This is a genomic window from Burkholderia sp. AU17457, from assembly GCF_002223255.1.
Lineage (GTDB): Bacteria > Pseudomonadota > Gammaproteobacteria > Burkholderiales > Burkholderiaceae > Burkholderia > Burkholderia sola.
The window spans coordinates 459756-915351 of record NZ_NKFB01000008.1; the positions used below are offsets into that span (position 1 = coordinate 459756).

General features: G+C 67.3%; 414 protein-coding genes and 6 pseudogenes (2 of these 420 only partly in view). 202 read left to right on the forward strand and 218 right to left on the reverse strand.

The genetic code is table 11. The features are described from left to right. The 8 genes from glgB to CFB49_RS32060 form a co-directional block, all read right to left on the reverse strand. Positions 1–460, reverse strand: the beginning of a protein-coding gene (glgB, locus tag CFB49_RS32025) for a 1,4-alpha-glucan branching protein GlgB (protein WP_089493374.1). It extends 1751 nt beyond the left edge of the window; the window shows 460 of its 2211 coding nt (coding positions 1–460); its start codon is at positions 458–460; its stop codon lies beyond the left edge, outside the window. Further along, positions 457–3867 carry a maltose alpha-D-glucosyltransferase gene (gene treS / locus CFB49_RS32030; RefSeq protein WP_089493726.1) on the reverse strand — a complete coding sequence of 1137 codons (3411 nt, stop codon included), beginning with the start codon at positions 3865–3867 and terminating at the stop codon, positions 457–459. Before treS ends, glgB begins: the two co-directional genes overlap by 4 nt. Beyond that, on the reverse strand, positions 3867–7259 hold the full coding sequence (locus tag CFB49_RS32035; protein ID WP_089437737.1) for a maltotransferase domain-containing protein: 3393 nt from the start codon (positions 7257–7259) through the stop codon (positions 3867–3869). Before CFB49_RS32035 ends, treS begins: the two co-directional genes overlap by 1 nt. A 147-nt stretch (positions 7260–7406) precedes the next feature. Then, positions 7407–7895: a phage protein NinX family protein gene (locus CFB49_RS32040; protein ID WP_089493375.1), complete on the reverse strand. Its 489-nt coding sequence runs from the start codon at positions 7893–7895 to the stop codon at positions 7407–7409. Between the two features lie 29 nt (positions 7896–7924). Further along, the gene (locus CFB49_RS32045) at positions 7925–8716 is read right to left on the reverse strand and encodes an endonuclease/exonuclease/phosphatase family protein (RefSeq protein ID WP_089493376.1); all 792 of its coding nucleotides are present in this window, start codon (positions 8714–8716) and stop codon (positions 7925–7927) included. Beyond that, entirely contained in the window at positions 8707–10905 is a 2199-nt protein-coding gene (locus CFB49_RS32050; RefSeq protein WP_089493377.1) for a VTT domain-containing protein, read from the reverse strand. Before CFB49_RS32050 ends, CFB49_RS32045 begins: the two co-directional genes overlap by 10 nt. Next, positions 10902–11240 carry a hypothetical protein gene (locus tag CFB49_RS32055; protein ID WP_069616991.1) on the reverse strand — a complete coding sequence of 113 codons (339 nt, stop codon included), beginning with the start codon at positions 11238–11240 and terminating at the stop codon, positions 10902–10904. Before CFB49_RS32055 ends, CFB49_RS32050 begins: the two co-directional genes overlap by 4 nt. After that, positions 11237–11932, reverse strand: coding sequence for an MgtC/SapB family protein (locus CFB49_RS32060; RefSeq protein WP_041492325.1), 696 nt, complete (start codon positions 11930–11932; stop codon positions 11237–11239). Before CFB49_RS32060 ends, CFB49_RS32055 begins: the two co-directional genes overlap by 4 nt. 176 nt (positions 11933–12108) lie before the next feature. Here CFB49_RS32060 and CFB49_RS32065 point away from each other — a divergent pair, with 176 nt between their 5' ends. Next, a complete protein-coding gene (locus CFB49_RS32065) occupies positions 12109–12351 on the forward strand; it encodes a DUF6566 family protein (protein WP_089493378.1) in 243 nt (80 codons plus the stop codon). Between the two features lie 91 nt (positions 12352–12442). Beyond that, positions 12443–13150 (forward strand): succinate dehydrogenase/fumarate reductase iron-sulfur subunit, encoded by a 708-nt coding sequence (locus CFB49_RS32070; RefSeq protein WP_089437741.1) that lies wholly within the window; start codon positions 12443–12445, stop codon positions 13148–13150. Positions 13151–13185: 35 nt separating this feature from the next. Here the strand turns inward: CFB49_RS32070 and CFB49_RS32075 are convergent, their stop codons facing one another. The 5 genes from CFB49_RS32075 to CFB49_RS32095 form a co-directional block, all read right to left on the reverse strand. Then, the gene (locus CFB49_RS32075) at positions 13186–14238 is read right to left on the reverse strand and encodes a Rieske (2Fe-2S) protein (protein WP_089493379.1); all 1053 of its coding nucleotides are present in this window, start codon (positions 14236–14238) and stop codon (positions 13186–13188) included. Beyond that, entirely contained in the window at positions 14235–15290 is a 1056-nt protein-coding gene (locus CFB49_RS32080; RefSeq protein ID WP_069616986.1) for a Rieske 2Fe-2S domain-containing protein, read from the reverse strand. The genes CFB49_RS32075 and CFB49_RS32080 overlap by 4 nt, the downstream gene beginning before the upstream one ends. Positions 15291–15302: 12 nt before the next feature. Further along, a complete protein-coding gene (locus CFB49_RS32085) occupies positions 15303–16397 on the reverse strand; it encodes a terpene synthase family protein (protein WP_089493380.1) in 1095 nt (364 codons plus the stop codon). Positions 16398–16410: 13 nt separating this feature from the next. Further along, the gene (locus tag CFB49_RS32090; RefSeq protein ID WP_089493727.1) at positions 16411–17373 is read right to left on the reverse strand and encodes an SAM-dependent methyltransferase; all 963 of its coding nucleotides are present in this window, start codon (positions 17371–17373) and stop codon (positions 16411–16413) included. 579 nt (positions 17374–17952) lie between these two features. Next, entirely contained in the window at positions 17953–18627 is a 675-nt protein-coding gene (locus CFB49_RS32095; protein ID WP_050013954.1) for an HAD family hydrolase, read from the reverse strand. A 200-nt stretch (positions 18628–18827) separates the two neighbouring features. Here CFB49_RS32095 and CFB49_RS32100 point away from each other — a divergent pair, with 200 nt between their 5' ends. From CFB49_RS32100 to CFB49_RS32155, 13 genes are all read left to right on the forward strand, one after another. Next, the gene (locus CFB49_RS32100; RefSeq protein WP_089493381.1) at positions 18828–20030 is read left to right on the forward strand and encodes a sugar transporter; all 1203 of its coding nucleotides are present in this window, start codon (positions 18828–18830) and stop codon (positions 20028–20030) included. Positions 20031–20212: 182 nt separating this feature from the next. After that, positions 20213–21160: a DUF4880 domain-containing protein gene (locus tag CFB49_RS32105; protein ID WP_089437747.1), complete on the forward strand. Its 948-nt coding sequence runs from the start codon at positions 20213–20215 to the stop codon at positions 21158–21160. A gap of 136 nt (positions 21161–21296) precedes the next feature. Then, positions 21297–21761, forward strand: a complete 465-nt coding sequence (locus CFB49_RS32110) for an Lrp/AsnC family transcriptional regulator (protein WP_012336653.1) — start codon at positions 21297–21299, stop codon at positions 21759–21761. Continuing rightward, positions 21758–21961: a hypothetical protein gene (locus CFB49_RS36135; protein ID WP_143329354.1), complete on the forward strand. Its 204-nt coding sequence runs from the start codon at positions 21758–21760 to the stop codon at positions 21959–21961. Before CFB49_RS32110 ends, CFB49_RS36135 begins: the two co-directional genes overlap by 4 nt. Before the next feature lie 95 nt (positions 21962–22056). After that, the gene (locus CFB49_RS32115) at positions 22057–24447 is read left to right on the forward strand and encodes a TonB-dependent siderophore receptor (RefSeq protein WP_089493382.1); all 2391 of its coding nucleotides are present in this window, start codon (positions 22057–22059) and stop codon (positions 24445–24447) included. Positions 24448–24481: 34 nt separating this feature from the next. After that, positions 24482–25225, forward strand: a complete 744-nt coding sequence (locus tag CFB49_RS32120) for an energy transducer TonB (RefSeq protein ID WP_256979936.1) — start codon at positions 24482–24484, stop codon at positions 25223–25225. Positions 25226–25248: 23 nt separating this feature from the next. Continuing rightward, on the forward strand, positions 25249–25989 hold the full coding sequence (locus tag CFB49_RS32125; RefSeq protein ID WP_089493384.1) for a MotA/TolQ/ExbB proton channel family protein: 741 nt from the start codon (positions 25249–25251) through the stop codon (positions 25987–25989). Positions 25990–26000: 11 nt separating this feature from the next. Further along, positions 26001–26423 (forward strand): ExbD/TolR family protein, encoded by a 423-nt coding sequence (locus CFB49_RS32130; protein WP_089493385.1) that lies wholly within the window; start codon positions 26001–26003, stop codon positions 26421–26423. Positions 26424–26443: 20 nt separating this feature from the next. Beyond that, positions 26444–28231, forward strand: a complete 1788-nt coding sequence (locus CFB49_RS32135; RefSeq protein WP_256979944.1) for an ABC transporter ATP-binding protein/permease — start codon at positions 26444–26446, stop codon at positions 28229–28231. 78 nt (positions 28232–28309) lie between these two features. Further along, positions 28310–29530, forward strand: coding sequence for a thioredoxin (gene trxA / locus CFB49_RS32140; protein ID WP_069616978.1), 1221 nt, complete (start codon positions 28310–28312; stop codon positions 29528–29530). A 224-nt stretch (positions 29531–29754) separates the two neighbouring features. Continuing rightward, the gene (locus CFB49_RS32145; protein WP_089493387.1) at positions 29755–31113 is read left to right on the forward strand and encodes a metallopeptidase TldD-related protein; all 1359 of its coding nucleotides are present in this window, start codon (positions 29755–29757) and stop codon (positions 31111–31113) included. Between the two features lie 51 nt (positions 31114–31164). Beyond that, positions 31165–32652, forward strand: coding sequence for a metalloprotease TldD (gene tldD, locus CFB49_RS32150; RefSeq protein ID WP_089493388.1), 1488 nt, complete (start codon positions 31165–31167; stop codon positions 32650–32652). Positions 32653–32683: 31 nt separating this feature from the next. Then, positions 32684–33112 carry a Fis family transcriptional regulator gene (locus CFB49_RS32155; protein ID WP_089493728.1) on the forward strand — a complete coding sequence of 143 codons (429 nt, stop codon included), beginning with the start codon at positions 32684–32686 and terminating at the stop codon, positions 33110–33112. A gap of 77 nt (positions 33113–33189) precedes the next feature. Here the strand turns inward: CFB49_RS32155 and CFB49_RS32160 are convergent, their stop codons facing one another. Together CFB49_RS32160 and CFB49_RS36140 are read right to left on the reverse strand one after the other, a co-directional pair. Further along, positions 33190–33741, reverse strand: coding sequence for a sigma-70 family RNA polymerase sigma factor (locus tag CFB49_RS32160; RefSeq protein ID WP_084044105.1), 552 nt, complete (start codon positions 33739–33741; stop codon positions 33190–33192). Positions 33742–33814: 73 nt separating this feature from the next. After that, on the reverse strand, positions 33815–34174 hold the full coding sequence (locus CFB49_RS36140) for a hypothetical protein (protein ID WP_143329355.1): 360 nt from the start codon (positions 34172–34174) through the stop codon (positions 33815–33817). A gap of 147 nt (positions 34175–34321) precedes the next feature. Here CFB49_RS36140 and CFB49_RS32165 point away from each other — a divergent pair. Then, positions 34322–35767: pseudogene (locus CFB49_RS32165) on the forward strand (leucyl aminopeptidase); the annotation flags it as partial. Positions 35768–35976: 209 nt separating this feature from the next. Here the strand turns inward: CFB49_RS32165 and CFB49_RS32170 are convergent. The 3 genes from CFB49_RS32170 to CFB49_RS32180 form a co-directional block, all read right to left on the reverse strand. Then, complete coding sequence (locus CFB49_RS32170; protein ID WP_249190652.1) at positions 35977–37140, reverse strand: helix-turn-helix domain-containing protein; 1164 nt, start codon at positions 37138–37140, stop codon at positions 35977–35979. 170 nt (positions 37141–37310) lie between these two features. Beyond that, entirely contained in the window at positions 37311–38438 is a 1128-nt protein-coding gene (locus CFB49_RS32175; protein ID WP_089493391.1) for an NAD(P)-dependent alcohol dehydrogenase, read from the reverse strand. A gap of 14 nt (positions 38439–38452) precedes the next feature. Next, positions 38453–39922 carry a benzaldehyde dehydrogenase gene (locus tag CFB49_RS32180; RefSeq protein WP_089493392.1) on the reverse strand — a complete coding sequence of 490 codons (1470 nt, stop codon included), beginning with the start codon at positions 39920–39922 and terminating at the stop codon, positions 38453–38455. Positions 39923–40115: 193 nt separating this feature from the next. Here CFB49_RS32180 and CFB49_RS32185 point away from each other — a divergent pair. Continuing rightward, positions 40116–40440, forward strand: a pseudogene (locus CFB49_RS32185) (integrase core domain-containing protein); the annotation flags it as partial. A 128-nt stretch (positions 40441–40568) separates the two neighbouring features. Here CFB49_RS32185 and CFB49_RS32190 read toward each other — a convergent pair. The 3 genes from CFB49_RS32190 to CFB49_RS32200 are packed head-to-tail and all read right to left on the reverse strand — an operon-like array spanning position 40569 to position 44213. Beyond that, positions 40569–41540, reverse strand: coding sequence for a PDR/VanB family oxidoreductase (locus CFB49_RS32190; RefSeq protein WP_249190646.1), 972 nt, complete (start codon positions 41538–41540; stop codon positions 40569–40571). Between the two features lie 42 nt (positions 41541–41582). Further along, positions 41583–42938 (reverse strand): SLC13 family permease, encoded by a 1356-nt coding sequence (locus tag CFB49_RS32195; RefSeq protein ID WP_089493394.1) that lies wholly within the window; start codon positions 42936–42938, stop codon positions 41583–41585. Positions 42939–42986: 48 nt separating this feature from the next. Further along, on the reverse strand, positions 42987–44213 hold the full coding sequence (locus CFB49_RS32200; RefSeq protein ID WP_089493395.1) for an aromatic ring-hydroxylating dioxygenase subunit alpha: 1227 nt from the start codon (positions 44211–44213) through the stop codon (positions 42987–42989). 262 nt (positions 44214–44475) lie between these two features. Here CFB49_RS32200 and CFB49_RS32205 point away from each other — a divergent pair, with 262 nt between their 5' ends. Beyond that, complete coding sequence (locus CFB49_RS32205; RefSeq protein WP_069616967.1) at positions 44476–45006, forward strand: DNA-binding protein; 531 nt, start codon at positions 44476–44478, stop codon at positions 45004–45006. A 7-nt stretch (positions 45007–45013) separates the two neighbouring features. Here the strand turns inward: CFB49_RS32205 and CFB49_RS32210 are convergent, their stop codons facing one another. The 6 genes from CFB49_RS32210 to CFB49_RS32235 all read right to left on the reverse strand — a co-directional run bounded on the left by CFB49_RS32210 (position 45014) and on the right by CFB49_RS32235 (position 51180). Further along, the gene (locus CFB49_RS32210) at positions 45014–46237 is read right to left on the reverse strand and encodes a hydantoinase/carbamoylase family amidase (RefSeq protein WP_249190651.1); all 1224 of its coding nucleotides are present in this window, start codon (positions 46235–46237) and stop codon (positions 45014–45016) included. A gap of 110 nt (positions 46238–46347) precedes the next feature. Next, a complete protein-coding gene (locus tag CFB49_RS32215; RefSeq protein WP_089437761.1) occupies positions 46348–47382 on the reverse strand; it encodes a dihydroorotate dehydrogenase in 1035 nt (344 codons plus the stop codon). Beyond that, positions 47375–48229: an iron-sulfur cluster-binding protein gene (locus CFB49_RS32220; RefSeq protein WP_069617019.1), complete on the reverse strand. Its 855-nt coding sequence runs from the start codon at positions 48227–48229 to the stop codon at positions 47375–47377. The genes CFB49_RS32215 and CFB49_RS32220 overlap by 8 nt, the downstream gene beginning before the upstream one ends. Before the next feature lie 70 nt (positions 48230–48299). Next, positions 48300–49547: an MFS transporter gene (locus tag CFB49_RS32225; RefSeq protein WP_089493396.1), complete on the reverse strand. Its 1248-nt coding sequence runs from the start codon at positions 49545–49547 to the stop codon at positions 48300–48302. Between the two features lie 168 nt (positions 49548–49715). Continuing rightward, on the reverse strand, positions 49716–50039 hold the full coding sequence (locus tag CFB49_RS32230; protein WP_069616964.1) for a hypothetical protein: 324 nt from the start codon (positions 50037–50039) through the stop codon (positions 49716–49718). Positions 50040–50124: 85 nt separating this feature from the next. Continuing rightward, entirely contained in the window at positions 50125–51180 is a 1056-nt protein-coding gene (locus tag CFB49_RS32235; RefSeq protein ID WP_089493729.1) for a porin, read from the reverse strand. Between the two features lie 43 nt (positions 51181–51223). Here CFB49_RS32235 and CFB49_RS36555 point away from each other — a divergent pair, with 43 nt between their 5' ends. Together CFB49_RS36555 and CFB49_RS32240 are read left to right on the forward strand one after the other, a co-directional pair. Continuing rightward, positions 51224–51391 carry a hypothetical protein gene (locus CFB49_RS36555; RefSeq protein WP_179234991.1) on the forward strand — a complete coding sequence of 56 codons (168 nt, stop codon included), beginning with the start codon at positions 51224–51226 and terminating at the stop codon, positions 51389–51391. A 149-nt stretch (positions 51392–51540) separates the two neighbouring features. Then, positions 51541–52455, forward strand: coding sequence for a helix-turn-helix domain-containing protein (locus CFB49_RS32240; RefSeq protein ID WP_069616963.1), 915 nt, complete (start codon positions 51541–51543; stop codon positions 52453–52455). A gap of 165 nt (positions 52456–52620) precedes the next feature. On the opposite strand, the gene CFB49_RS37005 is transcribed toward CFB49_RS32240, so the two are convergent. Further along, positions 52621–52752, reverse strand: a complete 132-nt coding sequence (locus CFB49_RS37005) for a hypothetical protein (protein WP_256979937.1) — start codon at positions 52750–52752, stop codon at positions 52621–52623. Between the two features lie 372 nt (positions 52753–53124). On the opposite strand from CFB49_RS37005, the gene CFB49_RS32245 reads away from it, so the two are divergent. The 8 genes from CFB49_RS32245 to CFB49_RS32280 all read left to right on the forward strand — a co-directional run bounded on the left by CFB49_RS32245 (position 53125) and on the right by CFB49_RS32280 (position 59891). Beyond that, the gene (locus CFB49_RS32245; protein ID WP_069616962.1) at positions 53125–54261 is read left to right on the forward strand and encodes a muconate/chloromuconate family cycloisomerase; all 1137 of its coding nucleotides are present in this window, start codon (positions 53125–53127) and stop codon (positions 54259–54261) included. Positions 54262–54296: 35 nt separating this feature from the next. Then, positions 54297–54587: a muconolactone Delta-isomerase gene (gene catC, locus CFB49_RS32250; RefSeq protein ID WP_069617017.1), complete on the forward strand. Its 291-nt coding sequence runs from the start codon at positions 54297–54299 to the stop codon at positions 54585–54587. Between the two features lie 74 nt (positions 54588–54661). Next, the gene (gene catA / locus CFB49_RS32255; protein ID WP_089493397.1) at positions 54662–55612 is read left to right on the forward strand and encodes a catechol 1,2-dioxygenase; all 951 of its coding nucleotides are present in this window, start codon (positions 54662–54664) and stop codon (positions 55610–55612) included. A 116-nt stretch (positions 55613–55728) separates the two neighbouring features. Then, a complete protein-coding gene (locus tag CFB49_RS32260; protein WP_089493398.1) occupies positions 55729–57087 on the forward strand; it encodes a Rieske 2Fe-2S domain-containing protein in 1359 nt (452 codons plus the stop codon). Then, the gene (gene benB, locus CFB49_RS32265) at positions 57084–57572 is read left to right on the forward strand and encodes a benzoate 1,2-dioxygenase small subunit (protein ID WP_089493399.1); all 489 of its coding nucleotides are present in this window, start codon (positions 57084–57086) and stop codon (positions 57570–57572) included. Before CFB49_RS32260 ends, benB begins: the two co-directional genes overlap by 4 nt. Positions 57573–57611: 39 nt before the next feature. Next, on the forward strand, positions 57612–58634 hold the full coding sequence (gene benC / locus CFB49_RS32270; RefSeq protein WP_089493400.1) for a benzoate 1,2-dioxygenase electron transfer component BenC: 1023 nt from the start codon (positions 57612–57614) through the stop codon (positions 58632–58634). After that, complete coding sequence (gene benD / locus CFB49_RS32275; protein WP_089493401.1) at positions 58631–59407, forward strand: benzoate diol dehydrogenase BenD; 777 nt, start codon at positions 58631–58633, stop codon at positions 59405–59407. Before benC ends, benD begins: the two co-directional genes overlap by 4 nt. Before the next feature lie 85 nt (positions 59408–59492). Beyond that, positions 59493–59891, forward strand: coding sequence for a RidA family protein (locus tag CFB49_RS32280; RefSeq protein WP_069616956.1), 399 nt, complete (start codon positions 59493–59495; stop codon positions 59889–59891). Positions 59892–60029: 138 nt separating this feature from the next. Here the strand turns inward: CFB49_RS32280 and CFB49_RS32285 are convergent, their stop codons facing one another. The 3 genes from CFB49_RS32285 to CFB49_RS32295 all read right to left on the reverse strand — a co-directional run bounded on the left by CFB49_RS32285 (position 60030) and on the right by CFB49_RS32295 (position 64988). Next, positions 60030–63167 (reverse strand): efflux RND transporter permease subunit, encoded by a 3138-nt coding sequence (locus tag CFB49_RS32285; protein ID WP_089493402.1) that lies wholly within the window; start codon positions 63165–63167, stop codon positions 60030–60032. Continuing rightward, positions 63164–64288: an efflux RND transporter periplasmic adaptor subunit gene (locus CFB49_RS32290; protein WP_089493403.1), complete on the reverse strand. Its 1125-nt coding sequence runs from the start codon at positions 64286–64288 to the stop codon at positions 63164–63166. The genes CFB49_RS32285 and CFB49_RS32290 overlap by 4 nt, the downstream gene beginning before the upstream one ends. An 82-nt stretch (positions 64289–64370) precedes the next feature. Continuing rightward, positions 64371–64988: a TetR/AcrR family transcriptional regulator gene (locus CFB49_RS32295; RefSeq protein WP_069616953.1), complete on the reverse strand. Its 618-nt coding sequence runs from the start codon at positions 64986–64988 to the stop codon at positions 64371–64373. Positions 64989–65065: 77 nt separating this feature from the next. Between CFB49_RS32295 and CFB49_RS32300 the strand changes: the two genes are divergently transcribed. Continuing rightward, positions 65066–66526: an efflux transporter outer membrane subunit gene (locus tag CFB49_RS32300; RefSeq protein ID WP_089493404.1), complete on the forward strand. Its 1461-nt coding sequence runs from the start codon at positions 65066–65068 to the stop codon at positions 66524–66526. Between the two features lie 245 nt (positions 66527–66771). Here the strand turns inward: CFB49_RS32300 and CFB49_RS32310 are convergent, their stop codons facing one another. Genes CFB49_RS32310 through coxB form a run of 4 tightly spaced genes read right to left on the reverse strand, consistent with a single transcriptional unit; the run spans position 66772 to position 72458 of the window. After that, positions 66772–68355, reverse strand: a complete 1584-nt coding sequence (locus CFB49_RS32310; RefSeq protein ID WP_089493405.1) for a c-type cytochrome — start codon at positions 68353–68355, stop codon at positions 66772–66774. Next, positions 68346–68747 (reverse strand): cytochrome C oxidase subunit I, encoded by a 402-nt coding sequence (locus tag CFB49_RS32315; protein ID WP_089493406.1) that lies wholly within the window; start codon positions 68745–68747, stop codon positions 68346–68348. Before CFB49_RS32315 ends, CFB49_RS32310 begins: the two co-directional genes overlap by 10 nt. After that, on the reverse strand, positions 68744–71383 hold the full coding sequence (gene ctaD, locus CFB49_RS32320) for a cytochrome c oxidase subunit I (protein WP_089493730.1): 2640 nt from the start codon (positions 71381–71383) through the stop codon (positions 68744–68746). Before ctaD ends, CFB49_RS32315 begins: the two co-directional genes overlap by 4 nt. Positions 71384–71396: 13 nt before the next feature. Continuing rightward, positions 71397–72458, reverse strand: a complete 1062-nt coding sequence (gene coxB, locus CFB49_RS32325) for a cytochrome c oxidase subunit II (RefSeq protein ID WP_089437774.1) — start codon at positions 72456–72458, stop codon at positions 71397–71399. 272 nt (positions 72459–72730) lie between these two features. On the opposite strand from coxB, the gene CFB49_RS32330 reads away from it, so the two are divergent. Further along, entirely contained in the window at positions 72731–73714 is a 984-nt protein-coding gene (locus CFB49_RS32330; protein WP_089493731.1) for an SDR family oxidoreductase, read from the forward strand. 5 nt (positions 73715–73719) lie between these two features. Then, positions 73720–75498: a glycoside hydrolase family 15 protein gene (locus CFB49_RS32335; protein ID WP_089493732.1), complete on the forward strand. Its 1779-nt coding sequence runs from the start codon at positions 73720–73722 to the stop codon at positions 75496–75498. Positions 75499–75529: 31 nt separating this feature from the next. Here CFB49_RS32335 and CFB49_RS32340 read toward each other — a convergent pair whose 3' ends face one another. Then, on the reverse strand, positions 75530–77365 hold the full coding sequence (locus tag CFB49_RS32340; protein ID WP_089493407.1) for a thiamine pyrophosphate-requiring protein: 1836 nt from the start codon (positions 77363–77365) through the stop codon (positions 75530–75532). Positions 77366–77496: 131 nt separating this feature from the next. Here CFB49_RS32340 and CFB49_RS32345 point away from each other — a divergent pair, with 131 nt between their 5' ends. The 9 genes from CFB49_RS32345 (at position 77497) to CFB49_RS32385 (ending at position 85046) form a co-directional block, all read left to right on the forward strand. Then, positions 77497–78597 (forward strand): enolase C-terminal domain-like protein, encoded by a 1101-nt coding sequence (locus tag CFB49_RS32345; RefSeq protein WP_089493408.1) that lies wholly within the window; start codon positions 77497–77499, stop codon positions 78595–78597. Between the two features lie 19 nt (positions 78598–78616). Further along, entirely contained in the window at positions 78617–79468 is an 852-nt protein-coding gene (locus tag CFB49_RS32350) for a hypothetical protein (protein WP_089493409.1), read from the forward strand. Then, a complete protein-coding gene (locus CFB49_RS32355) occupies positions 79465–80130 on the forward strand; it encodes a gluconate 2-dehydrogenase subunit 3 family protein (protein ID WP_089493410.1) in 666 nt (221 codons plus the stop codon). Before CFB49_RS32350 ends, CFB49_RS32355 begins: the two co-directional genes overlap by 4 nt. Further along, positions 80117–81787, forward strand: a complete 1671-nt coding sequence (locus tag CFB49_RS32360; RefSeq protein WP_089493411.1) for a GMC family oxidoreductase — start codon at positions 80117–80119, stop codon at positions 81785–81787. Before CFB49_RS32355 ends, CFB49_RS32360 begins: the two co-directional genes overlap by 14 nt. A 94-nt stretch (positions 81788–81881) precedes the next feature. Further along, positions 81882–82265 carry a CopM family metallochaperone gene (gene copM / locus CFB49_RS32365; protein ID WP_069617014.1) on the forward strand — a complete coding sequence of 128 codons (384 nt, stop codon included), beginning with the start codon at positions 81882–81884 and terminating at the stop codon, positions 82263–82265. A gap of 127 nt (positions 82266–82392) precedes the next feature. Next, complete coding sequence (locus tag CFB49_RS32370; protein WP_069616942.1) at positions 82393–83133, forward strand: FRG domain-containing protein; 741 nt, start codon at positions 82393–82395, stop codon at positions 83131–83133. Between the two features lie 155 nt (positions 83134–83288). Continuing rightward, entirely contained in the window at positions 83289–83795 is a 507-nt protein-coding gene (locus tag CFB49_RS32375) for a low affinity iron permease family protein (RefSeq protein WP_069616941.1), read from the forward strand. 170 nt (positions 83796–83965) lie between these two features. After that, positions 83966–84445, forward strand: coding sequence for a BON domain-containing protein (locus CFB49_RS32380; protein ID WP_069616940.1), 480 nt, complete (start codon positions 83966–83968; stop codon positions 84443–84445). A gap of 118 nt (positions 84446–84563) precedes the next feature. Then, entirely contained in the window at positions 84564–85046 is a 483-nt protein-coding gene (locus CFB49_RS32385) for a hypothetical protein (protein ID WP_089493412.1), read from the forward strand. Here the strand turns inward: CFB49_RS32385 and CFB49_RS32390 are convergent. Continuing rightward, the gene (locus CFB49_RS32390) at positions 85021–85494 is read right to left on the reverse strand and encodes an NUDIX hydrolase (RefSeq protein WP_089493413.1); all 474 of its coding nucleotides are present in this window, start codon (positions 85492–85494) and stop codon (positions 85021–85023) included. The genes CFB49_RS32385 and CFB49_RS32390 overlap by 26 nt on opposite strands. Before the next feature lie 203 nt (positions 85495–85697). Further along, entirely contained in the window at positions 85698–85898 is a 201-nt protein-coding gene (locus CFB49_RS32395) for a hypothetical protein (RefSeq protein ID WP_069616938.1), read from the reverse strand. A 159-nt stretch (positions 85899–86057) separates the two neighbouring features. Between CFB49_RS32395 and CFB49_RS32400 the strand changes: the two genes are divergently transcribed. The 3 genes from CFB49_RS32400 to CFB49_RS32410 all read left to right on the forward strand — a co-directional run bounded on the left by CFB49_RS32400 (position 86058) and on the right by CFB49_RS32410 (position 90793). Continuing rightward, positions 86058–87458: an HlyD family secretion protein gene (locus CFB49_RS32400; protein WP_089493733.1), complete on the forward strand. Its 1401-nt coding sequence runs from the start codon at positions 86058–86060 to the stop codon at positions 87456–87458. 85 nt (positions 87459–87543) lie between these two features. Continuing rightward, positions 87544–89136 carry a DHA2 family efflux MFS transporter permease subunit gene (locus tag CFB49_RS32405; RefSeq protein ID WP_089493414.1) on the forward strand — a complete coding sequence of 531 codons (1593 nt, stop codon included), beginning with the start codon at positions 87544–87546 and terminating at the stop codon, positions 89134–89136. 1 nt (position 89137) lies between these two features. Continuing rightward, entirely contained in the window at positions 89138–90793 is a 1656-nt protein-coding gene (locus CFB49_RS32410) for an efflux transporter outer membrane subunit (RefSeq protein ID WP_089493415.1), read from the forward strand. A 43-nt stretch (positions 90794–90836) separates the two neighbouring features. Here CFB49_RS32410 and CFB49_RS32415 read toward each other — a convergent pair whose 3' ends face one another. Beyond that, the gene (locus tag CFB49_RS32415; protein ID WP_089493416.1) at positions 90837–91547 is read right to left on the reverse strand and encodes a response regulator; all 711 of its coding nucleotides are present in this window, start codon (positions 91545–91547) and stop codon (positions 90837–90839) included. Positions 91548–92137: 590 nt separating this feature from the next. On the opposite strand from CFB49_RS32415, the gene CFB49_RS32420 reads away from it, so the two are divergent. Next, positions 92138–92497: a hypothetical protein gene (locus CFB49_RS32420; RefSeq protein ID WP_089493417.1), complete on the forward strand. Its 360-nt coding sequence runs from the start codon at positions 92138–92140 to the stop codon at positions 92495–92497. Beyond that, positions 92494–92715: a hypothetical protein gene (locus CFB49_RS32425; protein ID WP_069616933.1), complete on the forward strand. Its 222-nt coding sequence runs from the start codon at positions 92494–92496 to the stop codon at positions 92713–92715. Before CFB49_RS32420 ends, CFB49_RS32425 begins: the two co-directional genes overlap by 4 nt. A 22-nt stretch (positions 92716–92737) precedes the next feature. Here the strand turns inward: CFB49_RS32425 and CFB49_RS32430 are convergent, their stop codons facing one another. From CFB49_RS32430 to CFB49_RS37010, 3 genes are all read right to left on the reverse strand, one after another. Further along, the gene (locus CFB49_RS32430) at positions 92738–93304 is read right to left on the reverse strand and encodes a GNAT family N-acetyltransferase (RefSeq protein ID WP_089493418.1); all 567 of its coding nucleotides are present in this window, start codon (positions 93302–93304) and stop codon (positions 92738–92740) included. Positions 93305–93631: 327 nt separating this feature from the next. Further along, a complete protein-coding gene (locus tag CFB49_RS32435; RefSeq protein WP_050017811.1) occupies positions 93632–93853 on the reverse strand; it encodes a hypothetical protein in 222 nt (73 codons plus the stop codon). A gap of 65 nt (positions 93854–93918) precedes the next feature. Next, complete coding sequence (locus CFB49_RS37010) at positions 93919–94422, reverse strand: HPr family phosphocarrier protein (RefSeq protein ID WP_249190451.1); 504 nt, start codon at positions 94420–94422, stop codon at positions 93919–93921. A 129-nt stretch (positions 94423–94551) separates the two neighbouring features. Here CFB49_RS37010 and CFB49_RS32445 point away from each other — a divergent pair, with 129 nt between their 5' ends. Both CFB49_RS32445 and CFB49_RS32450 read left to right on the forward strand, forming a co-directional pair. Beyond that, a complete protein-coding gene (locus CFB49_RS32445) occupies positions 94552–94905 on the forward strand; it encodes a zinc ribbon domain-containing protein YjdM (RefSeq protein WP_006498247.1) in 354 nt (117 codons plus the stop codon). Between the two features lie 81 nt (positions 94906–94986). Continuing rightward, positions 94987–95823, forward strand: a complete 837-nt coding sequence (locus CFB49_RS32450; RefSeq protein WP_089437789.1) for a spermidine synthase — start codon at positions 94987–94989, stop codon at positions 95821–95823. A 62-nt stretch (positions 95824–95885) separates the two neighbouring features. Here the strand turns inward: CFB49_RS32450 and CFB49_RS32455 are convergent, their stop codons facing one another. Both CFB49_RS32455 and CFB49_RS32460 read right to left on the reverse strand, forming a co-directional pair. Next, positions 95886–96071 carry a ribbon-helix-helix protein, CopG family gene (locus CFB49_RS32455; protein ID WP_006489181.1) on the reverse strand — a complete coding sequence of 62 codons (186 nt, stop codon included), beginning with the start codon at positions 96069–96071 and terminating at the stop codon, positions 95886–95888. A gap of 96 nt (positions 96072–96167) precedes the next feature. Next, positions 96168–96926: a YoaK family protein gene (locus CFB49_RS32460; RefSeq protein WP_069616929.1), complete on the reverse strand. Its 759-nt coding sequence runs from the start codon at positions 96924–96926 to the stop codon at positions 96168–96170. A 242-nt stretch (positions 96927–97168) separates the two neighbouring features. Here CFB49_RS32460 and CFB49_RS32465 point away from each other — a divergent pair, with 242 nt between their 5' ends. After that, entirely contained in the window at positions 97169–97519 is a 351-nt protein-coding gene (locus CFB49_RS32465; protein ID WP_050017815.1) for a hypothetical protein, read from the forward strand. Continuing rightward, complete coding sequence (locus CFB49_RS32470; protein WP_006489184.1) at positions 97516–97728, forward strand: twin transmembrane helix small protein; 213 nt, start codon at positions 97516–97518, stop codon at positions 97726–97728. The genes CFB49_RS32465 and CFB49_RS32470 overlap by 4 nt, the downstream gene beginning before the upstream one ends. A gap of 137 nt (positions 97729–97865) precedes the next feature. Here the strand turns inward: CFB49_RS32470 and CFB49_RS32475 are convergent, their stop codons facing one another. The 6 genes from CFB49_RS32475 to CFB49_RS32500 all read right to left on the reverse strand — a co-directional run bounded on the left by CFB49_RS32475 (position 97866) and on the right by CFB49_RS32500 (position 104940). After that, on the reverse strand, positions 97866–99542 hold the full coding sequence (locus CFB49_RS32475) for a dipeptide ABC transporter ATP-binding protein (RefSeq protein WP_089493419.1): 1677 nt from the start codon (positions 99540–99542) through the stop codon (positions 97866–97868). Beyond that, positions 99539–100408 (reverse strand): ABC transporter permease, encoded by an 870-nt coding sequence (locus CFB49_RS32480; RefSeq protein WP_089493420.1) that lies wholly within the window; start codon positions 100406–100408, stop codon positions 99539–99541. Before CFB49_RS32480 ends, CFB49_RS32475 begins: the two co-directional genes overlap by 4 nt. Positions 100409–100421: 13 nt before the next feature. Beyond that, positions 100422–101432, reverse strand: coding sequence for an ABC transporter permease (locus tag CFB49_RS32485; RefSeq protein ID WP_089493421.1), 1011 nt, complete (start codon positions 101430–101432; stop codon positions 100422–100424). A 61-nt stretch (positions 101433–101493) separates the two neighbouring features. Beyond that, entirely contained in the window at positions 101494–103134 is a 1641-nt protein-coding gene (locus CFB49_RS32490; RefSeq protein ID WP_089437793.1) for an ABC transporter substrate-binding protein, read from the reverse strand. Between the two features lie 76 nt (positions 103135–103210). Beyond that, entirely contained in the window at positions 103211–103786 is a 576-nt protein-coding gene (locus CFB49_RS32495) for a GNAT family N-acetyltransferase (protein WP_089437794.1), read from the reverse strand. Next, positions 103783–104940: an MsnO8 family LLM class oxidoreductase gene (locus CFB49_RS32500; protein ID WP_089437795.1), complete on the reverse strand. Its 1158-nt coding sequence runs from the start codon at positions 104938–104940 to the stop codon at positions 103783–103785. Before CFB49_RS32500 ends, CFB49_RS32495 begins: the two co-directional genes overlap by 4 nt. Before the next feature lie 347 nt (positions 104941–105287). Here CFB49_RS32500 and CFB49_RS32510 point away from each other — a divergent pair, with 347 nt between their 5' ends. From CFB49_RS32510 to CFB49_RS32555, 9 genes are all read left to right on the forward strand, one after another. Continuing rightward, a complete protein-coding gene (locus CFB49_RS32510; RefSeq protein ID WP_089493422.1) occupies positions 105288–106595 on the forward strand; it encodes an NtaA/DmoA family FMN-dependent monooxygenase in 1308 nt (435 codons plus the stop codon). A gap of 188 nt (positions 106596–106783) precedes the next feature. Next, complete coding sequence (locus tag CFB49_RS32520; RefSeq protein ID WP_089493423.1) at positions 106784–107587, forward strand: transporter substrate-binding domain-containing protein; 804 nt, start codon at positions 106784–106786, stop codon at positions 107585–107587. Positions 107588–107591: 4 nt separating this feature from the next. Beyond that, entirely contained in the window at positions 107592–108326 is a 735-nt protein-coding gene (locus CFB49_RS32525) for an ABC transporter permease (RefSeq protein ID WP_089493424.1), read from the forward strand. Beyond that, on the forward strand, positions 108323–109090 hold the full coding sequence (locus tag CFB49_RS32530) for an ABC transporter permease (RefSeq protein ID WP_089493425.1): 768 nt from the start codon (positions 108323–108325) through the stop codon (positions 109088–109090). The genes CFB49_RS32525 and CFB49_RS32530 overlap by 4 nt, the downstream gene beginning before the upstream one ends. Positions 109091–109115: 25 nt before the next feature. Next, positions 109116–110498, forward strand: a complete 1383-nt coding sequence (locus CFB49_RS32535; protein ID WP_089493426.1) for an LLM class flavin-dependent oxidoreductase — start codon at positions 109116–109118, stop codon at positions 110496–110498. Between the two features lie 102 nt (positions 110499–110600). Beyond that, positions 110601–112169 carry a sugar ABC transporter ATP-binding protein gene (locus CFB49_RS32540; RefSeq protein WP_089493427.1) on the forward strand — a complete coding sequence of 523 codons (1569 nt, stop codon included), beginning with the start codon at positions 110601–110603 and terminating at the stop codon, positions 112167–112169. Further along, positions 112166–113224: an ABC transporter permease gene (locus CFB49_RS32545; protein WP_089493428.1), complete on the forward strand. Its 1059-nt coding sequence runs from the start codon at positions 112166–112168 to the stop codon at positions 113222–113224. Before CFB49_RS32540 ends, CFB49_RS32545 begins: the two co-directional genes overlap by 4 nt. A 167-nt stretch (positions 113225–113391) precedes the next feature. Beyond that, positions 113392–114462 carry a substrate-binding domain-containing protein gene (locus tag CFB49_RS32550; protein ID WP_089493429.1) on the forward strand — a complete coding sequence of 357 codons (1071 nt, stop codon included), beginning with the start codon at positions 113392–113394 and terminating at the stop codon, positions 114460–114462. 59 nt (positions 114463–114521) lie between these two features. Further along, the gene (locus CFB49_RS32555; RefSeq protein WP_089437804.1) at positions 114522–115052 is read left to right on the forward strand and encodes an OsmC family protein; all 531 of its coding nucleotides are present in this window, start codon (positions 114522–114524) and stop codon (positions 115050–115052) included. Positions 115053–115195: 143 nt separating this feature from the next. On the opposite strand, the gene CFB49_RS32560 is transcribed toward CFB49_RS32555, so the two are convergent. Further along, positions 115196–116116: an AraC family transcriptional regulator gene (locus tag CFB49_RS32560; RefSeq protein ID WP_089437805.1), complete on the reverse strand. Its 921-nt coding sequence runs from the start codon at positions 116114–116116 to the stop codon at positions 115196–115198. 139 nt (positions 116117–116255) lie between these two features. Between CFB49_RS32560 and CFB49_RS32565 the strand changes: the two genes are divergently transcribed. Continuing rightward, complete coding sequence (locus tag CFB49_RS32565; RefSeq protein WP_089493430.1) at positions 116256–117221, forward strand: SDR family NAD(P)-dependent oxidoreductase; 966 nt, start codon at positions 116256–116258, stop codon at positions 117219–117221. 69 nt (positions 117222–117290) lie between these two features. Here the strand turns inward: CFB49_RS32565 and CFB49_RS32570 are convergent, their stop codons facing one another. Both CFB49_RS32570 and CFB49_RS32575 read right to left on the reverse strand, forming a co-directional pair. After that, positions 117291–118595: a HipA domain-containing protein gene (locus CFB49_RS32570; protein ID WP_089437807.1), complete on the reverse strand. Its 1305-nt coding sequence runs from the start codon at positions 118593–118595 to the stop codon at positions 117291–117293. Next, complete coding sequence (locus CFB49_RS32575; RefSeq protein ID WP_089493431.1) at positions 118585–118869, reverse strand: helix-turn-helix domain-containing protein; 285 nt, start codon at positions 118867–118869, stop codon at positions 118585–118587. Before CFB49_RS32575 ends, CFB49_RS32570 begins: the two co-directional genes overlap by 11 nt. 494 nt (positions 118870–119363) lie before the next feature. Between CFB49_RS32575 and CFB49_RS32580 the strand changes: the two genes are divergently transcribed. From CFB49_RS32580 to CFB49_RS32595, 4 genes are all read left to right on the forward strand, one after another. After that, the gene (locus tag CFB49_RS32580) at positions 119364–120074 is read left to right on the forward strand and encodes an MgtC/SapB family protein (protein ID WP_069616912.1); all 711 of its coding nucleotides are present in this window, start codon (positions 119364–119366) and stop codon (positions 120072–120074) included. A gap of 72 nt (positions 120075–120146) precedes the next feature. Further along, entirely contained in the window at positions 120147–120572 is a 426-nt protein-coding gene (locus CFB49_RS32585) for a CBS domain-containing protein (protein ID WP_089493432.1), read from the forward strand. Positions 120573–120598: 26 nt separating this feature from the next. Next, entirely contained in the window at positions 120599–120868 is a 270-nt protein-coding gene (locus tag CFB49_RS32590; RefSeq protein ID WP_089493734.1) for a DUF2934 domain-containing protein, read from the forward strand. A gap of 35 nt (positions 120869–120903) precedes the next feature. Beyond that, positions 120904–121065 (forward strand): zinc ribbon-containing protein, encoded by a 162-nt coding sequence (locus tag CFB49_RS32595; protein WP_069616909.1) that lies wholly within the window; start codon positions 120904–120906, stop codon positions 121063–121065. Positions 121066–121149: 84 nt separating this feature from the next. Here the strand turns inward: CFB49_RS32595 and CFB49_RS36560 are convergent, their stop codons facing one another. Further along, a complete protein-coding gene (locus CFB49_RS36560) occupies positions 121150–121305 on the reverse strand; it encodes a hypothetical protein (RefSeq protein WP_176730141.1) in 156 nt (51 codons plus the stop codon). A 285-nt stretch (positions 121306–121590) separates the two neighbouring features. Between CFB49_RS36560 and CFB49_RS32600 the strand changes: the two genes are divergently transcribed. The 7 genes from CFB49_RS32600 to CFB49_RS32630 all read left to right on the forward strand — a co-directional run bounded on the left by CFB49_RS32600 (position 121591) and on the right by CFB49_RS32630 (position 128463). Then, positions 121591–121872, forward strand: a complete 282-nt coding sequence (locus tag CFB49_RS32600; RefSeq protein ID WP_089493433.1) for a hypothetical protein — start codon at positions 121591–121593, stop codon at positions 121870–121872. A gap of 63 nt (positions 121873–121935) precedes the next feature. Continuing rightward, positions 121936–122943, forward strand: a complete 1008-nt coding sequence (locus tag CFB49_RS32605; protein ID WP_069616907.1) for an SDR family oxidoreductase — start codon at positions 121936–121938, stop codon at positions 122941–122943. Positions 122944–123203: 260 nt separating this feature from the next. Beyond that, positions 123204–124076: a TauD/TfdA dioxygenase family protein gene (locus CFB49_RS32610; RefSeq protein WP_089493434.1), complete on the forward strand. Its 873-nt coding sequence runs from the start codon at positions 123204–123206 to the stop codon at positions 124074–124076. A gap of 48 nt (positions 124077–124124) precedes the next feature. Further along, on the forward strand, positions 124125–125156 hold the full coding sequence (locus CFB49_RS32615; RefSeq protein WP_069616905.1) for an ABC transporter substrate-binding protein: 1032 nt from the start codon (positions 124125–124127) through the stop codon (positions 125154–125156). Between the two features lie 67 nt (positions 125157–125223). Next, complete coding sequence (locus CFB49_RS32620) at positions 125224–126213, forward strand: ABC transporter ATP-binding protein (RefSeq protein ID WP_089493435.1); 990 nt, start codon at positions 125224–125226, stop codon at positions 126211–126213. Next, positions 126210–127097, forward strand: a complete 888-nt coding sequence (locus CFB49_RS32625) for an ABC transporter permease (RefSeq protein ID WP_089493436.1) — start codon at positions 126210–126212, stop codon at positions 127095–127097. Before CFB49_RS32620 ends, CFB49_RS32625 begins: the two co-directional genes overlap by 4 nt. 148 nt (positions 127098–127245) lie before the next feature. Next, complete coding sequence (locus CFB49_RS32630; RefSeq protein ID WP_069616902.1) at positions 127246–128463, forward strand: acyl-CoA dehydrogenase family protein; 1218 nt, start codon at positions 127246–127248, stop codon at positions 128461–128463. Between the two features lie 57 nt (positions 128464–128520). Here CFB49_RS32630 and CFB49_RS32635 read toward each other — a convergent pair whose 3' ends face one another. The 4 genes from CFB49_RS32635 to CFB49_RS32650 form a co-directional block, all read right to left on the reverse strand. Further along, complete coding sequence (locus CFB49_RS32635) at positions 128521–129708, reverse strand: LLM class flavin-dependent oxidoreductase (RefSeq protein ID WP_089493437.1); 1188 nt, start codon at positions 129706–129708, stop codon at positions 128521–128523. A gap of 79 nt (positions 129709–129787) precedes the next feature. Next, positions 129788–130312: a c-type cytochrome gene (locus CFB49_RS32640; RefSeq protein WP_069616900.1), complete on the reverse strand. Its 525-nt coding sequence runs from the start codon at positions 130310–130312 to the stop codon at positions 129788–129790. Further along, on the reverse strand, positions 130305–131561 hold the full coding sequence (gene soxC / locus CFB49_RS32645; protein WP_179234992.1) for a sulfite dehydrogenase: 1257 nt from the start codon (positions 131559–131561) through the stop codon (positions 130305–130307). The genes CFB49_RS32640 and soxC overlap by 8 nt, the downstream gene beginning before the upstream one ends. 119 nt (positions 131562–131680) lie before the next feature. Next, positions 131681–132865 (reverse strand): porin, encoded by a 1185-nt coding sequence (locus CFB49_RS32650; RefSeq protein ID WP_089493736.1) that lies wholly within the window; start codon positions 132863–132865, stop codon positions 131681–131683. Positions 132866–133356: 491 nt separating this feature from the next. Between CFB49_RS32650 and CFB49_RS32655 the strand changes: the two genes are divergently transcribed. Beyond that, complete coding sequence (locus CFB49_RS32655; protein WP_089493438.1) at positions 133357–133701, forward strand: DUF3088 domain-containing protein; 345 nt, start codon at positions 133357–133359, stop codon at positions 133699–133701. Positions 133702–133752: 51 nt separating this feature from the next. After that, positions 133753–134772 carry an ABC transporter substrate-binding protein gene (locus CFB49_RS32660; protein ID WP_089493439.1) on the forward strand — a complete coding sequence of 340 codons (1020 nt, stop codon included), beginning with the start codon at positions 133753–133755 and terminating at the stop codon, positions 134770–134772. 279 nt (positions 134773–135051) lie between these two features. Here CFB49_RS32660 and CFB49_RS32665 read toward each other — a convergent pair. Continuing rightward, positions 135052–136747 (reverse strand): annotated as a pseudogene (locus CFB49_RS32665) (M4 family metallopeptidase). Between the two features lie 702 nt (positions 136748–137449). Between CFB49_RS32665 and CFB49_RS32670 the strand changes: the two are divergent. Next, a pseudogene (locus CFB49_RS32670) lies at positions 137450–137784 on the forward strand (helix-turn-helix domain-containing protein); the annotation flags it as partial. Here the strand turns inward: CFB49_RS32670 and CFB49_RS36565 are convergent. Beyond that, a complete protein-coding gene (locus CFB49_RS36565) occupies positions 137709–137918 on the reverse strand; it encodes a hypothetical protein (RefSeq protein WP_179234975.1) in 210 nt (69 codons plus the stop codon). The pseudogene CFB49_RS32670 and the gene CFB49_RS36565 sit on opposite strands and share 76 nt — an antisense overlap. Positions 137919–137971: 53 nt before the next feature. Further along, positions 137972–139030: a porin gene (locus tag CFB49_RS32675; RefSeq protein ID WP_084044419.1), complete on the reverse strand. Its 1059-nt coding sequence runs from the start codon at positions 139028–139030 to the stop codon at positions 137972–137974. A gap of 453 nt (positions 139031–139483) precedes the next feature. Between CFB49_RS32675 and CFB49_RS32680 the strand changes: the two genes are divergently transcribed. Next, positions 139484–140221, forward strand: a complete 738-nt coding sequence (locus CFB49_RS32680) for a helix-turn-helix transcriptional regulator (protein WP_039350043.1) — start codon at positions 139484–139486, stop codon at positions 140219–140221. A 63-nt stretch (positions 140222–140284) separates the two neighbouring features. Here the strand turns inward: CFB49_RS32680 and CFB49_RS32685 are convergent, their stop codons facing one another. The 14 genes from CFB49_RS32685 to mdlC form a co-directional block, all read right to left on the reverse strand. After that, entirely contained in the window at positions 140285–140992 is a 708-nt protein-coding gene (locus tag CFB49_RS32685) for an ABC transporter ATP-binding protein (RefSeq protein ID WP_256979938.1), read from the reverse strand. Continuing rightward, a complete protein-coding gene (locus CFB49_RS32690) occupies positions 140989–142764 on the reverse strand; it encodes a branched-chain amino acid ABC transporter ATP-binding protein/permease (protein WP_089493441.1) in 1776 nt (591 codons plus the stop codon). Before CFB49_RS32690 ends, CFB49_RS32685 begins: the two co-directional genes overlap by 4 nt. Next, positions 142742–143587 carry a branched-chain amino acid ABC transporter permease gene (locus CFB49_RS32695; protein ID WP_089437823.1) on the reverse strand — a complete coding sequence of 282 codons (846 nt, stop codon included), beginning with the start codon at positions 143585–143587 and terminating at the stop codon, positions 142742–142744. Before CFB49_RS32695 ends, CFB49_RS32690 begins: the two co-directional genes overlap by 23 nt. A gap of 4 nt (positions 143588–143591) precedes the next feature. After that, positions 143592–144776, reverse strand: coding sequence for a substrate-binding domain-containing protein (locus CFB49_RS32700; RefSeq protein ID WP_089493442.1), 1185 nt, complete (start codon positions 144774–144776; stop codon positions 143592–143594). 36 nt (positions 144777–144812) lie between these two features. Further along, a complete protein-coding gene (gene iaaH, locus CFB49_RS32705) occupies positions 144813–146234 on the reverse strand; it encodes an indoleacetamide hydrolase (RefSeq protein ID WP_089493443.1) in 1422 nt (473 codons plus the stop codon). 113 nt (positions 146235–146347) lie between these two features. Continuing rightward, entirely contained in the window at positions 146348–147580 is a 1233-nt protein-coding gene (locus CFB49_RS32710; protein WP_212195542.1) for an MFS transporter, read from the reverse strand. A gap of 149 nt (positions 147581–147729) precedes the next feature. Continuing rightward, positions 147730–148782 carry a carbon-nitrogen hydrolase family protein gene (locus CFB49_RS32715; RefSeq protein ID WP_089493444.1) on the reverse strand — a complete coding sequence of 351 codons (1053 nt, stop codon included), beginning with the start codon at positions 148780–148782 and terminating at the stop codon, positions 147730–147732. Between the two features lie 151 nt (positions 148783–148933). Then, positions 148934–149893, reverse strand: a complete 960-nt coding sequence (locus tag CFB49_RS32720) for a helix-turn-helix domain-containing protein (protein WP_089493445.1) — start codon at positions 149891–149893, stop codon at positions 148934–148936. 83 nt (positions 149894–149976) lie between these two features. Then, positions 149977–151122: an alpha-hydroxy-acid oxidizing protein gene (locus CFB49_RS32725; RefSeq protein ID WP_084044420.1), complete on the reverse strand. Its 1146-nt coding sequence runs from the start codon at positions 151120–151122 to the stop codon at positions 149977–149979. A gap of 119 nt (positions 151123–151241) precedes the next feature. After that, positions 151242–152414 carry a 4-hydroxybenzoate 3-monooxygenase gene (locus tag CFB49_RS32730; RefSeq protein ID WP_069620457.1) on the reverse strand — a complete coding sequence of 391 codons (1173 nt, stop codon included), beginning with the start codon at positions 152412–152414 and terminating at the stop codon, positions 151242–151244. Positions 152415–152528: 114 nt separating this feature from the next. Beyond that, positions 152529–153875, reverse strand: a complete 1347-nt coding sequence (locus tag CFB49_RS32735; RefSeq protein WP_089493446.1) for an MFS transporter — start codon at positions 153873–153875, stop codon at positions 152529–152531. After that, entirely contained in the window at positions 153872–153997 is a 126-nt protein-coding gene (locus CFB49_RS37015) for a hypothetical protein (RefSeq protein ID WP_256122085.1), read from the reverse strand. Before CFB49_RS37015 ends, CFB49_RS32735 begins: the two co-directional genes overlap by 4 nt. Before the next feature lie 141 nt (positions 153998–154138). After that, on the reverse strand, positions 154139–155590 hold the full coding sequence (locus tag CFB49_RS32740; RefSeq protein ID WP_089493447.1) for an aldehyde dehydrogenase: 1452 nt from the start codon (positions 155588–155590) through the stop codon (positions 154139–154141). Positions 155591–155645: 55 nt separating this feature from the next. Continuing rightward, on the reverse strand, positions 155646–157235 hold the full coding sequence (gene mdlC / locus CFB49_RS32745; RefSeq protein WP_089437831.1) for a benzoylformate decarboxylase: 1590 nt from the start codon (positions 157233–157235) through the stop codon (positions 155646–155648). Positions 157236–157546: 311 nt separating this feature from the next. Here mdlC and CFB49_RS32750 point away from each other — a divergent pair, with 311 nt between their 5' ends. Continuing rightward, a complete protein-coding gene (locus CFB49_RS32750; protein WP_023474656.1) occupies positions 157547–158476 on the forward strand; it encodes a LysR family transcriptional regulator in 930 nt (309 codons plus the stop codon). 248 nt (positions 158477–158724) lie between these two features. On the opposite strand, the pseudogene CFB49_RS32755 reads toward CFB49_RS32750, so the two are convergent. Together CFB49_RS32755 and CFB49_RS32760 are read right to left on the reverse strand one after the other, a co-directional pair. Beyond that, a pseudogene (locus tag CFB49_RS32755) lies at positions 158725–159024 on the reverse strand (Tn3 family transposase); the annotation flags it as partial. A gap of 347 nt (positions 159025–159371) precedes the next feature. Beyond that, a complete protein-coding gene (locus CFB49_RS32760; protein ID WP_089493448.1) occupies positions 159372–159776 on the reverse strand; it encodes a winged helix-turn-helix transcriptional regulator in 405 nt (134 codons plus the stop codon). Positions 159777–159866: 90 nt separating this feature from the next. On the opposite strand from CFB49_RS32760, the gene CFB49_RS32765 reads away from it, so the two are divergent. The 3 genes from CFB49_RS32765 to CFB49_RS32775 all read left to right on the forward strand — a co-directional run bounded on the left by CFB49_RS32765 (position 159867) and on the right by CFB49_RS32775 (position 161838). Further along, complete coding sequence (locus tag CFB49_RS32765) at positions 159867–160460, forward strand: FMN-dependent NADH-azoreductase (RefSeq protein WP_084044421.1); 594 nt, start codon at positions 159867–159869, stop codon at positions 160458–160460. A gap of 381 nt (positions 160461–160841) precedes the next feature. Continuing rightward, entirely contained in the window at positions 160842–161324 is a 483-nt protein-coding gene (locus CFB49_RS32770; protein ID WP_069620463.1) for a LysR substrate-binding domain-containing protein, read from the forward strand. A 199-nt stretch (positions 161325–161523) separates the two neighbouring features. After that, positions 161524–161838, forward strand: coding sequence for a hypothetical protein (locus CFB49_RS32775; RefSeq protein ID WP_027806289.1), 315 nt, complete (start codon positions 161524–161526; stop codon positions 161836–161838). Between the two features lie 373 nt (positions 161839–162211). Here the strand turns inward: CFB49_RS32775 and CFB49_RS32785 are convergent, their stop codons facing one another. Continuing rightward, positions 162212–162583 carry a winged helix-turn-helix transcriptional regulator gene (locus tag CFB49_RS32785; protein WP_249190448.1) on the reverse strand — a complete coding sequence of 124 codons (372 nt, stop codon included), beginning with the start codon at positions 162581–162583 and terminating at the stop codon, positions 162212–162214. 104 nt (positions 162584–162687) lie between these two features. On the opposite strand from CFB49_RS32785, the gene CFB49_RS32790 reads away from it, so the two are divergent. After that, entirely contained in the window at positions 162688–163542 is an 855-nt protein-coding gene (locus CFB49_RS32790; protein ID WP_089493738.1) for an SDR family oxidoreductase, read from the forward strand. A 116-nt stretch (positions 163543–163658) separates the two neighbouring features. Here CFB49_RS32790 and CFB49_RS32795 read toward each other — a convergent pair whose 3' ends face one another. The 10 genes from CFB49_RS32795 to CFB49_RS32840 form a co-directional block, all read right to left on the reverse strand. After that, on the reverse strand, positions 163659–164555 hold the full coding sequence (locus CFB49_RS32795) for an amidohydrolase family protein (RefSeq protein WP_089493449.1): 897 nt from the start codon (positions 164553–164555) through the stop codon (positions 163659–163661). 88 nt (positions 164556–164643) lie between these two features. After that, the gene (gene rhaM, locus CFB49_RS32800) at positions 164644–164958 is read right to left on the reverse strand and encodes an L-rhamnose mutarotase (protein ID WP_069620467.1); all 315 of its coding nucleotides are present in this window, start codon (positions 164956–164958) and stop codon (positions 164644–164646) included. Between the two features lie 17 nt (positions 164959–164975). Further along, positions 164976–165764, reverse strand: coding sequence for an SDR family NAD(P)-dependent oxidoreductase (locus CFB49_RS32805; RefSeq protein ID WP_069620468.1), 789 nt, complete (start codon positions 165762–165764; stop codon positions 164976–164978). A gap of 17 nt (positions 165765–165781) precedes the next feature. Then, complete coding sequence (rhmD, locus tag CFB49_RS32810; RefSeq protein ID WP_089493450.1) at positions 165782–166960, reverse strand: L-rhamnonate dehydratase; 1179 nt, start codon at positions 166958–166960, stop codon at positions 165782–165784. A gap of 104 nt (positions 166961–167064) precedes the next feature. Further along, positions 167065–168000: a dihydrodipicolinate synthase family protein gene (locus CFB49_RS32815; protein WP_069620470.1), complete on the reverse strand. Its 936-nt coding sequence runs from the start codon at positions 167998–168000 to the stop codon at positions 167065–167067. A 78-nt stretch (positions 168001–168078) separates the two neighbouring features. Then, the gene (locus tag CFB49_RS32820; protein ID WP_069620471.1) at positions 168079–168963 is read right to left on the reverse strand and encodes a glycosyltransferase family 2 protein; all 885 of its coding nucleotides are present in this window, start codon (positions 168961–168963) and stop codon (positions 168079–168081) included. A gap of 154 nt (positions 168964–169117) precedes the next feature. Further along, positions 169118–169819, reverse strand: coding sequence for a GntR family transcriptional regulator (locus tag CFB49_RS32825; RefSeq protein ID WP_069620472.1), 702 nt, complete (start codon positions 169817–169819; stop codon positions 169118–169120). Between the two features lie 90 nt (positions 169820–169909). After that, positions 169910–170719 (reverse strand): maleate cis-trans isomerase family protein, encoded by an 810-nt coding sequence (locus CFB49_RS32830; RefSeq protein WP_089437839.1) that lies wholly within the window; start codon positions 170717–170719, stop codon positions 169910–169912. Continuing rightward, positions 170716–171960: a D-amino acid dehydrogenase gene (locus CFB49_RS32835; protein ID WP_089493451.1), complete on the reverse strand. Its 1245-nt coding sequence runs from the start codon at positions 171958–171960 to the stop codon at positions 170716–170718. The genes CFB49_RS32830 and CFB49_RS32835 overlap by 4 nt, the downstream gene beginning before the upstream one ends. Positions 171961–171977: 17 nt before the next feature. Beyond that, complete coding sequence (locus tag CFB49_RS32840) at positions 171978–172328, reverse strand: RidA family protein (RefSeq protein WP_179234993.1); 351 nt, start codon at positions 172326–172328, stop codon at positions 171978–171980. A 318-nt stretch (positions 172329–172646) separates the two neighbouring features. On the opposite strand from CFB49_RS32840, the gene CFB49_RS32845 reads away from it, so the two are divergent. The 16 genes from CFB49_RS32845 to dctA all read left to right on the forward strand — a co-directional run bounded on the left by CFB49_RS32845 (position 172647) and on the right by dctA (position 186538). After that, positions 172647–173747 carry an ABC transporter substrate-binding protein gene (locus tag CFB49_RS32845; RefSeq protein ID WP_089493452.1) on the forward strand — a complete coding sequence of 367 codons (1101 nt, stop codon included), beginning with the start codon at positions 172647–172649 and terminating at the stop codon, positions 173745–173747. 32 nt (positions 173748–173779) lie between these two features. Beyond that, positions 173780–174673 (forward strand): branched-chain amino acid ABC transporter permease, encoded by an 894-nt coding sequence (locus tag CFB49_RS32850; protein WP_069620477.1) that lies wholly within the window; start codon positions 173780–173782, stop codon positions 174671–174673. Then, positions 174666–175553, forward strand: coding sequence for a branched-chain amino acid ABC transporter permease (locus CFB49_RS32855; RefSeq protein WP_089493453.1), 888 nt, complete (start codon positions 174666–174668; stop codon positions 175551–175553). The genes CFB49_RS32850 and CFB49_RS32855 overlap by 8 nt, the downstream gene beginning before the upstream one ends. Further along, positions 175550–176335, forward strand: a complete 786-nt coding sequence (locus CFB49_RS32860) for an ABC transporter ATP-binding protein (protein WP_089493454.1) — start codon at positions 175550–175552, stop codon at positions 176333–176335. The genes CFB49_RS32855 and CFB49_RS32860 overlap by 4 nt, the downstream gene beginning before the upstream one ends. Next, on the forward strand, positions 176332–177051 hold the full coding sequence (locus CFB49_RS32865) for an ABC transporter ATP-binding protein (protein WP_069620479.1): 720 nt from the start codon (positions 176332–176334) through the stop codon (positions 177049–177051). The genes CFB49_RS32860 and CFB49_RS32865 overlap by 4 nt, the downstream gene beginning before the upstream one ends. After that, a complete protein-coding gene (locus tag CFB49_RS32870; RefSeq protein WP_089493455.1) occupies positions 177048–178445 on the forward strand; it encodes an MFS transporter in 1398 nt (465 codons plus the stop codon). Before CFB49_RS32865 ends, CFB49_RS32870 begins: the two co-directional genes overlap by 4 nt. Before the next feature lie 99 nt (positions 178446–178544). Beyond that, positions 178545–179441 (forward strand): glucose-1-phosphate thymidylyltransferase RfbA, encoded by an 897-nt coding sequence (rfbA, locus tag CFB49_RS32875; protein WP_069620481.1) that lies wholly within the window; start codon positions 178545–178547, stop codon positions 179439–179441. After that, on the forward strand, positions 179438–180019 hold the full coding sequence (gene rfbC, locus CFB49_RS32880) for a dTDP-4-dehydrorhamnose 3,5-epimerase (RefSeq protein WP_089437844.1): 582 nt from the start codon (positions 179438–179440) through the stop codon (positions 180017–180019). The genes rfbA and rfbC overlap by 4 nt, the downstream gene beginning before the upstream one ends. Continuing rightward, positions 180016–180900 carry a dTDP-4-dehydrorhamnose reductase gene (gene rfbD, locus CFB49_RS32885; RefSeq protein ID WP_089493456.1) on the forward strand — a complete coding sequence of 295 codons (885 nt, stop codon included), beginning with the start codon at positions 180016–180018 and terminating at the stop codon, positions 180898–180900. Before rfbC ends, rfbD begins: the two co-directional genes overlap by 4 nt. Next, complete coding sequence (rfbB, locus tag CFB49_RS32890) at positions 180897–181913, forward strand: dTDP-glucose 4,6-dehydratase (RefSeq protein ID WP_069620484.1); 1017 nt, start codon at positions 180897–180899, stop codon at positions 181911–181913. The genes rfbD and rfbB overlap by 4 nt, the downstream gene beginning before the upstream one ends. A 173-nt stretch (positions 181914–182086) precedes the next feature. Continuing rightward, a complete protein-coding gene (locus tag CFB49_RS32895; RefSeq protein WP_027810892.1) occupies positions 182087–182278 on the forward strand; it encodes a hypothetical protein in 192 nt (63 codons plus the stop codon). A 370-nt stretch (positions 182279–182648) separates the two neighbouring features. Then, positions 182649–183092: an Hsp20/alpha crystallin family protein gene (locus tag CFB49_RS32900; RefSeq protein ID WP_089493457.1), complete on the forward strand. Its 444-nt coding sequence runs from the start codon at positions 182649–182651 to the stop codon at positions 183090–183092. A 36-nt stretch (positions 183093–183128) separates the two neighbouring features. Further along, a complete protein-coding gene (locus tag CFB49_RS32905) occupies positions 183129–183554 on the forward strand; it encodes an Hsp20/alpha crystallin family protein (protein ID WP_179234994.1) in 426 nt (141 codons plus the stop codon). A gap of 150 nt (positions 183555–183704) precedes the next feature. Continuing rightward, entirely contained in the window at positions 183705–183995 is a 291-nt protein-coding gene (locus tag CFB49_RS32910) for a hypothetical protein (RefSeq protein ID WP_069620486.1), read from the forward strand. 256 nt (positions 183996–184251) lie between these two features. Continuing rightward, positions 184252–185172 (forward strand): LysR family transcriptional regulator, encoded by a 921-nt coding sequence (locus CFB49_RS32915; protein WP_089493459.1) that lies wholly within the window; start codon positions 184252–184254, stop codon positions 185170–185172. Positions 185173–185206: 34 nt separating this feature from the next. Continuing rightward, complete coding sequence (gene dctA / locus CFB49_RS32920; RefSeq protein WP_089493460.1) at positions 185207–186538, forward strand: C4-dicarboxylate transporter DctA; 1332 nt, start codon at positions 185207–185209, stop codon at positions 186536–186538. Between the two features lie 24 nt (positions 186539–186562). On the opposite strand, the gene CFB49_RS32925 is transcribed toward dctA, so the two are convergent. Next, complete coding sequence (locus CFB49_RS32925; RefSeq protein WP_089493461.1) at positions 186563–187345, reverse strand: substrate-binding domain-containing protein; 783 nt, start codon at positions 187343–187345, stop codon at positions 186563–186565. A gap of 55 nt (positions 187346–187400) precedes the next feature. Then, the gene (locus CFB49_RS32930; RefSeq protein ID WP_069620489.1) at positions 187401–188696 is read right to left on the reverse strand and encodes an MFS transporter; all 1296 of its coding nucleotides are present in this window, start codon (positions 188694–188696) and stop codon (positions 187401–187403) included. 325 nt (positions 188697–189021) lie between these two features. On the opposite strand from CFB49_RS32930, the gene CFB49_RS32935 reads away from it, so the two are divergent. Next, positions 189022–190530 carry a GGDEF domain-containing protein gene (locus tag CFB49_RS32935; protein ID WP_089438161.1) on the forward strand — a complete coding sequence of 503 codons (1509 nt, stop codon included), beginning with the start codon at positions 189022–189024 and terminating at the stop codon, positions 190528–190530. Positions 190531–190592: 62 nt separating this feature from the next. On the opposite strand, the gene CFB49_RS32940 is transcribed toward CFB49_RS32935, so the two are convergent. Further along, the gene (locus CFB49_RS32940) at positions 190593–191498 is read right to left on the reverse strand and encodes a LysR family transcriptional regulator (protein ID WP_089437850.1); all 906 of its coding nucleotides are present in this window, start codon (positions 191496–191498) and stop codon (positions 190593–190595) included. Between the two features lie 110 nt (positions 191499–191608). On the opposite strand from CFB49_RS32940, the gene CFB49_RS32945 reads away from it, so the two are divergent. Beyond that, on the forward strand, positions 191609–192472 hold the full coding sequence (locus CFB49_RS32945; protein ID WP_089493740.1) for an SDR family oxidoreductase: 864 nt from the start codon (positions 191609–191611) through the stop codon (positions 192470–192472). A gap of 169 nt (positions 192473–192641) precedes the next feature. Here the strand turns inward: CFB49_RS32945 and CFB49_RS32950 are convergent, their stop codons facing one another. From CFB49_RS32950 to CFB49_RS33020, 14 genes are all read right to left on the reverse strand, one after another. Next, on the reverse strand, positions 192642–193544 hold the full coding sequence (locus CFB49_RS32950; protein ID WP_089437851.1) for a GNAT family N-acetyltransferase: 903 nt from the start codon (positions 193542–193544) through the stop codon (positions 192642–192644). A gap of 194 nt (positions 193545–193738) precedes the next feature. After that, entirely contained in the window at positions 193739–194926 is a 1188-nt protein-coding gene (locus CFB49_RS32955; protein WP_069620507.1) for a M20 aminoacylase family protein, read from the reverse strand. Positions 194927–194995: 69 nt separating this feature from the next. Next, entirely contained in the window at positions 194996–196453 is a 1458-nt protein-coding gene (locus tag CFB49_RS32960; protein WP_089437852.1) for an aldehyde dehydrogenase family protein, read from the reverse strand. After that, positions 196450–197727, reverse strand: coding sequence for an NAD(P)/FAD-dependent oxidoreductase (locus tag CFB49_RS32965; RefSeq protein ID WP_069620495.1), 1278 nt, complete (start codon positions 197725–197727; stop codon positions 196450–196452). The genes CFB49_RS32960 and CFB49_RS32965 overlap by 4 nt, the downstream gene beginning before the upstream one ends. 148 nt (positions 197728–197875) lie before the next feature. After that, the gene (locus CFB49_RS32970) at positions 197876–199201 is read right to left on the reverse strand and encodes an NAD(P)/FAD-dependent oxidoreductase (RefSeq protein ID WP_069620496.1); all 1326 of its coding nucleotides are present in this window, start codon (positions 199199–199201) and stop codon (positions 197876–197878) included. Between the two features lie 2 nt (positions 199202–199203). Then, positions 199204–199938: a cupin domain-containing protein gene (locus CFB49_RS32975; RefSeq protein ID WP_089493462.1), complete on the reverse strand. Its 735-nt coding sequence runs from the start codon at positions 199936–199938 to the stop codon at positions 199204–199206. Between the two features lie 120 nt (positions 199939–200058). Then, positions 200059–200490 carry a helix-turn-helix domain-containing protein gene (locus CFB49_RS32980; protein WP_069620498.1) on the reverse strand — a complete coding sequence of 144 codons (432 nt, stop codon included), beginning with the start codon at positions 200488–200490 and terminating at the stop codon, positions 200059–200061. 23 nt (positions 200491–200513) lie between these two features. Continuing rightward, on the reverse strand, positions 200514–201791 hold the full coding sequence (locus tag CFB49_RS32985) for an NAD(P)/FAD-dependent oxidoreductase (RefSeq protein WP_069620508.1): 1278 nt from the start codon (positions 201789–201791) through the stop codon (positions 200514–200516). Positions 201792–201987: 196 nt separating this feature from the next. After that, positions 201988–203856 carry an ABC transporter ATP-binding protein gene (locus CFB49_RS32990; RefSeq protein ID WP_089437855.1) on the reverse strand — a complete coding sequence of 623 codons (1869 nt, stop codon included), beginning with the start codon at positions 203854–203856 and terminating at the stop codon, positions 201988–201990. Next, positions 203856–204812, reverse strand: coding sequence for an ABC transporter permease (locus tag CFB49_RS32995; protein WP_089493463.1), 957 nt, complete (start codon positions 204810–204812; stop codon positions 203856–203858). The genes CFB49_RS32990 and CFB49_RS32995 overlap by 1 nt, the downstream gene beginning before the upstream one ends. Before the next feature lie 30 nt (positions 204813–204842). Then, positions 204843–205796, reverse strand: a complete 954-nt coding sequence (locus tag CFB49_RS33000; protein WP_069620092.1) for an ABC transporter permease — start codon at positions 205794–205796, stop codon at positions 204843–204845. 79 nt (positions 205797–205875) lie between these two features. Continuing rightward, positions 205876–207459: an ABC transporter substrate-binding protein gene (locus CFB49_RS33005; protein ID WP_089493464.1), complete on the reverse strand. Its 1584-nt coding sequence runs from the start codon at positions 207457–207459 to the stop codon at positions 205876–205878. Between the two features lie 694 nt (positions 207460–208153). After that, entirely contained in the window at positions 208154–209692 is a 1539-nt protein-coding gene (locus tag CFB49_RS33015; RefSeq protein ID WP_089437858.1) for a methyl-accepting chemotaxis protein, read from the reverse strand. Positions 209693–209867: 175 nt separating this feature from the next. Further along, positions 209868–210536 carry a haloacid dehalogenase type II gene (locus tag CFB49_RS33020; RefSeq protein WP_089493466.1) on the reverse strand — a complete coding sequence of 223 codons (669 nt, stop codon included), beginning with the start codon at positions 210534–210536 and terminating at the stop codon, positions 209868–209870. 464 nt (positions 210537–211000) lie between these two features. Here CFB49_RS33020 and CFB49_RS33030 point away from each other — a divergent pair, with 464 nt between their 5' ends. The 13 genes from CFB49_RS33030 (at position 211001) to CFB49_RS33090 (ending at position 224603) form a co-directional block, all read left to right on the forward strand. After that, a complete protein-coding gene (locus CFB49_RS33030) occupies positions 211001–211861 on the forward strand; it encodes a GNAT family N-acetyltransferase (protein WP_069620087.1) in 861 nt (286 codons plus the stop codon). A gap of 12 nt (positions 211862–211873) precedes the next feature. Beyond that, positions 211874–212800 (forward strand): 2-hydroxyacid dehydrogenase, encoded by a 927-nt coding sequence (locus CFB49_RS33035; RefSeq protein WP_089493468.1) that lies wholly within the window; start codon positions 211874–211876, stop codon positions 212798–212800. Positions 212801–212963: 163 nt separating this feature from the next. Next, complete coding sequence (locus CFB49_RS33040) at positions 212964–214364, forward strand: aspartate aminotransferase family protein (protein WP_089493469.1); 1401 nt, start codon at positions 212964–212966, stop codon at positions 214362–214364. Between the two features lie 85 nt (positions 214365–214449). Further along, positions 214450–214941 (forward strand): Lrp/AsnC family transcriptional regulator, encoded by a 492-nt coding sequence (locus tag CFB49_RS33045; RefSeq protein ID WP_006749694.1) that lies wholly within the window; start codon positions 214450–214452, stop codon positions 214939–214941. Between the two features lie 119 nt (positions 214942–215060). After that, positions 215061–216533: an NAD-dependent succinate-semialdehyde dehydrogenase gene (locus CFB49_RS33050; RefSeq protein WP_089437862.1), complete on the forward strand. Its 1473-nt coding sequence runs from the start codon at positions 215061–215063 to the stop codon at positions 216531–216533. 238 nt (positions 216534–216771) lie between these two features. Continuing rightward, the gene (locus CFB49_RS33055; RefSeq protein ID WP_089493470.1) at positions 216772–217782 is read left to right on the forward strand and encodes a helix-turn-helix domain-containing protein; all 1011 of its coding nucleotides are present in this window, start codon (positions 216772–216774) and stop codon (positions 217780–217782) included. A 78-nt stretch (positions 217783–217860) separates the two neighbouring features. Continuing rightward, positions 217861–218799, forward strand: coding sequence for a SphA family protein (locus CFB49_RS33060; protein WP_089493471.1), 939 nt, complete (start codon positions 217861–217863; stop codon positions 218797–218799). A gap of 22 nt (positions 218800–218821) precedes the next feature. Next, the gene (locus tag CFB49_RS33065; RefSeq protein ID WP_089493472.1) at positions 218822–220054 is read left to right on the forward strand and encodes an MFS transporter; all 1233 of its coding nucleotides are present in this window, start codon (positions 218822–218824) and stop codon (positions 220052–220054) included. 36 nt (positions 220055–220090) lie between these two features. Next, the gene (locus tag CFB49_RS33070; RefSeq protein ID WP_089493473.1) at positions 220091–221545 is read left to right on the forward strand and encodes an amidase; all 1455 of its coding nucleotides are present in this window, start codon (positions 220091–220093) and stop codon (positions 221543–221545) included. A gap of 132 nt (positions 221546–221677) precedes the next feature. Next, positions 221678–222274 carry a TetR/AcrR family transcriptional regulator gene (locus CFB49_RS33075; RefSeq protein WP_069620083.1) on the forward strand — a complete coding sequence of 199 codons (597 nt, stop codon included), beginning with the start codon at positions 221678–221680 and terminating at the stop codon, positions 222272–222274. Between the two features lie 50 nt (positions 222275–222324). Continuing rightward, positions 222325–223806: an MFS transporter gene (locus CFB49_RS33080; protein WP_089493474.1), complete on the forward strand. Its 1482-nt coding sequence runs from the start codon at positions 222325–222327 to the stop codon at positions 223804–223806. A 60-nt stretch (positions 223807–223866) separates the two neighbouring features. Continuing rightward, positions 223867–224175, forward strand: a complete 309-nt coding sequence (locus CFB49_RS33085) for an EthD family reductase (RefSeq protein WP_089493475.1) — start codon at positions 223867–223869, stop codon at positions 224173–224175. 158 nt (positions 224176–224333) lie between these two features. Further along, positions 224334–224603: a hypothetical protein gene (locus CFB49_RS33090; protein ID WP_249190447.1), complete on the forward strand. Its 270-nt coding sequence runs from the start codon at positions 224334–224336 to the stop codon at positions 224601–224603. Positions 224604–224708: 105 nt separating this feature from the next. On the opposite strand, the gene CFB49_RS33095 is transcribed toward CFB49_RS33090, so the two are convergent. After that, positions 224709–226184 carry an HD domain-containing phosphohydrolase gene (locus CFB49_RS33095; RefSeq protein WP_089437866.1) on the reverse strand — a complete coding sequence of 492 codons (1476 nt, stop codon included), beginning with the start codon at positions 226182–226184 and terminating at the stop codon, positions 224709–224711. On the opposite strand from CFB49_RS33095, the gene CFB49_RS36570 reads away from it, so the two are divergent. Together CFB49_RS36570 and CFB49_RS33100 are read left to right on the forward strand one after the other, a co-directional pair. Further along, positions 226083–226466: a hypothetical protein gene (locus CFB49_RS36570; RefSeq protein ID WP_179234976.1), complete on the forward strand. Its 384-nt coding sequence runs from the start codon at positions 226083–226085 to the stop codon at positions 226464–226466. The two genes, CFB49_RS33095 and CFB49_RS36570, sit on opposite strands and share 102 nt — an antisense overlap. 12 nt (positions 226467–226478) lie before the next feature. Beyond that, positions 226479–227054, forward strand: coding sequence for a DUF308 domain-containing protein (locus tag CFB49_RS33100; RefSeq protein ID WP_069620078.1), 576 nt, complete (start codon positions 226479–226481; stop codon positions 227052–227054). Positions 227055–227463: 409 nt separating this feature from the next. Here CFB49_RS33100 and CFB49_RS33105 read toward each other — a convergent pair whose 3' ends face one another. From CFB49_RS33105 to CFB49_RS33115, 3 genes are all read right to left on the reverse strand, one after another. Beyond that, positions 227464–228432, reverse strand: a complete 969-nt coding sequence (locus CFB49_RS33105; RefSeq protein ID WP_089493477.1) for a quinone oxidoreductase family protein — start codon at positions 228430–228432, stop codon at positions 227464–227466. 49 nt (positions 228433–228481) lie between these two features. After that, positions 228482–229048, reverse strand: coding sequence for a TetR/AcrR family transcriptional regulator (locus tag CFB49_RS33110; RefSeq protein WP_089493478.1), 567 nt, complete (start codon positions 229046–229048; stop codon positions 228482–228484). Positions 229049–229325: 277 nt separating this feature from the next. After that, positions 229326–229976, reverse strand: coding sequence for a GntR family transcriptional regulator (locus tag CFB49_RS33115; RefSeq protein ID WP_249190446.1), 651 nt, complete (start codon positions 229974–229976; stop codon positions 229326–229328). 52 nt (positions 229977–230028) lie between these two features. Between CFB49_RS33115 and CFB49_RS33120 the strand changes: the two genes are divergently transcribed. Then, positions 230029–231195 carry a pyridoxal phosphate-dependent aminotransferase gene (locus CFB49_RS33120; RefSeq protein ID WP_089493480.1) on the forward strand — a complete coding sequence of 389 codons (1167 nt, stop codon included), beginning with the start codon at positions 230029–230031 and terminating at the stop codon, positions 231193–231195. A gap of 177 nt (positions 231196–231372) precedes the next feature. Here the strand turns inward: CFB49_RS33120 and CFB49_RS33125 are convergent, their stop codons facing one another. Continuing rightward, positions 231373–232719 carry an MFS transporter gene (locus CFB49_RS33125; protein WP_089493481.1) on the reverse strand — a complete coding sequence of 449 codons (1347 nt, stop codon included), beginning with the start codon at positions 232717–232719 and terminating at the stop codon, positions 231373–231375. Positions 232720–233017: 298 nt separating this feature from the next. Here CFB49_RS33125 and CFB49_RS33130 point away from each other — a divergent pair, with 298 nt between their 5' ends. The 3 genes from CFB49_RS33130 to CFB49_RS33140 all read left to right on the forward strand — a co-directional run bounded on the left by CFB49_RS33130 (position 233018) and on the right by CFB49_RS33140 (position 237236). Next, complete coding sequence (locus CFB49_RS33130; protein ID WP_084044394.1) at positions 233018–234055, forward strand: LacI family DNA-binding transcriptional regulator; 1038 nt, start codon at positions 233018–233020, stop codon at positions 234053–234055. A 188-nt stretch (positions 234056–234243) separates the two neighbouring features. Then, positions 234244–236025: an IlvD/Edd family dehydratase gene (locus tag CFB49_RS33135; protein ID WP_089493482.1), complete on the forward strand. Its 1782-nt coding sequence runs from the start codon at positions 234244–234246 to the stop codon at positions 236023–236025. A 32-nt stretch (positions 236026–236057) separates the two neighbouring features. Beyond that, the gene (locus CFB49_RS33140; RefSeq protein ID WP_089493483.1) at positions 236058–237236 is read left to right on the forward strand and encodes a fumarylacetoacetate hydrolase family protein; all 1179 of its coding nucleotides are present in this window, start codon (positions 236058–236060) and stop codon (positions 237234–237236) included. 153 nt (positions 237237–237389) lie between these two features. Here the strand turns inward: CFB49_RS33140 and CFB49_RS33145 are convergent, their stop codons facing one another. Beyond that, on the reverse strand, positions 237390–239207 hold the full coding sequence (locus CFB49_RS33145; RefSeq protein ID WP_069620070.1) for a methyl-accepting chemotaxis protein: 1818 nt from the start codon (positions 239205–239207) through the stop codon (positions 237390–237392). Positions 239208–239564: 357 nt separating this feature from the next. On the opposite strand from CFB49_RS33145, the gene CFB49_RS33150 reads away from it, so the two are divergent. After that, the gene (locus CFB49_RS33150) at positions 239565–241151 is read left to right on the forward strand and encodes a methyl-accepting chemotaxis protein (protein WP_089493484.1); all 1587 of its coding nucleotides are present in this window, start codon (positions 239565–239567) and stop codon (positions 241149–241151) included. 182 nt (positions 241152–241333) lie between these two features. After that, positions 241334–243295: a phosphatase PAP2 family protein gene (locus CFB49_RS33155; protein ID WP_089493485.1), complete on the forward strand. Its 1962-nt coding sequence runs from the start codon at positions 241334–241336 to the stop codon at positions 243293–243295. A gap of 62 nt (positions 243296–243357) precedes the next feature. Here CFB49_RS33155 and CFB49_RS33160 read toward each other — a convergent pair whose 3' ends face one another. From CFB49_RS33160 to CFB49_RS33200, 9 genes are read right to left on the reverse strand one after another with little or no spacing between them, the layout of a single operon-like run. Further along, positions 243358–243636 carry a hypothetical protein gene (locus CFB49_RS33160; protein WP_089493486.1) on the reverse strand — a complete coding sequence of 93 codons (279 nt, stop codon included), beginning with the start codon at positions 243634–243636 and terminating at the stop codon, positions 243358–243360. A gap of 55 nt (positions 243637–243691) precedes the next feature. After that, complete coding sequence (locus CFB49_RS33165; RefSeq protein ID WP_089493487.1) at positions 243692–245215, reverse strand: UxaA family hydrolase; 1524 nt, start codon at positions 245213–245215, stop codon at positions 243692–243694. After that, positions 245212–246393: a D-mannonate oxidoreductase gene (locus tag CFB49_RS33170; protein WP_089493488.1), complete on the reverse strand. Its 1182-nt coding sequence runs from the start codon at positions 246391–246393 to the stop codon at positions 245212–245214. Before CFB49_RS33170 ends, CFB49_RS33165 begins: the two co-directional genes overlap by 4 nt. A 31-nt stretch (positions 246394–246424) precedes the next feature. Next, on the reverse strand, positions 246425–247435 hold the full coding sequence (locus CFB49_RS33175) for a zinc-binding alcohol dehydrogenase family protein (RefSeq protein ID WP_069620064.1): 1011 nt from the start codon (positions 247433–247435) through the stop codon (positions 246425–246427). Positions 247436–247457: 22 nt separating this feature from the next. Beyond that, entirely contained in the window at positions 247458–248333 is an 876-nt protein-coding gene (locus CFB49_RS33180; protein WP_089493489.1) for an amidohydrolase family protein, read from the reverse strand. Beyond that, the gene (locus CFB49_RS33185) at positions 248330–249346 is read right to left on the reverse strand and encodes an aldo/keto reductase (protein ID WP_089493490.1); all 1017 of its coding nucleotides are present in this window, start codon (positions 249344–249346) and stop codon (positions 248330–248332) included. The genes CFB49_RS33180 and CFB49_RS33185 overlap by 4 nt, the downstream gene beginning before the upstream one ends. Before the next feature lie 29 nt (positions 249347–249375). Next, complete coding sequence (locus CFB49_RS33190) at positions 249376–250323, reverse strand: ABC transporter substrate-binding protein (RefSeq protein ID WP_069620061.1); 948 nt, start codon at positions 250321–250323, stop codon at positions 249376–249378. Positions 250324–250361: 38 nt separating this feature from the next. Continuing rightward, positions 250362–251393 carry an ABC transporter permease gene (locus CFB49_RS33195; protein ID WP_069620060.1) on the reverse strand — a complete coding sequence of 344 codons (1032 nt, stop codon included), beginning with the start codon at positions 251391–251393 and terminating at the stop codon, positions 250362–250364. Continuing rightward, positions 251386–252930 carry a sugar ABC transporter ATP-binding protein gene (locus tag CFB49_RS33200; protein ID WP_089493491.1) on the reverse strand — a complete coding sequence of 515 codons (1545 nt, stop codon included), beginning with the start codon at positions 252928–252930 and terminating at the stop codon, positions 251386–251388. Before CFB49_RS33200 ends, CFB49_RS33195 begins: the two co-directional genes overlap by 8 nt. Before the next feature lie 233 nt (positions 252931–253163). Here CFB49_RS33200 and CFB49_RS33205 point away from each other — a divergent pair, with 233 nt between their 5' ends. Further along, entirely contained in the window at positions 253164–253865 is a 702-nt protein-coding gene (locus CFB49_RS33205; RefSeq protein ID WP_034209092.1) for a FadR/GntR family transcriptional regulator, read from the forward strand. Between the two features lie 51 nt (positions 253866–253916). Here the strand turns inward: CFB49_RS33205 and CFB49_RS33210 are convergent, their stop codons facing one another. Continuing rightward, positions 253917–255245: an MFS transporter gene (locus CFB49_RS33210; RefSeq protein ID WP_089493492.1), complete on the reverse strand. Its 1329-nt coding sequence runs from the start codon at positions 255243–255245 to the stop codon at positions 253917–253919. 576 nt (positions 255246–255821) lie between these two features. On the opposite strand from CFB49_RS33210, the gene CFB49_RS33215 reads away from it, so the two are divergent. Further along, the gene (locus CFB49_RS33215; protein ID WP_043887960.1) at positions 255822–256766 is read left to right on the forward strand and encodes a helix-turn-helix domain-containing protein; all 945 of its coding nucleotides are present in this window, start codon (positions 255822–255824) and stop codon (positions 256764–256766) included. Positions 256767–256891: 125 nt separating this feature from the next. Here CFB49_RS33215 and CFB49_RS37205 read toward each other — a convergent pair. Further along, positions 256892–257092, reverse strand: a pseudogene (locus CFB49_RS37205) (RNA-guided endonuclease InsQ/TnpB family protein); the annotation flags it as partial. A 92-nt stretch (positions 257093–257184) separates the two neighbouring features. Between CFB49_RS37205 and CFB49_RS33220 the strand changes: the two are divergent. From CFB49_RS33220 to CFB49_RS33240, 5 genes are all read left to right on the forward strand, one after another. Further along, entirely contained in the window at positions 257185–258624 is a 1440-nt protein-coding gene (locus tag CFB49_RS33220) for an APC family permease (protein WP_089437888.1), read from the forward strand. Positions 258625–258888: 264 nt separating this feature from the next. After that, on the forward strand, positions 258889–260331 hold the full coding sequence (locus CFB49_RS33225) for an aldehyde dehydrogenase family protein (RefSeq protein ID WP_089493493.1): 1443 nt from the start codon (positions 258889–258891) through the stop codon (positions 260329–260331). Between the two features lie 62 nt (positions 260332–260393). Further along, a complete protein-coding gene (locus tag CFB49_RS33230; RefSeq protein ID WP_089493494.1) occupies positions 260394–261758 on the forward strand; it encodes an aspartate aminotransferase family protein in 1365 nt (454 codons plus the stop codon). Between the two features lie 151 nt (positions 261759–261909). Next, a complete protein-coding gene (locus CFB49_RS33235; protein ID WP_089493495.1) occupies positions 261910–262473 on the forward strand; it encodes a cytochrome b in 564 nt (187 codons plus the stop codon). A 196-nt stretch (positions 262474–262669) separates the two neighbouring features. Next, the gene (locus CFB49_RS33240; RefSeq protein WP_089493496.1) at positions 262670–263818 is read left to right on the forward strand and encodes a porin; all 1149 of its coding nucleotides are present in this window, start codon (positions 262670–262672) and stop codon (positions 263816–263818) included. A gap of 63 nt (positions 263819–263881) precedes the next feature. On the opposite strand, the gene CFB49_RS33245 is transcribed toward CFB49_RS33240, so the two are convergent. Next, positions 263882–264937 carry a porin gene (locus CFB49_RS33245; protein ID WP_089493741.1) on the reverse strand — a complete coding sequence of 352 codons (1056 nt, stop codon included), beginning with the start codon at positions 264935–264937 and terminating at the stop codon, positions 263882–263884. 320 nt (positions 264938–265257) lie between these two features. Between CFB49_RS33245 and CFB49_RS33250 the strand changes: the two genes are divergently transcribed. Next, entirely contained in the window at positions 265258–265986 is a 729-nt protein-coding gene (locus CFB49_RS33250) for an IclR family transcriptional regulator (protein WP_089493497.1), read from the forward strand. Positions 265987–266040: 54 nt separating this feature from the next. Here the strand turns inward: CFB49_RS33250 and CFB49_RS33255 are convergent, their stop codons facing one another. From CFB49_RS33255 to CFB49_RS33295, 9 genes are all read right to left on the reverse strand, one after another. Beyond that, entirely contained in the window at positions 266041–267492 is a 1452-nt protein-coding gene (locus CFB49_RS33255) for an NAD-dependent succinate-semialdehyde dehydrogenase (protein WP_179235006.1), read from the reverse strand. Between the two features lie 85 nt (positions 267493–267577). Beyond that, positions 267578–267910 carry an NIPSNAP family protein gene (locus CFB49_RS33260; protein ID WP_069620050.1) on the reverse strand — a complete coding sequence of 111 codons (333 nt, stop codon included), beginning with the start codon at positions 267908–267910 and terminating at the stop codon, positions 267578–267580. Then, positions 267900–269528 (reverse strand): bifunctional 3-(3-hydroxy-phenyl)propionate/3-hydroxycinnamic acid hydroxylase, encoded by a 1629-nt coding sequence (locus tag CFB49_RS33265; RefSeq protein WP_089493499.1) that lies wholly within the window; start codon positions 269526–269528, stop codon positions 267900–267902. Before CFB49_RS33265 ends, CFB49_RS33260 begins: the two co-directional genes overlap by 11 nt. After that, positions 269525–270409, reverse strand: a complete 885-nt coding sequence (locus CFB49_RS33270; protein WP_179234995.1) for an alpha/beta fold hydrolase — start codon at positions 270407–270409, stop codon at positions 269525–269527. Before CFB49_RS33270 ends, CFB49_RS33265 begins: the two co-directional genes overlap by 4 nt. Positions 270410–270434: 25 nt before the next feature. Then, on the reverse strand, positions 270435–271040 hold the full coding sequence (locus CFB49_RS33275) for an amino acid synthesis family protein (RefSeq protein ID WP_027809147.1): 606 nt from the start codon (positions 271038–271040) through the stop codon (positions 270435–270437). 48 nt (positions 271041–271088) lie between these two features. Then, positions 271089–271610 (reverse strand): VOC family protein, encoded by a 522-nt coding sequence (locus tag CFB49_RS33280; RefSeq protein ID WP_089493501.1) that lies wholly within the window; start codon positions 271608–271610, stop codon positions 271089–271091. A gap of 12 nt (positions 271611–271622) precedes the next feature. Continuing rightward, positions 271623–272660 carry a WD40/YVTN/BNR-like repeat-containing protein gene (locus CFB49_RS33285; RefSeq protein ID WP_089493502.1) on the reverse strand — a complete coding sequence of 346 codons (1038 nt, stop codon included), beginning with the start codon at positions 272658–272660 and terminating at the stop codon, positions 271623–271625. Between the two features lie 15 nt (positions 272661–272675). After that, the gene (locus CFB49_RS33290; protein ID WP_069620045.1) at positions 272676–273488 is read right to left on the reverse strand and encodes an SDR family NAD(P)-dependent oxidoreductase; all 813 of its coding nucleotides are present in this window, start codon (positions 273486–273488) and stop codon (positions 272676–272678) included. Positions 273489–273536: 48 nt separating this feature from the next. Further along, entirely contained in the window at positions 273537–275117 is a 1581-nt protein-coding gene (locus tag CFB49_RS33295) for an acetolactate synthase large subunit (protein WP_089493503.1), read from the reverse strand. Between the two features lie 383 nt (positions 275118–275500). Between CFB49_RS33295 and CFB49_RS33300 the strand changes: the two genes are divergently transcribed. Next, positions 275501–277606: a TonB-dependent siderophore receptor gene (locus CFB49_RS33300; protein WP_089493504.1), complete on the forward strand. Its 2106-nt coding sequence runs from the start codon at positions 275501–275503 to the stop codon at positions 277604–277606. Positions 277607–277642: 36 nt separating this feature from the next. Here the strand turns inward: CFB49_RS33300 and CFB49_RS33305 are convergent, their stop codons facing one another. From CFB49_RS33305 to xylA, 13 genes are all read right to left on the reverse strand, one after another. Then, complete coding sequence (locus CFB49_RS33305) at positions 277643–278896, reverse strand: arsenic transporter (RefSeq protein ID WP_089493505.1); 1254 nt, start codon at positions 278894–278896, stop codon at positions 277643–277645. A gap of 37 nt (positions 278897–278933) precedes the next feature. Further along, positions 278934–280199 carry an MFS transporter gene (locus CFB49_RS33310; protein ID WP_089493506.1) on the reverse strand — a complete coding sequence of 422 codons (1266 nt, stop codon included), beginning with the start codon at positions 280197–280199 and terminating at the stop codon, positions 278934–278936. A 21-nt stretch (positions 280200–280220) separates the two neighbouring features. Then, complete coding sequence (locus tag CFB49_RS33315) at positions 280221–280766, reverse strand: hypothetical protein (RefSeq protein ID WP_089493507.1); 546 nt, start codon at positions 280764–280766, stop codon at positions 280221–280223. A gap of 43 nt (positions 280767–280809) precedes the next feature. Then, positions 280810–281382 carry a hypothetical protein gene (locus CFB49_RS33320; protein WP_256122071.1) on the reverse strand — a complete coding sequence of 191 codons (573 nt, stop codon included), beginning with the start codon at positions 281380–281382 and terminating at the stop codon, positions 280810–280812. Between the two features lie 375 nt (positions 281383–281757). Continuing rightward, on the reverse strand, positions 281758–283140 hold the full coding sequence (locus CFB49_RS33325; protein ID WP_089493508.1) for a sigma-54-dependent transcriptional regulator: 1383 nt from the start codon (positions 283138–283140) through the stop codon (positions 281758–281760). After that, positions 283122–284612: a sensor histidine kinase gene (locus tag CFB49_RS33330; RefSeq protein ID WP_089493509.1), complete on the reverse strand. Its 1491-nt coding sequence runs from the start codon at positions 284610–284612 to the stop codon at positions 283122–283124. The genes CFB49_RS33325 and CFB49_RS33330 overlap by 19 nt, the downstream gene beginning before the upstream one ends. 506 nt (positions 284613–285118) lie before the next feature. Continuing rightward, entirely contained in the window at positions 285119–287305 is a 2187-nt protein-coding gene (locus CFB49_RS33335) for a LamG-like jellyroll fold domain-containing protein (RefSeq protein ID WP_373453203.1), read from the reverse strand. Between the two features lie 422 nt (positions 287306–287727). Beyond that, positions 287728–288045 carry a hypothetical protein gene (locus CFB49_RS33340; protein WP_089493510.1) on the reverse strand — a complete coding sequence of 106 codons (318 nt, stop codon included), beginning with the start codon at positions 288043–288045 and terminating at the stop codon, positions 287728–287730. A 37-nt stretch (positions 288046–288082) separates the two neighbouring features. Continuing rightward, a complete protein-coding gene (locus CFB49_RS33345) occupies positions 288083–289294 on the reverse strand; it encodes a sugar ABC transporter permease (protein WP_069620035.1) in 1212 nt (403 codons plus the stop codon). After that, entirely contained in the window at positions 289291–290850 is a 1560-nt protein-coding gene (xylG, locus tag CFB49_RS33350; protein ID WP_089493511.1) for a D-xylose ABC transporter ATP-binding protein, read from the reverse strand. The genes CFB49_RS33345 and xylG overlap by 4 nt, the downstream gene beginning before the upstream one ends. Before the next feature lie 65 nt (positions 290851–290915). Next, the gene (gene xylF / locus CFB49_RS33355; RefSeq protein ID WP_069620033.1) at positions 290916–291944 is read right to left on the reverse strand and encodes a D-xylose ABC transporter substrate-binding protein; all 1029 of its coding nucleotides are present in this window, start codon (positions 291942–291944) and stop codon (positions 290916–290918) included. 87 nt (positions 291945–292031) lie between these two features. Continuing rightward, positions 292032–293510 carry a xylulokinase gene (gene xylB, locus CFB49_RS33360; RefSeq protein WP_089493512.1) on the reverse strand — a complete coding sequence of 493 codons (1479 nt, stop codon included), beginning with the start codon at positions 293508–293510 and terminating at the stop codon, positions 292032–292034. Positions 293511–293514: 4 nt separating this feature from the next. Next, positions 293515–294837 (reverse strand): xylose isomerase, encoded by a 1323-nt coding sequence (xylA, locus tag CFB49_RS33365; protein ID WP_089493743.1) that lies wholly within the window; start codon positions 294835–294837, stop codon positions 293515–293517. A 267-nt stretch (positions 294838–295104) separates the two neighbouring features. Between xylA and CFB49_RS33375 the strand changes: the two genes are divergently transcribed. Further along, entirely contained in the window at positions 295105–296298 is a 1194-nt protein-coding gene (locus tag CFB49_RS33375; protein ID WP_089493513.1) for a XylR family transcriptional regulator, read from the forward strand. Between the two features lie 27 nt (positions 296299–296325). Beyond that, a complete protein-coding gene (locus CFB49_RS33380; RefSeq protein ID WP_089493514.1) occupies positions 296326–297414 on the forward strand; it encodes an aldose epimerase family protein in 1089 nt (362 codons plus the stop codon). Between the two features lie 108 nt (positions 297415–297522). Here the strand turns inward: CFB49_RS33380 and CFB49_RS33385 are convergent, their stop codons facing one another. Then, entirely contained in the window at positions 297523–299685 is a 2163-nt protein-coding gene (locus CFB49_RS33385) for a heavy metal translocating P-type ATPase (protein WP_256979945.1), read from the reverse strand. Between CFB49_RS33385 and CFB49_RS37020 the strand changes: the two genes are divergently transcribed. After that, a complete protein-coding gene (locus tag CFB49_RS37020; protein ID WP_249190469.1) occupies positions 299585–300082 on the forward strand; it encodes a hypothetical protein in 498 nt (165 codons plus the stop codon). The two genes, CFB49_RS33385 and CFB49_RS37020, sit on opposite strands and share 101 nt — an antisense overlap. Further along, on the forward strand, positions 300076–300693 hold the full coding sequence (locus CFB49_RS33390; RefSeq protein ID WP_069620028.1) for a VTT domain-containing protein: 618 nt from the start codon (positions 300076–300078) through the stop codon (positions 300691–300693). The genes CFB49_RS37020 and CFB49_RS33390 overlap by 7 nt, the downstream gene beginning before the upstream one ends. A gap of 91 nt (positions 300694–300784) precedes the next feature. Here CFB49_RS33390 and CFB49_RS33395 read toward each other — a convergent pair whose 3' ends face one another. The 6 genes from CFB49_RS33395 to CFB49_RS33420 form a co-directional block, all read right to left on the reverse strand. After that, positions 300785–302170 carry an ATP-binding protein gene (locus CFB49_RS33395; protein WP_069620027.1) on the reverse strand — a complete coding sequence of 462 codons (1386 nt, stop codon included), beginning with the start codon at positions 302168–302170 and terminating at the stop codon, positions 300785–300787. Further along, positions 302167–302832, reverse strand: coding sequence for a response regulator (locus tag CFB49_RS33400; RefSeq protein ID WP_069620026.1), 666 nt, complete (start codon positions 302830–302832; stop codon positions 302167–302169). The genes CFB49_RS33395 and CFB49_RS33400 overlap by 4 nt, the downstream gene beginning before the upstream one ends. 24 nt (positions 302833–302856) lie before the next feature. Beyond that, positions 302857–303594 carry a cytochrome b/b6 domain-containing protein gene (locus CFB49_RS33405; RefSeq protein WP_089493515.1) on the reverse strand — a complete coding sequence of 246 codons (738 nt, stop codon included), beginning with the start codon at positions 303592–303594 and terminating at the stop codon, positions 302857–302859. Next, the gene (locus CFB49_RS33410; protein WP_069620024.1) at positions 303560–304081 is read right to left on the reverse strand and encodes a diheme cytochrome c; all 522 of its coding nucleotides are present in this window, start codon (positions 304079–304081) and stop codon (positions 303560–303562) included. Before CFB49_RS33410 ends, CFB49_RS33405 begins: the two co-directional genes overlap by 35 nt. Positions 304082–304093: 12 nt before the next feature. Further along, on the reverse strand, positions 304094–304486 hold the full coding sequence (locus CFB49_RS33415) for a DUF1924 domain-containing protein (RefSeq protein ID WP_249190458.1): 393 nt from the start codon (positions 304484–304486) through the stop codon (positions 304094–304096). A gap of 273 nt (positions 304487–304759) precedes the next feature. After that, complete coding sequence (locus tag CFB49_RS33420; RefSeq protein WP_089493516.1) at positions 304760–305236, reverse strand: hypothetical protein; 477 nt, start codon at positions 305234–305236, stop codon at positions 304760–304762. Positions 305237–305653: 417 nt separating this feature from the next. Here CFB49_RS33420 and CFB49_RS33425 point away from each other — a divergent pair, with 417 nt between their 5' ends. Further along, positions 305654–306142 carry a lecithin retinol acyltransferase family protein gene (locus tag CFB49_RS33425; protein WP_069620022.1) on the forward strand — a complete coding sequence of 163 codons (489 nt, stop codon included), beginning with the start codon at positions 305654–305656 and terminating at the stop codon, positions 306140–306142. Between the two features lie 64 nt (positions 306143–306206). On the opposite strand, the gene CFB49_RS33430 is transcribed toward CFB49_RS33425, so the two are convergent. Further along, positions 306207–307463 (reverse strand): putative glycoside hydrolase, encoded by a 1257-nt coding sequence (locus tag CFB49_RS33430; protein WP_069620021.1) that lies wholly within the window; start codon positions 307461–307463, stop codon positions 306207–306209. Beyond that, complete coding sequence (locus tag CFB49_RS33435) at positions 307456–308250, reverse strand: polysaccharide deacetylase family protein (RefSeq protein ID WP_089493517.1); 795 nt, start codon at positions 308248–308250, stop codon at positions 307456–307458. Before CFB49_RS33435 ends, CFB49_RS33430 begins: the two co-directional genes overlap by 8 nt. 270 nt (positions 308251–308520) lie before the next feature. On the opposite strand from CFB49_RS33435, the gene CFB49_RS33440 reads away from it, so the two are divergent. After that, positions 308521–310113, forward strand: coding sequence for a bifunctional aminoglycoside phosphotransferase/ATP-binding protein (locus CFB49_RS33440; protein WP_089493746.1), 1593 nt, complete (start codon positions 308521–308523; stop codon positions 310111–310113). 130 nt (positions 310114–310243) lie between these two features. Here CFB49_RS33440 and CFB49_RS33445 read toward each other — a convergent pair whose 3' ends face one another. From CFB49_RS33445 to CFB49_RS33460, 4 genes are all read right to left on the reverse strand, one after another. After that, a complete protein-coding gene (locus CFB49_RS33445; protein ID WP_179235007.1) occupies positions 310244–311503 on the reverse strand; it encodes an ABC transporter ATP-binding protein in 1260 nt (419 codons plus the stop codon). Positions 311504–311622: 119 nt separating this feature from the next. Then, positions 311623–313356 (reverse strand): ABC transporter permease, encoded by a 1734-nt coding sequence (locus tag CFB49_RS33450; RefSeq protein WP_089493519.1) that lies wholly within the window; start codon positions 313354–313356, stop codon positions 311623–311625. 321 nt (positions 313357–313677) lie between these two features. After that, positions 313678–314127: a CBS domain-containing protein gene (locus CFB49_RS33455; RefSeq protein WP_069620018.1), complete on the reverse strand. Its 450-nt coding sequence runs from the start codon at positions 314125–314127 to the stop codon at positions 313678–313680. Between the two features lie 250 nt (positions 314128–314377). After that, on the reverse strand, positions 314378–315313 hold the full coding sequence (locus CFB49_RS33460) for a 1-phosphofructokinase family hexose kinase (RefSeq protein WP_089493520.1): 936 nt from the start codon (positions 315311–315313) through the stop codon (positions 314378–314380). Between the two features lie 234 nt (positions 315314–315547). On the opposite strand from CFB49_RS33460, the gene CFB49_RS33465 reads away from it, so the two are divergent. Continuing rightward, entirely contained in the window at positions 315548–317344 is a 1797-nt protein-coding gene (locus CFB49_RS33465; RefSeq protein ID WP_089493521.1) for an adenosylcobalamin-dependent ribonucleoside-diphosphate reductase, read from the forward strand. 212 nt (positions 317345–317556) lie between these two features. Here CFB49_RS33465 and CFB49_RS33470 read toward each other — a convergent pair whose 3' ends face one another. Further along, positions 317557–318204, reverse strand: a complete 648-nt coding sequence (locus CFB49_RS33470) for a BON domain-containing protein (RefSeq protein WP_069620123.1) — start codon at positions 318202–318204, stop codon at positions 317557–317559. Positions 318205–318469: 265 nt separating this feature from the next. Between CFB49_RS33470 and CFB49_RS33475 the strand changes: the two genes are divergently transcribed. The 7 genes from CFB49_RS33475 to CFB49_RS33505 all read left to right on the forward strand — a co-directional run bounded on the left by CFB49_RS33475 (position 318470) and on the right by CFB49_RS33505 (position 327224). Then, the gene (locus CFB49_RS33475) at positions 318470–318658 is read left to right on the forward strand and encodes a DUF2964 family protein (protein WP_006488308.1); all 189 of its coding nucleotides are present in this window, start codon (positions 318470–318472) and stop codon (positions 318656–318658) included. Between the two features lie 182 nt (positions 318659–318840). Next, positions 318841–320337, forward strand: a complete 1497-nt coding sequence (locus CFB49_RS33480; RefSeq protein ID WP_089493522.1) for an efflux transporter outer membrane subunit — start codon at positions 318841–318843, stop codon at positions 320335–320337. Further along, entirely contained in the window at positions 320334–321407 is a 1074-nt protein-coding gene (locus tag CFB49_RS33485; RefSeq protein ID WP_089493523.1) for an HlyD family secretion protein, read from the forward strand. The genes CFB49_RS33480 and CFB49_RS33485 overlap by 4 nt, the downstream gene beginning before the upstream one ends. Next, the gene (gene rbbA / locus CFB49_RS33490; protein WP_089493524.1) at positions 321404–324208 is read left to right on the forward strand and encodes a ribosome-associated ATPase/putative transporter RbbA; all 2805 of its coding nucleotides are present in this window, start codon (positions 321404–321406) and stop codon (positions 324206–324208) included. Before CFB49_RS33485 ends, rbbA begins: the two co-directional genes overlap by 4 nt. A 2-nt stretch (positions 324209–324210) precedes the next feature. Continuing rightward, on the forward strand, positions 324211–325335 hold the full coding sequence (locus tag CFB49_RS33495) for an ABC transporter permease (RefSeq protein WP_089493525.1): 1125 nt from the start codon (positions 324211–324213) through the stop codon (positions 325333–325335). Between the two features lie 170 nt (positions 325336–325505). Then, the gene (locus CFB49_RS33500; RefSeq protein WP_069620012.1) at positions 325506–325691 is read left to right on the forward strand and encodes a DUF2964 family protein; all 186 of its coding nucleotides are present in this window, start codon (positions 325506–325508) and stop codon (positions 325689–325691) included. A gap of 129 nt (positions 325692–325820) precedes the next feature. Continuing rightward, positions 325821–327224 carry an MBL fold metallo-hydrolase RNA specificity domain-containing protein gene (locus CFB49_RS33505; protein WP_069620011.1) on the forward strand — a complete coding sequence of 468 codons (1404 nt, stop codon included), beginning with the start codon at positions 325821–325823 and terminating at the stop codon, positions 327222–327224. 84 nt (positions 327225–327308) lie between these two features. On the opposite strand, the gene CFB49_RS33510 is transcribed toward CFB49_RS33505, so the two are convergent. From CFB49_RS33510 to CFB49_RS33525, 4 genes are read right to left on the reverse strand one after another with little or no spacing between them, the layout of a single operon-like run. Beyond that, positions 327309–328349, reverse strand: a complete 1041-nt coding sequence (locus tag CFB49_RS33510) for a zinc-dependent alcohol dehydrogenase family protein (RefSeq protein WP_069620010.1) — start codon at positions 328347–328349, stop codon at positions 327309–327311. Between the two features lie 14 nt (positions 328350–328363). Beyond that, positions 328364–330184 (reverse strand): PHA/PHB synthase family protein, encoded by a 1821-nt coding sequence (locus CFB49_RS33515; protein ID WP_089493526.1) that lies wholly within the window; start codon positions 330182–330184, stop codon positions 328364–328366. Continuing rightward, a complete protein-coding gene (locus tag CFB49_RS33520) occupies positions 330181–330927 on the reverse strand; it encodes a beta-ketoacyl-ACP reductase (protein WP_089493527.1) in 747 nt (248 codons plus the stop codon). The genes CFB49_RS33515 and CFB49_RS33520 overlap by 4 nt, the downstream gene beginning before the upstream one ends. Continuing rightward, positions 330917–331453: a hypothetical protein gene (locus CFB49_RS33525; RefSeq protein WP_089493528.1), complete on the reverse strand. Its 537-nt coding sequence runs from the start codon at positions 331451–331453 to the stop codon at positions 330917–330919. Before CFB49_RS33525 ends, CFB49_RS33520 begins: the two co-directional genes overlap by 11 nt. Before the next feature lie 188 nt (positions 331454–331641). Here CFB49_RS33525 and CFB49_RS33530 point away from each other — a divergent pair, with 188 nt between their 5' ends. From CFB49_RS33530 to CFB49_RS33540, 3 genes are all read left to right on the forward strand, one after another. Continuing rightward, positions 331642–332481 (forward strand): universal stress protein, encoded by an 840-nt coding sequence (locus CFB49_RS33530; RefSeq protein WP_089493529.1) that lies wholly within the window; start codon positions 331642–331644, stop codon positions 332479–332481. Between the two features lie 195 nt (positions 332482–332676). Beyond that, the gene (locus CFB49_RS33535; RefSeq protein ID WP_089493530.1) at positions 332677–333180 is read left to right on the forward strand and encodes a universal stress protein; all 504 of its coding nucleotides are present in this window, start codon (positions 332677–332679) and stop codon (positions 333178–333180) included. Further along, complete coding sequence (locus CFB49_RS33540; RefSeq protein WP_069620004.1) at positions 333177–334010, forward strand: universal stress protein; 834 nt, start codon at positions 333177–333179, stop codon at positions 334008–334010. The genes CFB49_RS33535 and CFB49_RS33540 overlap by 4 nt, the downstream gene beginning before the upstream one ends. Positions 334011–334056: 46 nt before the next feature. On the opposite strand, the gene CFB49_RS33545 is transcribed toward CFB49_RS33540, so the two are convergent. Then, positions 334057–334527, reverse strand: a complete 471-nt coding sequence (locus CFB49_RS33545) for a universal stress protein (protein WP_069620003.1) — start codon at positions 334525–334527, stop codon at positions 334057–334059. A gap of 324 nt (positions 334528–334851) precedes the next feature. Here CFB49_RS33545 and CFB49_RS33550 point away from each other — a divergent pair, with 324 nt between their 5' ends. Both CFB49_RS33550 and fnr read left to right on the forward strand, forming a co-directional pair. After that, positions 334852–335499, forward strand: a complete 648-nt coding sequence (locus CFB49_RS33550) for a response regulator (protein WP_069620002.1) — start codon at positions 334852–334854, stop codon at positions 335497–335499. A 302-nt stretch (positions 335500–335801) separates the two neighbouring features. Then, the gene (gene fnr, locus CFB49_RS33555) at positions 335802–336575 is read left to right on the forward strand and encodes a fumarate/nitrate reduction transcriptional regulator Fnr (protein ID WP_089437926.1); all 774 of its coding nucleotides are present in this window, start codon (positions 335802–335804) and stop codon (positions 336573–336575) included. 24 nt (positions 336576–336599) lie between these two features. Here the strand turns inward: fnr and CFB49_RS33560 are convergent, their stop codons facing one another. Then, positions 336600–337589 (reverse strand): zinc-dependent alcohol dehydrogenase family protein, encoded by a 990-nt coding sequence (locus tag CFB49_RS33560; protein ID WP_089493531.1) that lies wholly within the window; start codon positions 337587–337589, stop codon positions 336600–336602. 172 nt (positions 337590–337761) lie between these two features. On the opposite strand from CFB49_RS33560, the gene CFB49_RS33565 reads away from it, so the two are divergent. The 4 genes from CFB49_RS33565 to CFB49_RS33580 all read left to right on the forward strand — a co-directional run bounded on the left by CFB49_RS33565 (position 337762) and on the right by CFB49_RS33580 (position 340508). After that, positions 337762–338763, forward strand: a complete 1002-nt coding sequence (locus CFB49_RS33565) for an Acg family FMN-binding oxidoreductase (protein WP_069619999.1) — start codon at positions 337762–337764, stop codon at positions 338761–338763. 48 nt (positions 338764–338811) lie between these two features. After that, a complete protein-coding gene (locus CFB49_RS33570; RefSeq protein ID WP_179234997.1) occupies positions 338812–339153 on the forward strand; it encodes a c-type cytochrome in 342 nt (113 codons plus the stop codon). Between the two features lie 2 nt (positions 339154–339155). Beyond that, a complete protein-coding gene (locus CFB49_RS33575) occupies positions 339156–340145 on the forward strand; it encodes a TIGR00730 family Rossman fold protein (RefSeq protein WP_256122068.1) in 990 nt (329 codons plus the stop codon). A 138-nt stretch (positions 340146–340283) separates the two neighbouring features. Beyond that, positions 340284–340508 carry a hypothetical protein gene (locus CFB49_RS33580; protein WP_069619996.1) on the forward strand — a complete coding sequence of 75 codons (225 nt, stop codon included), beginning with the start codon at positions 340284–340286 and terminating at the stop codon, positions 340506–340508. A gap of 476 nt (positions 340509–340984) precedes the next feature. On the opposite strand, the gene CFB49_RS33585 is transcribed toward CFB49_RS33580, so the two are convergent. After that, a complete protein-coding gene (locus CFB49_RS33585; RefSeq protein WP_089438172.1) occupies positions 340985–341635 on the reverse strand; it encodes a BON domain-containing protein in 651 nt (216 codons plus the stop codon). Between the two features lie 230 nt (positions 341636–341865). On the opposite strand from CFB49_RS33585, the gene CFB49_RS33590 reads away from it, so the two are divergent. Then, entirely contained in the window at positions 341866–342531 is a 666-nt protein-coding gene (locus tag CFB49_RS33590; RefSeq protein ID WP_089493532.1) for a nitroreductase family protein, read from the forward strand. Positions 342532–342635: 104 nt separating this feature from the next. Here the strand turns inward: CFB49_RS33590 and CFB49_RS33595 are convergent, their stop codons facing one another. The 4 genes from CFB49_RS33595 to CFB49_RS33610 form a co-directional block, all read right to left on the reverse strand. Then, positions 342636–343070, reverse strand: coding sequence for an Hsp20/alpha crystallin family protein (locus CFB49_RS33595; protein ID WP_069619994.1), 435 nt, complete (start codon positions 343068–343070; stop codon positions 342636–342638). Between the two features lie 179 nt (positions 343071–343249). After that, the gene (locus CFB49_RS33600) at positions 343250–343525 is read right to left on the reverse strand and encodes a DUF1488 domain-containing protein (RefSeq protein ID WP_089438173.1); all 276 of its coding nucleotides are present in this window, start codon (positions 343523–343525) and stop codon (positions 343250–343252) included. 76 nt (positions 343526–343601) lie between these two features. Then, positions 343602–344075, reverse strand: a complete 474-nt coding sequence (locus CFB49_RS33605; RefSeq protein ID WP_089437930.1) for a universal stress protein — start codon at positions 344073–344075, stop codon at positions 343602–343604. A 130-nt stretch (positions 344076–344205) separates the two neighbouring features. Beyond that, entirely contained in the window at positions 344206–344673 is a 468-nt protein-coding gene (locus CFB49_RS33610; protein ID WP_089437931.1) for a hypothetical protein, read from the reverse strand. Positions 344674–344912: 239 nt separating this feature from the next. Here CFB49_RS33610 and CFB49_RS33615 point away from each other — a divergent pair, with 239 nt between their 5' ends. The 6 genes from CFB49_RS33615 (at position 344913) to CFB49_RS33640 (ending at position 350459) form a co-directional block, all read left to right on the forward strand. Then, positions 344913–345872 carry an AraC family transcriptional regulator gene (locus CFB49_RS33615; RefSeq protein WP_089493533.1) on the forward strand — a complete coding sequence of 320 codons (960 nt, stop codon included), beginning with the start codon at positions 344913–344915 and terminating at the stop codon, positions 345870–345872. 114 nt (positions 345873–345986) lie between these two features. Then, positions 345987–346553 (forward strand): carboxymuconolactone decarboxylase family protein, encoded by a 567-nt coding sequence (locus CFB49_RS33620; protein WP_089493534.1) that lies wholly within the window; start codon positions 345987–345989, stop codon positions 346551–346553. Further along, positions 346526–347641 carry an acyl-CoA dehydrogenase family protein gene (locus CFB49_RS33625; protein WP_089493535.1) on the forward strand — a complete coding sequence of 372 codons (1116 nt, stop codon included), beginning with the start codon at positions 346526–346528 and terminating at the stop codon, positions 347639–347641. Before CFB49_RS33620 ends, CFB49_RS33625 begins: the two co-directional genes overlap by 28 nt. After that, positions 347638–348432 carry an ABC transporter ATP-binding protein gene (locus tag CFB49_RS33630; protein WP_089493536.1) on the forward strand — a complete coding sequence of 265 codons (795 nt, stop codon included), beginning with the start codon at positions 347638–347640 and terminating at the stop codon, positions 348430–348432. The genes CFB49_RS33625 and CFB49_RS33630 overlap by 4 nt, the downstream gene beginning before the upstream one ends. A 16-nt stretch (positions 348433–348448) precedes the next feature. Then, a complete protein-coding gene (locus CFB49_RS33635) occupies positions 348449–349639 on the forward strand; it encodes an ABC transporter substrate-binding protein (RefSeq protein WP_089493537.1) in 1191 nt (396 codons plus the stop codon). After that, the gene (locus CFB49_RS33640; protein WP_069619985.1) at positions 349632–350459 is read left to right on the forward strand and encodes an ABC transporter permease; all 828 of its coding nucleotides are present in this window, start codon (positions 349632–349634) and stop codon (positions 350457–350459) included. The genes CFB49_RS33635 and CFB49_RS33640 overlap by 8 nt, the downstream gene beginning before the upstream one ends. Positions 350460–350510: 51 nt before the next feature. On the opposite strand, the gene CFB49_RS33645 is transcribed toward CFB49_RS33640, so the two are convergent. Next, on the reverse strand, positions 350511–351749 hold the full coding sequence (locus CFB49_RS33645) for an SfnB family sulfur acquisition oxidoreductase (protein WP_089437935.1): 1239 nt from the start codon (positions 351747–351749) through the stop codon (positions 350511–350513). Between the two features lie 292 nt (positions 351750–352041). On the opposite strand from CFB49_RS33645, the gene CFB49_RS33650 reads away from it, so the two are divergent. Together CFB49_RS33650 and CFB49_RS33655 are read left to right on the forward strand one after the other, a co-directional pair. After that, positions 352042–353313: an acyl-CoA dehydrogenase family protein gene (locus CFB49_RS33650; RefSeq protein WP_089493538.1), complete on the forward strand. Its 1272-nt coding sequence runs from the start codon at positions 352042–352044 to the stop codon at positions 353311–353313. Next, entirely contained in the window at positions 353310–354710 is a 1401-nt protein-coding gene (locus CFB49_RS33655; protein WP_089493539.1) for an LLM class flavin-dependent oxidoreductase, read from the forward strand. Before CFB49_RS33650 ends, CFB49_RS33655 begins: the two co-directional genes overlap by 4 nt. A gap of 130 nt (positions 354711–354840) precedes the next feature. On the opposite strand, the gene CFB49_RS33660 is transcribed toward CFB49_RS33655, so the two are convergent. Beyond that, a complete protein-coding gene (locus CFB49_RS33660; protein WP_089493540.1) occupies positions 354841–356268 on the reverse strand; it encodes an MFS transporter in 1428 nt (475 codons plus the stop codon). Between the two features lie 332 nt (positions 356269–356600). Between CFB49_RS33660 and CFB49_RS33665 the strand changes: the two genes are divergently transcribed. The 3 genes from CFB49_RS33665 to CFB49_RS33675 are packed head-to-tail and all read left to right on the forward strand — an operon-like array spanning position 356601 to position 359271. Further along, a complete protein-coding gene (locus tag CFB49_RS33665; RefSeq protein WP_089437938.1) occupies positions 356601–357593 on the forward strand; it encodes an aliphatic sulfonate ABC transporter substrate-binding protein in 993 nt (330 codons plus the stop codon). A gap of 11 nt (positions 357594–357604) precedes the next feature. Beyond that, positions 357605–358462 (forward strand): ABC transporter permease, encoded by an 858-nt coding sequence (locus CFB49_RS33670; protein ID WP_179234998.1) that lies wholly within the window; start codon positions 357605–357607, stop codon positions 358460–358462. After that, positions 358459–359271, forward strand: coding sequence for an ABC transporter ATP-binding protein (locus CFB49_RS33675; protein ID WP_089493542.1), 813 nt, complete (start codon positions 358459–358461; stop codon positions 359269–359271). The genes CFB49_RS33670 and CFB49_RS33675 overlap by 4 nt, the downstream gene beginning before the upstream one ends. 10 nt (positions 359272–359281) lie before the next feature. On the opposite strand, the gene CFB49_RS33680 is transcribed toward CFB49_RS33675, so the two are convergent. Further along, a complete protein-coding gene (locus CFB49_RS33680) occupies positions 359282–360190 on the reverse strand; it encodes an alpha/beta fold hydrolase (protein ID WP_089493543.1) in 909 nt (302 codons plus the stop codon). Positions 360191–360275: 85 nt separating this feature from the next. Between CFB49_RS33680 and CFB49_RS33685 the strand changes: the two genes are divergently transcribed. After that, on the forward strand, positions 360276–360662 hold the full coding sequence (locus tag CFB49_RS33685) for a MerR family transcriptional regulator (RefSeq protein ID WP_089493544.1): 387 nt from the start codon (positions 360276–360278) through the stop codon (positions 360660–360662). A 182-nt stretch (positions 360663–360844) separates the two neighbouring features. On the opposite strand, the gene CFB49_RS36150 is transcribed toward CFB49_RS33685, so the two are convergent. Continuing rightward, entirely contained in the window at positions 360845–361219 is a 375-nt protein-coding gene (locus CFB49_RS36150; protein WP_124502920.1) for a hypothetical protein, read from the reverse strand. On the opposite strand from CFB49_RS36150, the gene CFB49_RS33690 reads away from it, so the two are divergent. The 3 genes from CFB49_RS33690 (at position 361218) to CFB49_RS33700 (ending at position 370686) form a co-directional block, all read left to right on the forward strand. After that, positions 361218–361523 (forward strand): DUF3395 domain-containing protein, encoded by a 306-nt coding sequence (locus CFB49_RS33690; RefSeq protein ID WP_141723462.1) that lies wholly within the window; start codon positions 361218–361220, stop codon positions 361521–361523. The genes CFB49_RS36150 and CFB49_RS33690 overlap by 2 nt on opposite strands. 121 nt (positions 361524–361644) lie before the next feature. After that, positions 361645–361968, forward strand: a complete 324-nt coding sequence (locus CFB49_RS33695; protein ID WP_069619977.1) for a hypothetical protein — start codon at positions 361645–361647, stop codon at positions 361966–361968. Positions 361969–362082: 114 nt separating this feature from the next. Further along, complete coding sequence (locus CFB49_RS33700; protein ID WP_089493545.1) at positions 362083–370686, forward strand: RHS repeat domain-containing protein; 8604 nt, start codon at positions 362083–362085, stop codon at positions 370684–370686. Positions 370687–370806: 120 nt separating this feature from the next. Here CFB49_RS33700 and CFB49_RS33705 read toward each other — a convergent pair whose 3' ends face one another. After that, on the reverse strand, positions 370807–371214 hold the full coding sequence (locus CFB49_RS33705; RefSeq protein ID WP_176730238.1) for a VOC family protein: 408 nt from the start codon (positions 371212–371214) through the stop codon (positions 370807–370809). Between the two features lie 346 nt (positions 371215–371560). Further along, positions 371561–375154 carry a YadA family autotransporter adhesin gene (locus CFB49_RS33710; RefSeq protein WP_089493546.1) on the reverse strand — a complete coding sequence of 1198 codons (3594 nt, stop codon included), beginning with the start codon at positions 375152–375154 and terminating at the stop codon, positions 371561–371563. 1132 nt (positions 375155–376286) lie between these two features. Between CFB49_RS33710 and CFB49_RS33720 the strand changes: the two genes are divergently transcribed. Beyond that, a complete protein-coding gene (locus CFB49_RS33720; RefSeq protein WP_089493547.1) occupies positions 376287–377102 on the forward strand; it encodes a response regulator transcription factor in 816 nt (271 codons plus the stop codon). A gap of 22 nt (positions 377103–377124) precedes the next feature. On the opposite strand, the gene CFB49_RS33725 is transcribed toward CFB49_RS33720, so the two are convergent. After that, positions 377125–379299, reverse strand: coding sequence for a TonB-dependent siderophore receptor (locus CFB49_RS33725; protein ID WP_089493548.1), 2175 nt, complete (start codon positions 379297–379299; stop codon positions 377125–377127). A 277-nt stretch (positions 379300–379576) separates the two neighbouring features. Between CFB49_RS33725 and CFB49_RS33730 the strand changes: the two genes are divergently transcribed. Together CFB49_RS33730 and CFB49_RS36580 are read left to right on the forward strand one after the other, a co-directional pair. Then, positions 379577–380488, forward strand: coding sequence for a DUF72 domain-containing protein (locus CFB49_RS33730; protein ID WP_089493549.1), 912 nt, complete (start codon positions 379577–379579; stop codon positions 380486–380488). Positions 380489–380660: 172 nt separating this feature from the next. After that, positions 380661–380831, forward strand: a complete 171-nt coding sequence (locus tag CFB49_RS36580; RefSeq protein WP_006397039.1) for a hypothetical protein — start codon at positions 380661–380663, stop codon at positions 380829–380831. Positions 380832–380909: 78 nt separating this feature from the next. On the opposite strand, the gene CFB49_RS33735 is transcribed toward CFB49_RS36580, so the two are convergent. The 7 genes from CFB49_RS33735 to argH form a co-directional block, all read right to left on the reverse strand. Beyond that, positions 380910–382292, reverse strand: coding sequence for an MmgE/PrpD family protein (locus CFB49_RS33735; protein WP_089493550.1), 1383 nt, complete (start codon positions 382290–382292; stop codon positions 380910–380912). Then, positions 382289–383197 carry a polysaccharide deacetylase family protein gene (locus tag CFB49_RS33740; protein ID WP_256979939.1) on the reverse strand — a complete coding sequence of 303 codons (909 nt, stop codon included), beginning with the start codon at positions 383195–383197 and terminating at the stop codon, positions 382289–382291. The genes CFB49_RS33735 and CFB49_RS33740 overlap by 4 nt, the downstream gene beginning before the upstream one ends. Beyond that, positions 383194–384066 carry a polysaccharide deacetylase family protein gene (locus CFB49_RS33745; RefSeq protein WP_089437949.1) on the reverse strand — a complete coding sequence of 291 codons (873 nt, stop codon included), beginning with the start codon at positions 384064–384066 and terminating at the stop codon, positions 383194–383196. Before CFB49_RS33745 ends, CFB49_RS33740 begins: the two co-directional genes overlap by 4 nt. 7 nt (positions 384067–384073) lie before the next feature. Further along, complete coding sequence (locus tag CFB49_RS33750) at positions 384074–384907, reverse strand: ABC transporter substrate-binding protein (protein ID WP_089437950.1); 834 nt, start codon at positions 384905–384907, stop codon at positions 384074–384076. Between the two features lie 92 nt (positions 384908–384999). After that, on the reverse strand, positions 385000–385767 hold the full coding sequence (locus CFB49_RS33755; RefSeq protein WP_069619969.1) for an amino acid ABC transporter ATP-binding protein: 768 nt from the start codon (positions 385765–385767) through the stop codon (positions 385000–385002). Between the two features lie 41 nt (positions 385768–385808). After that, a complete protein-coding gene (locus CFB49_RS33760; protein WP_069619968.1) occupies positions 385809–386702 on the reverse strand; it encodes an amino acid ABC transporter permease in 894 nt (297 codons plus the stop codon). After that, complete coding sequence (argH, locus tag CFB49_RS33765; protein WP_069619967.1) at positions 386696–388129, reverse strand: argininosuccinate lyase; 1434 nt, start codon at positions 388127–388129, stop codon at positions 386696–386698. Before argH ends, CFB49_RS33760 begins: the two co-directional genes overlap by 7 nt. A gap of 127 nt (positions 388130–388256) precedes the next feature. Here argH and gcvA point away from each other — a divergent pair, with 127 nt between their 5' ends. Further along, a complete protein-coding gene (gcvA, locus tag CFB49_RS33770; RefSeq protein WP_069619966.1) occupies positions 388257–389135 on the forward strand; it encodes a transcriptional regulator GcvA in 879 nt (292 codons plus the stop codon). Between the two features lie 24 nt (positions 389136–389159). On the opposite strand, the gene CFB49_RS33775 is transcribed toward gcvA, so the two are convergent. Next, the gene (locus tag CFB49_RS33775) at positions 389160–389690 is read right to left on the reverse strand and encodes a GNAT family N-acetyltransferase (RefSeq protein ID WP_069619965.1); all 531 of its coding nucleotides are present in this window, start codon (positions 389688–389690) and stop codon (positions 389160–389162) included. 128 nt (positions 389691–389818) lie between these two features. Next, positions 389819–390844, reverse strand: coding sequence for an AraC family transcriptional regulator (locus CFB49_RS33780; RefSeq protein ID WP_089493552.1), 1026 nt, complete (start codon positions 390842–390844; stop codon positions 389819–389821). A gap of 350 nt (positions 390845–391194) precedes the next feature. On the opposite strand from CFB49_RS33780, the gene CFB49_RS33785 reads away from it, so the two are divergent. The 5 genes from CFB49_RS33785 to CFB49_RS33805 all read left to right on the forward strand — a co-directional run bounded on the left by CFB49_RS33785 (position 391195) and on the right by CFB49_RS33805 (position 396101). Continuing rightward, positions 391195–392442, forward strand: a complete 1248-nt coding sequence (locus CFB49_RS33785; RefSeq protein WP_089493747.1) for a dienelactone hydrolase family protein — start codon at positions 391195–391197, stop codon at positions 392440–392442. Between the two features lie 40 nt (positions 392443–392482). Continuing rightward, on the forward strand, positions 392483–393271 hold the full coding sequence (locus CFB49_RS33790) for an SDR family oxidoreductase (RefSeq protein ID WP_050015314.1): 789 nt from the start codon (positions 392483–392485) through the stop codon (positions 393269–393271). A 64-nt stretch (positions 393272–393335) separates the two neighbouring features. Further along, positions 393336–394574 (forward strand): styrene monooxygenase/indole monooxygenase family protein, encoded by a 1239-nt coding sequence (locus CFB49_RS33795; RefSeq protein WP_089493553.1) that lies wholly within the window; start codon positions 393336–393338, stop codon positions 394572–394574. 5 nt (positions 394575–394579) lie between these two features. Beyond that, complete coding sequence (locus CFB49_RS33800) at positions 394580–395107, forward strand: flavin reductase family protein (RefSeq protein ID WP_069619960.1); 528 nt, start codon at positions 394580–394582, stop codon at positions 395105–395107. 37 nt (positions 395108–395144) lie between these two features. After that, positions 395145–396101 (forward strand): SphA family protein, encoded by a 957-nt coding sequence (locus tag CFB49_RS33805; RefSeq protein WP_089493748.1) that lies wholly within the window; start codon positions 395145–395147, stop codon positions 396099–396101. Positions 396102–396367: 266 nt separating this feature from the next. Here the strand turns inward: CFB49_RS33805 and CFB49_RS33810 are convergent, their stop codons facing one another. The 15 genes from CFB49_RS33810 to CFB49_RS33880 all read right to left on the reverse strand — a co-directional run bounded on the left by CFB49_RS33810 (position 396368) and on the right by CFB49_RS33880 (position 409374). Beyond that, positions 396368–397342: a type II secretion system F family protein gene (locus CFB49_RS33810; protein WP_089493554.1), complete on the reverse strand. Its 975-nt coding sequence runs from the start codon at positions 397340–397342 to the stop codon at positions 396368–396370. A gap of 36 nt (positions 397343–397378) precedes the next feature. Further along, positions 397379–398356 carry a type II secretion system F family protein gene (locus CFB49_RS33815; protein WP_069619957.1) on the reverse strand — a complete coding sequence of 326 codons (978 nt, stop codon included), beginning with the start codon at positions 398354–398356 and terminating at the stop codon, positions 397379–397381. 34 nt (positions 398357–398390) lie between these two features. Further along, on the reverse strand, positions 398391–399758 hold the full coding sequence (locus tag CFB49_RS33820) for a CpaF family protein (RefSeq protein WP_069619956.1): 1368 nt from the start codon (positions 399756–399758) through the stop codon (positions 398391–398393). A gap of 18 nt (positions 399759–399776) precedes the next feature. After that, positions 399777–400985: an AAA family ATPase gene (locus CFB49_RS33825; protein WP_089437954.1), complete on the reverse strand. Its 1209-nt coding sequence runs from the start codon at positions 400983–400985 to the stop codon at positions 399777–399779. Positions 400986–401007: 22 nt separating this feature from the next. After that, on the reverse strand, positions 401008–401451 hold the full coding sequence (locus CFB49_RS33830) for a TadE/TadG family type IV pilus assembly protein (RefSeq protein ID WP_089493555.1): 444 nt from the start codon (positions 401449–401451) through the stop codon (positions 401008–401010). Then, positions 401448–401981: a TadE/TadG family type IV pilus assembly protein gene (locus CFB49_RS33835; protein WP_089493556.1), complete on the reverse strand. Its 534-nt coding sequence runs from the start codon at positions 401979–401981 to the stop codon at positions 401448–401450. Before CFB49_RS33835 ends, CFB49_RS33830 begins: the two co-directional genes overlap by 4 nt. Before the next feature lie 13 nt (positions 401982–401994). Next, complete coding sequence (locus CFB49_RS33840; RefSeq protein ID WP_089493749.1) at positions 401995–403266, reverse strand: pilus assembly protein TadG-related protein; 1272 nt, start codon at positions 403264–403266, stop codon at positions 401995–401997. 25 nt (positions 403267–403291) lie between these two features. After that, positions 403292–403588, reverse strand: a complete 297-nt coding sequence (locus CFB49_RS33845) for a hypothetical protein (protein ID WP_069619951.1) — start codon at positions 403586–403588, stop codon at positions 403292–403294. Positions 403589–403608: 20 nt separating this feature from the next. Continuing rightward, positions 403609–405528 (reverse strand): type II and III secretion system protein family protein, encoded by a 1920-nt coding sequence (locus CFB49_RS33850; protein WP_089437956.1) that lies wholly within the window; start codon positions 405526–405528, stop codon positions 403609–403611. Between the two features lie 104 nt (positions 405529–405632). Next, complete coding sequence (gene cpaB, locus CFB49_RS33855) at positions 405633–406472, reverse strand: Flp pilus assembly protein CpaB (RefSeq protein ID WP_089493557.1); 840 nt, start codon at positions 406470–406472, stop codon at positions 405633–405635. 35 nt (positions 406473–406507) lie between these two features. Further along, a complete protein-coding gene (locus CFB49_RS33860; protein WP_069619948.1) occupies positions 406508–407908 on the reverse strand; it encodes an ATP-binding protein in 1401 nt (466 codons plus the stop codon). A gap of 65 nt (positions 407909–407973) precedes the next feature. After that, positions 407974–408513: an A24 family peptidase gene (locus CFB49_RS33865; protein ID WP_089493558.1), complete on the reverse strand. Its 540-nt coding sequence runs from the start codon at positions 408511–408513 to the stop codon at positions 407974–407976. Between the two features lie 28 nt (positions 408514–408541). Continuing rightward, entirely contained in the window at positions 408542–408760 is a 219-nt protein-coding gene (locus CFB49_RS33870) for a Flp family type IVb pilin (protein ID WP_069619946.1), read from the reverse strand. 82 nt (positions 408761–408842) lie between these two features. Beyond that, positions 408843–409034, reverse strand: coding sequence for a Flp family type IVb pilin (locus CFB49_RS33875; protein ID WP_050015343.1), 192 nt, complete (start codon positions 409032–409034; stop codon positions 408843–408845). A gap of 148 nt (positions 409035–409182) precedes the next feature. Beyond that, positions 409183–409374: a Flp family type IVb pilin gene (locus tag CFB49_RS33880; protein ID WP_069619945.1), complete on the reverse strand. Its 192-nt coding sequence runs from the start codon at positions 409372–409374 to the stop codon at positions 409183–409185. Between the two features lie 1050 nt (positions 409375–410424). On the opposite strand from CFB49_RS33880, the gene CFB49_RS33885 reads away from it, so the two are divergent. The 6 genes from CFB49_RS33885 (at position 410425) to CFB49_RS33910 (ending at position 415901) form a co-directional block, all read left to right on the forward strand. Continuing rightward, positions 410425–411663: a glycosyltransferase family 87 protein gene (locus CFB49_RS33885; RefSeq protein ID WP_089493559.1), complete on the forward strand. Its 1239-nt coding sequence runs from the start codon at positions 410425–410427 to the stop codon at positions 411661–411663. Further along, positions 411660–413039: a glycosyltransferase family 87 protein gene (locus tag CFB49_RS33890; protein WP_089493560.1), complete on the forward strand. Its 1380-nt coding sequence runs from the start codon at positions 411660–411662 to the stop codon at positions 413037–413039. Before CFB49_RS33885 ends, CFB49_RS33890 begins: the two co-directional genes overlap by 4 nt. Positions 413040–413063: 24 nt before the next feature. Beyond that, positions 413064–414107 carry a glycosyltransferase family 2 protein gene (locus tag CFB49_RS33895; protein ID WP_069619942.1) on the forward strand — a complete coding sequence of 348 codons (1044 nt, stop codon included), beginning with the start codon at positions 413064–413066 and terminating at the stop codon, positions 414105–414107. A gap of 12 nt (positions 414108–414119) precedes the next feature. After that, a complete protein-coding gene (locus CFB49_RS33900; protein WP_089493561.1) occupies positions 414120–414503 on the forward strand; it encodes a GtrA family protein in 384 nt (127 codons plus the stop codon). A gap of 294 nt (positions 414504–414797) precedes the next feature. Next, entirely contained in the window at positions 414798–415301 is a 504-nt protein-coding gene (locus CFB49_RS33905) for an inclusion body family protein (RefSeq protein ID WP_069619940.1), read from the forward strand. Positions 415302–415361: 60 nt separating this feature from the next. Continuing rightward, positions 415362–415901 carry an AidA/PixA family protein gene (locus CFB49_RS33910; protein ID WP_069619939.1) on the forward strand — a complete coding sequence of 180 codons (540 nt, stop codon included), beginning with the start codon at positions 415362–415364 and terminating at the stop codon, positions 415899–415901. Between the two features lie 105 nt (positions 415902–416006). Here CFB49_RS33910 and CFB49_RS33915 read toward each other — a convergent pair whose 3' ends face one another. Next, positions 416007–416957 carry an ABC transporter substrate-binding protein gene (locus CFB49_RS33915; RefSeq protein ID WP_069619938.1) on the reverse strand — a complete coding sequence of 317 codons (951 nt, stop codon included), beginning with the start codon at positions 416955–416957 and terminating at the stop codon, positions 416007–416009. 96 nt (positions 416958–417053) lie between these two features. After that, on the reverse strand, positions 417054–418175 hold the full coding sequence (locus tag CFB49_RS33920) for a TauD/TfdA family dioxygenase (protein ID WP_089493562.1): 1122 nt from the start codon (positions 418173–418175) through the stop codon (positions 417054–417056). 404 nt (positions 418176–418579) lie between these two features. On the opposite strand from CFB49_RS33920, the gene CFB49_RS33930 reads away from it, so the two are divergent. Continuing rightward, complete coding sequence (locus CFB49_RS33930) at positions 418580–420031, forward strand: MFS transporter (RefSeq protein WP_089493563.1); 1452 nt, start codon at positions 418580–418582, stop codon at positions 420029–420031. Between the two features lie 53 nt (positions 420032–420084). Beyond that, the gene (locus CFB49_RS33935) at positions 420085–421353 is read left to right on the forward strand and encodes an ATP-grasp domain-containing protein (RefSeq protein WP_089493564.1); all 1269 of its coding nucleotides are present in this window, start codon (positions 420085–420087) and stop codon (positions 421351–421353) included. Between the two features lie 18 nt (positions 421354–421371). Here the strand turns inward: CFB49_RS33935 and CFB49_RS33940 are convergent, their stop codons facing one another. Further along, positions 421372–422247, reverse strand: a complete 876-nt coding sequence (locus CFB49_RS33940) for a LysR family transcriptional regulator (protein WP_089493565.1) — start codon at positions 422245–422247, stop codon at positions 421372–421374. A gap of 164 nt (positions 422248–422411) precedes the next feature. On the opposite strand from CFB49_RS33940, the gene CFB49_RS33945 reads away from it, so the two are divergent. Together CFB49_RS33945 and CFB49_RS33950 are read left to right on the forward strand one after the other, a co-directional pair. After that, positions 422412–423356 (forward strand): hypothetical protein, encoded by a 945-nt coding sequence (locus CFB49_RS33945; RefSeq protein ID WP_089493566.1) that lies wholly within the window; start codon positions 422412–422414, stop codon positions 423354–423356. 37 nt (positions 423357–423393) lie between these two features. Next, positions 423394–424602 (forward strand): ATP-grasp domain-containing protein, encoded by a 1209-nt coding sequence (locus CFB49_RS33950; RefSeq protein WP_089493567.1) that lies wholly within the window; start codon positions 423394–423396, stop codon positions 424600–424602. A gap of 38 nt (positions 424603–424640) precedes the next feature. On the opposite strand, the gene CFB49_RS33955 is transcribed toward CFB49_RS33950, so the two are convergent. Next, positions 424641–425255 carry an NIPSNAP family protein gene (locus CFB49_RS33955; RefSeq protein ID WP_089493568.1) on the reverse strand — a complete coding sequence of 205 codons (615 nt, stop codon included), beginning with the start codon at positions 425253–425255 and terminating at the stop codon, positions 424641–424643. Between the two features lie 112 nt (positions 425256–425367). Here CFB49_RS33955 and CFB49_RS33960 point away from each other — a divergent pair, with 112 nt between their 5' ends. After that, positions 425368–426288 carry a LysR family transcriptional regulator gene (locus CFB49_RS33960; RefSeq protein ID WP_089493569.1) on the forward strand — a complete coding sequence of 307 codons (921 nt, stop codon included), beginning with the start codon at positions 425368–425370 and terminating at the stop codon, positions 426286–426288. A gap of 52 nt (positions 426289–426340) precedes the next feature. Here the strand turns inward: CFB49_RS33960 and CFB49_RS33965 are convergent, their stop codons facing one another. Next, entirely contained in the window at positions 426341–427444 is a 1104-nt protein-coding gene (locus CFB49_RS33965; protein WP_089493570.1) for an alpha/beta fold hydrolase, read from the reverse strand. Between the two features lie 255 nt (positions 427445–427699). Here CFB49_RS33965 and CFB49_RS33970 point away from each other — a divergent pair, with 255 nt between their 5' ends. Beyond that, positions 427700–428281, forward strand: a complete 582-nt coding sequence (locus CFB49_RS33970) for a TetR/AcrR family transcriptional regulator (protein ID WP_089493571.1) — start codon at positions 427700–427702, stop codon at positions 428279–428281. A gap of 129 nt (positions 428282–428410) precedes the next feature. Here the strand turns inward: CFB49_RS33970 and CFB49_RS33975 are convergent, their stop codons facing one another. Then, the gene (locus tag CFB49_RS33975; RefSeq protein ID WP_069619927.1) at positions 428411–429331 is read right to left on the reverse strand and encodes a LysR family transcriptional regulator; all 921 of its coding nucleotides are present in this window, start codon (positions 429329–429331) and stop codon (positions 428411–428413) included. An 81-nt stretch (positions 429332–429412) separates the two neighbouring features. On the opposite strand from CFB49_RS33975, the gene CFB49_RS33980 reads away from it, so the two are divergent. From CFB49_RS33980 to CFB49_RS34005, 6 genes are all read left to right on the forward strand, one after another. After that, positions 429413–430363: a ketopantoate reductase family protein gene (locus CFB49_RS33980; RefSeq protein ID WP_089493572.1), complete on the forward strand. Its 951-nt coding sequence runs from the start codon at positions 429413–429415 to the stop codon at positions 430361–430363. Then, positions 430360–430752: a VOC family protein gene (locus CFB49_RS33985; RefSeq protein ID WP_050015379.1), complete on the forward strand. Its 393-nt coding sequence runs from the start codon at positions 430360–430362 to the stop codon at positions 430750–430752. Before CFB49_RS33980 ends, CFB49_RS33985 begins: the two co-directional genes overlap by 4 nt. 2 nt (positions 430753–430754) lie before the next feature. Further along, positions 430755–431213, forward strand: coding sequence for a MaoC family dehydratase (locus tag CFB49_RS33990; RefSeq protein ID WP_089493573.1), 459 nt, complete (start codon positions 430755–430757; stop codon positions 431211–431213). Beyond that, the gene (locus CFB49_RS33995; RefSeq protein WP_089437970.1) at positions 431213–432436 is read left to right on the forward strand and encodes a CaiB/BaiF CoA transferase family protein; all 1224 of its coding nucleotides are present in this window, start codon (positions 431213–431215) and stop codon (positions 432434–432436) included. The genes CFB49_RS33990 and CFB49_RS33995 overlap by 1 nt, the downstream gene beginning before the upstream one ends. Then, the gene (gene aroE / locus CFB49_RS34000) at positions 432433–433266 is read left to right on the forward strand and encodes a shikimate dehydrogenase (protein ID WP_089437971.1); all 834 of its coding nucleotides are present in this window, start codon (positions 432433–432435) and stop codon (positions 433264–433266) included. The genes CFB49_RS33995 and aroE overlap by 4 nt, the downstream gene beginning before the upstream one ends. A 173-nt stretch (positions 433267–433439) precedes the next feature. Then, positions 433440–434672 (forward strand): MFS transporter, encoded by a 1233-nt coding sequence (locus CFB49_RS34005; RefSeq protein WP_089493574.1) that lies wholly within the window; start codon positions 433440–433442, stop codon positions 434670–434672. An 860-nt stretch (positions 434673–435532) separates the two neighbouring features. Here the strand turns inward: CFB49_RS34005 and CFB49_RS34010 are convergent. From CFB49_RS34010 to CFB49_RS34025, 4 genes are all read right to left on the reverse strand, one after another. Continuing rightward, the gene (locus CFB49_RS34010; protein ID WP_089493750.1) at positions 435533–435964 is read right to left on the reverse strand and encodes an NUDIX domain-containing protein; all 432 of its coding nucleotides are present in this window, start codon (positions 435962–435964) and stop codon (positions 435533–435535) included. Between the two features lie 145 nt (positions 435965–436109). Then, positions 436110–437036 carry a class I SAM-dependent methyltransferase gene (locus tag CFB49_RS34015; protein ID WP_249190423.1) on the reverse strand — a complete coding sequence of 309 codons (927 nt, stop codon included), beginning with the start codon at positions 437034–437036 and terminating at the stop codon, positions 436110–436112. 194 nt (positions 437037–437230) lie between these two features. Then, a complete protein-coding gene (locus CFB49_RS34020; protein ID WP_089493576.1) occupies positions 437231–438133 on the reverse strand; it encodes an NAD(P)-dependent oxidoreductase in 903 nt (300 codons plus the stop codon). 57 nt (positions 438134–438190) lie between these two features. Beyond that, positions 438191–439519, reverse strand: coding sequence for an MFS transporter (locus CFB49_RS34025; RefSeq protein ID WP_089493577.1), 1329 nt, complete (start codon positions 439517–439519; stop codon positions 438191–438193). A 396-nt stretch (positions 439520–439915) separates the two neighbouring features. Between CFB49_RS34025 and CFB49_RS34035 the strand changes: the two genes are divergently transcribed. From CFB49_RS34035 to CFB49_RS34045, 3 genes are all read left to right on the forward strand, one after another. Next, the gene (locus CFB49_RS34035; protein ID WP_069619917.1) at positions 439916–440836 is read left to right on the forward strand and encodes a LysR family transcriptional regulator; all 921 of its coding nucleotides are present in this window, start codon (positions 439916–439918) and stop codon (positions 440834–440836) included. Positions 440837–441138: 302 nt separating this feature from the next. Next, the gene (locus tag CFB49_RS34040) at positions 441139–442242 is read left to right on the forward strand and encodes a tartrate dehydrogenase (protein WP_089493751.1); all 1104 of its coding nucleotides are present in this window, start codon (positions 441139–441141) and stop codon (positions 442240–442242) included. A 3-nt stretch (positions 442243–442245) separates the two neighbouring features. Then, the gene (locus CFB49_RS34045; RefSeq protein ID WP_089493578.1) at positions 442246–443694 is read left to right on the forward strand and encodes an aldehyde dehydrogenase family protein; all 1449 of its coding nucleotides are present in this window, start codon (positions 442246–442248) and stop codon (positions 443692–443694) included. A 218-nt stretch (positions 443695–443912) separates the two neighbouring features. Here the strand turns inward: CFB49_RS34045 and CFB49_RS34050 are convergent, their stop codons facing one another. The 3 genes from CFB49_RS34050 to CFB49_RS34060 all read right to left on the reverse strand — a co-directional run bounded on the left by CFB49_RS34050 (position 443913) and on the right by CFB49_RS34060 (position 446394). Further along, positions 443913–444851, reverse strand: coding sequence for a PLP-dependent cysteine synthase family protein (locus CFB49_RS34050; RefSeq protein WP_089493579.1), 939 nt, complete (start codon positions 444849–444851; stop codon positions 443913–443915). Positions 444852–444897: 46 nt separating this feature from the next. Further along, a complete protein-coding gene (locus tag CFB49_RS34055) occupies positions 444898–445305 on the reverse strand; it encodes an MAPEG family protein (RefSeq protein ID WP_069619914.1) in 408 nt (135 codons plus the stop codon). Positions 445306–445527: 222 nt separating this feature from the next. After that, positions 445528–446394 carry an NmrA family NAD(P)-binding protein gene (locus CFB49_RS34060; protein ID WP_089437979.1) on the reverse strand — a complete coding sequence of 289 codons (867 nt, stop codon included), beginning with the start codon at positions 446392–446394 and terminating at the stop codon, positions 445528–445530. A 209-nt stretch (positions 446395–446603) separates the two neighbouring features. On the opposite strand from CFB49_RS34060, the gene CFB49_RS34065 reads away from it, so the two are divergent. Next, entirely contained in the window at positions 446604–447536 is a 933-nt protein-coding gene (locus CFB49_RS34065) for a LysR family transcriptional regulator (protein WP_089493580.1), read from the forward strand. A gap of 119 nt (positions 447537–447655) precedes the next feature. Here CFB49_RS34065 and CFB49_RS34070 read toward each other — a convergent pair whose 3' ends face one another. Next, positions 447656–448618 (reverse strand): GlxA family transcriptional regulator, encoded by a 963-nt coding sequence (locus CFB49_RS34070; protein WP_089493581.1) that lies wholly within the window; start codon positions 448616–448618, stop codon positions 447656–447658. A 196-nt stretch (positions 448619–448814) separates the two neighbouring features. On the opposite strand from CFB49_RS34070, the gene CFB49_RS34075 reads away from it, so the two are divergent. Then, complete coding sequence (locus CFB49_RS34075; RefSeq protein WP_089493582.1) at positions 448815–449693, forward strand: SDR family oxidoreductase; 879 nt, start codon at positions 448815–448817, stop codon at positions 449691–449693. 121 nt (positions 449694–449814) lie between these two features. Here CFB49_RS34075 and CFB49_RS34080 read toward each other — a convergent pair whose 3' ends face one another. Further along, positions 449815–450579 (reverse strand): SDR family NAD(P)-dependent oxidoreductase, encoded by a 765-nt coding sequence (locus CFB49_RS34080; protein ID WP_089493583.1) that lies wholly within the window; start codon positions 450577–450579, stop codon positions 449815–449817. Between the two features lie 140 nt (positions 450580–450719). Here CFB49_RS34080 and CFB49_RS34085 point away from each other — a divergent pair, with 140 nt between their 5' ends. Beyond that, a complete protein-coding gene (locus CFB49_RS34085) occupies positions 450720–451637 on the forward strand; it encodes a LysR family transcriptional regulator (protein ID WP_069619908.1) in 918 nt (305 codons plus the stop codon). A gap of 107 nt (positions 451638–451744) precedes the next feature. On the opposite strand, the gene CFB49_RS34090 is transcribed toward CFB49_RS34085, so the two are convergent. Beyond that, complete coding sequence (locus CFB49_RS34090; RefSeq protein ID WP_089437982.1) at positions 451745–452668, reverse strand: LysR family transcriptional regulator; 924 nt, start codon at positions 452666–452668, stop codon at positions 451745–451747. Positions 452669–452776: 108 nt separating this feature from the next. Between CFB49_RS34090 and CFB49_RS34095 the strand changes: the two genes are divergently transcribed. From CFB49_RS34095 to CFB49_RS34105, 3 genes are read left to right on the forward strand one after another with little or no spacing between them, the layout of a single operon-like run. Then, on the forward strand, positions 452777–453511 hold the full coding sequence (locus CFB49_RS34095) for an SDR family NAD(P)-dependent oxidoreductase (RefSeq protein WP_069619906.1): 735 nt from the start codon (positions 452777–452779) through the stop codon (positions 453509–453511). Between the two features lie 13 nt (positions 453512–453524). Beyond that, a complete protein-coding gene (locus CFB49_RS34100) occupies positions 453525–454292 on the forward strand; it encodes an SDR family NAD(P)-dependent oxidoreductase (protein WP_089493584.1) in 768 nt (255 codons plus the stop codon). Between the two features lie 27 nt (positions 454293–454319). Continuing rightward, positions 454320–454916: an NADPH-dependent F420 reductase gene (locus tag CFB49_RS34105; RefSeq protein WP_089493585.1), complete on the forward strand. Its 597-nt coding sequence runs from the start codon at positions 454320–454322 to the stop codon at positions 454914–454916. Positions 454917–454988: 72 nt separating this feature from the next. On the opposite strand, the gene CFB49_RS34110 is transcribed toward CFB49_RS34105, so the two are convergent. Continuing rightward, on the reverse strand, positions 454989–455596 hold the 3' portion of the coding sequence (locus tag CFB49_RS34110) for a transporter substrate-binding domain-containing protein (RefSeq protein WP_089493586.1). 130 nt of this gene lie beyond the right edge of the window; only the last 608 of its 738 coding nucleotides appear in the window; its start codon lies off the right edge, out of view; its stop codon occupies positions 454989–454991.

A 455596-nucleotide genomic window follows, 5' to 3' on the forward strand; every position in this document is an offset into this window, starting at 1 on the left:
CGACCACCGATACGCGCTGCGCGTTCGGCGCCCAGACCGCGAAACGCACGCCGTCGGTATCGTCGATGCGCACCGGCGTCGCGCCGAGGCAGTCGAGCACGGCTTCGGGGTCGCCGGCCGAGAAGCGCGCAAGCGCCGCTTCGTCGAGCAGCGTGCCGAACGCATACGCGTCGTCGGTCACCTGATGTGCGTTCGGCCAATCGATCGCGAGCAAATAGTGCGGCGTGCCGCCGTTGCGCGCGATTGTCCCCGCGAAGCAGCCGGCGCGGTCGACGCACGCGAGCGCGCCGAGTTCGGCGCCGTCCGGCGACAGCGCGCGCACGCGCTCGGCACCGGGCAGCAGCGCCCGCACGACGACGTGGTCGGCCTGTTCGTGCGGGCCGAGGCAAGCGAACGGGTCGGGATGGCGGCCGGCGAGCAGCGCATCGATATCGGCGCGTTCGAACAGCGTGTCGGTCATGGGTTTCCTCCGTTGTCGGGCAGCACGCCGTCGCCGAGCAGCCGGTCGACCAGCGCCGCGAGCCCGCCGACCGGCACGCTCAGCCAGTCGGGCCGGTTCGCGGCTTCGTAGCACAGCTCGTACGACGCCTTGTCGATCAGGAACAGCGCGAGCAGGCGATCCGCGTAGTGCGGATCGACGAAGCGCGCGGGCGCGAGGTCGGCCGCCGCGCGATAGCATTCGACGAAGCGGTCGGCGGCCGCCTGCCCGAAGCGGTCGAACAGCGCGCGCTTGCGGCCGGCCGCTTGCGGCGGCGCTTTTTCGATCGCGAATTGCGCGGTCGCGCTCACGTACGACAGCGAGCGAAGCAGGCCGGCCACGTCGCGCAGCGGATGCGATTTCGCGCGACGCCGCTCGAGCGCGCGCGCCGGTTCGCCTTCGAAGTCGATCAGCAGCGCGTCGCCCTGCACGTCGAGCACCTGGCCCAGATGGAAATCGCCGTGAATCCGCGTGCATTGCGCATTGAGCGTGCGTGGCACGAGTTCGCCGAGCGCCTCCACGGCCGCGTCGCGCGACGCGAGCAGCGCGTCGGCCGACGCGCGGGTGGCCGGATCGAGCGCATCGAGCCGCGTGCGCAGCACGTCGAGCGCGCGCTCGAACGACGCGATCGCGTCCACGCACCAGCCGTCGACGTGTTCGGGCGTCGCGCGTTCCGGCGCGAACGCGGGATCGTCGGACGGCTGCGCGAGCGCGACGTGCAACTGGCCGAGCCGCGTGCCGATGATGCCCGCGAACGCCGCGTAGCCGAGCAGCGCATCGGGCTCCTCGCCCGTTTCGGCGGCTTCGCCTTCGTCCGCGGCCGGTAGCGCGAGTTCGTCGATCGCGCGCCGCAGGAAATCGAACGAACGCGTCCACGCGTCGCCCTGGTTGTCGACATAGCGTTGCAGGATCGCGACCGTGTGCGGCGTGCCGTCCGGATCGACGTGCACGACTTCGCCGGCGAGCGTCGCGGTGTTCGCATAGCCGATGCGCGTCAGGTGCCGGCTCATTTCGGCTTCCGGATGAATGCCGTGCGCAACCTTGCGCACCAGCTTCAGCACGATCGCGTCCCCGATCACGAGCGAGCTGTTGCTCTGCTCGGCGGCGAGCCAGCGCACTTCCGCGTCGTCGCCCGGGTCCAGCCCGGCGAGCGCGTCTTCCGGCAGAAAGGTGAGTTGGCCGCCGTCGGACATCGGCACCGTCGCGCCGTCGCGCAGCTTGCGCAGCATCCCGCGCGCGAACGCCGGCAGCGCGAACGCGTCGGTCAGGTAGCCGACCGTATGGCCGCGCCGCACGCGCGCGAGCGCCAGTTGCGCGAACAGCGGATGGGACGTCTCGCCGCCCCACGCGGTCGCGAGCGGCACCACGTAGCGTTCGACGCCGCCGTCGCTCGCCGACACCCACGCCTCCGCGTACTGGAACGGCTCGTCCGGAATCGGCGTGACGACGTTCAGCCACGCGTCGCCGATCTTGCGATCCTTCGACGCGAACCAGCGCCGCCGCGCGAGCCACGATGCGAGCGCATCGTGCGCGAGCGCATGCAGTTGCGAAACGTCCGGCCGCGTATCGCCGCGCCGCATCACGAGCGTCACGTATTCGGGCAGCGGCTCCGCGTGCGGTTGCCGCCACGACGGCTCGCGGCCGTGCTCGGCGAGCACGAACCACAGGAACCCGTAAGGCGGGAAGGTGAGGAGATACGGGAGCTGGCCGATCGGCGGAAACGGCGAATCGGACGTCATCTCGATCGGCACGCGCCCCGCGAATTCGGACAGGTCGAGCTCGACCGCCTGCGACGCGCGCGACAGGTTCGCGACGCACAGCACCGGCTCGTGGCCGTCCAGCTCGCGCAGGTACGCGAGCACCTTGCGGTTCTCCGGGCGCAGGAAGCGGATCGTGCCGCGCCCGAACGCCTGCGACGCGCGGCGCGTCGCAAGGATGCGCCGCGTCCAGTTCAGCAGCGAATGCGGGTCGCGCGTCTGCGCCTCGACGTTGATCGCGTCATAGCCGTACAGCGAGCCCATCACCGGCGGCAGCACCAGGAGTTCGGGATCGGCGCGCGAGAAGCCGCCGTTGCGGTCCGACGACCACTGCATCGGCGTGCGCACGCCGTCGCGATCGCCGAGGTGGATGTTGTCGCCCATCCCGAGCTCGTCGCCGTAGTAGATCACCGGCGTGCCGGGCATCGACAGCAGCAGCGAATTGATCAGCTCGATGCGGCGCCGGTCGCGCTCCATCAGCGGCGCGAGCCGGCGCCGGATGCCGAGGTTCAGCCGCGCGCGGCGGTCGCTCGCATAGGTCTGCCACAGCAGGTCGCGCTCCGAATCGGTGACCATCTCGAGCGTCAGCTCGTCGTGGTTGCGCAGGAACACCGCCCACTGGTTGCTCGGCGCGAGCGCCGGCGTCTGCCGCATGATGTCGAGGATCGGAAAGCGGTCCTCGCTCGCGATCGACATGTAGATGCGCGGCATCAGCGGGAAGTGGAACGCCATGTGGCATTCGTCCTCGTTGCCGAAGTACTCCTGCACGTCTTCCGGCCACTGGTTCGCTTCCGCGAGCAGCATCCGGTTCGGATACTCGGCGTCGATCGTCGCGCGGATCCGCTTCAGGATCGCGTGCGTCTCCGGCAGGTTCTCGTTGTTCGTGCCTTCGCGTTCGACCAGGTACGGCACCGCGTCGAGCCGCAGCCCGTCGATGCCGAGATCGAGCCAGAAGCGCATCACCTGGATCACTTCGCGCACGACGGCCGGGTTGTCGAAGTTCAGGTCCGGCTGGTGCGAATAGAAACGGTGCCAGTAGTACTGGCCGGCCACCGGGTCGTGCGTCCAGTTCGACGTTTCGGTATCCAGGAAGATGATCCGCGTGCCCGCGTATTTCGTGTCGGTGTCGGACCACACGTAGTAGTCGCGATGCGTGGAGCCCGGCTTCGCGCGGCGGGCGCGCTGGAACCACGGGTGCTGGTCCGACGTGTGGTTGATCACCAGTTCGGCGATCACGCGGATGCCGCGCGCATGCGCTTCGCGGATGAAGCGCCGTACGTCGGCCAGCGTGCCGTAGTCGGGATGCACGTCGCGGTAGTCGGCGATGTCGTAGCCGTCGTCGCGGCGCGGCGACGGATAGAACGGCAGCAGCCAGATCGTGTCGACGCCGAGTTCGGCGATGTAGTCGAGCTTCGCGATCAGGCCGGGGAAATCGCCGATGCCGTCGTTGTTCGAGTCGAAGAACGACTTCACGTGCACCTGGTAGATGATCGCATCCTTGTACCACAGCGGATCGTCCGCACAGAGCGCGGGTTCGCGGCGGCGCGCACGGCGCCGGCGCGGCGTGCCGGCCGGCGCGAGCGACGGGAATTGCGCGCGGCGCACGTCGTCGAGGGAATCTTCGCGTTTCATCATGCATGCGCTCCCGAAGGGCGGCGGGCGGGATCCGGTTCGGGCGCCGCCGCCCGCGTGGCGCCCGGAGACGGCGCGAGCCGCCAGATTGCGTACGGCCGCACGTGCGGATCGAGCGACACGTACTGGCGATGGCCGCGCCAGGTTTGCGCGTGCGCGGCGTCCTGTTCGAGCGCATCGAGCGGTTCGCCGTCGGCCAGCCCGAGGCCGCGCCACAGCGCCGCGTCGAGCGTGAAGTTCGCGGCCTGCGGATGCCACGGGTCGAGACTGATCGCGACGATCACCACGCTGTCGAACGCGGGCGTCGCCTTCATGAACACGAGCACGGAGTCGTTGTCCGCGTCGACGAACGTGAGACCGAGATGCGTCTGCAGCGCCGGGTGATCGCGCCGCGCGCGGTTCAGCCGCGCGATTTCCGTGCCGATGTGCGCGGCCTTGCTCCAGTCGCGCGCGCGCAGCTCGTATTTCTCCGCATCCGCGTATTCCTCGCTGTCCGGCAGCGGCGCCGATTCGCCGAGCTCGAAGCCCGAGTACAGGCCCCACGAGCCGGCCAGCGTCGCCGCGAGCGCCGCGCGGATCACGAACTGCGAGCGCGGTGCGTTCTGCAGGTGGCGCGGGTTGATGTCGGGCGTGTTGACGAAGAAGTTCGGCCGGAAGAATTCGCGCGCGGGCCCGGCCGTCAGCTCGGTCAGGTAGTCGATGAAGTCGCGCTTCGACTCGCGCCACGTGAAGTACGTGTACGACTGCGAGAAGCCGACCTTCGCGAGCCGGTACATCATCCCCGGCCGGGTGAACGCCTCGGACAGGAACACGACGTCCGGATGCCGGCCGCGCACGTCGTCGATCATCCACGCCCAGAACGGCAGCGGCTTCGTGTGCGGGTTGTCGACGCGGAAAATCCGCACGCCCGCATCGACCCAGAACAGCACCGCGTCGCGCAGCGCGAGCCACAGGTCGGGCAGCGCGTCCGGCGCGTAGAAATCGGGGTTCACGATGTCCTGATAGCGCTTCGGCGGATTTTCCGCGAAGCGCAGCGAGCCGTCGGGCCGCCACGCGAACCAGCCCGGATGCGCGGCGAGCCACGGATGGTCGGGCGAGCACTGGATCGCGAAATCGAGCGCGATCTCGAGCCCGTGCCCGCGCGCGGCGTCGACCAGCGCGCGGAACGAGTCGAGCGTGCCGAGCTGCGGATGCACGGCCGTGTGGCCGCCGTCGGGCGAGCCGATCGCGTACGGGCTGCCGACGTCGTCGGGGCCGGCGCTCAGGCTGTTGTTGCGACCCTTGCGCGCGGACGTGCCGATCGGGTGGATCGGCGGGAAATACAGTACGTCGAAACCCATGTCGCGGATGCGCGGCAAATGCGCGATCACGTCGTCGAACGTGCCGTGCCGGTGCGGATCGTCGCTGGCCGAGCGCGGAAACATCTCGTACCAGCTCGAGAAGCGCGCCTTGCGGCGTTCGACGTCGACCGGGTAGACCGTCGCGTCGTGCGTGACGAACGGGCGGTAGCGCAGCGCCGCGAACGCGTCGGCGAGCGCGGGCCCGCCGATCAGCGCGAGGCGGTCGTCGGGCGACGCGTCCTTGAGCGCCTCGATGAGCCGTTTCATCTGCGCGAGCGCGCGTGGATCGGCCGGCTCGGCGCGCTTCAGCGCGGTCGCGAGCAGCAGTTGCGCTTCGCGCACCTCCAGCGTCACGTCCTGGCCGGCCGCGCGCTTCTTCGCGATGTCGGTGACGAGCGACGCCCAGTCGTCGCGCCACGCGACCACGCGGAATTCATGGCGGCCGAGCCGGTCGAGGGTGACGCAGGCGCGCCAGCGGTCGTTCGGCTCGGCTTCGAACGGCACTTCGCGCCATTCGTCGCCATCGGCGGCGCGCCACTGCAGCACGGCCGCCAGATGCGCGTGCCCGTCCGTGAAGATCGATGCGCTCACGACGAGCGGCTCGCCGATCACGCGCTTGATCGCGAAGCGGCCGTCGTCGACCGACGGTTCGACGCGCTCGATCGCGATCCGGTCGGCCGCGAGCGCCGCCGACAGCGCGGTGCGCTCGCGGGCGGCGTCGGCGCGCGCCGTGACGGGTGGCGCCCGCCACGCATGCAGCAGCGCGTACGCGCCGGGCGCGAGCGTGAACGGCTCGAGCGCGGCCGGCGGTTGCGTGTGCGCGCCGTCCTGCGTGGCGACGCGCGTGAAGCCGCCCGGTACGCCGGGTAGGATCGTCGCGGGGTCGATCGTGGCGGGCGCGTCGAGATCGGGATTCAAGGCGATCAGCAACGCCGCGTCGTCGTGTTCGAGCGACGGGCCGGTGCCGCGCAGCAGCGCGGTCGCGCCCGCGCCCGGCGCGCTCAGTTGCACGATCTCGCCGCGCGCCGCCGCGACGGGTGTCGCGCGGCGCCACGCGTTCGCATCGGCGAGCGCGCCCGACAGGTCGAAACGCGCGTGCTCGAATGCGGCGCGGTAGCGCACGGCATCCGCGTCGCGCGCCATCAGCGGCACCGTCACGCCGCGTTCGAAACCCATCGGCACGAGCCAGCCGGTGCCGACGGCCGCCGCCGTCCACAGCGCGCGCCGATACGCGCGGGCGACGGTATCGTCCGGCGCGTCGGGCCAGTCGTCGGCGAGACGCGGGCCATCGGGCGCATCGGGAAATGCGATCGGCGCGCCGATGCGCCGCAGCAGTCGGTGTTCGTCCGCGAACCACGGCGCGCGCAGATCCCACCAGCGCACCGATGAAAACACCGCGTCGAACCCGGCGGCTTCGAGCTGCGCGAGCGCGTCGCGCGCATGGCCGGGTACACCCGCGAGCACCGCGACGTCCGGGCGCGCACGGCGCAGCGCTGCGCGCCAGCCCGGCCACCAGTCGGCCGGCAGGTGATGCGGCGCGTCGATCAGGAAGCCGGCCGCGCCCGCGTCGGCGAACGTCGCGAGATGCGCGCACCACCATGCCGACAGCGCGTCGCGCACCGCTTCGTCGCCGGCGTTCGCATGCGCGATGTCCAGCGCGTGCGCGGTGCCGCGCGGGTCGATCAACGCGTCGTCGTGCGTGCGCTCGACGTACCAGTCAGGATGCTCGGCGCGCAGCGGGTTCTCGCGCGCGATGCGATCGGGTACGACTTCGAGCAGCAGGCGCAGCCCGTGGCCCTTCGCCAGTTGCGCGAGGCGCGAGAAGGTTTCGAGCGCGCTCGCGCGTGTCGCGAACGACTGGGCCGGCCGCCGGAAATCGGCCACGTGGCGCGGAAAGCCGGCGACGCTCGCGGCCCAGAACGCACCGACCAGCACGTGATCGAAGCCCATCCCGGCGATATGCGCGAAGGTCTGCGGCCATGCGTCGAGCGGCCCGACGAGGCGGGCGTCGCAGAAGTAGAGGTGTGGAGCGAACGGCGGTGTGGAGTCCATGGCGTGGGGCGGGCGGCGGCGAGCGGTAACCGTCGGTGCGTCGCAACCTGCGTGCCTGCTGCGCGATTCCCTGCGGGCACGGCGTGTGCGGAAAGCCGGCCGGAAAGGCCCTGTCGTTTTTACATGACCGCCGGACTCGCGCATGATCTACATGCGTGGTACCGAGCGGATATCCGAACTGTCTCCCGTCGCCGGATCGTCATCTGACGTCGGAATCGGCACACCCGGGTCATACCGCACCACCGCCCCATGTTCGATCCGGTGCGGGAACGGCGGCGGCTCGTCCACCTCGTCGCCGAAGCGCGCGCGCACGAACGCGCGCAGCAGTGCCACGCGCGCATCGCGGCCGCGAGCGCCGCACGTCGACGGCCCGTCGACGAAGGTTGCGTCGCATTCGACGTCGTCGCCGTGGCGGGCGATTCGCAGGTCCTCCACGCGTTCAAGCACCGTGCCCGCATCGGCCCACGATGCCGAAGGCGCAAACGGCGCGTCGAGGTGCCGGAACGCGTCGCACGCGGCCGTCACGACGACGGTCGGCGCGACGGCCGTGAAGCGCAGCGTGTCTTCGTCGTCGGCGCACAACGCGCGTGCGCACCAGTAGTCGAGATCCTTTCCGTCGAGTGCGTCGGTTCGCATGAGCTGCCTCCGTCGGATCGAAAAACGGCTTACCGCGCAAGCGCCGTGCCCGTCGCCGGCGTCACGCGCATCCGGGCCACCAGCGGATAGTGGTCGGACGCGTGCCGCGCCCGCGCGCTGCGATGCACCACCACGTCGACCAGTAGCTCGCCCGGATGAATCCAGATCCGGTCCAGCGAGAACACGGGGCACACGGTCGGGAACGTGCGCGGCGCCGGCGCGCGCCGGAACCGCGTGACGAGCGCCTGCAGCGCGCGGCCGCGCACGAACCATTCGTTGATGTCGCCGAGCAGGATCACCGGCATCGCGCCCGTATCGAACGCCGCGAGCAGCCGCTGCACCTGCGCGCTCCGTTCGCTGGCCGACAGCCCGAGATGCGTCGCGACCACGCGGATCGGGCCCGCGCTGCAATCGATGTCGGCGTCGAGCGCGCCGCGCGGCTCGCGCGGATGGAACGACAGGTCGAGCGTGCGCGCCGCGCGGATCGGGCAGCGCGACAGCACCGCGTTGCCGTAGCGGCGCTCCGGCGTATCGATCGTCGGGCCGGCCACCGCGTGCATGCCGGTCGCGTCGCGCAGGTGCGCGAGCACGTCGGGCGCACGCGTGCCGCCGAGCGGCACTTCCTGCAGCGCGATCACGTCCGCATCGAGTTCGTCGATCACCGCCGCGATCCGGTCGACCGCGCGCGCCGGCCAGGCGCCGTAGCCGCCGTGAATGTTGTAGGTCGCGATCCGCAGGTCGCGCCCGCCCGGCGCGGCGGCGGGCGCCGCGTCGGCGGTGACGACGTGCGGCGGCGGGGCCGGATCTTGGCTCAGCGCCATCGTCGCAGCACCCTCACGAGCAGGATCGACACGCCGACCAGCGCGAGGCCGATCGCCGCGAGCCACGCGAACGCGCCGGGCCCCGGGTGGCTGAGCGCGGCGGTCAACTGGTGCGCGAACGTGACCGTCAGCACGATGCCGGGCAGCATCCCGAGCGCGGTGCCGATCAGGTAGTCGCGCAGCCCGATGTGCGACGCGCCGGCGACGAGGTTCACGACGGTGAACGGCGCGATCGGCAGCAGCCGCAGCACGGCCATCGCGACCACGCCGCGCCGGCCGATGTGCTCGCTCAGCCGGTTCGCGCGCGGGCCGGCCAGCCGGCGCACCGCGTCGCGCCCGAGCCAGCGGCCGAGCGCGTAGGTCGCGGCGGCTGCGGCCATCGAGCCGACGCCCGCATACGCGAAGCCCGGCCACGCGCCGAACACGAGCCCCGTCGCGGCAATCAGCAGCGTGATCGGCACCGCGAAGGTCGCGGCGATCACGTAGGCCGCGAGCAGCAGCACCGGCGCGGCCGGCAGCCGCGCGATGCCGGCCACCGCGCGCGACAGCGACGCAACGTTCAGGTGCGCGCCCAGCGGCGTGAAGCGCCACGCAAGCGCCAGCGCGGCGATCGCGAGCACCACCGCGCCCAGCACGAAGAAGCGCGCGGTGAGCGAGCGATGCTGCTCGTGCGGCACGAATTCGCGGACGAACCGGTCGGGCTCGATCGGCTGCTCGGGGTCGAGCCGCGCGCTGACCGGCACGAGCGCCTCGAATTGCGGCGACACGGCCGGGTCGAGTGTGCGCAGCGTGCGGCCCGGCTTCGCGCGCAGCCGGTCGAGTACGACGTTCGGCCGTTCTCCGCACGCGAATGCGTCGGCCACCGCCGCGGGCGTCGTGCCGAGGTGCTCGGCCAGCAGCCGCTCGCGCATGCCGGCGATCGTCGCGCGGACGCGGGCATCGCCGCCCGCGACCAGCGCGATGCAGCATTCGGTGTCGAGCAGCATCGAGCGGTTGTTCAGGTTCGCGCTGCCGATCACGATGCATTCGTCGTCGACGATCGCGACCTTGCTGTGCACGTTCACGCACCCGTCGCCGAGCCCGTCGACGTGCGGATACAACAGCCGGTAGCGATCGAAGCGGTCGGCCGACGCGAGCGTCGCGTGCAGCCGCGCGCGCAGCACGCCCATCGTCGCTTCCTGCAGCCAGCCGCTCTGCACGCGCGGCGCGACGACCGTCACGTCCGGCCCGTGCGCGTCGGCGAGGCGTTCCGACAACGCTTCGCGCACCACCGCCGCGGTGAAGTACTGGTTTTCGACATACAGGTGCCGCTCCGCGGCGCGGATCATGTCCTCGACGAGCGCACGCACCTGCGTGACCGGTTCGCGGCCGCCGTGGCGCGGTGCGGTGTACGCGATGCCGAGCCGCACGTCGCGCACGTCGACGCGCGCGTCGGGCGGCCACGGATCGGGGTCGTCCGGCCGGTCGAGATGCCGTTGCGCGCGGATCGCGATCGGGCGCCCGCACGCCTGCAGCCAGCGGGCTCGCGCCTGTTCGCCGATCGCGGCGGCCGCATCGCCGTCGAACATCGCGTGCACGTCGTGGAACGGGCCGTACGGCATGCCGTGCTCGTCGCGGCGGCGCGGGTCGTCGGCCGCATGCGCGGGCGTGTCCCAGCGGGCGCGCGTCAGGTCGAGGCCGCCGACGAACGCGAGCCGGTCGTCGATCACGACGAGCTTCTGGTGATGCGACGCGCCGCGCGGGTGCGCGTCGTCGAGCCGGAACCGGATGCCCCGATGTGCCTGCCAGCCGGCCCGATACACGGGCGGCCAGTCGCGCTCCAGCGCGTAGATCATCGCGAAGTCCCACGCGAGCACGTAGATGCGCAGGTTGTGGCGGGCGGACGCGAGCGCGTGCAGGAAGGCCGCGAGCGTGTCGGGCAGCGTGTCGTCGGCGCCGCCCGGCGCGAGCCGCATCCGGCTGTCCACGTCCCAGCCGACGATGAACACCGTATGGCGCGCGCGCAGCAGCGCGGCGCGCAGCGTCGAGAAGTACGCGTCGCCGTCGACCAGCATCGCGAAGCGGTCGGCATGGCGGATCGTGTCGCAGTTGCGCCCCTGTTCGAGCAGGCCGTGCCGCGAAGGGCCGTCCGCCGGCGCGGGATCGACGCGCCGATCGTCGGCGCGCGGCACGCGGTCCGGCACGATCATCGTGCGCCGACGTCCCGGCCGCCGTCGATCCGCTGCAACAGCGCGTCGCAGCGTGCGCGCAGCGCCTGCAATTCCGGCGAATCCGCGTCGAGCCGCACGCGTTCGCCGCTGTGCGGATCGCCGTGCGTGATCGCGATGTCGTAGATCTCCTGCGCGATCGTCGCCGACGCGTGCGCGATCCTGATCCGGTCGAGCCACTCGCATTCGGCGTGTCGGCACGCGAGCCACGCGCGCAACGCGCCGACCAGCTGGCTGGTCGTGAGCCACGCGCCGCTGCGCATGCGGGCGGCGAGCTGGCTCGTCACGAGATAGGAGAGCAGGTCGGTCTGAGTCACACGAAACTCCTTGACGAGGTGTCGGGTTGACAGGTCCGGACGCACGCGATGTTTTGCAGCGTTTCGCAGATCGCCGCAAATTCCGGCCCGCTCGTGCGCGAGAACGAGACGGAGATGTCGTCGGTGTCCGGATCGTCGTCCGACTGCTGGACGATGAACCGTTTCACGCGAACGCGGCCGGGGCCGAGCGCCTCGTGCAGCGTGCCGAGCGTCAGGCCGCCGCGTTCGGCCACGAGCAGCAGCGTGCGCTGCTGGCGCTGCGCGATGAAGCGGCGCTCGAGCGGCTTCACGCCCGCGAGGATCGCGAGCACGATCGCCGTCGCGCCGACCGATGCAACCACCATGCCGCCGCCCGCGGCGAGCCCGACGCCGGCCACCGCCCACAGGCTCGCGGCCGTCGTCAGCCCGCGCACCACTTCGCCGCGCAGCAGGATCGAGCCCGCGCCGAGAAAGCCGATGCCGGACACGACCTGCGCGGCGACTCGCGACGGATCGAGCACGACGCCGTTTTGCCCGCGCACGTCCTCGAAGCCGAACGTCGACACCAGCATCACGAGCGCGGAGCCCACGCACACCAGCATGTGCGTGCGTAGCCCCGCGGCCCAGTTCAGGCGTTCGCGTTCGAGCCCGATCACGCTGCCGAGCAGCGCGGCCAGCAGCAGGCGTCCAAGCAATTCGAGGTGGCCGATCATGATGTGCATCCCTTCCGGCGCTTCGAGATGCGGGCCGGTAACGGTTCGATGCGGAAAAGGGACGCAAGCAGCGTGCCGGCCGGGCACGGCGCGTGCGCGCGAGGCCGGCGGCGCGCACGGCGATCATGCGGTGCGCATTTTTTTCATCGCCATCGCAGATAAGACAGGAGGCCACCGTGGCACATCAACAGGACGCACAGGTTCGGGACCCGTATCGCGGCCACGAAATCCTGGTATGGGCGCGACCCAACGAGTGCGGCGCATGGCGCGACGAGGTACAGGTGTACGTCAACGGCGCGCGCATCGAGCTGATGGTACCGGAGGCCGCCGGCCCCGAATGGCTGACCGAGGTCGAGGCGCTGCGTGCGGGGCTCGAGCGCGGCCGCTATCTGATCGACAAGCGCGTGGACGACGACTGACCGGCATGGCGCTTGCGGCGCCGTTGGCCGCGACAGTCGTCCCGCAGCATCCCTTGAACCCACCCATGCCGGCTCGCGCCGGGAGGAACCGATGAGCGATCCGCGCACCCTGCATATCTACCGCTACGACCCCGACCGCGACACGGCGCCTTACATGCAGCGCTACGAGATCGACGTGAACCCGGACGACCGCATGCTGCTCGACGTGCTCGGCCGCGTGAAGCGCGACGACGAGACGCTGTCGTATCGGCGTTCCTGCCGCGAGGGGATCTGCGGGTCGGACGCGATGAACATCAACGGCAAGAACGGCCTCGCGTGCCTGACCAACATGCAGACGCTGCCGCGCGAGATCGTGCTGCGGCCGTTGCCCGGGCTGCCGGTGGTGCGCGACCTGATCGTCGACATGACCGACTTCTTCAACCAGTACCACTCGATCCGGCCCTACCTGATCAACGACACGACGCCGCCCGCGCGCGAGCGGCTGCAATCGCCGGAAGAGCGCGACCAGCTCGATGGGCTGTACGAATGCATTCTGTGCGCGTGCTGTTCGACGTCGTGCCCGAGCTACTGGTGGAATCCGGACAAGTTCGTCGGGCCGGCGGGGCTGCTGCAGGCGTACCGCTTCATCGCCGATTCGCGCGATCTGGCGACGGCCGAACGGCTCGACGATCTGGAGGATCCGTACCGGCTGTTCCGCTGCCGGACGATCATGAACTGCACGGACGTGTGCCCGAAGGGGCTGAATCCGACGAAGGCGATTTCGGAGATCCGGACGATGCTGGTCAGGCGGACGGTTTAGCGCAAAGCGTCCCGAGGCGCAACCGCCGGCTCCCGCTATTTCTCGGCGAACGCGTCCACACGCGTGTCGCACCGCTGCGCCGCCGGCCGACCCTCGCCCGGATAGAACTGCCGCGCCCATCGCTGAAACACCGGATACGGCCCGTCGCCTGCGACCGGCGTACCGTAGCCCGTGTAGTCGCGATTGCTCCACACCATGATGTCTTCCTTGAACACCGGCACCAGCCACAGTCGGTGCAGCAACCGGCCGAGCGCGGCGTAGACGATCCGCTGCAACGGAGCCGGCCATCGCGACAGCCACGAAAAGCGGAACGAGATGCCGTCCCGGAAGGTCCAGCGCAGCGGCGCGATCTGTACGCCGCACGCGAAGATCTTCGCTTCGAGGCCGATCGCCTTCATTTCATGGTCGGACGACACGCAGCCGAGGCCATGAACGCCGATCAGCGTGCTCCATTTGATGTTCTTCCATGCCATGTCCACCTGCATCGAAATGCGCGGGCCGTCGATCACGGGCACATGCGGCTTCATGTCCTTCCAGCGGTGCAGCGCGCCGAAATGCTCGAGATCGTAGCCGTTTTCCGGCAGGTTCTGCATCACGCCGCGCAGCGTGAAAGCCTGACCGACGGGCGCCGAGAAGCCTGTCATGTCGACTTCCGGCAGTTCCCACGTCGGCGCGAGGCCATCGGCGTTCTGCCACACGAACACGAAGCCGTTCCACTCGCGCACATGCCGGGTGCGAAGCGTCAGCGCCTGGCCGCCTTTCGTGCAACCGGTGCCGGTGCACCGGCCGTCGGGGCCATACGCGTAGTGATGGAACGGACAGACGATCTGCTCGCCGTCGACCGTGCCGCCGTGGCCCAGATGCGCGCCCTGGTGCGGGCAATACGCGTCGGCCGCGCACGCGACGCCGGATGCCGTCCGGTACAGCACGACATCGCGTCCCATGAATGGCGTCGTGAGCACGGCGCCGGGCTTCAGCTCGCGGCTGAAACACAGCGCGAACCATCCGTCCGGATAGGGCAGCGGCGCGGTTTCGTCGACCGGGCCGGTTGCATGCATCGCGCGCACCTGCATCGGCATGGCACTCATCGCGCGAACTCCCGATCGGCGTGCGCCGGGGCTGCGGGCACGACGTCGCCTTGTCCGTCGATCCCGTTGCCGCCGGCCGCCGGATAGAACTGCGCGGCCCAGCGCCGGAACGTCATGATCGGCATCTCGCCCGCCATCAGCGTCGGGCGCGCGTCGTAGTCGCGGTGATCCCAGATGAGCAGGTCGCGTTTGAATTGCGGCACGAACCACAATCGGTACGCGGCGCTCACGAGTATCTCGTGCACGGCCCGGCGCAGCGGCGACGGCCACGCCGACACGCGTTCGACGCGCAGCGCGACGAATTCGCGACAGGTCCAGCGATCGGGTTCGATCTGCGTCGGGAACAGCACGACCCGCGCGTGCAGCCCGAGGTCCGGCAGTTCCATGCGCGCGGCCATGCAGCCCAGGCCGTGCATCGTGATGTCCAGCAGCAGCCGTTGGCCGAGCAGCACGAGCGTCGAGCGCATCGTCATCCGGTGGCCATCGGCTTGCGGCGGCTCGAGCACCGGATTCGACCACCCGTGCACCGGGCTGAAATGGTTGACGTCGACGCCGTTCTCGGCCGGATTCTGCAGGCTGCCGTTCAACGTATGGCATGCGCCGCGCGGCCGCGAATAGCCGTCGAGGTCCAGTTCGGGCAGCGACCACGATGGCGGCGCGCCCGCACGGTCGTGCCACGCGAGCACGAGCCCGTTCCATTCGCGCACGTGGCGCTGCCGCAGCCTGGCGGCGGGTGGCTTGCCGTCCCGCCCGGCGCGCACGCAGGTGCCGTCCGGCGCGAATGCGAGGTGATGGAACGGGCACACGATCTCCTCGCCGCGCACGACGCCGCCATGCCCGAGATGCGCGCCGAGGTGCGGACAATGTGGCGCGATCGCGCGAATCAGGCCGGATGCCGTCCGATAGAGCACGACGTCCTCGCCCATGAAGCGCGTGACGACCAGTGCGCCGCGTTTGACGTCGCGGCTGTAGGCCAGCGCGAACCAGCCGTCCGGATAGCGATGTCGCGAAGCGGCGGCGGGTTCGGGCACAACAGGGATCGATGCGTGCATGCGCGTCTCCAGTCACCGGTGCGAAGCCTGCCGGTCGGCCGCCGCGATTTCCTCGAGTGTCGGCAGCGCCGTCATCGCGATTTCGCCGCCGGCGAAGCGGCCGCCGCCGAGATCGTCGCCGTGGTAGCGGGTGCTGAACGCGTGAAATTCCGCGTTGCCCGCACTCATGTAGCCCAGTTCCGTCACGTAGGCCTGCGTGTCGGGGTCGTCCGCCAGCACGCCGGTCGCGACCGCTTCGCGCGCGTCGATCAGGCGGCGCTCGTTCGACGTGCAGAGCGCTGCCAGCCGGTCGAGCGCCGCCTGGACGTTCAACTGCTCGACGCGCATCAGGATCCAGACGGCATTGAATCGCTCGTGCGCGGAGCGTTCCTTGCGAAACGAAAACAGGTCGTTGACGAGGATCACCGAATCGATCGTCCTGTCCCGCGCGTCGGCCAGGGCCGCGTGTTGCGCGAGGCGTTGCCCCATGTCGACGTCGAGCGCGTATTCGGTGAGCAGCGTGATCCAGTGGCCGAAGCCCTCGACCCGGCGAAACGCCAGATAGTCGGCGAGCGACAGGCGCGATGCGTCGGTCGCCGTCGGATCGGCCTGCGTGCGGATCTGCGCGCGGACGCATTCGACGAACCGCTGCCAAAAGGCCGGGCGCGCGTCGCACCGGGCGTGCATCGCGCGCAGCGTGTCGTGCAGCAGTCGAGCGGCGGGCACATTGGCCGGCGGCGGCGTGCCGTCGACGGCCGCAAGGAAATGATCGCGCAACGCGTCGAGCCCCGCCTGGTCGCCGGTGCGCGCCAGATGCGTGAAGGCGTCGTCCATCAGCGTCGTGACGTTCATCATGCGATGGATCGTGTACGCGCGATCGGGCCGCGCATTCGGATAGCACAGGCTGCCATACGCGGGAATGCGCTGCGCGAGAAAACGGCGCGCCGCCGCGTCGCTGCGATAGTGCCGCAGGATGTATGGATAGTCGTCGATCGCGAGTTGCTGCTCGATCGCTTCGTACTGCGGGTGCCGCGCGACGGGCAGCGACAGACGCGGCAGCGGCAGCACCAGCGTTTGCGTCGCGCTCGGCGCAGCGCTGGCGGCGTGTGGCGTTCCGGATGCTTGCATGCGGATCTCCGTGTTACGCGTCCGGTTTGACCGCGACGATGCTGTAGGTCGACACCTTGTTCTTGATCAGCGCGACGGACCAGTTTTCGGCGAGCACGCGCAATTCCTCCAGCGTGTCCGGCGCGCGGTGCGGAAAATGGCGGTCGATGTTGGCCTTGGCGTCCATCAGCCAGCGCGCAACGTCGATGTTCGACGGCAGCACGCGCATGTCGCGGATCGCGAACCCGGCGTTGATCAGCACCTGTCTGAAATAGTCGGGCGTCTTCCGGTGCTTGCACGCGATCCGGTCGATCTCGTCCGGCGTGTCGGACTCGTATTCGCTCAGTGCGACGTTGTACAGGTTATCGGAGATGATCACCGAGCCGCCGCCGCGCACGCGCGCATGCAGTGCGCGCATGGCCTTTTCGTACAGCGCGTTCGGGAAATGCGAGATCACGCCGCGAATGATCACGAGATCGTACGGCGCCGCGGGATCGGGCAGTCGGTCGACGTCCTGCGCGTTGCACTGATAGAGGTTGATGCGTCCAGCGAGCCCGTGCCGCGCATGAAAGCGTGCGCAGTACTCGAGTTGCTCGCGACTGACGTTGATACCGTCGAGGCGCATGCAACCGGGGAAGCGGCCCGACAGATACTTGAGGATGTAGCCCCAGCCGCAACCGATGTCGAGAATGCGCTCGACGCGTGCGGGAACGGGGTCGTCGAAGCCGGCGAGGCGGAGCTGACGTTCGAAGTAGCGAATGCCCGATTCATCGAGCGAGATCGGCGGCGTGGAGCGCGGATCGTCGTAGACGCCGAACTGGAACAACAGGTACTCGCCGATCGCCTTGCGCCAGTCGTCCGGACTGCCGGCGTAGGTCGCCTGCACTTTCTGCTCGTAGTCGCTCACCGTCTCGCCATGCAGCACGCGGATAGGCAGGGTGGGCTCCGGATGCGGCGCGCGCATGTCGGCGATTGCCTGTTCGCTGATCTGATTCATCGAAATCCTCGCGTCGTCCATTTCCGTCAAGCCGGACAAAACAATGCCCGCCGATCGAGCGGCAGCGCACGCCGTCACGAAACGCCGGCGCGAAAATGCTCCGCGGCCGATACGTGCGATCGTGCGATTGAATGAATCGATGTAATGCTTCTGTCGAAGCGTTACGAAGGCGAAAGATCCGTGCGCATTTATAGGGCCCCGAATAAATGGCGAAAAGGGCGCCGCGACGCAGTATCGCGATGCAGACCCCATATCATGCACAGAATTTCTGGCTACGCGGGGTTGCGCCGGCTGGGCGGTTCGGCTCCGTATGGCACTCGCACTTTCACGATCCGGATACTGCGATCGTGAACCGGAGGCGAGGTGTATTTGTTATATGAGAGGTGATTCGTTTTTTCAAGAATCTTCCCGGCTGTTTTAAAAACACGGGAAAACAAGGATCGGTAAAAAATATTTTAAATCGCGATCGTCAATGGCAATCCGGATTGTTTCGATTCGATGAATCGAAACAGGCAGCCGCGCCGCGAACGATCACGCGCGGCTGCCCGGCCGGACGAAGCCGGGCGTGCCCCCCGGCGCCTACGGTCGCGCGGCAATCTCGTCGAGATGCCACAGCAGATCCGCCGGATCGTCGTATACGCGCAGCGCGCCCGCGCGTTCCAGTTCGTCGCTGCCGTACCCGCCGGCCAGCAGCCCGACCCCCAGCGCGCGGCAGCGGCTCGCGGCGAGCATGTCCCAGATGCTGTCGCCGACGACCACCGTATGCTCGATCGGCACGTTCAGTTTCGCGGCGGCGGTCAGGAACAGGTCGGGGTCCGGCTTTGCATACTTCACCTGATCGCGCGTGACGACGACGTTCTTCGCCGGATCGACGCCGAGCGCCTCGAGATTGATCGCCGCGGTTTCCATCCGCCCGCTGGTCGCGATCGCCCAGCGAATGCCGGCGTTCGACAGCGCGGCCAGCAACTCGCGCGCGCCCGGCAGCGGCCGGACCTGCGCGCGCAGCCGCTGGTACGCGGCCGCGTGCAGCCGCGCGAGCCGCTCGACACGGTCGGCGTCGATGTCGCCGTCCGTCTCGCGCAACAACTGATTCAGGAACAGGCCGCCGCTCATCCCGATCTTGCGATGGATGCGCCACACCGACAGTTCGATGCCTTCGGCATCGAGCGCTTCCTTCCACGCGAGTACGTGCTGATAGACGCTGTCGACGAGCGTGCCGTCGAGATCGAACAGAAATGACGTTTCAATGCGCATGTAAATCTCCTGGCCCGATAGTTTTCGGGCAAATCGTCGGCAAAACCCGGTTCGTCACATTATCGGCGCGCGGCCGTGTCACCGCCATGTCCCGCACCGCACGCGCCGCGCCTGGCGGCAGCGTGTCGAACGGCGCTGGTACAATCGCGCCGATGCGCCGGGCGGGCCGCCCGCGCGCCCAACCTTCGTCGAATCCCCGTATGGCAACCTCCGACGCCGTCAGTTCCGAACAATCGTGGTCGGGCGTTCTGGCCCTCGCGCTTTCCGCCTTCATCTTCAATACCACCGAATTCGTGCCCGTCGCGCTGCTGAGCGCGATCGGCGACAGCCTTCACATGCAGCCGACCGACGTCGGCCTGATGCTGACGATCTACGCGTGGGCCGTCGCGGTCGTGTCGCTGCCGCTGACCTTCGTCACGCGGCACGTCGAGCGCCGCAAGCTATTGAGCGTCGCGCTGCTGGTGTTCGTCGGCAGCCATGTCGTGACCGGCGTCGCGTGGAATTTCACGCTGTTGATGATCGGCCGGCTCGGCATCGCGTGCGCGCATGCGGTGTTCTGGTCGATTTCGATCCCGCTCGCGGTGCGGCTCGCGCCGAGCGACCGCAAGAGCCGCGCGCTCAGCCTGATCGCGATGGGCTCCGCGATCGCGATGGTGGCCGGGATTCCGCTCGGCCGCGTGATCGGCGAGGCGTTCGGCTGGCGCGTCACGTTCCTGATCATCGCGGGCGCGGCGGGCGTCACGCTGCTGTTGCTGCGCGCCACGTTGCCGTTGCTGCCGAGCCAGGGCGCCGGGTCGCTGAGCAGCATCGGGGTGTTCCTGCGCAAGCCGGCGCTGGTCGCGCTGTACGCGATCACCGTGCTCGTCGTGTCCGCGCACTTCACGTCGTACACGTATATCGAACCGTTCGTGCAGAGTGTCAATCATGCGAGCAACAGCCGGATCACGTACGTGCTGATCCTGTTCGGCGTCGCGGGCCTGCCGGCCGCGGTCTGCTTCAATCGCGTCTATCCGCACCGGCCCGACGATTTCCTGCTGGCGTCGATCGTCGCGCTGTCGGGCTGCCTGCTGATCCTGTTTCCGAGCGCACTGAACATCGTCACGCTGTCCGTGCATACGCTGGTGTGGGGCGGCGCGATCGTCTGTTTCGGGCTGGCGATGCAGGCGTGGGTGCTGAAGCTGGCGCCGGAGGCGACCGACCTGGCCGTGTCGATCTACTCCGGGTTGTACAACGTCGGGATCGGCGCCGGCGCGCTGCTCGGCAACCATATCGCGGGCGACTTCGGGTTGCCGTGGATCGGCACGTTCGGCGGCGTGGTCGCGATCTTCGCGGCCGGGATCGCGTGGGCCGCGTTGCGCCTGCACGCGAAACGGGAAGCGGCGGTCGCGGCCACCGTGCGTTGAGGCCGCCGCGCCGCGAGGCCAGAGATTACGCACCTGATCCACGCGTATTTTGCCGCATCGTTCGTTGCGACGCGCTGAATGCGGCATGTTATGCTCCGCGCGAAACCCGTGTTCCGGAATTAGCGGCTCGGCAACGGGCCGCGTGTGCGGCACGGCCGTTCGCCCTCGATTGATTGACGCTCATGAACGGTAACTCCACGCTTGATCCAGTGGCGCAAGAGGCGATTGACTGGGAAGTGAGGCTGCGCTCCGGCGAGCTTTCGCCGGACGAGCGCGATGCATTCCTGGCATGGCGGCGCGCGGATCCGGCTCACGAAGAAGCGTGGGCGCGGCTGCAGCAGCGGCTCGGCAGGCTCGGCCCGTTGCAGGGCACGTCGAGTGCGGCGGTGCGGCGGGCGCTCGATGAGCCGTCGCATCATCGCAGACGCTGGCTGAAAGCCGGCGCGGGCCTGGGCGGCATCGTGCTCGCCGGGATCGGCACGCGCCAGCTCATTTCGACGTTTTCGCTCGACGCGGACTACCACAATGGCGATGTGGTCCCACAAAGAGTTCAGTTCGACGGCAATGTTTCGGTCACGGCCGGCGCGGCCACGCGGGTGTATACCCATGCACGTGAGCAAGCCGACCTCTATCTGGCCGCCGGCCAGGTTGCAACCGATCCGAATCGCGCAGGCTATCAGCCTGTCGTCGTGACCACCCGCGACGGCATGGTTCGCACCGAGCGGGCGCGCGTGAGCGTGGACGTTCTGCGCCTGCATACCGTCGTGGCCGTGCAAGGCGGCGACGCGGTCCTCGCCGTGCGTCGCGGGCGCCGCTTGCGGGTACCCGATGGATCGGCATGGTCGCTGTCGGGCGGACAGATCGCCCGCATGCCCGAAACGTCGGCCGACATCTTCTCGTGGACACGCGGCACGCTGGTCGTGCTCGACCGCGCGGTGCCGGACGTGATCGAAACCCTGGGCCGTTACTTCGGCGGCTATATCCGTTTCCCGGAGGCCGCGCTGTCGCGCCGCGTGAGCGGCGTCTTTCCGCTCGACGACGCGCCGGCCGCACTCCGGCAACTGGCCGAAAGCCTCGGGTTTTCCCTGAATCTGTACGGCAAGATGCTCGCCGTCGCCACACCTGCCTGAAACCGCAGGCTGCCGCTCCAGCCCCCCTCCGAATTTTTTTCGATTTGCGGTGTCACTTTTCGCCGCTCGTTGCACAAGGTAAATAAGAGCGCATCGAATCGCTCGACATCAACCCGTGCACTCGAGTGGAGGAAGTGTGTTCGACGCTATCGACAAGTCCATATTGTCCGTGCTGCAGCAGGACAGCACGCTCTCGGTGGCGGAGATCGCCGACCGCGTGAACCTTTCGACGACGCCATGCTGGCGACGCATTCAGAAGCTCGAGCAGGACGGCGTGATCGCGCGTCGCGTGGCGCTTCTGGACGCGAAGAAGCTCAACGTGGGCGTGACCGTGCTGGTGGAAATCAAGACCGCGGAACATACCGCCGCGTGGTTGCGGCGTTTCTGTGACGTGGTGGCGACGATTCCCGAGGTGGTGGAGGTTCATCGCATGAGCGGGCACATCGACTACATGCTCAAGGTGGTGGTGCCGCATATCGACGCGTACGACAGCGTATACAGGCGTTTGATTGGGGCGGTCGATATCTTCGACGTCAGTTCGAGCTTCGCGATGGAGACCATTAAGCAGACCACCGTATTACCGCTCGATTACATGCTGTGACCGCGCGGGCTGAGCAATTTATCGACAAGGACGGAGAAGGACGGAATTTCACCGGCGCGGCGGAAACCGCGGAATGGAATTCCAAAACGGGCGGCGCAAGCGAATTGTTTCAAAAAAACATTCCAGGCCCGGACGATAGACTTGTTTCATCGATGACGCGTTCGGGCAAGAGGCCGACCGAAGCCCGATTGGAAGCATGACGGTACTTTGCGACACGATGATGACGCGATTACGCGTAGGAATACTGACAGAACGGACGAAGAGCCAATACATTCGACAAGGGAGTGGTTCAAACGTGAAGCTCAACATCAGAACACGCCGGGCTATCTCGAGCCAGGCATCAGGGGTTGCCATCGCGGTCGCCGTTGCACAGGTTTTCATGGCGGCGTCGGTGCATGCACAACAGACTGCCCGGCAGTCATGGCATCTCGCGAGCGGTCCGTTGGACCGTACGCTGGTCGAAATCGCGCAGGCGGCCAACGTGAGGTTGAGCTACGACGCGGGCCTCGTGCAATCGCTGAAATCGTCGCCCGTGGAGGGGGACTACACCGCCGAGGCCGCGATTCGACAAGCGCTCCGAGGCACCGGCCTCGACCTCGTCGCGACGGGTAGCGGCGGCCTGACCATCCAGAAGGCGGTTGCGAAGCCGGCTGCGCCCGTTGCGGCGTCGGCGGCAGCGGCGGCAGCCTCCGTGGGGCCTGTCGATACCACGCTTCCGCTCATCAGCGTGGCGGCCAGCCGGGACTCCGGCGGTACCGGCTTCGTCGCGGAATCGTCGTCTACCTATGCGCGCTCGGACGTGCCGCTGAGCCAGACGCCGAAATCGGTCAGCGTCATCAACGCGGCGGTGATCCAGAGCCAGGCCGCTCAGTCGCTCTCCGATGTGCTGAGGAACGCTTCCGGTGTCGTCACGCGGCCGGGGCCGCTTGGTGTGCCGAGTTACACGATTCGCGGGTTTGTAGCGCAAAACCTCACATCGGACGGATTGGCGACTGTCGGGGCGGCCCCCAACGTCACGCCGACGATCGCCATCTCGAGCGTCGAAGTGGTCAAGGGCCCGTCGGCGATCGTGAACGGCAACAGCCCGCCGGGGGGTGTCATCAATATCGTCAAGAAGACGCCTCAGGCCGATCCATTCCACGAAATCCAGGTGGGCTACGGTTCCTACGGCAGCGAGCAGATCGCGCTGGACAGCACGGGCGCCATCACCGCCGACAAGAAGCTTCGGTATCGCTTCATCATCTCGGGTGAACGGGTCGGCCAGAATTCGATGGGATATGACGGCGAGAGAAATTTCTACTTTGCCCCGACCCTGGAATGGAAGGATTCGACCACGGATCTGACGGTGGGCTATGAGCGCACCGTCAATCGCGAGCCGGTTCCCCCATTCACCGTCGGCTATGCCAAGGGCGACATCTATCGAAACTATATCGACAGGCCGCTGGGCACGCCGTCCGACCATTTCGGCGCGCAAACGGACAATATTTTCGTTCACCTCGAACAAAAGCTCGGCACGGCGCTGACCTTCGTGAGCAAGGGTTCCTATACGCGGACCCAACAAACGCAGCAAGCCTGGACAACGGCGACGCCGCTCTCGGCGACCAACGGCATGTTGTTCCACAACTTCGATTCGGTCTCGGATTTCTACAGTTGGAGCTTCCAGAATTACCTGCGAGCCAAGTTCGATATCGGCGCTGCGAAAAATACGGTGATTGCGGGCTGGGACGTTCTTCGCTACAGCCAGCATCAGTTTGACACCACGACATCGAAATTCATTTCCATTCCGAATGTCTTCGGCTCATTTACTCTTCCGTCTTCCGACACGGGAAACGTGATGCCGAATGGCACTACCTACTTCACTCAAACCGGCTTATATCTACAAGATCAGTTTTCCTATAAGAATTTCCATGCGCTCGCGTCCGTGCGCCGGGATACCTATCTGACACATGCGACCTACGCCGGTACCCCGCCACCGGGAAGCCATCAGAACGCCTATAGCCCGAGCCTCGGCCTGCTCTACGAACTGACCTCCGAGGTTGCGGCCTACGCGAGCTACAACCGCGGCTTCCAGCCGGGCACGGCGCTTCAATTCGGTGGCGGTGTGCTCCCCCCGCAAATCAGCCAGCAAGTCGAAGTGGGCATGAAGTTCAACCTGCTGGACGACAAGCTGGCCATCACGACCTCGGCTTACCGGACCTCGTTCAGCAATTACAACGTTGCCGACCCGGCCCATCGCGGCTTCTCTCTTCCTGCCGGCGGCGCCGTGAGCCGCGGATTCGAAGCGGAGATTACCGGGCAGCCGCTGCCCGGCGTCAATGTGGTGGGCAGCTATACGTACAACGACTTCGTGCAGCCCCCGAACTCCAAGCTGGCGGTGAACCTGCCCAAGAACAGTGCCAGCCTGTGGGCGACCTACAACTTCCAGACCGAAAAGCTCCAGGGTTTCGGAGTCGGCGCGGGGCTCTTCTTCGCGAGCGGGCAGTACATCGGCTCGGGCTCGGCGTACCGCATCCCCAGTCAGGTGGAGACGGATCTCGGCGTGTTCTATCGGAAGAAGGGGTACGGCTTGAATCTTTCGATCAAGAACGTGTTCAACCGCAAGCTCTACTACAGCAGCACGTCGGCCGCCATGATTCCGATGGGTCCGGAGCGGACGGTCATGCTGACCGGAACCTATGACTTCTGATTCCTTGCCCGGCCGCCCCTGGGACGACATCGCCGTGCGCGAGAACACGTCCCAGGCGCCTTATGCGCGCACACGCCGCATCGCGTGTGCCACAGGGGTGCTGCTCGCCCATGCGCTGGGGCTGTACGTCGCGGTCCACCAAAGCGCGGTGACGCTCAGGCTTGAGGCGGGGCGTCCCGCGGGCGGCACGGTGCAGGTGCAACTGGTCGCCGTGCCGGCGCCGCGGCCCGCGCCGACACCGCCTGCGCCGCCCAAGCCGCGCGCCGAGCCACCGAAACCCGTGGCGCCGGCGAAGCCGGAAAAGGCGCATGTGCTGGCGTCGCACGCGCCGAGCCCGCGCACGGTGGAGGCGGCGCCCCTGGAGGCGCCGAAACCCGCCGAAACGCGGCCGGTCGCGCCGGCGCCCGAGCCGCATCCCGCACCTGAAGCGGCGCCGGCCCAACCTGTCGCGCAACCCGCGCCGGGGCCGAACCTGCTGGACGCGCCGAAGCAAATCAGTGCGGGCGAGTTGAAGCAGTTGGGATGCCAGATGCCGCGACCCGACTACCCGGCGAAAGCGCGGCGGCTGCAACAGGAGGGCACCGTGGTCGTGCATCTGAGCATCGGCACCGACGGCGCGGTGACGTCCGCGCGCGTGGCGCAGAGCAGCGGCTCGCCGCTGCTCGACGCGGCCGCCGTCGCGGCGATCCGTGCCGGCCGCTGTCATCCGTACGAGACCGCGGGCATCGCGCGCTCGGTCGAAGCTTCCCAACCCATCGCATTCAACCTGAACGACTGAACCCGCACCAATCGGAGCAACACATGGAACAGTATGGCATCGCCAACGTCTGGCAACAGGGTGACTTCGTTACCCGCTTCATCTTCGTTTTCCTGATCGGCATGTCGGTCGTCTCGTGGTTCGTGATACTGACGAAAGGATTTTCCAATCGGCGTCTCGAATCGCTCGGCAAGCGCGCGCAAACGGGTTTCTGGTCCAGTGCGTCGATCAGCGACGGCATCGCGGCGCTGGGCGAGCGCGGTGACAATCCTTATCGTGCGCTGGTGCTTGCCGGGCGCGAAGCGAATGAACAGCATGCGGGCAACGAACCGTCGATGCAGGGCAGCCTGAGCGCGAGCGAATGGGTGGCGCGCGGGCTGCGCAACGCATTCGACGACGAAGTCGCACGCCTGCAGAACGGCCTTGCCGTGCTGGGCTCGATCGGCAGCACCGCGCCGTTCGTGGGGCTGTTCGGCACCGTCTGGGGCATCTATCACGCGCTCATGGCGATCGGCATGTCGGGGCAGGCCAGCCTCGATCACGTTGCCGGCCCGGTGGGCGAGTCGCTCGTGATGACCGCGATCGGGTTGTTCGTCGCCATTCCGGCGGTGCTCGGCTTCAACTACGTGAACCGCGGCAACAAGCGCGTGAGCCATCGGCTGAACCGCTTCGCGCATGAGCTGCACGTGTATTTCGTCACCGGCGCGAAGGCCCGCGCCGACGCCAGCCGGCCGGCCGGCACACCGGCCGCGACCAAGCGCGCGACGCCCAATCTGGCCGCCTGAAGGAGCCCGTCATGTCAATGATTACCGATGGCGGCGGCGACGAAGGCGTCATGAACGACATCAACATGACGCCGCTGATCGACGTGATGCTGGTGTTGCTGATCATCTTCATCGTGACGCTGCCCGTCATCAACAAGGCGGTGAAGGTCGATCTTCCGCAGGCGGTCGCGCAGCCGGCCGTGTCGAGAACGCAGGACATCGACCTGTCGATCACCGCCGACAAGACGGTGCTGTGGAACAAGCAGCCGGTCGACGAGGCGGCGTTGAAGGCGCGCGTGGCCGAGGCCGCGGCGAAGGGCGAGCCGCCAGCGGTCAACATCAACGCGGATCAGCACGTCGAGTACGGCAAGGTCGCGACCATTCTCGCGGCGCTTCAGGGCGGCGGCCTCAACAAGATCAACTTCGTGATGCAACCGCCCGAGGCGCGCCCATGACGGTGAACGGTGCTTCTCCAATGGACCGCGCGGAAGACGCTGAAGCGCGCCGCCATTTTCCGTCGGTATGGCGACTGCTGTTCCCTTACTGGCGTACGCGCGAAGGCGTTTTCTCGCTGATATTGCTGATGCTCGTGCTCGGGTCGAGTTGGGCCACGACGTACGTGATGCTGTGGAACAACAACTGGACCGGCACGTTCTACGATGCGATCGGCGCTTCCCGATTCAACGTGCTGCCGGAGCTGCTCGTGCGTTTCCTGCTCGTGGCGATGGCCGGCGCAGTCGTGCATATTACCGGGGCAGTGCTGCAGCAAATCGTGCAGATTCGCTGGCGCCGGTGGCTCACGACGTGGCTCGCCGACAAATGGCTCGCCCGCAACAACTATTATCGGATCGAACGCGACCGGGAACTCGAGAACGTCGATCAGCGTATCGCGGAGGACGTGAAGCTGTTCGTCAACGACACGCTGCTGTTGGGTCTCGGGTTTCTCTCAGTGCCGGTCAGCATCGTATCGTTCAGCGTCGTGCTGTGGCGCATGGGCGGCCCGTTGCAGATGCATGTCGGCGGATCGTCGTACGTATTGCACGGTTATCTGGTGTTCGCCGCATTTGCCTACACCGGCGTCATTTTCGCGGCGACGCATTATCTGGGCCGCAGGCTCATCACGCTGACGGCCAGACAGCATCGTGTCGAGGGCGATTTTCGCGTGCTCATGGTGGGCGTGCGTGAATTCGCGGAACAGATCGCGTTCTTTCAGGGGCAAACGTCCGAGCATGGGCGTCTGCAGGCATCGTTTCGCTTCGTGGTATCGAATCTCTACGCGACGCTGTGGGTGAATACGCGCCTCTCGTTCTTCACCAATGTCGTCGGTCAGTTCAGTTCGGTCGTTCCAATCATCCCGACCTTGCTGATGCTGCCGCAGCTGATGTCGGGTGGGCTAACGCTCGGCGGGCTGATGAAATCGAACAGCGCATTCAATTCCGTCACGGGGTCGCTGGCATTTTTTTGGCAAGCCTATCCGGGATTTACGTCGTGGCGTGCGGAGGCCAACCGTCTGCGCGAGTTCCTGCACGTGAGCGAGCATGAGCCGCGGCAGGAAATCGCGCTGGACGAAAGCCACACTGGAGCGGTCGCCGCGAGCGGGCTCGTCTTGCGCGACGCGTCCGGCGACATACTGTCGCGCGTGCCCGATTTCGTGCTCCCAGCCGGCCGGCGGTGCCTTGTGCGCGGTCGCTCGGGGTGCGGGAAAAGCACGTTGCTGCGCGCGTTGGCCGGCCTATGGCCCTACGGCGAAGGCACGATCGTGCGTCCGGCAGCCGGCACGTTCTTCTTGCCGCAACGCAGCTATATCCCGCCGGGCTCGCTGAAGGCGGCCGTGACCTATCCGCGCGACGCGTCGGCGTACCCGGACAGCGAATGCGAGGCACTGCTGCACGCATGCGGATTGTCGGCCTATGCGCGCTTGCTCCATGTCGAGGACCGCTGGAGCACACGGCTTTCCGGTGGCGAGCAGCAGCGCGTGGCGTTTGCGCGCGTGCTGCTCGCCAAACCGTCCACGGTGTTCCTCGACGAATGCACGTCCGCACTCGATAGCCAGAGCGAGAAGGAACTCTACGGTCTGTTGATCGAGCGTTTGCCTCAGGCCACGGTCGTCAGCGTCGCGCATCGCAAGGAACTGCTGGCGTTTCACGACACGACGCTCGATTTCCCCGCACCGTCGGTACCGGAAGCACGACAGCACGCCGCCGACGAAGCGCAGGGTGCACACCCCGGCGGCCGCGCATACGTGGGAACGCAGCTGTGCTGAGCACCACGATCCCAACCGGCGACATGCATTTGAAAAATGTACGGCGCGCCAACAAGTGAAACAGGACAAGGTCGATCCATGAGCAATCTGAAAGCAGTGACGCTGGAAACCATCGAAGCCGACGTGATCAACAACCCGCTGCCCGTACTGGTCGACTTCTGGGCGCCCTGGTGCGGTCCGTGCAAGGCGCTCGCGCCGACGCTGTCGAAAGTGAGCGAGCAGTTTCAGGGCAACGTGGCGTTCGTGAAGATCGACGTGGACGAGAATGCAGGCGTGCGCGAACGATTCGGTGTCCGCGGTATTCCGACGCTGATCCTGCTGCGCGGCGGCAAGGAGCTCGGCCGCGTGGTCGGCAATCGCTCCGCCACGCAACTGGCCGGCTTCATCGACAATCACCTCGGCTCCGTGACGCCGTTGCCTGCGGCGATCGCCGTTGCACCGAACGCGTTCGCCGGCGACGCCCAGCTCAAGGCGGAGCGCCTTGCCGCATTGCGCGCGTGGCTGGACCGCAAGCGGGCCGCGCCTTCCGAAGCGATGTGGGACGGCGAAATCGGCAGCGCCATTCAGTTCGTCTGCAACACCGCGGACGTGGACGATTGCGCAAGAACGCTGGGTATTCCGGCCAACGTGCTGGCCGTGGTGGAATCGCTGACGAGCTATCGCCGCACCCATCTGAACGGCGCGGAGTTCGTCGCGCAGTGGCTTGACGCCGTGCCGGTGGGTGCGAATCTCTCGCGGCTGCCGCGAATGCTGGTCACGGATCTGCTGTCCGGCGGCGAGATGACCGAGTTGATCGGCGACGATGCGGCGCTGCTGTCGATTCGCGACCGGCTGGCCGCGCAGCATGACCCCGCTCGGGCGGAAGGGCCCCTGGACCTGGAACTGGCCGCGATCAAGCAGGCGCTCGCGAAAGCCGGTACCACCCCGGCCGGCGCCGCACACGCGTTGGCGACACGGCTTCTCGTGTTGGTCGCTCAACCGCTCGGCGATGCCGCGGTCGTCACCGATTTCATATTCGGCCTTGCGGGCGCGCACTGGGAATTGTTGCGCGCGGCCTGCAACTGGACGCCCGACGACGACCGACGCTTCATGCAGCTCGCGGAAGAAACGTCGAAGCGCGCGGTGGAGCGCGGCGAAGAAGCTTCACAAGGCGACAAGACCCTCGAGCGGATCGAGTTGGTGGATTCCTCACTCATCGCGCGATTTCGATCCCACTACGGCGATGGCACGCAGGCCATGAAAAAGGTCGGCACGAGCATCGGCGATCGTTTGATCGGGCTGACGAAGCGCTGCACGTGAGTCATCGCAGAAAAAGTGCGCGTCGAACGTGAATTCCGGATACGCCGACGTGCGCGCAAAACGATTCCACGAATCCGCGAGACGGCGATTTCTTTCGTAAAAAAATTTCGATCGCGATCGATAGACTGTTTCCAATGTGCTCCCGCTCGATATGACGCGAAAACGTCTCGGCAGATGAGCGGACTCATCGGGCACACGGCATTCCAACACTCGGAGCAATTTCCATGCATGACGGCGGTACGCAGTGGCGCGACGTGAAATCCAGCCTGGAGGCAGCGGCCGAATGTGCACTCGATCTCGCACGACGCGCAGGGGCCGACGGCGTTCGTGTGGAGATCGATCATGTCGAATCGCGAACGGCGACCGTGCGCAACCGGATGCCGACCGAGCGGAGCCTTCGACTGTCTTCATCGGTCTCGCTCGTGGTCTATCGCAATGGCCGACGTGGCGCGACGACCTCGTCCGATTTGTCCGCCGACGGCCTCGCCGGTGCGGTGGCGGCCGCCATCGACATCGCGTCGGTCACGGACGTCGATGCCGCCGCCGGCCTGGCTCAGGCGGACTTGCTGGCCAGGGACTTCATCGATCTGGACTTGTGTCATCCGCTCGATCTGTCGCTCGATGACATGCTCGACGATGCCCGTCGCGCGGAAGAGGCCGCATTTTCCACGAGCCCCGCCATCGTGACGACCAACGGCGCCAGCATCGGGACTTCCGCGGGGTTGTCGTTGCTCGCGACCAGCCAGGGGTTTGGGCACAGCGTGCCGTGGTCCGCGCATTTCGTGTCGTGCATGCCCGTCGCCGCAGGCAGCGGCGAGAAACAAATGGGATTCTGGAGCGACGGCGCGCGCGCCTATGCCGATCTCGACGCACCCGAACGGATCGGCACGCAAGCCGCAACGCGCGCGCTCGCGCTGCTGGGCGGCACGCAGATTGAAACGCAGCGTTGCCCCGTGTTGTTCGAGCCGACGGCCGCGATGTCGCTGCTCGGCGAGTTCGTCAACGCGGCATCCGGCGATGCACTTTATCGGACGGGCTCGTACCTGACCCACCGTCTCGGTACTCGCATCTTTGCCGATCACATTCAGGTATACGAAGATCCATTCGTCTCAAGGGGAATGGCGAGTCGCTGCTTCGACTCCGATGGCGTTGCCGTCTCTCGGCGATCGGTCGTCGACGCAGGCGTGTTGCGCGGCTACTTTCTTGGCTTGTACGCGGCCCGGCGTCTCGGCATGGCGCCGACCGGCAACGGCTGGGGCCCGCACAACCTCGAAGTGCGCAGTGCGAAAACCGCGAACTCGGACGGGATCGACGCGATGCTGGAAAGGCTCGATCGCGGCCTGTTCGTCACCGAGATGGCAGGCGGCGGCGTAAACCGGCTGACCGGCGATTTCTCGCGTGCCGCGAAGGGGTTCTGGGTGGAGAACGGCCAGATCCGTTTTCCGGTCACCGGCATCACGATCGCGTCGAATCTGAATGCGATCTTTTCCGGCCTGCTCGCCGTGGGGGCCGACACCGTGACCAGAGGAAGCTTCCGCACGGGTTCGTGGCTGATCGATGAAATGAGAATCGGCGGCAGCTGACGTGCGCGGTACGCGCGGCCATCCTTTCCTGTTACATACCGGTACGACACCATGCTGGACACGCACGAAACCCTGACTGACACCCGCGACCCCTCGCTCGACGACATGCGTCGCGCGGCGTATGCAGGGCTGCTCGACAAACACGGCATCGACGAAACGCACTTGTTCGCCGCGCTGAACAGCGCGCTCGGGCAGTCCGGCGACTTCGCCGACATCTATCTGAAGGAGTCGATCGCCGAATCGTGGTCGCTAGAAGGCGGCGCCGTGCGGGGCGGCGCCTGGCAGTGCGATTCGGGATTCGGCATTCGCGTGCTGAACGGCGAGGAGACGACGTTCGCAAGTTCGCAACGAATCGGGGCGGACGCGTTGCGCACGATCGCGCGGCAGATTCGTTCGGGACCGGAGGTTCTGTCCCGCGTAACGCCGCGCGGCGAACCAGCCGGCTCCGCGGCGGCGCGATCGATCTATCTTCCGCGCGCCTCGCTTAGCGCGATCGGCGCTGAGCGGAAACTTGCGCTGCTCAAGCGTGTGGACGAACTGGCACGTTCGAAGGATCGGCGCGTGATCGAGGTCAACGCCATGCTCGCCGCGACGCACGAGACAGTGTGGATCGCGCGTTGCGACGGACTCGGCGTCGGCGACGTGCGACCCATGCTGCGACTGGCGATCAACGTTCGGGTCAAATCGGGCGACCGGATCGAAAGCGCGAGCGGCGGGATCGGCGGTCGCTACGGGCTCGCTTCGTGGTCGGACGACGACCTCCGCACGCTGGTGTACGACCGCGTCGAAGCCGCGCTGACGAAACTGGATGCACGACCCGCGCCGGCGGGAACGATGACGGTCGTCGTCGGGCCGGGCTGGAACGGCGTGCTGTTGCACGAAGCCGTGGGCCATGGTCTCGAGGCCGACGGCATACGGCGCAAGACCTCGGTGTTCGCGGGCCGCATCGGCGAGCGCGTGGCGGCGCGTCACGTCACCATCGTCGACGACGGCACGCTCGAAGGCCGCCGCGGTTCGCTCAATATCGACGACGAAGGCTGTCCGACGCAACGCACGGTATTGATCGAGGACGGCGTGTTGCGCGGCTGCATGCAGGACTCGCTCAATGCGCGCCTGATGAACATGCGGCCGACGGGCAATGGCCGCCGCGAGGGCTATGCGGTGTTGCCGATGCCCCGCATGACCAACACGTTCATGCTCAACGGCGATCGCGAACACGAGGAGATCATTGCGTCGGTGAAGCGCGGGATATACGTGGCGGGGCTCGAGGGCGGGCAGGTCGACATCACGAGCGGGCAGTTCGTGTTCGAGGCGTCGGAAGCATTCCTGATCGAAAACGGCAGGCTCTGCGCACCCGTGAAAGGCGCGACGATCACCGGCAACGGGCTGGACACGATCCAGAAAATCAGCATGGTCGGCAACAACCTCGAACTCGACACGGGCCGCGCCGTGTGCGGCAAGGCCGGCCAGTCGGTGCCGGTGAGCGTGGGGCAGCCTACCGTTCGCGTGGACGACATGACGGTGGGCGGAACGGCATGACGAATGGGTGCGGATGGATGGCGAACCGAAGATGAGAGGATGGACGCAGCGTCTCGACCAGTCGAGAGTCCGGTCGCGGCTGGACAAGACGGAACTTCTGCCTTTACCGAAGGCCATTCGCGATGCGCTTTCACTGGAGTATCACCTTCAGCTCGAAGCGCTGCGCGCCGGGGCAGGCTCGCTGATCGCACTGCGCATCCTGTTGCGCGTGGCGATGGCCGCCGCGATGCTGCGCGAGCTCGGCTATGGCGGGCAACACCTGCATGCGTCCGACGAATACGAGCGCATCGCCGGCGATGCCTATGAATCGGGAGAGGAAGGCCGCTACGGATTCGATCCGGCCGCCTTTCGCGTGTTCGCGGCGCTCGTGACGGATCATGACTCGCAACTGGAGGCAGCGCCCGTGCGGGCGATCGACATCGTCGCACGGCAACTGGAGCGACCCGGTGCGGCGCAGTGAAAGCGGCACGTTCGCGACCATGAACGGCTCGGGAGGAGGTCAGCCGGCAGCCGAGCGCCGACGCGGGCGCAGCCGGCTCATGCCATCAGATAGCATTGCGTCAGCGCCTGCGCGATATATTTGCGCACCATGCTCACCGACACCCCGAGCTGCTCGGCGATTTCAGCGTGCGTGAGGCCGTCGATCTGACTCATCACGAACGCGCTTTTCGCGTTGGGTGACAGGCCGTTCAACGCCTGATCCACGAGCAAGAGCGCCTGCGTCACTTCCGCCATGCTTTCCGCCGACGGCATGACGGCTTCTTCCCGATGGACGAGCGTGTCCAGGTACGCGCGTTCCAGATCGCGGCGGCGCCACATCTCGTAGGTGAGGCGCTGTGCGATGACCGTGAGAAAGGCGCGCGCATCGCGCACGGCTGTCAGGTCCTGCACATCCGCCAGTTCGGCGAACGACGACGCCGCCAGATCTTCCGCGTCGGCCGGCGAGCCGACGCGCCTTTGCAGTTTCGACTTCAGCCACGCGTAGCTCGCGCGGAATTCACTCGTCAACCATGCCGCGCGCGAACGCGTGCGCTCGTCGTCGACATCGCATCTCGTGGGGGAGCCGCTGATCGGTGAACTGTAATTCATATGAAACGGATTCCTGGACCCGTGGCGTCAAGGCTCGCACGCGTGCACGAAAACGGCACGTGAGAAGCGCACATTATTTGCGCCGCCACGCCTCTGGAAGTGACAACGTCTCTGCGCAGCGCCCAGGCTTGAGTATGCCATTGCAAAAACCGCCGGACTCAAAGTGGTTTGAAACCAACGCAATATTTTGTGCCGTCGTTTCGCCGTCGAAGGACCACGCCGTCATCGGCCGATAAGTCTGACGAATACGTGAACGATACGGATACAGCATCATCGACGGAACCAGGGAATCGTCGAATCGGAATGAGGCGACGATCGGAACGAGGGCGGCTAATTCGCGGCGTCGCAACCTGCGCGGAAAATGCATTCCGCCGAGCGTCGCCGCAGCGGAAAAACGTCCTTCATTTCGGCCGACCGGCGATTTAATTCGCAAAAGTCGTTTGCGTCGTGACGCGTACGATCTCGGCAGTGTCGGGGCAGGGCCGGGAACCGCCCGCCGTGACGTTTCCCCTTACTTCCGAGTTGTGCTCGATCCATGAATTTTCTGCTCTGCACGCCTGCCGAAGGCTACGCCTCCGATGCCGATTGCCTCGTGATCGGTTTGTTCGAAAACCAGAAACCGTCCGCGACATGGGCGATGCCCGATCGCGCGGTCGCGGCACGCATCGACCGTTTGTGGAAGGCAGGCGATATCGACGGAAAGGTCGGTTCGACATACTGGTTGCACGAAGTGCAACACATGGGCGCGTCGCGCATCTTGCTGGTCGGGCTCGGCACATCGGAAGCGCTCGACCGTCGACGCTACGGGCAGGCACTGCGTGCTGCCTGGCGCGCCGTACTCGCCACCCGGCTCACGAGGGTGAATATCGCGCTGACACTCGCGCCGGTGATCGACCTCGACGCAGCCGCCCGCGTGCGCGCTGCGGTGCTTGAATTGCGCGACGAGCGTTATCGCTTCGTCGACATGAAAAGCGAGAAAGAGGATGTTCCTGGCTCATTGACCGCGGCGGTGTTCGCTGTCGAAGCCGATGCGATGAAAGCCGCGAAGCGCGCCATCCGGCACGCCGTGGCGCTGGCAAACGGCATCGATCTCGCACGCGATCTCGGCAATATGCCTGGCAACGTTTGCACGCCCGCATGGCTGGGGAATACGGCAAGAAAGATTGCCCGTGGCCGGGACATGAAGGTGGACGTGTTGGGACCCCAACGTATCACCGCGTTGAAAATGGGCGCATTCCTGAGCGTCGCGCGCGGTTCGGCACTGCCGGCGCAACTGATCGTCCTCCAGTATCGCGGCGCCGGCGCGCGCACGGCGCCGGTCGTGCTCGTCGGCAAAGGTATCACGTTCGATTCGGGCGGCATTTCGCTCAAGCCTGCCGAAGCCATGGACGAGATGAAATACGACATGTGCGGGGCGGCCGCGGTGCTGGGTGCGATGCGGGCTATCGCCGAGATGGGGCTGCGGTTGAATGTCGTCACGATCATTCCGGCTTGCGAGAACATGCCCGGCGGCGATGCGAACAAGCCGGGCGACATCGTCACGAGCATGAAGGGCCTCACGATCGAGGTGCTCAACACCGACGCGGAGGGGCGACTCATTCTGTGCGATGCCCTCACGTATGCGGAGCGCTTCCGGCCCGCCGCCGTGATCGACGTGGCCACGCTCACGGGAGCGTGCGTCGTCGCGCTCGGCCATCATCGCAGCGGCCTGTTCGCAAATGACGATGCGCTTGCCGACGCGTTGCTGCATGCGTCTGAAGCCGCGTCGGACGCGATATGGCGTATGCCCGTCGACGACGCGTACGGCGAGCAACTGAAATCGAATTTCGCCGATCTGGCGAATATCGGCGGACGCGCAGCGGGCAGTATTACGGCGGCCTGTTTTCTGTCACGCTTTGCGCAGGCATATCCGTGGGCGCATCTCGACATCGCAGGTACCGCGTGGCGAAGCGGCGCGACGAAAGGCGCGACCGGCCGGCCGGTCGCATTGCTCGTGGAGTTCCTCGCGAGTCGCGCGCAGGCGTGAATTCACGCGTCGCACGCCGCCTGGCTCGAGTCCTGTGCGATGCGCGACGGTGAACCGACGCGCACCTTTGCGAATGACTGGCTGCGACTACACGAGACTAACGGATGAGACCCAAACATGTATTGGCCTTTGGGGGGCGGCGCAAGCCTGTTATCAGCGTGAACAAGCCCTAAGCGCCATTGCCACGCGACCTGCTTCACTCCGCATCGTCAATGCGATCCGTCGTGCCCGATCCCCGCCGCATCGCGCTGCCGCAATTTCGCGTACAGCGTCGTGCGTGAAATGCCGAGTTGCCGCGCGGCCGCCGACACGTTGCCGTCGTGCTCGTCGAGCGCGCGCCGGATCGCATCGAGCGACTGTTCGTGCAGGCTCGCCTGGGGGCCGGCGGCCGGCGCCGCGCGGCACACGTCGGCGGCGTCTTCGAGCACGTCGGCGTGGCGCGTTGCGGCGGCGCGATCGAGCGGCGCGCGCACGGCGCGCACCCATACGTGGCTACCATCGTCGCGCGCGATCCGTTGCGGCGTGCGCGCCGGTGTCAGCAAACGACGCCGCTGCGCGGGCGTCGCGCCGGGAAACAGCTGCCGCAGATCATGCGGCGCCACCGGCCCGGCAGGCGCGAGGCCGAGCATCTGGCGCGCCAGGCGGCTCACAGCGCGCACGCGGCCCGCTTCGTCGAGCGCAATGACGCCGGCGAGCGGCGTGTCGAGCCAGCGCGGATCGAATTGCACCTGCAACAGATGGCAGTCGCGCAGCATCGCATAGAGGCGCTGTTCGGCGGACAGCGACGCGTGCCGGAACGGTTCGTGCAATTGCGTGACATTGCGCCGGCCGATGCCGGTGATATCGAGTGCGCCGATCACTTCGCCGTCGAAGCCGACCAGCGGCACCGCGAGGCAGAACACCCGCGAGAACTCGTGGAGATAATGCTGCGCGCCCGCGACGACGGCCTCGGCGCCGTCGTGAATCACGCAGCTCGGCGCGGTCGTGCCGATGTTCGGCTCGACGATCCGGCGCCCGGCGACGATCGGCGTCAGCAGCGCGTCGTCGCATTGCGGGCTGCGCCGCGCATGGACGATCGTGCCGTGCGGATTGACGCACATGATCGTCCATTCCCTGCCGCCGAATGCGGCCCACAGCGGCTCGATTTCCTGCGCGACGCAGCGATGGAGCCGTCGGTCCGCGCGGGATTCGTCGCGCTCGCGCTGCATTTCATAGCGGGCGGTTTGCCACGGCCGGAGCCCGGCGTCGCGCGAGCGCAGCCATGAGCGCGCGACGCTGGCCGGCAACGCCGTTTCCGGCAGCGGCTCGCCCGCGGCGAAGCGGGCGCGGAGCCGGTCGAGATCGACCGGCCGTGCAGGGGATTCGGGGGCCATGTTCACGCTGCGCTCCATGTGGGTCGAAGGTCCGGGCGCGCGTGCCGCGCCGGCGTGTCGAGCGAATGCGTAATATAGCCCGGTGCCCGGAATGCGGCATTTTCCTCCCCCGAGGGCGTCGTCGCGTGCCGCCGCGAGGCGTCGGCGGCACGCACGGCGCCCGCGCGCGCTCAGTGCGGCAACCGCAGGATCGGCTTGAGCGTGATCCCCTTGCTGCTGTCTTCCGCCGCCTGGTTGATCTGGTCGAGCGGATAGAACTTCACCAGCCGGTCGAACGGAAACCGCCCTTGCAGATACAGCTGCACGAGCTGCGGAATGAACGTCTGCGGCACGCTGTCGCCTTCGACGATGCCGCGGATCGTATGGCCGCCGAGCAGCAGGCTGTTCACGTCGAATTCGGCTTTCGTACCGAGCTTCGGCGCGCCGACCACGCCCATCGTGCCGCGCGAGCCGAGCGCGTCGATCCCTTGCGACAGCACGGCCGGCAGCCCGGTCGATTCGAGCGCGTAGTCGACGCCGCCGCCGGTGATCTCGCGGATCGCATCGACCACGTCGACTTCCCGGCTGTTGATCGCGTGCGTCGCGCCGAGCTCCAGCGCCAGCGCGAGCCGCGACGGCACGATGTCGACCGCGATGATCGTCGTCGCGCCCGCGATGCGCGCGGCCATCACGGCGCTCATGCCGACCGCCCCCGCACCGAAGCTTGCGAAGCTGCTGCCCGGGCGCACCGCGAGCGAGTTGATTATCGCGCCCGCGCCGGTCTGGATCCCGCAGCCGAGCGGGCCGAGCAGTTCGAGCGGCGCTTCCTTCGGCACCCGGATCGCGTTGTTCTCGCGCGCAAGCGCGTAGCTCGCGAACGACGACTGCGCGAAGAAATGATCGTGCAGCGGTTGTCCGGCTTCGTCGCGGATGGCCGTCTGCCCGTCGGTGTCGACGCCGCCGAAATTCAGCGCGAAGAACTGCCGGCAATACGCGCCGTGACCGCCGACGCAGGACGCGCAATGGCCGCACGCGCCGTAGGTCAGCACGACGTGATCGCCGGCGGCGAGCGTCTTCACGTTCGGGCCGACCGCCTCGATCACGCCGGCGCCTTCGTGACCGAGCACGGCCGGCAGCGGCACCGGATAGTACTGGTCGCGCACGATCAGGTCGGTATGGCACAAGCCGGTCGCGACGACGCGCACCAGTACCTCGTCGCCGCGCGGCGCGCGGATGCGGGCCGCTTCGATCGAGAAGGGTGCGCCGGCGGCGCGTGCGACGGCCGCGGTGACGGCGCGTGTATCGTTGTCGGTGTACATGGTCGGTCTCCTCGTCAAATCGGATACAGCGGCGCTTCGCCCTTGATCGTCAGCCACTGCCACTGCGTGAATTCCTCCCAGTTTGCCGCACCGCCGATACTCGTGCCATTGCCCGATGCGCCGACGCCGCCGAACGGATTGATCACTTCATCGTTGACCGTCTGGTCGTTGATGTGCAGCAACCCCGTGTTCAACCGCTCGCCGATCCTCAGCGCGCGGCCGACGTCGGCGGACAGGATCGCCATCGACAGCCCGTATTCGGTCCGGTTCGCGAGTGCGATCGCGTCTTCGTCGGTATCGAACGGCACGACGATCGCCACCGGCCCGAAAATCTCCTCGTCGAATGCCGGATTGCCCGGCGCGACGCCGCTCAGCACGGTCGGCTCGAAGAACAGGCCGCGATGATTGCCGCCCGTTTCGACCCGTGCGCCCGCGCGGCGGGCCGCGTCGACCACGCTCGCCGTATGGTCGCGTTGCGCGGCGTTGATCAGCGGGCCGAGGCCGACGTCGCCGGTGGCCGGGTCGCCGACGTGCAGGCTTCTCGCCTTCTCGACGAGCTTCGCGACGAAGCGGTCGTGAATCGCGCGCTGCACGAGCACGCGGCCGGTCGCCATGCAGATCTGGCCTTGGTGCAGATACGCGCCCCACGCGGTGTTCGCGACCGCGCGGTCGAGATCGGCATCGTCGAGCACGATCAGCGAGTTCTTGCCGCCGAGTTCAAGCGATACCTTCTTCAGGTGGCGGCCCGCCGCTTCGCCGACCTTGCGCCCGGCCGCGGTGGAGCCGGTGAACTGGATCATCGCGACGTGCGGATCGGCGACCAGCGCCGCGCCGGCCGCGCCGTCGCCGGGCAGCACATGCAGCACGCCCTCGGGCAAGCCGGCGAGCTCGAACACGCGGGCGATCGCGACGCCGCCGCACACGGCGGTGCGCGGATCGGGCTTCAGCACGACCGCGTTGCCGAGCGCGAGCGCCGGCGCGACCGCGCGTATCGCGAGGTACAGCGGGAAATTGAACGGCGAGATCACGCCGACCACGCCGCGCGGGCGGCGGCGCGCGAGCGACAACCGGCCGGCCGCCGATGGCAGCACTTCGCCGGCCGCGCGCGACGGCAGCCCGGCCGCTTCGTGCAGCGCCTTGATCGTGACGGACGTTTCGAACGCCGCCTTCGCGCGCGTCGAGCCGCTTTCGCGCACGAGCCAGTCGACGATCGAATCGAAGTGCGTTTCGGCGACGGTCGCCGCGCGGCGCAGGACCGCCGCGCGCGCGTCGTAGGGGAGGGCGAACCATCCAGGTTGGGTGCGGTGTGCGACGGCCGATGCTTCGGCGATGGCTGCGCCGTCGGCGAGACCGATGCGGCCGAGCGTGTTGCCGGTCGCCGGCTCGATCACGTCGGCCGCGTGCGGGCTTGCGTGCCAGCGGCCGGTGAAGATCTTGCCGCGCCAGATGTCGGTGTCGAACAGTACGGGGTGGGTGCTATCCATGTGCGCTCCTGGGGAATTCGGATCGGCCGGATCGTTGCCTGGGCGTCGATCGGCATGCGCGCGAGGGTAGGCGGGGGTGGTGAAGCGGGGCTATCCGGGTTTCTTCCCATCCGTCGGGGCCGCGTGGGTCGGTGGGGGTTTGCGTTGATGTGTGCGGAAACTGAACAGTCATTGCACGGATTCTTGCGGCACGTCAGAGGATGGCGGCGAATTCATTGCGAGGGCGCTCGACCAATGGGCGTACGAGAATGGCGTGGAAATCGACTTCTCGCGTCCACGCAAGCCGACCGTCAATGCGAAAAATGAATCGTGCAACGGACGCTTTCGAAAGGAATGCCTCAGCGCCCATGGGTTCGTGTCGCTCGAGGACGCCGGACGCAAAATCGAAGTCTGGTGCGAGCACTATGACGAGGCGCCCTCACTCTGCGCTGCAGTGGATGACACCGGCGGAATTCGCCCGCCAATGCTCCTATCGGGCCGGTTCGGCCTGCCCCGAAGAGCCGGAATTTTCCAATTAAGGCCAGGACGGCAATCGGGCCGGCCTCAATGCCGGCATTTTCCAGTTTTCAAACGGGACAGTTTTGTGAGCCAGGGTCGGGGATGAGGTAAGTTTTTTGCAGGAACGCAACATGATTGGGAGGCAAGCTCAGATATCGAGCACCAGACGCTCACCTCGGCAGCGCGACACGCACGGCATCACGCAATCGTTGCGCGCCTTGTCCGCCGGACTCAAAAACGCGTCCCTGTGATCGGGCGTACCGCCGAGAACCGCGGTACGGCACGCGCCGCAAATACCTGCCTCGCACGAAGTCTCGACCTCGATCCCGTGTTCATAGAGCACATCGGTGATGGATTGGTCGGCTGGGATGGAAAGCACGCGCTTCGAGCGCGCCAGCTCGATGATGAATTCCCGCTCTCCCCCTTCGGCCGCGTCCGTGCAAACCGGCGCGGAGAAATGTTCGTAGTGAACGTGGGCAGCAGGCAGGCGCGAAGCCGCGATTGCGTTCACCGCGTCCATGAACGGGGCCGGACCGCAAAAGTAGAGATGCGAGCGCACGTCCATCTCGGCGACGATCTCGCCGATTTTCGCGGTCGTCGCCGAAGGCGTCAGGCCGACGTGGAGATTCGACACACTGGCGAATTGCCGTTGCACGGTCTCCACGTAAGCAGCGCTGTCCATCGAGCGAATAAAGTAATGCAACGCAAACGGCCGCTTCGCGCGCGTCAGATCGTGCATCATCGCCAGCAATGGGGTAATGCCGATGCCGGCGGCCAGCAGCACGCTCGGACTGTCGTCGTCGGCCAACGAAAAATAGTTGAGCGGCACGCCGACGCGCAGCACGTCGCCGACCCGGAGCGCGTCATGCACGTGCGCCGAGCCGCCGCGCGAGGCGGCTTCGCGTTTCACGGCGATTTCATAGAAGCCGCGCTCGGCGGGCGCATTGCACAGCGAATACTTGCGGGTCAGCCCGTCGCGCAGATGCAGGTCGATATGGGCGCCCGCCGCGAACGAAGGAAGCGGCACGTCGGCGTCGTCACTCACCAGCCGAAGCGAGATCACATCGGAAGCGGCACGCTCGCGCGCGGCCACGCGCACGGCGATCAGATCGTGTTCCATGATTGAGTATCGAATGAGTTCGCAGGTATTGCATGACTGCGGTTACAGCAGCCCGATGAGCCGCCACCACAACGCATTGATCGGGATCACCAACAGCACGCCGAGCACGGCCGTCACCAGGCAATACTGGATGGCCGCGCGCCGGTCGAGCCGCGCCAGTTCGTTGCCGAAGACAATCGGCGGCGACTGATACGGGAGAAACGTGGTGCCGTAGCCCATCACCTGCGACAGCAGTCCCACCTTAAGATGCGCCGCTTGCGCGAGCATCCGCGAGACGACCGGCACGAACAGCGCGGGCTCGGCGTTGGAGGTCACCGCGAAGCACAGTACGATCGACATCGCGCTCAGCACCAGATACGCGCCGAACGGGCTCTCGCGCAACGAGGCCAGCGCGAGATCGTCCGGAATGCGTACGCCGAGATGATTGACGAGCGCGGTCAAGCCGATGATCGCGGCGATAAACCACAGCAGATCCATCTTGACCGTGGCGGTGAAGCGCGTGAGTTGCTCCGCGGGCGAGGTCAGGAAGTACGCGAGCGTGAAGCCGAGTCCGACCCAGCCCGGCGCAATGTGGTGAATCGAATCGGTGAACCAGAATAGCAGCGTGATCATGAGCAGCACGATGGCATGCAGTTCGCGCGCGCTCATGCGCGCGCTCGCCGCCGGTATCGCCACTTCGTCGACTTTGTCCGCGAACAGCCAGTGCGACACACACACGAGAATCGCGCCGCGCACAAGCACGCCGGCCGGAAAGAAGTACAGCAGATATTCCGAGAAACGCAGATGCATACCGTGCGTCTGTTCGAGAATCCCCGCCATGATCACGTTCGGCAGATTTGCCGGCAGCACCGCCGCGGCCAGTTCATACGAGCCGACGATCACGAGCAGCAGAATGCCGCGTCGTCCTTTGGCGGATTCGCCCAGGCGCACCACGTCGCAATAGCCGATGGCGATCGGAATCAGGATCGCGACGCGGCCGAACGTGGAGGGCATCACCAGCGACAGCAGAAAGCTCAGCACCGCGAAGGCGAGCAGGGCTTTCAGATACGAGCCGCCGATGCGCCGCGCGAGCGCCATGCCGATGCGCTCGCTCAAACCGCTTTCCTTCAGCGCGAAGCCGATCGCGGAACCGCTGAACACCAGCCAGAATGCACTCGACGCAAAGCCGGAGAAAATCTCCTGGGTCGGTACCGAGGTCAGCGTCGCGGCAAGAAAGAAGAACAGCAGCGACACCAGCAGACCGCCGATCATCGACGTCGCCCACAATACGATGCACGTAAAGACGATGGCGACGATCCGGGTATCCTGCGCTGACAGCAGCCCCCGCCAACCCAGCAGCACGATGGCCGCCAGCCCCAACACCAGCAGCGCCGGCGCAATCCTGTTTCTCGTGCTCAAGCGTTTTGCCTCGCGTGATTCGTGTGATGAATGGGCCGGGAGCGTCGCTCAACCACGCATCGCGGGTGACGTCGCCGGAATTTCGTACTCGATGTGCGAGTCGTCGAAAATGTCGGAGAATTCGCGGCTTTGCCGGAACGTGGGATCGGGTTCGCAACTCATCGGCAGATAGCCGCCCATCCACTGACGCAGATCGGTCACTTCAGGCGCGGCGCCGTAGACGTTCGCTATCGGCCGCTCGCCGCGCGCCACGGCTTCGATCTGCTCCTGCAGCATCTGCCGGAACATCACGATGCCGCGATCGGAGGCGCCGAGATTCTCGCGCGAGCGGTCCAGGATCGGGCCCTGTGTTTCGACCGCCATGGCGTCCTGACTCATGAACGTGTCCATCAGATAACGGCCGGCGACGTCGGTGCGCTTCGGTTGCTGTACGATTTTCGGCGCCTCGCTGGAGGTCACGGCGGCGCCGTCGGCGGAAGGCTTAAACGAGACCCAGACGATGCGCGTGGTCGTGTCGTCGACCGGCACGCGCCAATGCATTTCGGTCATGATGCGCAGCATGTTCGGGAACACCATCAGGTTGCCCCAGCCACGTCCCGCCGACGCGTACTCCCAACTCTTCACGATGCCCCAGTCGAAACGCTGGAAGCCGAAGCGCTTGAACGGCTTGCCGAAACCGGAACGGTCGGTCATGCCGAGATGTTCGAAATACTTCGAGTGCGTGTAGAACGTATGCGTGACGTCGACGGCATTTTCCTGCACTTGGAACCAATTGCAGGCCAGGTCGTCCTGCACTTCGAAGTGACGGACGCCATCATTTCTCACCAGAATGTCCCAGTTCGGAAACGCGGGCTTGTGCTCGGCCGGTCCCATGTAAGCGAAGATCAGGCCGCCGCATTCGTGAGTCGCGTAGCTGTCGATCATCTTCTTGCAGACGCGGCTGGCTTTCGCCGATTCGAACGGACGCTCGACGCATTCTCCCGCCGCGTTGTAGAGCCAGCCGTGATAGGCGCAACGAATCTTTTCGCCCTCGACGAAGCCGTACAGCAACGAGGCACCGCGATGCGGACAACGCTCCTGCACCAGCAGCACGTCGCCACCTTCGGTGCGCGCCAGCACGAGATCCTCGCCGAGAACCCGCACCTGCTTCGTCTGGCCGGGCTCGGCCAGTTCCGACGAATATCCCACCGGATGCCAGTAGCGCCGCAGCAAATCGCCGCACGGTGTATTGGGTCCGACGCGCGTGAGCAATTCGTTGGTTGCGTGGTCAAGCATGGTTCTCATCTCTCTCAGGTAATAGCGGGCGTTTAAACCCGGAACGTTTCTATGCCGAAGACGACGGCCATCGCCTTCAGTCGATTTGAAATCTATTTTTTTAGACTAAACAAACTCAAGAAGAAATGCAAGCGCAAAAATTCGCGATTTTCGCGCGGATTTAGTGGTCAGGGCGGTCATGGCGACATCTCTGTGTATAATTAAAAAGACGAGCGGGCATGCTGACGACTTCTGGGTTTGTCTGCGAAACAGGAGGGGGAAGATGGCAATTATTGGCGTGATGGGCTCTGGCAGCAGCGAATGGCCGGAACTGGCGGAACCGCTCGGCACATGGATCGCCTGTCATGGCTTCGACCTGCTGACCGGCGCGGGACGGGGCGTGATGCTGTCCACTGCGCGGGCATTCGCCACCGTGCGCGAGCGCGCAGGGCGCTCGATCGGCATCGTGCCGAGCGAGACGCATCCGCTATTCGGCTTCATTCCGATCGCCGGCTATCCGAACCCGTTTGTCGATCTGCCGATTCTCACGCCGCTGCCGCGCAAGGAAGCCGGCGCGCCGGATTCCGCGCTCAGTCGCAATTACGTGAACGTGCTGACGAGCGACGTGGTGATCGCATTGCCGGGCAGCAAGGGCACGCTCGACGAGATACGCCTCGCCACGCGCTTCGCCAAGCCGTTGATGTGCATCGGTCCCGCAAGCGCGTTTGAAGGCGTGCCGGACGGCACGCGTATCGTCTCCGAGCTGGACGAAGTGTTCGCGTTTATCCGCTGTCATACCGCGCCGGCGCAATAGCGCGCATTCAAAGACACCGGATCGTTTCCGCGAGCACGCCCACGCCCTTCATGAAGTCGGCGATGTCCATCGCTTCGTGAGGGTTGTGCGAGCCGTGCGCATTGCGCACGAACAGCATGCCGCTCGGCACGCCGGCGTTCGCGAACAGCGCGGCGTCGTGGCCCGCGCCGCTCGCCAGGGTCGCGACGGGAATAGCGAGGCGGTTGCACGCTTGCGTCAGCGCCTCGCGCAGGCGTGGGTCCATGCGCGCGGGCGCGCTCGTCAAGCGGCGGTCGAATTCGAATCTCACGCCGCGTTCGCGCGCAATCGAGTTGCACTCGGCCATCAGCAGCTCGTGGAAGACGTTGAGCGTGTCGGTGCTTTCGCTGCGCGCCTCGAAACTGAAATGCACCTGGCCGGGAATCCGCGAGATCGAATGCTCCTCCTGATCGGTCGACACCATGCCGGTTGTCACCACCAGGTCGATATCGCGCTCCAGCAGCGAGCGCCAGTGATCGTCGAGCCGCGTGATCAGCTCGGCCACCGCGAAAATCGCATCATGTCGCAAACCACGCGGCACGGCGCCGGAATGACCCGCTTCGCCGATGCAGCTAATCGAGTTGTGGCGGATATTGCCGCGAATGCCCGACACCACCGCTACCGGCAGATCGCGCGCCACCATGACCGGACCCTGCTCGATATGCAACTCCAGATACGCATGTGCGCCACGCAGGTCGAAGCAAGGCTTCCGGGCTCTCACGGCGTCCACGTCGACGCCCGCCGACGCCATGCATTCGGCCAGCGTGCGCCCGGTGCTGCGATGCTTCATCAGCAGATCGTCGGGCTGCAGTTTGCCGAATAGGGCGCTGGATCCGATATACGCCTTGCCGAACCAGGCGCTCTCTTCACCGCGCAAGGCAATCACTTTCAACTGATGCCGCGAAGGACGTCCATTGCGCCGCTGATCGACCAGGCAGAGCAGACCGGCGACGATGCCGGCCAGGCCGTCGTAATTGCCGCCGTGCGGCACGGAGTCGAGATGCGAGCCGACCCAGATGGCGGGTGTACGGTCGTCGCTGTCGGGCAGGCTGAAGATCAGATTGGCCGCGTGATCGGCGGTGACATGCAAGCCCTCCTGCTCGGCGTACTGCGTGAGCAGGCGGGCGGCGGCCGATTCGCTTTCGCCATAGCTCTCACGCGTGATGCCGACACCGTCGAACGACAACGCACGGGTTTCGTCGAACCACTGCATCGCGAGCGGCGTCAGTTCTTCAAGCGGGATCGGCGGAGCCGGCGGCGCAGGCGTCACTTCCGGCGAATACGCCGGTTCGCGCAGGCTGTTCAGGACTTCAGTATTTGCATTCATGGCATGCCGACCACATTGCGGCCGTGATGATGGTCGTGCTCGCTTTTGAGCTTCGGCTCGGCTCCGCTTGCAGGAGCCCGTGCATGGGCCGTCGCGCAGAATCGCGCCCAGCGTTCGTTCAACTGCGCGTCGAGTTCGACGCGGCCGGTCAACTCCGCGATGGCGTCGACACGCTGCTCGACGCAATACGCCGCGAGTCCGTCGATGATTGTCTGCATCACACCAGGATCGCGGAACGACGCCGTACCGACCTGCACCGCGCTCGCGCCCGCGAGCATGAACTCGACGGCATCGTCGGCATTCTGGATGCCGCCGCAGCCGATCACGGGAATCGAAATCGCGCGATAGCACTGGTGCACCAGCCGCAGCGCGACTGGCTTGATCGACGGTCCCGACAGTCCGCCCATCACGTTGCCGAGCGAGGGCTTGCGCGTGCGCACGTCGATCGACATGCCCAGCACGGTATTGCCCATGACGACTGCGTCGGCGCCGGCCTCTTCGGCCGCGCGCGCGATCCGCGCGATGTTGCCCGCGTTCGGCGTGAGCTTGACCCACAGCGGATGGCGTGTGCGCCGCCTGACCGCGTCGACGACCTGCCACGTGGTCTGCGCGTCCATGCCGAAGGCCATGCCGTCCGCCTCGAGATTGGGGCACGAGATGTTGGCCTCGATCGCGGCCACCTCGGGCAGCGAGAGTGCTTCACAGGCTTGTGCGAAACTGTCGGCCGTATCCGCCGACACCGACACCACCACGGGCGTGCCGTAGCGGGTATATGCGGGCAGCACGTGATCGCGGTAGTGGTCGATTCCGCGGCTCGGGATACCGATCGAGTTGAGCATGCCGTGAACGGTTTCCGCCACACGCGGCGTCGGGTTGCCGGGACGGCTCACCGGCGACACGCTTTTGACGACCAGCGCGCCGAGTTGCTCGAGATCGAGCGCCTCGCCGTACTCGATCGCGAAGCAGCCCGATGCGGGCATCACCGGATTGCGCAGACGCAGCGCGCCGAGATTGACTGAGAGATCAGGCAAAATCCACCTCCGCCACGACGTCGCGAATGGCAAATACCGGACCTTCGCGACAGACGCGCTGAAAGCTGCGCGTTTCGCCGTCATCGAACATCCGCACGCAAGACAGGCACACGCCCATGCCGCACGCCATGCGCTGCTCCAGGGCCACTTCGCCGTGAATTCGCGGATGCTCGACAAGCAGGCGCTGCAGCAACGCCAGCACACGCTGCGAGCCGCAGGTGTAGACCGCATCCAGCCGTTCACGCGCAAGCAACGCACGCAGCAGCGGCTCCATTCGTTGCGGGTCCGACGAGCCGTCGCTGTCGAATACGCAATGGACCTCGGCGTCTGCACCGCGTAGAAACGCCTCGCGCATCAAGTCGCCCGGTTTGCGCGCCGACATCACAATGGTCAGGGCGATGCCGGCGTGTGCCGCGCGTCGCACCAGTGGCGCCATTGTCGCGAGACCCACGCCACGCGCCACCAGCAACAGCCGACGCGCCGCGGGCGGAAGATGGAACGGCTGTCCAAGCGGGCCGACGATCGAGATGCGCGCGCCGTTCACGGACTGCGCAAGCGCGCGCGTGCCGACGCCCGTTACGTTGTAGAGAAATTCGATTTCTCCCGCGCCGGGTCCCATGCCGTAGACGCTCATGGGCCGCAACAGGAACGGCTGATGCTGCGCTGTCACCGGACACGTCAACTGATAGAACTGGCCTGCTTGCGTCGTGTGGGCGAGCGGTGCTTGCGCCCGTACACGCAGATAGCGGTAGCGGCTGTTGACTGCGCGATGCTCGACGATTTCACAATCGTGCGAGCTCACGCTCGCGGCCCATGAAGCGCCGCAGGAACACGGATCGTCACGCATGACGTCCTCCCGTTGGTTGTTGGCATTACGGCCGCGAAAACGGTCACCCATTTCTACTGCGCCGGACGATTTACTCGAGCGGCACGCCTTTCAATTCGGGAATCAGCACGAGCGTGGCCACCATGTCGAGCACGTATAGCGCGGCAAGCAGCGCAATCGCGATCTGAAACGAGTACTGCGCCGCAAGCGCGCCGACCACCAACGGCCCGAGTCCACCGATCGCGCGGCCCACGTTCCACAGGACGTTTTGCGCGGTGGCGCGCACACGGGTCGGATAGGCTTCGGACATCAGCGTGCCGTAGCCTCCCACCATGCCGTTGACGAACATGCCCATCAGCGCGCCGGCCCACAACATCGTGACCGCATCGGTCAGGCGCGAATACGCGATCACCATGACCACGGCACCGAACTGATACAACAGGAAGGTCCGCTTGCGGCCGATCCGGTCGGCCAATTGCCCGAACAGCCACACGCCGCTCATCATTCCGATCACCGTCACCGCCGTCCACAGCCCCGACTTCGTCAGCGAGAAGCCCATCTGCTTCGACAGGAATGTAGGCATCCAGATCATGATTCCGTAGTAGCCGAAGTTCTGCACCGAACACAGGATGATGATGCCGAGACTCGTGCGCGCGGTGCGGCTGTCGGCCACCAGCAGACGAAAACGCTGGGTCGTGCGCGCCGGCTTGCTGCCCTTCACGAACACTTCGGGTTCATGCAGCTTGTTGCGCAAGATCCAGGCTACCAGCGCCGGCAGCACGCCGACCGCGAATATGCCGCGCCAGCCGATGTGCTGAAGCAGAAGCGGCGTCAGCAGCGCCGCGAGCAGCACGCCGCTTTGCCAGCCCATCGCCACGTAGGACGACACCCGCGCCCGTTTGCTCGCGGGCCATGCTTCGGCGGCGAGCGCCATGCCGATGCCGAACTCGCCGCCCAGCCCAATGCCCGCAATCGTGCGGTACGCGAGCAGATCCCAGAAACCTTGCGCGAACGCGCATAAGCCCGTGAAGATCGCGAACAGCAGAATCGTCCAGGTCAGCACGCGAATGCGGCCGAAGCGGTCGCTCAACGCACCGAAGATCACACCGCCCGCCACCGCGCCGATCAGCGTCCACGTCACCAATGCGCCGGCCTGCTGGCCGCTGAGATGAAGCCCCGCCGAAATGGCCGGCAGCATGAAGCCGAGAATCAGCAGGTCGAAGCCGTCCATCGCGTAGCCGATTGCCGAGCCGGCCAGCACTTTCCACGCGTAACGCGACACCCGTTCCGGCGACTGCGGCGCCTGGATGGCCGCCGACGATTGAAGATTTGCTTCCATGATTATCCGTATGCGTGAGTGGTTGGCTTTCTACGACGCGACAGGCGATTCGGTTTCTGCGTGCCGTTCATTGTCGTTTTTTATCGACGGCGGGGACGGGCGCAGCTTGATCGGCCACCGCCGACGGGACGCTTGCAGTGGCTGCGCCATTCGGTGGGCTCCACACCGTCACACGACGAGGACTTGCGAAATGCCCGCGGCGAAGTGGTTCAGCGCGGCCAGGAGCGCCGCGTCGGATTCTCCGCTCGCGTCGCTCAAACGCTGCACATCGGCGCGTAAATTCACCAGAAACGTCCGCACCGTCGCCTGATCGACGGCGATACCCTCCTGACGCTCGGCGAACGTCGCCGCGGCCTGCGCGAGCAGGACCAGTGCAGCCGCTTCATGTCCGCCGGACGACGAAGCGTCCCTGCAACGTTCCGCAAAGCGGTGGATGTCCGAAAAACCGACCATGTCCTGAGCGAGCCATGCATTGGCGATCGAAAGATTCATTTTATTTCTCCTTGTCTAAATATTTAGACTACTAGTGCAAATCAGAGAATGCAAGCATTGATTGAGCGACGAATGTGCGATGGCATCAGAAACGGGTGCGCATGCCGGCGCCATAAGTCACGCCGGTCGACTCGGTGTCGAAATGATCGAGCTTGATCGCGGTGTACAGGTCGGTGCGCTTCGAAAGCGGATAGTCGTAACCGAGTGCGCCGGTGCTGCGATGCTGGCCGTCCGTGGCGCCGCCGCTCGATCGGGTGTAGGCGTAGCTGGCCAGTAACGCACCGACGCCGATCGGCACGCTCACGCCGGCCTGCCCGGTATTGCCGTGGAAATTGCCGGTCCGTGAACGGTCTTCGACGTTCATGTATTGCGCGTAAAGCTTGACGAACCCGAAGTCGTACGAAACGTTCAGTTGAGCCGTGCTCTGGCTGTAGAGTCCCGGCACGCCGGTGAGCGTCTTGCCTAGATCGCCGGGTGTCGCGCTGAAATTCACGTACTGGTAAACCGCCGCGGCGGCGAACGCGCCACGCACGAAGTTGGCGTTGACGCTCCATTTCTTCGCGCCGTTCTCGCCCGCCGTATTGCCGAGCGCGTAGAGCACGCCCGCATTGAAGCCGCCCAACGTCGGGCTCGTGTAGCTCACCGCGTTGTTCCATGCGGAGTCGCCGACCACGCCTTCGGTGCCCAGACCTTTGAAAGTCTGGAAAATCATCGGCGAGAACGTGTATGAGTTGAACAACGGGTTGAACTGGATCGTCGCGAGATACAGCGGCGTTGTAATGCGGCCGGCGCGCAACTGGCCGAACTTCGTCGACAAGCCGACGAATGCGTTACGGGAAAAGAAACTGTCGCCCGTATAGCGGCCGTAAGCGCCGTTTTGCGGCTGAAAATAGCTCTCCAGCACGAAGAACGCCGAATTGCCGCCGCCCAGATCCTCCTTGCCGCTCAGGCCCCAGAACGAGGTCGACATCCCGCCGCCCTGATTGACCACGGCTGCCCGGCCACCGGGGTTTTTCACGGAGCCCAGGAACACGTCCGCCATACCGTACAGCGTCACGTTCGATTGCGCATGGGACACCGGCATATTGACGGTGAGGCCGGCAGCGGTCAGCGCCGCCCAATGCTTGCGTTTGAAATTCATCACTTTGTCCTTTTCCGGCCGTTGATGGCTGGTGTCATAACCCGTGTCGCTGGAGCGGTCGCGCAGCCGACGGCATTTCGTCGTCTGCGCGGCCGACGTGTCCGACGGCATCGAGGTGCAGCCCCGCACGGCCGATCTGTCTATTTATTTAGACAGATCGGCCGTGCGTGACCCCATTGCCAAGGACGCACTGCATGCGGTGATGCCGTGAAATCTGCGTCGCGCTTCCTCACGCGATGCCTTTCGAGCTAAAATACACGATCCAAAAAAATAGACAAAATAATTCATTGTCTATAGCCGGGACGCCGGGGCCGCGTGGCCGCCCCGCATTTCCTTGCGCAAACGTCAGAGGCCTTCAGAGTGACATCCTCCAGCACACGGAAAAAACGCCCGCACGGGGCACGCTTCGATTATCAAAGCATCGGCGAACGTCTACGTGCTTACCGGATGGCGGCCGAGCTGCGCAGCGAAGATGTCGCCGATCGGCTGAACATCTCGCGCGCCGCCGTGTACAAGCTCGAACGCGGCGAGATCGTCAAGGTCGACACACTCGAGCGCCTCGCGGCGCTGTTCGGCGTATCGCTTGCCAATCTGCTGGGCGTGGAAGTGGAATATCACGACTCGGCGGTCAGCTACTTCGAGCGGATGCGTCAACTGGAAAGCCGCTCGGCGCGCATCGTCGCCCATTTCGACCCTTTCTCGTTTCTGCTGACTTCCGACGAATACGACGGCTGGCTCACGCAGATGCTCCATGAAAGCATTCCGGCATCGCTGAACGACGTGTCGTGGCAACAGTTGCTGGCCCGCGTCACAGCCATCCTCGCCGAACGCAAGGCAGCATTCAGCCAGGCACGTCCCCATGTGACGAGTCTGATCGGCTTGCGTCAGATCGAACAGTTCCTGCATCACGGGATGGTGGGCCGCCTCGGTCTGCCTCCGGGCGTGCAGCTCGAACGGAAACTGGCCGCGCGCCGTGAAGTCATGCGCATCGTCGAGATGCTCGATCGCGATGTCGACGGCATTCATATCGGCATTGTCAGCGACAACATGCCGAGCGAAACCTTCCAGATCTTCGCGGACCAAGAGGAGACGTATGTCGCGACCTCGCCGTTCCGTCTCGGCGAGTTGCCAAATATCCGCACCGGTATCGCGACCATCACGACGGCGCCTGACGCGGTGACCATGTACCGCAAGATGATCGACCGTCTCTGGACCGATGCGGCCAAAGGAAAGGAAGGCGCCGATTTGCTGAAGAGCGTGCTTGATCGCGCCTGACCGGCGCAATGCGGGGCATCGACCCTTGCGCGAGAGCCGCTGATCCTGACGAATAGGGCTCGGTGGAGCCAGTTGCTCGTCCGGGTATTCGGTGGTGTCGGCGCAATAGGATTCGCAGCGGCCACGCTGATCCTTCCGGCCATTTCGCCCGAAGTTTCGCTCGAGTCAGTCCACCATAGCAACACCGCCGTCCCACCAAAACCAGGCCGCGAGCGCATGCTTGGCCGGCGGGTTGAATCCGCAGTCGATCGCTGCCGTCAGCTTCTGATGGACCGGGGCGAACGTCGATATCCGCATACCGACTTCCTTCTGGACGTTTGCACAAACCGACGCCGAAGCCGAAGTCCCGACGGCCAGCCGCACCGTTTTTCCCTCAGGAAAACCCTGATCGGCTCACGCCGGCCGCCGGTTTCGGCTGGTTTTCCTGCTGCCGAAAGCAACTGCATTGCACTCCCGCCAAAGCGATGCCCCGAACTCGCACGACCCCGCTCCAGCAAGCCTTTCGGCCCGTACAGCTAGCCAAAAAAGGTATGGCGCAGCGCAATATTCGCATCCCGGCCTGCATTTCAATACCCGTCAGGTATCAAAAAGCCCGTCCAAAAGTATTGGACGCTCCAAATCCCGGCCGCGTATAAATCCGTCCCATGAACTCCCCACGCAGCGTGCCCCATGTCCCAAGTCACCGTCGAACGTATTGAAACCCGCCTCATCGACCTGCCGACGATCCGTCCGCACAAGCTGTCGGTCGCCACGATGCAAGGCCAGACGCTGATGCTGGTGAAAGTGCTGTGCAGCGACGGCGTGACCGGCGTCGGCGAAGGCACGACGATCGCCGGGATGGCCTACGGCCCGGAAAGCCCCGAAGCGATGAAGCTCGCGATCGACGCCTACCTCGCGCCGGCGCTCATCGGTCGCGACGCGACCCGCGTCCAGACGCTGATGGCCTTCCTCGGCAAGCTCGCGAAGGTCAATCACTTCGCGAAGAGCGCGCTCGAAACCGCGTTGCTCGACGCGCACGGCAAGCGGCTCGGCGTGCCGATCAGCGAACTGCTCGGCGGCCGCCGCCGCGATCGCCTGCCGGTTGCCTGGACGCTCGCATCGGGAAACACGGCCACCGATATAGCCGAAGCGGAACGGATGCTCGATGAGCGCCGTCACAACGTGTTCAAGCTGAAGATCGGCGCGAAGGCGCTCGACGCGGACCTCCAGCACGTGGCCGAGATCAAGCGGGCAGTGGGCGAGCGCGCATCGGTGCGGGTCGACGTGAACATGGCATGGAGCGAAACGCAGGCCGCGCGCGCGATTCCGGCGCTCGCCGATGCCGGCTGCGAGCTGGTCGAGCAGCCGGTGGCATCGGCCGCGGCGCTCGCGCGGCTGATGCGCCGCTTCCCGGTTGCGCTGATGGCCGATGAAATCCTGCAGGGGCCGGACAGCGCGTTCGAGATCGCGAAGCAGCACGGCGCGGACGTGTTCGCGATCAAGATCGAGCAGAGCGGCGGCCTCTTCGCCGCGCAACGCGTCGCGGCGATCGCGGATGCGGCCGGCATCGAGCTGTACGGCGGCACGATGCTCGAAGGCGCGGTCAGCACGGTCGCGTCCGCACATCTGTTCGCGAGCTTCGCGAACCTGCAGTGGGGAACGGAATTGTTCGGGCCGCTACTGATCACCGAAGAAATTCTCACGACCCCGCTCGACTACAGCGATTTCGAACTGACCGTGCCGACCGGCCCGGGCCTCGGCATCGAACTCGACGAAGCGAAGGTCGCGCGCTTCACCCGCGACGGGCTGACGAAAGTCTCCCGCTAACCCGCGCTAACGCGATGACGTATCAGGACATCACGATGCTTTTCCACGTACGCATGGACGTCAACCTCCCGGCCGACATGCCGGCCGGCGTGGCCGACGAAATCAAGACCCGCGAGAAGGCGTACTCGCAGGCGTTGCAGCGCAGCGGCAAGTGGCGCCACATCTGGCGCATCGCCGGCGAATACGCGAACTACAGCGTGTTCGACGTCTCCGGCAACGCCGAGCTGCACGAGATCCTGACCGGCCTGCCGCTGTTCCCGTACATGAAGATTTCGGTGACGCCGTTGTGTCGCCATCCGTCGTCGATCCGCGACGACGACGTTTGAACCACGGAGTCGCCGCTTCTCGGACAGCGAGCACGCCGGGTCACTATTCCCCTAATACACGTGGAGACACCATCATGAGCGTCAAGGTATTCGAAACCAAGGAAGTGCAGGACCTGCTGAAGGCCGCATCGAACGCGGGCGGGAGCGACGGAAATGGCAAAAAAGGCGACGCACGCACGCAGCAGATCGTGCGGCGCCTGCTCGGCGATCTGTTCAAGGCGATCGACGATCTCGACATCACGCCCGATGAAGTGTGGGCCGGCGTGAACTACCTGAACAAACTTGGTCAGGATGGCGAAGCGGCGCTGCTCGCGGCCGGCCTCGGTCTCGAGAAGTATCTCGACATCCGGATGGATGCCGAGGACAAGGCGATCGGCCTCGACGGCGGCACGCCGCGCACGATCGAGGGGCCGCTGTACGTGGCGGGCGCTCCGGTGCGCGACGGCGTCGCAAAGATCGATCTCGACGCGGACGACGGCGCGGGCCCGCTCGTGATCCACGGCACGGTGAAGGATCTCGACGGCAAGCCGGTGGCCGGCGCGCTGGTCGAATGCTGGCATGCGAATTCGCACGGCTTCTATTCGCACTTCGATCCGACCGGCAAGCAGAGCGACTTCAACCTGCGCGGCGCGGTGAAGACGGGCGCCGACGGCCAATACGAATTCCGCACGCTGATGCCGGTCGGCTATGGCTGCCCGCCGCAGGGCGCGACGCAGCAACTGCTGAACCGTCTCGGCCGCCACGGCAACCGCCCCGCGCACGTGCACTTCTTCGTCGACAGCCCCGACCACCGCAAGCTGACGACGCAGTTCAACATCGACGGCGATCCGCTGATCTGGGACGACTTCGCGTATGCGACGCGCGAGGAGCTGATTCCGCCCGTGACCGAAAAGACCGGCGGCACGGCGCTCGGCATGAAAGCGGACGCGTACCAGGACATCGCGTTCGACTTCGTGCTGACGCCGCGCGTGCAGGGCAAGGACAACCAGATCGTCGACCGCCTGCGCGCGTCCGCCGCCGCATGACCGCCGGCGGCACGGCGGCGCACGTGCGCCGCCGCTGCCGGCCGGTTTCCCGAGATTCAACCGATACCGATGCGAGCGTGCTTGCAGGACGCGGCACGCGCATGGGAGGAGCCATCATGTCCGTCACGATCGACCCCGCGAACGAACTGGATCACCTGCTCGACACCGCCGTGCAGGATGACAAGGAGGCCGGCATCTTCCGCTGCCGCCGCGACATCTTCACGAACGCGGAGCTGTACGAACTCGAGATGAAGCACATCTTCGAGGGCAACTGGGTGTACCTCGCGCACGAAAGCCAGATTCCCGACAACAACGATTACTACACGACGTGGATCGGCCGCCAGCCGATCGTCATCACGCGCGACAAGACCGGCGAGCTGCATGCGGTCATCAATGCATGTGCGCACAAGGGGGCGATGCTGTGCCGCCGCAAGCACGGCAACAAGGGCAGCTTCACGTGCCCGTTCCACGGCTGGACCTTCTCGAACACCGGCAAGCTGCTGAAGGTGAAGGACGAGAAGACGACCGAGTACCCGGTGCAGTTCAACACGCACGGCTCGCACGACCTGAAGAAGGTCGCGCGCTTCGCGAACTATCGCGGCTTCCTGTTCGGTAGCCTCAACGCCGACGTGCTGCCACTCGAGGACTACCTCGGCGAAGCGCGCGTGATCATCGACCAGATCGTCGACCAGGCGCCGAACGGGCTCGAAGTACTGCGCGGCAACTCGTCCTACATCTACGAGGGAAACTGGAAGATGCAGATGGAAAACGGCTGCGACGGCTACCACGTCAGCACCGTGCACTGGAACTATGCGGCGACGATGAGCCGCCGCAAGGAGGACGGCACCAAGGCGGTCGATGCGAACAGCTGGAGCAAGTCGGTCGCGGGCGTGTACGGCTTCGACCACGGCCACATCCTGCTGTGGACCAAGACGATGAACCCGGAAGTGCGGCCCGTGTACCAGCACCGCGACGAGATCCGTGCGCGCGTCGGCGACGTGCAGGCCGATTTCATCGTGAACCAGACGCGCAACCTGTGCGTGTACCCGAACGTGTTCCTGATGGACCAGTTCAGCACGCAGATCCGCGTGGTGCGGCCGCTCGGCGTCGACAAAACCGAGGTCACGATCTTCTGCTTCGCGCCGAAGGGCGAGAGCGAAGGCGATCGCACGACGCGCATCCGCCAGTACGAGGATTTCTTCAACGTGACCGGCATGGGCACGGCCGACGATCTCGAGGAGTTTCGTGCGTGCCAGGCCGGCTATGCGGGCATCACGGCGATGTGGAACGACTTGTCGCGCGGCGCGCCGCTGTGGATCGACGGGCCGGACGAGAACGCGAGAAAGATGGGGTTGAACCCGCGCATTTCAGGCGAGCGCAGCGAGGACGAAGGGCTGTTCGTGTGTCAGCACGAACACTGGGTGCACGTGATGCGCGATGCGCTGAAGAAGGAGCGCGGGGAGGTGGCGGCATGAGCTTCGATTACCGGACGATTTGCGCGGCGCTGTATCGCGAGGCGCGCCTGCTCGACGATCGCGAGTGGGACGCGTGGCTGACCTGCTACACGGAGGACGTCAAGTACTGGATGCCCGCGTGGGACGACGACGATCGGCCGACCGACGATCCGCAGCGCCAGATCTCGCTGATGTATTACCCGGACCGCGGCGGCCTCGAGGATCGCGTGTTCCGGATCAAGACCGAGCGCAGCGGCGCATCGACGCCGGAGCCGCGCACCAGCCACAACGTGACGAACGTCGAGGTGCTGGCCGAACGCGACGACGAGGTCGACGTGCGCTACAACTTCCACACGCTGAACCACCGTTACCGCGTGACCGATCACTTCTTCGGCACGATGTTCGTCACGTTGCGCCGTGCGGGCGACGCGCTGCTGATTTCGCGCAAGAAGATCGTGCTGAAGAACGACTACATCCGGCAGGTGCTCGACGTGTATCACGTCTGACGCCGTTGGTTTGCCATGAAAGGAAGTGGAGGTGACGCGATGTCCAGCTACAAGATTGCATTGAATTTCGAGGACGGGGTGACCCGCTTCATCGACTGCAAGGCCGGCGAGAAGGTGCTCGACGCGGCCTTCCGCGCGAAGATCAACCTGCCGATGGATTGCTCCGACGGCGTGTGCGGCACGTGCAAGTGCCGCGCGGAAAGCGGCCGCTACGATCTCGGCGACGATTACATCGACGACGCGCTCACCGAGGACGAAAAGGACGGCGGCCTCGTGCTGACGTGCCAGATGGTGCCGCATAGCGATTGCGTGATCGCGGTGCCGACGTCGTCGGTCGCGTGCAAGACGGGGCAGAGCAGCTTTGCCGCCACGGTCACGAAGGTCGAGCAGCACAACGATGCGGCCGTCGTGCTCGAACTCGACGTCGGCGCGAGCGCGCCGGCGTTCCTGCCGGGCCAGTACGTGAACATCGACGTGCCCGCGAGCGGCCAGCATCGCTCGTATTCGTTCTCGTCCGCGCCGGGCGACGCGAAGGTCAGCTTCCTGATCAAGAAGATTCCCGGCGGCGTGATGAGCACGTGGCTCGCATCCGCGCAGCCCGGCGACACGCTCGAACTGCACGGTCCGCTCGGCAGCTTCTATCTGCGCGACGTGCAGCGGCCGCTGCTGTTCCTCGCCGGCGGCACGGGCCTCGCGCCGTTCCTGTCGATGCTCGACGTGCTCGCGCGCAGCGGTTCGCGGCAGAAGGTGCACCTGGTCTACGGCGTCACGCGCGATCTCGATCTCGTGCTGGTCGACGCGATCGAAGCGCTGGCGGCGAAGCTGCCGAACTTCAGCTTCGCGACGGTCGTCGCGGATGCCGCATCGAGCCATCCGCGCAAGGGCTGGGTCACGCAGCATATCCCGGCCGACGCGCTGAACGACGGCGACGTCGACGTGTATCTGTGCGGCCCGCCGCCGATGGTCGATGCGGTGCGTCAGTACTTCGACGACGCAGGCGTGAAGCCGAACAGCTTCCACTACGAGAAGTTCACCCCCAACGTCACGGCAAAGGCGGCATGACCATGCAACGATTCTCCGGCAAGGTCGTCGTCGTCACCGGCGCGGCGCAGGGCATCGGCCGCGGTGTCGCGCTGCGCGCGGCGGCCGAGGGCGGCAAGGTGCTGTTCGTCGATCGCGCGGATTTCGTCGCAGACGTCGCGGCCGAAGCGACCGGTGGCGAGACGGCAGGCTTCGTTGCCGATCTCGAAACCTATGAAGGCGCGCATGCGGCGATCGCGTGCGCGGTGCAGACGTTCGGCGGCATCGACATCCTGATCAACGGCGTCGGCGGCGCGATTCGGATGCGGCCGTTCGCCGAGTTCGAACCGGCGCAGATCGACGCGGAGATCCGCCGCTCGCTGATGCCGACGCTCTATGCGTGTCACGCCGTGCTGCCGCACCTGATTGCGCGCGGCGGTGGCACGATCGTCAACATCTCGTCGAATGCGACGCGCGGCATCCGCCGCGTGCCGTACTCGGCCGCGAAGGGCGGCGTGAACGCGCTGACGTCGGCGCTCGCGATGGAGTATGCGGAACACAACATCCGCGTCGTCGCCACCGCGCCGGGCGGTACCAGCGCGCCGCCGCGCCGTGTGCCGCGCAATGCGGCCGGCGATACCGGGCAGGAACAGGCGTGGATGGCCGAGGCCGTGCGGCAGGTGACCGAATCGACGTACTTCAAGCGCTACGGCAGCCTCGACGAACAGATCGCACCGATCCTGTTTCTCGCGTCGGACGAGGCGAGCTATATCACCGGCACGGTGTTGCCGGTCGCGGGTGGCGATACGGGTTGAGCGGCGTACCGGTTGCCTTGATTCATCGACCGCCTTCATCGACAACCAGACGACCGGTGCGACGCCACCGGCCACGGAGACAATCATGCATGAACGCAAAGCCGTCGTTCCGATGGGAATGGAAGCGGTGTACGAGAAGATCGGCTATGCGCCGGGATTGAGGGTTGGCGATACGCTTTACGTATCCGGGCAGATCGGCCGCGACGCGGCGATGCAACTGGTCGAGGATCGCGAAGCACAGATCGTGCAGGCGTTCGAGAACCTCAAGCGCGTGCTCGAGGCGGGCGGTGCGACGCTTGACGACGTGGTCGACCTCACGACCTTTCACACCGACATGCGCGACCTGCCGTTGTTCATGCAGGTGCGCGACCGCTATTTTCATGCGCATCCGCGGCCGGCGTGGACGGCCGTCGGTGCCCACATGCTCGGCGGCGGGCCGGGGTACATCGTCGAAATCAAGGCGGTGGCGATGCTGCGGCGATGATCGACGGCTATCGTTGCGCGGGAATCCGGCTGCCGCCGACAGGGCCGCGCGCCCGACGCCTTGACGACACGCCGGGCACGACGACAACGGCTGAATTCGCCATGACGGTTTCCTTCGACACGATGAATGGCGGACGGATCAATCGCGCGCGTCGAGCGCGGGCTGAAGCGCGATCTCGCCCGGCGATGCCGGTTGCAGGCCGCGATGCGAGCCGGCGGCACGGCCGGGCCCGATCCTGAACCAGATCGCGTACATCGCGGGGAGGAATACCAGCGTGAGGATCGTGCCGGCGAACGTGCCGCCGATCAGCGTGTACGCGAGCGTGCCCCAGAACACCGAATGCGTGAGCGGAATGAACGCGAGCACGGCCGCCATCGCGGTGAGGATTACCGGCCGCGCGCGCTGCACGGTCGCCTCGACGACTGCATGGAACGGATCGAGCCCGGCCTGTTCGTTCTGATGGATCTGCCCGATCAGGATCAGCGTGTTGCGCATCAGGATCCCCGACAGCGCAATGAGCCCGACCAGCGCATTGATGCCGAACGGCTGCCGGAACAGGATCAGCGTCGGCACCACGCCGATCAGCCCGAGCGGGCTCGTCATGAATACCATCACCATCGCCGAGATCGAGCGCACCTGGAAGATGATGATGACCAGCGTGATCGCGAGCATGATCGGGAACAGCGGCAGCATCGCCGTGGTCGCCTTGCCCGATTCCTCGATGGAGCCTGCTTCTTCGATCTTGTAGCCGCTCGGCAACCGCGCGACGATCGACTGTAGCTGCTTCGTGATCGCGGCCGATACGTCCGGCGGCTGCAAACCGTCGGCGATATCGCCGCGCACCGTGATCGTCGGCACGCGATCGCGCCAGCGCATGATCGGCTCCTCCATCCGCACGTCGACCTTGCCGACCTGCGACAGCGGAATGCGCTGCCCGTTCGCGCCGGCGAGCGTGAAGTCGTCGAGCCGCGCCGGGTCGAGCCGCGCATCGCCGCCCGAACGCGCGACGACCTGCACGGTCCGGATATCCTCGCGCACCGCGGTGACCGGCACGCCGGTCAGCAGGAACTGCAACTGCTGCGCGACCGCGCTGGACGTCAGCCCGACCGCCTGCAGGCGATCCTGCTGCAACGTGAAATGCAGCGTCGGCGCGCGCGTGCCCCAGTCGGCATTGACCGTGCGCATCATCGGGCTGCCGTTCATCACGTGCCCGACTGCGGACGCGATGCCGCGCAGCGTGTCCGGATCGGGGCCCGTGATCCGGTACGCGACCGGGAACGGCGAATACGGGCCGAACACGAGTTGCGTGACGCGCACGCGCGCTTCCGGCGCGAGGCCGTCGGCGACGGCGCGGCGTAGCCGTGCCTTCAACGCGTCGCGTTCGTCCTGGCTATCGGTGCGCACGACGATCTTCGCGAACGACGGATCGGGCAACTCCGGTCCCATCGCCAGATAGAAGCGCGGCGCGCCCTGGCCGACGTACGCGGTGACGATTCGCGCTTCCTTCTGCTTCGCGAGCCATGCTTCGACTTTCGACGCGGCGGCGCTCGTTTGCGAAATCGACGTGCCGTACGGCATCTGTACCTCGACGAGCACCTCGGGGCGATCGGAAATCGGGAAGAACTGTTTCTTCACGACCGCCATGCCGAGAATGGCGAGTGCAAACAGGCCGACGACGGACCCCGCGACCAGCCATTTGCGCGCGATCACGCGCGTCAGCATCTGGCGGAAGCGGTTGTAGCGGGGCGTGTCGTAGATCGCGTCGTGGCCGCCTTCGATCTTCCTGAACTCGGGCAGCATCTTCACGCCGAGGTACGGCGTGAACGCCACCGCCACGACCCACGACGCGATCAGCGCGATCCCGACGATCCAGAACATGTTGCTCGTGTATTCGCCGGCCGTGGAGCGCGCGAAGCCGTTCGGCATGAAGCCGACCGCGGTCACGAGCGTGCCGGCCAGCATCGGCGCGGCCGTATGGCTCCACGCATAGGCCGAAGCGGCCACGCGCCCGTAGCCTTCCTCCATCTTCACGACCATCATTTCGATCGCGATGATCGCGTCGTCGACGAGCAGCCCGAGCGCGAGAATCAGCGAACCCAGCGTGATGCGGTCGAAGTTCTTGCCGGTGGCGGCCATCACGACGAACACCACGGCCAGCGTCAGCGGGACGGCCGCAGCGACGACGAGCCCCACGCGCCAGCCCATGCTGACGAAGCTCACCAGCATGACGACGAGCAGCGCGGCGAAGAACTTGACCATAAACTCGTCGACGGCCGAGCTGATGTTCACGGATTGGTCGGTGACCTTGGTCACGCTCATGCCGAGCGGCAGCCCCGCATTGATCGCGCCGACTTCGCGGTCCAGCGCGCGGCCGAGGTCGAGCCCGTTCCAGCCGTCGCGCATCACGATGCCCAGCATCAGCGCGGGTTCGCCGTTGTTGCGGATCAAGAACGTCGACGGATCTTCGTAGCCGCGCTCGACGGTCGCGATGTCCGACAGCTTCAGCGTGCGGCCCTGCGAGACGATCGGCGTGTCGCGGATCTTCTGCAGCTTGTCGAACGCGCCGTCCACGCGAATGAAGATCTCCGGCCCGCGCGTCTCGACGGAGCCGGCCGCCGTCAGCACGTTCTGGCCGTTGAGTGCGGCGAACACGTCCTGCGGGCTCACGCCGAGCGTCGCGAGCCGGTCGTGCGACAACTGCACGTAGATACGCTCGGCCTGCTCGCCGATGATGTCGACCTTCTTCACGCCCGCCACGTGCAGCAGCCGCTGGCGCAACGCTTCGGCGTCGCGCACCAGCAGGCGCTGCGGTTCGCCCCTGGCCTTCAGCGCAAACAGCGCGAACGTGACGTCCGCGTATTCGTCGTTGACCATCGGGCCGATCACGCCGGCAGGAAGGGTGGTCGCCTCGTCGCCGATCTTTTTCCGTGCCTGGTAGAACTGCTCCTGCACTTCCGACGGCGGCGTGCTGTCGAGCAGCGTCAGCGTCGTGATCGCGAGGCCCGGGCGCGTATAGGTTTCGGTGCGGTCGTACCAGCGCAACTCCTGCATGCGCTTTTCGATCTTTTCGGCGACCTGGTCGTGCATTTCCTGCGCGGTGGCGCCCGGCCATGCGGTGATGATGGTCATCACCTTGATCGTGAACGCGGGGTCTTCCGCGCGGCCCAGCTTGAAGAACGACACGAGGCCAGCCAGCGAAATCAGGCAGATCAGGAACAGCGTGATCGCGCGCTCGCGCACGGCGAGCGCGGACAGGTTGAAGCGGCGTTCGCTCACGGCCGTGCTCCTTCGCTCGCGATCGTCGCGGCCTGCGCGGCGACGCGGACCGCTTCGCCTTCGTGCAGCAGCGGGGCGCCGAGCGCGACGACGCGCTCGCCCGGTTTGAGCGTGCCGTCGCCGGACACGCGTGCGCTGTCGTCGTCGAGATGCTCGACCTTGACCGGCCGCCACGTCACCTTGGCCGGTTCGCCGGCGACGACCCACACGCCGGGCCCGTTGCCCGCGTCCAGCAGCGCGCCGATCGGCACCTGCATGCCGCGCGGCGAAGCCGTGCGCGCGTCGTCCGCGATGCGGATCGTGACGGTCGCGCCCAGCGGTGCATTGGCCAGCACGCCCTGCAGCACGTAGCGCGCTTCGAAAGTACGCGTTCTCGCGTCCGCGGTATCGGAAAGCTGGCGCAGCGTCGCGGGGACGCCGACGTCCGGCTTGCCGAACAGTCCGGCCTGTGCCGCCGACCCGATCGCCGGGCGCAGGGTTTCGGGCAACTGGATCACGGCCTCGCGGCTGCCGGCGTGCGCGAGCCGCACCACCGGTTGTCCCGCGCTGACGACCTGGCCCGGTTCCGCGAGCGTTTCCATCACCACGCCGTCGCCGTCCGCGACGAGTTGCGCATAGCCGGTCGCATTGCGCGCGACGTCGGCGTCGGCCTCGGCGGCGCTCAGTTGCGCTTTCGCGGCATCGGCCGCGGCCTTGGCCTGGTCGTACGCGGATGCCGATATCGCGCCGGTGCCGCGCAGGTCGCGGTAGCGGGCTTCGTCCTCGGCGGTTTGCCGCGCGCGGGCCCGTGCGGCGGCGACCGCCTCGTCGCGGGCGCGCGCCGCGAGCTTCAGGTCGACCGGGTCGAGTCGCATCAGCGGCTGGCCGCGCCGCACGGTTTGCCCGGTATCGACGAGCCGCTCCAGCACCTTGCCGGCTACGCGGAAGCCGAGATCGCTCTGCACGCGCGCGGCGACGGTTCCGGTGAACGAGCGGGACGCGGGAGCGGCCGCCTGCACGACGGCGGTGCGCACGAGAGGCGCCTCCGTGCGCGGGTCGGACGGCGCTTTTCCGCTGCAGGCGGCTAGCGCGACGGGCCGTGCGGAAGCGACTGCGAGGAAAGCGAGACGACGCCGAACCATGAAAGACCCAGTGACGAAGTGAGCGGGGCTTTCATTGTGTATCTAGTGACCAATATAGTCAACCGTCACAAACGGTGACGCATCACGGCGCGAGGCTTCGGAGAACAAGGCTCGACAGTTGGGCGGGTGCGGCGTCGGTCGTGTCGAGGTTGTACTGCAGCAGCAGCGGGTTCAGGTACGGCCGCATCACGAGGTAGATCGCCGTGGCGGTTTCGTCCAGCGGGGTCTTGCGCTCGAACTCGCCGTTTTGCCGGCCTTCCTGGAGGACGTCCTGCAGCAGTTTCTGCACGCGCGCCTCGTAGGCCTGCACCGACTGCCAGTTCCCGGTCGCGGCCGATGCCGCGATGTCGTACAGCTTGCGGTCGCGGAAGAACAGCCGCAGGCTCGCTTCGGTAAAGACCTTGAACATCCGCCGCAGCTTTTCGGTGGGTAGTTCGGCCGCGGCCACGGCCGCGCGCACGTCCGTTTCGATCTCGCGCAGGCAGTTCGCGCAAATCATCTCGCCGATCGCCTGTTTCGACTCGAAGAACTTGTAGATATAGGCCTTCGAGAAGCCGATCGCCTTCGCGAGGTCCGACACGGTCGTCTTTTCGTAGCCGTACCGGCTGAAGTGCTCGGTGGCGGCGGCCACGATCTGGTCGCGGACGTCGTGGTCGGCCGGGCCGCGTGCGGGCGCCGGGGAAGAGTCGATTTTTTTCATAAGCTGCAACGGACAGGAATGTGCAACGAGTGACTATTTGGTATTATAGTCACAACCGGATTCTTGCTAACGCCCACATGCTACCCAAACCCATCGTTGCCGCGGCGCTCGCCGCCATCTTGTCGGCGGGATGCGCCGTCGGTCCCGACTATGTGCGGCCGGACGTGGCGATGCCGGAGCAGTTCCACGGGCAGCGCGCCGTGGGCCAGCGCCACGCGGCGGCCGACGCCGATCTCGCGACGTGGTGGACGGGCTTCGGCGATCCGCAACTGACGCGATACATCACGCTGGCGCTCGCCCAGAACCTCGATCTTGCGCAGGCCGCGGCGCGCGTCGCGCAGGCGCACGCGGGGCTCGGTGCGGCGAATGCGGCGCTGCTGCCGTCCGGCAATGTGAGCGGCCAGGCCGCGCGCGTCTATCAGTCGGTCGAAACGCCGTTGGGGCAGGTGTTGAATGCGACGCCCGGTTTCGACCGTCATGGCAACGACTACGAGGCCGATCTCAACGCAAGCTGGGAGCTGGACGTATTCGGCGGATTACGCCGCGGCCGCGAAGCGGCGCTCGCCGACTATCAGGTATCCGAAGCGGCGGCGGTCGCGACGCGGCTCGCCGTCGCCGCGCAAACCGCGGATACCTACATCACGATTCGCGGGTTGCAGGGCCGCCTCGACGTCGCGCGGCGCCAGGTGCGGACCGAGCAGGATCTGCTGTCGACGCTCAACCTGCTCTATGGGAAGGGTCTCGCGGCGGAGCTTCAGGTGAAGCAGGCCGAAGGCGCGCTTGCCCAGGTTCGCGCGACGGTGCCGGTGCTCGAAGCGGCGCTGGACGCGGCGATGAATGCGCTCGACGTGATGCTTGGCGCGCAGCCCGGCACGCATCGCGCGGCATTGCTTGCCGGCGGCGACGTACCGGTCGCACCGCGGATCGCGGCCACCGGCACGCCCGGCGAACTGCTGCGGCGCCGGCCCGACCTGATTGTCGCCGAGCGGCGCGTGGCGGCGTCGAACGCGCGCATCGGCGTGGCCATCGCCGAGTATTACCCGAAGTTCTCGCTGGGCGGACTGCTCGGCAGCGCGACGACGATGGGCGCGGGCAACCTGTTTGCCGGCGGCGCGAACCAAGCGGCGGGCGTGCTCGGTCTGCGCTGGCGCCTGTTCGACTTCGGCCGGATCAATGCACAGATCGCGCAAGCGAAAGGGCAGGATGCCGAAATGCTGGCCGCGTATCGGCTCGCGGCACTGCACGCGACCGAGGACGTCGAAAATGCGTTCTCGGCGCTCGTCAAGCGTGACGAGCAGGCGGCCATTCTCGGCGACGGCGTGAATTCACTCGGCCGCGCGCGGACCGCATCGTTTGCGGCTTACCAGAAAGGGGTGCTCAGCCTGATCGAAGTGTTGCAGGCCGACGAAAGCCTGCTGCGCGCATCGGACGAACGCGTGCAGGCGCGAACCGAAGCGGCGCGCGCGGCGGTCGCCGCGTTCAAGGCGCTCGGCGGCGGGTGGCAGGCGCCGGAAGCGCAGGCTGTTGCGAGCCGGTAGCGGTGGCGTCGAAACTGCAACGATCATGAAGGTCGTCGCCGCGTTGGGATTGCATCCGACCGTTGCGCCGTCCACGCAGGCCACCGAAGCGGCACCCGCACCTGAGCCGACGTCGCGCGCGCACGCGTTCGCCCGCACGGGCGGCGGCCCACGGGTGATGTCGTCAGGCCCGGCTGAAACTTTCGCGCCGGGCCCGCCCGTATGGATCCCGCCGGCATCGCGCGGTGCCCCCGCGCGACACGCGGCTACCGCTTGATCGCCCCCCGCAACCGCCGCACATCCTGCTCCGACACAGGCGCCGCCCGATTCCCCCACGCACCGCGCACGTAGCTGACCACCGCCGCGATCTCGCCGCTCGTCAGCGCGCCGCGCATCGCCGGCATCCGCTGCACCGGCCCCGGTTTGCCGGGCGTGGGCCGCACACCTTCGACCACGATCCGGATCGTGCTCGTCGGATCGGCCGCCGCGACGATCGAACTGCCCGCGAGCGCCGGCCCGTGATCAGGTACGCCTTTACCGTCGGCGCCATGGCAGCGTGCACAGAACCCCGCATACACGCCGGCCCCCGGCGCCTGCTGGCCGCCTTCCGGACGCGGGCCGGCAACGGTCAGCCGCGGGACACCGACACCGAGCGGATTCGTCGCGGCAGTCGGTTGCGCGGGCAACGATTTCAGGTACACGGCGATCGCGTGGCGATCGGCATCCGTCAGCAGCGCCGTGCTTTCGCCGACAACCGGCGCCATCGCGCCGAATACCGCGCCGCGCGCCGCGTGGCCGCTGCGCAGGAACGCGGCGATGTCGTCGGCCGACCAGCGGCCGAGGCCGTCCGGGGCTGCGCCGGTCAGGTTCGGCGCGAACCAGTGGTCGTTGATGCCGCCGGTCAGGAACGGGGGGCTGCGCTCGTCGTAGCCGCGTTCGTTGTAGGCCGGGCCGCGTGGCGTATGGCATGCGCCGCAATGGCCGAGCCCCTGCACGAGATACGCGCCGCGATTCCATTCCGCCGATTGCGACGGCTGCGGCGTGAACCGGTCGCGGTTCGCGAACACGAGGCTCCACAGCCCGAGCGCCCAGCGCTGGTTGAACGGAAACGGCAGTTGCGTGAGTTTCGCCGCATTCGCGGACGGCGCGACGCCGCGCATGAAATACGCATACAGCGCGCGCACGTCGTCGTCGCTCAGGTGCGCGAACGACGGGTACGGCATTGCCGGATACAGCCGGCTGCCGTCCGCGCGCACGCCGCGCCGCATGGCATCGTCGAATTGCCGTAGCGTGTAGTTGCCTATGCCGTGCGTCGGGTCCGGCGTGATGTTGGGCGCATAGATCGGCCCGAACGGCGAATTCACCGGCTGCCCGCCCGCGTACGGCGTATGGTCGGCCGCGTCGTGGCACGCGGCGCAATCGCCGGCGAGCGCGAGATAGCGGCCGCGCGCGATCGTCGCGGCGTCGGCGCTCGCGGCCGCCGCCGCGATGACCGGGCGGCGGGCGGTCGAAGCGGAAGCGGCGCCGGGCGGCGGGGTGGATGCCGCGGACGATGTCGCATCCGCCACCGATGCATCCCGGTCGCGTGACAGCCGACGGTCGTTCTGCACGCGCGCGGACATCGACGCGCCGGCATCGGCCGCCGACGCGCGAATCCGCACGAACCGCCAGCCCGACGCGGGATCGGGCGCTTCAGCCGCCGACGCGGCGCCGGCCGTGCCGCTGCCCGCGGCCGCGTTGTCGTCCTGCCGCACGTCGCACGCGCAGAGCGCGACGCATACCGCGAACGCGCCCCCCGCGCGGCGGCCCGGAACGCGGAACGGGAACGAAGCGAACGGGATCAGCGCCATGGACTGCAAGGCCCTACGAAAGCGGTGACGATCCCCGTAAACACCAGACCGATCACGAAACCGAGCGCCGCGAGCATGCCGCAGCGCGCGAGAAAGCGCGTACTGCTGTCGCGCGTCACGGCACGCGCATCGGCATCGTGCCGGCGCCGCCACATGCGTGCGAGCCAGGTCGCGCAGGCCGCGGCCAGCGCGAACGCGCCCGCGGCGATCAGCGCGAGCCACGCGCCGACGTGCGCCCAGCGCGGCGCGGCCTGCGCGACACCGAGCGGATAGCACGCTGTGGACGCGAGCGTCTCCGACACCAGCATCTGCGTGAACCACAGCGCGGGCGCGCCGACGAGGCCGGCGGCGATCGCGAGCAGCGGCGTCCACGCGCGTCGGGCGTCGTTCATCCGGTGCTCCTCAGCCAGAACGGCGATACGTACAGCGCGGTGAAGATGAATAGCCACACGATGTCGACGAAGTGCCAGTAGAGCCCGCCGACCGTCAGCGCGACGCGTCGCTCGCGGCCGAAGAAGCCGGCGGCCGTCCACGCGGCGAGCAGTGCGAGGATCGCGAGACCGGCCACGACGTGCGCGAGGTGGAACCCGGTGATCGTGAAGTAGAGGCTGCCGTACAGATGCGCGGTCGGGCCGTACGGGTGATCGCGCCATTCGTGCAGCTGAACCAGCGCGAACGCGGTGCCGAGCGCCAGCGCGACGACGAGCAGCGCGACCGCGCGCGCCTGCCGGCCGGCCCGCACCGCCCGCTCGGCGAGCCATACGAACACGCTGCTCGACAGCAACACGACCGTGTTGACGGCCGCGAGCCCGATCTTCGGCATCCCTTCGGGCGGCCACGGCGCGGACCACTGCGACTGCAGGTAGAAGTAGCAGAACAGCAGGTAGCCGAACAGCCCGGCTTCGGTCACGATCAGCGTGAGCACGCCCCACCAGCCGCCTGCACGTTCGCCGCAACTGCCGACCGGCAGCGGCTCGATGCACGCGGCCGGCGCGGCTGCCGGCGCCGTCGCGGACGGCGGTTCGTCCGGATGAAGCCCGGCGGCCGCGGCGGGCGCCTGCGTGTCGGCGCGGGCCGGCAGGCGCACGCGTTGCCCAAGTTCGCGGCGCGGCCACAGCCACGCGGCGGTGGCGATCGCGCAACCGGCGACGGCCACGCAGACGAGCGTCGGCGAGCGCGCGAGCATCGCCGCGAACACGGCGGTCGCGAGCAGCGCGAGCACGAACGGCACGCAACTGTCTTCGGGCATCTTCAGGATCGCGCTCGGCGCGGCGGCGAGCGGCGTGACCGCGAGCGCCTCGCGCCCGTTCGCGAGCCGGTAGCCGACCCGCAGGCTGGTGCGCGCCGGATCGTCGCGCGTTTCCCACAGCGGATGCCGCGACGCGACGAGCGGCAGCACCGCGAAGTTGTACACGGGCGTCGGCGACGCGACCGACCACTCGAGGCCGGCCGCGCCCCACGGATTCTCGCCGGCGCGCACGCCGCGCCGCGCGCTCACCAGCGCGTTGACGACGAACATCACGATGCCGATCCCGAACACGAACGAGCCGATCGTCGTCAGCAGGTTCGACGTGTCCCAACCCATTCCCGATGGATAGGTATAGATGCGGCGCGGCATCCCGAGCAGCCCGGAAATATGCATCGGGAAGAAGCCGAGGTTGAAGCCGAACAGCACGACCCAGAAGGTCCAGCGGCCGAACCGTTCGTTCATCATCCGCCCGGTGAATTTCGGGAACCAGTACGCGACGCCGCCGAGCACCGGAAATACGTTGATGCCGAGCAGCACGTAGTGCAGGTGCGCGACGACGAAGTACGTATCGGTGAGCTGCCAGTCGAGCGGCACGGCCGCGGTCATCACGCCGGACACGCCGCCGATCACGAACATCAGCACGAAGCCGGCGAAATACAGGAACGGCGTGCGGAACACGGGGCGGCCGGTCCAGATCGTCGCGATCCACGCGAACACCGCGACCGCGCTCGGAATCGAAATCAGCATGCTCGCGGCGCCGAAGAACGCGAGCGCGAGCGGCGCGATGCCCGTCGCGAACATGTGGTGGACCCACACCTCGAAGCCGATCAGCATCGTCGCCACCGTCGACACGGCGACGGCCTCGTATGCGACGAGCGGACGCCGGCAGAAGGTCGGCAGCGCGTCCGACACGATCCCCATCGCCGGCAGCACGACCACGTAGACCCACGGATGCGCGAACATCCAGAACAGGTGCTGCCACAACAGCGGACGGCCGCCGTGCGCGACGTCGAAGAAATGCGTGCCGGCATTGCGGTCGAGCCACAGCAGCAGGAACGCGAGGCTCACCGACGGCACCGCGACCAGGTTCGCGACCGACGCGGTCAGCGTGCCCCACACGATGATCGGCACGCGATCGATCGACATGCCGTGCGCGCGCATCCGCAGCAGCGTGACGACGAAGTTCGCGGCGCCGCCGGTCGTCGAGATGCCGAGCAGGATCATCCCGAGCGCGTAGATGTCGATGTTCGCGCCGGCGCTGTAGTCGAGCGACGTGAGCGGCACGTAATTGAACCAGCCGCCGTCCGGCACCGCGCCGAGCGGAAAGCTCGCGTACAGGAAGAGCCCGGCGAACAGGAACGACCAGTACGAGAACGCGTTCAGCCGCGGGAAAGCCATGTCGCGCGAGCCGAGCATCAGCGGCCACAGATAGTTCGCGAAGCCGGACAGCACGGGTAGCGCGTACAGGAAGATCATCGTGACGCCGTGCATCGTGAACAGCGCATCGTATTGCGCGGGCGTGAGCAGCGTCGCGTTCGGCCGCGCGAGCTGGATGCGCATCACGAGCGCCTCGACGCCGCCGAGCAGCAGGAACGCGAACGCGGTGACGATGTAGCGCAGCCCGATGCGCTTGTGATCGACGGTGCCGAGCCAGCCGCGCCAGCCGGGTTCCGATTCCCACAGCTCGGCCAGCGCGCGTTCGTGCGGGGAGCCGGGCGGCGCTTCGCCGAGATCGGGTACGCGGCTGAGCGGGGCGGGCGTGTCGCGGGCAATGGCCATCGGCATCCTCGGTTCAGTGCAGCGTCGCGAGATACGCGGCGAGATCGTCGGCATCGCGCGGCGCGAGCGCGATCGACGGCATCAGCGATTGCGGTTTGATTTGCTGCGCAAGCGCGATCCAGCGGCGCAGGTTGTCGGGCGTGTTGTCGAGCGTGCCGGCCGCGAGCAGCCGGCGCGTGCCGACGTGCGTGAGATCGGGGCCGGCATCGCCCGTCGCGTCGGTGCCGCGCACCGCGTGGCAGCCCGCGCAGCGCGCGGCGAACACGCGCTGGCCGCGGCGCTCGGCGCCGGCGCCCGCCGCGGGTGCTGGGGCCGGTTGCCGCTGCGCGGCGAGCCACGCACGAAACGCGTCGGGCGGCTCGGCGACGACTTCGAACGCCATGTGCGCATGCTGCGCGCCGCAGTATTGCGAGCACTGGCCGCGGTAGATGCCGGGCCGGTCGGCCTGCAGCCATTGGCGGTTCGTCTGGCCGGGAATCGTCTGCGTCTTGCCGGCGAGTTGCGGCACCCAGAACGCATGGATCACGTCGGCGCTCTTCAGCTCGATCGCGACCGGCTCGCCCACCGGAATATGGATCTCGTTCGCCGTGACGAAGCCCGGGCCGCCTGCCTCGTCCGGATAACGAACGGCCCACCACCAGTCTTGCGCGGTCACGGTGATCGTCAGCGCGGGCGGACGCGGCGGCGCCGCGATCGCGCCCAGCACGCGCAGCATGTACACGAGCGCGCCGAACAGCAGCAGGATCGAGATCGCGGTGCCGACGGTCACGATCGTCAGCCCGCTGCCGTAGCCGCCGCCCGCGTGCGCGCGACGGCGAAACAGCGCGATCAGCAGCAGCACCGCGATCGCGACGCAGACGAACGTGCACAGCGCGAGCAACGCCCACCCGAGCACGAAGACCGGCTGCGCGGCGGGGCCCGCCGCGTGGATCACGTACGCGAGCGGTAGCGGCGCGGCCGGATTGCCGGGGACGGCACGCTCGGTGGCCGCGCGCGCGACCATCGGCCCGACCGCCCAAGCGAACGGCGCGATGCATGCGATACGACACGTTTTCCTGGACGACGGGACGAGCAACGCGACTCCTTGCCGCGTTCGGCGGCGACGACAACCGTTCGCGGCCGAGCAAGTTTCGTGCGCGCCGGGCTCGCTGCTGGGCAGCCTGGAGGGGGCGAAACTGCGCGCGCAACGGCCGTTGCGTTACAGCCGGCTTGTAAATTGGGCGGCCGTTCACGACCATTGCCGGAGCGATGCGGCCCGCGTGGACGACGGCATACCGTTTGCTGCGCCGATCGTGTTCCGGCACGCCGAGGCGTGCCGCCCTCATCGCAAAACGGGAGGAACCGACCGTGAAGACCGTCGCGATCACCGGTGCGAGCGCCGGCGTCGGCCGCGCGAGCGCCCACGCGTTTGCGCGGCTCGGCGCGAACGTCGCGCTGCTCGCTCGCGATCCGCGCGCGCTGGACGACACCGCAAGCGAGGTGCGCGCGTATGGCGTCCGGGCGCTGCCGATCGCCGTCGACGTCAGCGACGCGGCCGCGCTCGACGCGGCGGCCGAGCGGATCGAACACGAACTCGGGCCGCTCGACGTGTGGGTCAACAACGCGATGGTCACCGTGTTCGCGCCGTTCGACGAAATCTCGCCGGAAGACTATGCGCGCGTAACGGCCGTCACCTACCTCGGTTACGTGTACGGCACGCGGGCCGCGCTCGCGCGAATGGTTCCGCGCAACCGCGGCACGATCGTGCAGGTCGGCTCGGCGCTCGCGTACCGGTCGATTCCGCTACAGACGCCGTACTGCGGCGCGAAACACGCGATCCGCGGCTTCACCGACGCGCTGCGCTGCGAGCTGCTGCATGCGCGCAGCCGCGTGCGCGTGACGATGGTGCAACTGCCCGCGATCGACACGCCGCAGTTCGACTGGGCCGAATCGGTGCTGCCGCACGCACCGCGTCCGGTCGCGCCGGTCTATGCGCCGGAAGTGGCGGCCGATGCGATCGTGCACGCCGTCCGGCATCCGTGCCGCGAGCGCTGGGTCGGTTGGTCGTCGCTCGCGGCGATCGTCGCGAACGGCCTCGCGCCCGGCTGCTTCGATCGCTATCTCGCGCGCACCGCCGTGCGCGGCCAGCAGCGCGCGGCGCCGGCTGGCCCGCGCGTGTCGAATCTGTGGGCCCCCGTGCCGGGCCGGCACGCGACGCGCGGCGCGTTCACCGACGAAGCGCGCCGCGCGGGTGCCGAGGCCGGGCTCGGCGCGTCGCGCGTGCTCGCTTTCGGCGCGGCCGTCGCGCTGCTCGCCGGCGCGTTTGCCGCCGTGCGCAAACGGAGCCGGTGAACGCGATGCGGATCGAGGATTACGCGCTCGTCGGCGACGGCCGCAGCGCGGCGCTCGTCGCGCGGGACGGCAGCATCGACTGGCTGTGCTGGCCGGATTTCGATTCGCCGCCGTGTTTCGCCGCGCTCGTCGGTACGCCGGACAACGGCCGGTTCCGGATTGCGCCGCGCGAGCAGGATGCCCGCACGACACGCCGCTATCTGCCGCGCACCGCGATCCTCGAAACGACGTTCGAAACGTCGTCGGGCTGCATCTCGATCACCGACTGGATGAGCTGGAACGCGCGCGATCCGTGCCTGATCCGCAGCGTGAGCGGCGAGCGCGGGACGGTCGATGTCGATGTCGATCTCGGCGTGCGCTTCGATTACGGCAACGCGCTGCCGTGGTGCCGGCCTTTCGGCCGCCGCTGGCGGATGATGACGGGCGGCGATGCGATGTGGCTCGACACCGATGCGCGGCTCGACGTGCAGAGCGACCGGCTGGTCGGCACACGACGGATCGCGGCGGGCGAGCGGGTGGATTTCTGCATCAGTTATGCGCGCTCGTTCGACCCGGCGCCGGCCGTGCCCGATGCATACGCATCGTTGCACGACACGCAGGTGTTCTGGCGCGGCTGGTCGGATTGCAACGCCGCCGAAGGCCCGTATCGCGACGCGATCGAGCGCGCATTGATCACGGTGAAGCTGCTGTCGAGCGTGCGCACCGGCGGCATCGTCGCGGCGCCGACCAGTTCGTTGCCCGAGCGCTTCGGTGGCGCGCGCAACTGGGACTACCGGTTCTGCTGGCTGCGCGATGCGAGTTTCACGTTGCGCGCGCTGGTGCGCTGCGGCTATCACGACGAAGCCGCGCGCTGGCGCGACTGGCTCGTACGTGCGATCGCCGATCATCCGTCGCAACTGCAGGTGCTGTATGCAGCCGACGGCGGCCGGCGCGCGGCCGAGTGGGAGGCCGTGCATCTGGCCGGCTACGAAGGTGCGCGGCCGGTGCGCTTCGGCAACGCCGCAGCCGATCAGTTGCAACTCGACGTGTACGGCGAGGTGCTCGGCGCGCTGTACCACGCGCGCCGGCATGGGCTGCCGCCCGACGACGACGCGTGGGTGCTGGAGCGGCGCCTGCTCGAACATCTGGCGACGATCTGGCGCGAGCCGGACGAAGGCATCTGGGAAGTGCGCAGCGGACGGCATCCGTTCACGTCGTCGAAGGTAATGGTGTGGGCCGCGGTCGAAAGCGCGTACCGCTCCGCGCGCGCCTTCGGCCACCACGCGCCGCTCGACGTGTGGCGGCGCTGGGCCGACGCGGTGCGTGCGGAGGTGCTCGAGCGCGGCTATCACGCCACACTCGGCCGCTTCGTCGACCGCTTCGACGGCGACGGCATCGACGTCAGCCTGTTGCTGATTCCGTTGACGGGGATGCTCGATGCGTCCGACCCGCGCGTCGCCGCGACGGTCGCCGCGATCGAGCGCGAGCTGATGGACGACGGCTTGCCATTCCGCTATCGGCCGCCGCGTTTCGAGGACGGCTGCGAAGGCGACGAAGGCGCGTTTGTCGCGGCTGGCTTCTGGCTCGTGCAGGTGTACCGGATGCAAGGGCGCGACGACGACGCGCACGCGCTGTTCGAGCGGCTGCTCGGCCTGCGCAACGACGTCGGGCTGCTGGCCGAGGAATATGACGTGAAGGCGCGGCGGATGTGCGGAAATTTTCCGTTCACGCTCGCGCAGGTCGGGCTCGTGAACGCGGCGCTGGCGCTGCAGGGCGACGGGCGCGACGACGTCGACATCGGCTAGGGTGTCGCGCCGTCCCGCACGCGCCGCTTGCTTACGATTCGCCTTTCCCTCCCTTGCCGCGCTTGTCGTCGTGTTCGCCATTGCCCGGCAGCACGGCCGACAACACCTGCCGCGCGGTCTCGACGATCACGTTGCCCTCGCGCGGATCGCCTTTCACCAGCGTTTCGGCGAAATGCTTCGCCTGCTGCAGCGTCACGTGCGGCGGTAGCGGCGGCACCTCGGGGTCGCTCTTCACCTCGAGCACGACCGGCCGGTCGGACGCGAGCGCTTCGTCCCACGCGGCGCCGAGCTGTTCCGGATCGTCGACGTAGATGCCCTTGAGACCGAGCAGCGTCGCGAAGCGGTAGTACGGCACGTTCGGGATCTGCTGCGATGCGTCGAACTTCGGGTCGCCTTCCATCACGCGCTGCTCCCACGTGACCTGGTTCAGGTCCTCGTTGTTCAGCACCATGCAGATCCAGCGCGGGTCGGGCCACTGGCGCCAGTATTTCGCGACGGTGATCAGCTCGGCCATGTTGTTCATCTGCATCGCGCCGTCGCCGACCATCGCGATCACCGGGCGCACCGGATGCGCGAACTTCGCGGCGATCGCGTAGGGGACCGCGGCGCCCATCGACGCGAGCCCGCCGGACAGCGAGCCCATCATCCCGCGCCGCATCATCAGGTCGCGCGCATACCAGTTCGCGCAGGAGCCCGAATCGCTCGTCAGGATCACGTCGTCGGGCAGGCGCGGCGACAGTTCGGTAAACGCGCGCTGCGGGTTCACGCCGCGCCCCGCGCTGGCCTTCGCGGCCGCGCGCGCCGCGAGCGTGTCGTGCCAGTCGTGGTTCCATTTCGCGATCCGGTCGCGCCATGCGGTGTCGCGACGCTCGTTCAGGAGCGGCAGCAGCGCGCGCAGCGTCTCGGCGCTGTCGCCGACCAGATTGACTTCCATCGGGTAGCGCAGGCTCAGCATGTCGGCCTTCAGGTCGATCTGCACGCCGCGCGCCTGGCCTTCCTTCGGCAGGAATTCCGAATACGGAAAACCGGAGCCGACGACCAGCAGCGTGTCGCATTCGGTCATCAGCTCGTAGCTCGGCTTGGTGCCGAGCAGCCCGATCGAGCCGGTGACCCACGGCAGATCGTCCGGCAGCGCGGCCTTGCCGAGCAGCGCTTTCGCGGCGCCCGCGCCGAGCCGGTCGGCCACCGCGATGACCTCGTCGGTCGCCTTCAGCGCGCCGGCGCCGACCAGCAGCGCGACTTTCGACCCCGCGTTGAGCACGTCGGCCGCGCGTCGCAGGTCGTCCGCATACGGCACCACTTTCGGCGCGGTATAGCCGACCCCCGAATGCACGGTGCCGTGCGCGCGTTTCGGCGGCGCGTAGTCGAGTTCCTGCAGATCGTTCGGCAGCACGAGCGCGGTGACCGTGCGCGCACCCAGTGCGGTGCGCACCGCGCGGTCGACCAGATGGCGCACCTGGCCCGGCACCGTTGCAAGCTGAACGAATGCGCCTGCAACGTCCTTGAAAAGCGCCGGAAGATCCACTTCCTGCTGGTAGTGGCCGCCGAGCGCCGCGCGCGCCTGCTGGCCGACGATCGCGAGCACCGGCATGTGGTCGAGCCGCGCGTCGTAGAGGCCCGTCACGAGGTGCGCGGCGCCGGGGCCCGACGTCGCGACGCACACACCCAGCTCGCCTGTAAATTTTGCATGCGCGGATGCCATGAAGGCCGCCATCTCCTCGTGGCGCGCCTGGATGAATTCGATCTTGCCGTCCGCGCGGTTCAGCGCGCCGAAAAATCCGTTGATGCCGTCGCCGGGGTAGCCGTAGATGCGGCGCACGCCCCAGTCGTACAGCCGTTCGACGATGAAATCCGCCACTGTCGCCATGCCGTTTCTCCTTGGTTCGGGATGAGCCGATGCGAGGCGGCCGCGCAAGGCACGTGCCGCGCGGCGTGCGTCGGGCACAGCGGTTGCACGCGACGTCCGCAAGCAAAAAGCAAGCTGACCGGAGCGCAACGATGGCACTTTCCGCCGCCCCGGCGATCGACGACGTGCGCGCCCGCGCGTACCGCGTGCCGACCGACCGGCCCGAAGCCGACGGCACCTACGCGTGGACCGCGACGACGGTCGTCGTCGTCGAGATCGACGCGGGGCCCGTGACGGGGCTCGGCTATACGTACACGGACGCGAGTGCCGTGCCGCTCGTGACGTCGATGCTGGCCAGTGTGTTGCGCAAGCGGCCGGTGGTGGACATCCCGGCCGCGGTCGACGCGCTGTGGCGCGCGGTGCGCAACGTCGGCCGCGGCGGGATCGCGGCGACCGCGATTTCGGCGCTCGACGTCGCGCTGTGGGACGCGAAGGCGAAGCTCGCCGACGTGCCGCTCGCCGTGCTGCTGGGCCGTCTGCGCGAACGCGTGCCGGTGTACGGCAGCGGCGGCTTTACGACCTACGCTGCGCCGACCCTCGCCGCGCAACTCGACGGCTGGCGCGCCGAGCACGTGCGCGCGTGCAAGATCAAGATCGGTGTGGAAGATGCGCGCGATCCGTCGCGCGTGCGCGCGGCGCGGGACGCGCTCGGGCCGGGCGTCGACCTGTTCGTCGATGCGAACGGCGCGTATACGCCGCGTACCGCGCTCGCGTTCGCGCAGGCCGCCGCCGATTGCGACATTCGCTGGTTCGAGGAACCCGTCAGCAGCGACGACGTCACGGGGCTGCGATTCGTGCGCGAGCAGGTCGGCCCGGGGGTTGACGTCGCGGCCGGCGAGTACGCGTATACGCCCGACGATTTCCGCCGCTTGCTGGAATGTCGCGCGGTGGACGTGCTGCAGGCCGACGCGACACGCTGCGGCGGCGTCAGCGGTTTTCTCGCGGCCGCGGCGCTGGCCGATGCGTATCACGTCGACCTGTCCGCGCACTGCGCGCCCGCGCTGCACCGGCACGTCGGCTGCGCGGCGCCGCGCCTGCGCCACGTCGAATGGTTTCACGATCATGTCCGTGTCGAGCGGATGCTGTTCGACGGCGCGCCGACGCTCGTCGACGGCGCACTGGAAATCGATGCGACGCGCGCCGGGCTCGGCCTGGAATTGCGCGCCGCCGATCTGCGGGATTTCGCGCGCTGAATACCGACGAGGAGAAACGATGCGACACCCCCGACATCGCGCCACCGAGCGTGACCGGTTGCTGGCCGACGCCGCACGGTTGTTGAACCGCAGCGCGCTGCTGCTGGCGGGCTCGGTGCTCGCCGACAGCGGCGTCGAGCACTATCGCGGCGCCTTTCACAATCGCGCGATGCTCGCGCCGCTCGCGATGTCGACGCTGTCGGTGATCGCGAGCGTGCACGGCCATGCGGACGACACGCCCGCGCGCCACCGGCTGCGCGACGCGGTGCACGTCGCGTCGGCCGCGGTGGGCGTCGCCGGCTCTGCGTTCCACCTGTACAACGTGACGAAGCGGCCGGGCGGTTTCAGTTGGCACAACCTGTTCTACGGCGCACCGCTCGGCGCACCGTTCGCGCTTGTGCTGTCCGGCTTGCTGGGCGCGGCGGGCGAGCGGCTGCGCGAGAGCCCGGCCGGCGCGCCGCGGCTCGCTGGACTGCCGGCCGGGCGCGCGCTGGCCGGGTTGGTCACGGCGGGCCTCGTCGGCACGCTCGGCGAAGTGGCGCTGCTGCATTTTCGCGGCGCGTTCCAGCATCGCGCGATGTTCGCGCCGGTCGTGGTGCCGCCGGTGGCCGCGCTGGCGACCGCGCAACTGGCGCTGTCGCGTCCGCGCGCCGAGCGGCGCTTCTGCCGCGGGTGGCTGCGCGCGACGGCCGGGCTCGGGTTCGTCGGCGTCGCGTTCCATGCGCGCGGCATCGCGCGGCAGATGGGCGGCTGGCGCAACTGGTCGCAGAACCTGCTATCGGGCCCGCCGCTGCCGGCGCCGCCGAGCTTCACCGCGCTCGCGATCGCGGGGCTCGCCGCGACCGCGCTCGCCGAACGGGAGGCGTCATGAGCGATGCACGCCGCAAGCCGGTTGCGTTGCCGCGCTATCCGGGCTACGACGTGCTCGCCAAGCGCGACTCGCCGTCGTGGAACGATGCGACGCGGCGTGCGATCGATGCACGTCTGCGCATCGCGGCCAATGCGCCGCGCTATCTGGATTCCGAACGATTTGCGACGCTCGCGGCGTTGTGCGCGCGCATCGTGCCGCAGCAACCGGGCGGCGCGGGCGCGATCCCGACCGCCGCGTTGGTCGACGCGCGGCTCGCGGCCGACGACGGCGACGGCTATCGCGATGCAGGCCTGCCGCCGCTGCGCGCCGCCTGGCAGACGGGCCTCGCCGCACTCGACGCGATGGCGCGGCACGCGCATGGCTGCCCGTTCGCGGCGCTTGGCCCGCGCGACGCCGATGCGTTGCTGCACGCGGTCCAGAAAGGCGACGTCGATCCGCAGGCGGCGCCGGCCTGGGCCGGCATGGACCCGCACACGTTCTTCATGAAGCGCGTGCTGATGGATATCTGCGGCGCGTATTACGGGCATCCGTTCGCATGGAACGAAATCGGCTTCGGCGGCCCCGCGAGCCCGCGCGGCTACGTGCGAATGGACTTCAACCGCCGCGACCCATGGGAAGCGGAAATGCGCACGGAGGAGGGCGATCGCGATGGCCGCCGATGAACCGTTGTCCGCTCCGACACCGCGCGGCCGGGACGGTCGTGCACCCGATCCGTTGCGGGTCGGCGGGTGGTCGCCGATGCGGATGTTCCGCGACGACGACGCGGTCGACTTCGTGATCGTCGGCACCGGCGCCGGCGGCGGCACGCTCGCGTGCAAGCTCGCCGAATACGGTTTCTCGGTCGTCGCGCTGGATGCGGGCGCCTGGTGGCGGCCGCTGGAGGAATTCGCGTCGGACGAGACGCATCAGCACAAGCTGTTCTGGACCGACGAGCGAATCTGCGACGGCGCCGATCCGCTGACACTCGGCACCAACAACAGCGGCCGGGCGATCGGCGGCAGCACCGTGCATTTCGCGATGGTGTCGCTGCGCTTCCGGCCCGAGTGGTTTCGCTCGCGTAGCGCGCTCGGCTACGGCGTCGACTGGCCGCTCGACTGGCGCGAGATGTGGCGCTACTACCGCGAGGTCGAACAGGCATTGAAGATCAGCGGGCCGGTGAACTACCCGTGGGGCCCGCCGCGGCCGCGCTATCCGTATCGCGCCCACGAACTGAATGCGGCCGCGCTCGTGCTCGCGCGCGGCGCCGAGGCGATGGGCATCGACTGGACGCCGACGCCGCTCGCGACGCTGTCCGCGCCGCGCGGCCGCGCGCATCCGTGCGTGTATCGCGGCTTCTGCATCGCCGGCTGCGCGACCAACGCGAAACAGAGCGCGCTCGTCACGTGGATACCGCGGGCGGTCGCGGCCGGCGCCGAAGTGCGCGATCTCGCGATGGCGCTGCGGATCGACGCCGAAGGCGACCGCGTGACCGGCGTGCACTACCGGCGCGACGGCCGCACCCGGTTCCAGCGCGCACGCAACGTCGTCGTCGCCGGTTATGCGATCGAGACGCCGCGCCTGTTGCTGCTGTCCGCGAACGGGCGGCATCCGCAGGGACTCGCGAATAGTTCGGGCCTCGTCGGCCGCTACCTGATGGCGCAGCTCAACCAGGCGTCGTGGGGGACGATGGACGACGAAGTGCGCTGGTACAAGGGGCCGCCGTCGCTGTCGATTACCGAGCACTGGAACTACGCGGACGAAGGCAAGGATTTCTTCGGCGGCTATTGCTGGATGAGCCAGGGGCCGCTGCCGATCGAATGGGCGCGCAAGGTCGCCGCGCGCGGGCTGTGGGGCGATGCGCTGAAGCGCGAGATGGCGCGCTACAACTTCCAGGCCGGCCTGAAGATCGTCGGCGAGACGCTGCCGCGCGCGAACAACCGCGTGACGCTCGCCGACGAGCGCGACGCGTTCGGGCTGCCGGTCGCGCGCGTCACCTATTCGTACGACGACAACGACCGCCGGACGATCCGCCATGCGCTCGCGCAGATGGGGCGTTCGCTGGAAGCGGCCGGCGCGCGTGACATCTGGCACGAGGAAGACGACACGTGCCATCTCGCCGGCACCGTGCGGATGGGCGACGACCCGGCGACGAGCGTCGTCGACGCCGACTGCCGAAGCTGGGACATCCCGAACCTGTGGGTGTGCGACGGCTCGGTGTTTCCGACGGTCGGCGGCGTGAATCCGTCGCTGACGATCCAGGCGATCGCGTGCCGCACCGCCGACCGCATCCGGACGCTGGTCGCACGCGGCGACGCGTATGCGCGTGCGCGATGGCGGTGAATCGCGCGGCGCGGCCGCGCCGGCGGCCGATACGACGCGTGCGAGCGACGATGCCGCACGCGATCCATTCACCTTCTTGTCGAGGAATCGTCTCATGCCTGCATTCAACCGTTCATTCATACGCCGCTGTGCGGCCTGCGCGCTGCTGGCCGCGTGCGCGTCGGCGCTGTCGGCGGCGGCACAGTTGCGCCCGCCGAACCCCGCCAGCGTGCCCGACACGTCCACGCAGGCGTTCAAGCGCGCCGATCGAAAGATGATGGAAGCGATGGAGAGCGCGCCGTACACCGGCGACGCCGACCGCGATTTCGTCGCGCACATGGCGCCGCATCACCAGGGCGCGATCGACATGGCGCAGGTCGAACTCAAATACGGCAAGGACCCGACGCTGCGGCAGCTCGCAAGCCGGATCGTCGCCGCGCAGCGCGACGAGATCGCGTTGATGGAGCGCTGGCAGAAGGAGCGCGGCAAGGCGCCGTGAACCGCGATGCGATACGTCGATACGCAGCCGGCTGGTCCGGCGGTTTGGCATCCGGCAAGCGGCGCTCCCGGACCCGCGCCGACGCGATGGCCGCGAGCCCGGGCAGCCGCGGCAGGAGGCACGATGCATGGACGATAAGCGTGTGGCCGAAGATCGCTCGATCGACAGCGTGGCCGACTACATGGCCGTGATCGGCGCGCAGCGGCAGACGATGGCGCTGCGGCTTTTTCGCGGCCAGTGCAACGCGGGCTGGCCGCTCGTGCCGGGTATCGCGCGGCAGCGCGCGTCGCCCGACGTCGAAGCGCGGATGCTCGACGAATTCACGCGGCGCGCGCTGCCGCATCTCGAACCCGGGCAGAACCTCGATGCGTGCGACTGGCTCGCGCTCGCGCAGCAGCACGGGATGCGCACGCGTCTGCTCGACTGGTCCGGCAACGCGCTGGCCGCGCTGTGGTTCGCGGTCAGGCGCGCGAGCGAATCGGGCGGTGACGGCGTGGTGTGGTGCCTGTCGCACGACGCCGACGACATCGCGACCGCCGCCGAACGGCGCGCGCCGCTGCAGGTCACGCGCACGAAGGTGTTCCGGCCGCGCCACGTGATGCCGAGGATCACCGCGCAGGATGGCTGGTTCACGATCCACTGCTACGACGCCGGCGCCGAGCGCTTCGTGCCGCTCGACGAGCATGCGGACCTCGCCGGTCGCCTCATTCGGATCGTCGTGCCGGGCGCGCGGTTCGCGACGATCCGGCAGGAGCTCGCGGGCGTCGGCGTGAGCATCGCGACGATCTTTCCGGATCTCGACGGCATCGCGCAACTGACCGACACGCGCTATTTCCCGGACGACGAGGACACGCACGCGCCCCGGTAAGGTGCGCACGGGCGTTCGGGCCGGGCACGCGTGATGCTTGTGTCGACGGCGCGCACGGGACCGACCCCCAAGCCGCCGGCTTGCGACCGACTCGTGGCGGGCGCTGCGGCGGTTCATGCGTGTATTCAGACAGACCATCGAATCCGGAGGCATTCATGCGCGAACCCAACGAACCACCGAGCGATCGTCGCGACACGACGTGCGAGCCCGGCGCCGGTTCCCGGCCGGCCGGACACGCCGTCACCCGCGCGTTCGAACGTTTTGCATCGGGTGTGACGACCTGGGCAGGCTCGCCGGTGGCATTCGGCAGCGCGGTCGCCATCACCGTGCTGTGGCTCGCGAGCGGGCCCGTGTTTCATTACTCCGACGCGTGGCAGCTCGTCATCAATACCGGCACCACGATCATCACGTTCCTGATGGTGTTCCTGCTGCAGCGCAACCAGAATCGCGACAGCGTGGCGTTGCACCTGAAGCTCGACGAACTGCTCGCGGTCACGCGCGCGGCGAGCGACCGGCTGATCGGGATCGAGGATGCGTCGGAAGAAGAGTTGCGCGCGTTGGCGCAGACCTACGTCGAAATGGCGCAGCGCGCGGCCGAGCGCGGCGACGACGAGCCGGGCGGGAAGCGCGCGGAAACGGCCGACACGCCGCCCGAATCGTGATCGCCTGAAGGGCCGATCGAGCGATGCGCCCGATGATTTTTCAAACGCTTGTCGTTTCCGGCGCCGCATCGCGGCGCGACCGCGTGTACGCGGCGCTCGCAGCGGGGAACGGCACGTGCTGCACGTCGAAACGAAGCCCGGTCGTCCCGGGTATTGCCTAGGGTGCCACCATGAACGCCAGAACGCCTTCGAATCCGTTGTTGAATCTCGCGGTGGCCGTCGCCTGCGGGGCGGCCGCGATGTACTTCCTCGATCCGTCGTCCGGCCGGCGTCGTCGCGCCTATCTGCGCGACAAGGCGGTCGCGGGCCGGCACGGCGTGGCCGACTATGCGAATACGCAGGTGAAGCGGGCGGCCGACCATGCGCGCGGCGCGATCGCCGGCCTGCGGGCCGACTGGCTCGCGGGCGATGCGGACGACGTGCAGGTCGCCGAGCGCGTGCGTGCGGCGCTCGGCCACCTGGTCGGCCGCCCGCGCGACATCGACGTGAGCGTCGAGCACGGTAACGTGTGCCTGACCGGACAGGTCGAGGAGGCCGAACGGCAGGCGCTGATCGACGGCGTCGCCGCGCTGCATGGCGTGCATCACGTCGAGGACGCGATGGGCGCGCGCAGCGAATACAAGGCGCCGCCGCACGGTCATTCGCACTGACGCAGCCGCGGCTGCCCGCCCCGGCGGGGGGCCGGCGAACGCATAGGACACGCATTCGGCGCACCGCGGCTGCCGGTACGACGGCCGCCTGGCGTGGCGCCTCAACCGGAGCAAGCCCATGACCGAACGCCCGCCCCCCGATACGATGCCGCCGCAGCCGGAGCCCGGCGCGCACGACGCGCTCGAACACCTGCTCGGCAGCCTGCATCGGCACGGCTTCCTGCGCTTCGCGAACGAGGTCGTCAGCGCGAACGCGCGGCTCGCCGACACGTTCGTCGCTGCGCTCGACAAGCCCGGCATGCAGAGCGGCATGCAGAATCTCGCGATGCTCGTGACGGCGCTGTCGCGCATTCCGCCGGAACAGTTCGGTCGCGCCGCATTCGCGGCGGCCGACGCGCTCCATCACGTGGGCGCGTGGCAGCCGGCGCAGCACGAGCATGTCGCGCCCGGCGTGCGCGGCGTCTATCGGCTGCTGCACGACGAGGCGCTGTGGGATGCGCTGACGCCGCTGCTCGAAGGGTTGAAGGTGTTCGCGCAAGGGCTCGCGCGCGATCCTCAGCCGCCGGTCGCCGGGCTCAACGAGACGACGAAGGACGCGTGAGCGCGTCAGGTTGCAAGCCGCTGGCGGTGCACAGGCCCGCGAACTGACGGATGATGCGCTGCGTCGGCGCGCTTGCCGGCCAGTGCGACACCGCGTCGATGCCGACCCAGCGGCACAGCGCGATTTCGCGGCCCGGGCACGCATGCGCGCCGCGCGGCAGGTTCGCGACGAACACGTGATGGCGCTTCACGCTGCCGTCCACGTAGAAGAAATATGCGAGTTCGAGATCGGCGAGCCCCGTTTCCTCCCGCAGTTCGCGATGCGCGGCGTCGAGCGCCGATTCGCCGCGCCGGATCACGCCGCCAGGCAGCGTCCAGCGCGACGATCGCCCGCGGGCAACCAGCAGCACGCGCCGGTTGCGCAGGCAAACGATCGTGGCGCGTTCCTTCGCCAGCGGCGCGAGCGGCACCGCGCGAACAGGGAAATCGGACGGGTCGGGTAGCGTCATGCAGGGCAGGCGGCCGGTGGTTGAAAGATCCATCCGCCTGTGCCGCAATGTGCGTTCCTGTGTCGTGCTCACGCAGGACGGCGTGTGAACGATTCGGGCGAACTCGTCGATCGCCGTCCGCGAATTTTCAACGGCTTGTCATTTCTGCCGCCGTTCCGTGCGGCCGCTTCAGCAGGGCGGACGGACAGCGCGACGCGCGGCGATCACGCGTCGCCGTGTTCGCCGGACGGCGCGCGACGCGGCGGCGTCCCGTTTTCCGTCCCGACCGGCTTGCCTTCGGCGGGGTCGTGCGCACTGCGCGGCGGCGGCGTGGTCGTGCCGCGGCGCTTGCCCTCGGGGCCGGGCGTGCTGTCGCCGCGATCCTCGTCGCGTGTGTCGGTGTCGAGTGAGGTCGAGCGTGTCATGGTTCGGGCGTCCTGTCGGGGCGGTGGATGCGTACGCATCGCGCATCGGGCGTGCCGCGGTCGAACGAAGCACGTGGCCGGGCCCGCTGTTTGCTTGACCGCGCGCTTGAGGCCGGCGCGGGCAATGACGCCCGCGCCGGCTGCCTGGAGCCCCGTTTCATGCCCGATGCGATCTTGTGCCCGTTATCCGTTCGTAAGCGATTCGGCGTCGTGTTCCGGCGCGCGTTGACGTCCGGTCGGTACGGCGCCGGCGCGCCGGACGCGCTTGCGCCGGCGATGGCCGGCGTCGTACCGTCGACGCCGCTGCGCGTGCCCTGGCCGGCGTTCGAGCGCCGGCCGCCCGCCGTCGCGCGGGCAGGCGACGGCCAGTCCGGCGCCGGCGGCTCGGGCGCCACGCCGCACGGCAACGGCGAGCGGCCGACCGACGCGCCGGGCGGCGGTGGCGGCGATCACCATCCGCACGACGATCGCGGCGGCCGCACCGGCGGCGACGGAGACGGAGACAACGGCGAAGGCGAACACAAGCGGCCGGGCAAGAAGCCGCTGATCATCCTCGGGGCGGTGGTGTTCGTGCTGCTCGTCGGCGGGCTCATATGGTGGTTCGCGACGCGCAACCAGGAGAGCACCGACGATGCATACACCGACGGCAACGCGGTCGCGGTCGCGCCGCACGTGTCCGGCTACGTGACGCGGCTGGCGGTCGACGACAACACGTTCGTGCGGCGCGGCGACGTGCTCGTCGAGATCGATCCACGCGACTACCGCGCACAGGTCGACGCGGCGCAGGCGCAGCTCGGCCTCGCGCAGGCGCAGCTCGACGCGGCGCGCGTGCAGCTCGATATCGCACGCGTGCAGTATCCGGCCCAGTACCGGCAGGCGCGCGCGCAGATCGAATCGGCGGAAGCCGCGTATCGACAGGCGCTCGCCGCGCAGGCGCGGCAGCGGGCGGTCGATGCGCGCGCAACCTCGCAGCAGGCGATCGACGCGGCCGACGCGCAGCGCGCGAGCGCCGACGCGAACGTCGCGATGGCCCAGGCGCAGGCGCGCACCGCGAGCCTCGTGCCGCAGCAGATCCGGCAGGCCGAGACGGCCGTCGAGGAACGCCGCCAGCAGGTGCTGCAGGCGCGCGCGCAGCTCGAGACGGCCAACCTGAACCTGTCGTATTGCGAGATGCGCGCGCCGTCCGACGGCTGGGTCACGCGGCGCAACGTGCAACTGGGCTCGTTCCTGCAAGCGGGCACGTCGATCTTCTCGATCGTCACGCCGCGCGTGTGGATCACCGCGAATTTCAAGGAGTCGCAGCTCGAGCGGATGCGCGTCGGCGACCGCGTCGACGTGTCGGTCGACGCGTATCCCGATCTCGATCTGCACGGCCACGTCGACAGCATCCAGCTCGGCAGCGGCTCGCGCTTCTCCGCATTCCCGACCGAGAACGCGACCGGCAATTTCGTGAAGATCGTGCAGCGCGTGCCGGTGAAGATCGTGCTCGACGGCCCGCTGCCGAACCGTCCGCCGCTCGGTCTCGGCCTGTCGGCCGTGCCGACCGTCCACCTGAAATGACCGGCCGCCGTGCCGCGGCCGGTTTCGACCGGAGCGATCCGATGCCCGATACCCGCATGCCGTTCTTGCATCGCGAGGCCCGCCGATGAACCGGCCGCCCGACCGCAGCGGCGCATCCGATGGCACGTGGCGTCCCGCCGCGAACCCGTGGCTCATCGCGATCGTCGTCACGCTCGCCGCGTTCATGGAAGTGCTCGACACGACGATCGTCAACGTCGCGCTGCCGCACATCGCCGGCACGATGTCGGCGAGCTACGACGAGGCGACCTGGACGCTCACGTCGTATCTCGTCGCGAACGGCATCGTGCTGCCGATCTCGGGGTTCCTCGGGCGCCTGCTCGGCCGCAAGCGCTACTTCCTGCTGTGCATCGCCGCGTTCACCGTGTGCTCGTTCCTGTGCGGCGTCGCGACCAACCTCGGCGAACTGATCGTGTTCCGCGTGCTGCAGGGGCTGTTCGGCGGCGGGCTGCAGCCGAACCAGCAGTCGATCATCCTCGATACGTTCCCGCCCGCGCAGCGCAACCGCGCGTTCTCGATCTCGGCGATCGCGATCGTCGTCGCGCCGGTGCTCGGGCCGACGCTCGGCGGCTGGATCACCGACCATTTCTCGTGGCGCTGGGTGTTCCTGCTCAACGTGCCGATCGGCGCGCTCACCGTGCTCGCGGTGATGCAGCTCGTCGAAGATCCGCCGTGGCGGCGCGGCGCCGAACGCGGGATTTCCATCGACTACATCGGCATCGGGCTGATCGCGATCGGGCTCGGCTGCCTGCAGGTGATGCTCGATCGCGGCGAGGATGAAGACTGGTTCGGCTCGAACTTCATCCGCGTCTTCGCCGTGCTGTCCGCGCTCGGGCTGATCGGCGCGACGCTGTGGCTGCTGCGCACGAAGAAGCCGGTGGTCGACCTGTCGTGCCTGCGCGACCGCAATTTCGCGCTCGGCTGCGTGACGATCGCGACGTTCGCGGCCGTGCTGTACGGCAGCGCGGTGATCGTGCCGCAGCTCGCGCAGCAGCGTCTCGGCTACACGGCGACGCTCGCGGGGCTCGTGCTGTCGCCCGGCGCGCTGCTGATCACGCTCGAGATTCCGCTCGTGAGCCGGTTGATGCCGCACGTGCAGACGCGCTATCTGGTCGGGTTCGGCTTCGTGCTGCTGTGCGGTTCGCTGATCTATTCGCGCACGCTGGTGCCGGACATCGACTACACGCACCTGATGATGATCCGGTGCGCGCAGTCGCTCGCGATCGGCTTCATGTTCGTGCCGATCACGACGCTCGCCTACCTGACCGTGCCGCGGCGGCTCAACGACGACGCGTCCGCGCTGTTCACGATGTTCCGCAACGTCGCGGGTTCGATCGGCATCTCGGTGTCGACCGCGCTGATCCGCGAGCGCACGCAGGCGCGCATGGCGCATCTGTCCACGCACATGTCGACGCTGTCGCAGAACTTCCAGGATGCGCTGCAGCAGAACGCGCGCGCGGTGGGCGCGCTGACGGGCGCGCCGCCGTCGTCCGCGCTGCAGACGGCCACCGGGCGGCTGTACGAGACGTTCATCGCGCAGGCGACGATCCTCGCGTATATCGACGTGTTCGCGATTCTCGCGGTGTTCTGCGCGTTCAGCATTCCGCTGACGTTCCTGTTTTCGCCGGCGAAGGCCGCGGGCGGCGCGGGAGGGCATTGACATGCGCATGCATCGGGACAATCGTAGCCGCCGCCTGATTCACCCCATCGTGTGCCGCACGGTGACGCTATTCGCGGGATGCGCCATCGTCGCGGGCTGCACCGTCGGCCCCGACTACAAGCCGCCGAAAGCGGACGTCCCGGACACCTGGCATGCGATGCGGGCGGACGGGCAGGCGGCGGCCCCCGCGTCCGGCGTGGCCGCACGGTCGTCGCCGACGGTCGATGCCGATCCGGATCCGCGCTGGTGGCGCGCGTTCGGCGATCCGCTGCTCGACCAGCTCGTCGAGCGCGCGGCGCACGACAACCTCGACGTGCAGGCCGCCGTGCTGCGCATCGCGCAGGCGCGCGCGCAGGTTCGCGCGGCCGCCGCACAGGGCTTGCCGGACGTGCGTGCGAATGCGAGCTACCAGCGCGAGCAGCTCGGCCTGAAAGGCATCGTCGAGGAGCAGGGCATCGACCAGCGCGTCGATCGTCTCGGCGCGCCGGGCTCGCCGCTCGACCGGTTCGGGCCGGGCACCGGCGCAAGCGTGCAGCAGGGCGCGCGCGGCGCGCTCGATGCGCTCGAATCGCCGGTCAACCTGTGGCAGGCCGGGTTCGACGCATCGTGGGAGCTGGATCTGTTCGGCCGCGTGCGCCGCTCGGTCGAAGCAGCCGGCGCGCAGACGAGCGCGGCGGTCGCGAGCCGCGACGATGCGCTGCTGTCGCTCGAGGCCGAAGTCGCGCAAACCTATCTGCAACTGCGCGGCGCGCAAGCACAGCGCGCGCTGGCCGACGATCTGCAACGCGCGCAGCGCGAACTGCTCGACCTGACGCGTGAGCAGGCCGCGCACGGTCTCGCGAGCGATCTCGACGTGCGCAGCGCCGACGCGCGGCTCGCACAGATCCGCGCGCAACTGCCGCAGTTCGACCAGCAGATCGTGCTGTTGCGCAACGGTCTCGCGTATCTGGTCGGCGGCGCGCCGGGCGCGCTCGACGACTGGCTTGCCGCGCCGCGCGCGTTGCCAGACGTGCCGCCGACCGTGCCGGTCGGCCTGCCGTCGACGCTCGCGCGCCGGCGCCCCGACATCCGCCGAGCGGAGGCCGAGCTGCATGCGGCCACCGCCGACGTCGGCGTCGCGGTCGCGCAGTTCTATCCGGACATTTCCCTGACGGGGCAGGTCGGCCTGCGCGCGTCGCACGTGCGCGAGCTCGCGCACTGGTCGCACCTGTTCTATGCGTTCGGGCCGGCCGTATCGCTGCCGATTTTTTCCGGCGGCGCGCTCGTGTCGAACCTGCGGCTGTCGCAGGCGCGCCAGGCCGAAGCGGCGCTTGCCTACCGGCAGGCCGTGCTCGTCGCGCTGCGCGACGTCGACAATGCGCTGGCCGTGTACCGCACCGACCAGGCTCGCGCGGCCGCGCTCGACGATGCGGTGCGGGCCGAACAGGGCGCGCTGGACCTCGCGCGCGATCGGTACCGGAAGGGGTTGTCGCCGTTCCTCGACGTGCTGGACGCCGAGCGGCAATGGTCGGAGGGCCGGCAGCAGGCCGAGCAGGGCGCGTTGCAGACGACCACCGATCTCGTCGCGCTGTACAAGGCGCTCGGCGGCGGATGGCAGGCGGGCCCGGGCACGGATACGGACGCGGGTACGCGTACGGATTCGGCCCGCGCGCGATAGCCGCGAGCGCGGGCCGGACCTCCCGGGTCGCGCTCGCGCGGCCTCAATCCCACGCGTGCTTGCTGAACTGATAGCCCTTCGAGCGGATGGTCTTGATCCGTTTCGGTTCGTTCGCGTCGTCGCGCAGCTTGCGGCGCAGCTTCGAGATGCGGCCGTCGATCGAACGATCGAGGCCGTCGAACGCGATGCCGCGCAGCAGCAGCGTCAGGTCTTCCCGGCTGACCACCTCGCCCGCGCGGCACGCGAGGGCCCACAGCAGGTCGAATTCAGTCGACGTCAGGCGCGGCATGCTGCCGTCCGGAAGATGCACGCGGCGGTCGGTCCGGTCGATCGAAAATTTGCCGAATACGTATCGCTGCGGAGAATCGGGCACGGGGTCACCCGTCGGCACGCGTGTGCGCCGCAACTGCGCCTTGATCCGCGCGAGCAGCAGGCGCGGCTCGACCGGCTTGCGGAGAAAGTCGTCCGCGCCGAGTTCCAGGCCGAGCAATTCGTCGAACGGCTCGTCGCGGCCGGTCACCATGATCACGATGCCGTCGTAGTGCATGCGCGCCTCGCGGCAGATCTCGAAGCCGTCCTTGCCCGGCAGGTTGACGTCGAGCAGCACGAGGTCGGGGCGGCTCGCGACGATCGCCGGCACCGCGCCGGCGCCGTCGAACAGCGTTTCCACCAGGTAATGATGCTTGCGCAGATAATCGGCGATCAGCGCGGACAGCGGGACGTCGTCTTCGACGAGCAGGATTCGGATGGGCATCGCTAAACGAAGGGGCAAAACGGGAAGGTGGCGAGCGGTCAGGCCCAGTCCGAACGCGTCGTAGCCGAAGCGACGTGGATGATACTGCGCAACATTCCAGCGGAATGTGGTGAATTCTGGATCGTTCGGTGAGCTTAGCTATGGGGGGATCGCCGCCGCCGGGCGGAACGCGCGGGGTGAGCGAGGCGGGGCCGCGCGTGCGGCCGAAACGGGTCGATGCGAGATCCGGCGCGGCGCTCGCGACGATGCGCGAGCAGGCATCCTTCAGACGAAAACGTTTGCGTCAGTCCGGCGTCCGCGCACCTCGTTCGTCCCGGCCGAACCCAGGCCAGGCAAGGTTAGTCGACATATCATTACAAAATATTACCGACGTCCGGGCATCCTGCTCCCTACAATTCCCGAACCTGACTGACGCGCGTCGCATACTGCGATTGCATCTGTTTCCCGCTCGCATCGACTGGCTGCTTCGATGGCACGTCGCGTCATGCTGCTCGCGTGCGGAACCGGATGCGCGTGGGTCGAATCGACGCCGCGCCGGCTCCGGACGGTGCCCGCAAGCGGACAGTACGAAACATTCACGGGGAAACGAAATGACGCCGTTGCAAGTCGTCCAGCGTCTCGATGCACTCACGCACGCGATCGAAGCCGCGGTGGCGCGTGCCGACTGGAACGAGGCCGTCCGGGCCGCCGAGATGCGTTCGGCGTTCATCGTTGCGCTTGCACCCAATCAACCGGCCGCGGTCGTGTCGGCGCTGATGAAGGTGCAGGAGATGGACGTTCGGATCTCCACGGTCGCGCGCGACACGCTGGAGGCGCTGATCGCGGAGGGCTGGAAAGCATTGCACGAAACCCGCTTGGCAACGAACGCACTGAGGGCGCAGCAGCGGTTGCCCGATGTCGGCGCCGCGGCCACGCGACACCAAGATTCGTTTCCTTCGGTGGTGGAATGAAATTCAAGAAACGCACCGGTCGCGTCGATGCAACGCGGTGGTTCGCCGACGGCGACCATGAACGGGTGGAGCGCCGTCACGGCGGGTGGGCGGTCGCGACGCCGGAAGGCTGGCGTTCGGTGAAGCCGGGCGACTGGATCCTGCGCGACGAATGCGGTAACTGCTGGCCGATGGACGACGGCCTCTTCGTGCATTGCTACGAACCGGCCGCCGACTGACTCGCCCGCCGGTTCGCCAAACCTATCGACTCTTGCGCGAAAACATCAGCGACTCCGCGTCGTTGAAGCGGATGCGCTGCGGCGCGCCGTAACCGGCTTTCTCCGCGACCCGGATCGACGCAACGTTGGTCGGCGCGATGAGGCACACGCTGCGCTCGAATCGCTGCTGCGCGTCGAGCCATGCGAGCGCGGTCGCGAGCGCCTCGGTCGCATAGCCATTGCCTTGCGCCCACGTCGCCAGCGCCCAGCCGGCCTCCGGCACGCCGCGAATCGACGGCTCGATGTTGCGGTGGAAATCCGCGAAGCCGAGATCGCCGACATACCGGCCCGACGCCTTTTCCCGAATCGCCCAGTACCCATAGCCGAGCAGCGGCCACAGCCCGCGATACGCGAGCATGCGCATCCACGAGTCGCGCGGCGTGGAAGGCGTGCCGTTGAAGATGTGCGCGACGACGCCGGGCTCCGTCCACATCGCGGCGAGTGCGTCGAAGTCGCCGAGCGGGTGGCCTTCGAGGATCAGGCGTGGCGTGTCGAGAACGGGCGGGGACGAGACGGGTGGCACGGCACTGATTGTCATCGGGCGTTCCATGAGGAAGGACGGCGACGCAGGGCGCCGCGCTTGGGTCCCGTACGATACCGCGTAAACGGTGATGCGGACGCAATTCCCCGCCCGCATCGGGGTAGCGTGCGCATCGCGCGGATGGCCGCGGTTCGGCGGTGCCCGCATGGACCGGCTCGCGTGACGATGTCGCGGGCTGGCGCGTCACGCGGGGTGCTGGACGCATGCGGGCCGTGCGCGGCCGTGTGGCGAATGCGTGTCGTGACCGCCTTCGCGAACATCGGCTGCGGCGAGCGGGCGGCCCGCTGCCTGGCGGCAGTCGCGCCCCACGCGGGATCGCGCCGGCGCCGGCAGGGGTTACTTGCGGCTTTTCAGAAAGGAGCGCCCTTCGGCCGTGATCGACGCGCCGGAGCGCCCGTGCGCGGGATGGCTGACGAACCCGGCGTTGACGAGCTCCCGCGCAATCGACCAGCCGAGCGCCGGCGCGTCGCGGCCGTAGCGAACATCGGCGAGGCGTTCGAGCGCCCAGATCGCGGAGGCCGACAGGTTGGGGGTGTTGGGCGTGAGAGTCTCGTTCATCGCTTCCTCGGGAAATGGCGTTTCGGGATGGACGGCGCGTGGCCGCGGGATCGTCGGCGCATGCGTCAGCTTGCTTGCAGCAACGGCAGCAGCGCGTGCAGCGCCGCTTCCTCGTCGGGGCCGGTGGCGAGCACCTGCGCCGACGTGCCGCCGTGAACCTGCAGCGACGCGATCGCGCCGCTGTCTTTTGCGTTGCTGCGGTGCCCGTTCGCGATCAGCTGGATGTCGCTGTCGAAACGGCGTGCCGCGTCGACCGCCGCGTCGCGCGCGGCACGGCCGCGATTGCGGTTCCATGCGGGGCCGATTTCAACGTACACAACGGTTGCCACGATGCTGGAAAGCCTCCGGACGGGTGGGCGGGGCGGTGCACGACATGCACGGTGCACGGTTGCGCACGTGTTGCGGACATCGGGCGGCCGGCGTGTCACGATTTCCCGCAGGGTCGCGGGGCGCCGGCCGGGCGGATTGCGCGCGCCATTCGGCGCGAACGTGCCGACATCCGCTGCGAAGGCGCATTCAAGTTCGCGGATTGTCGGAAGTGAACGATTATAATGCATCGGCCAGATCATGTGAATTGTATTATAATGCCGTGTGCGCCGATGCCGGCCCGTGGCACTGCCGGCGGGGGCGAGCGGCCGCGCCTCCGGGCGCGCAATGTGCTCGCCCGGCATCGTCGATCGACCCGAACCCCTCTCCGAATGGAAGCTGCAATGAACGCCCCTGCCTGCCCGCAATGCGCGATGGAAAACACTTACCCGGACGGTGCTCTGACCGTGTGCGCGGACTGCGGCCATGAATGGTCGGCCGACGCCGGCGCCGAGGCCGGCGACGAACCGGCAGGCGACGTCGTCAAGGACGCGAACGGCAACGTGCTGTCGGACGGCGATTCGGTCGTGCTGATCAAGGACTTGCGCGTGAAGGGTTCGTCGATCACGCTGAAGATGGGCACCAAGGTCAAGAGCATCCGGCTCGTCGGCGGCGATCACGAAGTCGACTGCAAGACCGACATGGGCGGCTTCATGCTGAAGGCGTGCTATCTGAAGAAGGTCTGAGCGCACGGTCCAGGCGACCGTTGCATCCGCGTTTTCATCCGCTGTTTTTTCAGCCGCTGCTCGTCAGCCGATTACCCGCACATGGCCGAGGATCGAATTTCCTACGACGCGTTCGTCAGGTTCCTGGCGACGCCGCTGAACGACGGCCGGCCCTTCGTGCTGGAGACGCAGCACGCGGTCTCGCTGCACTTCGATCATCTCGGTACCCAGAGCTTCATGTCGCTGCGCGATCCGGTGCGGCTCGCGCTCGGCTATACGCGCGTGATGATGGGTTTTCTGCTGCTGCAGGCCGAGCCCGCACACATCTGCATGCTCGGGCTCGGCGGCGGGTCGCTCGCGAAGTACTGCTACCGCCACCTGCCCCGCACGTCGATCGACGCGGTCGAGATCAATCCGGACGTGATCGCGCTGCGCGACGTGTTCAAGATTCCTGCCGATGACGCACGCTTTCGCGTGATCTGCGCCGACGGCGCCGATCATCTGGAGCGGGCGGATGTGCGCACGGACGTGATCCTGCACGATGCATTCGTCGCCGACGGCATGCGCGGTCGCTGTACGGGCGGCACGTTCCTCGATGCGTGCCGCGCGCGCCTGAGCGAAGCCGGCGTGCTCGCGATCAACTTCATGGATGATGATCCGGCATTGCCGCAGCACCTCGAGCAGTTGCGATCGGTATTCGGCTCGTCGTATGCGCTGGTGCCGTGCGGCGACGACAACAACTTCGTTGCATTCGCATGGAAGGACGGCAGCCGGCTGCCGTCGTTGCGTATCCTGCTGGAGCGGGCGCTCGCGTGCCCGCTGGCCGGCGAACTCAAGCTGGCCGCCACCGCGAGGCGGATGAAGCACGGCGAGAGCATCGATCCGCGGCGGCTGGTGTGGCGTGCGCAGTCGCACGAGCGTTGGGAGATCGGCGCGTAACGGTGGCGGGGGCTGGGGCGCCGTGGCTACCGCGTCGGCGCCGTGCGCCTTTGCGGCCGCGCTTACTTCACGCGCTTGCCGATCGCGCTGCGGGTCTTGTACGTGACGCCGTGCCGGTCGAGATATTCGCGGATCAACTGCCGCACGACTTGCGACGGCGTAAGATCCTGCTCCGCGCAGAGCATCTCGAAGGCTTCTTTCTTCGCGGGATCGATCAGGACGGTCAGGCGGGCGGTTTTCGTTTCCATGACGAGGCGAGAGTGATCAGTATGTTAATCAAATTATAATCGATGCGCTTTCGGTTCGACACTGGAAGCACAGCAAGCGCCGCCCGTGGCGAACGATCAGCGCTTGCTGCGCAGCAGCGCGAACAGGTCGTCGAGCACCGGCACGATCGCGAGCGTGACGAGCACCGCAGCGAGCGGCACGGTCGATACGTAGCCCACATGCTTGAAGCCGATGGCGCCGGCCAGGCCGCCGATGAAGAACGACGCGAGCATCGTCGCGTGTATCCTCAGTTTCGAACGGTTGGCGATTACCGCGTGCGCGTCGACGTCGATGGCCGACCGATTCCAGTAGAACAGCTTCCCGAGCTCGATGCCGAGATCGGTCACGATGCCCGTTATGTGCGTCGTGCGGATTTCCGCACCGGACAGCTTCGTGATCGTCGCGTTCTGCAGCCCCATGATGAAGCACAGCAACGTCACGGTTACCGGCACGAAGAACGTTTCCCACAGCGCGAGGTGGCTGCCGAGCAGCCCGAACAGCAACAGCAGCGCGGCTTCGACCAGCAGCGGCAGCATGAACTGGCTGTGCAGCCCGCGGCGGCGCCCCCAGTTGACGAGGATCGCCGAGCAACTGGCGCCGATCAGGAACGACCCCAGCGAGCTGATGCCGGCGAGCGCGAGCCGCACGTCGCCGAGCGCCGTCTGGTCGGCGATCGCCGACACGATGCCGCTCATGTGCGACGTGTATTGCTTGACCGCGAGAAAGCCGCCGGCATTGGCCGCGCCGGCGACGAACGCGAGCGAAAACCCGAGCTGGCGGTTCGCGGTCGCGCTGCGGTGTTTTCCCGTCAGGTTTCGAAAGTACTGCGCTGGCATAAGGGCTTCGCTCGATCGTCGCGGATTCGCGGGTACGGGCGGAAAACCGGTGCGGATGACGTGACGGGCACGCTGCTTGCGCCGGATCCCGGGGCTGTCGAATCATGTGATGAACATGATAATGTCATTATCATACTCTGTTGGCAGGATGGTGCTTTCAGTACAATGACGCGATGCACCGCCGGCTGGCTGTTTCGCCGCCGAGCGGCGCTTGCTCGCGATTCCCTTCTGCTCACCGCTTCATGACCCCGATCAAGTTCATCCTTCGCTACACGGCGATCCCGTTCACGGCCATCGTCGCCGTGGTGATCTGGACCGTCATACCCTCGTCGAAAGAAATCGATGCGAGACAATATGCGGCGCTGTCGCGGGGGTATGCAAGTTTCCCGCTGCCGTTTCGACGCGAGATCTCGGACACGATGGAGCACGGCACGATCAACGACCGGCGCTACCAGGCGCTCGTGCGCGATTCGCTCGGCAACGGCGTCGCGCTGGACTGGCCGGCATCGGGTGTCGGCGGCGTCGCCGACGAGCGGCAAAAACTGGCCGAACTGATTCAGGCCGATTCGGATCTTCAAAGGCAACGGCAATGAAAACCCTGCTGGTTTCTGTGGCATTCGCGATGATCATCGCGAGCCTGATCTTCGCGCTGTACTTCATGAATCACGATCGCGGCAAATCCAAGCGGATGGCGTGGTCGCTCGCCGCGCGCGTGGGGTTGTCGGTCACGTTGTTTCTGTCGTTGCTGATCGCGTACAAGCTCGGCTGGATCGAACCGACGGGGTTGCCGATCGGGCGATGACGCGCGGTTGGCGCGCGGGCGGCGGGCGGTTCGATCCCGCGCGATATCGCTCCGCGTGATTGCGCCGAGATGGACCTGACGGCGAGAACCGGCGGTCGATCAGCGCAGCGCGGCGGTTCGACGAGGGCGGGCAGCCGTCATGCGAGCGCGGCGAGCGTCGGTGCGGCGGCCGCGCCGGGCAGCGTCGGCAGTGCGTGCAGAAGCGACGCGGTATACGGGTGCGACGGTGCGTCGAATACCTGCGCGACCGGGCCGCTTTCGACCACGCGGCCGCGCCGCATCACGAGAATCCGGTCGGCCACGTGATGCACCACGCCCAGATCGTGCGAGATGAACAGCATCGCGGTGCCGTGTTCGGCCTGCAGATCGGCGAGCAGGTCGAGCACTTGCGCCTGGATCGACACGTCGAGCGCGCTGACCGGTTCGTCCGCGACGAGCAGCGCCGGATTGGACGCGAACGCGCGGGCGATCGCGACGCGCTGCCGCTGGCCGCCGGACAATTCACGCGGATACCGATCGAAGCATGCGGCCCCGAGCTGCACTTCGTCGAGCAGTTGCAGCACGCGGCGACGGCGCGCCTCGCCGTGAATACCGACCGCGTCGAGCCCTTCGCCGATGATCCGGCCGACCGAATAGCGTGGATCGAACGAACTGTACGGGTCCTGCGCGATCAGTTGCAGCCGTGCGCGGCGGGCGCGCCGCGCGGCTTCCGGCACGCCGTTCCACGGCTGGCCGTCGAGCGTGACGGTACCGGCGTCGGGTTCGACGAGCCCGAGCACGATCCGCGCGACCGTCGATTTTCCTGAGCCGGATTCACCGACGATGCCGAGCGTCTCGCCGCGCGCGAGGGAGAACGACACGCCGTCGACGGCGGCCGGCGCATCGCGCCCGCCATAGCGTTTCGTCAGCGCGTCGACGGCCAGCACCGGGGCCTGCGCGTCGATGCGCTTCGGCGGCAGCGGAACGCGCTCGGCGCTCGCGAGCCGGAACCCGCGTGACGCGGCGGTCGGAATCGCCGCGAGCAACGCACGCGTGTACGGATGCGCCGGTGCGCTCAGCACGTCGCGTGCCGGCCCCTGTTCGACGACCTGGCCCGCGCGCATCACGAGCACGCGATCGGCCAGATCCGCGACGACCGCGAGGTCGTGGCTGATCAGCAGGATCGCGTCGCCGGCGTCCCGCCGCGCACGCAGCAGCGACAAGATCTGGCGTTGTACGGTCATGTCCAGCGCCGTGGTCGGCTCGTCGGCAATCAGCAGCGACGCGCCGCCCGCGATCGCGGTGCCGATCAGCACGCGCTGCCGCAAGCCGCCCGACAACTGATGCGGATACTGCGGCAGCCGTCGCTCGGGATCGTCGATGCCGACCGAGCGCAGCAGGTCGGCGCTGCGCGCGGCGACGTCGCGCCGACGCGTATCGTGCAACGCCTCCGCGACGAGGTCGCGCACGCGCCATAGCGGGTCGAGCGACACCAGCGCATCCTGCAGCACATAGCCGATCCGGCGGCCCCGTATCGCGCGCCAGTCGCGCTCGCGATGGCCGCGCGCATCGGCGCCGGCGATCTCGAACCGGGCAGCGTCGATCACCGCGTGCGGGCCGTTCAGCCCGACCAGACTGCGTGCGGTGACCGACTTGCCGGAGCCCGACTCGCCGACGAGCGCGACGCATTCGCCGGCATGCACGGCAAGGTCGAGCGGGCCGACGACGGCCCGTGTGCCTCGCGGCCCGCGAAACGCGATCGTCAGGTGCTCGATGCGGGCCAGCGGCGCGGCGCTGGAAGTCGTTGCGCGCGCAACGGTATCAGGCGTGCTCATGCTGCCTCCCGGTGTTCGAAACGCGCCTGCCAGTAGCCGCCGAGCGCATTCACGGCGATCACGGCTGCGGTGATCGCGAGGCCGGGCCATACCGCGATCCACCACGCGTTGTACAGATAGTTGCGGCCCTCGGCGAGCATCAATCCCCATTCCGCGGCGGGCGGCTGCGGTCCCATTCCCAGAAAGCTCAGTCCCGACGTGCCGATGATCGCGGTGCCCAGCCCGATCGTCGCGAGCACCGGCACCTGCGCGATCGCGTGCGGCAGCACGTGTCGCCACACCAGTACCGCCGGCGCGAGGCCGAGCGTGCGCGCGTGCTCGACATAGCCGGACGCCGCGACGACGAAGGTCTGCGCGCGCACCACGCGTGCGAAGCGCGGCACCGACGCGACGCCGAGCGCGAACACGAGGTTGACCGCGCCGGGGCCGGTGAACGAGATCAGCATCAGTGCGAGCAGCAGGTCGGGGAACGCGGACACGACGTCGAGCACGCGCGTGATCAGCTCGTCGAGCCAGCCGCGCGCGAGCCCGGCGAACAGCCCGAGCGCGGTGCCGAACAGCGTCGCGACGCCGATCGCGGCCGCGCTGATCGACAGCGAGTAGCGGGCGCCGTACACGACCCGCGAGAAGATGTCGCGGCCGAGCTGATCGGTGCCGAGCCAGTGCTCTGCGCTGCTGCCGAGCTGCGCGGACAGCGGATCGGCCGCCAGCGGGTCGCAGTGCGCGAGCCAGCCGGGAGCGACGACGGCGACCACGTTCAGCAGCAGATAGACAGCGGCGAGCGCGAGGCCCGGATGGCGGCGCAGCCAGCCGGCGGCGGCGAATGTTGCGGGCGTGCGCAACGTGAAGTCGATGGGCGTGGACAACGAAGTCTCCGGTTCAACGCGGTGCGCGGCGGTCGCGCAGGCGGGGGTCGATCAGCAGGTACAGCAGGTCGACGGCCGTGCTGAGCGCGACGTAGATGGCCGCCGACAGGATCGCGATCGCGAGGATCACCGGCATGTCCTTCGACAGCACCGCGTCGACCGTCACCTTGCCGAGGCCGGGCCGGCCGAACACCTGCTCGGTGATCACCGCGCCGCTCAGCAGGCCGCCGACGAGCCAGCCGGCGAGCGTGACGGCCGGCAGCGCCGCATGGCGCAGCGCATGGCGCACGCGCAGCGCAAGCCCGCCGATGCCCCACGAACGCACCGTCAGCGCGTACGGTTCGTCGAGCGCGCGCTCGATGCCTTGCCGCAGCACGCGGCCGATCACCGCGCCCTGCGCGAGCCCGAGCGACAGCGCGGGCAGCACGAGCGACGCGAAGCCTCGATCGCCGGCCACCGGGAACAGCTTGAGCGTGAAGCTGAACACGAACAGCAGCATGATGCCGAGCCAGAACGACGGCGTCGACGCGAGCAGCAGCTCGACGCCCGATGCCGCGCGCCCGGCCCAGCGGCGGCCGGCCGTGAGCACCGCGAGGCCGACGGCGAACACGATCGTCACCACCAGCGCCGCGCCCGTCAGTTTCAGCGTCGGCCAAAGCTGGCCGAGCACGAGCGGCGCGACGTCGGTGTTGAGGATGTACGAGCGGCCGAATTCGCCGTGCAGCACGCGCCACAGGTAATGCAGGTATTGCAGCGCGAGCGGCTCGTCGAGCCCCCATTCCCGGCGGATCGCGGCTTCGATCTCCGGCGTGCTCAACTGCTCGCCGATCAGGATGCCGACGATATCGCCCGGTGCGAGATGGATGGCGATGAACGACAGCGTGACCGCGGCCCACAGCACGAGCACGCCGGTGGCGAGCCGCGTCGCGACCGGCGAACGCAGCCAGCGGCGCCATGCGGGCGGCGTCGCCGTGGCAGGCACCGCGTCCGGGACGGAGACGAAAGCGGACGACGGACGGTTCATGGTCGATTCTCCTGTCGGGGTGGCGCGATGGGCGATGCGACGCGGGCCGGCCCGCGTCGGCCTACTTCTTCACCCACACGTCGTACGGGTTCTCGGGCATCTGCGCGAACGAGCGGAAGCGCAGCCCCTGGACCGCCTTCGCGGCCGCGATCTGGTCTTCCGGCTCGTACAGCGGCAGCGCGTACGCCTGCTCGTTGATCGCGAAGCGCTGCAGCTCGCCGTACAGCTTCTTGCGCTCGGCGACGTTCTGCGCGCGCGCGGCCGCCTGCAGCCAGCGCGTCAGCTCGGGCGCCGCCGCGCGGCTGTAGTTCAGCGCGCCGCCGCGATCGACGGGCAGGTAGTGGCCTTCGATGTCGATGCCGTCCGGCGGCGTGTTCGAGTTCGCGATCGAGCCGAACTTGCCGCTCTTGCGCGCCTCGACGTACGTGCCGTCGTCGACGTACTGGATCTTCAGGTCCACGCCGAGCCGTTGCCGCGCCTGCGCCTGTAGCGCCTGCAGCAGCACGTCGCGCTGGTCGCGCACGGTCGCCTGCGCCTGGACCACCGCGATCGTCAGCCGTTCGCCGTTCTTCGTGCGGTAGCCGCCGCTGTCGCGCGCGCTCCAGCCGGCCTCGTCCAGCAGTTGATTCGCGAGCTTCGGGTTGTTGCCGTAGGTCTTTTCGATCGACGCGTCGTAGAACGGATCGATCGGCGACGTGATGCCCCATGCGCGCGTGCGCTCGCCGCGGTAGATCGACTGCACGATGCCGGTCGTGTCGAGCCCTTCGAGCAGCGCGCGGCGCACCTTCACGTCCTGCGTCGGGCCGTAGCCGACGTTCAGGAACAGCGAGTACGGCGTGCCGGTATTGAGCGCGTGGCGGTAGGTGAAATCGGCGTTGTTGCGGATCAGCGCGGCGTCGTTGCCCGACACGCCCTCGATCACGTCGACCTGGCCGGACAGCAGCGCGCCGGTGCGGACCGACGATTCGGGCAGGAACCGGTAGACGATGCGGTCGAGGTACGCAGGGCCCTGGTGGCCGGCCGTCGGCGGCGCCCAGCGATAGTCGGGATTTTTCGCGAACTCGATTTCCTGGCCCTTCACGTAGCGGCGCAGGATGAACGGGCCGGTGCCCGCGATGTCGGGGCCGCCCGACTTCAGGCCGGGCCGGTCGAACGCGTTCGGCGACAGCAGCGGCAGCCGGCCGGCGAACGTCAGGAACGGCGCATACGGCGCGTCGAGCGTGATGACGACCGTGTGCGCGTCCGGCGTCTTGACGTCGGCGACGTGCGAGATCAGCCGCGCCAGCTGGCTGCCGGCCGCATACGACAGTTCGCGTGCGTTCAGGAAATTGCGAGCGACGGCCTTCGCGTCGAACGGCGCGCCGTCGGTGAACTTCACGCCGTCGCGCAGCGTGAACGTATAGGTCTTGCCGTCGGCGGAGACCTTGTAGCCGGTCGCGAGCCACGGCACGTAGCTGCCGTCGGGCTTCTGCGCAAGCAGGCTTTCGTATGCGTTGCGCAGCAGCAGCTCGACCTTGTCCTGGCCGTTCAGTTGCGGGTTCAGCGTGCGGGGCTCGGTTTCGACGCCCCAGGTCAGCGTGCCGCCGGCGACGGGCGCGCCCTGTGCGAACGCCGCATGCGGCAGCGCGAGTGCGAGCAGCAGTGCAGCCGATGCGGTGCGGCGCGACGCGCGCAGCGCGGAATCCGGAAATGCGAATGTCATGCGAGAAAGCCTTTTACGAGGTGGGTAGCGGTGGATGCGGTTCGCGTCGCTGCGTGGGCCTGCGCGGTACGTCATTTCATGCGTTCGCGTGGATGCGCAACGGGTTTCGGGCGGGATCGTCCGCCGCAGGATCAGCGTAGAGATCCGGGATCAAGATTTTTCTCAGCCAGACGAGCGGCGTGCCGAGCGCGTTCGTCGAGCGGTCGAACGGCTGGTAGCCGCCGCGCTCGTAATACGACTGCAACCACGGATGGTTGGTCGCGGTCGCGAGATACGTCGCGGGTGCCTTGATTTGCGACGCCAGGAACTGGGTCTCGACGTGCGCGATCAGTGCGTTTCCGAATCCCTGTCGCTTGAACGCGGGGGCGACCGCGAACCAATGCAGGAACGGATAGGGCGTGCGATTGAGTTCGCCGGATACCCATGGAAACCGCACGGTCAACGTAGCCGCGAGCGCCGTGCGGCCGTCGGGTGTCGCGTGCTCGAGCAAGAACGTCGTTTCGCGCGCTACGGTTTGCGCGACGCGTTCGATCGGCGAGCGCGTGATCGTGAAGTGCACGCCCTGCGCCGCGAGCGGCGCGTAAGCGTCCTGCAGCAACGCGTAGACGGCCGGCACGTCGTCCGCGCCGGCGATGCGGATCGTATCGGTCATGGCGCGGTGCCCTCGAAGTGCGGTTGACGCGTGGCCGTGCGCGCGCTGGCGTCTCGCGCGTTCGCTTCGTCGTGCGCCACCATCGTGTCGTGATCGTCGTCGGCAGCCGCCCCGGCCAGCAACCGCAGCGACGCAATCCGCGGTACGGCATCGGCGAGCGGCGTGTCGACGACGAATTCCGCAATCCCGTAGCGACGATGCAACGTGTCGAACTCGCGCAGCACGTCGTCGCGCGTGCCGTGCACGATCCGCGTTTCGCGCGGGTCGATCCGGTGCGGGCCACCGCCGGCCTGGCGGATGTATGCGTGCGCCTGTTCCAGGCTGCCGACGTTGACGGCGGGCGTGTCGCCGACCTGCACGCGAAAGCCCTGATGTCCGCTCGCGAGTCGCGCCGCCGCGTCGCGACTGTCGGCCACGATCGCGGAGACGGCCAGCAGCGGCGTACGGCCATCCGACGCCTCGCGATAGGCGTCGAACGTTCGTTCGAGATTCGTCGCGGAGGCATTCAGATGCGACGCGTAGACGAACGCCCAGCCGAGCCGCGCGGCGAGCATGGCGCTCTCCGCGCTGGCGCCGAGCAGGAATGGTTGCGCGGGCACCGGCGGGTGCGGCGTCGCGTGCAGCGTCGCGGCATCCTGACCGGCCGCATCGGCTGTCGCATCCTCACCATTGAGATAGCGATTCAATTCGTCGGCCAGATCGGCGAAGGACGCGCGCCGCGCCGGATCGTAGCCGGCCTGCAGCGCGCGCGTCGACAGCGGCAGGCCGCCCGGCGCCTTGCCGATGCCGAGATCGACGCGGCCGGGCGCGAGCGACGCGAGTAGGTTGAAATTCTCCGCGATCTTGTACGGACTGTAATGTTGCAGCATGACGCCGCCCGATCCGACCCGAATGCGTCGCGTCTGCGCGAGGACGTGTGCGATCAAAATTTCCGGCGACGGGCACGCGAGCGCGGCGGTGTTGTGATGTTCGGCGAGCCAGTAACGGTGATAGCCGGCCGCATCGGCGAAGCGCGCGAGCGATACGCTGCGCGCCAGCGCGTCGGCGGCGGTTTCTCCCGGTGCAATGGGGCTCTTGTCGAGCACGCTCAAGCGGAACGGCCATGCGGACAAAGCGGAAAAATCGAAGTCGGAGCGGAGGGCGTCGAACGTCATGATGAAGCGATCGGCGCGGGTCGAAACGGCCTGATCAACGGATTTGGCATGCCGAATTATTTTGCGTCGACGGTCGCACGGTCAAACAATCAACAAGAATATCCAAAGCCGAAAATATTCGTTCCGGCCGACCAGGGGGCTTGCGTTATGGTCGTTGGCTGTGCGCCTCGCGGCGCGTGCGTGGAGCCTGCCCGACGAGCCGGCGCGAGTACGTTCGCGGTCGCGATGCCCGCAGGCATGCTCCGATTCTCCGACCGAACGGAATCACGAGGAATACGAATGAACGAGCAACGCGAACGACGTCCGGCCCTCACTGCGTGCCATCGCACGACGACCGGAGCTGCGTCATGAGCGGCGCACGCAGACGGCTGAAGACGCTCGTCGGCGCGGCGAGCGTACTGTATGCACCCGGCGATGCGGATGTCGCGCAGGGCGTGCGGCGCGCGGCGGCGCTTGCGCGCCGCGCGGAAGCCGAGAAGATCACCGGCCTCTTTACCGCCGACTTGCTGCAGGCCGATGCGGCCGGCCTCGCCGGGACCACCGGCAGCCAGGAGCCGATCGTCGCGCTGGCGGCGCTGAGCCAGGCGACATCGGCGATCGGGCTCGTCGCGACCGTTTCGACGACGTATCACCATCCGTACAACCTCGCGCGGCTGATCGGCACGCTCGATCACGTGAGCGGCGGCCGCGCGGCATGGAATGCAGTGACGTCGTCGGTCGGCGAGGAGAATTTCGGCGACGCGGCGCTGCCCGACCCGGAGCAGCGTTATGCGCGCGCGGCCGAATTCGTCGAAGTCGTCAACGCGCTGTTCGACGCGAACGATCCGCGCGCGACGCGGCGCGGGCCTGGCGGCGGCATCTCGGTCGATCCGCTGAAGCTCGGCGCGATCGACTATCGCGGCGCGCATTTCCAGGTGCAGGGGCCGCTGAACGTGCCGCCTTCGCCGCAACGGCGGCCCGTGCTGTTCCAGGCGGGGCAGTCGGCGAGCGGCGTGGCGCTCGGCGCGCGGTATGCGGAAGTCGTCTACACGTCGCAGCCGACCCTCGACGATGCACGCCTGTTCGTCGCAGAACTGCACCGGCAGGCGGCCGCATTCAGCCGCGGCGACCGGCCGCCGCTCGTGATGAACTCGTTTCATTCGGTGATCGGCGAATCCGATGCGGACGTCGCGCGGCGATTGCGCGACAAGCATGAACGCATCGATTACGAACAAGGCAGGCTGAAGCTTGCCGACATGCTGGGCGGCAACGTGGACCTGCGCGGCCTGCCGCTCGACCAGCCGTTGCCGGCGTCGCTGCTGCCGGCGATCGACAGCGTGCACCGCCGGCGCGGACGCGTGGCGATCTTCGTCGGCTATGCGCGCCAGCGACTGACGCTGCGCGAGCTGATCATCCGCGCGCAGGAGACGGGCCACTGGTTCGTCGCCGGCACGCCGGAGCAGCTCGCCGATGCGATCGAGACGCGCTATCGCGCGGGGCTCGTCGACGTGCTGTCGCTGCATGGGCTCGGCCAGCCGGACCAGGAAGACTTGCTGCTCAACGGCTTGCTGCCCGAGTTGCGTCGGCGCGATCTGCTCGACACCGACTATGTGGGCGGCGATTTCCGCGCGAATCTGGAACTGCCGGCGTTGCGGCGCGAGGCCGCGGCGGCGTGAACGACCGATGAACCGCGCACCGCGCTGCACGTCGGACGGTACGCGGTTGCGCGCATGTCGTGCATATCGCGCGATCAGATATCCATCGAAAAAATAACCATTTGGTACACGCTTCGGCGCGCATTACAGTCTCGCCTCCTGCCGGCTGCAACGCCGGTCGTTCCGACGTTATTTCAGAAACGCGCCACATGAATCGTTTGATGCATTCCAGGGCCCGCCGTGTCGCGGCCGCGCTGTTCGTGCTCGGCCTCGCGCCGGTTTCCCATGCGGCCCAGCCGACGTTGCGCGTCGGCATCGACGCCGAGTCGTATCCGCCGTTCTTTTCGAAGGATGCTTCCGGCAAGTGGAAGGGCTGGGAAGTCGACGTGCTCGATGCCGCGTGCGGCAAGCTGAACGTACGGTGCGAGCTCACCGACATCGCATGGGACGGCCTGATTCCGGCATTGCAGAATCGCAAGATCGACGTGATCTGGTCGTCGATGACGATCACCGGCGAACGGCAGAAAGCCATCGATTTCAGCCGCGCGTATTACGAATCGCCGACGGTGTTCGTCGGCGCGAAAAACGACCGCCGCCGCGTCGACTGCGCGGCGCCCGCGACCTTCAAGGGCCGCGTGATCGGCGTCGAGGCCGGCACCAACTTCTCGGCGTTCCTCGATGCCCGCTTCAAGCAGGACGCGCAGATCAAGGCGTTCGACAAGTTCGACAACGCGCTCGCCGATCTGGTGTCCGGCCGCGTCGACTACGTGCAGGAAGGCAAGGGGCTGTTCACGGCATTCCTCGCGTCGCGCGACGGCAAGGATTTCGAGGTCAAGGCCACGTGCGCGGACAATCCGGTGCTGGGCCTCGGCATCGGCGCGGGCGTGCGGCACGGCGATGCACTGCGCGGCAAGCTGTCGACCGCGATCGCGCAGCTGCAGCAGGACGGCACGTGGGATGCGATCACCGCCCGCTATCCGAACCTGAAAGGCACGATCGAGAAGGGCCGCTGACCACATGGCCGCGGACGATTCGCTGCTCGCGCTGCTCGCATTCGGCGACGGCGGTTACGGCCGCGTGTTCGCGAGCGCGTTCGCGCTGACGTTCGGCGTCGCGGCGGCGTCGTTCTGCACCGGCGTGCTGCTCGGCATCGCCGGCGCGCTCGGCAAGCTGTCGCGATACCCGGCGCTCGTGTGGCTGGCGCGGCTCTACACGACGCTCGTGCGTGCACTGCCCGAACTGTTGTGCCTGCTGCTCGCGTTCTATGCGGTCGCACCGGCCATCGAGAACGCGCTGCGCGGCAGCGGCATCGTATCCGGCGACTTCGCGTTCGACCCGTTCGTCGTCGCCGTACTGTCGCTGGGTTTCATCCAGGGTGCGTATCTCACCGACATCTTCCGCGCGGCGCTCGTCAACGTCCCGATCGGCCAGATCGAAGCCGCGCACGCGTACGGGATGACGCCATGGCAGACGTTCGCGCGCATCCGGCTCCCGGCCGCCGCGCGGCTCGCGCTGCCGGGCGTCGGCAACGTGTGGCTGAACGCCACCAAGGACGCGTCGTTCATCAGCGTGCTCGGTTCGTTCACGGATTTGCTGAAGGCGAGCCAGCTCGCGGCCGGCGCGACGCGGCACTACGTGTTCTTCTACCTCGTCACGGCCGCACTGTTCCTGCTGCTGAGCATCACGTCGACCGGCCTCTTCGCGGTGCTGGAGCGGCATGCGAATCGCGGCGCGAGGCGCGCGACGACATGATCTTCTCGCTACCTTTCCTGCTCGATACGGTGATGCCGAAGCTGCTCGCCGCGGTGCCGACCACGCTCGCGCTGACGCTTGTGTCGGGCGCGGCCAGCGTGCTGCTGGGCGTGCCGCTCGCGCTCGCCGCCGGTGCACGCCATACGCCGCTGCGCTGGTCCGCGCGCGGCTGGCTCATGCTGATTCGCGGCACGCCGCTACTCGTTCAGCTCTATCTGTTGTACTACGGATTCGGGCAGATCGTTCCGCGCGAATGGATGCGCGACAGCTGGGCGTCGCCGCTGCTGCGCGACGCATTCTGGTACGCGATCGTCGCATTGAGCGTGAACGAGAGCGCGTACGTCGCGACGATCCTGCGCGGCGCGGTCGCCGGGGTACCGGCCGGCGAGATCGAGGCCGGCCACGCATACGGGATGACGCGCGTGCAGGTGCTGCGCCGCATCGTCGGCCCGCGTGCTTGGCGGCTTGCGCTGCCCGCGCTCGTCGGCGAGGCGATCCTGCTGCTGAAATCGACCGTCCTCGCATCGACCGTGACCGTGTTCGACGTGATGGGCACGGCCAATACATTGCGCTTCGAGACGTTGCGCGTATATGAACCGCTGGCCGGTGCGGCGATCGTCTATGTCGTGCTGGTCGCACTGCTGACCATTCCTGCCGCCCGTCTCGAGAAGCGCGTCAATCGTTATCTGACGCGCGTGACCGACGACCGCATGCCCGTACGGCGCCGCCGCGCGTCGTCGGGCGCGTGGGCGGCCCCCAACTGATTTCCGCCTGGTACCGATTTCGACGATGTCCGATCCTCGCCCCTTGCTGTTTTCCCTGTATGAACAAGCCAGCGTCGGCTGCGGCGGCGCGCCGAGCCTGTGGGCCCATCCCGCCGACGAACGGTTGCGCGCGAATACGCTCGCATTCTGGTCGAACCTCGCGCGCACGGCCGAGCAGGCCGATCTCGACATGCTGTTCTTCGCGGACGTGCTCGGCCTGTACGACGTCTACGGCGGGTCGGCCGACGCGGCGCTGCAGTGGGCGGTCGAGGCGCCCGCGAACGATCCGATGATGCTGATTCCGGCGCTCGCCGCGCAGACCGAGCGGCTCGCATTCGGCGTGACCGCGAGCACGACCTACGAGCACCCGTTCGCGCTCGCGCGCCGATTCAGCACGCTCGATCATCTGAGCAACGGCCGGATCGGTTGGAACATCGTGACGTCTTACCTGACGAGCGCGGCGCGCAACTTCGGGCTCGACCGGATGATCGGCCACGACGAGCGCTACGCGCGCGCGGAGGAATTTCTCGACGTCGTATACAAATTGTGGGAAGGGAGCTGGGCGGACGACGCGGTCGTTGCCGACAAGCACGCGCCGCGCTATGCGCGTGGCGACCGCGTGCGGCCGATCGTGCACGAAGGCACGCATTACCGCGTGCATGGGCCGCACGTCTGCGCGCCGTCGCCGCAGCGCTCGCCCGTGCTGATCCAGGCCGGATGGTCGGGGCGCGGGCGCGAATTCGCGGCGAAGCACGCGGAGGTCGTGTTCGTCGCGAAGTCGAATCCCCACGAGATTCGCGCGGGCCTCGACGAAATTAGACGGCTCACGGCCGAGCGCGGTCGCGCGACGGACGACGTGAAGTCGCTGACGGTGCTGCGGATCGTGACCGCGCGCTCGTCGAGCGACGCGAAGGAGAAATATCACGCGCTGCAGCAGCACTATCACCAGCAGGCGCAACTCGTCAGCTATGCGGGCGACACCGGCATCGACATCGACCGCTATGCGGACGACGAACCGCTGACGACGCAGACGGAAGGGCTGACGTCCTACGTGGTGCGGCCGGACGGCAGCGGCAAGCCGCTCACCGCCGGCGACGTGCGGCGCAAGTTCGCGAGCGTCACGCGCGGCACCGACCTGATCCTCGTCGGCTCGCCGGACGAAGTCGCGGACCAGCTTGCCGAGCATGCCCGGCAGTCGACGACGAGCGGCTACATGCTCAATCCGCTGGTCAGCCCGGGTACGCTCGACGATTTCGCCGAACTGATCGTGCCGGAACTGAAAAAGCGCGGCCTGTACCGGACGACGCCGGCGAGCGGCACCTTCCGTTCACGGCTGAGCGGGCGGGACCGCCTGCCGGACACGGCCTATGGTGCTTCGTTCCGGTTTCCCGTGGCTGAAGCCGGCTGATCAGCCGATCGATACCGGAGGACCCTCAGCGGAGTTGCATGACATGACCGATGACGTACTGTTCCTGCTGCAGCCGCATCGTGCCGACCGGAACCTTCCGGCATGAAGAGCGCGACGAATGAAACGATGGACGCGACGCGGGGCGAAGCGCGGCCCCCTCGATCGGCGTCGCCACCGGTCCTGAGCGCCACGGGCATCGCGAAACGCTTCGACGCGACCGTCGCGCTGGCGGCGCTCGACCTGTCGATCGGCGCCGGGGAAGTCGTCGCGCTGATGGGCGCGAACGGCGCGGGCAAGTCGACCTTCGTCAAGATCCTGAGCGGCGCGCTGCAAGCGGACGGCGGCACGCTCGCACTGCGCGGCGAGCCTTATCGGCCGGCATCGCCGCACGCGGCCAAGCGGCTCGGCGTCGCGACCGTGCACCAGTCGGTGGCCGACGCCGTCGTGCCGACGCTGTCGATTGCCGACAACCTGCTGCTCGACCGACTGTGCGACCCGGCCTCGCCATGGCGCGTGCCGCCGGCCGCGCGCCGCGCCGCGGCGCGGTCGCTCGCCGCGCGGGTCGGGCTCGACGTCGATCTGGCGGCGCCGCTCGCATCGCTGTCGCTGGCCGATCAGCAGCGCGTGACCCTGGCGCGTGCGCTGGCCGGACAGCCGTCGTTGCTGATTCTCGACGAACCGACCGCCAGCTTGTCCGGGGCGGAGGCCGAGCGGCTGTTCGAACTGGTGGATGCGCTGCGCCGCGATGGCGTCGCGATCCTGCTGGTGTCGCATCGGCTCGGCGATTTGCGTCGCATCGCCGATCGCGCGGCGATCGTCCGCGACGGCCGGATCGTCGCCGATCTGGCCGCGCCGATCGATTTCGACGCCGCGGTGGAAACGATGATCGGCCGGCCGTTGCCGCGTGCGCGTGCCGCAGCGCCGGAACGTGCCGGGCTGGCCGGATCCGCGGCCCGGGGCGATTCGGGCTTCAGCGCGCGGCAGATCCGGCTGACGCCGACCAGCACGCCGTTCGACCTCGATGCCCGGCGCGGCGAGATCGTCGCGATCGCGGGCCCGGTCGGCGGCGGCAAGTCGCGCTTCGCGCGGACGATCTTCGGCGCGGTGCATGCGGCGGCCGGCGAGATGACGCTCGACGGCCGGCCGTGGCGGCCACGTTCGCCGGCGGACGCGATTCGCGCCGGCGTGTTCCTGGCCGGCGAGGACCGATGGCGCACGTCGTTGTTTCCCGACAGCGTCCCGTTCGCATCGATCGCTGGCACGATCGGTTTTCCGTTCCTGTCGCGCTGGTTCGCCAGCGGCGCGGTGCGCCGAACGCGCGAACGCACGGCGGCCGAGGCGGCGATCTCGCGATTCGGCATTCGCTGCGACGGGCCGGACGATCGCGTCGCGCATCTGTCCGGCGGCAATCAGCAGAAGGTCGTGCTCGCGCGCTGGCACGCCGAACCGGCGCGGCTGTTGCTGCTCGACGAGCCGTTTCAGGGCATCGATGCGGCCGCGCGCGCCGATATCGTCGATACGCTGAGGCGTCATGCGCATGAGCGTGCGACGATCGTGTTCGTCAGCGATCTCGAGGAAGCCGCCGAGATCGCCGATCGTATCGTGCGGTTCGATCGCGCCACGCTCGATTGCCTGCCTCCGACTTCTTCCATCGTGCGTGCCTGCTCATGAAACCCGCGACTTCTTCCGCCGTGCGTCATGCCGCTCCCGTCGAACGGTCGTCGCGCCCCGTGCCCGCGCGTATCCGCGATGCGCTCGAACGAACCGGCATCCTGCTCGTGCTGGCCGTCCTCGTGGTCGTGTTCGCGCTCAAGGAGCCTGCGTTCCTGAACGTCGACAATCTGTTCAGCATCCTGCAGGCGGTGTCGATCGTCGCGTTGCTCGGTGTCGGCGTGACGGTCACGCTCGCGGCCGGCGGCTTCGACCTGTCGGTCGGCAGCGTGGCCGCGACCGCGCAGATGGCCGCAAGCTACGTGCTGGTCGTCTGGCACGGCAGCGCATGGGGGGCCGTGATCGCCTGCGTCGCGCTTGGCGTGGCCGCCGGGTTGTTCAACGGCTTGCTGATTACGCGGCTGCGTGTGCCCGACCAGCCCGCGACGCTCGGCACGTTGTTCCTGCTGGCCGGCCTGCAGTTGATCCCGACCGGCGGCCGTTCGCTCGCGACCGGCTCCGTGCTGCCGGACGGCACGGACGCCACGGGCGTGTTCCCCGACGCGTTCCTCGCGCTCGGCCGGCTGCGCGTGTTCGATGTCGTACCGTTGCCGGTACTGGTGCTCGCGGCGGTGACGGTGCTGGCCTGCATCACGATGGAAGCGACGCGCTGGGGCCGCGTGATCTATGCGATCGGCGGCAACGAAACGGCCGCGCGACTGGCCGGCGCGCCGGCCGCACGGTACCGCGTCGCCGCGTATGTCGTGTCGGGTGCGATCGCCTCGCTGGGCGGCGTGCTGATCGCTGCGCGGGTCGGCCGCGGCGACGTGAGCGCGGGGCACTCGCTGCTGCTCGACGCGGTGGCGGCCGCGCTGATCGGTTACGCGGTGTGGGGCGCGAAGCGGCCCAACGTGTTCGGCACGGTCGTCGGCGCGGTGTTCGTCGGCGTACTGCTCAACGGGCTGACGATGCTGAACGCACCCTACTATATGCAGGATTTCATCAAGGGCGTGCTGCTCGTGCTGGCCCTCGCGTTTACGTTCGGCATCGGGCGCCGGGCGGATGCCCGGGCGTGATGCGTGAGGTTGCCGAGACGGGGCTCGGTCACGGACGGGTTCGAAGGATTGGCGGGCGGGACTGTTTGTTATCCAAAGTAATATCGATTGCCGAATCGGTCGGTTTGAGTTCGCGTGCCGTGCTGATAGATTGGGCCGATATCGTCCTGTACGGAGACAGACACGCCATGCGCTCGTTGCTTCGCCGAAAGTCGCGCCTCGAACCGAAACTCGCTGCACTCGTACTGGGCGCCGCGCTCGTGCTCGGTGTGCCCGCGGCACATGCCGGCCCGCTCAAGGGCGCGCCCGCGCCGTTCGACAAGGGCGGAGTGAAGATCGCGCTCGTCAACTACCTGTCGACCGGCGATTTCTTCCAGGCCTACGAAGCCGGCGCGCAGAAGCAGGCACGCGCGCTCGGCGTCGATCTGCGCATCTACGAAGGCCGGCAGGATGCGGCCGAGCAGCGTGAGCAGATTCAGCAGGCGATCAGCATCGGCGTGTCCGCGATCATCGTCAATCACGGCTTGCCGGAATCGCTGAAGGACGTCGTGCAGCGGGCGCTGGAAAAAGGCATCAAGGTCGTCGCGTTCGACGTCGATCTCGCCAACCCGAAGGTGCCGCAGATCGAGCAGAACGATCGCGACCTCGCGAACCTGCTGCTCGATCAGGCCGTGAAGGACAACGGCGACGCATTCACGGCAGGGTACGTGTACGTGGCCGGATTCGCGCCGCTGGACCGCCGCGATGCCGCGTGGCGCGACTTCAAGCGCGCGCATCCGAAGGTTCGGGAAAAGGCGCGCTGGGGCACCGTCGACAATCCGATCGCGCAGTCGGTCGCGAACCAGGCGGCGGCCGTGTATCGCGCGAATCCGGACATCCGTGTCGTGTTCGCGCCGTACGACGAATTCGCGCGCGGCGCGAAGCTCGCGGCCGACGAGGCCCGGCTGTCGTCGAAGCTGCGCATCTACAGCGCGGACGTGTCGACGGCCGACATCGAGGCCATCCGCGCGCCGAACAGCGCATGGGTCGCGACGGCCGCGACCAATCCGGCGGTCGTCGGCGCGGTGTCGGTGCGGGCCGCGGCGCTGCTGGTCGCCGGGCAAAACCCGGGCGCGCGCATCGCGGTCAAGCCGACGCTGATCACGCGCGACGACCTCGTGAAAAACGACATTCATACCGTGGCCGAACTCGGCGCGAAGTTTCCGGCGTTCCGCGCGAGCGACGCGGCGACGGCCGCGTGGATTCCGGCAATCGACTGATCGCTTCGGCGCGCAGCGAACCGATCCGTCGCGTGCGTGCCGCTACCCATGACTTGACCATGACGACCCTGAACGACTATCTCGCGCAAAAGCGCGCTGCGTGGCACGCGAAGCAGCAGGCCGCCCGCAACGATCCCGATTTCAAGGCGACGCCGCTGAAGGCGACCGTGCGCGCGCTCGGCCGCAGCGGCGTGCGCGAGATCCGGATTCGCGATTTCCAGGTGATCAGCGACAGCCCGCCCGATTTCGCGGGCTACAACCTCGGGCCCGCATCGCCGGAACTGCAGCTTGGGGTGCTCGGCAGTTGCCTCACGCACATCACGTTGATCCAGGCCGCGGAGCAGGGGTTGAAGATCGACGCGATCGAAGTCGAAGTCACCGGTGACCAGCATCCGCTCGCACAGCAACCCGGCTTCGAACATGTGCCGGTATTCCCGCACAACATCCGCTATACGCTGGACATCGTGTCGCCGGAGCCGCCGGAGACCATCCGTGCGTTGCATCAGGCGGTCGAAGCGGTGTGCCCGATCTTCAACCTGCTGAGGCTTCCGCAGCACATCGACGGGAAATTGCGGCATACCAGCGCGTGATGCGCTGACGCATTGCTGCACGGTCGAGTTTGGAAATCAAATCGGTATATTGTGATAAGAATACTTATCCTGATGGTCGTAATGCGAATGCGTGACGTCGACGGAATCGCAACATCACGCGCCCGACGAAGGCGGTCAAGACGCTAGTTGCCCGGTTCCTTCGTCGCGTCATGACGATAGGCGCGCGGCGAGCAGCCCACGATGCGTTTGAACGCATGGCCGAACGCGCTATCCGAGTCGTAGCCGAGCCGCTGCGCGATCGCCGAGATCGATGCGTTCGATCTGCGCAGTTCCCGCATCGCCAGCTGGATCCGCCAGCGCAGCACGTATTCGAGCGGCCCGAACCCGAGCCGCCGCTTGAAATGCAGCGCGAACGTCGAACGCGACACGTGGCAGCAGGCCGCCAGCGCGTCGACGGTCCAGCGTCGCTCGGGCGCGGCGTGAATCGCGGCCAGCGCCGCGCTGACCCGCGCATCCGCGAACCCGGCCAGCCATCCGGCATCGCCGTTCGCGCCGGCGTCCACATAGCGCCGCAGGATCTGCACCAGCATCATGTGTCCGAGATGCCGGACCATCAGCGACCCACCCGGCGACGACGCGCCGAACTCCCGTGCGAGCTGCTGCAGCGACCAGCGGAGTACCGCCGCCGGTTCGGAATCGCCACTCACGACGACCACGGGCGGCAGGCTGCCGAGCAGCAGCGGCATGCGTTCCTCGTACGTGAAGCGGCCGCCGATCAGAAAGCAGTCGGCCGGTTGCCCGTAGTGCGCGATACCGCGTTCGAGATGCCGGTACACGTCGGCGGCCGGCACCGGCGCGACCGACGGATCGCTCGCCAGCGAAAATGCGCGCGGCGCGGCGAGCAGGAAGCAGTCCCCCGCGCGCAGCCGGACGGGCGGCCCCGCACCGTCGACGGTCAGCCAGCAACTGCCTTCGACCACCGCGTTGAACTTGATCCCGTCGGGCGGCGGAAGGTCGACCGCCCACGGGCCGCCGGCCCGCAGGCCGGTGAAAAACGAGTCGCGCGTTTCCAGCAGCGACAGTACTTCCGATAGCGGGTCCACGCGCAATCCCCGGACGATCTCGACGAAAAACCGGATTCTATTGCATTCACAGTCCGGACGCGCGGCCGGAGAATGATCTCGTGCAGCGACGCGGCCGACGGGCGGCCGCGCGCGTCGAGCATCATTCCAGGAGCTTTCAATGACGAGCAGGCAGCACCCCCTTCATTCCGGATTCGACGCTGGATCGACGGCGACCGACGTACTGGCCGGCCTTGACCTGCACGGCAAGACCGCCATCGTCACGGGTGGCCATTCGGGTCTCGGGCTCGAAACCACGCGCGCACTGGCGCACGCCGGTGCGCACGTCGTCGGCGGCGCACGCAGCGCCGTGGCCGCGCGCGAAGCGATGCGCGGCATCGCGGGCGTGGAGATCGCGACGCTCGATCTGGCGGACCCCGCGAGCGTGGCCGCATTCGCCGCGCGGTTCGTCGACGCGCGTCGCGACGTGCATGTCGTCATCAACAGCGCGGGCATCATGGCGTGCCCCGAGACCCGCGTCGGCGACGGTCGCGAAGCGCAGATGGCCGTCAACCACCTCGGTCACTACGCGCTCGTCAACCGGCTGTGGCCTGCGCTCGCGCACGGCGACGGCGCGCGCGTGGTCGCGGTGTCCTCGCTCGGGCACCGGCTGTCGCCGATCCGCTGGGACGATATCGATTTCGCGCGCGGTTACGACAAATGGCTCGCGTACGGGCAGTCGAAAACCGCCAACGCGTTGTTCGCGGTGCAGCTCGACGGGCTCGGCGCGCCGTTCGGCGTGCGCGCGTATTCGCTGCATCCCGGCAAGATCGCGACGCCGCTGCAACGTCATTTGACGCGCGAGGAAATGATGGCGCAGGGCTGGGTCGACGAACACGGCGTGCCGATCGATCCGACCTTCAAGACGCCTGCGCAGGGCGCGGCCACCCAGGTATGGGCGGCGACGTCGCCGCGCATTGCCGATCTCGGCGGCGTCTATTGCGAGGATTGCGACGTCGCCACGGTGACGCGCGGCAACGAGGAATCGGGCGTGCGGCCGCATGCGATCGATCCGGAGGGTGCGGCGCGGCTGTGGGCGTGGTCCGCGGCAGCGACGGGCGTCGATGCCTTTGCCGTGCGCCGCTGACGCCCATGCATTCGCCGGGCGGGGCGGTGCGCGGGTATCGGCGGCGGCACGACACCCACGCGCGGCAACCTATGCGCGCGCCGGCCGCAGCGCGCGCCCCATTTCCGCGATCGGCATCGCGACGATCGAATTCAGCAATCGCATTTCCCCGGCGTCCGGATGCGCGATGTTTCGCACTTCATCGAGCGTCTGATCGACTTGACGATCGAGCGGTTCGAGAAAGCGCCGCAGTTCGCTGGCGGCTGCTTTCTCCCTGAGCCCGAGCGCCTGGCCGAATTCGACCAGTGCATTCGCGTCGATATCGGCGAACCGTGTCGCATGCCCGAGCGGCATCGTCAGCTCGCAGTGCGGCCAGTGATCGCCGCGATGGTCGGGCCGGTGCGTCGGCGTGTGATACACGACGGTGCTGACGATGTCGTAGAACGGCGCGAGCCGGTAGCCGCGCGCGTCGACGAAGAACGACAGGTTCTTCAGGTGCGCGTCGGCATTGCCGACCACCACGTTGAACACGGTCCAGCGGAACACCGACAGGCGTGTCAGCGCACGTGTGCTGGTGCGGTCGATCGCGCGGGCGAGCTCCTGTGCATTGGCCCGCTGGTACTTGAAACCGCGGTCGTAGTTGAGCAACTGCATCGCGTCGATCGTATGCACGCGCCCGGCCGGTTCGGACGCGACGTCGCGGTCGAACCTGTCGATTACGTAGCAGGCGGACGGCGCGCGCAGGAAATGCACGTCGGGCACGTCGAGCCCCATCTTCTTCGCGAGCTGCATGCAGAAGAACTCGTTGATCGCCGAATGCGGATAGCCGGCCGCGCGCATGTCGGGTTTGAGCAGGTGCATCGACGGTTCGCTGCCGACGGGCTCGAACAGCGCGTAGTCGGGCGCGTCGCCGCGCAGCACCAGCAGCAGCTTCTGCTGCGCGCCGGCCGCCGACATGCGCTTGGGCGCGGTGGCCGTCAGCGCGCGCTCGGGCATCGCCTGGATCCGGCGCTCGAGCTCGTCGAGCGGCAGTGGCTGCAGGCCGCCAGGCGTTTCCTGCTCGCCGTCGGCCAGCAGCGTCAGCGCGCCGGCCGACTCGCGGCCGAAGTACGCGAGCAGGCCCCACGCGTCGGCCGCATCGACCTTCGCCTCGCGCGCAAGCGACGTGCGCATGCCTTCCTCGGGCAGCAGGTTGTCGAAGAACCACTGGACCGGGCGATCGGTCGACGTGTCGGTGAACACGCCTGCGCGCAGCGGAAACGCGGGCGACAGCGGATACGCGGCCGACGACGCAAGCCATTGCGGGTCGTACGCAAACGACCAGATCCCCTTGTCGTCGGTCAGCGTGCCCATGCGCACGCCGTTTGCGGACGCGATCAGCGTTCTAGCCGCCATGGCTGCTCCTGCGGCGCTGCGCGGCCTTCCGCGCGGTGGCTTCGGAGATCTTGATCGACGACTCGGCGTACAGCCGCACGCCGAGCTCGCTCAGCAGCAGCATGACCTTGCCGATTTGCGCGGTCGGCTTGCCGGCTTCGACCTGGCTGATGAATTTCGGCGACAGCCCGGTCGCGTTCGCGAGTTCGTCCCGCGTGAACCCCTGCTGGATTCGCGCCGCGCGAATGAAGTGGGCAAGCGCGCCGATCGTGTCGACGGATTGGGACTCCGACATGACGTTCTCCGTGCTTCGTATCTGATCGGGAACAGTATTGCATAACTCGCCGGATCGGGCAGCGGTTCGTATTCGTACGGGAACGAACGGTGGATTCCGATAGTGGCGACATCATTTCGTTCCCGGTCGGGAGCGAAATGACAAGAAAGGATCACGGAGGCGATTTTCGTATCTGATCGGATACGGAGCAAGAGGGTGTCGGCGCCTGTGCACGCGCGTCCGACGGGCACGCCGCGGAGGGCGCCGCTGAATGTCCGTGCCGGCAGTCCGTCCGCCGCCTCCGGCGCGCCGAGCGGCAGCATGCGATCATTCCGCACACCGCTCCGGCACCTTCGCCACTGACGTACGCTGCTCGCGGCACGCCCTTTCTACAATTCCATCCGACGCACTACACGCGCCGCCATCCTCCGAAAGCAGGCCCGATCCTTGCGACCGCCCCAGCCTCGTCGGCGGCGTTCGCGTCCCGACGCACGACGATTTGCACGGGAGGGCGCATGGAAGCGATGCCGGTCGTACTGCAGTGGCACGACGTGCTGGTCAGGATCGCGCTGGCGCTCGTCGCGGGCGGGCTGATCGGCGTCGATCGCAGCGAATCCGGCAAGACGGCCGGACTGCGCACGACGATCCTCGTCTGCCTCGCCGCGTGCCTGTCGATGCTGCAGGTCAATGCGCTGCTGCTGCAGGCGGGCAAACCGGAGGGCGCGTTCTCGGTACTCGACCTGATGCGGCTGCCGCTCGGCATCCTGACCGGGATGGGCTTCATCGGCGGCGGCGCGATTCTTCACCGCGACGGCCTGGTGTCCGGCGTCACCACGGCCGCGACGCTGTGGTTCGTGACGGTCATCGGGCTGTGCATCGGCGGCGGCCAGTTGTCGCTCGGTGCGGTCGGGCTCGTGCTCGCGCTGCTCGTCGTCTGGCCACTGCGGCTGGTCGAGCAGCGCTTGCGGCGCGTCAGGACCGCGCTGGTCACGGTCGAGTATCCGCTGGGCTCGGCTGCCCGCGAACAACTGGCCGCGAAGCTGCGCGACGCGGGATTCACGTGCCGGACAAAAAGCTTTTGCGAAACGGCCGCACGCGGGGTGCGCGACGAGGAACTGTTCGTGCAGTGGCGCGAAGCGGCCGGCGCCGACGTGATGCTGAAGCAACTGATACGGATCGTCGAATCGGCCGGCCTGACGTCGGTTCGCTGTTCGACGGAGAACTGACGCGCGGCGGCCGCCGGAACGCGCGATGCTCGTGCAGCAGGCCGCAACAGGCGGCTTACCAAGGAGCGAAACATGACATGTGTATCGGAAGTGATGACACGCGACGCGGCGACCATCGGTCCGACGCAGAGCCTGCGCGAGGCGGCCAGGCTGATGAGCGACCTGAATGTCGGCGCGCTGCCCGTATGCGACGGCACGCGGCTGATCGGCATGCTGACGGACCGGGACATCGTGGTGCGCGCGGTGTCGATGGGCGTGCCGCCGGACGAAGCGGTCGAAGGCGTCGTCAGCGGGCCCGCGAACTGGTGTTACGAGGACGACGACATTTCAGTGGTGCAAAAGAAGATGGAGGACGCGCAGATTCGCCGCGTGCCGGTGGTCGACCGGCAGAAGCGGCTGGTCGGCATCGTCGCGCTGGGCGATCTGGCGACCGCCGCCGACGGAGGGATGTCGTCGACGCTCGGTGCGGTATCGGCGCCGTCGCGCCCGGACCGGTGATCGCCATCGCAGACACGGAGAACGACATGAACGAAGAGAGAGAAACGCAGATCCGCGAGCGAGCGTACCGCCTGTGGCAGGCGGACGGCGCGCCCGACGGCAGGGCCGACGAATACTGGCGGCGGGCCGAACAGCAGCTCGATGCCGAGGGCGGCAGCGCGGACGGGCGCGGCGAGCAGACGGCGGATTTGCCGGTCGATCAGTCCGCGAAGCGCCGCATTCCGGGCGAGCCGCTGCAGGACGTCGACGCGGTGCCGAGCAGCGAGGTCGCGCACGAAAGGCGACGCACGCGGTGAAGCGCGGGTAATCGCAAGCCGGAAGGAGGACGAAGATGACGGCGCACGCAGGAGAGAAAGCGGAAAAAACCGGTGACTTTCGATGCGAGAAATGCCACCGGTCGACGCACGTGCAGGCGGGACACCCGATCCCGAAGTGCCCGCACTGCGGTAACGGCACGTACGGCGAGCGTACGCGCGAGCCGGGCAACAAGTAGGCAGGGCGCGCGGCCGGCGCACTTCGCATCGCACGCTGCCAAGCGCGCGACGGAGCAGCTACGCACACTGCCGCGACGCGATGGCTAACCGTCCTCGCCCACTTCGGTCGGGTCCGGCAAGTCGGGCAGGTCGTCGTGGCGCCCGTCGTCGGGCTCCGGCGGCGGAATATCCGGCGTGTCGGTCATGTCGTCGTCGTTCGGTGTCGGGTTTGTTGCGTTTGTCGCGTGCATCGCGCTCATGATCGTCCTCGGCTGCGTCGAAAGGGCGCCGGCGCGCAGCCGGCATGTCGCTTTCGAGCATCGCGCGTGCCGCGTTGCGTGTCGCATCGGCGCTGCCACGCGTGTTGCGGAGGCTGTGCCGGATGACGCGCCGCTTGTAATTTCTTTAGCGGATTCATCCGCTCGCGGTGCGACGGGGCAGTCCGACGACGGCATGTCGCTTGCTGGAAGCGTTGCGGGCCGCCGCACCACCCATCGCGGCGCGGTGCGGCGCAACGCATTCAGCATCCGCACAGGGAGAAACTCATGACCCGTGACAGTCAACGGCAGGACACCGCGTCGCCCGACGCGGCAAGCGACGCAGCCGACGCGCAGGGCCGGCGCCGCTCGGCACCCAGCGGCGAATCGACCGCGCGCCCCGGCCATGCGCCCGGCGGCGGCGAACTCGACACGATCCCGGACGATCAGGCGCACAAGGTCGTGCCGGACGACCCGCGCCAGACGGAGGTACGCGATCCGGCCGGCAAGCCGTGGCCCGGCGAGCACGATGCGCCCGACGATTCGGGCGAGCGGCCGCGGCCGCTGTAGCGCGCGCGTCGGCCGAATCGTCGCGGCCTGCTGCGTTCCGACAACCACGCACCGGAGTCCAACATGTCATCAGACGAAGTTTCCGAATCCCGTCGCAAATGGGTACAGGGCACGACGGCCGGACTGGTCGCCAGCGTCGCCCTGCCGACGATCGCGCAGACGGGCGGCGGCGCGCCCGATGCCGGCGATACGGCGCCGCGCGATCCGCGCACGCTCTATCCGCACGCGCCGTTTCCGCAGCAGCACCAGCCGTGGCCCGGGCTTGCGGGCCGCATGACGCCGCGCCCCGATCACGGCGAGCGCAGCTATCGCGGCAGCGGCCGGCTCGATGGTCGCAAGGCGCTGATCACCGGCGGCGATTCGGGCATCGGCCGTGCGGTAGCGATCGCCTGTGCACGAGAGGGCGCGGACGTCGCGATCGTCTATCTGCCCGACGAGGAGCCCGATGCGCGCGAAGTCGTCGACCTGATCCGCAGCGCGGGCCGCAAGGCGGTGCCGCTGCCGGTCGACATCCGCAGCGAAGGCGCGTGCAACGGGCTCGTCGAGCGGGCGGTCGCCGCGCTCGGCGGGCTCGACATCCTCGTGAACAACGCGGCCCGCCAACAGAGCCACGACTCGATCCTCGACATCAGCACCGAGCAGTTCGACTGGACGCTGCGCACCAATCTTTATGCGATGTTCTGGATCACGCGGGCGGCCATTCCGCACATGCCGCCCGGCTCGGCGATCGTCAATACGACGTCGGTGAATGCGTACGACCCGTCCGCGAACCTGCTGGACTACGCGATGACGAAAGCGGCGATCGCGAATTTCACGAAGGGGCTCGCGAAACAGATGATCCAGCGCGGCATTCGCGTCAATGGCGTCGCGCCGGGGCCGTTCTGGACACCGTTGCAGGTCAGCGGCGGACAGACGACGCACAACGTCGAGAAATTCGGCGAGCAGGTGCCGATGGGGCGGCCGGGACAACCGGCCGAGATCGCGTCGATCTATGTCGAGCTGCTTTCGTCGCGCGCGAGCTACGTGACCGGGCAGATCTATGGGGCGTCGGGCGGGGCGGGGCAGCCTTAGCCGGCTCGGGGCCCAGGCCGAGGCGGCTGGATGCGGACGGCACCTCCGGTCATTGGCACCGGCTGCACGACTCCGCCGCTGCTCGGCGCCGTATGCGCGAGCAGCGATCTTTATCACCGCAGCAGATAAACGTATCCGAATCGCTTCGTTGACGCACGCCGGCACGGCCTCGTAGATTCGCGTTTTGACCGAATCAGGGCCGTGCCGTGACGACTACCACCCTCAGCGACGCCGCAACGCTTTCCGCCGGACATCCCGCCTTGCGGCCGGGCGGCACGGCGCAGCATTTCGACATCGTGCCGTTCGACGCGCCGCTCGGCGCCGAAGTGATCGGCCTGGACCTGTCGCAACCGCTCGACGCCGACGATTTCACGCGCATCCATCGTGCACACCTCGATCACCACGTGCTGGTGTTTCGCGACCAGCGCATCACGCCGGACGAGCACATCGCGTTCAGCCGCCGCTTCGGACCGCTGCAGATCCACGTGCTGCACCAGTTCGCACTGGCCGGCCATCCGGAAGTGCTGATCGTGTCGAACATCGTCGAGAACGGCAAGCCGGTCGGGCTCGGCGACGCCGGCCATTTCTGGCATTCCGACCTGTCGTACAAGGAAAAACCGAGCCTCGGCTCGCTGCTGCACGCGCAGGAACTGCCGGCGGAAGGCGGCGACACGCTGTTCGCGAACATGCATCTCGCGTGGGACACGCTGCCGGCCCATCTGCGCCGCGCGGTCGAAGGGCGGCGCGCCGAGCATACGTATCTCGCGCGCTACGCGGAACTGCAGGCGCGCAGCCCGTGGCGGCCGAACCTGTCGCCCGAACAGATCGCGCAGGTCGCGGCGGTCGTGCATCCGGTCGTGCGCACGCATCCGGAAACCGGCCGCAAGGCGCTGTTCGTCAGCGAGCATTTCACGACGCGCATCGTCGGGCTGCCCGACGACGAAAGCCGCGCGCTGCTCGACGAACTGTTCGCGCACAGCGTGCGCGCCGAGCACCTGTATCGGCACGCGTGGCGCGATCACGATCTGGTGTTCTGGGACAACCGCTCGCTGATGCATCTCGCCGCCGGCACGCCCGACCACCTGCGCCGCAAGCTGTACCGCACGACGATCGAAGGCGACGCGCCTTTCTGAGCCGCGCGCCGCGTCATTCATTTCCGACCCATCCCGACCGGAGTTCCGATGTCGTTTTCGTTCTTGCCGGCGCGTCGCGCGCTGGCGGCCACGCTCACCGCCGCGCTCGCCTTCGCGGGCGCGGTCATCCCGCACGCCGCGCACGCGGAAGGTCACATTCGCATCGCCGAGCAGTTCGGCGTCGTCTACCTGATGCTGAACGTCGCGCGCGACCAGCACCTGATCGAGAAGGAGGGGCGCAAGGCCGGCCTCGACATCAAGGTCGACTGGGTGCGACTGTCAGGCGGCGCGGCCGTGAACGACGCGCTGCTGTCCGGCGCGGTCGACATCGCGGGCGCGGGCGTCGGCCCTCTGTTGACCGTGTGGGACCGCACGCGCGGCCGACAGAACGTGAAGGGCGTCGCGTCGCTCGGCAATTTTCCGTACTACCTCGTGAGCAGCAACCCGAACGTGAAGACGATCGCCGATCTGAGCGCGAAGGACCGCATCGCGGTGCCGGCGGTCGGCGTGTCGGTGCAGTCGCGCGTGCTGCAGTACGCGGCCGCGAAGCAGTGGGGCGACAAGCAGTTCGACAAGCTCGACGCGCTCACGCAGGCGATTCCGCATCCGGACGCGACGGCCGCGATTCTCGCGAACAGCAACGTGATCACCGGCCATTTCGGCAATCCGCCGTTCCAGGAGCAGGAGCTCGCCGGCAACCCGAACGCGCACATCGTGCTGAATTCGTATGACGTGCTCGGCGGCCCGAGCTCGGCGACGGTGCTGTACGCGACCGAGAAATTCCGCGACGACAACCCGAAGACCTATCGCGCGTTCGTCGCCGCGCTGGCCGACGCCGCACGGCAGATCGCGGCCGATCCGGAGCGCGCGGCCGATACCTATATTCGCGTGAACGGATCGAAGATCGATCGCGCGCTGCTGCTGAAGATCCTGCGCAATCCGCAGGTGCAGTTCAAGACCGCGCCGCAGAACACGCTGCCGCTCGCGCAGTTCATGCATCGCACCGGCGCGATCCGCAACGAACCGAAGTCGTGGCGCGACTACTTCTTCGACGATCCGGCGACGGCGGGCGGCAGCTGAGCGGCGCCGATGTTCCGACGCCGCGATCGACGCTTATGCGTCGGCGCGGTTTCGATATGCGCAATCGATGGTTGGTCCGCGCGGCGCCCGGCCGTATGTTGATGCTTTTCCCGCAAGAGATTCGATCGTGAACGCCACTTCTCCCCGAACCTGGTTGCCGCCGTATGCGGTACGTGGCGGCGCGTCGCCAGCCGCGCCGGCCATGGCCGATACGCGTGCCGACGATCGCCCGGCCGCGAACGCCGCGCAGGCCGGCACGCACAGCGAACGCCTGCTGGCGATCGATCAGGTCAGCCTCGAATACCGCAGCGGCGCGCGGATCGTTCGTGCGACGCATCAAGTGAGCTTCGACGTGTACGGCAGCGACCGCTTCGTGCTGCTCGGCCCGTCCGGGTGCGGGAAATCGACGCTGCTGAAGGCGATCGCCGGCTTTATCGAGCCCGTCTCGGGTTCGATCGCGCTCGACGGCCGGCCGGTGCGCGGGCCGGGGCCCGACCGCATCGTCGTGTTCCAGGAATTCGATCAGTTGCCGCCGTGGAAAACGGTCGTCGAGAACGTCGCGTTTCCGTTGCGCGTCGCCGCGAAGCTGTCGCGCGCCGAAGCACGCGAGCGCGCGCTGCACTATCTCGACAAGGTCGGCCTTGGCACGTTCGCCGATGCCTATCCGCATACGCTGTCGGGCGGCATGAAACAGCGCGTCGCGATTGCACGGGCGCTGGCGATGCAGCCGCGCGTGCTGCTGATGGACGAGCCGTTCGCCGCGCTGGATGCGCTCACGCGCCGCAAGATGCAGGAGGAACTGCTGCGGCTGTGGGACGAATTCCGCTTCACGCTGCTGTTCGTCACGCACTCGATCGAGGAGGCGCTCGTGGTCGGCAACCGGATTCTGCTGCTGTCGCCGCACCCGGGCCGCGTGCGCGCGGAGCTCAACAGTCACGAGCATTCGCTCGACAACGTCGATACGGGCGACTTCCGCGACAACGTCGCACGGATCCATCGCCTGCTGTTCGACACCGACGCACCGCACGTACCGACGACGGAGGACGCCGCATCATGAGTACGATCGATCCGGCCGTGCCGCCGCTGCCGCCCGTGCGCGCCGAATACACGCGCACGCCCGACACGCTGCCTTACGCCGAGCGCGCGGCGCCCGCGCCGCTGCTGCGCCGCATCGCCGGTGCCGCATGGTTTCGCCGCAGCGTCATCGCGCTCCTGCTGATCGCCGCATGGGAGATCGTCGCGCGCATCGTCGCGAACGATCTGCTCGTCCCGACCTTCGGCGCGACGCTGGCCGCGTTCGTGCAGGGCATCGAGTCGGGCGAACTGCTCGTGAAGACGGGCATCTCGATGTCGGTGCTGCTGCGCGGCTATGCGCTGGGCGTGCTGCTGGCGTTCGCGCTGACGTCGCTCGCGGTATCCACGCGCATCGGCCGCGACCTGTTGACGATGCTCACGTCGATGTTCAATCCGCTGCCGTCCATCGCGTTGCTGCCGATCGCGCTGCTGTGGTTCGGACTCGGCACCGGGAGCCTGCTGTTCGTGCTCGTGCATGCGGTGCTGTGGCCGCTCGCGCTGAGCATCTATACCGGCTTCGTCGGCGTGCCCGCCACGCTGAAGATGGCCGGGCGCAACTACGGGCTCACGGGCCTGCGCCAGATCGCGCTGATTCTCGTGCCGGCCGCGCTGCCGTCGATCCTGTCGGGACTGCGCGTGGGCTGGGCATTCGCGTGGCGCACGCTGATCGCGGCCGAGCTCGTGTTCGGCGCGAGCGCGGGGCAGGGCGGCCTCGGCTGGTACATCTTCCAGAACCGCAACGAGCTGTATACGGACCGCGTGTTCGCCGGTCTCGCGGCCGTCATCGTGATCGGGCTGCTGGTCGAGAACCTCGTGTTCGATACACTCGAGCGCGCGACCGTGCGGCGCTGGGGCATTCAGCACTGACGGCGTCCGTGCGCGATCAATCCCGGCGCGGGCATAACGTAAGCTGAAATCGGCTTTTTACGCGTGGCGGGGGTGTCCCTATACTTGCGGACACCGTGTCGTGCGCTACCGCGACACGCCCCGATCTTCCCGAACAAGGACCTGCCGAATGACTGCCCGTGATGCCGTCGATCCGCGCGACGCATTGCGCGACGCGCTTGCCACGCTGCCCGATCTCGCGACTGCCATCGGGCAGGATGCCGCGCAACGCGAGGTGCGTCGCGCACTGCCGTTCGAAGGCTTCGCGATCTTCCGGCGCTCGGCACTGGGCGCGCTGCGGATTCCGGTCGAGCGCGGCGGCCTCGGCGGCACGCTGGTCGACCTGTTCGAGTCGATCGCGACGCTGGCGGCCGCCGATTCGAATCTCGCGCACGCGCTGCGCATCCACTACGACCAGACCGAGACGCTGCGGCTGTCGCCGCGCACGGCGTTCAACGACGTGCAGCTCGCGCGCGTGCTCAGTGGTGCGATCTTCGGCGGCGCGTCGACCGAGCGCGGCACGTCGCGCCCGGGCGAGAACACGACCGTGCTGCGTCGCGACGGCGACCACTACCGCGTGACGGGCCGCAAATACTATTCGACGGGCACCGCGTTCGCCGATTTCGCGCGCATCAACGTGGAGAACGAGCAGGGCGATGCGCTCGCGGTGATCGTTCCCGTCGCGCGCGACGGCCTGCAGGTGCTCGACGACTGGGACGGGATGGGCCAGCGCATGACGGCGAGCGGCAGCCTGTTGCTGAACGACGTGCAGGTGTTCGCGGACGAAGTGGTCCCGCGCGACGGATCGACGCTCGTCGGCCGTCATTGCGGCGCGCTGCGGCAGCTTCATCTCGTCGCGACGGGCGCGGGCATCGTGCGCAACGTGGTGGCCGATGCGCGCCGCTACGTGCTCGCGCACGGCCGGCCCGCGCTGCACAGCCCGGCACCGACCGCGCGCGACGATCATTTCATCCAGCAGATCGTCGGCGAGCTGTCCGCGCATAGCCATGCGATCGACGCGCTCGTACGAGAAAACGCACGCGCGCTCGACCGCTCCGCCGACGCGATCGAAGCAGGCGCCGCCGACGCGGATGCGCTCGTGCTCGACAGCGCGCTCGCGACCGCGCGCACGCAGCTGATCGTCAGCAAGCTTGCGCTGCATGCGGCCGAGCGGCTGTTCGAAGTGGGCGGGGCATCGGCGACGGCGCGCGAGCACAACTTCGATCGCCACTGGCGCAACCTGCGCACGATCTTCAGCCACAACCCGTTGCTGCACAAGGCGCGCGTGATCGGCGACTACGCATTGAACGGCGTGACGACGCACCTGGCCGAAGGGCGCGTGTTCTGACGACGGCCGCCGGGCGCGGCTGCTGCGCCGCCGCGCCGGGTTGCAGCCCCGCGAACGTCAACGCCGCAAGCCGGCTTCGCGCAGCAGCGGCAGCACGCGCTCGCCGAAGAAGTCGAGATCGGGCTTGAAGTCGTAGAAGCTCAACTGGATGCCGTCGATGCCCGCGCGATGCAGCCGCACGAGGGTATCGGCGACTTCTTCGGGCGAGCCTGTGATCGAGATGTTGCCGCCGATCGCGCGCGCGGCGGCTTGCGCGCGCTGCTCGAAACCGCCGCGCCACGCGTGCGCGTCGCTGTCGAAGCGATGGAAGCTGCCTTCGTCCGCATGCGCGACGATGGCGTCGTGGTACGCGCGCGCTTCGGTCGCCGTCTCGCGGCAGATCACGAGCGGATTGAGCAGCGTACGGATCGTGCGGCCGTGCGCGGCGGCGGCCGCCTTCACGCGTGCGGTATGCGCGGGCAGCGCATCGATCGCGCGTTCGGCGTCGGGGCCGGCCGGACTGGTGACGAACACGATGTCCGAATAGCGCGCGGCGAATGCGATGCCCGCATCGGAACCCGTCGCGTTGATGAGCAGCGGGCGGCCGTAGCGCGGCTTCGGCGTCACGAATGCGCCGCCCAGCCGCCAGCTCGACAGTTCGGGCGTGTAGCTGAAATTATCCGGTTGCGCCCACAACTGCTGGACCGCATCGAGGAATTCGGCGGCCATCTCGTAGCGCCGGTCGTGTTCGATCCGGTTCCAGCCGAACATCTCGTGCTCGATCGCGCGGTGGCCGGTCACCACGTTGATGCCCCAGCGCCCGCGCGAGATGTGGTCGAGCGTCGCGGTGAACTTCGCGAAATGCAGCGGATGCCACGGCCCGTAGAGCACGTGGCTCGTCGCGACGAGGATGATCCGCTCGGTGCGCGCGGTGAGCGCGGCCAGCGTCATGAACGAGTCGAGTGCGTGGCCGTCGAACACGCCGCCGTAGCCGCCTTTCGGCAACCACTGCGACAGCGCGAACACGAGATCGAAGCCGAGCGCTTCGGCTCGGGCCACGAGATCGGCGTTGTAGTCGAACGTCCAGTCGGTCGAGCGCGGCAGCGTCGATGCGCTCCATCCGCCGGCCTGGATCGGCAGGAACAGCCCGAGCATCAACGGCTGCGCGAGCGTGCGCGATACGGGGCTGTCGGGGAAATCCGCCGGAGAACGAACGTCGACGAACGGCGACGGCGCAAGCGGGGCGGTGACGGAGGGATCGCTCATTACGGGGTCCTTGCTGAAAGGGGCGACGCGATGCACATGGGTGTGCGGCCCGATGCGGCGGCAAGCGGCGCGGCGTGCGTCATAGCCTGCCCGGCCTCGGGTCGGGCACGAAGCCGTCGCGGTTCGGCATCTGTACGCGCGGCAGCGTGCGCGCGTCGAGCCGGGCGTCGCCGGGCACGATGCCGTTCAGGTGGAGGACGTACGCGGTGACCGCATAGACGTCGTCCGCGCTCAGCGATTGCGGCGCGTTGTACGGCATCGCCCGGCGAATGTAGTCGAATAGCGTCGTCGCGTACGGCCAGTAGCTGCCGACCGTCTTTCTGGGCTTCGTGCTCGCGAGCGAGCCGATGCCGCCGACGAGCGGATCGCCGACGCCGCCTTCGCCGCCGGCGCCGTGACACATCGCGCATTTTTCGGCGAACACGTGAGCGCCGCGTGCGACCGTGCCCGCGCCGGGCGGCAGGCCGCTGCCGTCCGGCGCGATGTCGATGTCCCACGCGGCGAGCGCCGCGCGATCGATTGGCCGGCCCAGGTCGAAACCGGCGCCGAACGCGCTCGTCGTCATCGCGCAGGCCGCCAGCAGGCAAGCGAGCGGCTTACGCATTGCGCACCTCGCCGTCGGCGCCGACGCGCCAGTTCTGGATGCCGTTGTAGTGGTACTGCGAGTTCAGGCCGCGCGCGGCGACGAGCGCGTCGCGGGTCGGCTGCACGTAGCCTGTCTCGTCGGTCGCGCGGCTTTGCAGGTCGGCCGGCTCGCCGCGCCATACCCAGTCGGCCTCGAAACGCGTCAGCGCGCGGTCGCGTACGTCGCCGGCGAGCCGGGCGGGCCGCCACGTGCGGCCGCCGTCGGTCGACACGTCGACGGCGCGAATCCGGCCGCGGCCCGACCACGCGTAGCCGCTGATCGGGTAATAGCCGTGCGCGGCGAGCCGGTGGCCGGCCGACGGCCGCGTGATCACCGACTTCGCATCCATCTCGAACACGAACTGGCGTGCGCAGCCGTCGGGCAGCAGATTCGTGTATTTCGACGTTTCCTCGCGCGTCATCTCCGGCGCACGCACCAGCTTCAGCCGCCGCAGCCACTTGATGTTCGTGTTGCCTTCGAAACCCGGCACGATCAGCCGCACCGGGTAACCGTTCTCCGGGCGCAGCCGCTCGCCGTTCTGTGCATAGACGACCAGCGCGCGCTCGAGGAGCCGGTCGAGCGGCAGGCTGCGCGTCATTGCCGCGCCATCCGCGCCTTCGGCGAGCAGCCAGCGTGCATCGGGATCGATGCCGGTTTCGTCGAGCAGCGTCGACAGCCGGACGCCCGTCCATTCGCAGCACGACAGCAACCCGTGCGTGAACTGAACCGGCAGCCCGCTCGGGCCGTTCCATTCGCTGCCGGTGTTGCCCGAGCACTCGAGGAAGTGGATCCGCGATTCGGACGGAAAGCGCAGCAGGTCGTCGAGCGTGAAGACGCGCGGCTCGCGCACGAGGCCGTGCACGACGACGCGATGGCGCTGTGCATCGATGTCCGGCACACCCGCATGATGACGCTCGTAGACCAGCCCGTTCGGCGTGATGTCGCCGAACAGGTCGGCGAGCGGCGTCATCGACGAGCCGGAACCGGGTAGCGCAGGGGTACGGGCGCTGCGACGGATCACGTCGCGTTCGTGCTCCGCCGGCAGGCCGTACGGTGGCGACAGCAGCGGTGCGCCGGGCGTGCGCGTCCACGGCGGTACGTCGAGCGGCTGGCTCGCGAGCGCGCCGCTGGCGGGCAGCATCGCGGCCGCCCAGCCGCCGGCGAGCTGGCGCAGCGCCGCGCGCCGGCCGCTGCGCGGCGATCGGGGAGGAAAACGGGAATCGGTCATGGTCGAACGCATGTCGCGCGCGGGGAAACGATCATTCTCGGCAACCGGGCGCGGCGCGGCAAACAACGATTCCCGCTTTGCTTATCGCGCCCGTTGCGCGACGCCCGGTGTGCGTGCCGTCAGAACTTCACGCGCAGCCCGCTGACGAACGCGATCTGGCGGTTCGTCGACGACGCGCTGCCGATGTTCGAGATCGCCGCGATCTTGCGATAGCCGCCCGGCGTCGAGGTGCTCGCATCGCCGGCCGCGAGCTGGTAGATGCCCGACACGTAGATATCGGTGCGCTTCGACAACGCATAGTCGAACCCGAGCGTGAACTGATGCCAGCGCGGCTTCAGCGTCTGGCCGCTCGTGCCCGGCAGGCCGCTCGCGCGCCCGTCGGTGAACGTATAGACCCCGATCAGCGTCGCCGCCGGCGTGAGCTGGTAGCGCGCATTCACGTCGTAGTTGTTGAACTTGCGCGACGAACCGTCGAGATAATCGAGCTGCGTGTGGCTCCACGCGAAGCCGAGCGTCGCGCGGCCGAGCACGTAGTTCGCGCCTGCCGCACCGATCTGCTGCTTCAGTACACCGCCGTTCAGCCCGTAGAAGAACGCGCCGCTGTAGTCGTTGCCGGTGGTCGAGGTCGCGCCGCCCACCGCGCCGCCCGTATTCGACGCCGCATTCGGATGATTGAACCGCACATAGCCGCCGCCGATCGACAGCGGGCCGTTCACGTAGTTCGCCGATGCGCCCCACGCGTTGTTGTTCGAGAATCCGGTGCCCGCGCCGCCATTGGCCTGGTTGCTGAATGCGTAGAGCAGGTCGGCCGTGAAGCCGGCGATCGTGTCGCTGCGGAACTTCACCGCGTTGTTCAGCCGGAAGCTCTGGTTCAGGTTGTCGTTGTCGCCCACGTGCGTGGCCGGAGACCAGAACCCCGCCCCCGAGTACGGCGCGACGAGATCGGTGATCGGCTCGTACTGACGGCCGAACGTCAACGTGCCGAGCCCTTTCTTGCCGAGGCCCACGTACGCGGACCGGCCGAACAGTCGGCCGCCCTGGCCGAGCCCGCCGTCGCTCGGCCGGAACCCGCTTTCCAGCGTGAAGACCGCCTGCAGGCCGCCGCCGAGATCCTCCGCGCCTTTGAGGCCCCAGCGGCTGCCGCTCAGCTTGCCGCTCGTCTGCTGGATGTTGCTCGCGCCGCCCTGGTTGTTCGTATACGCGATGCCGGCGTCGACCACCCCGTACAACGTTACCGAACTCTGCGCATGCGCGCCGACCGAACCGATCGAAACCAAACCCAGTACCACCGTTTTTTTGATCATGACCAACCTCTGTTTTTATCAGTACGTTTGCGAGGATCACGATGCTATTGACGACGGACGCGCCGATGAACGGCCGATCCGTGGTTTGTAAATCGCTGAGCGGCCGATTTGTAATGTGCATTGCCGCCGGCCCGGCAGGTGTGCTGCGATTGCGTCCGGCACGCCTGCTGCGGCGAACGCATCGTGCGGACAGCGAACGTCGTTCGCCGGAAACCCGTTGAGGCGGTCATATCGATCGATGAAATCGTTCGATGTGCGTAGTACGCGTCGTTCGCATGACGATGCGTTTACGCAACGGCCCGCTAGGCGACGACGGGCCGATGCGCTATGCGCGTTCGCATATCGATTCCGCAAAACGTTGGTAGGGCCGGGCAAAGCGCGACGGTAGAGTCTGACATCCGGCCGCTGGCCGGCATGCGTCGGGAACAGCAGGGCGCACGGGTGCGCGCGCTTCCCGACCGTGGCAATCAACGAGAAAGGAGCCGTTTGACATGAGTCGAGATGTACTGTTTCTGCTGGCACCGGGCTTTGCCGATCCGAAGCATCCGGGCCAGCGTTTCGTCTGCCCGCATGGACTGACGATCGAAGGGATGCTCGCGAGCGCGCCCGATCTCGCCAAGCGTATCGACGTGAAGCGCGTCGGTTTCGAGCGGCCGCGGCCCGCTGTGATCGACGCGCTCGACGACGCGCATCAGGGCCTGCCGGTGCTCGTGCTGGGCCGCGACCAGCCCGCGCCGGACGACGCGCAGACGCTCGGCGACGTGCGCTTCGTCGCCGACGCGCGCCGCATTCTCGAATTGCTGGCCGAACGCCACGGCTTTCCGGCGCTGCATTGACGCGGCGGTTTCGCTTTCCATCCGGTTCCATCCGATCGACAGGAGCATCCGATGTCGTCAATGTCGGCGGTACGTCGCCGCCTGCTGCTAGCCGGCGCCGCAGTCGCGGCGCATCCATTGGCTGCGTTTGCCGTGCCGGACGCCGATGCCGATCTCGCCGGCACGACGTTGCGCGTCGCGACCTACAAGGGCGGCTGGCGCGCGCTGCTGCATGCGGCCGGGCTCGACAACACGCCATACCGGATCGACTGGCGCGAGTTGAACAACGGCGTGCTGCACATCGAGGCGCTCAATGCGGATGCACTCGATATCGGTTCGGGTAGCGAAATTCCCGCCGTGTTCGCCGCGCGCCAGAAAGCCAATGTGAGATTCATCTCGCGCGTGCGCGAAGACCTGAACAACCAGGTCACGCTCGCGCGCAAGGACACGCCGATCCGCAGCATCGCGGATCTGAAGGGCAAGCGCGTCGGCTACGTGCGCGCGACGACGTCGCACTATTTCCTGTATCGACAACTGGCGGAAGCCGGCCTCAGCTTCGACGACATCCAGCCGATCAACCTGTCGCCGACCGACGGGTTGTCCGCGTACGATCGCGGCGACATCGACGCATGGGCGATATACGGCTACAACGGCCAGCTCGCGCGCAACCGCTACGGCGCCCGCGTGCTCAAGACGGGAAAGGGTTATCTGTCGGGCAATTTCCCGGTGTATGCGAATCCGCGCACGCTCGACGATGCGCGTCGCCGCGCGGCGACCGGTGATTTGCTGCTGCGGTTCCGGCGTGCGTATGCGTGGGCGAACGGGCATTTTCGCGACTACGCTATCGCGCAGAATCATGAGACGCGTGTGCCGGTTGCCGATCTCGTCGCGATGTTCGACCAGCGCAGCGAAGACTACGCGCTGCTGCCGGTGACGCCCGACGTGGTCGCGCAGCACCAGCAGGTCGCGGACGTGTTTGCGCGCATCGGTGTGCTGGACGGGCCGGCGCATGTCGCGCCGTTGTGGGATACGTCGTTCAATCCGACGGTGGCGGCGAGTGATGCGCTGAAGCGGAAAGCGCTTGCCGGTTAGGGGCGAAGCAGGTTGCGTCGGAAGACATAGGCCTGGCGGCGGACCGTCGACGAAGGAATCTCCCGGAGCCTGGAACATGCGCGGTCCCGGGGGCGGGGGGGCGGGGGCGGGCGTCTGACTGCAAGAACACACAGTCCACCGACCGCCTGCATGCGCAGGCGGTCGGTCAGCACGTTCCCGTCATTTATCCGAGCGCCGCGTGACCACTACCGAATCGCTTTCTTCCGAAGCGAAGCACCATCACGCGACCTCTGGCGTTCGACGTATCCACAAGCGCCGTCAATTCACCCCGACAGCACTCCATGCGCGCGCGACCGTCGCGCTTTCGGCCGAGTTCGAGCCGTACAGGTCGTTCGCCGCCTGGATCGACGCACGCCGCGCGTTCGGGTAGCTCGAGTTGGCGTTCAGGTACACGGTGAGCGTCCGGTACCAGATCTTGCCGGCCTTGTCGCGACCCAGCCCGCTGAACGTCGTGTCGCCGTTGCAGACCAGTTGCGCTCTCGACAGGCCGGTGTCGGTCGACGGCACCGACGGCCCTTCCGACAGCAGGTAGAAGAAGCGGTTGCCGACCCCCGACGTGAAGTGCGGATCGTGGCGCGGATTCGACCATGAGAAGCCGCCCGACGGGTAGCAGCTGAACGACCGGCCGTCGAGATCCTGCTTGTACATCTTGCGCAGGCCGCCGCTCACCACGCGCGCGCCGATCACATAGTTGCCGGGATCGTTCGGGTTGTTCGCGTAGAACTTCACGAGCGTGCCGAAAATGTCGGACGTCGCCTCGTTCAGGCCGCCCGCGTCGCCCGAATAGTTCAGGTTGGCGGTGGCTTCGGTCACGCCGTGACTCATCTCGTGCCCGGCGACGTCGACCGACACCACGGGTTTCGGCAGGCGCGTGCCCGGCTCGCCGTCGCCGTACGCCATCACGCGCGACGACAGCCATGCCGCGTTCGCGCCGGTCGTGCCGCTGCCGGTATTGAACACCACGTGAGCGTAGCTTCTCACGCCGCGACCGTCGTTGAAGATGCCGTTGCGATTGTGCGCGGTCTTGTAGTAGTCCCAAGTCAACGCGAGCCCGTAGTCGATGTCTGCCGCAACCGTCTGCCGGTCGGTGGTCGTGTTGTTGCCCCACACGTTCGTGCTGCTCGTGAAGATCGGCAGGTCGGTCGCTTGCTCGACCTCGTCCGAGCTCAGGCCGCGGCCATCGTAGACCGAGCCGCCGCCGCGGCCCGGATCGAGCATCCGGTATGCGTTCGTGCCGGTCTGGTCCGTCGTGAGCGTCAGGTTGCCGTAGTACAGCGACCGGCCGGTGCCGGTCGCGGCGGCGGTCTTGATCAGGTCCTGTGCCGAGCACGGCGCCGGTGCGGGCGTCGACGTAGTACAGCACGGCGTCGCCGTGCGTGTCGGTCGACTTGCCGTAGACGCGTACCGCATAGGCCAGCGTCGGCGTGACGTCGCGGGCGAACACGACGAGTTCCGGGTCATCGACGCGGCGCACGTCGGAGTTGAAGCGCGCGGCCGCGATGTGTCTGGCCCGCGTCGCGCCTACGTCGGGTGCGTTGCGTACCACGGCGCGGTTGCCGACCTTGCCGATCGTGCCGGCGAGATTGATCGGTGCGAGCTGCGTCACGCTTGCCTGCTTCAACTGCCCGTTGCGCGAATGGACGACCACGTCGCCGCCGATCACGGGCAGGCCCGCGTGGAAGCGATCGAAGCGCACGTGCTCGGTGCCGTCGGGATCGACGATCACGTCACGCACCTGGAACTGGTCGCCGTCGGTTGGGGCGCCTGCTTGCGGTCCGGCGAACTTCAACGTGCGTGCCGCGCCGCTGGCCGCCACGCTGAAGGTGGTCGGGTTCTGCTGGATCAGTTGCAGCGCCTTGTCGACCGCGGCCGGCTGGTCGCCGGCCTGCGCAAAAGCGCTGAGACTCGCGACGGTAATCGCGGTGATGGGCAGCAGTCGAGACAGTTTCTTCATGTAATTCCCCAGGTTATGAGTGGGTTTGTTCGAGGAATGCATCAAGTGATGACTTTTAAACAAGACATGTCGCGAACAGCAGGGGGATGCTAGGAGGTGATTTTTATAATTACAAGATATTTTCTTTGTTATTAATTTTTCATATCGTTGCCGTTAATCAAGTCGGGATTTGGTGAGGAATTTGAAATGATCGTGTCGATGGCGATAACGGGGCGATGTCTCTACGGCGTGTCACCGCGACGCTGTGCGGCTTTATCGTCGTGGCAGGATTGTAAGGAGTGCGGGCGATGAGATCTCGAGTTAAGTGGATGGTCGAGATCATTTTTTATTGAATATTGATTTATATTGTTGATGATCCGCGTGCCGTAAAATCAATTTTTTATGCTTTTGATATCTTCTGGTTGTGACGTGGAGTCATTAAATGTCGATGGGCGTCGGCGAGCGAGGATCGCATGACAACTACGAGAGGTGATTCGGGGGATCTTGCTGATCGCTCACGGCGATGTTCGAGCCTTGGCGGACCGTAGGGCCGCAGACTGCGTGCGGACGGTACTTATGTCGATGCAAATTGACATAATGCGTGTTATCAATCAAATGGGTGTGGCAGCCATATCCTAATGTCGTGTTCTGGCTATTTACAGATGTCGTGTTTTTGACTGCTGGCATGCTGGACGGCTCGTTGAGCAAGCGCGGGAGCCGACCATGCAGCCAGCCGGATTGGTGACACTGACGATGCGAGAGCTTGATCGACTCAAGGTGATCCAGGCCGTGGTGGATATGGGTTTGAAGCCCGGGCGTGCAGCCGAACGGCTGGGCCTGAGCGTGCGCCAGGTAGAACGGCTGGTCGCCCGGTATCGGGCTGCTGGCCCGGCCGGACTGGCTTCGCGCAAGCGTGGCGTCCCGGTAATCGGCGGCTGGACGCTGATCTGGCCGATCGGGCACTGTCGATCATCCGTGATCGCTACGCCGATTTCGGGCCGACGCTGGCCTGCGAGAAGCTGTATGAGTGCCACACGTCCTGGCGCGCCATCGAGACCAACCATACCTTCACTTTGAAGGGGTATATCGGGCTGTCCGGCAAGGTGGCGCGGGGAATCTTGAATATCCCGACCAGCCCGACCGCTGCCTTGGGCGTATCGGTGCGGGCACCGAGTTCGATCAGCCGCCACACGACATCCCAGTCGGCGCCCCACGCTGTTCGCCATCGTTCTCGGCCCGCAACCGTCAGAACTTGTGCCGAATGCCGATCCGCGCTGCGGTCTGAAAACTCGTGCTGGACGGCGATCCGAGCGCAGCCTCGATTTGAGCGCCGTGTGCATGATCGTGCGCGAGCGCGCCAACGAAATAAACGTCCGTTCGCTTGGAAATGAAGTAATCCGCACCGATGGTTATCTGATTCGCGCTGCCAACTCCGTTGTTACGCTGTTGAAACTGGAACCCTGCTCCGAGCGAAATATCGGGCCTGACAAAGTATGTCATGCCGCCGTCATAGGTCAGCGCCCGAGCCTGGGTCCCGCTGCTCAGCTGGACATCGGTCACCACGCCGAATATCTGGGCTTTCCCCAGGCTGTAAGTTGCGCCACCGGCGTACTCGGTCAAATTCGCGGAAGTCGTCGCGTTATGCTGCTTGAAATACGACAGCGATGCGGCAAGCCCGCCTTGGCTGTAGTTCAGCAGAAAATTCATCGAACTGTTGGTGCCCAACGAGCCGGCGACATTGCCGAAACCATACATGGCGCCGACACTGAAACCCGAAATCGTGGGCGACAGATACTTCACCGAGTTATTGATGTTGTCGCCCCACAGTCGGTTATCGAGCGTATACCCGCCAGCCGCATACGCCGGGATTCCCCAGCCCAAAATACCCGCCGCCGTGTTGCCCGCAATCGAGTATGCCGGGAAAATATCACCGATGAAGTCGTATTGCCGCCCGAGCGTCAGCGTGCCGAAGCGCCCGTCAAGGCCGACAAAGGCTGCGCGATTGAACAACAGCCCGCTCTGCGCCAACGCGCCGTTGGAAAGTTGAAAACCGCTTTCGAGCGTGAAGATCGCCTTAAGCCCGCCACCCAGATCCTCTTTACCCGTCAGCCCCCAACGATCTCCCTGCGAGGACCCAGACGTAAACTGCACGAGCGCACCATGTCCCGTGCTCGATTTCGCATTGTTCGTGTACGTGATGCCGGCATCCACCAGCCCGTACAGCGTCACTGACGACTGCGCATGTGCCACGCCACACCCAACCGCGGCGCACACCACCATGCTTCGCTTGATGACCGTATTCATATCGCTTTCCTAATTTTATGGCGTAGTTTTCGTTGACGAAATGACTGAGGAAAACGTCCCGCCGGAAATGCGTCGGAATCGTTTGGTCAATGGGCAGGCGTCTCCGGGTAATTCTCCAGCTCGCCTCTACAACGAACAGGCTCAGCACGTCCGCTTCCCACTGTGCGTCTACTCTATGAGCCGCGTTTTTTGAGCCCCATCGTTAGAAATGTCGACAGGGACATTCCGGACTGAGCCTGCGCTCACGAAATTCAGGCCCCGCGCGAGCGTCCCATCCGATCCGCAATAGGCAGTGCACCTGACTGCGGCATGAATACAACGGACGGACAGAGGCAGCAAAGTTCGTTGCTGATCAGGATTTTTTGCGCTGCTATGCTTGGTGTGTAATGCGAACCAGTCTTTCAAGGCTGTCACGCATGCTGTCTCCTGATTCTTCCCACCGATGAGGCACCCTTGAAGCCACAAGTTCACGATCTCACGCTCGACGAACTCCGACTTTTCGGCGACATCATCGGACGGCTCGAAGAGCTCGGACCGATCGTGGATGTCAGGCGCGTCGTTTTGTCAGACTTGACCCGGCTGCTGCGATCCGATTTCTGCGTCTCCTACAACTGGGATGCCGAAAAAGGAACCTATGTCGACCCGATTGCGGTCAACGTCGATTCGGATCACGTGCGTCGTTATACGAGCTGGTACCAGCACAATGACCCGATGACGGCGCAACTCTGCAAGCTGCGCAGGGCCACGTTGGTGGAGGAAGTGATGGACCGGCCTGCACTGGAGAAAAGCGAGTTCTACAACGAGTTTCTCGCGCAGGACGGTTTGCATCACGGGATCAACGTGTTTGTCTTCGACGGCGAACGCCAGCTCAGCGATCTGAGAATCTGGCGAACGAGGAATCGGCCTGAGTTCGAGATGCGCGACAAACTCGTGCTCGATGCGATCGAACCGTTCCTTTGCCGCGCGATCAAACGTCGGGCAGGCAGCGCAACGGGACTCACGGACCGTGAGAGCGAGATCGCGCAGCTGGTCGCAAAGGGTTGTACCGATCAGGATATCGGCCGTCTTCTCTGCATCAGCCTGTCGACCGTGCGCACCCATTTGCGGCGGATCATGGACAAGAAGGGATTCTCCAACCGCGCGGAGCTTGCTGCCTGCGTCGCCGCGGCCGTCACGACCGCGCCGTCGTGACGATTGAACGGTGCGGTCGACGGCCACGTACGCACGATGAGACGAATCGCCCGATACGGGAGACTAGACTGCCAACACCGCTTCGAGCCGGTCGCGAGACATATCGATCGAGTCGCCCGACAGCACGACCTCTCCATGATCCAGACCGATGAAATGGTCGGCGATCGACGTGAGAAACGTCAGATTCTGTTCGACGACCACGAACGCCGCTCCGTCCGCGATTCGAGACCGGATGACCGACGCCATCAGCTCCAGATTCTCCTGCTGAACACCTTCCGACGGCTCGTCGATCAGCGTGAGAGGCGAACGCTCTGCGATGACCCTGGCGAAGGAAAGTAACTTTTTTTCACCACCGCTCAACTTCCCGGCCGGTTGGAACAAGCGTTCCTTCAGCCGCGGGAAAATCCGGAAGAGATCGTCGTATGCGTCCAGGCTTCGGGTCTTGAATCCGAGTGTCAGGTTGTCCGCGACGCTCAAATTGTCGAAGACGACCCGCTCCTGCGGCGCATAGCTCATCCCCAAACGTCGCCGTTGATGCGACGGCACTTTGCCCACTTCGCTGCCGTTGACGGTGACCGTACCGGACGCGGGCTGGATGACGCCGGCCAAAGCGCGCATGAGCGTCGACTTGCCCACGCCGTTGCGGCCGAATACGCCCAGTACGCTACCTGCGGCCACCTCGCCGCTGATCCCCTTGAGCACCATCGTGTCGCCGTAGCCCGCGACGATCGACGAAAACCTCAGCATGGCTTCTCCCAGGCGCTCGCTCACTTTCTTCCTCCCGAGTAGACGGCCTTGACGTCTTCCGACATCTTGACCTGTGCCAAAGATCCGACCGCGAGGCTTCTGCCTTGATGCAGGACCACCACGTTGTCGGCGATCTTTTCGAGTGCGCTCATGTCGTGCTCGATCACGATGGCCGACGCGTCCAGTTCGCTTACGGTCGACGTGATCGCGTCCATCATGTGACGGGTTTCGTGCGCCGAGAGACCGGCGCACGGTTCGTCGAGCAGCAAAAGACGCGGCTCGGTGATCGCCACCATCGCGAACTCCAGCATCTGGCGCATCCCTTGAGAAAGATCCCCCGCACGAACGGCCATATTCGATTCGAGAAATCCGAATTTTTCGAGTGTGCGAACGCGTTGAAGCGAATTCCAATGCAGCGGCGCCGCGGCCACCATCTCTCGAGGACGGATCCGGTTCGCCCACAGCGCGATCTGAAGATTCTCGTTGACGGACAACTGCGCAAAAACCGACGGAATCTGGAACTTGCGGCCGACGCCCAGTCGGGCGACCTGCCACGCCGGCGAGGACGAAATCTCGGCCCCGCGAAAGTGGATTTCACCGGAACGAACCGGCAAGCGGCCCGTCATTGCGTTGAACGTCGACGTCTTCCCGGCGCCGTTGGGACCAATGAAACAATTGACGCCCCCTGCTCCCACCTCGAGATCAAGCCCGTTGAGGATGTTGACGCCGCCCTGGCTGACTTCCACCTTCCTGAAACTGAGCAGCGTGGATTGAGCCGGTCGCAGGTCGATCGTCGCGATGTCGTGCGCATCGATCCGTTTCTCCGGAATGGGGCTCGCGACGCGCAGACCGGCCATGCGCGCAAGCGCGGCCGCCGCGCCGGCCAGGCCATCGGGAAATAGCCGCACCACACCGATGAAAATCAGCGCGACCAGCACTTCCCAATAGGTGAACAGGTCACGCCACGTCGCGGCGAGCAGTCCGATCACGACGGCGCCGAGTTGCGCGCCCAATGGACTGCGCTTTCCGCCGACGGCCGCCCAGATGACGAACTGCGCCGACAATGCCACGCCGACCGCCTGCGGACCGACCAGACCCTCGTGCGGCGCATACAGGGCGCCGCCCAAACCCGCGATCGCGCCCGAGAGGCCGAAAGCGGCCGCCTTCAGCTTGTGCGTCGCAAATCCAAAAAACTGGAGGCGATCTTCATTCTCCGAAATCGCTGCCCAGAGCGTCCCGATCGGTCTGCGGTTCAGCCAAGTGATCAGTGCCGTGACCCCGACCGCAGCCGCTGCGATCACGTAATACAGATTTCCATACCGGTCGGTCATCGGCAGATCGGGGATATCGGTGAGCCCGTTGAAACCGCCGGTCACGCTGCTCCATTGATTGGCCAGCAGAAACCCCAACATGCACAACGCGAGAGTAATCAACGAAAAAAACGGCCCGCTGTCGATCCGGCGCGAAAAGACGATGAATCCGATCGCATAGGCCAGCGCCGCCGGCGCCGCTATGGCAAGCGGAAGCAGAATGATCTGCCATTCGCCGCCGGCCGCGCCCGCGGAGCGCAATACAAACGCGCTGACATACGCGCCCAGCCCGAAGAACAGGCTTTGGCCGAGCGGCAAGAAACCCGAATTCCCCCAGCACAAGGCAACGCTTTGCGTCGCCATTCCATACAGCAACAGCAGCCCGATCTGGTTTGCGCTGTAGTCGCCGGCCCACAGCGGCAAGCTCAGAAGAATCGCCGCCGTGGCAACCTGGAGGGCCGTTTCAACGGCGCGAGACGAGGCCATTTGGGCGACTCCACAAGAAATAGATGGACAGGATCAGAACAGCCGTATAACCCGACGTCTGATCGATGAAACTCGACACCGCGACCTGCGTTCCGCCGATGACGAACGTGCCTACCGCGAGACCGAGCAAGCTGCCCAGGCCACCGACGACGAGCACGAAAAACGAATTGAGCAGATAGTCGAGGCCCATGTACGGCTCGACCCGCACGATCGGTGCGAGCAGCACCCCCGCCAGTCCGGCCAGCACCACACCCGTGATGAAAGTGCCGCTGGCCAGTCGCGTCGTGTTGATGCCGGCCGCCTTCGCAAGAAGGGGATTCGCGACCATGCCTCGGATCCGCGCGCCCGTCTGGCTGCGGCTGTACCATGCCGCGAGCCCGGCGAATGCGAGGCCCACCGCGAACATCATCGCGAGCCGGAATGCCGGATACGGCGTGCCCAAGACATCGATCGATGCGCCATCCACACCGGCCACGTCCTGGTAACCCTTTCCGAACAATGCGACCACGCCTTCGCGCAGCAGGATCGAAACGCCCCAGGTTGCGAGCAAGGTATCGAATGGCCGCTGATACAAAGGACGCACCAGCAGGCGTTCGACGATCCATCCGACGGCGGCGCATACGACGATCGCCAAAGGTATGGCAAGCAAGGCAGGTAACCCGAGACGCTGCACGACGACAACCGAGTACGCGCCGAGCATGATGAACTCGCCATGCGCCATGTTCAGCACGCCCAGCAGGCCGAACACGATGGCCAGGCCTATCGTCGTGAGCGCGAGGGCCGCACACGCGTACCCGAGATTGAGAAGATAGGAAAGCAGCATGACGTTAACCCGCGCCCGCTCCGCTCGCACAGGTCTCGGCCGAGCCGAGTTGCGAGAACGTCTTGACGATGTCGTAGCGGGCGCCCGATGCCTTAGCGAGGAAGATGTCGGCCGTCACATTGCGGGACTTCATCGTCACCACGCCGCGCGGGCCTTTGTAACTGGCCCCATCGGACGCCTTCGTCAGCTCGCCGATCGACACGGCATTCGCCTTCCTGGCCATCGCGTCATACATCAGGATGCCTTCGTATGTCGACTCGCCAATGCTGCTCAATACCGCCGAAGCGCCGAACTGCTTGTGATAGCGCTCCAGAAACTGCGCGGACGTGGCGGTCGGCGTCGAGAAAAAGCCGGAAGCCGAGTAGAGGTTCCTGGCGTTGGACGCACCGATGCCGATCAACGTGTTTTCCTCGATCATCGTGCCGAAACGGATCATCTTGTCGCTGAGACCGAAGCTCGCAAAACTTCTGTTGAACGTGACGGCCGAGCCGCCCACCAGCGTAATGAACACCGCATCTGCCTTGCTGTCCCGGATCTTGCCGAGTACCGCGTCGAAGTTGTCGACGTCGAACGGCACGTACTCTTCGCCGACCACGGTCGCGCCGGCACCCTGAATCGCCCTCTTCGCCACTTCGTTCGACTTGCGCGGCCAGATGTAGTCGTTGCCGATCAGGAACCAGCGCTTGATCTGGTGTTGGGCGGTCAGCCACGGAATGACCGGCGTCAGTTGCTGCGCGGGCGTCTCGCCGACGAAGAACGTCCCCTTCGCGCAATCGCCCCCCTCGTACATCGGCGTATAGAAGTATGGCACCAGGCCTCGGAACAGACTTTCCAGCGCCGTGCGCACGGCACTGTCGTGCGATCCGACGAAGACCTCCGCCTTGTCGCGCTTCCAGAGGCGGAGCGCCGTCTGCGCCGACTCGGAAGGTGCTGCGCCGGCGTCGCCCACCAGCAACTCGAGCGGGCGCCCCAACACGCCCCCGCGCGCGTTGATCTCCGCGATTGCCATCGCTGCGCTGTTTTTGCAGGCTTGGCCGAAGAATGCGGCCGGCCCGCTCATCGGCGCCATCAGCGCCAACTTCAGCGGCTGATTTGCCGCGCGTACCGATGCCGGCACGAGCCCGCCAACGCCCACCGCGGCACTTGCAGCACCGAGCGCAATACTCTTCAGGACATTTCGACGATTCATTTGCTTGCCTTTCTCGTTAAGCCGTTGCCGGATGGTTCAAACGGGTGCGTCGAGACGCGGGAACGTCGCGGCACACAGGACACGCTCCATTTCCTTGCCGATCTGCAGAATTCGCTGATCCGAATACGGAGCACCGTCCAGCGCCAATCCAACCGGGAGCCCATCCTGGGTCAGACCTGCCGGCACGGTGATACCGGGTACCCCTGCGTTGCTGCCCGGTTCGGTATTTCGTGTGTATGCGGCAAAGACATCGAGCGCTTCGGACCCGACCACCACCGTTTCAGCGCCGATGCTGCAGGCCGGAATCAGGACTGTGGGAAACAGCAGTGCGTCTGCGTCCACTTCGCGAAGACACGCCACGTACGACGTGCGCGACTGCTCTCGCGCGAGAAGCGCTTCGGCGTATTCGGTCGCGGAAATCGCACCGCCCCCGAGGATGTGGCCGACGATTCGGGCCACATCCGGGCTCTCGATGCGGGCGACGATCTCCGGGAACGTCACGGCTACGCCGCCTGCTTCCAGATAGCGCGCCACGGCACCGGCAAATTCGAAGAAAGGGATGGTGGCGTTCTTCTTCGCACGGAAAAACGGATAACGTCGCAGGTCCACGTCGACCAGTTCGAAGTCGGCTTCCTCGAGCTGCTGCAGCGCACGTTCGAGTACCGGCCGGGCATCGGGCGACAGCCCCTCCCACATCGTCGAGTACGGGACTGCCAGGCGAAAGTCACGTTCGCCGTCGATCACGGGAAGCGCTGAATCACTTCCCGACAGGATCTCGTCCAGCAGTATCACGTCGGAGACGGTGCGGGCAATCGGGCCGACCGTGTCACGCGTGGGCGATATCGGTACGACGCCCCCGGACGGATAGCGTCCATGCGTAGGACGAAAGCCGACCAGTCCGCACAGCGCCGCCGGTATCCGTACCGATCCGCCCGTGTCGGTGCCGAGCGCCGCCGGCACCGCACCGCTCGCCACCAGCACGGCAGACCCACCGCTGCTTCCACCGGGAATTCTGGACGGGTCATACGGATTCCGGGCCGGGCCAAAACATCCGTTGTCGTTGGTGCAGCCGAAAGCGAGTTCGTGCATGTTGGCTTTGCCGGCTGCCAGCGCACCGGCCTCGATCACGCGTGCCACGACCGGCGCGTTCGCTCGCGGTACGGCGTGGCGGAGCGCTGCCGTTCCAGCGGCTGTCGGCATGCCCGCACAGTCGATGTTGTCCTTGATGGCCAACGGAATGCCGGCAAGTGACATCCGGCCAGTTCGGGCTGCGAGCGCTTCATCGTGCGCCCGCGCTGCTTGCAACAGCGCCTCGGCGTTGAAATACACGAACCCGTTCAGCGACTCGGTTTTGGCCTGTTGATCGACCAGCGCCTGAACGTATTCCAGGCAGGAAATCTCGCGTCTATCGATCGCGCCTTTTGCGTCGACGACTGAAAGCTGCGGCAGGGTTGGCATCTACGTCTCTCGTGCATGTCGGTCTTCGTAGATTGCGCGCCGGCTTTTTTGTCGCGCATCGTCAGAAATGACGACTCAGCCAACCCTGCCAGCGTCGCCTCATCGCCGGACGTTCAGGCCGCGTCGATGTTCGAGACGGCATGCTTCGACGTCGCGGCGGGCACCGTTTCGTCGAGAAACATCCCGACGAACGCGCTCACCAACGACACACACCCGACGATCAGCATCGGATAACCCAGGCCGAACGTGTCGGCGAGCCCGCCTGCCACCACCGGCATCAGGACCCCGCCAATGAGTTCACTGACAGCGGTTGGAACGCCCACGGCGGAGCCGGTCAGCGTCGACGGTACGGATTCGCAAGGAATCACGGCAAGAAAGAGCGGCGCGATCCCGAAGCCACAAATCCCGGCAGCAAAGAGGTTGGCGAACATCACGATCGGGGAAGCGTGACAAAGCACGAACGCCAACATCAGGAGGCCATAGCAGGTCGCGGAGACGACGAGCACGATACGGCGCCCGAGCCGATCCGATATCGCCGGAACGGCGATCATCCCGATGAACCCGCCGAAACCCCATCCGGAGATGATCAGGCCGACCGTACCGAGGCTGAGGCCCACCACTTTGGTCAGATAGAGCGCGACGAACGTCGAGAACACGAACAGGCCCGTCTGGAACAGCGATCCGATGACCGTGGTCAACCAGATGTTCTTGTATCTCAGCACGGCCAACGGGCCACCCGATGCGGATCGGACCTGCTTGTCGCGACCGGCCTCCGTCTTGCGCATGGTCTTGCCGATCAGGAACGTCAGCAAAAGCCCCGGGATGCCGAGCACGAAAAACACCCACTCCCAGTGCATGTGCATCACGAGCTGGGTAGCGATGATCGGCCCGAGGCCGATACCCAGAAGCGGGAAAAACGACTGATGAATGCCCAGATTCAGGCCGCGCCGGCTCGGCGTCGATATTTCGTCGATGGTCGCAACGCTGGCGCTGAACACGCCACCCTCGCCCACGCCAAGGAGGCCTCGCACGAGCAGCATGCTGTGGAACGACTTGGCGACGCCGGTAAAGGAGGTCATCACCGAAAAGAAGATTGACGACCCAAGAAGGATCTTGCGACGCCCATGGCGGTCGGACAGACTTCCGAGCACCCAAGTCGAAATGGCCCAGGTCAGCGCGAGAACCGACGCGATGGCGCCGGCCTGCGTGTTGTTCAGCTTGAGCTCCGGCAGAAGAACCGGGAACAGGTACACGATGACCAGACGGTCGAGACCGACGATGCCGAACAGCACCGCAAGCAAGACGACCATCTTCCATTCGTAGCTTCTATTTTCTTTGTAGTTCATATCGATATCCTAACTATATCGTCTTGACTGGATGGTCATCGCTTCGAAGAATAGCCATCCCACCTTAATCGGCATCAAGCCCACACGGCAGCGGCACGAAGTCTCCAACCGGCTCGCCATCGCATGACATGGCGAGTCCGGCGGTCCCACTACCGATCTCCGCCACTTCTCGCTGGCTCGGACGGGCAGCTGTTGTCCGATGCAGTCTGATCATCGGCAACCTCCTCCCCATGCGCTCTGTCGAAAATCTCGGCGACAGGGGGGCGCGCTCGCCGGTCGATCAGCAACCGCAGAACGTCAGGCCGCGAGTAATGCCCCACCGGATCGAAAACGCACTTCGAAAGCGATTGCATGCCGAGATCGATATCGGCGTAGAGCAGGCCTTCCGCGGTTTCGTCGATCTTGTCGAACAGTTCCGCCCCGTCGGGCCCGTATCCGACGCTATGGCCACCGCCTGCCCGCAACAGCTGACGTTTGTCCTCGGTGTCGCAAAGGCTCTCGACCATTTCCTGGGTCACGACTGTCGAAGGCGCGAGGACGAAGCAACCTCCTTCGACGGCATACGTCCGCGAAACCGCGTTGTTCACCTGGTGGCTCAATGCGCTGGCAAATTCATAGAGCGAGAAGCTTGGCCAGGCCGCAACGTGGACCTGTTCGCCTTGCGCATACATGGCGGCCTTGGTCAAAGGCTGCACGTGTTCGGCACAACAAAGCCCGCCGAGCTTTCCCAACGGACTGTCGATTACGGTCAGGCCGCTGCCCTCCCCGTCACCGAAGACCGTCCGCTCGAGGTGGGTAGGCTTGAGTTTCTGTCGTTTCAGGAGGGTTTCTCCGTCGGGGCAGATGATCCATTGGGAGATATACAACGAATGGCCCTTGCGCTCCGAGAGTCCCATCACCACCGTGATGCGGTTTTTTCTCGCCGCGTCCCTCAGTGCATCGGCTTCCGGACTGTCGTAGCTCAGCGAGTTGTCGAAATATCGCTGAACATAGCCTTTGCTCATATACCAGGCCGGTGTACCCAGCCAGATGTAGAACGGGTAGCCCGGCAGCCACACTTCAGGGAATGCGATCAGGGCGGCGCCGGCCTGCGCCGCCTCTTCAATCAGGCGTATGGACTTTTCGATTCCGGCTTGAAGATCAAGGAACGCCGGGGCGGCTTGCACGACAGCCGCCTTATATTGGGGATGGTTGAGAGCCAAGATACTCCTCCACGACTCGCGGGACGGGACGCCCGCAACGTTGTAGAGGAAGTGTCCGGGGCCAATATGGCGGACGCTTGACTCTGACAGAACAGGATTTTTACTTATGCTGCCAGCCGGTGGGATCGCCGCGCAGCCCGCTCAGGGCGATTCAAATAGCGCTGCGGTGCTTCGCACGGTAGTCGCGCGCGGACATGCCGAAGTGACGTCGAAACGTGCGACTGAAATGCGATGCATTATTGAAACCCCATGCCATCGCAATATCGGTAATCGAGCGGTTTGCGTACGCACGTTGCCGAAGCCACTCGCCGCACCCGTTGAGTCGGGCCGTACAGATGGTCTCGCCGATCGACTCCCCGACCTCGGCGAACAGCCGGTAGAGGTAACGGCTGGACACCCCCAGTTCATCGGCGATCCGTTCGGGTCCCAGTTCCGGTTCGTGAATCCGGTCCTTGATCAACGCACGTGCCCGAAGCAGATGCATCTCTTTCACGTTGGATCTGGGCAGCGGAACCGTGTTGAAATAATCCGCCAACGCCAGCGCGACCAGGTTGGCGGACACATCGCCAAGCCTCTCGCAAGCGGTCATCGCGCCTTTGTCTGACGAAAGCACTCGGTGCAGCGACGCGATATGGTCCGCGGCGATACGGCGTATCCCGGTGGCCGCAGGAATACGCACCGCGGTGTGCTGCCGGCCGCACGGCACCAGTTTCTCCAGCGCCTGGCGGGGAAAGCGGATCGTGTAGTGTTGTCCGGAAAAATGCCAGACGAAATGGCGCGATGAGTCGAACAGCACCATGTCTGTAGGGTCGACGAACGCGGTGCGGGCATCCTGCTCGAGTGCACCTCGCCCCTCGATCTGTATCGACACGAGCAGGTAGTCGTCCGCCGTGCGCCGCACGTCGTCCCAGTCATGAGCCGCGACGTGATCGACCGCCGAGATCCGCGACACACACACTCCGCCGGTGTTCACGCTGGAAATCTCGCCACGAAATCCCTGATCGGATTCGGTCCTGAAAACCATGGGGACGCAACTGGCCCGAACCTGATCCGCCCATGCCAAAAGCCGGTCGTCGCGATGGTAATGATCCGTGGTCGTCACTTGATTCATGGCACAAGGTTCCGGCGGCAAATACGCGGGAGTGTTACCCCGAACAATTGCGCATCCAGAATCCGCCGTCAATGCGCAGTTACCTATGATGGCCGCTTCGAAATATAGCTGCGATCGAGCTCGCCCACCGAGCGACAACCGATGAGCGCGAGCGTCCGGTCAGTTTCCCGTTTGATCATGTCGATGACATCGCTCACGCCGGTTTCCCCTCTGGCAGCCAGCCCGTACAAGGTGGCGCGCCCCAGCATCACGGCGTGGGCCCCCAGCGCGACCGCCTTGACGACGTCGGTCCCCGTCCGGATGCCGCTGTCAAGAATGACCGTCGTGCCCGAGGTGCGCTCGACGATATCCGGCAACACGTCGGCCGTCGCGGGCAGGTCGGCGAGTTGCCTGCCGCCGTGGTTCGAAACGATGACGCCGTCCGCGCCGAGCGCGACGCACCGCGCGGCATCGTCGGCCGTCACGATGCCCTTGACGAGGAGTTTGCCCGGCCATTCGTCCCGCAAACGGCGCAGGTCGTCCCAACTGAAGCTCGCATCCATCTGCCGGCGAAGAATCGCCGCCTGGGAGGCGGTGTCCGATGCATCGTCCGTGGCGAAATTCTTCAACTCCGGCATGCCGTTCATCAGATAGGACCAAAGCCAGCGCGGGTGCGACAGTCCGTCGACTGCCGCACGTGCACTTGCCTTGAACGGCATGGCAAAGCCATTGCGAAGATCGCGTCGGCGAAAGCCGTTCACCGCGACATCGGCAGTGAGGATCAAGGTCGAATAGCGAGCCGAACGAGCACGATTGACCAGACTCTTCGCGAGGTTGCGATGAACGACGTACAGCTGAAACCAAAGGTCTCCGTCGGCCCCTTTTGCCACCTCTTCGATGGACATGTTGGAAGCCGTCGATAGCGCAAACGGAATACCGGCCTTGCCCGCTGCGCGCGCAAGTGCGAGGTCGCCCTTCGGCCAGAACGCGCTATTGAGGCCCGTCGGCGCGATCACCAGCGGTAATGGAATCCGCCGCCCTAAAAGCGGCACCGACTGCTCTCGCGTGCTGACATCCGACAGCCGGCGCGGCAACAACTGCAACCTGTCGAACGCCGAACGGTTATGCGTCAATCCCGATTCATCGTCCGCCGCGCCTTCCAGATAGTCGAACACCATGCGCGGCAGCCGCCGTCTGGCTTCGTCACGATAGTCGCTGACGGAGAAAATTCCGGGAAATCCTGTTGTCATGACTGGAGTACTGTCAGAGTAAGTCGTAATGCAAAAAGCACGAGACGCGCTGCACGCCGGTTTCGCGCGTCTCCGTCGATCGTCCGAGCCGGAAGACGACCGAGCAACGGCACCGAAAGCTAAACGACAACGCTGCCGACATAGTTTTCCGCCATGGACCTCGCCGCAGTCTCGGACGTAGTCACATGTTCGAGTTCGGCAACCTGCAACTGCTGTTCAAACGGCGAGGCATCGTCGAGGCGATGCATCATGCGGGTCATCCAGTAGGAGAAATGCTCCGCGCGCCAGATCCGCTTCAGCGCGGACTGACTATACGCAGCGAGTTGCGCTTCATCGCCAGTCCGGTAATACGCGTCCAGTCCACCGCTCAGGATTCGTACGTCGGAGACTGCCAGGTTGAGACCTTTTGCTCCGGTGGGCGGAACGATATGAGCGGCATCACCGGCAAGAAATAGCCGGCCATGCTGCATCGTCGTTGAGACAAAGCTTCTCATGCCGACGATATTCTTCTGAAAAATCTTCCCGTCGACAACGCGCTGACCATCGGCGGAGTCGACGCGTGCGTGCATTTCGGCCCAGATCCGATCGTCGGACCACATATCGACGGAATCTTTCGGGTCGCACTGGAAATACATACGCTGAACCGTCGGCGAACGGGTGCTGACCAATGCAAAGCCACGATCATGACGTGCATAGATCAGTTCGTCGGCGGACGGTGCACCTTCAACCAGAATGCCGAACCAGCCGAAGGGATAGACGCGCTCGAAATCGCGCCGAACGCTCTCGGGAATCGCCGAACGGGACACCCCTTGCGAACCGTCGCATCCGATCACGAAATCACAGTTCAGCGTATGCGATTGCCCTTGATGCATGAACCGTATCGACGGGGCTGACGTGTCGATGTTGTGAATCGAGACATCCGCGACACCAAACAGGATAGAGCCGCCCGCAGCAACGCGAGCCGCCACCAGATCCTTGATGACTTCGTGCTGCGCATAGACGGTGATGGCCCGCCCGGTCAACGCCTTGAGGTCGATGCGCCGCCGCTTTCCGTCGAACGCGAGTTCAAAGCCGTGATGCAACGCACCTTCCGCCTTCATTCGTTCACCGACACCGGACGCTTCAAGCAGGTCCATCGTCCCCTGCTCGAGTACACCCGCCCTGATCGTCGATTCGATCTGCTCGCGTCCGCGGGTTTCGAGCACGACGGACTCGATACCTTTCAGATGCAAAAGATGAGAGAGAAGGAGGCCGGCAGGACCGGCGCCAATAATGCCTACTTGAGTGCGCATGCTATCTCCAACTGAAGGTACTGTCAGACGCTTTCCGTCATTCGGTTGAACATGAGCGACGTCGTTACGTGCTCTGCGCGGAGCTCGTAACATATGTCGCCCTCGACACTAATCTCAGACGCCCTTGATGGGCGGAATATGGCGACGCACGATCATCAGGCAGATAAAGACCATCGCCATCGCTCCACCCAGCATGCCCAGGTACGCAGACGCGCCACCCTGCGTGATCACGAAGGCCCCCGCGAACGCGCTGAGAATCGCGCCGAGCCGCCCAAACGCGAGCGCGGATGCGGTCCCGGTCGCGCGAATCTCAGTGGGATAGACATACGCGCAAAGGGCATACATCGTCGACTGAACCGCGTTGACGAACAGACCGTGCAAACCGATGCCGAACACGAGCAGCGTCGTGTGGGTGGAGACGTCGAGACCGCGCAGAAAAAGCGCGCTCGCGGACGCCATCAGGCAACAGACGAGCAAAGGCCAGCGCGACCCGAACCGACCGATCGCGACTGCACAGCCCATTGCGCCGAGTACGCCGCCGAGGTTGTAGGCGGTAAGCCCCGAACCCGCCACCGAAGGGCTGAGCCCCTCGCCTGCAAGCATCGTCGGCAGCCAGCTGAATGCGCTGTAGACCGCAACCAGGTTCATGAAGAAAGCGACCCAGATTGCAAGCGTGTCTCGGCCCTGATGGTCGGCGAACAGCGCACGAAAGCCTGGACGCTGCCCTGCCTTCTGCTCCTTCTGATCGGCGAACACGGCGTCCGGCTGAATCGAGCGGGACATGCGGGTCAGCAGGTGACGCAGTTCGTTCCAACGTTCGTGACGGCGGGCCAGATAACGTGGCGATTCCGGCATGACGAAATACAGCAGGAACGCCAGCGCGACGGGAAGCGTGCCGCCAATCAGAAAGAGGCCGCGCCAGCCATAATGAGGCAGCACGACGCTCGCGAACAACCCGGCAAGCATGCCCCCCAACGGTACGCAAACGATGGTTGCGGTCACGGCGAGCGTTCGTCGGCGAGCAGGCGTAAATTCCGCCGTCATGGTCGTCGCGCTCGGCAGTGCGCCGCCGATACCCAGTCCTGCGAAGAAACGCAGGATCGCAATGGTCATGACGTCCGGAGATAGCGCGATCGAACTCGTCGCCAGGCCGAATACCAGCACGCTCCCGATGATTGCCCAGCGCCGACCGAACCGGTCCGCGAAAAGCCCGGCGAACGCGCTGCCGATACCCATGCCGACGAGACCGGCGGCAACGGCGGGCGCAAATGCATTGCGCGTGATGCCCCATTCCTTGATCAGGCTGGGAATGGCAAATCCGATGAGTTGCCCATCGAATCCATCCATCACGATCGCGAGCGCGGCGAGCAGGACGACCATTCGCTGGAACGCCGAGAACGGTCCATCATCAAGTGTGCGGCCGATGTCTACGGTCGGCAGACGCGGATTGCGATCGTTCATTTCGCTCCCCCGGCCCGGCGGGCGAAGTCCGAATCGCGGTCCTGCGTAATGCGTTTTCCGACGTGACGGTCGGACTCGAACCAGGTGCGATCGAGCGACGACTCGAAATTGATGACAGGCATTGCAGTCTCCTTAAGCCGATCGCTCGTCGTTCCTGGAGCGAAGGCGTCTCAACGGTATCGGGTTGTTATTGTGTTCGTGCCCACCATCCGGAAGCCGATCGCATCCATGGCGAGAAACACGCGCGCTGACCGCGGCAGCAATCAGAACGGATAGTGACGAGACGTCGTTTGCACGGTGATCCAGCGCAAATCGGTAAATTCCGCGACTCCCGCCTTGCCGCCGAAATGCCCGAAACCACTGGACTTCATCCCGCCAAACGGCATTTGCGCCTCGTCGTGAACCGTCGGGCCATTGACGTGGCAAAGCCCGGACTCGATACGCTTCGCTACCGTCAACGCCCGCGCGACGTCACGGCTGAAGACTGCCGCGGACAGACCATATTCGTTGTCGTTTGCACATGCGATGGCCTCTTCGTCGCCATTGACGCGAACGATCGCCTTGACGGGCCCGAACGACTCCTCCCGGTAGATATGCATGTCCGCCGTCACGTGATCGAGCAATGTGGCCGGCATCAGCGTGGTCTCGGCTTTCCCTCCGCATACCAGCGTCGCGCCTTTCGCCAGCGCGTCGTCGATCAGGTCGTTGCACCGCCTGACGGTCGCCATGTCCACGACGGAGCCCAGCACGGCCGGCCCTTTTCTCGGATCGCCAAGCGGCAGGCTTCGCGCCTTTTCCGCCAGTCGCGCGACGAATTCATCGGCGATCTTCGTGTCGACGACGATGCGTTCGGTCGACATGCAGATCTGGCCGGAATTGGCGAACGCCCCGAATGCCGCGCCTTGAACGGCAGCTTCGATATCGGCATCGTGAAGCACCAGAAACGGCGCCTTTCCGCCGAGTTCGAGTACCGAAGGCTTCAGATATTTCGCGCATTGGGTCGCGACGATGCGGCCGACGCGCGTCGAACCCGTGAAGTTCACCCGTCTGACCGCCGGCTCGGCAATGATCGCTTCGACGATGTCGCCCGCATTCGCCGGCGCGTTCGTGACGAAGTTCACGACGCCGCGCGGCAGTCCGGCGTCCTGCAGCGCCTCGATGATGAGGCCGTGGGTCGCGGGGCAGGTTTCGGAGCCTTTGAGCACGACGGTATTGCCGCACGCGAGCGGCAACGCGATGGCACGCACGCCGAGGATGACGGGCGCGTTCCACGGTGCGATCCCGAGCACGACGCCAGCGGCCTGCCTCACGCCGAGCGCGAGACTGCCCGGCACGTCCGACGGAATCACCTCGCCCGAAATCTGCGTGATCATCGCAGCCGCTTCACGCAGCCCGTCGGCCGCAAGCTTGACGTTGAAATCCGCCCACAGGCGGGATGCGCCCGTTTCGGTTGCCATGGCTAGCGCGAAAGCGTCGCCTTTTTCTTCGAGCGCATCCGCGGCCCGATTCAGTAGCGCGCGTCGTTCGCCGGGGCCCATCGCCGACCATGCGGGAAACGCGGCGGCCGCCGCTTGCACCGCCGCTTGTGCATCGGCGACAGTCGCGGCCGGCGCCGTCGAGGCAACAGTGTCATCGAGCGGGTTGCGGCGCTCGAATGTCGCGCCATCGCGAGCCATCGCACGCTCGCCGTTAATCAACATCGATACCTGGTTCATTACCGTCTCCTGGAATATTCTTGGAAAACCGGCCTGCCGAATCACCAACTCGCGGTCAGGCCACGACAATTTCGACGACGCGTGTTTTTCCGGAAGACAACGCGTCCTCCAGCGCGGGCTTCAGCAACAGCGCGTCGCTCACTCGAACGCCTTCGCATCCCATACTGTTGGCCAGGGAAACGAAATCCAGCCCCGGGAGGTCGGTGCCCTGTACCGGATCCGACGCGGCGAAGCCGAACACGGGCGCGAATTCCTGCAAGGCGGCGTAGCGCGAGTTATTCAGGATCACGAATGTGATCGGAAGATCGAGCTGGACCGCGCTATAGATCGCCTGCGGCGAATACATCGTCGAGCCGTCGCCGATGAGGCCGATCACGCGGCTGCCGGGTTTGGCCAGGGCCACGCCCACCGCGGCGGGCATGCCGTAGCCGAGACCGCCGCTTGCCATCGTGTAGAACGTCTGACTGCGCGTGAACGGCAGATAACGTTGCATGACGGGGCGTGAACTGGGCGCCTCCTCGACCACGATATCCGCTGCGTTGCGGACCTCGGACAGCGTCTGTAACGCATAGGCAACCGACATCACTGCTGCGGGCTCGGCTCGCTCGATGACCTCGCGCGGCGCCGGCAGAGGCCGGCCTTGCGGTGCCGGACGGGCGAGCAGGTCCGCGAGCCCCAGGCGAATGTTCGCCACCACCGACGTGCCGACCGGTGTCCACGCAGCGGTAGCCGGATCGTCGATGAGCTGGTACAACGCCGCGCCGTCGGGCACATGCGGCCCACTGCCTTCGACGTGATACGCGAAAGCCGGCGCCCCGACGGCGAAGACCAGGTCATGTCCGTCCAGAATCCGAACGATTTTTTCGCGCATCGCGGGCAGGAATCCGGCGAAAAGACGATGATCTTCAGGGAAGCTGCAGCGTGACGACATCGGCGCAACATAAACCCGTGCGTTATGACGCTCGGCCAGCTGGATTGCCTCGCTCCAGGCATCGGCACGATCGAGTTCCGCGCCGACGACGATGGCCGGCCGTTTGCAATTGTCCAGCGCATCGCCGATCTCCGCGATCCGTACTGGATCGGGACGGAACCGGGTACTGACCCGCGTCACCTCGACGAAGTCGGCCTGCTGGTCCCAATCGTCGACCGGAATGGAAACGAACACCGGGCCGCGCGGCTCCTGCATCGCCACGTGGTAAGCACGGGCGAGCGCCAGCGGAACATCCGCGGCACGCGCCGGTTCAATGCTCCACTTCACATAGGGCCGTGGCAGCTCAGTTGCTTGCGAGGCCGACAAAAACGGATCGAACGGCAGGATCGAACGGGCCTGCTGGCCGGCCGTGATGATCAGCGGCGTCCGGTTCTTGAAGGCCGTGAAGATGTTGCCCATCGCGTTGCCGACACCGGCCGCCGAATGCAGATTAACAAGGGCGGCATTGCCGGTCGCTTGAGCATACCCGTCCGCCATACCGACCACGACCGCCTCCTGCAACCCGAGCACGTACCGGAAGTCCTCCGGGAAATCGCGGAACATCGGTAGCTCGGTCGAGCCGGGATTGGCAAACACCGACGTCAATTCGAGGCGCCGCATCAAGTCCACGACGGCATCGCGAACGGTCGGCTGCCCACTTGTGTTTCGTTGCATCTCGAATCCTCTGCGGTTCGCCACTCAGGCTGGCGGTGACTGGATGAGCCGCAGTATGGGATTCAATGCCTTGTTTGAAAATTGCAAAATATGATAAAAGTCATTACATTTGGGCATGCTCGATCAGCTTGCCGGATGCCCCCATTTCGCTCCGAAGCCTTGCTGGCCAAGGTTTTCCGGCGTCATCACGGGCTCGGTGGCAGCCGCATTGAGCGGGCACGGCGATTCCGTTCAGGGAAGACACCTAGCCAGCGCTGGCGAGCCGGGATCGCCTTCGCTCCCTTCACCCCTTTCAATCCTGGTTCGTCACGATGAGTTTCAATCTGCAGCAGTTGATGATGTTCACCACGATCGTCTCCGCGGGTAGCCTGGGACGAGCCGCGACCATACTGAACATGACGCAGCCGGCGCTGAGCAGATCGATCAAGCGGCTCGAGGAATCCGTCGGGGCGCCGCTTTTCGAGCGCCACACCAAAGGGATGCAACTGACCGCGCTCGGCGAAGCATTGATGCCGCATGCGATGTCGCTGCAAAGGGAGGCTGAACAGGCGCGCGAGGAATTGGACGCGATGCGGGGCCTGGCGAAGGGGGTGATCAAGGTTGGCGCGGTGGGCAGCATAGCGAGCCTCGTCTTACCGATGGCCATCGCATGTGTGCTCGAGAAATGGCCCAATCTGCGCGTCGAGGTGATCGAAGGCGTGTGGGATCGTCTCGTCGAGGGCTTGCTCGCTTATGAAATCGACCTGGCGCTATGCACATCGGGAGTGGAAACCGAGGATGTCGCTGCGCTCTCCGATTGTTCATGGACCGACAGGAGTTTCGTGGTCGCGGCACCCGATCATCCGCTGCGCGCGAAGCGCGGTCTTCGACTCGATGACACATTGACACAACGGTGGGCACTCACGCCCAAGGGAACCGGACCTTATGCCCACATGCAGGAAACCTTCAAGGCCCGCGGTCTGCCGATGCCGGCCATCGCGGTCGAGACCCGTTCGGTCACCGTGCTCAAAAGCCTCGTAGCACGATGTGGCTTTGTCTCCTGGATGGCCGAACCCATGTACGACACTGAAAGCAAAGCCGGCGTCATCGACGCCCTGGATATCGAAGGCCTGGATGCGCAACGCACTCTGACGGCGTTCCGGCGCAGGCGAGGCACGCTACCCACGCCCGCCGTCAAACTGCTGGACGAACTTCGTCATCTGACAGGATCTTTGCGCAAAGAAGGGCAACGCCTGTCTTAATAGCCTTGAATCACGCATGTCGACAATCCGATCCACGTGTTCAGGGAACATCCGAAATGACTGGGAACATAGTCCTGACTATCCCGACTTTAATTTCTTGTTCCGCGTTTTCGACGATCGGCCCGGAAAGCGCCGGCTTGGCAACCAGATAGCAACCATTTGAATGAAAACCAATATTTATTGGTAGTCCGCGAGGCCGCATACAACCGAGTTCGCCCTAACCGGAAAATTGCGTGGAAATCAAAGTCACGCCAGTCGTTGACCGTTGCCTGCATGCGCTGCGTGTTCCACGCGATCACGAGGTTCGTCAGCAACGTCAACGACCCCGAGATCGCGACCATTTCATCTCGGCGTCGGCCGCGCTCGGGGGCCACACGACCAGTGTAAATCGCACGCTGAAGCTGGTGGACCGACTCGCCGCGATTCAGCAGCGTATGCAGTTCCCGGCGGAACGCTGCGTTACTGAAGTAGTCGCACAAGAAAAGCGTGCGCAGCAACTTGCCGAGCTGATCGGCGGCCCGATACACCGGGTCACCCTGTGCAGCACTGCAACCCGGCACGAAGAAACCCCGCCGGTTCACGGTGGCTGACATGGAAACAGCGATTCTGGAAGTTGCGTCAAAAGCAGAAACTGAGCGGCGGTCTGCGAAGGCCCGCGGGTGAACGTCAGCGCCCTGCTGCTTCAGACTCGGCGCTTCAACGTTCAATGATGGAAAGGCCGATGAAACATGCGACATCTGAATTTAGCTGGCGCTACGACATCTGAATCCGGGTATGACAACGGGGCCCGATTAATATTGAAATTCGTTCGTTATGCGCGCCGGCGCCAAACAGTTGACGAACCCAGGCACCATCAGCGCTTCGAACGATGCGAGCCGTCGTCTCCCGCAGAACGTCAGGCCGGCTCTGAACCACCTCGTTCGCTGCGAGCCTGTTTGCCCTGATCATAGCGTGCCCGGTTGTTCTCGATCTCTTCGAGATGCTCGCCCGCCCACGCACCGAGTGCGCGAACCGGCACCGCCAGGGATTGTCCGAGCGGCGTCAGCGCATATTCGACTTGCGGGGGCACCGTCGGGTAGACCGTGCGGCTGACCATGCCGTCACGCTCGAGTGCCCTCAGGGTACGCGTAAGCATCTGCTGTGAGATGCCGCCGACTGTCCGTTTGATCTCGTTGAAGCGGCGTGGCCGCTCGACCAGCACTCTGACGATCATCACTGTCCATTTGTCGCCGACGATTGCGAGCACCTTGCCGACCTGATGGCATTGGGTGCTGACGCCCGGTGAGGCAGGCATATCCATCTGACCTGGTCCTAAAAATATGCGTTCTTGGCGGATTGCCTCTAGTTACATAGCATAGTGCCGGTCACAAATCCATACCGGAGGCATCCAGTGAAACTGCTTCATCTCGATTCCAGCATCATGGGCGCAAACTCGGCGAGCCGCGTGCTCTCTGCCGCCATCGTCGAGCGGATCGTCGCAACCAACGACGCCGTGAATGTCACCTATCGCGATCTTGCCAGCGAGACGCTCCCGCATCTCTCCTTCGACGCGTTCATGACGCTCGACGCCGGCAAGGACGTGCAGCAGTTCCTCGAAACCGACGTCGTCGTGATCGGGGCCGGCTTCTACAATTTTTCGGTTCCCACCCAGCTCAAGGCCTGGATCGATCATATCGTCGTGCGCGGCAAGACCTTCGCGCGCGGTGAGAGCGGACCTATCGGTCTCGCCCAGGGCAAGCGCGTGATCGTCGCGCTGGCGCGCGGCAATGTTTACAGCGAGGGCTCCCCGTATCAGGCGTTCGAACATGCCGAGACCCTGCTTCGCTCGGTGTTCACGTTCATGGGTGTCCAAGATATCGAGTTCATCGTCGCGGAAGGGCTCGGACGCAGCGAGGAGGTGCGCCGCGCCTCGATTGCGAGCGCACTCGAAAAAGCGCGCGAGGTCTCTCCGAACGCTGCGGCTCCGGCTACGCCGGGCGCTTGAGCGCACGGGCGCGGATACACGGCATGCCCGGTTTTCGCGCCGCAAGACAACGATGGGATCGGCGTGCCATTCCGCGCCCCTGGTTTCGGCCGCACTTCGCTCCACTGACCGCAATGTCGTCGGCGTACGCTCGGACACATTGCGCGAGGCTGTGGCATCCATGCCTTCGCTCCTGGCGGGAAACATGCCCACCGGCCCTGCGCGAAGGACTTCTCGCGCCATGACGGAGGAATCGCTGCTTCGATTGCTCGAACGAAACGCCTGACACCGGATCCCCTGCCCGCGTCCCGGAGTCAGGCGCCCGTCCGGATCAGCCTTCACGATTCCTGCGCACTCGATTCCGCTGATCTCGGCCGCTTCGGGCCATGTGCCCTCGCGCATGTGGGTATCGGCGCGATTCACGCCGACAAAGCCGATCCTCGGCTCGAGTACATCGACTTGTGCGTGGTGAAACTCGTCCCTGTTGTAGCGCCGGGATTTCTTCATTTGCCCATCTCGGACGAGATCACGCCTGAGCAGATGCGTGGCTACGTCCAATGCGTGATACGAGACACGGCGCGTCACATCGATCGGCCGAACTACTACCTCATCGAGGGAGCGCGGACCTGCGCGGTGGGCGATCAGTTGATGAAGAAGGAGATCATCATGCAGGGCGCGGCCTGGGGCCATCCCCACGATTATCCGATCGAACAGGAGTTGCGGGACGGACGCCTTCCGTCGATTGGCGGACGGCATCTGCAAGGAGGGCGGGTCGAAATCACGGCAGCGCGCCGGCGCGATTTACCGCACGGGCCGATCGCAGATCTGCTTTGGAAACACATCAGGGAGGCGGCTGCGGACTTCAGAATTGATAGACAGGCGTGAATCGGAGAGACGGAGCGAACCTGTCCGAACCTTTGTGAGCGACGCATAAACTGACGGCCAAGGCGCCGCGTTTATGCTGCTGACAGTTGCAACACCCGGCGTATTTCCCGCAGCGACCGGGCCCATCGCACAATATGGCCGATTTTCGGCAGGCCCTCGCGTAGCGTTAGAATAGCGCCCCTTCTCATGGGAGACGACAATGTCCTGGTTCGTTTATGAAGTGCCCGAATACCACGAAGACGCCGCGCGCATCGAACCCTTCAGCGAGCTGCGTAGCCGTGTGCTGAAAGCCGGCGGCCCGGCCATGGCAGACGACCTGGAAAGCGTTCGCGAAAACGCCGCGGCGACGGCGGACACGCCGGAGCGGCCGCTGCGTACCCCGGAAAATCCGCAGGTCTTTCCGATTCCTTACGCCGACTCCATGATCCTCGTCGGGTTCATCTTCGATCTGAAACGCGAATTCCGGCAACTGGTCGTGTCACCCGTGGAAATGCCCTGGCTGAAAGACGCGTAAAGCGTTGCGCCGGCGTGGTGTCGCACCCGGCGATCCATTTCTCGGGATTCGTGTCAACGTACGCTTTCGTACGCCGCGCTTTATCGGCGCGCCGTTCATCGTCGCGGGGGCGGACATGATCGCCACGGTGCTCCAGGCCGTCGGGCGGCGCTTCGCGGAGCTCGTGAACGCCAAGCTGCTGCCGCTGCCCTTCCCCGCGCCCACATACGAACTTTACTGCACTGGCATCCGCGCTTTCATCACGAGCCGGCCAACCGCTGGATCCGCGACGCGATGAGCGAACTCGTCAAAGGGCCGATGCAGCATGAGCCGTTGCCGAATACGAAGCGCGGGCGTTCGACGGCGGCACGGTAGCCCGCACGGTGGCGAATGGCTAGCGCGCCCGGTCGCGCAGCAGCAGGCGCGACCCGACCTCCACGATCGACGTAATCGCCGGCAGCAGTTCCTGGCCCAGCGACGTCAACTCGTATTCCACGGACGGCGGCGACGTCGGCAACACGCTTCGCCGGATCACGCCCCGCTCCTCGAGATCACGCAGCCTGCCGGTCAGCACCTTCGCGGTGATGGTCGGGTTGTCGCGCCGCAACTCCGAAAACCGACGCGGGCCATTGCTCAGGCACCAGATCAGTTCGGGCGTCCACAGACCGCCGATCAACGCCATGCATTTCGACATCGGGCAGCCGGGAAGCGGCTCCACCTTCTTTCGCATTCTCAAACCCATCGTCGTCCCGGGGATGGTTTCCATTTGGTTACTTGAAAATGATGGTAACTGATGGATAGATGGTTTCCAACGGAAACCTTCATCCCTACACTTGGAGCCTCACCTATCGATACACGGAGAGCATGAACATGTATGCAATAACGGGAGCATCCGGGCAGCTCGGGCGCCTTGTGATCGACGCATTGCTTGAAACCGTGCCGGCCAACCGGATCGTCGCGGCGGTCAGGAATCCGGCGAAGGCACGCGACCTTGAAGCGCGCGGCGTGGTGGTGCGCGAGGCCGATTACAAGCGGCCTGAAACGCTCGCCACCGCGTTCGTCGGTGTCGACAAACTCCTGCTGATCTCATCGACGGAAGTCGCCGGCCGCCTGCCACTGCACCGCGCGGTGATCGACGCGGCCCGGCGGGCTGAAGTCTCGTTGCTCGCCTATACGAGCATGCTGCACGCCGACACGTCGCCCGTCCGACTCGCGATCGAGCATCGGCAGACGGAAGAAGCCATCGCGGCCTCGGGCCTCCCCGCCGTCATCCTGCGCAATGGCTGGTACACCGAGAACCATCTGATGGCCCTTCCCGCTGCGCTCGAGCATGGCGCGTTCGTCGGGGCCGCGAAGGACGGGCGCTTCTCTGCCGCCGCGCGGAAGGACTATGCGGCGGCGGCGGCCGTGGTATTGACGACGGACGGCCACGCAGGAAAAACCTATGAACTGGCGGCAAACGATGCGTACACGCTGGCGCAACTGGCTGCCGAGGTTTCGCGGCAGTCCGGCAAGACCGTCGTCTACAACGATCTTGCGCAGGACGCTTATGCAGACGTGTTGACGAGCGCCGGGTTGCCGCCCGAGTTTGCCAGCGTCCTGGCCGATGCCGACGTGGCCGCCTCGCGCGGTGCGCTGTTCGACGACGGCGGCGCCCTCGCGCGACTGATCGGTCGGCCCACGACGCCGTTGGCGAGCGTCGTCGCGACTGCGTTGCGCGATTAGGGCGAACAAGCCCCGATGAGGCATCAGCCAGCGCGGCTGCAGCGTGCGCGTTCGGCTGATGCTGCCCGGCACGTGCTCCGGTGACAACGCTCGCCATCCGATGGCGGGCCCGTGGCTCACAACCGGTAAGTTCGCATCGCATTGCGGACGAACAGCGCCTCGCGCTCGTCGTCGCCGGCGCCCGCGACAATCGCCGCATAAGCGTGCCAGAGCGCTTGATAGCCGGCATGGAGCCGGTCGACCGGGAAGTTCGACGCGAACATGCAGCGCGCCGCGCCGAACGCGTCGATCGCCTCCAGCACGTACGGGCGGAAACTCTCGACCGTCCAGCGATGGTCGAACATCGCGAGCCCGGACAGCTTCATCGTCACGTTCGCCCGCCGCGCGAGCTCGCGCAGTCCGTCGCGCCATTCGCGCCAGCCGTGCACGCTGGCTCGGTCGACGAACATGCCCGTGTGATTGACGATCACGTGCGTGTCGGGGTGCGCGTCGATGACGGTGAGCGCCGCGCCGACCTGGGCGGGGTACAGCTGCAGGTCGAACGACAAACCGAACTCGCTCAGCATCCCGAAGTTCTCTCGCCAGCGCGGCTCGGCCAGATAGTCCACGTCGACATAGTTGTACCAGGGGTCCGGATGCCGGTTCAACACCTGCCGGATGCCGCGCACGTTCGGGTGCGCCGCCGCGCCCGCGAGCCGGATGCGCGCGTCCGGCGCGAACAGGTCGACGCCCGCGACGATGCCGTCCGGCATCCCGCCGCTCGCCGGCGCATCGGCAAGCGCCTGCAGCCAGTCGACTTCGCTCGGCGTCGTCCACGCATCGTGGATCGCCTCGACATGCACGACCTTCAGCACGTCGATATCCGCGCCGGCGTCCGCGCGCAGGTCCGCGGGCAGGTAGCGGCGCGGCAAGTCCGCCACCGCGCCCGAAAACGCCGGCTGAGCGCGATCGAGCCAGCTGTAGCTCAACGTGTCGGCGTCCCAGAAATGGACATGGGGATCGACAATCTGCATGTAGGCTCCGTGAGTTCATGCGACACGATGATCCGCTGCAATGGGTCGGCACACGTCGAGCGCTGCCGATCCGTTGAACGGCTCGGCGTCATTCCAGATGAAACATCGGCTCCAGCGATTTCTCGACCGGACGTCCGTCCGGCCCGGTCGCCATCAGGTCGGCCATGTACGCCCACCAGCGGCGCATCACGTCCGTTTCGGCGAGTTGCGCGATCCGGTGATCGGCCGGCCGCTTGAGCACGGCGAACAGGTGATGGGTGTCGTCGTCGAGAAAGATCCAGTAGTCCGAGATGCCGGCTGCTCGAAGCGCGTCGGCGAGTTCCGGCCAGATCGCATCGTGCCGGCGCCGGTATTCGTCCCGCTTGCCGGGGTGCAGGCGCATCCTGAAGGCGATCGTTTCCATGGTCATGCCTCGCGGTTTCATTGCAGGTTCACGTACATGCCGCCGTCGACGAGCAGCGCGGCACCGTTCACGTAGCGCGCCATGTCGGACGCGAGAAACACGACGCAGTCGGCGACGTCGTCCGGCTCGCCGAGGCGGCCGAGCGGAATCCGGCGCTCGAAGTATTCGGTCTTGCCGGGCGCGGCGAGATCGTCGTCGTTGATTTCGGTGCGGATCGTGCCGGGCAGCACCGAATTGCAGCGGATCCGATGCGGCGCGAGCGCGACCGCGCACGACTGCATCAGCGCATGGACACCGGCCTTGGTCGGCGTGTAGTGCGTCTGCATGCCGCCACCGACCAGCGCGCTGATCGAACTGGTCGCGACGATCGCGCCGCCGTGCCCTTGCGCGGCCATTTGTCGGGCGACGGCCTGGGTCACGTAGAACGCGCCGTGCAGGTTCACTTCCATCGTTCTTTGCAGCAGCTCGGGCGGCAAGTCCAGGAAGCCGTGGAACGGGCAGATTCCGGCATTGCTCGCCAGCACGTCGATCCGCCCGAATCGCTCGACCGCAGTCGCGACGAGTGCGCTTGCCGTGTCGGGCTGCGCGACGTCGCCCGGCACGGCGAGCGCGTCGCGCCCCGTCGCGCGGATCGCGTCGACGAGCGCGTCGATCTCGTGATCGGCCTGCGCGGGCAGCAGCGGGTTCGTCCAGTAGTTGACGACGACGTCGGCGCCATGCCGCGCACACGCCAGCGCGATCGCGCGGCCGATCCCGCGCGATCCGCCCGTCACGACGACGATCCTGTCTTCGAGCAACTTCGTCATTGGGCCCCTCCGTACACTCAGTGTTCATACGGGCGCTGCATGCGCACGTCCGGATTCAGGCGCACGCCGAAACCGGGGGTATCGGGCACCTTCATCCGCCCGCCGACCGGCACCGGCTCGTCGAGCAGCAGCGGATCGAACATCGGCACGACACGATCGGCCTGCGGCGCCATCATCAGGAATTCGGCGAACGGGCTGTTGTGCCGCGTCGCGACGAAGTGATAGCTGTAGACCGACGAGCCATGCGGAATCACCAGCACGCCACGCGCATCGGCGAGCGCCGAGATCCGCATCAGCTCGGTGAGCCCGCCGCACCAGCCCACGTCCGGCTGAATGATGTCGCAGCACTCCATCTCCAGCAGCATGCTAAAGCCCCAGCGGGTCGCCTCGTGCTCGCCGGTCGTGACGAGCATGCCGCGCGGCACGTCGCGGCGCAGCTTCGCATAGCCCCAATAGTCGTCGGGCGGCAGGCATTCCTCGATCCATTTCAGGCCGAGCGCATGCGCTTCGTGCGCGAGCCGCGTCGCATACGGCACGTCGAGACTCATCCAGCAGTCGAGCATCAGCCAGAAATCCGCGCCGACGCGCGAACGCATCTCGGCGAGTGCATCGAGATTGCGGCGCAGGCCGACCTCGCCCTCGGCCGGGCCGTGATGCAACGGCAGCTTGCCGCCGATGAAACCCATCTCCTTCGCGAGATCGGGTCGCGCGCCGGTCGCGTAGAACGCCAGCTCGTCGCGCACCTTGCCGCCGAGCAACTGGTGCACGGGCTCCTGCCGGACCTTCGCGAGCAGATCCCACAGCGCGAGGTCGACGCCCGAAATCGCATTGAGCACGACACCTTTGCGCCCGTAGTACAGCGTCGCGTAGAACATCTGATCCCACATCTTCTCGATGTCGGTCACGCGCTGCCCTTCGATGAAGCGCGCGAGATGCCGCTCGACGATGAACGCGCCGATCTCGCCGCCGGTCGTCACCGCGAAGCCGACCGTTCCATCGCTGGCCTCGACTTCGATCACGAGCGTGCCGAGCACGTTGATGCCGAACGACTGGCGGCTCTGCCGGTATTCGGGGTAGCGCGACATCGGCGTCGCAATGTGGTCGTCGATCCAGTGACCGGCATCCTGATCGTGGTAGTCGGCGCCGCCACCACGCACCGTCAGCGCGCGGACCGCGCGTATCGTCGGCATGCTCATTCTTCGGGTTCCTTGGTTGGGTGATCGAGTGAGAAGGCCGCCCGTACGCGTCGTGCGTGCCGGCTGCGGCGGAAATCGCAACGTCGTGCTGCGAGGCGGTTGCGTCAGCGTGCCCAGCGCAGCACCAGCGCGTCGAGCCGTCGCGCAATTTCGATCAGACCCGCGCGCGTCGCCGGATGCAGCGGCGCGAGCGGACGCCGCGGCGCGTCCGATGCGATCACGCCGCCCTCCTTCATCAGCGCCTTCGCCGCCAGCAGGCCGGCCTGACGGTTCTCGTAATTGATCAACGGCAGCCATTGCTCGTACTGGGCGACCGCCTCGTCGCGCTCCCTGGCGAGATATGCGGCGAGAATCGGCCGCAGCCCGTCCGGATAACCGCCGCCGAGGATGCTGCCGGTTGCGCCGGCATCGAGATCGGCGAGCAGCGTGATCGCCTCCTCGCCGTCGAACGGCCCTTCGATCGCATCACCGCCGAGCGCGATCAGCTCGCGCAGCTTCGCCGCCGATTGCGGCACCTCGATCTTGAAATAGCGCAGATTCGGAATCGTGTGCGCGATGCGCGCCAGAAACGCGGCCGATACCTGCGTGCCGCTCATCGGCGCGTCCTGGTACATGATCGGGATCTCGATCGCATCGGAGAGTTCGGCATAGAACTGCTCGATCGCGGCCTCGCCGCAACGAATCGTCGCGCCGTGGTACGGCGGCATCACCATCACCATCGCCGCACCGGCCGCTTGTGCGGCGCGGCTGCGCGCCGCGCAGATCGTCGGATTGAAATGCGTGGTCGTCACGATCACCGGCACGCGCCCCGCAACGTGCTCGAGGATCGCCGCGATGAGCCGCTCGCGCTCGTCGTCGGTCAACGAAAACTGTTCCGAGTAGTTCGCGAGGATGCACAGGCCGTCCGCGCCCGCGTCGATGATGAAGTCGACACAGCGCTTCTGGCCCGGCATGTCGATCTCGCCCGACTCGGTGAAGATCGTCGGCGCGACGGAGAACGCGCCCGTATAGCGGCGGTGAATCGGCGTAGTCAGGCTCATCTGCAATCCTCTCTTATAGTAAGTGATCCGAATTGTATGGCGCGTCGGTCATGCGCCAATACCACGATAAATCACGCGTCACACGCGCCCGTACCGCCCTCGCAGCCCGTCCGTCACGCCGCAATAGATTGCCTTCAGCTTCAGACGCTTGTTGCGCGCATGCAGCAGCACGAATGCGACGTGCTTGAGCGTGATGAGATTGATCAGCAGCATCGCCGGATAGCGCCGCCAATAGTCGCGCGCGACGAGAATGCAGTTGCGCGCCGCATAGTAGTGGCGTAGCGCGCTCTGGTCGAATATCTCGACGCGCGGCCAGTGCTGCTGCGCGGACGGGCTGCCGAGTTCGTGGGGCAGCGACACGTCGGCGTTGACGCGCACCGGCACGCCGTGCGCCTGCGCGCGCATGCAGTATTCGGCGTCGACGTGGTCGATGAAGAAGTCCTCGCGGAAGCGGCCGAGCGCGCGATACGCGTCGAGCGAGATCGCGGTGCCCGACGAGATAATGACCGAGCACGACAGCAGGCCCTGCGCGCCGCCGTGGATCGGCGTGATCTGCGCGGACCAGCGGCGCACCGTGAACAACGGCAGGTCGCGCTGAAAATTGCGGTTGAAGATCCGCGGGCCGACCAGGAAGCGGCTGTCGCCCACCCGCGCACAGCCGGCGAGCATGCGGTCGAAATAGTCGTCCGGAACGTGCGAATCCTGATCGAAGATGAAGAAGACGTCGCAGCCGCGGCCGATCAGGAATTCGACGCCGGCGTTGAACGCACCGGCGATGCCGCCGCGATTGTGATTCGCGATGACGTCGACGCCGCCTTCGGCGAGCCGCGCGTACAGTGCGCGGTCGGCGACGGGCGAATTGTCGACCGCGACGACGGCGGGGCTTTTCGCAGGCAAGGTCAGCAAATGCTCGATCTGCGCTGCTGACGGCTTGTACAGCGTGACCAACGTACCGTGTGTCATGACGGCACCTCGTGACGATCAAGTAGCGATGCGCCGCGCCGGTCGATCCGGGCGGCCCGTCCTCCTTTGCACGACTGCTTGTCTCGTCGACCGGCCTGCCCTGCCCGTTCGCGTGCTGCACGCGATCGTCGCAGGCGCCGCGGCCGATCTTGCTTTATTTTGCGTACAGCTTGACGACGCTCGCCTGGACGACGCGCGTGATTTCCTCCATCCGCCAGCGGATATGCGTGTCGGTCAGTGTCGCGCACCGCTCCGCATCGCGTTCGGCAAGCGCGTCGAGAATCTCGAGATGCTCGGTAAACGCCTCGTTGCGTCGCTGATCGACATCGACCCAGCGCACGTAGTGAATCCGCGCGTTGATCCCTTGCAGCACCCGGCCGATCTCGGCATTGCCCGACAACGCGGCGAGTTCCAGGTGAAACTGCTCGTCCTTGACGACCAGCTCCGACGACGACATCCGCGCGGCATTCTTCATCACCTGCTTCCAGAAGCGACGCAGCGCCTTGATGTCGTTGTCCGACGCGCGCTCGCATGCGAGCATCACCGCGGTCGTCTCGATCGAGCGACGCAATTCGAACAGATCGAACACATCCTTCCCCTCCAGTTCCCGAATGAAGAAACCGCGGTTCGGCACGAACACCAGCAGGTTTTCGGCAACGAGCCGGTTCAGCGCCTCGCGAATCGGCGTGCGACTCACGTTGAAGCGCTCGGCAAGCTCCAGCTCGTTGAACCGTTCACCCGGCCGGATCTCGTACAGCACGGCCATCTGTTTCAACTGCTCGTAAATCTCGTTGACCGTGAGGCCCGTGCGCGTCGGCGCTGCGGTCTCCCGGCCAGCCATAACGGAAGTCGACATCTCGTCTCCTGGTTCCACCTGTTGTCACCGCGCGTCATTATCCATCGGCAATTTGCCCGCGCGCGTCTTTTTACATGCACGCGCTATGCGTCAGCGCATCAGCAGGCTGCCGAAGCCCGGCACGGGATCGTCGATGCCCGCGAGCCTCAGCGCGTGCCAGGCGAGCGCATGATTGCTCGACAGCACGGGTTTGCCCGCACGCGCTTCGATATCGGCCAGCGCATCGACGATGCGCAGGCTCGTGCACGACACGAATACGGCATCGACGGCCGGATCGGCGGCGAGCGTCAGCACCGCGTGCTCGATCGACGCGCGCTCGATGCGGGCGACCTCGTTGTCGTCGCGGTGCTCGAACGAGCCGACCCGCACGATATCGACGCCGCGTGCGCGCAGGTACGCGGCCATCGCTTCGTTGATCGTGCGCTCGTACGGCGTCAGCAGCGCGACCCCGCGCGCGCCGAGCGCCGTCAGCGCGATGCGCGCGGCGGTAATCGGCGTGGTGCACGCGACGCCGGGCCGCGCCTCGCGGATGCGCTCGAACACGCGCTCCTCGCCGAGCACCATCGACGCCGACGTGCAGCCGAACGCGACGACGTCGAGGCGCTCGCCCGGCCGGATCAATTCGACCGCGGCGCAGATCCCCCCGTCCATCCGCGCGAGCGTCTCGGCGGTGATCTCGGCCGAATTCGCGATCCGGCTTTCGTAGAACGCGACGCCATCGATCGCGAGCAGACGCCGCCACTCGTATTCGATCGTATGGTCGGTCGCCAGCACCACGAGGCCGATCGCCGCGCGCCGCGCGATGCCGGCGTCGAGCGAGAAATCGAAGCGGGCGTACGCGTCGCGCGCCGGGCCGGCTCCGACGCCCGAATCCGGGGAGGTGGAGAGAAGTTCGCTCATTGCAGGGTCATCCCGGTGATGTCGATGTCGGGCCGCTTGCCGTGGATCAGATCCGCGACGATCTTCGCGGTGCCGCACGACATGGTCCAGCCCATATGGCCGTGGCCGGTATTGAAAAACAGGTTGCGGTGGCGGGATGCGCCGATGATCGGCGTGCCCTCCGGCGTCATCGGCCGCAGCCCGGCCCAGTACGACGGCTTCGTGTAGTCGGCGCCGTTCGGGAACAGTGCCTGCGCGGTCGCGAGCATGTGCGCGAAATCGCGCGGCGAATGCGTGGTGTCGTAGCCGCTGAACTCGGCGGTCGCGGTCAGCCGCAGCCGGTCGCCGAAGCGCGCCCATGCGACGAGCTGGTTCTCCTCGACGCCGCCGAGCGCGGGCGGCTCGTGCGTGTCGTCGATCGGCAGCGTGACCGAGTACCCCTTGACCGGATAGATCGGCAGCCGGTAGCCGAGCGTGCGCGCGACGAAGGGCGAGTACGCGCCGAGCGCGAGCACGTATCGATCGCCGGTCACGCGGCCCTGCGACGTCTCGACGTAGTCGATCGCATCGGCGCTCGCGCGCACGCCGTCGATCGACGTGCCGAAGCGGAATTCGACGCCGAGCGCGCGGCAGCGCTCGGCGAGCGCGCGCGTGAACAGATGCGCGTCGCCGCTCTCGTCGCTCGGGCAATGGATCGCGCCCGCGATCGCGCCCGCCGCGTGGCGCAGCGCCGGCTCGCGTTCGACGGTGGCCCGCGCATCCAGGATGTCGAGCGGCAGACCGTTGTCGGTCAGAATCCGCATGTTCGCGACGCCCCGCTCGAACGACGCCGGATCGCGATACAGGTACAACAGCCCGCCGCTCGTCCGGTCGTACTCGAGCCGTTCATCGTGCGTCGCCTGCTGAAGCCGCTGCTGCGCATAACGACACAGCCGCACCTTGATCGACGTGTTGCGTCGCGAGCGCTCGGCCGTGCAGTTCTGCAGGAACAGCGCACACCAGGCCCACATCCGCCAGTCGGGCGTCCATTTGAGCCGCAGCGCCTGGCCGTCGGCAAACAACGACTTGAAGAGAATCTTCGGCGCACGCGGCGATGCCCAGGTATACGAATGGCCGGGCGCGATCAACCCCGCATTCGCGAAGCTCGTTTCGAGCGCGACGCCGTCGCGACGTTCGATCACCGTCACCTCGTCGCCCGCCTTCGCGAGAAAATACGCAGTGGTCACGCCGACGATGCCGCCGCCGAGCACGATCGTCTTCATACTCCACTTCTCCTGTACTAGCTCGCGGCGATCGCCGCGATCTCGACCGTGTACTGCGGAAACGCGAGCTTCGATTCGACGCACGCGCGTGCCGGCGGCTCGCCCTGCGGCACCCACGCGTCCCATACACGGTTCATCTCGGCGAAGCTGCGATAGTCGGCCAGCCAGATGCTCGCGGACACGATCCGGCGCTTGTCGAGCCCCGCCTCTTCGAGCAGCCGGTCGATCTTGTCGAGAATCTGACGGGTCTGCCCCGCCACGTCGAGCGAAGTGTCGTCCGCCACCTGCCCGGCGACGAAGGCCAGCCCGCCCGCGACCACCAGTTGGCTCATCCGTTCACTCACGCCGTATCGCTTGATCTCCACCATCTGACTGTCCTCCGAGGTCGTGTCGAGTTGGGCTGATTTAAGCACTGAAATTCACATCTGTATACACTTTTTTCAGAAATATTCTCCATTGCGCCAGATTGGCGCGCTCGTGCACCACGACTATCCACGCTCTTTGAAAGCGTGCATAAATGCATGAAAATAGGGATATTTTTCTATCGTTCCAGAGACTTTCACGATTCCGCACAGCGACTCGAAAATTTATTTGCAAACGATTTTTGATCTGTGATTCTGTCGACACTTCTGTATATCAAACCATGCCGCCATCCGTGCGGCCGACCATGCGACGGGAGAACGAAGATGAAGGCAAGTCAGTGGAGTGTCGGTGTCTGGATCGCACTCGGTGCGCTTGCGTCGGGCGCCGCGCAGGCCGACGTCAGCGTGGGTGCGGTGCTGCCGCTGACCGGCGCGAGCGCGTCGATCGGCGAAGACCAGCGCCGCGGCATCGAGCTTGCCGTCGCGCAGATCAATGCGAAAGGCGGCGTGCTGGGCCAGAAGCTCGCCGTGCGCATCGAGGATTCGGGCGGCTCGGCCAATACCGCACTCGACGCCGCGCGCAAGCTCGCGACCGTCGAGCACGTGCCGGTCGTGCTCGGCGAGTTCTCGTCGTCGGTGACGATTCCAGTCGGACAGTTCCTGGTGCGTCAGGGCGACGTGCACATCAACATCGGCTCGTCGAGCCAGCAGGTGCGCAAGATCGGCGCGGGCTCGTTCAGCGTGATCGGGCTGGACGACCTGTCCGCGCGCTTCGCGGCTCAGGACGTGTACGCCCGCAAGCTGCGGCGCATCGCGCTGATCGCACCGAACAACGGCTACGGCCAGGGCATCGCGGGCGAGTTCAGGAAGCGTTTCGAGGCGCTCGGCGGCACCGTGGTGTCGACGGTGCTCTACACGGAAGGACAATCGACCTATCGCCGCGAACTGGAGCAGGCATCACGCGCGCAGCCCGACGCGTATGTCTACAGCGCCTATGGCCAGGAGGCCGCGACGCTGAACCGGCAGGCATTCGAGATGCGTCTGAACCAGCACCCGTGGTACGGCATCTATCTGACGATGTGCACGAGCGACACGCCCGCGCAGATCGCGCAAGGCCAGATCGGCCTCGAAGTCGCCGCGCTCGGCGCGGGCGCGAAAGCGTATGCGAGCGCCTATCAAGCCGCGTACAACGAGGCGCCGCGCTCGGCGTTCGGCAGCTATGCGTACGACGCAACGCTGTTGTCCGCCGCGGCGATCGGTCGCGCGCAATCCATCGACCCGGCGAAGATTCGCACGGCGCTCGCGGCATTGGGCAAGTCGTATACCGGCGTGACCGGCGCGATCGCGTTCGATGCGGACGGCCAGCGGGAAGTCCAGCCGTACGAGAAGGTGGTCTACCGCCAATCGGTCGTCGCGCAGCAGTAAGCGCCCGCCCGGATGAACCAGAGGACCTCGCCATGCTGTCATTCATTGTCGACGTATTGATCCGCACCGCCGATCTGCTGCTGGTGTCGGTCGGCCTGTCGACGCTCTATTCGCTGATCCGCTTTCCCAACATCGCGCATGTCCAGTACGCGATGCTGGGCGCATTCGCGACGCTCTGGCTGGAACGCGCGGGGCTGCCGTTCGCACTCGCGACGGCCGTGTCCTGCGCGCTGGTCGGCACCGCCGCGACGCTGCTGAACCTGTTCGTTTTTGCGAGACTGCTGCGCTCCGGCAGCGCGGTGGCGATGATCGGCTCGCTCGCGATCTCGATGCTCGCGGTCGCGCTGGTGCTCGGCATCGCCGGCTCGCGACCGCAACAGTATGCGCAGGACGTGCATCCGCCGATGGTGATCGCCGGCGTCGCGCTGTCCGTGCCGCAACTGGGCTCGATCGCATGCGGCGCCGGCGCGCTTGCGATATTCGCGGCGCTGCTGTACCGCACCGGGCTCGGGCGGGCGATGCGTGCGCTCGCCTCGAATCGCGCGCTGGCGCTCGCGACCGGCATCGACGCGACGCGCGTGACCAACGTGATCACGTTCGCGAGCGGCGTGCTGGCGGCGCTCGGCGGCACGATGCTCGGCGCCACCGAGAGCGTGCATGTGAATCTCGGCTACGGACTGCTGATCCCGGTGTTTTCCGCGGCGATCCTGGGCGGTCTCGGCAACCCGCTCGGTGCCGCGGCCGGCGCGCTGTTGATCGCGGTGGCCGAAACCGTCGCACTGAACGTCGATTTCGGCGGGCTCGTCGATCGGCCGATGCAATTCTTTCCGGTCGAGTACGTCGGCGCGGTGTCGTTCGCGATCCTGCTCGTCGCACTGATCTTCCGGCCCTACGGCATCTTCGATCGGGAGGTACGGCGTGTCTAGCTTCGTCATCCATCTGCTGACCGTCGGCTGCCTGTACGCGACGATGGCGCTCGGGTTGAACCTGCAGGCCGGCTATGCGGGACTCGTCAATTTCGGTTTCATTGCGTTCAGCGGGCTCGGCGCGTATGCGGCCGGCATCGCGTCGCAGCTCGGCTGGCCGCTGCCTTCGGCGCTGACGCTCGCGCTGGCCGCCGCGGGTGCGCTGGCGATCGTTGTCGCACGGCTCGGGCGGCAGCTCTCCGCCGACTACTGGGGGATCGCGACGCTCGCGATCGCCGAGATCCTGCGCACGATCGCGCTCAACGAAAGCTGGTTGACCGGTGGCGCGCAAGGCATCGGCGGCATCGCGCCGCTATTCCCCGGGCTGCGGGCGCCGTGGGCCGAACTCGCGTTCCTCGCGGTCACGGCCGGCTGCCTCGCGCTCACCTATGCGACGTACCGGCGCCTGACCGCAAGCCGCTTCGGCCGGGCGCTGAAGGTGATGCGCGAAGAACCCGCGCTCGCGGTCTGCTTCGGCTACGATCCGCTCGCGCTGAAAACGCGGGCGTGCATTGCCGGCGCGCTGCCGGCCGCGCTCGCCGGGGCACTCGCCGCGTGGTACATCGGCTATGTCGGGCCGGACGCGATGATCGCGTCCGAGACCTTCGCGCTGTGGACCGTCGTGATGGTCGGCGGCCTCGGCAGCCACGCAGGCGTGCTGGTGGGCACGCTGATCGTGCAGGCCGTCTACGCGCTGGCGCCGTTTCTCAAGGACTGGCTCGATGTCGGCAGCGACCTGACCGGCGCGGTGCGACTGGGCCTGGTCGGCCTGATGCTGCTCGGGTGTGTGCTCTGGCGTCCGCACGGGCTCGTACCCGAGCGCCTGGAGGTGCGGCCATGAGCGCGCTGCTCGATCTCGACGGCGTGACGATCCGCTACGGCGAGAACGTCGTCTTGTCCGGGGTCACGCTGTCGGTCGACGGCGGCGAGATCGTCGGACTGCTCGGCCCGAACGGCTCCGGCAAGAGCACCGCGCTCAACGCGATCACCGGGTTCGCGCCGCTCGCGGCGGGCGCCATCCGCTTCGACGGTCAGCGGATCGACGCGCTGTCGCCGCACAGGATCGCGCGGCTGGGCGTGCGCCGCACGTTCCAGTTGCCGTCGATGCCCGCGCGCATGTCGGTGCTCGAACTCGCGATGGCGGCTTCGTCCGCCCGCCACGGAATCGCCGCCGCCCTCTGGCGCGGCCGTGCGACGCGCGCGCTCGAGGCCGATACGCGTGCACGCGCCGCCGCGCTGCTGGACGAACTGAAACTGTCCGGCGTCGCGCACCTTTGCGCCGCGTCGATCTCCGGCGGCCAGAAGAAGCTGCTGGGCATCGCGTGCGCGATGATGACCGAGCCCAAACTGCTGCTGCTCGACGAGCCGACCGCCGGCGTGCACCCGAACCTGCGCGGCGAGTTGATCGACGAACTGCGACGGATTCGCCAACAGGGCGTCACGCTGGTCGTCATCGAGCACGACATGCATTTCATCCGCGAGCTGTGCGACCGCTGCGTCGTGCTCGACCGCGGCGTGACGATCGCGAACTGCCGGCCGGCCGAGCTGGAGCGCAACCGTCGCGTACTCGACGCGTATCTGGGGCGCGCCCATGCCGCCCCTCGTCCGCTGGAGGCGTCATGATCGACGTGCGCGAACTCGTCGCCGGCTATACGCCCGAAGTCGACATCCTGCATGGCGTGTCGCTCACGGTCGGCGCCATCGACATCGTGACGATCCTTGGCCCGAACGGCTGCGGAAAATCGACGCTGCTGAAGTCGATCGCGGGCTTCGTGCTGCCTCGTGCGGGCAGTGTGACGATCCAGGGCACGGACGTGGCGCGCGTGCCGGTCCACCGAAAGATCCGCGAGTACGGAATCGGCTTCGTGCCGCAGACCGACAACGTGTTCGCGTCGCTGACCGTGCGGGAAAACCTGATGCTCGGCGGCCAGTCGATGTCGGCGTTTCCGCGCGAGGCGCGGATCGACGAGCTGTGCGAGCAGTATCCGGTGCTTCGGCGTCGCTACCGGTCGCTGGCCGGCGCATTGTCCGGCGGCGAGCGGCAAATCGTGTCGCTCGCGCGTGCACTGATGCCGCGCCCGGTGTTGCTGCTGCTCGACGAGCCGTCGGCCGGCCTGTCGCCGAAGATGGTCGACGAGGTGTTCGACGCGATCGTCCGGATGCGCGACACCGAGCATATCGGCGTGCTGATGGTCGAGCAGAATGCGATCGAGGCGCTACGCATCGCGGATCGCGGCATCGTGCTGACGATGGGGCGCGTCGCGCTCGAAGGCCCCGCGGCCGAACTGCTCGACAGCGACGAGATGCGGCGCCTGTACCTCGGCGGGAGGGCCGCATGAGCGGCGGGAGCGCCACGCCGGCCGCCGGCGCATACACATCCGCCGCGGCGCGTCCCGTGCTCGTGATGGTCGCGCTCGCGTGCGGCTTCGTGATGGCCATGCTCGACGTGACGATCGTCAACGTCGCGCTGAAGGCGATGGAAAGCAGCCTGTCGATGTCGCTGACGGCGCTGGTGTGGGTCGTCGATGCGTACACGCTCAGCTTCGCCGCGCTGTTGCTGCTCGGCGGCGCGGTAGCGAATCGCTACGGGTCGAAGGCCGTCTACGTCGCCGGGCTCGCGCTGTTCGTCGGCGCGTCGGTGCTGTGCGCGGCCGCGCAGTCCAGCGGCGCGCTGGTCGCGGCGCGCCTCGCCCAGGGTGTCGGCGCGGCGCTGTTCATGCCGAGTTCGCTGAGCCTGCTCACGCTCGCGTTCCCGCCGGGACCGATGCGCACGCGGATGATCGGCATCTGGGGCGCGCTGGTGTCGGCCGCGATGGCGCTCGGGCCCTGCGTCGGCGGCGTGCTGGTCGACGCGATCGGCTGGCGCGGCATCTTCTGGGTGAACCTGCCGGTCGGCGCGGCCGGCCTGTGGCTCACGTACCGGCATATCGCACGGGCGCCGCGTCATCCCGGCCCGCTGAATGCGCTCGGCCATCTGTTCGGCGCGCTCGCGCTCGCCGCGCTGAGCTTCACGCTGATCGAAGGGCCGAGCGCCGGCTGGCACTCGCCGTCGATCCTCGCCGGCGTGGCCACGACGTTCGCCGCCACCGCGGCATTCGCGTTACGCGAGCGCTACGCGAATTCGCGCATCCTGTCGCCGGCACTGCTCGCGAACCGGCGTTTCGTCGCGGGCAGCACGCTGGGCCTCGCGATCAACTTCGGCATTCTCGCCGAGATCTTTCTGTTGAGCCTCTATTTGCAGAACGTCCGCGGCGCGAGCGCGCTCGTCGCCGGGTTCGAATTGTTTCCGCTGATGGCGATGTTCGGCATCGGCAATCTCGCGTCCGCGAAGGTCAGTGCCCGGTTCGGCGCGCGCCGCACGCTGCTCTCCGGGCTCGCGCTGGCCGCGCTCGGCAGCGTGGCGCTCGTCGGCGTCGCGGCGATGCCGTATCCGGTGCTGGCCGTCGCGATCGGCTTGGCCAACTTCGGCGCCGGCCAGGCCATTCCGGCGATGAATCTCGTCGTGATGCAGTCGGCCGATGCGGCGGACGCGAACCTTGCCGCCGCGTCGCTGAACGCGAGCCGGCAGATCGGTTCGCTCGTCGGCATCGCGATCGCGTCGGTGATCCTGCACGTGATCGACGATCCGGATCGCGCGACGGCCGTCGGCTTCGCGGTGATCACCGCGCTGTACGCGCTTGGCTTCGCGATCGTATTCCGTGCGATTCACGTTGACGGCGCCGAGCAGCCGTAGCCGGGCGCGCACGGTATCGAAGGCAATCGGGCGCCATCGAAGCATTCGGTGTATTTCGCGTATCACGCACGCACTTTTCCTCTTGCAGCGAGGGACCTCATGCAAACAGCGATTGGCCGTAAAGGACTGATTCTGGCGGGCGGCTCGGGCACCCGGCTCCACCCGCTCACGCATTCGGTATCGAAGCAATTGATGCCGGTGTACGACAAACCGATGATCTATTATCCGCTCAGCACGATCATGCTGTCCGGCATCCGCGACGTGCTGATCATCTCGACGCCGCGCGATCTCGACGCGTTCCGGCAACTGCTCGGCGACGGCAGCCAGTGGGGCATGAGCTTTTCGTATGCGGCGCAGCCGAGCCCCGACGGTCTTGCACAGGCGTTCGTGATCGGCGCGCCGTTCATCGGTCGCGACGCGGCGACGCTCGTGCTCGGCGACAACATCTATCACGGGCCCGCGCTGTCGTCGCTGCTGCAACAGGCCGCCGCACGGACGACCGGCGCGACGGTGTTCGGCTATTACGTGCGCGATCCGGAGCGCTACGGCGTCGTATCGTTCGACACGGATGGCCGCGCGATCGACCTCGAGGAGAAGCCGCGCGAGCCGAAGTCGAACTACGCGGTCACCGGCCTCTATTTCTACGACAACGACGTCGTCGAACTCGCGAAGGCCGTGCGACCGTCCGCGCGCGGCGAACTGGAAATTACCGACCTGAATCTCGCGTATCTCGCGCGCGGCGCGCTGAACGTCGAGATACTTGGGCGCGGCTACGCATGGCTCGACACCGGCACGCACGAATCGCTGCTCGACGCGGCCAATTTCATCCAGGTGATGCAGGCACGGCAGGGCCTGCAGATCGCGTGTCCCGAGGAAATCGCGTACCGGCTCGGCTGGATCGATGCGGAGCAGCTCGAAACGCTCGCCCACAAGCTCGCGAAAAGCGGTTACGGCCGCTATCTGCTCGATCTGCTGAGCAAGGAGGTCGCGGCATGACACGCGTGATCGAAACGCCGTTGCCCGGCGTGCTGCTGATCGAGCCCGGCGTGTTCGGCGATGCGCGCGGCTTTTTCGTCGAAAGCTTCCGGGCAAGCTGGCTGCGCGACGCCGGCGTCGACGCCACCTTCGTCCAGGACAACCAGTCGCGCTCGCGTCGCGGCGTGCTGCGCGGGCTGCACTACCAGCGGGTGAATCCGCAAGGCAAGCTGGTGCACGCGGTGCGCGGCGCGGTCTACGACGTCGCCGTCGACATCCGGCGCGGCTCGCCGTTCTTCGGCTGCTGGTTCGGTGCGCAGCTCGACGACGTGTCGCACCGGATGCTGTGGATTCCACCCGGCTTCGCGCACGGCTTTTGCGTGTTGTCCGACGAGGCCGACTTCGCGTACAAGTGCACGCAGTACTACGATCCCGATTCGGATGCGGGCGTGCGCTGGGACGATCCGGAGATCGGCATCGACTGGCCGGATTCCGGCGCACCGTATCAGTTGTCGGACAAGGATCGTCGGCAGCCGCCGCTCGCCGAACTGGCAGCCGGCGCGCCGGCGCTGCTGCCCGTATACGGGAGCGCGCGATGACGATCGTCGTGACCGGCGCGCTCGGCCAGGTCGGCCGCGAACTGATGCTGCGCGCGGGCGAGCAGCCGCTCGTCGGGCTGTCGCGCGCCGCGCTCGACATAGCCGATGCAGGCTCGGTGCGCCGCGCGCTCGACGAACACCGGGCCTCGCTCGTGATCAATGCCGCCGGATGGACCGCCGTCGACCGCGCGGAGGCCGAGCCCGATGCCGCGTGGCGGGCGAACCGCGACGGGCCGGCCGTGCTGGCCGACGCGTGCGCCGCGCTCGGGATTCCGTTGATTCATCTGTCGACCGACTACGTGTTCGACGGCCGCATGCCCGGCCCGTACGCGGAAACCGCCGCCGTCGCGCCGCTCGGCGTGTACGGCCGGAGCAAACTCGCGGGCGAGGAAGCGGTGCGCGAGCGACTGCCCGACCGTCACCTGATTCTGCGCGTCGCATGGGTGTTCGGCGCGCACGGCGGCAATTTCGTGCGCACCATGCTGCGCCTGGCGCGCGAGCGCGAGGTCGTCGGCGTCGTCGCCGATCAGTACGGCGGCCCGACACATGCCGGTGCGATCGCCGACGCGCTGCTGACGATCGCGGCGCGATATCGGACCGGTGAAGTGCTGCGCTGGGGCACCTATCACCTGTGCGGCACGCCCGTGACGACATGGCACGGCTTCGCCGAAGCAATCTTCACCGAGGCGCGGCGCGCCGGCCTCATCGACCGCGTGCCGCTGGTCCGGCCGATCCGGACCGACGCCTATCCGTTGCCTGCGCCGAGACCGGCGAATTCCGCGCTCGACTGCAGCCTCCTGCGAGAACACTTCGGGGTCGAATCGCCTTCGTGGATCGCGGGTCTCACCGACGTGTTTGCCACCTGGAAGCGAACCCAATGAGCTATCGACCCAAACATGTTCTCGTGACGGGCGGCGCCGGTTTCATCGGCGCCAATTTTGTCCGGCATCTGCTCGAAAGCGACCCGCAGGTCAGCGTCACCACGCTGGATCTGCTGACCTATGCGGGCAGCCTCGACAATCTCGGCGACGACCTGCCGGGCGCCGATCGTCATCGCTTCGTCCTCGGCGACATCTGCGACCGAACGCTCGTCGAGTCGCTGCTGCGCGATCATGCGATCGACACCGTCGTCCACTTCGCGGCCGAAAGCCACGTCGACCGCTCGATCGACGGCCCCGGCGAATTCGTGCGCACGAACGTGCTCGGCACCTGGACGCTGCTCGACGCGTGCCGCCAGCTGTGGCTGAACGACCAAAAACTCGGCCGGGCCGACGCCCTCGCGCGCCGCCGCTTTCACCATATCGGCACCGACGAGGTGTATGGCTCGCTGGGTCCCGACGACCCGCCTTTTTCGGAAACGACGCCGTATGCGCCGAACTCTCCGTACTCGGCCACCAAGGCAAGCTCGGACCATCTGGTCCGGGCCTATTTCCATACGTACGGATTGCCCGTCACCACGACGAACTGCTCGAACAATTACGGGCCGCGCCAGCACGGCGAGAAGTTCATTCCGACCGTGATCCGTCATTGCATCGAAGGCACCGACATCCCCGTGTACGGCGACGGCGCGAACGTGCGCGACTGGCTGTACGTCGACGACCATTGCCGCGCGATCGATGCGGTCATCCGGCGCGGGACGGTCGGCGAGACCTACACCGTCGGCGGCTGCAACGAATGGCGCAACGTCGACATCGTCGCGCTGATCTGTACGCTGCTCGACGCGCGACGGCCCGAACACGCGCCGCATGCGCGCCTCGTCCGGTTCGTCACCGATCGCGCGGGTCACGACCGGCGCTATGCGATCGATGCGGGGAAGCTCGCCCGGGAACTGCAATGGCGGCCTGCGGAGAGCTTCGAAACGGGGATCGTGAAGACGCTGGATTGGTATGTATAGAGGCGGTGGCGCTCGGCACGTCGAGGTCGCGCCGTGCCGAGGGTCGAGGTCAATCGCCAGGCCGTGGTTGCTGATGGCATCGCGTGAACCTTTCCATTTGAAAGCCTGGCGCGGCCCGCGCCTTGCTCCCCTGCAACGTGCGCAACATCCCAGGTTGCGACCAGGAGAGCAAGATGACACGTCAACAGCCACAGGCAGACAAGCAGACAGGTAACGAGAAGCCCGCGGAGAAACGCGACGACGGGCAGCAGACCTTCGAAACCGATATTTCGGAAACCGGCGACGACGGCACGACGGTGCGTCAGGCCGAGGTTCGCGAGGACGACCTGTCCGAAGTGAAGCCGCCGTCCGGGCCGTCGCGCTGAACAGTGGTGGACGCGACGCGGCGGCGGAGGTACGCCGCCGCGTCTTTTCCAGCGTGCCGTTGCAAATCCCGCCCTCTATCGCCGTGCCCCGCTCCGCGCAACGTCGGACATGTCGGACCCTGCCGTCTCGACGTCGACCATGCCGGCCGCGCCGACGATAAGTCGCCCACATGACCCGCACGTATCGACAGAATGCCGATGCCCCCCCTTGAAATCCACGCGCCGTATCCTATTTTAGGTATCGCTCGAGGCAGTCGCGGTTGACGCGCTGCGTGTTTCGATTTGTTTGTCAGCGACCCTGTCGCGGATGGACGAACTGGAGCGCGTGGTCCGGTTCGTCCCTTCGCAAGGGACACAACAGGAGCCAGTCATGAGCGATATCTTCTTTCCCACCGATCTGCTGGCGGAATTCGACCGCCTGCAACGGCAGATGGCCAGCGTGTTCACGGGCTTTCCGGCCAGTCTGCGCGCGCCGCGCCCCGGTACGTTTCCACCGGTCAATATCGGCAGCACCGACGACACGATCGAGATCGTCGCGTTCGCGCCGGGTCTCGCCCCCGAGAAGATCGACATCTCCGTCGATCGCCGGCTGCTGACGATCAGCGGCGAGCGTACTCCCGCGGACGACGCCGCAACCGGCGACGAGCGGCGCGTTTACGCGAACGAGCGGTTCATGGGCGCGTTCCGCCGCGTGGTCGAACTGCCGCAGCACGCGGACCCCGACAAGATCGAGGCGCGCTATACGAACGGCTGCCTGACGATCAGCGTCGGCAAGTCGGAAGCCTCGAAGCCGCGGGCGATCACCGTCCAGTAAACAGCACGACGTCACGAACGCATGACGGAGGACATCATGAGTGACACGAACATGACTGAACTGACCACCCGTCCGGCCGAAACGCGAACGGCCGTGACGAATCGGGAAGCGGCTCAGCGCGACACGCCGCGCACGCGGATTGCGCCAGCCGTCGACATCGTCGAGGACGCGCACGGCATCACGTTGTACGCGGACCTGCCGGGCGTGCCGCGCGAGAAGCTCGACGTCCGCGTGCACGACGGCAGCCTTGCCATCGAAGCGGAGGCCGTCGTTCCGACGCCACCGGGATTGCGTCTCCAGCACGGTGAAGTGCAGCATCCGCACTTCTCGCGCGCATTCACGCTGAGCCCGGATTTCGACGTGTCGCGCATCGACGCGCAACTGCGCGACGGCGTGCTGAAACTGAGCATCCCGCGACGCGAAGAAGCGAAGCCGCGGCGGATCCCGGTGACGACAGGGTGAGTGAACGCGCCGGGAGCGTTTCATCGACCCGGCGCAATCCGCGCCGCTTGGCTTGCGCTCGCGGCGTGAAGTGCCGGCGCCCCGCTTCCGCGGCGGCGCCGGCGCCGCCGCGTCGTCACACATGCCGCATTTCCCTGCAGGAGGCATCTGATGCATACCAACAGGACGATCGAACATGGCGGATATACGGTCCGGGCCGTGGTCACCGACACGGAGACGGGCCGCTACTCGGCGGCGGCGATCCTCACGGATCGCGACGGTGAAACCCGGACGCTCGGCGTTGACGGCGACTTCGCCGATACCCGCGAAGCAAGTGACCAGGCGCTCGAACTCGCGCTTGCATGGATTCAGCGACGGTCGGTGGTGTCGGATCGGTATGTCAGACGATATCGAGCCATGTCGAGCAGCGATCCGGATCACGGACAACACGCACGGCGCTAGTCGCGCCGGACGTTGAGCATGCTTCCGGCGTGGGCCCGGGTGGCCGACGCCGGCGCTTGAGCATTGCCCGCCCAAAAGCAATACGGTACATCAGGACGCCGTGTCGGGAGGCCCGATTAGCGGTGCGGGCCGCGGGATTCCGGCCGGCCGGGCCGCCCACCGTGCCACGCCAACACTGCCGCATGGACGACGCAACACGCATGACGCCGACGGAATCATGCAAAATGCTGCGCATCTGAGTGGCGGAGCGTGACCGGTGGGCATCAATTTCGATTTGACGGACTTGCAGGCGTTTCGCGCGGTCGTGGAAACGGGCAGTTTCCGCAAGGCCGCCGAAGCGGTCAGCCTCTCCCAGCCTGCGTTGAGCCGCCGGATCGACAAGCTCGAGGACGCGCTCGGCGTGCGGCTCTTCGAGCGCACCACGCGCCGCGTCGCCCTCACCACCGTCGGCCGCGTGTTCGCGCAGAGCGCCGAACAACTGCTCGACGATCTCGACGCCGCGCTGCTCGGCATCCGCGACGTGTCGTCGAGCCGCCTGGGCCATGTGACGATCGCGTGCGTGCCGTCGGTCGCCTACTATTTCCTGCCCCCCATCATCGCCCGCTATCATCAGCGCTTTCCGCGCATCCGGGTGAAGCTGCTCGACGCCAGCGCCAACGAAGTGCTGGGCGCCGTCATCAGCGGAGAGGCGGATTTCGGCGTGAGCTTCATCGGCAGCCAGGAGGCGGAAATCGAGTTCAAGGTGCTGCTCCAGGAACGGTTCGTCGCCGCCTGTCGCCGCGACCACCCGCTCGCCCGCAAGAAGCGCGTGACCTGGAACGAGCTTTACGAGCACGATTACGTGTCGGTGGACAAGACGTCCGGTAACCGCCTGCTGCTCGATCAGGCCTTGGCGGCCGTCGCGCCGCGCAAGCCGAGCGTCTGCGAGGCGCGCCACGTCACGACGCTGCTCGGGCTGATCGAGGCCGGGCTCGGCGTCGCCGCGGTGCCGTCGATGGCGATGCCGGGGCATGACCATCCTGTCCTCACGAGCGTGCCGCTCGTCGAGCCGGTCGTGAAGCGGCGCGTGGGCATCGTCAAGCGGCGCGGGCGCTCGCTGACGCCGGCCGCCGAGGCGTTTCACCGGATGATCGTCGACGCGAAGCGCGACGCCGCCGGCAGCGGCACATCGGCATGACGACGACGGAACGGAAACAAAGGAAGGCGGCATCGTGAGGTGGACCCGGCTGTTCAAATCGCTTTACGTCCAGGTCCTGCTCGCGATGCTGCTCGGCATCGGCATCGGTCACGTGTGGCCGGCGGCGGGCGCGATGCTCAAGCCGCTCAGCGACGCGTTCGTCGCGCTCGTGAAGATGACCATCGCGCCGATCGTCTTTTGCACGATCGTGTCGGGCATCACGTCGCTGTCGAACGGGCAGGCGATCGGCCGCACGATCGTGCGCGCACTGGCGCTCTTCTATCTGTTGACCGCCGCTGCGCTCGCGTTCGGGCTCGTCATCGCCTACCTGCTGCAACCGGGCGCCGGCATGCATATCGACGTCCATCATCTGGATGCGAGCATCCTCGCGCCGTATGCGAAGCATGCGGAGCCACGCAGCCTCGTGGCGTTCGCGCTCGGCATGATTCCGGACACGATGCTCGGCGCGTTCGCAACCGGCGAAGTGTTGCCCGTGCTGCTGCTGTCGCTGTTGTTCGGCTTCTCGCTGAATGCGCATCCGCGCGCCGCCCGGCCCGTGCTTGCGCTGATCGACGGCATCGCCCAGGTCGTCTTTCGCGTGCTCGCGATGATCATGCGGCTCGCGCCGCTCGGCGCATTCGGCGCGATGGCGTTCACGGTGGGCCGCTTCGGCATCGGTTCGGTCGGCTCGCTCGCGAAGCTGATGGCATCCTTCTACGTGGCCTGCGCGCTATTCGTCGCACTGGTGCTCGCCCCGCTCGCGCGAGCGCACGGCTTCGCGCTGTGGCGGCTCCTGCGCTACCTGCGCGAGGAACTGCTGATCGTGCTCGCGACCTCGTCCACGGAGCCGGTCCTGCCGCGCCTGATCGTCAAGCTGGAAGCGCTCGGCTGCGACAAAGGTGTCGTGGGGCTCGTGCTGCCGGCCGGCTATTCGTTCAATCTGGACGGCACCGCGATCTATCTGACGCTCGCGGCGTTGTTCATCGCGCAGGCATGCGACGTCCCGCTTTCCGCGCCGCAGGTCGCGACGATGCTCGCGATCATGCTGGTCACGTCCAAGGGCGCGGCCGGCGTGTCCGGCAGCGGGCTCGTCGCGCTGGTCGCGACGCTCGCCGTGATGCCCGACCTGCCCGTCGCCGGCGTCGCGCTGCTGGTCGGCATCGACCGCTTCATGTCGGAGGCGCGCGCGCTGACCAGCGTGATCAGCAATGCGTGCGCGGTGATTTTCGTGTCGTCGTGGGAAGGTGCGTGCGATCGGACGCGTCTGGTGCAGCGGCTCGCGGCGGCCGGGCCGGCCCTGGCGGACGAGGCCGATGAAGACAGTGCCGCGGCAGGCGGCGGCGGGAGTGACGGGAAGACGGTCTGATGCGCGCCTTCCCGTCGATCGGGCTCAGTGCGCGGAAACGGAATCCAGGCCGGTCGATTTCACGTCGGCCTGCACGTCGGGCGACGCCAGATAGTCAAGCAGCGCCTTCGCTTCCTGCGGATGCTGCGCGCCGACCGGGATACCGGCGGCGAAGCGCGTAACGGACTGCAGCGATTCGGGGATCTTGCCGACGAAGGTCGCGCCCTTGACGGGCAGCAGCTCGCTGACCTGCTGGAAGCCGATTTCGTAGTCGCCGTTCGCGACGACCGACGCCACCGGAATCCGAGGGATCATCTTCGCCTTCGACTTCACCTGTTCCTCGATCCCGAGCTTCTTGAACAGTTCGCGTTCGATATACACGCCGCTCGCGCTGTCCGAATAAGCGATCGATTTCGCGTGCAGCAGCACCTGCTTGAGCCCTTCGGCGGTGCCGATATCGGGCTTGGCCGCACCGTCGCGCACGACCATGCCGATGCGCGAGTCGGCCAGATCGACGCGCGATTCGGGGATGACCTTGCCCTGCTTGATCAGATCGTCCAGCGCGTAGCCGACCATGATCACGGCGTCGGCGGGCTCGCCGCGCGCGAGTCGGTTCGGAATCGCTTCGGGCGACTTGCCCATCGACGGGCCGAGCGCGGTCGCGAGCGTATTGCCCGTCGTGGCCGCGAACCTCGGGCCGAGCACCTTGTACGCGGCGGTGAAGCCGCCCGAGCTCATCACGTGCAGTTCGGCGGCGTGGACGTTGGCCGCGACCGCCGCGGTGGCGACGAGCGCGGTCGCGCAGCATTTCAGGAACAGGTTTCTCATGGTCGTGGTCGTGCGGATGCGTGGGTGTGAATGAACGTTCCGGATCGGCCGGACATCAATGCGCGGGCGTCAACTTGGGAGTGCGGTGACGATAGAGCGCGAACGTCGCGAGCAGCGCGCACACGGCGGCGAAGCTCATCCAGTAGCCGGGCGCGGCCTTGTCGCCCGTCGCGTGAATGAGCGCGGTCGAGATGGCCGGCGTGAAGCCGCCGAACACGGCCGTCGCGAGGCTGTACGCGAGCGAGAAGCCCGCGACGCGCACCTGCACCGGCATCACTTCGGTGAGCGCGACGACCATCGCACCGTTGTAGATACCGTACATGAACGACAGCCAGAGCAGGACGAGCAGCATGTTGGCGAACGACGGCGCGTGAGCGAGGAACGACAGCGCCGGATAGGCGGTCACCACGGTGAGCATCGTCATGCCGACCAGCAGCGGCCGACGGCCGATCCGGTCGGACAGCGCCCCGCCGATCGGCAGCCACACGAAGTTCGACACTCCGACGCACAGCGTCACGAGCAGGCTGTCGGCGGTGCTCAGGTGCAGCACGGTCTTGCCGAAGGTCGGCGCGTAAACGGTGATCAGATAGAAGCTCGTGGTGGTCATCGCGACCAGCATCATGCCGGCGATCACGACGCCCCAGTTCTGGACCAGCGTGCCGAACACTTCCTTCATGCCCGGACGATGCTTGCGGGCCTTGAACTCCTGGGTTTCCTCCAGGTTGCGGCGCAGCAGGAAGATGAACGGCACGATCATGCAGCCGACGAAGAACGGCACGCGCCATCCCCAGGCGCCGATCTGCGATGCGCTCAGCCACTGATTGAGCGCAAAGCCGAGGGCCGCCGCGATGACGATCGCCACCTGCTGGCTGGCCGATTGCCAGCTCGTGAAGAAGCCCTTGCGGCCGGGCGTCGCGAGCTCGGCGAGATAGACCGACACGCCGCCCAGTTCCGCGCCCGCGGAGAAACCCTGCAGCAGCCGGCCGATCAGCACGAGTACGGGCGCGAGCAACCCGATCGTCGCGTAGCCGGGCACGAACGCGATCAGGATGGTGCCGCTCGCCATGATCGACAGCGTGACGATCAGGCCCTTGCGGCGGCCGACCTCGTCGATGTACGCGCCCAGCACGATCGCGCCCAGCGGGCGCATCAGGAAGCCGGCGCCGAACACGGCGAAGGTCATCATCAACGATGCGAACTCGCTTTGCGCGGGGAAGAAGACGTTGGCGATCTGCGTGGCGTAGAAGCCGAACAGGAAGAAGTCGAACTGCTCGAGAAAATTGCCGGCCGTGACGCGAAAGATCGCGGCGGCCTTCGAGCGTTCGGCCGGAAGGCTGGACGAGGGGTGCATCTGGGTGTCTCCTGAAAATCCTGGAATACGCGGGAGGGGCTGGTCGATTGTCGTTTTCCGGCATGTTGGCGCGGTATCGATCAAACGATAAGTGCGATTTTTGGAAGGATTGATGCAGTCCGGTTATCAATCGACGTGATCGGCGCGGGGCCGGACGGCGCTCGAGCCGTATCGCCGCATGGCCGCACACGTTTGCGTCGTCGCGTCGGGCCGTGGTCGTCGATGGGCGGCCATCCCGGCCTCGATTTTTTGTCGGCCGTGCCGTTAACGGGGATTGGACCCGCGCCGGCGCAAGTGCAGCCGGCGTCTCAACACGAGCGCGAGCATGCCCGCATTCACTTCGATCGAGAAAATCGCCGACTGGGCCGGACGCCACCCGTTCGTCGTCGGCGCGTTGGGTACGCTGATGTCGCTCGCGGCGCTCGGGATCAGCGCGGTGACGCTGTGGGTCGCGCGCAGCGAAGTCGTCGAGCATGCGCATGAGACGTCGCGCAACGTCGCGGCCGTGCTCGCGAGCCAGATCGCGAGGACGGTCGAAACGTCGAACAACGCGCTGATCGCGCTGGCGGCCGACCTCGGCAAGCCGGCCGTGCAGCGCATGGACGCCGGATTGCGGCACGACCTGCTGTTCGAGCGCACGGCCGCGCAGTACGTGACCGGCATGGGCGTGACCGACAGTCGCGGCCGGCTGATCGACGGGTGCTGCAGCACGACCCACCGCTGGGACTTCGCCGATCGCGACTACTTCAAGGTCCATCGCGATGCGGACAACGTCGGGCTCTACGTCTCCCAGCCCTATCGCGCACGCTCGCGCGGCGGCAAGGAATCCATCGCGCTGTCGCGACGCATCGAACGGCCGGATCATGCGTTCGACGGGATCGCGGTCGTCGCCGTCGATCTCACCTACTTCGAGCAGCTGCTGTCCCGCCTCGACGTCGGACCCAACGGGGTCAGCGCGATTGTCCGCGCGGACGGCACGATCCTCGCGAGAAACCCGTCGCTGAACGAAGGTCAGATGAACCTTCTGCGTCGCTCGACGTCCTTCAAGCGGATGGTGAACAGCGAATCGGGCTTCTATCCCGCGCGTTCGAGCATCGACGGCATCGTGCGGTTGTATACCTACCAGCGGATACCGGGCACCCCGCTGATCGCGGTCGTCGCGCCGGCCGAAAACGACGTGCTGGCCGGCATCCGGCGCCTGTCGTGGACGGTCGGCGTGTCGGCATCCGTGATCTGCGCATTGTTCTGTGCGGTGGTCTGGCTGCTGGCCTTCGCCCTGCGCGACAATTTCCGCAAACAGACGCTGCTGACCGATCTCACGCGTACCGATCCGTTGACCGGATTGTGCAATCGTCGCGCGCTCGATACCGCGCTGGCCAACGAATGGGAGCGGCTGCAGCGCGGCAGCGGCGGCACCCTGTCGGTGCTGTTCATCGACGCCGACCATTTCAAGCAGTACAACGACCGGCACGGGCACGCGCAGGGCGACACCGCGCTGCGCTTTCTCGCCGAATGCATCCGCGCGCATACGCGGCGGCGCGGCGACCTCGCCGCGCGCTACGGCGGCGAGGAATTCGTCGCGGTGTTGCCGGATACGGATGAAAACGGCGCCGCGCGGGTCGCCGACGCGATTCGCCGCGAGGTGGAGCGTAACCGGCTCGACGGGTTTGAGGAAACCGTGCCGGCTTTCACCGTCAGCATCGGCTGTGCGACCGGCCGGCGCGCGCGGCACGCCTCCGTGCACGCGCTGTCGCATCAGGCGGACATGGCGCTCTACCGCGCGAAGCGCGAAGGCCGGAACCGCGTGTGTTGCGCGCAGCCCGAGCCGGCGTGAACGCGGCGGTTCGAGTCGGAACGGGCGGCGGTACGCGCGCTGCCGCGACCATCATGGTCGTTTCACTGCCCCGGTTCGATGTACGCCGCCAGTTCTTCCGGCTCACCTGACGGAAACGCGTCCTTCAGGTGATCGAGAAACGCGGACACGCGCGTGCTCAATAATCGCCTGGACGGATACAGCGCCCACAGCGCGATATCGGAACCCGGCACGTCGCCCCAACTGACGAGCGTGCCGGCGGCCAGGTCGCGGCTCACCAGCGACGCCGGCAGGCACGCGGCGCCCAGGCCGAGGCGGACCGTATCACGCACCATGCTCAGCGACGACAGCCTTGCGACCGGTTCGATCGGGATGCGCGCGGTCCCCGCCGGTCCGGCGACCTCCCAGGCAGTGCGCGTGTCGTTCCCGTCGCGCACCACGGCCGGTGCCGGTGTGGGCGCGTCGCCGCCGGGCCGCGCCAGCTCGGGCTTCGCGACGACCACCAGCCGGTCGCGCAGAAACACGCGCCCGATCAGGCTCTCGTCGGGGGCCGGGTTCACGCGGATCACGAGGTCGTATCCTTCCTCGATCATGTCGACGGGCCGGTCTTCGGTCGTCACCTCCAGCCGGACGTCCGGGTATCTCAGCGCGAACGTCGCCACCAGCTTCCCCATCGCGAACTGGGAAAACAGCATCGGCGCGCTGATCCGCAGCCGGCCGCGCGGCCGCTCGCTCCCGGCTGCGATCGCCGACGCGCTGTCGGCCAGCTCCGCGAGGAGCGCGCCCGTCCGCTCGTAGAGCGCGCGCCCTTCCTGCGTGAGCTTCACGCCGCGCGAGCCGCGCTCGAACAGACGCAGCGACAGACTGTTCTCCAGTTCCGCCACGCGGCGCGACAGTGTCGCCTTCGGGCGATCCGCGACCCGCGCGGCCTCCCCGAAGCTGCCATGGCGGGCGACGAGATTGAAATCGGCGAGAGCGAGCAGGTCCATGTGTTCCACCAGTGAGACGACATGTCTATTTATCACATCTTCCGGATCATGTATGGATCACCTAACTTACGTGGGCAGTCAATCCCATCGTTACCTCAGGAGTGAACATCATGACCATTCTCGTTACCGGCGCCACCGGCCGTGTGGGCCGCCAGGTCGTCCGTCAACTCGTCGATCGCGGCGCCGACGTGCGCGTGCTGGTGCGCGATCCGGCCAAGGCCGATTTTCCGGCGGCAGTGACCGTCGCACCGGGCGACATGCTTGACGTCGATGCGCTGCGGGCGGCCTTCTCCGGCGTGCGCACGCTGTTCCTGCTCAATGGCGTGGCGGGCGACGAATTCACGCAGGCGCTGATCGCGCTGAACCTGGCCCGCGAAGCGGGCATCGAGCGCGTCGTCTATCTGTCGGTCCTGCACGCCGACCGCTTCGTGAACGTGCCGCACTTCGCGGTGAAATCCGGCGCGGAGCGGATGATCGAGCAGATGGGCTTCGGCGCGACGATCCTGCGACCCGCGTATTTCATGGATAACGAATCGATGGTGAAGGACGTGATCGTCGGGCACGGCGTGTACCCGATGCCGATCGGCGGCAAGGGCGTCGCGATGGTCGACGTGCGCGATATCGCGGAAGTCGCGGCGATCGAGTTGATCCGTCGCAACGACGCACCGGACAAGCTGCCGGTCGACACCATCAACCTGGTCGGGCCCGACACGCTGACCGGCCCGCAACTGGCGTCGATCTGGTCGGACACGCTCGGCCGGCCGGTTGCGTATGGCGGCGACGATCCCACGCCGTTCGAAGACAACCTGGCGACGTTCATGCCGAAATGGATGGCGTACGAAATGCGGCTGATGGCCGAGCGCTACGTCAGCGACGGGATGGTGCCGGAAGCCGGCGACGTCGAGCGGCTGACCGCGATCCTCGGCCGCCCGTTGCGGACGTATCGCGACTTCGCGGCCGCGCTCGCGCGTTGAGTGAAATGCGGTGCTTTCACGCGCCGCGCGGTGGTGCGGGGAACCGGCGGCGGGCGCGGCCGGTTCGGCGCGACCGCCACCGGCGACGTCCAGTCGCCGCTGACCCGCACGATCGACGAGCAGCGGAGGCCGGGCGCGCTGAGTTCGTCCGTCGCGGCGCGGCCCACGGCTACAACATCGCCTGGCTGACCAGCCCGTACAGTCCGAATGTCGGGTCGGCCGCACCGTCTTGCCCGGTGGCGGGCGCGTTGCGAACCATCTTCGAACAGGCATCCACCTGCTTCAGTCCCTGTTCGCTCAACCAGCCCGGCAAACTGCTCCCGTCAGGCACATCGATACGCACGAAGTCGCCGTCGCGTTTCGTCAGCCAATAGCCGATCAGCGCCTTCGCGCGCGCATCGTCGCTCGAACGCGGCGCGACCACCGGGCCGACCACGTAACCGCGACCGAAGCGCCGCAGCACCGAAAACCCGACGATCTCGCCGTCGCGTTCGAGCACCACGCATTCTCCCCGCGTCTGCAACGCGGACAACAGCGCTTCGCGCTCAAGACCGGACGCATGCGTGTCGAGTTCGACGAGGCGCGGCCAGTCGGCCGGCGAGCCAGTGCGCAGCCGCTCGCCGTCAGGCACGACAACGGCGGCGGGCCGATCCACGTTCCCCTGATATTGGCCCAGCGAACCGCACACGGTGAACCCGAGCTTCTCGTAGAGCGGCCGACCGGCCGGCGTCGCATGCAGGAACGTGATGCGCGGCCCCAGTTCGTCGAGGAGCGTCTCCATCAGTTTGCGGCCGATTCCGCGGCCCTGATGCGCGTCGGAGACGATCACATGCCCGATCGCCGCGCGGTCCGCACCGTACTTCCAGCACATCGCCGTGCCGATGACGACGCCGTTTTCCTCGGCCGCGAATGCCGTCGACGTTTCCGCGGAAAACTGCCAGTCTTCCGCCCTGAACGGCCAGCGAAGCGCGATGGAAAGGGCATGGGCGGCGGGGACGTCCGCCGCGGTGAATCTGCGGTAGCGAAGCGCCGACGTCGCGTCGCGCTCCTTCACTTCAGGTTCCTGGTTCATTACGCAGTCCTTTCAAAGGGTGTGATCGTGCGACACGGCACGTCAGAAAAATATGCGGCGATCACATCGAAGCGTCGATCAATTGCACGGTTCTCGCCGGCTGGCATGGGTGCACCGCGATCCGGAAGCACGCCAGCCCCGGACCTGACGGTCGATCAACCAGACGTCGCCGGTTTCCACGCCGCCCCGACGCATCACGGCGATCGCGTGAAGTAACGCTGCGCCAGCGCGACCCAGTAGCGGACACCGGCCGGAATGATGTCGTCGTTGAAGTCGTATTTCGGATGATGCAGCGCCGGTGAGGCCGCGCCGTCCTGTGCATTGCCGATCAGCACGTACGCGCCCGGCCGCTCCTCCAGCATGAAGCCGAAGTCTTCGGACGTCATGTTCGGCGGCACGTCGCGGTCGACGCGCGCGTCGCCGAACGTGTCGCGAATCACCGCTTCGCACAGCGCCGTCTCGGCCGGCGTGTTGACCGTCGCCGGGTAGTACTGGAAAAACGCCACGTCGACCTGCGCGCCGTAGGCCGCCGCGAGCCCTTCGCACGCGAGCCGCACGTCGCGCTGCAGCTTCTGCTGCAATGCCGACGACAGCGTGCGGATCGTGCCGCGCAGCTCCGCGGTGTCGGGAATCACGTTGTCCGTCGTGCCCGCATGGAACATGCAGACGGAAATGACCGCCGGGTCGACGGGGTCCTTGTGCCGCGCGGCGATGGTCTGGCACTGCAGCACCATCGAGCACGCGAGCGGCACCGGATCGATGCCCAGATGCGGCTGCGCCGCGTGCGCGCCCTTGCCCGTCACCGTGATCCTGAAGCGCGAGCCCGCGGCCATGATCGCGCCCGTGCGCAACCCGAAATGCCCGGCCGGCAACCCAGGCCAGTTGTGCATGCCGAATACCGCTTCCGTCGGGTATTGCTCGAACAGCCCGTCGTCGATCATCTTGCGCGCGCCCGCGCCGCCCTCTTCGCCCGGCTGAAACACGAAATGGACGGTGCCGGGCAACTGCGGCAGCGTCTTCAGCACGCGCGCGGCGCCGAGCAGCATCACGGTATGGCCGTCATGGCCGCACGCGTGCATGATCCCGTGCGTGCACGACGCGTGCGGGAAGTCGTTTGCTTCGTGGATCGGCAATGCGTCCAGATCGGCGCGCAGCACGATGCCGCGGCGCGGATCCGCGCCGGGCAGGCTCGCGACGACGCCCGTGCCGCCGAGCCCGCGCGACACCGCATAGCCGAGCGCCTCGAGCTCGCGGGCAACGACGTCGGCCGTCCGGTGTTCTTCGAATCGCAACTCGGGATGCGCATGCAGGTCGCGGCGCAGCTTCGCCCAGTGCGCGTGATGCGCTTGCAGCGATGTGTCGGGGATGACGGGGTTATCCAATTTCGGCACCTTCGGAATGTAGCGGGCTTCCAACTGTACTGCCGGCGCGAATCTCGCGCAGCGGCTGCGTCAGTCGTAATAGCCGACGATCGACTTGATCTCCATGTATTCCTCCATCCCTTCGATCCCGTACTCGCGGCCGTTGCCCGACTGCTTGTACCCGCCGAACGGCGCCTGAGGGTCCCATGCCGGGTAGTTCAGATGCACCTGCCCCGCGCGGATGCGGGCGGCCACCGCACGGGCGCGTTCCTTGTCGGCGCCCTGTACGTGTGCGCCGAGCCCATAGACCGTATCGTTCGCGATCGCGACCGCTTCGTCGACGGTGTCGTAAGGAAGGATCGCGAGCACCGGGCCGAAAATCTCCTGCTGCGCGATCGCCATGTCGGTGCGCACGTCGGAGAAAATCGTCGGCCGCGCATAAAAGCCGCGGTCGAGCCCCGCGGGCCGGCCGGGGCCGCCGGCGATCAGCTTCGCGCGTTCGTCGATGCCCACGTCGATCATCTGCGCAACCCGCCCGAACTGCGCGCGATTGGCCAGCGGCCCGTGCGTCGTGGCCTCGTCGAACGGATCGCCGACCACGAGCGTTTGCATCGCCGCGACGGCCAGTGCCTCAACCGCGCCGAGCACGGCGCGCGGCACGATCATGCGGGTCGGCGCGCTGCACGATTGCCCCATGTTGCGAAACGCGGCGGCCACGCCGGGCGGGATCGCGCGCGACAGGTCCGCATCCGGCAACACGATATTCGGGGACTTGCCGCCCAGTTCCTGCGCGACGCGCTTGACGGTCGTCGCGGCCGCCTGCGCGACGAGCACGCCGGCGCGCGTCGAGCCGGTGATCGACACCATGTCGACCTCCGGATGCGACGAAAGCGCGGCGCCCACCGTTTCGCCGCTGCCGCTCACGAGGTTGAAGACGCCGGCAGGCACGCCCGCATCGGCGAGCACTTCCGCGAACAGCAGCGCGCTGAGCGGCGACAGCTCGCTCGGCTTCAGTACGACCGTGCAGCCTGCCGCGAGCGCCGGCCCGACCTTCGCGGTGATCTGGTAGATCGGCCAGTTCCACGGCGTGATCAGCGCACACACGCCGATCGGCTCGCGCGCGACCGCGGTCGTCCCGCGCCGCTCGATGAACGGGTAGCGCGCGAGGTTGTCGCGCGCGACACGAATATGTTCGGCCGCGAGCGGCACGTGCGCGCCGCGCGCATAGCCGATCGGCGCGCCCATCTCCAGCGCGAGCGCGGTGGCGAACAGCTCGGCGCGCTCCAGCATCAGCGCATGCACACGGTCGAGCAACGCCGCGCGTTCCTGCGGTGAAGTCGAGGACCAGCGTTCGAACGCGCGGCGCGCGGCCAGCACCGCGCGGTCGGCATCGCGCGCGTTGCCGAGCGGGATCTCGCACAGCGTGTCTTCGGTGGACGGGCTGATGACGGCAAACCGCTCGCCGCCTTCGGGCAGCACCCAGTCGCCGTCGATGAAAAAGCGATCCAGCCGGCCGGCTTGCATCAGGTGAACAACAGGGGAATTCATTGGAGAGTGTCCTTGAGTCGATACCAGGCGCCGACGAACGGCAAAAACCAGGGTTTGCCGAAGTGGCCCGGAATCGCGGGCCAGTCGAAATCTTTCCACGGGTTGAGGTCGGCGCGTCCGTCCATGATCTCGGCCATCAACGTGCCCATCAGCGTGGCCATGTGCGTGCCGTGGCCGCTATAGCCCATCGAGTAGTAGACGCCGTCGCGTTCGCCCGCGCGCGGCAGCCGGTTGGCCGTCATGTCGACCATCCCGCCCCAGCAGTAGTCGATGCGTACGTCGGCCAGCTCGGGAAACACGGCAGCCATTTGCTGCCGCAGGATGGCCCCGCTCTTTTCGTCCGAACGCGGATTCGACGCGGCAAAACGCGCGCGCCCGCCGAACAGCATTCGGTTGTCGGGCGTGACGCGAAAGAAATTCACGAAGTTCTTCGTGTCGGTGACCATCCGCCGCGTCGGCAGCAAGCGGTCGAGCAGATCGTTCGGCAACGGCTCGGTGACGATGATGAACGCGCCGACCGGCACGATCCTGCGGCGAACCCAGCCGAACGGCCCGACCTGCGAAATGCCGCTCGCGAGCAGGACCTGGCGCGCGCGAATCTCGCCGAGCGGCGTTTGCACCGCGTACGTGCCGCCCGCTTGCCGCGTCAGGCCGAGCACCGGCGCATGCTCGAGAATATGCGCGCCACGGGCTTGCGCGGCGCGCGCGAGGCCGCGCACATAACGGCCGACATGCATCCCGGCGCTTTTGCCGAACAGCAGCCCGCCGTGATATCGGTTCGAGCCGATCTCGTCGCGCAGTTCCGCCTTCGTGACCACGCGCGTGTCGGGGTCCACGCTCGCCGCGAGCAGGGCCTGACTGCGCACGAGCTTGTCGTAGTGCTCGGGCTTCGCCGCGAGCTTCAGCTTGCCGCGGCGCACGAAATCGCAATCGATCGACTCCTCCCGGACCAGCCGCTCGACCGTGTCGACGCCCGCGTCGAACGCGAGATAGAGCCGGTTGGCCAGTTCCGTGCCGATGCGCTGCGACAGCGACGCGTAATCCTGCGCGAAGCCGTTGTTGCACATGCCGCCGTTGCGTCCGGATGCCGCCTGCCCGACGGTGCCCGCCTCGCAGACGATCACGCGCGCGCCTTTCTTGGCCAGCGCCAGCGCCGCGGCCGAACCCGTGATCCCGCCGCCCACCACCGCCACGTCGCAACTTCCGTCATGCAACGCCGGCGCGCTGCTCGCGAATGGCTCCGACGTGTCGAGCCAGTAGGAACTGAAACGCATCAGGCACTCCAAAGCTGTCCATCGCACCGCACCGCGCTGCGAGGCTGCTGAACGTTCGCCGCGCCGATCGGGCCGATGGGCCGCTTGCCCGCGATCGGGATCGAAGCACCGCGTCCCGGCTGCCCCGCATCAGCGCGACGGCCCTGCACTAGAAATCCGCGACCTTGCCCCATGCGGACTCGCTGAACCGGGCGGGCCGGTACGGCGCCGGGTCGACGAACGGTTGCGCACCGGTCGCGAGATCGGCGATCAGGTGCCCGGCGCCCGGGCCGATCCCGAAGCCGTGTCCCGAAAACCCCGCCGCGAGGATCAGCCCCGGCACGCCCGGCACTTCGCCGATGCCCGGCACGCCGTCCGGCGTGCTGTCGACGTACCCGGCCCACGCGTGCGTGATCTTCGCTTCGCGCAGTTCGGGCAACAGTTCGGACGCGCGGCGGTACGTTTCGGCGACCGTCGGCATGTCGGGCTTCGGATCGAGAATGCGCATCGCTTCCATCGGCGTCGGCGCATCGAGGCGCCAGCGCTTCAACGTTTCATGGCCGCTGCGCACGCCTTCGAGGCCGCCCGGCAGCAGGTTGCGCCAGCGTTTCGCGAACATCGGCACGAATTGCGGCGCGAAGCGCAGGAACTGCGGCGTCAGGTCCACGCGTGCGCGGCCGCTGATCGCCAATGCGTAGCGTCCGTCGCCGCGGCGCGTGATGGACACGCCGGACGTGTACATCGCACCCGGCAGCGGCGTGTCGACGGGCGACACGCTCAGGATCGACTGACGGATCGACGCTTGCGGAAACCGGATGCCGAGCTGGCGGCAAAACGACGACGCCCATGCGCCGCCGGCCATCACGACCGTTCGGGTCTTGATGACGCCGGCCTCGGTGACGACGCCGGCGACACGGCCGCCTTCGAGCTCGATGCCGCGCGCCGCGCAGTGCTGATGGACACTGCCGCCCAGCTTGATCAGCGCGGCGGCCACGGCCGGCGCGGCCTTGCCCGGATCGGCTGTGCCGTCGGTCGGCGAGAAGACGCCGCCTTTCCACTGCCGCCCGGTCGCCCGTCCGCGTTCGGCGGCCTGCTTGCTGTCGAGCATGTACGTGGTGACACCGGCGGTCTTCGCGAATTCGCCCCAGCTGGCCCAGCGCGACAGTTCGGCCTCGTCATTGCTGAGATACAGCAGCCCGCAGCGATGAAAGCCCGTGTCTTCTCCGGATTCGGCGGCGAATCGTTCCCACAGATCGATGCTCTTGCTCGCCATCGGCAACTCGCGCGCGTCGCGGTTCTGCTGCCGGCACCAGCCCCAGTTGCGGCTCGACTGTTCGGCGCCGATTCGCCCTTTCTCGACGAGCGCGACCGATACGCCGCGGCGGGCCAGATAGTAGGCGGTGAAGACGCCGATGATGCCGCCGCCGATCACGACGACGTCGGCCGCGGCCGGCGGCGTGGACAAGGTTTCGATATGGCGCAGCGGAGGGGACATGCTCAGTCTCGTTCGGTGGAGGGTTTGACGTTCTGCATCACGTAGAACTTCGCCACGCGTTCGCTGCTTTCCCATCCGACCGACGCGCCGCGCGGCACGAACAGCGCATCGCCGGTACCGAGCGATTCCACGCTGCCGTCGGGCGCCGCGAACCGGACGCCGCCGTCCAGCAGGAACATGAACTCGTTCGCGCGATGCGGTCGGACGATCCGGTGATACGGCGTCGAATCCCACGTGCCCGCGCAGTACGCGGCGCCGTCGTCGGTGAACACGTTGTCGCTGCGGCATTGCGGCGCGGGGCCGAGCAGTACCTCGGCCGGCAGCGTGGCGGACGGTTTGAAGTCCGCGTCGGCGTGCAGCGCAAAGAGGCCGCGTTTCGTCGGTTGCGCGCACGCTGCCGCGCAGAACATCAGCCGCACCGGCGATTGCGCGGCGATGCGCAGCGCCGTGCCGCCGCCGATGACGGCGCCCTGTCCCGGGCCGACCACCAGCGGCGCGGCCCCGGCCGCTTCGAGCGTCAGCTCGCCCTGGACGACGACGAGCGTTTCGATGTGCGGAAAGCTCGGCACGTCGAGTTCGCCCGCGAAGTCGATGCGCCCCGCGGCCATCGCGTCGGGGCCTTCCCACGCGATCTCGCGATGCGACGCGAACGGATCGCTCGCGCCGAACGCCTGTTTGCGGAACGCGGTGGAAGACGGTGCGCCGTCGGCCCGGTGCAACACGAAAACTGCGGTCATTTCTGCTCCTGTGCAGTGCGTGACGGATTCGTTCGAAAGCTGTCACGCGATAACGGAAATCGTCGTTCGCCGGCTCTCGTGCCGGACATCCTCAGCGGGGCATGTCGTCCATGCGTGTGCTTACGCCGCGTGACACGACGCATCGCGGCGTTCGGCGTGCATGCGTGTCGATGGTGTTCGCACCGGTGCGCCGCCCGTGCGGGCGACCACGTAATCGCGCGGCGTGATCCCGAGCACGCGCCGGAAATGCCGGCACAGATGGCTCTGATCGAAGAAGCCGACGTCGGTCGCGACGACCGACGGCGCGAGACCGGCGCGCAACAGGTCCTGCGCCCGCCGTATCCGCACGAGACACAAATACCGGTGCGGCGACAGCCCGGTTTCGCTGCGAAAGCGCGCGGTGAAACGCGACACGCTCAACCCAGCCACCGCCGCGAGCGTATCGAGGTTCAGCGGCTGCGCGAACGACGCGTCGATCGTGCGCAGCACGTCGCCGATCGCCGGCGACACGGGCCGCGCGACACGCGGCGAGCCAACGAATTGCACTGTCATGTCGAATTCTCCCGGCGCTCGCTTCAATGCAGGAAATCCTGCATCCGGTAATACGCGCCGACGAGCGGCAGGAACCACGCGTGCCCGAAATGGCCGGGTATCGCCGGCCAGTCGAGTTCGCGCCACGGGTTCGACGCGGCGGCGCCATACAGCACGTCGGCCATCACGCGGCCCATGTGCACCGACATCTGCACGCCGTGGCCGCTGTAGCCCATCGAGTAATAGAGCCCGTCGTGCTGGCCCGCGCGCGGCAGCCGGTCGGCGGTGATGTCCACCAGCCCGCCCCAGCAGTAGTCGAGCCGCACGCTGGCCAGTTCCGGGAAGTAGCCGGCCATGCCGGCGCGCAGGACGTCGCCGCTCTTCGCATCCGAGCGCGGGCTCGACATCGCGAAGCGCGCGCGGCCGCCGAACAGCAGCCGGTTGTCGGGCGTCACGCGGAAATAATTGCCGATCTGGCGCGACGTCACGTAGGCACGGCGGTGCGGAAACAGCCGGTTCAACTGCGCATCCGGCAGCGGCTCGGTCACGACGATGAAGCTGCCGACCGGCGCGATGCGTCGCCGGAACCACGCGAATGGCCCGTGCTGCGATGCGCCGGTCGCGACCAGCACGCGGTCGGCGACGATCGTGCCGCGGGCGCAGGTGATGCGGTGGCGCTCGCCGTCGAGCCGGTCGAGCTGCGTGACGGCCGCGTGCTCGTACACGCGTGCGCCGGCCCGCACGGCCGCTTGCGCGAGGCCGACGCCGAACTTGCCCATGTGCATCTGCGCGCCGTTGCGCTGCAGGAGCCCTCCGTAGAAGCCGTCGGATGCGATTTCATCGCGGATCCGCGACGGCTCGATCAGTTCGATGTCCGGATCGACATCGCGCCGCAACGCGTTGAAGGTCTTTTCGAGCCCCGCGAAATGCTGCGGCTTCGCGGCGAGCTTCAGCTTGCCCGCGCGCCGGAAATCGCAGTCGATCGCCTGTTCGGTCACGATCGTCTCGACGCTCTTCACCGCGCTTTCATACGCAAGATAAAACTGCTTCGCCTGCGCGGCGCCGATGCGGGCGGCCAGCGACGCGTAGTCCTGCGCGACGCCCGTATTGCACTGGCCGCCGTTGCGGCCGGACGCTTCGCCGGCGACCTGCGCGGCTTCGAGCACGACCACCGAAACGCCGCGCTGCGCGAGCGCGAGCGCCGCCGACAAGCCGGTGAAACCGCCGCCGATCACGACGACGTCGGCTCGCCCTTCGACGGCCCCAACGCTGCCGTCGCGAAACGCGGGGCGGGTATCCAGCCAGTACGATTCCAGTTTCATCGGATCCTTCTTTTGCATGCCGGCAACGACGATCGGCGACCGTTCAATGAGAATCATTTAATCACCGTCAAAAACCGCAGTTGCCGCGTATTCGCGCGCGGCACGCGTGCAAATTGCCGTTTTGCACGACCGCCGCGGCACACTATGCGGCGGGCCGTTCACCGCACCGCGCGATGAACGGTTCGCGCGCCACGCACTACGGCTGCACCGGCGCGACGCCGGCGGGAATCGGCTCCGCCTGGAAGCGCGCGAGATCCTCCTCGCTGCGATGGCACAGCACCTGCGCGCCGTTCCCGAGCGTGCGCAGCGACGGGGCCGTCCGGTTGCACACGCCGTCCACGCGCATCGCGCAGCGCGACAGGAACGGACACAGCTCGGCCTCGTTCTCGCGCTCGCCGATCGGCACCAGCGGCCGGTGGCAACGCTCGGCCGCATCGTCGAGCCAGCCCGCGCGCAATTCCGGCGCGGACGACACCAGCAAGTGCGAATACGGGTGATAAGGCGGCGCGCACAGCGCATCGCGGCTGCCCGTCTCCACGCGGCGGCCCGCATACAGCACGACGATGTCGTCGCTGATCGCGCGCACCTTCGCGATGTCGTGCGTGATGAACACGTACGACACGCCGAGCTTCGCCTGCAGGTCGCGCAGCAGCTCGATGATCGCGGCGCCGACCACGGTGTCGAGCGCCGACGTGACCTCGTCGCACAGGATCAGGTCGGGCTCCGCCGCGAGCGCGCGCGCGAGGTTCACGCGCTGCTTCTGCCCGCCCGACAGCTCGCCGGTACGCCGCGAGGCCACCGCCGGCGGCAGCCGAACGAGCTCGAGCAGCTCCGCGACGCGCTGGCGTGCACGCGCGCCCCTGATGCCGTGATAGAACGCGAGCGGCCGTGCGAGCGTGCGCTCGACGGTATGCACCGGGTTGAGCGCGGTATCGGCGTTCTGGAACACGATCTGCACGCGGCGATGCTGCTCCTTCGTCCGTTTGCCGATATCGCGCGCGAGCGGCTCGCCGTCGAGCAGGATCGCGCCGCCCGTCGCCGGCACGAGGCCCGCGATCACCTTCGCGAGCGTCGTCTTGCCGGAGCCCGATTCGCCGATCACGCCGACCGTCTGCCCGCGCCCGATGCGCAGGTCGACTTCGTGCAGGATCACCTTCGCGGGCCAGCCGTTCGCGGCGCGGCCGCCGTAGCCGGCGATCGCGCCGCGCACGTCGAGCAGCGGCGCCGGCGCGGCCGGTCGTTGCGCCGGCGCGTCGCGCTCGGCATCGTTCGGCGTGACGGCCGCGATCAGGCTCTGCGTGTACGGATGCGTCGGCGCATGCAGGATCTGTTCGGTGCCGCCCGCCTCGCGGATCACGCCGTCGCTCAGCACGACGATCCGGTCGGCCATCTGCGCGACCACGGCCAGGTCGTGCGACACGTACACCGCACTCATCCCGTAGCGCCGGATCACGCTCTTGAACGCCTGCAGCACGTCGATCTGCGTGGTCACGTCGAGCGCGGTGGTCGGCTCGTCGAGGATCACCAGCTCCGGATCGGTGATCAGCGCCATCGCGGCCATCAGCCGCTGCAGCTGGCCGCCCGATACCTGGTGCGGATAGCGCTTGCCGATCGTCTCCGGCTCCGGCAGCGCGAGCGCGCGAAACAGCTCGATCGCCTTCGCCTGCGCGTCGCGCTTCGTCATCGTCTTGTGGATCAGCGCGCTCTCGATCACCTGGTCGAGAATCGTGCGCGACGGGTTGAACGCGGCGGCCGCGCTCTGCGCGATATACGCGACCTTGCGGCCGCGCAGCGCGGTCAGCGCCGAAGCCGAAAGCGTGCACACGTCGGTGCCGTCGAGCTTCACCGAGCCGCCGGCGATCCGGCATCCGGTACGCGCATGGCCCATCAGCGACAACGCGATCGTCGTCTTGCCGGAGCCCGATTCGCCGATCAGCGCGAGCACCTCGCCGCGCCCGATGTCGAAGTCGACCCCGTGGACGATCGTCGTTTCCTCGCCGCCCGGCCGGCCGCCGACCACGCGCAGCCCGCGCACCTCGACGAGCGGATTCGATTCGTGTCGCATCAGTGTCCTCCGGCGGCGCCTTCCGCGCCCTTGCGGCGGCCGCGATGCGGCAGACCGTCGATCATCAGGTTGACGCCCACCGTCAGGATCGCGATCGCGACCGCGGGCATGATCGCGACGGCCGAGCCGTCGCCGAGGCTCGCGATGTTCTCGCGCACGAGCGAGCCGAGGTCCGCATACGGCGGCTGCACGCCGAGCCCGAGAAAGCTCAGGCCGCTCAGCAGCAGCACGACGAACGTGAAGCGCAGCCCGGTGTCCGCCAGCATCGGGTGGATCATGTTCGGCAGCATCTCGACGCACGCGATGTACAGCGCGCTTTCGCCGCGCGCCCTGGCCACCTGCACGAATTCGAGCGTGCTGATGTTGACGGCCAGCGCGCGCGCGATCCGGTACGAGCCGGGCATGTAGCTGACCGCGGCGGTCAGGACCAGCAGCGGCAGCGACGAGCCGAACGCGGCGACGAACATCAGCGCGAACATCTTCGACGGAATCGACGTGAGCGCGTCGAGCAGCCGGCTCATCGTCTCGTCGACCGCGCGACCCGACACGGTCGCGAGCAGCCCGAGCGTCGTGCCGGTCACCGCGGCGAGCAGCACCGCGGCCAGCGCGAGCAGCACGGTCAGCCGCGTGCCGTACAGGATCCGGCTCAGCATGTCGCGGCCGAGGAAGTCGGAGCCGAACGGCAGCTTCGCGCTGAACGACGCGAACACGTCGGGCGTGACGATCGCGCCGACGTCATGCGGCGCGATCAGCGGTGCGAACACGGCAATGAACAACATCAGGCCGGCCATCGACAGACCGACGCGGCCGCCGGTCGTCAAGGCGATGCGCGCGGCGCGGCGCTTGCGCGGCTGGTCGGGGGCGGGCGCGGCGGGCGGCATGCTGCCCCGCCCGACGGGCGGGTCGCCGGATGGTGGCAGCGCACTGCTGCGTTGTACGGGTTCGATCGGTTGCATGGGCGGCATCTCGGAAGGAAAACGAAACACTCAGGTGCGCAGTCGCGGGTTCGACACGATCGAGCACAGGTCGGCGAACAGCACGAGCGTCAGATAAGCGACGCAGAAGATCAGCGTGCAGGCCTGGACCAGCGGGAAATCGCGATTGCTGACGGCGTCGACCATCAGGCTCGCGAGGCCCGGATAGTTGAAGATCGTCTCGACGACGATCACGCCGCCGAGCAGATACGACAGGCTCAACGCGATCGCATTGGCGATCGGACCGATCGCGTTCGGCAACGCATGGCGCAGCACGACGCGCGCGGGGCTCGCGCCCTTGAGCACGGCCATCTCGACGTACGACGCGCTCAGTTGCTCGATCACCGCGGCGCGCGTCATGCGCGCCATCTGCGCGATCACGACCGCGCACAGCGTCAGCACCGGCATCGCATACGCACGCAGGAAATCGTGCAGGCTTTCGATCGGGCCGCTGTACGACAGCGCGGACAGCCAGTGCAGCTTCACCGCGAACACGAGCACGGCGACCGTCGCGATCAGGAATTCCGGCGTCGCGACAAGCGACAGCGTGCCGAGGCTGATCACGCGGTCGATCACCGACTCGCGCTTGACCGCCGCGAGGATCCCGAGCAGCAGCGCGATCGGCACCGACACCGCGGTCGTGATCGCCGCCAGCGCGAGCGACTTGGGCAAGCGCCCGCCGATCAGCTCCGACACCGGCATGTCGCCGGAAAACGACCGGCCGAAATCGCCGTGCAACAGCCCTGCGAGCCAGTGCACGTACCGCTCGTGCGCCGGCATGTCGAGACCGAACTGCTGGCGCAGCGCGGCGACCGTCTCCGGCGTCGCCGACTGGCCGAGCGCGGCCTGCGCGGCGTCGCCCGGCAGCAGGTTCGTGATCGTGAAGATGATCGCGGACACGATCAGCAGCGTCAGCGCGGTGACCGCGATGCGCCGGCCGATCAGCCCGATGAGAATTCGGTTCATGGAGCGACCCTCCCGAAAAAACCGCGCGTGGCCGGCGCGGAGGCCCGCACCGGCCGCGCGACGGCGGCCAGCCACGACGTCATGCGTTCCACCACACGTTCTCGGCGAACATGAAGCCCATCATCCCGCCGGTCGGGATCGAACCGAGGCCCGCGAGCCGCTTGTCGTACCCGTCGAGGAAGCTGATGAACGCCGGAATGCCGACCCGGCCCTGCTGCGACACGATCACCTGCATGTCGCCGTACATCTGCTTGCGCTTCGCGTCGTCGGTTTCCGAACGCGCGGCGAGCAGCAACTGGTCGAATTTCGCGTTCTTCCAGCCCGACTCGTTCCACGGCGCATCCGACTTGAAGAACTGCGTGAACAGCACGTCGGCGCTCGAGCGCGGGTTGATGTTGCCGAAGGTGAGCGGGTGCTTCATCCAGTGATTCGACCAGTAGCCGTCGGGCGACGCGCGGTTGACCTGCAGGTTCAGCCCGATCTTCTGGCCGGCCTGCTGCAGCAGCACGGCCATTTCGATCGATCCGTTCGCGTCGGACGTCGCATAGATCGGCGGCAGCGTCGCGCCGAGCGCCCCCGCTTTCTGGAGCAGGAATTTCGCCTTGTCCGGATCGTGCGCGCGCTGCGGCAGCGATGCGTTGAAGTAGCGATGCCCCGGCGGAATCGGCTGGTCGTTGCCGATCACCGAGTAGCCGCGGAACACCGCCGAGCGGATCTGCTCGCGATCGAACAGGTACTTCATCCCTTCGACGAAATCGGGATTCGAGACGATCGGGTTGTCGCTGCGCATGATCAGGTCGGTATAGAGGCCCGACTTGGTTTCCTTCAGCGCGTAGCCCGGCGTCGACGCGACCCGCTGCGTCGAGCGCGGATCGATCGCGTTGATCAGGTGCACGTCGCCCGACAGCAGCGCGTTCAGGCGCGCGGCGCTGTCGCTGATGCCGATCAGCTCGATCTCGTCGAGATACGGCCGGCCCGGCTTGAAGTAGCTGTCGTTGCGCACGCCGATGGTCGCCACGCCCGGCTTGAACGACTTCAGCTTGTACGGGCCGCAGCCGATACCGGTCGAGAAGTCGGTCGTGCCGTCCTTGACGATCACGAGCTGCGGCGTCGCGAGGATCACCGGCAGATCGGCGTTCGCGCTCGCGAGCGTCAGCGTGACTTCGTCGGGGCCGGTCGCCTTCGCATCCGAGAACTGTTCGGCAAGCGTCTTGACCTTCGACGCGGTGGCCGGGTTCTTGTGGCGCATCAGCGAATACACCACGTCGGCCGGGCCGACCGGCTTGCCGTCGTGGAACGTGACGCCCTTGCGCAGCTTGATGATCCAGGTCTTCGCATCGGTCGTCTGCAGCGACTCGGCGAGGTTCATCTGCGGCGTCAGGCTCGCATCGAGCTGCGTGAGGCCGCTGTAGAACATGAAGAAGCGCGTGTAGTCCGCGCCCGTCGAGCCCTTGGCCGGGTCGAGCGTATCGGCCGTCGAGCCGGATTCGTTCGCGACCCGGATCTTGCCGCCGCGCTTCGGCGCGGGTGCGGCGAACGCCGAGTCGGGGGTCATCAGCAGTCCGCCGGCGCCGGCGGCCATCATGCCGCCCGCCGCCATGACCTTCATCATGTCGCGGCGCGTGAAGCCGCCCTTGCCGTCTTTGTCGATATCGTCGCTCATCCGAACTGCTCCTGACTGTGGGAAGTGGGTCCAAGGGTCCAGCGTGGTTGTTCAATCGCGCCGCGCCCGCTTGCTGGTGGCGGGCTCGACGTCGTACACATGCAATTCATTTAAGCATCGCCAAAATGCGGTTTGTCGCGATTCGGGCGGCCCGCACGATACGAATCGACCGTTTTGAGCCGCCCGCGCAGCATGAATTGCTGCGTGCGCGCACGTGTCGCCGTTGGCCCGACAGCGTGTCGCGGCGGCTGCCGAACCCGTGTCGATGCAGGAAATCGTAAGGCCGCTGCCGCCGCAGATTGCGCCGACAAAATTGCCCGTTCGGCATCCGGCGCGCGTTTGACTCACGCAAACCGCACGTTTGTGTCGAATGCGTGTCCGCATGCCGACGACGGCTGAAACGAGCGGTGCATTGCGGCAGATCGCCGCATGCACGGGCGTCGACGGTGGGGATCGCGACGGTGCGTCGCGCAGGAAAGTTCAGAGGAATGCCGCTCGATCGGAACGGCTTCGCGGGAAAACGGGAAGATGACGGGACTGGCCGGCAACCGGGCCCATGCAGCCGTCAGGCGCCGCGCCCTCGTGTGGCGACGCGTGGGTCACCGGCATGTCGGCGCGTCACGCCGGGCGGGCGCCGGCGTGGCGCGCGGGAGGCAGGATGATGCGCCAGCCGCGGGCGGGCGGCGCGAAGCCGTCACGCAGCGAGCCGGAATACCGATACGGCGGCCCGCAGGCGCGCCGCCTGCTCGTCCAGCGACGAGGCGGCCGCAGCCGCCTGCTCGACGAGCGCGGCGTTCTGCTGGGTGACTTCGTCCATTTGCGCGACCGCCAGCCCGATCTGCTCGATGCCGGTGCTTTGCTCGGCCGATGCCGCCGAAATCTCGCCCATGATGTCGGCCACCCGGTCGATCGACCGGACGATCTCCGTCATGCGCTCGCCGGCCGTCTCGACCAGCCGGCTGCCGCTGCCGGCCCGCTCGACCGACGCGTCGATCAATCCCTTGATGTCCTTCGCGGCCGCGGCGCTGCGTTGCGCGAGCGAGCGGACTTCCGATGCGACGACGGCGAACCCGCGCCCCTCCTCGCCGGCCCGCGCGGCTTCCACCGCGGCGTTGAGCGCGAGAATGTTGGTCTGGAATGCGATGCTTTCGATCACGACGGTAATGTCGGCGATCCGCACCGACCCGTCCGAAATCTGCCGCATCGTTTCGACGACTGCCTGCACGGCGGCGCCGCCGAGTTCGGTCGCATCCTTGGCCTGGGCCACGAGCGCATTCGCCTGGCGCGCGTTGTCGGCGTTCTGTTTGACCGTGGACGTGATCTGCTCCATGCTCGCCGCCGTTTCCTGCAGCGACGCGGCCTGCTGCTCCGTGCGCTGCGACAGATCCAGGTTGCCTTGCGCGATCTCGCCGGTGCCGGTGGCGATCGAGTGGGTCGTGGTCTGGATCTCGGCGATGGTGTCGGTCAGCCGCGCCTTCATGTCGCCCAGCGCGACGAGCAGGCTGCCGGGCGCGGCGTGCGCGGTATCGAACTGCACGTCCAGTTCGCCGGCGGCGATACGGGCGGCGATCTGCGTCGCATGCGCGGGTTCGCCGCCGAGCGTGCGCCTGACGCTGCGCAGCACGCCCCATGCGATGGCCGCGAGCGCCGCGGCGATGACGAGCGCGACGGCGCCGAGCACCATCGCGAGCCGCGCAAACGCCGCGTTGATGTCGTCGTAGAAAAATCCGGTGCCGATCCACCAGTTCCAGTCCGGAATCGCGACCACGCCCTGCAGCTTCGGCTCCAGGTCCGCGTCGGGACTGCGCTTGATCAGCACGTCGACGAGCGCGAAATGCGCCTGCGCCATCCCCGCGCGGTACGCCTCGCTGTCGGTCATGCCGCTGGTCGTGCGGTTGCCTTTCGCGCGCGTGCCGATGAACTTCGCGTTCGGGTGCACGAGGTTGACGCCGTCGGACGTCGTGACCCAGAAGTAGCTCTTCGAATTCGCGTTGAGCGCGGCCAGTGCGGCCTTGGCCTGCTGCTGCGCCTGCTCCTGCGTGAGCGTGCCGCTCGTCTGCATCGCGCGATACGAATCGACCAGATGCTCGGCCTTGGTCAGCAGAATGACGATCTCTTCGCGGCGGCTGTCGATCAGCGCGTCGCGCAGCGTGTGCAGCGACAACGCGGCGAGCAGGACGACGCCGAGCAGCGCCGCGGCGACGAGCATCAGCAGTTTGGTGGACAACTTCATGCGGGGGCCTCGAAATATTAACCGTTCGGTACATATATCGGCCCGGGCGGCCCCACCTTGAATCACTCAATATCGGTAATTACCCTCATTTCGTGCGCTGAACGAACGCGCACCGGGGACGCGACGGCATCACGGCCGCGCCCCGGCGCTCGATGGATCGGCCAGCGCAGCCGGCTTACAGTCCGAGTTGCGTCGCGAGCTGACCGATGTCCGACACTTCGTAATAGTTGTAGAACGGCGTGCCCGGCTCGTGGCCGCGGTTCACGAACGCCTTGTGCTTGATCCCGAGATCCTCGGCCGTCATCAGGTCGTAGCGCAGGCTCGACGACACGTGCAGCACGTCCTCCGGCTTGCAGCCGAGCTTGTCGAACATGTATTCGAAGCCCTGCATCCGCGGCTTGTACGATTGCGCCTGCTGCGCGGTGAACACCGCATGGAACGGCGCGCCGAGCTTGTCGACGTTGCTCATGATCTGCTCGTCCATCGCGTTCGACAGGATCACCAGCTTGTACTTCGACGCCAGCCGCGACAGCCCGGCCGGCACGTCCGGGTGCGGGCCCCACGTCGGCACCGCATGATAGAAAAGCTCGGCCTCGGCTTCGTCGAACTTCACGCCGAGCCGCGCGCAGGTGCGGCGGACCGCGTTGACGACGACGTCGCGGTACGGCTTCCACGCGCCGAGCACCTCGTCGAGCCGATAGGCGGCGAACGCGCGCACGAAGGCCTCCATCGTGGCCGGCGACAACCGGTCCGCATAGATTTCGCGCGCCGTCTCGGCCATCCGGAAATGGGTCAGCGTGCCGTAGCAGTCGAAGGTGATGTACTTCGGTTCAAACTGGATCATGGTCAGGTCCTGTCGGTGTGAAGCCCCGGCAGGGCCGGGGATGGGCTGGGTTTAACGAAATTGAATCAGGGCAAAAAGTCGTTCGCGCATCATTCGGCGCCGCTCAAAACGCAGAATCGCCGCGTGTTGCCCGCCACATGCAGCACGATCTGCGGCGCGATCGGGCGCGGCGCGTCGCGGCCAGCCGATGCGCCACGCTACCGCGGCGGGCTCGCCTGCCGGTGCGGCCCTTCGGCAGGCGGCAGTGCCGCCGTGCATCGATCGTAGTGGCATTCCACAGCACGCGTGGCCGGATTGACCGGCCGCGCCGGCACGATCCGCGCGTTCGTTCGCGCCGATCGAGCCGGTTTGCATCGATCTCGCGGGCGCGCCCGCCGCCGCCGGAAAACAGGCGAATCGTCCTATCCGTGCCGCCACCGCGCTGGCAGAGTGAACGGATCATTCCCACCCATCCGGAGTCAGGCGTGTCCGACCTCAATCCTTCCCGCACGCTCATCTATCGTCCGTTCGCCGAAACCGACCTGCCCGCCGCCCATCGACTGTCGGAGGCGGTCAAGTGGCCGCACCGGCTCGACGACTGGCGCTTCGCGTTCCAGCTCGGCGGCGGCTTCGTCGCCGAAGACGAAACCGGCGTCGTCGGTACCGCGCTCGGCTGGCGCTTCGGCGAATCGCACGCGTCGCTCGGCATGGTGATCGTGTCGCCCGAGCGCCAGGGCTGCGGCATCGGGCGCGAGCTGATGACCCGCGTGGTCGACAGCCTCGGCGCGCGGACCATTTTTCTGCATGCGACGCCGGCGGGCGAGCCGCTGTACGCGAAATTCGGCTTCGACGTGATCGATACGATCGATCAGCACCAGGGCGCCGCATTCCAGCCTCCGCTGATCTCGCTGCCGCCCGGCGAGCGCCTGCGCCCGCTCGGCACCAACGACGGGCCGCGTCTCGCCGCGCTCGCGTCGCGCGCGGCCGGCTACGAACGCGGTGCGGTGATCGAAGCGCTGCTCGACGTCGCGAATGGGATCGCGCTCGACCGCGACGGCGAACTGCTCGGCTTCGCGCTGTTCCGCCGGTTCGGCCGCGGTCACGTGATCGGCCCGGTGGTCGCACCGGATGCGCTGCGCGCGCAGGCGTTGATCAGCCACTGGCTCGCGCTGCACGAAGGCATGTTCGTGCGGCTCGACGTGCCGGGCGACAGCGGGCTGTCCGACTGGCTGCAGGGTCTCGGGTTGCCGCGCGTCGACACCGTCGTCGCGATGGCGCGCGGCGCGACGCCTGCCCGCGACCCGGCGCTGCGCGCGTTCGCGATCGTGAACCAGGCGCTCGGCTGAGCGGAGCGCACGATGAGCTTTCTCTACAAGGCCGACCCGGTGCGCGGCGCGCAGTGGGCGGCGCGCTTCGCGCAACAGGCGCCCGATCTGCCGTTCCGGATCTGGCCGGACCTCGGCGACGCCGAAGCCGTCCGCTATCTCGCCGCATGGCAGCCGCCGGACGATCCGGTCGCGCTGCTGCCGAATCTCGAGGTCGTGTTCTCGGTCGGCGCCGGCATCGACCAGTTCGACCTGTCGCGCGTGCCCTCGCATATCCCCGTCGTGCGGATGATCGAGCCGGGCATCGTCGAAGGGATGGTCGAATACGTGACGCAGGCCGTGCTGACGATCCATCGCGACCTGTTCGACTATGCGGCGCAGCAGCGCGACCAGGTGTGGCGCGAGCATCCCGTGCGCGCGGCCGCGTCGCGGCGCGTCGGCGTGCTCGGGCTCGGCACGCTCGGCCAGGCCGTGCTCGACACGCTGCGGCGCTTCGGTTTCCCGTGCGCCGGCTGGAGCCGCACGCCGCGCACGCTCGACGGCGTCGACTGCTACGCGGGCGATGCGGGGCTCGACGCGTTCCTCGCCCGCACCGACATCCTGATCTGCCTGCTGCCGCTCACCGACAGCACGCGCGGGCTGCTCGGCGCACGTGTGTTCGACGCGCTGCCGGCCGGCGCCTCGCTCGTGCAGGTCGGGCGCGGCCCGCAGCTCGATGAAGGCGCGCTGCTCGCGGCGCTCGCGAGCGGCCGCCTCGACAGCGCGATCCTCGACGTGACGGATCCCGAACCGCTGCCGGCCGGCCATCCGTTCTGGACGCACCCGCGCATTCGCATCACGCCGCATATCGCCAGCGCGACGCGGCCGGACACCGCGGTCGACGCGGTGCTCGCGAACCTCGCGCGCCATCGCGCGGGCCAGCCGATGATCGGCGTCGTCGATCGCACGCGCGGCTACTGACCTGACGCGCGCCCGGCCCGCCGGGCGCGCAGCAGAAAATGCCGAAGCGCCCCGCACAAACGCCGCGCGCATACGTTTCGGGCCGCAAATTGAAGACGCATGCGGATTTCTCGCCCGTTAGCATGAACTCACCGCTGACACCTGACGAGAGTCCCGCCTTCCCATGAACCAAGCCGCGCTGATCGAAGCCGATCGTCAACATCTGATCCACCCCGTCGTCAATTACCGTGCGCACGAGGCGCGCGGCGTCACCGTGCTGGAATCCGCGGACGGCGTATTCCTGCGCGACGCCGCGGGCCACACGCTGCTCGACGCGTTCTCGGGCCTGTGGTGCGTGAACGTCGGCTACGGCCGCGACAGCATCGTGAAGGCCGCCGCCGACCAGATGGCGAAGCTGCCCTACGCGACCGGTTATTTCCATTTCGGCTCGCAGCCGGCGATCGAACTCGCCGAACGGCTCGCCGCGCTCGCGCCGCCGTCGCTGAACCGCGTGTACTTCACGCTCGGCGGTTCGGACGCGGTCGATTCCGCGATCCGTTTCATCACGCATTATTTCAACGCGACCGGCCGCCCGTCGAAGAAGCAGATGATCGCGCTGGAACGCGGCTATCACGGTTCGTCGTCGGTCGGCGCCGGCCTCACCGCGCTGCCGGCGTTCCACCGTCATTTCGACCTGCCGCGCGCGGACCAGCACCATATTCCGTCGCCCTACCCGTACCGCCATCCGCTCGGCGACGATCCGCAGGCGCTGATCGCCGCGTCGGTCGCCGCACTCGAAGCGAAGGTCGCCGAACTCGGCGCGGACAACGTCGCCGCATTCTTCTGCGAGCCCGTGCAGGGTTCCGGCGGGGTGATCGTGCCGCCGGCCGGCTGGCTGAAGGCGATGCGTGACGCGTGCCGGCGCCTCGGCATCCTGTTCGTCGCCGACGAGGTGATCACCGGCTTCGGCCGCACGGGCCCGCTGTTCGCATGCGAGGCCGAACAGGTCGATCCGGACCTGATGACCGTCGCGAAGGGCCTGACCGCCGGCTATGCGCCGATGGGCGCGGTGCTGATGTCCGACGAAATCTACGAAGGGATCGCGGGCGACCGCGCCGATTCGCCGGTGGTCGGCCACGGCCATACGTATTCCGCGCATCCGGTGAGCGCGGCGATCGGCCTCGAGGTGCTGAAGCTCTATCACGAAGGCGGACTGCTCGCGAACGGCCAGACGCTGGCGCCGCGCTTCGCCGCGGGGCTCGACGCGCTGCGCGCGCATCCGCTCGTCGGCGACGCCCGCTCGGTCGGCCTGCTCGGCGCGCTCGAACTGGTGGCCGACAAGGCGCACAAGACGCGCTTCGACCCGGCGCTGAACGTGCCCGACAAGATCGCGGCCGCCGCGTACGCGAACGGCGTGGTGTTCCGCGCGTTCGGCGACGGCGTGCTCGGCTTCGCGCCGGCGCTGAGCTTCACCGCGGGCGAGTTCGACCTGCTGTTCGAACGCGTGCGCAAGACGCTCGACGACGTGCTGGCCGACGCGGGCGTGCAGCGCGCGCTCGACGCCGCGCACGCGCAGCCCGCCTGACCGGCCAAGGGAAAGCCGGGCTTGTGGCCGCCATCGTTCGACTCTAAAGTAACCGGACATTCCATTTTTGCCTTCTCACGTGAACATGACGGACAGCAAGCTGGATCGCATCGACCTGCGCATCCTCTCCCAGTTGCAAAAGCGCGGCCGCATGACCAACGTCGAGCTGGCCGATGCGGTCGGGCTGTCGCCCAGTCCATGCCTGATCCGCGTGAAGCGGCTCGAGAAGGCCGGCTACATCGGCGGCTACGGCGCGCACATCCAGCTCGAGAAACTCGGCGACGTGCAGGTCGTGTTTACCGAGGTCACGCTGGCCGACCACCGGCGCGAGGATTTCGACCGCTTCGTCGCGGCGATCCGCAACGTCGACGAGATCGTCGAATGCCACCTTGCAAGCGGCGGCTACGACTATCTGCTGAAGTTCATCACGCGCAGCGTGAGCCATTACCAGACGATCGTCGAAGGGCTGCTCGAGCAGAACATCGGCATCGAGAAGTATTTCAGTTACGTGATCATCAAGTCGCCGTTCGTCAAACGGCACTACCCGCTCGAATCGCTGTTCGGCGAACGTCACTGACGCACCGGCGCGGCACCCTGTCACGCGGCAGCCCGCTGTCCGCGCGGGGTCGTCGCACGCCCGCTCCGCCGTCGTTGTCGTTGTCGTTGTCGCCGAACCGCTTCACTCAAGGACCTGTCATGCCGCTTACGCTGTCCCGAACCGAACTCGTTCGCACCGCCAACCTGATCGACGGCGCGTGGCGCGATGCGCTCGACGGCCGCCGCTTCGCCGTCACCGATCCGGCCACGCTCGAGACCGTTGCCCACGCACCCGACAGCAGCGCCGCCGACGCACACGCGGCGACCGATGCGGCGGCCCGCGCGCTGCCCGCGTGGCGCGCGACGCCCGCGCGCGAACGCGCCGCGATCCTGCGTGCATGGCATGCGGCGATCGTCGCGCACACCGACGATCTCGCGAAGCTGATGTCGCGCGAACAGGGCAAGCCGCTTGCCGAAGCGCGCGGCGAAGTCGCGTACGGTGCGTCGTACGTGCTGTGGTTCGCCGAGGAAGCGACGCGCACGTACGGCGACCTGATCCCGCAGCAGCAGCGCGGCAAGCGGCTCAGCGCGGTGAAGGAGCCGATCGGCATCGTCGCCGCGATCACGCCGTGGAACTTCCCGCTCGCGATGATCGCGCGCAAGATCGCGCCTGCCCTCGCGGCCGGCTGCACGGTCGTCGCGAAGCCGGCGGAGGACACGCCGCTGACCGCGCTCGCGCTCGCGTTTCTCGCGCAGGAAGCCGGCGTGCCGGCCGGCGTGCTGAACCTGATTACCGCGTCGCGCGAACGCGGCGTCGAAGCCGCGGCCGACTGGCTCGCCGACGGCCGCGTGCGCAAGATCACGTTCACCGGCTCGACGCCCGTCGGCAAGCTGCTCGCGCGCGAATCGGCGGCGACGTTGAAGAAGCTGTCGCTGGAGCTCGGCGGCAATGCGCCGTTCATCGTGTTCGACGACGCCGAGCTCGATGCCGCGGTCGACGGGCTGATGGCGGCCAAGTTCCGCAACGGCGGGCAGACGTGCGTGTCGCCGAATCGCGTGTACGTGCAGGCCGGCGTCTACGACGCGTTCGCCGAGAAGCTCGCCGCGCGCGTCGCCGCGCTGAAGGTCGCGCCGGCGACCGACCCGGCCGCGCAGATCGGCCCGATGATCAACGCGCGCGCGGTCGACAAGATCGCGCGGCACGTCGGCGATGCGGTCGAACGCGGCGCCCGCGTGCTGACGGGCGGCAAGCGCCTGACCGAACTCGGCGCGAACTATTACGCGCCGACGGTGCTCGCCGATGCCACCGCCGACATGCAGCTGACCTGCGAGGAAACCTTCGGCCCGGTCGCCGCGCTGTTTCGCTTCGAGTCCGAGGACGAAGCGGTCGATGCCGCGAACGACACGCCGTTCGGGCTCGCCGCGTATTTCTACACGCAGGACGTGCGGCGCATCGCGCGCGTGTCGGCACGGCTCGAAACGGGCATCGTCGGGATCAACGAAGGCGCGCTCGCGAGCGAGGCCGCGCCGTTCGGCGGCGTGAAGGAATCGGGCTATGGTCGCGAAGGCTCGCGTTACGGGCTCGACGATTATCTGTCGATCAAGTATCTGTGCCAGGGCGGGCTGGACTGAACCGGCGTCGCGGCGCGTTCGATTTCCCGTTGCGCGTTCCGCGCCCGCTGGCCCGGCCTTGCGGGTACGGGTGCGGCGCAGCGCTCGGCGCGGGCGCGATGCCCGATCATGCGTGCCCGACGCGTCGTCCCGTCGTCCGCTGCGGAATTGCACGTGCAGCCCCGGGTAAAAACGCATTGCCAACCGGAATTTGTGTGCGCATTGTCGGCGGACGCCTCGTCCATCGCCCCCACTCGCCATGCATTCCGCTCCGCTGCCGTCCGCCGCATGCTTCGCCGACACCGCGCCTGACGCGGTGCCGTTGATCCGGCGCTTCGCGAGCCAGGATGTCGATACCCACGCGGAATGCACGCACGGCTGGTCGATCCGCCTCGATCAGCTGTCGCCCGGGCCCTTCCACGGAACGCTGCACGAAATCCGCTTCGACGGCATGCAATTGCTGCGCGAACGCGTGAACCGCGCGCTGCTCAAGCGCGGCGACCAATGCGCAGGCAGGACGTCGTTCAGCATCCCGCTGGAAACCGCCGGCGCCGGCTTCTGCGGCGGCGCGCCGCTGCGCGACAAGGCCTTGCTGGTCTCTAGCGGCACCTCGCTGCCGGAACTGCGCACGCCCGACCATCAGGACGTCGTACTGTTGACCGTGCCCAGCGACACGCTGCACCGACTGGCGTGGCTCCGCGATCGGGACGAAGACGGCGACGCTGTATCGTCGAGCGAAACCCGAATCCTGCGCGTGCCTGCCGCGCGCCATCACGCGCTGACCGCGTTGCTGGTGGCCGGCTTCGGCGCGGCCGATACGCCCGAGCGCCCGCTCGCCCGGCCGCACACGCGCAAGTCGCTGCGCGACGCCATCCTGGTCGAACTCGTGCACGCAACGGAGGCAGCCGGCCGCCCTCTCCGGCTCGATCCGTCCGCGCGGCACCGCGTCGTCGATCGCGTGCGCGAACTCGTCGCGGCGCGGCCCGGTGTTGCGTTGACGGTGCTCGACGTGTGTCGCGAAGTCGGCGCGAGCCGGCGCAAATTGCAGTATTGCTTCGAGGAAATCCTCGGCACGCACCCCGCGTGGTACCTGCGCGTACTGCGGCTGAACGCGGTGCGCCGCGAACTGCGGGAACATTCCCCTGCCAGCGCGTCGGTCAGCGACGTCGCGTGCCGCTGGGGCTTCTGGCACCTGAGCCGGTTCGCGTCGCACTACCGGGAACTGTTTGGCGAACTGCCGTCCGACACGCTCAAACGCCCGCCGCGATAATTACCAAAAGCGGATAACGCCCCGGATTTTGACGTTCCTAGACTCCGTACACATTTCAACTGTACGGGGAACGGCACGATGGAAATCCTCAGACGTCCGCACGGCGTGCGGCGCTGCCGCACACGCACCACCGCCGTCGCGATCGGCACGTTGGCGGCCACGCTCGCCTGCCAGCACGCCCACGCGCTCGAAAACGACGGCCCGATCACGCCGTTCGGTGTATTCGATTTCGGCGCGGGCATCACGCCGCCGCCCACGCCGAACGGCACGCTCGCCACACGCTTCGCGTACTACTCGACCCGCACGATCCGCAACGGCGGCAACGCCGACTTCTCGCTGACGGTTGCGTCCTGGAGCCTTGCGTACATCCGGATGACGAACGCGAAGCTGTTCGGCGCGAACGTCGGCTTCGGCGCGGTCGTGCCATTCCTGAACCTGAACGGGCACGTGAACGTGCCGACGCCGGCGGGCACGCTCGCGATGTCGGCCGATCCGACCAACATCGGCGATGCGGACTTCCAGCCGCTGATCCTCGCATGGACCTCGCCGAACCTGTTCGTCAACGTCGCACTGCAGGTGCAGGCGCCGACCGGCGCGTATCGCGCCACGCGGCTCTTCAATCCCGGCGTCAACCATTGGACCTTCTCGCCGATCATCGGCGCGACGTACATCACCGACAGCGGATTCGAAATCTCGACCAGCATCGAGATCGATCAGAACACGACCAACCACGCGACGAACTATCGCAGCGGCACCGGGTTCCGTCAGGAATTCGCGCTCGGCCAGCACATCGGCCCGTTCACGGCAGGCCTGGGCGGCTACATCGAGCGGCAGTTGAGCAACGACCACGGCCCGAACGTCGACGGCAATCGCGCCCGCGTCAACGCGCTGGGCCCGGCGATCAGCTACGTCGAGCCGGGCAAGCCCGCGCTCTGGCTGCATGCGTACAAGGAATTCGGCGCGCAAAACCGCGCGCAGGGGTACCAGATCGCGCTGCGTGCCGCGCTGTCGTTCTGATGTTCCGATTCGGGAGCCGTCGATGAATCCGCTTTCCTCAACGCAATCCGCGCCCTCCTATTCGCGTGCCGCCCGACAGGCCGGTACAAGCCAGGGCGCCGTGCTGCTGCTCGGCAGCAGTCTCACCGTGATGGGCGCGGTCATGATCGCGCCGATCCTGCCGAAACTCGCGGCCGAATTCGTGCCGGCCGACCCGCGGCTGGCCGCGCTGGTCCCGCTCGTCGCGACCGGCCCCGCGCTCGCGATCGCGCTGTGCGCGCCGCTCGCCGGCTGGCTGGCCGATCGCGTCGGACGCAAGATGTTGCTGTTGCTCGCGACGCTCGTGTACGGACTCGTCGGCGCGGCGCCGGCGTGGCTCGACAGCCTCACCGCGATCCTCGTGTGCCGGCTCGCGCTCGGCGCGGCGGAAGCGTGCGTGATGACCTGCTGCACGACGCTGATTGGCGATTACTGGCATGGCGAACAACGGGTGCGCTACGTGAACCGGCAGGTCGTCACGATCGGTATCGTCGGCACGGTGTTTTTCGTGCTCGGCGGTGCCGCCGGCGAGCACGCGTGGCGCTATCCGTTCTATCTCTACCTGTTGCCGATCCTGCTCGTGCCGGCGATTGCGGCCGTGCTGTGGGAACCGCTGCGCGACGGTCGACCCGCCGAGCCGGCCGACAGCGGCACGCCGCCGGCCGGAAACCGGCTCGCGCCTACGCTCGCGGTCGGCTACGGGCTGATCTGCATCGGCATGGTCAGTTCATTCGTGGTGCCGGTGCAGATGCCGCAGTTGATGGTCGACATCGGTCAGCGCTCGTCGACGATGATCGGCGCGATCGCGGGCGTCGGCCTGCTGTCGACGCTGGCCGGCTCGCTCGCGTGGCCATGGTTGCGCAACGCGCTCGGCCGCCGCTTCGTCAACGTCGTGCTCCTGGCGCTGCTCGCGGCGGGCCTGTTCTTGCTGGCCCGCGCGCATACGGTGCCGGCCATCGTCGTGGCGGTCGTGATTCACGGTTTCGGCGGCGGCATGCTGGTGCCCAATGCCATCCTGCCGCTGATGCGCATGCTGTCGCTCGCGATGCGCGGCCGCGGCCTCGGCGGTTTCACGGCCGCGCTCTATCTGGGCCAGTTCGTCAGCCCCCTCGTCGTGCTGGGCTGTGCGCAGGCATTCGGCGGGTTGCGCGCGGCGGTGTTCGCGATTGCCTCGGGCACGGCCGTCGCCGCGTTGTCGTGGTTGTTGCCGGCGCTTCGCCGTCGCGACGACGCATGACCCATTCACGTTTCCCTGTTCCCGAACCATAGACCCATGAAAGATTTTCAGACGCTCATCGCCACGCACGACGGCATCGCGCTCGCCGCGCTCGTCCGGGCAAAAGAAGTACGGCCGACCGAATTGCTGAACGCCGTGCTCGCCAGTCTCGATACGCTCAACCCCGCGCTGAATGCCGTGGCGGAACGACTCGACGATTCGGCGAGACAGGCCGCGTCGTCCGTCACCGGGCGCGAAAGCGTACTCGCCGGCGTCCCGACGCTGATCAAGGACCTGTTCATGCCGGTGCGCGGCGCGCGGATGTCGAACGGATCGTTTTTGTTCGGCGACTACCGGCCGGACTTCGACGGCGAACTCGTGGCCCGTCTGCGGCGGGCCGGCATACCGATCGCGGGAACGTCGTTGTCGCCGGAACTGGGCACGTCTTATTGCACGTCGTCGGCGCGTTTCGGCGTCACGCGCAATCCGTGGCATCCGCACGTGAGCGCCGGCGGTTCGAGCGGCGCCGCGGCGGCGCTGGTGGCCGCCCGCGTGCTGCCGTTCGCGCACGGCAACGACGGTGGCGGCTCGCTGCGGGTGCCCGCCTCCTGTTGCGGCGTATTTGGACTGAAGCCGACGCGCGGCCGAACGCCGAATGGCCCGATGATCGGCGAGGGATGGGCCGGCATGGGCATCAACCACGCGATCACGCGCTCGGTCCGCGACAGCGCCGCGCTGCTCGACCTGACCGCCGGCGCCGATATCGGCGCGCCCTATGCGTCGCCGCATCAGGCCGACACGTTTCTCGCGGCCACACAGCGCGATCCCCAGCCGCTGCGAATCGCCGTGATCGAGCAAGCGCCGCCCTGGCCGCTTCATCCGGCATGCCGGGCCGCACTGGACCATACCGTCGCGCTGCTGCGCTCGCTCGGACATGATGTCGAGCCGCTCGACAGTCCTGTCGACTCGGTGGCGTTCTATGACCGCGTGTTCACGATCATCGGCGCGCAGACGCGCGCGCTGCTCGACACGATCGGCATCCAGCGACACGCGCCGGTATGCGACGACGAAATCGAGGCACGCACCCGCATCATCCTGCGCGAAAAGGGCAACGTGAGCGGCGCCGAATACGCGGGCGCGGTCGACTGGATCCATGCGTTGGGCAGGACGTTCGGCCGGTTGATGGAACGCTACGACGTGTTGCTGACGCCGACGCTCGCGATGCCGCCGCTCGCGCCGGCTACACTCGCGACGATGGACGACGCGCAATCGTTGAGCGACGTGATCGATCGGTCGCATCGGTTTTCGCCGTTCACCGCGTGGTTCAACGCGACCGGCCAGCCCGCGATGTCGGTGCCGCTTTACCGCGACGAACAAGGTTTACCGATCGGCAGCCAGTTCGCGGCGGCATTCGGCGCGGAGTCGCTGCTGTTCTCGCTCGCCGCCCAGCTCGAACGCGCCGCGCCGTGGGCCGATCGTGCCCCGCCGGTGTGCGCCGGGCTGCTCGACTGATCGGATGAATCCGGGCCGTCCGCGAGGACGGCCATCGCCGCACCTAGTCGGCACACACGCGTTGACATCGGAACCGATCGGTCCATATAATGAATCCAACTTCAGGCACCGCATCGTTTGCGAAACCGATCAATGGCAAATCCGGCTGGCGTGGGCCGTCCCCGCGAATTCGAACTTGACGATGCCGCGCGCGACGCGATGGACGTTTTCTGGGATCGCGGATACGAAGGCGCGTCCCTGCCCGACCTGATGGCCGGCACCGGCCTGTCGCGCGGGAGTCTGTACAAGGCGTTCGGCGACAAGAAGGCGCTGCTGCTGGCGGCGCTCGACCTGTATATGGCCGACGGGCTCAAGGCAACCGCGGACATCCTGTCGCAACCCGGCGCCGTGAAGGATGCGATTCGCGAGTCGCTGTTGCGCTATGCGCGCCTGTCCGTCGGCGAGGCGGGCCGACGGGGCTGTCTCGCGGTCGCGATGACCACCGAACTGGCCGCGCGCGACGCGGATGTCGCAGAACGCACCGGCCGCCTGTACCGGCGGCTGCAGCAACTCTATGCCGGCGCGATCGTCCGTGGCCAGGCGAGCGGCGAGATCCCCGAGCAGGACGAACAGGTGCTGGCGCGTTTGCTCGTCTGCCAGATCGAAGGCATGCGCGTGCTGGGGAAAACCGGTATGTCCGAACCCGACGTGCTCGCGCTGGTCGACCGCACGATGCGCATCCTCGACTGATATTTTTTTACCCAATTTGGAACCAAATGGTTCCGTATGGAGAGCCGTCCATGTCAAGGAATGACCCCGTATCACCCGACCCGCGCCGCTGGGCCATGTTTTCGGTCCTGCTCGTCGGCGCGTTCCTGCCGCCGCTGGATTTCTTCATCGTCAACGTCGCTCTGCCGTCGATCCGCGCGGAACTGGGCGCGTCGTCGTCGGCCGAGCAGCTCGTCATTTCATCGTATGCGGGCCTGTACGCGGTGACGCTGATCACCGGCGGGCGATTGGGCGACCTGTTCGGCCGCGGTCGCGTGTTTTGTCTCGGCTTGATCGGCTTTGCGATCGCCTCGACGCTGTGCGGCCTCGCGAGTTCGCCGTGGACGCTCATCGTCGGCCGCGCGTTGCAGGGCGTAACGGCCGCGATCATGGCGCCGCAGGCGCTCGCTTCGATCCAGGCAATCTTTCCGGAATCGGAAAAGCCGCTCGCGCTCAGCTTGTACGGCGCGGTATTCGGCCTCGCCGCCGTGGTCGGGCAGGCGCTGGGCGGGATCCTGATCTCGCTGAATCTGTTGAATCTGGGTTGGCGCACGATCTTCCTCGTCAACCTGCCGCTGGCGATTCTGGTCGTCCTGTTCGGGATTCCGCTGTTGAAGGAAACGCGTGCGCAGCATGCGCGCAAACTCGACCTCGGCGGCACCGCGCTGTCGATGCTGACGCTGGGCGCGCTGATCGTGCCGCTGATCGAGGGGCGCGAAGCAGGCTGGCCCGTATGGGCATGGGTGTCGCTGCTCGCGGCGCCGGCCCTCGCCGGGTTCTTCTGGCGCTACGAGCGCCGGCTCGGCCGCCGCGGCGGCGCACCGCTGCTCGATCCGGCCGCGCTGCGCGCACCGGGGCTGGGCCGCGCGTTGCTGATCGCGCTGCTGCTGTACTCGATCGGCGCGTTCTTCCTGCTGTTCTCGGTGTATCTGCAGAATGCGTTGCACGTCGACGCGCTGAGCGCGGGCCTCGTGTTCTTGCCGTTCGGCGTCGGGTTCCTGCTCGGCCCGTTGTCGACGCCTTTCTGCTCGCGTGTCATCGGCGCTTACGTCAATCCGTTCGGCATGGGGCTGGAGATCGTCGGGCTCGTCGGCCTCGCGTGGTTGATCAATGTAACGCCGATCGGGATGCCACTCGCTGCCGTGCCGCTCGCCGTCGTTCTCTTCGTTATCGGTTTCGGACAAGGACTCGCGCTGCCGACGCTGATGCGCATGGTGACAGGGCGCGTCGCACCGGCGCTGTCCGGCATGATCGCCGGCATCGCCAGCTCGACGCTGCAGGTCAGCACGTCGCTCAGCGTGGCGATCATCGGCGGCATTTTCTATACGACGCTCGGTACGCGCCAGGATCCGGCGGCCATCGCGCACGCGTTCATCGTCGCACTGCTGTCGATCTCCGTGTTCCTCGCCGTCGGCGCCGCGCTGGGTATCTCGCTCGCACGCGCGCCCGCCGCTCACCCGTCGAGGCGGGCTGCCGCCCGGCCGGTATTCGGCGCCGAACGCGAACGGTCGTAATCCGCCGTATTCGCCCGTAGCGACATTCATCGTCGTAGCAGTCCGACCCGGAGGTTCTGCATGTATTTCGTCGTTTCCTATCGCCGAGCCGCGGGCACTCGATTCGATTCCCGTTACTACGTCGAGCAACACATTCCGCTGGTGGAGAAATCCTGGAAGCCGTACGGGCTCGACTACATCGACGCGTTCTTCCCGGCACGTGGGGATAGCGAACTGATCGTCGTCGCGATGTGCCGCTTCAAGGACAGCGCGGCGCTGGATGCTGCGTTCGCTGCCCCGGAGACGGCAGATGTGATGGCCGATATCGATGCGTTCACCGATATCGAACCCGATCGGCACATCGCGGATGTGTTCTCGCCCGTGTCGTAGCGGCGATCGCGCGCCGCCATGCATCGGTTCCGGCCGGCGCCATCGGTCACTTGTCCGATAGCGCCGCGAACGATCGGGTGTCAGGATAGGCAACCGTCACGCGAATACTCGGCCGGGGGATGACTGCAATGTCGGTACGTCAGATCTTCATCGTTGCATTGGCGAGCGGCCTGCCGCGTGCGTTCGGCGTGCTCGCGATCGTGTCGGGCCTGTTTCGGATCGGCGCCGCAGTGCATCGCGGGAAGCACGCCGGCACGCCGATGCGAACGATCTCGGGTGGGGCGCGAACGGCGCTGGCCGGCGCGCTGCTTTCCTGCGAAGCCCTCGGTGCCGTCTACTTCGCAATCGCGGCGTTGGGATACGGTTGGGCCGACACCGATGCAAGAGCCCCGGAACGCCGGAAACGGATGAACGACTGGCCGACTTGAATGGTGCAACCGCCATCTTCGATACGCGGGCGGAGTGTCAAAGGTCGCGCCGGCCCGACCGGCGGTTCGCATACACACGAAAGCGAATCCGCGTCGCGGAACGCGTCAGAGCAGCCCCAACGCCGACGCCTTGAGAGTCGCCGCGGCACGCGTCGAACATTCGAGCTTGCGGAACGCCTTCTCGACATGGGTGCGCACCGTGCTCGGACTCATCGCGAGCGCCTGCGCGACCTGCTTGTTGCTCGCGCCGCGGGAAATCGCCCGCAGGACGTCGATTTCCCGTGCGGACAGGCGCGGGCCAGCGGCCGGCGCGCCCGTGGCGATGCGCCGGAGCACGGGCGCGCCGCCCGTCACGAGCGCGGCCACCACTTCGCCGCATAGCCGGCCGCACGCCGCTTCTTCCTGCAACTGGCTGGCGGCGGCCGCATCGCTCAGCGCCGCGCGCCACGGACGCGCCGAGCGCAACGCGACCCACGCCAGCGACGCCGCCAGCACGCGCGCTTCCAGCGTCAGCGCCGCATCGCGCGCGCCGCGAAAATACCCCGAGCCGTCCAGCCGCTCGTAGGCATACGACGCAAGCACCGCGGCTTCGCCGAGCGCGCCGGTCTGCCTGCCCGCGCGCTCGGTCCAGTACGGCACGAGTCGCACCTTTTCCCACGCGCTCGCAGGCAGCCGCGTCGGCAGATTCCACACGTCGTTCGGCACCGCAGCCCTGCCGATGCCATGAATCAGGCCGGCGCGGTACACGCGTTCGCGCGCGGCCTCGTCCGGCGACAGACGGCCGTAACACGCGGCCGCCGTCGCGGCGACCGAACGCGAAAAACCCGTCATCCACGGCAATTTCAGATCGATGACGTCCGCAATCAATTCGGCGGACGTCGCGCCCTGCATGTCCGGCGTGGCCAATGCGGCATCCACGTCGACGGGCGCCATGTGTTCGAGCGCCGCCAGCCAGCGCGGTGCGTCGCGCGCAGCCGTCTCGACGAGCACGGCCGGATAGCGCGACTCCGCGCGTTGGCGGATCAATTCGAGGGCCCGTTCGATGCCGTACGTGCGGCTGAATACGTCGAGATCGCCCGCCAGTGCGACGATCGACACGGCGGGCGGCACCTGTTCGCGCACGAGCCGCGCAGGCAGCCCGTTGCCGTCCCAGGTTTCGAAAATGTGCCGCAGCGCGGTTTCCGTCGCGCGGGACAGATCGAGTATTCGCGCCACCTCGCCGGAGACTTCGCAATGAATCTGCGCGAGCGGGATCAGTGCGACACCCGCGCCGCCGATCGCTTCAGCCATGCCGGCCCGGTTCGCGAGCATCGCCGCGCGAATCGCGACGTCGTCGCCGAATATCTGCGCGAAGCCCGCCGCGTTCGCCGTGCAGCCCGACCAGCGCAACAGCGCCACCTCGCGGGCCGTGTCGCAGACCGATGCATCGAATCGTGCCGCGTGCGCGAGCTGCGCCGCCAGCCACCCGGTGCGCGGCGAATGGTCGGTCGGCTGGCCCATGCTGAGATCGCCGATGAAGGCCAGCGCGCGGACGGCGTCGACTATGCGCAGCGGGGTGTGATGGGCTTCGGCGTCGGGCATCGGGTGGGCGGGGACATTCGCGAGGATGGGAAAACGATCATACGCGACGGCGTCGCGGCGTGCATGAGCATGCGCAGCTGCGGCGCGCCGGAGCCGGGCGGGCGCGATGTCCGCCGGCATCGGTGCAGGCAACCGGCAGCGGGCTTCGCCATCGGACATCTGACCGATGGCGGCAAGCGCGGACGATTGCGATACTCGGCGCACTGGAGATCCGGTCGGCGCCGCATCCGAATCCGCGTGGCGGAAATTCTGCATGCCGGCCGGGACGACGATTCAACGTAAAAAGGAGTGCAAATGACTGATCGCTACCCCGAATTCCACGCCCCTGCCGACGAACACTGGCTGAAACGATACTACTTTTCCCGGGCGGTGTTCTCGCTGATCTGGGTCGCGCTGGCGTTTTCCGTCGGCCGGCAGAGCGAGGCCGGCGCGGCGGTCCTGCTGGTCGTTTATCCGGCCTGGGATGCGCTCGCCAATTTCGTCGACCTGTCCCGCAGCGGCGGGATGGCGGCAAACCGCACGCAAGCGGTCAACGTCGCGATCAGCGCCGTCACGACACTGGCGGTATTTCCGGCGCTGAACGCGGGCATGGCCGCGGTGCTCGCGGTGTTCGGCGTCTGGGCGATTCTCTCCGGCGCGCTGCAACTCGGCACCGCCGTGCGGCGATGGAAGCACGCCGGTGCGCAGTGGGTGATGGTGCTGAGCGGCGCGCAATCGGCGCTGGCCGGGTTGTTCTTCATTGTCCAAAGCCATGCGCCGATGCCGCCGGCGATCGTGAAGATCGCCGGCTATGCGGGAGTAGGTGCGCTTTACTTCCTGATATCCGCCATTTGGCTGCAGGTGCGGGGGATGCGGCGCAGGGTGTCGTGAGCCGTCGGTCGGAATGAAGATGTCACGCTACAAGCGCCGTCGCCATGCTTACGGTCAAGGCCGCGCGTTGTGCAAAGCATGAACTCTTGCGGGCGATCGTAGTAGTGAAAACAGGGCTCGTTTTGCGATCGCGAACGGTCCTGAACGACCCGTTGCTGTCGCTCATGCCACGGTACGCCTAAGGGCGGATATCGGAGCGGAACGGTCATTCAGTATCGTTGCTCGACGGCAAGTCATCGGCTCTTCTACCGTCGGAATGTTGGCGACTGTGAGGCAGCTCATAGGCGCGTTGTCGCCCTTCGCACCACCCTAGCGTCGAATGTCAGATGCCGTTGCGAGTCAACGAATTGACGTTTCGCAGACACCCCGGACAGTATGCGCGCTGCTCGGGGGTCTCATGCCGGTCACATCATGGAATAAGCAGCAATTTGCCAGAGGTCTTACGGCTCCACATATCGGCTTGAGCTTGCGCCGCATCTGCCAATGCATATACGCCGCCATTGTGTACATTGAGCATCCCTTCACGCACCCAACTGAACAGCTGCGCTGCATGCGAACGCAGCAACTCCGGGGTTCGAATATGGTCCGCGAAAGAGGCATAACCGATCTTGATGCTCTTAGGTAACCGGAACAGCTCTATCGTCGTGTCAGCTCCCAGAACCGGTCCGTACCAGCACAAGGTACCTGAATAGCGCAACACATCAAGCGACGCCTGGAATGTCGTCGGTCCCGAGCCGTCGTACACCACATGCACGCCGTCGCCTCCAGTAATGTCCATCACGGCATCAACGAAATTGCCCGCGCGATCCACAATTACATGATCCGCACCAGCTGCTTTAGCTACCGCAACCTTGGATTCCGACGAAACACGACCAATGACTGTACCACCGCGCAACTTGATGATTTGAGCCAGCAACGAACCTACGCCACCGGCGGCGGCATGCACCAGTGCAATATCGCCCTGCTGGATCGGATAGAAGTCGGTGGCAAAATGACTGGCAGTGAAGCCATTCATCATGAGCGACGCCGCGACACGGTCGTCAATGTCGTCCGGCACCCGTGCTAACGCTGCCGCCGGCAGCACGACCTTTTCCGCATAGCTGCCTGGCGCATATGCCCAAGCCACACGCTGACCGACCTCAAGATCGGACACGCCTTCGCCTAGTGCCAGCACACGTCCCGCACCTTCCACGCCAATTATTTTAGGATTGGGCACGTTGGTCCAGGCCATTCCCTGGCGAATTCCAATATCCATGAAATTCACGCCGGCCACAGCGATGCCGACCAGCACTTCACCCGGACCAGGAATCGGAACATTTCGCTCGACATACTCGAGCATGTCTACGTCGCCAACGCCATTCATCACCACCGCTCTCATGACACCCTCCAATACTAGAATGATCGTTCCATTAAAAGGCAAAAAATTTTTACATCAAGACCCGCATCGCCAACTGGCCCAGTGATGCCAATTCCGGATCGGTGGCGCCTCCACGCGCCGACAACCGAATAGCCGCGATACTTGCAAACAGGAAGCTTGCAGCTTGTTTGGCGTCTACGTCCCGCGAAATGTCCCCTTGTGCCTGAGCTTCCCGCACCTTTTGTGTCAGCGACTCAAGCAAAAATTTGCCGACCCCTTCGCGCAATTTGGTCAGTTCCGGGTCCGAGTCTCCGAACTCGCAGATTGAAACCACACCCAAACAGGACTGACGGGCCTCACGCACGACGCGATTCATCATCGCGCGCAAGCCATCGATGGCCTTGTGACCTTCGTTCAGCGCGTCAAGATGTGCCTGACGTTCGATATCGCCATATCGCTTTACTGCAGCGCAATAGAGTCCCCACTTGTCGCCAAATGTGTCGTACAAACTTTGTCGACCGATCCGCATTGCTTCGACCAACATGCCGGCTGAGGTGCCTGCATAGCCATGCGAGCGAAAGACGTCGATTGCGGCATCTAGGACGTGGTCAATATCGAACTCTTTATTTCTAGCCATGATCGGACTCTTTGTTTATAGCCGTGAACCATTCTATCGATACTGGAACAAACAGTCAAATAAGGTAATGTTTCGGGCAATGGCAGGCTAACCTTGCGCCGCTCGGCCCGTACTCCCGCGTGACGTAGATCCGTTCGATGGCGGTGAGAAGTGGGGCAACAACTACTGGCCGAATGCCGCCGAACGCGGTCGACTATAGCCACCGAGGAGAAAACGCCAGCCATTCCGAAAGCCGGCCTTTTGAACCGCTTGATGCGCCCCGGCCCGACCTGCCTCCCTACCGCCTATCCAACGCCTGAGCCAGCGCATCCCCCGCAGCCAGAATATGCGCGGACAAAACCGCACACGCTGCGTCCACATCACCCTCGCGTATCGCCCGAACGATGTTCCGATGCTCGTCATTCGAGCGACCCTGCCAATCAAGCTGCTGCCACGTCGCATACAGATGCCGCACACTGGCCCGATGCATGTCCCCAATCGCGGCAACGAGGCGCGGCATCCCGCACCGCGCGGTCAATGCGCGATGAAACCTCAGGTTCAGCGTGCCCAGCACGGCTATCCCACGCGCCGCCGCTTCCTGATCGAGGATCGCATCGAACTCCTCCAGCGCCCCTGCGTCGAGCGCGGGAATCGCCTCGCGCAGCGCCAGCGCCTCGAAAGCCGCACGCATCTTCGCCATTTCAAGCACGTCCGCCGGCTCGAGCGGCGCCGCCCGCACGCCCCGTCGCGGTTCCACCACGACCAACCCTTGCGCTTCCAGCCGTCTGAACGCCTCGCGTACCGGCACATGGCTCGCGCCGAACTCTGCCGCGATGTGGTCCTGACGCAGCCACTCCCCCGGTGCGATGACGCCCGAGATGATGCGGTCTGCCAATGCGACGGCGATCCGATCGGCCAGCGAGCGATCGTCCTTGACTTCAAAGTTCATGCCGACCACCATGCATATATTATCTATTAAATTGTAACAAACCGGAGGCTCGATGCGCCACCACCGCCCTGTCCGTCTGCAGCACATTGCCGGGATTGGCGTCGATCGCATGGGTTCGATCGCCGATCACGCCGACGTCGACCTTTTGCGACTCGAAAATCTCGACACCGACATCCCACCTACTGCAGAGGCGCTCGCCTTCACCCGAGAGGCCATCCTGCGAGACTCGGCCAATTCCTATTTGCCATTCGTCGGTCAGGATCGGCTACGCGCGAGCGCTGCCGCCCACGTGTCGACGCTTTCGGGGCAGCGCTTCACTGCCGACCAGGTGGTGGTGTCGGCGGGCGGACTCTCCGGCATTCTGAACACGCTGCTCGCCACCGTCGAAATCGGCGACGAAGTCATCGTCACCGATCCGACGTACGCGGGTCTGCTGAACCGCATCCGCCTCGCCGGCGGTGTGCCCAAGCAAGTCCCGTTCGCGTTCACGCCGGGCGGCGAATGGAAGCTGGACCACGCCGCGCTGCGGGCAGCAATCGGCCCGAAAACGCGAGCCATGCTGCTGATGTCCCCTTCGATGCCTTCGGGCGGCTTCTTCGATGCGTCCGACTGGCAATTGATCGCGAGCCTCTGTGTGCAGAACGATCTGCTGCTGATCCTCGACAGCGCGATGGAACGGCTGCTCTTTGACGGACGCACGGTCATCCATCCCGCCGGCCTGCCCGGCATGGCCGAGCGTACGGTCACGGTCGGCGCGGCGTCGAAAGAGTTGCGCATGATTGGCTGGCGGGTCGGCTGGATCGTCGCGCCGGAATGGCTGATTCCGGATCTCGTGGCCGTGTCGCTCGCGAATGTCGTGGTACCGGTCGGCATTGCCCAGGAGGCTGCGGCGGTTGCGCTCGAACATTCCGCAGCCGATCTGCGTGGCTACGTGAGCGAACTCGAGAGGCGGCGGGATACGGTCGCCGCCGAACTGTCGGGGCTCCCGTTCGGCATGCCGGCGGGCGGCTGGTCGATGCTGCTGCGCGTGTCCGATTTTGGCCTGACCGGATCGCGGATGTCGGAGCGGTTGCTGCGCCACGGCGTATGTGCGACGGCGATGACCGGATGGGGCGTTGCCCACGGCGACGCGTATATCCGCTTTGTGTTCGCGAACGAACCGGTCGAGCGATTGCGCACGCTCGGGGACAAGGTGCGCTTCGCGCTGGAAGACGCCTGACGGCCGCTCACGAGAAAGCGGAGCCACGCATAGGTCGTCGCGGGCGGGACGTATCCGGAATTCCGTCCGTGATGGTCGAGCGAACTCACGCGAGATCAATCCAAATGACGTGATGCATCCCGCGCCGGGGCAGCGCGATGTCGCAGCCCCGGCCGGACGTAACGTCGCGCGAACGCCCTACCGCCCACCCGGCGGCCGCAGGATATCGCGCGGAATCGACGCGATCAGCACGCAGCTGACCAGCAGGCAAGCACCCAGTGCATAGGTGCCGTTATTGATGTTGCCGGTCATTTGCTTGGCGACACCGGTGATCATCGAGCCCGTGAAGCCGGACAGGTTCCCCACCGAGTTGATCAGCGCGATGCCGGCGGCCGCGGCCGTGCCGGACAGGATCTGCCCCGGAAAGGTCCAGTAGATCGGCATCAGTGCGAGGATGCCGCACGTGGCGATAGTCAGGAATACGATCGACAGCGCCACGTTCTGTGCAAACGCCGCGCTCAGGATCAGGAAGACGCCGCCAATCAGCGCGGGAATCGCCGCGTGCAGGCGGCGTTCGCCGGTCTTGCGCGAGTGCGACGCGTTCCACACCATCGCAAAGATCGCCGTCAGGTACGGAATGGCCGTCAGCACACCGATGTGCAGCGGGCTGTGCACGCCCGACGCGCGGATGATCGACGGCAACCAGAAGGCCAGCCCGTAGAAGCCGGTATTGAACGTCAGCAGGATGAAGGTGAGCAACCAGACGCGCGGGCTGCGCAGCGCGGCGCCGATGCTGTGCGACTTGTGCGCGGCCTCGGATTCGAGGTTGCGCGACAGCACCGCCTTTTCGTCGGGGGACAGCCACTTCGCCGATTGCGGGCCGTCGCCGAGGCAGGCCAGCACGATGAACGCCACCACGATCGACGGCAGCCCTTCGAGCAGCAGCATCCATTGCCAGCCGCTCATGCCCGACAGGCCGTGCGTCTGCTCCATCAGCCAGCCGGACACCACGCTGCCGAGCGTCAGGCTCAGCGGGATCGCGACCAGGAAGCCCGACATCGCCACGCTCTGGCGCCGCGCCGGGAACCAGTAGTTCATGTACAGGATGACGCCCGGGAAAAACCCCGCTTCGCACAGCCCCAACAGGAAGCGCAGCGTGTAGAACATCGTGGTGGTCTGTACGTGGAAGAACTGCGCGAGCGGCACGATGAACGCCATCGACGACGACACGATGCCCCACGTGATCATGATCCGCGCGATCCAGAAACGCGCGCCGTAGCGGTGCAGCAGCAGGTTGCTGGGCATTTCGAACAGGAAATAGCCCCAGAAGAAAATGCTGGCGCCGAGCGCATAGACGCCGTCGCTCAGACTCAGGTCGTCGAGCATCTGCAGCTTCGCGAAGCCCACGTTGACGCGGTCCAGGTAGGCCACGACGTAACAGAGCAGCAGCAACGGCAGGATGCGCCGCATGACCTTGCGGTAAAGGGCGTCTTCGGACGAGTCGGCCGCGGCCGGTGCGGCAGCGGCCTGCGTAAGGGATGGCATCGGTCTGTCTCCTGATTGTGTCGATCTTCTTCGTACCGGCGAGTGCGCTTGACGCATCGATGTTACCGATAACATTCCGTGGCAAAAAAAAGCCGACGAGGCGACGGGAGCGATCGGCACGCTGATACCGGTAACAAATTCGAAGGTAGCATGCGGCGATACACGCATACAAGTCCCGCCGGACGCGTGGTTTCCCTAGTGCGGCCATCACGGCGACGGGCGCGCCGCGACCGTGCCTGCGCGGTATGCCGCACCGGTATGATGTAGCCTTTCCGGCCTTCCCCCGATCGCGATTCCGATGCCCAGTCCCACCGCCGTCCGGCCCGCCGGGCCGCCCCGCATGTCAGACGTAGCGCGCCTCGCCGGCGTATCGAAGATGACGGTATCGCGCGTGCTCGCCGGCCACAGCGTGGCCGCCGAGACGCGCGCACGGGTCTGCGAGGCCATCGAGCAGCTCGGTTACGTGGCGGATGCCGCCGCCGGTGCGCTGTCGTCGGGGCGCTCGGAATTCGTCGCGGTGCTGGTGCCGTCGCTGTCGAGCTCCAACTTCTCGGACACCGTGCGCGGCCTGACCGATGCGCTCGAGCCGCATGGTCTGCAACTGCTGCTCGGCGATACCGACTACGACCTGGAACGGGAGGAACGGCTCGTCCGGTCGATGCTGCGACACCAGCCGCGCTGCATCGCGCTGACGGGATCGCAGCACACCGATGCGACGCGCAAGGTATTGGAGCGCTCGGCGATTCCGGTGGTCGAGATGTGGGACCTGCCCACGCGCCCGATCGACACCGCCGTCGGCTTCTCGAACGTGCGCGCCGCCCGTGCGATGGTGCGCCACCTGGCCGAGCGCGGGTACCGGCGCATCGGCTTTCTGGTCGGCGCGAGCGAACTGGATCGCCGCGGCCTGGACCGGCTCAAGGGCTACCAGGCGGAGATCAAGGCGCTGGGCCTGGGCGAACCGCGCGTCGTGCGGCTGGGCGAATCGCCGATCACGATGAGCCACGGCGGCCCCGCGATGGCCGCGCTGCTGGAGCAATGGCCCGATACCGACGCGGTGATGTGCGTGAGCGACATGTCGGCATTCGGCGCGATCATGGAGTGTCACCGGCGCGGGCTCGCCGTGCCTGCCGACATCGCCGTGGCCGGCTTCGGAAACTTCGAGGTGGCGACATGCTGCCACCCGACCATCACGACCGTGTCGGTCGACGCGTACGGCATCGGGCTGCGCACCGGCGAAGCGTTGCTGGCGGCGCTGCAAGCGCGCGACGGCGGCGAGCGAACCGAGTCGAAAAGCATTCGCATCGACTACACGATCATCGCGCGGGAAAGCGCCTGACAGGCCGACGGCCGCGCGCATCCGGGGGCGCGTCGCGCGCGGCTTCGCACCGGCCCGCGCTCCACGCCTTCGCCACGCGCGCACGAAATCCCTTCCGCGACGCAAAAAACCCGTGCTAACATCCAAGCGATGTTACCGGTATCATCCGGCACGCAAAATGAAAAAGGCCCCTCAGGAGACAGCCTGCCATGTCACACACCCCTCGCCGCCTGCGCAGCCAGGAATGGTTCGACGACCCCGCGCACGCAGACATGACCGCGCTCTATGTCGAGCGCTTCATGAACTACGGGTTGACGCGCGAGGAACTGCAGTCGGGCCGCCCTGTCATCGGGATCGCGCAGACGGGAAGCGACCTCGCGCCGTGCAACCGCCACCACATCGAACTGGCCGAACGCACCAAGGCAGGCATCCGCGACGCGGGCGGCATTCCGATGGAGTTCCCCGTGCATCCGCTGGCCGAACAGAGCCGCCGGCCCACCGCCGCGCTCGACCGTAACCTCGCCTACCTCGGGCTGGTGGAAGTGCTGCACGGTTTTCCGCTGGACGGCGTGGTGCTGACGACCGGCTGCGACAAGACCACGCCCGCGTGCCTGATGGCCGCGGCCACCGTCGACATGCCCGCGATCGTGCTGTCGGGTGGCCCGATGCTCGACGGCTGGCACGACGGCAAGCGGGTCGGCTCGGGCACGGTGATCTGGCATGCGCGCAACCTGCTCGCGGCCGGCGAGATCGACTACGAAGGCTTCATGCAGCTGACCACGGCTTCGTCGCCGTCGATCGGCCATTGCAACACCATGGGCACCGCGCTGTCGATGAACAGCCTCGCCGAGGCGCTGGGCATGTCGCTGCCCGGCTGCGCGAGCATTCCCGCCGCCTATCGCGAACGCGGCCAGATGGCTTACGCGACCGGCAAGCGCGCGGTCGAGCTCGTTCGCGAAGACCTTCGCCCGTCGACAATCATGACGCGCGCGGCATTCGAGAATGCGATCGTCGTGGCCTCCGCGCTGGGCGCATCGACGAATTGCCCGCCGCACCTGATCGCGATTGCACGCCACATGGGCGTCGAACTGAGCCTGGACGACTGGCAGCGCCTGGGCGAAGCCGTGCCGCTGCTCGTGAACTGCATGCCGGCCGGCGAATACCTCGGCGAAAGCTTCCACCGCGCCGGCGGCGTCCCCGCGGTGCTGCGCCAGCTCGATGCGGCCGGTCTGCTGCGGCGCGACTGCCTGACCGTATCGGGCCGCGCGATCGGCGGGATCGCCGACACCGCGCAGGACGCCGACCGCGACGTGATCCGTACGCCCGACGCGCCGCTCAAGCACGGCGCCGGCTTCATGGTGCTGTCGGGTAACTTCTTCGACAGCGCGATCATGAAGATGTCGGTGGTGGGCGACGCGTTCCGCCGCACCTATCTTTCCGAGCCGGGCGCGGAGAATACGTTCGAGGCGCGCGCGATCGTGTTCGACGGCCCCGAGGATTACCACGCGCGCATCAACGATCCCGCGCTGAACATCGACGAGCGCTGCATCCTCGTCATCCGCGGCTGCGGCACGGTCGGCTACCCGGGCAGTTCGGAAGTCGTGAACATGGCGCCGCCCGCCGAACTGGTGAAGCGCGGCGTGACGTCGCTGCCGTGCCTGGGCGACGGACGCCAGAGCGGTACGTCGGCCAGCCCGTCGATTCTCAACGTGTCGCCGGAGGCGGCGGTCGGCGGCGGCCTCGCGCTGCTGCGCACGAACGATCGCGTGCGCGTGGACCTGAATCGCCGCAGCGTCGACGTGCTCGTCGACGAGGACGAACTCGCGCGCCGCCGCGAAACCGCCAGCTTCACCGTGCCGCAGGCGCAAACGCCGTGGCAGGAACTCTATCGCCGCTTCGTCGGCCAGCTGTCCACGGGCGGCTGCCTCGAACCGGCCACGCTGTACCTGAAGGTGATCGAGCAGCGCGGCAATCCGCGCCATTCGCACTGACCCAACCGCCCCCGACTCTTGCCGAGCTGATCATGCGTACTCCTTCCGTTTCCGACTGCCTGCCGCACGACCTCGACCACGCGCTGCTGATCGGCCGCGTCTGGCGGCACGACGGCGCCCACGCGGGCCCGAGCGTCGTCGCCGTACGCGGCGGCGAAGTGTTCGACATCACGCGCACCGTGCCGACCACCGCCGACCTGTTCGACCGCGCCGATGCACTCGCCGTCGCGCGCACCGCTGCCGGCGAATCGCTCGGCCGCGTCGAGCCCTTGTTGCAGGCGGCGCTCGACGGCAGGCCGGGTGCGACGCACCTGCTCGCGCCGTGCGACGTGCAGGCGATCAAGGCGTGCGGCGTGACCTTTGCGGTCAGCCTGATCGAACGCGTGATCGAGGAACAGGCGGGTGGCGATCCGGCCAAAGCGCGGGAAGTACGCAACACCATCGCCGCGACCATCGGCACCGATCTGTCGAAGATCGTGCCGGGCTCGGAAGCCGCGCTGCGCCTGAAGGCGGAACTCGAGCGCCGCGGCGCGTGGTCGCAATACATGGAAGTCGGCATCGGCCCGGATGCCGAGGTGTTCTCCAAGGCGCAGCCGATGTCCGCGGTCGGCTTCGGCGCGGACGTGGGGCTGCTGCCCGTGTCGGTATGGAACAACCCGGAACCGGAGATCGTGCTGGCGGTCGCCAGCGACGGCAGGCCGGTGGGCGCGACGCTCGGCAACGACGTGAACCTGCGCGACATCGAAGGCCGCTCGGCGCTGCTGCTCGGCAAATGCAAGGACAACAACGGCTCGTGCGCAATCGGCCCGTTCGTGCGGCTGTTCGACGACGGCTTCACGCTCGATAGCGTGCGGCAATGCAGCGTGTCGCTGCGCGTCGACGGCGCGGACGACGGCTTCGTGCTCGACGGCATCAGCCACATGCGGGAAATCAGCCGCGACCCCGCCGACCTCGTCGCACAGACCTGCGGCGCGCATCACCAGTATCCGGACGGCTTCATGCTGTTCCTCGGCACGATGTTCTCGCCGATCCAGGATCGCGACGCGCCCGGCGGCGGATTCACGCATCACCTCGGCGACCGCGTGACGATCTCCACGCCCGCGCTCGGCGCACTCGTCAATACCGTGCGGCTTTGCACGGAGATCGCGCCGTGGACCTTCGGCGTGCGTGCGCTGTATGCGAATCTGGGGGCACGCGGGCTGCTTGCCTGAACGGAACGGCAGCGATACCGGCCTGCCCGCCCGTGATCGACCGCAGTCGGCCACGGCGTGAGCGGCGCCTCCGCGGATCGGCCGCGCGGCGCCATCCTGCTCCCGCGGTGCAGCGGACGAAGCCGCCGCTCGCCGGCCCGGTTAACCCGACCATCACGCCGCCACCGCACGCTCCGCCAGCTTGAATTCGCCGACCGTCTGCGCGAGCCGGGCCGCCTGCTCGCGCAGCGACGTCGCGGCTGCCGCCGATTGCTCGACGAGCGCCGCGTTCTGCTGCGTCGTATCGTCGAGCTGCGACACCGCCTGATTCACCTGTTCGAGCCCCGTGCTCTGCTCCTTCGCGGCGACGCTGATTTCGGCGATCACGCTCGTGATGTTGCGCACGCCGTCGACGATTTCGTCCATCGTCGCGCCAGCCGTCTGGACGAGCCCGGAGCCGCCCTCGATCTTCTCGACCGACGAGTGGATCAGCTGCTTGATTTCGCGCGCGGCCTGCGCGCTGCGCTGCGCGAGCGCGCGCACCTCGCCGGCAACGACCGCGAAGCCGCGGCCGTGCTCGTTCGCGCGGGCCGCCTCGACGGCGGCGTTCAACGCGAGAATGTTGGTCTGGAATGCGATGCCGTCGATCACGCCGACGATGTTGGCGATCTCTGCCGACGCCTGCGTGATGTCGTTCATCGTCGACACGACGTCGCGCACGACCGTGCCGCCCCGCAGCGCGACATCCGACGCCGATTCCGCCAGACGGTTCACCTGGCTCGCCGCATCGGCCGAATTGCGGGCCGTGCCGGCGATCTCCTCGAGCGCGGCGGCCGTTTCCTGCAGGCTCGACGCAGCGTGTTCGGTGCGGGCCGACAGATCCTGGTTGCCCTGGGCGATCTCGGCGCTCGCGAGGTTGACGGACGTGCTGAACGCGCGGATCTGCAGCAGGATCGCACTGATCTTCTCGGCGAACGCGTTGAACGCTCGCGCGATCTGCGCGGCTTCGTCCGCGCCGTCGGCGGGCAGGCGCTTCGTCAGGTCGCCGCTGCCGCTCGAGACGTCCGTGAGCGCGTCGCGCACCATCAGGATGCGCTTGAAGGCCGCGTTCGTCATCGCGCCGACGAGCGCGGCGGCGATGCCGGCGACGATCACGATCGCCAGCAGCGTCGTCGTCGCGACCGCGCGCATGCCGGCCGTCACGTCGCCCTTGTCGAGCGCGAGCACCAGCGACCAGTCGGTGCCGGCGATCGGTCGTGCGCGCATCAGCTTGGCGGCGCCGTCGATGTCGACCGCGACCGGCGCGGACGCCGCCTGCAGCGCGCCGAGGCGATCGGCATCCAGTTCCGGCGACAGACCGGTGGCCGGCTTCATGATCAGGTCGGTCTTGGCCGACGCGATCACGCGACCGCCCTTGTCCACCAGAAACGCGAAGCTCGCCGGTGTCGGGTGAACGGAAGTCACGATCGAGCTCACGTTCTCCATGAACAGGCTGGCTGCCAGTACGCCCTTCACTGCGCCGTCGCGCACCACGGGCACCGCGAACGCGACGGCCGGCTTGCCGCTCGTCGCATCGCGGTAGAGCGCCGTCACGACCAGATGGCCCGCGCCGACGGCTTGCTTGTACCAGGGCCGCGCGGTCGGATCGTAGCCGGGGGCAAGCGGTACGTTCGAGAATGCGGTCTTGTCCGGCAGGCCGAGCGTCAGCACCTCGAAGCCGCCCGACTTGCCGAGCAGCTTCAACGCCGGGACCGGGTCGCCCTCGCCGATCGCGATCGTGTCCGCGAGCGCCTGGGTTTCGCGCGACCGGCTGGCCACCCATTCGTCGATCGCCAGCGCGTGGCCGGCGAGGATCGATTTGTGATTCTGGTCGATGGCCTCGTCGTTGTGGGTCTTGACGACGTAATAGACGAGCCCCCCGGTTACGGCCAGCGCCGTCACTACGATGGCGACACACGTCGCCAGTATCCGCGCGCGAATTGATGACAGCATGATGACTTCGGTCTCCGTTACCGCGTGATTGAAATGGATCGCTGAAAAGAGCGACCCTGATCCGTTTAACGGCAGCGTCGGCGGGAAGTTGAGCGATGCCGGAAGGACGGCGACCGGCACGGGCACGCAGGGGGCCGCAAGGCGCGCTGTCGCGCGAAGCGCGAACGCGGAAACCGGTCGCGGCATGCGAAAACGGAGCCGTTGGTCCGTTCGGCGTAACGAATACGGAGCGCTGCCGGATTTTTTTTGACGTCAGGCAACCCGCAAACGATTGCCCCGGAGAGCCGGTCCTAAACTGTTCGTTCACCATTCCGTTAATCAGGAAATCTATTTTATATTCACAACGAGATTCCTCCTATGAATGATCGACGATTAACGGTTCGCACGAAGCTGATCATGGCTTTCGGGATTCTTACGTGCCTGGTCGTGCTCGTCTCGCTCCTCGGCATCATCTCGCTCGGCAACGCAAACGATGCCTTCGAGAATTACGTCAACGGCACCAACGCCCGCGCGAACCTGGCGGACAAGATTCGCTTCGCCGTCGACCGGCGCGCGATCGCCGCCCGCAACCAGGTCCTCGCGGCCAGCCCGCGCGATGCGGACATCGAGAAGGAAGCGGCGCTGCAAGCCGACCGCGAAGTCGGCATGCTGATGAGCGAACTGACGAATGCGGTCCGCGAGGGAAGCGGCGCGTCCGACAAGTCTCGCGAACTGGTTCGGCAAATCGGGGCGGTCGAGACGCAGTACGGCCCCGTGGCGCGCGCCATCGTCGACGCGGCGGCGAACAACCGGCGCGATCAGGCGATCACGATGATCAACGAACAGTGTCGACCGCTGCTGGCGCAGCTTGTCGCGGCCACCGACACGTATGCGAAGTACTCGCGCTCGCGGGCCGACCAACTGGTGAAGGAATCGGACGACCGTTATACGTCGCGCCGACTGATGCTGATCGCCATCTGCATCGCGGCCGCCGCCGCGGCAGCGATCTCGGGCCTCTTCATCACCCGCGGCCTGCTGCGCGCGTTGGGCACCGAGCCCGCCGTGCTCAGCGACATCGCCGGGCATATCGCCGCCGGCGATCTCGGCGCCGAATCCACGACCGGCGCCGCGCCGGCCGGCAGCGTGCTGGCTTCGATGCGCGACATGCAGGCGAACCTGATCCGCCTGATCTCGGAAGTCCGTACCGCATCGGGCAACGTCGCGACAGGGGCCGGCGAAATCGCGTCCGGCAACCAGGACCTGTCGTCCCGCACCGAACAGCAGGCCGCGTCGTTGCAGGAAACCGCGTCGAGCATGGAGCAACTGACATCCACCGTGCGCCTGAACGCCGACAATGCGCAACAGGCAAGCGGCCTGGCCAACAACGCATCGGAGGTCGCGCAGCGCGGCAGCACGGCCGTCGGCCTGATGGTCGACACGATGACGGACATCAGCGCGAGCTCCGCCAAGATCGCCGAGATCACCGGGATCATCGAAGGGATCGCGTTCCAGACCAACATTCTCGCGCTCAACGCGGCCGTGGAGGCCGCCCGCGCCGGCGAACAGGGTCGCGGCTTCGCGGTGGTAGCGAGCGAAGTCAGAAGTCTTGCGCAGCGTTCGTCGAGCGCCGCGAAGGAAATTCGCGAGCTGATCTCGCAATCGGTCCGGAAAATCCAGGACGGTTCGCATATCGCGAACAACGCGGGCGACACGATGAGCCAGGTCACGCATGCGATCTCGCGCGTGACCGACATCATGGGCGAGATCGCCGCGGCGTCGAGCGAGCAGAGCCGCGGCATCGAGCAGGTCAATCTCGCCATCACGCAAATGGACGAGGTCACCCAGCAGAATGCGGCGCTCGTCGAGCAGGCGGCCGCCGCGTCGAAGTCGCTCGAGGAACAGGGAAACCGGCTTGCCGAGGCCGTCTCGTTGTTCCGGCTGGATACGCGCACGGTGGGCGCGTAGGCCGCCCTCCTGACGATGACGGACGACACATGAATTCCGGCGTCCGTCATGTTCAGCACAAGAAATTAACCAAATAGTGGGAATTTACACCAGCCGCATACGACGCGAAACAATTCCGTAACGACCGCGTCACGATCGCTCACCACAATCCTCCGTCTTCTACCCTCAGGATGGAGTCTTGCATGTTTGCGTCACGAAGCCGTTTCCCGCTGCACGTCGCGGCATTGTCGAGTGCGATCGTATTGGCCGCGTGCGGCGGCGGCGACGACGTCGCGTCGACCGCCACGATCGCCGCGGCCGTTCCGGCGCCGCCCGCCGACCCAGGCTTCGTCGACAGCGCGCCGATCCCGAGCGCGCCCGCTTTCGTCGACAACGTCGCGACCAACCAGCGCGGCGATGCGCGCTATGCGACGCTGTCGACCAACGCCGCGGTGCGCGTGCTGAGCCGTTTCCTCGATCTGTGGCAACCGTCGACGATGCTGGTCGACGCGGGCGTGACCGCGCCCGCGAACGGCCCGTTCCGGGCCATCTCGCCGTCGACCTGCTCCGGACTGCCGAACAGCGGCGTTGCGTGCGGCACGATCCTGAACGATGCGGTGCTGTCGGCCAACGTGCAGTACGTGATCAACGCGACGACCGCCCGTACGCCGCAGCAGGCCGATGCCGCGTACTACGACGACCGGCGCGGCAAGGGATACAGCGTGACCGACGGCATGGGCCCGCTCACCGCCGCGTGGCGCACCGCGGCCCAGCAGACGACCAGCATCACCAGCGTGCCCGCCGATGCAACCACCGTGCTGTACAACGACACCGGCAACAACGTCGGCGTCGGCAGCAGCAGCGGCAACGCCGGCTTCGGGAAGGTCGTCGACCTGCTCAACGAAATGGGCAACAACGCGTCGACCGAACCGTCGAAGCGCTTCTTCAAATATGCGCGCCCGTACCGCTGGAGCACGAGCGTGGTCGTCGCGCCGACGCTCGTGCCGGCCGAAAGCACGACGCCCGCGACCGACGGCGGCTTCATCAGCGGCCACACGGCCGAGGCTGTGCGCGATGCGACGACGATGGCGTGGCTCGTGCCGGAACGCTTCCAGGAAATGGTCAGCCGCGGCCTCGAACTGGGCGAGAACCGGATTCTCGCCGGCATGCACTCGCCGCTCGACGTGATCGGCGGCCGCATGCTCGCGCTGGCCGTCAGCGCGGCGAACCTGACCGCGTACGCCGGCGATGCGCAGGCTGCCTACACGCAAGCCCATCAGACGCTGCAGCAACTGACGGGAACGAGCGCGACGACGTTCTCCACATTCGCGCACTCGGGCACGGCGGCCACCGACCGGTTCGCCGACTACACGACGAACAAGGCCGCGTTCCTGCGCCGCATGACGTTCGGCTTCGGCGCGATCGAATCGACGAACGCGCCGCCGGTCGTGCCGAAGGGCGCGGAGATCCTGCTGCAGACGCGCTTTCCGTACCTGAGCGCCGACCAGCGGCGCGTCGTGCTGAAGACGACCGAACTGCCGTCCGGCTATCCGGTCATGGACGACGCGGAAGGCTGGGGCCGCCTGAACCTGTTCGCGGCGGCCGACGGCTATGGCGCGTTCAACGGCCACGTGATCGTGTCGATGGATGCGTCGCAGGGCGGGCTCAATGCCGCCGACCTGTGGCGCAACGACGTCGCGGGCGCCGGCAAGCTGACGCTGCAAGGCAGCGGCACGCTGACGCTGGCGGGCAACAACGCCTACACGGGCGGCACCCAGGTGAGCGGCGGCACGCTGGCGGCCGCGTCGCCGACGGCGTTCGGCAAAGGCGACGTGTACGTCGGCCCGGGCGCTAGCGTGCGGATCGCGGCCGCCGCGCCGGTGACGATCGCCACCCGCTACACGCAGCTCGACAACACGACGCTCGAACTCGACATCGACGGCAACGGCGGCGGACGGCTGCGCGTGGGCGGGCCGCTCACCGTCGCGGGCGGCACGCTGCACGTGAAATTCGTGAACGGCTACGCGCCGAAGGCCGGCGACACGATCGCGCTGATCGACGGCGCGGCGGCTGCCGCGAAGTTCGCGACGGTGACGGTCGACGGGTTCAAGGCCACGCCGGTCTACACCGCGACGGGCGTGTCGATCACGCTGTCGGCAGCGTAACCGGCAGCGAAGATCGATCCTGCGACGGCGCCGCCCACGGGCGGCTTCGGCTTCGGCTTGCGCTACGCGAAGCGGCCGGAGGCTGCCCTGCCGGCGCCGTCCGGGCGAGGCCGCGTACCGAAGCGCCGTTGCAGCTCGATGATCGTCGGCAGGTTGAAATCGTGGACGTCCGGCGCGGCGCCGCCCTGCCGCCGGCTGACCTCGACACAGAGTTCCAGCGCCCGCGCGCGCGTCTCGGCGAGCAACCTCAGCGCCTCGCCGAGCAAGCCCTTCTCCAGTTCCGACAGCGAACCGTCCTGGCCGATTTCGCCGATCGTCGGCCCGCTCATGCTGGTTTCCATCGCGGCTTCTCCTTCGCTGTCCGATTGCGCAAGCGGCCGCATGCCGCGTCGAGCGTCACATGACCGCGCCGCGCAGCCACGGCACGAATTCGCGTTCGCCGATGCCGTTGTCCTCGCTGCGGGATCTGCGTCCTGACGCGACGTCGAGCATCAGCCGGAACAGCCGCTCGCCCGCTTCGCCGACCGAAAGCGAACCGGCGACGATCCCGCCGCTGTCGAAATCCATGTCCGATTGCATCCGCTCGAACAGGCCGCTCGTCGTCGCGATCTTGATCGTCGGCACCGGCTTCGAGCCGAACACCGAACCGCGGCCCGTCGTGAAGCACACGAGATTCGCACCGCCGGCGATCTGCCCGGTGGCCGACACCGGGTCGTAACCGGGCGTGTCCATGAACACGAGCCCGGCTTGCCGCACCGGCTCCGCATAGTCGTAGACCGCGCGCAGCGGCGAGCGGCCGCCCTTCGACACCGCACCGAGCGATTTCTCGAGAATCGTCGTGATGCCGCCGGCGAGGTTGCCGGGCGACGGGTTGTTGTTCATTTCGCCGCCGTGGTCGGCGACGTAGCGCTCCCACCACTGCAACCGGCCGAGCAGACGCTCCGCCACGTCGCGCGACGCCGCCCGCGCGATCAGCAGATGCTCGGCGCCGTAGATCTCCGGCGTCTCGGACAGAATCGCGGTGCCGCCGTTGCGGACCAGCAAGTCGACGGCCGCGCCGAGCGCCGGGTTCGCGGTGATGCCCGAGTAGCCGTCGGAGCCGCCGCATTGCAGGCCGACCGTCAGCCGCGAGGCCGGCACGGCGCTGCGACGCGCGCCGTCGGCCGCGTTCACCAATTCGCGCACGATCGACACGCCTTTGGCAATCGTGTCGCGCACGCCGCCCTCGTCCTGGATCACCAGCGTGCGCACGGTGTCGGGCGCCGCCGCGTCGAGCCGTTCCGCGAGCGCGCCGACCTGGTTGACCTCGCAGCCGAGGCCGACGAGCAGCACGCCGGCGAAATTCGGGTTGCGCGCATAGCCGACGAGCGTGCGCCGCAGCAGTTCGATGCCGTCCCCGGTCGCGGACATCCCGCAGCCGCTCTGATGGGTAATCGCGACGACGCCGTCCACGTGACCGAACGCATCGAGCGCGCCGTGCCGGTATGCATCGGCGATCGCATGACAGACGCTCGCCGAACAGTTGACGCTCGCAATCACGCCGACGTAATTGCGGGTCCCCACGCTGCCGTCGGGCCGCACGAATCCGTCGAAGGTATCGCGGCGATCCGTCGCGACGTCGTGCGCGCCGCCGACAGGCCCGTCGCCGTGCGCATGCCGATCGGGCATCCCGACGTTGTGCACGTGCACGTGCTCGCCCGCGGCGATGTCGCGCAGCGCGACGCCGATCGGCTGCCCGCATTTGATGATCGAGCCGCCGCGCGCGATCGGCGCTGTGGCGACCTTGTGCCCGGCCGGCACCGCATCCGCCAGTCGCAACGGTGCACCGCGCACGTCGATCGGCACATCCGGCGCCAGCGCGTCGAGCGCGACGGCGACGTTGTCGTTGCCGTGAAGGATCACGATTGCCGGTTGCTTCACGATGGTCTTCTCCCTGTGGTTGCGATGCCGGCCGCCGAAGCGCCGGCCATCGGCTCGTAGCGGGCGACGAGTTGCCGCAACCGCGGCTGTTCGGCCGGCAGCGCCAGCGAATCCGCGAGCGCGAGCAACGGCTCGATCCGCCGCGCCACCTTCTCGCGATGGTTGACCGCGATATCGGCAATGCGATGTGCGAGAAACGGATTGAGAAAGCGCTCGCGCACGCTGTCGACGTAGCGTTCCGCCGTTTCCCGCAAGCCCAGCGCAACGAATACCGGCGCGACTTCGTCGCGCCACACGGCCTCTAGACCGTCGCGCAACCGCCCATCGTTCATCACGTCCAGCACCGTTTCCGACGCATCGCGCCCGGCCGCGAGCCACTGCTCCGCGAGCCAGCTGTGTCCGAGATTGAGGAAGAACAGCTTCAGGCGCTCGTGGCTGCGCAAATCGTCGGTGACGACGATCTGCGCGTGCCGGCACGGCAGCGCCATGCCCGCCCGCCGTTCGATCGCCCATAGCGCGTAAGGCTCCGCGATCGCGCCGACCGGATCGAGCGGCTCGGACACGATGCGGTCGACGAGCGAGTTGACCCAGATGCAGCGGTTGCGCAGATAGTCGGCGAACGCGTCGGGCAGCCGCCACTGATGTGCGAGGCCCAGCACGATGTCGCGCAGCGTGTCGCCGTTGTTCGTCACCAGTTCGCAAGGCAGGACGGAAACGCCGTCATCAGGCCGCACCTGCCAGCGCGCATGCAGCAGCGCGAGCAGCTTCGCCGGAAAACCGTGCGGCGCGTGCCCGGGCTGGGCCAGCAGGTCCACGGTGTCGCGCGGATCGGCGCGATAGCCTGCGTCGCCGGTATTCGACACGATGACGCGCACCGTCTCGATCGCGGCGCCGCGTATCTCCGCCCAGTCGCGCTCGGCGTCCCATGCGCGATGCACGGCGTGACACTCGACGACTTCGTCGACCACGCCGCCGCGGTCGCGCCCGCGAATCCGTACCGGATAGCGGCCGGTGGCGCGCAACGCGTCGATGCGGGCGCGGCTGGACGGATTGCCGGTCGTCTGCACGATGCCGATGCCGCCCATCGCGTTGCCGTCATCCAGCGCCTGGGAGACGAACAGATCGACGTGCGCGAGCAGGAAGCGGCTCGTGCCGAACTGCAGGATCGGCGGCGTCATCGTGGGCGCCCCGCGTGCCGGATTCGCTGGATCAGCATTCGACGAGCGCCTTCACGACGGTCTGCCCCGCATCCAGTAAACGCGGCAGCGCGTCCGGCACCTCTTCGAGCCGCATCCGGTGCGTGTTCAGCGCGCGGTCCGGAATGCGCCCTGCACGCATCGCGTCGAGCACCGTCGCGAAATCCTCGGCCGTCGCATTGCGGCTCGCGAGCAGCGTGGTTTCGCGCTTGTGGAATTCGGGATCCGAAAACGCGACGTGCCCGCGCACGATCGAGATCAATGTGTATTTGCCGCCGTGCGCGACGAATTCGAAACCGCGATTCATCGCATCGAGGTTGCCGGTCGCGTCGAACACCGCATCGAAATACTCGCCGTTCGTCAACGCCGCGAGACGCGCCGCGTCGCCTTCCCCCACCTCCACCGCCGCATCGACCGCCAGATGCTGGCGGCAAAACGCCAGCCGGTCGGCCCGCGTGTCGAGGCACGTGACATCGGCGCCGCGCAGCTTCGCGAAGATCATCGCGGCCATGCCGATCGGCCCGGCGCCGACGACCAGCACGCGCTGTCCAGCGCGGACGTCCGCGCGCCGCACCGCATGAGCGCCGATCGCGAGAAATTCCAGCATCGCCGCCTGGTCGAGCGAAATGCCGTCGGCCTTGTGAACGAACTGCGCGGGTACGCTCAGATATTCGGTCAACGCCCCGTCGCGATGCACGCCGAGCACCTTGATGTTCACGCAGCAGTTCGTGTTGCCGTGACGGCATGCGACGCAGTGTCCGCACGACAGATACGGCATCACGTATACCGCGTCCCCGGCGCCGAGCCCCGACTCCGGCTCCGCCTCGACGACGACCGCGGAAAGCTCGTGACCCATCACGCGCGGATAGTCGAGGTACGGCTGGTTGCCGGTGAAGATGTGCAGGTCGGTGCCGCAGATGCCGACCCGTTGCACGCGCAACAGCACTTCGCCGCTGCCGCGCACGGGCGGTTCGCGATGCTGCACGCGCAGCACGCCGGGGGATTCGCAAATCACGCTGAGCATGTCGGTTTCCTTTCGTTCTGGTTCATTCGTCGTGGCGTGCGGTGTCGATCCGGTAGAAGCGGCGCGCGTTGCCGCCGAAGAGGCCGTCCAGCGCCGCGGCGCCGAGCCACCGCGCGCAATCGTCCTCGCACGCGGCCAGCCATTCGCCATAGCCGCCGCACGCCGACGCCAGCCGCAGCACCGGCCAGTCGCTACCCCACATCAAGCGCGTCGGCCCGAACAACTCGGCCAGCGCGTGGACATACGGCCGCGTGCGCGCGCGCACCGCATCCGGGCCGGCCGTCGGCCCGGCCTCCGTCCAGAGGCCGGACAGCTTGCAGTGAAGGTTCGGCAGGCGCGCGAGCCGGCTCATCGCGGACAGCCACGGCTGCAATTCGCCGCGCTCGACGAACGGCTTCGCGCCGTGGTCGATCACGATCGGCAGATCCGGGTGGCGTCGCGCGAACGCATGCAGCGCATCGAGATGGCGCGGCATCACCAGCGCATCGAAACCCAGCGCATGCTTGCGCATCGCGGCGACCGCGCGATCCAGCCGCGGATCGTCGATCCACGCGTCATCGGGCAGATCCTGCAGCATCGGTCGCAAGCCGCGCGCCTTCGGCGCGGATGCAAACGCCGCGATTCGGGCCGGTGCGTCGTCGGCCTTCAGGTCGACCCAGCCGACCACCGCGCCGACGGTCGGCGTTTCATCCGCGAGATCGAGCAGAAAGCGCGTATCGGCTTCGCTCGGCAGCGACTGCACGAGGACGGTGGTATCGATGCGCGCCGCATCGAGCAGCGGCGCGAGATCGGCCGGGCCGAAGTCCCGGTGAATCGCATCGAGTTCGGCCGGCGGCCAGCAGCCGGCTCGCGCACCGATTCGCCAGTAATGCTGATGAGCGTCGATCCGTGTAGTCATGCGCGTGCTCCCGGCACCGGCGCGTGCGCGTCGATCAGACCTTCGTCGCGCAGCGCATCCCACAGCTCGGCCGGCGCGGGGCGCTCGAACCAATCGATGTTCTGCTTCAACTGCGTCACGCTGCGCGCGCCCACCACGCACGACACGACGGCCGGATGGCCGAACGGAAACTGCAACGCAGCGGCGGGAAGCGGCACGTCGAAGCGGTTGCACAACGCGCCGAGCCGCGTCGCCTTGTCGATCACGTCGGCGCTCGCGTCCGCATAGTCGAACTTGCCGTTGCCGGCGAGCAGGCCGGAATTGAACACGCCGCCGATCACGATCGCCGTCCCGTCACGGGCGCACGCGTCGAGCAGCGGTGCGAGCGCCGTCTGTTCGAGCAGCGTATAGCGGCCGGCGAGCAGCACCGCATCGAGCGCTGCTTCGTTCAGCGCGTCGGCCGCGACTTCCCATTCGTTCACGCCGAGACCGAACGCGCCGATCTCGCCATCCGAGCGCAACGCGTCGAGCGCGCGAAACCCGCCGCCGCGGGTCAACTGTTCCCAGTAGTGCGCGTGACGATCGCCATGCGTCATCGCGCCGATGTCGTGCACGTACAGCATGTCGACGCGCGCGAGCCCGAGCCGTTGCCGGCTGTCGTCGTGCGAACGCATGATGCCGTCGTAGCTGTAGTCGTAGACCGGCCGGAACGGCAGCGGCTCGGCCCAGCCGTCGTCGCCCGGCTGTACGCTCGGGTCGGCGCGCATCAACCGCCCGACCTTCGTGCTGAGCGTGAACGCGCGGCGCTCGCGCGCGGCGAGCCCGGCCCCCACGCGCCGCTCGGACAGCGTGTAGCCGTAATACGGCGCGGTGTCGAAATAGCGCAGGCCGGCCGTCCACGCGGCGTCGACGAGCGCGGCGGCGTCGGCACCCGACATCGGCCGATAAAGACCGCCGAGTTGCGAGCAACCGAGGCCGAGCACGGACACCGTCAGCCCGCTGCGCGGCAAGGTGCGCGTATCGTTTGCGTTCATGAGGCGTGACTGGATGCCGGGAAAAGGAATCAGTACAGGACGTTCTTCGCCGCTTGCGAATCGAGGTTCTGCTTGTCGACCATCACGACGCCGGTATCGATCAGCTTCGGCGCGGGCTTGCGCTCGATGACGTCGAGCGCCGTGCGCACGCCCTGGTTCCCCATCTGCCACGAGCCCTGCACGGCGATCGCCTGCACGGTGCCGTCGCGCACGAAGCCCTGCAGGTCCTCGTTGCCGTCGAACCCGATCGCCACCACCTTGCCCGCCTTGCCCGACTGCTTCAGCGCACGGCCCATCCCGACCGCGGTCGGCTCGTTCGCGCCGAAGATGCCCTTCAGGTCAGGGTTCGCCGACAGCACGTCGGTCGTCTGGTTCAGCGCGGTCGCCATTTGCGATTGCGAGTAGTACGGGCCGACGATCTGCAGCTTCGAATGGCTCTCGATGTATTTCCGGAACCCGCCGACGCGGCTGACCTCGGACCCCGCGCCCGGCACGTACGACATGATCGCGATCTTGCCGGACTGCCCGACGCGGTCGATCAGCGCCTTCGCGCACAGCGCGCCCGCCTTCTCGTTGTCGGTCGACAGGAACGCCTGGTAGTACGGCTTGCCGGCGTCCGCGATCGCCGAGTCGATCAGCACGACGGGAATGTGCGCTTCCCACGCCTTCTTGATCGCGGGCACGAGCGCATCGGGATCGGACGGCGCGAGCACGATGCCCGCCACGTGACGCGTGACCGCGTTGTCGACCATGTTGACCTGTCCGCTGATGTCGGACTCGGCCGCCGGGCCCTGGAACGTCATCGTGTAGCCCTTGGCGCCGTCGAGCGCCGACTTCGCGCCCTTCTGCACGTTCTGCCAGTAATTCGAATTGACCGTCTTGACGATCACCGCGATCTCGCCGCCGGCCGCATACGCGCCGCTGCTGCATACCGCGAACACGCACGCCGATACCGCCGGCAGGATGGATTTGTTCATGTCTCGCTCCGCTTCTCGTGGGTAGGGACTGCTGCCGGTCAGGGCCGGCGATTGCGCAACTGGTCGATCCACACCGTGCCGAGGATCACGACGCCGATGATGATCTGCTGGATGAAGCTCGATACGCCGTTCATGTTCAGGCCGTTGCGCAGCACGCCGATCACGAACGCGCCGATCGCCGTGCCGGAGATCGTGCCGACGCCGCCCATCAGCGACGTGCCGCCGATGACCGAGCTGGCGATCGCGTCGAGCTCGTACATCACGCCTTCGTTCGGCTGCCCGGTGACGAGCCGCGACATCAGCACGCAGCCGGTCACGCCCGCGAGCGCGCCGGACAGCACGTAGGTGAACAGCTTCACGCCCTGCACGTTCACGCCCGACAGCCGAGCCGCTTCCGCGTTCGACCCGACAGCGTAGATATGACGGCCGAGCGACGTTCTCGACAGCAGCACGGACACCACGACGAACAGCACGACCATGATCACGACCGGATACGGGATGCCGGGAAAGGTCGTATCGGGGAACCCGTCCGCGCCGATGCGCGAGATCCTCAGCAGCGCGCCGTTGCCGAGCGCGCCGAACGCGTCGCCGAGATCCGATACCGGCCGGGCGCCGGTGATCTGCAGCGCGATGCCGCGCGCGACGAGCATCATGCCGAGCGTCGCGATGAACGGCGGCAGGCCCATCTGCGTCACGCAGACGCCGTTGACGAGCCCGCACAGCGCGCCGACCAGGATGCCGGCCGCCATCGCCGCGGGCACCGGCACGCCGGCCTTGACCAGCAGCGCCGCGCACACGCCGGCCAGCGCGAGCACCGAGCCGACCGACAGGTCGATGCCGCCCGTGATGATCACGCAGGTGGCGGCCACGCCCAGATAGGCGATCGATGTGACCTGCAGGCCGACCGTCATCAGGTTGTCAACCGAGAAGAACGCCGCGCTCGATATCGAGAACGCGGACACGAGCACGACGAGGCTGCCCAGCGCCGCGAACTTCTGGATCAGGTCGCGTCGCCGCTGTCGCGCCGCCCGCTCGTCGGCCTGGCTTCGATCGGATGTCATTTCAAGCATGGGAACGCCCCGACGCGTAGTGCATGATCTCCTCCTGACTGGTGTGTTGAGTGTCGAGAACCGCGGTCAATCGACCTTCGTGAAACACGGCGATCCGGTCGGTCATGCCGAGCAGTTCGGGCAATTCCGAACTGATCAGCACCACGCCGACGCCGTCGGCGGCGAGCCGGTCCATCAGCCCGTAGATCGCGAACTTCGCGCCGACGTCGATGCCGCGCGTCGGCTCGTCGAAGAACAGGATCTTCGAGCCGCGGTACAGCCATTTACCGATGACGACCTTCTGCTGATTGCCGCCGGACAGGTTGCGCACGCGCTGGTGCACGGACGGCGTGCGAATCGCGAGGTCCTGCACGTAGCGGCGCGCGACGTCGAGCTCGTCGTCGAAACGCAGGAACCCGAAGCGCGATGTAATGCCGCGCACGTTCGCGAGCGTGAGGTTCGCCGCGACGGGCATCGACAGCGCGAGCCCCTCCTCCTTGCGGTCCTCCGACAGATACGCGATGCCGTGCCGGATCGCCTCGCGCGGCGAGCGGATCGTCACGGGCCGGCCGTGCAGCGCGATCGTGCCGCCGTCGGGACGATCCGCGCCGAAGATCGCGCGGGCGATCTCGGTGCGCCCGGCGCCCATCAATCCCGCGAAACCGAGGATCTCGCCGCGGCGCAGCGCGAACGACACCGGCCCGAACACGCCATCGCGGCGCAGGTCCCGCACGTCGAGCAGCACGTCGTCGGTCGGCACCGACTGCCGTGACGGATAGGCGTCGTCGAGCGTCCGTCCGACCATGCGCGCGACGATGTCGTCGATGCTCACGTCGGCGAAATCGTCCGTCGAGATGTGGCGCCCGTCGCGCAGCACGGTCACGCGATCGACGATCTGCGCCATTTCGTCGAGCCGGTGCGAGATATACAGAATCGCCACGCCGTCGGCGCGCAGTTCCGCGATGATGCGAAAGAGCTGCGCCGTTTCCGCTTCCGTCAGCGACGACGTGGGCTCGTCCATGATCAGCACGCGCGCGTCGAGCGACAGCGCCTTCGCGATCTCGACCATTTGCTGCTGCGCGATGGACAGCACGCCGACCTTCGTCGTCGGGGCCACGTTCAGACCGATGCGCGCGATGCAGCGCGCCGCATCCGCATTCATGCGCTTCGCATCGACGAACGGCCCGCGCCGCGGCTCGCGTGCGAGGAACAGGTTCTCCGCCACGCTCAGGTGCGGGACGAGATTGAGTTCCTGGTGAATGATCGCGATGCCCGCCGCCTGCGCTTCGGATGCCGAACGAAACCGCACCGGTGCGCCGCGATAGTGAACGACGCCGTCGTCGGGCAGATACTGGCCGCTGATGATCTTCATCAGCGTCGACTTGCCCGCGCCGTTCTCGCCGCACACCGCATGCACCTCGCCGCGGCGCAGGTCGAGGCGAATCCCGTCGAGCGCGAGGACGCCCGGGAAGCGCTTGCGAATTCCGTCCAGGCGCAGGATCTCCCGGTCCGCTACGTCGTGCGCGGCCTGACCGGGCAGATTGCGAGGCATTGCCATTGCGTCTCCTTGGGATGGAGCGACCGCGGCACTATCCGGTCAGTCCAATTTGGATGAATTACAGCAATCAAGCCCATTTTGGTCAAGCCAATTTATCAATCCTCATCCGATCTTACCAATAGTGAAAACCCCGACATCCGGAGGAACCCGCCGCCACACGGGGCAAAGCCGGAGGCGTGATAGACTCCGCGACACGCGCTTGCGCCGAAAGCGCATTGATCCCTATCAATCGGATGAAATCGACAGAACCCAAGCGGCTTTACCAATCGGTCGCGGCCCAGATCGTCGCGCTGATTCGTCAGGGCGAATTCGCGATCGGCGAGCGGCTACCGCCGGAGCGCGAGCTGGCGCTGACGCTCGGCGTATCGCGCCCATCGCTTCGCGAGGCGTTGATCGCGCTGGAAATCGGCGGCCAGATCGAGATCCGGATGGGCTCCGGCGTGTATGTCCGCGACACGGCGGCCGACGCTGTCGGCCCGATGGCCACGCTCGGCGACAGTCCGTCGGAATTGATGCAGGCTCGCGCGGCCGTCGAAGGCAGCGTCGCCGCGCTGGCCGCCGCACGGATGACGGCCGCGATGCTCGAGCGCCTGCGCCGCACGGTGCAGCGCATGAAGCGGCTCGCGGAGGCCGGCAAATCGCCGGTCGAAGCCGACCGGCAGTTCCACATGCTGATCGCGGAAGCCGCCGGCAATTCGGTGCTGACCCGCTTCGTCGGCGAGCTGTTCGACAGCCGCCACGACCCGATCGCGACCGCGATGCGCGGCCATGCGGAGAATCCGCAGACGTGGACCGCCGCCGTGCGCGAGCACGAGGACGTGCTCCTCGCGTTGCAGGCCGGCGATCCGATCGCGGCCCAGACGGCCATTCGCGCGCACCTTCGCGCGTCCGAAGCGCGGTGGATCGAGGGTGGGCTGAAAGCCGATCCGGATTGAGCGTGCGCGGGCGCGGGCACGCGCCGGCGAGCGCGCAGCCCCGCCCACGCGCTATTCGACGCCCTGCAACGCCGCCCGCTCGCTCGCCGTGCAGCGCGACGGCAGCATGCGCGGCACCAGGCTGGTCACCAGCACCGAGCCGACTACCAGCAGCCCCGCGACCACCGCGAACCCGGCATACGGCGCGCCGGTACGTGCGAACAGGACGCCGACCAGCCACGAACTGAACGCGCTGCCGAGCGAACCCAGCATGCTGATCACCGCGATACCCGCGGCCGCCGCCCGGCCGGTCAGCTGGGCAGCCGGAATCGTCCAGAACACGATCGGCACGGTGAACGCGCACAGCTGCGCAATCGCAAGCAAGGCCACGGTGATCCCTACATGGCCGACCGAGAAGCGCAGGAGCAGCAGACTGCACGCGGTGACGAGCATGCAGGCCACCGTATGCCAGCGGCGCTCGCCGGATCGGTCGGAACTCCATGCGATCGCCACGTTGCCGATCATCGTGAAGACGGAAATCAGTCCGGACAACCAACCGATTCCGCTGACGCTCGCCACCCCGGCCGCCTTCAGCACCGTCGGCGACCAGAACGTCACCGTTCCCATCCCGACGTAGACGCAGAAATAGATCGCCGCAAGCCCCAGCACACGCGCGTTGCGAACGATGTCGAGCACGCCCGCCCGGTCATGGCCGACCACGGCCGACGCCCGCTCCGCGTCCAGATCGCGCAAGAGCGCCTGCCGGTCCGCAGGCGACAGCCATGCCGCCCGTTCCGGCCGGTCGCTCAGCATCAGCGGCGCAACCAGCCCGAGCGCGATCGCCGGCAACCCCTCGATCAGGAACAGCCACTGCCATCCGCGCAACCCCATCGTGTCCTGCAGGTGCGCCATGATCCAGCCGGACAGCGGCCCGCCGATCATCCCCGCGACCGGAACGGCGAGCAACAGCACGCTGTTGACACGGGCGCGCACCGCATCCGGAAACCAGTAAGACAGGTACAGGATCAGGCCCGGAAAGAAGCCGGCCTCGGCGGCGCCGAGCAGAAAGCGCACCACGTACAGCGACACGCTGCCGGTCACGAACATCTGCGCCACCGTGCACAGGCCCCACAGCACCATGATCCGCATGAGCGTGCGGCTCGCGCCGATGCGCGCCAGCACTAGATTGCTCGGCACCTCGAATGCGGCGTAACTGATGAAGAAGATGGCCGTCGCGGAGCCGAACACGGCTTCGCTCAAGCCGAGGTCCTGCAGGAACTGCAGCTTGGCGAAGCCGATGTTGACGCGATCGATGAAGTTGATCACGTAGCAGACGAACAGAAACGGAATCACGCGCAGCGCGATCCGACGATACAACAAGGCAGGGGGTGACTCGGACATGGACCGCTCCCGGTATGTGGACATGCGTCACGAACAAGCGAGGCGTTACGGGGTAATTATACAAATCCCGTATTTCGGGATTTATTGGTAGTTAACATGAGAGAAGCCTTTGTGTGTCGCCTGCGCCATGCTGCCGGCCTTCATTCGTCAGTTTTGTAATCAAACCTCGATCTTGCTCGATCGCCTTGACCATGCAGCCCGCGTTACCAGGTCACGCGCGACGCCATGTGTAAACCCCACCTCAAAAATAAACTTAATCCCTTATAATGAGATTCGTAAAAATACGATTGCCAACAACAGTCGTTTGTCGACATAGCTGCCCCCGAATTTCTTTCGGTTCGGTTACGCTCCGTCGCCTTCCGCGCGGTGCTCGCTCGACAAGCACCCGCGGGCTTTTCGATCGCGTCACGCAGTGTTTTTTTCTGGATATGATCGTCGGCAGGACTGACCGTGTCGCACGCGCCTTCGGAAAGCCGTCCGGGCGGCGCGCGCATGGCGCGGTCGCGTTGCCCGCGCCCGCAGCATGAGCCGGCTTCGGCCGGCATCGAATTTGAAACGGAATGCATTCGCCACGCCATGAACCTGCGCGCTGAAACACTGTGCTTCTCGGATGTGTTCCTCCATTCCCAGGCGATCGTGAACTGGTCGCAGCACTACGACCAGATCAGTCCGGGCACCGCGACGACCACGCTGCGCCAGGTCGCCGCCCAGCGCTTTCACGTCTTTCGCGAACGCATCAACCAGCGCGTGATGCAGCACGGCCTCGCGCCGCGCGACCGGCTCTGCTTCGCGCTGCCGATCGCCAGTGCGGTCGCGCCGGTGGTCCAGGGGCGCACCGTCGAGCGCCCGAGCCTGCTGACGCTGCGCGGCGGCGAGGAGTTCGTCGCCCACCTGCCGTGCGACACCGAGGTGCTCGCGTTCACGATCGACCGCACGCTCACCGCCGATCGCGAGCTGGACGAACTCGCGAACCTGCCCGCCCGCATCCTGAAGCAGCCGGTGCTGCCGATCTCGCCCGCGCGCTACCGCAGCGCACTGGACGGCCTCGAACGCGTGCTGGGCCAGGCGCTCGACAGCGGTTCGCTCACCGCGCGCGATGCGTTCGACGAACGCGTGCTCGCGCACAGTGTCGTCGGCATCCTGCTCGATCTCGTGCAGTCCGACGACCCGGATGCGGGTGCACTGCCGTCGGCATCGACGCAAAGCTACATCGTGCGCCGCAGCCAGGAAATCGCACTGGAATCCGACGACGTGCCGACGGTGATCGATCTCTGTCACCACCTGCGGATCAGCCGCCGCACGCTGCAATACAGCTTCCAGAACGTGGTCGGCACCACGCCGACCGCCTACCTCCGCTCGATCCGGCTGAACGCCGTGCGCCGCTTCCTGATGACGACGCCCGACACGATGCGGATCGGCGACGCGGCGGCGCAATTCGGCTTTTGCCACTTCGGGCGCTTCTCCGCGTACTACCAGCAGCATTTCCACGAGCTGCCGTCGCACACGCCGCGCCTGAGCTGAGTGCGCGACAACCGCATGGCGGCGTCGCATCCGGGTAATCCCCTGCCGCTCCCGCGCATGCGGATTGCCGATTACGGACAACGCCCGTTTTTTCGGCACCGTAAATTTTTGTCGTCGGCCCTGCGCGCATGCGCGCTGCACCGCATCGAGCGGCCGTCCAGGCGCACACCCGTGTTCAGATCGAATCCCGGCGGCTACTTCTTGCTCCACTTGCGCGCGTGCTTCTGCGTGTCATTGCAGCAGTTCCGGACGTAGTTCACCGCACGGCTCTGCTTGTTGAGCAGTCCGTTGAGCGACTTCACCCGGTAGCGGCAGACAAGGATCATGCCGGTGATCCCGACCCGTGGAAGACGCTGCCTGTCAACCGCACGCCTTTCCTTCCCGCCATCAATGGCGGAGTTTCCCGGAGCAAATTCTGATGAACGAATCGTCACCCCGGTCCGAAGCGGGGCTCAGCAAGAACGCCGTCGGACTCTCCCATATCGTCTTCTTCGTCGTCGCCGCAGCCGCGCCGCTCACCGCGATGGTCGGCGCGACGCCCGCCGCGTTCTCGCTCGGCAACGGCCCCGGCGTGCCCGGCGTATTCGTGCTCGCCGGCGTCATGTACCTGATCTTCAGCATCGGCTACGCCGCGATGAGCCGACACATCTCCAATGCGGGCGCGTTCTACGCGTACATCGCGAACGGGCTAGGACGCCCCGCCGGCGTGGGCGGCGCGTTCGTCGCGATCGTCGCGTACAACGCGGTGCAGATCGCGATCTACTGCATGTTCGGCTTCTTCCTGAACGACAGCATCCAGCGGCACTACGGCGTCGACGTGCCGTGGTGGGCGTTCGCGCTCGCGTGCGTCGTCGCGGTCCACTTCTGCGGCGCGCGACGCATCGAGTTCAGCGGCCGGCTGCTCGGCATGCTGATGATCGGCGAAATCGCGATCGTGATGCTGCTCGATCTCGCGATCGTCGTGCACGGCGCGAGCGCCGGCGGCTTCAGCGCGAAACCGTTCAGCCCCGCGACGGTGTTCGCGCCCGGGCTCGGCACCGCGCTCGTATTCGTGCTCGGCTCGTACATGGGCTTCGAGGCGACGGCGATCTTCTCCGAGGAGGCGCGCGACCCGAAGCGCACGATTCCGCGCGCCACCTACCTGGCCGTGATCCTCATCATGGCGTTCTACGCGCTGTCGTCGTGGGCGATCGTCGAGGCCTGGGGCGAGCACGCGATCGCCGCGCAGGCCGCGCGCGATCCGGCCAATCTCTGGTTTGCCGTCAGCGGCCGGCTGCTCGGCGGCATCGCGACGGACGCGATGAACGTGCTGCTCGTCACGAGCCTGTTCGCGGCCATCCTGTCGTTCCACAACACGATCACGCGCTATTTCTACGCGATGGGCCGCGAACGCGTGCTGTGGCGCAAGCTCGGCCATACGTGCCCCGTGCATCGTTGCCCGGACGTCGCCGGCAAGGTACAGACGCTGATCGCGCTCGCGGCTATCGCCGGATCGGCCGCGTTCCGCCTGGATCCGTTCGCGGTCGTGTTCTCGTGGATGAGCGCGCTGGCCACGATCGGCATCATCGCGGTGCAGATCCTGGTGGCGGCGTCGGTGATCGTGTTCTTCGCGCGCGATCATCGGGACGCCGGCGTCGTGCACCGGCTGATCGCGCCGCTCGTCAGCGTGATCGCGCTCGGCGCGTGCCTCGTGCTGGTCGTGCGCAACCTGTCCGTGCTGAGCGGATCGGATTCGACCTTCGTCGCGATGTTTCCGTATTTCCTCGTCGCTGTCGGCGCGCTCGGCATCCGCGCCGCGCTGCGCTTGAAGCGCAGCGACCCCGACCTGTATCGCGAACTCGGGCGCGCCGCGCAGTAGTCGCTGCCCGGACGGTGCCGCGCCGCGCCGTCGTCTCGTTGTTCACTCCCCGCGCATTTCCCGCTGCCGACGCGACGCGCCATGCGTCGCGCCGGCACGGGTATTCCCTATCCCGATCGCGCCTCAACGATTGCCGATAGCGGACAAGGCGCGCGTTTTCATCGACATACAGTGAATGCGACGTCGAAGCCGGACCACGGGCAGTTGCCATCGCCCTCACCCGTTCGGCCCGACGATTCGCCCCTGGGAAACACGGACACCACGATGAAAATTCAGAATCTGATCGACGGCAGGCATTGCGACGCAGCGGCCGGCCGTACCTTCGAAAAGCTGGCGCCGGCGACCGGCGATTACGTTGCCGCCGTGCCCGCGTCGACCGCCGAAGACGTCGATCGCGCGGTGCGTGCCGCGCACGCCGCGCTGAACGACGACGCGTGGGCACGCGCGGGCGGCTCGGCCCGCGCGCGCTGGCTGCTTCGGCTGGCGGACCTGGTCGAGCGCGACCGTGACGCGCTGGCGGAATGCCTGGCCGTCGAACAGGGGCGCCCGCTTGCCGAGATGCGGATGATGGACCTGCCGATGTGCATCGACACGCTGCGCTACTTCGCCGGCTGGGCCGACAAGCTCGAGGGCCGCACGATTCCGACCGACGGCTTCATGGGCCGCCCGACGCTCAGCTACACGCGGCGTGCGCCGGTGGGCGTCGCCGGTCAGATCATCCCGTGGAACGCGCCGTTGATGATCGCGGTGTGGAAGCTCGCGCCGGCGCTCGCGGCCGGCTGCCCGGTGGTCATCAAGCCGTCGGAAGACGCGCCGCTGGCCGTCGCCCGGCTCGGCGAGCTCGTCTGCGAAGCCGGCCTTCCCGCCGGAGTCGTCAACATCGTCCACGGCGTGGGCGCGGAAGTCGGCGCCGCGCTGGTCGCGCACCCGCTCGTGAACAAGATCAGTTTCACCGGCAGCACCGAAGTCGGCCGCGCGATCGCGGGCGTGGCAGCGAAGACCTTCAAGCGCGTCACGCTCGAACTCGGCGGCAAGGCCGCGCAGATCGTGTTCGCGGATGCCGATCTAGACCGTGCGATTCCGTCGCTGGTGGCCGGCATGTTCGCGAACCAGGGGCAGACGTGCGCGGCCGGCTCGCGCGTGCTCGCACATCGCTCGATCGCCCGGGCACTTGAAGAACGGCTCGCCGACGCCGCTCGCGCGATGCGCGTCGGTCCGCCATCGGAGCCCGGCGTGCAGATGGGCGCGCTGATCAACCCGCGTCACCTCGCGCGCGTGCGTGCGCTCGTCGACGGCGCGCTCGCCGAAGGGGCCGTCATGCTTGCCGGCGACGAACAGGTGCCGCCGCGCGGCTGCTTCATGCGCCCGACGATTCTGGGCGGCGTCCATCCCGGCATGCGGATCGCCCGCGACGAGGTGTTCGGCCCGGTCGGCATGGTGATGCCGTTCGAGACCGAGGACGACGCCGTTCGCATCGCCAACGACACGCCGTTCGGCCTGTCCGCTTCGGTGTGGACGCAGGACGTCGGCACCGCGCACCGCGTCGCCGAGCGGCTCGACGTCGGCGCGGTCGCGATCAATGCATGGAGCCCGATCGACGCACGCCTGCCGTGGGGCGGCACCAAGCAAAGCGGGATCGGGCGCGACCTGTCGAAGGCCGCGCTCGATTCGTACCTCGAGGAAAAGATCGTCACCGCAGCCCTCTGATCCCGCGGCGCACACCGCGCCGCCATCTGTTCAAGCACTTAGTAAGAGAGACGAGAGACACCATGGACTATCAAAAGCGTCAAAAGCGGTTCTGGCACCCGATGAGTTCGGCGGCCGCCGGACATACCACCCCCACCGTGATCATCGCGCGCGGCGACGGCAACTACGTGTACGACGTCGACGGCCACCGCATGCTCGACGGCGTCGGCGGACTGTGGAACGTCAACGTCGGCCATAACCGGCCGGAGGTGAAAAGCGCGATCGCGCGCCAGATGGACGAGCTGTCGTACTACCAGACTTTCGACGGCGTCGCCCATCCGCGCGTCTACGACCTGGCCGACCGCCTGTGCGCGATGTTCGCGCAGGAAGACATGCAGCGGGTGATGTTCGGCAGCGGCGGCTCCGACGCGATCGAGACCGCGCTCAAGATGGCGCGCCAGTACTGGGTCGCCGCGGGCGAGCCGTCGCGCACGAAATTCCTGTCGCTGCGCAACGGCTATCACGGCGTGCACATGGGCGGCACGTCGATCGGCGGCAACGGCGTCTACCATTACAATCACGGTCCGCTGCTGCCCGGCTGCGTGCTGCTCGACACGCCGTGGCTTTATCGCAATCCGTGGAATTGCGACGATCCGCATCAGCTCGTCGAGCACTGCATCCGGCAACTCGAGGAAACGATCGCGTTCCACGGCCCGCAGACCATTGCCGCGTTCGTCGCCGAGCCGGTGCAGGGCGCGGGCGGCCTGATCGTCCCGCCAGCCGATTACTGGCCGCGCGTGCGGGCCGTATGCGACCGCAACGGCATCCTGCTGATCGCCGACGAGGTGGTCACCGGCTTCGGCCGCACCGGCAGCCTGCTCGGCAGCCGCGGCTGGGGCGTCGCCGCCGACATCCTGTGCGTCGCCAAGGGCATTTCCGCCGGCTACGTGCCGCTCGGCGCAACGTTGTACAGCGGACGCATCGCCGACGCGATCGAACATGGCGCGGGCTTCTCGCACGTGGTCATGCACGGCTACACGTACAGCGGGCATCCGCTCGCGTGCGCCGCGTCGCTCGCGGTGCTCGACATCGTCGAGGCCGAGGATCTGCCGGGCAATGCCGCGCGGGTCGGCCAGCGCCTGCTCGAGCACTTGCTGCCGCTGAAGGCCGACTTCGAGACCGTCGGCGACGTCCGCGGCAAGGGGCTGATGCTGGCGCTCGATCTGGTGACCGACAAGGCCAGCCGCACGCCGCTCGATCCAGGCAAGGGGTTCGCCGCCCGCGTGGCCGATGCCGCACGCCGGCGCGGCGTGCTGGTGCGTGCGATCGCGAACAAGGTCGTGATGTCGCCGCCGTTGACACTGCGGCAGGACGAAGCCGACTTCATCGCGGTGACCCTGCGCGAAGCGCTGCAGGAATGCTGCGCGGATTCGCTGGCGATCGCCTGAGCGCGCGAACCCGCCCGGCGCACGGACTTTTCGCCGAAGGCTCGTGCGCGTCGCCATCCGGCCTCGGTTCGACGAAGATCGGTGCGGTACGTCGAAATAGACGGTCGGCGTCCCGCCTGTCGCAGTGTCGTTTCAAAGGAAGACAAGTCAAATGGAAAACCAGGCCATTGCATTCACGGTGGAGAAATACCCGCTCGCGCTTCGGCTCCTGCACTGGGTCAGGGCGATCCTGATCGGCGCGCAGCTCTGGACCGGATGGACGATGGTCCGGCTCGACGACAACCTGCCGGCCAAGTTCGACTGGTATTACCCGACGCACAAGGAGTTCGGCGTGCTCACGCTGCTGGTGGTCGTCACGCAACTGGCGATTCGCTCGATGAAACCGTTGCCGCCGCTGCCTTCCACGCTGCCGACGCTCGACCGCACGCTCGCCAGGATCGGCCACTACCTGCTGTACACGCTGGCGATCGTGGTGCCGCTGATGGGCTATTCGATGTCCAGCACGTATACGCAGAGCGACGGCGTGCCGTTCTTCTTTTTCCGCGTACCCGAGCTGTTGCCGAAGAACGACCATTGGTTCGAGGCGTTTCAGTGGTTGCACAAAACGCTCGCCTATACGTTGCTCGCGCTCATCGTGCTGCATGTGCTTGGCGCGCTGAAACACCGGTTCTTCGACCGCAACCCGGAAAACGACGTGCTGCGGCGGATGCTGTAACGCCGCCGCCACGCGGAACCGCGCGCCCGGCGAGGTTCCGTATTCGGTCCGCCGCGATCGCGGCGGGCCTCTTTTCTTCAAATTTCATATTTCGTTTTACTAACTACAAGCGGACACGCTGCACGCGTCCGGTGCTGACGCACGCCGTCGGAAACCGCGCCGCGCCGCGTGGGCCGTCCACACCTGGAGATCGACGATGAAGAAGATGATGGCGGCCGTATCGGCCGCGAGCGCCATGGGATTCGGCCTGACGGCCCATGCGCAAAGCACCGTGACGCTGTACGGCCTGATCGACGAAGGCGTCAATTTCACGAGCAACGCGGGCGGCAGCAAGGCTTACCAGATGGTCAGCGGCGATACCGTCGGCAGCAACTGGGGACTGAAAGGCACCGAGGATCTCGGCGGCGGGCTGAGAGCGCTGTTCCAGCTCGAGAACGGCTTCAATGCGAGTACCGGCGCGCTCGGCGTGACGTCGCGGATGTTCGGCAGGCAAGCCTACGTCGGGCTCGATTCCGACCGGTTCGGCACGCTCACGTTCGGCCGCCAGTACGACCCCACGCTCGACATGTGGAGCCCGTTCACGGCCACCGGCAACTGGCTCGGCGACTTCGGCGCGCACCCGTACGACAACGACAACGCCGATTGGGACTACCGCATCCAGAACAGCGTCAAGTACGTGTCACCCTCCTACGCCGGCTTCAAGGGCGAAGTGCTCTACGGGCTCGCCAACCAGGCGGGCGGCTTCGCGCGGAACCGCGTCTACAGCGCCGCCGTGCAGTACCAGGCGGGCGCGTTCTCCGCCGCCGTCGCATACCTGAAGGCCAACAACGGCGGCGCAACCGCGGGCGGTGCATTGTCGAGCGACGATACGGTCTTCAGCGGCCGCTCGCAGCAGAACATCGACGCGGGCGCATCGTACAAGTTCAGCGACAAGCTGACGTTGTCCGCCGCGTATTCGCACGTCGACGTGACCAACCCCGAGTCGAATCTGTACTTCGCGAACCAGCCGGCGGCAGGCTCGCAGAACGCGTGGAAATTCGACAACTTCGAGGTCAGCGGCCAGTATTTCTTCCGGCCGGACCTCTGGCTCGGCGCCGCCTATACGTACACGCATGCGCATGTCGCGACGGCGGCGGGCGATGCGTCGCCGAATTGGCACCAGGCATCGATGATGCTCGACTACGATCTGAGCAAGCGGACCTCGACGTACATCCAGGGCGCGTACCAGCATGCAACCGGCGATACCGGCACCGACTTCGACTACGCGCACGTGCTCGGCACGGCCGGACAATCGTCGGGCCGCAACCAGCTGGCGTTGCGCGTCGGGATGATGCATCGGTTCTGAACGTGGCGGAAAAACACGGGCTCGCGCGCGGCGTACCCGGCAGCCCGTGTTTTTCGCGCGTCGTCAGAACTGATGCCGCAGGCCGAGCCGAACCGCGGTCTGCGTCGAGCCGGTCGCCGCCCCGCCGAGCGCCGCCTCGACCTGCGCGCCATACGCACTGTCGTGCCCGCGTGCGAATACCACGTAAAGGCCGGACCGTTTCGACAGCGAATAGTCGGCGCTCAACGTGATCTGGTTGGCCGAGCCGATGTCGCCGCCGCGCCGCTGGTACTGGAAGCCGCCACCCAGTTGCAACGACGGCGTGACCGAATAGGTCAGCCCGGCGTCGTAGGTCGTGGCCCGCAGCGGCGCGGCGGCGCTGATCCGCACGTCCGACACCATGCCGAAGACGCGAAACGGCCCGACGTTGTAGCCGGCACCACCCGAGACATTGCGCAGATTGCCGCCGGCCGTCACGTCGTGCTGGCCGAAATAAGCGAGCGCGGCGCTGAACGCGCCTCGCGTGTAGGACAGCATCGCGCTTTGCACGCTGCTGCGCGCGACCGTGCCGGGCACGTTGCCGAACCCCCACAGGCCGCCGAACGCCACACCGCCGAATGTCGGGCTCACGTACTTAACCGCATTGTTCACCTGGACGCCCCACACGCGGTTGTCGAGCGCGCCGCCCGCCGACGCGTTCGCCGGCAACCCCCACGCGAGCAGGCCGGCCGGCGTGTTCGCGCCAGTCGCGAAGGCCGGCATGAGATCGCCGACGAAATCGAACTGGCGCCCGAGCGTCACGGTTCCCCAGTCGCCGCCGAGCCCGACGTAGGCTTGCGAACCGAACGCGGAGCCGGGCACGGTCAGCGCGCCGTCGGAGGTCTGGAACTGGCTTTCGAGCCGGAACACCGCGAAATTGGCGCCGCCGAGATCCTCCCTGCCTGTGAGGCCCCACACGTCGTTGCGCGACACGCCGGCCTGCAACGCGAGCTGACGCCCGCCACGTGGCGCGGACGCCACGTCGCTCGTATAGGTCACGCCCGTGTCCAGCGAGCCGTAGAACGTCACGCTCGATTGCGCGAACGCCGGTGCGACGGCACCGCAGCCGCACCATGCCACCATCCGGAACCACCCTTTCATCTGCTTCTCCTCATCGAATTTCACCGGCCGATGCGCGCGTGAACCGACCGGCGCGGCAGCAACGTCGATCCAGTGTGATTTCATCGTTTAAAATAGGAATCCATATCAATGGATGTCGAAACGAACCACGTCGACGCGACCCGCGCGCTTGCCGCGCATGCACGGATGCGGCTCCGGTAGCCGCCCGCACGACTTAAGTTAGACTACGGCCTGTCGCCCGCGGCCCGCGGCGCTGCATGCCGTGCCGCAGCGCGGCAACCCGAAACCGCATTCGTCGTTCACGTTCCATAGCCGCAAGCCGTCTGATCCCGGATTACGTCATGTCGAGCCTCACCAAAATGCTGTCCATCCTCGACGTCTTCTCTTCTTCCGCGACGTCGATGACCGCCGAGGAAATCGCCGAGCACATGGGCTTTTCGCGCACCACGTGCTATCGCTACGTGAAGGAACTGGCATCCGTCGGCCTGCTCGTCGGCACCAACGGCCGCTATACGCTGGGCCCGCGCATCATCCACCTCGACTACAACATGCGGCAGTCGGACCCGACGCTCACCGCCGCGAAGCCCGTCATCCAGAAGCTGGTCCAGGTCACCGGCGGCGATGCGCTCGTGTCGACGCTGTTCGACGAGCAGATCATCAACGTGATGCACGAAACCGGCGCCGAGAACCTGCAACTGGGCTTCGGCCGCGGCCGCATCATGCCGCTGTTCCAGGGCGCTTCGTCGAAGGTGATCGTCGCCGCGATGTCGCGTGCGCGGCTGAAGCGCCTGCACGAACGGCACAACGCCGAGCTGGGCGAGTTCGCGGCCGACTGGACGCAGTTCTGGCGCGCCTGCCAGCAGATCGTCGACGCGGGATACTGGATCTCGCGCGGCGAACTCGACGCCGGGTTCGTCGGTATCGCCGCGCCGATTCGCACCGCCAGCAGCGGCGAAGTCAACAGCAGCCTGTCGCTGGTCTTTCGCGCCGAACACTTCGTGCTGTTCGACGAGCACGTGCTCGGCAAGCTCCTCATCGACGCCACCGCCCGGATCGGCGACGCCACCTGAGCATGCGCACGGCATCGCGAACGATGCCGTGCCCGGCCGCCCCCGTGCACACGATCAGTTCATCTGCGTGATGAACTTGGTGACGAGATAGCCGTCGAACGTCTCCGTGCCGCCCTCGCTGCCGAAACCGCTGTCCTTCACGCCGCCGAACGGAATCTCCGCTGGCCCCATCCCGAAGTGATTGATGTTGACCATGCCGGCTTCGAGCGCGCGGCCGATCCGGTGCGCATTGCGCGCCGACGTCGTGAATGCGTACGACGCAAGGCCGAACGGCAAGCGGTTCGCCTCGTCGAGCGCATCGTCGAGCGCGTCGAACGGCACGATCCCGACGATCGGGCCGAACGGCTCCTCGTTCATCAGCCGCGTATCGCACGTCGGGCCCAGTACGACCGTCGGCGCGAAGTAGTGCCCTGACCCGCCCACGCGCGTCCCGCCGCACGCGATCTCCGCCCCTTTTGCCTTCGCGTCGGCAACGAACGCGTCGATCTCGGATACGCGTCGCGCATGCGCAAGCGGCCCCATCGTGGTCGCCTCTTCCAGCCCATAGCCGACGCGAATCTTGCCGACCGCCTCGAGATACGCGCCGACGAACCGGTCGAACACCGGGCGCTGCACGAAGAAACGCGTCGGCGACACGCAAACCTGCCCGGCATTGCGAAACTTGTACGCGGCCAGCATCGTCGCGGCGCGCTCGATTTCCGCGTCCGCGCAGACCAGCACCGGCGCATGCCCGCCCAGCTCCATGGTCATGCGCTTCATGTGCGACGCGGCGAGCGCCGCCAGTTGCTTGCCGACCGGCACCGAACCCGTGAACGAGATCTTGCGCACGAGCGGCGACTCGATCAGCTGCGCGGACACGTCGGCCGGCACGCCCCAGACGATGTTCAGGCAGCCCGCGGGCAAGCCGGCATCGTGAAAGATGCGCGCGAGCGCGACGATCGCGCTCGGCGATTCCTCCGGCCCTTTCAGCACCAGCGTGCAGCCCGACGCAAGCGCGGCCGCGATCTTGTGCATCGCCTGGCTGAACGGAAAATTCCACGGCGAGAACGCCGCGCACACGCCGATCGGTTCGCGCAGCACCGTCTGCGCGACGTCCGGCGAGCGCGACGGCACGACGCGGCCATAGGTACGACGCCCTTCCTCCGCATGCCATTCGAGCTGCTCGGCGGACGACACGACCTCGGCGATCGCCTCGCGAAGCGGCTTGCCCTGGTCCATCGTGATGTGACGGCCGATCGCGTCGGCCCGCTCGCGCACCAGCGCAGCCGCGCGGCGCAGGATGTCCGAGCGCGCGAGCGGCGACTCGCGGCGCCACGTCGCGAACGCGCGATGCGCGGCGCGCACGGCGGCGTCGATATCGTCCGGCGTCGCATGCGGCAAGTCGCCGAGCACGCTGCCGGTTCCCGGATCGAGAACGGGCTGCGTGCGCCGGCCGTCGGCGTGAAGGAACCGGCCGTCGATATACAGATGGAGCGACACGTAATCGCGTTGCGCATCGGTCGTCATGCGGGAAGTCAGCGGCGTAAACGGGATCAAGACGGATACCTCGGTAGGAACTGCACGATGCATGATGGCCAGGGCGACGATCGCGTCACGCGGCCGGCGGCGGTGCGCGCAGCAGGCCGCCGATCTCCTGTCGGAGGATCTGGTTTTCCTGCCGGACGAGCAGATGCCGGACCTTGCCGCGAAACGTCCTGAACTCGGGATCGGCCATCAGCACGGCACGACGCCGGGCCCGATCGTCCAGCGAATCGAAGGCCCACAGATAGACGAGCTGGTTCAGCGGTCCGATTTCCGTCGCGAAACAGCCGACCATCGTGCCGAGCGCGTGCTCCTGCGGCACGCGGCCGCATTCCGCATAGAGCCGCAGATACTCGGCGACGCCGCCCGGCACCAGCGTGTAGGTGCGTTGCTCAACAAACATCCGCGGTCTCCCGTTGACGCGCGGCAAACGCCTGGAACGCCGCGGTCACGCCGGCCATGCCGACGGCGTCCGTCTGCGCCGCCACGTAGCGGTCCGGACGGACGACGACGAGCGGCGCCGCGTGCCGGTCGAACCATTCGGCCATCGCGTTGTCGACGTCCTCGACGCACACGCTGTCGTGCGCGCTCGCGATGCGCTGCTCACGGCACGTTCCGCTGCGCGACCGTACGATCTGCACGAATTTCGCGCCCAACGCGGTCCAGAAGGCGCGATCGTCGTCGCTCAGGCACGCCTGTGGATCGCATCGCCAGCCGATGATCGAAAACCACGGGCCGAGCACGTCGTCGAGCTTGCGGCGTGCACCGTCGGCCGTTTCGACGTCGGGTTGGACGATCATGCGCCCGACGGCGTCCGACGTGCCCGTGACCACGACCCCGTGCGTATAGCTGGGCATCGGCTTGAAGCGCATCTGCAGCACGTAGTCCTTCAGACCCGGCGCATACCGTGCGAGCCCGAGGAACCGGTCGCGCAGGAACGCGACCAGACGGCTGGTCGGCATCAGCATCGCGCCGAACGTGTCCGCGAGATCGATCATCGCTTTGGCATGGCCACGCCGCTCCGATTCGTACGTCGAGATCACGCTCCGGTGCAACGTGCCGTTCACGACCCCCGCCAGCTTCCAGGCCAGGTTGCCCACGTCGCGCAGCCCCGCGTTCAGCCCCTGGCCGATCCACGGCGGGCTCAGGTGCGCGGCATCGCCGATGAGCGCCACCCGGCCGGTGACGAAACGTTCGGCCACACGAGAGTGATGCGTGTAGGTCCGCGCACGCACGATCTCGATGCGATCGACGTCGTCGACGTACGGCGCGATCAGCGCGCGGATCGACTCCGGTTGCGCGATCGCCTCCTCGTCCTCGTGCGGAAACACGAGAAATTCCCAGCGTCGGTAGTTGAACGGCAGATAAATGCAGACGTTCGGGCGGCGCGGATCGCAGTTCAGCGCGGTACACGGCTGGTCGAGCCGCGCGTTCTTCACGTCGACCACGACCCACTTCATCGGATGCGTCGTACCGGCCAGCCTGATGCCGAGCATCTCGCGGACGGGGCTGCGCCCGCCGTCGGCCGCCACCACGTAGTCGGCGTCGAGTTCGTATTGCTGCCCGTCGGCGGCGCGTACCTGAAGCGTCACGCATTCGTCGTCCTGCTCCAGACCGACGACCTCTTCGCCCGTACGCAGCGACACGTGCGGATAGCGTGCCAGTGCATCGCGCAGCGTGCGTTCGGCCAGGTGCTGCATGAAGATGTTGCGGCGCCACCAGCCGAACTCGCGTATCGACGGACGGATGTCGGCGAAACATTCGCCGTTCGCCTTGAACATGCGCAGCGGCACGTTCTGGATGATGTCGCGGCTCAGCTCGTCGGCCAGGCCGGCCGTCTGAAACAGCCGCAGCGCCTCGTCGTCGATGCCGACCGCGCGCGGGAATTCGACGATCTGCGGCGCCCGTTCGACGACGATCGTATCGACGCCATACAGGCCGAGCAGGTTCGCCATGGCCGCGCCGTTCGGCCCCGCGCCGACGATGGCGACCGAGGTCCGGTTCCGGTTGTTCGCTTTCATTCGCCCGCGCCTCCCACGCGCCATGGGTCATCGAGACGATCGAGCCAGGTGCGCAGCGCGCGATTGAACGCATCGGGCTGATCGTCGTGGACGTAATGCGTCGCGCCGGGAATGTCGATTCGTTCGATTTCCGCATTGGCTGCCGCCATTTCCGCCGCCACGTCCGCGGACAGGAAATCCGAGTCGCCGCCGCGCAACAACAGCGTGGGCACGTGCAGGTTGAGGATCAGCGGCCACAGATGGACGAGCTGCTCCGGCGTCGCAGCCAGCCGTGCGGCCGCGATCCCTTTCGCGTCGTGCCGCCAGACGATCCGGCCGGCCTCGCCTTCTTTCAGCGAGTGCGCGAGGCGCGAATCGAGCGCGGATTCCGTGATGTTCGGCCGCTGGCGTCGCCAGAACGCGCGCGCGTCGTCCCACGACGCGAACGCGTCCGGCGTTTCCTTCAGCTCGCGCTTGATGCGCTCGGAACCTTGCGAACCGGCCGACGCGCCCGGGCCCATGTCCTCGATCACGAGGCCGGCGAGCCGGTCCGGATTCGATGCCGAGTAGACGAACGCATTGGCGCCGCCCATCGAGTGCCCGACCAGCACGAATCGTCGCAGGCCGAGCTCACGCACCAATGCGTCGAGATCGCGCACGTAGGCCGCCGCGTAATAATCCCGCCGCGGATCCCAGTCGCTCAGCCCGCGCCCGCGCTGATCGAGCGCGACGACCCGGTAGCGGTCGACCAGCGCAGCGGCGACGGGCGCCCAGGTATGCGCGTAACTGCGCAAGCCGTGCAGCATCACCACGGTCGGCGCATCGTCGCGGCCCCAGCTCACGTAGTGCAGCCGCAATCCATCGTTGTCGATCCAACCATCCTTGGCGGACGCCGTGTTCATCATGTGCTCCTCGTCCGGCATGCGCTCAGACCAGACCGTCGCGACCGACGATCTCGCTCGCCTTCAGGCCGCCGAGCCGTGCATGCAGCCGCCCGCGCGTCGCGAACGCGAAGATCACCAGCACTTCGTCGTCGTTCGGCGCATCGGGAAACAGGCACGTCACCGTGTCGTAGTGCGAGCGCACGTAGAGCGCATCCTTGTGCGCGAGCGGCACGTCGATCACCGTGTTGATCGGTCCGCGCTTGCCGCTCGACGGCACCCACGATTTCCCGCCGCCCAACGCCGCGCGGATCGGCTCCGCGAAGATCGACGTGAGGAACGCGTTGCCGTGTTCGTATTCGCCGGCCGAACCGACCAGGCACGCCTTGCCGTAGCTCTCGATCGCGCGGCCGTCGGCAAGCGACTCGATGCGTCGCGCAAACTCCTTGCCGAGCGCGGGCGACGGACGCACGAGGTCGTCGAGGTTTTCGCTGAATCGCCCTGCATACGGATTGTGAACGGCCGCGGCGATCACGATCTTGCGCAACGGCTCGCCGTCGGCAAGCTGGCCGGTTTCGTTCGCGAGCGAATCCTCGATCTGCGTGTACCACTTGCGGATGTGAAAGCCTTCGAAATTGGCGGTCTTGCTCATTTGCATTCCTATATAAAACGTCGATGATGCGGATGGAAAGGTGGCGGCTCAGTCGAAGTCGAACAGCGGTTCGAGCTGGAAGGGATCGCTCGGCGCGTTGTATCGATGCAGCACGCGCTTGCCCTCTTCGTCGTCCGTGACCATTTCGCAGAAGAATTCGAGCCGGTTTCCGTCAGGGTCCGTGAAATACACGCCGATCCCGACCTTGTGATCGGTGATCTTGACGATCGGCACGTCGCGGCAAATCAGCATCCCGTACAGGCGGCGCAATTCGGTCAGCCCGCCGGCGATTTCGAGGCCGTAGTGCTGCAGGCCGATCGTGCCGAGTTCCGCATCGGACGCCGCGCGAATCAGCGCGATATCGTGGTGCTTCTGGCCGAACGACATGAACACCCACTGCTCGCCGCGCGCGGTTTCCGTCATGCCGAGCACCTCGGCGTACCAGATGCTCGAGCGAACGGGATCGCGTACGAACAGCGACAGGTGGGTGCGCTGCACGCGCGGCGTCGGCAACGGCAGGCCGCTCGCGTTCGCACGTTCGGCGCGTTGGCGGATATCGGACGGTGTCATCGTTCGCTCCGCTCAGTGGGTCGACTGCTCGTGGGCGGCCAGCGGCGCCTCGAACGGCGTCCACGCGACCGCCGTGATCTCGCTGAAATCGCGCCATTCCTTGGCCCAGCTCCGGCCGCCGTCGCGCGAGCGGAACAGGTGCCCGTACTTGGTGCCCGCATACACGAGCGCCGGTTGGGCCGCATGCACGCCGAACGCCCAGAACGTGGAGTTCGGCGGCGTGTGCAGATCCGTCTCGCGCCACGCGTAACCGCGATCGGTCGAGCGGTAGATGCGGCTGCGGCTGCCCGGCGTGCCGTCGCCGATCGCCATCAGCAGGTCGCCTTCCGGCTCCGGCAGTTGCACGACGGTGCGCGTGTAGTACAGCCCGTCGAAGCGGTCGCGCGACAGCTTGCCGTCCCACGTCAGGCCGTCGTCCTCGCTCACGTACACCGCGTTGACCGTCAGCAGCACCGTGGTCTTCGGCCGGCCTTGCGTGGCGGACAGGACGGCGATCGCGTGAATGTCGCTGTTGCGGATCGCGGTGCCGGGGCCGTCCACGCGTGTCCAGCTCGCGCCGGCATCGCGGCTGCGCCACGCGCCGCCCTCCTCCACGCCGTACCAGACGTTGCGGCTGTCGTCCGGGTCCACGCAGATCGTCAGCAGCCGCGGCCGATTGACGCCCGAGCAAAACTCCGGGAGCTCGGGCGCCGTTCGCGCCCACGTCGCGCCCGCGTCGTTCGACTTGTAAAGCGCGGCGCGCGACGGCGCGCCGGTGCCCGCATAGAGCACCGCCGGGTTGGCCGGATCGATCGCGATCGACCAGACCGTCTGCCCGTTCAGCAGGTTGTCGGGCCGAAACCAGTGCGCGCCGCCATCGTCGCTGATGCACAGCCCCGAATCGGCGCCGGCATAGACGCGCGACGGCGTCGCGGGGCACACCGCGAGCGCGCGCACGATGCCGTCGAATTCGATCGGTTCGGCGAGCCCGAGGCGATGCCAGGTCTTGCCGTCGTCGTTCGAGCGCAGGATGCCTTGCCCGGCGGTGGCGACCAGTACGGTTGCGGTCATGAAGTGCTCCTTGTGTCAGAGAAAAATGCCGCGCGTGAGCCCGCCGTCGCAGCCGATCGATTCGCCGGTGATCGAGCCGGACTTCGGCGACGCGAGAAACGCGACGATCCACCCCATTTCTTCCGGCTGCAGCACGCGGCGGATCGGCGTGACCTTCACGTAGTTGGCCTCGACCTCCGCGGCCGTCAGCCCCTGCTTCTGCGCTTCCTTCTCGTAGAGCTCGTGGATATGCGGCGTCTCGACGACGCCCGGATGAATCGTGTTGACCGTGATGCCGAACGGTCCGAGCTGGTCGGACAGCGTCTTGGTCAGGTGCACGATCGCCACGTTGCGCATGCCGGACAGCTGCTTGCTGCCGCGGCCCGTCAGGCCGCCGATGTTGACGATCCGGCCGAAGCCGTTGCGCCGCATGTGGGGCGCGGCGGCCTTCGCGCAGCGCAGGTAGCCGACCACCTTGATGTCGATGTCCTGCAGCAGTCCCTGCGGGTCGGCGTGTTCGAGTTCGGTCCGCACGAGCCCGCCCGGATGCGCGGCGCCGTTCAGCAGGATGTCGAGCCGGCCGAAACGCTCGACGCTCGCGGCCATCGCCGCTTCGATCGACGCCATGTCGGTCGTGTCCACCGTGACGGGGAGGATCGCGCCGGCCGCGTCGCCGAGCGGCGCGAGCGCCGTGCGAATCTCGGCGGCAGCCGCTTCGAGGTGTTCGATGCGTCGCGCGGCGATCGCGACGTTGACGCCTTCGCGCGCCAGTTCGAGCGCGACCGCCTTGCCGATGCCCATGCTGCCGCCGGTGATGAACGCGGCTTTTCCATGCAGTTGCAGATCCATGTCGATGAAAGGTGAGAGTCGGGATTGAAGAAAGGAGCCGGTCCGCGATCAGGACAACTGCATTTCGATGAGCGTCGGCCCGTCGGTATGCGCGAGTGCGTCGTCGAGCGCTTGCACCAGCGCATGCGCGTCGCTCGCGCGTTGGGCCGGCACGCCGTAGCCGCGCGACAGCGCGAGCCAGTCGATCGGCGGGTCGTCCAGTTGCGTCAGGCGGCTCGCGTGCGGCGTGTCGGCCGGCAGGCCGCTGCGCGCGAGTTCGGTCTGCAGGATCCCGTAGCGCCGGTTCGATGCGATCAGCATCACGATCGGCAAACGCTCGCGCGCCATCGTCCACAGCGACTGGATCGTGTACTGCGCGCTGCCGTCGGACTGCAGCGCGAACACGCGGCGGTCCGGGCACGCGACGGCGGCGCCGAGCGCCACCGGCAGGCCCTGGCCGATCGCGCCGCCCGTGTTCGTCAAAATGGTGTGACGACGCGCGCGCGCCGATGCGGTCACGAACGGGTAGCCGCACGTGCCGCCTTCGATCGACACGATCGCGTCGTCGGGCAGCGCATTCGCGAGCACGCGGCCGACGGCCTGCGGCGTGAGCGGCCCGTCCTCCACGCGCCAGCGCTCGACGCGCACGCCCTCGTCGTTCGTTGCCGCGCCGATGCGATCGGCCAGCGCCTCCAGCGCGTCGTCCGCCGCATCGCCCGGCGTTGCCAGCGTCACGATGTCTTCGGGCCGCGCGAGTTCGCCCGGAATGCCGTCGTAGCCGAAGTAGGTGACGGGCGCGAGCGCGCCGGCCAGCACCACGCGCCGGCCGGCCAGCGCCGCGAGCGCCGGCTCGGGGAAATAAGGCAGGCGGTCGATGTCCGGCAGGCCGCCGCCGCGCTCCGCCCGCGCAGGAAAGGTTTCGCTGAAACAGGTCGCGCCGGTGGCCGCCGCGATGCGTGCCGCCGCCCGCTGCCCGCGCGCCGACAGCGCGCGGGCGCCCATCAGCAGGACGGCGCGATGACCGCTGAGCAGCAGGTCGGCCACCTGTTCGACCCGAGCGGCATCGAACGTCACCGCGGCCGGCCGCACGACGGCGGGCCACGCCGCACTGCGCACCCGGGCCGACTGGAGATCGACGGGCAGCACGAGGGTCGCGACGCCGCGCCGCGCGCCCATCGCGGCCGAAATCGCGTCGGCCGTATCGGTCGCGAGATCCGTGTCGCGCGCCACGCTGCGATACCACACCGACACCGGACGGGCGAGCGATTCGATGTCCGACGTCAGCGGTGCGTCGTGCTTCAGATGCTCGCGCGTGTGATCGCCGACGATGTTCAGGATCGGCGTGCGGGCGCGGCGCGCATTGTGCAGGTTGGCAATGCCGTTCGCGTGGCCGGGCCCGAGGTGCAGCAACGTCATCGCGGGCTTGCCGGTCATGCGGCCGTAGCCGTCGGCTGCGCCCGTGCACACGCCCTCGAACAGCCCGAGGATCGACCGCACGCCGGCCACGGCGTCGAGCGCACCGACGAACGGCATCTCCGTCGTGCCGGGATTGGCGAAACAGACGTCGACGCCGGCGTCTCGCGCGGTGGCGAGCACGACGCCCGCCCCGCTTCTTGCTTCGGTATCGCTGTCCAACTGTGGGATGTTCATGCGGCTGCTCGACGGGTTTGACTGAAGTGTTTTTACTATAATCCCGAATTACGGGATTTGTCAAACAACCTGCTTCGTATTTTTCAATTCGCCAGGTTCCACGTTTACCCTGAATTTCTCGTCAAAACGGAGGTCAAGGCGCCATTCGATCGTCAACACGAAACGACACATTTCCCACATTTCGGAATTTCACGAAACGCCCACGCCAGATCGGCCGCGTCCGCGCCGTGCACCGTTTCCCTTCCCGCATCCTTTCTCAAAATTACGATTGCAAATGCCTCTCATTTGCATTAAATTGCCGCGCAAATGTACTGTTTGGAACACAGATGTCGGCGCGAGGCCGCCCACCGTGCCCGAACGCGAACGACACAAAGAGGAGATGTATGAGCAGGAGGAACTGGGCGGCCGCACCGATGGCCATCGTCGTCGGCACGACCGGCATGGGCGCGGCCGACGCGCAGGAGACGTCGCTGCCCACGATCGAGGTGTCCGCGCAACGCGCGACGGCGCCGTTCCGCACGCGCGAATCGACGAGCGCGACGCGCGGCGAGGCGGACGTGATGGAGATTCCGTTCGCGGTCAGCAGCGTCGATACGAAGCTGATCCAGACCGTGTCCGCCACCCGCGGCGACGATCTTTACGACTGGGTCGCAGGCGTCTCGCGCCAGAACAACTTCGGCGGCCTGTGGGACAACTACGCGGTGCGCGGCTTCGCCGGCGACGGCAACACGTCCGGCACCGACTACCTGGTCAACGGCTTCTCGTGGAATCGCGGGATGAGCGTGCCGCGCGACACCGTCAACCTCGAGCGCATGGAAGTGCTCAAGGGGCCGGCGTCCGCGCTGTATGGCCGCGGCGATCCGGGCGGGATCATCAGCTATACGACGAAGCAGCCGCAGTTCGCACGCGCGAACACCATCGGCGTGTCGGCCGGCAGCTACGGCGCACTGCGCCAGACCCTCGATTCGACCGGCCCCGTCACGAAATCGCTCGCGTACCGCTTCGTCGCGATGAACGAGAACAACGGCAGCTTTCGCGACACGGTGTCGAGCAAACGCTACCTGTTCTCGCCGTCGTTCACGTGGGACATCGGCGCGGACACGACACTGCACTACGAATTCGAGAGCGCGCGTCAGCGTGCGCCGCTCGATCGCGGCGTGCTGGCGGTCAACGGCCAGCTTGGCGCGATCCCCGCGTCGCGCTTTCTCGGCGAGCCGCGCGATGGCGACTACGACGTGCGCAACACGGGTCATCAGTTCACGCTCGAGCATCGCTTCGATTCAAACTGGTCGATCAATGCCGGCGTCGCGCAACGCAACACCGACCTGTCGGGGCGCTCGTCCGAGGCCTTCGCATTGCAGCCGGACGGCCGCACGCTGTGGCGCCGCTACCGGCAAGTCGCGTTTCACTCGAACGATTTGCAAGGCCGCCTCGAAACCACCGGCACGTTCCGCACGGGCGGCATCGGCCATACGCTCGTGATGGGCGTCGATGCGTACCGCTTCAACTACGACCAGTTCGTCGCGCGCTCCACGCCGAGCGCCGCGGCGCCGTACGCGATCGACATCTTCGATCCGGTCTACGGCCAGCCCGCGCCGACGCTGCGCACCGCGACCAACCTGCTCGAACGCGATAACGGACAAGGCGTCTACGCGCAGGACACGCTCGCGTTCGGGCCGCACTGGAAGATCCTGGCCGGGCTGCGCTGGGACCGCTTCCATCAGTCGATCGACAACCGTCTGAAGGGCGTGACGACGAGCCAGTTGCAGACCGCGGTGAGCCCGCGTATCGGCGTCGTGTATGAAATGAGCCCCACGTGGTCGCTCTATGCGAACACCGCGTATTCGTTCCGACCGAACAACGGCGCCGACGTCGGCGGCAACGCATTCGATCCCGAAAAGGGCCACGGCTACGAAGCCGGCGCGAAATGGGCGGGTGCGCGCTCGCTCACGACCGTCTCGGCGTTCTACGTGACCAAGCGCAACGTGCTCACCGCCGATCCGGCGAATGCCGGCTTCTCGCGCGCGGCCGGCGAAGTGCGCAGCCGCGGCGTCGAATTCGAATGGAGCGGCGATCTCGGGCACGGCCTGCGCGGCATCGCCAACTTCGCGTACGTCGACGCCGAGGTCACGCGCGATACCGTGCTCGCGCCCGGCTCACGCCTCGTCGACGTACCGCGTCTGAGCGGCAGCGCGTTGCTGATGTACGAGACGACCCTGCCGTTCGCGGACAAGGCAGGCGCCGGCGCCGGCGTGATCTACGTCGGGCGCCGCGCCGGCAACACGGCCAACACGCAGGACGGCTTCGAACTGCCGGCCTACGCGACCGTGCAGCTGAACGGCTACGTTCAGGTCAACAAGCACCTGCGTGCGTCGGTCGTGCTGAACAACCTGTTCAATCGCACCACCTACGTCAGCTCGTACAACAGCTTGTGGGTCACGCCGGGCGCGCCGCGCAGCCTGTTCGCGTCGCTCGCCTATTCGTTCTAGGCCGGCCGGGACGACTGACGCGACGCGCATCGCGCGTCAGCCGCCGACCACGAACCGCGCGCCCAGCGCGAGCAGCAACGCCGGCGGCATCACGCACGCGCCGACCGCGAGGAATGCGCGGAACCCGACCTGCAGCCCTTCGCGCCGGATCGCCGCCAGCCACAGAATCGTCGCGAGCGATCCGGTGATCGACAGGTTCGGACCGAGATCCACGCCGATCAGAATCGCATCGACCACCGTTTGCGGGCTGTGCGCGGCGTGGATAGTCGAGCTCGCGATCAGCCCGGCGGGCAGATTGTTGACCGCGTTCGACCCCAGCGCGACCGCGACGCCGGCCACGGCCGCGGCGACGTGCTCGCCGCCTTGCATCAGCATCTGCAGCAGGCCCGCCAGCGCGCGCACCGCGCCGATCCGGTCGAGCGTCTCGACGACGACGAACAAGCCCGCGACGAGCGGCAGCACGCTCCACGAAATCGCGCGAACGATCGGCACGCCCGCCGCGCGATCCCGCATCACCACGCATGCGACCGTGACGACGCCCGCCAGCGCGGTCGGCAACCCGAGCGGGCGATCGGCGACCGATACCGCCATCAGCGCGACGGCCGTTGCGGCGATGCCTGCCAACGCGATGCGTCCCCCGCTCGTCAGCGGCTGCACCGGCAGCCCGGACGCGCAACGCCCGGAAAGCGCACGTCGCTGCACGATCCGCAGCATGACGAACGTGCACGCGATCGACGCGACGGACGGCGCCGCGAAGTGGGCGACCCATACACCGAGCGCCGGCATGTGTGCGCCGTACAGCACCAGGTTCGCCGGATTCGAAATCGGCAGCACGAAACTGGCGGCATTGGCGACGAGCGCACAGCTGTACAGCAGCGGCATCGGATCGGCCTTCGCACGGCGCGCGGCGGCGAGGATCGCGGGCGTCAGCACGACGGCGGTCGCATCGTTCGACAGGAACACCGTGGTGACGACGCCGACCCCGTAGATCAGCGCGAACAACCGCCGCGGCGAGCCCTGCGCGAGATTGACGACGTGCGTCGCGACCCAGTCGAACAGCCCCTCGCGACGGGCCGCCTCGGACAGCAGCATCATGCCCGTCAGAAAGAGGTAGACGTCGCCGCCTTTCGCGACGGCATCCAGCGCCTGGGCGACGGGCAACAGGTTCAACACGACCAGCAGCAGCGCGCCGCTCACGGCCCACGTGGCCTCGGGCCACCCGAATGGGCGCGTGATGACGCCCGCGGTGGCGAGCGCGGAAATCAGCCAGGCAAGCGAAACAGGATTCATGGGCAAGTGGACGGAGGCATGGGAATCGACATCGCCGTCACGACGATGTCGCCGATAGATCGGCGGGCTTGCCGCACACGCTGCTCAGCGACCGCGCATGGCCGAGCCATAGCGCGAGCGAGCCCGTCGACACGGCGCCCAGCACGACGAACGCGGCCGGATAGCCGAAGTGCTGCGCGAGCACGCCGCCCAGCACCGGGCTGAGCGCCGCGCCGATACCCTGCGCGGTCGCGACCGCGCCCTGCCCGGCATTCACGCGGCCGGAGCCATGCAGCAGGCGAACCACGAGTGCGGGCACGACCACGCTTTGCAGTCCGGCGCCAATGCCGTCGAGCACCTGCACCGGCCATACGCCCGCTTCGCTCATCCACGCCGCGGCGACCAGCCCGCGCACCGGCAGCACGAGGTACGAGAACAGCAGCACCCGCCAGTAGCCGTGCGATCGAATCAGCCGGGGCGCGAGCCACGCGGCCACGATCATCACGCACTGCGCGATGACGATCGTCTGTGCGGTGAACGCGCTCGCGTTGCTGCGATGCGTGACGACGACGCCCATCCCGTAGAGCGGCAGCATTGCGGCGTTGCCGAGATGAAACAGCGCGAGCGACCCACCGAGCAGCACCAGCGGCCGGTTTTCGGCGAGCGTGCGCAGGCCGCCGACGCGCGACGTCGACGCCGCGGTGAACGTATCGGGATGCGTCGCATCCGTTTTCGGCGCGGCGTCGGCAGGATCGAGACCACGTGCGCACGCATGATCGATCGCGTGCCCGGGAATCGCCAGCGTGCTCACGATCGCCAGGACCGTGAACACGCCGACGAGCGCGAACACCGCGTCGAATCCGACGTGCCAGCCGAGCCACCCGGCGAGCGCCGCACCGGCGACGTTGCCGGCGTGGTTCGCCATCTGGTTGCGCCCGAACTGCCGGTCGAAACCCTGCCGACGCACGATGCCGAGCGTCACGCCCGCGGCGGCCGGCGCCAGCACCGCGCCGCTGACCGCCGCCAGGATCTGCGACGCCGCCACCGCCGGATAGCTGTGGACGAACATCATCGCCAGCGACGCAAGCGCCGTCGCCGCGGTCGCCACGACGATCAGCGCCCGCTTCGCGCGCACCGCATCGACGAGCGCGCCGGCCAACGGCGTCGCGGCCATCGCGGCGAGCCCGGCCAGCGTCATGACCGAGCCGATTGCATCGGCACCCCAGCCTCGCGACAGCAGGATGACGCCGATGAACGGGCCGATGCCGGCCTGCACGTCGGCCAGGAAGAAGTTGAGCGCCTCGAGCGCGCGTGCCGGTCTCATGGGCGTCTCACCATCGCACGATCATTCGGCATCCGCATCGACGAGCTCGGCAATGTCGGTCACGTCGAGCGTCGTGCCGTGCGGCGTGACGACGCCGTGCCCCCACGCCTGCACATGGATGCCGGCCTGCAGGTAGTCGTGCAATGCTTCCGCGGCATGCGACGGCAACCGCAGCGCGACACCGCTCGTCAACAACGCGCCGTTCAGCTCGCCTTTCGGTCCATGCAGCCCGAACGCGACTTCTCCGCTCAATTCCATCGGTTGCCGAGCCGGCCGCGGCGGCCTCGGGACAGCGTGCTCGGGGCCGGCGTCGATGATGTCGATGCCGCCGCGACCGGTCAGTTGCACGGCCGCGATCATCTCCGCGCGACGCGGCTTGACGCCCCGCACGCGGATGCGGTCGCCGACCGCGACATGGCGCACCAGTTCGCGGCCCAGATGCGGCGGTACGTGGACCTGCAGGTCGCCGTTCAGGATCAGGCCGTCGATTTCTCCGTGCGGATTGAGCAGGAACTGCGTGACGCGGCCGCGCGTTTCGGGCAAGCAGGCGGGATCGATCCAGTGCATGACAGGACTCCTTTCGATGGATGGGGGAACAGGCGTCGCGCGATCAGCGCGCGGCATCGTCGTAGAGATTCACGACATGGCCCGGCGCGCCGAACGCCGTCGCCTGCAGCGCTTCGCCGTATGCGTTGCGCGTGCCGTAACCGACCGCGGCCACGCGCTCGCCGGGGACGAGCAACGCGCCGAATTGCTGCGCGGCCGGAACGGTCAGCTTGACGATCGCGCCGCTGTCGAGCATCACGCCGTCCGGCTCGCCGCGCGGCGCGTGCGTCACGCGACGCACGACACCGGACACGCTCAGGCGGGCGAGGTTGACGCCGCGCAGCATGGGCGGCACGGGCGCGACGGGCGCGGGCGGCTGATCGGACAGCGACGCGCCGGTGCCGTCGTTGCGGATCACGCGTGCATGGATTTCATCGTCGACGCGTCGTTCGCCGGCTACCGTGACGCGCTGGCCCGACCGCACGAGCGCCGTCAGTTGCGAACCGAGATGCGGCGGCACGCGGACGAGCGTGCCGTCGGTCAGCACGAAGCCGTCGACGGCGCCTTCCGGATTGATCGTCAGCCGCGACAGCGTGCCTGAAACCAGCGCATCCGGGGCGATGGCGTTTCCGGGCACGGCAGGCAAAAGCGCGCGAGGCCCAGGGGGGGCAGGCGGCGGCGGCATGGCGCCGGCCGGGTCTTCCGCACGCGGTGGGGGCGGCACCTGCGCCGCGCTGACCGTTGCGACGGCAACGAGTGCGGCAGCGCAAAGCGCACGATATGACCGGCGAACGGCGGCACGGCGCGACGACCGCGATCGAACGACAGACGGGTACGGCTTCATGACGGGCTCCGGCAATGGATTGCGATGCATCGGTATCCGCAATACCCGTGCCAACCTGCGATGCACCGCTCTGCCATGCGCCGAACGACGACGCGCGCGAAACATGTCGGATTTCCCGACACGTCGCTTCACCGGATGTCGGCGTTCCCGACAGTCGAAACGGCGCGACTAGTCGTCGCGCTCGATCCCGAGATTCGCCATGCGCGCATAGAGCGACTGGCGGCCGATGCCGAGCTGCCTCGCGGCCTCCGCACGATTGCCGTTCGCGCGCTCGAGCGCGTGCAGGATCGCCGCGCGCTCGACCGTCGCCAGCGCATCGGGCAGCGGCATGTCGAGCAGGTGCGCCGGCACCGCCCCGGCGCCCGACTCGCGCGCCGGCACGGCGGCCAGGCCGAGATCGGCCGCGCTGACGGCCGGCCCGGGGGCGAGCGCGGCCGCGCGCTCCATCACGTTGCGCAGTTCCCGCACGTTGCCCGGCCAGCGGTGATCGAGCAGCGCGCGCTGCGCGTCGTTCGTCAGATGCAGCGCGCGCGTGCCTGCCGCGCTGCCGAGGAAATGCGCGGCGAGCGGAAGGATGTCGGCCACACGCTCCGCGAGCGGCGGCAGGTGCAGCGGAATGACGTTCAGCCGATAGAACAGATCTTCGCGGAACGTGCCGTTCGCGACGGCCGCGGCGAGGTCGCGGTGCGTCGCAGCCACGACGCGAATGTTGATCGCGGTCGGGCGATCCGCGCCGAGCGGCATCACCTCGCGCTCCTGCAGCGCGCGCAGCAGCTTCGCCTGCATCGCGGCGGGCATGTCGCCGATCTCGTCGAGAAAAAGCGTCCCGCCGTCGGCTTCGACGAGCCGCCCCGCGCGATCGGCATGCGCCCCCGTGAACGCGCCGCGACGATGCCCGAACAACTCGCTTTCGAGCAGGTCGGCCGGGATGGCCGCGCAGTTGACGGCGACGAACGGCCCCGCATGCCGGGCCGATGCGGCATGCAGCACGCGGGCCGCCACCTCCTTGCCCGTGCCCGTCTCGCCGGTCACGAGCACGGTCGCGTCGCTCATCGCGGCGCGGCCGACCTGCTTTTGCACGTCGCGCATCGCGGCGCTCACGCCCAGCAGTTGCGGTCGGTCCGCCGAAGGTTCGCCCGCGAAACCGTCGTCGGACGGCGCGAGCGCGGGCGGCTGATTCGCCGACACGATGCGTTCGAGCAGTTGCGCGATGTCGCGACGCCCGATCGGCTTCGTCAGGTGATCGAATGCGCCGAGCCGCATCGCTTCGATCGTGTTGTCGCTGGTCGCATGGGCCGTCAGCATGACGACCGGAATCGCGGCCAGCGCAGGGTCGTCACGCAGTTGCGCGAGCACGGCCAGCCCGTCCAGATCCGGCAGGCGGAAATCCAGAAAGATGCATTCGATACCGTTGCCGCCGCCGTCGCGGAGCGTGCTGAGCGCGGCGCGACCGGTTGCGGCCTCGACGACCCGATGACCGAGATCGGCGAGCGTTTCGGCGAGGCTGTCGCGAAAGGCCGCGTCGTCGTCGACTATGAGGATGTTTGCCATGGAATTTCAATCACGAATGCGGCGCCCCCGTCGAGGCGCGCGTGCCCGCCGTGCGCCGCCGCCACTTCGCGGACGACGGCAAGGCCGAGACCCGTGCCGTCCGCGCGGCCCGTCACGAACGGCTCGAAAATCCGCTCGCGCTGCGCGGCCGGCACGCCGGGGCCGCTGTCCGATACGGTGATGCGCAGCCAGTCGCGCCCCGCGAACGCACGCCGCTCGGCGGCGAGCGTGACCGCACCGCCGTCGCCCGCGTGGTACAGCGCGTTGAGCAGCAGATTGTCGAGCGCCCGCCGCATCTGGTCGGGATCAAAAGCGGGACGATCCGACGGCCACGCGAGCCGTTCGGCCTGCCCCGCGAGCGAGAACGTCAGGTCGATCGCTTGCCGCTGCGCGAGCTCGCGATGCGCGTCGACGACCTGCGCGAGCCACGCGTCGACGTCGACACGTGTCGCATGCGGGCGCACCGGCTGCGTCAGCGCGAGCAGGCTCGACAATTGCGCATCGACGCGCTCGATCTGCGCGAGGATCACGCGCAGTGCGTCCTGCTGCCGCCGGCCGTCGCCCGCCAGTGCGTTTTCCGCCTTCAGCCGCATCGCGCCCATCGGATTGCGAATTTCGTGCGCGACCTGCGCGGCCAGCTTGCCCAGCATGCCGAAGCGCTCGGCCTGCGCGAGGCGCGTACGGAGCTCGTCGGCCTGCTGTTGCAACTGGTCGGCGCGCCGCGCCCGCTCGTTGAACGCATCGATGACGCGGTCGAGATCGGGTTCGCCGACGTACGGCAGCTGATGCTCGCGACCGCCGGGCCCCAGCCCGCTCTCGATCCGTGCGAGATTGCGCTTCCATCGGCGCAGCGCCACGGCCAGCGCCGCCGCGATCGCCAGAATCACCGCGAGCACGGCCGCGAGGCCCGTGGCCAGCAATTCCCCGTGCCGGCCCAGCGGCGGGCGCGCACGCGTCAGCATCCACACGTAGAGCCCCGATCCGCCGCGTACCGGGCAGGCCGCCGCGATCACCGCATCCTGCGCGCCTTCGACGACGTTCGCCGTCGCGGCATGCGTCGCGGCCGCAGCGCGCAGCGTGCGGAGGATCAGCGGCGTTTCCGCTTCCGGAACGTCGTGCTTGACGCCGCTGCCCTGATAGGTGGGAAAGGAGTACGCGAGAAAGCCGCTCGCCGCCGGGGCGGCGCCGGGCATCCAGAACCCGCCCTCCATGTCGGGCGCACGGGACAGCACCATGTCGAGGATCGCGTGCATCAGCTCCGGAGCGGGCCCGGCGCCTGCCGACGCGGAAGACGCACCGTAACGCGACGCGACTGCTTCGCATGCCGACGCGCCGGCGGCCTTCGCGCTGGCCACCTGCTGACTCTCGGCGGAACTCGCCGTGACCCAGACGACCGCGACCAGCGTCGCGCAGAGCGCCGCGACGAGTGCCCAGAGCATGACGAGTTGGGTGGAAAACGACGGACGCTTCATCGGATCGGGCTGGCGGTTGAGGACGACAGAATAGCGTATTGCATGTCATGCGAAGCCGTCACGATCGCCATGCACGGTGGCGAATCCCGACGATCGCAAGCGCCTGGCGCGCCTTGCCGCCATCGACATACGCGTTCGCAGTCACCCCTTGCGCCGGGCCCCGCCGTTGCTGCCCGACGCGTGCCCGTCGCTCGCCAGTGCCAGTCCACACGTCGTCAGGCGCGCGGACTCGCTGACGGAAAGGGAGGGTCGGCCTCGATGCTCGGCAAGATCCTCTGCATGCAGTGCCACGGGAAAGTCGAAAGGGCCGCGCCAGTTGACGCCCTCGATACGAGCGCGAGCGATTCGCGGAAAGCCCTCGGCCGGCCCCGGCTATCGCCATGATCGTCGACCGTGATCAGGCTTGAAGATACCTGACCGGAAAATCGCACGGGAGCCAAAGGAAGGCGCCCCGACGCCGGAAATCCGGCGTCGGGCGTCTCGCGCCATCACAGCGTGTGGCGCGCCTACCGCGCAAGCGCGGCGACTTGCGCCGCCGTCAGCGCCCCGTGGTACACGCGGAAATCGCTCACGAGGCCGTCGAAGGCCGGATCGGCCGCGAACTGCGAGCGCCCGATCCAGTTGTTCGCGGTCGGGCCAAGCCGCCACGGCGCGAGAAACGCGTCGGTCGCGCTGCCGACGGCTGCGCCGTCGACATAGAGCGTGGCCGTCGTCCCCGCCAGCGTGACTGCCACGTGCGCCCACTGCGCGGCACGCAACGGCGCCTTCGCATCGATGCGCCGCTCGCCGTGCGGCCCGTTGACCGTGATCGCGAAGCGCAGCGCGCCGGTGTCGGCCAGCGGCGTGAGCATCATGTAGCGCCCGGTGCCGGCGCCGAAGTCGAACACCCGCGACCACTTGCGCACGGTGCGCGCGCACACCCATGCCGCGACCGTGAAATCCGAGATGTCGGCCAGCACGCCCGCCGCAAGCGCGACATGGCTGCCCGCACCGTCGAGCGACAGCGCATTGCCGTTGCGCCCCGGCGCGAACGCCGCCCCGCCGACCAGCGCGCCGGGGTGCCCGTTGCCGCTGCGATCGGCGGCGGCGACGCCGCGCGATTCGTCGAACGGCAGCCAGATCTGCAACTGCTGGCCGGTCACCACGCGCACCTCCGCGGAATGCTGCGTTTCACCGGTCGATGTGGTTGCGCTCACAACGTAATACCAGGTGCCCGCGGCCGGGCTGTCCGTCCACGTCAGCGGGTCGACGATGCCGGCCGCCACGGTGGTGTACGGGCCGCCCGACGCCGCGCCGCGCTTCACGGTGTAGTGCGTGCCGTTCGCCACGCCCCACCACGACAGCACCGCGCGCCCGGCGCTCGCATGGGCGGTCAGCCCGCTCGGCGCGGACGCTGGCGCGGCCGGATCGCGCGTGTACATCAGCGTGCCGTAGCCGAGCTGGTCGTAGCCGCCGCTGTTCGGCCCGTAGTTGCCGCCGCCGCCCTCGGGCTGCGCCGCGAGCGCGAAGCGTTTCGACCACGGCGCCGCGAGCCCCTTGCGGTTCACGTAGTGGTTGTATACGAGCGCCCAGCACGGCCGGACCCCGCCCTGGCCGCCGGTCGCGAACTGCGTTTGCGTGACGTTCACGTTCGAGTAGGTCACGTAGGGCACGTCGAAGAACGGGCCGTCGGGCGATTGGCGCAGGTTCGCTTTCGCGACGTATTCGGCGCCGGCAAGAAAACGGTTGTTGTCATGGCCGTACAGATCGACGCCCTGGTTCCACGCCATCTCGCAGATCGCGCCGGCCAGCGCGATGCCGAGGGTGTTGTGCCCCTGGTCGCGGCCGCTCTCCTGCCACTGGCCGAGATGGCCCGGATGCAGGTAATACACCGCCTGCGGTATCGCGCCGTTGCCCGGCCCCGCGCGGAAATAGTCGATCGCCTCGTCGAACAGCGGACGGTCGTCGCACAGCACGCCGATCGCGAGGATCGACGCGATATTGCACAGATCCCAGTTCGCCCAGTAGTGCGTGATCTCGGTATTGTTGTGGCGATGCAGGAAATCGGTGTTGATCGGGTAGAACACGGTGCGCATCATCCGCTGGAACGCGGCGAAATCCGCCGCCGCCCAGCCCGGATAGCCGCGCATGATTTCGCCGGCATTCGCGAACTCGTAGCCGTACAGCCCGGCCGCGAGGTCGACGTTCGAATCGCCGCCCAGGCGCTTCAGCGTCGCCGCCCATTCGTTCATGATCCGCACGGCCGTGTCCGCATACAGCTTGTCGCCGGTCACCTTCCAGCGCAGCGCGCACGCATAGGCGGCGGCGACGTCGTTGTACAGGATTCCATAGTTCTGCGGCCCGCTGCCGCCGCGATCGATTTCGACCTGCGGCCGCGGCTGCCACGACCGGCTTGCGTGGCTGTTCGCGATCAGCACCGACCAGCCGTCGAACCACGGCTGCGCGTGCGTCATCACCTTTTGCGCGACGCGATCGAAATCGGCCTGCGTATGCAGTAGGCCCGGATGGACGAAGGCCGCCGTCGAGCCCGGCGATACCGCGGCGAATGCGGCGCTCGCACCGCCGAACGTCCCGCCGCAGGCGAGCATCGCCAATGCGCCCAGACTGTGGAGAAACGTGCGCCGCGAGAGCGCATCGTCCGACATCCACTCGGGTCGCGAAGCGTCGCCCGCGTTGTCCTTCATCCGTTTCATGCCGCTCATGCGTCTCCCTTGGTCGTTGCGGCCACGCCCGCGCGCGGCCCTGGGTTCGAACTTCATCGAAAGCGTGCCGCTGTCGCCGGGCGTCCCGGCACCGCGAAGCGGAGGGCCGTCGGTCAGGCATCTGCCGCAGCGTCCCCGCTTCGCCCGCACCAGCGGCTCCGGCCGCCACACGTCATGCCATCCTGAACGCAAACGATGACAGTGGCGGGAAGCGGCGGCAACCGCGCATGGTGCGCGTCAGGACCGGGTGGGTCAATTACGCGTTGTAAGGAAACGGCCGCGTCACACGCGACTCGAGGAATCCTCGTCCCCCGATCGGCGTGCGATTCGATGGATTCGCCGCGTTGAACGTCGACCGCGCGGCACGCGTGGCGCTTTCGCCCCGCGGCCGGCGCGCGGGGCCGCCTCGCCGTTCAGCGCCCGCCCGCGGGCACGGCGGCGCGCTGCGACGCGCCGTCCCGCTCGATCCGCTCGACGACGCGTGCGAGCCGAATGATGTCGGTCAGCGCGAAATCGGCCGCATCGGGCCGCGGCCGGCCGCACTGGTCGGCCATGCGCATCGCGAACGCGAGCGCTTCGGAACGCTCGCGCAGCAGCGCGCGCAGTGCATCCGCGATCACCTGGCGGTCGCGCGGGTCATCGAGGTCCAGCACGGAACCGGCATCCGGCATCGCGAACGGCCCGGCCACCCGCACGGAAACATCCGGCACGCGCATCGTGTCTCGTTCCATGGTCTGCCTCTTCGTCGACTCGCGACCGGCCGGCGCGTCACCGCCGGTTCGACCGCGACACCACGTCGATCCACACCGCGAGCACCAGCACCGCGCCCTTGACGATCATCTGCCAGTACGCGTCGACGTCGAGCATCGACATCCCGTTGTCGAGGCTCGCCATCACGAGCGCGCCGATCAGCGCGCCGTAGACGGTGCCCGACCCGCCGCGCATCGACGTGCCGCCGATGAAGCACGCGGCGATCGCGTCGAGTTCGCCCATCGAGCCGGCGGACGGCGACCCGGCCGCGAGCCGCGCCGTGTTGACGAGGCCGGCAAACGCGCACATCAGCCCCATCAGCGCGAAGATCACGAGCTTCACGCGATCGGTATCCACGCCCGACAGCCGCGTCGCCTCCAGGTTCGATCCCACCGCATAGATGCGCCGGCCGAACACGGTCTGCGTCGCGATCCACGAGAACACGCCGAGCAGCACGAGCAGCAGCAGCACGGGCACCGGAATGCCGCCGTAACGGTCGAGCGTCGCGACGAACGCGAACAGCACGGCGCCCGCGCCGACGATCTTCGCGACGTCCTGCCACAACGGCGCGACCGTGAGCCGGTAGCGCCGCCGCGTGCCGCGCTGCCGCACCACCAGCAGCGTCGCGACCACGAACAGCAGCACCGCGAGGCCGTCCCCGGCGACGCGCGGCAGATAGCCCTGCCCGATGAACACGAAGCCGTCCGACACGGGTGCGATCGTCGAGCCGCCGGTTACGCCAAGCAGGATGCCGCGAAACGCGAGCATCCCGCCGAGCCCGACGATGAACGACGGCACGCGCCGATAGGTCGACCACCAGCCGTTGAAGAGCCCGATCAGCACGCCGAGCGCGAGCACGGCCGGGACCGTCGCCGCGACCGGCCAGTGGCGGTTGACGTCGAGGATCGCGGCAACGCCGCCGAGCAGCCCGAGCAGCGAGCCGACCGACAGGTCGATCTCGCCCGCGATGATGACGAACACCATCCCGCACGCGAGCATGCCGGTGATCGACATCTGCCGCAGCAGGTTCGATACGTTGCGCGGCGTGACGAACGCGCCGTCCGTCAGCACCGAGAAGAACGCCCAGATCGCGACGACCGCGAACAGCAGCGCGAGCACCTTGTAGCGCGTGAAGACGTGGCGCAACGCCAGCCGCGGCGCGCGCCCGTCGGGACGACGCGCATCCGTATCCGGCGTGGCCGGGGTCGAGGAAGACAGTTCGGAATTCATATCGCACTCGCTGCGGTGGGTTCGGCGGGCAGCCGCGCGGGCTTCAGCGCGGCGCCGAGAATCTGTTCCTGCGTGAGGTCCCGGTTGACGAAATCGCCGCGCAACTCGCCTTCGCCGATCACCAGCACGCGATCGGCGAGACCGAGCACCTCCGGCAGCTCCGACGAAACGACGATCAGCGCGACGCCGCGCTTGGCCAGCGCGAAGATCAGCCGGTAGATCTCCGCCTTCGCGCCCACGTCGACGCCGCGCGTCGGTTCGTCGAGGATCAGCACCTGCGGCTCGGTCAGCAGCATCTTCGCGAGCACCGCCTTCTGCTGATTGCCGCCCGACAGGCTCGCGATCGACAGGAACGGATGCGCGGCGCGCACCGACAGCCGCTGCATCTCGGTGCGGATCGCGTCGAGCTCGGCGGCCGCGTCGATCCGCCCGCGCGCCGCGAAGCGCTGCAGCACCGCCAGCGTGATGTTGTGGCCGACGCCGAGCTGCGGCACGATGCCGTGGCGCTTGCGGTCCTCCGGCACCATCGCGATGCCGGCGCGGATCGCGTCGGCCGGCGAGCGGATCGACAGCGGCCGGCCGTTCATCGTCACGGTCGCCGTGCACGCGCCCGGATATGCGCCGAAGATGGCCTGCATCAACTCGGTGCGGCCCGCGCCGACGAGCCCGGCCACGCCGACGATCTCGCCGCGCCGCACGCTGAACGACACGTCGTCGACGCGCTTGCGGCGCGCGTTCGTCACGTCGCGGCACGTCACGTGGCGCACGTCGAGCACGACGTCGCCGATCTCGTGCGGTTCGCGCGGATACAGGTCGCGGATCTCGCGGCCGACCATCATCGCGATGATCCGGTCGGTGGTCAGCGCGGCCATCGGCTCGGTCGCGACATGGCGTCCGTCGCGGATCACGGTGACCGTGTCGCACACGGCCGCCACTTCGTCGAGCTTGTGCGAGATGTAGACGCATGCCACGCCACGCCGCTTCAGGTCGCGCACGATGTCGAGCAGGATCCGCGTTTCCGACGCGCTCAGCGACGACGACGGTTCGTCGAGGATCAACAGCTTCGCTTGCTTGTTCAGCGCCTTCGCGATCTCGATCAGCTGCTGGTGGCCGCCGCCGTAGTTCATCACCGGCTGCGCGACGTTGATCGTGTCGATCCGCAGTTCGCGCAGCAGCTCCTCCGCGCGCCGGACCATCGCCGCGAAGTGCATGCGCCCGCCCGGCAGCGTGATCTCGTTGCCGAGGAAGATGTTCTCGGCCACCGACAGCTCGGGTACGAGCATCAGCTCCTGATGGATGATCGCGATGCCCGCGCGCTCGGTGTCGCGCACGCCGGACGCCACGAGCGGCGCGCCTTCCCAGCGGATTTCGCCGTCCCACGTGCCGTGCGGATACACGCCCGACAGCACCTTCATCAGCGTCGACTTGCCGGCGCCGTTCTCGCCGCACAGCCCGACGCATTCGCCGGGGCGCACGGTCAGGTCGATGCCGTCGAGCGCCTTCACGCCGTCGAATGCCTTGACGATGCCGCGCATCGTCAGCAAGGGTTCCGTCATTCGTTCATGCCTCGCAGTAAGCGCAGCCGCCGTCGCGGCGGCCGCGCGTCGCGTCCGTCGTCCGTTTACTGGCTCGCCAATTGGGCCTGGGTATAGAAGCCGTCCTTCACGACGACGTCGACGTTGCGCTTGGTCAGCAGCGTCGGCTGCAGCAGCACCGTGTCGACCTTCTTCTTGCCGTTGTCGTATTGCGCGTTGAACGCGGGCTTCGCGCCCTTCGCGAGATCGACCGCGAGCTTCGCGGCTTCGCTCGCGATCAGCTTCAGCGGCTTGTAGACGGTCATCGTCTGCGTGCCGGCGATTACGCGCTTGACCGCCGCGAGATCCGCATCCTGCCCGGACACCGGCACCTTGCCGGCCAGATGCTGCGCGGCGAGCGCCTGGATCGCGCCGCCGGCCGTGCCGTCGTTCGATGCGACGATCGCGTCGATCTTGTTGTTGTTCGCGGTCAGCGCGTCCTCGACGATCCGCAGCGCGGTCGACGCGCTCCATTCGGGCACCCACTGCTGGCCGACGACCTTGATGTCGCCGCGGTCGATCGCGGGCTTCAGCACCTTCAGTTGTCCTTCGCGCAGCATCTTCGCGTTGTTGTCGGTCGGCGCGCCGCCCAGCAGGAAATAGTTGCCCTTCGGCTTCGCGTCGAACACGCCCTGCGCCTGCAGCTCGCCGACCTTCTCGTTGTCGAACGAGATATACGCGTCGACGTCCGCGTCGAGAATCAGGCGGTCGTACGACACGACCTTGATGCCGGCCTTGCGCGCTTCGGCGACGACGTTGCCGAGCGTCTTCGAGTTGAACGGCACGATCACGATCACGTCGACGCCGCGCGAGATCAGGTTCTCGATCTGCGAAATCTGCCGCGCCTCGCTCGCGTCGGCCGACTGCACCGACACCTTCGCGCCGAGCTTCGTCGCGGCCGCGACGAAATAGTCTCGATCGCGCGACCAGCGCTCGACGCGCAGGTCGTCGATACAGAAGCCGATCTCGGGCTTGTCCTTGCTCGCATGAGCGAGCGGCGTGCCCAGCGCGAGAATCGCCAGCGCGGCGGCGCCGGCAAGCGAACTCAATACGGTACGACGCGTCACGGATTTCATGTCTCCACTCCTTGTTATGGAACCACTCACGAACCGCGGGCGGCCGCCGGATTGCACCGCCCGCATCGATTCACTGCAACGTGCGTGTCAAGCGCCCGTCGCAAACACCGGTTCGAGCGCACGATACAGCGCGCGAAACGTCGGCCGCCGCACATCGCGATACCACGCGTGCCGCGCGGGATCGGGCTCGCGCACCGCGACGACGGGCGGCTGCGGGCACACGTCGTCGAGCCGCGCATCGGGCTCGAGCGCGAGATGCGCAAGGCGCGCGGCGCCGAGCGCCGGCCCCACTTCGCCGCCCTCGCGCAACGTCAGCGCGCGGCCGCTCAGGTCGGCGAGCATCTGCGTCCAGTACGCGCTGCGCGAGCCGCCGCCGATCACGGTGATGCTGTCGGGGGCGAGCCCGGCCGCATGCAGCGCGTCGATGCCGTCGAGCAGCGCGAAGCCGACGCCTTCGAGCGTCGCGTTCGCGAGATCCGCGCGCCGCGTGTCCGGCGTGAGCCCATAGAACACGCCCTTCGCGTTCACGTCGTTGTGCGGCGTGCGCTCGCCGCTCAGGTACGGCAGGAACCACGGGCGGCTCGCGCGTGCGTTCTGCTCAGCATCGTCGAGCAGCGCCGCGACGCCGTCGTAACCGGCCAGCTGCGCGGTGAAGTCGACGCAGCCGGCCGCGTTCAGCATCACGGACATCAGGTGCCACGTATCGGGCAGCGCATGACAGAAGCTGTGCACCGCCGATTCGGGATTCGCGCGAAACCCGTCCGACACCGCGAAATACACGCCCGACGTGCCGAGCGACAGCAGCGCGTCACCGGGCCGCACGATCCCGACGCCGACCGCGCCGGCCGCGTTGTCGCCGCCGCCGGCCACCACCGGGATCTCGCGCAGGCCCAGCGCCCGTGCGACGGCCGGCAGCAGCGTGCCGGTGACGCGGTTGCCCTCGAATACGGCGGGCATCTGCGTGCGCGACAGCCCGCAGACGGCGAGCAGCGTGTCGTCGTAATCGCGCTTCGCGACGTCGAGCCATAGCGTGCCCGCGGCATCCGACGGATCGGTCGCGAACGCGCCGGTCAGCCGGTAGCGCAGATAATCCTTCGGCAGCAGCACGTAGGCGATGCGCGCGAACACGTCGGGCTCGTGGCGCCGCACCCACAGCAGCTTGGGCGCGGTGAAGCCCGGCATCGCGATGTTGCCGGCCACCGTGCGCAGCGACGGCGCGAGGCGTTCGAGTTCGTCGCACTCGGCGTCGGCCCGGCCGTCGTTCCACAAAATCGCGGGGCGCAGCACGTCGCCATGCGCATCGAGCAGCGTCGCGCCGTGCATCTGGCCGGTCAACCCGAGCGCGTCGATGTCGCGCGGATCGATGCCGGCCGAACGCGCATCCACCACCAGTGCGGCGAGCGCGCCGCAAGCGGCCTCCCACCAGTCACGCGGCGCCTGCTCGGACCAGCGCGGCTGCGGCCGGCTCACCGCAAGCGGGCGGCTTGCGCTCGCGCGCACCGCGCCGTCGCGGTCGAGCAGCACCGCCTTCACGCCCGACGTGCCGAGATCGAGTCCGATGTACATGGCGTCAGCGCAGCCCGTAGATCGCCTGGTTCACGATGTTCTCCAGCCGCTCCTGCGCACCGCTCGCATGCCGCGGGTCCACACCGCGCGCGAGCGCGTCGGCCGCCAGCGATTCCAGCGTATAGCCGCCCGACAGGATCTTGCGACCGAATACATCGTCCCACTGCGCGTAGCGCTGCCGGCGCAGCGCGTCGAGCCGGTCGTTCTCGACCAGCACCGCCGCGCGTTCGAGCGCGAGCGCGAGCACGTCGATCGCGCCGACATGGCCGTAGAACAGGTCTTCCGGATCGATGCTCTGGCGCCGCACCTTCGCGTCGAAGTTCATCCCGCCGGTCGTGAAGCCGCCGTGGCGCAGGATCTCGTAGAACGCGAGCGTCAGTTCCTCGACGCTGTTCGGGAACTGGTCGGTATCCCAGCCGTTCTGCGGATCGCCGCGATTCGCGTCGACGCTGCCGAACACGCCGAGCGCGAACGCGTTCGCGATCTCGTGATGGAACGAATGGCCCGCGAGCGTCGCGTGATTCGCCTCGATGTTCACGCGGATCTCGTTCTGCAGCCCGTACTGCACGAGGAAGCCGTGCACGGTCGCGACGTCGTAGTCGTACTGGTGCTTGGTCGGCTCCTGCGGCTTCGGCTCGATCAGCAGCGCGCCCTTGAAGCCGATCCGGTGCTTGTGCTCGACCACCATCGACAGGAAGCGGGCGAACTGGTCGCGCTCGCGCTTCAGGTCGGTATTGAGCAGCGTCTCGTAGCCTTCGCGTCCGCCCCACAGCACGTAGTTTTCGCCGCCGAGCCGGTGGGTCGCGTCGAGCGCATGGCACACCTGGGTCGCGGCCCAGGCGAACACGTCGGGGTTCGGGTTCGTCGCGGCGCCGGCCGCGAAGCGCGGGTGCGAGAACAGGTTCGCGGTGCCCCACAACAGCCGCACGCCGCTCGCCTGCTGGCGCTCGCCGAGATAGTCGACCATCCGCGCGAAATTGGCCGCGTATTCGCGCAGGCTGTCGCCTTCCGGTGCGACGTCGGTGTCGTGGAACGTATAGAACGGCGTGCCGAGCTTCGTGAAGAACTCGAATGCCGCATCCGCCTTCTGCCGCGCGCGTTCGAGCGCATCGCCCGGCTGCTGCCACGGCCGCTGGAACGCGGGCTGCCCGAAGATGTCGTGACCCGGCCACACGAACGTGTGCCAGTAGCAGACCGCAATCCGCAGATGCTCGGCGAGCGTCTTGCCGAGTACGCGCTTCTCGGGGTCGTAATGGTGATACGCGAGCGGATTGTCCGACTGCGGGCCTTCGTAGCGAATCGCGGGAATATGTTCGAAATACGACATGGTGTCTCCGTGCAGGTTCTTGTTGCAGCGCAACGCGCGTCGCGGCGACGCACGCGGCCGAATTCGGTTGGCTGGATCGTGCCCCCGCGCCTGCCGGCCGGCAATTGCGAAATTGCGCAGCGCGCTTGATGTTTCTTGCCAGTCGTACGCGTGCGGCGCGCGTTCCGTCCTACAATCGCCGTACACCAGACACCGCGCGCCGCCTCCGCGAGCGCGCCCCCGGAGACAACGGCACCGCGCCCGCCACGCGCGCGCCCCGACACCGAGATGACACGCGCCCCATCCGCCCAGACACCGCACCGCATCGCGCTGCTGTTCAACGCGAACAAGGTCTACGACCGCGAAATCATCAGCGGCATCGGCCAGTACCTGCACACGACGCGCGTCGTGTGGGACCTGTTCCTCGAAGACGATTTCCGCTGCCGGCTCACCGGGATCGAGCGTTTCGACGGCGACGGCATCATCGCGGACTTCGACGACCCGGCCGTCGCCGACGCGCTCGCCGGCTCGCCGCTGCCGATCGTCGCGATCGGATCGTCGTACGAGGACCCGGCGCAGTACCCGGACGATGTCCCATATATTGCGACGGACAACCCGAAGCTCGTGTCGCTCGCCTATACGCACCTGATCGGGGCCGGCCTCGCGCATTTCGCGATGTACAGCCTGCCGGTCGCGCAGGAAAACCGCTGGGCGCAGCAGCGCGAGCTCGCGTTCGACCGGCTCGCGCGCGCGGACGGGCTCGACGCGCCGATCTACCGCGGGCTGTCGACCAGCGCGTCGGGCTGGAATCATGCGATCGAGCAACTGATCGGCTGGCTGCACGCGCTGCCGAAGCCGGTCGGCGTGATCGCCGTGACCGATGCGCGCGCGCGGCATCTGCTGCAGGCGTGCCTGATCGCCGGCATCGCGGTGCCGGAACAGGTCGCGATCATCGGCATCGACAACGATCCGCTCACGCGCACGCTGACGCGCATTCCGCTGTCGTCGGTGATCCAGGGCACAGAGGAAATGGGCCGCACCGCCGCGCACCTGCTGCACCGGATGCTGCGTGGCGCGCGCTTTCCCGGGCAGCGCATTCTCGTGCCGCCAGTCGGCATCAACGTGCTCGAATCGACGCGCCACCAGCCGCTGGCGAGCCCGCACGTGATGCGCGCCCGGCATTTCATCCGCCAGTACGCGTGCCAGGGCATCAAGACCGAACAGGTCGCCGACTATGTCGGCGTGTCGCGCTCGCTGCTCGAGGAGCACTTCCGGCGCGAACTGCAGCGCACCGTGCACCAGGAGATCCTGCGTCACAAACTCGAGGCCGCGCAGGCGCTGCTCGCCAGCCGGCAGGCGTCGAGCGCCGAAGTCGCGATCCGGTGCGGGTTCACGTCGCTTCAATACATGTACGCGGTGTTCCGGCGAGAACTCGGCTGCACGCCGCGTGAATATCAGGACCGCGCGGCCGCCACGAACTGACGCGCGCCGCCCATTCGACATCCACTCATGCACATCGATACCGATTCCTCCCCTCTGACACCCGGCGTGACGCGCGTGCTTGCCGAGCCGTGGGGCGCCTTGCCCGACGGCGAGCCCGTGCGGCGCTATACGCTGCGCAACGCGCACGGGATGCGGGTCGTCGTCAGCGACCTCGGCGCGACCGTCGTGTCGTGGCTCGCGCCCGACCGCACGGGGCGCTTGGCCGATATCGTGCTCGCGCACGACACGCCGGCCGAGTATCTCGACTCCGGCGCCTATCTCGGCGCGACGGTCGGCCGCTGGGCGAACCGGATCGCCGGCGCGCGCTTCACGCTCGACGGCGTCGACTATCTGCTCGACCGCAACGAGAACGGCAACCTGCTGCATGGCGGCGCGAACGGCTTTCATCGCGCGCGCTGGGACGTGCTCGACGATAGCGGCGGGCTGACGCTGCGGCTCGATTCGCCGGAAGGCGATGCGGGATTCCCCGGCAACGTGAGCGTGCAGGTGCGCTACACGCTCGACGACGACGGCACGCTGACGATCGACTATTCGGGGTGGACCGACGCGCCGACGCCGCTGAACCTGACGAACCACAGCTACTTCAACCTGAACGGGCGCGCGGGCAGCGACGTGCGCGGCCATCTGCTGCACATCGACGCCGACGCGTTCCTCGAAGTGGACGACGCGCTGATCCCGACCGGCACGGCCGACGTGACGGGCACCGCGTTCGATTTCCGGCAAAGCGCGCCGCTCGGCGCGCGCCTCGACTGGCCGCATGCGCAACTGGCGCGGGCGCGCGGCTTCGATCACTGCTACGTCGTCGGCAACGGCGCGCGCGAGGTCCGGCCCGTCGCACGGATCTACGATCCGGAAAGCGGCCGCGAACTCATCGTGTCGACCGATCAGCGCGGGCTGCAGCTCTATACGGGCAACTATCTCGACGGCCTGCGCGTGAGCGGCGGCACGCGCTGCGTGCAACACGCGGCGCTGTGCGTCGAGGCGGGCGGTTTTCCGGATCAGGTCAACATGGACGGCCTGCGCGACGACGTGATCGTTCGTCCGGGCGACGTGTATCGGCAGACCACGCGGTATCGGGTCGCGGTTCACGCATAGTGCGGGCAAGCGGCATCGTCGGCACAGGGGGCCGCGCCGACATCGACCGCTGCTGCATGATCCGGCTTTCGTCGCGCAGCGCGTGCGCGACGCGTTTCGACGCCGTCGTCACGCATCCGCGCCGACGGCGTGGAACAGTTCCTCCTCCTGCGCGCAATGCAGACGTACGATCGCCTCCAGCCCGTACAGCACGCGTTGTATCGCCTGAACCTGCATGGCGTCGGCTCCGTCGCGCGGCAGGTCCGCGACCATCTGCCTGAGCGACCGGACCAACGTGAAGATCTCCCGGTGTGCGCCACTCATTGCCGCGAGCGGATCCTCGCCGCCGAGTAACGGCGCAAGACGCGCGTAGACCTCCAGGTCGTCGGCGCGCTCGTGCGGCAGCAGCCGTTGATCCAGCGCGTCGACGACATCGACAAGCTCGCTGGCGATGCCGGCTCCGGATAGTTGCGGCAAGCGGCCCGCGAGCGCCCTGATCCGGTCCAGCAACGGCGACAATGCCGCGTGCTCGCGCTTGAGTTGCTCGACGTCGACATCGGCCAGCCGGGTTTCCGGCGGCCGCGGGCGCACAAGCAACACGCGCAGCGCATTGACGATCACGACGACGTCGACGACTTCCTGAATGACCGCACCGGCAATCGGCGGCAGGAATCCCGCCGCCGCAATCGCCATCGCGACGGTCGACAACGACATGCCGATCACCACGCTCTCGAGCGCGATCCGGCGCGATCGACGGGCGATGCGCATCGCATCCACGAGTCGATCCAGCCGATCCACCAGCAACACCACGTCGGCGGCTTCGGACGACGCGGCCGCGCCCCGCGCGCCCATCGCGATGCCGACATCGGCCGCCGCCAGCGCCGGCGCGTCGTTCACGCCGTCGCCGACCATGATCGTCACGCCCTCCTTGCGTGCGGCCTGGATCGCGGCGAGCTTGTCCGCCGGCGTCTGTTCGGCGCGCACGTCGGTGACCCCGAGCAGTTCGCCGACGGCCCGGGCAATGTCGCGCCGGTCGCCGGTCAGCATGACGAGGCGCTCGACGCCTTCGCGTTTGAGCAGCCGTAACGCCCGCGGCGTTTCCAGCCGCACCTGGTCGGCCATCTGGATCGCGCCGACCATGACGCCATCGACGCCGACGAACACGGCGGCCCCGCCCTCGTTGCCGACCCGCTTCAGGAATGCTTCGCTCCACGGGGCATCCGCCGAGCCGGCGCCGACGTACCCGAACTTGCCGATCCTGACGGTCCGGTTGTCGACCCGGCCGGTCACGCCCTCGCCGGCCGTTTCCATGACAGCCGACGGCGGCGACAGGTGGATTTCGCGTTCTCGCGCCGCGACCGTCAGCGCGTCGGAAATGACGTGGCCCGACGCCTGGGCCAACGATGCCGCGAAATGCAGCACGTCGTCCGTTCCGATACCGGCGCCGCATTCGATCGCCACGATGCGTGCGCGCCCGCCCGTCAGCGTGCCGGTCTTGTCGAAGAACAGGATCGTTGCCTGCGCAAGACGTTCGAGCGCGCCCCCGCCTTTGACGAGGATGCCGCGTTTCGAACAGCGCGACAGGCCGGACACGATCGCGACCGGCACGGCGAGAATCAACGGGCAAGGCGTGGCGACGACGAGCACGGCGAGCGCGCGAGCGACGTCGCCGGTCAGCAGCCACGCGATGCCGGCGACGAGCAGCGCGGCGAGCACGAAGAATGCGGCGTAACGATCCGCGAGACGCACGGACGGACCGCGCTCGTGTTGAGCGCGCTCGACCATGCGGACGATGCCTGCGAACGTGCTGTCGCCCGCCGTGGTGCGGGCGACCATTTCGAACGGTGCGCCTGCGTTGACCGCGCCGCTGCAGGCGTTTTCCCCCGAACGTCGCCGCTGGGTGGACGACTCGCCGGTCAGCATCGATTCGTCGAGCTCCGCGTCGCCGGTCAACGTGCCGTCGACCGGCGCGCATTCGCCGCTACGCACGAGCAGCCTGTCACCCGGAATGATGGTGTCCGGCGCAACGGAACGCCATTCGCCGTTCTCGAACCGGGTCGCCTGCCGGGGGGCGCGACCGAGCAGCGCGGTCATCTCGCGTTGCGCGCGGTCTTGCGCATACCGCTCCAGCGTCCGGCCGCTCGCCAGCATCAATGCGACGACCGCAGCCGTCAGCGTCTCGTCGAGCGCGATGGCCAGGCCGATTGCCAGCCATGCGAGCACGTCGATGCCGGCCTGCCGTTTCACCACGGCCCTTGCAAGCGAGACCGTCAACGCGAGCAAGACCGGCACCGTTCCCAGCAGCCATACGACCCTCGCGAGCGAAGGCATACCGAAGGCCACGCACATGCCGCCTGCCGCGAGCGTAACGGCCGCCAGAACCAGCAACGCGAGATCGATCGACCAGCGGATACGAGACATGACCATTTTTCCAATTGCCGTGCATGGCGGGTTCGCCGCCTTCGGTTCCGGTTGCGGTTGCGGACGGCCGGTTGCGGACGGCCGGTTGCGGACGGCGTGGCATCAGTCTAGGAAACACCGCGGTTCGACCGTTGACCTGCGTCACGGCGAAGCGCGTCACGCGAACGGCCGGCATGGCGCGTTGCTTGACGTGAGTCAAGCGGCCGGCGCCTTTCGTCAGCACAATCGAAGCGTGACGCCGGAGCGCCTGGGATCGATATCGTGCTGACGCTGGCTGTACTCTTCGTGCTGATTCTTCTACTGAATCTCATGCCGGCGTTCGCCCCGCCGACGTGGATGGCGATGTCGTGGGTCGGGTTCAACCTGCCCGACGGCAATCCGCTGGTTTTTGCCGTCGTGGCGGCCGCCGCGGCGACCCTCGGACGCGTCATCCTGGCGACCTTCGCCAGGTCGCTCGTGCGCTCCCGCTGGATGCGCGACGCGGATCGCGAGAACATCGACGTCGCCACGCAGTGGCTGCGCAAGCATCGGACGCTCACCGTCGGTGCGTTTTTCTTCTATGCGCTGAGCCCGCTTCCGTCGAACTACCTGTTCATCGCATACGGCCTTTCCGGATTGCCGCTCAGGATCATCGCCGCGGCGTTCTTCGTCGGGCGCGCGACGACCTATGCGATCTGGGCACACCTCGGCCGCTTTGCGTCGACCAGTCTGGACGTGGAATCCGGACTCGAAGGCAGTTACCTCGGCGGATACTTCGTCGTCACGCAACTGGCGTTGCTCGGCGTCGTGTTCGCGTTGATGAAGCTCGATTGGCGCGCGCTGCTCAACGAACGCCGGTTGACGTTCCGGCGCGGCCATCCTCCGCATCGCGCGGAGTGACACCCCGCATGCGCGCCCTGGCGATCGCCTGCGCCGGCCGACCGACCGTTGCAGCTCGTCGCACAGTCTGTTCGTCGGCGTCGATAACCGACTAGCCGGGCGCCGCCGTTTCATCGGCAACCGGCCACGACACGATCACGCGCAGTCCGCCGAGTGCGGACGATCGATCCACCTGGATGTCAGCGTCATGTGCCGCTGCGATTCGCCGCACGATCGACCAGCCGAGGCCGCTTCCGCCCGGCCGGGTTCCCGCCGGCCGAAAGAACCGTTCGCCCAGCCTTCGCAGATCGGCGTCGCCGATGCCTGGGCCGCTGTCTTCGACCCGCAGCACGGTGCGCTGTTCTCGTTGGCCGACCGAAACGGCGATGCACGCCAGCGGCGGGCTGTAGCGAATCGCGTTGTCGACCAGGTTGCGCACCATCGACTCGAGCAATGGCGCGTTGCCGCCGACGATGCACGGCGACGGCGCATCGAGTTCGAGCCTCTGCCGTTTCCCGATCGACCGCGGCGCAGCCTCCGCGACCACCCGTTTCGCCAAGGTCGATACGTCGACCGGTGCGCGGTCCGCCAACGCGCCCGCATCGAGACGCGACAGCAACAGGAGTTGATCCACCAGGCGCGCGGCCCGATCGCACCCTTCGAGCACGCTCCGCAGTGCATGCCGTCGTCGCACGTCATCGGGCTCCGCCATCGCGACCTGCGCCTGCGCCTTGACGGCCGCGAGCGGCGTGCGCAACTCGTGAGCCGCGTCGGATGTGAATCGGCGCTCCGCATCCATCACGGCACGAATCCGCTCGAACAGGGCATTCAGCGCATCCAGCATCGGCCGCATCTCGAGCGGCGTCCGGTCCGGCCGAATCGTGTCGAGTGCCTGCGGGTTCCGCTTCGCCAGCGTTCGGCCGAAATCGCGCAGCGGCGCCGTGCCGCGGCGAACCGCCCAGCCGATGGCCAGCACCAGCAACGGCAACGCAGCCGCCATCGGCCAGAATGCGCTGCGCATGACGGCACCCAGGATCGCCTTGCGTGAGTCGACTCGTTCGCCCACGAACACCTGAACATCGCCGTGCACGCCGTGCACGACGAATACCCGCCACGTATTCCCGTCGATCACGACGGTCCAGAATCCGGAAGACCGAGCGGGCCCGGTGAGCTCGGGCGCCACCATCGGCGTCGACGGCGCGTTTTCGGAATGCAGGCCAAGCCGGCCTTCATGAAACACCTGAAAGGCCACGCGCGGCCCGTACGGGTGAAGGATCGGCGCGTCGATCGCATGGTCGTCGTCATCCGGCCCGCGCACCTGTTGCGCGACGAGCAGTGCCGCCGCCTGCGCGAGGTGGCCGTCGAGCAGCCGGTCGATCTCGCGCCGAGCATCGAGCCAGGTCAGCATCAGCGTCGATAGCCAGACAGCGAGAACCACGGCCGGCACGAGCGTCAGCAGCCGGCCATGCAGCGAACGCGCGGAGAGCACGGCTTTCATGCATCGTCCCGCATCAACACGTACCCCACGCCGCGCACCGTCCGGATCAGCTCGCTGCCGAGCTTGGCGCGCAAGCGATGGATATGGACCTCGACGGCATTGCTCTCCACCTCCTGCCCCCAGCTGTACAGGTACTGCTCGATCTGCTCGCGTGACAGCACCCGGCCGGCATTCAGCATCAGTATGTGCAACAGATCGAACTCGCGCGTGGACAGCGCAGCAGCCACGCCGGCGCGGCGCGCGGTTCGAGACGCGGGTTCCAGCTCGACGTCCTGCGCGTGGAGCCGCTCGGTCGGGCGACCATGAGACCGCCGGACCAGCGCCCGCAGGCGCGCACCGAGTTCGTACAGGTCCACGGGCTTGATCACGTAATCGTCGGCGCCCACGTCGAGTGCCCGGATGCGGTCGGGCACTGCATCGCGCGCGGTCAGGACCAGGATCGGCAACGCTATCCCGTCGCGGCGAATGCGCTGCAGGACATCCATGCCGTCCATGAGCGGCAATCCGAGATCGAGGACCGCCGCGGCATGAACATGCGCGCGCAGCTCGCGCTGGGCCGCGTCGCCGTCATGCACCCAGTCGACCTGAAACCCTTGCTGGCGCAATCCGGCGCGAATCCCGTCGCCGAGCAGGACGTCGTCTTCCACGAGCAGGATGCGCACGATCGAATCCTCCGCCCGTGGCCGTCAGTCGTCGTCCCGGGCCGCCCCGTGCGCGGGGCGGCCGGTGTCCGTCGCGACGGGCCGATCCGATTGAACGGGCTGCGGTGCCGCCTGCCATTGCGTCCACCACCAGCCGATCACGGCTGCCGTCATCACGACAGCGATCCCCCACCGCGCGCGCCGGATGCCGTCGATCGGCGCGCCGCGCTTGTAGCCGGTCACCATCGCGCCGGCCAGATTCTCACGATGCACGACGCTGCTGACGAGGACGGCGGCGACGTGGACCATGACGAGCGCAAGCATCGCGTTCGCCGCGCCCTCGTGAAGATCGCCGAACGATTCGCCGTTTCCGTTGTAGGCTGCCCAACCGGTCAATCCGACGAGGACCGTCATTGCCAGCATGGCGACAATCGCGACCGCGCCGGCCGGATTGTGGCCGACGTGATGTTCGGGCCGACCTTTCACAAGGCTTAGAACGTAGCGCAAAACGGCCGCCGGCGAACGTACGAACGACGAGAACCGGGCATGGCGCGTGCCGGCCACACCCCACACGACACGAAACATGACGAGCGCCAGCATCGTGTATCCGAACGCGACGTGCATCAGCCGCCATCGCTCGCTCTCGGCGGTCAGCCATGCGCCTGCAAAGGCGATGACCATCAGCCAGTGGAATACGCGCAGCGGAGCGTCCCAGACGAGTATCCGTGCGGGACGCGAGCACGCCGGTTCACCGTGTGCCTGGAATGCGGACGAATCGTTCATCGAAGTTTCCTTTGTCTGCTTGCGTATGACATGCGGCGCAATTCGACGGCCGCTTGACCGCGGCGCTGCGCCAGACGGACGCAGGCACCTCGTCGTGCGTGGCGACGAACCACGCCGACCGGGTAATCCTGTCTCCCGGGGGACGGCGCGCCGAGGTGCCCGTCGCCGCATGTGCCGTCAGCCACGTCTCCAGTTGCGCGATCGTTGTCGGGTCCAGCGTGGCATCGGTGCCGAAGTGGCGGTCGAGACCGTTCAGGATGCGGCGCCAGGATTCCGCGGGCAGCGCCCCGGGCGGATAGGCGACGTGGCAAGTCGCGCACTCCTGCTTGTACTTGGGCAGCAACGGAATCGTGGCGCTTCTCATTTCGTCTTCCGCCAGTGCCGCGCGAGGCAGCAGCGACATCAGCAGCAGCGTGAGCACGCTTGCCCGTGCATGTCGCCGCGCAGCGATCCCGCGCGGCGACGTCGTCCAGTCGATGTTGTTCATGATCGTTCGCCGTCAGGGTTTCAGGCTCATGAGCCAGCTCAGGACGTCGGCCTTTTCGATTGCTGAACATTCACGCCCGACGACGTCCTTGCAGTTTCTGCGAAACCACTTTTCGGTCCTGGCGCCGTCCGAGAATCGAGCCGGGTTGAAAGCGGGCGCGAGCGGCTCGATGGCCTTACCGGTAACGACGTGCCTGCCTGCACCGGTCGGCGTACTTCCATGACAGGTCGCGCAACTCCAGTCCCGCCCGTGTCGGGACGTGAAGAATTGCTGACCGCGCGACGGCACGGCGCCGACGCCTGACTGCACCGTATAGCCGGCCAGCAATTGGGCCGGTGTTTCGGCACTTGCGTCGGCGATGGCAGCCGCGCATATGGCAGCCGCCAGCCATGCCCGGCAAAGCATGCGAACCGAGTCGGATAGGCACATCGTGGTTCTCCTGAGCGATGCGTTCATCTTCGGGAGAATTCCTTACCGCATTCTTAACGCACGGATAACCGAGCGCCGTGCCACGCGTGCGGGATGCCGCCAGCCACATCGGTCGTTGTGCCGTGCTCGGCCGTTTGCGCGAGCGACGGCCTTGCATATCCGGAGCTTGTCCATCTCGACTACGGCCCCGGTTCTGACGGGCGAGCCTCGCATTCGCCTCCGTACTCGTCCGTGCCGATCACAGCGTGGCTAGCGATCCGGTTGCGGCCGCGGGCCGGCACACCCCGTACACAGACGCATCGTCCCGCGCCGGTCAGGGTCATGCCACGAAAAGCGCACATCGACGCCCCCCCGCGCCGGGACGACGACGTGCCGAACTTCCTGAACGGCCCGATCGTGCGCGGACACGGTGTATCTCCCCGGCGGCACGCGCGCGAACAGGAACGGCCCGCTCGTGTGAACGTCGAGGATCGTCGACTTGCCCGACGACAGCGAGACATCGACATCGGAAAGATACTGGCCGGACTTCGATGCGAACGTGAGCCGCAGGTTATATCGACGCGCAACGTCGCGAAACGCGGTGACCTCGTCCTGGCCGATTCCGCCGGTGATATAAGCGACACCGTTGCGCACGACCGCTTCGGTCGACGTGTCGGCCAGCGCGTTCGCGCCGACATTCAGCAGGCAGGCTGCCAGCAGCAGCATCTTCACGGTTGTGGTGCCCATCTTCACTCTCCTGATTGACCACGCACATCGCGCATGCGTATCGAGGACGATGCCAGCGTCGCGCGAAACCACAATCTCCCGTTGACGCATGTCAAGTGCGCGGCAGTCGAAGCGCACCCAGCCGGAGCAGGCATCGCGATAAAGCCATCGCGCCCCGTCCTCCCGAGCGGCGCGGCAAGCCTGGACACCCAGGGGTTCCGGATCCGGACGTCGCAATCAGCCGTGACGGCTGTCAGCCGATATTGCAGGGCCCGTCGGAAATTTCCGACACGGCGGCCCGACGCCGGACAGCAAGCTCAGGCCACGCTGATTGTCCCGCGCGGCGGCGCCGCCAATACTGGAGACGTGACAGGGCACAACGTGTTTCGCGGCCGGGGCCCGGTTCTTCCGCCCCGCCGCCGGATCGAGGAGTTGGCGATGATTCAATCGACCGCAGCGCGCGCCGACGATGCCATGCCGACTGGCGAGCCGTCTGTCGGTGCCCACCTCGTGACCCGTCGCCACGGCTATCTGCATCACGGGATCTACGTCGGCGACGGCAACGTGATTCACTACGCCGGATGGTCGCGCCATCTGAGCGGCGGCCCGGTCGAGATCGTGACCCTCGACGGCTTTCGTGCCGGTTTCGAATTCGCCGTCATCCGCCACGCGCGCACGCCGTACGACGGGATGGAAGCAGCACGCCGCGCGGCATCGCGCCTGGGCGAATGCCGCTACCGGCTGCTCACGAACAACTGCGAACACTTCTGCCTGTGGTGTCTGTTCGGCGTCGGGCGCAGCGAGCAGGTCGCGTCGTGCCTGCGCAATCCCGTGCACGGCATGGCGGTCGCGGTCACGCTGATCGCGTGCGTGCTGGTCGCACGGTGGCATCCTGCGGCGGCCGGGCGCGAACGCCCGGTTCGGTAGTCGGCCTGGCATCGGCTGCCATGCCGTCGCTTCGTCGATCGCGACCTTCATCCGGACCTGCCGGTCAGCGCGGGACCGCGACAGGATCGTAGCGATTGCGCGGGTTCCACAGCATCCAGCCATCCGTGCCTGCCGCATCGGCCGCGTCGACCTGCGCGCGAATCTCGTCGGCATCGAACAGCCGGCGATCGAATGCATAGTCGCGAAACGCCTGAAGCCACGGCCTGAACCGGACACCGTCCAGCCCGGTGCGGCGCTTCGCCTCTTCCAGCGACCGCGCAACGATCTCGCCCGGATGCTCGGTCGGTTTCCGGCAACCTGGCAGGCCCCATGTGAAGCCGGACGGATACAGCATCGGCGACACGTAGTCCACCACTGGCACGAGCGCATCGAGCCGCTGTCCGATTGCCGTATCGTCGGCGTTCCAGCAGACATACCCGAAGATATCGGCCGACAGGTAGAGGTTGTACGGCTGCAGCCGCGCGCGCGCGCCGGTGAGGAATCCGCTGATCGCCGCGACCCGGTTGGCTTCGGTATTCGGCTCGGCGAACCGCAGGCCGTTGGCGTCGGGAAACCGCAGGTAGTCGAACTGGATTTCGTCGAAACCCATGCGGGCCGCCTCTTCGGCGACATCGTAATTGTGTTGCCAGGCCGCGCGCGACGTCGGGTCGATCCAGCGCTGATGCTCGCGGTCCTGCCAGACCTCGCCGGCTGCGTCGCGCACAGCCCACTCGGGATGAGCGCGAGAGAGCGGATCGTCCTTGAACACGACGATGCGCGCGATCAGGTAAAGGCCGCGTGCGTGGAAGGTCCGCAGCAGGTCCGGCAGATCGGGCGGATGAACGATCGCGCCGGCTACATTGTTCGCGGCGCCGGAAATCTCACGCGCCTGGCTGCGATAAGGCGTCACGCCGCTGTCGCCCTTCACGTCGATGACGAGCGCATTGATCGCCGTCTTGTCCTGGAGGGCCAGCGCCGCATCGCGCAGCGTGCGATCCGCCACACCGTAAGCGGACAGGTAGACCGCCTTCGGGCGCATCGGCGTCATGCGGATCGTGTGCGCGACCGCGGCCGGCGTCAGCGTGACTTCCGTTCGCGCGTAGCCCGCCGCGCGCACGCTGACGCGTGTCCCGCTCGCATCGAGCTCCAGTGAAAACGCGCCATCGCGATCCGCGGTGCGGTTCACGCCCGCGGCGTGGCCGATCGCGCCGGCCAGCGGGCGCCCATTCGCGGCATCGACGACGGTGATCGCGACCGGCGCCGCCCGGACGGCGAAACCGGCGAGCGACACGAGCAGACAGACGAACAGGCGCTCAATCACGGTTTCCTCCGGCGGCTCTCAGCAATCCGTCCATGCATCGTGTGTCGCACGCGTCCGTCATCAGATAGCGCGGCAGCGCCATGGCCGGGTCGGTGACGCGAACGGGGTGTGCGTCGAGCGTGAACGCCGCGACATAGCCTTCGCGAGCGGCGAACTCGTCGGTCTGCGCATCGTGGATGCCGAACGGCCAGGCCAGCAGCCTGACCGGTTGGCCGGTTTCGGCCTCGAGCCGTGCACGCGACCGGCTCAGCTGGAACGACACGAAACGCCTGTAGTCGTCCGGCGCGAGCCGGGCGCGCTCGGTCCGGAAATTCGGATGCCAGACCGTATGCGACTCGATGTCGAATCCGCCGGCGCGCCCGAGCGTGCGAAGTTGGTCCCACGTCATCGCGTAGCGGGCATTGGAGATGGCCGACGGATAGATGAATAGCGTGACCGGCACCGGATGCGCCGCCAGCAACGGGCGCAGCACCTCGTAGACGGAGCGGTGACCGTCGTCGACCGTGATCGCGACCGCGTGCGCCGGCACGGCATCGCGCTGGCCGTCATGCCAGCGTACGACGTCGGCGAGCGGCACGATGCGGTAGCCGTTCGCCTCGATCGCGTGCAGCTGGTCGCGGAACGTGTCGACGCGCACCGTCATCGAATCCACGCGCGCGGAGGCGAACCGGTGGTAGACCAGGATCAGCACGCGCTGCGGTGGAGAAGCGATCGTCGCGACGTCGGCGGACGCAACCGGCCGCACGCACGACAGCAGCAGCAGGCAGACGATCAGTCGAAAGGCCATGGTGGATGTCGTGGAACAGGTGCCCCATTTTTTGCGATCGCGCCGCGCCATCCACTGAGCCAGATCAACGATCGATCGCGCCGTCAGCGCGCTTGACGCGCATCAAGCCGCAACGAGCGACAGTCGGCTGCAATGAGGGCGTCGCACGCGTGTACCCAGCCTGCCGGCCAGGTCCCGCGACATCGAGCCGACGGGAACGTGCCGTTTCCGTTCGACTACAACCCGCAGGCGCTGCGACATGCAGTTGCCCTGCCCATCGATTCGTTCGCCATGTCCAAAGCGCCACGTCTGCCGTTCACGTCGAGCCGCGGAGCCGCACGACGAAAGGTCATGCAATTCGATCGCGCGTTGCGTCGGCCTGCCACCTACCCCCATCCCGCCGGCCGGATCGTACGGATCGAAACCCACCTGTCCGTCGTCTATCTGGCGGGGCGCTACGCGTACAAGCGCATCAAGCCCGTTCGATTCGCGTTCGTCGATCTCGTCCGCCCTGCACAGCGTCGCCGCTGCGCGCTGGCGGAGTGCACGCTCAACCGGCCGTTCGCCGGCTCGCTTTACCTGGGCGTCTGGCCGATCGTGGCGCGCGGCCGGCGCAGCGTCTTCGGCCCGCCCGTGCAAACCGGCGCGCGTCGCCATCGGCAGACGGCAGGGCCCGGCGAGTACGTGGTGCGGATGCGCCGGTTCGACGCGCAGGCCATGTTGTCGGCCCGCAGCGCATCACACGGCGCGGGACTGGCGGACGCGGACGCACTCGCGGATACATTGGCCCGCCATCATCTGCATGCGCCGCACGGCCTTCGGGGCAGCACGGCCAGCGTCGTGGCGCAATGCCGGCCGTTGTGCGACACGCTCGACGTCACGGTGCCCGAAGAAGCTGCGCTGCGCCGCTGGTACGAGGCCGAGCTGGCCCGCGTCGCGCCGCAGTTCGCCGAGCGGCATGCACGCGGATTCGTGCGCGCGTGCCACGGCGATCTGCATCTCGACAACGTCGTCCGCTGGCGCAACCGCATCCTGATGTTCGACTGCATCGAGTTCGACGACACGCTGCGCTGGATCGACGTGGCGAGCGATCTCGCGTTTGCGCTGACGGATTATTCCGCCCACGGGCGAGCCGACTGCGCCCACCACCTCCTGTCCGAATGGCTCGCCCGCACGGGCGATCATGCGGCGCTGGGCGTGCTGCCGTGCTACTTCGTCTATCGCGCGCTGGTGCAGGCGATGACTGCGCGGCTACGCGGCGACGAGGCGGCCCGCCGTCAGTATCTGCGGGTGGCGTCGGACATGGCGCAGGCACGGTGCGATGTGCGACCGGCATTGCTGCTGTGCCATGGCGTGTCCGGTTCGGGAAAATCGCTGGCCAGCCGCGCGCTTGCGGAACAGATCGGCGCGATCCGGCTGTCCAGCGACGTCGAGCGCAAGCGCGACGCCCGCGCGCCCGAGCACACCCGGCTGTCCGCTGCCGCTTACTCGAATTCCGCGATCGACGCGATCTACGAAAGACTGCGTGAGCAGGCCGGTGTGGTCCTCGCCAGCGACTACACGGCGATCGTCGACGCAACGTTCCTGCGCCGGCGCCACCGAGCAGCCTTCATGTCGCTCGCCGCGCAGCGCGGCGTGCGCGTCGCGATTCTCGATTTCGTCGCGAGCCGGGCAACGCTCGCCGCGCGTGTCGCGGCGCGGGCCGAGCGCGGGTGCGATGCGTCCGACGCCGACACGGCCGTACTGGCGCGGCAGATCGACCATGCCGAGACACTGGCGCCGGCCGAGGCCGCGATCGCGATCCGCTTCGATACCGATTGCGACGCCACGGCATACGGCGACCGCGCATTCTGGGCGCCGTTGTTCGCGGCGCTACGCACCTAGCCGCACGACATATGGCGCTCGTGGAACGCCCCCCGGCGTCCACGGCGGGCGCCGGGCCGGCAAAGTTACGCGCGGAAACGCCGCTCCCCGATCTGACACGTCGCATCGCATCGGATGGAAGCGCGCCCCGTCAACGCCCGAATGTGCGCGTATGGTCGTCGTAATCGAACAGCCCGGCGTAACGGCCCCAGTCGGTCACGACACGCAACGCCTGATCCGCGCCGCGCGGATCGAGATGATCCTCGAGTTCCAGTTCAAAGCGCTCGCGAGGCGCGCGATGCGCGGCACGCTCGTCCAGCACTTCGTCGATATGCGCGGCAAGCGGCACGAATTTGACGACATGCTCCCGAAACAGGCGCCGCCGGGCCTCGTCGTCGCTGTGCGCGAACACGTGGCCCGCCGCGCTCAGCCGGATGGTGCGGTCGTGCCACTCGGCAAAGGCGAGCAGATGGAGCGCGGCGGCGGTCGGATGGAGCGCGTCGGCCCGCATCGCGAGCGCCGACGCAATCGTGCCGAGCTCCGCATGGCCGTCGTACGGCGCGCCCGCCAGTGTCTCGACGAACCCCGCGAGATGGTGGCTCGTCACGTCGGGCAGCGTCATGGCCAGCGCGCCGCCGGCCGTCTCGCGATTCGCCGCCGCATCGGCGATGCGTGCGGTCAGCGTCGCGTAGATCTTGCCGACTATCGCCTGAAAGGCCGGGTCGTGCCGGCTGCGGGGACGCGGCAGCGGCACGTTCAGCGCGGTGTCGATGCGTGCGGGACCGGCGCCGAGCACCAGGATGCGATCGCACATGAGCACCGCTTCCTCTATGTTGTGGGTCACCATCATCACCGCTCGGATCGACAGCTGACGCGCGTCCCACAGATCGAGAAAATCGGTGCGCAGCGTTTCCGCGGTGAGCACGTCCAGCGCCGAGAACGGTTCGTCCATCAACAGCAGGACGGGTTCGCTCACGAGCGCGCGGGCAAACCCGACCCGCTGACGCATCCCGCCCGACAGCTCGCGCGGAAAGGCCGATTCGAAGCCGTCGAGCCCGATCAACTCGATCGCGGCATTGGCCCGTTCGCGCATGTCGCGTGGCGGGAGGCCCAGCGCATCGAGTCCCAGCTCGACGTTTTCGACGACGGTCAGCCACGGGTACAGCGCGAAGGTCTGGAACACCACGGCGATGCCGCTGGTCGGGCCGGCAAGCGTTGCGCCGCGATACGCGACCGCGCCCGACGAAGGCTCGACGAGCCCGCCCGCGATCCGCAGCAGCGTGGACTTGCCCGATCCGGAGCGGCCGAGCAACCCCAGTATCTCGCCCTCGCGCAACGTGAAATCGATATCGGCCAGCACGTGCAGCGGTTCGCCGGACGGTTTCGTGAATGATTTGCATACGGCGCGCATCTCGAGCACGACCGGCGCTTGCTCCGATGACGGCGCGGCCGCGATCGCAACGTTCGCTTGCTTGCATTCACCGAGATTCGACACGCGTGTCTCCCGCGGGTAAAGGATGGGGTCCGGACTCAATTGAGCCGCGTTCTGCGCTCCGCGAACGCATACATCGGGCGCCACACGAGCCGGTTGGTCGCAATCACGAGCAGCGACATGACGGCGACGCCGAGCGCGATGCGCGGAAAGTCACCGGCATCGGTCATCCGCGCGATGTAGGCGCCGAGGCCACCGGCATTCAGGCGCGTGCCGCCCCAGCTCACGGCTTCCCCGACGATGCTCGCATTCCATGCGCCGCCGAATGCAGTGATCGCGCCCGTCACGAAATATGGCAGGATGCCCGGCAACATGACGCGACGCCACCAGGTCGCCGGACGGACCCGGAAGCACGCCGCCGCTTCGCGCAGGTCGGCCGGGAACGCGCTCGCGCCCGCGATCACGTTGAACAGGACATACCATTGCGCGCCCAGGATCAGCAACGGGCACAACCAGATGTCGGGTTCGAGACGAAAACGCACGATCGCAAAGACGGCGACCGGAAACAGCAGGTTGGCCGGAAACGCGGCGAGGAACTGTGTGACCGGCTGAACGCGGGCGGCCACGCGCGGCCGAAGACCGATGGCGATCCCGATCGGCACCCAGATCGCCGACGCGATCACGACGAGCACGCTCACACGGACGAACGTGAGCGCCCCTTCGCCCGCCACGACACGCAGGTCCGCCCAGGTCAGCGTCGCGCGCCCGAGGCTGAACAGCCCGTACGCCGCATACACGCATGCCGCGCCGCATAGCGCGAGCCACAGCGCGTCACCCGCGTGCCGCGGCAGCGCCATCCGGCCGCGCCACGGCCATGTCGCCGCGGGCAGCCGCGCAAGCGCCACGCGACGCAACAGCATGCCGACCGCGCTGCCCGCGCGGGCCATCCATCGCGATCGATGGAACAGGTCGAGCAGCCAGCTGCGCGGCGCGACCGCGGGCGCGGCATCGCCATGGCGGAACCGTTCCGACCACGCAACCAGCGGCCTGAACAGCAACTGGTCGTACAGGACGATTGCGATGCTCATCGCGACGATCGCCCAGCCCACCGCGGCCAGGTCGCGGTTCGCGATCGCCTGCGCGACATAGGCGCCCACGCCCGGCAGCTCGACGTGCAGGTTGCCGACCGCGATCGCCTCGGACGCGACCACGAAGAACCAGCCGCCCGACATCGACATCATGGCGTTCCAGACAAGGCCGGGCATCGCGAACGGTACCTCCAGGCGCCAAAAGCGCTGCCACGCCGAAAGCCGGAAACTGCGGCTGGCCTCGTCAAGGTCGAGCGGCACCGTGCGCAGCGCCTGGTAGAAGCTGAACGTCATGTTCCACGCCTGGCTCGTGAAGATCGCGAAGATCGCGGCGCACTCGGCGCCGAGGATTCGCCCCGGAAACAACGACAGGAAGAACAGCACCGTAAACGACAGGTAGCCGAGGACCGGCACCGACTGAAGCACGTCGAGCAACGGAATCAGCACCCGCTCCGCCGACCGGCTCCGGGCCGCCGCGGTCGCATAGACGAACGTGAAGACGATCGACGCGAGCAATGCCGCGAACATGCGCGAGACGGTACGCAGCGTATAGCCGGGCAACGCCGCGGGAGACAGCGAGATGGTCGGAGGATGCGCGACTGCGAGCGGGCCTGCCATCTGGTGCGCCGAGATCCCGGCGAGCAGCAGGACGCTGGTGACGATCAGCATCGCGGCGAGATCCCGCCAGCCCGGTGCGGGCAGCGTCCAGCGACCGCCCCGCAATACCTCCGCATGGTGCTCCACGGTGCCCCTCCCCGCCGATGATGGCGGTTCATCTTCCGGGGCAGGGGAGCCAGCCGGGTTGACCTGCGTCAACCGTCCCGCAGTGCCGGCACCCGGCGCGCCACTCGGCAACCGTGCGCTGGGCCGCAACCGCGCCGCGGCGCCGCACGTCCCGCGCCCGTCGTCGAAACCGACCGGCTGACCCGGCGATTCGGCGATCCGACCGGCTACGAGAACCAGCCCGTGTTCGCCCGAAATCGCCATCGTCACGCCCTCTTCCCGGCCGTGCTCGCGCACGCCGTTGCCGCGGGCACGTCGCAACCACCCCCGACGTGCACCGCATCATCCGCGCTGTTTCTCCTCGAAATACGGCTGGCGTGCCGCCACGAGGCGTAGTTCGTCGAGCAGCGCCGCGGCCGCGCGCAGCAGGTCGTCGAGCGACACGATGCCGACCAGCTCACCGCCGTCGCCCACCACCGGCAATCGGCGCACGCCATGCTGGCGCATCCGCTTCGCGAGCAGCCAGAGATCGTCGTCGACGTCCGCGACGGCGACCGGGGCCGACATGATGTCGCCGACGAACAATGAACCGGCCGGTGCGTCGGGGCCGACGACGGCGAGCACGATATCCCGGTCGGTCAGCATGCCGACCGGCTCGCATCGTCCTTCTCTTTCACGTACGACGACCAGATCGCCGGCGTGCGTATCGCGCATCATCGCGGCCGCCTCGACGACGGTCGTCTGCACGGAACACATGGCGACATCGCGGGTGCAAAGCATCGCGGCATTCATGTTCCCTCCCCTGCCCGGGCGACGCGGGCCGTCGGTCGACTCGTGATCGACCCGCGCGAACATCGATCTTCGCTCTTGCGGCACGAGCGGTGTTGACGCAGGTCATCAAGCGCACGCATACACCTGAAACAACCGGCGATTCGGCTGACGCAATGCCATTCCACGCCGCGGGTTCGCGTGCCCGTTACGCCACGCCGAAGCAATCCTCGCACACGTCGAACGACTCTGATGTGTTCGCGCCGCCCGCCCGTCAGCTTGCCTGCACAACCAGCTCGGCATGAATCCGCTCGACGTCGTCGCGCGTGCACAGTGCCGTCCCCGGATGCTCGACCGAAGCGGCCGATGCCGCCAGCGCGTAGCGGCACGCGCCGTCGAACGGCACGCCGCGCGCCAGCGCCCACACCATGCCGCCGACGAAACTGTCGCCGGCGCCGACCGTGCTGCATACCGCCGCCGGCCTGCCGGGCAGGCGCAGCGTGCGATCGCGCGTGACGACCCATGCGCCGCGCGCGCCGAGCGTCAACGCGACGATGTCGGCCTGGCCGCGCGCCACGAGTTCGTTCGCTTTCCGACATGCCGACGAGTCGTCGAGCGGTTCGCCGGCCAGCGCGCTCAGTTCGCCGATACTGGGCTTGACGAGATGCACGCCGGCCTCGAGGGCCGCCTGCAGCGCCCGGCCCGCTGCGTCGACCACCACGCGGCTGCCCCTCGCTTTCGCCGTCCGCGCCAACGTCGCATAGAGATCGTCGGGGGCGCCGGGCGGCAGGCTGCCGCTCAGGACGAGATAGCGGGGCACCGGTTGCATCGCGTCGATGCGCGCCGCGCAGTCGCGCCACTCGGCCTGCGTGAGCGTCGGCCCCGGCATCAGGAAGCGGTATTCGCGCCCGGTCGCGGTCTCGGTCACGCACACATTCTCGCGGGTCTCGCCGGCGATCCGGATGCGCTCGCTCGGCAGATGCTCGGCTTCGAGCAGCCGTGTCAGGACGTCGCCGGTCGGCCCGCCGGCGAGGTACAGCGCGACGCAATCGCCGCCGAGCCGGTGAACGGTCCGGGCGACGTTGATTCCGCCGCCGCCGGGGTCGCGCCGCGGCCGCGCGCAGCGCAGCTTGTGCGACTCGACGATGTGCTCGACCGACGTAGCAACATCGACGGCGGGATTCAATGTGACGGTAACGATGTCGGTCATGGTGAGTGGCTCTCGGTCGATGGCTGGGGCGCCCCGCCGGCTTCTCGCGACGGACGCCGGCGCGGCGACGCCCGGCAACCGATGCATGCCGGCCGTGGCTCCACATTACGTTCGATGCCGGCCATCGCGTTGACCGCCGTCAAGCCACGCCGCGAAGGCGCCCGCTTGCGCTCGATCAACGACGCGTCCGGGCGGACTCCTACAGTGAGTCATTCATCGTTGCCGAGCCCCGCCATGGACGAGCAGCCGCTTTGCACCACCGTGTTCACCGAACGCTATGCGCGGCCCGGCGAAACGTCTCGCGAGGCCCTCTTCCATCGCGTCGCGCATGCGCTGTCGCTCGCCGAGCCGGCCCAACTGCGTACGCAGGCGGCGCGCGCGTTCTTCCGGAACCTGCAGCGCGGCGCCATCGGCGCGGGCCGCATCCTCGCGAACGCCGGCGCGGATATCGGCGGGACGATGATCAACTGCTTCGTCCATCCGCTCTCGATGCCGCCGGGCGCGCCATGGGCCGCCATCGACGCAGCACTCGCGCATGCGCTCGACGACGCACGGCTCACACTGTTGATGGGCGGCGGAATCGGCTACGACTTCTCGCCGGTGCCGCCTGCCGGCGCATATGACCGGCGCGTGTCGTCCGAACGAGGCGCATGCGTCGCGATCGACCGTTTCGACGCGATGTGCCGGGCGCTGCCGTTCACCGGCCCGCGCCGGGGCGCGCAAATGGGGGTGTTGCGCTGCGATCATCCGGATCTCGTGGCATTCGTCGCCGCCAAGCGCGGACGGGCGCGCTGGCCGACGTTCAACCTGTCGGTCGGCGTCACCGATGCGTTCATGGAGGCAGTCCGGCAGGACCTGCCCTGGGCGCTCGTCCATCACGCGCGGCCCCTTTCCAGGGCCGGCGCACGGCCCCGGCGGCCGGACGGACAGTATCTTTACGCGACGATTCCGGCACGCACGCTCTGGCACGAGATCGTCGGCGCGGCACGCGACAGCGCCGAGCCGGGGCTGCTGTTCCTCGACACGATCCGCGACGCGAATCCGCTGCGCGAACACGAACGGATCGACGCGACGAACCCGTGCGGCGAGCAGCCGCTGCCGCCGTACGGCAGTTGCGTGCTCGGGCCGATCGACCTGTCGCGTTTCGTCCATCACCCGTTCGGGGTCGACGGCAAGCCGCGCTTCGATTTCCCGGGGCTCGCCGACGCGGTGCGCATCCAGGTGCGCATGCTCGACAACGTGCTCGACCTGACCGCGTGGCCGCTCGCCGCGCACGCCCACGAGGCGCGGCGCACGCGCCGCATCGGAGTCGGCGTCACCGGCCTGGGCGACGCGCTGACGATGCTGCGGCTGCGCTACGACGGTGCGCAAGCGCGGGCGTTCGCACGCGGGATCGTGCTGACGATGCGCGAGCATGCGTTCGCCGCCTCGGCCGCGCTTGCCGCCGAGCGCGGCGCGTTTCCCGCATACGATTCCTCCGCCTATCTGTCCGGCCCCGCGCACCGCATGCCGCTGCCGCTGAAGGTGCACCACGCGATCGCGCGGCACGGGCTGCGCAACAGCCACCTGCTGTCGTTCGCGCCGGCCGGCAGCGTGAGTCTCGCCTTCTGCGACAACTGTTCGAACGGGATCGAGCCGGCGCTCGGCTGGACCCAGCGGCGCCTCGTGCGCACCGCGGACGGACGGGTGCGGCCGTTTCGTGTCGAGAATCACGCTTACCGGCTGTTTCGCGACCTGCATGGCGGCACCGTCAGGCTGCCGGATTATTTCGTCACGGCGGCGGACATCGCGCCGGTCGATCATGTCGCGATGCTCGCGGCGCTGCAGCCGTGCGTCGACGCCGGCATCTCCAAGACCGTGACGCTGCCGGCGCAGTGTTCCCTCGCGGATGTCGACGCTCTGTTCTTCCAGGCATGGCGTGACGGGCTCAAGGGAATCACGGTGTTTCGGCCCGATCCGCGGCTCGCGTCGGTCGTGACCGCCGATGCGACGCAGGCGCGGCGCGAGCGCCCGGTCTGCATCGGCTGTTGAACGATGCACGCAGACCAGCGGCCGACGCGCGGCGCAACGCGGCGATCGCTCGTTCAGACCGGAGCGTCCGTGGTCAACCCGGAGTAGTCGAATGTCTTCTTCATGACGTCGAGGCTGTGCGCCGGACCTGCGACCGCTCAGGCCGCGTCACGGGTCCAGTCCGCGCGCAGCATGTCCTCGCTGTCGCGACAGTTGAATGACAGGCACGACGGTCATGCGACGGTCAACCGGTCGACCACCTCGCGCACGCCCCTGACCGACGCCGCCGCGCCGCACGCGGCACGCCTTTCCGCCAGCGACGCGACCGTGCCCGTCAGCGTGACGACGCCGTCGTCTGCATCGATCGCGATCCCGGCGGATTCGCGCTGCGCGCGACGGGCCAGCGCTTCGGCAATCCGGGTGCCGACGTCGGGCACCGTTTGGTCGGCCCGCACCCGAATGCGATTCGCGACACCGACGACGCCTTTCATCCGGCTCACCATTTTTTCCGCTGCGCGGCTCTGGAACGCATGATCGACCTCGCCGTCGAGCGTCACGCAGCCGTGATCGACTTCGACGCGAATCTGGTGATCGCGCAATGCCTCCTGCCAGCCGAGCGCGAACGTGATCGCGATCGCCAGTTCGTGGTCGGCGCAGGCATCCTCCGGCGGCTCGACGTTCAGTTCGAGCACCAGTGCGCGCGCATCCGCGACATGCAGCGCGGTTTTCTGCGCTTCGAGCTTCTGGGCCCAGCTGTCGACCGTGCCGCGCAGCGTCACGATCCGGTCGCGCACGTCGACGTCGATCCGGCGCGAATCGATCGCCGGATTCCAGAACAGCGCCTGCTCGACATCCTGCTTGAGTGCTGCATCGGACTTCATGTCGGTCTCCCGTCCCGGCGCGTGCCGATCGCGGAGCGTGCGACCGGACGTGTGCCGTAGCCGATTCAGGATCGCGCATGGCGGCACCGGCAGCTTGACGAGGATCAACCAACCGCAGGCTTGCGGCGTCGGCGGCACGGTGAGTAACCGGCTGATTTGTCCGTTGATGCAGATCAACGGGCCGCCGGAGCGCGACTCGATCATGGCGACAGACGCCGCGAACATGTCGCGCCGAGATGACCGAGCCGCTTCCCGGGAGACCGTCATGAACCGAAAGCAGTACCGCATCGCACTCGCGACGCTGAGCGTGTTCATCGCGCTGGCGTCGCTGGCCGGCATCGTGCACGGCATGCTGTTCGACGAGCGGGTGTTCAGGTATTCGATCGTCACGTTGATCCTGAGCATCCTGTCGTTCGTCGTGCTGCTGAATCTCGCGCCCGGCGACCGCCCGTAAATCGAACATCGGCTGGACGATCGGCCGTATGCCTGTCAAGCGAGGCTTCACTCGAAACGCATGACGGCCGCAGTGATGCAGATCAAGGGAGCACGCGGCATTCGTCGGATATAAGTGAACCCGAAGCGGCGTCGCCATGCGGGCGGCGCCATCCCGTGTTCGTATAGCCGATGAGGGACCCCATGCGCGCCGTCGCGCTTCCGCCGCTGTTTCAGCCTGCCGCCGCGCGGCGCGTTCGTCTCGTTGCGCTGGCAGCCTGTGCGGGCCTGCTGTCCGGATGCCTGTCGTTCGCGCCACCCGACGAACGTCCCGCCGCGCCGATCCCCGCCGCGTTCCCCGACCCTGCCGCTCGCAGCGCCGTCATTGCGCAGGCGCCGCCTGCCTGGCAACACTACTTCGTCGACGTCCGTTTGCGCGCGTTGATCGAGCAGGCGCTCGCCGACAATCGGGATCTGCGCGCAGCCGTTGCACGCGTCGAACAGGCTCGCGCCGTCTATGGCATTCGCAGCGCGGATCAGTGGCCGACGATCGGCGCCGGCGCGGCCTATGCGCGGTTTCGCACGCCGGGCGGCTTCCTGACCCCGGCGCCGGTCATCGGCCAGGTCTACGAGATCCAGCTGGCGGAGACGCAATGGGAGATCGATTTCTGGGGCCGCGTGCGCAACCTGAAAACGTCGGCGCTGCAGCGCTATCTCGCGAGCGATGCCGCGCGGCAAGCGGTGACGCTGAGCGTGATCACCGGCGTGGCGGACGCCTATCTGACCCTGTGCGAACTCGATGAACGGATCGCGCTGACGCGCGCGACGATCGACACGCGGCGCGAATCGCTGCGGATTTTCCGGCTGCGTCACGCGGCCGGCGCGATCTCGCGGCTGGACCTGACGCAATCGGAGATCCTGCTGCAGCAGGCCGAATCGCTTGGCGTCCAGTTGCAGCAGGCGCGTGCATCGGCGGCCGATGCGCTGGCGTTGCTCGTCGGCGCGACGCCGGCACTGGCCGACACGCCGCTGACGCTCGACGACGGCGCGGTGATGCCGTCGCTCGCGCCCGGCCTGCCGTCGTCGCTGCTCGCCCGGCGTCCGGACGTGATCGCGGCGGAGCACGAACTGCAGGCCACGCGCTCGAACATCGGCGCGGCACGCGCGGCGTTTTTTCCGCGTATCGCGTTGACGAGCGCGATCGGTTCGGGAAGCAGCGCACTGCATGACCTGCTGTCGTCCGGAACGGGCGTGTGGTCGGTGATTCCCAATGTCACGCTGCCGCTCGTCGACGGCGGCCGCAATCGATCGAATCTCGCCCTCGCGCACGCCCAGCGCGACGAGGCGCTCGCCCAGTACGAGAAGACCATGCAGCGCGCATTTCGCGACGTGTCCGATGCACTCGCCGCACGCTATTGGCTCGCCGACCAGGTCGCGATCGAACGGGCGACGCTCGCGTCCCAGGCCGAGCGCGCGCGGCTGGCGAAACTGCGCTACGACAGCGGCGCCACCCGCTTCCTGGAAGTACTCGACGCACAACGCGACCTGATGAACGCCGAGCAGCAATGGGTGATGACGCGCCGTGCGCTGTTGTCGAGCCGCGTCGCGCTGTACGGCGCGCTCGGCGGCGGGACGACCGAGACCGACAGCGCCGCCGCGGCATCGAACCACCTTTCCATCGATTCGGGTTCCAGACCATGAAGACCATCAAGCGCCCTCTTCTGATCGGTGCCGGCGCGGCCGTGCTCGCGGTCGGCCTCGTTTACTACGGCTGGACCCGCTGGCGCGACGCACGGACGGACGCCGGGCTCGTCAGCGGCAACGGCCGCATCGAGGCGACCGAGATCGACGTCGCGACCAAGCTGCCGGGGCGCGTCACCGCCATGCTCGTCGACGAAGGCGACTTCGTGAGCGCCGGTCAGCCGCTCGCCCGCATGGACGTGGTCGTCCTGCGGGCACAGCTCGACGAGGCGCAGGCCCGGGAACAACAGGCGGTAAACACCGCGGCGAGCATCGACGCGCAGGTGGCCCAGCGTCGCAGCGACAAGGCCGCGGCGGCCGCGCTCGTCGTGCAGCGCGAAAGCGAGCTCGACGCGGCCACGCGCCGGCTCGCGCGGTCCGAAACGCTGTCGCGGGACGGCGCGTCGTCGCTGCAGGAACTCGACGACGATCGCGCGCGCGCCGGCAGCCTGCGCGCGACCGTGAACGCCGCGCGCGCCCAGGTAGAAGCCGCGCAGGCCGGAATCGACGCCACCCGGGCCCAGCTCGTCGCCGCGCGCTCGGCCGTGACGGCCGCGCAGGCGACCGTCGCACGCGTGCAGGCCGACCTCGCGGACAGCGAGCTGACGTCGCCGCGCGACGGGCGGGTCCAGTATCGCATTGCCGAATCGGGCGAAGTCCTGCCGGCAGGCGGCAAGGTGCTCAATGTCGTCGACCTGTCCGACGTCTACATGACGTTCTTTCTGCCCGAAACGGTCGTCGGCAGAGTCCCGCTCGGCGCCGACGTGCGAATCGTGCTCGATGCGGCGCCGGAATACGTGATTCCGGCACGCGTGTCGTACGTGTCGAGCACGGCGCAATTCACGCCGAAGACGGTCGAGACGGCCACCGAACGGCAGAAACTGATGTTTCGGATCAAGGCGCGCATCGACCGCGATCTGCTGCAGCGCCACCTGAAGCTCGTCAAGACCGGCCTGCCCGGCGTCGCGTGGCTGAAAACCGATCCGAACGCAGCGTGGCCGGCACGCCTCGCGATCAAGGTGCCGCAATGAAGGCCACGTTGCCTGCCGATGCCGACGCGGGCGGGACCGAAGGCCCGCCGGCTTCCATGCAATCGGGCGCGGTCGCCCGGCTGTCGCGTGTCTCGTTGCGCTACGGCGATACCTGCGCGCTCGACGACGTGACGCTCGATATTCCGGCCGGCCGCATGATCGGGCTGATCGGACCGGACGGCGTCGGCAAGTCGAGCCTGCTCGCGCTCGTCTCCGGCGCGCGTGCGATCCAGCAGGGCCGCGTATGGACGCTCGATGGCGATCTGTCGTCGCGCGGCCATCGCGCACGCGTATGCCGGCGTATCGCCTACATGCCGCAAGGGCTGGGCCGGAACCTGTACGCGACGCTGTCGGTCGAGGAAAACCTGCAGTTCTTCGCCAGACTGTTCGGCCACGATGCGGCCGAGCGACGCCGCCGCATCGACGCGCTCACGCACAGCACCGGCCTTCATGCGTTTCTCGACCGCCCCGCCGGCAAACTGTCGGGCGGCATGAAGCAGAAACTCGGCCTGTGCTGCGCATTGATCCACGATCCCGATCTGCTGATCCTGGACGAACCGACGACCGGCGTGGATCCGCTGTCGCGCGCCCAGTTCTGGGAATTGATCGAACGTATTCGCACCGCCCGCCCCGCAATGAGCGTACTCGTCGCCACCGCGTACATGGACGAGGCCCGGCGTTTCGACTGGCTGATCGCGATGGACGCCGGCCGCGTGCTCGCGACGGGCAGCCCCGGCGACCTGCTCGCCCGCACCGGCTGCGACACGCTGGAAGCCGCGTTCATCGCGTTGCTGCCGGAAGCGCGCCGGCACGGGCACCAGCCGATCCGGATAACGCCGTTCCAGCCCGACGCGGCCGGCGGCTACGCGATCGAGGCCGACGCGCTGACGATGCGGTTCGGCGATTTCGTCGCGGTCGACCACGTGAGCCTGAAAATCCGTCGCGGCGAAATCTTCGGCTTTCTCGGCTCCAACGGCTGCGGCAAATCGACGACCATGAAGATGCTCACGGGCCTGCTCGCCGCGTCCGAAGGTACGGCGACGCTGTTCGGCCGTCCGGTCGCCGCGAACGATATCGATACGCGCAGGCGGGTCGGCTACATGTCGCAAGGGTTTTCGCTGTACGGCGAACTGACCGTCAGGCAGAACCTCGTGCTGCATGCGCGCCTGTTCGGCGTACCGGAATCGGACCTGCCCGCACGCATCGACGAAATGGTCGGACGCTTCGGGCTCGCCGAGGTACTCGATGCGCTGCCCGAACGTCTGCCGCTCGGCATGCGGCAGCGGCTGTCTCTTGCCGTTGCGATGGTGCACAAGCCCGAACTGCTGATCCTCGACGAACCGACGTCCGGCGTGGACCCGGTTGCGCGCGACGACTTCTGGCGATTGATGATCGAGCTCGCGCGCAACGATCGCGTGACGATTTTCATTTCGACGCACTTCATGAACGAGGCCGCCCGCTGCGACCGCATCTCGCTGATGCACGCGGGTCGCGTGCTGGCGAGCGCCGCGCCGGACGAACTGGTTCGCCTGCGCGGCGCCGCCACGCTCGAGGACGCGTTCATCGGCTACCTGACCGACGCGCAACGCGTGGACGGCGCACCCGCGGACACGTCACCGGGCGCCGGCTGGCTGGCCGTATCGCCCGCCGCGAGCGATACCGCCCACGGCGCCGCCTGGTTCAGTCCGGCGCGCGCCGGCAGCTACCTGTGGCGCGAAGTGCTGGAACTGCGACGCGACCCGCTGCGCGCGACGCTGGCGCTGTTCGGTTCGCTCGTACTGATGTGCGTGATCAGCATCGGCATCAGTCTCGACGTGGACAACCTGACGTTCGCCGTGCTCGATCGCGATCAATCGATGCTGAGCCAGGACTACGCGCAGAATTTCGCGGGCTCCCGCTACTTCGTGCCGCGCGCGCGGCTCGTGGATGACCGCGACATCGATCGCCGCATGCGCAACGGCCAGCTGTCGCTCGCGATCGAGATCCCGCCCGGTTTCGCACGCGACGTCGCCCGCGGCCGGCACGTGGAGATCGGCGCGTGGGTCGACGGCGCGATGCCGATGCGCGCGGAAACGATCCGCGGCTATGTGGCCGGCATGCACGAGAACTGGCTGCGCGATCAGGCGAAGCGCCGGCTCGGCGTGTCGCTCGTCCCGGCCGTCGATGTCGCGATCCGCTATCGGTACAACCCGGACGTCAAGAGCCTGCCCGCGATGATCCCCGCGATCATGCCGATGCTGCTTCTGATGCTGCCCGCGATGCTGACGGCGCTCGCCGTCGTCCGGGAACGGGAGCTCGGATCGATCGTCAACCTGTACGTGACGCCCGTGACCCGCGCCGAATTCCTGCTCGGCAAGCAGGCGCCGTACGTGATGCTGGCCATGCTGAATTTCCTGCTGATGGTCGTGCTGGCCGACGTCGTGTTCGGCGTGCGGATCAAGGGAAGCTTCGCGACGCTGGCGGCCGCGGTGCTGATCTTCAATGTCGTCGCCACCGGCATCGGGTTGTTTGCGTCGACGTTCACGCGCAGCCAGATCGCCGCGATCTTCATGACGATCGTCGGCACGCTGATCCCCGTCGTGCAGTTCTCGGGCCTGCTCACGCCGCTGTCGTCGCTGGAAGGCAGCGGCAAGTGGATCGGTACGATCTATCCGGCCACCTACATGCTTGCGATCAGCCGCGGCGTGTACAACAAGGCGCTCGGACTGGCCGAGCTGTCGTCCCAGTTCTGGCCGCTGCTCGCGGCCGTGCCGGTGATCATGGTGACGACCGGCATCCTGCTGCGCAAACAGGAGCGCTGATCGTGTCGCGCCTGCTCGCCATCTACCGGCTCGGGATCAAGGAACTCTGGAGCCTCGCCCGCGACCCGATCCTGCTCGCGCTGATCATCTATACGTTCAGCGCGTCGATCTACGTCGCCGCGACCGCACGCCCCGAAACGCTGCACAAGGTGCCGATCGCGCTCGTCGACGAAGACGCGTCGCCGCTGTCGGCGCAGATCGCGGCGGCGTTCTTTCCGCCGCAGTTCGCGCCGCCCCCGATCGTCGACGCCGGCGCGGCCGATCGCGGCCTCGACAACGGCGACTACACGTTCTCGCTCGACATTCCGCCGGACTTCCAGCGCGACGTGCTGGCCGGCCGTCACGCGACGATCCAGCTCAACGTCGATGCGACCCGCATGACGCAAGCCTTCACCGGCAGCACCTACATCCAGCAGATCGTGTCGGGCGAGATCGACGCGTTCGCGCGGCGCTACCGCGGCACGCCATTGCCGCCCGTCGATCTCGCGATGCGGATGCGCTTCAACCCGAATCTCGACGAGGTCTGGTTCGGCGCGCTGATGGAACTGATCAACAACGTGACGATGCTGTCGATGATCCTCACCGGCGCCGCGCTGATTCGCGAGCGCGAACACGGCACGATCGAGCATCTGCTCGTGATGCCGGTGACCGCGGCGGAGATCATGCTCGCGAAGGTCTGGTCGATGGGGCTCGTCGTCACGGTGGCGGCCGTCGCGTCGCTGACGTGCGTCGTGGGCGGCGCCCTGCACGTGCCGATTCCCGGCTCCATCCCGCTGTTCGTGGCCGGGATGGCGTTGCACCTGTTCGCGACGACGTCGATGGGGATCTTTCTCGCGACGCTCGTGCGCAGCATGCCGCAGTTCGGCATGTTGCTCGTGCTCGTGCTGCTGCCGCTGCAACTGCTGTCGGGCGGATTGACGCCGCGCGAAAGCATGCCGGTGGCCGTGCGGGACATCATGCTGGCCGCGCCGACGACCCATTTCGTCGAGCTCGCGCAACGCATCCTGTACCGGGGCGCCGGCTTCGATGCGGTGTGGCCGCAGTTCGCGGCGCTGTTCGCGATCGGCGGCGTGCTGTTCCTGCTGTCGCTGATGCGGTTCCGCAAGACCATTGGTCAGATGACTTGATCGTTCCACGGCCTCATCGCCCCATCGCACGCGAGGCCGGGATTCGCCTGTTGATACAGATCAACCGCGCCGGAAGCCGGTACGCGATCATGATGCCCTACCTTGCGAAATCGCAAACTGCCGCTGCGCGCCAACGCGGACGAACGCCAGCCGCTCCCCGGGAGACCGTCATGATTCGCCATTCGTACCGGACCGCGCTCGCCACGCTGGGCGTGTTCATCGCACTCGCATCGCTACTGGGCGTCGTGCACGCGATGCTGGTCGACGCGCACGTGCTGCCTTACGCGATCGTCACGCTGGTGTCGGGCGGCGTCGCGTTCGTCGCGCAGCTCGATCCCGCACCGGGCGAGCGCTAGCGAGACAGCCGGACGCGTCGCATTCGACATCCTGCTCGAGGCGGGAATCGCTGATTTCCGTCAATCGCCGCGCGCCCCTTCGCGATGTAATCGACGCACTGAACCCGTCAATTTTCAAGAAGGCGAACGATGAAACTGACTTTTCTCGGTGCGACCGAAACCGTGACCGGCTCGAAGTATCTGGTCGAGCACGGCGGCCGGCGCGTGCTGGTCGATTGCGGCTTGTTCCAGGGCACGAAAAACCTGCGATTGCGCAACTGGAGCCCGCTGCCGCTCGCGCCCGACACGCTCGACGCGGTCGTGCTCACGCATGCGCATATCGACCACACCGGCTATCTGCCGGTGCTGGCGCGCGAAGGCTATCGCGGGCCGGTGTACTGCACGGCGGCCACGGCCGAACTCTGCGACATCATGTTGCGCGACAGCGCGCGGTTGCAGGAGGAAGAAGCCGACTTCGCGAACCGGCACGGCTACTCGAAGCATCATCCGGCGCAGCCGCTCTATACGCTCGACGATGCGCAGCGGGCGCTGCGGCTGCTGAAGCCCGTCGCCTTCGACGAATGCACGGCGCTCGGCGACGGCCTGGCGTTCCGCCTGCTGCCGGCCGGGCACATCCTCGGCGCGGCGAGCGTCGTGATGCACTGGGATCACAAGGTGCTCGCGTTCTCGGGCGACCTCGGCCGCTATCACGATCCGATCATGCAGCCGCCGCGACCGCCGGCGCATGCGGACTATCTCGTCGTCGAATCGACCTACGGCGACCGGCTGCATCCGGAATCCGATCCCGAGAACGCGCTCGCCACGCTGTTCGACACGACCTTCGCGCGCGGCGGGGTCGTCGTGATGCCCTGCTTCACCGTCGGCCGCGCGCAGGAGATCCTGCACTACATCGCGCGGCTGAAGGCGTCCGGCCGCATGGCGCGCGTCCCCGTGTTCGTCGACAGCCCGATGGCGACCGACGTGACCGAAATCTATCGCCACCACATCCTCGAACACCGGCTGACGCTTTCGGAAGCGAACGCGCTCGGCCACGCGGCGACGATGATCCGGACGGTCGAGCAGTCGAAGGCGATTGCGGAACACCACGGGCCGATGGTCATCATCGCCGGCAGCGGCATGGCCACGGGCGGGCGCGTGCTCCATCACCTGAGCCGCTACGCGCCCGACGCGCGCAACACGATCGCGCTGGTCGGCTATCAGGCGGCCGGTACACGCGGCGCGGCGCTGGCCGCGCACGAACCGACGGTCAAGATTCACGGCGAATACGTGCGTGTGCGCGCGCAGGTCGAGTCGATCGCCGCGCTGTCCGCGCATGCCGACTACGAGGAGATTCTCCGGTGGCTCGGTACGATGCAGCCCGCGCCCGTACGGACCTTCATCACGCATGGCGAACCTGCATCGGCGGACGCACTGCGGCGGCGTATTTCGGAGCGATTGCATTGGCCGTGCGAAGTCCCGACCTACGCGCAGACCGTCGATCTCGATGCAGTCGAATCGGGCGATGCGCGCGAGCCGGCCGCCGTTTCGTCCTGACTCCGGCGCCGGCGAAACACCGGTCGGGCGCGGCGGGAACCGAACGACGTTGCGTACCGGTCCCCGTCACGCGCCACCGGCCCGTCAGCCGACTTCGATGATCACCTTCAGCGCATGGGTTTGCGCCGCGCGACCGAACGTGTCGTACGCACGCTCGACGTCGTCGAGCGAAAACCGGTGCGTGATCAGGCGTGTCGGATCGAGACGGCCGGCGCGCACGGTCTTCAGCAGCATCGGCGTGCTGACCGTGTCGACGAGCCGCGTCGTGATCGAGATGTTGCGATCCCACAGCTTCTCGAGGTGCAGGTCGGCCTTCACGCCATGCACGCCGACGTTCGCGACGACACCGCCCGGCGCCACGAGCGCCGTGCACATCTCGAACGTCGCGGGAATGCCGACCGCCTCGATCGCGCAATCGACGCCGATGCCGTCGGTCAGCTTCATGACCTCCGCCACCGGATCGCCGGCGCGGCCGTCGATGCAATCCGTCGCGCCGAAGTGCCGCGCGATCTCGAGCCGGTTGCTGTCCGGGTCGATCATGATGACCTGCGCAGGCGAGTAGAACTGCGCGGTCAGCAACGCGGCCAACCCGATCGGCCCCGCGCCGACGATCGCGACCGAGCACCCGGGCTGCACCTTGCCGTTCAACACTCCGCATTCGAACCCGGTCGGCAGGATATCGGACAGCATCACGAGCGCGTCCTCGTCGGCGCCGGCCGGAATCCGGTACAGGCTGGTCGCCGCATGCGGGATACGCACGTACTCGGCCTGCGTACCGTCGATCCGGTTGCCGAGAATCCAGCCGCCGGTCGTGCAATGCGAATACAGGCCGCGGCGGCAGTATTCGCAGCGGCCGCACGACGAGATGCACGAAATGAGCACGCGATCGCCCGGCTTCAGCGAATCGACCGCGGCGCCGACCTGTTCGACGATGCCGACGCCCTCGTGGCCGAGAATGCGGCCGGGCTCGCACGTCGGTACGTCGCCTTTGAGGATATGCAGATCGGTGCCGCAGATCGTCGTGCGCGTCACGCGGACGATCGCGTCGGTGGGCGACTGCAGTTCCGGCTTGGGCCGTTCCTCGAGCGCCTTGCGCCCCGGCCCGTGGTAGACGAGTGCTTTCATCGCTGTTTCTCCGTTCATGTTTCCAGTACATAGGCGCCGGGCGCCGCCGCGAAGCCGTCGGGCGGCGTACGGGCCGGCACGTCGCCCGACGAGCGCGCGTGCAACCAGTCGCGCCAGCATGTCCACCACGATCCGTCGACCGCCGGCGTATCGCGCACGAAGTCGTGCGGGCTGCGGTAAGCCACGCCGGGGTCGCGCGTCCCGCACCGATAGTGGCGCCCCGGATGGCCCGGTTCGGACACGATGCCCGCGTTGTGCCCGCCCGACGTCAGCACGAACGTCAGCGCATGGTGCGTGAGCAGATGGAGCTTGTAGACGGACCGCCACGGCGACACGTGATCGCGCTCGGTGCCGACCACGAACGTCGGCACGTCGATATCCGACAGCGCGACCGGCCGCCCGTCGACGCAATACCGGCCGGCCGCGAGATCGTTGTCGAGAAAGAGCCGCGTCAGGTATTCCGAATGCATGCGATACGGCATGCGCGTGGTATCCGCATTCCACGACATCAGGTCGTTGGGTTTCGTGCGCGTGCCGAGCAGGTATTCGCTCATCATCCGCGACCAGATCAGGTCGCGCGCGTTCAGCAGTTCGAACGCGGCGGACATCTGCGCGCCGTCCAGGTAGCCCTGCCTCCACATCAGCGCGTCGAGCGCGGACAGCTCGCTCGCGTCGATGAACAGGCCGAGCTCGCCGGGTTCGCTGAAATCGGTCTGGGCCGCGAGCAACGTGATCGAGCGCAGCGCCTCGTACTGCTGGCCGTCGCGCGCCAGCGCCGCCGCGGCGATCGCCAGCAGCGTGCCGCCCAGACAATAGCCGACCGCGTGGACCGCCTCGCCGCCGATCGAACGGGCGGCGTCGAGCGCCGCGATGCAGCCGTCCCGCAGATAGTCGTCGAGCCCGAGGTCGCGCGACTCCGCGCCCGGGTTGCGCCACGACACGGCGAACACCGTATAGCCCGCGTCGACCAGGAAACGGATCAGCGAATTGTGCGGCTGCAGATCGAGGATGTAGTACTTCATGATCCACGACGGCACGATCAGGATCGGCTCGTGCGCCACGCGGGTCGTCGTCGGCGCGTATTGCAGCAGCTCGCACAGCGCGTTGCGCCAGACGACGCGACCCGGCGTGATCGCCACGTCGCGACCGGGCAGATAGGCGCGCGCATCGTGTGCCTGCGTGCCGCTCGCGCGCTCGACGAACGCGTTCGCGTCGTCCCGCAAGTGCCGGAAACCTGCCGCGAGGTTCGCGCCGCCACTGCGCATCGTCGCGTCGAGCACGACCGGATTGGTCGCCAGGAAATTGCCCGGCGAACAGGCGTCGAGCCACTGGCGTGCGGCGAACCCGACCAGTTCCTCATGATGGCGTTCGACACCCGGCACGCCGCGTGTCGCGTCGCGCCACCAACGCTGGATCGACAGGAAACCGTCGCGATACACACAAAACGGCCAGCCGCCCCACGCGGGCGCGGCGAAGCGCGGATCGGCGTCGCCAGCGTGTACGGCCAGGCCGCCCGACTCCGCATCGTCGGCCTCGCCGTCGCGTCCGCTTGCCGCCGGCGCCACGGCGCCCAGCCACGCCTGTGCGGCGAGCTCGAAGCCTTTACCCGGCGCCACCGCCAGATGCGCGCTCCAGTCGAGCATGGCCAGCGCCAGCGATACCGGCGACAGCCCGAACGTCAGCGCGGCCACATTCGCGTGCGCGGCACGGTTCCACTGTTCGGCCGCGCTCATCCGGGCAGGCGCGCATCGCGTCGCCGCCGGCGCGTGCCCATCGTCGGCCGGCGTGGGCAGCGATGCCGGCGCGCGACGCGCGCGCAGCACGGACGCGTTCATCGCAGGTACATTCCGCCGTTGACGTCGAATTCCGCGCCGGTTGCGAACGCACCGGCATCGGAGCACAAGAGCGCGACGAACGCGGCGATTTCGTCGGGGTCGCCCAACCGCCCGGCCGGGATCTGCGGCAGGATCTTCGTGTCGAGCACCTCCTTCGGCACCGACTCGAGCATCGCGGTCGCCAGATAGCCGGGCGACACCGTGTTGACCGTCACGCCATGCCGCGCGAGTTCGAGCGCCAGCGTTTTCGTGAAGCCGTGGATGCCGGCCTTCGCGGCTGCGTAGTTGGCTTGCCCGTACGCGCCTCTCGACCCGTTGACGGAGCCGATGTTCACGATCCGCCCGAAACCGGCGTCGATCATGCCCGGCACGAACGGCTTCGTCATGTTGAACATGCTGTCGAGATTGGTGCGCAGCACCGCGTCCCACATGCTCTTCGTCATCTTCACGAAGGTGGCGTCGTGCGTGATGCCGGCGTTGTTGACGAGCACGTCGACGCGCCCGAATTCGGCCAGCACGCGTGCCGCGCAGTGCTGGCACGAATCGTAGTCGGCCACGTCCACTTCGAACGCATGAAACGTGCGGCCCGCGTCGCGTTCGTGCGCGAGCCACGTCGCGACGTGGTCGTTGCGCTCCGTGTACGACACGGCCACCGTCATGCCGGCGTCGTGCAGGCGACGGCTGATCGCGGCGCCGAGGCCGCCCATCCCGCCCGTGACGAACGCGACGCGGTCAGCGCACATGATCGCTCTCCCGTGCGTCTGCGATGCCGTTCAGGCGGCGTGCGGCGAGCGCCCCGTTCGTCGCGCCGCCCGCCTCCTCGATCCCGCGCTCCAGCGCGGCCATCCAGTCGGCCCACGGCATGCTGGCTTCGTTGACCACCGCGAGTCGCTCGAGGTCAGGCAACCAGTCGGTCTGATAACGCGACAGCGCGCCCGAGCCGTATTCGCGCAACCAGGTACGCCACGCACTGGCGCGCTCGAATTGCGCACGCATGCACAGCTCGGCAGCGTCCTGCCAGATCTCGACGCTCGCGATCGCGTAGTCGCTCGTCACCTGCCGGCCAGCCTCGGCGAAGGCCGTCCACTCGTTCGTTTCCGCCAGCGCCTGCTGCAGGCGCCGCACCGCGGTGCGGTCGCGCTCGATGCGCCGCCCTGCCAGCGCATGCCATTCGTATTGCCAGTCGCGGTTCAGCGCGACCATGCGCAACGCGAGATCGCAGCCCGCGCGCCAAGCGTCGTTCGGTGTCGTCAAAGCATCGCTACTCATCGGCTTCCCCTTTCGATCGTATCCATGGGTTGGCATCCGCGTCGTGCCGCCTGCCCGGCCTCGGCGTCGCGACCGCTTCACTGTGCGGGTATCGCGCACGGCTGCCGTTGATCTGAGTCAACCGCGTGGAAACCCTGCTTCGTAGACTGGATTGCACCGGCGGATCACCCGTCGATGGAGCGATTCCGATGAGCTACAAAAGCATGGTCGTGCACCTCGATACGAGCGCCCGCGCGCATTCGCGTCTCGAGTTCGCATTGCGTCTCGCCCGGCGCTTCGGTGCGCATCTCACCGGGCTGTTCGCCATCTACACGCCCGAGCCACATTCGTTCTACGTGATGGCCGGTTCCGCCGATTATTTCCGCGCGCAACGCGAACGGCGCGACGAGCGGCTTGCCGCGCTGGAGCGTCTGTTCCATGCGGAGACGGCGCGCGCCAAAGTGCCCGCAACCTGGATTCGCACCGACGAGCGTGCGAACGTGGCCGTACCGCGCGCTGCCCGTCTCGCCGACCTGGTGATCGCGGGCCAGAGCGCCCCGAACGATCCCGAAACCTATATCGACGACCAGTTTCCGGAAAATCTCGTGTTGACCGCCGGCCGCCCGGTGCTGTTCTGGCCGTACACCGGAGAATTCCCGTCGGTCGGCGAACGGGTTTTCGTCGCATGGGACGGCAGCCGCGAAGCGACCCGCGCCGCGCACGACGCGCTGCCCTTTCTCGAACACGCGAAGCGGACGACGGTCGTCGCCGTGGTCGACGGCAAGTCGGAGGCCGCGGCCACGCGGATCCCGGCCGCCGATGCCGCGCTGATGCTGGCGCGCCACGCACACGACGTGAACGTGCTCGACATCGACACCGGCGCTGACTCGTCCGTCGGCGAAACGCTGCTGTCGCGCACGTACGACACTGGTTCCGACCTGCTCGTCATGGGCGCGTACGGCCATCCGCGCTGGCGCGAGCTGTTGATGGGCGGCGCGACACGCACGGTGCTCGCGTCGATGACGCTGCCGGTGCTGATGTCGCACTGAGCCGCGCGATGCGCACGTCGTGCCGTCCGCGTCGAGCGCGCTCACGTGGTCGTCGAGCCGGCCAACGAAGCGTGAATCGCGCCGCGCGCCGCGGCGGGCGTGCTGCGCGGCAGCCCGGACGCTTGATCCAGATCAGCGCCATCGGCGTGTACGCGCCGATGATGGCTTCATCCACATCCGTTCAAGGGAAACGCCATGTACTCGAACATTCTGGTGGCACTCGACGGCAGCGACACGTCGTCCCGTGCACTCGACGCCGCGCTGGCGCTCGCGGCGCAAACGGGTGCGCGGCTCACACCCGTCTACGTCGTCGATTTCCTCGCGCCGGCCTACGACATGTATGGATACGATCCGTCGATCCTGGTCGATTCGTTCCGTGAAGAAGGATTGCGCGTGACCGAGGACGCCGCGCGACGCATGAAGGCGCGCGACGTAGCCGGCACGCCGCAGATTTCCAACGTCGCGCCGGCAGGCGAAGACGTCCCGCACCGGATCGTCGGCGTCGCGAGCGAGATCGGTGCCGATCTGATCGTGATGGGCACGCACGGCCGGCGCGGCTTTCGGCGCCTCTTCCTCGGCAGCGTGGCCGAACGCGTGCTGCGCCAGGCCCGATGCCCGGTCCTGATGATTCCGGCGAGCTGCGCAGCGAAGGCATCCGCCGACGTCACCGCCGCTTCCACCGCAAAGGAGCCGTCATGAGCTACAAGACCCTGCTCGTTCACCTCGACGACAGCGATCGCTGTGCGACGCGCGTCGACCTCGCGCTCCAGCTCGCGGGACGCTGGAACGCGCACTTGATCGGCCTCTACCTGGTCTGCCAGGATCTCTTCGAGCCGTTGCGCCGGCCCGACGAACCGCTCAAGCTGGCCGTCTACGAGCGCCTCTGCGACCAGCGGCGCAAGGAGGCGGAAGAACGCTTCCTGACGGCCGCCGAACGTGCCGGACGCAGTGTCGAATGGCAGGCGCCGGCGGGCAATGCGATCGATGCCGCGATCCTGCACGCGCGCCACGCCGATCTGCTGGTGCTCGGCCAGGAAGATCCGGACGATCGCATGACGTACGTGGCGCGCCATTTCGTCGAGGATGTCGTGATCGGCAGCGGCCGTCCGGCGATCGTCGTGCCGTATGCGGGCGACGTGCGCACGTTCGGCGAGAACGTGCTGATCGGCTGGGACGGCGGGCGCGAGGCCGCGCGTGCGATGGCCGACGCGCTGCCGCTGCTCGCCCGCGCACGCTTCGTCAACGTCGAGACGGTCGTCCGCGGACAACCCGATCCGGACAGCACGCCTGCCGGCGTCGACGTCGCCGCGTATCTCGAACGACACGGCGTTCGCGCGTCGTTCTCGACGACGCCGCGCGAGCGGTCGGTCGGCGTGGGCGGGACGCTGCTGAACCGCGTGACCGACGTGCATGCGGACCTGCTCGTCATGGGCCTGTACAGCCATACCCGCGCCCACGAGCGCGTGCTGGGCGGAGCCACGCGCACGATCCTCGAGACGATGACGGTGCCGGTGCTGCTGTCTCACTGAACCGGCGGGCGGGTATCGGGCAGCCGGTCGAGGCTGCCCGCTTTCGTCACAACACGGCCGCACCCGCGCCCAGCCCCTCCCGCACGACCAGCACCGGCCGGTCGGCGGTGCGCACCAGCGACTCGGCGACGCTGCCGAGCAACGCGCGGCGCATGCCGCGACGGCCATGCGTGCCCATCACGATCAAGTCCGCGTCGCATTCGGCGGCCGCTCGCGCCAGCACCGACGACACGTCCTCTCCGCACGCGTCGATCGCATGCACCGTGCCGCGCACGCCGCACAGCCGGAACGCCGTCTCGGCATCCGCCACCGCGACCGCGGCCTTGTCCGCGTCCAGCCCGGCCGGGTCGCGCCGGCCGATATAGCCGCTATCGACGTCCGTCAGCCGCGGCGCGTCCGATACCACGCACACGGCGACGATCAAGCCGCCCGACGCGCGGGCGAGCGCGATCGCCTCGTCGAGCGCGAGCCGCGAGCCGCGGCTGCCGTCGAGGGCCGCAAAGATTCGTGCATACATAAAGCCTCCCCTGTTGCCGTTCGGTGTCGATCGGCATGCCCACCAGTCTGGGCGCGACGCACATCGTCCGGTTGACGTCGGTCAAGCCCGCACGGCAACGGACGTACGCATCGGTCCCGATTGGCGAATACCGGCAAAACGCGCACAATTTCGGCGCATCGGACATGCTTTCGATGCGACCCTTTGAAGAGACATCGTCCGGTCATCGACGGCCGCCATCCTGTCCGCCGTCCGGAATCGGACGATTGCAACGCTCCGGTCGGAGCCGGATCGACGAACGCCGGCGGGCGCCTGCCCCGCGCGAGCCGGCTAAGGATGCACGCCATGATCAGGGTACTCATTGCGGACGACCACACGCTCGTCCGGGACGGACTGCGGCACATCCTGCAGAACGCGCGCGATTTCGTCGTGGCGGGAGAAGCCAGCGACAGTGCGTCGACGATCGCGCTGACGCGCGGCACCGAGGCCGAGGTGCTGGTGCTCGACCTGTCGATGCCCGGCCGCAACGGCATCGAACTGATCAAGCAGATCAAGGACGAGAAACCGGCGCTGCACATCCTGGTGTTGACGATGCATGCCGAGCAGCAATATGCGGTGCGTGCGTTCCGCGCCGGCGCATCGGGCTACATGACCAAGGAAAGCGCGAGCGCTGAGCTGGTGGCCGCGCTGACGAAAATTGCCGGCGGCGGCGTGTACGTCAGCCTGTCGATGGCGGAGCAATTCGCGCAAAGCCTCAACGAGCCGACCGACCTGTTGCCGCATCAACGGCTGTCCGATCGCGAATTCGACGTGTTCCGGCGCGTGACCTCCGGCGAGTCCATTTCCGAGATCGCGCGGGCGCTGTGCGTGAGCGTCAAGACCGTGAGCACCTACAAGACGCGAATCCTCGAGAAAATGCAGATGGCCAACGATACGGCGCTCGTCCGGTACGCGATGCGCCACAAGCTGTTCGACGATCCTGACGAACTCTGACCGCGACAACCCGCCGCACCGTTGTAGGAATCGTCCTACAAACCTTCCCTATCACCTACCGCATCTTCAATTTCCGCTGATTTCAATCAAGCATCCGGCTGTCCATACTCCGATCAAGAACAACACACCGGCGCGCCTTCCGGAGCTGCCCGGCCTTGCCGTCCCGTCGCGACTGCATCGTCGGCCCGCCGATCCGGTGGACGCCGATTCGACCAACCAGGCGGCGACGTGCCTGTCCGCCTGTACGACGGCCAGCGCAACCGCGACGACGCGATCCGCTGCCGCCCCAACCGGAGCAGATCATGCAGAGCCATGCCGAAACCACGACGACGGCGCCGTTGCACCCGTTCATTCCGCTGCATCCCGTCGCGCGGGCGGACCAGCCGAAGCGCACGTCGTCCCGCTGCTCGTCCTGCACGCTGCGCACCGTTTGCATGCCGCGGGAAATGACGCCCGACGAGTTCGCCCGGGTCGACGCGATGATCTGCACGACGCGCCACGTCAAACGCGGTGAAACGCTGTTTCGCGCGGACGACACGTTCCACAGCATCTATGCGGTCAGAACCGGATCGTTCAAGACCGTGATGATGCATCGCGACGGCGACGAGCAGATCACCGGCTTCCAGATCGTCGGCGAAGCGCTCGGGCTCGACGGCGTGCATACCGGACGGCACAACGGCGATGCGATCGCGCTCGAGGACAGTACGGTCTGCATCATTCCGTTCGGCCAGCTCGAGCAGATGTGTCGCGAAGTGCGGCCGATGCAGCATCACGTGTATCAGATGATGAGCGGCGAAATCGTCCGCGAATCGGCGCTGATGGTGCTGCTCGGCACGATGACCGCCGAGCAGCGCGTGGCCGCCTTCCTGCTGAACCTGTCCACCCGCTTCAAGGCGCGCGGCTACTCGGCCGCCGAATTCGTGCTGCGGATGACGCGCGACGAGATCGGCGAATATCTCGGGATGAAGCTCGAAACGGTCAGCCGCATGCTGTCGAAGTTCCAGCGTGACGGGCTCGTCGCCGCGCAAGGCAAGCAGATCCGCATCGTCGATCCGGAAGGCCTCGGGCGCATCTGAGCGGATCGCGCGAACCCGGGGGGATCAATCGCGCATGCCGAGCACGGCGGCGCCGGACACGCGGCCCCTGCGCAGATCGTCCAGTGCGCGATTCGCATCGGTCAGCGCGTAGCGCACGGCCTCGACCCGCAGCGGCATCGCGGCGGCGATCCGCATGAATTCGACCGCATCGGCACGCGTCAGGTTGGCGACCGATGCGATCCGGCGCTCGCCCCACAGCCACGCGTACGGAAAGCTCGGGATATCGCTCATGTGAATGCCGCCGCATACGACAATCCCGCCTTTGCCGACGGCGCGCAGCGCGGCCGGCACCAGCGTGCCCGCCGGCGCGAAAATGAGCGCGGCGTCGAGTGTTTCCGGCGGTGTTTCGTCGCTGCCACCGGCCCACGCGGCGCCGAGCGACAGCGCGAGCTGTTGTGCCGCGGTATCGCCGGGCTTCGTCAGCGCGAACACCTTGCGCCCCTCGACATGCGCGACCTGCGCGACGAGATGAGCGGCCGCGCCGAAGCCGTAGATGCCGATGCGACGCGCGTCGCCGGCCATGCGCAAGGTTCGATAGCCGATCAGGCCCGCGCACAGCAACGGCGCGGCTTCCAGATCGGAATAGCGTTGCGGCAGGTGCACGCAATACCGGTGGTCGGCGACCGTGCACTCGGCATAGCCGCCGTCGATCGTATAGCCCGTGAAACCCGGGCTGTCGCACAGGTTTTCTCGGCCGGATACGCAATACGCGCAATGCCCGCATGTCGAGCCGAGCCACGGAACGCCGATCCGGTCGCCGACGGAGAATCCCGTCACGCCCTCGCCGAGCACGCGCACCGTTCCCACGATTTCGTGCCCCGGCACCAGCGGCAGCTTCGGGTGCGCGAGCTCGCCGTCGACGACGTGCAGATCGGTTCGACAGACACCGCATGCGTGCACGTCGATCAGCAGCTGGCCCGGCGCCGGCAGCGGATCCGGCATGTGCGCCTCGCGCAAATACGGTGTCGTGCCGTCAAACATCATCGCAAGCATGCTCGCCTCCCGCTCGGTCGTCTTCGTGCTTCGCTGTCCAAGGCTAATCCCGGCGCATCGCGCGCGCATGGCCCGGTGACGGGCGCTTGATGTGGGTCAACGGCTGCCGGACGGTTGCTGACACGATGAGGTGGCATGACGCCGCCCGCGCGGCGTGCCAGGAGATGATCGAATGATATCCGTTCCCCCGCTTGCCGCAAGCGCCCATGTCGACGATCAATTGAAGTCGCTGTTGGCGTACGCGGTGCTGGCTCCGTCCAGCCACAATTCGCAGCCGTGGCGGTTCATCGTCAACGGCGCCACGATCGCTGTCTGTGCGGACCGGGTCCGCGCGTTGCCCGTGGTCGATCCGTTCGACCGCGAACTGATCATCAGTTGCGGCGCGGCATTGCTCAACCTGCGCGTCGCGCTCGATCACGCCGGCCTCGCCCACACGATCAGCACGTTTCCGTCCGAGGTCGACCCCGATCTCCTTGCGCTGGTCCGCGTCTGCGACGACGGCTATTCCGATCCGTCTCTCGGCGGGCTGTTCGACGCGATCCAGGACCGCGTCACGACGCGCGCGCCGTTCGAATCTACCGCGGTGCCCGACGAGATTCAGCGCGAGCTGATCGCGGCCGGCGTCGCGGAAGGCGCCGAGGTCGCGTGCATCGACTCGACCGCACGTCGCGCACGGGTCGCCGAACTGGTTGCGCAGGCCGACCAGCAGCAGTTCGCGGATCCGCGCTTCCGCCGCGAACTGGCGAGCTGGATCGATCCGCGCCGGCGCGTCGACGGCATGCCGGCATTCGCGGCCGGCGTGCCGACGCTGCTGGACTTCGCGGCGCCTGTCGTGACGATGGCGGTGCGAACGTTCGATCTCGGCAACGGGCTGGCCGCGCTCCATCATCAGCTCGTCGGCGCATCGCCTTTGATCGTGTGCCTGTCGACCGTGCGCGACGACCGCGAAGCGTGGCTGGCCGCGGGCCAGGCGCTGGAGCGGATCCTGCTCGTCGCGGCGCGCGCGGGCTATACGGCGTCGTACCTGAACCAGCCGATCGAGACGGCCGCGCTGCGTGCCGACCTGGGCCGGATGCTCGGGCTACACGGCGAGCCGCAGTTGCTGCTGCGGGTGGGCCGCGGCCCGCACACGCCGCATTCGCCCCGTCGCCCGCTCGGCGAAGTGATCTCCTGAGCGCAACCGGCGACGCGCCGCGCGCATTCCGCTCCGGACGAGGAAAACATGAACATCACGCGCTGCTCCGCTTTCTCTTTCTTTCTGCTCGCTGCCATGGCCGGAACAGCGGTCGCGCAAACGACCGTGCCCGAGCCGACCGAGCTCGTCAACGCGCAGCACTGCATGTTCTGCCACACGCCCGACATGACGTTCCTCGGGCCGTCGTTCCACGACATCGCCGCGCGCTACCGCGGCGATCCTCACGCGGCCGCCGAACTGGAACGCAAGTTGCGCGTCGGCGGCCCCGCGCATTGGGGCGACACGCCGATGCCGTCCGCGATCGATCGCGGCGGGCCGCTGTCTGCCGACGACGCGCATCAGCTCGTCCAATGGGTGTTGAGTCAGTGACCGTGCGCACGATAGTCAAACGCGCTCCTGCCGGCATGGCGCGCGGCGGCGCGCGCGGCAAGCGGGTACGCGCCCGGCCCGAATCGCCCGCCAGCCTCGACGACATCCCGCGGCCGTCTCGTCGAGGGCGGCATCTCGCCAGCCATCCGGACTGCACGCCCGGCGACGCGGACACGTCGTTGCTGCAACGCGCGACCATGCGCGGTATCCGGCTGCAGCTCGACTACTGGAACGCCGAAGCGCGCCTGCAACACGAGCGTATCGGCCATGCCGTCGTGATCTACGGCAGCACGCGCATCGTCGCGCCCGCCGTCGCGAACGCACGGCTCGCCGAAGCGAACCGCCTGCTCGCGCTGCGTCCGCGTGACCCGGGCCGGCGTCGTGCCGTCGCGGTCGCCAGCCGTCTCCTCGAGCACAGCGCGTACTACCGCGTCGCACGCGAATTCGGCCGTATCGTCGGTCATGCCGACCGGCGCGCGCGTACGGCGCGCCTCGCGATCGTCACGGGCGGTGGCCCCGGCATCATGGAGGCCGCCAATCGCGGTGCCTACGAGCGCGGCGCCCCGAGCATCGGCTTCAATATCGAGCTGCCGCACGAACAGGCGCCGAATCCGTACATCACGCCGGATCTGTGCTTCCGGTTCCACTACTTCGCGATTCGCAAGCTTCACCTGCTCGAGCGCGCCAAGGCAGCCGTGTTTTTCCCCGGCGGATACGGCACGTTCGACGAACTGTTCGAGGTCCTGACGCTGCTGCAGACGCGCAAGATCGCGCCGCTGCCGGTTGTCCTGGTCGGCGAAGCGTACTGGCGGCGTGCCGTCGATCTGGCGTTTCTCGCGGACGAAGGGATGATCGACCGCCGCGACCTCGAACTGTTCACCTACTGCGAATCCGCCGCCGATATCTGGCACGCGATCGGATCCTGGTATGCACGGTGCCGCGCCGGGCGGGCGGCCCGACGAAGCCCTTCGCCGAAGCCGTCCGCCGTGTAGGAATCCGCCGACGGCCTCCGCTCGATTCCTACTACAACTTCGGGACACGCCGATTGAATCGCGCATGCACGCCAACGATACTGAAATCACGGATAACGGCTCCCGGCATACCGATCGCGAGCCCTCAGGAGAGACGTCATGTCACACGCTACCCAGCCTGCCGATTCGGGCAATCCGTCCGGTCGGTCCGATGCAGCAGCGCTCGACACGCTGGCATTGGTCACCCTCGCCCGCGATGCCGGCATGCTCGTGATCCTCGACGGCCAGATCGGACGGGAACGGTACGAAAGCGTGACGGGATCGATCGCCACGCTCGCCCGCTTCGCGCAGGCGCTGCAACGTTCGGCGCTCAAGGCTGCATGAAACCGGGCGCGGTCGAAGCCGTGCCGCGCGCCGACTCAATGCCGATGAACCTGCCCCTCACGGATCGGTCCGCCCCTTTTGCCCGGATATCCGCTGAATGAAGCGGCGATGAACCTGCTCCGCTCCGGACGCATCGCACGCATGTTCCCGGGTGTGGCGTTGCTCGCGAACTACCGGTGTGCATGGTTATCGCGCGATCTCTATGCGGGCATCGCGCTTTCCGCCGTGCTGGTAGGGGCCGGTGAAGGATCGCCTGCGCGCCTACGGGCTGTTCGACGTGTTCGGCGCGGCCAGCTTCTTTCCGACCGTGACCGATGCCGTTGCGCATCACGTCCAGCGGAATGGCGAGCACGACATGCGTTCCGCGTCATCGCCGCCCGCGCGGAAAAGGATGGGCGGCTAGACGCTTGAAGATAGGCAGCCGCCACGCGCATCGCGTCGAGCCGGGAGAAGCGGTCGGCTTCTGTCCGACAACCTTACTCGACGACCAGGTCGTCGACGACCGCGCGCACGCCACGCGCGGACCACGCGGCGCCGCGCACGGCCTTGCGTTCGGAGAACGAGCCGACCTTGCCGGACAACCGGACGGTGCCGTCGCGCACCTCGATCGCAATGTGTTTCGCCTCGCGCTCCGCGTGGCGCATGATCGCGCGCTTGATGCTGCCGCCGATGTCGGCCGAGCCGACCGCCCCCTGCACGACGATGCGGTCGGTCACGCCGGTCACGCTGCGCATCTGCGAGATCGCGCGCACGGCCAGATGGCTCTGATATGCCCATTCGACCCGGCCGGACAGCGTGATCCAGCCGTGCTCGACCTGCACCTTGACCGCGTCGTCATGCAGCCCGACCGTCCAGTGCAGCACCGAGCGCACGGCATTCGCGATGTCCTCGTCGGTGCGGACGTCGTCGTTCGGCAGATGCACGGTCATGTCGACGACGAGCGCCTTGACACCGGCCACGCGGTTCGCCGCACGCTCGATCGCGAGTTTCTCCGCATAGCTCGGCGGGTGACCCGAAAGCGTCACGATCCGGTCGGACACCTCGACACCGATTCGTGTCGCGTCGATTGCCGGGTCGGATTCCAGCTCGTCCTGAACGTCCTGTTTCAACTGCTTGTCGGTTTTCATCGTCTGCACTCCCATGAGCCGCGGCGCGCTTGTCCGCCGTACATGGCCAGATTTGCACACGCGCGGCCCCGCGTTGCTGATGCAGGTCAACGGATGCCCTGTGCCGGGCTTCGCGGCTCGTGCATGGGTCGCTTGACGAAGGTCAAGCCGGTGCGGCCCGGCCGTCTTATCGTGAGATCGCCGATGCGCGACGTTTCCGGCCCGCGCAGCGATGCCCGAAGGAGATTCACATGACGGAACAGCAACTGTTGGCCTATTCGCCGGCGCCTCCGGCGCTGCCGGCGCCGCCGCAAGGGGCGTCGCCGGCCATCATCGATCTGCCGCGCCCGACCCTCGACGGCGGCACGCCGTTGATGACGGCACTCGCAACGAGAATGAGTTCACGCGAATTCACCGCCACGCCGCTCCCGCCTGCGACGCTCGGCGAATTGCTGTGGGCCGCGGACGGCATCAACCGGCCGGCAAGCGGCGGTCGTACGGCGCCGTCCGCGCACGCGTTCAATGAAATCGACATCTACGTCGCGCTGCCGCACGGCGTTTACCGCTACGACGCGCCCGCGCATCGGCTCGTGCTGAAACACGCGGCCGATGCACGCAACCTGACCGGGTACCAGGACTTCGTGGGCCGCGCGCCACTTGATCTCGTCTACGTAGTGCGGACCGCCGCGATCCTCGACATGCCGCCGCCGCAACGCGACGTGTTCTCGGCCATCGCGGCGGGCGCCATCGCACAGAACGTTTCGCTCTACTGTGCGGCAGCCGGCCTCGGCACGGTCGTGCGCGGCTGGATCAATCATCGCGTGCTCGCCGACGCGTTGCGGCTGAATGAGGACGAACTGCCGATCCTCGCGCAGACCGTCGGATACCGTGCCGGCGGGACGGTATCGGCGGCGTGAGCGCACGTGGACGGTTGAAAGAAACGGCGCGCGGATGGCTCCGCGCGCCGTCATCCTCCCTTCGAGCGACGCGTGCCCCGCGTCGCCCGGCGTCTGCCTCCCGATCAGCTGATCGTCAGCTTCTTCTGCCCGACCGGCGCCTTCTTCGGCAGCGTCAGCGACAGCACGCCGTCCTGATACGTCGCCGTCGCGTTCGCGTCGTCGATCTCGCCAGACAGCGAGAACGACCGGCCGATCGCGCCGCTGTAGCGCTCGCGCCGGATCACGCGCTCGCCATCCTTCTGCTCGTTGTTGCGCTCGACCTTCGCGTTGATCGTGACGGTTCGGCCCGTCACCTGGACATCGATATCCTCCTTCGCGACGCCCGGCAACTCCGCATTGACCTTGTAGGCATTGTCGCTTTCCGTCACGTCGATCTTCATCGACGCAAGATCGGGTTCGTCCGTCGTCGCCACGCCGCGCAGCGGCCTGAACAGCCCCTGAAACAGGTCGGAGACGGGTTCGATCGAAAACGGATCGTAACGCGTGAGGTGGGTCATGGTTCGCACTCCTCGTACGGTTGACATGCAGCAGCGCTTTCGTCCGGCCAGCGCGGTGCCGTGATGCGGATCGGACTGGCGCGGCATCGCGTGCCGCGCAACGGACGAAGGATCCCTTCGAAATCAGCGTATCCGCTCACACCGTCACGCGCTTGATACGCGTCAATGACCCACGGCGATCACGTACAGAACCGGAAAAATCCGCTGTGAAGCAGGATCGGCCTGCCGTCCATTTCCTCGAGCAGGCAGCGCGCCGCGCGTTCGATCGCGGAGCGATGGTGCGCGAATGCGTCGACAAGATCCTGTTCGCGCGGCGATGCCGCCCGAAAGTGATCTTCCAGCGCTTCCGCGGTGATCGCGCAGCGCACGCGTCGGCCTTCGACCACGGCCGGAAAGGCCAGTGCCGGGTCTTGACCGCAATACGTCGGCGGTTCGGAAGGAAAAGTTATCTGCATGACGATCCCCTGGGCAGGTTGCGTGCCGACCGTCGCCCGACCCGGGCGGCCGGACCCGTTATCGGGCACGGCGACGCTAGGCTGCCGCGACGGCAGCCGGCGCGGCATCGTCGCCGCGTACGAGCAGGACCGGACAACGCGAACCGCGCAGGAAACGTTCGGCTACGCTGCCGAGGACCAGCCGACGGACGCCGCGCCGCCCGTGCGTGCCGACCACGGCGAGATCGATCGACCGTTCGACGACATAGCGTTGCAGCCGCTCGGCGATATCCACGCCGGGTTCGGTCTCGATGATTTCGGTATCGCCGTTGACGGCCGCATGCGAGATGGCCCGCTCCGCGCTTCGCAACACGGCCGCGCCATCGCGCCGAACCTCGTCGAGCAGGGCACCCGGGTCCATGCGTCCGGCGTACGTGATCAGAAGCGATTGGTCGACGACGAAAACGGCGAACAGGCGCGCGCCACATGACCGGGCAACCTTCAAGCCCTCTTCAAGCGCCAGATTCGAAGAAGGACTGCCGTCGACGGCGACCATGATGTTCGTGTACATACCGACCTCGCTGGATGACTGGACGCGCCGGTGGCGTTCGGCGTTGTTTCATCATCAGCGCTCGCTGGAAACCGGCGTTGACCGAAGTCAACGGTTTGAAGCGATATGAGCCGACGCGGGAGGCGCTCCGTTATCGAGGGTCGACCGGCAGCGTCGGCGTGCCCGTTGGGCGCTCGTACGTCGCGAAACCGCGCTCGATTTCAAGGATCTTCGACGCGCATGCATCGTATTGCCAGCCGGGGCCGCCATCGGTGCCGTACATGCCCTTGCACATCGCCTTGAGCCGAATCACCGCGCCGCCGTCGCCCGATACCGTGCGCGACGCCCATAGATACACTTCTCCGGCGAAATGCGATTGCGCGGTTTCGATCCTGTCCGCGCTGAATCGCGTGATACGGGTCGACGAATGCGCGTCGATGTAGCCCCGTGCGAGCTGCCATGCACGGTCGCATTCGGGCGGCGTCGAACACTGCAGCGCGGCAGCCTCCCGTGCCGCCTGCAATTGCGTTTCGGTCGACCGGAACGCCGCCCCCTGCCCTACACCGGCGCAAGCGCCCAGCGCGAGCGCGGCGCCGATGATCCACGTCAGATGTTTCATTGCCCATGCCTCATCACGCGGCGACTCGCGCGTGCCATCGGGCGCCGCCTTGTGCGAGCGCCGGCGTCCACTGTATTGCCGGCAGCGCGAATGCGATTGACCTGCGTCAATCGCCGCCCTGCGTTGCCGATCGCGGACTGCCCTTCGTCGCCACGAGAAAATGCTTTCCACCATTCCTTGGTTTGAGCGGTACGGCGCAGCCCGTAGCATGGGCGCGTCACCCATCCTCCAGCATCGGAATGTCCGCGCAAACAGACAAGGTCGTCCATTGGCTGCTGTCCAGCCTGGAGCCGAAAAGCCAGCTTTTCCACGTCGGCCAGTATTGCGGCGACTGGCAGGCATCCACCGCCGGCCGTGCGAAAGCGAGCTTCCACATCCTCCTTCACGGATCGGCGTGGCTGCACTTCGCCGACGGCCGCGACAGCATCCCGGTCGCCGAAGGTGAAGCCGTCTTTCTGCTGCGCGACGTGCCGCACGGCTTGTCGCCGAGCCCGGTCAATCCGCACGCCTGTGCGGTCGCGGGCAGCCATCCGCTCGAGCGACGCGGGTCGATGCAACCGCTCGACCCGTCAATCGACGGCAGCGTCGGCCTCGCCTGCGGTTTCATCGAATTCCAGTCCACCGTGTCGCGCGCGATCGTGTCGCTCTTTCCCGAATACCTGATCGTACGGCGCGGCGACGACGCCTATCGCGGCATCCATGGGCTGTTCGATCTGATTCGCGTCGAAGGGCGTCATGGCGTCGACGCGCCGTCCCCGCTGATCGACAAGCTGGTCGAACTGCTGCTGTTCTACGCGGTGCGGGATGCCGCGGGGCACGATACCGTCGCCAGCGGGCTCGCGTCGCTGATGCAGCGGACCGGTTTCGGCACGCTCGTCGCCGCGATCATCGACGCGCCGGCCGACGCATGGACCACGGAATCGATGGCCGCGTTCGCGAACATGTCGCGCACCGCGTTCTGCAAGCATTTCAGCGAAGCATCCGGCCATCCGCCGATGCAGTTCGTCACGATGGTGCGGATGCGGCTCGCGGCGGACCTGCTGCAACAAGGCTTGCCGATTTCACGGGCGGGCGAACTGGTGGGCTATCAGTCGGAGTCGGCGTTCGCGCATGCGTTCAAGCGCACGATGGGCATGCAACCCGGCGCATGGCGCCGCGACCGCGACGACGCGTCGCCATCGGCAGCCCGCCTGCACTAGCCGGCCGTCGCGGCGCGCGGCGCGGGACGAACGCACAGGAATCGCGGATGTTCGCGCATTGTCCGGCGGCAGCGGCGCCTCGACAATGATCTCACTGCCCCTCCGGAGAATCCTGTGAGCCGCCTGCCTTTGCTTACCGTCGAAACCGCCCCCGCGGCCAGCCAGCCGTTCCTGGAAAAATCGCAGCGCGCGAACGGTTTCCTGCCGAACCTCGTGCGCTCGCTCGCGAACGCGCCGGTCGCGCTCGAAACCTACCTGACCGTCGCGGAGATCAACGGCCGCGCGGGCCTCACGTTCGCCGAGCGCGAAGCCGTGCAGATCACCGCGGCCGCCGTCCACGGCTGTGCGTTCTGCGTGGCCGGACACACCGCCGCCGCGCTGAAAAAAGCCCATGTCGATCGCGCCGACGTCGACGCACTGCGCGACGGCGAACCGGTCGCCGAGCCGCGGCTGGAAGCCGTCGCGGCTTTCACGCGCGCCGTGATCGCGACGCGCGGCGCCGTGACCGACGACGCGCTCGACGCGTTCCTGGCCGCCGGCTTCACTGAAGCGAACGCGCTCGAAGTGGTGCTGGGCGTGAGCCTCGCGACGCTGTGCAACTTCGCGAACAATCTGTCGCGCAACGAACTCAACCCCGAACTGGCGGCATACCGATGGGAACCCCGGACACAAGCCGCCTGACGGCGCCCGCACTCGACGCGTCGCTGGTCGACTGGCTCGACGCGAACGCCACGCAGCTCGACACGAGCGCCGCGCTGAAGGCGGAGGTCGTGCCGCGTCTCGCGGCCGCCGGCCTGTTCCGGACCGGCGTGCCCGCGAGCCTCGGTGGCGCGGGCGGCGCCACCACGGACGCCATCGCCGGCATCGCCGCGGTGGCCGAGCATTCGCTGACCGCCGCCTTCGTGCTGTGGGGCCAGCGCAGCTTCATCGAATATCTGCTGCAAAGCCCGAATGCCGCGCTGCGCGAGCGCTGGCTGCCGGCGCTGCTCGACGGCCGTTGCGCCGGCGCGAGCGGCCTGTCGAACGCGATGAAATACCTGTCCGGCATCGAGTCGCTTCAGATCGACGCGACGCCGCACGCGGAAGGCGCCGACGACTGGCGGATGACCGGCCGGATGGCGTGGGTCACGAACCTGCGCGCGCCACGGTTCGTGGTGGCGGCCGCCGTCACGTTCGGCGATGAGCGCCCGTCCGCGATCGTCGCGATTCCGGATGACGCGCCGGGCCTGACCCGCAGCGCCGATCTCGACCTGATCGCGCTGCGCGGCAGCAACACCGCCGCGCTGCATCTCGACGGCGTAGCGACCGACGCCGCGTGGCTGATCCATCCGGACGCGCAAACCTTCCTGCCGGCGGTGCGACCGGCCTTCCTCGGCTTGCAGTGCGGGCTGTCGATCGGGCTCGCGCGGCGCGCGCTGGCCGAAGCGCGGCGCGCGGCGGAAACGACGCGCGGCATTCTCGGCCCCGAAGTCGAAGCCTGCGCGGCCGAACTGGCTGCCGCCTGCGCGCACCTGTCGGCCGGCCTCGCCGACGGCAGCCTGCGCGCGCATCCGAACCGCCTGTTCGAGCTGCGCATCGCGCTCGCGACGCACGTGGCCACCGCCGTGAACCTCGAACTCGAGGCGAGCGGCGGCCGCGGCTATCTGCGTGATGCGGGGCTCGGCTTCGAGCGACGCTGGCGCGAAGCGGCGTTCATTCCGATCGTCACGCCGAGCGTCGTGCAGTTGAAGGCGCAACTCGCCGCGCAGGCGCGGAGCATCGCCGCATGACGCCGCCGCTGCTGGACGCACGCCATCTGACGCTCGGCTACGACGGCGCGCGGCGCAATACCGTCCTGGCCGATGTGTCACTGTCGGTCGATCGCGGCGAGATCGTCGCGTTGATCGGCCCGAGCGGCACCGGCAAGTCGAGCCTGTTGCGCGCACTGGCCGGGCTGGAGCGGCCGCAATCCGGCACCGTGTCGGTCGACGGTACGACGTTGCAGGGCCCGCACCCGCGGATCGCGATCGCGTTTCAGGACCCATGCCTGCTGCCGTGGCTGTCGACCGAAAAGAACGTCGCATTCGGGCTCGCCTTCGAACATCAGGAGCGCCTCACGCGCGAACAGCAACGCGAACGCGTCCGCTCGGCGCTGCATGCGGTCGGGCTCGAAGCCGCCGCGTCGCTGCGTCCGGCTCAGCTTTCCGGCGGGATGGCGCAGCGTGCGGCGCTGGCGCGCGCACTCGCGCGTCAGCCGCACGCGCTGCTGCTCGACGAGCCGTTCTCGGCGCTCGACGAAGTGACGCGCGCCGCGATGCAGCAGTTGCTGGTCAACGTCGTGTCGACGACACGCTGCGCGACGGTGCTCGTGACGCACGATATCGACGAGGCGCTGCTCGTGGCCGATCGCATCGTGCTGCTCGGCACGCAAGGCCGCCTCATCGATGCATGGCACGTCGATTTCCCGCACCCGCGCGATGCGTTCGTCACCGAACTCGGCACGATGCGCATCGACATCCTGAAGGCGTTGCAGGCCGGCATGAAGCGTCCGCACGCGTCCGAACTCCCCTCCCTGAACTGACCCGACCCGCCTATCCATGTGCCAGATTCCGATGTCGCGCCGCGAATGGCTGAAGCTTGCGGCCCTGTTCACCGCGACGGGGGCCGCCCCGTTGCTGTCGATGGCGAACGCGCACGCCGCGGCAGAACCGGATGCGCCGGTTCGCATCGGCTATCTGCCGATCACCGACGCGGCCCCGTTGCTGGTCGCCCACAACAACGGCTATTTCGCGTCCGGAGGGCTGACGGTCGAACCGCCGAAGCTGTTGCGCAGCTGGGCGCAGCTCGTCGAAGCATTCCTGTCCGGCCAGGTCAACGTCGTGCACCTGCTGTCGCCGATGACGCTGTGGGCGCGCTACGGCAGCCGCGCGCCGGCGAAGGTGGTCGCGTGGAACCACGTGAACGGCTCCGGGCTGACGGTCGCGCCCGACATCGATTCGCTGCGCGATCTCGGCGGCAAGACCGTCGCGATTCCGTTCTGGTATTCGATTCACAACGTCGTGCTGCAGGACATGCTGCGCCAGCAGGGGCTCACACCCGTGCTCAAGCGGCGCGGCACGCCCGCGGCGAACGAAGTCAACCTGGTCGTGATGGCGCCGTCGGACATGCTGCCCGCGCTCGCCGCGCGCCAGATCGCCGGGTATATCGTCGCGGAGCCGTTCAACGCGACCGCGGAATTGATGAAGATCGGCAAGATTCTGCGCTTCACCGGCGATGTGTGGAAAAACCATGCGTGCTGCGTCGTGTTCATGCACGAGAACGATCTGACGCAGCGGCCCGCGTGGTCGCAAAAGGTCGTCGACGCGATCGTGAAGGCGCAGCTGTGGGCGCGCGCGCATCCGCAGGACACCGCGCAGTTGCTGTCGAAGGACGGCGCGCACCGCTATTCGCCGCATACGCTCGCGTCGCTCGAGCGCGTGCTGGTGCCGTCGGCGTCGCTGGCCGACGCCTACCGGGCGAGCGGCGCGATCCGCCATGCCGACTGGCACGCGAAGCGGATCGACTTCCAGCCGTATCCGTTCCCGAGCTATACCGAGGCGCTGGTTCAACGCCTGAAGCGCACGGTGGTCGACGGCGACAGCGGCTTCCTCGCGTCACTCGACCCGGCGTTCGCGGCCCGCGATCTCGTCGACACCCGCTTCGTGCGCAAGAGCATCGAGGCGGTCGGCGGGCTGAGCGCATTCGGTCAAGCAGGCGCGTTCCAGCGCGAGGAGATCGTCGTTGTCTGATGCGCTCGCCACCCGCCGCTCATCGGCACCCGACACGCACCGGGACGTCGGTTCCCGCTTGCCGGCACGCGTGGCCGCGGGTTGGCTCGGCGTCGCCGGGCTCGTTGCGACGGTCGCCGTGTGGTGGGCTGCGATCCACGGGTTGACCGAGCCCGGCTCGCTCGGCCGGCAGTTCGCGCCGGACCGCGCGTTCGCCAGCCTGCGGTCGCTGTGCGCGGACGATCATCTCGTCGAACACGCGCTCGTCAGCCTGCGACGCATCGGCGTCGGGCTCGGGGCGGCGCTGCTGGCCGGCGTCCCGCTCGGGCTGCTGATCGGCCGCGTGCAATGGGTCGAGCGGATGCTGTCGCCGACGTTCCAGTTCCTGCGCATGGTGTCGCCGCTGTCGTGGATGCCGCTCGCGGTCATGTCGTTCGGCATCGGCGATCGTGCGATCTACTTCCTGCTCGGATTCGCCGCGTTGTGGCCGGTGCTGATGAGCACGGCGGCCGGCGTCATGCAGATCGACCGGCGCTGGCTGCAACTCGGCGCCAGCCTCGCGGCCACCCGCCGCGAGCTGCTGGTGCATATCGTGCTGCCCGCCATCGCGGGGCCGCTGCTCAACGGCATCCGGCTCGCGATCGGCATTCTGTGGATCGTGCTGGTGCCGGCCGAGATGCTCGGCGTCAACGCGGGCCTCGGCTACCTGATCCTCGACACGCGCGACCGGCTCGCGTATGCCGAACTGACCGCGGTGATCGTCGTCATCGGTGCGCTCGGCTTCACGCTGGACGGCATCGCGCGGTTATTGACCCGCGCGCTGCTGGCGTCCGACCGCTAGCGCCGCTCACGCGATACGCGGCAATCGGACGAACCGTGTGCCGCGGGCGGCTCAATTCCACGCATGCCGCGCCGGGCGTGCGCCGTTCAGATAGTAGTTGCCGACGAGGTGATATTTCCAGCGCACCGGATCGTGCAGCGTATGCGTGCGCGCGTTGCGCCAATGCCGGTCGAGGTTGTGCTCGGCGAGCGTCGACTGCGTGCCGGCCAGCTCGAACAGCTTCTCGCCCGCGAGCAGCGCGACCTCGGTCGTCAGCACCTTCGCCTCGCCGACCGCGACGGACGCCCGCGCGACATCGTCTTCCGTCACGTCGCCCTTTGCCGCGATCTCGTCGAGCGTGCGCGCCGCGCGTTCCAGCAACGCGTCGGCCGCATGCAGCTGGATGTGCAGCCGGCCGATTTCGCGAATCGTCAGCGGATCGTCCACCGCCCGCTCGACGCCGCTGTCGACCCACGGCCGCGTGCGGGTCCGCACGAATGCGAGCGTATCGTCGATCGCCGCCTTCGCGATGCCCGCGTCGATCGCCGCCTGGATGATCTGCGACAGCGGGCCGTTGAGCGTCGGCACGTCCGACACGCGCTGCGCGGGCAGCACGTGCGACGCGGGGATGCGCACCGCATCGAGCACGACCGTACCGCTCGCGGTCGTGCGCTGCCCGAATCCCGACCAGTCGTCGATCACGGTCAGCCCCGGCGTCGGTTGCGGTATGTACGCGAGCCAGGCCTGCTGCGCGTCGTCGAGGCCGAGCACCGGCACGTAGTGCGCGAACAACGCACCGGTCGAATAGAACTTCGTGCCGTCGACCACATAGTCGTCGCCGTCGCGGCGCACGCGCGTCTTCAGGTCGAGCACGTGCTTCGTGCCCTTCTCCGAGAATCCGTTGCCGAACCGCTTGCCGCTCAGCACTTCGGCGAAGAAATGACGCTTCTGCGCGTCGGTGCCGACGAGCGTGATCACGTCGATCAACCCGAAATGATTCTGCGGAAGCTGCCCGAGCGACGCATCGGCCGCGGCGACGATCTTGATCACCTCGGTGAGCGTCACGTGCGACACGCCCGCGCCGCCGTATGCCTTCGGCACCGTGATCGCCCACAGCCCCGACTGCGAGAACCATTCGATTTCCTCGCGCGGCAGCCGGCGCTCGCGATCGCGCTCGGCGGCCCCTTGCGCGAGGCGTTGCGCCAGTGCATGCGCGACCGCGATCGCTTCCGCATCGTCCGCAATCACGCGGGCCAGCTGGGGTTGCGCATCGGCCGGCCGCTCCTGAATCGTCGCGCTCGTGTCTGACATCGGGTTCTCCTGTCGAATGGCGAAAGCATTCAATCTAGCAGCGCCGCGCGGGCCGGAAAACCGAGCGATTCTCGAAACGATATTCCTTGGGAGAACAAACGACGTCGCAATGGATGCACGCGAATCGGCGCTTCGACGTCGCAATGGACGCGAGAACGTCGATGCGTGCCCGCGCGGCGTCGGTAATACGCAGCGACGATAACGATCCGAGAATCCGTTATTGGAACGCCCGCGTCGCGCTTCCTATACTGGGCTCCCGGCGCACACGGCCACGCCCTTCGAGGAAATCCGCATGACTTCGTCGCACGCAGCTTCCGACCTTTCCACCGGTACCGATTACGACACGCTCGCGAGCCGGTTCCGGCCGATCTTCGAGCGTATCGCCGCCGGCACCGCCGAGCGCGAACGCAACCGCGAATTGCCGCACGAGGCGATCGGCTGGCTGAAGTCCGCAGGCTTCGGCGCGATCCGCCTGCCGGCCAGCGCCGGCGGCGCGGGCGCATCGCTGCCGCAGTTGTTCCGGCTGCTGACCGAGCTCGCCGCCGCCGATTCCAATTTGCCGCAGGCGTTGCGCGGGCATTTCGCGTTCGTCGAGGACTGGCTGAACGCGCCAGCCGGGCCGCAGCGCACGGCCTGGTTCGACCGCTTCGCGAGCGGCCAGCTCGTCGGCAATGCGTGGTCGGAGGCCGGCGACGTACCGCTCGGCCAGACCGTCACGAAGGTATCGGAGCAGAACGGCCGGCTCGTGCTGAACGGCAGGAAGTTCTACAGCACCGGCAGCCTGTTCGCCGACTGGATCGACGTGTTCGCGCAGCGCGCGCACGACGGCAGCGACGTGATCGTCGCGGTCGCGACCGCGCAGCCCGGCGTGATCCGCGACGACGACTGGGACGGCTTCGGCCAGACCACCACCGGCAGCGGCACGACGCGTTTCGAGAATGCGGCGGTCGACGCGGACAACGTGATCGATTTCGCGCGCCGCTTCAAGTACCAGACCGCGTTCTACCAGTTGTTCCACGTCGCGACGCTGGCCGGCATCGGCCACGCGATCGTGCGCGACGCGGGCGAGCTCGTGCGCAACCGCACGCGCGTGTACAGCCACGGCAACGCGCAGCGTGCCGGCGACGACGCGCAGCTGCAGCAGGTGATCGGCGAAATCGCGTCATGGGCGTACGCGGCCGACGCGCTCGCGCTGCGCGCCGCGCAACCGCTTCAGCAAGCCTATGAAGCGCGCTTCGGCGGCGACGAAGCGGCCGAGCAGGCCGCGAACGTCGCGGCCGAAATCGAATCCGCGCAAAGCCAGCTCGTCGTGTCCGAACTCGTGCTGCGCGCGGCGACGCGCCTGTTCGACGCGCTCGGCGCATCCGCGACCCGCAGCACGACCGCGCTCGATCGCCACTGGCGCAACGCGCGCACGGTGTCGTCGCACAACCCGCTCGTGTACAAGGCGCGCATCGTCGGCGACTGGATCATCAACGGCCGCACGCCGCCGTTCGTCTGGCGTGTCGGCAACGGTGCGGGCGCCCATGCGCAGGCCGGCGCGGAAACGGGGGCCGCGCAATGAGCAAGACCATCCGCTTCAACGCATTCGAGATGAACTGCGTGGGCCATCAGTCGCCGGGCCTGTGGGCGCATCCGCGCGACCGCTCGTGGCAGTACAAGGATCTCGATTACTGGACCGACCTCGCGCGCGTGCTGGAGCGCGGGATCTTCGATGCAATCTTCATCGCGGACGTGATCGGCTACTACGACGTGTACAAGGGCAGCAACTATCACGCGCTGCACCAGGCCGCGCAGATCCCGGTCAACGATCCGCTGCAACTGGCCGCGCCGATCGCGATGGCGACCAAGCATCTCGGCATCGGCATCACCGCGTCGACGACGTTCGAACACCCGTACACGTTCGCGCGCCGGCTGTCGACCGCCGATCATCATACGAAGGGGCGGCTCGCGTGGAACATCGTCACGTCGTACCTGGAGAGCGGCGCGAAGAACGTCGGCGATCACGGGCTGCGCACGCACGACGACCGCTATGCGGTCGCGGCCGAATACGTCGAGGTGCTGTACAAGCTGTTCGAGGGCAGTTGGGAAGATGGCGCGGTGGTGCGCGATCGCGACGGCCGCGTGTTCACGCATCCCGAGAAAGTGCACGAGATCGGCCACAAGGGCCGCTTCTTCGACGTGCCCGGCTATCACCTGTGCGAGCCGTCGCCGCAGCGCACGCCGGTGCTGTTCCAGGCCGGCGCGTCGGGCCCCGGCAAGGCGTTCGCCGCGCAGCACGCCGAATGCGTGTTCGTCGCCGCGCCGACGCGCGACCAGCTCGCGCGCTACGTCGCCGACGTGCGTGCGCGGGCCGCGGCCGCCGGGCGCGATCCGGCGAAGGTGCTGATCTACAACCTCGTCACGGTGATCGTCGACGAGACCGACGAGAAGGCGCAGGCCAAGTTCGACGAGTATCGGCGCTACGTGTCGTACGACGGCTCGCTGGTGTTCATGTCCGGCTGGACCGGCATCGACTTCGGCCAGTACGCGCCGACCGATCCCGTCAGGCGCGTCGAAACGAATGCGATCGTGTCCGCCGTCGAGCACCTGTCGGGCGGCGACACCGCGTGGACGATCGAGGCGCTGGCGGCGTGGGGCGGCATCGGCGGGATGGGCCCGGTGTTCGTCGGGTCGGCGGCGACCGTCGCGGACATCCTGCAGGAATGGGTAGCCGCGACCGACGTGGACGGCTTCAATCTCGCGTATGCAGTCGCGCATGAAACCTTCGAGGACGTCGTGCGCTATCTCGTGCCGGAGTTGCAGCGCCGCGGCGTGTATCCGACCGCGTATGCGCCGGGCACGCTGCGCGAAAAACTGTTCGGCGGGTCGGCCCGGTTGCCGGACGAACATCCGGCCGCGCAGTTTCGCGATATCGAACAGGTCAAGCGCGCGGCCGAGCGGGAAGCGGTCAGCGCGTAACGCGCACTATGTCGAAGCCGGTCTGTCCGCCTACGCGTGACCGGCTTCAGTATTCCGTAGGAACGGCTTCGTGCAGTCTGACGAAGCCGTTCGTGTTTTCGGGGAGCGGCGAGCGCCCCCGGGTCAAGGCTTACGCGGCGCTTTCGTCGTCGACGTCGTGCGCCGTCGGTTCATACCGCACGATCAGCAGAAACACGATCGGCGTGACCGCGCTGACCGCGACGACCCAGAACATGTCGGTGCCGAGGCGGGCCTGCAGGATCGGCAGCACGAACAGCGCGAGCGCCTGGCCGATGCCGCACAGCGATCGCCCGAAGCCGACGCCGGTGCCGCGGATCGCGGCCGGATACGACAGCGTCGGATAGATCATCATCTGCGCACCCGGCCCGAAACCTTCGGCGAACAGCCACGTGCCGAGCATCAGCAGCACGACGCCGACCGCAAGTGCACCATGCGGATGCCCTGCGAGCGCCAGCGCGACGAGCGCGACCGTTTGCAGCGCGAACCCCGCGATCGCGACATGCCGTGACGCGTACCGATACGCGAGACGCATGCCGAGCAAGCCGCCGGTGAACGCGAACAGCACGTTCAACGCGAGCGATGCCGCGATCGTCTCGAACACGCCCGCGCCGAGAAATTGCGACAGGATCGACGGCAGGAAGAATGCGATCGCCGTGTATTCGAACGGGATGCACAGGTTCATCACGCTGGCGACGATCGTGCGCCCCAGATACGGACGCTGGAACAGCACGCGAATCCGCACGGGCGGCGGGCTCGGCTCGCGTTGCGCGTCCTCCGCCTCGTGCGCGTGAATGCCGTACGACTTGAGCAGGATGCGCGCGGCGCTGGCCAGGTCGCCCTGATTCGCGGCCCACAGCGGCGATTCGTTCATGAAGCGGTTGCGGAACAGGATGATGACGAGCGCCGGCACCGCGCCGAAAATCAGCGACGCGCGCCACAGCCAGCCCGCATGCTCGGCCGGCAGCAAGAAATACAGGCCGAAGATCAGCAGGAAGCACACCGACGACGCGACATACCACATCGGGCACCACGCGGCGAGCCGCGACGCCTTGTTGCCACGGCCGTTGAACTTAGAGAATTCCGCGAGAAACGCCATCGCGACGGGCAGGTCGATGCCGACGCCGAGCCCCATCACGAAGCGGGCGGCGATCAGCACCCAGACGTTCGGCGCGAGCCCGGCCGCGATCGCCGCGACCACGAAGAACAGCATGTCGGCCATGAACACCTGATAGCGGCCGATCCGGTCGGTCAGCCAGCCGCCGATCAGGCTGCCGAAGATCGTACCGATCATGATCGCCGACCCGACCAGCCCGGTCAGCGCGGGCGTCAGACCGAATTCGCGCGCCACGTCGTCGATGCCGTAGGACAGCGTCGTCAGGTCGTACGCGTCGAGAAACACGCCGCCGAGCGCCAGCAGCACGATCATCCGTGCGTGGCTCACCGAACTGTCCACCGTATTGATCAGGCGCGCGACGTCGCTGGCCGAGCGGATGGGAGAAGAAACCGGTGTGACCGGGCTCAGATCGATCGAACTCATCGGATTCCTTAATTTGGTGCCGAACACGCGGCAAGGTCGTCGTGAAGCCGGGAACCGGGCTGATGCCTGCGCAACCATCGCGGCGCCGAGCGAATGCGGCCCGCTGCCGCCGGGTTCCGGCAGCGGAAATTCTGTTCCCTCGATCCGCCAATCCCAAGCGATATAAACCGATAAATTAATCGGCGTGCGTCATAAAGTTGCGCGGGCGGCGCTTAGCAGCGGCACGCATGTGCAATCGCGAATTCCTTCGTTAACGGATTGCCGGCGGTTCGTTACATTAGCCGGTCACCTGCCTGTTCGCGGCGCGTTGCCGCTCTTCCGGAGAATCCCCGATGAAGCCGTTCTGGTCCCGCGTGTGGCAATCCGCGGCCGTCGTCGTTGCCGCGCTGGTCGGCCTCGCGTCGATGCAAGCGCACGCGGCGACGCCCGCCGAAATCCGCGTCGACTATGCGTACTACTCGCCCGAGAGTCTCGTGATCCGCCACTTCGGCTGGCTCGACGACGCCTTCAAGGCCGACGGGACGGCGATTCGCTGGGTGCTGAGCCTCGGCAGCAATCGCGCGCTCGAATACCTGAACAGCGGCGCGGTCGATTTCGGCTCGGCCGCGGGACTCGCGTCGGTGCTCGCACGTGCGAACGGCAACCCGATCCATACCGTCTACGTGTTCTCGCGCCCCGAATGGACGGCGCTCGTGGTGCGCAAGGATTCGCCGATCCGTTCGCTCGCCGACCTCAAAGGCAAGAAGATCGCCGCGACGCGCGGCACCGATCCGTTCCTGTTCACGCTGCGCGCGCTGCACACGGTCGGCCTGACGCGCGACGACGTCGAGATCGTCAACCTGCAGCATCCGGACGGCCGCACCGCGCTCGCGAACGGTCAGGTCGATGCATGGGCCGGGCTCGATCCGCACATGGCGGCTGCCCAGCTCGACGACGGCGCGCGCCTGCTGTACCGCAACGTCACGTTCAATACGTACGGGTTCCTGAACGTGCGCGACGCGTTCGCGAGCCAGTATCCGCAGGCGGTCGAGCGCGTGCTGAAAGTGTATGACCGCGCGCGCCAGTGGATCGTCGCGCATCCGGCCGAGACCGCGCAGATCGTCGCCGACGAATCGAAGGTGTCGCTGCCGGTCGCGAAGCTGCAGCTTCAGCGCAACGACTTCAGCGACCCGGTGCCGGGCGACACGCAGCGCGCGGCGCTGAAGGCTGCCGCGCCGGTGCTGACGGCCGAGCAACTGACCAAGCCGGGCGTCGATCCCGCGAAGATCGTCGATACGCTGCTCGATCCGTCGTTCGCGCGTCCGATCGTCGCCGCATCGCACTGAGCGTGCCGCCGATGACGGACACCACCGCGCGCGGCGACGCGCTCGCATCGCGTCAACCTGCTGCGCCACCCCGCGCGGCGCGACGCGACCCGCTGCGCGCCTGGCGCATCGCGGGGCTCGCGCTGCCGTTCGCCGCGCTCGTGCTGCTGGAGGTCGCGGTGCGGCGCGGCTGGCTGCCCGATCATCTCGTGCCGGCGCCGAGCGAGATTCTCGATACGCTGGCGCGGATGGGCGTCACGCGGGTCGCGCGCCATGTCGGCGCGAGCACGCTGCGCGTCGCGGCCGGGTTCGCGGCCGGCGCCGGGCTCGCGCTCGTCGTCGGCGCGGCGATGGGCCTGAGCCGGCGAATCGACGCGCTGTTCGAACCGACGTTCCAGGCGTTGCGCGCGATTCCGTCGCTTGCGTGGGTGCCGGTGCTGCTGCTGTGGCTCGGCATCGACGAAGCACCGAAGATCACGCTGATCGCGATCGGCGCGTTCTTTCCGGTTCACCTCGCGGTGGTCACCGGCATTCGCGATGTCGACCGCAAGCTCGTCGAACTCGGCGCGGTGTACCGGCTCGGCCCGCTCGCGCTATTCCGCCGGATCCTGCTGCCGGCCGCGCTGCCGCAGATCGTCACCGGCCTGCGCACCGGCCTCAGTCTCGCGTGGATGTTCATGGTCGCCGCGGAGCTGATCGCGGCCACGCGCGGCCTCGGCTTCCTGCTGAGCGACGGCCGCGAAACCGGGCGGCCCGATCTCGTGTTCGGCGCGATCCTGCTGCTCGCGCTGCTCGGCAAGCTGACCGACGGCGCGATGCGCCGTATCGAGTCGCGCTGGCTCGGCTGGCGCGATGCGTTCGACGGCGCGTCGCGCGAGGGTGGGAAATGAGCGCCTCTCCTTCCGTCCGCCCGGCCGCCGGCAGCGCGACGCCGCTGCTCGACCTGCGGATCGCCCGCAAACTTTACGGTGATCGCACGATCCTCACCGACATCGCATTGCAGGTCGCACGCGGCGAGATCGTCTGCGTGGTCGGCCCGAGCGGTTGCGGCAAGAGCACGCTGCTACGGATTGTCGCCGGCCTCGACGCGGACTTCCGCGGCAGCGTGACGCTCGACGGCAGCGCGCTCGCCAGGCCGTCCGCGCGCGTCGGCGTGATCTTTCAGGAGCCGCGGCTGCTGCCGTGGCTGTCGATCGCGGACAACGTCGGCTTCGCGTCTGGCGCGCGGGGCGGACGCGACCCGAGCGTCGCGCGCTTGCTCGACGAGGTCGGCCTGGCCGGCGTCGCACGGCAACTGCCGGCCACGTTGTCGGGCGGGATGGCGCAGCGCGCCGCGATCGCGCGCGGGCTGTTCGGCGAGCCGGATCTGCTGCTGCTCGACGAACCGTTCAGCGCGGTCGACGCGATCACGCGGATGCGCTTGCAGACGCTGCTGCTCGACGTCGTCCACCGGCACCGGACGGCCGCGATCGTCGTCACGCACGATCTCGACGAGGCGCTGTATCTCGGCGATCGCGTGCTGATGCTCGCGCCGAACCCGGGTCGCATCGACGACGACATCCACGTCGACGTCGCCCGGCCGCGCGATCGGCGCGATCCGGCGCTGGCCGCGCAGCGCGCGCGGCTGCTCGATGCGTTCCAGCGCTTTCACGATCGCGCGGCGGGCGACACGGCCGGCATCGCGGTCACGCCGGGCTGACCTCGCCACTTCACTGCGCAGACACCGACCGCACGAACGCGGCCAGATCGCGATTGAACCGCTCGGCTTCCTCCAGGAACGGCGCGTGCCCGGACGCCGCGTACACCTTGCTGGCAATGCGCGGATTCAGCGCGGCCGCGCGAGCCAGCGTCGCGTGCGTATCGACCAGCGCGTCGCGGCCGCCGTAGAGAAAGAGCAGCGGCACGCGCGCATTGCCGAGGCCCTCGGCGGCAAATACCGACATCATCGGGATCGCCTTTTGCATGTCCCACGACGCCATCGCGGCGTTCGCGAGCAAGCGCTCGAACGTGGCGGCCTCCGGCCGACGGTTGAAGCACAGGCCGACGAACGTACGCTCGCCGTCGAGATGCGTTTTCAGGTCCGGCGCATTCATGTCCCGGTACACGTCCGGATGATCGACGATCTGGCCCGGCGCAAGCTCGACCACGCCGTCGACGTACACCGCGCCTGCGATCGCGCGGTCGCCGTACTTCGCGAGGTAGTTCGAGATCACGACGCCGCCGAGCGACCAGCCGACCACGACGGGTTTGCGCGCATGCGCGCCCTCGATGACCGCGGCGAGATCGTCGCCCCAGCGGGTTCCGTCGCGGTACGGCTGTGCGCCGGACGGCTTGTCCGACAGTCCGTGGCCGCGCAGGTCGTACGTGATGATCCGGAACCCGCGCAGGTCGGGGCTGCGGACCTGCGCGTCCCAGTTCAGGCGGCTACCGAGCAGGCCGTGGATCAGGATGACCGGCACGCCGTCGGGGTCGCCGCTTTCCTGCACGGCCAGCTTCACGCCATCCGTCGACGTCACGGTATAGCTGAGCGGTGCGGCGGCCGCGTCATACGCCAACGCGAACGGCGTCGCCCACCAGATCACGGCGATCAGCCAGCGGATCAGCACTCGGGTAGTCACGATTTTTCCTCCAGGGTGAACGGACGCCCAGTCTCAACCCTCACACTGATGTGAGAGTCAAGCGGATCGTGCTAACCTGCCGTCCATGAAAAAATCGCCTGCTCACCCCCTGCTGACCATCGGCAAACTCGCGCAGCTCACCGGCGCGAGCGTGCGCTCGATCCGGCACTACGACGAGCACGGCCTGCTCGCGTCGGCGCGCGCGGCCAACGGCTATCGGCTGTTCGCCGACAACGCGGTGACGCAGGTCAAGCAGATTCAGCGCATGATCGCGACCGGCTTCACGCTCGACGACATTCGCGGCTTTCCGGACTGCATGCTGCTGATCGACGGCGCGCGTGCGTGCGACCAGATCACCGAGGTCCAGCGCGAACGGCTCGAAGCGATCGACCGCCAGATCGCCGATCTGGAGAAGCGGCGCGCGCGGCTCGTCAAGATGTTGCGAGATGGCGCGGTGCCGCCGCTCGATTGATCGAGGCGCGGGTTCGCCGGCCCGGATCGGGCCCCTCGCTGCCCTTCCGGCCCCTGCTCCATATCGAAATCGCGCCAGGATGCGCGGCCGCCGCGCCGCCACGAAAAACGCGCCGATTCAATGACGGTCGATTACAAACGCTTTTTATAAGCGCATCCTTGACATGCCGAATCGCGTGGTATTTACTCCCATTGCACTCGACGCAATACGAAATCGCAGCGCGAAAAAACAACAGGACTGAGAGTTGCATTTGCATCGGCATGCAAAAAGAATGCGTGTCGGCGAAATGCAAGACGAAGAAGTAAAACAGGCGTGATCCGAACGGGGGCCACATCCATGTCCGCTACCAGCAAACCGCCGCCTGGCGGTTGATTCCCGCCATTCAGCCATCCGACCACGCAGGTCCGCCGCCGGTTTTTCGATAGAACCGGGGCGGCGCCGTCACGTGCGTCGTCCACCCGCATCGCATCGCGCATGCGTCGGGTTTCAATGCGAGACGGCAAGTTCGCGGAATATCCATTTTCAAAATCCGGTGAATCCCGAATTTCACCGGCCATGCATTACCAATTCGGGATTTTTTTAATCATGCGCGTCGATATTTCACATATTGATGAAGGAATGAAAATGAGTACCACGACGATCGAAAATGCCGGTTACGGGGTCTACAACTCGACCATCGATGTCACCACCCAGGTGGCGGCGGCCTACAAGAACGGCCAGCGCGTATTCACGGCCAGCAATCAATGGGGCGATCCGGCGCCGGGCGAGCGCAAGTACCTGTACATCTTCTGGACCCGCAACAGCGAATCGCAGTCGGGCGTGACCGGCGAGAACGATTCTCACGGCGTGACCCTGCCCTGAACCGTATTCCGCGCGCGGGACGGGTCGCCGCGTCGCGGCAGCTTGCAGTCGCCGTACGGCCCATGCGCGTCATCCGGCGCGCAGCGTGTTTCCCCACCCTACCGATCGACAGGAGTCTTTCATGCCGTCCGTCTACGTGCAGAACATCTCGATTCCCGTGAGCACCGCCACGCCGTCCGACTCGGGCGTCATCACGGCCCAGACCACCTACAGTTTCCCGACCAACGTGATTGCGGCCGGCGCGTCGGTGGCCAGCTACTCGGCCTCGTTCGGCAACACCGACCACCACCTGCGCACGGTAGGCGCGAGCGTGCAGGTACAGACGCAGAACAATTCGCCGACGGTGACCATCACGGGCTCGCTCCAGCTGATCGACAACAGCAGCAACGAGCTCAACCCGAGCAGCTGCTCGTTGACCGCGTCGGTCATTGCCTGGGCGCAATAAGCGACGTTCGCCGCCGCGATGCGCGGCGTCGTTCCATTGTCTGGTTTGCAGTCGTGCCTTTCATGGTCCTCCGCCCGCGGTTCGGGTCGAGGACCGTTTTCTCGAGGAGTCGCCATGTCCACCAGCGCCAGCCAGCAAGCCGACATCCCCGCCCTGGGCGTGCTCCAGTTCGACGCCGGCAGCTTCGGTTCCGCCGTGAACCTGTTCCGCGGCAATCTCGCCTTCCCGCTCAAGCTGCTGACGCTGCCCGCGCGTGGCGGGCTGGCGTTCGACCTGACCCTGCTGTACCAGAGCAACGTCGCGGACCAGGTCTCGCAATGGAACCTCACGAACCCGAGCGGCGCGCTCGGCGTCGGCTGGAGCATGCCCCTCGAACGCATCGTCGCGGAAACGCAGGGGACGGGCAGCCCGCTCGACGTCCAGTATTACCTGATGAGCCAGGGCCAGGCGATGCAGCTCGTGCCGATCCCGACGGCGTGGAGCCGCGGCACGCTGCCCGCTGACGCCTTCGACGACGCCGCGAATGCGGCGCTGTTCTCGAGCGATCGCGTGCCGGCGCCGCTCGCGTCCGCGCTGGAACGACACGGCTGGCGACCGTCCGGCGACGCGCGTATCGCGTCCACCGGCCGCCCCGACGAGTGGCGCGTCGACGATGCGCCGCTGCGCCGCTCGCACCTGTTGCGCCGGCAACCGGACGGCACGATCGCCGTGACCACCGACGGCGAGTCCTATGAAACGGCGCCCTACCAGTTCTGGCAGATCACGCACTACCCGGCCTGGGACAGCTGGGAAGTCGTCCGCCCGGACGGCACGGTCGCCACCTACGGCGGCTCGGATGCGGCCGCCGCCGCGCGCAGCCTGATCCAGTGGGGCATCCGCTGGGGCAACTGGGTCGGCCCGAGCCGCCGCGCGGAAAACCAGCAGCGCTACGCGCTCGCGTGGAATCTCGCGCAGCTGCGCAACACGCTCGGGCACTGGATCGAATTTTCGTACAGCACGATCGAGCAGGCGGTCGGCGACGGCACGTTGACCTACACGCGCGAATGCCAGATCGCGAGCATGGAAAACGATCTCGGCTGGTCGTGCCGGTTCGCGTGGCAGCCGATGACCTACGACACCCGCTCGCTCGATGCGCCGAAGGAATACCTGGCCGCGCACGGCGACCCGACTCGCGTGCCGGGCGACACGCCGAACGCGTGGCAAGACCGTTACGAGACGCGCTATCTCGACCACGTCGACGTGATCGACGGCTCGGGCGCGCAGCAGACCCGCCTCGATTTCGACTGGTACGACCTGACCCTGCTCGCGCCGCGCGACGCCGCCAATCCGCTCGCCACCGGCGCCTGCTACAAACGCTATCTGAAGGGCGTGACCGATACCTTCAGCGGCGGCGCGGCCCGCCCCGGCATCGCATTCGACTACAACTTCGATGCCGGCGGCACGGCGAACCCGGGCGCGATGACGTCGATGACGCTGCCCACCGGTGGCGTGCTGCGCTACACGTACGCCGAGATCGACGTGGGCGCGGACGAGAACGTCGATCCGGGCTCGCGCAACCTCACCGTCGACAATCCGTTCGGCGCCAGCCGGCCGGGCGCGCCGCGCATCTGGTACGGCGGCGACTACGTGGTCGTCGCCTGGTACGAGGCCAGCGAGAACGCGTTGCTGGTGAACGTCTACACGTGGCTGGGCCGCTGGATTCCGGCCTGGACGGACTGGCAGCGTTTCGACGGCGCGCTCGATCTCGATCGGACGGTGGCCACGACCAGCGCCGACAGCTTCATGCTGCTGCTGGCGAACCTCGACGATACGCAATCGACGCTCTATCTCGCGTCGCGCCGGCCGGTCGCGAACGCGGACTGGCATTTCGCGGGCGAGCCCGGCTCGCCCACGCCGTATCGCTACGACAGCACCCGGCTGCGGATCGCCAACGGCGCCGACTTCTTCGTCGTGGTCGACGACGACGATCGCCGCATCGACCGCTACGCGCTGAACTGGCAGACGCGCGGCTGGGACGTCGCGCTCGCGCTCGCGAGCGGCGCATGCTGCCCGTCCGGCAGCGTCAATACGCAATCGTACGTAGCGGCGGCCACGAACCACTATCTGGTGTTCTGCTATGACGAGGACACGGCGCGCGGCCGCTTCAGCCTGATGGTCCGCGATGCGGCGACGCTGGCGTGGCGGCTCGGCAGCACGCTGGACACCGACGCGATCACGATTCCGGCGGTCGGTGCCACATCGTATTTCCAGCTGTCGATGGGCCAGGGCTTCGCGGCCGCCGCGTGGATCGACCGCTATGCATCGTCGGGCGGCGTGGTGCAAGCCTTCGACTACCGCCTCGCGGTGCCCGCGTGGGACGACGACTACGGCAACCTCGCATTGCGCCCGCTGCCCGACGTATTCGACGGCCCGGGCTTCACGAACCTGTCGCCGGCGTTCATGCAGACGCTCGGCCCGGTGATCACCGGCAACAGCCTGATCGGCTCGGGCCCGAACGTGCTGGTGTTCGACGGCGTGAGCTGGTCCTACCACTTCGCCGGCATCCAGTACCCGCCGGGCAGCGACGCGAACCGCCAGTTCTACTGGTACGCGTGGGATCAGCTCGGCGTGCTGAAGACGGAGAACACGACGTCGGCGCTCTACGCCGCGCTCGACAGTTTCGATCCCGACGCCGACACGCCCTGGGTCACCCAGGTGCTGCAGGACGAGGACCCGGCGCCCGCGGATCGCGAGACGCAGGGCTTCCCCACGCTGGCCGGCGCCTTCCTGTCGCAGAACCGCGACCTCTACGGCCGGTCGGTCTGGCCCGCGTGGAACCCGCTCGCCGGCTTCCGGCTGGGCGAGATCACCGTCGATCGCTTCGACAGCACGACCGTCATCAACCAGGCGCCCGACTTCCTCGCGTTCATGACGCTCGACGCCGACGGCGCGCCGCTCGACACGCAGGTACGCTTCTTCTGCAACGGCGGGCTGCTGCGGGACGCGCAAGGCGAGCCGGTCGTCGAGCGTTTCCCCGGGCAACAGATGTTCCGCCTGCTCAACAGCACGCTGCATTACGAGACGGCCATTTCGGGCAAGCTGCCGGCGATTCCGTCGGGGTTCGTGACCTTCCCGTCGGGCAACGAGATCGACGCGTCGACCCACATCACGCTGCACCGCTATGCGAATCACTCGTTGCATGCGCCGCTGGCGGCCTTCGTCGTGACCGCGCTCGCGATGGACAGCGGCTACGACTCGATGCTGCGCTGCTACGCGTACGCGGACGTGTCGGCCAACACCGATCCGTCGGGCAGCATCGTGCAATTCTCTAAGGTGTCCGAATACCAGGCGTGCGCGACGCCGCAGGCGCAGCGCTACGGCTGGACCACGAGCCATTTCTACAACGGCCTGCCCGCGCGGACGCTGCAGTTGCCGGACGATTGCCGCATCCGCGCCGGCGTACGCGGTACGGCCGCGCCGGTCGACGACGCGTATTCGCTGGCGGCCGGCCTGCTGCTGTCGACCTCGGTGTACGACCGCGACGGCACGCTGCTGTCGTCCACGACCAGCGAGTGGACCTACACCGACCAGGTCGCGAGCGACGCGAACGGCGCCACGCTGCGCAATCTCTACGACGCCGTGCCGCAGATCGCGACGTCGGTCGAGAGCCTGCAGGGCGTCGCGCGCACCATGACCTATGCGTACAACGCGGCGTCGGGCTATCCGGCTACGGTGCAAACCGCCTATTACGACAGCCAGGGCGAGCTCAACGTCACGCAGCGCACGTCGCTGTTCGGTTTCGAGGTCTACCCGGCGATGTGGAGCGCGCACATCCTCGCGCCGGTGGCCAGTGCATCGACGCGGGTGCAGGCGAACGGCGACTGGCTGTTGCAGGCCGCGAAGGCGCAGACCTTCCGCAGCTGGGATCACGACGACGGCACCACCTATCTCGCGGAAGCCGACAGTTGGGTCGCGGTCGACGAGAATGCGCCGCCGTTCGCCGCATGGAACGGCGGTCAGCCCGGCGCGGGCTGGCTGCTGGAGGAGCGTATCGATACGCGCGACGGCGAGGGCAACGTGCTGCTCTCTCACGACGTCACCGGCCGCCCGATGGCTTCGCTGTTCGACGATGCAGGGCGCTTTCGTATCGCGGGCTTCGTCAATTCGGCGGGCGGCAATGCATACGACAGTTTCGAGGATTACCAGCGGCCGACCTGGAGCCTGCCGGCCGGCGCGGCCGTCTATCGCGACGACGCGGCCAGCGGCACCGCCTGCCTGCAGATCACCGCGTCGGCGACGCTCACCCGCGCCGTGACGCTGACCGACGGTCGCGCGCGGCAGGTGTTCGGCCTGTGGTTCAAGAGCCCGACCGGCGCGACGGCGAGCGACTTCACCGTGACGTTGACGCTCACCGCGCCGGGCGGCGCGCAGTTGAGCCGGCGCCTCGCGCCCACCGCCGGCCAGTGGCAACCGCAGCAATGGACCGTCGATCCGTCGTCGCTCGGCCTCGGCGCGAACGCCACCGTCACGCTCGGCATTCGGGCCGAACTGCCGACGGGCGGCGCGGCGTGGCTGCGGCTCGACGACGTGTTCTTCACGCCGCTCGACTGCCAGTTCCAGTCGATCGCCTACGACGGCGCACGGCTGCGCACGCTCGGCACCACCGCGCCGAACGGCGTGCGCTCGCGCACGCTCTACAACCCGTTCGCCGAGCCGTCCGTGACGGTCGGCCCCTGGGACAATCCGAGCCTGATCAGCATGACGTGGTTCGCTGCGCAGGACACGACGATCGGCCCCGCCGCGCCGTTTCCGCGCGCCACGCCGAACGCGGCGATCAACGTCAACGGCCAGGGGATCGGCGTGTACGACGGCTTCTGCAACGGCGCGCTGGCGTTCTACACGGCCGCGTCGGGCAATGCGGCCGACTGGACCGCGGGCGGCGGGCTGCTCAGCTATCACGGCGAAGCGGCCGGGCCGCTCGGCGCGCGGCTCGAACGCACCGGTTTCGCGGCGACGAGCATCGCCGCGCGCGTGCTGGTCGACCGCGCCAGCCTCGGCGACGCGGTGCTCGGCACCGGTACCTGGTTCGTCGGCTTCAGCCCGGCGCAGGGCTGGCGCCTGTGGCGGCTCGACGGCGCGAACCCCGTGCTGCTGCAATCCGACAGCGTCGCGCCGGCCGCCCGGGAATGGCTGCTGGTGGCCGTGACGGGCCGCGTGCTGTTCTTCGCCGACGGGCGCAAGGTGTTCGAATATGCGGACGCCGCGGTCGCCGCCCCGTTCGGCCTCCAGCTCGGCATGACGCAGCCCGGCAGCTTCTCGGCGCTGGCCGTGGCCGAGGACGTCGGCCTGAGCGTCGAGTATCGGGACGGCCTCGCGCGCAGCCTGCAGACGCTGAAGCTCGAATCGGCCGATAGCGCGGTGCTCGACACCGGCGTGTACGACGATCGCGGCAACACCGCGATCCGGGCGCTCACGAGCCGCGTCACGGTGTCCGGCGCCCAGGCGTTGTTCGTCTACCAGGACGGGCTGGTGACCAACGGCGGCGCCGACGGCAGCCTCTGGCAAGGCGCGCCGCTCGAGGGCGCGCTCGCCGCCTGGCATCCCGACGCCGGCGGCTATCCGTTCGCGCGCACCGTCTACGAAAACGCGCCGCTCGGCCGGCCGGTGGCGTTTGGTCAGCCCGGCTACGACTATGCGATCCGGCCCGGCAGCACGCATTACGCGACGCGCGGCTACGGCGTCAACGCCGACGCGGGACGCTTCGCCTATCCGTTGCCGATCGGCGAGTATCACCTGACGACGGACGTCGATCCCAACGGCGCGGTCACGCAAAGCTGGTCGGACACGGCCGAGCACCTGATCGGCCGCGTCGTGCAGAACGCGCTCACCGACGACAGCCTCGACTGGCGCATGAGCCAGATTTACGACGCGCAGGGCCGCACCGTCGCGTCGGTGCCGCCCGCGTCGTACGCGGCAGGCGGCGCCGGCACGAAAGCCGTGCCGGCCGGCAGCAGCACCGCCGACTACGACTTCGCCGGGCATCGGCTCAGCTCGACCGATCCCGACAGCGGCACGACGCAGATCGTCTACAGCAGCGCCGGGCTGATGCGCTTCCTCGCCGACGGCAACGCATTGAACGGCGGCTACATCGCCTATCGGAAATACGACACGCTGAGCCGCGTGATCGAGGAAGGCACCTGTGCCGTCGCGTGGGACCGCGCGCAGCTTCAGCAGCATGCCGACGACCCCGACTGGCCGCCGTCGTCGCCCACCTGGAGCGTGCGCCGCCATTACGACGGCGACGGGTCGGATGCGACCCAGGACGACCATCTCGTCGGCCGGCTCTGGAAGGTGGAGGTCAACCAGGGCGACGCCGCGCAGGCCGGCTTGACCGAGACGGTCGCGTACGACCGGGCCGGGCGCGTGCTCGCGCGGCGCCGGCAATTCGCCGGGATGCCGGCGGGCGACTGCGTCATCGCGAATACGTGGTCGGCCGGCGGCAACCTGCTGTCGAGCACGGATTCGACCACGGGGCTCGTCAGCCTGCGCCGTTACGACGCGCTCGGCCGCGTGCTCGAGGTCGCGGCCGATACCGGCGGCACGACGACGGTGCTGATCGCGCACGAGTACGCGCCCAACGGCAAACCGACGCTCACCCGCCTGCTGCCCGACGGCAAAGGCGCGTCGATGCTGTCCCGACGCTTCGCGTACACGCCGCCCGGCTGGCCCACCGTCAGCGATGCCGGGGGCGTGCTCAGGGAAGCGCTCGCCTACGACACCGGCGCTTGTGAGGGCGGCGGCTATTACAACGGCGAAATCGCACGACAGACCGTCACGTCGGACGTGCCCGGCGGGTCGGTCGGGCCGGCCTGCACCACGATGGATTCGCTCGGCCAGCTGACCGCGTTCGGTTCCGGCGCCGACGCGCAACGCTGGGAGATCGACCTGAACGGCAACTTCGAGCGGCACACGCGCGGCGCGGATTCGGCCGGCTACACGTATGCAGCCGGCACGAACCGCCTGACCGGCTATACGGCCGCGCAGGACACCACCACGTTCGCGTACGACCATGCGGGCGGCATCGTCGGCGCAAGCGACGGCGCGGGCGCGACGCGCTGGCAGATCGGCTATGACGCCGGCACCGGGCGGCCCGTCAGCTACGCCGGCCCCGGTGCGTCGCTGTCGATCCTGCGCGACGCGGACGGCAATCGCGCGGCGCTTACCCGTACGAGCGGCGGCGCGACCACGCAGCGGTTCCAGACGTCGATGCCCGACGGCGAACTCGTGATCGACGCGGCAAACGGCGCGAGCACGCCGACCCGCTTCATCGCCGCGCTCGACGTCCAGGTGGCGTGGCACGACGGACGCTTCTGCTTCGCGCTGCTCGACCATCTCGGCAGCGTGCGCGTGCTGCTCGACGCGAGCGGCGAGACCGTCGGTGCGTGGCAGTACGACGTGTATGGCCAGCCCACCGTGCTGGTGGCCGCGCCGTTCGCGTGGCCGCGACTGTTCACCGGCCACAACTACGACGCGGATTCCGGTTTCTACGACTGCAACGCGCGCTTCTACCACCCGGGCTACGGCCGTTACCTCAGCGTCGATCCGATGCTGGAAACGCCGTCGCCGTACGTCTATGTCGGCAACAACCCGCTCGTCTTCACCGATCCGAGCGGCATGAACGTGTGGGGCATCATCGTCGGCGCGCTGGTCACGCTGGCGGTGGGCGTGGCCGGCGTGCTGCTGCTCGGCACCGGCATCGGCGCGGCGATCCTGGTGGGCGTCGTGGCCGGCGCGGTCGGGTCGATGGCCGGCGACCTCATGAGCATGGCCACCGGCGACCAGATCAGCTGGAAACAGTTCGGCATCGATGCGCTGGCCGGTGCGGCGGCCGGCGCGGCCGGCGCGCTCGCGGGCGGCGGCGCCGGCGCACTGACCGCGCGCGCGGCGCTCGGCTTGAGCGCGAGCAAGGTGGCCACCACGCTGTCGGTGTCGCTCGTCTCCGGCATCGCGGGCGGCGTGGCGGGCGGCGCGGCCGGGGCCGGCGTGACGGCAGGCATGACCGGGCAGCCGTTCTTCAGCCGGGCGACCGCGCTGAACATCGCGATCGGCGCGGTGGCCGGCGGCGGCGCCGGGCTGATGGCGGCGGGCGCGCACCTCACCTTCTTCACCGGCAAGGCGTCGCTCGGCGTGAACCCGACGCCCCTGGAGAACGCCGGCGAAATCCCGAACTATCCGCCGCCGAACACGCCCGGCTTGCCGAGCGAACCCGGCCAGAACGGTCTGGTCGGGAAGGTGCGGATCCTGATGCCGAACGATCCGGTCACGACCAGCGTGAAAGCCACGTGGGATGCATTCACCACCGATCTGCAGCGGCAGCAGTTCGCGGAGAATCTCACGCGGGTCGGCAACCTCGACGTCGACGTCGTCGCGACGCACGGCATTTCGCGCAGCGCGATGGTCGAGTGGACGGGCGCGAACGGCGTGCCGATCAACCGGCCGACCTCCGCGTCCACGCTGGCGCGGTTCCTGCGCGCACAGGGCTATGGCGCGGCCGATACGAACTTTCCCGCCGCGTCGGGCAGGCCGATCAAGCTCGTCACCTGCTTCGCCGGGATGGCCGGCCGCTTCAGTTTCGCGCAGGCGCTGGCCAACGAGTTGCAGGTCGACGTGTACGCGCACTGGTGGGTGGTCTATCCGACCAACAATGCGACGCCATGGATCCGCTTTCAGCCGCGCTGACGGCGCGACGCATCGCGACAGGCGACGGCGGCCGCATGGCGGCCGTCGCGCATCGGGGCACAACACGCGGCTTCACCTTCTGCCCGTGGGATGGATTTCCCCGATCCGCTTGTTCCGACGTCAATCGTCGAAGGTGCCCTGATATTCCGGCGCGGCATCCGCGCGCGTGTTCAGTTCGAACATCACGCCGCCCGGCGCACGGCAAAAGAAACGCGAGCCGCGCCCGTTGTTGAAGACGTCCGTCTCCATCGCGACGCCCTCTTCCTTGAAACGCGCGAACAGCGCATGCACGGCATCGAGGCTCGGCAGTTCGAAGCCGACGTGGAAGTTGGCCGGCCACGCGGGCGCGCCGTCGCCGACGTGATCGATCACGACGTCGAAGCCCGGGCGTTTGAGGATCCACGATTTGTCCCAGCTTCCCGCGATCGTGAAGCCGAGGTATCGCTCGAAGAATCGGGCCGTCGCCAGCGTGTCGGCAGAGGGAAAGCTCAGGTGGTTGAGTTTCATCGTGTGTGTCGTGTCGGTCATTGTCGGACTCTCTGATACGGTGATGGGCGAAGGCGCCATGCCATGCCGCCCGAGGACTTCAGAATACGGGCGCGGGCTCGCATTCCACAACTCGCATTGGACGTTCCGCCGGCGGCGCGTGAAACCCTTGCCGCGCCGTCGGTTGCGGGAGGGCGACGATCGCGGCGGATGGGGTGACTCGCATTCGCGACGGCATCGTCGACGGGAAATGCCCGATCGGCGGGCGACAGCAAACGACGAAGGCCCGGGATTCGCAAACGAACCCCGGGCCTTCGATCGACAGCGGGCGCCGGGCTGTGCATCCATTGCCCGGCACCGCGCATCGCTCAACGCGACGCGGCCTGCATCAGAACTGATAACCCGCGCCAACCACCGCGCCGAAGTCCGACCGCGTGTTGCCCGTCACCGATGCCTTGACGACCCAGCGGTTGCTCTCCGTCACGTACGAGTAGCCGGCCGCGAAGCCCTGCTGGCCGTGATAGTTCGACGTCGCCGCCGACACCATCGAGCGCCCCGCGCCGGTCGGCTGCGGCAAGCCGGCCACCGCCATCGCCGACGCGACGCCGCCGTACATGTCCTTCTTCAGGTCGTTGAACGCGTTGTACACCTGCCCGATGCGCTGGTCGGTATAGCCCTTCGCCTGCGTCGACGCCGTCGCGAGGTTGTCGTTCAGCTGCTGCACGTTCACCGCGTCGGTCGGCGCCGTGCCGGCCGCGACGTTCGTGACCTGACGCTCGCTGCCCTTCGCGCCGACCGAGAACGAATTGTCGCGATCGGCGACGGAGCCCGCGCCGACCGCCACCGCGTTCTTGCCGGTCGCGGTCGCCGTCGACCCGATCGCACCCGCATCGGCGCGCGCGATCCACGTGGTGTTCGCGTCGGTCGCGGTCGCGCGGATCCTGTCGTTGGCCGCGACGTTCTGCAGCGCGGCGTTGAACTGGCCCATGTTGACCGCGTCGTTGGCGTTCACGCCCGCCGCGACACCGGTCAGCACGCGGTCGCCCGCCGTGCCGGTGAAGTTCACGCTCGTGCCGCCCGAGTCCTTGCCGACCGTAATCGCGCCGTTCGGGTCCTGCTGTTGCACGAGGCCGGCCTTGCCGTTCGCGATGTTGGTCACGCTCCCTTGCAGGTTCGAGATGTCGGTGGTGTTCTTCGACACCTGCTGGTTGGTCGCGTAGAGCTGCGAGCCGTTCACCGCGTCGGTGCTGGTCGCGCCGAGCGTGCCGGCCTGCACGTTGGTAATGCGCGTGCCGCCCGCGCCGCCGAGCGTGATCGTGCTCTTCGAGCTGTCGTCGTACTGCACCGCGAGCGCGCCAAGCTGGTTCAGGTTCGACTGCACGTCCTTCAACTGCTTCACGTTCACCGCGTCGGTATCGCTGGTGCCTGCCGCGACGTTCTTCAGCACGACCGCCGACGTGGCGTCTCCGCCGACGAGCGATACCGAATTCAGCCGGTTGCCGCTCGGGTCGACGTCGTACTTGACGACGTTCTTCACCGCTTCGCCGGCCTGGTTCGACACGTTCGTGATCTGCTGTTCGAGCGCGGTCTTCACGCCCGACAACTGGCCGCCGTTGACCGCATCCGTGCTGCCCGCGGCGAGGTTGCCGTCGGCCACGTTCGTCAGCTTCGTCGGCGCACCGCCGCGCGCGGCACTGAACGCGCCGAGCGCCGGATCGAATTGCAGCGCATCCTGCTGCAGCCCGGCAATCGCCGCCGTGTTGCCCGCGATATTCGTTTCGGCATTGCCGAGGCGCGTTTCGTGATTCGCGAGCGTCGTCGTGTTGCTGCCGACACGGCCGTCGAGGTTCGTCAGCGCGTCGCCGACGTTGTTGAACGCGCTGCCGCCGATCTTGTAGTTCGGTGCGCCGATCGAGCCGTCGGGGTTCGCCGTCGCACCGCCGCCGAGCGCGGCCGCCGCGCCGTCGGTCGCGCGACGCAGTTGCGCGCCGTTCACCGCGTCGGTGCTGCCGGCCGCCACGTTGCCTTCCGCGACGTTGGTCACGCGCACCGGGCTGCCGCCGTTGCCCGCGCCGAGCGATACCTGCTGCTTGCTCGCATCGTCGTATTTGACGGCGAGCGCGTCGAGCTGACTTGTCCCGTCGTGAATCGCCGCGGTCAACTGATCGACGTTGACCGCGTCCGTGCCGCTTTTGCCGGCCGCGACGTTGCTGATCAACTGCGGGCCGTGGCCGCCGTGGCTCGCATCGTACGCGCCGAGGCCCGGGTTCCACTGCAGCGCGTCCTGCTGAAGCGCCGCGATGTTGCCGGTGTTCGTCGTCACCTGGTTGCCGACGGCCGTGATCGACTGGTTGAGCGTATCGGTCACCTTGCCGAGCTGGCCCACGTTCACCGCATCGCCTGCCGCCACGCCATCCGCGACGTTGTGCAGGCCGACCGGCGCCGTGGCGCCGGTGCCGCCGAGCGTGACGCCGCCGTGCGCATCGTCGTCGTACTGCACCGCGTTCTTCGTCGCGTTGCCGATCTGGCTGGTGATCGACGTGCTCAGGTTGCCGAGCGCCGTGCCGAGGTTGTTCGTCACGCTCGTGCTCAGCGATGCAAGGCCGCCCGTCAATTGGCCGACGTTCACGGCGTCGTGCAGATCCTTGCCGTCCGCGACGTTGTGCAGCGCCGTGCCGTTGGGGCCGGCGAACGTCACCGAATCGAAGCCGCTCGCGCCGTCGTACTTGACGTTGCGCGTATCGGCCGCCTGCAGGCCGGCGATGTTCGATGCCGCCGTGCTCAACGATCCGTTGATGCCGGTCACGCTGTTCTGCAGGTTCGTGATGTTCGATGCCGCCGTCGACAGGGACGTCTGCAACGGCGCGACGCTGCCCTTCAACTGGCCGACGTTGACCGCGTCGGTATCGGCGACGCCGGCAGCCACGCCGCCGATCGTCGTGCCGGTCGCGCCGTCGAGCGCGATCGCCGCATGCGAGTCGTCGGTGTATTTGACGACGTTCTGCGTCGCCGTGACGATGCTCGTGCTCAAGCTGTTGCCGACGCTGGTCACGCGCTGGTCGACGTTCGAGATCGTGGTCGACAGCGAATTGCCGACCGACGTCACGCGCGCGTCGACGTTGCCGATGCCCGTGCTCAGCGTACTGTTCACGTTCTTCAGCTGCTGGACGTTGACCGCGTCGGTATCGGCCGCGCCCGCCGCGACGTTCTTGAGCTGGCGTTCGCTGCCGAGCGCGCCGAACGACACCGCGCCGCCGACCGGCGCGGCCGTGCCGCCGAACACCGGCGTACCGCCGTTGTTCGCGCCGACGCTGCCCGAGCCGATCGCCACCTGGTTGTTGTCGTTCGTCTGCGCGCCGGCGCCGATCGCCACCGACTGGGTGCCGCCAGCACGCGTCTGCGTGGCCGCGTCGTACGATGCGCCGGCCGACACGCCGTCGCTCGACGTCGGGTTCGCGCCGCCGATCGCGACCGAGCGGTCGCCGCTCGCGAGCGCCGAGTGGCCGAGCGCGATCGAACTCGTGCCGTGCGCGTCCGCGACGTTACCGAGCGCCATCGAGAAATCGCCGACCGCTGCCGACTGGCGGCCGATCGCCAGCGCCGTGTTGCCCTGCGCGACCGCCACCGTGCCGATCGCGGTAGCCGAATTCGCCAGCGCCTGCGAGCCGACCCCGATCGCAATCGCGCCGCCGCTGCCGCTGCCGCCCTTGCTGCTCGCATTCGACTGGTCGCCGATCGCGATGCCGCTGGCGCCGGCCTTCGCATTGGTTCCTTGCGTCACGTTGGTGGTACTGACCGCCACGTAGCTGCCGTTCTTGGTCGCCACGCATAGCGGGTTGGTGCCGTCGATGCACTGGCCGCTCAGCGCATTGTCCGGGTTGCCGCGGTCGACGAAGTTGTCCGCGTGAGCGGCGCCGGCGATCAACACACCCGCGCCGGTGAACATCGCGGCGGCGAGCGCCGAAATCTGCTTCCTCTTCATGGTCTTCTGCTCCGTTGTGTAGCGTCTGGTTTGAATACGGACTACTTACTTTTATTGACAGCTTCGACTTCGATTACGACTTCGTTTCGGAAGCGGATTCCGCGACCGGGCCGGCCATATCGACACGACGCGCATCGAGCACCCGTTTCGGCAGGGCGTTCGAAAGCCGCGGGCATGTCGTCGGCCTGACGTCCCGTCCCGTCAATTCTGCAATTACATTAGGAATGCGTATTGATTCTTATGGACGAGTTTTCCCCCGACTGAATCCGGAGATTCAACCCGTCGTCATGACCATTCCCGATTCGCCGTCGCGTTGACCGCGACCCACCACGCTTCTTTTATTTCATCCCCGGCAACCGGGGTTTCATTTCGGTGCAGCGAGCACGTGCCTGGACAGCCATCAATTGATGCGCCGGCCCCGGGTCGGGCAACGTCCGTCACCGCTTGCGGCGCTTTCGCTGCCCTGCTCCACCCGTCATTCAAAGTTCGGACGAATTATGAGACACGAGCCTGAATTATTAAAGTCGGCATTCTTTATAGATTGTAAAATTCCAAATATTCAATGGCTTACGAAAAATACAGCCATTACGCAAACGATTTCGCGCCAACGCCGTTATTCAAAATCTTTTACCGAGCGGATAAATACTTTGCCAAAGCGGATTGCAATAATATTTTTTCTTCAAAAAACAATCAGGGAGCCGCCCGGCCGCGCGAATACTCACTGGATATACGTGTAAACCATGAGTATTGACGCACATCGCCGCCTTACGTTCCTGTTGCAAACCGCCATTTTCGATAATCGCGAAGATTGAATGATGCGAATAGAGCCGTCATGTCTGGCCGGATTCGAAATATGCTCCTACAATTCCGCTCGCATCGATTCCGGCAGTCGCGATCGTTCACCACGCGATCACGGCAATCCGTCGCGTGTCGACCGGCTCCGTCATTAAAACGACGCACGCCGTGCGATGCGTCGAACGGTTGCATGCCACGCGACGCCGGGCTGCCCGGCATCGATGCGAGCGTGCGATGCCATGGATGCGTCGCCACAGAGCGGCTTCCGACGTTTCCACCGCACCGGGCAGGCCACCCGCGGAAACGCAGCCAACCGCCTTTTCATCACAGGTGCACGATGTCTTCACCGATCTCCGCGTTGAGCGACGCGCATATCCTGATCGTCGACGATCAACCCGACCAGCTCCGTTTGCTGATCGAGATCCTGCGCAGCACGGGATGCCGGATCAGCATCGCATTCGACGGCACGCAAGCGTGCCAGCGCGCGCAGGCGCTGAGGCCCGACCTGATCCTGATGGACGTGCGCATGCCGCACATGGACGGCTTCACCGCATGCCGCCTGCTGGCCGCCGATCCGTTGACGAGCGCGATCCCGGTCATCTTCCTCACCGTGGCCGACGCGTTGCACGAACGGCTCGAGGGGCTCGAGATCGGTGGCGTCGACTATGTGGCGAAGCCGTTCGAGCCGGCGGAGGTGATCGCGCGGATTCGCGTGCAGTTGTCGCGCACGAAGCGCGAACGGCCGGCCGTGACGGAGCAGGCGGAACGCCCGCCCGCGGGCGGCAAGGAGGACGACATCATCGTGCGCGCGGCCATCCGCCACCTGTCGCGCACGCTGAACGATCCGCCGACGGTGGAGGAACTGGCGCGCGCGGTCGGCACGCACGAAAAGCGCTTGTCGCGCGCGTTTCGCGACAATCTCGGCCAGACCGTGTTCGAGTATCTGCGCTACGAGCGGCTGCGGATCGCGCAGGATCTGCTGGATTCCACGTCGCTCAGCATCGCCAGCATCGCGAAGGAAATCGGCTTTTCCACGCCGGCCAATTTCGCGACCGCCTTTCGCGAACGGTTCGGCATCACGCCGACCGAATGGCGGCGCCAGGCCCATGCCGGCGCGCGCACCGCGGCCCGGGAACCGCAACGCCGCGCGTAGGCCGCATGCGACGCGCTCCCGCCTACCAGTCGTATTTCGCGCTGGCCAGCACGGTCCGCTCGTTGCCGAACACGCACACCGCGTACGACTGGCAGCCGCTCACGTAGCGCCGGTCGAACTGGTTCGCGACGTTCACCGCGAAACGCCAGTGCGGCAGGTCGTAATGGATCGCGAGGTCGTAAAGCGTCGCGCTCGGCACCGTCAGCGAATTGTCCGGCGCGCCCGCCGATGCGCTCTGGTAGCGCACGCCGCCGCCGACGCCGAGGCCCGCCAGCGCGCCGGTATGCCAGGTCCAGTCGGCCCACATCGACGCGATCTGCCGTGGCAGCGGCACCGACACCGGCCAGTGGTTCAGCGACGCGTCGTTCGCCTGCACGTTCTTGACGTCCTGATACGCATACGACGCGACGATCGACAGCTCGCGCGTCAGCTTGCCCACCGCGCTCAGCTCGACGCCGCGCGAGCGCACCTTGCCGGTCTGTACCGACGTCGTGCCGGTCGGGTCGAGATTGACCGGCGTCGGCGTCACGACGTGGGTCTGGTCGATCTGGTACACGGCCGCGTTCAGCATCAGGTTGCGGCCGGCCGGCTCCCAGCGCAGCCCGGCCTCCGTCTGCGCGCCGCGGGTCGGCTTCGGCAGGCCGCCGCCGAACATCCGCACGCCGATGACCGGATCGAACGACGTCGAATAGCTGACGTACGGCGACAAACCGGCGTCGCCGCGATAGGTGAGCCCGACACGCCCGGAGAACGCACTGACGTCCTGCTGAGCGTGCGTGCCGGCCGTGCGGTCGTCGAACCGCGCATTCACGACATCCTCGCGGCCGCCGAGCGTCAGCGTCCAGCGCCGCCAGCGGATCTGGTCCTGCGCATAGACGCCGACCGCGTTCATCGCCGTGTACTGGTCGACGTGGCCGAGCGACGTCGGCCCCGAGAAGATCGCGGCCGTCACCGGCCGATAAACCGGGTGGTACAGGTCCAGCGACGGCGCGAGCGCGAGGTACACGCTGTTGGTCGTCGTCTGCCGGTCGAACTGCACGCCGAACAGCAGCGTGTGTTCGAGCGGCCCCGCGCCGAAGCGCGCCTGCGCGTGGTTGTCGACGTCGAGCCGGCTGTAGTTGAGCTGGAACAGCCCCGCGAAACGCATCATGTTCGTCGTGCTGCGCGGCGCGAGGCCGTTGCCGAACACCGTCGCATCGTCGAGCGACAGGTGCGACCAGCGCACGTCCTGATGCAGCGTCCAGATCGCGTTCACGCGGTGTTCCAGCGCGTAGCCGAGCGACCATTGCTTCTTGCGGTAGTCGTTGAACGACGGGTCGCCCATGTAGAGATCCTGCGACAGGCGGCCGTTCGGGTTCGGCAGCACCGTGCCCGATGCGGGCAGGAAGTTCGACGAGATGTCGCCGCTGTCCTGCAGGAACGTCGCGGAAACCGTCAGCGACGTGTCGGCGTTCGGCCGCCACCGGAACGACGGCGCGAGCGCGACACGCCGGTTGCCGTTCGGGCCGGTCACCGCATTGCCGTCGCGCGCGACGCCGACGAAACGGTACGCATACTTGCGATCGGGGTCCAGCGTGTCGCCGACGTCGAGCATCGCTTGCTTGCGCGCATCGTTGCCGATCTGCACGGCGGCTTCGCGTACCCGCTCGCCATCGGCCAGCTTCGTGTGCGCGTCGACGATCGCGCCCGGCTCGCCCGCGCCGTACAGCACCGACGTCGGCCCGCGCAGCACCGCGATCGAATCGATCGTGTACGGATCGACGCGCCAGTTCGCGATCACGGCCGTGTCCGGCGCCGGCAGGCCGTCGACGTACAGCGTCGGCGTGAAGCCGCGCAGCGCCGCATACCAGTCGGTGCGGCTGTCGGCGCCGAACGTCGCGAAACCCGGCACGTAGCGCAACGCCTGGTTCAGGTCGGTCGCGCCGGTCATGTCGATCTGTTGCGCGGTCACGAGGTTGACCGTTTGCGGAATCTCGTCGATCGCCGTGTCGGTCTTGGTGCCGGTGGCGGTACGCCGCCCGACGAGCCCCACCGACGACGCATCGGCCGGCCCTCGCACGTCGATGGCCGGCAGCACGGCCGCTGTCGCCCCCGGCGCCGATGCCTGCGCGTACGCGCCGCCCGCGGCGGCCACGCACAACGCTCCGCCGGCCGCGATCACTGTCGCGCGCCGCCCCGCCCCTGTCTCCGTCCACATCGTGTCGATACTCCGTCGTGCTGGGTTGGCCCGTTCGGCCGGATCGGCGGACCGCGTGTCGCCGGGGCCCGTCCGGTGGTGTCGTGATTGCCGTGCCGGCGAAGGCTGTGACGCACGAATCGTCGGGATGCACCGGCCGATTGCGTCGTTCGCGAGCGCAGCGATCATACCGGCCGAACGTGGCGCGGTCTTTAAAAAATCAAATCGGCGACGGCGGCGGCACGCGGATTGCTCGTCGCCCGGACCGCATCAGGGACCGGCGCGGCCGGGCATCGACGTGACACGCACATCCGGCAGGATTCACATCGGCATTTCGGGCTGGCGCTACCCCGGCTGGCGGGGGACCTTCTACCCGCCCGACCTGAAGCAGGCCAACGAGCTGCGGTATGCATCGGGCCACATGCAGACGATCGAAATCAACGGCACGCACTACAGCTTGCAAGCACCTGACAGCTGGCGGCGCTGGTACGCCGACACGCCGCCCGGGTTCGTGTTCAGCGTGAAAGGCTCGCGTTACCTGACGCACATGCTGCGCTTTCGCGACGAAACGGCCATGACCGCGTGCGCGAATTTTTTCGCTCAGGGGCTGTTCGCACTGAAGGACAAGCTCGGCCCACTGCTGTGGCAATTCCCGCCGTCGCTGCGGTTCGATCCGGCTCACATGGAACGCTTCCTGAGCCTGCTCCCGCACGACACGGAAGCCGCGCTCACGCTCGCTCGACGGCACGATGCGCGGGTCCGGGAGCCGTATCTGCGGATCGACCGCAAGCGCGCGTTGCGTCATGCGGTGGAAGTACGGCACGACAGCTTCGTGGATCCGGCGTTCGTGAAGCTGCTGCGCCGCCACAAGGTCGCGCTCGTCGTGTCGGATTCGACCGAGGCGTGGCCGCAGTTCGAGGATCTGAGCGCGCGGTTCGTCTATATCCGGCTGCACGGCACTGAAACGAAGTATTCGGGCGAATACGCCGATGCGGCGATCGAACGATGGGCGCGCAGAATCGAAGCGTGGAGCCGGGGCGCGCAGCCCGATGATGCGCGTCTCGCCGCACCGGCGCTGAAACCGCCGCGTGCGGCGACGCGCGACGTGTACTGCTATTTCGACAACGACACGAAAACGCAGGCGCCGTTCGATGCCGGGCGGCTCATGGCGCGGCTCGGGCTGCATGCGCACGATGCGGCGCCCGAATGAAGACGCTCCGCAAGCGGCGACCATCGGGAATGCTGTCCGGCATCGCAAGGCCAGGCCCGGAATATGCTCCTGCACGCCCGGATAGTGCCCTCATCGCGCTCACGGCGCGCCCGGTAAATTTTGCACGACCGGCACCCGACGCCACGGGCCAATTCAGCAAGGAGAAAAAGCGATGACCCTGCTTATCTACCTGGTCGGATGGATCATTTTCATCGGCGGCGTCGCCTGGGGCTTGATGACGCTGCACGTCTCGCAGCACATCATCGAGATCGTCGCCGTCATCCTGTTCGGCATCGCGGTCATCACCGGCGCGACGCGCGCCCGAAATCGCGACCGGTCGTAGCGCGGCGCGAATGCCGCGATCGTGCCGACAGCAGCGTGCGCCCGGATGCGATCGGTACGCCGGAGCCCATCGGCACCGTCAATCGAGGTGTGCCGAATCGCCCGCGAGCCGCTCGTTCAGCACGCGCGCGTCGGCCTGCCGGTCCAGCGACAGGCACATGTCGCTCAACGCGTCGACGCGCGCACCGTCGAACGCTGTGCTTGCCAGCGCACGATATTTCGCCAGCAGCGCCGCATCCGGCAGCGGATTGCGCGGATCGCCGAGGGCGATCGGAACGTGCCGCGATTCCCGCGTCCCGTCCGCGCGCTGCAGGATCACGGTCGGCTCGTCGAGATCGCCGAGCGCCGGGTCGACTTCGACCGTGATGCGCGCGAGCAGCGCAGTCGCGCTTGGGTCGGTGCGCCGGTTCGCACGATAAGCGTCGATCCCGGTGTCGCCGAACGCGAGCGCCGCCGCAACCGCGTACGGCAGGCTCATCTGCGCGGACGACAGCGTCGACAGGTCCCGACCGCCGCACATCCGCGCAACGAACGCGCTTGCACGCACCGTCACCCGTTCGATCTCGCCCGCCGCGAACGTGCGGCCGTCCGCGAGCTGCAGCGCCGCGTCGACCGCCGCATGCGCGCTGCGGCACGACGCGTGCGGCTTGATCGAGCAGCGCATCAGCTTCCAGTGCGTGCCCAGGCCGTCGGTCAACGCGTCGGGCGCATGCGATGGCGCGGCGAACGTGTTGAAGAAGCCGCCCCATACGTCGTCGAACACGCGGGCGGGCCCGCTCACGCCTTCCCGGGCAAGCAATGCCGCCAGCACGCCGCCTTCGGCCGCCCGCCCGGCGTGCAGCCGCTTGGTTTGCGATCCGTCGTGAATGAAGCTCCAGAGGCCACCGGCGAAGCTCGCCGCGTGGCCCAATGCGTGACGCGTGCGCACGGCGTCGAGCCCGAGCACGCGCGCGCTCGCGGCGGCCGCGCCGAACACGCCGCAACTGAGCGTCGAATGCCAGCCCGCGCCGTTATGGGCCGAGTAGCCGCCCGCCGCCTCGAGCACGCGCCGACCGACGTCGTAACCGAGCGCGATTGCCAGCACGCATTCCCGGCCCGCGACGGGTTGACTGGCGCACGACAGCGCGGCCAGCACGGCGGGCAGCACGACCGCGCCCGAATGATCGCAGCCGCCGGAATCGTCGAGCTCGAGCGCGTGCGCGGCAATGCCGTTGACGAACGCCGCGTCGCGCGCACTCGCACGCCGTCGCGTGCCCCATAGCGACGCACCGCGTCCAACGGCGCCGGTCAGCGCGCGGGCGCTGCGCGTCTCGACGGCCGACGTGCCCGCCAGCGCGGCACCGAACGTGTCCAGGACATGGCGCTTGGCTTTCGCGACGACGTCGTCCGGTAATGCATCGGCGGAAGTCCGCGCAACGAATGCCGCGAGCCGCGTCGCGCGCGCGTGCGTGTCCGTCGTCATCGTGCCGCCTCCTCCGCCACGCAGCGTGCGAACACGTCGACCGGATGGCCCGGGGCGTTGACGGGTGCCTGCGCACGCCACCAGCGCGCGATGTCGTGCCCCGTCGCGATCCACGCATCGCCGGTGCCGCGCAGGTGCGCGAGCAACGCGCGCAGCAGATCGATTCGCCCGGCCGTGCCGATGATCTCGGGATGCAGGCGCAACACGCAGCACAGCCCGAAACGCCTGAACCCGTCGACGTCGCGCCGCCAGTTGTCGAGCACGTCGCGATACGCGGCGATGCGCGGCTGGCCTGCCGGCACGGGCGGCGACAGGTTGAACTCGAAATACGGTTCGTCCTCGAGTTCGTAGTGCAGCGGCAGTTCGACGAGCCGTGCGCCGTTCGCGTCGCCGCCGCTACGCGGATGCACGTAAGGCAGATCGTCGCCGCGCCAGGACGACGACCACGTGAAACCGTCCGCGACGAGAAAGTCGGCGAAGCCGTCGGCCCAGTTGCCGGTGAACGAGCGAAAGCCGTGCGCGTCGCGACCGGTCACATCCGCGAGCGCCGCACGCCCCGCGCGGCACGCGTCGACCTGCGCGGCAAGCGGCAACGCATCGAAATCTTCACAGCGATAACCGCTCACGCCGAGTTCGTGGCCGGCTGCGGCAATCTCGCATACCGTGCCGCGATGCGTGTCGGCGACGGCGCCGGGCACGAACCAGCTCGTCGGCACGCCGAACGCATCGAACGCCGCAAGCAGCCGGTCGACACCGCGCTTCGCGCCGTAACGCCAGACCGACAGCGATTTCTCGCGGCCGACGATACGCGGTTCGCGCGTCTGGATGCCATGAACGTCGTTGAAGTCGACCGTGATCGCGACCGCATATCGCGCGCCGCCCGGCCATGCAGGAAGGTGGGTCACGTACCGCTCCGTTGCGTGGGCGCAGCATCCCGCGCGGCCTGTGCGAGCCACCAGTCGGCGACATCGCGGCAACGCGCGAACCATACGCCGTCCTGCGCGCACATGTGGTCGAGCCAGGCCTCCAGCAGCGCGATGCGTCCCGGTTTGCCGCATACCTTTGGATGAAGAAGCGTCGTCAGGCACAGCCCTTCACGATATACGCCGTCGAATTCGCGCGTCCAGTTGTCGAGCGTCGCGCCGTAGCCCGCGATCCGGTCGAGTCCGGCCGGGTAGTCGGGATTGCGGTGATACGCGAGCGACGCGTAGTCGTCGGTTTCCCAGCGACCGGGAATCTCGACGAGCGGCGGCTCGCCGTTCTCGCCGTGCAGCAGGTACGGCCGGTCGTCGCCGCGCATCGAGCTCGAATAGCGCACGCCCGCTTCGCGCAATACGGCCACCGTCGCGGCGCTCCAGTCGCCGGACGGCGTGCGGAACCCGACCGGCCGCACGCCGAGCGTGCGCGCGAAGATATCGGCCGATTGCGCCATGATCTCGCGCTGCCGATCGGGTTCGAGCGTCCAGAACGCTTCGTGCCGGTAGCCGTGATAGCCGATCTCGTGGCCGCGCTCGACGATCGCCGCGCATTGCGCGGGCCATGTTCGCGCGACCCAGGCGGGCACGAAAAACGTCGCGGGCAGCGCGAAGGACGCGAGCATGTCGAGCAGCCGGCCGAGCGCGCGCCACGGCCCGTAGCTGCCGAGCGTGAAATACGCGGGGTTGCGCCAGATCGACCCGTTCAGCATCGCGTCGCCGGTCGGGCCGTCGAGATCGAACGCGAGCGCGACGCATGCGCGCTTCGCGTCGGGCCAGCGGGGCGCCTGGTCCGTCATCGCGCGCTCAGCGGGTGCCGTTGATCATCGCCTTCGCCACCGCGTGTTCCTGCAGCCCCCATTTCGCGAGCAGCTTCCGGTACGAGCCGTCCGCGATCAGCTGGTCGAGCGCGGTCGTCAGCGCGCTGCTCAGCGCCGTGTTGCTCTTCGCGACGCCAATGCCCGTGTATTGCGACAGGAACGGCTTGCCGACCGGCGCATACGCGTTCTGCTCGAGGCTGTTCTGGTACGGCAGCGTCTCGCCGCCCTGCACCGCCGCGTCGATGCGGTTCTGGCGCAGCTGCATCCGCGCATCCGACGAGCCGTCGGTGCCCACCACGACGATCGCCGGCTTGCCGGCCTTCACACAGTTCTCCGCGCTCCACGCGGTCGTATTGTCCGGGAACGACGTGCGCCGGCTCGACCCGACGCGCTTGCCGCACAGTGCGCTCATCTGCGCGAACTCGCCGGCGCGTGCCTTCAGCACGTAGAACTGCGGGCCCGTCTCGATGTAGTCGACGAACGTCACCGCATCGCGGCGCGTCGGCAGGTCGGTCATCCCGGACAGGATCATGTCCACGCGTTGCGTCGCGACCGCGCTCATCATCTGGTCGAAGCTCGTCTCGACCCAGTTGAGTTTCGCGCCCATCTTCGCGGCAAGCGCCTCGCCGAGATCGACGTCGAAGCCCGCGAGCTTGTCTGTCGCCGGATCCTTGTATTCGAACGGCGGATAGTTCGGCACGATCGCGACGTTCAGCGTGCGTTTCGCGCTCGCGGCCTGTGCGGTGGCGTACGGTGCATGAAGCACGAGCGCGCCGAATGCGACGGCGGCCAGCGTGCGGGTCAGGACGGATGCTTTCATGGGATGTCGCCTTCTTGGTGGAGTAATGGTGGGCTGCGCCGCTCGTATCGGCGGCGCGGTCGTTCGGGCCCTGCGCAACGGACCCGGCCCGCTCATGCAATCACGGCCGAAATGAAGTCGCGCGTGCGCGCATGTGTCGGTGCGGACAGCACCTGGTCCGGCGGCCCGCTTTCGACGATCCGGCCGCCGTCCATGAACACGATGCGGTCGGCCACCTCGCGCGCGAAGCCGAGCTCGTGCGTGACGACGATCATCGTCATCCCGCTCTTCGCGAGATCGCGCATCACGGCCAGCACTTCGCCGACGAGTTCGGGATCGAGCGCCGACGTCGGTTCGTCGAACAGGATCAGCTGCGGATGCATCGCGAGCGCTCGCGCGATCGCGACGCGCTGCTGCTGGCCGCCCGACAGCTCGACCGGAAACGCGTCGCATTTGTGAGCGAGCCCGACGCGGGCAAGCAGCGCGCGCGCCTCCTCCTCCGCTTGCGCACGGCGGCGCTTGAGCACCTGCACGGGCCCCTCGATCACGTTTTCGAGCGCGGTCTTGTGCGGAAACAGGTTGAAGCGCTGGAACACCATGCTCGTCGCCAGCCGCTGGCGCGCTACCTGGCGCTCGGACAACTCGTGGAGCCGGTTGCCGGCGCGGCGATAGCCAGCCAGTTCGCCGTTGACCCACAGCGCGCCCGCGCTGATCGTCTCGAGCTGGTTGATGCAGCGCAGGAACGTGCTTTTGCCCGAACCCGACGGCCCGATGATGCACAGCACTTCGCCCTGTTCGACGTCGAGCGTGATGCCGTGCAGCGCCTGGAAATCGCCGTAGGATTTGCGCACGTCGACCGCGCGAACGACTGCATTCGGCATGACGTTCTCCCGATGGGTAAGGGTCGTGAGGGTCGTGAGGTTCATTTGCGGCCCGCCGCGCGCCCCGCGCCGCGTGCGAAGCGCCGTTCGACGCGGGCCTGCGCCAGCGACAGCACGGTGACGACGGCGAGATACCAGATGCCGGCGACGATCAGCAACTCGATCACGCGGGCATTCGCGTAGTAGATGTTCTGCGCGTTGTGCAGCATCTCCGCGTACTGCACGACGCTCGCGAGCGACGTCAGCTTGACCATGCCGATCAGTTCGTTGCCGATCGGCGGCACGATCACGCGCATCGCCTGCGGCAGGATGATCCGGCGCAGCGCCTGCAGGCGCGGCATGCCGATCGATTTCGCCGCCTCGTACTGACCGACGTCGACCGACAGCAGCCCCGCCCGCACGACTTCCGACGTGTACGCGCCTTGATTGATGCCGAGTCCGAGCACCGCCGCGAGGAACGGCGTCATCACGTCGACGGTCCGGTATTCGGCGATGCCCGGAATGCCGAGCGTCGGAAACACCAGCGCCAGGTTGAACCACAGCAGCAACTGCAGAATCACCGGCGTGCCGCGGAACAGCCAGATGTAGCCCTGCGCGATCGCCCCGAGCACCGGGTTCGACGACAGCCGCATCACCGCGGTGACGACCCCGAGCACGACACCGAGCGTCATCGCGAGGACGGTCATCACGATCGTGTTGGCGAGCCCCGTCAGGATCGACCGCGCGGTCAGGAACTGGCCGACGACACGCCACTCGATCTGTCCGCGCGCGAACGCGGCGGCGATATAGGCGAGCGCGGCAACGATCGCGACCGATGCGACGTAGCGGCCCCAGTAGCGCCGGCGTACGCGCACGAGCGCGGCCGTGTCGTCCGCAGCCGCGTCGGCCGCCGCCGGTGCGCCGTCGAGGCGACGAGAATCGGATGCGCTCAGCATGACGGCCCCCGGTAATCGGCTGCCCACGCGACCTGGCGCCCGATTGCCTCGCTCAGGCGCTCGATCTGTTCTCGCACCCGTGCAGGCGAGGTGCCGCCCGCGCCGCCGCGTGCGGCGACGGCCGCGTCGAGCGTCAGATGCGCGCGTACCGCCGGTGCGAGGCGCGTGTCGACGGCCTGCAACTGTTCGGCGCTCGCGTCGGCCAGCTCGATGCCGTCCCGCTCGCACGCGCGCACGAGCGTGCCGGTGATCTCGTGCGCCTCGCTGAACGGCACGCCCGTCAGCGCGAGCCAGTCGGCGACCTCGGTGGCGAGCGTGAAGCCGAGGGGTGCCTGGCGGCGCATCTCGTCGACGTTCACGCGCATCGTGCGGATCATCCCCGCCATCGCCGGCAGCACGAGTTCGAGCGTGTCGATCGAATCGAACGCGGCGATCTTGTCTTCCGCGAGATCGCGGTTGTACGCGAGCGGCAGCGACTTCAGCGTCGCGAGCAGCCCCGTCAGGTTGCCGATCAGGCGCCCCGCCTTGCCACGCGTGAGTTCCGCGATGTCCGGATTCTTCTTCTGCGGCATGATCGAGCTGCCGGTCGCGTAGCCGTCGTCGAGTTCCACCCAGCGGAATTGTCGCGACGTCCACAGGATCACTTCTTCCGACAGGCGAGACAGGTTCACGGCGAGCATGCTCGTGACGAACACGAATTCGGCGACGTGGTCGCGCGCGGCCACCGCGTCGATCGAGTTCTCGCACGGCGCGTCGTAACCCAGCTCCCGCGCCGACAGCTCGGGCCGCACGCAGATCGCCGAGCCCGCGAGCGCGGCCGCGCCGAGCGGCGAACGCGCGGTGCGACGGTCCCAGTCGACCAGGCGATCGGCGTCGCGATACAGCGACTGCGCGTGGGCGAGCAATTGATGGCCGAACACGATCGGCTGCGCGGGCTGCAGGTGGGTGAATCCGGCCGTCACCGTGTCGACGTGCCGGCTCGCCTGGCCGATCAGCGCATCCTGCAGGTCGAGCACGCCGCGCACGAGCTGGCGCGCCTTGTCGCGCAGGTACAGGCGCAGGTCGTTCGCCGCCTGGTCGTTGCGCGAGCGCCCGGCGCGCAGCTTGCCGCCGAGCGCCGGCAGCCGCTGCGTGAGCACGCGCTCGAGGAACGTGTGCACGTCCTCGTCGGCGAGCGATGGCGCGATCGCGCCGGCCGCATAGTCGCGCGCGATGCCGTCCATCGCGTCCAGCAGTTGCGCGAGGTCGTCGTCGTTCAGGATACCCGCGCGGTTCAGTTCGCGCGCATGGGCCCGGGAGCCTGCCAGATCGTACGGCACGAGACGGAAGAAACTCGGATCCGAGCGGGACAGATTCTGCAGCGCGTCGGACGGCTCCGACTGGAAGCGGCCGCCCCACAGGCGTTCGATCGGTTCGGTAAGGCTCATTGCGGTCGACCTCGACTCGGTTGGATTAGCCCTACTGTAGGCATTCAATTTTTTTTGTTGTAGCGAGAAATTGAATCCGTTTTAATGAAATTTTTCTCAGTATCGTCGCCCGCGACGCGCCCCGCCGATGCGCAACCGCCTGCCCCCGCTCAACCCGCTTCGCGCATTCGAAGCCGCCGCCCGGTGCGGCAGCGTGTCGGCCGCCGCCGACGAGCTGCACGTGACCGCGAGCGCGGTCAGCCACCAGATCCGCATTCTCGAAAACACGCTCGGCATCGCGCTATTCGTCCGATCAAAGGCCCGCGTGAAGCTCACGCCCGAAGGCGAGGCGCTGCTGGAACCGGTCGGTACCGCGTTCGACATGATCGCGAACGCCACCGTCAGGCTCGATTCGCCGGCCGCCGCCGGCGATCTCGTCGTGTCGACGCCGCTGTCGCTGACGTCGCGCTGGCTCGCCCGGCACATCGGCGATTTTCTGGAGCGTTATCCGGGTATCCATCTGAAAGTGATTCCGTCGAACGACGATCGCGAAACCTATTCGGCGGACGTCGACGTCTGCATTCGCTACGGGGAAGGCAACTGGCGCAACCGGCGCGTCGAGCTGCTCGCGCATCCGGCGCTGTTCCCGGTCGTGAGCCCGGCGTTGATGAACGGGCCCGATGCGATCCGCAAGGTGCAGGATCTCGCGGGGCGGACGCTGTTCTGCGAGCATGCGGGCTCGTGGACGCGGTGGCTGGCGCAAGCGAACGCCGACAAGCTGCCGGGCATCCGCATTCTCGAAATCGGCAACGCGCACATCGGCGTCGAAGCCGCGGTACACGGGCAAGGCGTCGCGCTCGGCGACAGCCTGTCGGTGCGCGACGACCTGATCGACGGCACGCTCGTGCGGCCGTTCAGCGCCACGGTGCCGTCACGCCACGCATACTATCTCGTCACGCGTCATGAACTGGCCGAGTCGCCGCTCGTGACCGCGTTCACGTCGTGGCTGCGGGCACGCCTCGCGTGATGCGCGTCGCCGCGCGCGGCGTGCTCACGCACCGAGGCTCGCGAGGTCGTCCCACACGATGACGATGTTGCGGGATCGCCAGACCGGCCCCGGATCGATGTATTCGCCGGCGGGCCGGCCGTGCAGCGCCGCATAGAACGCAATCGCCGCGTCGTTGCCGTCGACGACGCTCAACGCGGCGCCTCGATATCGCAATCGGCCCAGATGCGTCGCGAGCCGGGCGAGCAGCTGGCGGCCGATGCCGCGACGCTTGAATCCGGGATCGACATACAGGAACTTGATCTCGCCACGGCCGTTGAATATCGGATCGGACGGTGCGCCGGCGGCGCCGATGCCGACGATCCTGCCGTCGATCTCCGCCACCAGCACAAGCCGGTTCCCGTCGTTCGACGACAGCTTTTCATTCCATTGCTTGTGGCGATAGTGTTCGTCGAGAACGGCGTGCGCTTCGGCCGGCGCGAGATCCCGGTAGGTATGCCGCCAGACCTTGACATGAAAATCGGCGATCGCCTGCGCATCGCCGATCGTTGCGGACCGGATGGATAGGCCAGTCATTGAGGACGCTCCCGGAGGCATCGCGCCGACGGGCGCGATGTGCACGACGGATTGTGGACGATCCGTGCAACGCTGTCGAACGACCTTCGCGGCCGCGCGATCCAGCGATCAATCCGTCGCGGCGTCTTTTACCCCCGCCCGCGGCGCATCCTGAGCGTCGCCGACGGCGATTCGCCGAACGCCCGCTTGTACTCGATCGCGAACCGCCCAAGGTGCGCGAAGCCCCATTTCAGCGCCACGTCGGTGACCGACGCGAGCCCTGGCGTGTCGTCGGCCAGCAGTTCGTCGCGCACATGTTGCAGACGCAACTGCCGTACGAAGCCCATCGGTGTGATCCCGTGGCGATTGCGGAAGCCGGCGAACAGCGTGCTCGGGCTGACGCCGGCGAGATCGGCGAGCCGTTCGATCGTCAGCGGCTCGTCGAGATGCGCGCGGACGTATTCCTCGACACGTCGCACGTAGAACGGCGCGAGCGGTGCCGGCGCGGAACGGGTGCCGTTGCGCGCGGTGTTCGGGTGGCCGTACAGCAGCAGGTTCAGCAACGTCGATTCGAGCTGCTCGAACGCGAGCGGATGACGCAGCGGATGCGCGTCCGTCGCGATCGCGCCGGCGAGCACCGGCAGCATCTGCGCGAGACAGGCGCCCTGCGGCGACGACAGGCTGAATTCCGGTTCGAATTCCACGGGCATGCGCCGGTCGTCGCCGAAATGCCGCTGCGCGTGGCGTTCCATCACGTCGCGCTCGATGCGCAGGATGACTTGCGGACACGCTTCGCCCCATCGCATCCGGAGCGGCAGCGTGGGCGACAGCAGCGACGCCGTGTCGGGCGACGACACGAAGCGCGTCGCGCCGCATTCGATGTCTGCGTCGCCGCGCAGCGGAATCTGCAACAGATAGAAATGTTCGAGCGGCCCCGGTTCGATCGACACCTCGCCGCCGTAATCGAGCAGGTTCAACGACAGGTTGCCCCAGCGCGCATGATACATGCAGCTGTGCAGCGCACGCGATTCGCCGGTCGGCGTGAGCCGGTGCGGCTTGAACACGTCAGCGACGCGCGCGCGCACCTCGTCGACGTCGTTCGACTGCAGCAGCAGCGTGTCGTGATTGAAACAGGCGGCGTCGGCCAGCCAGCCGGTTTCGGAAAATTGCGCCATCGAAGTTCTCCCGTCGTGCTCGATCGCACTCGCGCCGTGCATGCATTCCCGATATCGGGGAAGGCGTCGCACGATCCGGACAGCGCCCGGAGTATCCGGATAGTCCGTCCTGCGAAACACGCAAGTCCCGCGCAAGCCATGCAAGAAGCGGACCGTTCGCGCATCGTAGAAAACTGTGCGGGCTGTCCGCATCCGCACATACCCGCGGTCGGCCGCGGCACGCCGGCCCGCGGCGGCCGCTGCCGCAGGTTTCCGGAATTCGCGGATACCGGCCGAAGAAAGCGGATAGAAGCGTGCTTTTCGGCGGCCAATACTGGGCCGTCACCGAAACCAACCGCACGGAGGGACACATGAACGGACGTCACATCGAGATTCCATCGCCGGACGGCGGCGCGTTCCGCGCGTACCTGAGCACGCCGGCCGGCGGCACCGGGCCGGGCATCGTGCTCTGTCACGAGATCTTCGGCGCGAACGCGACGATGCGGGACGTGGCCGACTACTACGCCGAGGAAGGCTATACGGTGCTCGTGCCGGACCTGTTCTGGCGCCAGTCGCCGGGCATCGAGCTCGGGTATGCGGCGGCCGATTTCGAGCGCGCGATGGCCCTTTATCGACAATTCGACGAAAACAAGGGTGTCGAGGACGTCGGCGCCGCGCTGGACGCGCTCCGCCAGCGGCCGGAATGCACGGGCAAGGCCGGCGTGCTCGGCTACTGCCTCGGCGGCAAGCTCGCGTACCTCGCCGCGTGCCGGCTGCCGGGCGCGGCCGCGGCGGTCAGTTACTACGGCGTGGGCATCGAGCATGCGCTGGACGAAGCCGCGCACCTGCATGGGCGGCTCGTGCTGCAGATCGCGGCGCAGGACCGCTTCTGCCCGCCCGACGCGCAGCAGCGCATCGCGGATACGCTGTCCGGCCGCGACGGCGTCGAAGTCTACGTCTACCCCGGCGTCGACCACGCGTTCGCCCGCGCCGGTGGCGATCATTACGACCAAGCCGCCGCGGTCATGGCCCACCAGCGCGCGATCGCCGCGTTCCGCGCCGCGCTCGGCCCGCACTACGACCTGTCCGCGCTGTGGGAAACGCATCTGAAGCACGAGTTCGACACGCGCAACGTCGACGCAACGATGGCCACGATGGTCGCCGAGCCGTACGTCAACCATATTCCGACGCTGACGGGCGGCGTCGGCCACGACGAGCTCAAGCGCTTCTACACGCATCACTTCGTGCATGCGAACCCGCCCGACACGACGATCACGCCGATCTCGCGCACGATCGGCGCGAGCCAGATCGTCGACGAGCTGCTGTTCTGCTTCACGCATACCACCGAGATCGACTGGATGCTGCCGGGCGTCGCGCCGACCGGCAAGCGCGTCGAGATTCCGCTCGTCGCGATCGTCAAGTTTCGCGGCGACAAGCTCTATCACGAGCACATCTACTGGGATCAGGCGAGCGTGCTCGTGCAGATCGGGCTGCTCGACCCGTCCGGCCTGCCGGTCGCGGGCGTCGACACGGCCCGCAAGCTGCTCGACGTCACCGTGCCGTCGAACGGCCTGATGCGCCGCTGGCGCGACAGTGCATCGTCCACAGGTGCGCGCTGACGCGGCCCCACCCTCACCCCATGATTCACGGAGACACCCCATGAATGCCCTTGCTGGCAAAGTCGCGCTCGTCACCGGCGGCGCCACGCTGATCGGCGCCGCGGTCGCGCAGGACCTGAGCCGCGCCGGTGCGTGCGTCGCGATCCTCGATCTCGATGCGGACAACGGCGCACGCGTGGCCGCATCGCTCGGCGAACGGGCGCTGTTCATCGCACTCGACATCACCGACGACCGCGCGATCGAGCGTGCGATCGCGACGATCGTCGAACGGTTCGGCGCGATCGACGTGCTCGTCAACCTCGCGTGCAGCTATGTCGACAACGGCATCCACGCGACCCGCAATGACTGGCTCGCGGCGATGGACGTCAACGTCGTGTCGGCGGCGATGCTCGCGAAAGCCGTGCATCCGCACATGGCCCGGCGCGGCGGCGGCGCGATCGTGAACTTCAGCTCGATCTCCGCGCAGTGCGCGCAAACCGGCCGCTGGCTGTATCCGACCTCCAAGGCCGCGATCCGCCAGCTCACGCGCAGCATGGCGATGGATCTCGCGCCCGACCGGATTCGCGTCAACTCGGTGTCGCCCGGGTGGACCTGGTCGCGCGTGATGGACGAGCTGACGCACGGCGACCGCGCGAAGACCGATCGCGTCGCCGCGCCGTTTCATCTGCTTGGCCGCGTCGGCGATCCGTCGGAAGTCGCGCAGGTCGTCACGTTCCTGTGCAGCGACGCGGCGAGCTTCGTGACGGGCGCCGACTACGCGGTGGACGGCGGCTACGCCGCGATGGGCCCCGAACAGGCGGTGCCGGCGATTCCGCGGCTCGCGGAGTGACCGCGCTGCCGCACTGTTTCCCTCGATCATTCCGGCCGTCACGCGGCCAACCAAGGACACTCCCATGAGACGCATCGCTATCGTCGGCGCCGGCCAGTCCGGCCTGCAACTCGCCTTCGCCCTGCTCGGCCAGGGCTACCACGTCACGCTCGCGACCAACCGCGACGCGGAGCAGATCCGCTCGGGCAAGGTCATGTCGAGCCAGTGCATGTTCCACACGTCGTTGCAGATCGAGCGCGATCTCGGCCTGAATACGTGGGAGGAAGCGTGCCCGTCCATCGAAGGCATCGGCATCGCGGTGCCGCACCCGGACGGCCACGGCCGCAAGGCGATCGACTGGTCGTCGCGGCTGACCCGCTACGCGCAGTCGGTCGACCAGCGCGTGAAGATGGCCGACTGGCTCGACGGCGTGCGCCGCCGCGGCGCGGACGTACGCATCGGCGACGTCGGCGTGCCCGAACTCGAGGAACTCGCGCGCAGCCACGACCTCGTGCTGCTCGCGGCCGGCAAGGGCGACATCGTGAACCTGCTCGGCCGCGACGAGGCACGCAGCCCGTTCGATCGCCCGCAGCGCGCGCTGGCGCTGACCTACGTGAAAGGGATGACGCCGAGCGAGCCGTATTCGCGCGTGCGCTTCAACCTGCTGCCGGGCATCGGCGAGTACTTCGTGTTTCCCGCGTTGACCACCACCGGCCCGTGCGAAATCATGGTGTTCGAAGGCATCCCGGGGGGCCCGCTCGACTGCTGGGCCGACGTGAAGACGCCCGAGCAGCATCTGGACCGCAGCCTGTCGTTCCTGCAGCAGTACGTACCGTGGGAGTTCGAGCGCTGTCGCGACGTCGCGCTCACCGATCCGAACGGCACGCTGGCCGGGCGCTTCGCGCCGACCGTGCGCAAGCCGTTCTTCCGGCTGCCGTCCGGCCGCACCGTGTTCGGGATGGCCGATGCGGTGGTGGTCAACGATCCGATCACCGGCCAGGGTTCGAACAACGCCGCGAAATGCGCGAGCGCGTATTTCGATGCGATCGTCGCGCACGACGCCGCACCGTTCGGCGAAGACTGGATGCACCAGACGTTCGAACGCTACTGGGCGTATGCGCAGCATGTCGTGCGCTGGACCAACTCGCTGCTCACCCCGCCGCCGCCGCACATCCTCGAACTGCTCGGCGCGGCCGGCCAGTTGCCGTCGCTCGCGAAGACGATCGTCGACGGTTTCGACGATCCGCGCCGGTTCGCGCCGTGGTGGTTCGAGCCGTCGGCGTGCGCGGCGCTGATCCGCGAACACAGCGTGCGTGTGGAGTAATCGTCATGGAAACCATCGTTACCGAACGTACGGCCCTCGACCCGATGCAGTTGCGCGCCGCGTTCGGGCAGTTCCCGACCGGCGTCACCGTGATCACCACGTGCGCGGCCGACGGGCGCAAGGTGGGCCTCACCGCAAATTCGTTCTCGTCGCTGTCGCTCGACCCGCCGCTCGTGCTGTGGAGCCTGCGCAAGCTCGCGCCGAGCCGCCCGGATTTCGTCGCGGCGACCCACTTCGCGATCAACATCCTCGCGCACGACCAGATCGACCTGTCGCGCCGCTTCGCGACGCCCAGCGCCGACAAGTTCGACGGCGTGCCGCACGCGGATTCGGGCAGCGGCGGCGTGCCGTGCCTCGACGGCGCGAGCGCGCGCTTCGTCTGCCGCAACGTCGGCCATTACGAAGGCGGCGACCACCTGCTCTTCATCGGCGAGATCGAGCAGTTCGACACATTCGGCAAGGCGCCGCTCGTGTTCCATGCCGGCCAGTATCGTGCGATCGCCGATCATCCCGATCTTTCACGCACTATTTGATTAGTACATACAAGTAAAACTTCAGGAGGTGGTGAACATGAAATTCGGCTCTCGCCTGCTCGTCGCCGCGGGCCTCACGATCGCCGGCCTCGCCGGCCATGCGCCGGCCCATGCGGCCGACCTGCCTGCGGTCAACCTCGGCATGACCAGTTTCCTCGACGGCATGCCGCCGGCCGGCGCCGGCTGGTACGGCACGCAGTACCTGCAGTACTACACGGCCGGCCGCGTCAACGACAATGCGGGCAACAAGGTCGGGTTGCCGAAGCAGGACATCGACCTGTTCGCGGGCTTGAGCCAGCTCGTCTACCAGTCGCCGCTGACGTTCGCGGGCATGCATCCGGGCCTCGACGTGATCCTGCCGTGGATCGCGTCCGCGCGGACCGACGACGGCATCGGCAACGTCGCGCTGAACGCGCGCGCCGGCTTCGGCGATCTGCTGATTGGCCCATTCGTCCAGTTCGAGCCGGTGATGGGCGCGCAGGGCCCACGCTTCGCGCAGCGCGTCGAATTCCAGTTCATCGTGCCGACCGGCGCGTACGATCCGTCGCGCGCGATCAATCCGGGCAGCCATTTCTGGTCGTTCGATCCGTACTGGGCCGCGACGCTGTGGCTCACGCCGAAATGGACCGTATCGTGGCGGCTGCACTATCTGTGGAACGCGACCAACCATCAGCCGGCCACGGCACTCGGCCCGGACGTGGCGTCGACGCAGGCCGGCCAGGCGGTCCACGTGAACTTCGCGACCGAGTACGAAGTGCGGCCCGGCCTGCGGCTGGGGCTCAACGGCTACTGGCTGCGCCAGACCACCGACATGAAGGTCAACGGCCAGGACGTGCCGGGCACGCGGGAAGCCGTGTTCGCGATCGGGCCGGGGGCGATGGTCAGCTTCTCGCCGCACGATCACCTGTTGTTCAACACGTATTTCGAAACCCATGCGCGCAACCGGGCACAAGGGACGCGGATGGTGCTGCGCTACGTGCATCACTTTCGGTGACGCACGGCGCGCCGGCCGTCCCGATCCGGCGCACGCCGCTTCGAGGGTTAGCCGCAGGGGGCAGCCGTGAAGGCGGTGGACTACGGCTCGTTCCATGATCGACCATGGGTCCAGGATGCATTGACGCCGCTATGGTCGACCTGTCTCGCGGCGCCACCTGGGGAGGGAGCCTCCATGAAGCCTGTTGCCGCGCCGGCCGCCGAATCGCCCCGGGGCCGGCACGTCGAGTCTGAATCGATGCACGCGAAGCCGCGTCCGCGCGCCGCTCACGGCGCGACGCCGACGAACGTGGGCAGCAGCACGCGATAGACGTGAATCATCGCCGGGCCGAGCAGCACCATCATCAGCGCGGGGAAGATGCAGAAGATCAGCGGAAACAGCAGCTTCAGCGCGATCTTCGCCGCGCGTTCCTCCGCGCGCATCCGGCGCCGCGTGCGCAGCATGTCCGACAGCACGCGCAGCGATTCGCCGATGCTCGTGCCGAACCGGTCCGCCTGGATCAGCATCGCGCAGAACGATTCGATATCCTCCACGCCGGTGCGCAATGCGAGGTTGCGCAGCGCCGTCTCCTTCGTGAAGCCGGAGCGCATCTCGAGCAGCAGCAGATCGAGTTCGCTCGCGACCACCTCGCTGCGAAACCGCAGCTCCTCGCTCACCTTCATCAGCGCCGCGTCGAGCCCGAGCCCCGCCTCGACGCACACCGTCAGCAGGTCGAGCGCGTCCGGGAAATCCTCGAAGATCTTCTGCTGGCGCACCTTGACCCGCTGCGACAGCACGATGTTCGGGATGTAGTAGCCGATGCCGGCGAGCGCCACGAGGATCAGCGACAGCAGCGCGCGCTCGTCGCCGAGCGACGTCGTGATCAGCGCCAGCAGCGCCGCGCACGGCAGACCGAGCGCGAGCACCGTCTTCGCGGTGAAATACAGCGCGGCCGCGCTCTGGTTACGCCAGCCGGCATTCATCAGCCGGATGCGCAGCGGCGAATTCTCCCAACCCTCCTTCGGCACCGACAGCTTCGAGATCGGGGTGGACAGCTCGACCAGCTTCGCGACCCAGCGCGACGCCGTGTCGTCGGCGTCGCCCGGACCGGCGACGGCGCCCGCCCCGGTCCCGCCGGCCTGCTGCAGCCGGCGCTGGATCCCACGCGGCGCGAACAGCAGCATCGCGACGAGCACGCCGCCGGCCACGAAGATGAACAAGCCGCCCAGCATCACGGCCTGGACCACGCTCAGGTTTTGCATGACAACCTCGCAACGGTTCGTTATTCGGCTCGCGCGTCAGACGCGAATGCGCACGATTCGGCGGATCCAGAACAGGCCGAACAGCATCGACACCAGCATCGTGCCGACCATCCGGATCCCGGCCGGATCCTCCCAGAGCACCGACAGGAATTCGCGGTTCAGCAGCGCCATCACCGCCGCGGTGCCGAACGGCAAAAGCCCGAGAATCCACGCCGACAGCCGCCCTTCCGCCGACAGCACGCGCACCTTGTCGAACAGCTTGAAGCGCTCGCGGATCAGCCCTGCGATGCTGTCGAGCAGCTCGGCCAGGTTGCCGCCCGTCTCGCGCTGGATCAGCACCGCGATCACGAAGTAGCGCAGGTCCTGCACCGGCACGCGCGTCGCGAGGTTCATCAGCGCGTCGTGCAGCGACACGCCGTAGTTGACCTCGTCGAACGTGACGCGGAACTCGCCGCCCATCGGTTCGGAAAACTCGTCGCCGACCATCCCCAGCGTGCTCGTGAACGAATGACCGGAGCGCAGCGCGCGCGCGATCATGTCGCAGATCTCCGGCAGCTGCCGTTCGAGCTTGCGCATCCGCCGGGCGCGGCGGCGCAACACGTACATCATCGGCCCCCACCCCACGAACAGCGCGATCGGCACCGCGGCGAGCTGCGGCGCCCGCGCGAAACTCGCCGCGAACCACGTGAGCGCCGCGAACGTCGCGCTGAGCGTGATCAGCTTCGGCAGCGTCCAGTCGAGGCCCGACTGCTGGATCACGAGATCGAGCGCATGCACGCGCGGCAGGCGCAGCAGCAGCCGGTCGAACGGCTTCGACTCGTCGAGCATGCGTTTCTTCAGGATCGACAGCCGCTCCTGCTGCACGTTACCGCCGGCCGACATCGCGCGAATGCGCGATTCGATCCGGCGCGCGGCGGCGCCGTGCCGCGCGTTCCACCATTGATAGATGCCTTCGATCGACAGCACGACCGCGACGAAGGTAAGAATCACAAAACCGTAAAAGATCGCATTCATGAGCCTCTCCCCGGCAGCACACGACGCCCTGGCGTCAGTCCGCCTCGTACCGCGTGGACGGGTCGTACAGCGAATCCGGCAGGTTGATGCCGAACGCCTGCAGCCGCTCGACGAACTTCGGCCGCACGCCGGTCGCGCAGAAGTGGCCGCGTACCGAGCCGTCGCGGTCCACGCCCGTACGCTTGAACGTGAAGATCTCCTGCATGTTGATGATGTCGCCCTCCATCCCGGTCAGTTCCTGGATGCTGATGATCTTGCGCTTGCCGTCCGTGAGGCGCGCCGCCTGCACGACCACCGAGATCGCCGACGCGATCTGCTGGCGCATCGTCTTCGGCGGCAGCGTCAGGCCGGACACGCTGACCATGTTCTCGAGCCGCGTCAGCGCGTCGCGCGGCGTGTTCGCGTGGATCGTCGCGAGCGAGCCTTCGTGGCCGGTGTTCATCGCGTTGAGCATGTCGAGCGCTTCGGCGCCGCGTACTTCGCCGAGGATGATCCGGTCCGGGCGCATCCGCAGCGCGTTGCGCACCAGCGTGCGTTGCGTGATCTCGCCCTTGCCCTCGATGTTCGGCGGGCGCGTTTCGAGCCGCAGCACGTGCGGCTGCTGCAGTTGCAGCTCGGCGGCGTCCTCGATCGTCACGATCCGCTCGTTGCGCGGAATGAAGCCGGACAGGATGTTGAGCAGCGTCGTCTTGCCGCTGCCGGTGCCGCCCGACACCAGCACGTTCACCTTCGCGCGCGACAGCGCGTCGAGCAGCTCGGCCATCGGCGGCGTCAGGCTGTGGTAGCGCACCAGGTCGTCCATCTTCAGCGGGTTGACCGCGAAACGACGGATCGACATCAGGGGCCCGTCGATCGCGGACGGCGGGATGATCGCGTTCACGCGCGAACCGTCCGGCAGCCGCGCGTCGACCATCGGGCTCGATTCGTCGATGCGGCGCCCGACGCGCGACACGATCTTCTCGATCACCTTCATCAGGTGCGCATCGTCGTAGAACGTCACGTCGGTCAGTTCGAGCTGCCCGCAGCGCTCGACGTAGACCTGCCGGTACGTGTTCACGAGGATGTCGGAAATGCCGGGGTCGCGCAGCAGCGCTTCGAGCGGGCCGAAGCCGAACATCTCGTCGTACACGTCGATCGCGAGCTGGCGCCGCTCGATGTCGTTCGCCGGCATCCGCTCCTCGTCGAGGATCCGCGCGATCAGCGAGCCGATCTCCATGCGGACCTGGTCCGGGTGCAGCCGCGACAGGCGTTCGAGTTCCACGCGCTCGAGCACGGCCAGGTGAATTTCGCGGCGCAGCTTCTGGTATGCGTCGCGCACCGACGAATGCGCCGGGCCGGCCGTCTCGCTGCCTGTCGCCACCGGCTGGGCCCGGTGCAAGGACATCTGTTCGCGCAATGACATGATGGTTCCCCGTAAGAATTACATCGACTTGAGCTTCGGCGTGGCCTTGCGGCCGAACAGCCGGGACATCAACGGCTCGCTGTGCGTCGCGCTGCGTCCCGCGCGCACCTCGCCGTCGACGAGTTGTTTCGCATAGCCCTGCAACGCCCGTGCGACCGCCGAGCCGCGTGCGAGCCGCGACACCGGGTGGCCCTGGTTGATCGCTTCGAGCACCGTGTCGGCGTCGTCGGGAATCGTGCAGGCCGCCTGCAGCCCGAGCACTTCCTCGAGCGCGGTGCGGGTCCGCTCGCTCGCGCGCGTCGCGCGGTTCACGATCAGCCGCAACTGGTCGGTCGAATAGCCGAGCGACACGAGGATCTCCAGCAGCCGGCGGCCGGCGCGCACGTGCGGCATCGCGGGCTGCAGCACGAGCTGGATCTGGTCGCTGCGATCGAGCGCGACCATCGACAGCGGATTGATGCCGACGCCGACGTCGAAGATCACGAAGTCGTAGCGCGGCGCGGCCACGCCGAGAATCCATTCGAGCGCGTCCTCGCGCATCTCGGCGGCCTTGACCGGGTCGCCGGCGCCGGCCAGCACGTGGAAGTTTTCCGTCACGTGCGCGACGCTCGCATCGAGAAACGCGCTGTCGAGCCGCTCGATCTGCGCGCACAGCTGCGGCAGCGTCGACGGCGGGGTTTCGTCGCTGACGAGGAACGCCGCGTCGGCGAACTGCTGGTTCACGTCGATCAGCAGCACGCGGCGTTTGAAACCCTCGGCGATCTCGAACGCGACGTTGCTGGCCGCGAAGCTCGTGCCGGCGCCGCCCTTGCACGACATGAACGACACGATGCGCGTGTCGTCGGTATCGCGCCGCGTGCTCTGCGCGGCGGCCCGGCCGAGCGCGTGGCCGAGCGCCTGCGGATCGAGCGGCCATTGCAGCACGTCGCGCGCGCCCGCACGCATCGCATCGAGCAGCACGTGCGGCGATGCGTCGGACGTCACGAGGATGCAGGTCAGGCCCGCATGCGCGCGGCAGATGCGCTCGATCGCCGACAGCTCGAACGGTTCGAGCGACGTGCCGTCGACCAGCAGGATGTCGAACGCGTCGAGCCCGTCGGTGCGATGTTCGATCTGCGACGGCCGGCCGGTGGCGCGCGTCGTCCGATAGCGTCCGCAGTCGGCCACGAGACGCGCGATCTGCGTGAGCCGCGCGGTATCGTCGGAAGCTACGAGGATATTGATCATGTCGTGTGCCTCGTCTTTTCGATTAGTTGCAGGCGGAGCCGCCCGTCGCGGAATTCAGGCTTTCGCGCGGCAGCGTCGTCGTGAACGGCGGCATTTTCAGCGTGACGTTCATGAACGGGATCATGGTCTTGACGGTGACGTTCGTGACGCTCACCGTCACGAACGAACACGTGTTGATGTCGCAACTCGACGGCGTGTAGTTGACCGACACGTTCGCGTTCGACAGCAGCGGCAGCAGCGATCGCACGCGCTTCACGACGCCCGCGGCGTTCACGTCGCAGACGACCGCCGTGCGTGCGCCGAGGCGCACGGCTTCGCTCGCGGTGTTCCAGTAGAACAGCACGCGGCCGAACTCGAAGATGCCGATCAGCAGCATGATCAGCACCATCGCGACGAGGGCGAATTCGACGATCGCCGCGCCGCGCTGGGCGCGCCGGCGGGACAGCGGAACATGGCGCGCGGTCATGATACTTGCCTCATCACGGTGACGATGTTGCCGAAGGTGATCGACGGCAGCCCCGGGTACGCGGGAATCGGCTGGTACTTGTAGCCGCTGATCTTCACTTCGACGACGTTGATCGCGCCCGTGGCCGTGCCGCTTGCCGCGTTGTTGTTCGAATCGTAGGTCGGCAAGTTCGCGAATTGCGCCGGATCGGACGCATCGCTGCAGCCGGTCGTGTGCTGCGCATCGCAGATCGTGACCATCGACGTCGTGAGCCCGGGTACCAACTCGGTGCCCGACATGCCGCACGTCGTGCTGCCGTAGACGACCAGGCACTGCGCCTGCGCCACCGGATACGCGCTGTCGGTCGGCAACCAGACCGACAGGTAGCGCGCCGCGTCGCGGGTTGCCTTGGTCAGCGTCTCGTACTGGTAGATCGCCCGGCCGAATTCGGCCACCCCGGTCGCCAGCATGATCATCGGCATCAGCACGAGCGCGAACTCGACGGCGACGGCGCCGCGGGTGCGCGAACGACGAATCGACGGCTTCTTCATGATCGTCTCTCCGCTATTGAACGAGCATCGGAACCTGGGTTCCGGACGCGCTGCCGCTGCCGGGCAGGCCGTGCGTCGCGCACGGGTTGTTGCCGGACACCGACGAGCCGAGGTATTCCAGGTGCGCGACGATGGCGCCGCTGCCGGCGCTGAACGGGAGCGGATCGAGCATCAGCACGCAATCCCATTGCGTGACGTGCACCTTGCCGCTGCTCCCGGACAGCGTCGAGCAGTCGCCCTCCGGCGCGAGCGCGAGGCGCCGGTCGCTGCCGTAGGTCGCGTAGTTGCTCGCCGTCGCCGTGCCGTTGGTCGAGATGCCGCTGCCCGACGGCGGTGCGCCGTCGCCCTGGTAAGGCTTGAAGCTCGCGCGGTCGGCGACGAACTGCGTGTACGCGTCGCCCTTGATGCCCGGCGTTCCGGGCGGCCCGTAGTTCGGGCCGACATACGCGTAGCCGGTGAAGTCGGGCTGGCCGCTCGACCCATTCGCGCCGTTCGTATAGATGCCGAAGCGCGTGTTCCAGGCCCGCAGCGCCGCCGACTTCAGGCCCGTGGTGGCCAGGTCCGGCGGGCTCGTGATGTTGCAGGTATTGCCCGACAGCTCGCTCGCGAGCGTCGTCTCGTTCGTCGAGCCGTCGAGCGCCGCCCAGCCGAAGTTGCCGGGCCCGTAGGTCGACGACGACCCGGACGGCGACGAGATCCAGTCGCCGACCTTGTAGGGCGGATCGGACGGGCCGCGGCACACGAACACGGGAATCGCGCAGGTCGTCTGCCCGCCGCCGACGGTCGCGATCGCGCTCGCCGACACTTCCGCCGCATTCGCGAGCTTCGTGCCCGGCAGCACGTTCAGCACCTCGATGAACCAGTGCGCGATGTTGCTCAGCGTCGCGGTGCACTGCACGTACTTGATGCTCGCCGGCTTCGTGACCGCGTCCTTGGTCAGGAACGGATTGGTCAGCGAATCGCTGAACGTGACGTTCGCGTTCGTCGACATCTGCACCGGCGTCTTCTGGAAAAACACGAAATTCAGGTGGCCGGCTGCGATGCCGTCGGCCTCGGCCACCGACAGGCTGATGGCCGAGGTCAGGTCGCGCGCGGCCGACAGCGCGCAGGCATCGGCGCTGTTCTGCAGTTCGCTGCGCGTGACGTACAGCTTGCCAAGATCCAGTGCGAGCCCGACGAACCCGATCATCACCGCCAGCGAGAGGCCGACGATGATCGCGACGGCACCGCGCTGGCGATGCAGGCTGCGACGCGTGAGTTTCGGATAGCGGGCTGCGCGGTTCATGGCGTTCTCCCTGAGCATGCCGTCGTTATTGGGTGGCCTTGCCGATGCCGATCACGAACGCGTTGGCGGGCGGCACGGTCTGCTTGAACGACTTGTCGTAGTTGTCGAGCGCGGCCGCGGCGGCGGCGCCGTCGACCCCGGCCGCCGAGGCCGGATGTTCGCCGGCATGCGGATCGATGATCTGGGCGTGCATCACGGTGCGGACCGAGTCGCCGAAGCGGCTGTCCCACACCGGAGTCGACGACATGCAGCCGGCAAGCGCGAACGCGAGCGGGACGGCGAGCGCCGCGCGGCGCACGAATACGAGGTAGGCGGATTTCATGAGCTTCCCCTTGGATGGCTTCAACGATCGGTGGACTGGGGTTCCGCGCCCGTACGCGCGATCTGCGCGTTGGGCGCCGCCGCGATCCGGTGCTTGGTGCGCGTCGACGGCTGGGCCGACGGTTCGGCGCCGGCGGCCGCAAGACGCGCGGCGGCGGCTTCGATGCGTGCGACGCGCGCCGCGGTGGCCGCATCGGGCTGCGGAGCGGCGGCCGCGACCGGCGCCGGCGCTTTCGGCGGCTCGGCCGGCATCGACGGCTGCACGTCGGCTTGCGGCGCGCGCGGCGCGGGCAGCGCGGCCGGCACGACCGGTGCTTCCGATTTCGGCGCCGGAGCGGGCGCCGGCGCCTGGGCCGGCGTCTGCGGCGCGGCGGCTGCACCGTTCGCGGGTTGCATCGGCTGGGCGCCTGCCTTGCGCACGCCGCGGCGGCCTTCCATGTTGCCGGTCGCATACACGTCGATTTCGTTCGGCTTCGAGAAGCTGTCGGTCGGCAGCGCGACGTCCGCCGTCTGCAGCGGCTTCACCAGGTGCGGCGTGATCAGGAAGATCAGCTCGGTGCGGTCCTGCTGGAACGACGTGCTGCGGAACAGCGCGCCGAGCACCGGCACTTCGCCGACGCCGGGGATCGCCTTCAGCGCGCCGGTCGCGTTGTCCTTGATCAGCCCGCCGATCGCGAACGATTCGCCGTCGCTCATCTGCACCGTCGTCGATGCGCGCCGCGTCGTGATCAGCGGCAGGATCGACGTGCCGCCGATGTTGGTCGCGCTCAGCGTGACGCCCGTCTGCGACAGCTCCGACACTTCCGGCGCGACCCTCAGGCTGATCCGGCCGTTGGCCAGCACCGTCGGCGTGAACTTCAGCGCGACGCCGAATTCCTCTTCCTGCAGCGTGATCGACGACGTGCCGTTGCCGCTGCTCTGCGGGATCGGGATGAAGATCTTGCCGCCCGCGAGGAACGTCGCTTCCTGGCCGCTGATCGTCACGAGGTTCGGCTCGGCGAGGATCTTCACGAGGTTGTCGGTGTTCTGCGCGTCGGCCGCGATGCTGAACGGCTTGTTGTTCGCCTTGTTGAACACCGCGCCGCTCGCGACGCCGGCAAGCAGGTTGCTGACCAGCGCGCCGCTCCACGAACCGAACCCGCCCTGGATGTTGAACGCGCTGCCCATCTGGTTGATCAGCGTCTTCGACACCTCGGCCACCTTCACCTCGAGCATCACCTGCTGCGGCGACGTGACGTTCAGCATGTTGAGCACGCCGCCGCCCTGCTTGCCGTCACCCGCGCTGTCGCCGTACGCATGGGCGATCTGCACGGCCTGCTGCGCGGCCTGCGAGCTCGACACGGTGCCGGCCAGCACGATCGTGCCGGCCGCGGTCGACACGTGGATGTCGCGCTCGTTCGGCATCAGTTGCAGCAGCGACGCCTGCAGCCCGCCGGCGTCCGCGCCGACCGCGACGTCGATCACCCGGCATGCGCCGCTCCTGCCTTGCACGATCATGTTGGTCGTGCCGACCGCGAGCCCGAGAATGTACAGCGTCTGCGGCGACACCATCGTCGCCTGCGCGACGGCCGGATTGCCGATCGTCCGGTTGCGTACCGGCTCCGGCATCGGCACCAGCAGCGACTTGCCGAGCGGCACCGCGACGCTGGTCGATTCGCGCACGGCGCCGACGCAGTTCGGCCCGCGCAGCGGCCCCGCCGACGCGGCGGGCGCGGCGGCCGGCGCCGGCGTCATGCTGATCGTCATCTGCATCGGCCCCTTGCCGACCGCGGCCGGTGCGCTGGCGCCGCCCTTGGTCAGCACCGCCGATTCGATGCCTTCCTGGGCGAGTGCGCCATATACGGTCAGCCATCCCGAACAGAGGATCGCGGCCATCATCGTGCCCCGTGCGACGCGTGTGCGCAGTGGGCCGGTACCTGTGCGTTGCGGTTTGATCTTCATTTCGTCTGATCCCCCGAGAGACCGGCGCCGTGCCGGTTATCGACTTCCAAGGCCGCCGCGCGTTGCCGGCGGCCGGTTTGTTTATATGGCTGGTTGGTTTGGCTTCAGAAACACTCGACGCTGCCCTTCACGCCCGTCAGCACGCCGACGCAGTCGCGCCGGACTTCCGGCGCCGCGTGCGACGCGACGTGCACACGGACCGGCCGCACCTGGACGGGCGCCGGCGGCGCGGCCGGTGCGGGCTCCTTGCCGAGCAGCGTCAGCTTGGTCGCGCCGCCGGTGGTCAGCGTCTTCTGGTCGACCTGGTTGCGCAGCACGAGCGACAGCGTGCCGACGCTGCGCGCGAGGTCGAGCCGTTCGGCCTGGTCGGGCGTGACTTCCAGCGTCACCGCGTTGACCACCTTCGGCGCCGTGTCGTCGCGGCTGACCTGCTGCGCGACGGCGAGCACGAGGATGTGCTCGAGCACGATCTTCGAGATGCTCTGCCCGTCGGTCTTGCCCTGTTGTTCCTGCGTGTTGACGATCACATCGACGTAGTTGCCCGGCAGCGCGAAACCCGCGACGCCGACCACGTCGTTCACGCGCACCGTGATCGCGCGGCTGCCGTCGGCGATCACCGCGGACAACCCGCCCTTCGTGCCGACCGGCGCGAGCTTCGACTCGATCACCGGCTCGCCGCGCGCGAGGCTGGTGCGCACGACGCGCCCTTCGAGCGCTTTCGTGTCGGTGAACGCGCCCGTCGGCACGCTGCCCGACGGCCAGCTCACCATGTGGATCTGGTTCGGCCCGAGCGGCTCGCCCAGGTTCAGGTCGGTGGTGGCCACCGCGACGGACGTGACCGAGCTCGTGGATGTCTGCATCAGCCAGCGGGACGCGAACACGACCGCGGCGAGACCCGCGATCATCGCGACGACCAGCATCATGACTGCTCGACTGTTTTTCATGGCAATGCTCCTCGACGAATCGTGAAAGAAACCGCTCAACCGGTGATGAACGTACGGCCCCCGCGCTCGACGGGCGGCGGGTGGCTGCCGTCCCGTTCAGGCGCCGCGCCGAAGTAACTCGCCCACGCGTCGTACAGCGCGTCGTGCGTCACCTCGGGCGGATCGCCGCGGTAACGCGCGCCGGCGGCCACGAGGCGCAGCAGGTCCGCCGGAAAGCACGCGAGAAACGCCTTGCCGGTCGGCAGATGCAGCCGATGCAGCAGGAAGTCGAACGCATCGCTCGCCGATACGAGCCCGAGCGACGTGCAAGCCGCGTCGTACACCGAGCGGTAGTCGTCGATCGACATCGCGCCGACGTGCAGCTTCGAGCCGAGACGGCGCAGGAAAGCGTCGTCGCAGAACTGCTCCGGCGCCAGGTTGCTCGAGAACACCGGCCATACGTCGAACGGCAGCACGAAGCGATTGCCGGATTCGAGCGTCATGAAATCGACGCCGCGATCGAGCGGACGCAGCCAGCGATTGAGCAGGTCGCGCGGCTCGACACGCTGGCGGCCGAGATCGTCGATCACGTACATGCCCATGTTCGCCTTCATGTGCGGGGGCGCCTGGTAGAAGCCGGCCGCTTCGTCGCGACGCAGGTCGAGTTCGTCGAGCGTCAGCTCGCCGCCCGACATCACGACCGGCCGGCGGCACAGGCGCCAGCGGCGATCGACCGACTGGCCGCCGCCCGGCGCCTCCGCGTCGACGTGCACGAGCGGGTCGTAGACCTGGATCACTTCGCCGGCTGCGCAGATCGCGTGCGGCACCGGCACGCGGCCGTGCATCAGCGCGCCGAGCCGCTCGGCGAGAAAGGTCTTGCCGCTGCCGGCCGGGCCGTAGATCAGCAGCGGCCGGCCCGCGTTCAGCGCGGCGGCCGCCGCATCGAGCACCGCCGTGTCGATCACGATGCCTTCGAATGCCGCCCACACGTCGCTCTGGCCGATGTGCAGCTTGCGCACCGAATGCGCGGCCACACTCGCCAGATACGTGTCGAGCGTCACCGGCGCGGGCCCGCTGTAGCCGCTGCGTTCCCGCTCCTCGAGCGCGAGCACGCGGCCCGCATCGGTCAGGCGGAACGTCACGTCGAGATCGGTCGCGCCGCGATGGGTCAGCTCGACGAGATGCTCGCGCACCAGGAACGCAAAGACGTCGTCGAGCACCGCGAGCGGCAGGCAGTGCCGCTCGATCAGGTCGCCGTACGACGGGCGGCCGAGCACCAGCGTCGACTTCAGCACGAGCCCGGCGACGAACGCCATGCTCAGCCCGGTGTCGGCGAGCGAGCGCGGCGCCGGCGGCAGCTGCGCGCCCAGCTTCGTATGGATCTCCCGCGACGGCGGCGGATCGGGCAGGCGTGCCACCTGCGCGTCGCGTCCCCGTTCGGTGTGGTTCGTGTTCATGATCGTTGCGTCCTCGTTGCGTCCTCGTTGCGTCCTCGTTGCGTCCTCGTTGCGGATCCGTCGCGCTATGCGCACGACGCGAACAGCATGCTCAGCGTGCCGACCGCGATCGCCACGCCGTACGGCAGCGTGCCGACCGACGCGATCTCGGCGGGGCCGTCGTCGGCCTCGGCGCGCGCCGCTTGCGAGCGCCGCACGATCAGCGTGCGCACGTTCGCCCACATCTGGCGCACCCGCCCGCGCAGCAGCGCGTAGGCGATGGCGCCGATCCCGCCGGCCAGGAACGTGGCCAGCACGATGTAAAACGTCATTTCCGCGCCGACCCATGCGCCGATCGCCAGCATCAGCTTCACGTCGCCCGCCGCCATCCCGCGCAACAGGTAGAACGGCAGCAGCAGGCCGAAACCGGTCGCGGCCCCGGCGAGCCATCCGAGCACGCCTGCCAGTACGCCGTGCAACAGGCACTGCGCAACCAGCGCGCCGGCCAGGCCGAGCAACACGAGGCGATTCGGAATGCGACGGCTCGCGATGTCCGTGCTGGCCGCGGCGACCGCGAGCAGCGTCACGCACAACGGAACCGGATAAGGCGGCGCAACGGGAAGCATGGCGAACCTCGCGTATCGAATCGGTGGATCAGGAAACCATGGACAACGCGGTGGTCACGGCGGTGGCCACGGCGGCCGTCACGGCCGCGGCGATCATCTCGTAGGCATCGGCGAGCGAGCCCTTCAGCGTGACGACGGTGCCCAGCACCGCGATGGCGAACATCGACGCGAGCAATGCATACTCGATCGACGTCACACCCCGTTCGTCGGCGATCCAGCGACGGGCGACACGCGTGATGGCTTGCATGATGGTCTCCGGTTTCCGGGTGACGGAATCGCCGGGGACGGCTCGAACACTGCACCAGCCGAGCCGCCCGCGGCGCGGTGCATCAGATGCCTGCAACCGCCGAATCGAGGTCGGCCGCGATCGTGCTGAACACGGTCTTGAGGTCCTTCCCGATGGTCGACAGCGCGGCGATGATGCCGATGGCAATCAGCGCGGCGATCAGGCCGTATTCGATGGCGGTCACGCCGTCTTCGTCGCGAATGAAACGGCCGGCTTGTTGAATGAACTTGGACATGATGTTCTCCTTGCGTGGTGACTTTCAAAACCCTCGCGCACCGGCTGGTCGGATGACCGTGCATCGATACGTCGAGGAATATCGTTGATGCCGTGTGGCGCCGACGAACGATTCGAACGATCGGACAAACCGTTCGTCGTACCATCCATCAGAGGCCTGCTACCGCCGAGTCCAGATCCGCGGCGATCGTGCTGAACACGGTCTTCAGATCCGTACCGACCGTCGCCAGCGCGGCGACGATGCCGATCGCGATCAGCGCGGCGATGAGGCCGTATTCAATGGCCGTCACGCCGTCCTGATCCTGGACGAACCACGCGACCTTTTCGATGATTCTTGACATGAGCATTCTCCTTTCGGACTGCTATGAAATACCCTTCGTCGATCAAGACGTCGGGGGTGGGCACCACCGGCACTACGCTAGAAATCGGAAGCCGACGATCAGTCGCGGAAACGGGGCGGACTACCGCGGTCCGTGCGAACGGGTATCGGCGAGACGGAACATGAGAAGCGCGTGTACGGTGCGACCGGCCGGACGAATCGGGCGGCTCGAGCGACCGGAACGGCACGGCGGCCATTCGACGCATGGAATCCGGTTGAACGGGAGAGGAACTCCCGGCAAAGCTGCAATGTGTCTTTAACGCGGCTTGCGATCCGCGATGTGCTGTGGTCATTCATTTTTATTCCCCATGTACTGCCATGCCGATTTCTTATTGCCCGGAAGCTGCCAGGTCTGGTGGGTCGTTCGACGACGGTTCCCGCGGTTGATCGGACGGGAGCGGCGTGTTCCCCGACGCGCTCCGGACCATCGTTTCCGCAGGCGATTCGCGAGCCGGTTCCACTGCCTGTTGCCTGAACCGCCCGGTCGCCCCGTCGTCGACTGCCGTGCCAACGCTTACGCAAAGAGCGGACCATCCCGGGCGGAATCGAGGCGTACCAAGGGTTCCGGCGATTCGCACGCGTGCCCGTCAAACGCCCGGCTACCGAAATGTTTCAACTTTGATATATGCGGTCCGGGCGAGCGCCGCCCGCCCGGACGTCCGTCGCCGCGCTGCACAAAGGGCCAAAAAAATTTTCTCGGGATTTTCCCGAACGCGGCGAGCCGTTCGCGCGCGACGGGTTCGGCGGCATGCACAGCCGGCAAGAATCGCGGAATGTTTCAGGTCAGAAACACGAATCCGGGCGGCGGCGTTTTTTCATACCAGAAATGGCGGTTTTCGCCCGAATCGCTGAACACATTCAATGCCGTCCGGCCGTGCCTGGTTTGCATCACGCGTTTTTTTCTTCAACAATGAATTCACCGGACAACGCCATTTCAGAGCGATCGATCCGCAGGCACGACAACATCAAACGGCTGCGACAGACCACGCGGCCACACCACAGACGGGGCATCATGTACACAGCCAATCGTGAAACGCGCGATCGCGCAATACGCTGTGCTCAATGGCTGACGGCCGACCGGATCATTCCGTACAGCTGCATCATGCTGATGCTCTTCGTTGTGCTGCTGATCGTGTGGGGTGTCGTGACCGACGGCTTCACGTCGAACGCCACCGCCCGACCCGGTACCGACTTCTCGGTCTTCTGGACCGCATCGCATCTCGTGTTGCAGGGCCATGCCGCGGCGGCCTACGACACGTCGTCATTCCTGCAGGCCGAGTTCGCGCACTTCGGTGCGTATCTGCAAAACCGGCCGCTTCCCTGGCTCTATCCGCCGACGATGCTGCTGTTCATCGCCCCGGTTGCCCTCGTGCCTTTCCTGCCCGCTTACTTCCTCTTTTTCGCGGGCAGTCTTTTATGCTACGCGTTCGCCGTCTCGCGGTTGTCGGGGCTGCGCGCGCATCTTCCCGTGCCGCGCGCCGCAGCGCTCGTCGTCGTCGCGTATTCGGCGGTGTGCATGTCCGCGCTGTTCGGCCAGAACAGCATCCTGACCGCCGGCCTCGCCGCGCTCGCACTGCATCTGCTCGGCAAGCGCCCGGTCGTGGCGGGCGTACTGATCGGGCTGCTCGCGATCAAGCCGCAACTCGCGATCGTGTTCCCGTTCGTGCTGATCGCGACGCGCGCTTGGCGCACCTTCGCGGCGGCCGCGCTCAGCGCGACGCTGTTCGCGGCCGCCGGCGTCGCACTGGCCGGCCCCGCCGCGCTGCACGGGTTGAGTCATGCGATGTCGACGGTACGCGAGCAGCACTTCATGCTCGCGTCGTACTGGCTCGCGTCGCCGACGCCGTTCGCCGCGCTGCGGCTCGCGGGCGCGCCGGTGGCGGCCGCGCTGGCCGCCCAGGCGGCGGTCGCGCTCGTCGCACTCGCCGCGGCCGTCGACGTATGGCGCCGCACGCGCGACATGCGGCTGCGCGGCGCGGTGCTGGCGGTCGCCACGCTGCTGACGACGCCGTACCTGTGGAACTACGAACTGACGTGGCTCGGCATCGCGGTCTTCTGCCTGATCGCGCACGGTCTCGACGAAGGCTGGCTGCCCGGCGACCAGGGCATCCTCGTGCTCGCGTGGCTGCTGCCGATCTTCGAAATGCTGAACCGGCTGATGAAGCTGCCGCAAATCGGGCCGCTCGTGCTGCTTGCGGTGCTGTTCGTCGTGGTGCGCCGCACGGCGCTCGCCTCCCGGAGCGCACGATGAAAACGCCGTCGTTCGCCCGCCACGCGCACCCTGCCGCCCGCGTGCATCCGGAACTCCCGATCGCCGGCCCGCGCCGCCATCCGCACTGGCTCAACCGCGATCGCGTGCGGCTCTATGCCGCCGGCGTGCTGTTGACGGAGCTGCTGTTCATCGTCATTTACCTGATCCGCGTGCACCTGTCGCACGACGGCGCGCTGGACCCGCTGTCGCAGGATTTCTCGCCGGTCTGGAGCGCCGCATGGCTTGCCGCGCACGGGCACGGTGGCGACGCGTGGCATTACTCCACGCTGTTCGCGGTCCAGCAGCTGGCTATCCCGACGATGACGCTCGCGGACGGCACACTGCCGTGGCTCTATCCGCCGACGATGCTGGTGCTCGTGCTGCCGCTCGGCTGGCTGCCGTACACGCTGGCGCTCGTGCTGTGGCTCGCGATCACGTACGCGCTGTTCGCCGCGGCGATGCGCGCGACCGTGCAGCGCGACGCCGCGTGGCTGTGCGCGCTTGCTTTCCCCGGCGCATTCCTCACGGTGATCGTCGGGCAGACGAGTCTCTTCACCGCGACGCTCGCCGCCTTCGGCCTGCTCGCGCTGAACCGCCGCCCCGTCACCGCCGGCATCTGTTTCGGGTTGCTGACGATGAAGCCGCAGCTCGCGGTGCTGTTCCCGCTCGCGCTGCTGTGTGCCGGGCAATGGCGCGCACTGGGCGCATGGGCCGCGACGATCGCCGTCAGCGCCCTGCTCGCGACGCTCGCGTTCGGCGTCGGCCCGTGGATCGCGTTCACGCACTTGATCGCCCACGTCTATACGATCGTCGGCACCGGCCACGCCAAGCTCGCGCGCATGCCCACCCTGTTCGCGCTCGCGACGATGGCCGGCTGGCCCGCGCTCGTCGCGCGCGGCCTTCAACTGCTGTCGGCGGCGGCCGCGGCGATTGCCGTCGTCTACGCGTGGCGCGGCGCGTGTTCGTACGCGCTGCGCGCCGCGACCCTCGCATGCGCATGCCTGCTCGTCAGCCCCTATCTGTACGACTACGACCTGACGTGGTACGGCATCGTGATCGCGTGGTACGCACGTTATACGTGGACGCACGGCTGGCGGCGCTTCGATCGCGAATGGCTGATGCTGCTGTGGCCGATGCCGCTCGCGAGCCTCGCGATCGTGCCGCATCTGTCGTTCCAGTTCATGCCGCTCGTGACGCTCGCGTCGCTCGCGCTGCTCGTCAGCCGGATCGCCCAGGAAAGACGCGACGTGCCGTCGATGCCGGACGCGCGCGACATCTCGACCGAGACCGAATTCGCACACCCGGTCCGACCGCACCACCGCCCGGCGCACGGCATGCGCCGCACCGGCCGCCTGACGCTCGGCGCCCACCGGTAAAACGACATCACAAGGGGAATCATCATGCGGGAGTCCATCTACACGCCGCTCGTTTCGCTGGTCGTGCCGTTCTACAACGAAGGCGAAGCCGTCGAGCGCTTCTTCGACGTCGTGATTCCGCTGATGAGCGCGATCGATGCGATCCGCTTCGAGATCGTCTGCGTGAACGACGGCAGCCGCGACGACACGCTGGAACGCCTGGTCCGGATCGGCGCCGCCGAGCGGCGCGTGCGCGTCATCGATCTCACCCGCAATTTCGGCAAGGAAGCCGCGCTGACGGCCGGCCTCGACGAAGCCGCCGGCGATGCGGTGATCCCGCTCGACGCCGACCTGCAGGATCCGCCGAGCCTGATTCCAGTTCTGATCGAACACTGGCGCGACGGCGCGGAGGTCGTCGCGGCCAAGCGCAGCAACCGCGCCTGCGATTCATTCGCGAAGCGCACCGCCGCCGCGATCTACTATCGCGTGCACAACCTGCTGTCGGACGTGAAGCTGCCGGAGAACGTCGGCGATTTCCGGTTGATGGATCGCAAGGTCGTGAACGCGCTGCGCAACCTGCCCGAGCGGCATCGCTTCATGAAAGGCCTGTTCGCGTGGGTCGGCTACAAGACCGTGATCGTCGAGTACCAGCGCGACCCGCGCAGCGCCGGACACTCGAAATTCTCCGGCTGGAAGCTGTGGAATTTCGCGCTGGAGGGCATCACCAGCTTCAGCACCGTGCCGCTGCGCAGCTGGACCTACATCGGCATCGGCATCGCGGCGCTCGCGTTCGTGTACGGCGCGTTCATCATCCTGCGCACGCTGCTGTTCGGCAATCCGGTGCTCGGCTACGCGTCGCTGATCTCGGTCACGCTGTTCATCGGCGGCATCGAGCTGATCGGGATCGGCGTCGTCGGCGAATACGTCGGGCGGATCTACGACGAATCGAAGCAACGGCCCGTGTACCTGATCCGCCGCCGCTACCAGACGCACGGCAAGGTGATCGAACTGCCGGTCGCTCGCGACGCACGCCGCCAGCCCGCACGCCGGCGCGCGCAGCCGGTCCGGGCGCGCATCGGCGCGCGCTGACGTGCGGGCGCCATGATCGCGCTGCTCCAGGCCGAGCGCACGCGGCTCGTGCGCTTCGGCGTGTCCGGGCTCTGCTCGACCGCGATCCACTCGCTGGTCGCGGCGGCCCTGTTCACGCTGCTCGATGCGACGCCGGTGACCGCGAATGGGGTCGCGTTCCTCTGCGCGACCGCGTTCTCGTATCTGGCGAATACGCTGTGGAGCTTCTCGTCGACGGTGCGCACCCGCAACGCGACGCGCTTTTTCGCGGTCACGCTCGTCGGGTTCGTCGAAACGATGCTGCTTGCGCGCGCCGCCGAGGCGCTGGATGCGTCGCGCGCGACGAGCGTCGTCGCGATCGCGCTGCTGATCCCGCCGACGACGTTCGTGCTGCACCGGCTCTGGACGTACCGGTAAGCGGCCCGCTTCCCGTTCCTGCCAATAATCGGTCAATCAATTAACAGATTCAATGTCGTGATATTTATGTAACGCATCGATTCGATTGATTCCGATTTCAAAATTAACCCGACAAATCATTTGCAGACCTGTTTACTTTTACAGCTTCCACGATTAACCAAACGGGATAATCTGCATTCGCCGTCGCTTCTGCATGCGTCGAACCCGGCGAAAACCCTTGCAGCACAACGCGATGGCGGCCGCACGAAGCAATTCGCGCAACGATAAGTTCCATTACTTGAAACGGGAGCTTCTATGTCACGCGTTACCGATGTGCTCGTCTCGTTCGATACCGAAACCATTCTCAAGAAATATCCGAATCCCAGCAAGAATCCGGCCGCGCCGACGCTGATCGACTGGCATTACGTCTATATGGTGACGAACCAGGACAACGTCATCTCCGGGCAGGCGGGCGGCGAGCTCGATCTGAAGGCGCAGGTCGGCGACCTGATCCGCTGGCGCGAAACGAGCCTGTCGCTGGGCTTCGAAAACCAGGTGGTGTTCTACAAGTTCGTCGCCAACGCCGGCAACGACCTGATCTCGACGCCGACGCCGCGCGTCGCGGAAGCATCGATCCCGGTGCCGAACACGAGCAAACCGGAAGTGCCGACGTGCCAGAAGGTCGCGAACTACTACTGGTCGTCCGAATGCCTGAAGGTCGGCCGTGTGACCTACCACTTCCAGTTCCAGATCATCGATCGCAATTGCCAGAGCCAGGGCTGCTTCTCGTGGGATCCGTTCATCTCGATCCATAACTGATCGCGGCACACGGGCGGCCGCAGGCCGTCCGGCCGCTCCCTTGTTGCGGAGGGCGTGCTCATGTCTGGTGTTCGTTACGATGTCCTGGCGATCGTCGACGCCGTCACGCTGCTGTCGGCCTACCCCGATGCGAGCCGGGACGCCGACGCGCCGACCGTGATCGATGGCCGGCACATCTACGTGTTGAGCCCCGGCGACGCCGGGCAGGCCGGCCACAACGACAACCGGCTCTTCGCCGGCCTGTCGCCGGGCGACCAGCTTCATCTGCGCGAAACCGCGCTCGCGCTGCGTGCGGAGGTGACCGTGCTGTTCGTCCGGTTCGCGTTGAAGGACGCGGGCATCGTCGCGCCGATCGAAGCGGAAATCCGCGACGCCGCCATGCCGGTGCCGGACGGCGACGATCTGCTGCATCCGTCGTGCCAGCCGATGAAAGACCATTTCTGGCGCAGCGAGGTGCTGGCGGCAGGCGCCACCTCGTGCACGGCCGATTTCGCGGTGCTCGATCGCGATGGCGCCGTGTCGGGCTATTTCCGTTGGGAAACGACGATCGAGATCGCCGACCGCCGGCCGGACACGAAACCGCCCGGCGCCAAGCCGTAGCCGGATCGCGACGACTATTTCAAGCAGCCGCCGGCGGCGGCTTCAACGCGACCGGGCGGAGGACGACTACGACGATGCTCAAGCGAGCCCCGCCGCGCGCCGTACTCAGGTGCGCGGCAGCCCGGGCGGATTGGTCTGCGACCGGTCGATCGCTTCGGCGTCCAGCCGCCAGTGATCGAGCGCCTTCCGATAGCTGCCGTTCGCGATCAGCGCATTGATCGCGAGCGTCAGCGGATCGGCGAGGCCGCTGCCCTTGCGGGTCGTGATCGCGATATCGGCGGTGCGCGGCCAGCCGCCGCTGACGGTGCCGATCAGCTTCGCATCGCCGCGCAGCGATGCCTGGTACGCGAGCATCGAATTCACGCTGAAGATCGTGTCGACGCGGCCCGACTGCAGCGCGACCCAGCGTTCGGCCGCATCCGCGTAGTACTGGATCTCGACCGGCGCGAGGCCGCGCGCGACGTTCTGCCGGTTCCATTCGAGCAGGATCTTTTCCTGGTTCGTGCCCGAATCGGTCACGACCCGCAGCCCGGCGACATCCTTTGGTTCGCGGATCGCGGCAAGCTTGCTGTTGGTTTTCACGTAGAAGCCGAGTTGGTCCTTCCGGTAGGTCGAGAAGTCGAACTTCTCCTTGCGCTGCTCGGTCACCGTCACGTTCGAGATCACCGCGTCGACCTTGCCGGACTGCAGCGCGAGCGGCCAGTCGGCCCATGCGAGCGGCACGATCTTCAGCTTGCGGCCGATGCTGTCCGCGATCAGCTGCGCGAGATCGGGATCGAACCCGACCACCGTGCGCGCGTCGGTCGCATAGGTGCTGAGCGGCGGCAGGTTCGGCGCGATGCCGATCGTCAGCGTATTCGCTTCGGCAAACCGGAAACCGGCCGGCAGCGCCTGCTCGACCGCCGGGTTCAGCGTGCCGCGCTGTCGGGCCGGCTGCTCGGGGCTCAGGTCGAACGATGCAGCGTGCGCGGTGACGGCGCTTCCGGCACTCGCCGCGATCAGCGCGACGGCCAGCACGCGGGCGATGCGCCCAACGGGAAAGGCGGTTCTTCTCATGTCTTGTGGATTCCTGTTTTTATTCGCGGATGCTCGCAGCGAGCGCGGGCAGCAGGCTGACAACGTTCGGCGCCAGTCGCTGCCCTGTCGCGTCGATCACGCAGGCGTCGCTTCGAGTTCGACCGCGGCCGCACGCTGCGTCGCCGGTTGCACGACGGGCGACGGACGCCTCGTGTGCGCCGACTCGCCCGCATACACCGCCTTCGGGTCGAACACGCGCGCCTGCAGCGGCGTGAACGCACGGAAGTTCCACAGGCTGCGCGCGACGAACACGCGCTGCACCCAGCGGAACGCGCGGTCGTTCTCGTCGTACTGCGGATCGAAGCGGTCGCGCGAATGCAGCGTGAAGTGGTTGTTGATCAGCACCAGCTTGCCCGGCGATACCTGCACGCCGAACGACACCTCGCGCACCGCGCGATACAGGTTGGCCAGCGCTTCCTGCGCACGTGTGTTGACCGCCAGCACCATGTCCGGATAGAACGCGACCGTCACGCGCGGCGCATCGAGCGGCCCCGACAGCACGGCGCTCAGGTCGGTGTTGTCGCGCGGCGTGGGCGCGGCGCCGCGCCACCGGTACGGCACGCGAATGATGTAGTGCTCGCCGTAGAGTTGCGCGATATCGTCCGCCGACAGCAGTTGCAGTGCGCGGCGCGCATCGGCGAGGCGCGTGTACGGGCCGCCGCCGGCCTCGCTGCGCACGCCGAGCAGCAGCAGCGCGAACGGCGACGTATCGCCTTCCGGCATGTGCGCCTGCGCGGCGTTCTCGATATGGAAGTCGAGCTCGACCTCGGAGCCGAGGCCCGTGTAGTCGCGCGCGGTCGCCTTGTGCGGCGTCAGGTTGTTCACCAGCTCGCGGCCTTCGTGCGCGATCGAGTACGGTTCGCCGGCCAGCGTGCTCAACGCGACCAGCACGTTCTCGCTCAGCACGCCGGCCTTGAACGAGCGGCCGGTTTCCTCGAACCGCGGGCTGCCCGTCACGCCGTTGTCGATCGGCAGATTGTCGAGCTCGATCGAGCCGTGCGCGTCCGCGGTCGGCGCCTTCGCCCGATCGAATGCGTCGACGATCCGGTCGGGAAACGCGTTGTAGGCCAGCTTGCGGACTGCGCTGATGTAGCCTGCGCCGCCGGCCGGGTCGTAATCCAGCGTGCCGAGCGTCTTGCGGATGTGAGCGGATTCCGCTGCCGTCAAGGCAATACGTGCATCTGCGAGATAGGTCATAGGTCTCTCGAATAAAGATCTGGTTCGAAGAGCGGCGTGGCATCGCCGCCGCGCTCCGCCGTCCTCGGTGCGAAGCGCTCGACAAGACTAGGAGACCGCCATTGCATTTCGAAATGATATTAATTCGATTGCAAACAAAAATTATCGATATAAGTTCAGCAATGCGGACGGAACCGGTTCACCGTGTGTGCGCCGCTCCTTAACACGAATACTTGTTAAAAAATCGTTGCTTATTATTTGTATTCGCCAACGGGTCGATGCTAGTTTTCTGTCGGATTCGACGATGCGGCCGGCTCACGACGAGAAGCCGGCTCCGTTCATCTCCACACGGGAACCCGCCAGATGACTCGATACCGCCTGTTGCGCCCTATGTCCCGCACGTTCCGTATGCCGCGGGAGCCGCGATGAGCGACCGTGCCCCGGCACTCGACCACGTCGCCCCGGTCGACCGCGCGCCGACCGCCGCAGCGGCTCCGCCCCGCGCGTCGCTGCGCGCGATCTTCCCGACCGTCGCGGCCGCGAGCCTCGGCTTCGCGATCGTCCAGCTCGACGTGACCGTCGTCAACGTCGCGATTCCGAGCCTCGGCCACGCATTCGGATCGAGCGTCCACGGGCTGCAGTGGATCGTCGATGCGTACACGCTGTCGTTCGCCGCGCTGCTGCTGACGTCCGGCACGCTGGCCGACCGCTTCGGCAGCCGCCGGCTGTTCGCCTACGGTCTCGCGCTGTTCCTGCTCGCGTCGCTCGGCTGCGCGCTTGCGCCGTCGCTGGCCGCGCTGGTCGCCGCGCGCGTCGCCCAAGGCGTCGGCGCCGCGATGATCCTGCCCACGTCGCTCGCGCTCATCACGCATGCGTGCGCCAACGATGCTGCCGCGCGCGTAAAAGCCGTCGCGTGGTGGAGCGCGACGGGCGGCGCGATCAGCGCGGCCGGGCCGACGCTCGGCGGCCTGCTGATCGATTCGCTCGGCTGGCGCGCAATCTTCTTCATCAACCTGCCGATCTGCGCGCTCGGGCTATGGCTCACGCTGCGTCACGTGCGGGATTCCGCCGCCGCGCGCCCGCGGCTGTTCGACCCGGCCGGCCAGATCGTCGCGGTGCTCGTGCTCGGGCTGCTGACGGGCGGCATCATCCGGGCCGGTGCGCACGGAATCGGCGACCCGTATGCGGCTGCCGCGCTGATCGCGTCGGTCGTGCTCGGTGCGCTGTTCGTCGCGATCGAGCGGCACGTGGCCGCGCCGATGTTGCAACTCGCGCTCCTCCGGATCGCCCGCGTGCCGGGCGTGCTTGCGATCGGCGCGATCACGAATGCGGCGTTCTACGGGCTGATCTTCTCGCTCAGCCTCTATTTCCAGAACGCGCGCGGCTTCACGGCGACCGAATCGGGGCTCGCGCTCGCGCCGCTCACGATCATCATGCTCGCCAACATCGCGAGCGCCCGGCTCGCGGTCCGCTACGGGTTTCGCGCGACCGTCATCGTCGGCCTCGCCGTATCGCTCGCCGGCTACGTGTGGCTGTGGCAGACCCTCGCCGCGCATACGCCGTACGCGCTGCTGGCGCCGGGGCTTGCGGCGATGGCGATCGGCGGCGGCATCGCGATTCCCGCGCTGACGTCGACGATGCTCGGCAGCGTCGAGGCCGGCCGCTCGGCCACCGCGTCCGCGATTCTCAACACCGCACGCCAGGTCGGCGCCGCGATCGGCGTCGCGGCGCTCGGCGCGCTGGTTGCCGGCCAGGGCGCGGCAATCGTGGCCGGCGCGTCGCGCGCGTTTGCGATCGCGGCCGCGCTCGTCGCGCTCTGTATCGTGCTGGCCGTGCGCTGGCCCGGCGACGCACGCGGCGACGGCACCCGGGCCTGAACACCTTGCCGCACGACATCCTTCAACCGATCCCCCATCCGAGCGAGGAATCCATGCAGCATCGCTTCATCGATACCGTCCTGATCGTCGACGGCGCGTCGACCGCCGCGTACCTGGCCCCCGCGTTTCGTGCATACGGCATCCGTTGCGTGCACGTGATCAGCGACCCCGATCTGCCGGCCATCTACCGAAACCAGTTCGTGCCGTCCGACTACATCCGGCAGGTCCAGCATCGCGGCGACATCGACGCGACGCTCGCGCAGCTGAGCGACCTGCGAATCGGCGCGGTGCTGCACGGCCTCGACGCGGCGCTCGAGCTGGCCGACACGCTGGCCGAGCGGCTCGACGTGCCATTTCGCAACCCGCTCGCGACCTCCGCCGCTCGACGCGACAAGTTCGCGATGAACGAGCGCATTCGCCAGGCCGGGCTGCGCGCGCCCGCGCATTTCCACAGCACGTCGGTCGATGAAGCGCTCGCTTGGGCGCGCGCGCACGGCACGTTGCCGCTCGTCGTGAAGCCGGCGCGCAGCGCGGGCGTGGCCGGCGTGAAGATCTGCCGGACGCTCGCGCAGGTCGAGGCCGCCGCGCGCGACGTGCTCGCCACCCGTTCGCTGTACAACCAGCCGAACGACGACATCGTGATCCAGAGCTATTCCGAAGGGCAGGAATACATCGTCGATTCGGTATCTTTCGAGGGCCGCCATCGCGTGGTCAGCCTGTGGGAAGTGCATCGCGACCGCACGCACGCGCCGCGGCTCGACAAGATGCTGGTGCTGAACCACGCCGACCCGCGCTACGCGCCGCTGCTCGACTACGCGGCCGACGTACTCGACGCGCTCGACGTGCGCTTCGGGCCGACTCATCTGGAGCTGTTCGATACGGCCGACGGCCCGACCATCGTCGAGCTGAACGCGCGGCTGCACGGCAGCCTCGACCCGCGGTTGACGAGCGCGGTCAGCGGCGAGAATCACGTGTCGGCCACCGTTGAAGCCGTGCTGCATCCGGAGCGGCTGTTCGGCGACGTCGCCACGCCGGCGGATTTTCGCGGATACTGCGGGCACGTGCTGCTGCTGTCGTCGCGCAACGGCGTGCTGCGGCAGGATTTCACGTGGCAGGCGATCCAGGCGCTACCGTCGTTCGTCGGGCTCAAGCAATGGATCAAGGTGGGCGATACGCTACGCGTGACCACCGACCTGCAGACGGCGCTCGGCACGGTCGGCCTGTACAGCCCGACGTTCGAGCGACTGCTCGAGGACTGCGCGCGCATTCGCGAAATCGAGGCCGATTTCTTCGCGGACGAGCGTGCGGTCGTGCCGGCCTAGGGCTGCAGCGTGCTGGTGTCAGCGCGCGAGCAGCGCACCCGCCTGCCGGCCGAGCACCGCGCGCAACGCGTCGAGTTCGGGCAACGCAGGCGCTTCGTCGGGCGTGACGAGGTAGGTCGTCACGCTGTCGAGATCGTCGAATGCGTGCGTGCGCAGCTCCTTGCGCGCCACGTGTTCGGTCGTGATCCGTTTCGGCAGGATCGCGACGCCCATCCCGGCAGCGACGCAGCCGAGGATCGCGCCGAACGTGCCGAACGACGACACCGATTCGATCGCGACGCCGCGCGCCTTCAGCCAGTGCTCCGCGACCGCGCGATACGGGCAGCCGTCGTGAAACGCGAGCAAGCGCACCGTGTTGTCGGCCAGCAACTGCCGGCGCGTGACGGTCGCCGCGCTCACCAGCACCATGTCTTCCGCGAACGCGGGCTCGTAATGCAGCCCGGGCCGCACGACCGCGCGTGCGGTGAGCGCCGCGTCGATCCGGCCGCGCAGCAGCGCGTCGGCCAGATCCGGCTCGCTGCCGATCTGCACCGCGAGGCCGAGCGCCGGATCGCGCTCCTTCAGCGCGGCGGCCAGCGCCGGCAGCCGCGTGGCGGCCGTGCTTTCCATCGAACCGAGCCGGAAGCTGCGGGCAACCGGCGTTTCGCGCACCACCTGCGTTGCTTCGTCAACGAGGCGCAAGATGCGGTCGCAATACGGCATCAGCCGGCGCCCGGCATCGTTCAGCACCAGCCGCTTGCCGTGCCGGTCGAACAGCGGCGCGTCGAGCGACTCCTCGAGCTGACGCAGCCGCGCGGTGACGTTCGATTGCGTGCAGCCGAGCCGTTCGGCCGCGCGCAACGCGCTGCCTTCCTGCACGACCGCCCGGAAAGTTTCGAGCAGAGGGATGTTCATATCAGTTTCTCTTGTTATTGATCCATCTTATATCATTTTACTTCGCTCATCATCCGGATTAGCCTAGCGGGTATTCCCTGCCGGCCGCCTCTCCAAGGAATCCGCATGCCATCCGCTGCCTGCTTCGGCTTCACTCCCGTTCGCCGCCAGCCCGAGGTTCGCCCGTGCGCACAGTGATCGCCGCACTGGTGCGGCGCGGCCCGACCGTGCTCGCGTGCGGCGTCGGCCTCGGGCTGCTGGCGCCGCCGCTCGCGGATCTCGCTCGGCCGCTGATGCCCGTTACCGTGTTCCTGTTCGTGCTCGGCACGCTGCTGCGCGTGGAGCCGAGCGCCGTGCGCGCGGTCGCGCGGCGGCCCGCCGTGTCGCTGCTGCTGCCCGCCGTGACGATGATCGCGTGCCCGGTCGCGCTCGGCATCGCCGCGCGGCTCGCGGGTTTGCCGTACGACTGGGTCGTCGCGCTGGTGATCGCCTACTGCGCGCCGCCGTCGAGCGGCACGTCGACGATCGCGCGAATGCTGTCGCTCGACGCCAGTGTCGCACTCGTCGCGACGCTCGCGTCGATGGTGTTCGTGCCGCTGACCGCGCCGCTGCTGACCGCCTGGTTCAGCCACGACGCGGCGGTATCGATCTCGCCGTCGAGCCTCGCGCTGCGGCTCGCGCTGCTGATCGGCAGCGCCGAGGGCGTCGCGCTGCTCGTGCGGCGCTTTGCCGGCGCGCGGCTCGCGCGCCATGCGACGCCGATCGACGCAACCGTCGTCGTCGCGCTGCTGATATTCGCGCTGGGCACGATGGCCGGCATGCAGCAGTCGATCATCGACGCACCGCACCGCGCATTGACCGCGATCGCGCTCGCGTTCGCCGTCAACGCGGGCTTCCAGATCGTCGCGTACGGGCTCACGCCCGGCGACGTCCGCACGCGCCTGAACGTCGCGCTGATCATCGCCAATCGCAACGTCGGGCTGATGTGGGCCGCGCTCGGGCTGGCCGCGACGCCGACCATGGCGCTCGTGTTCGCGTGTGCGCAATTGCCGATCTATACGCTGCCGCGCGTCGTCCAGCATATGCTGCCGCGCCTCGAAGCGCAGCGGCTGCGCAGGCGCGCACGCTAGCCGGTATCCCTCTTCCGCCCTCGATCAAGGATTCATCATGAAGCGACTCATCGTGATCGGCGCACGCGCCACCGGCAGCAGCGTCGCACTGGTGCGCGCCGCCGTCGCACGCCAGGTGGCCGTGACCGTCATCACCGCGCCCGGCCATCGCATCGACGACGTGTTTCCCGACGGCATCGAGACGGTCAATCTCGCGCCCGACGCCGGCCAGCTCGTCGAATGGCTGCGCGCGCGCTTTCCGGACGAACTCGACACGCTGCGCGTGACGACCGCGCACGACAGCTATGCGCGCACCGCCGCGTGGGTCGCCGATGCGCTCGGCCTGCCCGGCCCCGATGCGCGGCATGTCGCGCACGCGGTATCGAAGTCGAACCAGAAGGCGCTGCTCGCCGCGCACGGGATCCCGGCCGCGCAGTTCGTCGCGGGTACGCTCACCGCGCCGGCGGCGCTCGCGGCCGCCGCGGCCCCGTTGCGCTTTCCGGTCGTCGTCAAGCCGTCGGAAGGCTCCGCGAGCGACGGCGTGCGCCGCTGCGAGGACATCGCCGCCGTGCGCGCGCAGCTCGACGCGCTCGCCGCCGCGCAGGCCGATGCACCGTCGCTTGCGACCGAACGCGTCGTCATCGAGGAATTCCTGGACGGCAGCGAATACTGCGTCGAGTATTTCGACGGCCGCTACGTCGGCGCGCTGCGCAAGCTGAAGCGGCATGGCGCGGGTTTTCTCGAACGCGGCTATACGTCGGAACTCGATCTCGACGCCGACACGCTGCGCGCGCTGATCGACGTCGGCACGCGTGCGACGGCCGCCGCCGGGCTCACGTGGGGGCCCGTGCATCTCGACTGCATCGTGCATGACGGCGTGCCGCACGTGATCGAACTGAATCCGCGCATCGCGGGCAGCTTCATCTGCGACATCGTGCGCGACGGCTATGGCTTCAACGTGGTCGAAGCGTTGCTCGACAAGCTCGACGGAAAGACGGTGACGATCCCCGAGCTGTTCGAGCCGCACGCATATGCGCGCGCCGAATTCCTGCTCGACAGCGATCCCCGTGCGTGGCGTTTCGAGCAGGCGGGCGCGATCGATGATGGCGCGGTCAGGATCAGCTACGGGCCGCAGGTGCTGCCCGATCGTGAACGGCGTGCGTTTCTTTATGTGCGGGTGGCGGTGCCGGCGGGGCACGATTCGGCGCGCGACGTGGGTTTGGCCGCTGAGCGCGGTGAATTGAAATCCACTACCGAGTCGGCCTGACTTCGGGGGAGCGCGGTTTGCTTGCGCCGGCGGCGCATTCAATGCAACGGCGACCACGCCTCCGGCAAGCCGATCGTCGACGTTGCCCTTTCGATCTGTTCCGGACCGCCTGCCGGCGGCCAAAGACCCTCCGCGTAGTGCCGCTTTCGCAACGCCATGCGTTCTTCCAGACTCGAGAATCCCCAGATGTGCGTGATGCGCGGCGGTCCATCGAGCGCGTACATGTTGCAAACGAGATGCGACGTATAGGCTTGGGCCGGGCCCATCGCGCGTTCCCACGCGGAAATGGTCGGCGCAATACCGCCGGCTTTCAGCCAGTAGCGGCGAATTTCATAGAAGTCGCCCAACACCGCCGGTTCGATGTCGGGGAGAAAAGGAAAAAGCGCATGGCTTTCCATCGTCAATCGAACGGACGCGCTTTCAATGCCGAAAGGTTGCTCGGCGCTCAATGCCCGATTGCGTTCATGCTGCAATTCATCCATCGTCTCGAAGCCACGCAGCACGACGACCCGCGATAGCTCGCCAATTTCCGTGCGCCATGCGCCAAGCAGCCGCCCTAGCGCGCCGGCATCCGATACCCAGTGATGCGCACGGTGGGACACGATATTCTGGTCCAGAAGCGGACACGACAACGTCGTGAGTTCATACAGCATGTCTGCCCTCCTTTCGCTCGCCTGTCGCAATGCATTTCCACCGCAATGTATTTCCAAACCGGTGGCGGATAAACGCGCCGCACCTTGAAACAGAATCCAGTACCATTGCGCAATGGATCTCCTCAAGGCGATGGCCGTATTCGTCCGCATCGTGGAAACGGGTAGCCTGACGGCGGCCGCGCAGGCGTCCGATCTGTCGCCGACCATGGTCGGCAACTACCTTCAGGCGCTGGAAAGCCGGCTGGGCGCGGTCCTCGTTCACCGCACGACGCGCAAGCAGAAAGTCAGCGCGTTCGGCCGGGCTTACTACGAGCGATGCGTCGAAGTCCTCGGTCTGGTCGACGACACGGAACAGCTTGCACTCGATCACCTCAAGCATCCACGCGGGCGTCTGCGCGTGACGGCGCCTGTCGTGTTTACGAACGAGTGCCTGATTCCCGCGCTCGCGGACTATTACCAGCGCTACCCCGAGATCAAGCTCGATATCGTCGCAACCGACTCGCTCGCCGATCTGTTCGACGAAGGTTTCGAGGCCGCCATTCGCATCGGCGCGCTCGCCAGTCCGGATGTGGTCGCGCGTCCGCTGGCGCCATACCGGCTGGTGCTCTGTGCGTCGCCCGCTTACGTTCACGAACATGGCGCGCCGACTACGCCGCACGCGCTGCGCGAGCATCACTGCCTGACGTATGCGTATCCGCCCCGATCGGAATGGCACGCGGCGCACGCCCACTGGATGCTGGAAGGCCCGGATGGGCCGATGAGCATCTGCGTGGACGGCAGACTGAAAATCGACAGCGCGGAAGCGTTGCGCCGGGCGACGTTGAGCGGGCTCGGTATCGCGATGCTGCCTTCGATGTTGATCCACGAGGACATTCGCGACGCGCGCCTCGTCGAGATCATGCCGGACTTCGCCGCCCCCGAGCGATCGATGAATCTGCTTTATCCGCAACAGAAGCAGAAATCACCGAAGCTTCGCAGCTTTACCGAATTCGTGGTCGACCGGTTCGGCGCCGAAACGGCCTCCCGGATGTGATACGGCTACCGCCGCCGGTCGCGAAAGACGCCCTCTTCCACCGCGCCCCGCTTCACGCCTTCGCGAAAGCGAGCAAGCGTTCGCCAAGTCTGGCCGGTTGCTCCTGCTGGATCCAGTGGCCTGCGCCGTCGATCAGCTCGATGCCACGCATTCTCGTCGTCGCCTTCGTTCTCATCAGATCGAGCGCGCCCGGCGCGGCATAAGTGCCCCAATCGCTCGTGCCGCCAATGAAGAGCGAGGGGACGTCGATCGTCTTGCCCGAAAACAGGCGCAACTCGGCGTTCAGGTCAGGATCGGACAACACACGATAAGCCTGAAGCGCGCCTTGGAACCCGGTGCGGCCGTACTCCGCCGTGTACACGCCAAGTTCCGCATCGGTCAGCCATGTACAGCCAAGGGTTTCGCTGGCGGACGGTTGGAATGGCGCGACGGTTTCGGGCATCGTCTTGCCGAGATCCATCACGTAGTACGTGGGCATTTGCGCCAGCTCCGCAGCCGTGAGCGCCTTGAGCGGATGCGGCTTGTTGCCCGGCCAGTCGGCGCTCTTGACATGGAAAAATGCGCGAAGAAACGCGGATAAACCTTGCGGTGGATGCCACATGTCCCGGTTGGCGTTTCGTGTACTGAGGTATTGCTGGTAATACGCCCTCGGCGGATCGAGCGCCGCAAGCGCCGCCGCCAGTTTCCGAGCGTCATCGTTCGGTCGAGCCGACGATGCCTCGCTTCGCGCCGTGTCGAACGGAAGCGCCGGCGGGCCAGGGAACGGTGCGCTCATCAACACCACCGACGGAAAGACGTCGGGTCGCGCGAGCGCACAATACACCGCCACGGGCGAGCCGAGGTCGTGTCCTACCAGCATCGACGTCTGCCGATACCCCAATGCCGAAACCAATCCGAGCGCGTCGCGCGTCATATTCAACAGGCTGAACGGCGCGAGCGGGGCGTCATAGTCGTTCACCCAGCCGGTGGTGCGGCCAAACCCCCGCTGGTCGGGCGCCACGACGTGGTATCCCGCGTCGGCCAGGATGGGAATGAGATGCCGCCAGCCGTAGGCCAAATCCGGAAAGCCGTGCAAAAGCAACGCGAGCGGCCGGCCGGCGCTTTCATGACCGGCCTCGAGAATATGGACATCGAGGCCGTTCACCCCGGGGATCATGCGCGAACGCACCCCTTTGGGAAGCGTTCCTGCGGCGTAGGTTGGCATGGCCGGATCACCTTCTCCTGTCGGGTTTGCGCGGGCAGGTCGAAACAAAGCCGCAATCAGTCCGGCCGCGCCCATCGCCAGAACGGTTCGTCTCGGCGCCGATGGCTTGCTCTTGTCGACGGGCATCACGGCACTCCGGAATATGGTGATCACCATAGTATGGCGATCGCCATAGCCGGGTCAAGGCAAACGTGATACTTTTCCGGCATGACACGCAAGACTGACGCTCGCGCTCGCGCGATTGCCACGGCCGAACGGCTGTTTCGCATCCAGGGCTACACCGCGACCGGACTGACCCAGATCCTCGAAGAAAGCGGTGCGCCCAAGGGATCGTTCTACTTCCACTTTCCACGCGGCAAGGCACAACTCGCGGAAGAAGCAATCGATCAGTACGTCACGAATCGAATTGCCGTCTTGCAGAACATCTCGGCCGAAACGACCGGTCATGCGCTGGATTTCGTGCGTCGGCTCTTCAGCACGTTTGCGGCTGAAATGGTCGCTGCCGATTTCCAGTACGGGTGCCTCATGCAAAACCTGGCCAACGAACTGCCCGCGCTCGACGCCGAGCTGACCGAGCGGGTCGCGCGGGGGTTTGCCGATTCGACCGAGGTGATCGCGGCGCATTTCAGGGGATGCGGTTTTGCTTCCGCGCGCGCATCGTCGGCCGCGGCAGCGTTGGTCGCCGCGCTCGAGGGTGCACGCACGATCGCGCGCCTGGAACGCTCGCCGGCTGTATTCGACGCGCTGGCAGACGTCAGCAGCCAAAGGTGGGGGGCTTCCGAAGAGTGATCCGCCCCGATGTTGTCGTGACGAGCCGTGCCTTCCGCCCATCCCGGGGACATTGCCCGTTGTCGTGATGCTGCACCGCCCGAAGGCCACAAGACTTCCAGCCTCCCTCGCGAACGCCGAAGCCACAGATCAATGCGAATGACCGAATAGTCGAGTCACGACGCCGCGCAGCCACCGGTTGCCGGCCTCGTGGTGGTAGCGCGCGTGCCAATGCTGCCGCACCGCGAAGCCATCGACCGGGATCGGGCATGCATGAACCGCCAGATCGCTGGCCTGGGCCAGCGTCTCGCCGATATGACGCGGTAGCGTCGTGATCAGGTCGGTCGTCTGAACGATCGCCCCCAACCCGAGAAACCCCGGCAATTCCAGCACCACGTCTCGCTCGATGCGCGCCTGCCGCAACGCCTGTTCGAGCAGTTGCGCCCCGGTTCCCGCCGTAATCGCGACATGCCCTTCCGCCCGATATTGCTTGACCCCGAGCCGGCCGCGAATCCGCGGGTGGTGCCGATTCACCAGACAAATCCAGTCCTGGTCATACAGCTTCTGCTGGTAAATGCCACCGCCCAGCCACGGCACATAGCCGATCGCGAGATCGGCTTCGCCGGATTCGAGCGCCCGCTCCGTATTGCCGTCGATCCGTGCAGCTTCCAGCCGGACGCCCGGCGCCTGCGCCCGGACATGGGCCAGTAGCCGCGGCAACAGCGTGACGTGGCTCGCATCGGTCATGCAGATGCGAAAGCGTCGCTGGGCGGTCGCGGGATCGAACGCGATCTCCCATGCAGTGAAGCGCCGCAGCGATTCGAGGATTTCCCGGCATGGCCCGATGAGCGCGTCGGCTTGCGGCGTCGGCGCCATGCCGCCCGGCGTGCGGATGAAGAGCGGATCGTGCAGGTGTTCCCGCAAGTGGCCGAGCCAGATGCTGACCGTCGGCTGGCTCTGGCCGAGTTGCTCGGCGACGCGCGTGACGCTGCGCACGTCGTACAGGAGATCGAATAACTGAAGCAGCTTCAGGTCCGGCAGATCGGCGGGCATCGTCGCATTATTGTCCATGGCAATGACGTCATTGTATCCATTGCATTGTCGGCATGAGCGACGGCTCCTATCGTGAGGCCATACGTCAAGGAGACACCATTGAAAATCGCGATTCTGGGAGCTGGCGCACTGGGCTGTGCGATCGGCGCCACCCTCACCGAAGGCGGTCACGAGACCTGGCTGATCGACCGCTCGCCCGCGCACGTCGATGCGATGCGCCGTGACGGCCTGCGGGTCGACGACGCGCGCGGCACGCGGCAGGTACGCGTGCACGCGACGACGCAGGCTGCCGAAGTCGGCGCGGCCGACCTGGTGGTGGTGCTGGTCAAGTCGTTCCACACCGACGCGGCCATCCGCGGCGCCCTGTCGCTGGTCGGGCCCGATACCGTCGTGCTGTCGCTGCAGAACGGCCTCGGCCACGAGGACATCCTGAGCGACGCCGTCGGCCGCGAGCGCGTACTCGCGGGCAAGACCTACGTCGGCGGCGTGCTGCGCGGGCCGGGTCATATCGAATCCGGCGTGATCGGCAAATACACCTACATAGGCGAACTCGACGGCCGCATCACGCCGCGCGTGCAGGCGATCGCCGCCGCGTTCGATGCGGCCGGCCTCGCGACGACGATCAGCGACAACATCGTCGGCACGATGTGGGACAAGCTGCTGGTGAATGTCGCGACGGGCGCGCTGACGGGCCTCACCGGCCTCACCTACGGGCAGCTCTACGACGAGCCGCTGCTGAAGGCGACGTCGCTCGCGGCGGTCGCCGAGGCGATCGCGGCGGCGCAGGCGGCCGGCGTGAAACTGTCGATGACCGGTCCCGAACAGGCATGGACGCTCGCCGCCGAGGGGCTGCCGGCCGCATTCAAGACCTCGATGCTGCAAAGCCTGGAGAAAGGCTCGATCACCGAGATCGACTTCATCAACGGTTCGGTCGTGCGCTGCGGGCAGCGCTACGGCGTGCCGACCCCCGTCAACGCCACGCTCGTCGCCTGCATCAAGGGGCTGGAGCGCGCGATGGCCGATCGCCAACGCGAGGAGGCAGCCGCATGAGCGCCACGAAAGCCTATCTCGAACACGTTGCGATCTGGGTGAAGGACATCCACTGGCACATCCGTTTCTTCGAGGACGTGCTCGGCATGACGCTGCGCGAAGTGGACGGCACGCTCGACGCGCCGCGGCAGTACTGGACGCTCGGCGGCCTGCAGTTCATCCACGCGCCGGAACATGACGGCCCGGAAGGCCGGCTCGCCCATCTCGGCGTGATGTGCGAAGACCTGGAGGCCGCGCTGGCCGCCGCGCAGCGATTCGACGTGACCGAGATGCCGCAGGGGCGCAACTGGATTCGCCTGCCCGACGGGCTCGCCGTCGAACTGATTCAGGCCCGGCCGGCTTCCTGCGTCGCGCAGGCGCTGGCGATCAACCCGCGCGCGGAGGCATGACCATGGCGATCGTCGAGAAATACTGGGACGATGCCCGCGAAGGCGACACGTGCACGAGCCCGACCTACGTCGTGACCAAGGAGCGCATTCTCGCGTATGCTGACCTCACCGGCGACCATACGCCCGTTCACGTGGACGAGGCATACGCGAACGCGAGCCATTTCGGCTGCCTCGTCGCGCACGGGCTGTTCGGCCTGTCCGTGGCCGACGGCCTGAAGACCCAGAGCGACTACCGCTTCCTGCCGGGCATGTCGCTCGGCTGGACCTGGGATTTCCTGCTGCCGATCAAGGTCGGCGACGTGCTGCACGTGACGTTCCGCGTCGGCTCGATGCGGGCCAGCAAGAGCCGCCCGGACTGGGGCATCGTCGTGCTGCCGTCGGAACTGATCAATCAGGACGGGCAGGTCGTTCAACGCGGCGAACATCGGCTGATGGTGCCGCGCCGTCCGGAGGCACCGTGATGCAGGCTCGTCCCCTCGAAGGCATTCGCGTCGTCGACTACAGCCATTTCCTCGCCGGCCCGTATGTCGGGCGCTGTCTCGCGGCGCTCGGCGCCGAAGTGATCAAGGTCGAGCGTCCCGGCGCCGGCGATGCCGGACGCCAGCACGCGACCGTGCTCGACGACCAGCAAAGCGGCTACTTCCTGCAGCTCAACATGGGCAAGCGCGGCGTGAGCGTCAACATGAAGGACCCGCGCGGCAAGGCGTTCATGCAGCGGCTGTGCGACTCCGCCGACGTCTTCATCGAGAACTATCGGCCAGGCGCGCTGGACAAGCTCGGGCTCGGCTATGAAGAACTGTCGGCGCGCAATCCGGGCCTCGTCTACTGCTCCATTTCGGCGTACGGCCACACCGGTCCCGATGCGCATCGCGCAGGCTTCGGGCTGATCGCCGAAGCCAAGAGCGGGATCATGCAGATGGTCGGTACGCCGGGCGAGCGCCCGCCGCTGCTGCGTATTTCGCTCGGCGACATGTACACCGGCATTCATGCGGTCGCGGCGATCAACGCCGCACTGCTCGGGCGCGTGAAGAGTGGCCGCGGGCAGCACGTCGACATGGCGCTGTACGACACGCTGGTGTCGATGCACGAATACGCGGTGCAGTGCTACACGCTGAAGGGCGTGCTGCCCGAGCAAACCGGGCACGACATGCCGACGTCGACACTCTATGGCGTGTTCCGCGCCGCGGACGGCGATCTCGTGATCGCCGCGCAGGTGGACGACGCGTGGAAGCGCTTCGCCGCGCTGATCGCGGCGCACGGCGGCCCGGCGGGTTTCGGCGCCGACACGCGGTTTCACGACAGCACCGGACGCAACGCGCACCGCGCGGAGATCCTGTCGGTGGTCGAGCCGTGGGTGGCCGCGCGTTCCGTCGCGTCGGTACTCGACCTGCTGGACGGCATCGACGTGCCCTGCGCGAAAGTGCAGCGCATCGACGAGGTGTTGAACGATCCGCAGATCCAGGCCCGAGGCATGGTCGTCGAGCAACAGCATCCGCGCTACGGGACGCTGCGCCTGCCCAACCTGCCGTTCCGGTTTTCCGATTGCGATACGACGATTCGCGACGTCGCGCCCGATCTCGGGCAGCACAACGCGGAAGTCGCACGTTCTCTCGGGTTCGATGCGGCCGAAATCGATGCGATGCAGGCCGACGGCGTCCTCTATTCGAAAGCGAGCCAACGATGACTGATCAATACGCGGTGATCGGCAATCCGATCGGGCATACGAAATCCCCGCTGATTCACGGCCTCTTCGCGCAAGAGACGCGGCAGGACCTCCGCTATACGGCGATCGAGGGCCCGCTCGAGCCGGCAGGCGCTTTTGCTGCCGCGGTGCGTGCGTTTTTCGAGGGCGGCGGCAAGGGCATCAACGTCACCGCGCCGTTCAAGCTCGACGCGTTCGCGATGTCGGATGAACGCAGCGAGCGTGCGCAGCTCGCGGGCGCGGCCAACGCGCTCAAGTTCGACGGCGATCGCATCCTGGCGGACAACTTCGACGGCATCGGACTGGTTCGCGATATCGAAGCGAACCTCCATCTGCCGATGGCCGGCAAGCGTGTGCTGGTGCTCGGTGCGGGCGGCGCGGCGCGCGGCGCGCTGTTGCCGTTCCTCGAAGCCGGCCCGGCGGAACTCGTGATCGCGAATCGCGACGTCGACAAGGCGCGCGCACTGGCCGCGCAGGTCGCCGGGCGCGGCCCGCTCGTGGCCGGCAGCTACGCGGACCTCGCGCGAATGGGACGTTTCGACCTGGTCGTCAATGCGACGTCGGCCAGTTTGACCGGCGACCTGCCGCCGGTCCCGCCGAGCGTGTTCAGCCCGACGGGAACCGCTTACGAACTCGCCTACGGCAAGCGGCTCACGCCGTTTCTCCGGCTCGCGAAAAACGCCGGCGTGCACGGGATCGCCGACGGCGTTGGCATGCTGGTCGAGCAGGCGGCCGAGGCGTTCGCATGGTGGCGCGGTGTGCGCCCCGCGACCAGTTCGGTGATCGACCGGCTAGCCGTGCCGTTCGACTGAACACCCGATGGGGATCGGCATGCAGGCGATCCCGATGCACGACGGCATCGAGCGCGACGGGGGCGGCAGGCGCGATCGGGTAGACTCGGCGCGTCCATACGAACGCGCCGCGCCGAGCGACCGTGCCTTGCCGCCGCCCTCTTCCCACGCCCGAGACCGTGCCGAACACCGTCATGCCGGACACCACGCGCCCCGCTCGCCTGAACTTCGCGCTCATGTTGCCGCTGCTGCTGGCGGCCCAGCCGGTGGCGACCGACAGTTACCTGCCGGCGCTGCCTGAAATCGCCGCGACGCTGGGCTCCGCCAGCGTCAGCCTCACCGTTTTCGCATTGATATTCGGTGTCGGACAGTTGCCGATGGGCAGTCTGTCCGACCGGTTCGGCCGTCGTCCCGTCTTGCTGACCGGCCTGGCGCTCTATGCGCTGACCGCATTGGCGGCAGCGCTCGCGTCGACCGCCGCGATGCTGGTGGCCGCGCGGGCGATGCAGGGCTTTGCCATGGCCGCGATACTGGTATGCGCCCGTGCGACCGTGCGCGACCGGTATTCGGCAGGCGACGGCCCGTACGTGATGGCGCGCGGTTTCATGGGAATGGGGATGATGGCGTTCCTCGCCCCGATCGTCGGTGCGTATGTCACGCAGCATGCCGGCTGGCGATGGGTACTCGCGGGGATGAGCCTCTACGCGTTCGGCTTGCTCGTCATGTGCTGGTACGGCTTCGAGGAAAGCGCCGCCAGAATCGCGCCGCGCCGGAATTCGACCGGGGACGTGCGCGAGATATTCGGCAATGCCTCGTTCAGGGTATGGACACTGCTGGCCGCGTCGACGTACACCGGCATGTTCTGTTTTCTGCTGCTTTCTCCGACGATTTACATCCGGCAGTTCGGCATCTCGCCCCAGCGATACGGCTGGATTCCGGCGAGCGGGACGCTCGTCTATGTGCTGAGTACCTTTGGCTGCCGGCAGTTGCTGCGACGTCAAAGCATGCTGCGAACGGTGCGCCAAGGGGCGACGTTGAGTCTTTCCGGGGCTGTGATCCAGGCTTTGGGGTGTGCGCTGCTTCCCGGCAACATCTGGCCGCTGCTCGTCGGGCATGGCGTGTATTGCCTCGGCCACGGGATTCATCAGCCGTGCGGGCAGGCAGGCGCGGTCAGCGGCCTCCCTCATCTTGCCGGCCGCGCGGTATCGTGGTCCGGCTTCATCATGATGTTCTTCGCTTTCAGCGTGGGACAGACGGCGGCGGTTTTCACCGATCCGCGCTATCTGTCGGGCGCGTGGCCGATGGTGGTGCCGATGCTTGGCGTCGGCGTCACGCTGGTTACGATTGCGTTTGTGTGGTTGCCGAGAATTGGTGACGCGAATTTGGGGGTGGCAGCGGTTCCGGCGCGGGCGGCGGATGGGCGGTGAGTTGGGGCGGAGCGGTAATCAAATGGACTTGCCGAACGTGACGCTCGGCAAGAACGCTACCATCATCGGCGCATCCATCCGGTGATGCAGCAGTACCTGCACCCAGTCCGACAGGCGACGCGAGCGAACCTGCGCTCGCGCTTTTTCGGATCGACCGCTGCCGAGCCGCTGCGGTCAGTGGTATCGACCGATAGCCGTCGTTCATTCGCTTCTAAACATCTGCGCAGTCACCATTTAGCTGTTTGTAATTCGTACTCCTGCGCTTATTAAGCGCTGCAGAAACTGATTCCGTGCCACAGATGCGCTAGCCCAAAGATTGACAAGTTCCCCCTCCCAAAGAAGAAATGTGGCTCTTAGCGGTATGTAGATGTATGCGCTCATGCCGCAACGAAGCACTGTGGCGCAACACCCAAGCACGTCATCTGCTTCGCTGGCCTCGAAGAGTTGGCCAAAGCCGCCCCACGGGTTTAGCTTGCCGGAGCATGTCGATTCCATTTCCTCCAATAGTGAATTCTCAAGCTCCCCATACCTCGACCAATCCGTGACCTGGAGCAAACAGGTTCTCGGCGGCTCAAGATAGCTGCGAATGCCGTCGACAATCACGGAAGCTGCCCCATCGGTTTCCGGCACTGCGAATTGCAAATACGATGTGCGGCCTAGTCCGGCCTTCCCGTACGGCGCTTCAATACATTCTTCGTTTTTCAGCCACGTCGAACAATCTGAAGGGGACAGCGATTTCATGTCGGTACCCGAGCATGTTGCGCAAGTAGGAGGTAGATCCAATTGTCGACCAATTAAGTGGTCGCGTCTAACGTCTGAAATTGGCCGCACGTGAAACCGCAACGGCATCCGCCGTGATCTTAGAAAGGGAGAAACAAGTCGTCCTTCGGATACGGCAGCGCCAGTTCCGGCATGTCATGCCTTCCACAATATCGAGTTGACGTGGTTTCAGGATCGCTTGGTATTCCTGAGCCATCAATGATTTTGCATTGGAACAGAGTCACTACGTATTCGACGCGGTCGCCACGTGGATACGTGTATCGAAACAGTCGTCCGCCAAACACGCCGAGAATGCCGTGAATGCGGATTGCATATCCGGTTTCCTCCATGACCTCGCGGAAGATAGCCTCTTGCGGGCTTTCGCCCAGGTCAACTCCACCAGCGGGAAGACTCCACGCCTCTCCAGACGACTTCTCCTGAAGCAGCAATTTGCCTTCATGGTCGTGAATCACAGCTGCAACGGACGGACTCAAAATCAGATCGCTTCCAACCTTCTTTCTCAGCCGACTCATGTAGCTTTCGTTATCGATCTGCTGTGCCCCCCCCACAATGAGATTGTGGCCGGTCCGATTGTCTGGGATCCCAGCAACTTTGTCGAATGTCTCAAAATGGCCGTCAGCGGAATCATGCGTCTTGCATCGCTGGGCGAACGAGCATCTAGGCAGCAGTGGCCTGAACAAGACGCAGACCCCACCCAGTGTGCAACGTACCGTCTTCGCTTTGCATGGGCGCGAACGCCGACAACAGTTCACTTTTGAACTGTGCGCGCGCCGCTTCCGACATCCGGTCGGTATCGTAGGTGTCCAGCATGTCCAACCACAGCTGCTCGGGTGTAGGTGCCCAGTCGATTTCGATGTCTTCAAAAGCCACATCAACAAAATCGGGCTTTAGTAGTTCTTGCCACCCCGCTTCACTGCGTGTGCGCGCATCACCGAGCCGCAACTCTGTGAGCTGATCCTTCGCGATTGGCTTGAAAATGTTCAAAAAGACTTCGCCGACCTTGCCAGTCAAAAAGCTCCGCCCGACGATAGCGGAAAAGCTGCCGCCGTCACGCAATACCCGGCGAATCTCTCGAACAACTTGTTCGATATCATCCATCAACATGAGAGCCATGTGCGACAGCACGTAATCTACCGAGCCGCTATCGAGCGACACGTCTTGTGCACGCTCGTTAAGCAATCGTATTTCGTGCGGCAATATTCCCCGAGCCACGCTTAACTCGCCATCGCTCATGTCTATACCAATTAGCTTCGTTGCTGCATGCCCCCTGTCGTTCAGAATTTGCAGCAATGGCCCATCACCACACGCCAGATCGAGCACAGTCCGCGACATCGCGTCATTCGGTACACGATTCGCCAGCGCGTGATAGGAGGACGGGTATGCTGCCTGCGCAGATCGTGCAGGTCGATTACCGTAGGCTCGACGCGTTGCTCCTGCCCGGCGGCGGTGAAAATCTTTCAAATATATTTCTGCGTGCGAGGTCATTCTTGCGCCATTCGATTGTTCGCTAGTTGGGAGCACTCGTGACTCTAAAGGCTGAACCCCGAGCGGATTGTCGACGAACCAGATCACGATGTCGCACATCTCAAAATGGCCGGCAGCCGCCCCCCACCGCCCCTGCGACGTTCGACCGACAACCTCGGACCGTGGCTGTGCAGCTCGGCGTCGAGCTATGTGACGGAACAGTGGATTTCGCCAGACGGCGGGGCTCATCATGCGCTGAGCGTGCTGCGGCGCTACCCCTCTCGGCATCGATCCTGCCCTGCACGCCCGGCCCATCAACGCGACGTCCCCTCGTCGCGCCCTCCCCCCGCCACCAGCACATCCGACAACTTCAGCACCGGACAATGCGCCCCCGCGCCCGCAACGGCATCGCGGTACGTCTCCGTAACAGCCGCCGCGATCGCATGAGCCGCGTCGACGCCTTCGGCCATCGCCGAGTAGTACGACAGGTCCTTGAGCGCGTTCGCCATATGGAACGGCAGCGCGGACGTGTCGCCGGTCTCCAGGAACGGACGCATCCGGTTCAGCGCGGCGCCGCCGCCACCGCCGTTGGCGAGCACGTCGGCGAGCACCGCGACATCGACGCCCGAGCGCTTCGCACACGCAACAGCCTCCGACAGCAGCGCGATGGTCCCGAGCGAAACATAGTTATGCAGCAGCTTCATGCTGTGGCCGGCCCCGACATCGCCGACGTGCGTGATGTTTTCCGCGAAGCACGCGAGCACCGGCCTGATCTCCGCGAACAACCCGGGCGTCGCGCCGACCAGCAGGTTCAGCCGGCCCTCGTGCGCCTCCCTGGCGCCGCGCGTCATCGGCGCATCGACGAAGCGCCCGCCTGCCGCTTCGACGAGCCGCGCCATTCGGACGGTCGACTCGGGCACGGCGGTCGAACAATCGACGACGATCGCGTTGTCCTTCAGGCCGGCCAACACGCCGTCTTCACCGGTGAGCACCGCTTCCACTTCGGGCGAACCCGTCACGCAGAGGATGACGACGTCCGCTTGCGCGGCCAGTTCGCGCGCGGTCCGCACGGTCCGCACGCCGCCGCGCAGCAGTTCGTCGAGCGGCTGGTTGCCCGGATGCTCGACGACCGTGAGCGGATAACCGTGCTTCAGCACGTTGCGTGCAATACCATGCCCCATCAAACCCACGCCGATCAGGCCAATCTGCTGTTTCATGTCATTCCCGTCAAAAGATGGCGCCACGGCGCAGCACCGCGGCGAAATGGATTGCCGTTACCGCTCGACCAGCCGCGCCGGCAGCAGCATCGTGAGCACGATGCCCAGCAACAGGCACCCCACCATCACGAACAGCGGCGCGGCGAGACCGCCCGACATCTGCTTCAGGTAGCCGACCGCATAGGGCCCGAAGAAGCCGCCGAGGTTCCCGAACGAGCTGATCACAGCGATGCCCATCGATACCGACGCGGTGCCGAGCGCCGCGGTCGGCATGCTCCAGAACAGCGGCGGAAACGAGATGAGCCCCGCGTTCGCGATACAGAGGGCGAACATGCCGAGCCACAGCTGATCGTGCCAGACGACCGACAGCCCGAGCCCGGTCGCGCCCATCAGCAAAAGCGCGGCGACGTGCAGCCGCCGCGCGCCGCGCCGGTCCGCGCTGCGTCCGAACAGGACCATCACGACCACGGCCACCGCGTTCGGCAGCGCGGCGAGCAAGCCGATGACGAAATCGCTGCCGATGCCCATCTGCTTGATCATCGTCGGCGCCCAGAATGTATAGCCGTAAATCGCGAACACGTCGAGAAAGTAGATCACGCAGAACGCCCATACGAGCCAGCTCGAGAACAGGCCGCGGTGCTCGACCGACTCGGTCGTCGCACGATCTTCCGTCAGCACGCGCGCGAGGACGGCGCGATCCGCGGGCGAGAAGCGCTCGCTGCGCGTGACGTCGTCGTCGAGCCCCTTCCATACGTAGAAAGCGGCCAGGAATGCCGGCAGCGCCTCGAGGATGAAGATCCATTTCCAGCCCGGTATCTGCATCGCCCCGTCGAAATACTGAAGAATGAAGCCGGTCAACGGCGATCCGATCAACCCGGCCAGCGCGAGCGCCGCATAAAACATCGACAGGATCCGCGCGCGCCGCCGCCCCGGGAACGAACGGGCCATGTAGAGCACGATGGCCGGAATGAAGCCGGCCTCGGCGACGCCGAGCAGAAAGCGCATCACGTAGAACTGCATCGGCGTGGACACGAACGCCGTCAATCCCGACACGACGCCCCACGACACGACGATCCGCGTGATCCAGCGGCGCGGCCCGACGCGCACCAGCAGCATGTTGCTCGGCACCTCGAAGATCACGTAACCGAGAAAGAATATCCCCGCACCGAAGCCGAACACCGCGTCGGAAAAGCCCAGATGCTGGCTCATCTGCAGTTTGGCGAAGCTGACGTTCACGCGATCGATGTACGACGTGACGTACGCGAACATCAGGATCGGAAGGATTTGCACGGCGAGCCGACGAAAGATCCGGTCCTCCTGGGCGAGGTCGTGCGCCGATGCCGGGGCGGCGAGCTCGCCCGGGTTGCAGGTCGCGTCGATTTCCACGTTTGTCTCCGAAAGTTCATGGATGGCCCCGCGTGCATGCTTGCGTCGTCACGCGTGCAGTCGCTGTCGATATAGGTGTGTGCGACAGGGGACGGTTCGAATCTACCCGGCTGCCCCGCCCACCCGATATGCGAAATCCTTCAAGCGGCACTTCGAATATCTCGAACGCACGCGCGGGCAGCCATCGTACCGTGCAACGCACAAGCCATCGGAAACGGATTCCGCCCGTTGACCGCCCGCACGACACGGGCCTTCGCGGCATGACGGCGGCGTCGCGGTGTGCGGCGCACCATTCGCGGGCGGTCAGAGCCAGTCAGGGTTAGCACCACTTCGCCCGATACCGTCGCGCGCGGCGATGGATGACATACTTGCCGCAGTTTCAATCGGAGCCTGCGCTTGTTCGATCTCACGTCCCTTGCCCTGTTCGTCCGTGCCTCCGAGCTGGGCAGCCTGTCGCGCGCCGCGCAGCAGTCCCACATGTCGCTGTCCACCGCGAGCCGCCGGATCGCGCTGCTCGAGCATCACTTTCGCGTGGTGCTGCTGAACCGCACGGTGGCCGGCGTCGAGCTCACGCCCGCCGGCGAAGCGCTGTTGCGCCACGCGACCGACCTGCTGCTGCGCACCGATGCGATCTACAGCGAACTATCCGACTATACGAAAGGCGCGGTCGGCCGCGTCCGCGTGTTCGCGAACATCTCGGCGATCAGCCAGGATCTGCCCGATCAGTTGCGCACCTTCTCGCAACGCTATCGCGACATCAAGCTGCAGATCAGCGAGCTGAGAAGTTCCGACATCCTGCAGGCGCTGCGCGAAGGCCGCGCGGACGTCGGCATCGTCACGTCGCGCACCGCACCCGAGGGCATCCACCTCGCTCCTTACTGCATGGACCGCGCCAGCGTGGTCGTCCCCGACGACTACCCGCTCGCCGGCGATTCGATCGACTTCAGCGCGTTGCTCGACCACGATCTGGTCGCGCTCGACGACCGCTCGGAACTCACGCGTTCGCTCGTCAGGGAAGCGGCGCTGCTCGGCAAGTCGGTCCGTTTCCGCGTGCAGGTGCAAAGCTTCGAAGCCATGTGCCGGCTGATCGCCGCAGGGCAAGGCATCGGCATCCTGCCCGAGCGCGCGGTCGCGCTGTTTCGCGAACCGATGCGCCTGCGTTTCATTCGCCTCAACGATCCATGGGCGAACCGCGTCATGTCGGTCGGCATTCGCGCCGGCGCCGTGCCGCTGCCGACGCGCAAGCTGTTCGAGTTCCTCGCATCGTTCGCGCCGCCTTCGCTCGTCGCCGGTGAAGCCGGGCAGTCGAACGACTGACCGCGCCGCCCCACGTCGGCGCGCGCCCCGCGTGTTGCAGATTTTCGAAGGTCCCGTTCACGGATCCGCACTTCCTTCCGGCGCCTGCGACGCAGTAGATTCGACGGACAGATTCAACAGTCCGCCGGTTACCGCAACGGAAGAGACACGGGAGACATGCCGATGCGATCCGGGGTGACCGGATGCAGCGTCGCGTATCGAAGGCCGCCGCGCAGCAGTTCGATGCGGTCCGGCTCGCGCACCGTCCCCGTGTCTGTCCCCCCGTGCGGGGCGACGGCATCGGCATGGAGGCTTCCCGCAACATGAAGAACCCGCACCGCATCGCGGTCATCGCCGGCGACGGCATCGGCAAGGAAGTGATGCCCGAAGGCTTGCGCGTGCTGCGCGCTGCCGCGGACCGCTTCGACATTCCGCTCGCGTTCGACGAATTCGGCGACTGGTGTACCGATCACTACGTTCGCCACGGCACGATGATGCCGGCCGACTGGGCACGGCAGATCGGTGCGCACGACGCCATTTTCTTCGGGGCCGTCGGCGCGCCCGATATCGTTCCGGACCACGTCGCCGTATGGGAATCGCTGATCAAGATCCGGCGCGAGTTCGATCAATACGTGAACCTGCGGCCGGTCCGCCTGATGCCGGGCGTGCCCGCGCCGCTCGCCGGGCGTCAGCCGGGCGACATCGACTTCATCGTCGTGCGCGAGAATACGGAAGGCGAGTATTCGTCGGTGGGCGGCCGGATGTTTACCGGGACCGACCGCGAGATCGCCGTGCAGCAATCGGTTTTCTCGCGCGTCGGTGTCGATCGCGTGCTCCGGTTCGCATTCGAACTCGCCCGCTCGCGCCCGCGCAAGCAGCTGACGGCGGCGACGAAATCCAACGGCATCTCGATCACCATGCCGTTCTGGGACGAGCGCGTCGCGGAGATCGCCCGATCGTTCCCGGACATCGAAACGCGCAAATATCACATCGACATACTGTGCGCGCACTTCGTCCAGAATCCGGATCGCTTCGACGTCGTCGTCGCCTCGAACCTGTTCGGCGACATCCTGTCCGACCTCGGCCCCGCCTGTACCGGCACGATCGGCATCGCGCCGTCGGCGAACCTGAACCCGGAGCGGCGCTTCCCGTCGCTGTTCGAGCCGGTGCACGGCTCGGCACCCGATATCGCGGGCCGCGGCATCGCGAATCCGATCGGCCAGATCTGGTCGGCCGCGTTGCTGCTTCAACACCTCGGTCGCGGCGAATCGCGCTACGAAGCCGCGGCCGCCGAAATCGTGGCGGCCATCGAATCCGTCCTCGTCGCCGGCCCGCGCACCCGCGACATGGGCGGCACGGCCAGCACCGAAGAACTGGGCGCCGCGATTGCGCACACCGTCGCGAATCCCGCATCGATCGAGGAATGACCCATGCAATTTGATCACTACATCGACAACGCCCGCGTCGCGCCGCATACCGGCGCGCGGATCGACGTCGTCGACCCGAGCACCGGCGAACCGTTCGCGACGATCGCGCGCGGCGATGCGACGGACGTGCAGCACGCCGTGTCCGCCGCCCAGCGCGCGATGGGCGACACGCTCAACGGCCCGTGGGCGAAGCTGTCGCCGGTCGAGCGCGGCAACTTGCTGTTCGCGTACGCCGCGGCCGTCTCGCGGCATGCCGACGAGCTCGCGCAGCTCGAAGCGCGCGACACGGGCAAGGCGCTGAACACCGCACGCACCGACGCAGCGGTGCTCGCGCGCTACCTCCAGTACTACGCCGGATGCGTCGACAAGCTGCACGGCGACACGCTGCCCTACACCGCCGGGTTCACGGTATTGACGGTGCGCGAACCGATCGGCGTGACCGGCCACATCATTCCGTGGAATTATCCGATGCAGATCTACGGTCGCTCGGTCGGTGCGTCGCTCGCCGCCGGCAATGCGTGCGTGGTCAAGCCGGCGGAGGATGCGAGCCTGTCCATTCTGCGGCTGGCCGAAATCGCGGCCGAGGTCGGCTTTCCGGCCGGCACGGTCAACGTGGTCACGGGGTTGGGCGGCGAAGCCGGCGCGGCCCTGTCGGCCCATCCCGGCATTCGCCACATCTCGTTTACCGGATCGACCGGAACGGGCGCGCTGGTCGGCCGCGCGGCCGCCGAGCGTCACTGCCCGGCGGTGCTCGAGCTGGGCGGCAAGTCGCCGCAATTACTGTTCGACGATGCCGATCTCGACCAGGCGCTGCCCGTCATCGTCAACGCGATCGTGCAGAACGCGGGGCAGACCTGCTCGGCCGGCAGCCGCCTGCTCGTCCAGCGCGCCGTCTACGAGCGCGTGCTCGATCGTCTCGCTCAGCAATTTGCGCGGCTGCGTTCGGGGCCGCCGTCGATGAATCTGGAGATGGGGCCGCTCGTCAACGCGAAGCAGCATGCCCGGGTCCGGGCCATCGTCGAGCGCGCGCAGGGCGACGGCATTCGCGTGGCGGCGCGCGGCACCATCGCGGCCGGCGCATCGGGTGCCGGCTACTACCAGGAAGCGGTCCTGTTCCGCGACGTGCCGCCCGACAGCGAACTCGCTCAGGAAGAGGTATTCGGCCCCGTGCTCGCAGCCATGCCGTTCGACGACGAAGACGCGGCGGTCGCACTCGCGAACGGCACGCAGTACGGCCTCGTCGCGGGCGTGTGGACGCGCGACGGCGCTCGCGCGCTGCGGCTCGCGCGCAAGCTGCAGGCCGGACAGGTCTTCATCAACAACTACGGCGCCGGGGGCGGCGTGGAACTGCCGTTCGGCGGCGTGAAGGCAAGCGGATATGGCCGCGAGAAAGGCTTCGAGGCATTGCTCGGCTTTACCGCGCTGAAGACCATCGCGATCAGGCACGATTGAGCGTCGCAACGGTGCGACGGTCGTGCGGGGCCGCCGCTGGAGAATCGCCATGTCTCGACTGACCATCGTGACCACTGGCGCCATTGCGCGCGATCGGCGCGTGGGATCCTGCCGCGCGCGACGCGTACGACACGCGTTGTCCATACTCGCCACGCGCCTCGCGAAGAACGGGCAGGTTCACGCGTAAAAAGCCGGGGCCTACGATCCTCCCCAAGCCATCAACCGATCGTTTGCGCAAACGACTTCAAATACTTCATGCCCGTGTCGCACATGATCGTCACGATCGTGGCGTCCGGGCCGAGCCGTTCGGCGAGTCGCAAGGCGGCGGTTACGTTGGCGCCGGTCGACGTACCGCAGAACAGCCCCTCCTCGGCGGCCAGTCGGAACGCCATGGCTCTCGCGTCCTCCGTCGTGACGCGCTCGAGCTCGTCCGCGATGCCGTCGCGCCAAAGCGGCACGACATAGCCCGCGCCGATTCCGTCGATCTTGTGCGCGCCGGTCGGCCCACCCGACAGCACCGCCGATTCGGCCGGCTCGACACCGGCGATCCGGATGCGTGCGTCATGCTCGCGCAAGCGCCGCGAAATCCCGCGCAGCGACGCAGCCGTGCCGACGCTCTGGACGAAACCGTCGAGACGGCCGCCGGTCTGCTCCCAGATCTCGTCGGCCATCTTCGTATAAGCGTCGAGCTGATCGGTGTTTTCCATCTGCGCGGTGATGTATGCGCCCGTCTCGCCGGCAATCCGATGCGCCTCGCGAATCATGTCCTTCGTCAGCTTTTCGGTTTGCTTGCCGTTGTCGCTCGGGACGAGCGTCAGCTTCGCGCCAAGCAGGCGCATGTGATCCAGCTTCTCCTTCGAGAACGCATCCGATGAGACCAGATGCAGCGGATGCCGCTTGACGGAGCACACCAGCGCGAGCGACACGCCCGTGCTGCCGCCGGTGTACTCGACCACCGCGCCGCCGGGCTTCAGACGCCCATCGCGCTCAGGCGCTTCGATCATCGCGAGCGCGATCCGGTCTTTCATGCTGCCGGTCGGATTCTGACTTTCGAGCTTGACGAACAGACGCGCACCGTTCTTCGGGACAACATGTCGTAACGGGACGAGCGACGTGTTGCCGATCGTGTCGAGGATGCTGCCGGGAGTCGATTTCATATTGACCTCTTAAGTAAGCGAACGGGCAAGACCAGGCGGGGAACGGTCAGGTCGCATGGCCGAGCAGCGCGACAGCGAACGTGAGCGTTGCCGCGAAACCGGTCAGGAAAGCGATCGTGCGAACCACCGGAATGCCTGCGGCGTAGACGACGTAGTGAACCAGCCGCGCCCCCAGATAGAGCCTGGCCGAGAACACCGTCGCCGGGCTGCTCGCTCCCGTCATTGCGCACATCAATACGAGCGGAGCGAACACGGCGAGATTCTCGATCGCGTTCGCATGCGCGCGCCGTGCGCGCTCCGCCCACGGCGGATCAGGCGGGAAGGACGGATCGGGATTGCTCAAGGCCGCCATCAGGCCACGCGTGACGATTCTCGCCAGCATGTAGGGGATCCACATCAGCAGCGTCGCGATCGCGGTCAGCGTCAGCAGGTGAAGTTCTGGCGAAAATGTCATCGGATTGGCCTCTGTCGGACCGAGCGGCAGGAGGGACCTGCGGATGCCGGAAATGCTTCGCAGTCTAGACGCGGGACGAGGTCGTTCGCCATAGTCATAAATGACATTAATGGCGATATTTACGACATCCCTTCGACACGGAAGCCGCTATCCGTCCGACGGGAAATCCGATGCATGGGCGGGCGTAGCGCAAGCGCGCCACGCGTCGCCCGCCGCATTCAATCAGACCGTACGCGACACCAGCTCGCCCAGAACCGTGTCCAGCTCGACACGGCCGCGCAAGATGCCGTCAGGATTACTTTCGAAATCGATCCAGCCTTCGTTGAAGCCGTCCAGCATGCGCATGCGCGGGAGAGGATGCTTCATGCCCTGCGAGCGGAACAGTGCTTCCCACGTTCGCCTGTCGACGGCCTCCGCGCGCACGTCACGGCCCAACACGCGAGCGAAGGCCTGCGCGAGATCGTTGGGGCTCACCCGGTGCGGCCCCTCGAGCTCGACGACGCGCACCCCGCTCCACGTCTGCTGCAGCAGTTCCGCCGCAACGCGGCCCACGTCCGCGGTCGCGACCATCGGCACGGGCTTGTCGAGCGGCTGCAGGTAACTGGCGACGACGCCCTCGTCGCGCGCGGACGCGACATCCCACGCGGCGTTCTCCATGAACCAGCCGGGCCGCAGGAACGTCACCGGCATCGGCATCTCGCGCAGCGTCTGCTCCATCAGCATGAGTTGCGTGAGCAGATTGGTCTCGTCGGCCTGCGCGCCGATCGTCGACAGGCACACGACCTTTTCGGGGCGCGCTTTCAGAAGCGCGGCGGATACGGCCTCGATCACTTTCCGCGCTTCGGGAAACCCGGGCGCCGGATCGAACACCGGCGGCAGCAGGATGAAAACGCCCGTCGCGCCGGCGAACGCGGCGGCGAGCGACGAAGGATCTTCCATGAAGGCGGTCGCCATCTCACACCCGCGCTCCGCCCACACCGCTGCCCGCGTCGTGTCGCGCACCACTGCGCGCACCGACCGACCCGAGGCCAGTAGCTCGCGCGCCAGCGCGCCGCCGACCTGACCGGTGATTCCCGTGATTGCATACATTGCTCGTTCTCCGTGTGTGAATACGCGGATCGCATTGTCGACAAATGCCGACCAAAACAAAACGACATGGACGGCATCAGATAAGTGACAACGCGTCATCAATTCGGCATGATCGACACCGACGCCCGAATGGCTGCGCTGTGCGGCGTTGGCGTACCGGCCTTCAGTGGGTCGCGCGCGATTCGCCATCCGTATTCACTCGAACAACCATGAGATCCAATAGCGAGAAACTGTCCGGCAGCATCAGCGTATTCGCCGCCGTGGTCGATGCCGGGACGTTCTCGGCTGCCGCCGACGTCATCGGCATGACGCCGCCGGGCGTCAGTCGCGCGATTGCGCGGCTGGAAAAAAGGCTCAACATCCGGCTTTTCAACCGAACGACGCGGTCCGTCTCGCTGACGGAAGAAGGGCGCCGCTTTTACGAGCAGGTGATGCCCCATCTCGCCGGGCTGGAGGAAGCCGCGGCGGCGGCGGCAGGAGGCGTCTCCGCCGTGCGCGGCAGGCTGAGGATCAATCTGGATCCGGTCGTCTACCGGGCCATTCTCGGGCCACGGCTCGATGCGTTCATGGACGCGCATCCCGACCTCGAAATCGAGCTCATCGCGCGAGACAGCCTGGGCGACCTCGTCACGGACGGCTTCGACCTCGCCGTGCGATTCGGCGAACCGCGCGCATCCAGCCTGATCGCGAGAAAGCTGCTCGATACCGGCGTCGTGACGGTCGCGGCGCCCTCGTACATCGCACGCCGGGGGCGGCCGGCCAAACCCCAGGACCTCGAAAACCGCAGCCACCGCTGCCTGGAGTTTCGCAATCCGGAGACAGGCAAGCCGTTCACGTGGGAATTCCATCGCCGGCGCAAACGCATCGTGGTCGACACCCGCGGACGCCTGACGGTCAACGATCCGGGCGCGCTGCTCAATGCGTGCCTCGCCGGGTCCGGCATTGCGCAGATGCTGCGGCTCGGCGCCGAGCCGCTGATCGCCGACGGCCGGTTGATCAATCTCTTTCCCGAATGGGCCGACGAGCGGTATCCGTTATACGCGTACTACCCGTCCCGGCATCACGTGCCGGCCAAGACGCGCGCGTTCCTGGATTTCGTGGTCGAACTGACGGGCATTCACGGGGGCGTCGGCGCGCGCTAGTGCTGTTCCGGCGGAACCCACGGAGCCTCGCTTCGGCATTCGCAGCGACGGTCCTCGAAGCCGAAGCGCTCGCCATTGACGAAACCATGCCGATCCGTACCGGGGGCGCTACCGATTCGCTACCGATTGTCGGCACGCAATTCCCGCACCCCACGGCCGAGCCTGCGACGCAACAAGGCCCGCAACGTCGCCGAATCCGCGTAGCCCACCTCGCTTGCGATCGTCTCCAGGTCGTAACCCATCGACACGAGTGTCTGCGCCCGTTCGATTCGCAGATCCTGGAAGAACGCCAAAGGTGACTTCCCGAGTACCGCCTCGGTACGGCGCTGCAACGTGCGCGGTCCGACGGCGAGTGCGGCGGCCGCCGTCTGCAGCGAGAAACCGAGGGAAAGATTCTCGCGGGCCCAGCGCTCGAATCGCGCGATCAACGGATCGGCGTGCGCAAGATAATCCGGAATGATGTATTCGGCCTGTGACGAACGCTTGTCGATCAGCATGAAGCGAGCCACGAGCGTCGCCAGTTCGGGACTGGCCTGACGCAGCAACCACAGCGCAAGGTCGAGATGGCCCATGGCCGATCCTGCGGTGACCACGCGATCCGCGGCGACGACCATCCGCGAATCGTTCAGATCGACGGCCGGATAACGTTGACGGAAAAAAGGCGACAGCGACCAGGTCGTTGTCGCCTCGCGATGATCCAGCAGCCCGGCTTCGGCCAGCAAAAACGTACCGATACAAGCGGCGGCGACGCCGACGCCATCGGCATGCCACGCACGAAGGTGCGCCATCGCATCGCACACGTCCCGACGCTGCAGCGTCTCGATCAGGTGCTGCGGCTCTCTGATACCGGGCGCGGGCACGGCCACCCAGTCCGCGTGGCGTACGCTGCTTGCCGGCTCCACCAGCATCGACAATCCATGCGCGGTACGAATGCGTTTGCGCACGCCAGCCACCGTCACCTCGAAGGGCGGTGCGGCGAAGCCTTGAGCGGCAGCCAGTTCGTTGGCCATCGCGAAGGTATCCAGCAGTACCGTCAGCCCGGTATCGAACAGGCCCTCGAGGGCCAGGATCGTCAATCTCATGTCGTAAATACCACTATTAATGTCATTTACGACTATAGCCCGGTTTCCGGGCAAAGCCTAGACTGCGTGGCAACGCGATGAAGACACCGGCCGCCCGGGGGTTCAACGACATCGCACGTTTCATCTCGACCGCATCGGACCTGCACGTACGGATGCGGTTGCGGTCCTCCAACCTTCTTGCTGGGAAACACTCGACATGTCCAGAACCATTCTGATCACCGGCGCCAGCAGCGGCTTCGGCCGCGACACCGCGGAAACGCTCGCGCGTGCCGGGCACCGGGTATTCGCCTCGATGCGTGACGTCGCTGGTCGCAACCGGCCTCATGCCGATGCCCTCCGGGCGAGCGGCGCGCATGTCGTCGAACTCGACGTGACGGACGACGCGTCCGTCGAGCGCGGCGTCGCTTCCGTGCTGGACAATACCGGGCGTCTCGACGTCCTCGTCAACAACGCAGGTATCGGGTCGGCCGGCGTTTCCGAGGCGTTCACGACCAAGCAGGTACAGGCACTCTTCGACGTGAACGTATTCGGTATCCAGCGAACGTCGAGAGCGGTATTGCCGACCTTCAGGAAACAGGGTGAAGGCCTGATCGTGAACATCGGCTCGATACTCGGCCGCGTGACGTTTCCGTTCTTCGGTCTCTACGGCGCATCGAAGTTTGCGATCGAAGCGTTGACTGACAGCTACCGCTATGAATTGTCGACGTTGGGCATCGACGTCGTTCTCGTTCAACCCAGCAACTATCCAACGCATATCTTCGCCAGCGCGCAGCGGCCCGCCGACGCCGCGCGCGCCGCCGGCTACGGTGAAGCCGGTGCGATTCCGGACAAGATGGTGGAGACGTTGATGGCGTTGTTCGCGAGCGACCACGCGCCAGACCCGCACGACGTCGCCGACGCAATCGTGCAGCTCGTCGAACAGGCAAACGGCACGCGGCCCGCCCGTGTGGTCGTGGGCCAGTCGTTCGGCGCCGACGCCCTCAACGCCCAGGCAGCATCGATCCAGGCGCAGACGCTGGAGAGCCTCGGGCTGGCGCACCTCGCCCAGCCACAAGGGCGGTCCGCGGCGGCTTGAAGATACGTCCGCGGCAGAAACAACGCCGGCCGGCGCCACGGCGACAACACACGCCAACGCGTTCCTGCGCGCACTGACGACGATCGACGCGAACGCGTGTCCCACGTCGCGTCGATCCCCCTCAAATCTGCTGCTGGCCGCCGTCGACGAACAATTCGATGCCGTTCACGAAGCTCGCGTCGTTCGACGCCAGGAACAGCGCCGCGCTCGCGATCTCTTCCGGCTCGCCGAGCCGCCCCATCGGGATCTGCGCCGCCAGATAATCGGCCAGCCCCTGCCGCTGAGCCGCATCGTCACCGGCGAGATCGAGCAGGCCGGGCGTACGGGTCGCGCCCGGGCTGATCGTGTTCACGCGGATGCCACGCTCCTTGAGGTCGAGAATCCAGCTGCGTGCGAAGGCACGCACCGCCGCCTTCGAAGCCGAATACACGCTGAACGCAGCGGTGCCCGCGCTACCCGCCGTCGAGCCGGTCAGAATCACCGATGCGCTATCGGCGAGCAGCGGCAGCGCCTTCTGCACGGTGAACAGCACACCCTTCACGTTTCGGTCGAAGGTTTCGTCGTAGTGCGCTTCGGTGATGCTGCCCAGCGGCAGCATCGAGCCGCCGCCGGCGTTCACGAACAGCACGTCCAGGCGCCCCCGTTCTTCGTTGATTTGCGCATACAGCGCATCGAGTTCATCGAGCTTCGTGGAATCGGAACGCACGCCGGTCGCGTTGCCGCCGGCTTCGCGAATGCGCTTCACGGCGGCATCGAGTTCGGCCTGGCGGCGGCCCGTGAGATAGACGTGAGCGCCTTCCGCCGCGAAGCGTTGAGCGGTGGCCAGCCCGATGCCGCTGGTTGCGCCGGTGACGAGTGCGATCTTGTTGTCGAGTTTGCGTGCCATGGTATTGCTCCTTTCAGTGGGTCAGCAGTGTTTGGGTTCGGTGTTACGTGCTGCGATGTGAGGAGAATATCGACGGGCTGATCTTTTCGAAATAGAATCAATCGCAAACAAACGTTGCAGAAATGAAAAGATGAAGAGAAATGGCGCACCTACCTGATTTCGAAGGGCTCGCGATGTTCGCGAAAGTGGCCGAGCACGGGTCGTTTGCCGCCGCGGCGCGTGCGACCGGGGTGTCGGTCGCCACCGTCTCGCGCGGGGTGGCGCGTCTGGAGGAGCGGCTCGGCGCGCGGCTGTTCAACCGCACGTCGCGCCAGCTGTCGCTGACCGAGTTCGGCCGGACGATCAGCGAGAAAGCCGGCGAGATCTATCGCCAGGCCGAGGAGGCGGAAAGCTCGGCGCGCGAGATGTCGGTGCAGCCGCGCGGGCTGGTGCGCCTGGCCGTGCCGATGTCGTTCGGGCTGCGCTGGGTCGCACCACTGCTGCCGGGCTTCTTTCGCGCGTATCCGGAAGTGTCGATCGACCTGCATTTATCGGATGCGTCGGTCGATCTGATCGCCGATGGATTCGACGCCGCGTTGCGGATCGCCGCGCTGCCGGATTCGTCGCTGGTCGCGCGTCGGCTGTGCGCGGTCACGCAACTCGTGGTGGCATCGCCGGAATATTTGCGGCGCGAAGGGCGACCCACGCATCCGAGCGAGCTGGCGGATCGCCCGTGCCTCTCGTACGCGTATCGCGCGCGGAGTGCCGTATGGCGCTTCACGAACGACGCGGGCGACGAGGAGCCGGTGATGCCGACGGGCCCGCTGCGCGTCACCAACGCCGATGCGCTGTTGCCGACGCTGCTCGACGGGCTGGCGATCGCCGAGTTGCCGGAGTTCATCGCCCATGAATATCTGGCCGATGGCCGCCTCGAAGCCATTCTCACCGACTGGTCGCTGACGAAGGGCGGTCTTTATTTCGTTACGCCGTCGGCGCGAGCGCGACCCGCGAAGGTGACGGCGTTGTCCGACTACTTCGCCGAACATCTGGGCAATCCCGTCTGGCGATGGCCGAAGTGATGGTCCGGCAGGTGGCGGAGTCGGGCACCCTTCCCCATGACCGCGCTGTCACCTGATGCCCCGGCCCCGCTCCATCAAGACCGCTGCCGCCCGAAAGCGGCCGCACGTCACGTCGACCTCGCGCTTCCCGCCTTTTGCGAAGGACAACTGCCAAGGAGCTCGACCAGCCGTGTCTCGCATCCGGAAAACGCGTACCCGCGCCGCTGCGAAATCATGAACGTCAGTGGACGCATGTGCCACGCACGCCGCTGGAGCTCGACCAGCGTTCCGTTCGCGAGGTCGGCCTCGACCATATGGCGCGGCATGTGCCCCCAGCACAGGTTCCCTCTGAGCAGGTCGTGCTTCGCGCCGAGATCGTTCACCCACCACTGGCGTTCACTGGCGACGCCTTGCTGGGTCTTTTCCGCATCGGGCTGATTGTCGGTGACGACGAGCTGGATGTGCCGGCCGAATTCCTCCCGCGGAATCGGCTTTGCCCATGCGGCCAGCGGATGCGCTGGCCCACATACGGTCACCATTTGCGCATCGAGCAAATGATGCCGTTCGATGGTGCCCGGGCTCAACTCGGGCACGTCCGTGATCGTCACCGCCAATGCGCACGTGCCCTCGAGAACCAGGCGCTCGCCGCCCTGCATGGTCGTCATGCGCAGATTGATGGCAATCGTTGGAAATTCCGCCTGCAGCGTGCGCAGGCATTCGATCAGGTGCGCACGCGGGAAATAGGTGTCGATGGAGATCGACACCTGCGGGACGCCGGTTTCGGCGATCGCAACCGCACGCATCTTCATTTCCTCGGTGCGTGAGATCACCCCGCGCGCATCGGGCAGCAGGCTGCGGCCGGCGGCCGTGAGCGTCGCCTTGCGCGTGTTGCGCTCGAACAGCACCACGTCGAATGCGCTCTCGAGCGCGCTGATTGCATGACTGATCGCCGATTGCGCACGCCTCAGTTCCCTCGCGGCGCCGGAAAAGCTTCCCTGGTCGCACACGGCGACGAACGCGCGAAGCTGATTGATGGTGACGTTGTCCAGCATATATCTATCTAAAAAGTAGATGGCACTTATAGATATTCAGTCAGTTTTCTTCATGAATCAAGCGCGCCAGAATCGGGCTCGTCGATTTTGTTTCGAAGGACGCATGACATGAACAGACTGAATGGAAAGACCGCCGTGATCACCGGCGGCGCAACCGGCATCGGCCGGGCGGCGGCAAAGCGCTTCATCGAGGAAGGCGCGTTCGTCTTCCTCTTCGGTCGCCGGCAGGCGGCGCTCGACGCGGCAGTGGCCGACCTGGGGCCCCATGCCCGCGCGATGAAGGGCTCGGTGGCCGAACCGGCCGACCTCGACCGGCTCTACGCGTCGGTAAAGGCGGAGCGCGGGACCCTCGACATCGTCTTCGCCAATGCGGGGACGGGCAGCCCGCTTCCGCTCGGCCAGATCACCACCGGGCACATCGACGACACGTTCGATACCAATGTGAAGGGGACGATCTTCACGGTCCAGAAGGCGCTGCCGCTGATGCGCGCGGGCGGGTCGATCATCCTGACCGGCTCGAGCGCCGGCACCACGGGAGCCCCGGGGTTCACGGCCTACAGCGCGAGCAAGGCCGCGGTGCGCAACCTCGCCCGGACCTGGGCGGAAGAGCTGAAAGGCACCGGCATCCGGGTCAACGTGCTGTCGCCCGGTGCGACGGCGACGGAACTGGCCAAGGAAGCGCTCGGCGAAGAAGGCCAGAAAGCCTACGGCGCGATGACGCCGCTCCAGCGCATGGCCGATCCGGCAGAGATCGGCGCGGTGGCCGCCTTTCTTGCGTCGTCGGACAGCAGCTTCATGACCGCCAGCGAGGTCGCCGTCGACGGCGGCCTGGCGCAACTCTGAGGAGAGGCACCACATGACCCAATCGCTAACAGGCAAAACGGCGCTCGTGACCGGCGCGTCACGCGGCATTGGCCGTGCGATCGCCGAACGTCTCGCCCGGGACGGCGCGACAGTCGCACTGACCTACAACGCCAGCCAATCCGGCGCGGACGAGGCGATCGCTGCGATCGAAAAAGCGGGCGGCACCGCGTTTGCGATCCATGCGGATCTCGTCGACCCGGCGAGCGTGCCGGCCTTGTTCGAAAGACTCGACGACGAACTCACCCGGCGCACCGGCAGCAAGACCCTCGACATTCTGGTCAACAACGCAGGCAATTCCGGCTGGGTCGGCTTCAAGGACGCGACGCCGAAAAGCTGGGACACGCTGATGGCGGTCTACGCCCGCGCGCCCTTCTTCATCGTCCAGGCCGCGCTGGATCGCCTCGCCGATGGCGCGCGCATCGTCAACATTTCATCCGCTGCCGCCACGAAGCCCGTCACGGCGGCGCCCGTCTACTCGATGGCGAAAGCGGCGATCAACACGCTGACCCGGACGCTCGCCATCGAGCTCGGGCCGCGCGGCATCACCGCGAACGCCGTCGCGCCCGGCTTCACGCGAACGGATGCGAACGCCGCCTTTCGCGAGCATCCCGAACTCGTCGAGGCGGTCGAGGCGCAAATCGCGCTGGGCCGCTTTGGCGAGCCTTCGGAAATCGCGGCCGTCGTCGCGTTTCTCGCGTCCGACGACGGCCACTGGGTGACGGGCCAGACGATCGAGGCGAGCGGCGGTTACAAGCTCTGAGCACACCGGAAAATGAAGGAGAAACCCATGCGTTACGCCATCATCGGCTTCGGCAAGATCGGCCACGCGCTTGCCGGCGCGTTCGCCCGCAACGGTATCGACGTGGCCGTTGCAACCACGCGCGACCCGGCAAGCTTTGCGGCCGATGCGGCCGCGATCGGACCGACGATCACGCCCACGAGCCTGGCGGAAGCCGTCAAGGCAGACGTCATCTTTCTGGCGGTTCGTTTCGAGTCGCACCCCGCGGTCGCCAAAGCGCTGGCCGACTGGAACGGGAAGACCGTCATCGACACGATGAACACGCAGGCCCCGCTGGACGAACTGGACGGTCTCCCGTCCTCGGCCTTCGTGGCGAAAGCGTTCACTGGAGCCCGGCTGGTGAAAGGCTTCAACCATCTGGTCGCGGCCGTCCTTGGCCAGGACCCGGCCGTCCACGGCGGCAGGAGAGTCGTGTTTCTGGCGAGCGACGACGACGAGGCCGCGGCGGACGTGAGCACGCTTGCGGAAAAACTCGGCTTCGCGCCGATCCAGCTCGGCGGGCTGTCGGAAGGCGGATGGCTGGTGCACGCGCGCGGAAAAAGCTGGGGACGCCTGATCTTCAAGGACTTGATCAGGTTTGACTGATCAAGCTCGATGTCCGGGCATTCCGCCGGGACGAGACGAATGGTCGGTTGCCCGGCGCGGCCGGGCGCCGGCCTATCCTGCCTGCAAGACGGCTGGATCGATCTCGCGCGCCGTCAGCCCGAATCTCGCCATGCGGGCGCGATGGTCGGGCGAGCCGAGATAGGCACGAAGTCGCCGATCAAACGCGTCGAGAAGACCCCGGTTTTCCCGGCTGAACGAGAACGCGCCCAGCGGAGGCGTCCGCTGTCCGCCGTCGACATCCGGCTCGTGCGCGACGGCCTCGATCAGCGCGCTGCCTATCCGGCCCGCCACGATTCGATTCCCCAACGCGGTGCTCGCATACGCATCGATCACGCCGGAGAGAACGGCCGCGATCGCGTCGGCCTGCTGTTCGAAGACGACGATTTGCCGCCGGCTCACGCCTGACGCCATCGCGGAATCATGCTGGACCTGTCCGGCAATGATGCCGAGGCGCGCATCGGGACGTTGGGCGATCGACGCATAACTCCTGAGCGCCTTCGGGTTGCCGGGCCGAACCAGGAAACCGTCCTCGATCGCCCACACCGGCACGCTGAACGCGACGGCATGGGCTCGCTGCGGCGTCACGAAGAGCGGCACATTCATGTCCCAGTGACCTGACGCAACGCCGGGCAGCAATTCGCCGAACGTCGTCGCGCAAT

What these genes read in the sequence shown, in the direction of transcription:
- treS (WP_089493726.1), bottom strand. Translation starts at nt 3,867, where the DNA reads ATGAAACGCGAAGATTCCCTCGACGACGTGCGCCGCGCGCAATTCCCG.
- CFB49_RS32035 (WP_089437737.1), bottom strand. Translation starts at nt 7,259, where the DNA reads ATGGACTCCACACCGCCGTTCGCTCCACACCTCTACTTCTGCGACGCC.
- CFB49_RS32040 (WP_089493375.1), bottom strand. Translation starts at nt 7,895, where the DNA reads ATGCGAACCGACGCACTCGACGGAAAGGATCTCGACTACTGGTGCGCA.
- CFB49_RS32045 (WP_089493376.1), bottom strand. Translation starts at nt 8,716, where the DNA reads ATGGCGCTGAGCCAAGATCCGGCCCCGCCGCCGCACGTCGTCACCGCC.
- CFB49_RS32050 (WP_089493377.1), bottom strand. Translation starts at nt 10,905, where the DNA reads ATGATCGTGCCGGACCGCGTGCCGCGCGCCGACGATCGGCGCGTCGAT.
- CFB49_RS32060 (WP_041492325.1), bottom strand. Translation starts at nt 11,932, where the DNA reads ATGATCGGCCACCTCGAATTGCTTGGACGCCTGCTGCTGGCCGCGCTG.
- CFB49_RS32070 (WP_089437741.1), top strand. Translation starts at nt 12,443, where the DNA reads ATGAGCGATCCGCGCACCCTGCATATCTACCGCTACGACCCCGACCGC.
- CFB49_RS32075 (WP_089493379.1), bottom strand. Translation starts at nt 14,238, where the DNA reads ATGAGTGCCATGCCGATGCAGGTGCGCGCGATGCATGCAACCGGCCCG.
- CFB49_RS32080 (WP_069616986.1), bottom strand. Translation starts at nt 15,290, where the DNA reads ATGCACGCATCGATCCCTGTTGTGCCCGAACCCGCCGCCGCTTCGCGA.
- CFB49_RS32085 (WP_089493380.1), bottom strand. Translation starts at nt 16,397, where the DNA reads ATGCAAGCATCCGGAACGCCACACGCCGCCAGCGCTGCGCCGAGCGCG.
- CFB49_RS32090 (WP_089493727.1), bottom strand. Translation starts at nt 17,373, where the DNA reads ATGAATCAGATCAGCGAACAGGCAATCGCCGACATGCGCGCGCCGCAT.
- CFB49_RS32095 (WP_050013954.1), bottom strand. Translation starts at nt 18,627, where the DNA reads ATGCGCATTGAAACGTCATTTCTGTTCGATCTCGACGGCACGCTCGTC.
- CFB49_RS32100 (WP_089493381.1), top strand. Translation starts at nt 18,828, where the DNA reads ATGGCAACCTCCGACGCCGTCAGTTCCGAACAATCGTGGTCGGGCGTT.
- CFB49_RS32105 (WP_089437747.1), top strand. Translation starts at nt 20,213, where the DNA reads ATGAACGGTAACTCCACGCTTGATCCAGTGGCGCAAGAGGCGATTGAC.
- CFB49_RS32125 (WP_089493384.1), top strand. Translation starts at nt 25,249, where the DNA reads ATGGAACAGTATGGCATCGCCAACGTCTGGCAACAGGGTGACTTCGTT.
- CFB49_RS32130 (WP_089493385.1), top strand. Translation starts at nt 26,001, where the DNA reads ATGTCAATGATTACCGATGGCGGCGGCGACGAAGGCGTCATGAACGAC.
- CFB49_RS32135 (WP_256979944.1), top strand. Translation starts at nt 26,444, where the DNA reads ATGGACCGCGCGGAAGACGCTGAAGCGCGCCGCCATTTTCCGTCGGTA.
- trxA (WP_069616978.1), top strand. Translation starts at nt 28,310, where the DNA reads ATGAGCAATCTGAAAGCAGTGACGCTGGAAACCATCGAAGCCGACGTG.
- CFB49_RS32145 (WP_089493387.1), top strand. Translation starts at nt 29,755, where the DNA reads ATGCATGACGGCGGTACGCAGTGGCGCGACGTGAAATCCAGCCTGGAG.
- tldD (WP_089493388.1), top strand. Translation starts at nt 31,165, where the DNA reads ATGCTGGACACGCACGAAACCCTGACTGACACCCGCGACCCCTCGCTC.
- CFB49_RS32155 (WP_089493728.1), top strand. Translation starts at nt 32,684, where the DNA reads ATGAGAGGATGGACGCAGCGTCTCGACCAGTCGAGAGTCCGGTCGCGG.
- CFB49_RS32160 (WP_084044105.1), bottom strand. Translation starts at nt 33,741, where the DNA reads ATGAATTACAGTTCACCGATCAGCGGCTCCCCCACGAGATGCGATGTC.
- CFB49_RS32170 (WP_249190652.1), bottom strand. Translation starts at nt 37,140, where the DNA reads ATGGCCCCCGAATCCCCTGCACGGCCGGTCGATCTCGACCGGCTCCGC.
- CFB49_RS32175 (WP_089493391.1), bottom strand. Translation starts at nt 38,438, where the DNA reads ATGTACACCGACAACGATACACGCGCCGTCACCGCGGCCGTCGCACGC.
- CFB49_RS32180 (WP_089493392.1), bottom strand. Translation starts at nt 39,922, where the DNA reads ATGGATAGCACCCACCCCGTACTGTTCGACACCGACATCTGGCGCGGC.
- CFB49_RS32190 (WP_249190646.1), bottom strand. Translation starts at nt 41,540, where the DNA reads ATGGAACACGATCTGATCGCCGTGCGCGTGGCCGCGCGCGAGCGTGCC.
- CFB49_RS32200 (WP_089493395.1), bottom strand. Translation starts at nt 44,213, where the DNA reads ATGCTTGACCACGCAACCAACGAATTGCTCACGCGCGTCGGACCCAAT.
- CFB49_RS32205 (WP_069616967.1), top strand. Translation starts at nt 44,476, where the DNA reads ATGGCAATTATTGGCGTGATGGGCTCTGGCAGCAGCGAATGGCCGGAA.
- CFB49_RS32210 (WP_249190651.1), bottom strand. Translation starts at nt 46,237, where the DNA reads ATGCAGTGGTTCGACGAAACCCGTGCGTTGTCGTTCGACGGTGTCGGC.
- CFB49_RS32220 (WP_069617019.1), bottom strand. Translation starts at nt 48,229, where the DNA reads ATGCGTGACGATCCGTGTTCCTGCGGCGCTTCATGGGCCGCGAGCGTG.
- CFB49_RS32225 (WP_089493396.1), bottom strand. Translation starts at nt 49,547, where the DNA reads ATGGAAGCAAATCTTCAATCGTCGGCGGCCATCCAGGCGCCGCAGTCG.
- CFB49_RS32230 (WP_069616964.1), bottom strand. Translation starts at nt 50,039, where the DNA reads ATGAATCTTTCGATCGCCAATGCATGGCTCGCTCAGGACATGGTCGGT.
- CFB49_RS32235 (WP_089493729.1), bottom strand. Translation starts at nt 51,180, where the DNA reads ATGAATTTCAAACGCAAGCATTGGGCGGCGCTGACCGCTGCCGGCCTC.
- CFB49_RS37005 (WP_256979937.1), bottom strand. Translation starts at nt 52,752, where the DNA reads ATGCGGATATCGACGTTCGCCCCGGTCCATCAGAAGCTGACGGCAGCG.
- CFB49_RS32245 (WP_069616962.1), top strand. Translation starts at nt 53,125, where the DNA reads ATGTCCCAAGTCACCGTCGAACGTATTGAAACCCGCCTCATCGACCTG.
- catC (WP_069617017.1), top strand. Translation starts at nt 54,297, where the DNA reads ATGCTTTTCCACGTACGCATGGACGTCAACCTCCCGGCCGACATGCCG.
- catA (WP_089493397.1), top strand. Translation starts at nt 54,662, where the DNA reads ATGAGCGTCAAGGTATTCGAAACCAAGGAAGTGCAGGACCTGCTGAAG.
- CFB49_RS32260 (WP_089493398.1), top strand. Translation starts at nt 55,729, where the DNA reads ATGTCCGTCACGATCGACCCCGCGAACGAACTGGATCACCTGCTCGAC.
- benB (WP_089493399.1), top strand. Translation starts at nt 57,084, where the DNA reads ATGAGCTTCGATTACCGGACGATTTGCGCGGCGCTGTATCGCGAGGCG.
- benC (WP_089493400.1), top strand. Translation starts at nt 57,612, where the DNA reads ATGTCCAGCTACAAGATTGCATTGAATTTCGAGGACGGGGTGACCCGC.
- benD (WP_089493401.1), top strand. Translation starts at nt 58,631, where the DNA reads ATGACCATGCAACGATTCTCCGGCAAGGTCGTCGTCGTCACCGGCGCG.
- CFB49_RS32280 (WP_069616956.1), top strand. Translation starts at nt 59,493, where the DNA reads ATGCATGAACGCAAAGCCGTCGTTCCGATGGGAATGGAAGCGGTGTAC.
- CFB49_RS32290 (WP_089493403.1), bottom strand. Translation starts at nt 64,288, where the DNA reads ATGGTTCGGCGTCGTCTCGCTTTCCTCGCAGTCGCTTCCGCACGGCCC.
- CFB49_RS32295 (WP_069616953.1), bottom strand. Translation starts at nt 64,988, where the DNA reads ATGAAAAAAATCGACTCTTCCCCGGCGCCCGCACGCGGCCCGGCCGAC.
- CFB49_RS32300 (WP_089493404.1), top strand. Translation starts at nt 65,066, where the DNA reads ATGCTACCCAAACCCATCGTTGCCGCGGCGCTCGCCGCCATCTTGTCG.
- CFB49_RS32310 (WP_089493405.1), bottom strand. Translation starts at nt 68,355, where the DNA reads ATGGCGCTGATCCCGTTCGCTTCGTTCCCGTTCCGCGTTCCGGGCCGC.
- CFB49_RS32315 (WP_089493406.1), bottom strand. Translation starts at nt 68,747, where the DNA reads ATGAACGACGCCCGACGCGCGTGGACGCCGCTGCTCGCGATCGCCGCC.
- ctaD (WP_089493730.1), bottom strand. Translation starts at nt 71,383, where the DNA reads ATGGCCATTGCCCGCGACACGCCCGCCCCGCTCAGCCGCGTACCCGAT.
- CFB49_RS32335 (WP_089493732.1), top strand. Translation starts at nt 73,720, where the DNA reads ATGCGGATCGAGGATTACGCGCTCGTCGGCGACGGCCGCAGCGCGGCG.
- CFB49_RS32340 (WP_089493407.1), bottom strand. Translation starts at nt 77,365, where the DNA reads ATGGCGACAGTGGCGGATTTCATCGTCGAACGGCTGTACGACTGGGGC.
- CFB49_RS32345 (WP_089493408.1), top strand. Translation starts at nt 77,497, where the DNA reads ATGGCACTTTCCGCCGCCCCGGCGATCGACGACGTGCGCGCCCGCGCG.
- CFB49_RS32350 (WP_089493409.1), top strand. Translation starts at nt 78,617, where the DNA reads ATGCGACACCCCCGACATCGCGCCACCGAGCGTGACCGGTTGCTGGCC.
- CFB49_RS32355 (WP_089493410.1), top strand. Translation starts at nt 79,465, where the DNA reads ATGAGCGATGCACGCCGCAAGCCGGTTGCGTTGCCGCGCTATCCGGGC.
- CFB49_RS32360 (WP_089493411.1), top strand. Translation starts at nt 80,117, where the DNA reads ATGGCCGCCGATGAACCGTTGTCCGCTCCGACACCGCGCGGCCGGGAC.
- copM (WP_069617014.1), top strand. Translation starts at nt 81,882, where the DNA reads ATGCCTGCATTCAACCGTTCATTCATACGCCGCTGTGCGGCCTGCGCG.
- CFB49_RS32370 (WP_069616942.1), top strand. Translation starts at nt 82,393, where the DNA reads ATGGACGATAAGCGTGTGGCCGAAGATCGCTCGATCGACAGCGTGGCC.
- CFB49_RS32375 (WP_069616941.1), top strand. Translation starts at nt 83,289, where the DNA reads ATGCGCGAACCCAACGAACCACCGAGCGATCGTCGCGACACGACGTGC.
- CFB49_RS32380 (WP_069616940.1), top strand. Translation starts at nt 83,966, where the DNA reads ATGAACGCCAGAACGCCTTCGAATCCGTTGTTGAATCTCGCGGTGGCC.
- CFB49_RS32385 (WP_089493412.1), top strand. Translation starts at nt 84,564, where the DNA reads ATGACCGAACGCCCGCCCCCCGATACGATGCCGCCGCAGCCGGAGCCC.
- CFB49_RS32390 (WP_089493413.1), bottom strand. Translation starts at nt 85,494, where the DNA reads ATGACGCTACCCGACCCGTCCGATTTCCCTGTTCGCGCGGTGCCGCTC.
- CFB49_RS32395 (WP_069616938.1), bottom strand. Translation starts at nt 85,898, where the DNA reads ATGACACGCTCGACCTCACTCGACACCGACACACGCGACGAGGATCGC.
- CFB49_RS32400 (WP_089493733.1), top strand. Translation starts at nt 86,058, where the DNA reads ATGCCCGATGCGATCTTGTGCCCGTTATCCGTTCGTAAGCGATTCGGC.
- CFB49_RS32405 (WP_089493414.1), top strand. Translation starts at nt 87,544, where the DNA reads ATGAACCGGCCGCCCGACCGCAGCGGCGCATCCGATGGCACGTGGCGT.
- CFB49_RS32410 (WP_089493415.1), top strand. Translation starts at nt 89,138, where the DNA reads ATGCGCATGCATCGGGACAATCGTAGCCGCCGCCTGATTCACCCCATC.
- CFB49_RS32415 (WP_089493416.1), bottom strand. Translation starts at nt 91,547, where the DNA reads ATGCCCATCCGAATCCTGCTCGTCGAAGACGACGTCCCGCTGTCCGCG.
- CFB49_RS32420 (WP_089493417.1), top strand. Translation starts at nt 92,138, where the DNA reads ATGACGCCGTTGCAAGTCGTCCAGCGTCTCGATGCACTCACGCACGCG.
- CFB49_RS32425 (WP_069616933.1), top strand. Translation starts at nt 92,494, where the DNA reads ATGAAATTCAAGAAACGCACCGGTCGCGTCGATGCAACGCGGTGGTTC.
- CFB49_RS32430 (WP_089493418.1), bottom strand. Translation starts at nt 93,304, where the DNA reads ATGGAACGCCCGATGACAATCAGTGCCGTGCCACCCGTCTCGTCCCCG.
- CFB49_RS32435 (WP_050017811.1), bottom strand. Translation starts at nt 93,853, where the DNA reads ATGAACGAGACTCTCACGCCCAACACCCCCAACCTGTCGGCCTCCGCG.
- CFB49_RS37010 (WP_249190451.1), bottom strand. Translation starts at nt 94,422, where the DNA reads ATGATCTGGCCGATGCATTATAATCGTTCACTTCCGACAATCCGCGAA.
- CFB49_RS32445 (WP_006498247.1), top strand. Translation starts at nt 94,552, where the DNA reads ATGGAAGCTGCAATGAACGCCCCTGCCTGCCCGCAATGCGCGATGGAA.
- CFB49_RS32450 (WP_089437789.1), top strand. Translation starts at nt 94,987, where the DNA reads ATGGCCGAGGATCGAATTTCCTACGACGCGTTCGTCAGGTTCCTGGCG.
- CFB49_RS32455 (WP_006489181.1), bottom strand. Translation starts at nt 96,071, where the DNA reads ATGGAAACGAAAACCGCCCGCCTGACCGTCCTGATCGATCCCGCGAAG.
- CFB49_RS32460 (WP_069616929.1), bottom strand. Translation starts at nt 96,926, where the DNA reads ATGCCAGCGCAGTACTTTCGAAACCTGACGGGAAAACACCGCAGCGCG.
- CFB49_RS32465 (WP_050017815.1), top strand. Translation starts at nt 97,169, where the DNA reads ATGACCCCGATCAAGTTCATCCTTCGCTACACGGCGATCCCGTTCACG.
- CFB49_RS32470 (WP_006489184.1), top strand. Translation starts at nt 97,516, where the DNA reads ATGAAAACCCTGCTGGTTTCTGTGGCATTCGCGATGATCATCGCGAGC.
- CFB49_RS32475 (WP_089493419.1), bottom strand. Translation starts at nt 99,542, where the DNA reads ATGAGCACGCCTGATACCGTTGCGCGCGCAACGACTTCCAGCGCCGCG.
- CFB49_RS32485 (WP_089493421.1), bottom strand. Translation starts at nt 101,432, where the DNA reads ATGAACCGTCCGTCGTCCGCTTTCGTCTCCGTCCCGGACGCGGTGCCT.
- CFB49_RS32490 (WP_089437793.1), bottom strand. Translation starts at nt 103,134, where the DNA reads ATGACATTCGCATTTCCGGATTCCGCGCTGCGCGCGTCGCGCCGCACC.
- CFB49_RS32495 (WP_089437794.1), bottom strand. Translation starts at nt 103,786, where the DNA reads ATGACCGATACGATCCGCATCGCCGGCGCGGACGACGTGCCGGCCGTC.
- CFB49_RS32500 (WP_089437795.1), bottom strand. Translation starts at nt 104,940, where the DNA reads ATGACGTTCGACGCCCTCCGCTCCGACTTCGATTTTTCCGCTTTGTCC.
- CFB49_RS32510 (WP_089493422.1), top strand. Translation starts at nt 105,288, where the DNA reads ATGAGCGGCGCACGCAGACGGCTGAAGACGCTCGTCGGCGCGGCGAGC.
- CFB49_RS32520 (WP_089493423.1), top strand. Translation starts at nt 106,784, where the DNA reads ATGAATCGTTTGATGCATTCCAGGGCCCGCCGTGTCGCGGCCGCGCTG.
- CFB49_RS32525 (WP_089493424.1), top strand. Translation starts at nt 107,592, where the DNA reads ATGGCCGCGGACGATTCGCTGCTCGCGCTGCTCGCATTCGGCGACGGC.
- CFB49_RS32530 (WP_089493425.1), top strand. Translation starts at nt 108,323, where the DNA reads ATGATCTTCTCGCTACCTTTCCTGCTCGATACGGTGATGCCGAAGCTG.
- CFB49_RS32535 (WP_089493426.1), top strand. Translation starts at nt 109,116, where the DNA reads ATGTCCGATCCTCGCCCCTTGCTGTTTTCCCTGTATGAACAAGCCAGC.
- CFB49_RS32540 (WP_089493427.1), top strand. Translation starts at nt 110,601, where the DNA reads ATGAAGAGCGCGACGAATGAAACGATGGACGCGACGCGGGGCGAAGCG.
- CFB49_RS32545 (WP_089493428.1), top strand. Translation starts at nt 112,166, where the DNA reads ATGAAACCCGCGACTTCTTCCGCCGTGCGTCATGCCGCTCCCGTCGAA.
- CFB49_RS32550 (WP_089493429.1), top strand. Translation starts at nt 113,392, where the DNA reads ATGCGCTCGTTGCTTCGCCGAAAGTCGCGCCTCGAACCGAAACTCGCT.
- CFB49_RS32555 (WP_089437804.1), top strand. Translation starts at nt 114,522, where the DNA reads ATGACGACCCTGAACGACTATCTCGCGCAAAAGCGCGCTGCGTGGCAC.
- CFB49_RS32565 (WP_089493430.1), top strand. Translation starts at nt 116,256, where the DNA reads ATGACGAGCAGGCAGCACCCCCTTCATTCCGGATTCGACGCTGGATCG.
- CFB49_RS32570 (WP_089437807.1), bottom strand. Translation starts at nt 118,595, where the DNA reads ATGGCGGCTAGAACGCTGATCGCGTCCGCAAACGGCGTGCGCATGGGC.
- CFB49_RS32575 (WP_089493431.1), bottom strand. Translation starts at nt 118,869, where the DNA reads ATGTCGGAGTCCCAATCCGTCGACACGATCGGCGCGCTTGCCCACTTC.
- CFB49_RS32580 (WP_069616912.1), top strand. Translation starts at nt 119,364, where the DNA reads ATGGAAGCGATGCCGGTCGTACTGCAGTGGCACGACGTGCTGGTCAGG.
- CFB49_RS32585 (WP_089493432.1), top strand. Translation starts at nt 120,147, where the DNA reads ATGACATGTGTATCGGAAGTGATGACACGCGACGCGGCGACCATCGGT.
- CFB49_RS32590 (WP_089493734.1), top strand. Translation starts at nt 120,599, where the DNA reads ATGAACGAAGAGAGAGAAACGCAGATCCGCGAGCGAGCGTACCGCCTG.
- CFB49_RS32595 (WP_069616909.1), top strand. Translation starts at nt 120,904, where the DNA reads ATGACGGCGCACGCAGGAGAGAAAGCGGAAAAAACCGGTGACTTTCGA.
- CFB49_RS36560 (WP_176730141.1), bottom strand. Translation starts at nt 121,305, where the DNA reads ATGAGCGCGATGCACGCGACAAACGCAACAAACCCGACACCGAACGAC.
- CFB49_RS32600 (WP_089493433.1), top strand. Translation starts at nt 121,591, where the DNA reads ATGACCCGTGACAGTCAACGGCAGGACACCGCGTCGCCCGACGCGGCA.
- CFB49_RS32605 (WP_069616907.1), top strand. Translation starts at nt 121,936, where the DNA reads ATGTCATCAGACGAAGTTTCCGAATCCCGTCGCAAATGGGTACAGGGC.
- CFB49_RS32615 (WP_069616905.1), top strand. Translation starts at nt 124,125, where the DNA reads ATGTCGTTTTCGTTCTTGCCGGCGCGTCGCGCGCTGGCGGCCACGCTC.
- CFB49_RS32620 (WP_089493435.1), top strand. Translation starts at nt 125,224, where the DNA reads ATGGTTGGTCCGCGCGGCGCCCGGCCGTATGTTGATGCTTTTCCCGCA.
- CFB49_RS32625 (WP_089493436.1), top strand. Translation starts at nt 126,210, where the DNA reads ATGAGTACGATCGATCCGGCCGTGCCGCCGCTGCCGCCCGTGCGCGCC.
- CFB49_RS32630 (WP_069616902.1), top strand. Translation starts at nt 127,246, where the DNA reads ATGACTGCCCGTGATGCCGTCGATCCGCGCGACGCATTGCGCGACGCG.
- CFB49_RS32635 (WP_089493437.1), bottom strand. Translation starts at nt 129,708, where the DNA reads ATGAGCGATCCCTCCGTCACCGCCCCGCTTGCGCCGTCGCCGTTCGTC.
- CFB49_RS32640 (WP_069616900.1), bottom strand. Translation starts at nt 130,312, where the DNA reads ATGCGTAAGCCGCTCGCTTGCCTGCTGGCGGCCTGCGCGATGACGACG.
- soxC (WP_179234992.1), bottom strand. Translation starts at nt 131,561, where the DNA reads ATGACCGATTCCCGTTTTCCTCCCCGATCGCCGCGCAGCGGCCGGCGC.
- CFB49_RS32650 (WP_089493736.1), bottom strand. Translation starts at nt 132,865, where the DNA reads ATGATCAAAAAAACGGTGGTACTGGGTTTGGTTTCGATCGGTTCGGTC.
- CFB49_RS32655 (WP_089493438.1), top strand. Translation starts at nt 133,357, where the DNA reads ATGAGTCGAGATGTACTGTTTCTGCTGGCACCGGGCTTTGCCGATCCG.
- CFB49_RS32660 (WP_089493439.1), top strand. Translation starts at nt 133,753, where the DNA reads ATGTCGTCAATGTCGGCGGTACGTCGCCGCCTGCTGCTAGCCGGCGCC.
- CFB49_RS32675 (WP_084044419.1), bottom strand. Translation starts at nt 139,030, where the DNA reads ATGAATACGGTCATCAAGCGAAGCATGGTGGTGTGCGCCGCGGTTGGG.
- CFB49_RS32690 (WP_089493441.1), bottom strand. Translation starts at nt 142,764, where the DNA reads ATGGCCTCGTCTCGCGCCGTTGAAACGGCCCTCCAGGTTGCCACGGCG.
- CFB49_RS32695 (WP_089437823.1), bottom strand. Translation starts at nt 143,587, where the DNA reads ATGCTGCTTTCCTATCTTCTCAATCTCGGGTACGCGTGTGCGGCCCTC.
- CFB49_RS32700 (WP_089493442.1), bottom strand. Translation starts at nt 144,776, where the DNA reads ATGAATCGTCGAAATGTCCTGAAGAGTATTGCGCTCGGTGCTGCAAGT.
- iaaH (WP_089493443.1), bottom strand. Translation starts at nt 146,234, where the DNA reads ATGCCAACCCTGCCGCAGCTTTCAGTCGTCGACGCAAAAGGCGCGATC.
- CFB49_RS32710 (WP_212195542.1), bottom strand. Translation starts at nt 147,580, where the DNA reads ATGAACTACAAAGAAAATAGAAGCTACGAATGGAAGATGGTCGTCTTG.
- CFB49_RS32720 (WP_089493445.1), bottom strand. Translation starts at nt 149,893, where the DNA reads ATGAATCAAGTGACGACCACGGATCATTACCATCGCGACGACCGGCTT.
- CFB49_RS32725 (WP_084044420.1), bottom strand. Translation starts at nt 151,122, where the DNA reads ATGACAACAGGATTTCCCGGAATTTTCTCCGTCAGCGACTATCGTGAC.
- CFB49_RS32730 (WP_069620457.1), bottom strand. Translation starts at nt 152,414, where the DNA reads ATGCGCACTCAAGTAGGCATTATTGGCGCCGGTCCTGCCGGCCTCCTT.
- CFB49_RS32735 (WP_089493446.1), bottom strand. Translation starts at nt 153,875, where the DNA reads ATGAACGATCGCAATCCGCGTCTGCCGACCGTAGACATCGGCCGCACA.
- CFB49_RS37015 (WP_256122085.1), bottom strand. Translation starts at nt 153,997, where the DNA reads ATGCCTGTCATCAATTTCGAGTCGTCGCTCGATCGCACCTGGTTCGAG.
- CFB49_RS32740 (WP_089493447.1), bottom strand. Translation starts at nt 155,590, where the DNA reads ATGAACCAGGTATCGATGTTGATTAACGGCGAGCGTGCGATGGCTCGC.
- mdlC (WP_089437831.1), bottom strand. Translation starts at nt 157,235, where the DNA reads ATGCAACGAAACACAAGTGGGCAGCCGACCGTTCGCGATGCCGTCGTG.
- CFB49_RS32750 (WP_023474656.1), top strand. Translation starts at nt 157,547, where the DNA reads ATGAGTTTCAATCTGCAGCAGTTGATGATGTTCACCACGATCGTCTCC.
- CFB49_RS32760 (WP_089493448.1), bottom strand. Translation starts at nt 159,776, where the DNA reads ATGGATATGCCTGCCTCACCGGGCGTCAGCACCCAATGCCATCAGGTC.
- CFB49_RS32775 (WP_027806289.1), top strand. Translation starts at nt 161,524, where the DNA reads ATGTCCTGGTTCGTTTATGAAGTGCCCGAATACCACGAAGACGCCGCG.
- CFB49_RS32785 (WP_249190448.1), bottom strand. Translation starts at nt 162,583, where the DNA reads ATGGAAACCATCCCCGGGACGACGATGGGTTTGAGAATGCGAAAGAAG.
- CFB49_RS32790 (WP_089493738.1), top strand. Translation starts at nt 162,688, where the DNA reads ATGTATGCAATAACGGGAGCATCCGGGCAGCTCGGGCGCCTTGTGATC.
- CFB49_RS32795 (WP_089493449.1), bottom strand. Translation starts at nt 164,555, where the DNA reads ATGCAGATTGTCGATCCCCATGTCCATTTCTGGGACGCCGACACGTTG.
- rhaM (WP_069620467.1), bottom strand. Translation starts at nt 164,958, where the DNA reads ATGGAAACGATCGCCTTCAGGATGCGCCTGCACCCCGGCAAGCGGGAC.
- CFB49_RS32805 (WP_069620468.1), bottom strand. Translation starts at nt 165,764, where the DNA reads ATGACGAAGTTGCTCGAAGACAGGATCGTCGTCGTGACGGGCGGATCG.
- rhmD (WP_089493450.1), bottom strand. Translation starts at nt 166,960, where the DNA reads ATGAGCATGCCGACGATACGCGCGGTCCGCGCGCTGACGGTGCGTGGT.
- CFB49_RS32815 (WP_069620470.1), bottom strand. Translation starts at nt 168,000, where the DNA reads ATGAGCCTGACTACGCCGATTCACCGCCGCTATACGGGCGCGTTCTCC.
- CFB49_RS32820 (WP_069620471.1), bottom strand. Translation starts at nt 168,963, where the DNA reads ATGACACACGGTACGTTGGTCACGCTGTACAAGCCGTCAGCAGCGCAG.
- CFB49_RS32825 (WP_069620472.1), bottom strand. Translation starts at nt 169,819, where the DNA reads ATGTCGACTTCCGTTATGGCTGGCCGGGAGACCGCAGCGCCGACGCGC.
- CFB49_RS32830 (WP_089437839.1), bottom strand. Translation starts at nt 170,719, where the DNA reads ATGAGCGAACTTCTCTCCACCTCCCCGGATTCGGGCGTCGGAGCCGGC.
- CFB49_RS32835 (WP_089493451.1), bottom strand. Translation starts at nt 171,960, where the DNA reads ATGAAGACGATCGTGCTCGGCGGCGGCATCGTCGGCGTGACCACTGCG.
- CFB49_RS32840 (WP_179234993.1), bottom strand. Translation starts at nt 172,328, where the DNA reads ATGGTGGAGATCAAGCGATACGGCGTGAGTGAACGGATGAGCCAACTG.
- CFB49_RS32845 (WP_089493452.1), top strand. Translation starts at nt 172,647, where the DNA reads ATGAAGGCAAGTCAGTGGAGTGTCGGTGTCTGGATCGCACTCGGTGCG.
- CFB49_RS32850 (WP_069620477.1), top strand. Translation starts at nt 173,780, where the DNA reads ATGCTGTCATTCATTGTCGACGTATTGATCCGCACCGCCGATCTGCTG.
- CFB49_RS32860 (WP_089493454.1), top strand. Translation starts at nt 175,550, where the DNA reads ATGAGCGCGCTGCTCGATCTCGACGGCGTGACGATCCGCTACGGCGAG.
- CFB49_RS32865 (WP_069620479.1), top strand. Translation starts at nt 176,332, where the DNA reads ATGATCGACGTGCGCGAACTCGTCGCCGGCTATACGCCCGAAGTCGAC.
- CFB49_RS32870 (WP_089493455.1), top strand. Translation starts at nt 177,048, where the DNA reads ATGAGCGGCGGGAGCGCCACGCCGGCCGCCGGCGCATACACATCCGCC.
- rfbA (WP_069620481.1), top strand. Translation starts at nt 178,545, where the DNA reads ATGCAAACAGCGATTGGCCGTAAAGGACTGATTCTGGCGGGCGGCTCG.
- rfbC (WP_089437844.1), top strand. Translation starts at nt 179,438, where the DNA reads ATGACACGCGTGATCGAAACGCCGTTGCCCGGCGTGCTGCTGATCGAG.
- rfbD (WP_089493456.1), top strand. Translation starts at nt 180,016, where the DNA reads ATGACGATCGTCGTGACCGGCGCGCTCGGCCAGGTCGGCCGCGAACTG.
- rfbB (WP_069620484.1), top strand. Translation starts at nt 180,897, where the DNA reads ATGAGCTATCGACCCAAACATGTTCTCGTGACGGGCGGCGCCGGTTTC.
- CFB49_RS32895 (WP_027810892.1), top strand. Translation starts at nt 182,087, where the DNA reads ATGACACGTCAACAGCCACAGGCAGACAAGCAGACAGGTAACGAGAAG.
- CFB49_RS32900 (WP_089493457.1), top strand. Translation starts at nt 182,649, where the DNA reads ATGAGCGATATCTTCTTTCCCACCGATCTGCTGGCGGAATTCGACCGC.
- CFB49_RS32905 (WP_179234994.1), top strand. Translation starts at nt 183,129, where the DNA reads ATGAGTGACACGAACATGACTGAACTGACCACCCGTCCGGCCGAAACG.
- CFB49_RS32910 (WP_069620486.1), top strand. Translation starts at nt 183,705, where the DNA reads ATGCATACCAACAGGACGATCGAACATGGCGGATATACGGTCCGGGCC.
- CFB49_RS32925 (WP_089493461.1), bottom strand. Translation starts at nt 187,345, where the DNA reads ATGAGAAACCTGTTCCTGAAATGCTGCGCGACCGCGCTCGTCGCCACC.
- CFB49_RS32930 (WP_069620489.1), bottom strand. Translation starts at nt 188,696, where the DNA reads ATGCACCCCTCGTCCAGCCTTCCGGCCGAACGCTCGAAGGCCGCCGCG.
- CFB49_RS32935 (WP_089438161.1), top strand. Translation starts at nt 189,022, where the DNA reads ATGCCCGCATTCACTTCGATCGAGAAAATCGCCGACTGGGCCGGACGC.
- CFB49_RS32940 (WP_089437850.1), bottom strand. Translation starts at nt 191,498, where the DNA reads ATGGACCTGCTCGCTCTCGCCGATTTCAATCTCGTCGCCCGCCATGGC.
- CFB49_RS32945 (WP_089493740.1), top strand. Translation starts at nt 191,609, where the DNA reads ATGACCATTCTCGTTACCGGCGCCACCGGCCGTGTGGGCCGCCAGGTC.
- CFB49_RS32950 (WP_089437851.1), bottom strand. Translation starts at nt 193,544, where the DNA reads ATGAACCAGGAACCTGAAGTGAAGGAGCGCGACGCGACGTCGGCGCTT.
- CFB49_RS32960 (WP_089437852.1), bottom strand. Translation starts at nt 196,453, where the DNA reads ATGAATTCCCCTGTTGTTCACCTGATGCAAGCCGGCCGGCTGGATCGC.
- CFB49_RS32965 (WP_069620495.1), bottom strand. Translation starts at nt 197,727, where the DNA reads ATGCGTTTCAGTTCCTACTGGCTCGACACGTCGGAGCCATTCGCGAGC.
- CFB49_RS32970 (WP_069620496.1), bottom strand. Translation starts at nt 199,201, where the DNA reads ATGTCCCCTCCGCTGCGCCATATCGAAACCTTGTCCACGCCGCCGGCC.
- CFB49_RS32975 (WP_089493462.1), bottom strand. Translation starts at nt 199,938, where the DNA reads ATGACCGCAGTTTTCGTGTTGCACCGGGCCGACGGCGCACCGTCTTCC.
- CFB49_RS32980 (WP_069620498.1), bottom strand. Translation starts at nt 200,490, where the DNA reads ATGACAGTGCAATTCGTTGGCTCGCCGCGTGTCGCGCGGCCCGTGTCG.
- CFB49_RS32985 (WP_069620508.1), bottom strand. Translation starts at nt 201,791, where the DNA reads ATGAAACTGGAATCGTACTGGCTGGATACCCGCCCCGCGTTTCGCGAC.
- CFB49_RS32990 (WP_089437855.1), bottom strand. Translation starts at nt 203,856, where the DNA reads ATGCGACACGAATCGAATCCGCTCGTCGAGGTGCGCGGGCTGCGCGTG.
- CFB49_RS32995 (WP_089493463.1), bottom strand. Translation starts at nt 204,812, where the DNA reads ATGCAACCGATCGAACCCGTACAACGCAGCAGTGCGCTGCCACCATCC.
- CFB49_RS33000 (WP_069620092.1), bottom strand. Translation starts at nt 205,796, where the DNA reads ATGAACCGAATTCTCATCGGGCTGATCGGCCGGCGCATCGCGGTCACC.
- CFB49_RS33005 (WP_089493464.1), bottom strand. Translation starts at nt 207,459, where the DNA reads ATGAGCGACGATATCGACAAAGACGGCAAGGGCGGCTTCACGCGCCGC.
- CFB49_RS33015 (WP_089437858.1), bottom strand. Translation starts at nt 209,692, where the DNA reads ATGAAGTTGTCCACCAAACTGCTGATGCTCGTCGCCGCGGCGCTGCTC.
- CFB49_RS33020 (WP_089493466.1), bottom strand. Translation starts at nt 210,536, where the DNA reads ATGATCCAGTTTGAACCGAAGTACATCACCTTCGACTGCTACGGCACG.
- CFB49_RS33035 (WP_089493468.1), top strand. Translation starts at nt 211,874, where the DNA reads ATGAGCTTTCTCTACAAGGCCGACCCGGTGCGCGGCGCGCAGTGGGCG.
- CFB49_RS33040 (WP_089493469.1), top strand. Translation starts at nt 212,964, where the DNA reads ATGAACCAAGCCGCGCTGATCGAAGCCGATCGTCAACATCTGATCCAC.
- CFB49_RS33045 (WP_006749694.1), top strand. Translation starts at nt 214,450, where the DNA reads ATGACGGACAGCAAGCTGGATCGCATCGACCTGCGCATCCTCTCCCAG.
- CFB49_RS33050 (WP_089437862.1), top strand. Translation starts at nt 215,061, where the DNA reads ATGCCGCTTACGCTGTCCCGAACCGAACTCGTTCGCACCGCCAACCTG.
- CFB49_RS33055 (WP_089493470.1), top strand. Translation starts at nt 216,772, where the DNA reads ATGCATTCCGCTCCGCTGCCGTCCGCCGCATGCTTCGCCGACACCGCG.
- CFB49_RS33060 (WP_089493471.1), top strand. Translation starts at nt 217,861, where the DNA reads ATGGAAATCCTCAGACGTCCGCACGGCGTGCGGCGCTGCCGCACACGC.
- CFB49_RS33065 (WP_089493472.1), top strand. Translation starts at nt 218,822, where the DNA reads ATGAATCCGCTTTCCTCAACGCAATCCGCGCCCTCCTATTCGCGTGCC.
- CFB49_RS33070 (WP_089493473.1), top strand. Translation starts at nt 220,091, where the DNA reads ATGAAAGATTTTCAGACGCTCATCGCCACGCACGACGGCATCGCGCTC.
- CFB49_RS33075 (WP_069620083.1), top strand. Translation starts at nt 221,678, where the DNA reads ATGGCAAATCCGGCTGGCGTGGGCCGTCCCCGCGAATTCGAACTTGAC.
- CFB49_RS33080 (WP_089493474.1), top strand. Translation starts at nt 222,325, where the DNA reads ATGTCAAGGAATGACCCCGTATCACCCGACCCGCGCCGCTGGGCCATG.
- CFB49_RS33085 (WP_089493475.1), top strand. Translation starts at nt 223,867, where the DNA reads ATGTATTTCGTCGTTTCCTATCGCCGAGCCGCGGGCACTCGATTCGAT.
- CFB49_RS36570 (WP_179234976.1), top strand. Translation starts at nt 226,083, where the DNA reads ATGGTCGGTCGGCTGGCCCATGCTGAGATCGCCGATGAAGGCCAGCGC.
- CFB49_RS33095 (WP_089437866.1), bottom strand. Translation starts at nt 226,184, where the DNA reads ATGCCCGACGCCGAAGCCCATCACACCCCGCTGCGCATAGTCGACGCC.
- CFB49_RS33100 (WP_069620078.1), top strand. Translation starts at nt 226,479, where the DNA reads ATGACTGATCGCTACCCCGAATTCCACGCCCCTGCCGACGAACACTGG.
- CFB49_RS33105 (WP_089493477.1), bottom strand. Translation starts at nt 228,432, where the DNA reads ATGAGAGCGGTGGTGATGAATGGCGTTGGCGACGTAGACATGCTCGAG.
- CFB49_RS33110 (WP_089493478.1), bottom strand. Translation starts at nt 229,048, where the DNA reads ATGGCTAGAAATAAAGAGTTCGATATTGACCACGTCCTAGATGCCGCA.
- CFB49_RS33115 (WP_249190446.1), bottom strand. Translation starts at nt 229,976, where the DNA reads ATGAACTTTGAAGTCAAGGACGATCGCTCGCTGGCCGATCGGATCGCC.
- CFB49_RS33120 (WP_089493480.1), top strand. Translation starts at nt 230,029, where the DNA reads ATGCGCCACCACCGCCCTGTCCGTCTGCAGCACATTGCCGGGATTGGC.
- CFB49_RS33125 (WP_089493481.1), bottom strand. Translation starts at nt 232,719, where the DNA reads ATGCCATCCCTTACGCAGGCCGCTGCCGCACCGGCCGCGGCCGACTCG.
- CFB49_RS33130 (WP_084044394.1), top strand. Translation starts at nt 233,018, where the DNA reads ATGCCCAGTCCCACCGCCGTCCGGCCCGCCGGGCCGCCCCGCATGTCA.
- CFB49_RS33135 (WP_089493482.1), top strand. Translation starts at nt 234,244, where the DNA reads ATGTCACACACCCCTCGCCGCCTGCGCAGCCAGGAATGGTTCGACGAC.
- CFB49_RS33140 (WP_089493483.1), top strand. Translation starts at nt 236,058, where the DNA reads ATGCGTACTCCTTCCGTTTCCGACTGCCTGCCGCACGACCTCGACCAC.
- CFB49_RS33145 (WP_069620070.1), bottom strand. Translation starts at nt 239,207, where the DNA reads ATGCTGTCATCAATTCGCGCGCGGATACTGGCGACGTGTGTCGCCATC.
- CFB49_RS33150 (WP_089493484.1), top strand. Translation starts at nt 239,565, where the DNA reads ATGAATGATCGACGATTAACGGTTCGCACGAAGCTGATCATGGCTTTC.
- CFB49_RS33155 (WP_089493485.1), top strand. Translation starts at nt 241,334, where the DNA reads ATGTTTGCGTCACGAAGCCGTTTCCCGCTGCACGTCGCGGCATTGTCG.
- CFB49_RS33160 (WP_089493486.1), bottom strand. Translation starts at nt 243,636, where the DNA reads ATGGAAACCAGCATGAGCGGGCCGACGATCGGCGAAATCGGCCAGGAC.
- CFB49_RS33170 (WP_089493488.1), bottom strand. Translation starts at nt 246,393, where the DNA reads ATGACGCCGCCGATCCTGCAGTTCGGCACGAGCCGCTTCCTGCTCGCG.
- CFB49_RS33175 (WP_069620064.1), bottom strand. Translation starts at nt 247,435, where the DNA reads ATGCTCAGCGTGATTTGCGAATCCCCCGGCGTGCTGCGCGTGCAGCAT.
- CFB49_RS33180 (WP_089493489.1), bottom strand. Translation starts at nt 248,333, where the DNA reads ATGACTACACGGATCGACGCTCATCAGCATTACTGGCGAATCGGTGCG.
- CFB49_RS33185 (WP_089493490.1), bottom strand. Translation starts at nt 249,346, where the DNA reads ATGAACGCAAACGATACGCGCACCTTGCCGCGCAGCGGGCTGACGGTG.
- CFB49_RS33190 (WP_069620061.1), bottom strand. Translation starts at nt 250,323, where the DNA reads ATGAACAAATCCATCCTGCCGGCGGTATCGGCGTGCGTGTTCGCGGTA.
- CFB49_RS33195 (WP_069620060.1), bottom strand. Translation starts at nt 251,393, where the DNA reads ATGCTTGAAATGACATCCGATCGAAGCCAGGCCGACGAGCGGGCGGCG.
- CFB49_RS33200 (WP_089493491.1), bottom strand. Translation starts at nt 252,930, where the DNA reads ATGGCAATGCCTCGCAATCTGCCCGGTCAGGCCGCGCACGACGTAGCG.
- CFB49_RS33205 (WP_034209092.1), top strand. Translation starts at nt 253,164, where the DNA reads ATGAAATCGACAGAACCCAAGCGGCTTTACCAATCGGTCGCGGCCCAG.
- CFB49_RS33210 (WP_089493492.1), bottom strand. Translation starts at nt 255,245, where the DNA reads ATGTCCGAGTCACCCCCTGCCTTGTTGTATCGTCGGATCGCGCTGCGC.
- CFB49_RS33215 (WP_043887960.1), top strand. Translation starts at nt 255,822, where the DNA reads ATGAACCTGCGCGCTGAAACACTGTGCTTCTCGGATGTGTTCCTCCAT.
- CFB49_RS33220 (WP_089437888.1), top strand. Translation starts at nt 257,185, where the DNA reads ATGAACGAATCGTCACCCCGGTCCGAAGCGGGGCTCAGCAAGAACGCC.
- CFB49_RS33225 (WP_089493493.1), top strand. Translation starts at nt 258,889, where the DNA reads ATGAAAATTCAGAATCTGATCGACGGCAGGCATTGCGACGCAGCGGCC.
- CFB49_RS33230 (WP_089493494.1), top strand. Translation starts at nt 260,394, where the DNA reads ATGGACTATCAAAAGCGTCAAAAGCGGTTCTGGCACCCGATGAGTTCG.
- CFB49_RS33235 (WP_089493495.1), top strand. Translation starts at nt 261,910, where the DNA reads ATGGAAAACCAGGCCATTGCATTCACGGTGGAGAAATACCCGCTCGCG.
- CFB49_RS33240 (WP_089493496.1), top strand. Translation starts at nt 262,670, where the DNA reads ATGAAGAAGATGATGGCGGCCGTATCGGCCGCGAGCGCCATGGGATTC.
- CFB49_RS33245 (WP_089493741.1), bottom strand. Translation starts at nt 264,937, where the DNA reads ATGAAAGGGTGGTTCCGGATGGTGGCATGGTGCGGCTGCGGTGCCGTC.
- CFB49_RS33250 (WP_089493497.1), top strand. Translation starts at nt 265,258, where the DNA reads ATGTCGAGCCTCACCAAAATGCTGTCCATCCTCGACGTCTTCTCTTCT.
- CFB49_RS33255 (WP_179235006.1), bottom strand. Translation starts at nt 267,492, where the DNA reads ATGACGACCGATGCGCAACGCGATTACGTGTCGCTCCATCTGTATATC.
- CFB49_RS33260 (WP_069620050.1), bottom strand. Translation starts at nt 267,910, where the DNA reads ATGTTTGTTGAGCAACGCACCTACACGCTGGTGCCGGGCGGCGTCGCC.
- CFB49_RS33265 (WP_089493499.1), bottom strand. Translation starts at nt 269,528, where the DNA reads ATGAAAGCGAACAACCGGAACCGGACCTCGGTCGCCATCGTCGGCGCG.
- CFB49_RS33270 (WP_179234995.1), bottom strand. Translation starts at nt 270,409, where the DNA reads ATGAACACGGCGTCCGCCAAGGATGGTTGGATCGACAACGATGGATTG.
- CFB49_RS33275 (WP_027809147.1), bottom strand. Translation starts at nt 271,040, where the DNA reads ATGAGCAAGACCGCCAATTTCGAAGGCTTTCACATCCGCAAGTGGTAC.
- CFB49_RS33280 (WP_089493501.1), bottom strand. Translation starts at nt 271,610, where the DNA reads ATGACACCGTCCGATATCCGCCAACGCGCCGAACGTGCGAACGCGAGC.
- CFB49_RS33285 (WP_089493502.1), bottom strand. Translation starts at nt 272,660, where the DNA reads ATGACCGCAACCGTACTGGTCGCCACCGCCGGGCAAGGCATCCTGCGC.
- CFB49_RS33290 (WP_069620045.1), bottom strand. Translation starts at nt 273,488, where the DNA reads ATGGATCTGCAACTGCATGGAAAAGCCGCGTTCATCACCGGCGGCAGC.
- CFB49_RS33295 (WP_089493503.1), bottom strand. Translation starts at nt 275,117, where the DNA reads ATGAACATCCCACAGTTGGACAGCGATACCGAAGCAAGAAGCGGGGCG.
- CFB49_RS33300 (WP_089493504.1), top strand. Translation starts at nt 275,501, where the DNA reads ATGAGCAGGAGGAACTGGGCGGCCGCACCGATGGCCATCGTCGTCGGC.
- CFB49_RS33305 (WP_089493505.1), bottom strand. Translation starts at nt 278,896, where the DNA reads ATGAATCCTGTTTCGCTTGCCTGGCTGATTTCCGCGCTCGCCACCGCG.
- CFB49_RS33310 (WP_089493506.1), bottom strand. Translation starts at nt 280,199, where the DNA reads ATGAGACCGGCACGCGCGCTCGAGGCGCTCAACTTCTTCCTGGCCGAC.
- CFB49_RS33315 (WP_089493507.1), bottom strand. Translation starts at nt 280,766, where the DNA reads ATGCACTGGATCGATCCCGCCTGCTTGCCCGAAACGCGCGGCCGCGTC.
- CFB49_RS33325 (WP_089493508.1), bottom strand. Translation starts at nt 283,140, where the DNA reads ATGGCAAACATCCTCATAGTCGACGACGACGCGGCCTTTCGCGACAGC.
- CFB49_RS33330 (WP_089493509.1), bottom strand. Translation starts at nt 284,612, where the DNA reads ATGAAGCGTCCGTCGTTTTCCACCCAACTCGTCATGCTCTGGGCACTC.
- CFB49_RS33335 (WP_373453203.1), bottom strand. Translation starts at nt 287,305, where the DNA reads ATGAAACGGATGAAGGACAACGCGGGCGACGCTTCGCGACCCGAGTGG.
- CFB49_RS33340 (WP_089493510.1), bottom strand. Translation starts at nt 288,045, where the DNA reads ATGGAACGAGACACGATGCGCGTGCCGGATGTTTCCGTGCGGGTGGCC.
- CFB49_RS33345 (WP_069620035.1), bottom strand. Translation starts at nt 289,294, where the DNA reads ATGAATTCCGAACTGTCTTCCTCGACCCCGGCCACGCCGGATACGGAT.
- xylG (WP_089493511.1), bottom strand. Translation starts at nt 290,850, where the DNA reads ATGACGGAACCCTTGCTGACGATGCGCGGCATCGTCAAGGCATTCGAC.
- xylF (WP_069620033.1), bottom strand. Translation starts at nt 291,944, where the DNA reads ATGAAATCCGTGACGCGTCGTACCGTATTGAGTTCGCTTGCCGGCGCC.
- xylB (WP_089493512.1), bottom strand. Translation starts at nt 293,510, where the DNA reads ATGTACATCGGACTCGATCTCGGCACGTCGGGCGTGAAGGCGGTGCTG.
- xylA (WP_089493743.1), bottom strand. Translation starts at nt 294,837, where the DNA reads ATGTCGTATTTCGAACATATTCCCGCGATTCGCTACGAAGGCCCGCAG.
- CFB49_RS33375 (WP_089493513.1), top strand. Translation starts at nt 295,105, where the DNA reads ATGACACGCGCCCCATCCGCCCAGACACCGCACCGCATCGCGCTGCTG.
- CFB49_RS33380 (WP_089493514.1), top strand. Translation starts at nt 296,326, where the DNA reads ATGCACATCGATACCGATTCCTCCCCTCTGACACCCGGCGTGACGCGC.
- CFB49_RS37020 (WP_249190469.1), top strand. Translation starts at nt 299,585, where the DNA reads ATGGCCAGGCCGATTGCCAGCCATGCGAGCACGTCGATGCCGGCCTGC.
- CFB49_RS33395 (WP_069620027.1), bottom strand. Translation starts at nt 302,170, where the DNA reads ATGAAAGCCGTGCTCTCCGCGCGTTCGCTGCATGGCCGGCTGCTGACG.
- CFB49_RS33405 (WP_089493515.1), bottom strand. Translation starts at nt 303,594, where the DNA reads ATGAACGATTCGTCCGCATTCCAGGCACACGGTGAACCGGCGTGCTCG.
- CFB49_RS33410 (WP_069620024.1), bottom strand. Translation starts at nt 304,081, where the DNA reads ATGAACAACATCGACTGGACGACGTCGCCGCGCGGGATCGCTGCGCGG.
- CFB49_RS33415 (WP_249190458.1), bottom strand. Translation starts at nt 304,486, where the DNA reads ATGCTTTGCCGGGCATGGCTGGCGGCTGCCATATGCGCGGCTGCCATC.
- CFB49_RS33420 (WP_089493516.1), bottom strand. Translation starts at nt 305,236, where the DNA reads ATGGGCACCACAACCGTGAAGATGCTGCTGCTGGCAGCCTGCCTGCTG.
- CFB49_RS33425 (WP_069620022.1), top strand. Translation starts at nt 305,654, where the DNA reads ATGATTCAATCGACCGCAGCGCGCGCCGACGATGCCATGCCGACTGGC.
- CFB49_RS33435 (WP_089493517.1), bottom strand. Translation starts at nt 308,250, where the DNA reads ATGGCCTTTCGACTGATCGTCTGCCTGCTGCTGCTGTCGTGCGTGCGG.
- CFB49_RS33440 (WP_089493746.1), top strand. Translation starts at nt 308,521, where the DNA reads ATGTCCAAAGCGCCACGTCTGCCGTTCACGTCGAGCCGCGGAGCCGCA.
- CFB49_RS33445 (WP_179235007.1), bottom strand. Translation starts at nt 311,503, where the DNA reads ATGCGCGCCGTATGCAAATCATTCACGAAACCGTCCGGCGAACCGCTG.
- CFB49_RS33455 (WP_069620018.1), bottom strand. Translation starts at nt 314,127, where the DNA reads ATGAATGCCGCGATGCTTTGCACCCGCGATGTCGCCATGTGTTCCGTG.
- CFB49_RS33460 (WP_089493520.1), bottom strand. Translation starts at nt 315,313, where the DNA reads ATGACCGACATCGTTACCGTCACATTGAATCCCGCCGTCGATGTTGCT.
- CFB49_RS33465 (WP_089493521.1), top strand. Translation starts at nt 315,548, where the DNA reads ATGGACGAGCAGCCGCTTTGCACCACCGTGTTCACCGAACGCTATGCG.
- CFB49_RS33470 (WP_069620123.1), bottom strand. Translation starts at nt 318,204, where the DNA reads ATGAAGTCCGATGCAGCACTCAAGCAGGATGTCGAGCAGGCGCTGTTC.
- CFB49_RS33475 (WP_006488308.1), top strand. Translation starts at nt 318,470, where the DNA reads ATGAACCGAAAGCAGTACCGCATCGCACTCGCGACGCTGAGCGTGTTC.
- CFB49_RS33480 (WP_089493522.1), top strand. Translation starts at nt 318,841, where the DNA reads ATGCGCGCCGTCGCGCTTCCGCCGCTGTTTCAGCCTGCCGCCGCGCGG.
- CFB49_RS33485 (WP_089493523.1), top strand. Translation starts at nt 320,334, where the DNA reads ATGAAGACCATCAAGCGCCCTCTTCTGATCGGTGCCGGCGCGGCCGTG.
- rbbA (WP_089493524.1), top strand. Translation starts at nt 321,404, where the DNA reads ATGAAGGCCACGTTGCCTGCCGATGCCGACGCGGGCGGGACCGAAGGC.
- CFB49_RS33500 (WP_069620012.1), top strand. Translation starts at nt 325,506, where the DNA reads ATGATTCGCCATTCGTACCGGACCGCGCTCGCCACGCTGGGCGTGTTC.
- CFB49_RS33505 (WP_069620011.1), top strand. Translation starts at nt 325,821, where the DNA reads ATGAAACTGACTTTTCTCGGTGCGACCGAAACCGTGACCGGCTCGAAG.
- CFB49_RS33510 (WP_069620010.1), bottom strand. Translation starts at nt 328,349, where the DNA reads ATGAAAGCACTCGTCTACCACGGGCCGGGGCGCAAGGCGCTCGAGGAA.
- CFB49_RS33515 (WP_089493526.1), bottom strand. Translation starts at nt 330,184, where the DNA reads ATGAACGCGTCCGTGCTGCGCGCGCGTCGCGCGCCGGCATCGCTGCCC.
- CFB49_RS33520 (WP_089493527.1), bottom strand. Translation starts at nt 330,927, where the DNA reads ATGTGCGCTGACCGCGTCGCGTTCGTCACGGGCGGGATGGGCGGCCTC.
- CFB49_RS33525 (WP_089493528.1), bottom strand. Translation starts at nt 331,453, where the DNA reads ATGAGTAGCGATGCTTTGACGACACCGAACGACGCTTGGCGCGCGGGC.
- CFB49_RS33530 (WP_089493529.1), top strand. Translation starts at nt 331,642, where the DNA reads ATGAGCTACAAAAGCATGGTCGTGCACCTCGATACGAGCGCCCGCGCG.
- CFB49_RS33535 (WP_089493530.1), top strand. Translation starts at nt 332,677, where the DNA reads ATGTACTCGAACATTCTGGTGGCACTCGACGGCAGCGACACGTCGTCC.
- CFB49_RS33540 (WP_069620004.1), top strand. Translation starts at nt 333,177, where the DNA reads ATGAGCTACAAGACCCTGCTCGTTCACCTCGACGACAGCGATCGCTGT.
- CFB49_RS33545 (WP_069620003.1), bottom strand. Translation starts at nt 334,527, where the DNA reads ATGTATGCACGAATCTTTGCGGCCCTCGACGGCAGCCGCGGCTCGCGG.
- CFB49_RS33550 (WP_069620002.1), top strand. Translation starts at nt 334,852, where the DNA reads ATGATCAGGGTACTCATTGCGGACGACCACACGCTCGTCCGGGACGGA.
- fnr (WP_089437926.1), top strand. Translation starts at nt 335,802, where the DNA reads ATGCAGAGCCATGCCGAAACCACGACGACGGCGCCGTTGCACCCGTTC.
- CFB49_RS33560 (WP_089493531.1), bottom strand. Translation starts at nt 337,589, where the DNA reads ATGCTTGCGATGATGTTTGACGGCACGACACCGTATTTGCGCGAGGCG.
- CFB49_RS33565 (WP_069619999.1), top strand. Translation starts at nt 337,762, where the DNA reads ATGATATCCGTTCCCCCGCTTGCCGCAAGCGCCCATGTCGACGATCAA.
- CFB49_RS33570 (WP_179234997.1), top strand. Translation starts at nt 338,812, where the DNA reads ATGAACATCACGCGCTGCTCCGCTTTCTCTTTCTTTCTGCTCGCTGCC.
- CFB49_RS33580 (WP_069619996.1), top strand. Translation starts at nt 340,284, where the DNA reads ATGTCACACGCTACCCAGCCTGCCGATTCGGGCAATCCGTCCGGTCGG.
- CFB49_RS33585 (WP_089438172.1), bottom strand. Translation starts at nt 341,635, where the DNA reads ATGAAAACCGACAAGCAGTTGAAACAGGACGTTCAGGACGAGCTGGAA.
- CFB49_RS33590 (WP_089493532.1), top strand. Translation starts at nt 341,866, where the DNA reads ATGACGGAACAGCAACTGTTGGCCTATTCGCCGGCGCCTCCGGCGCTG.
- CFB49_RS33595 (WP_069619994.1), bottom strand. Translation starts at nt 343,070, where the DNA reads ATGACCCACCTCACGCGTTACGATCCGTTTTCGATCGAACCCGTCTCC.
- CFB49_RS33600 (WP_089438173.1), bottom strand. Translation starts at nt 343,525, where the DNA reads ATGCAGATAACTTTTCCTTCCGAACCGCCGACGTATTGCGGTCAAGAC.
- CFB49_RS33605 (WP_089437930.1), bottom strand. Translation starts at nt 344,075, where the DNA reads ATGTACACGAACATCATGGTCGCCGTCGACGGCAGTCCTTCTTCGAAT.
- CFB49_RS33610 (WP_089437931.1), bottom strand. Translation starts at nt 344,673, where the DNA reads ATGAAACATCTGACGTGGATCATCGGCGCCGCGCTCGCGCTGGGCGCT.
- CFB49_RS33615 (WP_089493533.1), top strand. Translation starts at nt 344,913, where the DNA reads ATGTCCGCGCAAACAGACAAGGTCGTCCATTGGCTGCTGTCCAGCCTG.
- CFB49_RS33625 (WP_089493535.1), top strand. Translation starts at nt 346,526, where the DNA reads ATGGGAACCCCGGACACAAGCCGCCTGACGGCGCCCGCACTCGACGCG.
- CFB49_RS33630 (WP_089493536.1), top strand. Translation starts at nt 347,638, where the DNA reads ATGACGCCGCCGCTGCTGGACGCACGCCATCTGACGCTCGGCTACGAC.
- CFB49_RS33635 (WP_089493537.1), top strand. Translation starts at nt 348,449, where the DNA reads ATGTGCCAGATTCCGATGTCGCGCCGCGAATGGCTGAAGCTTGCGGCC.
- CFB49_RS33645 (WP_089437935.1), bottom strand. Translation starts at nt 351,749, where the DNA reads ATGTCAGACACGAGCGCGACGATTCAGGAGCGGCCGGCCGATGCGCAA.
- CFB49_RS33650 (WP_089493538.1), top strand. Translation starts at nt 352,042, where the DNA reads ATGACTTCGTCGCACGCAGCTTCCGACCTTTCCACCGGTACCGATTAC.
- CFB49_RS33655 (WP_089493539.1), top strand. Translation starts at nt 353,310, where the DNA reads ATGAGCAAGACCATCCGCTTCAACGCATTCGAGATGAACTGCGTGGGC.
- CFB49_RS33660 (WP_089493540.1), bottom strand. Translation starts at nt 356,268, where the DNA reads ATGAGTTCGATCGATCTGAGCCCGGTCACACCGGTTTCTTCTCCCATC.
- CFB49_RS33665 (WP_089437938.1), top strand. Translation starts at nt 356,601, where the DNA reads ATGAAGCCGTTCTGGTCCCGCGTGTGGCAATCCGCGGCCGTCGTCGTT.
- CFB49_RS33670 (WP_179234998.1), top strand. Translation starts at nt 357,605, where the DNA reads ATGACGGACACCACCGCGCGCGGCGACGCGCTCGCATCGCGTCAACCT.
- CFB49_RS33675 (WP_089493542.1), top strand. Translation starts at nt 358,459, where the DNA reads ATGAGCGCCTCTCCTTCCGTCCGCCCGGCCGCCGGCAGCGCGACGCCG.
- CFB49_RS33685 (WP_089493544.1), top strand. Translation starts at nt 360,276, where the DNA reads ATGAAAAAATCGCCTGCTCACCCCCTGCTGACCATCGGCAAACTCGCG.
- CFB49_RS33690 (WP_141723462.1), top strand. Translation starts at nt 361,218, where the DNA reads ATGCATTACCAATTCGGGATTTTTTTAATCATGCGCGTCGATATTTCA.
- CFB49_RS36150 (WP_124502920.1), bottom strand. Translation starts at nt 361,219, where the DNA reads ATGGCCGGTGAAATTCGGGATTCACCGGATTTTGAAAATGGATATTCC.
- CFB49_RS33695 (WP_069619977.1), top strand. Translation starts at nt 361,645, where the DNA reads ATGCCGTCCGTCTACGTGCAGAACATCTCGATTCCCGTGAGCACCGCC.
- CFB49_RS33700 (WP_089493545.1), top strand. Translation starts at nt 362,083, where the DNA reads ATGTCCACCAGCGCCAGCCAGCAAGCCGACATCCCCGCCCTGGGCGTG.
- CFB49_RS33705 (WP_176730238.1), bottom strand. Translation starts at nt 371,214, where the DNA reads ATGACCGACACGACACACACGATGAAACTCAACCACCTGAGCTTTCCC.
- CFB49_RS33710 (WP_089493546.1), bottom strand. Translation starts at nt 375,154, where the DNA reads ATGAAGAGGAAGCAGATTTCGGCGCTCGCCGCCGCGATGTTCACCGGC.
- CFB49_RS33720 (WP_089493547.1), top strand. Translation starts at nt 376,287, where the DNA reads ATGTCTTCACCGATCTCCGCGTTGAGCGACGCGCATATCCTGATCGTC.
- CFB49_RS33725 (WP_089493548.1), bottom strand. Translation starts at nt 379,299, where the DNA reads ATGTGGACGGAGACAGGGGCGGGGCGGCGCGCGACAGTGATCGCGGCC.
- CFB49_RS36580 (WP_006397039.1), top strand. Translation starts at nt 380,661, where the DNA reads ATGACCCTGCTTATCTACCTGGTCGGATGGATCATTTTCATCGGCGGC.
- CFB49_RS33735 (WP_089493550.1), bottom strand. Translation starts at nt 382,292, where the DNA reads ATGACGACGGACACGCACGCGCGCGCGACGCGGCTCGCGGCATTCGTT.
- CFB49_RS33745 (WP_089437949.1), bottom strand. Translation starts at nt 384,066, where the DNA reads ATGACGGACCAGGCGCCCCGCTGGCCCGACGCGAAGCGCGCATGCGTC.
- CFB49_RS33750 (WP_089437950.1), bottom strand. Translation starts at nt 384,907, where the DNA reads ATGAAAGCATCCGTCCTGACCCGCACGCTGGCCGCCGTCGCATTCGGC.
- CFB49_RS33755 (WP_069619969.1), bottom strand. Translation starts at nt 385,767, where the DNA reads ATGCCGAATGCAGTCGTTCGCGCGGTCGACGTGCGCAAATCCTACGGC.
- CFB49_RS33760 (WP_069619968.1), bottom strand. Translation starts at nt 386,702, where the DNA reads ATGCTGAGCGCATCCGATTCTCGTCGCCTCGACGGCGCACCGGCGGCG.
- argH (WP_069619967.1), bottom strand. Translation starts at nt 388,129, where the DNA reads ATGAGCCTTACCGAACCGATCGAACGCCTGTGGGGCGGCCGCTTCCAG.
- gcvA (WP_069619966.1), top strand. Translation starts at nt 388,257, where the DNA reads ATGCGCAACCGCCTGCCCCCGCTCAACCCGCTTCGCGCATTCGAAGCC.
- CFB49_RS33775 (WP_069619965.1), bottom strand. Translation starts at nt 389,690, where the DNA reads ATGACTGGCCTATCCATCCGGTCCGCAACGATCGGCGATGCGCAGGCG.
- CFB49_RS33780 (WP_089493552.1), bottom strand. Translation starts at nt 390,844, where the DNA reads ATGGCGCAATTTTCCGAAACCGGCTGGCTGGCCGACGCCGCCTGTTTC.
- CFB49_RS33785 (WP_089493747.1), top strand. Translation starts at nt 391,195, where the DNA reads ATGAACGGACGTCACATCGAGATTCCATCGCCGGACGGCGGCGCGTTC.
- CFB49_RS33790 (WP_050015314.1), top strand. Translation starts at nt 392,483, where the DNA reads ATGAATGCCCTTGCTGGCAAAGTCGCGCTCGTCACCGGCGGCGCCACG.
- CFB49_RS33795 (WP_089493553.1), top strand. Translation starts at nt 393,336, where the DNA reads ATGAGACGCATCGCTATCGTCGGCGCCGGCCAGTCCGGCCTGCAACTC.
- CFB49_RS33800 (WP_069619960.1), top strand. Translation starts at nt 394,580, where the DNA reads ATGGAAACCATCGTTACCGAACGTACGGCCCTCGACCCGATGCAGTTG.
- CFB49_RS33805 (WP_089493748.1), top strand. Translation starts at nt 395,145, where the DNA reads ATGAAATTCGGCTCTCGCCTGCTCGTCGCCGCGGGCCTCACGATCGCC.
- CFB49_RS33810 (WP_089493554.1), bottom strand. Translation starts at nt 397,342, where the DNA reads ATGCAAAACCTGAGCGTGGTCCAGGCCGTGATGCTGGGCGGCTTGTTC.
- CFB49_RS33815 (WP_069619957.1), bottom strand. Translation starts at nt 398,356, where the DNA reads ATGAATGCGATCTTTTACGGTTTTGTGATTCTTACCTTCGTCGCGGTC.
- CFB49_RS33820 (WP_069619956.1), bottom strand. Translation starts at nt 399,758, where the DNA reads ATGTCATTGCGCGAACAGATGTCCTTGCACCGGGCCCAGCCGGTGGCG.
- CFB49_RS33825 (WP_089437954.1), bottom strand. Translation starts at nt 400,985, where the DNA reads ATGATCAATATCCTCGTAGCTTCCGACGATACCGCGCGGCTCACGCAG.
- CFB49_RS33830 (WP_089493555.1), bottom strand. Translation starts at nt 401,451, where the DNA reads ATGACCGCGCGCCATGTTCCGCTGTCCCGCCGGCGCGCCCAGCGCGGC.
- CFB49_RS33835 (WP_089493556.1), bottom strand. Translation starts at nt 401,981, where the DNA reads ATGAAGAAGCCGTCGATTCGTCGTTCGCGCACCCGCGGCGCCGTCGCC.
- CFB49_RS33840 (WP_089493749.1), bottom strand. Translation starts at nt 403,266, where the DNA reads ATGAACCGCGCAGCCCGCTATCCGAAACTCACGCGTCGCAGCCTGCAT.
- CFB49_RS33845 (WP_069619951.1), bottom strand. Translation starts at nt 403,588, where the DNA reads ATGAAATCCGCCTACCTCGTATTCGTGCGCCGCGCGGCGCTCGCCGTC.
- CFB49_RS33850 (WP_089437956.1), bottom strand. Translation starts at nt 405,528, where the DNA reads ATGAAGATCAAACCGCAACGCACAGGTACCGGCCCACTGCGCACACGC.
- cpaB (WP_089493557.1), bottom strand. Translation starts at nt 406,472, where the DNA reads ATGAAAAACAGTCGAGCAGTCATGATGCTGGTCGTCGCGATGATCGCG.
- CFB49_RS33860 (WP_069619948.1), bottom strand. Translation starts at nt 407,908, where the DNA reads ATGAACACGAACCACACCGAACGGGGACGCGACGCGCAGGTGGCACGC.
- CFB49_RS33865 (WP_089493558.1), bottom strand. Translation starts at nt 408,513, where the DNA reads ATGCTTCCCGTTGCGCCGCCTTATCCGGTTCCGTTGTGCGTGACGCTG.
- CFB49_RS33870 (WP_069619946.1), bottom strand. Translation starts at nt 408,760, where the DNA reads ATGCAAGCCATCACGCGTGTCGCCCGTCGCTGGATCGCCGACGAACGG.
- CFB49_RS33875 (WP_050015343.1), bottom strand. Translation starts at nt 409,034, where the DNA reads ATGTCCAAGTTCATTCAACAAGCCGGCCGTTTCATTCGCGACGAAGAC.
- CFB49_RS33880 (WP_069619945.1), bottom strand. Translation starts at nt 409,374, where the DNA reads ATGTCAAGAATCATCGAAAAGGTCGCGTGGTTCGTCCAGGATCAGGAC.
- CFB49_RS33885 (WP_089493559.1), top strand. Translation starts at nt 410,425, where the DNA reads ATGTACACAGCCAATCGTGAAACGCGCGATCGCGCAATACGCTGTGCT.
- CFB49_RS33890 (WP_089493560.1), top strand. Translation starts at nt 411,660, where the DNA reads ATGAAAACGCCGTCGTTCGCCCGCCACGCGCACCCTGCCGCCCGCGTG.
- CFB49_RS33895 (WP_069619942.1), top strand. Translation starts at nt 413,064, where the DNA reads ATGCGGGAGTCCATCTACACGCCGCTCGTTTCGCTGGTCGTGCCGTTC.
- CFB49_RS33900 (WP_089493561.1), top strand. Translation starts at nt 414,120, where the DNA reads ATGATCGCGCTGCTCCAGGCCGAGCGCACGCGGCTCGTGCGCTTCGGC.
- CFB49_RS33905 (WP_069619940.1), top strand. Translation starts at nt 414,798, where the DNA reads ATGTCACGCGTTACCGATGTGCTCGTCTCGTTCGATACCGAAACCATT.
- CFB49_RS33910 (WP_069619939.1), top strand. Translation starts at nt 415,362, where the DNA reads ATGTCTGGTGTTCGTTACGATGTCCTGGCGATCGTCGACGCCGTCACG.
- CFB49_RS33915 (WP_069619938.1), bottom strand. Translation starts at nt 416,957, where the DNA reads ATGAGAAGAACCGCCTTTCCCGTTGGGCGCATCGCCCGCGTGCTGGCC.
- CFB49_RS33920 (WP_089493562.1), bottom strand. Translation starts at nt 418,175, where the DNA reads ATGACCTATCTCGCAGATGCACGTATTGCCTTGACGGCAGCGGAATCC.
- CFB49_RS33930 (WP_089493563.1), top strand. Translation starts at nt 418,580, where the DNA reads ATGAGCGACCGTGCCCCGGCACTCGACCACGTCGCCCCGGTCGACCGC.
- CFB49_RS33935 (WP_089493564.1), top strand. Translation starts at nt 420,085, where the DNA reads ATGCAGCATCGCTTCATCGATACCGTCCTGATCGTCGACGGCGCGTCG.
- CFB49_RS33940 (WP_089493565.1), bottom strand. Translation starts at nt 422,247, where the DNA reads ATGAACATCCCTCTGCTCGAAACTTTCCGGGCGGTCGTGCAGGAAGGC.
- CFB49_RS33950 (WP_089493567.1), top strand. Translation starts at nt 423,394, where the DNA reads ATGAAGCGACTCATCGTGATCGGCGCACGCGCCACCGGCAGCAGCGTC.
- CFB49_RS33955 (WP_089493568.1), bottom strand. Translation starts at nt 425,255, where the DNA reads ATGCTGTATGAACTCACGACGTTGTCGTGTCCGCTTCTGGACCAGAAT.
- CFB49_RS33960 (WP_089493569.1), top strand. Translation starts at nt 425,368, where the DNA reads ATGGATCTCCTCAAGGCGATGGCCGTATTCGTCCGCATCGTGGAAACG.
- CFB49_RS33965 (WP_089493570.1), bottom strand. Translation starts at nt 427,444, where the DNA reads ATGATCCCCGGGGTGAACGGCCTCGATGTCCATATTCTCGAGGCCGGT.
- CFB49_RS33970 (WP_089493571.1), top strand. Translation starts at nt 427,700, where the DNA reads ATGACACGCAAGACTGACGCTCGCGCTCGCGCGATTGCCACGGCCGAA.
- CFB49_RS33975 (WP_069619927.1), bottom strand. Translation starts at nt 429,331, where the DNA reads ATGGACAATAATGCGACGATGCCCGCCGATCTGCCGGACCTGAAGCTG.
- CFB49_RS33985 (WP_050015379.1), top strand. Translation starts at nt 430,360, where the DNA reads ATGAGCGCCACGAAAGCCTATCTCGAACACGTTGCGATCTGGGTGAAG.
- CFB49_RS33990 (WP_089493573.1), top strand. Translation starts at nt 430,755, where the DNA reads ATGGCGATCGTCGAGAAATACTGGGACGATGCCCGCGAAGGCGACACG.
- CFB49_RS33995 (WP_089437970.1), top strand. Translation starts at nt 431,213, where the DNA reads ATGCAGGCTCGTCCCCTCGAAGGCATTCGCGTCGTCGACTACAGCCAT.
- aroE (WP_089437971.1), top strand. Translation starts at nt 432,433, where the DNA reads ATGACTGATCAATACGCGGTGATCGGCAATCCGATCGGGCATACGAAA.
- CFB49_RS34005 (WP_089493574.1), top strand. Translation starts at nt 433,440, where the DNA reads ATGCCGGACACCACGCGCCCCGCTCGCCTGAACTTCGCGCTCATGTTG.
- CFB49_RS34010 (WP_089493750.1), bottom strand. Translation starts at nt 435,964, where the DNA reads ATGAGTCGGCTGAGAAAGAAGGTTGGAAGCGATCTGATTTTGAGTCCG.
- CFB49_RS34015 (WP_249190423.1), bottom strand. Translation starts at nt 437,036, where the DNA reads ATGTGCGACATCGTGATCTGGTTCGTCGACAATCCGCTCGGGGTTCAG.
- CFB49_RS34020 (WP_089493576.1), bottom strand. Translation starts at nt 438,133, where the DNA reads ATGAAACAGCAGATTGGCCTGATCGGCGTGGGTTTGATGGGGCATGGT.
- CFB49_RS34040 (WP_089493751.1), top strand. Translation starts at nt 441,139, where the DNA reads ATGAAGAACCCGCACCGCATCGCGGTCATCGCCGGCGACGGCATCGGC.
- CFB49_RS34045 (WP_089493578.1), top strand. Translation starts at nt 442,246, where the DNA reads ATGCAATTTGATCACTACATCGACAACGCCCGCGTCGCGCCGCATACC.
- CFB49_RS34050 (WP_089493579.1), bottom strand. Translation starts at nt 444,851, where the DNA reads ATGAAATCGACTCCCGGCAGCATCCTCGACACGATCGGCAACACGTCG.
- CFB49_RS34055 (WP_069619914.1), bottom strand. Translation starts at nt 445,305, where the DNA reads ATGACATTTTCGCCAGAACTTCACCTGCTGACGCTGACCGCGATCGCG.
- CFB49_RS34060 (WP_089437979.1), bottom strand. Translation starts at nt 446,394, where the DNA reads ATGTATGCAATCACGGGAATCACCGGTCAGGTCGGCGGCGCGCTGGCG.
- CFB49_RS34065 (WP_089493580.1), top strand. Translation starts at nt 446,604, where the DNA reads ATGAGATCCAATAGCGAGAAACTGTCCGGCAGCATCAGCGTATTCGCC.
- CFB49_RS34070 (WP_089493581.1), bottom strand. Translation starts at nt 448,618, where the DNA reads ATGAGATTGACGATCCTGGCCCTCGAGGGCCTGTTCGATACCGGGCTG.
- CFB49_RS34075 (WP_089493582.1), top strand. Translation starts at nt 448,815, where the DNA reads ATGTCCAGAACCATTCTGATCACCGGCGCCAGCAGCGGCTTCGGCCGC.
- CFB49_RS34080 (WP_089493583.1), bottom strand. Translation starts at nt 450,579, where the DNA reads ATGGCACGCAAACTCGACAACAAGATCGCACTCGTCACCGGCGCAACC.
- CFB49_RS34085 (WP_069619908.1), top strand. Translation starts at nt 450,720, where the DNA reads ATGGCGCACCTACCTGATTTCGAAGGGCTCGCGATGTTCGCGAAAGTG.
- CFB49_RS34090 (WP_089437982.1), bottom strand. Translation starts at nt 452,668, where the DNA reads ATGCTGGACAACGTCACCATCAATCAGCTTCGCGCGTTCGTCGCCGTG.
- CFB49_RS34095 (WP_069619906.1), top strand. Translation starts at nt 452,777, where the DNA reads ATGAACAGACTGAATGGAAAGACCGCCGTGATCACCGGCGGCGCAACC.
- CFB49_RS34100 (WP_089493584.1), top strand. Translation starts at nt 453,525, where the DNA reads ATGACCCAATCGCTAACAGGCAAAACGGCGCTCGTGACCGGCGCGTCA.
- CFB49_RS34105 (WP_089493585.1), top strand. Translation starts at nt 454,320, where the DNA reads ATGCGTTACGCCATCATCGGCTTCGGCAAGATCGGCCACGCGCTTGCC.